The following is a 439,676-nucleotide window of genomic DNA, read 5'->3' as shown; positions in this document are numbered from 1 at the left end:
TTCCCAAAGGTTTCGATACCGATCGTGTGTTACATCGCGCGCACATAGTCGCTTAGTCGCTGTCCTGGATGGAACTGCGGAAACGCCCTGCGCGTATTCTGGTTGTCGTCGGTGCCGTCGAGGACTGAGCCTAGTAGGTCCTGCCCGTGATCGGTGAAGGCCTTGCGGATCTTCTCGATCGTGGCTTGATCGGCCAGCGGGCTTGCCATCAGCGCGTCGTCCGGCAGGTCTCGGCCGCGAGCGACGACGAGGAACGGTACATTCGGGAATGCCTTTCGGGCGCTGTTGAGGTGGTCGAAACTCATGCCGACGGCATCGAGGTCGCCGTTGATCAAAGCCTGGATCGCAACGTTGCGGTCGATGTGCAGCGACTGGTAGTCCTTGCCGTAGCTGAGCCCTGGTCGGTCAGCACCTGCGCCGGGCCGAGATGGGTTGACGTGGAGCCGGCGGAACCGAAGGCAATCTTCTTGCCGGTGAGGTCCTTCGGCGAATTGATGCCGCGGCCGGCGATGGTGACGACCTGTGCGAAATAGTCCGGACGCTGCCATCCGACGATCACGTCAGCCTTCGTCATCTCATGCATCACGACATATTCGGACGGGCCGGTGAGCGCCAGTTCGAGTAGCCCCGAATTCATCGCCTCTACGGCCGAGGTGCGGGAACTGACGGGCTGGAATTCGATCTCCAGGCCAGTCAACTGCTGGAGCTTGTCGCGGAAGGGGCCGAACTCGGTCTGGAGTTGTTCAAGGCCCTCGATTTCCGTGACGGCGAAGCGAACCTTGTCGGCGGCGAATGCGGTGGAGGCTGTGACGGTCACTGCGAGCAGAGCAGGTATCAAGCGACGCATAAGAGTTTCCTCATCGGTTGTAATAATAGCGTCACGGAATTGCTCTATAAGAGTTCGGTTCTGTCGGAAACTCAATATCTAGACGCAATTGCATTTAACTATACCATATATTGTTAGTACAGTGACATTATCGCTAAGGCAATGTGAGAAAATGGAACAACGAAAACGTCGCCTCCCGCCGCTCAAATCTCTGTTGTTTCTTGAGACCGTGGTGCGGACCGGAAGCGTTACTGCCGCGGCGGACGAATTGTCGATCACCCATAGCGCTGTAAGTAAGCAGCTTTCGCAGTTGGAAGCGTGGATGGGCGTTCCGCTCTTTATAGAGAAGCGTAAAGGGATGATCCCGACGGCCGACATCGACCGTCTGGCGGCGGTGCTCGGCAATGCCTTCGACGAGATCCACGATGCACTGGAGCAACTGCGTCCGTCACGGATCGAGCGCTCTAAGCTGCAGGTGATCGCGCCCGCGACATTCGCGATGCGATGGCTGATCCCGAAATTGCAGGAATTCCACACGCCGGAGCGTCCGGTGGATACGATGGTGCGTCCGACGCATACGCCGGACAATTGGCTGGATATGCCATTCGACGGGCGATCCGCCGGCGGCATCATCCCATCGCAGTTTTCGCCCCGGCATCTCTTTACCGAGACGCTGTCGCTGGTGTTGCCCGCACGGATCGCCGGCCACGGCAAGGTCATCACCAAGGAAAGCCTGAAGGAGATCGGGTTGCTCGAAGCGGTCACCCGACCGGGTGAACTGAAGACCTGGCTGAAGACCGCCGGGTTGGCAGGCAGCATGGCCGGTCAGGCGCTGAAGCTTCCGCATTTCTATATCGCGCTGGACGCGATGTTCGCCGGTCGTGGAGCGCTGGTCGTGCCCACCTTCCTGATTGAGGACACCTGCTTCGCGGCGAGGTCGTCGAACCGTTCCCGGAATTGCGGGTCGAGGGGCCGTCCTATCAGGTCTTCGCCAATCCGGCGTCCCGGGAAAGAGAGGCGGCGGCGGGCTTCGTCGATTGGATCGTCTCCTGCGTACCGGAACGACGCCAGTCGGGCGGACAGAAGGAAGCCCGCCTGCATAGTGAAGCGCAGGCGGGTCCGTTGGCCTGAAACGGCGATAAAGCCTGTTAAATGACGCCGTTCACCGCATAGTCGAAGACATCGAAATTCCGAAGGCCGGTCGTCGGCCGGTTGGCGTAGTCCTCGTTGAGCGGGTGCGAGATGATGAACGGCACCTGCTGTTCGGCGAGGCTTCCATGCGAGCGCAGCCGTTCACCGGCAAGCTGCGACAGGTCGTGGTCAACCGTCCGGGCGCCGACCGCCACACCCTTCGAGCCGACGACGACGATGTCGGCTTCGCGATCCAGCGGGAACTGGAAGCGTTCCGCCGCATCCTCGCCCGTCAACGCAAGCTCGATACCCGGCTGGGCGACAATGGTCTTCAGCACGGCGGCACGATCCATGCCTTCCGCGATCAGGTGGACGCGCACGAAGCCGCCGAGCGCACCGTGATGCTTCACGAAGGGATCGGTGATCGGGCAGATCACGCGGGTGGTATCGAAGCCATAGGCCTTGTCCAGTACGTCGCCGAGATAGACGACATTGGGTGTTCCGTCCTCATGGGAAAGGTCATTCATACCGTGGTCGGCCACGATGCCGATCGTGGCGCCGAGTTCGATCAGGCGAGCTAGGCGATCGTCGACGGCCTTCATGAAGTCGTGGGCTTCCGGCGCATCCGGTGCATGCTTGTGCTGCACGAGGTCTGAGAGTGAAAGATAGAGAAGATCAAGCGGGCGGGTTTCGAGCAGGCGGATGCCGGCATCGAGAACGAAAAGCGAGAGATCCGGCGAGTACTGGTCCGGCGTCCCGCGGCCGACGAGGCCGGTGAGGTCGTCGATTCCGTTCTCGTCCATCGTGCACTTGTCGGCATACTGGGCGGACACTGCGATGCCATGCATCTCGTGGGCGAGCGCCTTGCGCAGCTTGTCTTTGGCGGTGACGACAGCGATCCTGGCGCCGGCCTTGGAGAATTGCGACAGAATGGTCGGCGCCCGCATCAGCCGCGCGTCGAGCATCATCACTTCCTGCTTCGTCTCGCGGTCGAGATAGTAGTTGCCGGCAACACCATGCACCGCCGGCGGCGCGCCGCAGACGATCGACACGTTGTTCGGATTCGTGAAGGTCGGCATTGCAGCATCGGCGATCGCATAGAACCCCTCCTTGAGGAAGCGGCTGATCGTCGGGATGTGGCCAGCGGATCCGGATGCCGCGATGTAGGCTGGATCGCAGCCATCGAAGCAGACCAACACCGTTGGCCGGAGTGGCCAGCGATAGGTTCTCCCATTGGCTTCGATCGATGTGGTGTGGGCTGTTGCCGGCATTCGTTATCCTTTCCGTCCTGTGTCCGATGTGGTCGAGTAAGTCGGCCTCATCCGCTGCAATAGGCGGAGCGCAGGAAAGGATAAATTTGCATTATTTCCACATGGCTGTGAGGTTTTGGAACATTGACGATCCGGTCGCCGAAGAAGGCGCTACCAGGCGGCGTGGGATCTCGTATCTCGCACCGTGTGACAGTTGGGGCTCACTGAAACAGAGCCCAACTGCGTTGTGGTCGGTTCGATTTCCATCAAGAGCATATTTGCGCAAGCATGTCGGGTAAGCCGATGGCGTGTTCGATCAGGGCGCACTCGCAGGAGGTACGATTTGATGGTGACGCTCCTGGAGATCGCCAAAGTCCGCAGGTACCTTCCGAAACTTGGTTCAGGATTCGTGCGGGCAGCGCAGCTTGTCGTGTCAAGACATCGACCGCAATGCTGTGAACCATGTCTGCGGTATCTTCGACGGCATCGCCGACGGTCTATCGCGCTCGGACAGCCTTCCGGCCCTCGGCAACAGTCTCCTGTTCCCGGAGCTTGCTTTCGATTACTTCGCGGATTGGAACTGCCGCGTCCTGTATGTCGGCGCGCATCGCGGTGGCAGCCGCTTCCGGGTCTTGATCCTGGAACCCCTTGATGATTTCGAGATGCCGTTTGTGGCCCGACTTTGAAAGGACGCCACTCCTGACGATGTTGAGCATCGGCCCGTATCGCATCCAGAGCAATTCTATCATGTCGACCAACTCCGGATTGCCGCAGGTCTGATAGACATGGAAATGGAATTTCTGGTTGAGCCTGAGATACGCCTTGATGTCTTCAGACGGAACCTTGGAGTCCATCTCCTCGGTGATCGCCGCGAGCTCCTGCGCCAACTCCGCTCCCTTTGCGATGACTGCGAGCCGAGTCGCTTCCCCTTCCAGAAGCAATCGAAGGGGCAAAAGCGAATCCATCCTTTCAGTGGTGGCTTCGGGAATACAGAGCGATCTGCGGGGCGGCGCTTCAATAGCCCGCGCCGCTATCAATCTGTTGGTTGCTTCCCGGATCGGCATTTGGCTCGTTCCGAACGCGTCAGCCAACATTGGCAACGTGATCTTCTGTCCCGGCAGGAATTCCCCGATCATCAGCAATTGCTTGAGTTCGTTGTATATAAATTCGTTGTCCAGTATCGGGCGACGTCCCGCGAAGCTAGGCATCTGTCCTGTTTTAGTCGTCATATGATTTGTTCCTGTCGATTGCTTTTTCAGGGCAGTGCAATTGGACGGGGTGAATTCTGCCGCGGGTTTAGCCGCTTCATGCATATAGAGCGCGGACTCAGAGTGTCGATCGTCTTCTTCTAACGGTTGGACGAGGCATATGCGAGCACCGAAATGCGAGTGAGCTTTCAGTCGAGCCAGCCAATAGGTGCGAATTCGGCTGCCTCCCGCTTTTCTCCTTGAAATCAAGACTTGCACGGCCAATCGCGCAATTTAGAACAGATTACTCCATCCAGTCGATCGCTCCGGCGCATCCTCGCTGACGCGAATGCACACAACTTTCAGGCGACGTCTGCACGGCCCTCATCTCCCTCATAAACTATTTTCTTCGATGAATAAGTCAAGGCTTGATCAGATATCAGATTCGTGATCTGATCAGATATCAGCGAATTTCAGGAGGAATATTCCTTGCGCGGCAACGAAGAGAAGTCGGGAGAAGCTGTAGGGGCCGTCGCCATCTTGGGCGCAGGCTTGATCGGTTGCAGTTGGGCTGCACTGTTTGCAGCAACGGGTCGTCCCATTCATCTCTATGACAGCCACGTGGATGCGGGTGCGAAATTTGCCGAATTCTGGAACGCCGTTCGGGACACCCTGGCTGAGATGGGCCTTCCTCATACTCCGGTCATGCCCGAGTACAGGGTGTTTGGCTCGCCCGCCGATGCGGTTACCGACGTCGATTTCGTGCAGGAGTGCATCCCCGAACGTCTCGAGCTGAAGAGGGTACTCTACAAGGAGATCGAACCGGCTCTCCGTCCGACCGCTGTGGTGGCAACGAGTTCCTCCGGCCTCAAGCTGTCCGATTTGCAAGACGGCTGGCAGAACCCGCGAAACCTCATCATCGCCCATCCCTTCAATCCTCCTCACATCATTCCTCTTGTGGAACTTTACGGCAATGAAGCCACGATGCCGGAGGCGCTAGGCGTGGCGCGCGGCCTCTACGAAAGCTGCGGGAAGAAGACGATCACCTTGAAAAGGGAGGTGATGGGCCATGTCGCCAACCGCCTCCAGGCGGCACTCTGGCGCGAAGCAATCCACTTGGTGGCTGAGGACGTTGCCAGCGTGCGCGACGTGGATATCGCGATTTCCGCCGGGCCGGGCATGCGGTGGGCGGTGATGGGACCGCACATGTTGCTGAACCTTGGCGGAGGCCAAGAAGGGATCAGGGCCTACTGCGAGCAGTTCCGAGACAGCTATGCGCTTTGGTGGGACGACCTTGGAAAGCCGAACCTGGATCACGACACCGTCAGCAAGCTCATCGATGGCCTCGAGGAGGAAATCGGCGGGCGCGACTACAACGCGCTCAGAAGAGAGCGCGACACCAAGCTGATCGCGCTGCTCGGCGCGATCAAGCAAGTGGAAACCGAAAACAATGAGCCAGCCGTCGTCGGTTGAAATGATACTGGCCGAATGTGGCCCAAGGGAGGGCATATGAAACGTAAAGTCGTATTGACCTGTGCCGTCACGGGTGACGGGCCGATCCATCCAAAATACCCGAACTATCCGGTAACCGCAGAGCAGATCGCGGCCGCGTGCATCGAGGCTGCGGCGGCGGGTGCCTCGGTGGTCCATATCCACGGACGCGACCCGGAAACAGGAATTGGCGATCGTTCGCCAGCCGTTTTTCGCGCCATCGTGGAGGAGGTCCGCAAACATAACCCGGACGTTCTCATCAATCTTACGACAGGAATGGGAGCGACGCTCGTCCCCGATCCCGCCGATGAGGGGCGTGCGCATCCGACAACCGATGTCGGCACCGCCGCCGAACGCGTCGGCCACGTGATGGAACTCAGACCGCAGATTTGCACGCTCGACGCCACGACGATGAACCTGGAAGGCGGTATCGCGGGCGCGCCGGATTGCGTTTTCATGAACACGCCCGGCAAGCTTCGGGATATGGCGGAGATGATCCGGGAAGCGGGCGTGAAGCCGGAAATAGAGGTGTTCAACCCTGGCGATATCCTGCTTGCGCGGCGTCTTGTCGAGCAGGGGCATATCGATGAGCCTCCCCTTTTCCAGATTTGCCTCGGCGTGAAGTGGTCCGCACCCGCGGACTTGAAAACACTGCTCTACATGAAAGATCTTCTGCCACCCAACGCGGTCTGGAGTGCTTTCGGCATCTCTCGGTGGCAAATGGAAATCGTCGCCGCTTCGACGATCCTCGGCGGACACTGCCGTGTCGGCCTGGAGGACAACATCTATCTCGAGCGGGGTGTCTTCGCGACCAACGCGCAGCTCGTGGAACGTGCGCGACGCATCATCAGCGACCTGGGATGCGAAGTGGCGACACCAAAGGAAGCTCGAGAAATTCTCGGCGTGAGCTGACGAGGACCGGTCAGATGGAAAAGAAGAGCTCGGAATTGACATCGTTCGTGGTGCACCAGTGGCAATGCGACCACTTCGGTCATCTGAACGTCCGGCACTATGCCTCCATGTTCGATGACGCCATCTTCGTTTTCTGGAATAGAGCGGGACTCAAGCGAAATAGCGTGGTCGTACCGGTTACCGCCAGCATGAAGCTGACATTCCGTTCGGAAGTGTCAGCCGGAACGGTGGTCAGGATAGAAAGCCTGGTGGAACGGGTCGGCGGGAAGTCCGTCACCATCGTGTTTCGCATGCTCGACTCGACTGATGCGAGCCTCCTCGCCGAGAGCGAGGTCGTCGAGGTTTTCTTCGATTTGGGCAGCAGGGAAAGCCGCCCGGTTCCGGACAAGATCCGGAGCAGCCTGGAATTGCACTCCTAACGACTGGGAGTTGGGTGCCTTCTGAGGCGGGTGAAACCTGCGATCGCGTTATCCGTGATCAGATATCATGTTTGTTGACAGAGGAGCCTGAGCGGTCCAACATATTCGCCAACGACAAGCAAGCCGTGGCGCAAAACCAAGAAAAAGAATCGGTAAGGCAGCAAATCTTAACCGTCATGGGGAACCACAATGGAAAACTGGAATGCGACCAACATTACGAGAAGGCGGGTTCTGAAGAGCAGTGTTGCCGCGGCCGTCGGTTTGGCGGCTCCGAGCCTGATCTCTTCCCGAGGCTTCGCCGCCGAGGCGGATGTCATCAAAATGGGCATCGCGATGCCCCTGGAAGGCGAATGCGCGCAGTGGGGCATTCCGATCCAGCGCGCTGGTCAGATGTGGGTGGACGAACATAACGCCAACGGCGGCATCCTTTGCGGTGATGGCCAGAGGCACAAGATCGAATTCTCGGCCTACACCAACGTCTGCTTCCTACCCAACGAGGAACTGACGGCGTTCCGCAGCGCGATCCTGCAGGACGGCTGCAAGTACATGTTCCAAACATACACGCCGGCGTCGCGCAAAGCGATCGCCCGCATCGCTACCGAGAACCAGGTGCTCACCAATTCATATGGCGGCGGCTTCCTCGGTGCGGACTTTCCATACCTGATGGGAGGGATCACCGGGTCGCCAACGGCATTCCTGGGACTTGTGTCCCATGTCCTGGAGCAGAATCCAGACGTCAAACGCGTGGCGCTGATGTTCACGGACAACTCCTTCGGTCTAGCAGGTCAGGGATATTGCGCCGCGGGTTGCGCGCCTTTTGAAGCCCAAGGGAAGATCGAGGTCGTCTACAATGACGTGTTCGATCCCAACACGACCGACTACTTCCCCTTGATGGGAGCCGTATTGAAGACAAAGCCCGACGCGATCTTCTTCTCCGATCTGCCTCCGGGCAAGCAGGCGATCCTCCTGGAGGCCGCGCAGTCCCTGAACTACAAGGGCATTTGGATGTGCCACTCGTGGGATTTGCCGCAGATCGCCCAACGCGTGAATCTCGCCGATCTCGAAGGCCGGGTCTATTGCGGGTTTGGCGTTGATGCTTCCGAGCCGACATTCTCGCCCAAGGCGCACAATATGTACAAAACCTACGTCGAAAAATTCGGCGAGGGCGAATGGATCGGGTTTGCGGGTTTGACATATTCGGCGATGGCCACATTGGACCAGGCCTTTGCTCAAAGCCCCTCCATCGAGCCTAAGGATGTGATGGAAGCTCTTTATGGCATCAAGAACATGGAGCACCCGATCTACGGGAAATCGGCCTGGTCGGGCATGGACATCTTCGGCGTGGATCATCACCTTCTGACCCCGACTCCGAAATACGTGATCAAGGACGGGAAGTTTGCACTTTCCGGCGTGACCGACGACTTCGCGTGGTGGAACGAGCACAAGAACGACGCTCTTCCCGCCTTGCAGAAGTACAAGATGACCGAGACCTGATCGGTCGGTCCTCTGCTCAGTTTTCATTCTCACGCTTGAAGCGGGCGCGTCAGCGCGCCCGCCAGAGACCACTTGTCAAAACTTGGGAGAATTTCATGGCAAGAGACGACATTCTCATTCCTCCGTACAAGACGGAGTTGTTCGCTGAGCCCATCCGTTCCGAAGAGATTGCGGGATTGCCCGGAGCCTTGGACAAGGGACTCGAACAAGTCGATCCCGTGACTTTCTCGGTCGTGCATGCGCGTGTCGAGGGGATCATGACAGAGATGACCCAGACGATCCTCGCGACGGCGCGTAATCCAATCCTGCACGGGGCAAAGGATTTCACGTGCTGCCTGCTCGACACGCATGGCGCATCGATCCTGTCGATGGTTGACTGCATTCCCGTGCACGTTGGGACGATGAGTCCTCCGCTCCGCTTCATCATCAGGGCGTTCGGAAACGACATCAAGGAAGGCGACGTCTTCCTCAACAACGCTCCCTACGCTGGGAACTCCCACGTCGGGGACTTCACGATGTTCGCCCCGATCTTCTTCGAAGGGAAGCTGGTGGCGTGGGCGGCATCGAAGTGCCACCTGCTCGACATCGGTGCGCATCTTCCGACCAGCATGGACCCGTTCGCCAAGGATATCTACGAAGAGGGCTTCCACTTTCCAGGCGTGCGGCTTTGCCGCGACCACAAGCCGATCACCGACCTCGTCCGGTTCATCGCCTACAACTTCCGCTACTCGCAACAGTGGCATGGTGACTTCCTGGCGCAACTCAGCTCGCTGTGGGTCGCCGAGTCCCGCATCATCGAACTCTGCAAGCGGTTCGGCTACGACACCTTCAAGGGCTGCCTGACCGAGGCACTGCGCTACGGCGAACGAGCCATGCGCGAGGAAATCAAGAAACTGCCCAAGATCACTGTGACGGAGACACTGCGGAGCGAGTGCTTCAAGGGCTATATCGACGAGCCGCTCGAGTTCAAGATGACGCTGACGATCGATCCTGATGAGGGATACATCGACTTCGACTACAGCGAGATGCCGGATCAGATCGATTTCAGCTACAACCTGAGCTACGCAACCTGCCGATGCTCGGCGATCCAGGGAACCTTGCCTGTCCTTTCGCCGGATCTCCCCTACAACAGCGGCGCGCTGGACCGCATCCGGGTCAAACAGCGCGAAGGGGCAATCGCGGGCATCCCGCGCTGGCCTGTGGGCACCGAGGTTGCGACTGTAGGCTTGAACGACGAAGTCACAAACCTGGTGTTCAAGACCTGGGCAAAGGTCCTGCCGCATCGTGCGCTTGCCGGCATGGGCGAGCATCCGGCGGCCAACCACACTGGCGCGGGCGTGGATCCTCGCAAGAACAACCAACCCTACGGCCACCTTCACTACCTCGCGGCAAGCGCCGCCGGCGCGACCGAGGGCTTCGACGGACTGCCGCACATGTTCGGCCACTGCATCATGGGCAACATGGGCTACGAGTCGATCGAAATCCATGAGCAGTCCCTGCCTCGTATCGTCTGGGAAGTGAAGGCGGAGGCTGACTCCGGCGGCGCCGGCAAATGGCGAGGTGGCATCGCGATGTCGCACCGCCTGCAGCCGATCGACCACGACATGCAGCTGATTTACTGCGGCACCGGACACACCTGGCCCGCGTTCGGTCTCTTCGGCGGCGAAGGCGGCACGGTCGCGGATCACTGGCTTCTGGACTCGGAGACCCTTACCGAGGAAGCGCATCTCCGGAACATGGGCGAGACGATTTGCCGGCGTGACCAGCATTGGTACGCCAAGACCGGCGGCGGCGGTGGCTTCGGCAACCCGTTGGAGCGCGATCCCGAGAAAGTGAAGGACGACGCTCGGGACGGGTTCATCACGCTCCACTCCGCACGCGAAGTCTACGGTGTCGTTCTCGACACGAAGCCCGAACTTTACGCAGTCGACGTCAGCGCTACTGCCGCTCTCCGGGCGAGCATGATCGCGAACATCCAGAACTAAGGGAGAGGTCAGACAGATGAAATATCGTATCAGTGTAGACGTGGGTGGCACTTTCACGGACCTCGCGATCGCCGACGCCGAAACCTTCACGCAGTTGGGAAGCCACAAGTCCCCGACCACCCCGCAGGATCGTTCGGTCGGCATTCTCAACGCCATGTCACTTGCAGCTGAAGAGCTCGGCATGTCGCTTGAAGAAATGCTCGGCAGCACCGCCGTGTTCTGCCACGGCTCTACCACGGCGACCAACACCATCCTCGAGATGAGCGGAGCCAAGACAGGACTCATCTGCACTCGCGGCACCAAGTACACGCTATGGCGGGGCGAAGGCCGTCGCCAGACGATGTTCAACTACAAGATGGAGCCGAACCGGCCGCTGATCCGGCCATATCTGTGCCGCGAAGTCTCGGAGCGGATCAACGCGCAGGGCGACGTCGTCGTGCCGCTGGACGAAGATGAAGTCCGCAAGGAGGTCCGGCAGCTTCGCGAATGGGGCGTCGAAGCGATCGCAGTCTGCACAATGTGGTCGATCGTCAATGATGCGCACGAAAAGCGGATCGGCGAAATCATCAAGGAGGAGTGGCCGGAGGTAGATTACTGCCTCAGCTCCGAAATCCAGCCGATCATTCGCGAGTACTACCGGACGAGCTGTGTCGTGCTCAATGCGATGCTGCAGCCCAAGGTGACACGCTACCTGAACAACCTTCAGGGTGAGCTCGAGAAGCGGGGCTTCAAGGGTGAAACGCTGATTGTCGTATCCAACGGCGGCGTAGTACCCATCTCGGAAGTCGCTAAGAAGCCGGTCTTCATGCTGTTTTCCGGACCTTCGATGGCTCCGGAGGCTGGATATTACTTCAGTGAGATCGAGAAGTCCCAGAACTGCATCACGGTCGACATGGGCGGGACGAGCTTCGACGTTTCGACCGTGCTGGATGGCCAGATCACAACTACGAAGGACGGCCGCATCCTGAACTACCCGACCGGCGTGGCGTCCATCGAAATCGCGACCTTGGGCGCTGGCGGCGGGTCGATCGCCGCGATCGACAGGGCCGGGCTGATCACCGTCGGGCCGCGTAGCGCCGAAGCCGTTCCGGGTCCGGCCTGCTACATGCGGGGTGGTGTCGAACCGACCGTCACCGACGCCTATGTGGTGCTTGGATATATTCGGCCGGAGTACTTCCTGAACGGTCGCATGAAGATCGATCGACAGCTCGCACACGATGCGATCAAGAAGAATATCGCTGATCCCTTGGGCATCAGCGTCGAGGAGGCGGCGCTTGGTATCACCCAGGTCGTCAACGAGAACATGCTTGGCGGCATTCTCGACATGACGATCCGCCGCGGCGTCGACCCTCGCGAGTTTGCAATGGTGACGGGCGGCGGAGCAACCTCGGTGCCGGTCGCGTTTCTTGCGCGGGAGATGGGTATCAAGAAGGTCATCATCCCGCGGGAAACCTCCGTGTTGTGCGCTTTCGGGGCCAACAACGCTGCTATCGCGATGAGCGAGGTTGTCTCGAAGTATAGCGACACGGGCAATTTCGACTTTGTCGGCGTGAACGAGGCCTTGTCCGGCATTACTGGAAAGGGCGTCGCTTTCCTCAGCCGTATGGGCGTCGATCCCAAGGACCAGAATTTTGAACTGTTCGTCTCTGCACGCTATCCCATGCAGACAACGGAACTCGAAATCCCGATCCAGTTGGACAACGGCAAGATCACTACCGCGGTCCTGGAACGGATCACCGAGATGTTCCACGAAGCATATCTCGCCCGCTACAAGACCAACGACCCTGCGTCCGACGTCGAGTTCCTGATGTGGAGATGCATGGCGACGTTCGAGCGTCCCAAGATCGTGCTCGCTCCTCAGGAAAAGACCGCACAGGCGGTGGACAGCACGCTCATGAGCAGCGGCAAGTCCTATTTTGGTGGCGGGAAGTGGGTAGAAACGCCCGCCTATGACGGGTCGAAGCTCAAGTTCGGAATGAGCGTGCCCGGGCCGGCGCTCGTGATCCTTCCTGACACCACGATCGTTGTCCCGCCATTCGCCGCTCTCGAGACCCGTGAATACGGATACTTCGTCATGAATGTCGACACGGTGATCAAGAAGAGCGTTTCAAAGACGAAGGTGCTGGAACTGATGCCAGCTGAGTAAACAACCAGGTGCCGCCGCGGCTTGCAGTGGCGGCACCCTCCACTGAGATTTGGTTCGAGGCGGTCATGGTCGACTTCAACGTCACGCAGGTGTTCCTGAATTTCATCGCGCTCAGCTCGTTCTACGGCCTGTTCGCAGTCGGACTCGCGCTGGTGTTCGGCGTGATGAAGGTGGTCAACTTTGCCCACGGCGAGCTTTTCATGCTCGGCGGCTACACGGTCTGGCTGATGCTCTCGGGCCTTCTCGGACTTCCGCCATGGGCGGTGTTTGTCGCGGCGCTCATTGTCGGCCCCATCCTCGTGGGGCTGGCAGGCGCGTTGTTCGAGAAGACCATCTTCGAGCGGACCGCGAGCGACGCCTTCGGAGGCTTCATCGCCTCCCTGGGCCTTTCTTACGTCCTGCAGGCATTGGCCGCGATTGTGTTTGGGGTCGTTTCCAAAAGCCTGCCCGTAATGATACCCGGCCAGCTGAATGTCGCCGGAGGCATCCTCACATATCAGCGCCTGGCCGTGATCGTCTGCGCGGTGGTGATGATGGCGTGCCTCTGGTACTTCCTGAATCGAACGAGGGGTGGCCGGGCTCTCAGAGCGGCATCGCAGAACCGCCAATCGGCGCTGCTTCAGGGCATAAACCTCAAACGGGTCCGGCTTGTCACGATGATTATCGGCGCGTCCATGGCTGGAGCGTCCGGCGTCCTGATGGCCAGCATCATCAATGTCGGTCCCTACATGGGTCTCGAGGCGATCTGGAAAGCATTCATTGTCGTCATCGTCGGTGGTCTGGGCAGCATCACGGGCGCGATCGTTGCTGCGATGCTCTTCGGCTTTATCGACAGCTTCGCCAGCGTGATCGGCCTTGGCCAGTACATCGTCATCATAGATACGGTCATCATGCTCGTGGTCCTGGCGTTCTTTCCCCGGGGCCTGCTTGGGCGAGAAGCGCCATTGCTCGAACAGGCTCCCGTCAAACTCGTCGAATGGAAGACGGCAGCTTTGCCAGCCGGTACGCTGACGGGCCTGACGCTAGTGCTTCTGGTCGCAATGGTCGGCTTTCCGTTTCTGGTCCCCCCGTACTACGTCGGCGTCGGCATCCTCTTCCTGGTCAATGTGATGCTGGTGACCAGCTACCGCACGATCACAAGGATGGGAGGGTGGTCATTCGCTCACATCACGATGCTGGCGATTGGCGCATACACCTTCGCTCTGCTCCAAACAGAGTTCGGATTGTCATTCTGGGTCATATTGCCTTTGTCCGGCCTTGTCGCAGCGTTGGTCGCACTTCTGATCGCATACCCGGTCATGCGCACGCGGCAATTCTACTTCTTCCTCAGCACGTTCGCGGCTGGTGAAGCGATCCGGCAATGTTTCATCCAGTTCAAATTTCCGTTCGGAGGGATCGAAGGCATCCCGTTCCTTTCGCCTCCGGAAAAGCTGTTCGGCATCAGCTTCTTCGACACCAGGAACTATTACTTGCTGGTGCTGCTCGGGACGATCGTCATCGTGCTCCTGCTCTATGTCATCAACAGCAGCCGAACCGGCCGCGCTATCCACGCGGTGGCGGAAAATGAGAACCTGTCGATGGCCGTCGGTCTGAATACATGGGGCCTGAAGACATTGGCTTTCTGCATCGGATCGTTCGCTGCAGGGATCGCGGGTGCTTTCTACGCCGGCTACAATGGCTTTGTCGCTCCCACCGACTACACGCCACAGTTCATGTTCAAGATCATCGCGGCGGTGATCATTGGCGGCAACCGGACCTATTGGGGACCGATCGTTGGCCTGGTGGCCCTGACGGTGATGGAGCAACTGCTTCGCGACACGGCCCAACTGATCCCGCTGATATGGGGCACCACGATCATCCTAACGGTCTTGTTCATGCCCCGCGGTCTCGAAGGCGTGATTGGTCAACTTTTGTCACACCGTCCCAAAAGCGGACTGAAGAATGAACAAGGAGCCGTAAATGCTTCGCGTGCATGAACTCACCAAACGTTTCGGCCAGGCCGTCGCCTTGAACTCGGTATCGTTCGGTATCGAGCCCGGGACCATCCACGGTCTCATCGGCCCCAACGGCTCGGGAAAGACTACTTTCTTCAACGTGACGACCGGATTTCTTGCGCCCACGGCGGGCCGCGTCATGTTCAAAGACATGGACATCACGGGGATGCCTTCCCACAAGATCGCGCGTCTCGGAATTGCCCGAACATTCCAGAACACGAGCAACTACGCGAATCTGAGCGTTCGAGAGAATCTCGTGACGGCGGCGCGCAACAGGATCGAGACGAGTTGGTTGGCCAACATCCTTGGACTTCGCTCTGCGCGCACCGAGGAGGAGATGCACCGGAAGTCCGCGGATGCCATTCTCGAAAGGTTCGGCATGCGCGAGTTCGCGTCCTCTTTGGCCTGCGACCTCCCGGGCGGCACGCAGAAGATACTCGGAGTGGCGATCGCCTTTTCGACTGCTCCCCGCCTTCTCATGCTCGATGAACCGTTGGCGGGTCTCAATTCAGGCGAAAAGGTTCGGCTGATGGAAATCATCCGCGGCTTGAGAGACGACGGAATGACCCTCCTCCTGATCGAGCACGACATGAAGGCCATCATGCAGGCGTGCGACAGGATAACGGTCCTCTGTTACGGCGACCTGCTTGCCGAGGGAACCCCGGCGGAAGTCAGCCGGAATCCCGCGACGATCCAGGCCTATCTCGGCGAGGAGGCAGCCTGATGCTGACGATCAACAATCTGACAGTCGAGTATTCGGGGATCACGGCCGTGGACGGGGTGTCGTTGTCCGCAAAGGAAGGGACGATAACATCGCTCGTCGGTGCCAATGGCGCGGGCAAGTCCACAGTTCTCAAATCTGTCTCGGGGGTGGTGCCGCTCAAGACCGGGCAGATATCCTTCGACGGAGAATCGTTGGTCGGACTTTCCCCGAGGAGATTGTCCGCAGGGGAATATGCCAGGTTCCAGAGGGTAGGGGGCTGTTCCCATATATGAGTGTGCTCGACAACTTGCTTGTAGGTGCACACCTCAGGAAGGATCAGGCGGGAATTCGCGACGACCTAGACAAGGTCTTCGGCTATTTTCCGGTGTTGAAGGATCACCGGCATCGCGTCGTCCGCAACTTCAGCGGCGGCCAGCAGCAGATGATCGCGATCGGTAGAGGCATCATGGCACGGCCCCGCTTCTATCTCTTTGACGAGCCATCCATCGGATTGGCTCCCCTCATCGTGCGCGACGTGCTCAACACGATTGCCACGATCGCGCGGGAGGAGAAATGCGGCGTCCTGTTGGTCGAACAGAACGCCAACCTTGCATTGGACATCTCCTCGCAAGCCTATGTCATGGAGCTCGGTCACATAACGCTGGCGGGCGCAGCCAGGGACCTGAAGTCCAATGAGGACGTCAGGCGAGCCTATCTCGGCCTTTGATCCCTTTCGGAGCGACCAGTGTTTCAGCCTCCGAAACGGCTTCAGTGCAATGATCGGATGGAACGACCGTGCAGAGGTCAAACGAGGTTTTTGACGGCGCTCAAAGGAAGCCCAGGCGGTCTCCCATTGCATGGTGTCAATGCCGCTCGCATAGTTTTGACCGCTGCGAGAGGGCCGGCGCAGTCGTGAGGGCCTTGGAACGGACATGCTCCGGCATCTGTTCGGCGTGCTGACATAAGCGGCAAATCGGATGTTCTATCTGCACGAGGACAGCGTGATATAGCTGCCTCGTGGCGGTCAGGCCTCCACGCTCACGCGGCCGATTGGTTTGGAGCAGCACGCGAGGATGTAATTGTCATCGATGTCCTCTTCGGTGATGCCTCCATTGTGCACCATATGGACCTGGCCTTCGGTCTTGCGAATCTTGCAGGTGCCGCAGATACCCATCGAGCATCCTGATGGGATCACCAATCCTGCGGCCTTCGCAGCAGCCAGAATCGTATCCGTCTCGTTGCAGTTCGCCGTGATGCCGGAGAACGCGAACTGGATCTCAGCCTGGTTCTGCACATCGGGAAGCACGTCCTCGGGAACGTCTTCGGCATGGTCAGGTTCCGCGCTGAAGCTTTCCTGATGGTAGCGGTTCATGTCGAAGCCCAGACCCGCTAGTGCCTCGCGGACCGCGCGCATGAACGGTTCAGGGCCGCAACAGAATACCTCTCGCTCGAGATAGTCCTGCGCCATCAGGCCGAGCATGATCTGATTGAACATCCCACGATACCCGGTCCAGGGCCGGAAGGGATCGGCCTCTTCGACGACCCACTTGAGGTCGATACCGACGATGCGCGAGGCCATGAGTTCCATCCGTTCGCGCAGGATGATCTCCGAGGGACGACGCGCGCAGTTGATGAAGACGATGTCCGGTTCGCGGCCGGAATCGTAAAGCCACGTCGTCATCGCTACCATCGGCGTGATACCGGAGCCGGCCGAGATGAAGAGGTACTTCTCGACCGGGTGATGGGCGATCGAGAACGTCCCGGCGGGGCCTGTCGCTCGGATCCGCATACCCTTGTGAAGGTTGTCGAGCATCCAGCGCGTGCCGACAGACGAGCGTTGCGCCTTTACGGTGATCGTGAGCGCCGTCGGCCGCGAAGGCGAGGAGGATATCGTATAGGTCCGGTATAGCGGTCCGCCGGGGAGGGGGAGCTCCAGCGTGACGAATTGACCGGGGTCGTGATTGAACAGCGCTCCGGAAGGGCTCTGGAAGCTAAAGGTCACGACATCGGGTGCTTCCGGTGTGCGCGTCACGCATTCGAGCATTTCAGCGTCGGTCCAGAAGGAAAGGTTCTTGAAGACGCTCATCCCGCTTACTCCGCGGCCTGTCGCAGCGGGGTCAGCGAGCGTTCGAGCCAGGTGGCATACCAATCCACGAACTGGATGACGCCGCTTTCCTGGTTCGGCGAATAGGGCCCGGGAACGTAGCCGGGTGAGAGAATGCCCTGCTGATTGGTCTCGACGATCTCGCGGTCCTCGTCATTGGTGGCGATCCACACCTCGGTCAAGCGCTTGAGATCGTAGTCCACGCCCTCGACGGCATCCTTGTGCACGAGCCAGGTGGTGGTGACCTCCGTCTCCATCGGGCCGATGGGAGTTACGCGGAAGGTCAGCGAATGATCGGGCAGGAAGTGGTTCCAGGTCGACGGATAGTGGAACTTCAGGAGGGTGCCCGCGTCTGGCAAACGCACGCGGCCGAGGTTCCTTGTTACGGCTGCTTTGCCATCCATCGTATAGCTCAGCGCTTTTTCCTGCAGGGGCATGCGCGCCAGGCGGTATTGGCCGTCTTCGGAAATCCGGAACTGCGCGGGCGCACCCGAGACTTCGCAGCGATCGAAATGCGCCTGGAGGACATCTGAGACCGATCCGTCCGGCGAAACTCCGGCGACGTTGGGATCGAGGGGAAGGACCGGCAAAGAGCGGGATGGTTGCTGCTACAGTGATAGCATTCCCGATTGTTCTCCCACACGAGTTTCCAGTTCGCCTTCTCCACAATGGTCGAGGTGTAGGCGACCTTGGCGTCGTTGAGGTTATGGATGGCGAGATACGGGCGGGCCATGTCGGCGAAGGCGTCGAAATCCGGCGCCTCGTGCGACAGACAGATGTAGATCAGGCCCTCGAGATTGCGCAGGTGGACCGGTTTAAGGCCATGTTTGGAGGCGTCGAAATCCGGACCCATATCGTTCGCCCAGATCAGCTTTCCGTCGAGCTCGTAGGTCCATTGGTGATAGGGACAGACGAGTTTCGCCACCTGTCCCTGCCGCGCCTTGCAGATCAGCGAGCCCCGGTGCCGGCAGGAATTGTGGAAGGCGCGGATTTCGCCGTCGCGGCCGCGCACGATGATCACCTCGTAGGCGCCCACGCGCATCGTGACGTAGCTTCCCGTCTTTGCAAGCTGGCACGCAGGAACCGCGTACAGCCACTCTTTGTAGAAGAGGTGCGCCAGATCGAGATCATAGACCGCCGGCGAGGTGTAGAAAGACTGTTCAAGCGCGTGACCAGGGACGCGGCGGGCCAGGAGGTCGTGAATGGAAGACGAGAAGGCTGTCATGAGTGAATCCCACGTTCGGCGTGTTTAACCGAAGACGATTGTCATCGCGACAAACCCAGTTGACAACGGCACTTTATTTGATGTGAGATTAGATAAACTAATGTCATGTTTTGGCAGGGAACCCTCATGCGAAGACCCTATGATCTTCCCTCCCTGACAGCTCTTGCCTGCTTCGAGGCCGCCGCCCGGAAGGCGAGCTTCAAGGAAGCTGCGAGGGAAATGAACGTGACGCCGGCCGCCGTCAGCCACCAGATCAAGGCGCTTGAGACAGACCTCGGCTGCAGCCTCTTCGTCCGCCGCAGTCGTGGCGTCGAGCTGACGGAGAAGGGGGCTTTCCTGTTCCTGGCGATACGACGCGGCTTCGAGTCGATATCGGATACCGTCACGCAGATCCGCGATCGCCGCGAAACCGTCGATGTGACCATCCGCACGACCACAGCTGTGAGCTCCCTGTGGCTCACGCCAAAAATCTCTGCTTTCTGGAAGATCTATCCGGCTATTACCGTTTCCCAGATTACCAGCGATATACCCGGCGTGAGCGGCCCGTGCGATCTCAGCATCCACTATGGAGACCCGGACGAAAATGGCGTCGAGAACAGCATACTGTTTCGGGACCATATTGTGGCGCTGGGAACCCCGACATTCGCCGCCCAACATCGCATCTCGGGGGTCGAGGACCTGCTCAAGGTCCCGCTGATCCACATGAGCAACGAGGAAAACGGCTGGACGACCTGGACCGACTGGCTCCAGTCGCTGGGGTGTGCGCCACCGAAGGGCCGCGGTTTCTACGTGAACAACTACATGATCGCGCTCCAGGCAGCCCAGGACGATGTGGGTGCGGTGCTGGGCTGGGATGGGCTGGTGAAAAGCATGATGGAGGCCGGGCGGCTTGTCCCCCTGGTGCCTCAGTCAGTCCCTTCGCCCGTCCCGTTCCATATGACAATTCACGCGAAGGCGACCGCCCAGTCCCGCCTGTTCGCGGATTGGCTGGTCAGGGCCACCTAGCGCAGTCGATCTCGCCCTCGGCAGCGGAACGCGGCCGCCTTCCTATGCACGATCGGAACCTGCTGCGGCAAGCCTGCGAACGGCCTCGTAGACGTCGGCGGGCACCTTCAGCTTCTTTGTGAGGGATGGTGGAAATTCGATGCCGCTTACGCCGGGAATGAAGACGTCGAGTGCCGCCAGTCGACGTACCTGCTCGCCCGCGCGCGCGATACGTCCCTCTTCAGGGGCGCCGGGCACAATGGCCAGCACAGTCAGGCCGACGGCTGGACGAGCGCTGCCGGACTGGAAATGCGGCGTATCGAGCGACCATGGGCCACCCGAAAGGCCCGCGGACAGCATTTCGACAAGCAGCGCGACGTTTCCGCCTTTTCGCCCGCCGAAGGGAAGCAGGGCGCCGCCGATAGCTTTTGCCGGATCCTCCGTGTCCTCGCCGTTCTCGTCCACTGCCCAGCCTTTGGGGATGGATTGGCCCCTTGCCGCGGCGGCGACGATGTTGACGAAGGCCGTGGCGCTGGAGGCCTGATCGATGACCATTGGCAGGGAGCCCTCGCCAAGAGGAAAGCCGAAGGCCATCGGGTTCGTACTGTAGACGGCGGGGCCGCCGGGTTTCGAGACGAGCATGGCATTGGCATTGGTGGCGGCCAGCCCGACAAGACCCTCCGCGGCGAGGCGGCGGACATAGTATCCCAGTTCGCCGGCCGTATAGCTGTTCGTCTGCGTGAACATCGCAATCCCGAAATTCCGGGCGGCCCCGACGACATCGTCGAAGGCAAGGTCGAAGCCAAGTTGAGCGACGCCACCGTCGGCATCTGAGACGAGCATCGCCGGAAACGGCCGTGCCAGGGTCGGCGAGGGTTCACAGTTAATTCGTCCCTCGCGAAAACTGTTCAGGTAGTCCACGAAATGCGGAAAGCCGAGTGTGGCCGGGCCGAAGCGCGCCGCTGAAAGCGTCGCCTCGACGAGGGCGCGCGTGGTCTGTTCATCTGCACCGGCACCTCGGCAGGCTCTGAGCGCCAGCTCTTCTGCTTCCGCCTGGCCAAGTTCGACCTCCTGCGTCATCTCAGATCTCCAATCCTGCCTTCCGGCCTTCGTAAAACGCGTAAGGTGCCTGCCGCGGTGCTGCGCAATCGCCGATCAGGCGCGTCGCGAGGCCGAGTTCCGCCAGGCCCGGCGCCAGCCAGTCGGCCGGGGAATTCGTGGTGGCGGTGACAAGCGTGTCTGCTTCGACAAAGCGGTGCTCGCCCGTGTTGTGGTCGACGATCGTCGCGCCGTTGCCGTGCCATTCGGTAATGCTCACCTCGACGATCCAATCGACGTCGAGTTTGCGAAGCGCTTGCCGCATGGGCACGTCCGCTGCGGTTCGTTGCAGTTCCTTGCCGACGAACGGATCGGGTGTGAGAATCGTCACGCGGTGGCCTTCTTCGGCAAGTTTCCAGGCGGTGCCGCAGCCGCGCCAGCCTCCGCCCTCGTCGAGAAGCAGGATGTGACTGCCCGGCCTTGCCTGTCGCGCCATGATGGCTTCGACGGTGAAGACGTTACCCTTGTCGACGCCGGGCATCGTTTCGACAGTCGGAAGTGCTTTCTGGAAACCGGTTTCAGGCGAATAGGATCCGGTTGCCGCAATCACGACATCGAATTCGGAGGGATCGATTTCCTCGGCTTCGAGATAGGTGTTGAGGCGAACGGCCACGCCGAGCTTCTCCAGCTGCAGCTCGTACCACGCAATGAGATCGAGGATCTGCGCGCGCCGGGGCTGCATGCCAGCGAGGAGAAAGTTTCCACCGAGGCGGCTCGACGCTTCGGCGAGGGTCACCCGGTGCCCGCGCTCAGCCGATACGCGGGCGGCCTCAAGTCCAGCCGGGCCGCCGCCGATCACCAGCACGCGTTTGGGATCGTCGGACCGGCGGAAGCGGTCGCCGTTCCATTCGGCCTCGCGGCCGACGGAGGGGTTGATAAGACAGCTGATCCAGTAATCCCTTGATCGTCGGCCCCAGCACATCTGGTTGCAGGAGATGCAGCCGCGAATATCCTCGGGTCGGTCCTCGCCCGCCTTTGTGGCCAGATGGGGATCGGCGATCTGGCCACGCACGATCGACACGAGATCGGCTGCGCCCTCGCCAAGCACGGTCTCGCCATTTTCCGGCGTACGGATGTGGCTCTCGGCGATCACGACCGCATTCTTGACAACACCCTTGAGGACAGCGGCGAGGTCGGCGCCGAGCTTCTCCGGATAGAGAAAGGTCGGCATCAGCTTGTAGAAATCGAGATAGCCGCCAGATCCGCAGGTGACATAGTCGATGAGGCCGAGGTCGTCGTGCAGCTTGATGATCTCGGCGAGCTCGTCGCGTTGGAGCGCTACCTTCACATCCGGCTCGTCGGAAACGGCAAGGCCGATAATGAAGTCGGGGCCGCAGACTTCGCGGATGCGCGACAGGATCTCCCGCGACATGCGCGTGCGGTTTTCCAGCGAGCCACCCCATTGGTCCTCGCGCCGGTTGCACCAGGGTGTCCAGAACTGGTCGACCATGCCGAGATATGCTGCCCAGACTTCGACCCCGTCGAAGCCGGCATCCCGACATCGCCGTGCAGCTTCGACGAAGCCGTCGATCGTCTCCCGGATTTCGGACTCGCTCATCGGGTGCGAGCCGTCGCTGTCATGATAGCTCGGCCCCCCGGATGGCGACCAATGGGGATGGAAGGAATTGTCGGAATCGCCATGGGCGCCAACGTGATAGAGCTGCTGGATGGCGATGGCGCCGTGTCTTTGGATGGCCTCGACCACCCTCCTGAAATGCGGAATGACGGCATCGTCGCAATGGCGGAAGTTGCCGCCGGTGAGAACGGCTGCCGCATGCACGGGCATGGGTTCGACGACGATCATTGCTGCACCGCCGATCGCGCGTTCCTCATAGTAAGCTGCATGGCGCTCGGTGGGCAGGCCTTCGACGGCCATATTGGCGGTGTGTGCGCCGAAGACGATCCTGTTTTTCAGCGTTTTCGAACGCAGCTTCAGTGGTGAGAAGAGGCGGGGGAATTTTTTCGACATCGCGCAGTTCCGGGCGTGCAGGTTAGTTTTCATGTCGAGGCGGCAAGACCGGCGTTTCAGCTGGTCTTGCCAATATCAGGCCGCCGCGCGGTGACCGTTGTCGTGGGCGTTGACCATTGCGCCCACCAGCTGGCGGAAGGTGACGGTGCCGATCGGCCTGCCCATGGCGTCTATGACGTTGATGTCGCCCTCGGGCGCAGAGGAGAGGGTGCGTACGGCCTCTTCAATCGTGACGCCGGCTGCAATAGCCGGCCCGCCCACTGCCACTGTTGGGCCAAGCGGGCTCATCACGGCCTCGACATGGACGACGCGCCCTCGGTTCACTTCCTTGACGAAGTTGGCGACATAGTCGTCCGCGGGACGGAGGACGATGTCCTGGCTGGTGCCCTGCTGGATGACCTCGCCGTCGCGCAGGATGGCGATCTGGTCGCCGAGGCGCAGCGCCTCGTCGAGGTCGTGCGTGATGAAGACGATCGTCTTGCGGATCTCCTTCTGCAGGTCGAGGAGAACCGTCTGCATGTCCATGCGGATCAGCGGATCGAGCGCCGAGTAGGCCTCGTCCATCAAGAGCACCGGCGCATCGTTGGCAAGCGCGCGGGCAAGGCCGACGCGTTGCTGCATGCCGCCCGACAGCTGGTTGGGATACTTCTGCTCGAAGCCCTTGAGACCGACCCGCTCGAGCCACCGCATCGCCGTCTCGACGCACTGCGAGCGCGGAACGCCCTGCAGTTCCAGCCCGAAGACCGTGTTGTCGAGGATGTTGCGGTGTGGAAGAAGCGCGAACTTCTGGAACACCATCGCCGTCTGGTGCCGGCGGAACTCCTGCAGCTCGGCGTCGGACATCTTGACGACATCGACGCCGTCGACGAGCACCTCGCCGGCCGTCGGATCGATCAGCCGGTTGATATGGCGGATCAGCGTCGACTTGCCCGAGCCGGAAAGCCCCATGATCACCTGGATCGACCCGGACGGCATTTCGATGTTGATGTCGCGAAGCCCGAGCACGTGGCCGTGCTTCTCGTTCAGTTCGCTCTTGGTCAGACCGTTGCGGACGGCATCGATGTGCGCGGCGGCGTTGGGTCCGAAGATCTTGTAGAGGTGGCGGATCTTGATGCCGCCGAAGACGTGGTCAGCCATGGACGACCTCCCGGTGCTTCTGGAGTCGCTTGCCATACGCCTGGCTGACCCGGTCGAAGATGATGGCAATGCCGACGATGGCGAGGCCGTTGAAGATGCCCAGCGTGAAGTACTGGTTGGCGATGGCCTTGAGAACCGGCTGGCCAAGTCCCTGCACGCCGATCATCGAGGCGATGACCACCATGGCCAGCGCCATCATGATCGTCTGGTTGATGCCGGCCATGATCGTCGGAAGGGCGAGCGGCAACTGTACCTTGAAGAGTTTCTGCCTGGGATCGGCGCCGAACGCATCGGCGGCCTCGAGCACGTCCTTGTCGACGAGGCGGATGCCGAGGTCGGTGAGGCGGATCATCGGCGGGATGGCATAGATGACGACGGCGATCAGCCCCGGCACCTTGCCGATGCCGAGCAGCATGACGACGGGGATCAGGTAGACGAAGCTCGGCATCGTCTGCATGACGTCGAGGATCGGATTGACGATACGCTGCATGCGGTCGGAGCGCGCCATCAGGATCCCGATCGGAATGCCGATGGCGATCGACAGCACCGTGCAGACGAAGATCATCGAGATCGTCCGCATCGTGTCGTCCCACATGTCGAAGTAGCCGATCAGCATCAGCGTCACGAGGCAGCCGAGGGTGATGCGGGTGCTGCGCGTGGCGGCATAGGCGATGGCGAGAATGAGCAGCGTGATGATCGGCCAGGGCGTCTTCAGCATGAAGCGCTCGGCGGCGATGAGGAAGTGCTGCAGCGGCGTGAAGATGCTCTCAATCATGTCGCCGTAGTTGCGCGTGAAGCCGCGGAAGCCGTCGTCGATCGCCTTCTTCATGTTGCGCAGCGCGTCGTCGTTCATATGCGGGAATTTGTAAAACCAATCCATTCGGTTCCCCTGGTCCAAAGAGCCGATCCGTTGTTCTTGTTGTTGTTCGGCAGGAAAGGTGCGACGTGCCATCCGGCACATCGCACCAGTTCTTGAAGAGCCGCCCCGTTGCGGCCTTCAGGCAAGGCCTAGAGCGCGGCCTCGATCTTTTCGGCGGCTTCCGGAGAAACCCAGGTCTTCCAGAGATCCTTGTTCTCTTCGAGGAAGTGCTTGGCGCCATCCTCGCCGCTCGCCTGGTTGTCCGTCATCCAAGCCATCAGCTGGCCGAGCGTCTGGTTGCTCCATGAGCGCTTCTTCAGGTAGTCCATCACCTCAGGACCGGCCTTTTCGGAGAAGGGCTTGGCCACCAGCGTGACAATCGTGTCGACCGGCCATGCATTCGGCTTGGGATCGTTGCAATCGGCCACCGTGTTGCAGCGCTTCCATTCTGCCGGATCGTTCGGAACGCCGTAGTCGAGCTTGACCATCTCGTACTTGCCGAGAAGCGCTGTGGGCGCCCAGTAGTAACCGACCCATCCCTCCTTGCGCTCGTACGCCTTGGCGATCGAGCCGTCGAGGCCCGCCGCAGAGCCGGTATCGACCAGCGTGAAGCCGGCCTTCTCGGCCTCGAAAGCCTTGTAGAACTGCGCGGTCACCACCGTACCGCCCCAGCCCTGCGGGCCATTGTAGATCGCGCCCTTGCTCGGATCTTCCGGATCGGGGAAGAGTTCGGGATGCTTCAGCGCATCCTGGATGGTCTTGATGTCGGGATGGGCGTCCGCGAGGTACTTCGGGATCCACCAGCCCTGAACACCGCCATCGGGGAGTGGCGAGCCGACCTGGACGATGCGGCCTTCCTCCGTGCCCTTCTTGACGACCTCAGGCAGCAGGTCGATCCAGGCTTCCGGCGCGATGTCCGGCTGGCCCTTCTCGGCCATGGAGGTAATGGTCGGCACGGTGTCGCCAATGGTGATCTCGGCGCTGCAGCCGTAGCCTTCGTTCAGGATGATCTTGTCGAGGTTGGAGATGACCTCCGCGCTCTGCCAGTTCATGCTGGCGATGGTCACGTCGCCACAATCGGCGGCCTGGGCCATCGCAGAGCCGGCGGCGGTCCCAAGAAACAAGCAGGTCGATGCAAGAAATTTATTCATTATCGTTCCCTCTGTAGCGGCTTCTTATGTCGGACGGGGTGCCGCGAAAGCCCGCCCCCTACGGCGCTAGGAGTTTTCTCCCATGCTGACCGATTTCGCGAAGGCTGCAGCGAGGCCGCGCGCGACGGCGGAGCCAAAACCCGCCGTCATCATTTCCTCGATCGCGGCCGCCGTTGTGCCGCGATAATCAAGGAAGGTCTGGACCGTTTCGGTGGGACAGACGTCCCGCTGTTCGAGGAGCCTGCCTGTGCCGACAAGGACCGTATTGACCGCCCGCTGGGCAACCTGCCGGTCCAGCCCATGCGCGATCGCATCCGCCATCATGGCTTCGGCGAGCAGCGCCGGAAAAGCCGGGCCGGACCCGGTGAGGCCGGTCAGATAATCGATCTCCGCCTCCGTGCGGACTTCATCCTGAACCCCACAGGCATCAAAGATCGCGCGAACGATGGCCCGGTCCGTGTCGTCGACATCGCCGGTGGCAATCCACGGCGTGTAGGACTTGCGCACCTCGGCCGCGGCATTCGGCAGGGTGCGGACGGCACGGCGGGTCTGGTGCTGCGCACATAGCGCAGCGAGGCGGATGCCGGCCATCACGGAGACGATAAGCTTGCCTTCGACATTGATGTTCAGGTGAGGCCAGTCGGCCGGGCGGACGGAGAGGACGATGACGTCCGAGCGATCGGCCAGTGCCTGATTGTCCCGGGTCCAGAAGGCGCCGGGGAAACGGTCGGGGCGCTTGCTTCGATAGGAAAGCGAAAGGTCCTGAGACGCGGCAATGCCGGCATCCAGCACGGCTGCGGCGATTGCACCACCCAGCCAGCCCGCGCCGCCGATCACGCCGATCCTCAAACCCTTGCCTGCTGCCACCTTCCTGTCACTCCGGTTTGTATCCATGCCGTGCGAAGAAACGGTCGAGTTCCCGCTTCTGGGGAACCTCTCCGGTATAGATCGCGATGTATTCCGGGATGCGCTTCATGCGGAGCGCGAGATCCTCCCTGGACTGCATCGAGATGTATCCGATCTGGACCAGGTAGGTCGTTCGCGCGCGAACGTCCGCCGGGCCCTCGTCATAACCGAACCTCATGAACATGCGGCCGATTGCTTCCATTCTCGTCTGGTCGGCCGCGTGCACCTCTGCCAGGATTTCCGGCGACTGCAGGGCCCAACTGCGGACAGCGAACTCGAACTGCGAATCGAACAGATCCTTGTTCACCCAGCAGTCGAAGACGTTCAGCATCGCTTCGGCGAGCGTCTCCGCATAGGCTTCGGTCTGCTTCACGAGGTTACCCGTGTTCTTTTCTCTCCAGCGCGAGATCAGCGCGCTCAACAGTTCCTCTCGGTCCTTGAAGAACCAGTAGAAGCTGGTCCGGGAGAGATTGAGCCGCTTTGCGAGCGGCAGAATCTTCACCGATTCCACGCCGGATTCGAGCAGGGAGTCGTAGGCGGCCTCCAGCCATCCCTCGTGGGAGCCGCGCCAGCCGCTGTCACTCGTCTCCTGTTCCATGATTACCTCCTAGCAAATGCTGTCTGGCCTTACAAGTAAAATGTACATGTGTGTCAATAATCCGTTCTGTCGTGTTTTTGATTGTTGACACTTGTGTACATTCCTGGTTAGCGTTGATAGTGTATTCCCCTAGACCGGAGCCCGGCGCATGTCGAACGATCCCCTGCTGCAGCCCTTCCAGCTGAAGCATCTGACCCTGCGTAACCGTATCATTGTCACGTCGCACGAGCCTGCCTATCCCGAGGACGGGATGCCGAAGGGTCGTTATCGTGCCTATACGGTGGAGCGGGCGAGGGGTGGAGTGGCGCTGACGATGACCGCGGGCTCCGCCGCCGTCTCGAAGGACAGTCCGCCGGTCTTCAACAATCTGCTCGCCTACAAGGATGAGATCGTTCCGTGGATCCGGGAAATGACGGATGCCGTGCACGAACAAGGCGCGGCGATCATGATCCAGCTCACCCATCTCGGCCGTCGCACGCGGTGGGACAAGGGCGACTGGCTGCCCGTCGTGGCCCCGTCCCATCACCGCGAGGCCGCTCACCGTGCCTTCCCGAAAAAGCTGGAAGACTGGGACATCGAGCGCATCATCAAGGATTTCGCCGATGCGGCCGAACGCATGAAGGCCGGTGGCATGGACGGCGTCGAGCTGGAGGCCTATGGCCACCTCATCGACCAGTTCACCTCGCCACTCACCAATGAACTCGACGGCCCCTATGGCGGTTCGCTCGACAACCGCATGCGCTTCTGTTTCGACGTGTTCAAGGCCATGCGCAAGCGCGTCGGCAACGACTTCATTCTCGGCGTGCGCTACACGGCCGACGAATGTCTTCCCGGCGGGACCGGAAAGGCCGAAGGCCTGGAAATCTCCCGTCGCCTCAAGGAAAGCGGTCTCATCGACTACCTGAACGTCATCCGCGGTCATATCGACACGGATGCGGGTCTGACGGACGTCATCCCGATCCAGGGCATGGCAAGTGCACCGCATCTGGATTTCGCAGGCGAGGTGCGCGCCGCGACCAATTTCCCGACCTTCCATGCGGCGAAAATCCAGGACGTCGCGACGGCTCGCCATGCGATCGCAGCCGGCAAGGTCGACATGGTCGGCATGACGCGCGCGCACATGACCGACCCACACATCGTGCGCAAGATCATCGAAAAGCGCGAAGACGACATCCGCCCCTGCGTCGGTGCGAACTACTGTCTCGACCGTATCTACCAGGGCGGTCTTGCCTTCTGCATCCACAATGCGGCGACGGGCCGCGAGGAGACGATGCCGCACAACATCCCCAAGGCGGATGTGCGAAGGAAGGTGGTCGTCGTCGGTGCCGGCCCGGCTGGTCTCGAAGCCGCTCGCGTCTCCGCCGAGCGTGGCCATGAGGTCGTGGTCTTCGAGGCCGCGAACAATCCCGGTGGCCAGATCCGGCTGACGTCGCAGAGCGAGCGCCGGAGGGAGATGATCAGCATCATCGAGTGGCGCATGAACCAGTGCGAGAAGCTGGGCGTGACCTTCCATTTCAACACCTGGGCCGAAGCCGACACGATCACGGCAGAAGACCCCGATGTCGTGATCATCGCGACCGGTGGCTTGCCGCATACAGATGTGCTCACGAAGGGCAACGAGCTGGTCGTCTCGTCCTGGGATATCATCTCGGGCGATGTGAAGCCGGGCTCGAATGTGCTTGTCTATGACGATGCCGGCGACCATGCCGGCCTGCAGGCGGCTGAGTTCATCGCCAAGGCGGGCGGCAAGGTCGAGATCATGACTCCGGACCGTGCCTTCGCGCCTGAGGTCATGGCCATGAACCTCGTGCCCTACATGCGCTCGCTGCAAAAGCTCGATACGACCTTTACCGTCACCTACCGGCTCGAGGCGGCGGAAAAGAGCGGCAACCAGATCATTGCCCATATCGGCAGCGATTACGGCGGCGTAGCAAAGCAGCAGACCTTCGATCAGATCGTCGTCAACCACGGCACCATCCCGCTGGATGACCTCTATTTCGAACTGAAGCCGGGGTCGAAGAACCTTGGCGAAGTCTCATACGATGAGCTGCTCTCCGGTGCTCCGCAGACCGTCGAACGCAATCCTGACGGCGCCTACCAGCTCTTCCGCATCGGCGACGCGGTCGCCGCCCGTAACACGCACGCCGCCATCTACGATGCGCTGCGTCTTGCCAAGGATATCTGACGATGGCGCGAGGCGAGGTTCTGCAAGGTTTCCTCGACGCGGCTTTCGCGGCCTTCGATGAGTGCGCGCAGGATGCGCGCGCACGCGGATCCATCAAGCAGATCTTTGCGCGTTTGGGCGAACCGCAGCCGGAGCGACCGGATATCGGCAAGCGCCTCCCTGTGAGCATCCGCTATCTCGAAGAGGTTCTTGCAACCAAGACCGGACGTCCAGCGCTCGACCTGTTGATCGAGCGGTTCAAGATGCTGGAACCCCAGCTGGAATGGAGTTGGCGCTCGACCTACGACGATACGGCGAGCGAGAACTTCCCGACGAGCCACGCCAATACCTTGATCGTCGGCCCGGACGGTCTTGAGGATCGCGGGGATGTCTGGTTCGGTGCCAGTTTGATGGCGCCGAACGTGCGCTATCCGGATCACGATCATGCGCCGGAGGAAACCTATCTCGTCCTGTCGGACGGCGAGTTCCAGCACGGTGATTGCGATTGGTTTTCGCCCGGCATCGGTGGGTCCTTCTACAACCCGCCGGGCATTCGCCACGCCATGCGCTCGGGCAGCAAGCCGCTCTTTGCCTTCTGGGCATTGCTGCCCGACCAGCCGAAACACTGACAGGAATCGGTCGGCGCCGGCCGACCGCGGGAGGAAAATGCGCCATGAAGATCTTGGTCCCCGTTAAGCGGGTTGTTGACTACAACGTGAAGATCCGCGTGAAGGCGGATGGCACGGGTGTCGAGCTTGCGAATGTGAAGATGTCGATGAATCCGTTCGACGAGATCTCCGTGGAAGAGGCGCTGCGTCTGAAGGAAGCCGGCAAGGCGGAGGAGGTCGTGGTGGTGTCGATCGGTCCCGCCAAGGCCGAGGAGACGCTGAGGACGGCACTCGCCATGGGAGCCGACCGGGCGATCCTGGTCGAGACCGAGGATCAGGTCGAGCCGCTCGCCGTCGCCAAGATCCTCAAGGGCGTGGCCGAGGCCGAACAGCCGGGGCTGATCATCGTCGGCAAGCAGGCGATCGATGACGACTCGAACCAGACCGGCCAGATGCTGTCGGCGCTGCTCGGCTGGGCGCAGGGGACGTTTGCCTCGAAGGTCGAGATCGGCGAGGGCAAGGCAAAGGTTACCCGTGAGGTCGACGGCGGCCTGCAGACGATCGAAGTGACGCTGCCGGCGGTGGTGACGACGGACCTTCGGCTCAACGAGCCGCGCTACGCCTCGCTGCCGAACATCATGAAGGCGAAGAAGAAGCCGCTCGACAAGAAGAGCCCGGGCGATTTCGGCGTCGACACGACAGCCCGGCTGAAGGTGCTGAAGACCGAGGAGCCGGGCGGGCGCAAGGCCGGCGTCAAGGTGAAGTCGGTCGCCGAGCTCGTCGAGAAGCTGAAGACCGAAGCCGGCGTGCTTTGATCCGGAAGAGATAGGAGATTACATCATGGCCATTCTTCTTCTGGCTGACCACGACAAGAACCACCTTTCCGACCAGACGGCCAAGGCGCTGACGGCGGCAACGCAGATCGGCGGCGCGGTGCATGTGCTGGTTGCCGGCTCCGGTGCCGGGGCGGTTGGCGAACAGGCGGCAAGGCTGTCCGGCGTCGCCAAGGTGCTCGTCGCCGACGACGCCAGCCTCGCCAACAACCTGGCCGAACCGCTGGCGGCCCTGATCGTCTCGCTGTCGGGTTCCTATGACACGATCCTTGCGGCCGCCACCTCGGTCGGCAAGAACGTGCTGCCGCGGGTCGCGGCCCTTCTCGACGTCGCGCAGGTGTCTGAGATCATCGAGGTGGTCTCGTCCGACACGTTCAAGCGGCCGATCTATGCCGGCAACGCCATCCAGACGGTGCAGGCGACCGATGCGAAGAAGGTGATCACCGTGCGCACGGCAAGCTTTGCCGCAGCGGCGGACGGCGGCTCGGCTGCGGTCGAGACGGTTTCGGCCGGCGCAAACCCGGGCCTTTCCAGCTTCGTCGGCGATGCGCTGTCGTCGTCGGACCGTCCGGAGCTGACGTCGGCGAAGATCATCATCTCGGGCGGCCGGGCGCTCGGCTCGTCGGAGAAGTTCAAGGAGGTGATCCTGCCGGTCGCCGACAAGCTCGGGGCCGCCGTCGGTGCGTCGCGCGCCGCCGTCGATGCCGGCTATGCGCCGAACGACTGGCAGGTCGGCCAGACCGGCAAGGTGGTCGCGCCCGAACTCTACATCGCCTGCGGCATCTCCGGCGCCATCCAGCATCTGGCCGGCATGAAGGATTCGAAGGTCATCGTCGCCATCAACAAGGACGAGGAAGCACCGATCTTCCAGGTCGCGGACTACGGCCTCGTCGCCGACCTCTTCGACGTCCTGCCGGAAATGCAGAAGGCGATCTAGGGAACGCTGGTCCACGTGCGTTCGTGGAGCGTGGCGCATGGGCGCTGGACATCCCGATGATGTCGCAGCAGAGATAGCGATCCTCTTGCCGGTCGGCGCATCCTGGATTACCGGTCAATCGCTTCATGTTAACGGAGGTTTGGATTCGTGCAGCAGTCCCGCAGTCGTTCCACGGACGCGGCGAAACCCGCAGATGCTGTTGCATCCCTTTGGCCGGAAGAACCCGCAATGACCGGGGGAATGGTCAAGCCTCGCAGGCGGCCGCACGCTCTCCAGACGCTTATTACGACCGTCTTCACCACACTCCTGTCATCGGGGTCACCCGTCATGGCGCGGCTCGTGGCGGGGCAGGCCTATGCCCGGCTCGAAAGTTGCGGGCGCTCAGGAGGGTTGCCAGCGGATATCGTCTCCGATTTGCCCTATTGGGGCCGGGCACTTCAAAACCTGAAGAAGATAAAGGGCGATCTCGGAAGTCTCGCCGCTCTACTCGAGCAGCTCGGGCCGCACTTGTCCCGGCGCATCGGGGCAGGGGGACCCTATGCCAGCGTCAACTTTTCAGCATCCCACGCCCATGCCACCGTGGCGGGACCGGGTGGTTTGGAAGAACGTGCCGACGTGCAGGTTGGGCTGACCGTGATGGCGCCCTATTGCCGCTTCCCCGATCACAAGCATCCTCGGCGGCGCCTGATGCTGTTTCTCTCCAATGCCGAGGTTTCCCTCAATGATGGCGAGTGGGAGAAGAAGCGTGTCGGCGGCGTTCAACTGGTCGACGCGGGTGAAAAGTTTGCCATACGCTGTACGGCAGAACCGATGCTTGCCGTGTGGTGCGAAGTCGACGCTCTTCGTTGATCTGAGTTTGGATTTTCTTGGAAATCGCAATGGAACAAGCAGACCTCCCCGACCGCGAGAGCATGGAATTCGACGTTGTGATCGTGGGAGCGGGCCCGGCAGGGCTGTCGGCGGCGATCCGGTTGAAGCAGGTCAATCCGGAGCTGTCGGTCGTGGTTCTGGAAAAGGGCGCGGAAGTCGGGGCGCATATTCTCTCGGGCGCCGTCGTCGACCCGATCGGTATTGATCGGCTGCTGCCCGGCTGGCGCGAGGAGGCCGACCATCCCTTCAAGACCGAGGTGACGGACGACCAGTTCCTGTTCCTCGGCCCGGCCGGCTCGGTGCGCCTGCCCAACGCCCTGATGCCGCCCTTGATGAACAACCACGGCAACTACATCGTCTCGCTCGGCAATGTCTGTCGCTGGCTGGCCACCCATGCCGAGGCGCTGGGCGTCGAGATCTATCCGGGCTTTGCCGCGACCGAGGTGCTCTACAATGACGCGGGTGCCGTCATCGGGGTCGCCACCGGCGACATGGGCATCGAGCGCAGCGGCGAGCCCGGCCCGAACTATACCCGCGGCATGGCGCTGATGGGCAAGTACGTGCTGATCGGCGAGGGCGTGCGCGGTTCGCTGGCCAAGCAGCTGATTGAAAAATTCGATCTGCAGAAGGGTCGCGAGCCGCAAAAATTCGGCATCGGCCTCAAGGAGCTCTGGCAGGTCAGGCCCGAGCATCACCGGCCCGGCCTGGTGCAGCATTCCTTCGGCTGGCCGCTCGGCATGAAGACCGGCGGAGGCTCCTTCCTCTACCATCTCGAGGACAATCTGGTGGCCGTCGGCTTCGTCGTCCACCTCAACTACAAGAACCCCTATCTCTTCCCCTTCGAGGAGTTCCAGCGCTTCAAGACACACCCGGCGATCCGCGGCACCTTCGAGGGCGGCAAGCGGCTGTCCTATGGCGCGCGGGCCATCACCGAGGGGGGCTTCCAGTCGGTGCCGAAGCTGTCGTTCCCGGGCGGCGCGCTGATCGGCTGCTCGGCCGGCTTCGTCAACGTGCCGCGCATCAAGGGCAGCCACAATGCGGTGCTGTCGGGCATTCTCGCGGCCGAGAAGATCGCCGATGCGATCGCCGGCGGCCGGGCCAATGACGAGCCGCACGAGATCGAGGCCGGCTGGCGTCTCAGCGCCATCGGCCAGGACCTGAAACGGGTGCGCAACGTCAAGCCGCTGTGGTCGCGCTTCGGCACGGCGGTCGGCGTGGCGCTCGGCGGCCTCGACATGTGGACGAACACGCTGTTCGGCTTCTCCTTCTTCGGCACGATGAAGCACGGCAAGACCGATGCGCAGAGCCTGGAGCCGGCGGCCAAGCACGAGAAGATCGACTACCCGAAGCCCGACGGCGTGCTCACCTTCGACCGGCTGTCCTCGGTGTTCCTGTCCAACACCAACCACGAGGAAGACCAGCCGATCCATCTGCAGCTGAAGAACCCCGAGCTGCAGAAGTCCTCCGAGCTCGACGTCTATGCCGGCCCCTCGACGCGCTACTGTCCGGCCGGCGTCTACGAATGGGTGGAAAAGGACGGCAAGGACGTGTTCGTCATCAACGCCCAGAACTGCGTCCACTGCAAGACCTGCGACATCAAGGACCCCAACCAGAACATCAACTGGGTGCCGCCACAAGGCGGCGAAGGACCGGTCTATCCGAACATGTAGCTTGTTCCTCCATTCGTGCGGAACGAAACACAAGTTTTCACAGCTACACTGAAGGCGCCCGATGCTTCTTCGTCGGTGCGCGCGCCGACTCCCGAAGAATGAGCTGATGGGGAACGTATTCGACGCCCGATTCCGATGCGCGGTTCTTCATCGCCCGCAGCAACCGGTACATGCTGCGCTCACCGATATCCGCGGTGGGCTGGGCGATCGTGGTGAGCGGCGGATTCATAAGCGCTGCGTAGCGCGTGTTGTCGAAGCCGACGACGGAAATGTCTTCGGGTACGGAGAACCCCAAGATGCGTAGCTCGGCCATGGCACCGAAGGCCATTTCGTCGTTGGCGCAGACGATTGCCGTCGGTCGGCTCTGCGCGTTGATCAGCTGCCGGGTTGCGCGCCTTGCGCCTTCTGCCGTCAGGTTTCCGGAGGCCATCCAGTCGTCTTCCACCGGTAGACCTGCATGTTCCATCGCCGAGCGATAACCGGTCTCGCGATCCTGAACCATGGCCGAGCCTTGTTCTCCGCGCATGAAGCCGATCCGTTCATGTCCGAGGCCGATGAGGTACTGCGTGATTTCGTTGCAAGCCTGATGGCCATTCACCTGCACGCGGGGATAGGGCAGAAGCTCGGTATCGGCAGTTTCACCGCAAACGACGATCGCCGGATGCGCTTCGACAGAGTGATCGTCGCTGCGGCGAAAGGGTGCTGCACCGCCAAGTACCACGATGCCGTCGGCCTGGCGCGATGTGACGATATCGTTGAGGTCGGTATTGGACAGGCTGCCGGGCGCGAACTCCCGGATGCTGATGCGATAGCCCTTCTCGACCGCGACGCGGGAGATTCCGGAAAGGACATCCCCGTAGAACGGATCTCCGATGGTCCAAACCAGCACCAGTATGGTGCCCGTCTTACCGAGCCTGAAGTTGCGAGCGAGATTGTTCGGCAGGTATCCGAGCGCTTCGATGGCCGCCTGTATACGCAATCGGGTCTCGTCCTTTACCCGCTCGGGCTCGTTGAAATAGCGCGACACCGTTCCCACGGAAACGTCGGCGCTCTTCGCGACGTCCTTGATCGAGGCATTGGATCTGGTGAGGCTCATGTTTTCACCCATGGCGGACGGAAGTGACTTGTCGAACTTGCATCGCGACATGCGCTGCAAGGCTGTTGACATGCTAATCAGTTTATGAAAACGTTTCAATCAGAGGAGTGAAGGTTTTGCACCTTCTGCGGCAGAAAATCCCTGAAAGTATGCGTTTTAGTGCAGGTTGCATGGAAAATTCAGATCAAATAATTGAAACGTTTCAATTTCCAGTAGACCCGGCAAGTGAGCGGGATGTTCGCTGGGGCATTCTGGGCTCCGGTGAGATCGCCCGCACCTTTGGCGATGCGATTGCGTTGAGCAAGGGTGCAGTTCTCGCTGCTGTTGGTAGCCGCGTGCCGGAACGGTTTGCTGCAACCGGGCAATTTGAGGGGGCGAAGGTCGAAACGTATGAGGCCGTGCTTGCGTCGACCGAGATCGATGCCGTTTACATCGCACTGCCCCATAGCGAGCATGCGCGATGGGCGATCCGTGCGCTGGAGGCGGGCAAGCATGTCCTGTGCGAAAAGCCGCTGGCACTCAATGGATACGATGCCATGGCGACGGTCGCCGCGGCAAAGGCTTCTGGCCGCCTCCTGATGGAGGCTTTCATGTACCGGCTGCATCCACAATATGCAGCGCTTGCCAATCTTCTCAAGAAGGGCGCAGTGGGGCGGATACAGTCGATAGAGGCGAGCTTCGGATTTGCCGCCGAATTCGATCCCGATGCCCGGCTCTTCAAGAATTCACTCGGCGGCGGCGCAATCATGGATGTCGGATGCTATGCCGTTTCCGTGGCGCGCATGATCGCGGGCCTGGCGAGCGGCGGCACTTTCTCGAATCCGCTTTCCACTGAAGGGGCGGCCGAGATCGGACCATCCGGGGTAGACCATTTCGCCCGGGCGACCTTGACATTCGCCGACGGCATTGTTGCCGATATCTCCTGCGCGATCGACCGCGACCTCGACAATAGGGTTCGCATCGTCGGAGAGACCGGGAGCATTCTTATCATCTCGCCGTGGCTGCCCGATTGCTGGGACTATCCGGCAGCTGAAATCGTGGTGACCGACGCCGACGGCACGGCAACCAGTCATGCCTTCGAGCGCAACGTCAATCAGTATGTGCTCGAGGTGGAGGCCGCCGGTGCGGCGATCCGGGCCGGCAAGGGCGAAGCCGCGTTTCCGGCCGCGATCTGGGCCGACAGCATCGGGAATATGCAGACGCTCGATGCCTGGCGCAACACCGCCGGTCTCACGTTCGAGGCGGAATATTGGGAGAACCGCAAGGCGCGTTTTTCGGCGCGGCCGCTTGCGGCTAAATTTCCCTATCGCGTTCCGGAGACGGACCGCGTCGCCGTCGGCAAGCGCGCCTCCGCTATCGCCATGGGCTGTTGCGATATCCAGACCCTCGTGCACGGCGACCATCTCTACGACGTCTTCTTCGAAGCCGGCGGGACGATTTTCGATACGGCCTGGATTTACGAAGAATCGGATACCGCCCTTGGCCAGTGGATGGAGAATCGCGGCGTCCGCGAGGATGTAATCGTCGTCGGCAAGGGGGCGCATAGCCCGGACTGTTTTCCGGCACGGGTGGGCCTGGAGTTGGACGAGTCTCTCGCCAAGCTCCGTACATCCTACGTTGATATCTACATGCTCCATCGCGACAACCCGGAGGTTCCCGTCGGCGAATTCGTCGACGTGCTTGATGCCGAGCATCGAGCCGGGCGAATTCGCAGCTACGGATTCTCCAATTGGACGCGGGAGCGTTTCGACGAAGCGGCCGACTATGCGCGCGTCAACGGCAAGTGTCTGCCGACCACCCTGAGCAACAACTTCAGCCTCGCAGCCATGGCCGAACCTGTCTGGGAGGGTTGCATTGCCGCATCGTCCGAGGACTGGAAAGAATGGTTGCGCAAGACAGGCACCTCGCTGCTCGCATGGTCGAGCCAAGCGCGCGGTTTCTTCGCCGAGCGCACGGCAAGCGATCCACTTGCCGACCCGAACTTCGCCCGCAGCTGGGAAACGCCGGTCAACCTCGGTCGCCGGGAACGGGCGCGCGAACTTGCCGAACGCATCGGTGCAAAAACCACGCATGTCGCGCTGGCCTATGTGCTGCAGCAGAAGCTGCCGGTCATCCCGATCATCGGGCCGCTGACGCTCGATCAACTCGACGACTCTCTGAAGGCCGCGGCGATTACGCTGACCGAGGACGACATCCGTTGGCTCGAAGGCTGACGTTCGCAAATGCTCAATCAATAAAAGGGGAATGCCATGAAGAAAGATGAACTCATCGACCGAGTAGCCGCTGGCCATCTCCCGCGTCGCGACTTCGTGAGGTTGCTTTCGGCGGCCGGCCTGGCGCTGACCACGTTGCCGGCAACTGCCAGACAGGCGCGCGCCGCCTCGACCGATAATGCCGTGTCCTTCACCTGGTCCGGATACGACGTGCCGCAATTCTTTCAGGCCTATATCGACAAGCATGGCAAGCAGCCGGAAATGGCGCTGATCTCGACCCCCGAGGATGCCCTGTCCAAAATACGCGGTGGTTTCAAGGTCGACGTGGCGCATCCCTATAGCAGCAATGTCGCGCGCTGGAACGAGGCAGAGGTGTTGCAGCCCATCGATACGTCTCGCCTGTCGCATTGGGGCGATGTCTACGATGTGCTCAAGACACTGCCCGATTCCGTCGACAAGGACGGAAGACAGCTCTTCCTGCCGGTTGACTGGGGTCGGGTTTCGATCGGCTACCGTACCGACATGGTCAAGCTCGAGAAATCCTCCTGGTCGCTGCTCTGGGACAAGAGTCTCGAGGGCCGCGTATCGATGATCGGGGACCCCGCCATGGCGGCCCCGATCGCTGGCCTCTATCTGGCGCTGAAGGATCCGTTCAATCCCGACGAAGGGCAGTACGAGGCGATCGTGAATGCCTTGCGCGAGCAGCGCGACCTCTCCCGCTTCTTCTGGGACAGCGGCGCAAACATCGAACAGGCCCTGATGTCGGGCGAAGTCGTCGCCGCGCCGATCTGGAACGGCTCCTACGCTATCGTCCGGGGCAGGGTGCGCCTGTCGAGATGATGGATCCTGAGGAGGGCTCGCTTTGTTTCGTGGCAGGCCTGACCTTCATCAAGGGTGCCGAGCACACGGATGCAGCCTACGACCTCATGGATGCAATCCTCTCTCCCGAGACCGGAAAATACCTGATCGAGACCTACGGTTTCGGCCATTCCAACCGCAAGGCGTTCGATCTCGTGGCGCCTGAGGTGCTGACGAAGAACGCGCTGCCGCGGGATGTTGAGGAGTTTTTCTCCAAGGGCGTATTGCTCAAGGCATTCAGCCGCAACGAGCAATTCGCCAAGGTCTTCCAGGAAATCAAATCCGGCTTCTGATCGACGGGCAACGGGATGACTGTTTCGACGACATCACCGCAGCAGGCCGTGTCGGCAGGGCTCGCGGTGCAGCGGGGCCGGAGCTTCTTCGGAGATATGGGCCGGCCCCTTGGCCTGCTGCTGCCGGCGCTCGTGCTGGCGGCCCTCGTAATGCTGGTGCCGCTGATGAACATCATCGGCCAGAGCTTCCACACCCAGATGGGCGTCGCGATCGACCGCGCATTTTCGCTGGAGAACTACCGAATACTGTTCTCTGACGAGGGCAGGGTGTTCCGGCTGCTGCTGGTGCGCTCGCTCGGCATCGCTTTCGCGGCGACTGTCATCGTTATCCTCGTCGCCTATCCCGTGGCCTATTTCCTTGCGTTTCACGCGGGGCGCTCGCGGATGGTGTGGCTGATGCTGATCACCATCCCGTTCTGGACGAGTTACCTGCTGCGCGTCTTCGCGTGGAAGATCATTCTCGGTTTCAACGGGGTCATCAATTCCGCGTTGCTGACGACCGGGTTGATCGAAAAGCCGATAGAGAGCCTGCTCTACAGCCAGACCGCGGTAATCCTGACGCTCGTTCATTCCTGGGCGCCCTTCGCGGTACTGCCGATCTATGTGTCGCTCGAAAAGGTGGACCGGCTGTTGCTCGATGCCGCCGCCGATCTCGGCGACACGCCGCTTCGTAGCTTCTGGTCGGTGACCTTGCCGCTCTCGATGCCGGGCGTCCTCGCGGCGACGTTGATGATCTTCATTCCGACCGTCGGCGACTACGTCACGCCGAGCCTGGTGGGCGGGCGTAACGGACTGATGATTGGCAACTATATTTCCGAGCTCTTCGGTCAGGCGAGCAACATTCCGCTCGGCTCGGCCATGGCGGTCGGGACAATGGTGATCATTTCATTGCTGGTTGCAATCTATCTTGCAATCCTCGGCCGCGTGGTGCCCAGGGCAGAGGGCCGGAAATGAAGACTCCGATTGCGAAGTGGTCGCTCGGCCTTTTCACCCTCATCTTCGTACTTTTCCTGCATGCGCCGATGGCGATGATCGCGCTCTTCTCCTTCAACAGCGCCAATATCGTCGCCTTCCCGCTCAAGGAATTTACCCTCGACTGGTATCGCGGCCTGCTCGGCGACGCGCCACTCTTTGCCGCTTTGTGGCACAGTATTCTCGTCGGCGTTCCTGTGGCGCTGGTGTCGACAGCGATCGGGTTGCTCGCCGCCAAGGCCTTCGTGCACTACCGCTTCTTCGGTCGCGGCGCGGCCCTGGGGCTGCTGATGCTGCCGATGGGCATTCCGACGTTCATCCTTGGCATAGCGCTTCTCAGCTTCGTCCGTCAGGTGCTCGGCGTGGAACTCTCCCTCTTCGTCGTGGCGGTCGCGCATGTGCTCATCTGTCTGCCCTATTGCATCTTCACGCTGATGGCACGCCTTGAAGGATTCGATCAGAATCTCGAGCAGGCCTCGATGGATCTCGGCGAGACTCCGTTCCAGACCTTCTGGCGGATCACCGTCCCGCTGGTCCTGCCGGGTATTGTCTCCTCGATCATGCTTTCCTTCATCACCTCCTTCGACGAGTTCATGCTGGCCTTCTTCCTTGCCGGCAGCGAGGCGACGCTGCCGCTCTACATGATGGGCCAGATGCGCTTCTCCTATTCACTTCCGAGCATGCTCGCACTCGGGACAATCATCTTTGCGGTGTCGGTCGTGCTGGTGGTCATCGCCGAATTGTTACGCCGCAAGGACATTTCGACGGAAGAGGGAGCCGCAGCATGAGCCAGGCGAAAATCCATGAAAGGGGCCAGTCCATGGTCGAACAGGTTCTCGCCGATGCTGCGCGTCCGGCGATGATAGACATCCGCTCTGTCGGCAAAGCCTATGGCAACTATACTGCGCTCAACGGCATCGACATGGAAATCCGGCAAGGCGAGTTCTTTTCTCTCGTTGGTCCATCCGGCTGCGGCAAGACCACCCTTCTCAAGATCATCGGTGGCTTCGAGCAGGCGACGGCCGGCCGTCTTCTGATCGGCGGCGAGGATATGGGCGGCACTCCCGCCTATCGGCGGCCGACGAACATGGTGTTCCAGTCCTACGCGCTGTTCCCCCACATGAACATTCGCAAGAATGTTGGCTATGGAATGCGCAAGAGCCGGCTCCCGGCGGCCGAGAAGGCGCGCATCGTCGACGACGCGTTGGCATTGGTGAAAATGTCGGATTTTGCCGATCGGCTTCCCGGCCAGCTGTCGGGCGGCCAGAAGCAGCGCATTGCGCTTGCTCGCGCCATTGTATGCAAGCCCAAGGTGCTGCTGCTGGACGAGCCGCTTGGCGCGCTCGACAAACGGCTGCGCGAGGAAATGCAGTTCGAGCTCAAAAGCCTGCAGCGTCGGCTGGGCATTACCTTCGTCTGCGTCACCCATGACCAGGAAGAGGCGATGTCCATGTCCGACCGCATCGCGGTAATGTCGGCGGGACGGCTGCTGCAGATCGATACGCCGGACAATCTCTATGAAAGACCGGTTTCCCGAGGGGTGGCTGATTTCGTCGGCAGCATGAACTTCTTCGACGTCAAGCTTCGCGAACGCCATGACAACGGATCGCGCCTCACGCTTGCCGGCGGAATAGTCGTCGAGACCGTCAATCGCGGCGAAGGCACTGTTCTTGCGTTGCGGCCGGAATGGCTCCGCCTGTCTGCTGAACCACCAGCGCCGAGCGTCAACACGATGACCTGTACGCTCACGGAGCGATCCTATCTGGGTGGCCGCAACGTTTATCTCGTGCAGACCGGGGCGAGTGATCGCCCGGTCTCCGTCATGGCGCAGCAGACCCATTCCCCGACAGCCCTGTTGCAGCCAGGCGAACGCCTGTGGCTCAGCTGGGCGCCCGAAGCCGGCGTTCTCCTCCCGTCGTAATTCCTCCCCTGTCATTGATGAGTATTCACATGGCGTTAGACCACCTTCATTCTTTCATGCTCTATTCCTCGCGCGAATTCCCACCGCTTGAGGAACAGGCGGCGGCGCTCGCTGCACTCGGTTACACGAATGTCGAGACATTTCCGGATCTTCACGACGATCTTGCCGCGACGAAGGCTACGTTCGACCGGCATGGTCTCAAGGTCGAGAGCGTCCATTCCGACATTCACGCCATGGAGCGTGATCTCGATGAGACGGTTCGGGTGGCTGAGACGCTGGGCGCCTCGATCGTCGTTGCCCCTGGCTGGAGCCTGAGGATCGCCCCGGTGATGCTGCCGGCTGGCAGGCGCTGGGCGAGCGGCTCGGCACGCTCGCAACACGGCTCAAGGCGAAGGGGTTGCTGCTCGCCTGGCACAATCATGACTTTGAATTCACAGCGTTGGCCGATGGCTCGATGCCGATCGACCATCTGCTGCAGCATCCCGATCTGTGGCTGGAACTGGATGCTGCCTGGATCTACCGCGCCGGCGCTGATCCTGTCTTCTGGGTCCGGAAGCTCTCGGACCGAATCCTGATCGGCCATGTGAAGGACGTGGCGCCGAAGGGCACGCATCTGGATGAAGACGGCTGGGCTGATGTGGGGGAAGGCGAAGTGCCGTGGCGGGCTCTCTGGCCTCTCTACATGGCGAGCCCGGCGCGGCTTATGATCGTCGAGCACGACCAGCCCTCGGACTACAGAAGGTTCGCCGAACGCAGCGCCGCCGAAATCCGTGCCCTCGCCAAGGGAGAGACGGCATGAACATGCGCGTCGGTCTCATTGGCTGCGGCAACATTTCGGAAATGTATCTTTCCAATGCCGCGCTCTTCGATAGCTATCGCTACGTCGCCTGCGCAGATCTCAATCCGGCAGCCGCCGAAGCCAAGGCAAAAAGGTACGGCCTTCGCGCGATGTCGCCGGAGGAACTCATCGCCAGCGACGACATCGACATCGTCCTCAACCTGACGGTGCCGGCAGCGCATGCCGAGGTATCGCTCGCGGCCCTGTCCGCCGGCAAGCACATCTACTCCGAAAAGCCGCTTGCGACCTCGCTCGATGATGCGAAGCGTGTTCTTGCACTCGCCGCGCAAAAGGGTCTGCGCGTCGGCTGCGCGCCGGATACCGTGCTCGGACCGGGCGTGCAGACGGCCCGCAAGATGATCGCCGGGGGCGAAATTGGTCCGGTCGTAGCGGGAACGGCCTTCTTCCTGTCCCATGGGCTGGAGGACTGGCATCCAGATCCAACCTTTTTCTTCAAGCCCGGCGGCGGCCCGGTGCTCGACATGGGTCCCTACTACATCTCCGCGCTATGCACGCTTCTCGGTCCTGTCTCGCGCGTCCAGGCCACGGGGCGCATCGGACGGTCCGAACGTCTTGTGACCGCCGAAGGTCCCATGACCGGCAAGTCGATCACCGTCGAGACCCTGACTACGGTCAACGCACTTCTTTCCTTTGCCAATGGTGCCGAAATCACCTTCACCTCGAGCTGGGATGCCTGGAACAATTCCATGCCGCATATCGAATTGCATGGAGAGAAGGGGACCCTACGGGTTCCTGATCCGAATTACTTCGGCGGAACGCTGGAGATCGCGCGCTCTCCACAGGCCTGGGAAAGCATATCGACAGCCGGGATGCCCTATGGCGCGCCGCACGGCTGGCCGGACTATCCCGATATCGCCGACTATCGAGGCTTGGGTCTTTCGGACATGGCGGAAGCGATTAGGAACGGCACACCGCATCGCAGCGACGGTGAAACAGCGATGCACGTGCTGGAAGTGCTGACTGCAATTCTCGCCGCCGCGCAATCGGGTCAAGCCGTGGCAATCGAATCCCGCCAGGAAAGGCAGGCGATTTTGAACGGCGCCCGAGCTTGAGCGAGCGGTTGATCGCTCGACGCCGGCCACCCGGTCTAGCGTATCTCCACGCTCGCGTAGGATAGAATGGCGTTCATCAGGACCTGGGCACCTTGGGCGCACTGGCTCTGTGTGGCACTTTCCGCCGGGTTGTGGCTGAGGCCATCCTTGCAGGGAACAAAGATCATCGCGGTCGGTGTGACCTTGGAAACATAGACGGAGTCATGGCCGGCGCCGGAGACGATCTCACGGGTGCTGACGCCTGACTGATGCGCTCCGGCCCGGATGGCGTCGAGGCAGGATGGATCGAAACGCACGGCAGGGCTGTTCCAGATGGTGCGAAGTTCTGCACGATCGCCGCAGCATTGCTCGATGAAACTCACGACTTCGCCCTCAAGTCTCTCCAGCTCTTCATCGTGTTCGTGCCTGAGGTCGAGGCTGATCGTCACGCGTCCGGGAATGACATTGCGGGAGGGCGAGGCGATGGCCAACTGGCCGGTGGTTGCCAGTCCCCCGAGTTCGCGCGCCGCCTCTTGCGCCGCAAGAAGGATCTTCGCCGCATCGACGAGCGCATCGTGGCGCATGTCCATCGGTGTCGAGCCCGCATGGGCTTCCTGGCCGGTAATGGTGAGATCATACCAGCGCATCGCCTGGACGCCGGTCACGATACCGATGTCGATCCCTTCCCGCTCAAGAATGGGGCCCTGTTCGATGTGAAGTTCAAACATAGCGGCAAAACGGGTTGAGCCAATGGGGGTCTGGCCGCGATAGCCGATTTCATCGATCGCCTGGCCGAAGGAGACGCCGTCGATGTCGGTGCGGCTGTCGGCAAAGTCACGATCGAAAACGCCGGCGTGGACACCGGAACCGAGCATGGCGGGAGCAAAGCGGCTGCCTTCCTCGTTGGTCCAGTTGACCAGCACCAGCGGCTGCTCGGTCTCATAGCCTGTTGCATGCAGCGCCCTGAAAACCTCTAGGCCCGCGAGAACGCCGAGGATACCGTCGAACTTGCCGCCCGTCGGCTGCGTGTCGAGATGGCTCCCGATCGCAATAGGCAGGGCATCGGCGTTGCGGCCCGGGCGAAGTGCAAACATATTGCCGACGGTATCGACGGTGACGGTGCAGCCGAGTGCCTCGCATTGTGCGCGGAACCAGTCGCGCATCTGCTTGTCCTCCTGCGAGAGCGTCAGGCGGCGTATGCCGCCATCCGATGTTGCGCCGAAGGCAGCCGTCTCCATGATCGTCTGCCACAGGCGGTCGCCATCGATCGTCAGATTTTGCATGTCACCACTTCTTCCATCTTGAGCCCGCGCTGCGAGCCATGGTCAGACTGCGGCGGCATGGACCGCCGCAGTACTCGTCACTGTCAGAGGGCGACGCCGACCGATTTCACTTCGGTGTAGAGCAGGATCGCCTCATAACCCTGTTCACGGCCCCAGCCGGACTGGTTGAAGCCACCGAAGGGCAAGGCGGGATCGATGACGTGGTGAGTGTTGACGCCGATCGTGCCTGCCTTCAGCTTCTTCGCCACCTTGTGGGCCCGGCTGACATCGCGGGTAAATACGCTGCCGGCCAGACCGTAGATGGAGTTGTTAGCTTCCTTGACGATCGCGTCGATGCCGTCGTCATCGAATGTGGCGACGACGAGCACAGGTCCGAAGATCTCTTCCTTTACCACCGACATGTCCGGCGTGGTCTCGGTCAGGATGGTCGGCTCGAGGAAATAGCCTTCCGATCCCGAACGCTTGCCGCCGCAGTAGAGCTTGGCGCCGTCGTCGAGGCCGGCCTGCACATAGGCACTGACCCGTTCGAATTGCTCCTGCGATACCAGCGGGCCGACCTGGGTCTTCGGGTCGAGTCCGACGCCGATCGACATGGATTCGGCAAAGGACTTCAAGCCGGTGAGGATCGTCTCGGAAATGTCCTTGTGGACATAAAGGCGGGTTCCTGCGGTGCAGGTCTGGCCCATGTTGTAGAAGATGCCATAGGCAATGGCCGGGATCGCGACATCAGGATCGGCATCGGCAAAGACGATCATCGGCGACTTGCCGCCGAGTTCCAGCGAGACCTTCTTGAGGTTGCCCTTGGCGGCGTCGAGGATCTTCTTGCCCACCTCGGTGGAACCGGTAAAGGCGATCTTGTCGACATCCGGATGGGCGGCGAGGGCTGCCCCAGCCGTTTCACCGTAGCCGGTCACCATATTGAAGACGCCGGCAGGGAAGCCTGCTTCCTCGACCAATTCGGCAAGGCGTAAGGCAGTGAGCGGGGTCTGCTCAGCCGGCTTCAGGACTATCGTGCAGCCGGCGGCAAGCGCAGGCGCCACCTTCCAGACCGCCATCATGAAGGAGAAGTTCCACGGCACGATCTGGCCGCAGACGCCCACCGGTTCGCGCAGCGTATAGGCATGATAAGCCGCGCCGCCGGAAAGCGGGATGGTCTGGCCGCAGATCTTCGTGCTCCAGCCAGCCATGTAGCGCAGCAGTTCATAGGAAAAGGCAATGTCGCCGTTGCGGGCGTCGGTGACAGGCTTGCCGTTGTCGAGTGCTTCCAGTTCGGCCAGTTCGTCAGCGTGTTTCTCGACGAGGTCGCCGAGCCGCCAGACCAGCTTGCCACGCTCGCTGGGAGACATGGTCGACCACGGACCATCATCAAAAGCGCGGCGGGCGGCAGAGACGGCGCGGTCGATATCCGCTGCGGTGCCGGCGGGAACGCGGTCGAAGACCTGACCGGTTGCCGGATCGATCACCTCGATGGTGTTGCCATCGACGGATGGAAGCCACTGGCCATCGATGAACAGCTTCTTTTCCTTGGCCACAAATCGAGCCGCATCGGCGCCGAGGCGCTTGAGGGTCACAGGTGCGTTCATGTCGGAACTTTCCTTTCTCTTGCCGGGCTTCACGCCTTGGCGGAAATCTCATTGGCGGTGATCAGGATCACGTCACCGTCCAGGATGGGCTTTGCTATGCCGAAGAAGCGGGCCACGACATCGGAGCCGTTGTGCTTGTCCATTGCGTCACGGTCGGTGAAGCGCTCGTAGGTCGCAAACAGGCAGGGATCGGCGGTGTCCTGTGAAATATGGAAACCGACGGTGTCGGGCTCGTTGGCCCGCACGTGTTCGGCAACCTCGAGCAGGGCCTGGGCCATGGTCTTTTCGTAGCCCTGGCGGACGCGGATAATGGCAGTGATCGTAATCATGGTGACCTCGTTGGATGACTGTGGAAAGGGATCAGACGGGCAGGAACTCGCCCGTCAGGTCGGCGTCGTGCAGCCTGGCAGGGTCGATTTCGCCGGAGAGCTGCCCGCGCTTGATGACAAGCACACGGGAAGCGAGATCGCTGATGAACTGGAGGTTCTGCTCGACGAGCAGGATCGAGAGGTTGCGGGCGGTGGCCAGTGCCTTGAGAGTGTCCTTCATCTCCTCGATGATCGACGGCTGAATGCCTTCCGTCGGTTCGTCGAGCAGGATCAGCTTCGGCTCGGCGCACAGGCAGCGGGCAAGCGCCAGGATCTGCTGTTCGCCTCCGGAGAGCACGCCGCCGGTGCGTGTCAGGATCGGCTTCAGGCGCGGCAGTTCCTCGATCACCTTTTCGATGATCGCTTTCGCGTTCTTCTGGCTCTCATGAGCAGCCCCGACACGCAGATTGTCCAGGACTGACATGGCCGGGAAGATCTGCCGGCCTTGCGGCACATAACCGATACCGGCGCGGGCGCGGGCAGCGGGGGAGGCGCGGCCTATATCCTGACCATTGAAGGCGACGATCCCGGCCGTTGCCGGAATGTGACCCATCAGCGTGCGTAACAGCGTCGACTTGCCCATGCCGTTATGGCCGAGAATGCCGACGAATTCGCCTTCGGCAATCGACAGATCGATGCCGAACAGGATCGGGATGCGGCCATAGCCCGAGCGAAGATCCTTGGTGACCAGAAGTTCACACGACATGGCTTTTCCCCAGATAGACATCCCGCACAGTCTGGTCGGCGAGGATCTGTTCGACATGGCCTTCCGTCAGAATTCGGCCCTGGTGGAATACGGTGACCTGATCGGCGATCATGCGGATGAAATGCATGTCGTGCTCGACCACCACCACCGTATGTGTCCGGTTCAGGTCGCGGATGATCGAGGCAAGCCGCTCGACTTCCTTGTCCGTCATGCCGGCTGCAGGTTCGTCGAGCAGGACGAGGTCCGGATCGCTTGCCACGACCATGGCGAGTTCGACCAGCTGGCGCTGGCCATGGGCCATGCGGCCAAGCACGCCGTCGCGCAGCGCCGAGATACCGACGCGTTCCATGACATCGGCGATCTTTGCCTCGCGGCTCGCCCGGTTCTTCACGGTTCTAAGCGCAAGCCAGAGGTTTTCATGCGCAGTCAGGCCGTCGAAAAGGCTCGGCACCTGCGTCTTGACACCCATTCCGGCGCGGGCAATGTCATGCCTTTCCTTGCCGGCGATGTCGTTGCCCTTGAACAGGATCTGGCCGCGGGTCGGCTTATAGGTGCCCGTGAGGCAGCGGAAGAACGTTGTCTTGCCGGCACCGTTTGGGCCGAGAAGGCAGCGCAGCTCGCCCTTCTTCAGGCGGAAATCGACGCCATCGAGCGCTTTCACGCCGCCGAAATGCATGGCGACATCCTTGGCTTCGAGAAGAAAGTCGCTCATTGCACGGCCTCCCTGATCGGGGACGTGGCGGAGCGGCGGTCCGCGTCGAAGAGCCGTCGAGCAAGGCTCGTCAAAGCCGGTTGAATGCCGCCAGGTACCAGGACGACAAAGATGATCAGCACGACGCCGAGCACAATATTCGGGTCGACCAGCCCGAGCTTGCCGAGCGCCACTGTGGCGATCTGCAGGGCAAAGCAGGCGGCCACAGGCCCGAACAGGGTTCCAAGACCACCCACTACGACCCAGATCAGAACCTGCGCTGCCATGGAGAGGCTGAACATGGTCGGGCTGACGAAGACCGAGTTTGCAAAGAGAAGCCCGGCAAGTCCGGCGATAGCCGCCGCGATGACGAACACGGCAAGCTTGAGGCGTCGTGCATTGTAGCCGAGCAATTCTGCCCGCATCTCGTTCTCCCGGACCGCGATGACGGCGCGGCCGAACGGAGTGACGATCAGGCCCTTGCAGAGCGCGTAGGTGCTAAACAGGGCGCCGGTCGCAAAGACGAACATCTGCGGCGGGGAGAGGGGAACCGTGGTGAAGGGCATCGTCAGCAACGGCGTATTGGGAATGCCGTTGAAGCCGCCGATCCGGGCTGTACCGATCCGCCAGGCATCGCCGCCCGTGCTGTTGATCAGCTTGAACAGGATGAGAGTGACGGTCAGGGTGATGACGCCGAGATAGACGTCGCTTAGACGGCCGTAGAACAGGAAATAGCCAAGACCGGCGGCAAAAATCGCTGGCACGGCAACGGCGAAGCCGGCAGCGAGTGTCGTGTCGCCGAAATTGAGGGCGGCGATCGCATAGGCATAGGCGCCAAGCCCGAAGAAAGCTGACTGGCCGAAGCAGAGGATGCCGCCATAGCCCCAGAGCAGGGCGAGGCTGAGGGCGAAGACACCCATCGACATGTAGAGCGTGATGTTGATCAGCGTGTAGAGCGGTGCGGCCGTCGGCAGGATGAGGATGGCGGCAGTCGTGGCGATCGCTGCCAGGGCGACATGCGTTCTGCTGGCACGCAAAAGGGCCGGAAAGGTCATGGTGCCCCCTTGAAGATGCGTCCGGTGATGCCGGTCGGCAGGATGCGGAGGAAGATGGTTGCGGCGAGAAGCAGCGCGACATCGCCGATGACAGGCGTCGTCAGGAAGGTCGAGACGGTGTTGATGCCGCCGAGAAGCGCCGAACTCAGAGCCGTGCCGGTGATGACGCTTGCGCCGCCGGTGATCACGGTGATGAAGGCCTTGGCGACATAGGCGACGCCCATGGTTGGCAGCACGCCTGAAATCGGGGCAAGCAGGCCGCCTGCAAGGCCACTCAGACCGGCGCCGACCGCAAAGGTGACGGCATAGACACGCGACGGTTCTATCCCGAGCGAGGACGCCATTTCACGGTTCTGCATCGTCGCTCTGGCAACAAGACCAAGTGAGGTGAAGCGCAGCAATGCATAGCCACCGGCAAAGACGAGAGCTGCGACGCCGGCCAACACGAAATCATAGGCACCGAGGCTATAGGCACCGATGCGGAAGCTGCCGACAGGTGCTGCGATGCCGACCACGCGGTTGCCGAAGAAGGTGGTCGCCAGACCGATCAGCAGGAGGCTTAGTCCCCAGCTCGCCAGCATGGTGTCGACGAGACGGCCATAGAGACGGCGCATGATCAGCCGCTCGACCACGACACCGAGCAGTGCAACGCTGAGAGGGGCGACCACCAGCATGGCGATCCAGATGTTGATGCCCGCCTGGGCACTGAAGATGGCGGCAAACCCGCCGAGCATGATGAACTCGCCATGGGCGAGGTTGATCACCCGCATCATGCCGAAGATGACGGCAAGTCCCACGCTGATGAGCGCAAGATTGCCGACCGCTCCAACGATCTGGAGCAGCACAACAAGAAAATAATCCACTGGTCCTATCCCACCGGGTGCCCGGAATGCGGAGAGACCGCATTCCGAGAAACGCTGGTCCGTCGCTTACTGGATGACGTATTGCTGGTTGTCGTTCGGATTCTGGATCAGGTCGCAAACGGCGGCCGTGTCGAGCGGTGGCTGGTTCGGATAGCTTTCGAGAATCTCGAAGCTGTGGTTCTTTACCCGGCCGATATGGACATCCGTGGCGCAGTGATGCGTCTTCGGATCGATGGTGTTCGGGCCGCCCGGACCCTCGACGGTCGAGCCGCTTTCGATCGCTTCGATGACGGCCATCCGGTCGAGCGAGTTCGCCTTCTTGACGCCGTTTGCCCAGTGGTGAATGGCGTTGTAGGTCGAGGATGCGTGTTCGGTCACGTAAGGCGCATTGTCGCCGAACTTGGCGTGGTAGCGCTTGACGAAGGCTTCGTTGGTCGGCGACTTGATCTCCTGGAAATAGCCGAACGCCGCCATGACGCCATCGGACTCTGCCGGCGTCAGAACGATATGCTCGTTGCCGCCGCCAAACGAGGTGGACACGATCGGAATCTGGCCTGCCATGCCGGCTGCCGCCCACTGGCGGAAGAACGACATATGATTTCCGCCGACCAACAGCGTGTAGATGACGTCCGGCTTCTCGCGCTGGATCTTCTGGATCGCGGCGCTGAAGTCGGTGACGTCAAGCGGGAAGAACTCGGCCGCGATCACTTCGCCGCCGGCCTGGGTCGTGTAGTCGCGGACCCACTTGGCCGAGATCTGGCCGTAGTTGTAGTCCGCCGCCAGCACATAGACCTTCTTACCAAAGTTCTTGACGGCAAAGGGCATCAGCGAGCCGATGGTCTGGGACGGCGTGGAGCCGGTGGAGAAGGTGTTGCGATCGCAGACGCCGCCTTCATAGAGCGGGGTGTAGAAGTAGAGCGTCTGATAACGGCCGAGGATCGGGCGAATGGCCTCGCGCGAGGCGCTGGTGATGCCGCCGAAGACGGCCGACGCCTGAACGCTGGTCGCCGCTTCGGTTGCGAACTGCGTATAGAGCTGAACATTGGACTGCGGATCGTACTTCTGGACCTTTATCTTGCGGCCAAGCAGGCCGCCGGCCTCATTCAACTCGGAAACGGCGAGGTCGAGGCAGGCGTCGATAGGCTGGCCGTAGATTTCAAGGCCACCGGACAGATCATAGATGCTGGCAATGGTGATATCGTCGGCCGCGAATGCGCTGCTGATCCACGGTGTTGTGAGCGCGGCTGCGGTGCCGCCAAGGAAAAGACGTCTGTTGATTTTCATGTGTTCACCCTCTTCGTTTTCAGACTCGTGGACGCACGGGTTCGTTGCGGCAGGCGATAGCCTGCCGGCCTGGGCCTCGAAGCCCGGGGGATCTGCGGAATTCATGCGGTCGAGATGTTTATATATTCAATATTTTCTTTTTCAACTATTTTTGCGTAAACGCCACAGTTTTTCACATCTCGTCAATTTGGCGAACAGAAGATGAGGCTCGTGCTGTCGCTGGTGAGACGGCGCGCAAACGCGCGCGACGAGCAGGTGCTTGCCGCTGCGGGAGTTCAGGAGTGTGGGGAGATCAGTCGTTGCTGAAGCTGCGCAGGATTTCGAATTCAGTGCCATCGGCACGGGCCAGATAGGTCGGCCCCGTTGCCACCCCGTTGCGGACGGTTGTGACGCCACGCGGGCTCTCAAAGGTCAGGCCCTCGAAGGCCTGGGACAGGATGTCGAGATCCAGTGATTTAGCGCGAGCCGTAAGGGCGCCAAAGAACCGCAAGCCCTCGTAGCAGGCTTCGCTGAGTACACCCTGCACCGGCGCGGTCACTCCAAAGGCATCGCGATAACGCTTGAGGAAGTTGCGGTTTTCCGGCGTTTCCAGTGCGCTGAAATAACCGGCGGCGCAGTACAGATTTTCGGTATTCTCTGCCCCTATCGCCATCAGCGTGTTTTCTTCGATGGCGCCGGACAACCGGATGATACGACGCGACAGGCCGCGTTCGGCGAACATGCGGTTGAAGGGTACGCATTCGGATCCGACGAGCGACAGGAAGAGGACATCCGGATTGGCCGCCTCGATGACGTCGATGAGATGAGCGGTGTCGTGGCCGAGGCCGACATATTCATCGCCCACGACCTCCCCACCGTGCTTCGCGACGAAGTCACGGACCCAATTGTGCGTGGCACGGGGCCACACGTAGTCATTGCCCACGAGAAACCAGCGACGCGATTTGCGTTGTTCCATGAAATGGCTGACCGGACCGGCAAACTGCCGTTCCGGCACTTCGCCAATGCTGAAGACCCGCTCTCTTTCAGTGGCGCCCTCAAACAAGGGTGCGAAAACGTAGGGCACACGTCCGGCAAGGGCGCGGGCGAGTTCGACTCGGACGGAGGAGAGGTGCACGCCCACCAAAGCGTCGGCGCCCTGGCGCTCGACGAGATCGCGGGCGCGTTCGACCACGGCTTGCGGACTTCCGCCCGCATCTGCGGCGAGCAACTCGATCTGCCGACCAAGGATGCCGCCGTTTTCATTGAGTTCAGCAGCGGCGAGCACCGCGCTGTACTGGCAGGAGGGTCCCCAGATTGCATCGGCACCCTGGAAGGGCACTAGAAGGCCGATGCGGATCGGCCCTCTGTTTCGCGGGCCCGACCCTTGTCCGCCTCTCCGTTGCGAAATCAGCGTATCGAGCAGCGAACCAGTCGACCGGCGCGCCGGGGTGCGCCCGCGTGTCGACATGCGGTTTCCAGTCCCGATTGGAGCTAAATCGAGCGTCACGGCATTCTCCCTTTTCGTCTACGCTCCGCCCCGGACCGCAAGTTCCGCAACCTGCGGATTATGATTTTCTTCTTTTCGTTGGTGTCAGTCTATGCGACACGTTAGAAGCACTATATATATAGTTTCCGATTAAACAATTGCTGATTAAAGAATCATGGCCGAGCGCTCGCTCAACGATCATCTGTCTCATCTGTTGGCTCAAGCCAACAGGCATCTGAGCCGTCAATTGACCGCAGAAGGCGTATCCCTCGACCAGTGGCGGCTCATGAAGGTGCTGTCGGAGTCTGGTGGCCTGCCGATGGGGAAGCTTGCCGAGGAGCTGGCGCTCAATCTGCCGACACTGACCAAGCTTGTCGATCGCATGGTGCAGGATGCGCTCGTCTACCGCGTGCCCGACCCGTCCGATCGCCGCAAGGTGCGCATGTTTCTGTCCGACAAGGGTGCTTCGATGCTGGCAAGCCAGAACAAGCGCGTCGAAGAGCACGAGGCCAAGGTCGAGGACAACTATGGCAATGAAGACGCCCAGCGCCTGAAAGCCATGCTTGAAAGCTTCATCAAGCAGATCGTCTAAAACACCGACGATACGGCGGGGCGCCGCGCCAGTAGCGCGCTCGGATCGAGACACAATTGCCGACCCGGGGAAGCCGAAAGCTGTCGCCCCCGGCTTGGTAAGCAAGATCGATTGCCTGGCGTCCTCTGGACGGCGGCGTAGATCGCCAATCGCCCTCAACCGCCCGGCGGTCAACTTGGTCTAGAACGTTGTTCATCGAGAAGGCCATCAGTAACCCGGCGGCCAGCATGGTCGGAGACCTGGCGTGGGCCTGCTCATTTCGAATTGTGAGCCCTAGGCCTCAGAGGCTGTGTGCCACCCGGCCATGCTGGTGAAGCACCAGAGCGACAGCGCCCATGACGGTGTCGTCATTGCCGAGGAACTTGCCGACGACGAAACGCGGCCGAGGCATGTCGGCAACCTGGTCAGGCGGGGGCAGCGTGTGACGCGCGAAGCTTCGCTCCAGAGGCTCGGTGAAGGCCTCGCCGATCGTCGCCAGCTTGCCGACAATGATGAAGAGCGGCGGATTGAGGATGCTGGCGGTGATGCCCATGCCCCAGCCGGCCTTTTCCGCCGCATCCTCGATCAGGCGCCGATATCCGAGGCGCCCCTCGCGGGCGCGCTCGATGAACTGATCGATGGTGACCGGCTGCCCGCCGAAGGCTTCGGCATGCCGCATGAGGTGATAGCCTCCAACGAAGGTCTGAAGGCAGCCCCGATTGCCGCAGCGGCAGAGGCTGCCGTGGGAATCGAGCACGATATGGCCGAACTCGGCCGCGCTGCCATTGAAGCCGCGCTGCACCACGCCGTCTCGCACGATCGCGCCGCCGACGCCGAGATCGAACTTGTAGAGCACGAAGTCCTTCTCGCCGATCGCCGCACCCCAGGTCATTTCGGCGAGCGCGCCGCAATGACTCTCGTTCTCCGCATGCAGCGGACAGTCGAGATGTTTGGAGAAGATCGCGGCAAGGTCGACGCCGCCCCAGGTCGGCAGCACGTCGCCGTTCAGCACGCGCCCGTCATAGCTGAGCGGCGCAGAGATCGCGAGACCGACGCCCAGGAGATCCTTGATGGCAAGACCGAGCGAGGCGCATTCCCGCGTGAGATTGGCCTTGATCTGCTCGGCCGCCTCTTCCGGCGTGTAGTCGCGGCGCATTTCAAACCAGACGTCGGAAAGCACGGTATGGGCGAGATCGCAGATGACGATGCGGATTTCGCCGAGGCCAAGCAGAACGCCTGCGCAACGCCCCGTTCCGGGATAGAGGGAGAGAAGCTGCGAGGGGCGGCCGAAGCCGTTGCTCTTGGTGTCGAGGTCAAGAACGATGCCGCTATCTTTCAGTTCCGAAAGAAGTGTTGAAACGGTCGAGCGGGCGAGGCCGGTGGATTTCACCAGCTGAGTCGCAGTGGCCGCGCCGATTGCGGCAATTGCGCGAACGATTCGGCCCGCCGGTGCTTCCTGATCCCTGAAAAGCTCTTTTACATCCTGCATGCGTCTTTCCCCTCCAGCGCAATTCTAGTTCAGACTCGCGACTGCAACGCAATATTTTTCGAACACGAACGATGTTGCGTTGCAAAATGCCAGATAACGCCCATTTCGGTTATAAATATAGGAGAAAATACCAAATTTTGGAATGCTTTATTTCGTACACGAAAAAAGTGATTGACAAAGAGGTCTGTGTCCGCGATTTTCGGACGGCGGAGAGGACCGCTCTAAGGGAGGCTTTTATGAGACTGAAGAATACTCTTGCCGCTACGCTTTCTGCGCTGGCGATCGCCGCGGGGCTTGGCATGAATTCGGCCGCCGCCGAAGAGTTGAAGATCTGGACCCTGTCGTTCGACAACGAGTCCGCCAACGTCGCGTGGCAGAAGATCATCAAGGAATTTCAGGCCGCGAACCCCGACATCACGATTTCGCTCGAGAACCGCTCCGTGGACGAGCATAAGGCTGCGCTCCGCGTGGCTGCGCAGTCGAGCCAGGGTCCGGACATCTTCTTCATGTGGGCAGGCCTTGGGCTTGGGGGCGAATTCGTCAATGCCGGCCTGTCGCTGCCGCTCGACAAATATTACGACGAGTACGGTTGGGACAAGCGTCTGGTCGGAACGGCCGGCAGCTTCTCGAAGATCTATGAAGGCGGTCGCCATGGCGTTCCCTACACCTTCCACGGCGAGGGCATCTACTACAGCAAGGCTCTGTTCGAAAAGGCGGGCATCACCCAGCCGCCGGCAACCTATGACGGGCTGAAGGCTGACGCAGCCAAGCTGAAGGAAGCCGGCATTCCGGCCATGACCTTCGGCGGCACGGTCAACTGGCACCTGATGCGCCTGATGGACGTCATTCTGGAAGCGAAATGCGGTGCCGAAAAGCACGATGGTCTCATGGCGATGAAGGTCGACTGGTCGACCGAGGCCTGCGCCACGGCGAGCTTCCAGGAGTTGAACGACTGGTCACAGAACTACATTCTGTCGCCGTTCATGGGGATCGACCAGGCCCAGAGCTTCAACCTGTTCCTTGCGGGACGTGCGGCCATGATGCTCGAAGGGGACTGGCTGGTCAGCCAGCTGCGCAATGAGAACCGGCTTGCAGATTTCGACCTTTTCCCGTTCCCGACGGGCACTGATCGCCTCTATGGTTTCGCGGAGTATCTCTACGTTTCCTCGAAGAGCGACAAGGCGGATGCGGCCGCAAAGTTCCTCGATTACATGCTCTCCGACAAGGTGCAGCAGGACAATCTCGGCGCTTTCGGTTCGATCTCGATCAACGCGAATGTGAAGTACGAGAAGATCGATCCGCTTGATCAGAAGTGGATGGATATCTTCGCCAAGTACGACAAGATCTACATGAACGGCGACCAGGCTTTCCCGCTCGATGTGACCACGGAATATTTCCGTGTCATCAACGAAGTAGCATCCGGCAACATCAAGCCGGAAGATGCCGGCAAGGCCATGCAGAGCTTCATCGCCAACAGAGGCTAACCTCCCAAGGTGAGGCCCTGTGAGCATGCTCCGGGGCCTCGCACCGACCTGGTGAAAATCTATGTCCAAAGCGCGCTTGACGTTGCGGCCGAGCATGCAGGGTTACGTCCTGCTCGCGCCCGCCCTGATCGTCTATCTCCTCTTTGCGGTCTACCCGATGATCGACGTCATCCGGATGTCCTTTTCGTCCTGGAACGGACTGAGCCCGCAGGCGAAATTTGTGGGGCTCGCGAACTACCGGGCGATCATGACGCAGGATCCGGTGTTCTGGGGTGCGCTCTGGAACACGCTGATCTGGACGACGACGGCAGTCATCGTGCCAAACCTGATTGCCTTCGGCGTGGCACTTGCGCTCAATCAGAACATTCCCGGCAGGTCGGGACTGCGCATCGTGTTCTATCTGCCCGTCATCATCGCTTCCATCGCTGTCGCGACCATCTGGAAGTGGATGTACGACCCGTTCTTCGGCCTTTTCAATGGGTTGCTGACGAGCTGGGGGCTGACCGGATGGATCATGGACTGGCTGGGCGACAAGAAGATCGCGCTGTGGTCCGTGTTCGTTGCCCATGTCTGGCAGTCGGTCGGCTTTTCCATGGTGCTGTTTCTTGCCGGCCTGCAGAGCGTTTCGACCACGCTGATCGAGGCTGCCCGCATCGATGGGGCAGGGCGCTGGGGCGTGTTCCGCTATGTGACGCTGCCGGCACTCGTGCCGACAATGACCGTCGTCTTCGTACTGTCGCTCATCAATTCGCTGAAAGCCTTCGACATCGTCTACGGCATGACCGGCGGTGGGCCGGCGCAATCGACGCAGATGCTGGCGATGTGGGCTTACACACAATCAATGCAACTCGGGGTCTTCGGGCGCGGGGCGGCGGTTTCCGTGGTTCTGCTGCTGATCACGCTGGTCGTCGTGATCCCCTACATGCGCTGGATGTTCAAGCGTGAGGATATGGGACGATGAAGGTGTTTTCCCAGGCGTTCCGCCCTGTCGGCTCCAACAAGGTCGACCCCGTACTCGTAGCTCTCTGGATCGCCTTCATTCTGTTCGCGATCATCTGGATCACGCCATTCCTGTTCATCGTCTTCACGTCCTTGAAGTCGAATTCGACGGTGATGGGATCGAGCGCTTTCAGTCCGCCCACCGAGCTTGCCTTCGGCAATTTCGCGGCGGCCTGGGCCCGCGGGAATTTCTCGACGACCGCTTTCAACGGCATCGTCATCACCTTCATCAAGGTGCCGCTCGGCCTGTTCGTATCGGCCATGGCAGCCTATGCGCTCGCCAAGGTGCCGATGCGGATCAACAAGGTGCTCTTTGCGCTCTTCGTCTTCGGCACGATGTTGCCCTTCCAGGTCATGCTCGCGCCGATCTTCCGGCAGGTAAATGCCTTCGGCCTGATCAACACCTATCCCGGCATCATCCTGCCCTACCTGGCCTTCGGTATCCCCTATCAGGTCTTCATTCTGTATGGCTTCTTCTCCACCGTGCCGAAGGAGCTGTCTGAAGCCGCCCGCATCGACGGCGCTTCGCACTTCACGATCTTCCGGCGGATTTTCCTGCCGGTATCGCTGCCGGTTCTCTCGGCACTGCTGATCCTGGATTTCGTTGCGACCTGGAATGAATTCGCCATGGCGCTGGTGATCCTGCAGGATCCGCGCATGTGGACCCTTCCGCTCGGTCTGATGAATTTCCAGAGTCAATTCCAGAGCGACTACGGCCAGCTCAACGCTGCCATCATCATGACGGTGCTTCCCGCAGCCATCGTCTATCTCATGTTCCAACGCTATTTCGTCTCCGGCCTGACGTCCGGAGCGGTCAAGGAATAATCATGACCCATCTCTACGATATTTTCGAAGCCCGCTTCAAAGGCCCGACCGGCGGCAATCCCTATCTCGACGTGACGCTTCATGCCTATTTCAGCCAGGGCAATCGCAAGGTCCGCGTCACGGGTTTCCACGACGGCGGCGAAGATTATGTCATCCGCTTCATGCCCGACACGGTAGGGGAGTGGACCTTTACCACCTCGTCCTCGCTTGAGGAACTCGATGGCAAGTCCGGTTCGTTGACGGTTTCACCCGCGCGCGAAGGTGTGCATGGGGCGGTTCGCGTGCGCAACCAGTTCCATTTCGTCTATGAAGACGGCACGCCTTACTATCCCTTCGGCACCACCTGCTATGCCTGGACGCACCAGCCGCTGGAAATGCAGGAGCGGACGCTCGCAAGCCTTGAGATGAGCGGCTTCAACAAGATCCGCATGGCCGTCTTCCCCAAGGACTATCCCTTCAATACCAATGAACCGCTGCAGGCGATGTTCATGGAAAAGGCTGATGGCAGCATCGATTTCGATCGCCCGAACCCCGTTGCTTTCAGGCATCTCGAAAAGCAGATTGCCCGCCTCGGCGAACTCGGCATCGAAGCCGACCTGATCCTCTTCCATCCCTATGACCGCTGGGGCTATGCCACCATGACGGAGGAGCAGAATCTGCGGTATGTGGAATATGCGGCTGCGCGTCTTTCCGCCTTCCGCAACATCTGGTGGGCGCTTGCCAACGAGTATGACTTCCTGCTCGACACCATCCCGGTGCAAACCTGGGACCGCTTCTGCCACATCCTGGAAGAAAACGATCCCGCGCAACACCTCCGGTCGATCCACAATGGCGACCAGAACATGAACTTCGACCATCGCAAGCCCTGGATCACCCATGTCTGCATCCAGAACTGGGATGTGAAGCGCACGCCGGAATGGCGCGTTGCCTACGGCAAGCCTGTCGTCAACGACGAACCGGAATACGAAGGCAATATCTGGCCTTGCTGGGGTAACATCACCGCTGAAGAGCTCGTCCATCGCTTCTGGACGACCGTCATGCGCGGCGGCTATGCCGGTCATGGCGAGACCTATGCGGACCCGGACGATCTGATCTGGTGGGCAAAGGGTGGCACGCTGCACGGCGAAAGCTGGAAGCGCATCAAGTTCCTGCTGCAATTGCTGCAGGAAGACCAGCTTGAAGGGCTGGAGCCGATGGGCATGAACGACCAATGGCCCTGGAGCCGTATTTCCGGTGCGCGCGATCTCGGCGGCAAGGTGGATTTCATCTACTTCGGCGAACACCAGCCAATCCAGTGGACGACCGGCCTGCCGACCGAGGATGGCAACTATGAGATCGACCTGATCGATACCTGGCACATGACGGTGGTGCGGGCAAAGCGCATTGCGGCCCACATTCCGCATCCGCAGCGCCACGGCAACATCGTCCGCGGTGGCAAGGCTGAAGCGGCATTCGGTATCGAGCTTCCGGGCCGTCCTAACCTTGCGCTCCGCATCCGCAAACTCGACTGAGGTAATCCCATGGCAACCGTCGAAATCTCCAATCTGAAGAAGTCCTATGGCGCTGTCCCCGTGATGCATGGCGTGGACGTTCCAATCAAGGACGGCGAGTTCGTCATCCTGGTCGGCCCCTCCGGTTGTGGGAAATCCACGCTGCTTCGGATGATCGCCGGACTGGAGAGCGTGACCTCCGGCGAGATCGCCATCGACGGCAGGCGGGTCAACGAACTTGAGCCGAAGGATCGCGACATTGCCATGGTCTTCCAGAACTACGCGCTCTACCCGCAGATGACTGTGGCGCAGAACATGGGCTTTGCTCTGGAACTTGCAGGGCGGTCCAAGGCGGAGATCAAGGCGGAGGTTGAAAAGGCTGCCGACATCCTGTCGTTGACGCAGCTTCTCGATCGCAAGCCGGCTCAGCTCTCGGGTGGCCAGCGGCAGCGCGTCGCCATGGGGCGCGCCATCGTGCGCCACCCCAAGGTCTTCCTGTTCGACGAGCCGTTGTCGAACCTCGATGCGAAATTGCGGGTGAAAATGCGCGCCGAGATCAAGGCACTGCATCAACGCCTGAAATCAACCATCGTCTATGTGACCCACGACCAGATCGAGGCCATGACCATGGCCGACAAGATCGTGGTGATGAACGGCGGACGTGTCGAACAGATAGGCACGCCGCTGGAACTCTACGACCGTCCGGAGAACCTCTTCGTCGCAACCTTCATGGGAAGTCCGGCGATGAACATCCTGCCGGCGAGGGTGACCGAGAACGGCATCACGGTCGCCGGCCTTGCACATCTGCCGGGCAAGCCGAACGCACCTGTCGGAACGGAGATTTCCTACGGTATCCGTCCGGACGATATCGTCATTGGCGGCGAGGGTGCGGTGCCGGTGGAGGTTCAGGTCGTCGAGCCGACCGGTGCGGAAACCCACGTGACGGCCCGGTTGGCCGGCGTGGAAATCACCATCGTATCGAAGGAACGGCTGACGATTACGCCCGGAGAGTTGCTGATGGTGAGCCTTGCTTCGCAACGCTCGCATGTCTTCGAAACGGCAGGTGGCAAGCGGATCTAGGGCGCGTTGAACTACGCCTTGCTGATGCAGTTGCGGATCTCGCGACCCGTGTGCATGCGAGCGGGAAGCCGTCGAGCTTCAAGGCAAGTTCGTTCCGGCAGCGACACCACGCCATGCGGCGGGGGACACGCCAACGGTCTTCTTGAACGCCCGGCTGAAGGCAGCTTCGGATTCGTAGCCGATCGCGCGGCCGACGGCGGCGACCTTCATGGGGCCGTCAGCGAGGAGGCGCGCAGCCATCTGCATGCGCCAAAGCGTCAGATACTGCATTGGCGCATGGCCGACGAGATGGGTGAAGCGTTTCGCAAGGGCTGCACGCGACATGCGGGCACGACTTGCGAGTTCATTCAGCGTCCACGGATATGCCGGCTGTTCATGGAGCACGGTCAGGACTTTGCCGATTGCAGGGTCGCGCAGCCCCGAAAGCCAGCCGGTCTCGTGGGCCGGCAGGTTTTCCAGATACTGGCGCATGACCTCGACGAAAATCAGTTCGCTCAACCTCAGCCGGATGGCGCTGCCGCCGAGTCGCGGCTTGTCCGCCTCTGATATCGTGAGGTCGATAAGGCGGCTCAACAACCCAGCGCGACCATCCGGCGACCTCTTGATCCGCAAGAGCCGTGGCAGCGTCGACAACAGCGGATTGAAGGGTTGCATGTCGCAGCCGAGAAAGCCGCAGACGAATTTGCTTTGCGGAGAGCCGCCGCCACCCTCTCTCACCGAGAAGGGCAGATTGCCACGCGCCATTTCCCGGAAAAACTCCAATGTCGTTTCGATGTCGAATTCCGGAGTCTGATCGGGTTCGCTGAGCATCGAATACGGGTCACCATAAGGCAGAACCAATATGTCGCCGGCCTCGAAACGCGTGGAGGTCAGATTGGGAATGCACGCCCAGCCCGATCCTTTCAGGATAATGTGATAGGACACGATGTGTTGGGCGCGCGGCAGGATGATAGGAGAGAATGCCGCCGAATGCGGCACCTCGATGCCCCAGGGGAAGCTCGCATCCACCATAAAGAACAAGGCTCCGGTCAGCTTGACCGTCCCCAGGACATCAGAAAGCAGGTCGGTGCCCACTGGCCTGTGCCGGTTATCCGCCCCCACCGTCGCCGAAGCGCAATCGGACCGTTCCGCATCGAGTATCTTGGACGATACGGCAAGCGACAAAGACGTCCGGTCATGGGCGAGTGCCATCCTTCAAGCATATCCTCTACGCGCCGGCATATCCACCCGACGTGCTGGCGGTGGACCGTGGAGGTGGTGGAGAACCATGGAAACGCTCGTGGAAGTGCGAAGTCCTGCAGAAATCTATGACACTCGCTTCGTACCGGCGCTGTTTGCCCAATGGGGACCGATCGTTGCTGCCGAGGCTGGAGTGAGGGAGGGAGATCGCGTGCTGGACGTGGCCTGCGGAACCGGCGCTCTGACGCTGGCCGTGGCAAAAATTGCCGGTCCGTCCGGCTCGACTGTCGGATTAGACGCAAATCCCGAAATGCTGGCCGTTGCGCGCGCCAAGCCTGTCGAGATCGAATGGATGCAGGGAGTTGCAGAGGCTCTGCCCTTTGCTGACGACCGCTTCGATATCGTGGTCAGTCAGTTCGGCCTGATGTTCTTCGAAGACAAGCCGAAGGCTCTATCCGAGATGATGCGGGTCCTGAAGCCAGGCGGCCGCTTGGTTGTGGCCGTATGCGACGCGGTGGAGAATTCGCCGGGTTACTGCGCGTTCGCGCAGTTGCTCGACCGGTTGTTCGGCGAAATGGTCGGCAATGCCTTTCGCTCGCCCTTCACGCTCGGGAGTGCCGATCGGCTGCATCAGATCTGTGATGAAGCGGGTATTGCGGACGCGGAGGTCGTCCGTCGCAATGAGAAAGTCCGCTTCAGATCGGTGGATGATCTGGTCTCGACCGAACGGGCCTGCGTGTGGACCCTCGGAGGCATGCTCGATGACGAACAATTCGAGCGGCTTCTCAACGGGTCGAAGTCAGCGCTGCGACCCTTCCTGATCGACGGTGGGGCGATTGAATTCGACATGCCGTCGCTGCTGATCAAGGCAGACAAGCCTTGATTTCAGTCGAAGCGACTGACTGAGGCGGGGATCGAGCGGCCCGCGAAATGGCCCTATGGTCACCAGCCGGAAGCTATTCGAACACGGGGGAATCTCTCCACAACAGGCCCTTGGAGAACTGGTCATACCCATCAGCGAAGACTGCTCGCATGTAGTCGGTATTGAATGGGTCCAGCATCGAATAGGGGATCTGCTTGTCGATCGACGCTATTTTGAGATTGCCCCCTGTCCTCTGGCTGAAATTGTAAAGGGCAAGAAGAGATTGTTTCGTTTGCGACTTGACCATGGTGGCATAGGAACGCCCTACGACAGCAAGAGTTGAGTTGTTCGTGGTGCCAAATTCCGGAATGAGCGCATTGTTTATGATCACATAGATGTTGAGGTGCGGGTTGCTTGGGAACAGGGGCTTGCCCGGCGATGCCAGCATGATCTCCGGCAATCCGAAAAACTGCATTGACGCCCCTCCGTCGGAATGGAGTTCTTCTATCCGGCTTATGCCTGTCGTCGCGTTGACTGTTACAGCCGGAAAAACGCCGGGAATGCTGGCCGAGGCAATCAGCACATCGCGGAAGAGCGAAAGAGCATCGGGACGTCCGCTGTTGGCGATCGCGCCCATGTTCCAGACTACCCCTCGCTGGGCATCGAGATTGGTAGTCAGGACAAACAAACGCCTGCCTTTGCGATGCTCCGCTGCGATCTTCTGGAAGATTTCCTTTGTTATGTATTCAGTCACCATCTCGCGCAGACGCTCGCCCTTGAGCATGCTCGTGCCCAGCAGTCCGCTGCCCATCCACCGTGCGTCAACGAGCTGTTTGGCTGCCCCTCCCGTGTACAGCTTCACGAGCGTGGCGTCGTAGGATGGGCCGAGAAAGGCGAAGGGTGCAATGAGCGCACCCGTACTGACACCGGTCACAACATCGAACTCCGGCCGCGTTTGACTGGCACTCCACGCCGACAATACGCCCACCGCAAATGCGCCGCCCGATCCGCCGCCGGACAGGCATAGCATCTCCAGGTTCTTGCCGTTTGCTTGGGGCAACCATTGTTCCTGCGGTCCGATGGCGGCATGCGATGCGTCGACGTAGGCTCGCATACCCTTGAAGCCGTCTACGTACGCTGTAGCGCTCTGTTCCGGGCTGTAGTGCGCGCGGCCTCCGCCAACGCATCCTGCTAGGATGCACAAGGCGAGAGCTAGAAAAGCAAGTGTCTGGTACCGTTCTCGCGTGCACGCCACCGTGCACAGAATGATATGCCGGCATAGTTCATTTGTGCGTTTCATCCGGATAATTGCAATCTTCCCATCGTCGTGGGTCTAAAATTGTACGTTCGGACCAATCACCGAATTGTGTGGTGTTTGAAGGGCTCACGTATTTCTGGAAATTTCCAAGAATGATTGTTCTGTAATGTAACTTTTCCGCTCCTGCCTGTGCGCGGATGGCGCCCGGTCGACGTGATCACGAGCTCAGTTCTTTGCCATTTCTTAGAAATGACCGTGCTTGCATCTGGTTTCGGCACAAAGCTGATCGGAAACCCACGGAATTCAGCGTCAGGCGACGCATGGTGAGACACTCAACTCCGAGCGTGGCGCCAACAGAGCTCTCATCGACGACATGAAAATTGATCAATCTCCGAGAACGGATGGTCATACATGCTTGCCAGGCCGGTTCATCGAAGACTATGTACAGCCCCGTCCGCATGCCCCGACGGTTTGTCGATTGTTTTTCCCCTTCCTTACGGAACCCTCATAAATCCTTGCGCATGATGAGCAGATGACAAAGAAGATCGTGATCTCCGCCAATCGGTCGACCTCGGTGTCGGTACTCGACAGCGACACGGAACTGGTGGTCAATGCCGGCGTGACCGTTGCTACCGCCTCGACGGCCGTCGTTGCTACGGGGACGGCGACAGATCGCGCATTCTACATCAACGGGACGCTCGCCGCCGACAGCGGCTATGCGGTGCGGTTCGGCACTACGGGCGTCGCCGACAGCGGCAGCCTTTTCGTGGTCGGCAAGACCGGCACGATCTCCGCCAAGGCCAATGGAATGGACATCCGCAGCGGCGGGCTGGAGCTTGTCAACCACGGCGCGATCGAGGTCGTGAAGACAACCCTTCTGATATCTGGCGCGGCGACCAAGTTCGTCAACAATGGCCTTGTCTCGTCGTCCTCAGGTAGCGTGCTCAAGGCAAGCGGCAAGGACGAAATGGTTGTCAACAACGGTTCGATAAAGGCCGCAGGGGACGCGCTCGTGCTGTCCGGCGCATCGGCCAATGTCACCAACAACGACACGGCTGTTTCGACGGCCGCGCATGTGCTCGTATCATCCGGTTTGTCAGCCATCCTAACCAATCACGGCACTCTTAAGGGTTATGCCGGCGCGATCGTCTCGACCGGTAAGTCGGCGAAGATCACGAATGACGGGCTGGTATCCTCGACAAAAGGCGCGGCGATCGTTTCCACCGGAACCACGGCGACCATAACCAACAATGACGGGACGCTGAAAGCTTACGGCAACGGTATCGAGGTAAGTGGCGACGGGTCGAAAGTCACCAACAACGGCTCCATTTCCTCATCCGCCTACGGCATCTCCATCGACGCCGACAAGGTCATCGTGACAAACAACAAGACGATCACGGCTGCCGGCGGCATCGAGATCGATGGCAGCGCGGCTACTGTCAGCAACTACGGCACCATCAATTCGACCAAGACTGCGGTGGCGGCGGTCGATTTTTCAGGTGCCGTTGCCTCCAGCTTCCACAATTACGGGCTCGTCAAGAGTACCGGCACCGCGTTCCTTGGCGGCAGCGGCGTCCAGTCCGTCTTCAACAGCGGAACGATCAAGGGATCGGTTATCCTCGGCGCCGGCAACGACTATTTCGACGGTTCCGGCGGCACGGTTACGGGAAGCGTGAAGGGCGGCAAAGGCAATGATGTCTATGTCGTGAGCGACACCGGGACAAAGCTCGTCGAGCTCGCCGGGCAAGGCACAGATCTTGTGAAGTCGAGCGCCAGCTTCGTGCTTGGCGCCAACTTCGAGAACTTGACACTGACAGGATCGGCAAACATCAACGCCACAGGCAACTCGCTGGCAAACCAGCTGCATGGCAATTCCGGCAGCAACGTCATCAAGGGCGGCGGGGGCAACGACACCATCTGGGGGCACGGTGGCAGCGACACCCTGACGGGCGGAGCAGGCTCGGACCATTTCGTTTTTGCAAAGGGCGACGGCAAGGACACCATCACCGACTTTTCGGCAAGCGGTTCGAACCACGATGTGCTTGACCTGTCGGGCCTCGCCAGCATCACAAGCTATGCGGACTTGACGAAGAACCACATGGAACAGGTGGGCTCGAACGTCCTGATCGATGGTCTGAACGGGGATTCGATTCTCCTGAAGGGCGTCAAGATTGCAGCCCTGGACGCGGACGACTTCATTTTCTGATACGCGGCAGCACGCGTTGCCCGTCTGCCACAACGCAGTTGCAGGTGATGGTCCCGGTGGGGAGTGGCCAGTGGCGCTGCGTATCGGTACCGAGGGCCAACTGCTCTCCAGCCGCTTTCATTCTTCAGCCGACGGGGGATGCAGCAGGTTGTGCTCCAGGTCCAGCCAGGGCGGGTTCTCCGCGTACATCTCCTCAATCAACTGCTTGATCAGTTTGATGTAGGTCGATCCGTCTCCGACCCTGTGGTTGAGGATCACTGGCGAGGTCGTGCCTTCTCCTTCGAGTAAGCGATAGTGCACGTCCGAGCGCATCTGGCGCGCTGACGCGGGAATGACGCACAAGCCGGCGTCGGCGGCGACCAGTCCCAGCGCCGTCTGGATCTCGCGGACCTCTTGTACCTCCCTCGGGCGCGCGTCGTGGCCGTGCAGCAGGCTTAGCACCTGATCGGCATAGCTCGGCCGCGGTTCCTTCGGATAGACGATGATCTTCTCACCGGCCAGACCCGTTACCGGCAAGGGGGAGGCGGTCTCGGCGAGCGGCGTGCCTTTGGGAATGGCCACGACCAGGCGCTCCTCGCGCAGAACCGCACCCGTTACGTTTGGATCGCTATGGCGCAGGCGGCCAAAACCGATGTCGATGCGACCCTCTTTCAGTGCGGAAATCTGTTGCACGGAGATCATTTCCAAAAGCTGGATATCCAGCTCCGGCGCATGCCGGCGCAGCTTTCGAACGAGCGAGGGAAGTCCACCATAAAGCGTCGATGCCACGAAGCCGATGGACAGGACACTGTTCTGGTTCAGGCCGACCCGACGTGTCGCCGCCTGCATCTGATCCACCCGACCAAGGACCTGAAGCGCTTGCTCATAGAACAGGCGACCGGCATCGGTCAGCTTTACGGGACGAGTTTTGCGGATGATGAGTGGAACGCCCAACTCCTCCTCCAGAATCTGGATCTGCCGGCTCAATGGCGGCTGCGCGATATGGAGCACCTGCGCCGCGCGGGTGAAATTGCGCTCCCGGGCCACGGCGACGAAGTAGCGAAGCTGGCGGAGATCCATATTCAGCCCCTCTCGGTGCCCGGATATTCCAATGTTTGAGGTATGTTGCAGTGCAATAAGTATCGAGAATTCGGCGTTTATTCGCATTTCCATACTATAAAGGTATCATAGCAAATGCAAATGGTGTTGGACGCCGTCGGTCCTGCAGCGCAGACTGCTCACCATGGATACGAAACCCGCACCCAACGCCCCGACCGCAACCCGCTTCCCCGTCATCGAACGGGTCGAAAGCATGCTGGTCGACCTGCCGACGATCCGCCCGCACAAGCTGTCGGTCGCCACGATGAACGGCCAGACCCTGATGCTGGTGAAGGTCTATTGCAGTGACGGGATCGTCGGGATCGGAGAGGGAACAACGATCGGCGGGCTGGCCTATGGCGGCGAAAGCCCGGAAAGCATGAAGCTTGCCGTCGATACCTATTTTGCTCCTCTGATGCTTGGCCAGGACGCGACCCGCATACCGGCACTGCTGGTCCGCATCGGCAAGATGATCAAGGAAAACCGCTTCGCCAAATGCGCAGTGGAAACGGCACTGCTCGATGCGCAGGGCAAGCGTCTCGGCCTGCCAGTCAGTGAGCTTCTGGGCGGCCGGCTGCGTGAACGCCTGCCGGTGGCCTGGACGCTTGCCTCGGGCAATACCGCCAAGGACATTGCCGAGGCGGAGAAGATGCTCGACCTGCGCCGCCACAGGATCTTCAAGCTGAAGATCGGCGCAAGGGCGGTTCGCGAGGACGTTGCCCATGTGACGGCGATCAAGGCGGCGCTTGGTGAGCGCGCGGCCGTGCGCGTCGATGTCAACATGGCGTGGAGCGAGACCGAGGCATCCTATGGGATGAAGGCGCTCGCCGAGGCCGGCTGTGAACTGGTGGAGCAACCCGTCAACTCCGCTTCGGCGCTGAAGCGCCTGATGCGGCGCTTCCCCGTCGCCTTGATGGCTGACGAGTCCCTGACGGGGCCCGAGTCCGCCTTCGAGATCGCCAAGGTCCACGGCGCCGACGTGTTCGCGATCAAGATCGAGCAGAGTGGCGGCCTCTTCAATGCCCAGCGCGTCGCGGCCATCGCCGACGCGGCCGGCATCGAACTTTACGGCGGCACGATGCTGGAGGGCGCGTTCGGCACGGTGGCCTCCGCGCAGGTGTTTTCCACCTTCGCCAATTTGCAATGGGGAACGGAGTTGTTTGGCCCGCTTCTGCTGACGGAGGAAATCCTCACCACGCCGCTGAACTACAGCGATTTCGAGCTGACGGTTCCCAATGGACCTGGCCTCGGCATCGAACTGGACGAAGACCGGGTGGCCTTCTTCATCCGGAATGGAGCGCGCAAGTCGATCAGCATTGGCAGGCAGGGAGATTGACCATGCTCTTTCACGTCAGAATGAATGTGAATGTTCCCCATGACCTGCCCGCGTCGGAAGCAGCGGACATCATCGCCAGGGAGAAGGCCTATTCGCAGGAGCTGCAGCGCAGCGGCAAGTGGCGCCACATCTGGCGTATCGCAGGCCAGTACGCGAACTACAGCGTTTTCGATGTGAGCGACAACGCGGAACTGCACGAAATCCTGTCGGGGCTGCCGCTATTCAAATTCATGGAGATCGAGGTGACGCCGCTGCTGCGCCATCCCTCGTCGATCCGTGAGGACGATAGCTAGAGCTTTTCTCATCGGTGCTGCCAGGGAGACAGGAGCCCGCGACCGGCATTCATCACAATCCAAGAGGAGGAATGAAAATGAGCGTGAAGATCTTCGACAAACCGGAGATTCAGGACTTTCTGATGGTCCTCAGTGGTCTGGACAAGCCAGGCGGCAATCCGCGCATGAAGCAGATCGTCCACCGGATTATGTCCGACCTATTCAAGGCGATCGACGACCTCGACATCACCCCGGACGAATACTGGACCGGGATTGCCTGGCTCAACGAACTCGGTGCATCCGGACAGGCTGGCCTGATTTCGCCCGGTCTCGGCCTTGACCATTTCCTCGATGAGCGCCTCGACGCCATCGATGAGGAACTCGGCATCAAGAACAACACCCCGCGCACCATCGAAGGCCCGCTCTATGTGGCCGGCGCGCCGGTCTCGGAAGGCTTCGCCCGTCTCGATGACGGCACCGACGCCAACGGCCACACCCTGATCATGTACGGCACAGTCTATGGGTCCGACGGCAAGCCGCTGCCCGGCGCCACGGTCGAAGTCTGGCATTGCGATACGCGCGGCTTCTATTCGCACTTCGACCCGACCGGGAAGCAGGCGCCGTTCAACATGCGCCGCACGATCGTCGCCGACGCGAAGGGCTGTTACAAGTTCCAGAGCATCGTGCCGCACGGATACGGCGTGCCTCCGGGCAGCCCGACCGAGCAGCTGTTGTCCGCTCTCGGCCGTCACGGCCAGCGCCCTGCGCACATCCACTTCTTCATCGGCGCTGACGGCCACCGCAAGCTGACGACGCAGATCAACATCGCCGGCGACCCGCTGGTCAACGATGACTTCGCCTATGCGACCCGCGACGGGCTCGTCCCGGCCGTCACCGAGCGGACGGACGAGACCAGCATCAGGGCCAACAATCTCAACGGCCCGTTCGCCGAGATCGAATTCGATGTTCATCTCACCGCGCTGGTGAACGGCGTGGATAACCAGATCAACGAGCTGCGCAAGCGCGCCGCCGCATAGCTGGCCAAAGCGGCGGTGAGCGCACAGTTCCTTGGACCGGCATCGATCTAAGGAGAAAATCTTGCGCCATTTCAGAGGGCTACAGCGACCTTAGCGCGTAAAGACGCATAGCGCTGTAGCGACCGCCACCCCTCCATCATCGAAATTGTTGCCCCGGCCCGCCGTCCGCGCGCCGCGGGCCGGAGAGAAACCATGTCTGCGATTATCGACAAGGCCCGAGACCTCGATCAGCTGCTTGCCACCGCCGTACAGGATGACAAGGAAGCCGGACAGTTCCGCTGCCGCCGCGACATCTTCACCAATGCCGACCTGTTCGAACTGGAGATGAAGCACATCTTCGAGAGCAACTGGGTCTATCTGGCCCATGAAAGCCAGATCCCGAACAACAACGACTATTACACGACATACATCGGCCGTCAGCCGGTGGTCATCACCCGCGACAAGACCGGCGAACTCAACGCGGTCATCAATGCCTGCGCGCACAAGGGTGCGATGCTCTGCCGGCGCAAGCACGGCAACAAGGGCAGCTTCACCTGTCCCTTCCACGGTTGGACCTTCTCCAACACCGGCAAACTGCTCAAGGTGAAGGATGAGAAGACCACCCAGTATCCGGAGCAGTTCGCCAAGAATGGCTCGCATGATCTCAAGCGCGTTGCCCGTTTTTCGAACTACCGCGGCTTCCTGTTTGGCAGCCTGAACGAGAATGTCCCGGCGCTCGAAGATTACCTGGGCGAGACGAAGATCATCATCGACCAGATCGTCGATCAGGCACCGAACGGCCTGGAGGTCCTGCGCGGCAATTCCTCCTACATCTATGACGGCAACTGGAAGATGCAGATGGAGAACGGCTGCGACGGCTACCACGTCAGCACCGTGCACTGGAACTACGCCGCCACGATGGACCGGCGCCACGAGGAGGGTACCAAGGCGGTCGACGCCAATAGCTGGAGCAAGTCCGTTGCCGGCGTCTATGGCTTTGAAAACGGTCACATTCTTCTCTGGACCCGGACCATGAACCCGGAAGTGCGTCCGGTCTACAACAACCGCGACGAGATCACGGCGCGCGTTGGTGAGGACAAGGCCGGCTTCATCATCAATCAGACTCGCAACCTCTGCCTCTACCCGAACGTGTTCCTGATGGACCAGTTCAGCACACAGATCCGCGTCACCCGCCCGATCAGCGTGGACAAGACCGAGATCAGCATCTTCTGCTTCGCGCCGAAGGGCGAGAGCGCTGAGGATCGCACGCTTCGCATCCGCCAGTACGAGGACTTCTTCAACGTTTCCGGCATGGGTACGGCTGATGACCTGGAAGAATTCCGGGCCTGCCAGGCCGGTTACGCCGGCATCGCCGCCAAGTGGAACGACATGTCGCGCGGCGCACCCCTTTGGATCGACGGTCCGGATGAAAACGCCCAGAGGATGGGCCTGAAGCCGCTGGTTTCCGGTGAACGCAGCGAAGACGAGGGACTGTTCGTCCGCCAGCACGAATACTGGGCCAGGGTGATGCGCGAAGCACTCGCCTTCGAGAGGAAGGGAGCCGTCGCATGAGCATTTCCTACGAAGCCATCTGCGCGTTTTTCTACAAGGAAGCACGCCTTCTGGACGACCGCGAATGGGACGAATGGCTGACCTGCTATGCGTCCGACGTCACCTACTGGATGCCGGCATGGGACGATGACGACCAGCTCACCGAGGATCCGCAGTCGCAGATCTCGCTCATCTACTATCCGAGCCGCGACGGGCTCGAGGATCGGGTGTTCCGCATCAAGACCGAACGTTCCGGCGCATCCATGCCGGAGCCCCGAACCAGCCACAACGTCAGCAATGTCGAAGTGCTGGAGCGGCGCGGCGAGGAAGTCGATGTCCGCTACAACTTCCACACCCTGAACCATCGCTACAAGATCACCGACCACTTCTTCGGCACCATGTTCGTCACCTTGCGCACGAGCGGCGAGAAGCTGGTGATCTCCAGCAAAAAGATCGTGTTGAAGAACGACTACATCCGCCAGGTCATCGACGTCTACCACGTCTGACGATCGCTGCCGGCAAGGACTTCGAGGAGGATCCCATGACCAGCTACAACATCGCATTGAATTTCGAGGACGGCGTTACCCGTTTCATCCAATGCAAGGATGGGGAAAAAGTCCTCGACGCGGCTTTCCGCAGCAAGATCAACCTGCCGATGGACTGTTCCGACGGCGTGTGCGGCACCTGCAAGTGCCGCGCGGAGAGCGGCAGCTACGAGCTCGGCGACGACTATATCGATGACGCGCTGACGTCCGACGAGGCGGAGAGCGGTCTCGTCCTCACCTGCCAGATGAAGCCGTCGTCGGACTGCGTCATCGCGGTTCCGACGACATCGGTCGCATGCAAAACCGGTCAGCTAAAATTCGCCGCCACGGTGGCGCGGGTAACGTCCCACAACGACGCGGCGATCGTGCTGGAACTGGAGGTGGACGCGGAGGCGCCCGCGTTCCTGCCCGGGCAATACGCCAATATCAATGTGCCGGGTAGCGGCCAGCATCGATCCTATTCCTTCAGCACCGCACCGGGCGAACAGCGGATCAGTTTTCTGATCAAGAAGATCCCCGGCGGCGTGATGAGCGGTTGGCTCGAGCGCGCCGAGGTCGACGAAACCCTCGAACTGACCGGCCCGCTCGGCAGCTTCTACCTGCGTGACGTCAACCGTCCGCTGCTGTTCCTGGCCGGCGGCACGGGTCTGGCACCATTCCTGTCCATGCTGGAAGTGCTGACCCGTGAGAATTCGCAGCAGCCGGTTCATCTCATCTATGGCGTGACCCGGAATCTTGACCTTGTGCTTGTTGACGAGATTGAAGCTTACACCGCGCGGCTTGCCAACTTCAGCTACAGCACCGTCGTGGCGGAGGAGACTTCCCAGCATCCACGCAAGGGCTGGGTGACCCAGCATATGCCGGCGGAGGCGCTCAACGGCGGTGATGTCGACGTCTATCTCTGCGGGCCGCCGCCGATGGTCGATGCCGTGCGCAGATATTTTGATGAAACCGGCGTTAAGCCCAACAGCTTCTACTACGAGAAGTTCACCCCCAACGCCGTGTTGGAGGTAGCCGCGTGAGCGCGCCGATTTTCCCAAACCGCTTCGCTGGCAAGGTTCTGGTGGTGACCGGCGCGGCGCAGGGCATCGGGCGGGTGGTGGCGCTGCGCGCTGCGGAGGAGGGGGGCAAGGTACTCTTCGTCGACCGTGCCGAGTTTGTCGCGGAGGTTGCGGCCGAGGCCAGGAATGCAGTCACAGCCGCGTTCAGCGCGAACCTCGAAACCTACGAGGGTGCGGAGGCGGCGATGCAGTTTGCCGCCGAGACCTTCGGCGGCGTCGACATCCTGATCAACAATGTCGGCGGGGCGATCCGAATGCGCCCTTATGCGGAATTCGAACCGCAACAGATAGACGCGGAAATCCGCCGCTCGCTGATGCCGACACTCTACTGCTGCCATGCCGTTCTACCGCATCTGTTGGCCCGTGGCCGCGGAACCATCGTGAACGTGTCCTCGAACGCGACGCGTGGCATTCATCGCGTACCCTATTCGGCGGCGAAAGGTGGTGTGAACGCCATTACGCAGTCGCTGGCGATGGAACTCGCGGAAAGCAACATCCGCGTGGTCGCCACGGCACCCGGCGGCACGGAGGCGCCTCCGCGCCGGATTCCGCGCAACGCCGACGGCGATACCGAAGCCGAGAGGGCCTGGATGGGGGACGTCGTCCAGCAGGTGAAGCAATCGAGCTTCATGAAGCGCTACGGTACAATCGAGGAGCAGGCCGCGCCGATCCTGTTTCTGGCCTCGGACGAGGCGTCCTACATCACCGGGAGTGTGCTGCCTGTCGCTGGAGGCGATCTAGGCTGAACCCCCGAAATCCCATGACCGACCGCGTAACGACTCGAGGAGGAGCCATGATGCGCACGATCGATGTGAATGAGGCCATAGACAACAATCCCTTCGGAAGCTTTCAGTGGACCGTGGTGGTTCTGTGTGCGCTGCTTCTGATCGTCGATGGTTACGACGTTTTCGTTGCCGGCACGGTGCTGCCGTCGTTGATCGCGGAATGGGGTCTCACCAAGCCGCAGGCCGGCACGCTGCAGGCGTGGGGGCTGTTCGGCATGATGTTCGGCGCCCTTGTTTTCGGTCCGCTGGCCGACCGGATCGGGCGAAAGAAGGGCATCGCGATCAGCTTCATGCTGTTCACGATAGCCACCCTTCTAACGGGCTTCGCAGGCTCGCCGACCGAGTTCAAGATTTTCCGTTTTGTCGCCGGCCTGGGGTGTGGCGGCCTGATGCCGAATGCCGTGGCGCTGATGAACGAGTATGCGCCGAAGCGTCTGCGCGGCACCATGGTCGCACTGATGTTCTCGGGTTACTCGGTGGGCGGAATGGTCGCCGCGGGGCTGGGTATCGGTATGATCCCGATGTATGGCTGGAAACCGATGTTCTTCATCGCCGCGATCCCGTTGCTGATGCTGCCGGTCATTCTATGGAAACTGCCGGAATCGCTGGGCTTCCTCATCCGTCAGGGTAAACAGGGGCAAGCCAAAGCAATCTACGCCAAAATCGATCCGTCCGCGTGCCTGGACATTGACGACAAGCTGGTGTTTTCCGAAACCAAGGGAGCCTCGGCATCGGTCTCGGAACTGTTCCGCCACCAGCGCGCGCTGCGCACAACGATGCTGTGGGTGTCGTTCTTCTGCTGCCTGCTGCTCGTCTATCTCTTGTCGTCCTGGCTGCCGAAAGTCCTGCAGGAAGCAGGTTACGCCGAGAAGGCCAGCCTTCTGAGCCTCTTCTCGCTCAATTTCGGAGGCATGGTCGGAGCGATTGCCGGTGGTTGGCTCGGCGACCGGTTCGGCCTGCCGAAAGTGGTGGTCGGCTTCTTCCTGGCCGCCACCGTGTCCATCGCCCTGATCGGCCTCAACCTGCCGGCAGCTATCCTGTTCCTGATGGTATTCGTTGCCGGTGCGACGACTATCGGCACGCAGATCCTGCTCTATGCCAGCGTGGCACAGCTCTACAACCTTTCCGTCCGATCGACCGGACTGGGATGGGCCTCTGGCGTGGGCCGCATCGGCGCTATCGTCGGACCGACGCTCGGCGGCGTGCTTCTGGCCAGGGAACTTCCACTTCAGCAGAATTTCCTGATCTTCGCGATCCCGGCGGCGGTTTCCACCCTGGCAATGCTGGTCTTCGCCATCAGCAACGCACGGCGCGTCAGCCCGGTTCGACTGCTCACCGCATGATGGAGTGGACCGGCGACCGGCGGAGGCAGTCCTTTCAGCGCGAACACACGTCTCATGGCCGATACAGCCAGGGCTATGTTCAGACCGAAAGCCTGCACCGGATCGCCGGTCGTGTCCGCAGTGCTGGAGAAATCCGGCACTGCGGTCGTTTCGAACGCGTGTGGGGCATAGGCACCCGCACGCGCTTGTCTGCCTTTTTTTAATGAAAGTTTCCAAGCGTGCCCTACCTTGATCTGCCCACCCACCGTCTTCACTTTCAAATCGAGGGCCGTGACGACGACGCAGGCAAGCCCTGGCTGGTGTTGTGCAATTCGCTCGGAACCGATCTGCACATGTGGGATGCGAATGCGGCGCAGCTGTCGCCGCACTATCGACTGCTGCGCTACGATCGCCGCGGCCATGGCCTTTCGACCGCGCCACCACCGCCCTATAGCCTGGCGGATCTTGGCGGGGACGTCCTCGCTTTGCTCGATGCCCTCAACATCGCGCGCGCGCATTTCTGCGGCCTGTCGGTCGGTGGCCTGACAGGTCTTTGGCTCGGTCTTCATGCCGCCGATCGCTTCGACCGGATCGTCGTTTGCGCGACGGCGGCGAAGATCGGGACCGCCGAAAGCTGGACCTCGCGGATAGAGGCGGTGCGCAGGGACGGCCTCGGAGGACTGACCGCCGCCACCGCCGAGCGCTGGTTCACGCCGGCCTTCAACGCCACGGCACCCGTCATAGTCGGGAATGTGCTTGAGGGATTTGTCGCGACATCGGTCGATGGCTATGTCGGCTGCTGTGCGGCACTGGCCGCTGCCGATGTGCGGGGGCTAGTCGAAAGGATCACCAATCCTCTCCTTGCCATATCCGGGAACGACGATCCGGTCTGCCCGCCTTCCGATCTGCTGGAGATTGCCAACCGTGTGCGGGATGGGCGGCATGTGTCGCTGCCCGGGCGGCATATCGTCAATATCGAGGCATCTTCGGCGTTCAATGAGACCCTGATCGGGTTTCTCCAAGAGCCCTGATCGCGGGCGTCGAATGGCGCCGGGTGGTGAGGAGCCGCGGCTCTTCGCGCTGCGAACCGCTCTCGACTTTGCGGCCGCGTCTTCGGCAACCGCATCCTCCTGGCAGGATAGGCGATCGAGGCGAGTTGAACGAAGCAATCGCCACCGATCGTCAGGAAGGTGATCAACGTAGCTCTGCTACACTTCTCCCTTCAGCGTCTCCTTTTGCGTGATCAGCCGTGCCGAATGAAGCCCCGTCACGGCCGTCCAGACCCAACTCATGGCGACGGCAAGGCGGCTTCGGGTGCCAATCAGGAAGTATATGTGGGCGAGGCCCCATATCCACCAGGCGAGCCAACCCTTCAACCTGATGCGGCCGAGTTCGATGACGGCAGCACTCGGGCCGATCGTCGCCAGATTGCCGAGGTGCCGATATTTGAACGCAGGCCCGCTCGCTGCCCCCGACAGCCGCTTCCGAAGGACCCCGGCGACATAGCCGCCCTGCTGCTTTGCCGCGGGAGCAATACCCGGAACGGGTTTTCCGTCCGGTCCCGTGACCTGCGCGGTGTCGCCTATCACAAAGATGTTCGGCATCCCCTTTACCGTGAGATCCGGCTCCACGATGACGCGGCCCGCGCGATCCGTCGGGCAATCCAGCCATTGCCCAGCCTTCGATGCCTGGACGCCCGCCGCCCAGATAACGGTTGCCGTCGGCACGAACTTCTCGCCGATCCGTATTCCCTCTTCGCCGCAAAAGGTTACCGGTGTCCCGGTTCGGATGGTGACGCCGATTTTCGCAAGGGCGCGCTCGGCATAGCTGGAGAGATCCGGATGGAATGCCGGCAGGACCCTCGGACCGGCCTCCACGAGCACAATCCGGCTCGTCCTGGTGTCGATTGATCGAAACTCCTTGACCAACGTGTGATGCGCAAGCTGCGCGATGATCCCCGCCAGCTCGACACCGGTAGGGCCGCCGCCAATGATGGCGAAGGTGAGCAACGCTTCGCGCGCCTGCGGGTCACTCTCCAGCTCCGCCTGTTCGAAGGCGAGCAGCAACCGCCGGCGGATAGTCGTCGCATCTTCAAGCGCCTTGAGACCGGGTGCGTACGGCTCCCATTCATCTCGGCCGAAATATGCATGGCGTGCGCCGGTTGCGAGGACGAGGGTGTCGAAGGGAATCTTGTGCCCGTCTCTGAGGACAACGTGTCGATCGTCCTTGTCTACCCCGACCACCTCTCCGAGGATCGTGGAAATGTCCGGCCGATTTCGGAAGACCGAGCGAATCGGCCAAGCGATTTCCGATGTCGCAAGGAGAGTGGTCGCGACCTGATAGAGGAGCGGCTGGAACAGGTGATGATTGCGGCGATCGATGATTGTGATTTCGACGTTCGGATGTCGAAGGCTTTTGGCCACCTGAATACCGCCGAAGCCAGCTCCGACAATCACAACCTTCTGTCTCTGCATGTCGCGTCCTCTATCTATGGCAAGGCGCATTAGTAGTCCGCCCTGCTCTGGCGGCAAGCGTCTGAACAAATCTTTGTCCGCCGAATCATCCGTGAAATCGCTTCTCCAGCAGGTTTCCTGTTTCCGCCAGCCCCCGACACGTCGCAAATCGTTGAACAACTGTTCCCGGACAATGGGCGCGGCATCAAAAAGTACTCCTTTAGCAAGCCTCTTCAGCCCTCGGCCGTCCGAAAACTCAGTCTCCGGTTGTGAAACAGGGGACAGGTCACAAACTTTTGATATTTAAGTTGACTTATTTACTCCTGTTTCAGTAACTACGCGCGGGTAGTGCGGAAACGGAGGCCGCTAACTGCTGGAAATTGATTTCGAAAAAGGAACGGATATGAGGGTTGGTCGACAAGCAGTCTTGAGCGCGCGGGCAAGACGATTGATTGCAAGCAGTGCCTTGGTGACGGTATCTCTTGGAGTGGCGGGCATCAGCTGGGCACAGGACGCGTCAACGAGCGACACAACCCAGCTCCAGGAGGTTGTGGTCGATGGCAAGTCGGATCGCGTGGTGGGACCCGACCCGACGATCGTCGCAAAGAACACCGCGACCGGCACTAAGACCGACACGCCCGTCATCGACGTTCCTGCATCGATCTCGATCATCACCCAAAAGGAACTGGAGGAGCGCCACGTAGAGAGCCTCCAGCAGGCGGTTTCCTATACGGCGGGTGTATTCGCCGACGAATTCGGCAACGATGACCGGTATGACTACATCCGTATTCGAGGCTTCGACCAGACCGCGCTTGGCACATATCGCGACGGTTCGGCTGCGCGAATCCCTGCATGGTTTACGGCCAGCCGCCTCGAGCCCTATGGCCTGCAGCGCGTCGAGGTCCTCAAGGGATCGACATCCACACTCTTCGGTCTCAACGGTCCCGGTGGTCTGGTGAATGCGATCACCAAGCGGCCTCAGGACGAAAAGCATGGCGAGGTTTACACCTCTCTCGGCAACGGCACGAAGGAGATCGGTACCGACTTCGGTGGCCCGCTCGATGCCGAGGGAGTCTGGACCTACAGGCTAACCGCACTCGGCAAGGAAGGCGACCTCGGTTGGGACAATTCCAATGATGACCGCTTCTACATTGCACCGGCGCTGACCATAAAGCCCGACGAAGGCACGTCGCTCACCATCCTGACCGACTATTACAAGCGAAACGGCACGGGTGCTCGCGGATTCCCGACCGGGGCAGACATCGACATCAACACGTTCCTCGGTGAGCCGGACTTCAATCGCTTCAACACCGAGCAAACGGATATCGGGTACCAGTTCGAGCACGAGTTCAACGACAACCTGACCTTCCGCTCGAATGGCCGATACACGCATCTCAGCCTGGACTATGCCGAAGTTTACGGTGCATCGCTTGATCCCACGTTAGATCGTACCGCATTCTCGGTTGACGGCAGGTCCAATCGCTACGTCATCGATAACCAGCTCGAATACGACACGGGTTGGAATGGCATCGACAGCAAGACGCTTGTCGGCGTGGACTATGCCAATGACAACACCCGGGAGAACATTCTCTACGGCACCGCTGGACCGATCGACATCAACAATCCGTCCTATTGCGGCCTTTCCTGCATCAATCTCGGTCCGTATGTGAACTGGCATGTCAAGCAGGAAGCCGTCGGCATCTATGCGCAGGAGCAGTTGACCTTCGACGATCGCTGGATCGTCACCCTTGGCGGACGTTGGGACCGTGTTAACACCACGGCGGACTACCTCGACACTGGTGCACGGGATGACGATACAGCATCGGCGTTTACCAAGCGCCTTGGCCTGACATACAAGGTTAACTCGAATCTTGCTGCCTACGTCAATTACTCGGAGAGCTTCCAGCCGCTGGTTACGCCGAGCGGTAACGGATATGCGGTCTCGGGCTCCTTGAAGCCCCAGCGCGGAGAGCAGTACGAGGCCGGCCTCAAGTACAGCCCGGATAGTTTCGATGGCCTGTTCACGCTTGCCTACTTCGATCTCACACAGACCAATGTTCCGAGCTACATCACTCCCCTGATCCAGCAGCAGATTGGCGAGATCGGCGTTCGAGGCATTGAGCTCGAGGGCAAGGCCGCAATCAACAGCAACCTCAACCTGACGGTTGCCTATTCATATTGGGACGCCGAAATTCTCGAGGACGGCATCGGCGGCAACGTGGGCAATCGGCCGCAGCGTGTTCCTCGCCACCTCGCGTCCGCCTGGCTCGACTATACCATTCCGGGTGAGGGACAGCGTGGAGACCTGACCATCGGCGGCGGCGTTCGGTATATCGGACAGACCTACGGCGACGATGCCAATACCGTTTCGGTTGGCGGATACACCCTGGTGGACGCAGCAGTCAGCTACAAGGTGACGGACGATGTCACGCTTGCAGTCAACGCCACCAACCTGTTCGACCGGAAGTATGTAGCGAGCAGCTACTACGGAACGGAATATTACGGCGACCGGCGCAAGGTCATCGGTACGCTCAAGTATTCCTGGTAAGTACCCGAACGCCAGCGTGGATATCGCCCAATGAAGAGCCGCGCGCACCGGATAGTGCGCGCGACGAACTCCAATCAAGAACGATCGGGGTTCTGAAAACCAATGCAAGGCATGCTGACATTGGGACAGACGCGCAGCGCTCTGGTATCGTGGCACAACTCGCGGGAGGTGTGGCATGCCAAATCCGAATGCGATTGTCTCGACCCGTATTGAATTCGATCCTCCGCTAGACCGGCCTGCTGCCGATCTGCTGCGCGGAGGGCTTTGGGTCAATCTCGATGAAGGGCGCCGCGTCCGGCTTGACCCGGGCGATGAACGATCGAACGGCTTCCTGCAGGTCCTTGACGGGCTCGCGAGGCTCAAGGCACCGGTCTATCTCGAGATCGATCCCAACACCGCGACGATCACTCGGCTGCTGATCCCGGACGTGACGCGCGTAATGAGCATGAATCCGAGCGACCAGGGCTATGAGATTATGCTCGACCGGTCTCACGGTCGCCATACATTGAGGCGTGACAACGTCGATTTCGCGACGTTCGAGTCGCTGCTGCGGGCGACGATCGATTCAGGGCGGCTGCTCGTCATCACCCAAGATGATGCGCACAACATCATCGATGTTCGCGGCTACACGCCAGGCCCCGATGACGCGCCGCTTCCGCCATGGCCCAAACCCGAACTGCCGCCCCTTATATGGCCATGGTGGAGGCGTCTGCTTGACTGGATCTGGCGCTGGCCAATCTGGCCATGGTGGTGGTTTCGCTGCGTTTCGAGTGCGACTGCCCAGCAGATTTTCAACGCCATGGGCGCGACGACCTGCCCACCTCTCACCGTGCCAGCTCCCTGCATCCCTTTTCTCTATCCCGATGACGGCTGCTGGGCTCGCGCGCACGAGATGTGCCGCCTGATCATCAACATGGGTTTCAGGCCGCGCAAGGTGTGGATACAGGGTAGCCTGCGCGCCGCAACCAGGAACAATCCCAACTGCTTCGTCGTATGGGGCTGGCATGTCGCTCCGACGCTGTGTGTGCGCCAGGGCTGGTTCTGGACGGAGCAGATGGTAATCGATCCCGCGCTGTTTTCCACGCCCGTCTCGCAGGCAACATGGAAGGGCGTTCAGGGCGATGCGGCCGCCACGCTGACGCCCAGCGACGCCTCTATCTACTATCTCTGGGGCAGCGAGACAGACCCCACCTATGTCAAGACCAACGAGCAACTCGCCAAATATCGCCTCCGACTCCTGAATCGCGCGTTCCAGCAGGGCCCGCCGCCTTACGCGTATTGCCCGTAACGGAGCCGCGGCAGCCGACGGGGACGGCTGCGAGGCAAATCATTCCCGCCAGCTATGGCAGGGTCTTGCCTGGGCGCGCCACTTCCCCGTGCCGCAGTTGTTCATGCGGTTTGTTCCAGGGGAGAGCCGACCGTTTCCTCCGGCGCAAGTCCGTTCCATCTCTGAAAGAAGAGAAGGGCAGGTCCGGTGAAGAAATACTGTCACAAGTGCCCGGTGGAATTGGACTAAGGCGGGATGCCTGACGGGCACGGCTATGTTAAATCGGTGCATCGCGGGGTGGATGCTGACGATCCGGCGCGTGCGGGGTGGTGTGGGCTGTGACGAAGGGTGTTCAATGACTGAGATGGAAACAGCAGGCGGAGCCGAGCGCAAGCGCGGTTCGGGAGCGCGGCTCGTCTATGACGTGCTCCGCGACGAGATACTGGATCTGGTCATTTTGCCCGGGAGCGCGATAGACGAGGTCCAGCTTGCTGAGCGTTTCGGAATGTCGCGCACGCCGATCCGGGAGGCGCTCGTGCGTCTTTCCGGGGAGGGGCTGATCGACACGCTGCCCAACCGGTCGACGATGGTGTCGAATATCGACTTCCTCAACATGCACACCTATTTCGACGCGCTGACGCTGATGTATCGGGTCACGACCCAGCTTGCCGCCCAATACCACCGGCCTGCCGATCTCGATGGCATCCGGGCGCTGCAGGCTGAGTTCGCCGCGGCCGTCGAAGCACAGGATGCGCTGGCGATGATCGCCACCAATGCCGCTTTCCACCTGGCTATCGCAGAAGCGGGCCGAAATCCCTACTTCACGAGCCTCTTCAAACGCCTGCTCGACGAGGGGCGGCGTATCCTTCGCCTCTACTACCAGTCCTACCATGATCGTCTGCCTCACCGCTTCGTGGAGGAGCACGACGAGATGATTGCGGCTATCGCTGCGCGGGACCTTGCCCTGTCCGAGCGGCTCGGCCGCGCCCATGCCGACCAGATCGTGGAGCAGGTGCGCAAGCTGTTGGTGCGGGACGAGCGCCTGGAAATCGGGATGTGAGGCGAAGCGCCAGTTCCATTGCGCCGCTTCCGCCGGTTTGCTGTCGAAAAATGCGACGCGCTCCAGACGAGCCTTCGCACCTGGAAAACAGCCGGTGAGCCTTCCACGTTGTCGGCCCAAGGCGAAGGCGTGACCGCCTGAAGCGCCTCGGGTTCAAACGTTCAGCGCAGAGGCGGGCCCATCGCACTGAGGCTCGATCCGCTACTATCCGTAGCGTCGACTGCCATTCACGTTCTTGCCGACGATCTCCCGGATAATCGTCAGGGTCTCCCGGGCAGCTTCCCTTGGTGGCAGGGCCGTGTCGGCGACATTGCTCACAAGCCTGGTGATATCGTGGTCGATGTCCTTCTCGGACCAGCGTTTGCCCTTGGCGACGGTGATGTAGACCGAATAGGCGTGGTGCATCGTCCCGGGCCGCTCGCCGATGATATGGAGAATTCCCCGGAGGCTGTTGGGATCGGCATCCGCGAAGAGCAATTCCCCGATCCGATAGCCGGCTCGCACCCTTCCACTTGTCACCACGATGTTCTTGTCGCTCATGGTAACCCCGGCATCGGCAAGCAGATGGCGCATTTCCACGAGGTAGGGCGCGAGATGTCCGTCGTCCATGATGGCCTTGGCGTTCAGACCGTCCGAAATGACGATCTGGCCCTTGGGCAAATCGTCTCCCCAGGACTCTCTTATCCTTTCAATCTCCAGGATTGCTTCCGGGCTCAGCACCTCACCTGTAGCAGGGTGGGCGATGTAATCGTTCCGGTCCTTGGACAAGGTGTGGACCGGCACGACATCAGGTAAGCTGCCGATAAACTCGGGCGTAAGCTCGGCCCAGAGAGACAGTTTGGCGTCGTCGTAGAGGCTCTTCACCTTGGCGGCGAGCGGGGGATTGAGGTCCCAGATTTTCTCGCCATGTCCCGTGGCCAGATCGACGCCCCTGGCTTCAACTTCCCGCATTTTCTGCAGGCCTTCCGCATAGATCTCTTCCTTGGATCGTTTGTCGCCCTTGGCGAGGCGAAACTGATAGTAGACCCAGAGAGGATCTCCGTAGTTTGAAGTGTAGCTGTTGTCCTCGCCAACGATGCCGATCTGTTTGTAGAAGTCCCACATCGCATCATTGACCTTGAAACCGAACTTGTCCCTTATCCTCACGTGATCCTGGAACGCGGTCGTCAGATAGCTCAACATCGGATCATTCTTGGTGGGTAGCGCGATCACATAGGCAGGATTGGCCGGCATGATCTGGTCCTGGCACCAATCCAGGTCGTCGAGGCTGACGGTCATGTGCAGGGTCGTGCAGATATCCAGGCCGATGGTCAGCCCATGGAGCTTGCCCATGACCATGTCCTCGAGACAGCATCGCACCAGTTGTTCCCGGGTCTTGAAGACTTCCGGCCCAATGAAACCGGCAACATCGTTGATATGGAGCCATGCGCCTCTCGGCTGCACCTTTGCTAGCTCCATGCCCACCGCCCTGCTGAAGCCGTACTTCCGCGACTCCAGCACCATCATGTCGACGCCATTCGCCGCGCCATTGGTGAACTCCGAACCTTGCCCGGTTTCAAAGTAGAGACCGTATCTCTCTCCGGTCTTCACATGCGCATACTTCAGAATCTTCTCGTTCGTGATGTCGAAGATCTTGTTACAGTCATCTGTCCCGGCAAGACTCTGGAACATCGTGGAAACGGTTCCCGGGAATGTCTCGCTGACCTCGGCCTGGACATCGATGTGCGCGAGCACGCACCACGGGATCACTTCCTGCAGCTTGAACGTATCGACGATATCCTTGAGTGCACGTTCGACTGCAGCCACGCTTGCGACCGTGCTGTCCACCGGGTTGGTGCCAATGACAATGTCGCCTGTCGCATAGGAGAACGCATCGAAGACCTGCCAGGCGACGTCGTCGGGATGGTCCGTGGGGGAGTTGGGCTGGATGCGGGCGCCCATGTACCCCTTTGCCCCCAGCTTGGTTCCGGGCATGACGTTGAAGATCTTTTGGCTCAGGGCGGTCAGCTCTTCATCGCTCATCAGTTTTGGCACACAGCCTATCGTGTCGCTGCTGAGTCCATTCATGATGCCTTTGATCTTGTCTTCCGGTTCGCTCAGGAGAAATTCCTTCAGCTGACCCATCGTCCAGTCCTTGACCACCTCATACTGGGCCTGGTCGGTGGTCTGCCAGATCAGCCTCTGAAGATCGTCCTCGAACAACGGTCGCTGGTGCAGGTCCTTGATCTTCGTGTTTGCCAGAAGGGCGCGAGCGTTCGTTCGCGTCGCCTCGTCCTTGGCACCCACTCCAATCGTCTGGTCTCCCTCCTTGAACATGTTGGCGGCACCGATCACCTGCTGATAGCCTGTTAGATCAAAGGCGCCTTTGACCCTGGTGATATAGGCGAAGACGTCCTCTCCCTGCTTCACCTCTTCAATCACGATGGTCTCGCCGCCGGGAGCTCCCCTGGCACTATGGCTGTAGCTCGCGAGAGTGACGGCGGTGACTCCTGCCATCGTTAGGAGTTCTCTTCTGGAAAGCCCGTCATTTTGATTGGAGAGCACGCCCTTGTTCATGGCCCAGTTCCCTTTTTGCAGAAGGTTCGGTGCAATCGGCATTCCGGCGGGTGAAATTCACTTTGGTCGCAATGGTGCTTTCAGGCGCAGAGGGCAGCGAAGCGACGGCTACCCAGAGCAATACCGTTCCCGTCATCAAACGGTCCGGTGCACTGCGAGCGAGACAGTCGAAGACGTCCCTGTTCGGACTGTCCACGTCTCACTCGATGCAGCCTGACACGCCGCCCCATGATCAACGACAGGAACATCGCTGACGGGATTGACGGGCATGCGATGGGCCGCCTGTCTGACGCCGTTGTCATCGGGCACCCAGACTACATTTATCGCCATCACATCCTGGATGCGCATGACGCCCAACTCCGGCGAGGTTCTGTTGCCGTAGTCAGCAAATGTCAGAGTAAACCTGCGGGATTGGTTCGACAACAGTTTGGCACCGCGCGATGACCTGGCAATGCCACAGCGGGTTAACACATTGTTTTTAGGCGGCGTCGAGGATTTCCCGGCATAAGGAAAAGATGGAGGACGGGACTGGGGGAACAGTTCCTGTTTCGCCCCAGCTGCCATCCAAAATCAGGACGCTCTACTTCACGTTGCCGGCATCTTGTCGAACTTCGGCAGTGCCGGGTCGAGGTGGTCCCAGGGATGACCGGCTGCCGTCCACGACACCAGTTGCGGCTTGTAGCGACTGGGGTCGTCGAGACTTGCCGGTGTGACGATGAACACATCCGGCATGTCGGGAAATGTCAGGTAGACTGACGATCCGCATGTCGGGCAGAAGGCGCGCCGCTTTGCGGTTCCGCCATCTCCAACGGACTGCCAATGCGACGCTTCTCCCTCGACCTTCACTTCAGCGGCAACGAAGGTCAGGTGCGATTGGTGCCCGGTGCCGCTGTCGCGCTGACATTGCCGGCACTGGCAGTCCAGCATCATGGCCGGCTCGCCTGATATCTCGTAGCGGATCGCCCCACAGGCGCAGCCGCCGGTATAGGACTTGCTCATGTCGTCCTCCTAAAGCTTCAATGCAGCGTTTGCGTAGACGCCTCCTCGGCGACCACGGTATCGAGCCTCTTGACCACCTTCTTCCAGCCTTCGCTCATGTTGCGGTAGGCGCTATCATTCTTCGGCAGCACGAAGCCGGAATGAACGAGGCGCAGGCGCGTCCCTGTTTCGGTGCTGGAGAGAACGAAGGTGACGACTGTTTCGAGTTTCGAACCATAACCTTCATTGCCCTCATGGCCGCCTTTCCAGGCATAGGACAGTCGTTCATTCGGCACGACCTCGAGGACCTCGCAGTGAATTGTGCCGTCCCACTCGCCGGCAGGCGTAGTCTGAAAGGTGAAACGGTTGCCAGCCACGGGCTCGAAACCCTTCGGCGCCATCAACCAGCGACCGATCAGCTCGCCGCTGGTCAAGGCCTTCCAGATGACCTCAGGCGCATGCGGGAAGACTTCGTCGACGACGATGGCGTGTGTTTCCGGATTCACCGCTTGGGTCATGGGTCGATGTCCTTCAAGAGGTTTCTCAGATCGGCAAAGCGTTCGCGCCAGAAGAGACCATAGTGGCTCATCCAGTCGGCCAGTGGCTCCAGACCGTCTGGCCGGGCACGATAGAAGACATTCCGACCCTCAGGGCGCTCGGTCACAAGACCGGCCTGTTTCAGAGACTTGAGATGTTGGGAGATGGCGCCCTGTGTGACGCTGCTGCCTCGGGTCAATTCAACGACAGTGATTTCGTCTGAATTGACGATGCGCTCGTAAACGGCCCGCCGTGTGGGATCGGCAAGGGCGCGCATGACAGCGGTTATGGTTTCAGCCTCGATCATGCAAAAATCAAATAGCAAATACTAATCAATTAGTCAATGCTGTTTGATTTGGCCTATTTACTCACTCATGCGGGTGCTTGTGAATGGGATCAACCCAATAGACCTCTTCCGGCTGCTCCACGGGATCAACGTCGAAAATGTTGACGACGACCGCCTCATTGTCAGAGCGCACCAGCACGCATTCCAGCGAGTGGTCCGGATCGGCGTTGATTTCCTGATGGGGCACATAGGGTGGCACGTAGATGAAATCGCCGGGGCCGGCCTCCGCGACATACTCAAGCCGGTCGCCCCAACGCATGCGCGCCTTGCCCCTGAGCACGTAGATAACGCTCTCCAGTGCACCGTGATGATGGACACCCGTCTTTGCGTTCGGTTCGATTGCTACAGTGCCGGCCCAGATCTTCTGCGCGCCGACACGAGCATGATTGATGGCCGCCTGGCGGAACATGCCCGGTGTTTGCGGGGTGTTGGGGTCAAGTTGATCGCCTTTGATGACCCTGACGCCACCCAGCCTCCATCGATCGGCTTCATCGTGAGGATGCTCGCTCATGATCGTTTCCCTCCTGTCTTCGGAGCTGCCGCAAGGTCATCGGTGATTTCGTCGCTGCAGCAACGGATCAGTGGACATGCGTGCATAAGGATGACGTCGCCGCCAATGTCCCCGACTACCATGCCCATTCTATCAGCGGCGGATGCCCCTGTACCAATGAATTGCAAGCGCGGGGGGCTGATCAGAGCGGGCGCCTGCCATCGAGTTTCACATCCCTCATGGCTCGGGGCAGCGGCGGGCTTCAACAGTGAGATGCAACGATCTCCGTCGCTCTCATTTTCTTGAGCCACCGACGTTTCCGTACGAACCTGAGATGGAGCTTTGGCCGGGATAAATCACTCAGTCCGTGGAACGAGTGCCCACCTTTCGGAGTTTCAGATTCCGGGTGAACTCCTATGGAGGTGGCAATGCCCAACTTAGACATTCTCTGGTCATCGCCGTTGACGATATGCCTTCAAAGTGGCCTCAAGCATACGTTCGCGTCGGTGTATGAGGCCCTGGATTTTCTTGAACACGAATGGCCCGTCAGGCAGGGGAAAGGGTACGAGCGTGCCGTGCGAGCCTGTCGAGGCGCCTTGCTCAAGACGACCCCGGTCGCAGTGGCTCGTGAAACCTTTGTTGCAGCCTGTCTGGAGGCTGGAATGCCTATCGTGAAAATGCCCCAGCCCTACCACAAAGTGCTTGTTCGAGGCGGCATGGGACGACGGGCATAGCATCCCCGTCGACCGTTCCGCGCTCTCTTCGACGCCTTGAAAACGAACCGGGCACTGTCAGACACAATGACATGAGCTGATACTCATTCGAAACGCCTGCCTTCGGTTCGAATTGGTTCAAGCTCTCCTTGGTTGGCCGATCGATGATAACAGAAGGCTGCTCAGTAAACGTCGCGGAGATAGCGCTTCTCGCGCTTTAGCCGGTTGACATAGTTGCCGGCCTCCTCCGGCGTCATGCCACCGTGGCTGGCAACGAGCTCGTGCAGCGCCTGGTCGACATCCTTGGCCATCCGGGTCGCATCGCCGCAGACGTAGAAATGACCGCCTTCCTCGAGCCAGGCATAGAGCGCCTTGCCGTTCTCGCGCATGCGGGTCTGGACGTAGATCTTTTCCGACTGGTCGCGAGAGAAGGCGAGATCCAGGCGGGTCAGTGTGCCGTTATTGCTCATGGCGCCCAGTTCCTCCTCGTAGATGAAGTCGGAAGCGCGGTGCTGGTCGCCGAAGAACAGCCAGTTGCGACCCTTGGCACCGCGTGCCCGGCGCTCCTGCAGGAAGGCGCGGAAGGGCGCGATGCCGGTGCCGGGGCCGACCATGATGACAGGCGCGTCATTGTCCTGGGGCACGCGGAAGGCCTTGTTGGGCGAGACGAAGATGCCGGCCTTGCCGCCATCAGCCACACGGTCGGCGAGATAGGTCGAGCAGACGCCGCCATGGATGCGGCCATGGCTGTGATAGCGGACGCTGGCGATGGTTAGGTGCACGCTGCCCCTGGCTTCCAGTGGGCTCGAGGAGATCGAGTAGGCGCGGTGCTGCAGCGGCTTCAGCCAGCCGACGAATTCCTCGGCGCTGACAGGCATCGACGGATTGAGCAGCAGCAGGTCGAGAATGTCCTTGCTCCAGAGCCAGGCGTCGAGCGCTTCCTTGTCGCCATGGCGCAGGACATGGCTCAATTCCTCGTGGTTGGCGCGCTTTTCGACGCCCGCGATCAGTTCGCGGGAGGGGGTCGAGATTTCGAAGGCGGTGGAAAGCTCGATGCCGAGCGGGCGCGCCAATCCGGCGACCAACGCCTCAGAGTTCGTGCCGACCCGGGCGAGGATCGCATCGACCAAGGCGGGATCGTTGACCGGCATGACGCCGAGCGCGTCGCCGGCCTCGTATTCGATGCCGCTATCGCCGAGATCGAACTCATAGTGGCGGATCTCCTTGCCCGAACCGGTGCCGGACAGCGTGCGGTTGACCGTGACGGTTGATAGATACGGCGTCTTGCGGTTCCACGGCGATTTTTCGCGGGCAGGTGCTGTTTCCGGCGCGACCGCGAGGGCCGGTTCGGACCCGCCGGCATTGACTGCGGCGGCGAGCGGCATGGCGTCGCTGACCCAGGAGGAAGCGACATTCTCGTAGTCGACGTCGCAGTCGACGCGGGCAAGCATGCGGGTTGCGCCGAGCTGTTCAAGTCTGGTGTCGATCAGCTTGCCGGACTGGCAGAAGCCGTCATAGCCGGTGTCGCCGAGCGCCAGCACGCCGAAGTGCATGGCTTCGAGCCGTGGCGCGTCGTCCGATGCGAGCGTTTCCCAGAAGAGCTGGGCGTTGTCGGGCATCTCACCTTCGCCATAGGTCGAGGTCACGACCAGCACGCGCTTCATCGTCGCAAAGCGGGCGAGGTCGACATCGTCGAGCGCCTCGACGACTGGCTGCATGCCTGCGGCGCGCGCCGCATTTGCGGCATCCATGGCCACACCCTCGGCATTGCCGGTCTGGCTGCCAAAAAGGATATGGAGCGGCGAAGCGGTCCTCTGCTGCGTTGCCGTGGCAACTGCCGGGCCCTCGCCATCGAGGGACAGTCGGGAATGCAGGCCGGCAAGGAAACCGGACAGCCAGGCGCGCTGGTCGCCGCTGAAGGGAGCGTCTTCGGGGATGTAGGGAATCTTCATGGCTCTACTCAATTGCGGGCGACGGCGAGGTCGGAAAGGGCGTGCTTGGCAAACAGTTCCTCGAAGCTCGGCAGTCGGCCGATCTTGTCGAGGTTGCTCTGGTGGCGGTGGATGATCCAGCCATAGGTGCCGGGGCTATCGATGGAGAGCGTGTTGCGGCGGCTGAGCGCCTCCTTGTAGTCGGCAAGCCTTTTCGCGGCGATCAAGACGGCCAGCTGCTCGTCGCTATGGCCGGCAAGCGCGTCGCGGGCATGCTTCATCAGCTTGCTCATCAGCGCGAAGTCTTCGGTCAGGATCAGGTTGCGCACGGCCTTCTGGACTGCCGGCTCGGAGGGGCCGAGCGCGTTCGGCACGCGGGCCATGGCAAGGCCCTGGGCCATGAGCAGCACGGTGTAGTTGTTGAGGAGCGCAAACATCTCCTCGGTATCCGTCTTGCCGTAACCCGGAACGGTGCCGTTGAGGACAGCCTTGCGGTCGCGATAGGCGAGCTTGAACTTGCGCACCTGATGGCCGGCAAGCGCGGTTGCCAGTTCCTCGACCAGTTCCTTGCGGGCCTTGGCCCTCAGAATGGCGTCCGAGTCCTGGTAGAGCAGCAAGGCGCGCGGCATGCCGAACACGAAATTGTGCTGCTCGCTCTCCCAGTTTTCGAGCAGCCAGCGCGCCTTGGCGGAGCCGGTCTCGGCGAGATGCCAGGACAGCAGCAGTCGGACGGCCTGGTTATGGACAGCCGCCATCTCGTCGTCGCCGGTGATGGAGCCGATGAGGATCGAGTCGTGGCTGACCTTCTTCTCCAGTTCGCCATAGGGGTCGTACTGGTAGACGAAGCCGCCGCTCATGCCGTTGCCGAAGCCCTTGCCGAAGCTGCCGAGATTGAGCACCACGCCATTGGTCATGTATTCGCAGCAGAAGTCGCCCACGCCCTCGATGACGGCGGTGGCGCCGGAATTGCGCACGGCAAAGCGATCGCCCGCCTGTCCCTCGACGAAGGTGCGGCCGCCGGTGGCGCCGAACAGGGCGAAGTTGCCGATCAGCACGTTGCCGCCCGATTCCTCCGAGCCGCCGCCGGGTGACAGCACGACGATGGTACCGCCGCAGGCGCTCTTGCCGACGCCGTCGTTGCAGGTGCCGGTATGGCGCAGCACCATGCCGTCGTTGCAGAACGCGCCAAAGGATTGACCTGCCGAGCCCGAGGTGGCGATGCGGACGCTGCCGGGTTCGAGGAAGCGTCGCCCGCGATGATCCTGTCGCACTGCGGGCAGGGCGCTGGCCTGTTCCGTCGTCAGTTCGTGGTTGAGGATACGTTCGATGTCCACCGCCAGCTGGCCGCCGACGCTCTTGTTGCAATTGTTGAGGAAGCGGTTGCCGCCGAGCTCGATCGATACCCGCCGACCGTCTATCAGCGCCGAGCGGACGAGTTCGATGAAGCCGTCGTCGACGGCATAGTCCTTCTCCATATAGACCGGATTATCGATCTTTACCTCGTCGATGACCGCCAGCATTCCACGCAGATCGAGCTGTCCGACGCTCGCCGGGTGGTCGAGCAGGTGCAGCAGATCGGCGCGGCCGCGCGCGGCGCGCAGCGAGGGCATGCCTATGCTGGCTAGGATCTCGCGCGTCTCATGCGCTATGTTCATGAGATACTGTGCCAGCGCGCGCGGATCGCCGTCGAAGACCTCCTGGTTGGTGGTGAGACCCGCCGGGCACTTGATGTTGCAGTTCTTGGCCATGACGCACTTCAGCATCATCAGCGCCGTGGTGCCGAATTCGAAGCTGTCGCCGCCGAGAAGCGCGGACTTCACCACGTCGCTCGCCGTCTGGTGGGCGCCGGAGCAGCGCAGCGTGACCTTGTCGCGCAGGCCGTTGATGGAGAGCGCCTGGTGCACTTCGGCAATGCCGATTTCTGCGGCGCGGCCGGTGTATTTCAGGCTGGTGACGGCGGCGGCACCAGTACCGCCAGTGTTGCCGGCGACGTTGATGACATCGGCGCCCGCCTTGGCGACACCGACGGCAATCGTGCCAATGCCTTCGGACGAGACCAGCTTGACGATGACACGGACGCGGGCGGCCTTGCAGTCGTGGATCAGCTGCGCCAAGTCCTCAATCGAATAGGTGTCGTGGTGCGGCGGCGGCGAGACGAGCTCGACGCCTGGCGTGCCGCCGCGGGCCGCGGCGATCTCGACGGTGACCTTTGGTGCGGGCAGCTGTCCACCTTCGCCGGGCTTGGCGCCCTGGCCGATCTTGATCTCGAGTTCCTCCAGCATCGGATCGGCGAGATAGCCGGCCCAGATACCGAAGCGGCCGGACGCGAACTGCTTGATGCGCGAGGCACGGATCGTGCCATAGCGGGAAAGATGCTCGCCGCCTTCACCGGAATTCGACATGCCGCCGACCATGTTGGTGCCATGGGCCACCGCTTCATGTGCCGGAGCCACCAGTGCGCCATGGCTCATGGCGCCGGAGGCAAGCAACGGCGTGATCTCGCTCGCCTTCTGCACCGCGGTCAGCGGAATGCTGTCGGGCGCGGAACGCACGAGCGACAGATAGTCCAGCGCTTCGCCGGCGACCTGCACCATGAGCGCGCCGCCTTCAAGCCAATGGCCGACGATGTCCTTGCCGAAGCGCATGACGAGCGACTGGCCGAGCGCGGTCAGCCGGGCCAGGTCGGCGCCATTGGCGGAGACGAGCCGCACCCTGAACTGGTCGGCAGTCAGCTGTTCGCAGGCAAGGCCGCGGATCAGGAAGGAATTGTTGCCCTTGCGGGAGAAACGCCCCATCTCGCGCCGGAAATCCTCGGGCGCGGTGCAGAAGGATACATCCGCCGGGAACTCCAGGACGTCGCGCAGCGCGGCCGGGCGGCGAACGCGCTCCTCCAACATCATCCGCGCAAAGGCACGATATCCCGGCGTGATCTGGAACCCGTCGATAGCATCGGGCGTGAGCGCGTCGAAGCTGGTGCTGTAGTAAGCAGCATCGTTGAGGCCGAAGGCATCCTCCAGCCGGTTGAGCGGCAGGAGACGAAGGAATTCATGGCCGTCATCGCCGCTGGCGGGCCGATCGAAGCCGATCTTCTCCTCGGTCATGTCGACGAAGCCGCGGACCGCGGTCGTGCCGTAGGAATGGCCGGCGCCCTCGGCGCGCTCCTTGAAGAGGCCGAGAAGCGGGATGTCGCTTTCGCCCTTCACGGTCAGCGCCTTGGCATGCCAGTCGGCGACCGCCTGCGCGATGACGGCAAAGTTCACGCCGCCAACGGGTGTCTTCACATTCGGGAAATAGCGCTTGAGGACCGGATCGTTGGTGTCGAGGAAGTTGGGTTCGAAGAACTCGCCGCCGATATAGCTCTCGGCGGTGCAGAGGCCGACCTTGCCCATGGTCTTCATCAGAGACTTTTCGGCCGCCTTGGCAAAGCGCTTGAAGGCATAGTCGGCTTCGGCGCCGAACTTCTCCTCGGCGCGGAACTGCACGCCGAGCGCATAGACAGCCGAGGCGCCGAAGCCGAGCGCGGCGGCGACATGATGCGAGGACGAGATCTGCCCGCTTTCCGCAATCAGCGACACACGCAGGCGCAAGCCTGTTTCGATGAGGCGCTGGTTGAGCGCCGACACGACGATGATCATCGGCAGAGCCGCCCGATCGCGGGCTACATGCCGGTCGGTGATGACGGCAATGCCGCCTTCCTCGGCTGCGAAGGCCTCAACGGCGTCGCAGAGCGAAGCGATCGCCGCTTCGAGTGCTTGCGCATTGGCGTGCGGATTGCCCAGAACCGGATTGAAAAGCATCTCAAAACGGCGGACGGGGGTGTCGCGCTGTTCGCGGATCTTCAGCATATCGAGATGGGTGAGGATTGGTGAGCGCAGGACGATCTGCCGCGCCGCTCTCGCCCCGCTATTGGGCTTGGCGCCCAACGCCACGCGAAGCGTCATGCCGTCGGCCTCGCGGATCGAGTCGAGTGGTGGGTTGGTCACCTGGGCAAAGCGCTGCGAGAAGTACTTGGCGACACCGCCTTCCTGGTCGGAGAGCGCGTTGATGGCATTGCCGTAGCCCATGGCCGAGATCTTCTCGGCGCCGGTGGCGAGCATCGGGTCCATCAGGAATTTGAAGCTTTCCTGGTTATGGGAATAGGCGACGTAGCGCTGGTGGCGTTCGAGGTCGCCATTGTAGCGGAGCGGCGACCCCTGGCTCTCGGCCGGGATCTCGGGCAAGTCCTCGAGCAGGATGCGGGCTTCAGCGAGCAGGCTCTTGTAGTCGCGCCGCGCCGCGAGCATTTCGAGCGCCTCGACCGTCGACCAGGAGCGGCCCTCGGCATGATCGAAAAACAGCATGCCGCCGGCCTCGATGCGGCCGCGTCGCAAAACGCTTTCCGGTGGGAAGGCGATCTGCCCGGCTTCCGACATGACGCAGAGATAGTCGGCGGTCTCGACCGTGCGCAGCGGCCTCAGGCCAAGGCGGTCCAGACGGGCGCCAACGATCGTGCCGTTGCCGAAGATCAGCGCCGCAGGGCCGTCGTTCTTCTCTTCGTAGAGCGAGAAATACTCGAACATCGCCTTGACGTCTTCGGAGAGCGTATCGTCGTTCTCCCAGGCGGGCGGCATCATCGAGACGACTGACGTGACGAGGTCGAGCCCATCCTCCATGACGCGGCTCTGCAGGGTCTGGTCTAGCCGGCAGCTGTCGGACTGGCCCTTGGGCCGGACAATCGCCGAGTTGCGGGCCAGTGCCACGGCAGCCTCGGAAAGGCGGTTCTTCTTGTCGGTGTTGAGCTCGCCGTTATGCGCCATCAGCCGGAACGGCTGGGCCATGGAGGGATGGGGGTCCGTGTTGGTCGAGAACCGGGTGTGGAAATACATGGTGTGGACTTCATGGGCCGGGTCCACGAGGTCGCGGAAATATGGCATGACCTCGTTGGAGTTCAGCCTGCCCTTGAGCACCTGGGTGCGGGCACTGAGCGACACCGGATAGAGCCCGGCGAGATCAGGATCGGTATAGGCGATCGCCTCGATCGCAAGCAGTGCCTTGTGAATCCGCCAGTCGAATTCGGCGGATGTTGAAATCGCGTCCGGCGCGCCGAAGATCCACTGGCGGATCGGAAGCTGGTGGCGGACGGCCGCCGGGCGGATCGCATTGTCGTCGACCGGAATGTCGCGGACCATGATGAGCAGGAACCCCTGCTGGGCCAGCGCCTCCTCGATCAGCGTCGCGGCGCGGCCGTGCTGGGAGGCATCGCTCGGCAGGAAGAAATTGCCGACGCCGAACCGGCCGGGCTCCAGATCGTCACGCCCTGTCAGCCCGCGGAAGAAGGAGAGCGATAGATCGACCGAAACGCCCGCTCCGTCGCCGACGCCCTCGGCAGACATGCCGCCGCGATGCGGCACAGCGCAGAGTGCCTCGTGGCCGCGCTTGAGCACGTCGTGCGTCTGCATGCCGTCCTTGCGCGTGATGAATCCCACGCCACAGCTGCTCTTGTCTTCTGTGACATCGTAGAGGGTCGGACCCTTGGTCTCGGTCATTGGCATGCTCCCCATTCCTGTGCTTGTGCTTTCAAGCCTTGCGCACATAGGTCACCTCAAGTCGCCCGCGGGCGGAGCCGCAGGTGACCTTGCACGCTCCTCCGCTGTCGTCTTACCGGTGTTTTTTCGCGTTGGTTTTCGTGGTCGCACGCACGTCCGCCGCCTGCCGCGAAGCAGCGGTGGAAATGATCATCGTGATCGTCGTTCGTGCAGTCATCTCGATCAGTTCTTGCGAATGGTTCAGGAGCAATCGCACATGCGTGCTCCCAGATACGTCAGCAATGCTTACGTATCTTGAATTAAATAGTCAAGTTTATGGGAGTGACTTTTTCAACCGGAGCGATGTGCGCAAAAAGAACGCTCTTCGCCTCCATAACCGTCCAAAGGGCTCGGAACCTACATCTCTGAACTTCTTGGTGAGGAACTACGTGCCGCAGGGTCGCATTGGAAAGGCCCGAAATTGCCAGCTTCGTGTTCGATGTCCACCAAGGTGATGCATTCGTCTGGATGGCGATGCGAGAACGTGAGCCGTTCTGATCGGACCAACTTGCATCGCTGACATCCTTCGCGTTACGCAATATCCCGTTCATCCAAAGTGTGCGGCTTCGTATCGAACGGTGTCAAAGGAGAGGATGTGAGCGTATCCAAGCGGTCTCGAGCAGGGCGGAATTTTGACGGTCAGGCGAACCCGCGCATGACGCGCGAGGCCTGGATCGAAGCCGGCGTGGAAGCGCTGGTCGAGGAGAGCATCGCGCACGTCAAGATCCAGCTCATGGCAAAGAAGCTCGGCGTGTCCCGGTCCAGTTTCTACTGGTTCTTCGCGGACCTGCAGGCATTGCAGCGGGAGCTGCTTGAATATTGGCTCCGCAAGAATACCAGCCCGATCATTGAACGCGCCCTGCGTCCGGCTGCCACTGTCACCGAAGGTGTCTGCCACATCTTCGAATGCTGGGTAGACCCGCGCCTGTTCGATCCCCGCCTCGATGCGGCCGTCCGCGCCTGGGGACGGATTGATGCGGCCGTCCGCGCGGTCGTCGATCAGGCCGACGATCAGCGTGTCGACGCGGTAACCCGTATGTTCCTGCGCTATCACTATCCAGCGGAGGAGGCCTTCATCCGGGCGCGCGTTCTCTACTTCACCCAGGTGGGCCACTTTACGCTCGGCATCGGCGATGACCGGGAAACCCGTCTCGGCCATCTTCGTTCCTATCTCCTGACGTTTACCGGTCGTTCCGCACTGGACGAGGAAGTGATGAACTTTACGGACCTGATACGGCGCGTACAGCCGGACGGCTGATCTTCTGGCCACCGCTGTACGGGAAGATTTCTTCCTGCCGACAGCAGTTTTCCGGCGGGTCTGCGAAAGTGGTTGAAAACCACTATACCTCGCGAGGGTTCCATATTGGACATTTGTGTCCAGTCGAACTATAGGTGTCTCTCCGCCGCCATGGGCGCTCCGCCGGAAGAGGGGTTTATGAGGACAGATCTTGCCGTAGCCTCGCTGCGAGGGCCCCGTTCGCGTACCGCGAGTACCGCACTTTGCGAGGCGGGACTGCGATGACAAGGCACTATTCGGCGCTTTCGCTCTTCAAGGAAGGCCTCTCCGGACAGCAGGGCTGGCAGAAGGCCTGGCGCTCCCCCGAGCCGAAGTCGCGCTACGACGTTCTCATCATCGGTGGCGGCGGCCATGGCCTGGCAACTGCCTACTACCTCGCCAAAACGCACAACATCCGCAATGTCGCCGTTATCGAGAAGGGCTGGCTGGGCGGAGGTAACACCGGGCGCAATACGACAGTCGTGCGCTCCAACTATTTCTTCCCCGAGAGTACGGCGATCTACGACCTGGCACTCCGCCTCTATGAGACGTTGGGCCGAGATCTCAACTACAATGTCATGCTGTCCCAGCGCGGCATCCTCACGCTCGCCCACAGCGAGGGCGAGATGGAGATGGCGGCCAGGAACGTCAATGCCATGCAGATCAACGGCACGGATGCCGAGCTTTTCGGGATAGAGGACGTGCGCCGTGTCCTGCCGCTGCTCAACCTCTCGCCGGAAGCACGCTATCCGGTTTTCGGCGGCGCCTGGCAGGGAAGGGCGGGCACGGCGCGGCACGATGCGGTCGCCTGGGGTTATGCGCGCGCCGCCGACCAACTCGGCGTCGATATCATCCAGTCCTGCGAGGTCGAGGAGTTCCTCGTCGAGGGCGGGCGATGCCGCGGGGTAAAGACGAACAGGGGCGAGGTCCGCGCCGACCGGGTCGCCATGGTCGTCGCCGGGCATTCCTCGCATCTCGCCGCCAAGGCTGGGTTCCGCCTGCCGCTCACCTCGTATGCCTTGCAGGCCTGCGTTTCCGAGCCGATCAAGCCGGCGCTCGATACGGTCGTGCTGTCACCTTCGACCGGCACCTACGTCAGCCAGTCGGACAAGGGCGAAATCGTCATCGGCGGCGGCCTCGACCGTGTTCCCTCCTATGGCCAGCGCGGCAACCTGCCGATGCTGGAAGAGGTGATCTCGGGCCTCCTCGAAATGTTTCCGAGCTTCCGGCAACTCCGGTTGATGCGACAGTGGGCCGGTATCGTCGACGTCACGCCGGATTCCTCGCCGATCCTCGGGGAAAGCCCGCTGCCGGGTCTTTTCCTCAACTGCGGGTGGGGAACCGGCGGCTTCAAGGCGATCCCGGCTGGCGGCACGCTGCTCGCCCATCTTCTGGCCACCGGAAAACACCACGACATCAGCCGGCCCTTCGATCTCGACCGTTTCGCGCGCGGACGATTGATCGACGAGGCGGCTGGCTCCGGCATCGCTCACTAGGAATCCGCCATGCAGCTTTTCCCATGCCCCTTCTGCGGACCACGAAGCGAGAGCGAATTCCATTTCGGCGGTGATGCCGGGAATCATCGTCCGGAAGGCTTCCGCGATGTGACGGACGGTCAGTGGGCCGCGTACCTGCACGAACGCAACAACCTGCGCGGACCGGCAAATGAAATCTGGATGCACATGACCTGTGGCGAGGTGTTCCGCATGGAGCGCGATACCGTGCACCACGGCGTCACGCAGTCCTTTGCGTTGATCGAGGGAGGCAGCGATGACGGCATGGCGCACTGACAACGGCGCGGCCATCGACAGGGCACGGCCGTTGCGCTTCATCTTCGACGGGCGGACCGTCGAGGGCTTTGCGGGCGATACGGTCGCGTCGGCGCTGCTGGCAGGCGGTGTCCAGGTCGTCGGGCGCAGTTTCAAGTATCACCGTCCACGCGGTCTATGGGGCGCGGGTTCCGAGGAGCCGAACGCACTTGTCGACATCGCGGGCGGCATGCCGAACACGCGCGCCACGCAGATCCTTGCCGAGGATGGCATGGTCGTGCGCAGCGTGAATGCTGTGCCGAGTGCCGAGAAGGATAGCCGGGCGTTCATTGATGCCTTCTCGCGGTTTATCCCGGCTGCCTTCTACTACAAGACCTTCATGTTCCCCGACTGGCACGTGTTCGAGCCACGGATCCGGCAAATGGCAGGTCTCGGGACGCTCGACGAAACGGTGACCCGTCCGGGATTTGCCGAACAGATCAACCATCATTGCGACGTGCTGGTGGTCGGCGCTGGACCTGCGGGCCTTCTTGCTGCGAGGTCTGCGGTTCGCGCCGGGCGGCGTGTCGTGCTCTGCGATGACGGATGGCAGGTCGGTGGAAGCCTGCTCTACCGCGCTGCTGCCGTCGCAGGAAAATCCGGCGCGGAGTGGGCCGAGGACGTCGCTGCGGAACTGAAGCGGGCCGGTGCGCTGCTGCTGACCGGCACGACGGCCTTCGGCATCTACGATCATCGCCTCGTCGGCCTGAATCAACGGGGTACGGCTGGCACGCCGGACAGGCTTTGGCGTGTTCGCGCAAAGTCGATCGTGCTGGCCACGGGCGCGATCGAACGGCCGCTGCCCTTCGGCAACAATGACCTGCCTGGCATCATGTCCGCAGAGGCTGCACTCGTCTATCTCCGTCGGTTCGGCGTCGCCGTCGGGCGCAAGGTCGTGGTGGCGACCAACAACGGCCTTGCCTTTGAGACGGCGGAAGCGTTGAAGGCGGCCGGTAGCGAAGTCACGGTCGTGGACTATCGCGCGGACAGCCCGGCGCCTGCGGCGCTCAAGGTGCTGAAGGGGCTATCGATCACGTCCGCCAGCGGCCGGAACGCTGTTCGTGCCGTTCGCCTTTCCGACGGCAGCGTGCTGGAGGCGGATGCGGTGGTCGCTTCCGGGGGATTCACCCCGACCGTGCATCTCTATTGCCAGGGCCAGGGCAAGCTCGTCTGGCACGAGGACATCCTCGCTTTCGTGCCCGGCCGGCCGGTCGACGGCATCGAGGTGGTGGGTGCCGCAAGCGGCAACTTCGCTCTTCCACCGGAGCTTGCCGAAAGCGCAGGGATTGATCTCGGTATCGTCGCGGCCTGGCCAAAGCCGCGGACGAAGGAGAGGGTCTGGATCGATCTTCAAAACGACGTCACGGCCAAGGACGTGGAACTTGCCGTGCGGGAAAACTTCGTGTCCGTCGAGCATGTGAAGCGTTACACCACGCTCGGCATGGCGACCGACCAGGGCAAGACATCCAACGTCAACGGATTGGCCCTGATGGCCGAACTGACCGGCCGGCGCATTCCCGAGGTGGGCACGACGACGTATCGTCCGCCATTCACGCCGGTCCCGCTTGCCTCCTTCGCAGGCGCCCGCTCCGGCACGCTAATGAATCCGCTTCGCCGCTTGCCGCTCGAGAAAGTGCATCGTGCCGAAGGAGCTGTGTTGCGGGAATATGGCGGATGGCTGCGGCCGGCCTTCTACGGTGCGGGAACGCCGGATGAGCGGATTCAGGCTGAGGCGAAGGCCGCGCGCACGGGCGTCGCGCTTTTCGACGGTACGCCACTCGGCAAGATCGAGGTCATCGGGCCGGATGCCGCAGCGTTTGTCGACTTCATCTACTACAACACCATGTCGACGCTTGCGCCCGGCCGCTGCCGCTACGGCCTCATTCTCACGGAGGCGGGTAACATCTACGACGACGGCGTGTTGGTCCGGCTGGACGAAAACCGCTTCATCGTCTCCTGCTCCTCCTCGCATGTGGCGGGCGTGCATGCCCTCCTCGAGGAATGGCGGCAGGACCGTTTCGACCGGGGGCGCGTGTTCATCCACAATGCGACCGCCGAGATGGCGACGCTGACGATCACCGGTCCAGGATCGCGGGCGCTCATGGAGGAGATCGGTCTCGGTGTGCCGCTCGACGACGCGACCCTGCCGCACATGGGCGTCGTTTCCGGTGTCTTCGAGGGAGCAAACGTCCGGATCGCCCGGGTGAGCTTTACCGGCGAGCGCTCCTACGAGATCTCCGTGCCGGCCGACCACGCCGGCGCATTGTGGTCGCGCGTGCGGCGGGAGGGAGAGGCGTTCGGAGCGACGCTGCTCGGCGTCGAGGCCCTGATGATCCTGCGCGCGGAGAAGGGCTATATCGTCATCGGCAAGGATACCGATGGCATGAGCCGGCCGATGGATTTCGGTCTCACCGCGCCGCTGGAGAGGAAGAAGGTCGAATTCATCGGCCGTCGCTCGCTGGTGACGGAGGATGCCGCACGCGCTGACAGGAGGCAGTTCGTCGGGTTGGAAGCGGTCGACGACAAGGGCATCCTGCCCACGGGCGCGCATGGGATCGAACGCAGTGCCGGCGGTGTTCGCAGCACCGGCTATGTCACGTCGAGCTACTTCAGTCCCGCCCTGCAGAAGCCGATCGCGCTCGGACTGATCGAACGCGGTCTCTCCCGCATTAGCGATGTCATCGAGTTGCAGCACTTGCGGGAGCTGCGTCGTGCCCGCATCGTCTCTCCAGGCGTTTTCGACGTGGAAGGAGGCCGCCTCCATGCTTGACAATTCCCGCAAATGGCAGCCCGAACCAGACTGGGCGGCCGCCGCCCTCAAGGGCCGGACCCTCGAAGTGCGCGCCGTCCCAGGCTTGCAGCAGCGCCTGGTAAGCGGCGGAATCGACCGCTTCCTCGCCCGCCATGAACTTGGCAAGGACGTCGGTGCGTTGGGGATCGCCTCTGGCGACCGCTACGCCGTGCGCGTGGCGCGCGATCGGCTGCTGGCCGTCAGCATCCCTTCATCCGAATGCGCCGATGGATGGCACGACGCAGGCTACGGCGTCACAACGGTTGGCTCGGGGCTGCGGGTTTTCGAAGCGCGCGGGGAGGGCGTTCCCGATCTTCTGGCACGGGCGACGACGATCGATCCCGGCAATCCCGGTCCATGCGCCGCCTTGCAGTTTTGCGGCCTGACATGCACCGTCTATTTTCACGAGGATACGCACACGCTGCGTGTACACGTCGATCGGGGGCTTGCAGCCTATCTGTGGGAGTGGCTCGCCTGCCAGCCGCTTCTTTCGGGGGAGTCACCGGCGGCTGAGAACGAAATTTCGCACTAGAAGCAGCGGTCCGCGCTGGCGCGGGCCATAAATAGGGAGTTGAGACAATGAAAAACATCTTGATCATAGGCACGGTCGTCGGCCTGCTCGCGGGCACTGCGGCGCGCGCAGAAGATCTGACGTTCGCGGTCGCGGGGCCGATGACGGGCCCGCTCGCCACAATCGGCGATCAGTTCAAGCAGGGCGCACAGGCGGCCGCCGACGCGATCAACGCCAAGGGCGGCGTGCTCGGGCGACAGGTCAAGCTCCAGTTCGAAGACGACCAGTGCGATCCGAAGCAGGCCGTCTCTGTGGCCAACCGTATCGTCGCGAACGGGATCCAGTTTGTCGACGGGCACGCCTGCTCGGGTTCCAGCATTCCCGCCTCGGCGGTCTATGCCGAAAGCGGTACGCTGATGATGAGCCCCGCCTCGTCAAACCCGTTGCTGACGGACGACGCGGCTTCCCAGGGCTGGATGAACATCATGCGCCTCTACACCCGTGACGATGCGCAGGGCGCCTTCATCGGCCCCTGGATCGCCAAGCAATATGCGGGCAAGAACGTTGCGATCCTGCACGACAAATCCGCCTATGGCCAAGGCATCGCCAATGCCGTGCGGGCGTCGATCAACGAGAACAATCTCAAGGAGATTATGTTTGAAGGGATCAATGCTGGCGAAAAGGACTACAACGCGCTGGTGACGAAGCTGAAGGATGCCAAGGCCGACGTCGTCTATTTCGGCGGCTATCATCCTGAGGCCGGCCTGATCTTGCGCCAGGCCGCCGAGCAGAACTACAAGTTCCAGCTGATCATGCCCGACTCCATCGCTTCACCGGAATTCTGGCAGGTGGCGGGCCCGGCCGGGGAAGGCACCATGTTCGTGTTCCCCTCCGATCCGCAGTCCAAGCCCGAGGCGAAGGACGCCGTTGCCAAGATCGAGACCGGCGGTTTCAAGCCGGAGGGCTTCACGCTCTTTTCCTACGCGGTGATACAGGCTTTTGCCCAGGGCATCGAGCGTGCCGGCTCCGATGATCCCATCAAGGTTGCCGAGGCCCTGAAGAACGGCCAGTCGATCGACACAGTCGTTGGCACCGTCACCTTCGACGAGAAGGGCGACCTGAAAAACGCCAGCTACGACATCAACCGCTGGAGCGACGGCAAGTACGCTCCCATAGCCCAGTAAGTGGGTTCCGGGAGGCCAAGGAGCACACTTTGGCCTCCCGATCTCGGCGGAACCGCCAGAAAACCTGTCGTAGTAACGTCAGCACACAAAAGGTGTTGGTACTCAGCGCAGAGAAGTGGCCTGGGCCCGCCAAGCGCAACTGTCCTCGACATCCTATCGCCAAGCGGCCAGCAGCAGCCGATACTCAGAACCGGTAGGTTAGCCCGAGCACGGGTCCGCTCAGTTGCACGTCATAGACGTGGCCGCCATCGTCGTAGTCGACGTCGACGACCTTGTATCCGGCGGAGACGGAGAAATGATCGGCAAAGGCATAGTTGACCGTCGCCAGGGCTGACCATGTCAGGTCGGATCCGACTCCGAAACCGCCAATGTCACCCTGGGCCTGGACGGAGAACTTGTCGGTCAGATTGAGGAACACCCGGGCGCCGACGATCGGGTCCACCCAGCCAAAACTTTCCTCGTGACTGGCCGAGCGAGCGCCTAGGAGCGGATGGGAGGCGGTGACAGATACATCATTCGAAATATGCCAGAAGCGAGCACCACCGAGGGCATCCGCGGTAAATTCTAGCGTTTCGAATACGCGATAGCCCCCCTGGAGCGTCGCCATGAACTGTTGCGTGTCCACGTCCGCATCGACACTGGCACCGGGTGGGACAACGCCGAGCCCTGGAATCTGAAGCGCCGGCAGCGGACCGGTCGCGTGGCTGTCAGTCGTATCGACATACATGACGTCGCCGGACAGAACGAAGCGGTCGTAGCGCCCCCAGATGTTGATGAAGCCGCCGAAGTTGAGGTCATCCATTACCTCGGAAAACGACTTCTCGACGTGGATAGTCGGCGCGCGCGGGAAGGGAGATATGTTCCCCTCAAGTCCGGCCGCCCAGATATAAGGCGTGATCTGCAGGGCCCAGTCGGAATATGCGGCCGTACCGCCCGCGGGCCTGATCGTGTCGTCAGCGGCAACGGCGGCGTGAGCGGTGCACAACGTCAGGAAAGCAGCGGCAGCATATCTGTTCACGAAGGTTTCCTCTCAAGCCGGCAGTGTGTTCTTGTGGATGCGCCCGTCTTTCATCGCCATCTTGAGTGACCGCTGAGGAACGAGCGGGCGACCGTCTGCTAACCAGTTAAACTGATTTGAATTTTGCTCACAAGCGCGATCTTCGAGCCTGCGCGGCATGCGACCGGTGTCCACCTCCTTCGGCCTGGCGTTCTGGTTTACTCGAACGAACGACATGATTCCTGCCTGGTCTGCACGCCAAGTTTGAAGCGTCATGGCCGATCCGCAAGTCGCAATGTCATCGAGATCGAACGGGTGTCGGTACGGTCGGTGCTGCGAGGCAATGCTCCTGCCGTACAGAATGACCTGCCCGGCCGAAGGAACCAGAAGGCGGGAGAGGGGCGCCCTAGACGGTTCGTTCAAACTCCGGCAGGACGTCGAAGAGGTCTGCGACGAGGCCGTAGTCTGCGACCTGGAAGATCGGCGCTTCCTCGTCCTTGTTGATGGCGACGATGACCTTCGAATCCTTCATGCCGGCCAGATGCTGGATGGCGCCGGAGATGCCGCAGGCGATGTAGAGTTCGGGCGCGACCACCTTGCCGGTCTGGCCGACCTGCCAGTCGTTCGGCGCATAGCCGGCATCGACGGCGGCGCGCGACGCACCGACGGCGGCCCCGAGCTTGTCGGCGACCGGCAGGATCACCTCCTTGAACTTCTCCGACGAGCCGAGCGCCCGGCCGCCCGAGATGATGATCTTCGCCGACGTCAGCTCCGGACGGTCCGACGACGACAGCGCATCGCCGACGAAGCTGGAAAGGCCCGGGTTTGCGCCGGCCGAAACCGTCTCGACCGCAGCCGAGCCGCCGTCCGCCGCTGCGGCAAAGCTTGCCGTGCGCACGGTGATCACCTTCTTCGCATCGGTCGCCTGCACCGTCTGGATGGCGTTGCCGGCATAGATCGGCCGCTTGAACGTGTCGGACGAGACCACCTCGATGATCTCAGACACCTGCGCGACGTCGAGAAGGGCCGCGACCCGCGGCAGCACGTTCTTGCCGACCGAGGTGGCGGCCGCAAGGATCGTGTCATAGGAACCCGACAGCGAGACGATCAGGGCCGCCAGCGGTTCGGCCAGGTTGTTGGCGAGGCTGGCGTCGTCGGCGACGAGCACCTTGGCGACGCCCGACAGCCTTGCCGCCTGTTCGCCAACCGCCCCGGCACCGGAGCCGGCAACCAGCACATGCACCGCGCCGCCGATCTGCGTTGCCGCCGTCAGCGCCTTGGCCGTCTGGTCGGAAAGGTGGTTCTTGTCGTGGTCAGCCAGAAGAAGAATGGCCATGATGTAATCTCCTATCTCTTCCGGATCAAAGCACGCCGGCTTCGGTCTTCAGCTTCGCGACGAGCTCGGCGACCGACTTCACCTTGACGCCGGCCTTGCGGCCGCCCGGCTCCTCGGTCTTCAGCACCTTCAGCCGCGGGCGCGTGTCGACGCCGAAATCGCCCGGGCTCTTCTTGTCGAGCGGCTTCTTCTTCGCCTTCATGATGTTCGGCAGCGAGGCGTAGCGCGGCTCGTTGAGCCGAAGGTCCGTCGTCACCACCGCCGGCAGCGTCACTTCGATCGTCTGCAGGCCGCCGTCGACCTCACGGGTAACCTTTGCCTTGCCCTCGCCGATCTCGACCTTCGAGGCAAACGTCCCCTGCGCCCAGCCGAGCAGCGCCGACAGCATCTGGCCGGTCTGGTTCGAGTCGTCATCGATCGCCTGCTTGCCGACGATGATCAGCCCCGGCTGTTCGGCCTCGGCCACGCCCTTGAGGATCTTGGCGACGGCGAGCGGCTCGACCTGATCCTCGGTCTCGACCAGGATCGCCCGGTCGGCTCCCATGGCGAGTGCCGTCCTCAGCGTCTCCTCGGCCTTGGCGGGACCGATCGACACCACCACGACCTCCTCCGCCTTGCCGGCTTCCTTCAGACGCAGCGCCTCTTCCACGGAGATCTCGTCGAACGGATTCATCGACATCTTCACATTCGCAAGCTCGACACCCGTGCCATCCGCCTTCACGCGGATCTTCACGTTGTAGTCAACGACACGTTTGATGGGGACAAGCAGTTTCATCTGATTACCTCAGGCGAGCGTATAGGCGGTTTTGACGGTGGTGTAGAATTCGGCGGCGTAACGGCCCTGTTCGCGCGGGCCGTAGGACGAACCCTTGCGGCCGCCGAAGGGAACGTGGAAATCGACGCCGGCCGTCGGCAGGTTGACCATGACCATGCCCGCTTCCGAATTGCGTTTGAAATGCGTGGCGTGCTTAAGGCTCGTCGTGGCGATGCCGGAGGAGAGCCCGAAGCTCGTGTCGTTGGCCACAGCCAGCGCTTCCTCGTAGTCCCTGACGCGGATGACGGCGGCAACGGGACCGAAGATTTCCTCGCGGGCGATGCGCATGTCGTTCGTCGCCTCCGTGAAGAGGGCAGGTTCAAAGTAGAAGCCAGGGGTTTCCCGCTGCAGCCGCTCGCCGCCGAAGGTGAGTTTCGCCCCCTCCGAACGGCCAATGCCGATGTAGTCTACGTCCTGCTTCAGCTGGCTTTCGTCGACCACAGGGCCGATGTGGGTACCGCTTTTCATGGCGTCGTCGACGATCAGGCCCTTGAGGCGTTCCGTCAGCGCGGTTACGAAGCGGTCATGGATGCCCTCGGTCACGATCAGGCGCGAGGAGGCGGTGCAGCGCTGGCCGGTCGAGAAAAAGGACGAATTGGCGGCCGCCTCGACGGCGACGGAAAGGTCGGCGTCGTCAAGCACGACAAAGGGGTTCTTGCCGCCCATTTCGAGCTGGAATTTACGGTTGTGCTCTAGGGAGGTGAGTGCGACGCGTTTGCCCGTGCCGACTGAACCGGTGAAGGTGAGGGCGTGAACATCGGAACTATCGAGCAAGGTCTGGCCAACGATACTGCCGCGGCCCATGACAAGGTTGACGACACCGGCCGGCGCGCCGGCGCGGTGGAGGATATCGACGAGCGCCCAGGCGGAGGCCGGTACGAGATCGGCGGGTTTCAGGACGACCGTGTTGCCGTAGGCGAGCGCAGGCGCGATCTTCCAGGCAGGTATGGCAATGGGGAAGTTCCATGGCGTGATGATGCCGACGACGCCGACCGGCTCGCGGGTGATTTCGACACCTATTCCAGGGCGCACGGAGGGCAGGACCTCGCCCGAGAGGCGCAGCACCTCACCGGCGAAGAAATCGAAGATCTGGGCTGCGCGCGTCACCTCGCCTATCGCCTCGGGTAGCGTCTTGCCCTCCTCGCGGGCGAGCAATCGGCCGAGTTCGTCCTTCCGGGCGAGGATTTCGTCGCCGGTCTTCTTCAGAAGCGCGTGGCGCTCGAGGATCGGTGATCGCGACCAGGCGGGCAGCGCTGCCTTCGCGGCAGCGATAGCGGCCTTCGTGTCCTCGACGCTGCCGCGGGCATATTCGCCGACAACGTCGTTGGTGTTGGACGGGTTGATGTTCGCCGAGGCGTCACCGGTCACCCATTCGCCGGCAATCAGGTTCTTGTGGAGCATGGCTGGTTCCGTTCAGTGCTGGCCGAGATAGGCTTTGCGGACGTCTTCGTTATCGAGAAGGGCGGCGCTTTCGCCGGAAAGGTGGATGCGGCCGTTGACCATGACATAGGCGCGCTGCGAGAGTTTCAGCGCATGGTTGGCGTTCTGTTCGACGAGGAAGATGGTCTTGCCCATCGCCGCAATCTCTCTCAGCACCTCGAAGACGCGCTTGACGACGAGGGGCGCGAGCCCGAGCGAAGGCTCGTCAAACAGGATGAGTTCCGGGCGTGCCATCATGGCGCGCGCAATGGCAAGCATCTGCTGTTCGCCGCCGGACATGGTGCCGGCTGTCTGGTTGCGGCGTTCCCTCAGGCGCGGGAAGAGGTCGAACATGGCATTCCGGTCTTCGTCGAAGTGATCCATGCCGATCGGCGTGGTGCCCATCATCATGTTCTCCTCGACGCTCATCTCCTGGTAGATCTGCCGACCCTCCGGCACGAGCGCGATGCCACGGCGGGAAATCCGGTTGGTCGGCAGACGCGAAATGTCCTCGCCCTTGTGCAGGATCTTGCCGGACGAAGCGCGGGGCGCGCCGAAGATCGAGGACAGCAAGGTGGTCTTGCCCGCGCCGTTCGCGCCGATCAGGCTGACGACCTCGCCTTTCGAGATATGGACGCTCACGTCCTTCAGAGCCTCTACCGGGCCGTAATAGGCGCGCACGCCGGAAAATTCGAGCAGCGGAGTCTTTGCTTCGCTCATGTCTCTGCCTCCTCTTCGCTGATACCCAGGTAAGCGGCGATGACGGCGGGATCGTTCGCCACATGCTCGGGTGTTCCGTCGGAAATCACCTCGCCATGGTCGAGCACGACGATGTGCTGGGAGATGCGCATGACCAGGCCCATGTCGTGCTCGATGACGAGGACCGTCTGTCCGTATTCGCTGCAGAGCCGCTGGATGACCGCGGAGAGTTCCTGCGTCTCCGACGGGTTGAGGCCGGCCGCTGGTTCGTCGAGGCAGATGAGTTCAGGGCCGGTGCACATGGCGCGAGCGATTTCGAGCCGCCTCTGGCGGCCATAGGGCAGTTCCCCCGCAAGCCGGTTGGCATCTTCGGCAAGGTTCATCTCGCGCAGCCAATGGTATGCCCGGTCGACGGCCTCGCGCTCGGCTCTGCGGAAGGCCGGGGTGCGGAAGACGCCGCTCAGGAGATCGTTGGCGGTGACGCGGTGCTGGGCGACCAGCAGGTTCTCGATGACGGACATTTCCTTAAAGAGACGGATGTTCTGGAAAGTTCGTGCGATGCCGGCGCGCGTGACGAGATGCGAGCCGCCGGTAATGGGTTTCGTCATCAGTGCGCCGATGTCCTGCGGACCCTCGCGCCCATTCAGGACGATCCGGCCTTCGCTTGCGCGGTAAAAGCCGGTGATGCAGTTGAACATCGTTGTCTTGCCGGCGCCGTTCGGGCCGATAAGAGCTGTCACTGCACCCCGCTCGACCGAGAAGCTGACATTGCGGTTGGCGACGATGCCGCCGAAGCGCATCGTCACGTTGCTGACATCCAGGAGGGGCGCCTTCATCGTGCTGCCTCCGCCTTGGCCGTGAGCGGCAACCTGCCACCACTTTCCTCCGCCTTGCTCGGGAGAAAGGCCGGACGCCTGATGCGCACGAGACCGCGCGGCTTCCAGATCATCATTACGACCATCAGCACGCCGAAGATGAGCACGCGATATTCGGCAAATTCGCGCAGAAGTTCCGGAAGAATGGTGAGAACCAGAGCGGCAGCGATGACGCCGACCGTCGAACCGAGGCCGCCGAGCACGACGATGGCCAGGATCAGTGCGGATTCGAAGAAGGTGAAGGAGGTCGGGTTCACGAAGCCCTGGTGCACGGCGAAGAAGACGCCGGCGAGCCCGCCCGTCGAAGCGCCGAGCATGAAGGCGGTGAGCTTGACGAAGACATGGTTCACGCCGAGCGAACGGCAGGCGATCTCATCCTCGCGAAGTGCTTCCCACATGCGGCCGAGCGGCATGACACGCAGGCGCTCTACCGCATAGATGACGAGGCAGACGACGAGGAAGAGCACGAGGTAGATGAACCAGAACTTGTAGTTGGCACTGTAGGGAATGCCGAGATACTCGTGCAGGGGAACTCCGCCCTGCTTGGCCGTGCGCGTGAATTCGAGGCCGAGCACGGTCGGCGCCGGGACGGGCGCACCGTTTGGTCCGCCGGTGAATTCCAGCCAGTTGTTCAACACGAGGCGGATGATTTCGCCAAAGCCGAGCGTGACGATCGCAAGATAGTCGCCGTGCATCTTGAGTACCGGGAAGGCGAGGACCATTCCGCACAGGCCGGCGAGGAACGGCGCGATGATCAGCGCACCCCAGAAGCCGAGACCAAGATATTGCGAACCGAGCGCGAGCAGATAGGCGCCGACGGCATAGAAGGCGACGAAACCGAGATCGAGCAGTCCGGCAAGGCCGACGACGATGTTGAGGCCGAGCCCGAGCAGGCAGTAGATCAGCGCAAGGATCGCTATGCCGAGGAAGTACTTGTCGGCGAAGAACGGCAGGGCAAGGCCGGCGAGAAACAGCAGTGCGAGAACAAGAACGGGTGATTTCTCCGTGCCCGTCATGACCGAGACACCACCGTCGTTGCCGGAGGTCTTGCCAATCAGCTTCTGCCCGAACGCTGTGCTCCCCATGAGCGAGAGCGCAATGCGGCCGACGGTAATGATGCCGGCGAGCATCACGGCACGTGTCAGTTCGCTGCGGACCGAGAACCCTTCCAGGACGAGACCGGAGATGGGGCCGAAGAGAATGAGCGAGACGGTGAAGGTGAGGAGCGCCTGCTTGAAAAGCGCGAGGAGGCGGTGCGTTTCCATGCGTGTTCTCCTCATACTTTCTGGATTTCCGGCCGGCCGAGCAGGCCATATGGACGGAAGAACAGGAGGATGATGAGCAGCGCGAAGGCGAAGACGTCCTTGTAGTCCGTGCTGACATATCCGGCGAACAGCGCTTCGGTGAGACCTAGCAGCACGCCCCCGAGCACGGCGCCGGGGAGCGAGCCGATGCCGCCGAGAACGGCTGCGGTGAAGGCCTTGATGCCCATCACGAAGCCGATGAAGAAATTGAACGAGCCGTAGTTGAAGGTGACGAGCGTGCCGCCGACCGCGGCTGTTGCGGCGCCGATGACGAAGACCGTGGAGATGATGCGGTCGGTGTTGACGCCGAGGACGGCGGAGATGCGGATGTTCTGTTGGGTTGCCCGGCATTCGCGACCGATGCGCGTGTAGTTGATCACATAGGTGAGTATGCCCATGGCGATCAGCGAGGCGAACAGAATGACCGTCTGCATATAGGTGATCTGCGCGAAATTGGTGTCGTCACCGAAGCGGAAGGCGCCCTGGATGAGGGTCGGCACGCCCTGATCGCGGGCGCCCTGCGAGATCTGCACGTAACTTTGCAGCATCAGAGATATGCCAATGGCGGAAATGAGAGGGGCAAGCTTCGTCGAGCCGCGCAGCGGCCGGTAGGCGACGCGCTCGATCGCCCAGCCATAGACGGCCGTGATCGCGCAGGTGATCACCAGCACGGAAATCAGCGCGAAAGGGACGGACTGAACACCGAAAAAGGTGAGAACGGCAAGGGTGATCGCGGCGATGTAGGCCGAGACCATGTAGACGTCGCCATGGGCGAAGTTGATCATGCGGATGACACCGTAGACCATGGTGTATCCGACGGCGATGAGGCCGTAGATCGTCCCAAGCGTGATGCCGTTGAACAATTGCTGGAACAGGATGTAGACATCCATGGGCAAACCCCCTTGTACGTTTCGAGCACGGAGAGGTCAGCCAGACCGGAGTCCGGCTGACCTGGCAGACCTGCCGCTTAGTCGATGAGAACGGGGGTTCCCTTGTCGTCGAAGTTGTAGAAGACGAACTTGAAGTCCTTGATGTCGCCCTTCTCGTCCCAGGTGATGTTGCCGATCGCGGAATCGACCGTGTTGCCGCGCAGCCAGCTCGCCTGGGATTCGAGATCTTCGCCGGCCTTCAGCGCTGCCACGACGGCCTGCGCGTTGGCATATCCGTAGAGCACGTAGTTGGCCGGGGTAATGTTGGCCTTCTTCAGCGCATCCTGAACGTCCTTCGTCGAGGGATCGGCCAGCGGATCGGGCGTTGCGGAGTAGTAGACGTTCTTGAGATTGGCCGCTCCGCCGGCGGCAGCGACAATTTCAGCCTGTGCAAAGGAGTCGCCAGTGACGAAGACGACGTCAACGCCCTGTTCCTTCAGCTGACGGACAAGCGGGCCGCCTTCCGGAATAAGACCGCCGAAGTAGACGGCATTCGCCCCGGTGCTCTTGATCTTGGTGACGAGCGCGTTGAAGTCGCGTTCACCGCGCGTCAGGCCCTCATAGAGCACTGGAGTGATGCCGCGTGCCTCGATCGTCTTCTTGACAGCGTCCACAAGACCCTGGCCGTAGGTATCCTTGTCATGGATCAGCGCGATCTTGTCCCGCTTCAGCGTGTCGAGAATGAAGCCGGCGGCGACGACGGCCTGTTGGTCGTCACGTCCGCAGCCGCGGAAGAGGTTGTCGAGGCCGCGGTCGGTGACGGTCGGGTTCGTCGAAGATGGCGTCATTTCTAGGATGCCGGCGTCGTTGTAGATCTCGGAGGCCGGGATCGTGCTCGACGAGCAGAAGTGGCCGATCACGGCCTGCACCTTGTCCTGGTCGACGAAACGGTTGGCGACGGCCACGGCCTGCTTCGGCTCGCAGGCATCATCACCCTTCACTAGTTCGATCTGCTTTCCGTTGATGCCGCCGGAGGTGTTCACTTCACTCACATAAGCCGAGACGCCGTTGAAAACCTGCTCGCCAAAAGTGGCGTTTGCGCCCGTAAAGGGGCCGGCAACGCCGATCTTGATCGTGTCGGCGGCAAGAGATGGAGTGAGGAGGAGCGAGGATGCGATGGCGGTCGCTGCGAGAAACTTCGAGATATAGGTCATGAATGGCTTCCCTCTGATTAAGTCATTGAGCTTCTTTGATTTGACGCGAGTTTTTCTCGCGTTCGATTTTGTTTTGCGGCTCGTTCCACACACGTTTCCGGGCGGGTGTCGGCCGGGGCATGTTCTGACTGCGACACCTTCCTTGTCGCAATCAGCTTACAAATTAAGTTGACACATGTATGATAAGTGACATATACAAAATCCGTCAAGCGGAAATCTTGCTTTGGGTGCGCTGGGAGTGGAAACTGGCGTGCAAGAGGTTGGGTCGGCGATTGCGCCGAGTTGAGTTCAGACGCCGCAAGGCGCATCTATGTGGGGAACGAGATGGTTGCTAATGCGCAGCGAAACTGCCGGGTGGGCGTCGATATTGGCGGCACTTTTACGGACATCGCCCTCGAACTGGACGGCGTGCTCCATTCGACCAAGGTATTGACTGATTATGCCGCTCCGGAGCGGGCTATTCTGAAGGGTGTGTCCGCCGTTGCCTCGATGGCCGGGATAGCGCTCTCCGAGATCGACCTGTTGATCCACGGTACGACGCTTGCCACCAACGCGCTGATCGAGCGCCGTGGTGCAAGAACTGCCTTCATCACCACCGAAGGTTTTCGGGACGTGCTCGAGATGCGCACGGAAAACCGCTTCGAGCAGTACGACCTCAATATTGCCTTGCCTCCGGCGCTCATCGCCCGCGCCGACCGTTTTGTAGTGCGCGAGCGCATGAATGCCGCGGGCAAGGTGCTGCTCCCGCTCGATGAAGCCTCCGTTTCCGCCGTTGCCGAGGCCATTGCCGAGGGTGGTTACGAGAGCGTCGCCATCGGCTTCATCCACGCCTACACCAATGGCGCTCACGAAGTAGCCGTGCGCGAGGAGATTCTCAAACGCCTGCCTCACGTCTCTGTGTCGATCTCCTCGGAAGTCTCTCCGCAGATGCGCGAATTCGAGCGCTTCAATACGGTCTGCGCCAACGCCTATGTGAAGCCGGCGATCAAGTCCTATCTCGACCGGCTCGTGGTTTCGCTGAAGGAAATCGGCGTCGGCTGCCCGGTCTTCATGATCCATTCGGGTGGCGGCATCGTCTCCGTCGAAAGCGCATCCGAATTCCCGGTCCGCCTCGTCGAATCCGGCCCGGCCGGAGGAGCGATCTTCGCTGCCGACATCGCTCGTCGCCATGGTCTCGACACGGTGCTCTCCTTTGACATGGGCGGCACGACGGCCAAGATCTGCCTGATCGAGAACCAGGTGCCGAAGACGGCGAAGACTTTCGAGGTCGCCCGCACCTATCGCTTCCGCAAGGGTTCCGGCATGCCGATCTCCATCCCGGTGGTGGAGATGGTTGAAATCGGCGCCGGCGGCGGCTCCATCGCCTCGGTGGATGGCATGCGCCAGATCCGCGTCGGTCCGCACTCGGCCGCCTCCGAGCCGGGACCGGCCTGTTATCAGCGCGGCGGCAAGAATCCGACGGTGACGGATGCCGACCTCCTCCTCGGCAAACTTGATCCCGACAATTTCGCCGGAGGCGCCATTCCGCTCTCGGTGGAAGCTAGCCGTCAGGCGATGCGCGACGATATCGGCACAGTCATTGGTCTCGATCCGGATGCCGCCGCCTATGGCACCTGCGAGATGGTGGACGAGAACATGGCCAACGCCGGCCGCGTTCATACCGTGGAGAACGGCAAGAACATCGCCGATTTCACCATGATCACCTTCGGCGGTGCCGGTCCGCTGCACGCTGCGCGGCTTTGCGAGAAGATGGGCATTTCCACCTTCCTCGTACCACCCGGCGCCGGCGTAGGTTCGGCCATCGGCTTCCTCCGCGCACCCTTCGGCTATGAATCCGTGCGCAGTTCCGTCTTCACTCTCTCCGATTTCGATTTCGCGGAGGCGAACAGCCTCGTCGACGCCATGCAGGCCGAGGCCCTAGGCTTTGTCGAAGGCGGGCTCGACACAGGTGAGCCGGTTATCGAGCGCACGCTGTTCATGCGCTATGCGGGACAGGGCTGGGACATTCCGGTTCCGCTCGACATCGCACGTTTCGATGCTGGCAGCGCCACCAGGCTCGCGGCCACCTTCGAGACCGAATACGAGCGGTTCTTCGGGCGTGCCATCGAGGGACTGGATATCGAGATCGTCAGTTGGTCGGTCAAGGCAAGCTCGCCGCTGCCCCCGGTCGCTCGCGTGGCGGCCGTCGGGCAGGGGAGTGCGATTGCTCCCGCCAAGACGCGTCGCCTGTTCGAGGCATCTCAGGGTACCTTCCTTGAGGCCGGCATTCACGAGCGCGACACCTTGAAGCCCGGGGATGTCGTGAACGGCCCTGCCGTCATAGTCGAGCGCGAGACGTCCGCCGTGCTCACCTCTTCCTTCAAGGCTATCGTGCAAAACGACGGCTGCCTGCTCGTCACCCGGCTGTGAGGACCGAACCGATGAACCAGTCGATGATTGATATCCATATGCAGGTGATGTGGAACCGCCTGATCTCCGTCGTGGAGGAACAGGCGCAGACGCTGATCCGCACCGCCTTCTCTACTTCCGTGCGCGAGGCGGGCGACCTCTCCGCCGGCGTCTTCGACCTCGAAGGCCGCATGTTGGCCCAGGCCGTCACCGGCACACCGGGCCACGTCAACGCCATGGCCGAATCCGTCGCGCATTTCATCCGCGACATCGGTCCGGAGAATATCTTCGAGGGCGACGTCTACATCACCAATGATCCGTGGAAGGGCACCGGGCACCTGCACGACATCACCGTCGTCACGCCGTCCTTCCACCATGGCAAGCTGGTAGGCTATTTCGCCTCCACCGCCCATGTGGTGGACGTGGGCGGACGTGGCTTTGGGCCGGATGCGCGCGAGGTCTATGAAGAGGGCATCTTCATACCGATCATGAAGTTTTTCGAGCGCGGCCAGGTGGATCGCACGCTCATCAACATCGTGCGCAACAATGTGCGCGAGAGCGACAAGGTCATTGGCGATTTTCATGCGCTCGCCGCCTGCAATGAGACCGGACATCGCCGCCTCATCGACATGCTGACGGAGTTCAACCTCGAAGACCTCTCGATGATCGGCGGCTTCATCCTGAAGCACAGCGGCGAGGCGACGCTGGAGCGTCTGAAGAACCTGCCCCACGGTAGCTGGTCCTACAGCCTCGATCTCGACGGCTACGACGAGCCGGTGCATCTTGCCGCCAAGCTCACGATCGGTCCTGATGGCGTGCTCGTCGATTTCGACGGCACGTCCGGCATGAGCAAATTTGGCATCAACGTGCCGCTCGTCTATGCCAAGGCCTATGCCTGCTACGGCATCAAATGCGTGGTGGCGCCGGAAATTCCGAACAACGCGGCCTCCCTCGCACCCTTCGATGTCGTGGCGCCCGAGGGCTGCATCCTCAATGCCAAGCGGCCGGCGCCGGTTGCCGTCCGCCACGTGCTCGGACATTTCGTGCCGGACCTTGTGCTCGGCGCGCTGCACCAGGCACTTCCCGGCCAGGTGCCCGCGGAAGGGGCGAGCGCGCTCTGGAACCTGCATATGAGCGTACGCCCGGTTTCCGACCAGATCGGCGGCAAGGGTGCGGAAATCCTGATGTTCAACTCCGGTGGCTCCGGTGCGCGCGCTTCCCTCGACGGGTTGAACGCCACCGCCTTTCCGAGCGGCGTGCACACCATGCCGATCGAGGCGACGGAAAATGTCGGCCCGGTCATCGTCTGGCGCAAGGAACTGCGCGATGGCTCCGGTGGCGCGGGCGCCCAGCGAGGCGGGCTCGGCCAGATGATCGAGATCGAGGCGGCCGAGGGCTATTCGTTCCGCTTCTCCGCCATGTTCGACCGCGTCAATCATCCCGCCCGCGGCCGTGATGGCGGTCTCGACGGTGCTCCGGGCGGCGTGGCATTGGACGACGGTACTGCGCTGAAGGGCAAGGGCCTGCAGTTCGTGCCCGAGGGGCGGCGCCTCGTGCTCTCGCTGCCCGGTGGGGGTGGTTATGGCGACCCGGCGGAACGTCCCGCCGACGCCGTCGCCCATGACGTCAAGCACGGCTACATCACCGGCGAACAGGCCGCGCTCTACGCCAAGCCGGGAGGAAAGGCATGAACATGATCGCATTCGAAAGCCGCAGGGCTTCGACCATCAAGTCCTCCCCCTCCATGGCCGTGTCCATGGCCGCCAAGAACATGCGGGCGAAAGGCGAGCACGTCATCGATCTCTCGCTCGGCGAGCCGGATTTCGACACGCCCCCCATATCATCGAGGCGGCTGTGGACGCGATGAGGCGCGGCATTACCCGATACACCGCGCCTGATGGTCTTCCGGAACTGCGCGAGGCGATCGTCAGGAAATTCAAGCGTGAGAATGGCCTCGACTACGCCATGGACGAGATCTCCATCGGCAACGGCGCCAAGCAGATTCTGTTCAACGCCTTCCTCGGCACGTTGGAACCGGGTGATGAGGTGGTCGTGCCGGCGCCCTACTGGGTCTCCTACACCGATATCGTCCTCCTGCACGGCGGCGTGCCTGTCGTCGTGCCCTGCGGCGTCGAGGATGCCTTCAAGATCACGCCCGAGCGGCTGGAAGCAGCGATCACGCCGAAGACGCGCTGGTGCCTGTTCAACTCTCCCTCCAATCCGACGGGCGCCATCTACACCGGGGACGAGTTGAAGGCCCTCGGTGAGGTGCTTGAGCGCCATCCGCGCGTTGCCGTCATGTCGGATGAGATCTACGAGCACATCGTCTGCGGCGACGTGGCCTTCGTATCCTTTGCCAATGCCTGCCCGGATTTGCGCGACCGCACGCTCCTTATCAACGGCGTCTCCAAGGCCTATGCCATGACCGGCTGGCGGCTCGGCTATGCGGCCGGCCCGAAGGACCTGACCAAGGTGCTCAACAAGATGCAGTCGCAGAGCACCACTTGCCCGTCGTCGATCACCCAGGTCGCGGCCGCGGCGGCGCTCAACGGCCCGCAGGATTTCGTGACGACGGCCGTTGCCGAATACAAGGCGCGTGGTGAGCTGGTAACGCGTGGCTTCAGTGCCATTCCGGGTATTGAGGCGCGCGCGCCGGAGGGGGCCTTCTACCTCTTCCCGAAATGCGCCGCCTATATCGGCAAGACGGCGGCGGATGGCACGGTGATCGCCAACGACACGGCGCTCGCCTCCTACTTGCTAACGGAAGCCAAGGTCGCGACAGTCCCCGGTGCCGCCTTCGGCGTCGAACCCTATATCCGCCTTTCCTTCGCAACCTCCCGCGACAATCTCACGCTGGCCATCGACCGCATCGCCGATGCGCTTGCCCGGCTTCGTTAAAGGGAACCGTCCATGTCTCATTTTCAGAAAGTACTTTTGACGGGCGCCGCCGGTGCTGTCGGTACGGCCTTGCGCCAGTCCGGCACGCGGCTCGGCAAGGTCGTGCGCCTCTCGGACCGCAAGCCCTGCGAAAATCTAGCCTCGCACGAGGAGGATTTTCCGCTTGAGCTTGCCGATTTCGATGCGGTTTCTGACGCGGTGAAGGGCTGCGACGCCATCGTGCATCTCGGCGGCCAGCCGCTCGAAGGCGCGTGGAAGACGATCCTCGACAGCAATATTTCCGGTGGCTACAACATCTACGAGGCCGCGCGCCAGCACGGCGTCAAGCGCATCGTCTATGCAAGCTCTGTGCACGCGATCGGTTACTACGAGCGCACAGAAACGATCGACGGCAACGTGCCGACCCGGCCCGACAGTCTTTACGGCGTCTCGAAGACTTTCGTCGAAAATCTCGCCCGCTACTACTTCGACAAATTCGGCATCGAGACGGTGTCGATCCGCATCGGATCCTGCTTTCCGGAGCCGACGGACCGCCGCCATCTCATCACCTGGCTCTCCTACCGCGACTGCCGTCAGCTCGTTGAAAAATGCCTCTCGGCAGAGCGCGTCGGCTTCATGGTTGCCTATGGCATGTCGAACAACAGCCGCGCTTTCTGGGACAACCGCACCGCCGCCTCGCTCGGTTACAAGCCGGAAGACAGCGCCGACGACTATGCCGACAAGGTCTTTGCGAAGACCGAGCAGGGCGATCCCAACGATCCGGCCGTGCGTTTCCAGGGCGGAAGTTTCACGGCCGCTGGCCATTTCGAGGACAAGTGATGCGGGCTTCCAAAACATCCTATGACGTCGTCATCGTCGGCGGTGCGGTAGTCGGCAGTGCCACGGCCTACTTCCTGGCGACCAATCCCGATTTCACCGGATCGGTTCTGGTGATCGAGAAGGACTGGACCTATCAGCGCTCTGCGACCGCGCTTTCCTCCAGCTCAATCCGCCACCAGTTCTCGAATGCAATCAACGTGCAGGTCTCGCAGTTCGGCACGGAGTTCATCCGCAATTTCAAGGAAAATGTCGCCGTTGATGACGACACGCCTGAGATCGGTTTCCACGAGAACGGCTATCTCTTCCTCGCCGGCGATGAACGCGGCGCGGACGTGCTCCGCCGCAACCACCAAACCCAGGTCTCCTGCGGCGCCGAAGTCTCGCTGCTCGATCCTGAAGGGCTGGGCAAGCGTTTCCCGTGGCTGAACACGGAAGGCCTGACGCTCGCCAGCACCGGCGAGCGCGGCGAAGGCTGGTTCGACAGCGTCGGCCTCCTGCAGGGCTTCCGCAAGAAGGCTCGTTCTCTCGGTGTCGAATACATCGAGGATGAGGTCGTCAAGATAAACCGCGAGGGCGACCGTATCGTCTCGGTGACGACCAAGGGCGGACAGACCGTCGGCTGTGGCACGCTGGTCAACACGTCGGGCACCAACGGCAAGAACATGGCGCGCATGGCGGGCCTCGACATTCCCGTCGAGCCACGCCGCCGTTCGCTTTTCGTCGTCGATTGCCGCGAGCCGCTCGGCCCCGGCGTCGGCCTCACCATCGATCCGACCGGGGTTTTCTTCCGTCCGGAGGGCAAGTTCTACCTGATGGGCACCTACCCGAAGCACGATCCGGAGGTCGATCCGAACGATTTCGCCGTCATGCACGACGAGTTCGAGGAGGAAATCTGGCCGACGATGGCGAACCGCGTACCAGCCTTCGAGGCGATCAAGGTCGTCAACAGCTGGGCCGGGCACTACGACTATTGCACGCTCGACCACAACGTGATCCTCGGCCCGCATACCGAAATGAAGAATTTCCTCTTCGCCAACGGGTTCTCCGGTCACGGCCTGCAGCAGTCGCCGGCCATGGGGCGCGGGCTTTCCGAACTGATCACATACGGTGGTTTCAAGACACTCGACCTCTCGCCCTTCGGCTATGAGCGCGTCGTCGCGAACCGACCGTTCCTCGAGGACGCCGTGATCTAGGGCAATTCCAGCAAAAGCGGGCAGCGGTTCTGCGTGACGAGTTGCGCAAACGTCAAAGCCCTCAGGAGACGAAAATGATAATCGAGCACGAGACCCGCAGCGGCGGCCAGGTTCTGGTTGACGCACTGAGAATTCATGGCGTCGAACGGGTGTTCGGCGTGCCGGGCGAGAGCTATCTCGCCGCACTCGATGCCTTCCATGACGTGGAAGATGCGATCGAATTCGTCATCTGCCGGCAGGAGGGCGGGGCGGCCTATATGGCGGAAGCCTATGGCAAGCTCACCGGCAAGCCGGGCATCTGCTTCGTCACCCGCGGGCCGGGCGCCACCAATGCCTCCGTCGGCGTGCACACGGCTTTCCAGGATTCGACCCCGATGATCCTCTTCATCGGTCAAGTGGCGCGCGACCAGATGGAGCGCGAGGCTTTCCAGGAGATCGACTATCGCCGCATGTTCGGCCAGATGGCGAAGTGGGTGGTGGAGATCGAGGATGCCGCACGCATTCCCGAGCTGATCAGCCAGGCCTTCCACCGTGCCGTCAATGGCCGGCCGGGTCCTGTCGTCGTGGCGCTGCCTGAAGACATGCTGACCGACATGGTCGCGGTTGCCGATACGCCTGCGCACAAGCGCGTTGAAACCTATGCCGGTGTTCCGCAGCTCGAGGAACTGACCGCGCTTCTGGCGAAGGCAAGGCGCCCGATGGTTGTTGCCGGCGGTGGTGGCTGGACGCAGCAGGCGGTCGCCGATCTGTGCGCCTTCTCTGAAGCCTTCACACTACCGGTCGCGGCGTCCTTCCGCTGCCAGGACCTCTTCGACAATACGCATGAGAACTATGCCGGCGACCTCGGCCTTGCGGCCGGGCCGAAGCTGATCCAGCACATGAAGGATTGCGACCTCCTGATCTCGATCGGAGCCCGCCTCGGTGAGATGACGACAGGCGCCTATACGCTGATTGACATTCCGGTACCAAAGCAGACCCTGGTTCATATCCATCCGGGCGCGGAAGAACTTGGTCGTGTCTACCATGCGACGCTCCCGATCAATGCAAGCGTTGCGGGCTTCCTGTCACAGGCAGCCAAGCTGGAACCGGCCGCGGCGCCTGTATGGGCGGAATGGACGAAGACGGCGCATGCCGACTATCTCGCAAACATCGAGCATCCGCAGGTTCCCGGTCCGGTGCAGATGGGCGATGTGATGGAATGGCTTCGCGGCCACCTGCCAGCTGATGCCATCCTCACGACGGGGGCCGGCAACTACTCCGCCTGGGCGCACCGCTTCTACCAGTACCGGACGTTCCGCACGCAGCTTGGCCCAACCAACGGCTCCATGGGCTACGGCGTACCCGCGGCGATCGCAGCAAAGATCACCGCCCCGGAGAGAACGGTTGTGGCTTTCGCCGGCGACGGCTGCTTCCTCATGAACGGGCAGGAGTTGGCGACGGCGATGCAGTATGACGCGCGCGTCATCTTCCTCGTCATCAACAACGGCATGTACGGCACCATCCGCATGCACCAGGAGCGCAGCTATCCGGGCCGCGTTTCCGGCACGCGCCTGACGAACCCGGACTTCGCGCTTCTCGCACAATCCTATGGCCTGCATGGCGAAACCGTGGAACGGACGGAAGAGTTTGCCGCCGCTTTTGAACGCTGTGAAGCATCCGGTAAGCCGGCGCTCATTGAGATCCGCATCGATCCGGAAGCGCTGACTCCCAAGATGAGCCTTTCGCAAATTCGCGAAGCGGCAATCGCGGCAGGCAAGTAAATCGATGTGGTGTGACACGGTCGGGGCAGTTGGTTTAACGCCAACGGCCCCGCCACAACTGGTTTGGAACAGAGGCTTGGACGGCGGTTAAGCCCGCGCGAAGACAGGCGGCAGCCATTCGACAGGCGAATGGCTCTATTCGATGAACTCAGCTGTTGCGATCGGGGCAGGTTCGTCAAGCATGGCGCGGTAGCGGTCGAGGCTCTCTTCCAGATGCGCGACCAACGCCTGCTTGGCGCCTTTCGGGTCGCCCTGCGTGATGGCCGCGAGAATGGCCGAGTGCTCCTTGTTGATCTTTTTCAGATAGGTGTTGTGTGGGCGGCCGGACTGGCGGTGCTTCAACAGGAGGTCGAAGTTGATTTCGCCCATCACCGCCTCAAGGAAGCTCGGGAAATGCGGGTTCCTCGTCGCCTTTGCTATCGCAAGGTGGAACTCGAAATCCGCCCGAGCCTCGGCCTCGGCATCATTCGTGGTGAGGTTCTCGATATGGTCGAAGGCCCGCGCGATTTCAGCGAGCGCTTCCGGCGTCCGGCGCTGGGCGGCGAGCGCAACGGATTGCATCTCCACACCCAGTCGCAACTCCAGGATCTGCATTGCCGAGCGAATGTCATCGATCCGGCTGATCTCGAAGTTGAGCGTCTTGGCATCCTTCTCCGTCACATAGACGCCGGCGCCTTGCCGGGAGATAACCCGGCCAGCGACCTTCAGCGAGGTAAGTGCCTCGCGGATGACGGTTCGCGAGACGCCGAACTCCTCGCACAACTGGGCGCTTGACGGGATCTTCTCGCCGGGCGCATAAAGTCCGGAGTCGATGCGTTCAGATAGTTTTGCTACGACAATTTCCGCGAGATTGCCGCGCTGTGTGATGATCGACATGTCGATCTCGCCCTTTGCCCCGATGGTTTGCATTTATCACATATCATACATGACGGCCCTTTCTAAGGGAAGTGCCGCTTTCTCTCGCAGAATTCCCAGAACAATCTGAAACGGATGGGGAATCGATCGTCCCTCCATCAGCTTCACCTGCGAGCGGCAGGAATAGCCAGTGGCCATTACGACGTCATCCGCCCTTGCGCTCGCGAGGGCCGGCTGCCAGCTCATCCCATAGAGCTTTTCCGAAAGCTTGCGGTTGCGAGCTTCATGGCCGAATGTGCCCGCCATTCCGCAACAGCCGGTCTCGATGGGGGCCAGATCCACGCCAAGCTTTGCAAAGACCGCCTTCCATTGACCGACGGCGGTTGGCACATTCGTGCGCTCCGTGCAGTGCGCAAGCAGAAGATGGCGCTGCGGGCTTTTCCGGGGGCGGACGAGGGGAGGCGATCCATCACGGAGACCAGCCACTCCTGCGGCAACTGGACCCTTGCCCGCATCCGGGTCCCTGCATACTCGCTTCGGAAGGCGAGCGTCATCGACGGATCGAGGCCGACCAGCGCGACGCCGGTCTCGGCGAGTTCGTCGAGCCGGCTGGCAGTGCGCCGCGCCGCCTGTTCGAAGGCTCCGAGATAACCGTGTACATGCAGAGCCTTTCCATTGACGAGCGGGGGCGAGACGAAGGGGCGCAGTCCGAGCAGACGTACGACCTCCACCGCGTCGAGCAGCACCTGCGGGTCGAAATGCTCGGTGAAGGCGTCCGGGACGAACACGACGGCGTCGGCCCGTTCCGCGTCGCTGAGGCGTGCGAGAACCTGTGGCGTTGCGATGGCAACGTCTCGCAAGACGAGTTCCCTGCGCGCCGAAAAAGGGGCAAGGGCGGGCAGCGCCGTGAGGCCCGCAAAGGCCAAGACCCTCTTGCCCACTGCCGAACCCGCAACGAGATTATAGAGCGGGCGCAGGCGCGCCATCAGCGGCAGCATCGTCTCGATCGTCGCAACGATTGGATCCTTCAGCGGCCGAAGATAGCGTCCGTAGTAGAGTTCGAGGAATTTCGCGCGGAAGGCGGGTACGCTCACCTTCACGGGACATTGGCCGGCACATGCCTTGCAAGCAAGGCATGTATCCATCGCCTCGCGCACCTCATGGGAAAAGTCGTCGCGGCCGGCGGGGTTGAGGCTGTTCCAGGTTCGGCGCGCCAGCCCGAGGATGGCGAGGAGGCGGCGTAGTCGCGCGGCCTCGCTGCGGGGGTCGATGCCATTTTCCGCCAGTCGGCGCAGCCATTCGCGCATGAGTGAGGCGCGACCCTTCGGCGAATAGCGCCGATCGCGTGTCGCTTTATACGAAGGGCACATCAGGCTGTCGGCATCGAAGTCGAAGCACGCGCCGTTGCCGTTGCAATAGGCGGCATTGTCGAAGGCAGTGCGGATGTCGTTGCCGATCTGGCGGTCCAGCGTGCCGCGAAGGGGAATGTCATCGATTTTTGGCAGCTCGCGGCCTGCCGGCGCGACGATCTTGCCCGGATTGAGTTGACCCAGCGGGTCAAACGCCTCCTTGATTTCCTGGAGGCGCGGATAGAGGGGGCCGAAGAATTCCGGCACATATTCCGAGCGCACGCCCTTACCATGCTCGCCCCAGAGCACGCCGCCATATTTGCGGGTGAGCGCCACGACGGCGTCGCTGACCCGGCGGACGAGCGCTGCGTGTTCGGGGCGGGTGAGATCCAGTGCCGGGCGCACATGCAGAACGCCGGCATCGACATGACCGAACATGCCGTAGGAAAGGCCCTCCTTGTCGAGCAGGGTGCGGAATTCCCTGATGTAGGCGGCGAGATTTTCCGGCGGCACGGCCGTGTCCTCGACGAAGGCAACCGGCCGTGTCGGACCGTCCACATTGCCGAGCAGGCCGACCGCCCGCTTACGCATCGTCCAGACGGCCTCGATCTCGGCCTTGCCGTGGGTGGTTGTGAAGCCCTTTCGACCGGCAAAGGACATTCCCTCCAGTGCCGCCGTCACTGCCGACAGCTTTTGCGCGAGTTCCTCCGGCGTTTCGGCCAGCACTTCGGCGATGTTGATGCCGTTGATGGGCCCGTCGGCATCATCCGGGAAGAAGGGCGCGATGCGCGGCCAGATGATATCGCCCTTGGCAAGCCGCAACACCGTCTCGTCGATTGTCTCGACCGAGGCGACATGGAGCGCGACGAGATTGCGTGCATCTTCGAGGGCGGCGTTGAAGTTATCGTAGCGGATGTTGACGAGTGCCGCATGCGCCGGAATGGGCAGGAGATTGAGCTCGGCTTCCGCAATCATCGCCAACGTGCCTTCGGAACCACAAAGTACGGCGTTGAGGTCGAAGCGGCCGCCCTCCCTCTTCAGGTGGGCGAGATCGTAGCCCGTCATGAAGCGGTTCAGTTTCGGAAAAATCCGTTCGATGTCCTCACGGTCATTGTTGGCGATGCGGGCGAGGATGCGGTGAATATGCCCGATGCGGTCGCGTCGGGCCTGCAGCGCTCGCAACTCCTCTTCGCAAACGGGGCGGGACAGGAACTCGGTGCCATCGACCAGCACTATCCGCAGGCTGAGAACATGGTTGCTCGTCTTGCCATAGAGGCAGGAGCCCTGCCCGCAGGCGTCGGTGGAGATCATGCCGCCGATCGTCGCGCGGTTCGAGGTGGAGAGCTCGGGGGCGAAAAAGAGGCCATAGGGCGCGAGCGCCTTGTTCAGTTGGTCCTTGACCACGCCCGCTTCCACCCGGGCGATCCGCCGCACGGGATCGATCTCGAGAATGCGGTTCATGTGGCGCGAGCAATCGACGACGATACCTGTTGTCAGTGACTGACCGTTGGTTCCCGTGCCCCCTCCGCGCGGGGCGAGGGTGACGCCGGCAAATTCGGGCCGGGCAAGAGCCTTGGCAATGCGCTTGAGATCCTGGATGTTCTTCGGAAAGATGATGCCGGCCGGCTCGACCTGATAAATGGAGTTGTCGGTGGAAAAGACATTCCGGTCCGCCGCCGATGTGCCGATATCGCCCACAAAGCCCGCGTCGACGAGATGGCGAATAAAAGTCTCGCTCTGTGGTGGGAGGCGTTGTTCGGAGCTGAGGCGGGGGATCATGGGCGGAGGTCCAAAAAACGGCTTGCGCTTCATCAAAGTTAGCATATAAGTGATAACATACCAATATGAGGACGCAACTCGAAATCGCGAGGTACTGAACGTGAAGAACCAGTCTGTTGTCATCGTCGGTGGCGCTTCGGGCCTCGGCCTCGTGACTGCCAAGCTGATGATCGCGCAGGGCGCGACGAAAATCGGTCTTATCGACCGCAACGAGGCGCTGCTTGCCGCATCCGCAGCGGATCTCGAAGCGCTTGGCGCCGAGGTGGCGACAGCTGTCGCTGACATCTCCCGCGCCGAGACAGCCCATGCTGGCTTCGATGCGGTCGCCACCAAGCTTGGCCGCATCCATGCCCTCGTCAACAGCGCGGCGATCTATCCGCGCAAGCACATCCTCGAGATCACCGACGAGGAGTGGGACCTCGAGAACGCCATCAACGTGAAGGGCACCTATCACATGATGGTGGCGGCCGTGCGCCACATGCGTCAGTTCGTGAATGCACCGGAAGTGACGGGCCGCATCGTCAACGTCACCTCGGTCGATGCGTTCAAGGCACATCCCCAGAACGCCCACTATGCCGCCACCAAAGCCGCCGTCGTAAGCCTGACCAAGTCCTTCGCCCAGGAATGCGCCAAGGATCAGATCCTCGTGAACTCCGTCGCGCCAGCGGGCTTTGCCACCGACCGGGCCAAGGAGCTCGGCTTCCTGCCGGAGCTTGCCAAGGCGAGCGCGCTTGGTCGCGCGGCCGAACCGGCCGAGATGGCCGAATGGATCGTCATGATGGCCTCGAGCCGCAATACCTATGCGACCGGCGAGAACGTCGTAATCAGCGGAGGTTACATCTATGTCTGACGCCTATCGCATAGCCGTCGTGACGGGTGCCACCAGCGGCATCGGCAAGGCCATCGTGCCGATGCTGCGGGCGCGGGGGCTCTCCGTCTATGCCGTCGGCCGCAGCGAGGCGCAGCTGGCCGCGCTTGCCGACGATACCGGCGCGATCCCTGTTCAGGCAGACGTACGCGATACGGCACGCATCGCCGAAGCGCTGGCTGGCGTCGAGGTCGATGTGCTTGTCAACAATGCGGGCATCCTGTCGACCCGCGCGGCCTTCCAGGATATCGATCCGGCCGAGATCGATGCGATGATCGACGTCAACCTCAAGGCGCCGCTGCACCTAACTCGTGCCGTCCTGCCGGGCATGGTGGAGCGCAAGTGCGGCCACCTCATCTATATCGGTTCCAGCGGCGGTCAGGCGCCTTACCCGAACATGGGGGCATATGGCGCGTCCAAGGCCGGCTTGAGCCTCTTCTGCGACAATCTGCGCTGCGATCTGCTCGGTACCTCCGTGCGTGTCAGCGAGATCGTTCCGGGCCGGGTCCAGACTGCGCTGTATCGCACCTCCATCGCCGACAATCAGGCCCACGCTGTACTTTATGACGGCTACCGGCCGATCCAGCCGGAGAACATCGCACAGGTCGTCAACGACGTCATCGCGCTTCCGGTCCATGTTGACGTCGCCCGCATCGAGGTTTTCCCGACCGATCAGGCCACCGGTGGTGGAACCATGGTAAAGTTCGAAAAGCCCTGAACGAAAGCGTCGGAATCATCTAGGTTCGCGCGAGTGAGCAGGGTTCGCCGACCGTGTCGCAACAGGGGGAAGAGATGTCAGGGGAAGCCGACAAGGCAAAGCAAGCCATCGAGGATGTGCCGGATCTCGTCCGGCACTATCGCCCGGTCGCGATCCGTTCGGTCGTGGCCGCCCACGCGTTGATCTCGAAGCCTCCCCGGCAGGACCAGCCTGAACCGTTTCCGGACATGCTCTTTTCCCTGCCCGAAGGCTTTCACACTGTCTCCGAGGATTGATCTTGGCGCTTCCGACAACAACCCGTCTCGGCTTCATCGGAACCGGCACGATCACCGAAGCGATCGTCACCGGCATTCTCTCCGGAGAGCAGCCAGCGTCCGAGATTGTCGTATCTCCTCGTTCTGCCGCGACGGCCGCTCGCCTCGCCGCTCTTTCGGACAGCGTGCTGGTTGCACGCGACAACCAGCACGTCGTTGATGCCGCCGATGTCATCTTTCTGGCAATACGACCGAACGTGACGGAAGAGGTCGTTCGCGCCCTGCGCTTCCGGGAGGGGCAGCAAGTCGTCAGCCTCGTGGCGACAGTGGACCACGAAACCTTGCGCGACTGGATTGACGCACCCGTCGATCTCGTCCGCGCGGTCCCATTGCCCTTCGTCGCCTGGCACGGCGGGGTAACAGTCATCTTTCCACCCGATCCGACGGTTGAAGCTCTCTTTACTGCCCTCGGCACCGCGGTCCCCTGCAATTCGATCGAGGAATTCGATCTGCTGGCGACCTCAAGCGCCTTGATGGGGTCCTACTTCGGCATGTTGGACCATGTCGTCGGCTGGCTCCAGGGCAAGGGTGTGCCCGCAGAAAGCGCGCGCGCCTATATCGCACCTCTCTTTGCCAGCCTTTCTACCGTCGCCCTGAACACGCCGTCGCGATCGCTGGAAGCACTTCGCCACGAATACTCCACCAAGGGCGGCCTGAATGAGCAGATGTTTTCCGAGTTTCGGTCGCGCGGAGGCACAGAGGCCTTAACAGGGGCGCTTGAGAGCGTGCTTGAGCGTGTGCGTAGTCGGTAGCCCTGTCAGCGTTCGAACGTTGGAGGCTGCGGCCAGCGCATTCTCGGGGTGTATACGCTAATTTTGACCCACGGCGGCATGGTGCGGCGGCGGCGCGAACGCACAGGAACCCGAGGACTTCAGCAATACCTTCTTCAACTGCTTCAGAGAAGTTTCGGTGCGGTCGGCAATCTCGTCAACTTTCTTCTCCCCGATGATGAGGGGCGGAGAGAAGCCAAGGACGTCGCGCATGCATCGACCGACCAAGCCGTTTTGATAGTCGATGCGATCGAGAGTTGGCCCGGCTTGTAGCAAGAGCGAGAATGGCGTGCGCTTCTGCCTGTCCGAAACGATCTCGATGCCAAGCACGAGGCAGTCGCGATCCCACCGCGGCGACATGGCCGACAAGATTCATCTCCTCGTAAGTCCTGATCACCTCGTTGCCCGCGGCGACGCCTGCCGGATCGCCTGAGTTGGTGAAACCGTTACCCTGTCGGCTCTGTTTTCGTCAGCCAACTAATTGATTCGTAGCATTTTTTTGTGCCAGCCTTCGGCTCTTTGGAGGTTGCGCACCAAGCTGCCGCATTGCCTTTTTTTAGGCTGCTTTGATGAAAAACGAAGCGGTTTTCCCCTCTGTGGCGAGAGTCCTGTCATTCGATGCTTGACATTTGTCGACGTACTATCGAATATTGTCAAACATGGCGCCTGAAGAGAGGTTCAAGCGTTACGGTCTGATCATTGATCGGGCGAGTTGTGGAGGAGAGGGCGTTGGAATACCTGCTCGAAGTAGAAGGGCTGCAGAAGTCCTTCAGTGGCGTTGCGGCTTTGCGCAGCGGCCGGCTCCTGCTCAAGCCGGGTTCAGTCCATGCTCTGTGCGGCGGCAACGGCGCCGGCAAATCGACGTTTCTAAAAATTCTGATGGGAATTCACGCTCGGGATAGCGGCTCTATCCGTCGCCGGGGGGTGGAGGTCGTGTACTCGACCCCTGCCGAAGCGCTGGCCGCCGGCATAGCCATCATCGAGCAGGAATTGAGCCCGATCCCGCACATGACGGTGGCCGAGAACATCTATCTTGGCAGGGAACCTTCCAGCCGCTTTGGCGGGATCGATTTCAAGACGATGAACCGCAACGCGCAGGTTCTGCTCGACAGGCTGGAATTCAACATCCGCGCCAACCAGTTCATGATGAATCTGTCGGTTGCGCAGGTCCAGCTGGTGGAGATCGCCAAGGCCCTCAGCCACGATGCCGAAGTCATCTTCATGGATGAACCGACGTCCGCCATCGGCGAGAAGGAAGCGCAGCATCTGTTCTCGGCGATCGAGCGGCTGAAGGCCGAGGGCAAGGGCATCGTCTATGTCTCGCACCGCCTCTCTGAAATCTTCCAGATTGCCGATGCCTACACCGTGTTTCGCGACGGAAGCTACGTCGGAAGCGGCGATCTGGCTGAGATCGATCGGCCGGAACTGATCCGCATGATCGTCGGTCGGGAACTGGGTGAGGAATACATCAAGACCAATGCGCCGACCGACATTGCCGGGCTTGAGGTGAGCGGGCTTACCGCGCCGGGCAAGATCGCTGACGTCTCGTTTACAGCCAACAAGGGTGAGATTCTCGGGATCTATGGGCTGATGGGTTCCGGACGCACCGAAATCTTCAACTGCCTTTTCGGGCTCGATACGCCGTCGGGCGGAACGATCAAGCTCGATGGTGAAGCGATAGAGGTCAGCAAGCCGGCCGACGCCATGGCCCATGGTCTCGCATTCGTCACCGAGGATCGAAAGCTGACCGGTCTCAACCTGGCGGACAGCGTGCGCAACAACATCTGCCTCGCAAGCCTGCCTGAGATGAGCCCGAACTTCTCTATGAACCGGCGGATGGAGCTGGCGGCGAGCCAGCAGATGATCGAGCGCTTCAGCATCAAGGCTGCGCGTGACACCATGGCCGTTTCGGGCCTGTCGGGCGGAAACCAGCAGAAGGTCGTTCTCGGCAAGTGGTTCCTGCGAAAGCCGAAGGTTCTGCTTCTTGATGAGCCCACCCGCGGGGTCGATGTGGGTGCCAAGCGAGAGATCTACCGCATCATTTGCGACTTCGCAGAGGCCGGCGGCACCGTCGTGATGATCTCTTCCGAGATCGACGAGGTGCTCGGCATGTCTGACCGGATCCTGGTGATGCGCCAGGGCCGCCCCACCGGAATTTATCGCAGGGAGGAGACGGACGCTCAGTCACTCGTCCATCTGTCGACGTGACCGAACGAGCAGAAGTCGAACAAAGACGCGTCCGGTTTTAGAGAGGTAATTAAAGTGTCTACCACCGAGAACAATTCATCTACCACCTGGCTGGGCTCTGATCGCCGCAGATTGATTATTCAGGAGTATGGGATTTTTCTCGCCTTCCTGCTTCTGGCAGTGATCCTGTCGCTGTCGAACGAGTATTTCCTGACTCCGGGAAACATCTCGAACGTGCTTCTGCAAACATCGATTAATGGAATACTCGCAATCGGGATGACCTTCGTCATCCTGACGAGAGGCATCGATCTTTCCGTCGGCTCTGTCGTGGCTCTTGCCGGCATCGTCAGTGCGAGCTTCGCAACGACATCGGCAACGGCAGGCATTGCCGGCGCCCCATATTCGCCATTCATCGCCATACCGATCGGGGTGCTCGTAGGCGTTGCCTGTGGCGCACTCGTCGGAGTGATCGTCTCCAAATTCGCGGTTCCGGCATTCGTAGCGACGCTTGGCATGCTGTCGGCTGCAAGGGGACTGACACTCATCTATGGAGGTGGCAAGCCGGTGCCGGCGCTGACACCGGATTTCCGGTGGATCGGCACAGGCAACATACTCGGGATCCCAATGCCCGTCGTACTGCTCGTGGTCGTGTTCCTGGTCTCCTGGTGGGTACTGAACCGCACCCGGTTCGGCCGCTACATCTATGCCGTCGGTGGGAACCCGCACGCTGCCAATACCTCGGGCATCAACGTGAGCCGCCTTCGCTTCGCCGTTTACGTCATATCGGGCGGCCTGTCCGGACTTGCTGGCATGATCCTTTCGGCGCGCACCGGATCTGCACTTCCCCAGGCCGGCATTGCCTATGAGCTGGACGCAATTGCGGCCGTCGTGATCGGTGGCACCAGCCTTTCGGGAGGCGTCGGCCGCATCACCGGTACGCTCATCGGTGCACTCATCATCGGCGTCATGAACAACGGTTTGGACCTCATGGGTATCCAGTCCTACTACCAGCAGGTGCTGAAGGGCGCGCTGATCGTTGGCGCCGTCATGCTGGATCAAAAGCGCAATCAGGGAGCCTGATCCCTGAATTTGCGGGAAATGCGGGTGCGTTCGCACCCGTGTACGGAACGGTGCACCAAGCAGGTGGCCGGAGTTTCAATGGAGGAAATTGAGAATGAGGAAAATTCTGATTGCGCTGGCTGCTGCCACCGCTCTGATGGCATCGCCGACCCTGGCGCAAGATAAGAAGCTGAAGATTGGCGCAGCGCCGTACGGCCTGAATGCCGAATTCATGCAGATCTGGTCGGCGGCGCTTGAACAGCATCCCGCGGTGAAGAGTGGAGAAGTTGAGCTGACAGTCTTCGACGGTCGCTATGACGCACTTGTCCAGCAGGAGCAGTTCAATACGATGATCACGCAGAAATTTGACGCGATCATCTTTGTTCCGATCGACATCGAAGCAGGTGCAACTGCCGTGCAGGCAGCACATGATGCAGGCATTCCGGTCATTGGCTCGAACACCAGGGTGAACTCCGACCTGCTCACCGCCTATGTCGGTTCCGACGACACGATCTCCGGCTACATGGAAGCTAAGACCGTGCTCGACAAGATCGGATGCAAGGGCAACGTCGTTATCCTCGAGGGCCCGATTGGACAGTCTGCGCAGATCTCGCGCCTCGAGGGCAACAAGAAGGCTCTCGCCGAATGCCCGGACGTTCAGGTTCTCGAAGATCAGACTGCCAATTGGTCGCGTGCCGAAGCTCAGACCCTGATGGAGAACTGGTTGACGTCGCACCCGGGGCAAATCAACGGCGTCATCGGTCAGAATGACGAAATGGCACTCGGTGCAATCGAAGCGATCAAGGCTGCCAACCTGAACGTTGGTGATTTTGCTATCGCTGGCATCGACGGCATCACTGACGCACTGCACGCCGTCAAGGAAGGTACCATGACCTCGATCCTGCAGGACGCCCGCGCCCAGGCACAGGGTGCCCTCGATCTGGCGATCCTCCAGGCGAAGAAGGGCGACTACAAACCCCAGTCAGACATCTGGGCCCAGTATCCTGACATGCCGTTCAACGACGGCAAGGACACGAACTATAACGTTCCGTGGACCCCGGTGACGGGCGACAACGTCGATAAGCTTCTCGAAACGCGCAAGTAGCCAACTCAAGCGCGGGGCGGACAGCCGCCCCGCCACCCAAATCGAGGCCTGTGAAACAATGACCGACAAAGCTCCTGAAATCGACCTGAACTTTCCGCTGACTGGCAAAGTCGCCCTTGTGACCGGCGGCGCGTCGGGCATCGGCGCCGCAATTTGCGAGGCTTTCATCGCCAAGGGTGCACATGTTGCCGTTCTCGACATCAACGAGGACATCGCGAAAGCCAAGGCTGACGCGTTGGGAGCCAATGCCAAGCCATTCGTCTGTGACGTGTCGAACCCGGACTCGGTGAATGCAGCCGTCGCCGGAGTCGTGTCTGCATTCGGCGGAATCGACATTGCCGTCAACAGTGCCGGCGTAGTGTACCTTGCGCCCGCCGAGGAGCTGTCTCTCGACCATTGGGACAGAACGATCAACATCAACCTCAAGGGAAGCTTCCTCGTAACCCAAGCTGTCGGAAAGGCGATGATCACGGCTGGCAAGGGCGGAAAGATCGTGAATCTGGCGTCCCAGGCCGGAACGGTCGCGATCGAGGACCATGTCGCCTATTGTGCATCGAAATTCGGTGTCATCGGGATGTCGAAGACCTTCGCCGCCGAATGGGGGAAGTACGGAATCCGCGTCAATACCATCTCGCCCACCATTGTGCTGACCGAACTCGGCAAGAAAGCATGGTCCGGTGAAAAAGGTGACGCCGCAAAGAAGCGCATTCCCGCTGGCCGTTTTGCGTTCCCCGAAGAGATCGCGGCCGCCGCGGTGTTTCTTACCTCTGCTGGCGCCGACATGATCAACGGTGCCGATCTGCTGATCGACGGCGGCTATACAATTCTCTGAGCCTGGCGCTTGGATATCTTACAGGAGACACGCATGCAGCGTTTCGTAAACAACCCCGACGAAGTTGTCGAAGATACGGTGAAGGGATTCATCAAAGCCCATTCCGACATTGTTCGTCTTGCAGAAAATCCTCGCGTCGTTGTCGCGAAGGGAGCGCCGCAAGCAGGTAAGGTGGGTGTCGTGACAGGTGGCGGCTCGGGTCATGAGCCCGCGTTCATCGGTTACACCGGCAAGAACATGCTGGACGCGGTAGCGGTTGGAGAATTGTTCTCGTCGCCGACTGCAAAGAGCTTCCATGATGCCATTCGTGAGGCAAACGGCGGCAAGGGCGTCATCGTGCTTTACGGCAACTATGCCGGCGACAACATGAACGTCAAAATGGCGACCAAACTTGCCGCGAAGGATGACATCGAGGTTGCAACCGTCGTCGCCAATGATGACGTCTGCTCGGCCCCAGTGGAAGAACGCGAAAAGCGCCGGGGCGTCGCCGGCGAGATCTTCATGTGGAAGATCGGTGGCGCCAAGGCAGCGACCGGCGCCTCGCTGGAAGAGGTGCGCGTCACGGCACAGAAAGCCATCGACAATTGCCGTTCCATCGGCGTCGGGCTTGGACCTTGCACATTGCCAGCGGTGGGCCATCCGAACTTCGAGATCAAACCGGGCACGATGGAAGTGGGTATCGGCCACCATGGCGAACCCGGTGTGCGCGTGGAGCCACTGAAATCGGCGCAGGACGTGGCGAAGGACATGTGTCAGATCGTCCTGGACGATCACAACCTTCCGAAGGGAACTGAAGTTGCGGTTCTCGTCTCGGGACTCGGCGCGACGCCCATCAACGAACTCTACATATTGAATGACACCATCGAGACGGAGATCACCGGTCGAGGTCTGAAAATTTACAAGACCTATGTCGGCAACTACTTCACATCGCTTGAAATGGTTGGTGCAACCCTGACCGTATTGGCCCTTGACGAGGAACTGAAGGAGCTCCTTGACGTCGAGGTCCGGTGCACCACAATCTTGTAACGGAGGCGGATCAATGCAGACACTTAAAAACGCGGCCGCTGGCGATATCGTTCTCTCCATGGCAGCGCGTATCATTGAGAACCGCGCCTATCTCAGCGAAATCGATGGCAAAATTGGCGACGGCGACCACGGCGTCAACATGGCCAAGGGGTTCGGAATGGCGGCCGAGCGCCTGAAGGGACAGGACCTTTCGCTGGCGGCCTCCCTGGAAACCCTCGGCACGATCCTGATGACGGAAATCGGCGGCTCCATGGGGCCACTGTACGGTGTCATGTTTACGGAGTTTGCCGAAAAGCTTGAAGGCGTCGACTTGATCGACAGCGCCGCCTTCAGCCGGATGCTTCACGCCGGGCTGGAAGGGATCCAGTCCATTGGTTCGGCAAAGGTCGGAGACAAGACGCTCCTGGACGCTCTGGTCCCGGCGGTCGATGCCTTCGACGCCTCGATTGCTTCTGGCAATTCATTCGGCGAAGCCCTCGATGCTCTCGTCGACGCAGCTGAGGCTGGTCGCGATTCAACGATCAACCTGGTAGCAAAAATTGGAAGGGCCAGCCGTCTGGGCGACCGTTCCCTCGGTGTGCTTGACGCCGGTGCGACGTCTTGCGCGATTATCCTCAAGGAATTGTCGGTCGGCGCTCGGGATCGACTCCAGTAGTTGGGCGATCTCTGCTTGTTTTGTGCCTCCCAGGGCCGCGTGGCCGGACTGAACAATCAGTTCGGCCACGCCTTCTGTCGTGCGACGTCGCAATGGCATTGCAAACCCCAGACAATGCTTACATTTTCGCATCAGAAACCGGGACGAGTCGGTATCCATGGCGAGCAAGATGTCACCATCAGGGAAAACAACGGGAAGCAAGGTCAGTCAGGCGGAATCGTTTGACGCGATGCCCCTTCGATATGGGGACGATCCCTATGTCTGGGCCTGTTGGCTCTACTATGAGGAAGGCCGCACGCAGCACGATATCGCTGATATCATGGGAATTTCCCGCGCGACGGTGAACAGCTATCTCGCCGATGCCCGTAGCCGCGGCATCGTGAACATATCTCTTGAGCCGAGCCGCCTGAGTTCACTTGCCATCGCGCAAGAACTGAAGCGCCATTTCGGGCTGCACGATTGTCTGGTCGTTCCCAGCGATGACGGTTCACGTGCCTTGATCGATCGTCTGGGGACAGCGGGCGGGCAGGCCGTCGCCAAATTGCTGAAGTCAGGCGATACTCTGGCGGTAGCGTGGGGGCGCACTGTTTTGGCGATAGCCGAAAATACGTCCTCCTCCGACCTTCAGGATGTGACCGTGGTGCAGGCCACGGGTGGGACAAGAGCGAGCTTTCCCTATACACCTGAGTTGTGCGCGTCTGCCATGGCCCAGGCGACCGGCGCAAGGCTGATCAATCTTACCGCGCCGGCCATCGTCGCCAGCGCTACGGTGCAGAAGGCATTCCTGCAGGAGGCATTGATCGAAGAGCAATTCGCTGCCTTGGCCGGAGCGAACAAGGCGCTCTTCAGTGTGTCGTCCTTGCGTCCCAACTCAACCATTCATACGAGCGGGTTCTTCGAGTCGGTCTCGATACAGGAATACCTCGCGAAGAATGCGGTCGGGGTCCTCGCTGGACGCTTCATTGATTCGCAAGGTCAGCCCGTCCCGGGTCCGCTGGACGAAAGGACGATAGGCATCTCCCTCGACATGCTGAAGCAGATCAGGATGCGCATCGCAGTCGCGGGCGGCTTCGACAAGGTTCCCGCGATCCTCGGTGCACTCCGCGGTGGGTATGTAAGCGTCCTCATTACAGATGCTGCCACCGGGCGCGGCATTCTGAACGCCGATGGCGTGACGGAGATCAATCAAAAGCTGTCTCCCCGGTCACGAAGCGAGAACACGACGCCATTGCCGGCGAACTTCCGCACGCATATCAAGAAGTTTCTCAACAATCCCGACGATGTCGTGGATGAGATGCTCGAAGGTGTGACCAAGGCTCATTCGGCCTATATCGCGCCGATCAAGGGATCGAACCGCACGCTGGTAGCGCGCGATGGTCCGCGACCGGGCAAGGTGGGCTTGGTCATCGGGGGCGGGACCGGTCATGAGCCCTGTTTTCTCGGCTATGTCGGCAAGGGCCTTGCCGATGCTGTCGCCGTCGGAAACATCTTTTCGTCGCCGCCTCCCGGGCCAATTCTAGAATGCGCGAGAGCTGCCTCCGGCGGCCAAGGAGTTCTCTTCGTCTACGGCAACTATGCTGGCGACGTCATGAATTTCGAAATGGCAGCGGAGATGGCGCAGGAGGAAAACATCACAGTTCGCTCTGTCCTCACGACAGACGACATAGCGTCGTCCCCGGTCGAGGATAGGGACGGCAGACGCGGTGTTGCCGGGAATTTCTTCATCTTCAAGATCGCGGGAGCGGCGTGCGATCGCGGTTTGTCTCTCGCCGACTGTGAAGCGGTAACAAGGAAGGCAAACAGCCGCACCTTTACAATGGGCGTGGCGCTAGAACCATGCTCGTTGCCCCAGACCCGGCGACACAATTTTGAGATCGGGCCTGACGACATCGAGATCGGGATGGGCATCCACGGCGAGCGTGGCGTGGTTCGCGATAAGATGATGAGCGCGGATGAAATCACGGATCGGATCATGGACCGTATTTTCGGTGAGATGAACGCGGTGCCGGGGGATCGTGTGGCCGTGCTCGTGAACTCGTTTGGTGCGACTCCCCTGATGGAACTCTACATTCTGTTCCGCCGCGTGGAACAACGCCTGGGAGCCAAGAACATCCACATAGAGGCGAATTGGGTCGGCCACTACTGCACCTCGCTCGATATGGTCGGCGTATCCATCTCCATTCTGCATCTGGATCAGGAATTGTCCGAGCTGCTCCGTCACCCGTGCGAAACGGCGTTCCTTCGCATAAATTGAACAAAAAGCTGGAGCTCAACGTGATCACGAATACAAATTCAGCCACTCCCAGGGGGCATTAGATGGCGGAAACGGCATCACACGATCTCAGCCGGATGTTTCAACTTATCGCTGTTGTCATGCATACTGAGAAGGATCACCTGTCGGAGCTTGATGGTGCCGTTGGCGATGCCGATCACGGGATCACCATGTCCCTCGGATTTGCTGCCGTCAGCAGCGCAATTGCAAGGCTCGATATCGAGCGGACATTGCCGTCTGAAATCCTGTCCGCTGCCGCGACGGCGTTCCTTGATGCTGTCGGTGCATCAACGGGACCGCTCTATGCAACGGGCTTCCGAAAAGCAGCCCAGGCCCTGAAGGAAGACGAAAGCCTTTCGCAAGCGGGACAGGCTGCAATCGTGGGAGCGATCACGCAGGGCATCAAGGATCGGGGCAAGGGCCAGCGCGGAGACAAGACGATGCTGGATGCCTGGATTCCGGCCGTCGAGGCCGCCCAGCAAGCAAACGAGAAGGGACTGGGCGTACGGGAAATGTGGGACGAGATCGTTGCCGCCGCGGAAGGGGGCGCAAACTCCACCCGGTCAATGGTCGCCGCACGGGGGCGCGCAGCGCGGCTGGGGGAACGATCGCTGGGCCATGTCGACCCGGGCGCTGCATCGGCAGTGCTGATACTGCGTGCGATGAGGGGCGCCTTCGCGCAGTGAGAATGGCGCGCCAGTTGTGCGGCGCGCCTGATTTTGGTGAGAATGAAGCTCAGTTTGGGTTCGTTGACTTCCTTGGCCGTACGATGGATGGCCAATCCACCCGCCCGGCCATAGAGTTATTTAGTCGAAGCGCGTTGTCCGATGCAGTTTCTCCGGACATACACGCACCTGAGGAGACAAGACTTGTTCTGACCTCCGAAGCGTAAACTCCGACCATGGAACGAATCCTGCACCGACGCTGCGGGTTTTCACTCCGCGGCGCTTTGGGTTGCATCCCAGAAACGATGCTGGCGCGCAGGGTGTTTTGAGGGCAGGTGGGAGCCGCGGCCGAAGAGCTTCTGGCGTAGTGTGCCCGGGCCGTAGTCGGATTGGATAAGCCCGCGCTTTCTCAAGACCGGGACGACCTCGTCGACAAACTCCGTCCACCAGCCAAGTGTTGTCACAGGCACGATATTGAAACCGTCGACGCCAGCGTCGCGATAGCGTTCAATCTCGTCTGCAATCTGTTCGGGCGTGCCGGGGGACCGGCCGGAGAAGGTTTCCCTCAGGAGATCTCCGAAGGTGATCACACCGTCCGGTGCGGACTGGATGAAGGCGCGGACCGCCCCGCGCACATGATTGGTGTTGAGAATCTCGTCAAGGCGTCCCGCCGGGTCGATGGTGGAGAGATCCACCCCGAGACTTCCGCTCCAGAAGGACTGGAGCGCCTCGATGCTGAGCCAATCCTTCAATTCCTTCTGTTTGCGCCGCGCCTCTTCCTCGGTCGAGCCGATCACCGGGGCGAGGGAAGCGAGAATCTTGAGGTCATCCGGCGCGCGTCCGGCGCGGCGCACGCGCCCGCGAAGGTCGGCTACATCCTCGGCCGCGGCGCGTGGGGTGCGGGCGGCAATGAAGGTCGCCTCGGCATGGCGAGCCGCAAAGTTGCGCCCTGCTTCCGAACCACCTGCCTGATAGAGAATGGGCGTGCGTTGCGGAGATGGCTCAACGATATGCGGCCCTTCGACGCTGTATCGCGGTCCAGCGTGGTCAATCGTATGAACCTTCTCCGGTATGGCGTAGACGCCGCTTTCCGGATCGGCAACGAGAGCGTCGTCCTCCCAGCTCCCCTCCCACAGCTTGTAGACGACCTCCATGTACTCCTCGGCCCACACATAGCGTTCGTCATGCTCAGGCAAGGACGGGAGGCCGAAATTGCGGGCCGCATTGTTGAGATAGGAGGTGACGATGTTCCATCCCACGCGTCCGTCGCTGATGTGGTCAAGCGTCGAAAGCTTGCGGGCGAAGCTGAAGGGGTGCTCCTGAAAGACCGCGCTCGTGACCGCAAAGCCTATGTTGCTGGTTGCCGCGGCGAGGGCGGATACAATGCTTGCAGGATCATGGCTCGGAAACTGCATTGCGGTGCGGATCGATGTCTGTTTGCCATCGCGGAACTTGTCATAGATGCCTACGACGTCCGCGAGGAAGACGGCATCCAGCTTGCCGCGCTCTGCTTCGCGCGCCAATTCGATCCACGGATCGAGACGCTTGAAATCGAGCTGGTGGCGTCCGTCCGGGTGACGCCAGAACCCATGGCTGTGGTGGTTAGGGGTAACATGCGCGAAGGCATTGTAGATGAGACGCTTTTTCAATGGGGATGCTCCTGAAACTGGACCGATTCAGGCCTCTCTGCGCACACCTGACAGCCAGCCTGCCGGCGGCTGTACGCCGTTGAGGACGTAGTCGCCAACGATCCGTTCCTTGTAGATGACGGGATTGTGCGAGGCGACGGTTCGAGCGTTCCGCCAATATCGGTCGAGGCGAAGATCGGTGCTCAGGGCGGAAGCGCCGAGGCCACCAAAGATTGTGGTTGTTGCCTCCAGCGCTTTTTCCGCAACCACGATCTGGGCCTGGTAGACCGTTGCGTCGAGCGCTGCGATATCCACGTCCACGCCTTGCCGGATGAGTGCGGCGGCATCATCCAGCCTCTGTGCGGCGTCGAGTGCCAGGGTGGAAGCCGCGTATGCGGCCGCTTTTACCCGTCCGAGCAGTTGGAGTACCTGCGGGTCATGACGTGCAAGCGAAGTGGTCGCATGTGAATAGGTGCGCTGCCGCTTGTCGAGGTACTGCACCGTTGAGGACACGGCGGCGTTTGCAATGCCGGCAAGCGTGGCAAGGTGCACCACCTGGAAGAAAGCCGTCTGATAGGGCACGCGGTTCTGGGTGGTCCTGATCTCGGACGGGTCGACGTGCACGGCATCGAAAACAGCAGTGCCGCTTGCAGTCAGCGACTGTCCGAAGCCGTTCCAGTCGTCCTCTATCCGCACGCCGGATGCGCGCGTCGACACGACAACCGACACCCGCTCCCCGCTTTCGTCTGTCGCACCGACATCAATCCATTCTGAAAACAGCGCGCCCGTCGTGTAGAACTTTCGCCCCTGCAGAACAGAGTGGTCCCCTTCGCGCTTGACCAGGGTTGAGAACACTGAGGAATCTGCGCTTCCCGGCTCGGTCCATCCCGGCGCGACGAGCTCTCCCGCAGCGACGCGTCCGATCCAGTGTTTCGACCACTTGGTGCGTGGTTGATAGAGGAGGTCCTCGACGAAGCCGAAATGGCCGCGAAGGATCTGCACCAGATTGGAGTCGGCCTCGGCGAGTTCCGCTAACAGTCGGAAAAGGTCGGTCAGGCTCGCACCGAAGCCACCCTCGCTGGTCGAAAGGCGCAAGGCACCGAATCTCAGTGATGTCAGTTGGCGAACGGCCTCGTGCGGAAGCTCCCGTTCCGCATCCCGCTTTTCGGCTCCCTTGCGCACCTCATTGAATGCGGGTCGGAAGACGTTGGCGAGCTGTTCATAGCTTGGGCTCTGCGGGAAGACGTTGTTGTTGAAGGCCAAAGTCATGGATGTACTCCTGTTGTCGAGCGGCAAGCCGCCTATTGGGTGGCGCCCAGCCCGCTTTCGAGCGGACCAGTTCGCGATCGGAATTTTGGAACGGGCAAGCCGAGATTGTCGCGTAGCCGGCTTCCCTCGTAGCGCGTCCGGAAAAGCCCTCGTCGCTGGAGGACGGGAACCACGAAAGTGACGAAATCGATGAGACCGCCGGGCAGTGTCGGAGACATGACGTTGAAGCCATCAGCAGCATCAGCCTCAAACCAGGACTGCATTTCGTCCGCGATCCGCTCGGGCGTTCCGACCACCTGATGGTGGCCGCGCGCGCCGGCAATTCCCTGATAGAGGCCTCGAATGCTCAGGTTCTCCCTGCGCGCCTTGGCAAGGAGCAGTTCTGGGCGGCTGGACCCGTGCAAGTGAGGCGGAAGGTCCGGCACCGGGCCATCGACGGGAAAGGATGAGAGATCAAAGCCAATCATTTTCGATAACAGGCTGACGCCTACTTCGGGCAAGATCAGCTCTTGCAGTTCGCCGAACTTGTCATCGGCTTCCTGTTGCGTCGCGCCGACCACGGGGAATATTCCAGGCATCACGAGCAGGTCAGATGCCGAACGGTCGAAGCGAGGCAGGCGATCCTTGAGGTCCCGATAGAAGGCTGTCGCGCTGTCGAGATTTTGATGGGCGGTGAAGACCACCTCGGCGGTCTCGGCGGCAAGTTCCTTGCCGGCCTCCGACGAACCCGCCTGCACGACCACCGGCCGGCCCTGCGGGGACCGGGGAACGTTCAACGGTCCCCGAACCTTGAAGTACACGCCACGGTGATCCAGCCGGTGCAGCTTCGCCGGATCGAAGAACACACCGCCTTGCTGGTCATAGACAAAGGCATCGTCCTCGAAACTGTCCCACAAACCGCGCACGACTTCTGCAAATTCACGGCCGCGCCGATATCGGACATCCGGTGAAAGATGTTCGTCAAGCCCGAAATTGTAGGCCTCATCCTCGTTGGAGGACGTGACAAGATTCCACCCGGCCCGCCCCCCGCTCAAATGGTCGAGGGACGCGAATTGACGGGCAAGGTTATAGGGCTCGTTGAAGCTCGTCGTCGCCGTCGCGACGAGACCGATATGCGTTGTCACCGCTGTAAGCGCGGACAGCAAGGTCAGTGGTTCGAAATGCGCGGCCTTCGACAGATGATGAAGTGCCGTGACTCCGCTTTGCGAGACGGTGAGATTGTCGGCGAGAAAGACGAGGTCAAACAGACCTTGCTCCGCGATGCGCGCCAGTTCGACGTGATGGGCCAGGCTGACGATGCCGCGGGGCTCGGAACTCGCATGCCGCCAGGCAGCCACGTGATGGCCGGTGACGTGCAGGAAGGCGCCGAGTTTCAACTGCCGGTCGTGTCTTGCGGACGGCATCCGTCACACCTCTCGCGTCTGTTCGATCAAAGGGCCTGCACCTGACATCAGGGAGCGGCGCGGCGTATTGTCTGCCGAGCAGGCTGGTCGCCCCGACGGAACCGGGCAGCCGGATGGCGTTCGACGATCCGCGCTCCCCTGCCAGCAAAGAGCTTTTCGCGAAGCGTCCCCGCTGCATAATTTGTCTGGGCAATGCCGCGCTTCCGCAGTTCGGGCATGACGTGCTCAGCAAATTCGGCAAAGGCAGAAGGCGTTTTCTGGTAGGCGACGTTGACACCGTCGATCCCGGCATCGCGCCATTTTTCAAGCGCGTCGGCGATCGTTTCCGGTGTGCCCACGATCCGGCCGTTGTAGGACATCGCATGGGTCAGGTCCTTGAGGCGGACGGTCTTCCCGGGATTTGCCTCCTCAACGAAACGCGTGAAGCCCTGCAGGCCCTGAATGTCGAAATCCGCAACCGGACGATCCGGATCCAACAAACCGAAATCCACATCGAGGTCGCGACCGACATGGGCCGCCAATCCCTCGGTGCTGATGTACTCGTCGAGTTCCCTGGATTTGCGCCAGGCCTCCTCTTCCGTGCTGCCGACCACGAAGGAAAGTCCCTGAAAGAACAGGATATCAGCTGGATCGCGTCCGGCGGCGACGGCCTGGCCGCGAATGTCGTCTATGGCAACACGCGCGCTTTCGGGCGTCAGGCTGACGATGAAGGTCGCTTCCGCGTTTCGTGCCGCAAAGGCACGGCCGGCGGCCGAAGCGCCTGCCTGGATAAGCAGGGGCGTTCGCTGTGGCGAAGGCGTCGTCAGATGTGGCCCTTCTATACGATAGCGCTCGCCGCGGTGGTGAATTCTGTGCACCTTGCGCGGATCGGCGTAGACACCGTTCTTCTTATCCGCCTTCACCGCGTCGTCCTCCCAGGAGCCTTCCCACAGGCGGTAGACAGCCTCGACATACTCGTCCGCCCAGCGATAGCGCTCGTCGTGGGGGAGGCGGTCCGCAAAGTCGAAGTTGCGGGCGGCGGCCCGGCTGGCGCTGGTCACGATGTTCCAGCCGACACGCCCGCCGCTCAGGTGGTCCAAGGTGGAAACACGTCGTGCGAAGTCAAAGGGATGGCTTTGCATGATCGAACTCGTGAACATCAGGCCCAGATGTTCCGTCGCGCCGATCAGCGCCGCGCACAGTGTCGCGGGATCGTTTGCGGGAAAATGAATTGCCTGTTCGACATAGATGTCGGCCGAGCCGCGATAGATCGCATCAAGACCCATCACATCGGCGAGAAAGAGTCCGTCAAACCGCCCCTTCTCCAGGATTTTCGCGAGTTCGACCCAGGTTGACAGATCATTGAACTCTGTCTGGCGAGTTTCTGGATGACGCCAGACGCCGTGATAGACATGGGAGACGCCGTTCATGGCGAAGGCGTTGAAAATCAATCGTTTCGACATTGCATTCTTTCCTGTCCGAACCCAGTGAAGTGCCCGGGCGCGACGCGCCCGGGCCTTGCGATCACGCCTTTTTGTTCGGTGACGGTCCGTCGAATTTGATCTTGTAGTGATCTTGATACTCGGCGATCACGGTGTCCCATTCGCCCTTCGCCTTGGCCTCGACATAGGCCTTCGGGTATTCCCAGCCGGCGGGCTTTTCGATGCCTTCCCAGGCCTTGTCGACGTCGAGGGGGAAGATCTCGGCCTGCGGATCCCAGTCCTCGGGGTGGAGGACTTTCGAGACGCGGCGATAGTCGAAGGGCTCGACATCGCCGTTGTCCACGAAACGGTCGATGTAGCCGTCGACGTTGTCCTTGGTGATTGTCAGTGAACGCCAGTTGAGGAGCCGTTCGGAGGCGCGTGGCGTCCAGCCATGGGTGACGTCGTAGATGCGTCCGGCAAAGAGGGCCGCCGCATAGGCCGGGCTGTTGGCGCTGGTGGCGAGCTGGTGGCCGGCCGCTATCGACTTGGCGCCAAGGCTGGTTCCGTCGGCCGCGACGACGAGCACATCCTCGCCGGGCTTCAGCCCCGCCGCATTCAATGCCGCTATCACGCCTTGGGCGACATCGTCATTCTGTGCGACGACACCGACGATGTCGGGATTGCGCGTGAGCAGATCTTCCGTTGCCTTGAGGGAGTCCTCGCGGTTCCATTTGCCCGGAAGCTGGTCCACAAGCTTCGTCTTGGGAAAGTCCTTGAAGGCGGCGTCGCGACCGGCGCTCCGCTGCCTGTCAGTCAGATTGCCGTTCGTGCCCGTGACGGCCAGGATGTTGCCGCCGCCGAATTTTTCGGTGACGGCCTTCAAGAGTTCGGTCGTGACAGCCTTGTGGGCGTCGAATTCTTCCGGAACCGCATAGAGCGTGTAGTAGTCGCTGGCCTCGAAGGGGGTGAACCAGGGCAGCGTATCCCAGACGTTGCCGATGTAGACACCGGCGTCCTTGGCGATGCGCGAAGCGCCCTTGATTGCGCTGCCGTCCGCAAGATTGAAAATAACGGATTGGGCGCCGCCCGCGACCTGCTGTTCGAGTTGGTTCAGCTGTTTCTGGCTGTCGAACTGGCCATCGAGCCCGACGTAGGAAAAGCCGAGTTCACCCGTCGCCTTTTCAAAGGCCTTGTTCAGGATGACGTTGTATTCGTTGACCAGGAAAGCACTGAGAAAGGCGAGCTTGCCATCGGGTGACGCGACGGCGACCGAGGGGAGGCCGACCGCTGACGCCCAGACGGAAGCGGCGGCGCCTGCCGATGCCATGGCGAGGAAGTCACGGCGCGACACGCCATGGGTATCAAGACGTTCCATGAGGTCGCCAACCGTCTTGCGGTCTTCGAGCGTCTGGAACCATTTCGGAGAGAAGCTGCTCATTGTTCGTTCCTTTTTCGATGTACTTGTCTCTGGAAATGACTATTCGGCGGGCTCCTGGACGGGGCGCCGGGCGAAAGCGCCGCGATAGCGAGCGGCGGGATGCCTGCCGTTCAACCGGGGACCGCTGGATGGGAAAAGCCGTTCGCGATAGGTTCCGGGCGCATAGTCGCTCTGTGCCAGGCCCCGCTTGCGCAGCTCGGGCATGACGTTCTCGGCGAAGTCGATGAAGGAACCGGGCGTCGAGGTGTAGATGAGGTTCACGCCGTCGATGCCGGCACCCTGCCATTCCTCGAGCTGATCGGCGATGGTTTCGGGAGTGCCAGTGATGCGTCCCGCCCCGGCATAGGCATAGCCAAGGTCGCGCACGGTCGCGGTTTTGCCGGGATGGGCTTCCTCATAGGCGCGTATGACGCCCTGAACGCCCTCGATTTCCAGTTCTTCCACCGGGCGGTCCGGGTCAAGGAGCCCGAGATCGATGCCGAGATCGCGGCTCAGATGCGCCAGCAGTCCGTTCGCACTGACATCCTGATCAATGTCGCGTGCCTTGAGCCTGGCCTCTTGTTCCGTTCCGCCCACGACGAACGACATGCCCTGTATAAAGAGCAGATCCCCGGCATGGCGCCCGGCCGCCGTGACCAGATTCCGGGTCTCCGTGATCTGCCGACGCGCGCCTTCCGGATTGAGCGCGACGATGAACGTGCCCTCGGCGTTACGAGCTGCAAAGGCTCTGCCCGCGCGCGAGGATCCGGCCTGAAAGAGCACGGGTGAACGCTGCGGGGAGGGCTGGCTCAGATGTGGGCCCAGCACCTTGTAGCGTTTTCCCTCATGATGAATGCGGTGCACCTTGGATGGGTCTGCATAGACGTTGCGCGCGGGATCGTTCACCACTGCGTCGTCATCCCAGGAGCCCTCCCAGAGCTTGTAGACGACGTCGACATACTCGTCGGCCCAGGCGTAGCGCTCATTGTGCGGGACAATCCTGTCGAAGCCGAAATTCTGCGCTGCATTGTGGCTGACGCTCGTGACGATGTTCCAGCCGATCCGCCCTTTGCTCAGATGATCGAGCGTCGATATTTTCCGCGCGAAATTGAAGGGATGGTCCTGCAGAATGGAGCTGGTCAGGGTCAACCCGATGTTTTCGGTGGAGCCGATGAGAGCGGAGATGAGGGCACCGGAGTCGTTGATGGGTATCTGTACGGCCTCGTTGAGATAAGTGTCCCAACTGCCCTGATAAGCCGGGTCGACCCCGATAATGTCTGCGAGAAAGAGGGCATCGAACTTCGCCTTTTCCAGAATTCGGACAAGCTGTACCCACGTGCTCAGGTCATTGAAGGCGCGTTGCTGCGTCTGCGGGCTTCGCCAGAGCCCGTGGAACACATGCGACACGGCATTCATCGAAAACCCGTTGAAGACAAGGCGCTTTGCCATGGTCGAACTTCCCTTGCGATTACTTGACGACAGTTTCCTGGATGGCGCTGCGGCTGACCAGCACGGCGGCGATCACCACCAGCCCCTTGATGATCATCTGCAGGTATTGGGAGACGCCCATGAGGTTCAGGCCGTTGTCCAGCATGGCGATGATCAGCACGCCGATGAGGGTGCGATGAGGGCCGCCGGTGCCACCTGCAAGCGAGGTACCGCCCACCACGATCGCGGCGAGGCTGTTGAGCAGAAGATCGGAGCCAAGCGAAGGACCAGCCGCCCCCAGGCGAGCCACGGCTAGCACCGACCCGAAACCGGCCAGCAGCCCGGACGCCACGAACGCATAGATCTTGTACCGGAGGACGGGGAGGCCGGACGTGTGCGCAACACTTTCGCCGCCGCCGATGAGATACATGAACCGCCCAAAACGCGTGCGGGTGGCGATCACGACCACGACGACCCAGGCGATGAGCGCCCAGAGAGCGATGTTTGGCAGGCGCGGGATGAACTGACCAATGGCGATTTCTTCGAAACCAGGCGTGTTGAACTGGATCGCCCGGCCATCGAGCAAGGTCAGTGCGACGCCTGTGAACACCGAAAGACTGCCAAGCGTGACGATGAAGGACGGAATGCGGCCGATGGCGTAGATCAGGCCGTTGATCAGACCGAGACCGCCGCCGAGCAGGGCTGCAATGACGAGCACGGAGTATCCGAGTTCGAAATTATTGAGCAGCAACACCGTGGATGCCCCGACCAGGAGCACGATCGCCCCGACGGACAAATCAATGCTGCCCATCAGAATGACGAACGTCGCCCCGAGGCAGACGATGAGAAGCGTTGCGGCCTGTCCGCTGATGGCAGTGAAATTGCGGATGGTGGCGAAAGAGGACGTCGACAGCGAAAATACGATGAAAAGCGTGACAACCACACCCAGCGGGAACCACAGGCTTTTTTCGACGCGGCCAAGCGCGTTGGTGACGGCACGCAGGGAAGACGGTTTTTCGGACTCAAGGGCAAGGCTCATTGGACGTTCTCCGCAACGGGGGAATGGGGTTTGGCCGCTTCACGGCCGTGGAATCCGGGTTCGTCACCGCCCTGCGGCAGCATCAGCGCGACGAGCTGGTGTTCGGTCGGTTTGGCGTCGGGTGACGCCGGCACTTCCGACACGATGTTTCCGCGCTGCATGATGAGGATGCGGTTCGAAAGCCCGATGAGCTCGAGAAGCTCGTCGGTGATCAGCAGGATGCCGACCCCCTGGTCCGTCAGATCGCGTATAAGGCGGTAGATTTCCTGTTTCGCGCCGGCATCGACGCCGCGTGTCGGGTTGTCGAGGATCAGCACCTTCGGTTGGCGCGCCAGCCAGCGGGCGAGCACGACCTTCTGCTGATTTCCTCCAGACAGGCGTGCGCAAGCGAGATCGGGTGTCGCCGAGCGGATGCCAAGGCTTTTCACGAATTGCCTTGTTACCTCGACTTCCTTTCGCCGTCGCCAGAAGCCCAGACGGGTGGAAAACAAATCGCTTCCGCTACCGGTCGTCAGATTCCAGGAGACCGAAAAGGCAGGAACTATGCCCTCGACAAGTCGCTCCGCGGCGACATATCCCAGGCCCGCTCTGACAAGATGCTTGATGTCCGGCGCAATCGCGGGTGAACCGGCAAATTCCACCTTGCCCGATAGCGGTGGATCAACGCCGGCGATCGCCTTTCCGAGGGCCGACTTCCCGGAATCGAGAAGTCCGCCGATTCCGACCACTTCGCCTTCCCGGATTGACAGGTCCAGCGCGGGATCGAGCTCCGAGACCCTGACGCCATTTGCTGCAAGAACCTTTGCCGCGTTGGTCACCGTCTTCTGGCGCTTCTCGAAATAATAGTCCATGGCGCGCTCGCGGCCGACCATGAGGCCGTGAAGAGTATGCTCATCCGTCGACGCCGGATCGAGTTTCGCCACCAGCCGGCCGTCCTTGAGGACATAGATCAGATCGGAGATCTGAAGCACTTCGCTCAGGCGGTGGGAAACGAATAGCAGCGATCCCCGTGTCCTGACCTTTGCGACGAGCTTGAAGAATGCTTCCTCGTCGCGCCTGTCGAGCGCAGAGGTCGGTTCGTCGAGGAGAACGAGCGGCTTCCCCGCGCCGCCGATCAGGGTCGGGGCAAGGCAGGCGCGCGCGATTTCGATCGACTGGCGTTTCGAGAAATCATAGTCGCCCGTCCTGCGCCTCACATCGACGTCGATGCCCGCCTCTTCGATGATCCGTTCGGCGGCAGTAATCATTGCCGACTTGTCGACGATCTGCGCGAGTTTCAGGAAGCGCTGGTCCTGGCCAAGCAGCAGATTTTCATAAACGGGAATATTCTGGACCAGCGCCTGTTCCTGAAACACCCGCGACACGCCGAGTGCCACGGCCCCCGCATAATCCTTCGGCGCGTAGTCGCGGCCGTGCAGCGTCATCGAACCGCGATCTGCCGAGACAAGACCGCTCATGATGTTGAAGATCGTCGACTTGCCAGCCCCGTTCTCTCCGACAAGCGTGACGACCTGATTGTCGGGGATCTCGAAGGCGATATCCTCGATCACGATGTTCGGACCGTAGGATTTGGACAATCCAGATGCCTGGAAGACCGGAGCTAGGGGTACGGCTGGCGGCGAGGAACGAATGTTCATCCTGGTTCTCCTTTGGCGCGCTCGCGGATCCGAATGCGCACGAGCGCTCTTCCCGGCGTGACCAGGAAGCGCAATCGAACACGGCAGTGTTGAAGCAATGGAGGCGCTTACGGGTAGGCGCCTCGTTAGCGTGGATCAGGCCGCCTTGTTCGGCGACGGTCCATCGAACTTGATCTTGTAGTGGTCCTGATATTCCTGTTTCACGGCTTCCCACTCGCCGTTTGCACGCGCGTCCTTGTAGGATTGCGGATAGTCCCAACCCGCCGGCTTTTCGTAGCCGCGCCAATGCACGTCGATGTCGATTGGATAGAGATCGGCCTGGGGATCCCAGTCGTCGGGATGAAGTACCTTCGAGAGCTTGCGGTAGTTGAAGGGCTCGACCGATCCGTTATCGACATAGCGCTCGAGATAGCCGTCGATGTTGTCCTTGGTGACGATGGTCGGACGCCAGTAGAGCATGCGCTCCGACGCCCGGGGACGCCATCCATGGGTAACGTCATAAATCCGGGCTGCGAACAGGGCACCGGTATAGACCGGGCTGTTGCCACTGGTGGCATGCTGCAATCCGGCCTTGATTGCCCGGGCACCGAGCGACGTTCCATCCGCACCACCGACAAAAACGTCCTCGCCGGGCGTGTAGCCGGCCTGGCGCAACGCGGTAATCGCGCCTTGAGCCTCGTCGTCGTTCTGGGTGATGAGGCCGACAATGTTGTCGTTTCGCGTCAGAAGATCCTCAGTGGCGCGCAGGGATTCCTCGCGTAGCCACTTGCCCGGCAACTGGTCGACGAGTTTCGTCTTGGGGAAGTCGGCGAAGGCCGCGTCCCGACCGCGATTGCGCGAGTTTTCGCACCAGTTCCCGGGCGTTCCCGTCAGTGCCAGGATGTTTCCGCCGCCGAATTTCTGGGTCACGGTGTCGAGCACCGCCGCCGTTACACCGCGATGGGCCTTGTCCTCCTCCGGAACTGCGTAGAGCGTATAGTAATCTCCCGCCTCGAAGGGAGTGAACCAGGGCAGAGCTTCCCAGATGGCCGAGAAGTAGGTTTTCGACTCATTCGCGAGTTGGGAAACGCGCTTCAGCGCGCTTCCATCCAGAATATTGAAGAAGCCGCCCTGCGCCTGCTCGGTGGTCAGGAGTTCAAACTGGTTGAGCTGGCGCGTGCTGTCGATCTGACCGTCCAGAAGCACGTAGTTGAAGCCGTATTCTCTGGCGACCGCCTCTGCGCCCTTGCTGACCAACTGGTTGTATTCCGTGCTCGCACTCCAGGCAAAATAGGCGAGCTTGCCGGATGGATCCGCGACCGCGACATTCGGAATTCCCGCTGCACTGGCAAATGCCCCGGCAGCGATGCCCGCGGTCGCAAGTGCCAGGAAATCCCGGCGAGACACGCCGGACGTATCGAGGCGATCCATGTGATGGTCGATGACTTTTTTCTGAGTAAAGTCAGGGAGATGGCGTGGTGTGAGCCTGTTTGGCATCGCTGCTTCCATAAGGTTGAATTTGATTGCGATCAAAATACATAAAAACGATAGATTAAGTGTAGAATACAATTCGGTTTGTGCATGCGATTTGAAATTTCTCTCCTGCCGGCAAGCGCCTGAACAAAAATCCGTTCGGCTCCGAGGGGCGCGTGACGTTTTCATGCCCTTTCAAAGTCCCTGCCTGCGGCTCTGCGAACAGAGGGCGGTTCAAGAGCGGTGAGGGCTGCGGGCGAAGCTGCATTCATCAATTCGCTTCCACCGGATGCAGGCGGCGCCGGAAAGGGAATTTCGGCGCCGGTCGAGAGAACAGAGAGCCATATCCGACACCCGTTTGCGGGCACTGGCGGATGAGCGTTCCGGAAAAAGCTTAGCGGCCCGGATTATCCCGCTGCGTTCGGGGAAGGTCCGAAGAAGGGGATCTTGTAGTGGTCCGCATACTCACGCGTCACCGCTTCCCATTCGCCGTTGCTCTTGGCGTCGAGATAGGCTTTGGGATACTCCCAGCCAGGCGGCTTTTCGATACCTGCCCATTCGACATCGATGTCGAGTGGGGTAATTCGGTTCTGCGGGTCCCAGTCGTCCGGATGGGCAACCTTCGACATCTTTTTGTAGTCAAAGGGTTTGACGTCGCCGTTGTCGACATAGCGCTGCAGGTAGACGTCGACATTGTTCTGCTTTGTAATAACGGAATGCCAGTTAAGCAGGCGTTCGGATGCGCGGGGCTTCCAGCCGTTGAGAACGTCGTAGAGACGCGCAGCAAAGAAGCCGGCCTGGAAGGCGGGACCGTTCGCGCTGGTGGCGAGCTGCTGACCGCTCTTCACTGCCCGGGCGCCCTCCGCCGTCCCGTCTGCGCCGACGACGAGAACGTCTTCGCCCGCACGGATACCCGCAGCGCGAAGCGCCGCGATGACGCCCTGCGCCTGGTCGTCGTTCTGCGCAACGACTCCGACGATGTCGGAGTTGCGGGTCAGCAGATCCTGGGTCGCCCGCAGCGAATCCTCACGGTTGAAATTGCCCGGAAGCTGGTCGACGAGTTTCGTTTTCGGAAAGTCCTTGAAGGCGTCGTCTCGTCCGCGGCTGCGCACGAGATCCGTGGAAAAGCCTGGAACTCCGGTGACGCCGACGATCTTGCCGCCTCCAAAACGCTCCGTCACGGCCTTCAGGAGTTCTACGGTCACGCCGCGGTGAGCGGTAAACTCCTCGGGTACCCCGTAGAGCGTGTAGTATTCATTGGCCTCGAACGGGGTGAACCAGGGCAGCGTCGCCCAGACGTTGGCGAAATAGGCCTGGTTTTGTCCCGCCAGTTCCGCGATGCGCTTGACGGCGCTTCCGTCGGGTGCGTGCAGGATCAGCGCGGTTGCGCCGGTGCCGAACTGCTCCTCCGACTGGTTGAGTTGGCGTTGGCTGTCGATCTGGCCGTCGAGATAGGTGTAGTCCAGACCGAAGACTGTAGCGGCATCCTGGGTCGCCTTGCTCGCTTGCACCATGAACTCGACGCGGCTCGTCCAGGCGAGGTAGGCAAGCTTACCCGAGGGGGACGCGACCGCCACGGATGGAAGGCCCCAGGCGCCCGCCGCTGCACCCGCGGCAACACCGGCCGAGGCGAGGGCAAGAAAATCGCGCCGTGAGATGCCGCTCGTGTCCAGACGGTCGAGATGACCGTCGATCATGCGCTTCTGTGTAAGGTCTCCAAACGAAAATGGGTTCAGTCTCAACGACATGATGGAATTCTCCAGCTGGTGTTTTCAATCGAGGGGAGCATCAGGCACGGTTCGCGGGGTCATAATCGGCTGCGGCAATCCTTACCGCCGGTTCTGCGGCCTGAACGAGAACCGGTCGTATTCAGGTGAAATGACATCCACCGGCACCCGTCGTGCCGGTGGATGGTGTCCGTCGTTGCAAATTCAGTCGAGTTTGTTCGGCGATCCGGGACGAGGTCCCGGATCTGCGCCACGATCCGCAATTGTGTGAGGGGTGTCGGCTCCGATCTGCGTAGCCGCGGACTTGAGCGCGGCGCGCGCCAAGGTCACCGCCCGAAGTAAGATTCGTCCGGCCAGACCCCGAGCGAGATGAAGATGCGGTTCGTGTGGTTGAACCAGGCGCTGGTCTCGAGCGCTTCGACGATCTCCGCATCGTTAAGCCCGGCGGCGCGAAGGTCTTCGAAATCATGGGGCGTCACCGATTTCGGCTCCTGCGTCACCTTGGCGGCAAACTCGGCAAGCGCCCTTTCTCGGGGCGTCAGTGGCGCGAGATGGACATCGAGCGCGATGCGCCGTGCTTTTTCCGCATCGCCGAGTGCGTCGCCCAGAGCGTTGGTATGGTGGATCTCGCAGAGGCCGCAGCCGTTGGTGGAGGAGACGACGACGGCGATCAGCTCGCGTTCGGCAATCGGCAGCAGTCCGTTCCCCGGGTCGAAAAGGCTCGCAAAATAGGAGACGAAGCGTTTCGCGGTCGGGCCGTTGACCGACAAGGACCGAATCCAGTTCTCCTCGTGATTTGCCTCCACAAGAGTACGGACATCTTCCGGCAGTTCCGTTGGCGATGGCGGGGGCAGACGGAATCGAGCGGGGGATTGCGACGATGTCGCTACCTTTTCAAGCATGGAGTTTCTCCTTGAGTGTTGCGGGTGTCATTCGGCCGCCTGCGCGACCGGGGGAAAGACGCCCAGATGAATCTGGCCGATGAGATCATGCGTTGCGTCGCTGTTCGGTGGATGAAACGGACCTGACCGCACGTCGCGCGTCAGGCGTTCGAGCTCGTTGCGCCTGAGGAGGGAACTGGCTCCGGCAACCTTGGTCGCCCGGTCGACGATGCGGCGAGCGCCGTCGACCGCGTGCTGCTTCGCGCCGAGCAGCTTCGTCGGCCAGAGAAGCCCATGATCGACGCCTTCGGTCCACTCCTGCGCCACTCGTTCGAGATAGGCCCAGATACTGTCGAGCTCGATCGACGCTTTGGCGATCTCGACCTGCGTCTGCGGGTGATGGGCATAGGTTCGCCCGGAAAGCGCGGGTGAGACCCTGCTCTTGGCGGTCTCGACCGCGATGTCGAAGGCACGATGGGCGATTCCGTAGTACACCGCCGCGATCGGCAGGAGGGCCGAAGCGATGATCCCGTCGATGAAGGGATCGTTTGGCGGGCCCGCGGGCAGGACCCGCGTCACATACTCTTTCGGCGCCACGACACCCTCCAGGATCGTGTCGTCACTCTTCGTTGCCCTCACGCCGTGGGAATCCCAGGTCTCGTTCGTGTGATGACCAGGGTCCTGCCTGCGGATGAACGCATGGACAACCTTCGGGTGGGCCGGGTCGCTTGAGTCGAGCGCGTGGAGGCCGAGCCAATCCCAGACGGGGGACAGGGACGTGAAGATCTTGCGACCGCGGAAACGATAGCTGCCGTCGCCAAGCGGCTCTGCATCCACGTTCGATCCGGCGAGGCCGAGGTCATTGCCAGGCTCGCCATGTCCGGCGGCGAAAATCCTGCCCGCAACCGCTTCCTTGAGAATCCAGTCCGTCGAATGATCGCCGCGTCGCCAAAGATAGGCTGCGGTCCCGACCCAGTAGAGGTGCATGTTCAAGGCGAGCGCCGTCGCAGGGGCGTGATAGGCCAATCGTGCCTGCTCACGGAGCACCTGGGGCAGGGTGAGACCGCCGCCACCGAACTCGGTCGGCACCGCCGCCGTGAGATAGTCGGCGGCTTTCAGATCATCGAGATCCTCGTGGAAGAAACGGTTCGCCAGATCGTACTCGGCGGCTCGGCTCCTCAGGGTGCGAAGCAGCTCTTCGGTCAGGAACTGGGTACGAGGTTTGACTTTGGGTTTTACGCTGTCGAGCGCCATCATGTCCTCCAGAAAAGATGGCGCCCATCGTTTCGCCAATCACAGGAGGAGTCAATTGATAAAATCCATAAATTTAGTGAATTATCGTGATGATGCTTTTTTTGACGAATGCAAAGGGCCCGCCGTCTGTCTTGATGGGATGTTCCTCATCTGGCGGGCCGGCCTTTGCCTCGCGCAACCGGCCCCGGCTTTCTCATCGCGCAACCAGCTGTCGCCTGGCCTTAGGGATTGAACCGCCACCTTGCGGCAAACATGGTCGCCGGGACGACCATGCTCGGAGTCGCGCAACGGCTTTCCTGGTAGCCCAGACCCTGCGCCAACTTGGCCACGCCTTGCATTCCATGCAAAGCCTTAGTGGTTCTTCATTTCGAACGCTGTTCAGAGATCCTACGCCGGGTAGATGCTCGCCATCTGCAGCCAACTGATCTCCATTTCGCCGGCAAGCAGCTCGTGGCGATTCTTCAGGAAGGCCTGGATATAGGGTTTTGCGAGATGTGCCTCGAGGTGGCCGACACTTGCCCAGACCTCATAAAAAACAAAGAGCTCCCGGTCCGCCCGATCGCGATGCACATGGTATTGCAATGCTCCTTCCTCCTCCCGGGTAGGTCCCACCAAAGCGATCAAAGTGGCTTCGAGCTCGTCCGCTTTTCCAGCCTTGGCGCGGGCCTTTCCTGCAAGTGCATAGGGGCCGGTTTCATTCTCCGCCTGGGCCGGCAATTCAAACGCTACGCTCGACATAAGTACTCCTTTTGGTATGGTGTAAATCATACCTTGCACCATAGGTATGATTCAAGTCGTACCTTGGAGTGTGAGATTGGATAGTCAGGGTCATCCATCAGAAAATGAGATTACGCTCGGCGCTGTTTTATCAGCGCTGGCGGATCCGCTGCGGCGGCGTGTCGTTGCGGAATTGGCGCAGGCCCCGTCAGGCACAGAGCGAACCTGTGCTTCGTTTGGCCTGCCTGTGACCAAGGCGACCTTGACGCACCATTTTCGCGTCCTCCGGGAAGCGGGGCTGATCCGGCAGGTAGATCGTGGGAACAGCCGGGCCGCGACATTAAGGCGTGATGAGCTTGACAGACAATTACCTGGCCTGCTCGATCTGATCAAAGCAGAGGGCGGGGAAAATCCACTCGAGCGGACCTGATAGTATCGTTCGGCCGAGAGAGGTCACTTGGCCGGCAAGGCGGCGATGCGGACGTCGAGCATCAAATGCAGAACGTGGGCGCGATACGTCCCCTGGCCGCCCGCCGATGAAGACCCTGGGCCCACGATCGACATGGGTATCCATCGGGAGGGGGAAACACCCAGAGACCCTCTTTCTACGAATTCGCGTTAAAGCCGTCCGGCGCTGCCAGTGCCCAACACGCTTGAGTTTGGTGCTGCGGAAATTGGCCTCGCTCGGCTAGGGACGCGAGATGCGTTCCTTCTTCTTTCTCGGGCTTGACAATAAACGATACAGATGTACCGTATAAAGGTACAGGCGCTCTGGGAGGAGCCAGCCCGAAACTTTGGACCGGATGCTACGCCACGCACAGCGCGGCGAGGAGGATTTCTGCATGTCAATTACCGTTCGTGGGATCGAATTTCAGGATAACCTCGAAAACCCGATGGGGATCGAGTTCTACAATCTCTCCCACAGGTTCGGCTATCAGTGCCCGAACTGGCCGTATTTTCGAGACGTTCGTATCGAGCGCATGCACTACATGGCCAAGTCTGGTGTGCTTTCCCAAACCATCACGACCACGATGCATGTGACGACACACATCGACGCACCGGCACACGTCGTGCAGGGCACCCCTTTCATCGATGAGGTGCCGCTGCCGCATTTCTTCGGATCCGGGATCGTCGTTTCAATCCCCAAGAAGAAGTGGGAACCGATCACCTATGACGATCTGGAGAAGGCGTGCGGCCACGCAATTCGCAAGGGCGACGTGCTGATCATCAATACCGGCTGGCACAAGCAGTACGAAGATGGTGACTACTTCCCCTATTGCCCCGGTTTCGTGCCGTCCGCTGCCGACTGGATGATCGAGAAGGGCGTCAAGGTCGTTGGTCATGACACCCAGGCAAACGACCATCCGCTTGCCACGGCCATTGGTCCCCAGCGCAATGGTCCGCTGCTGCCTCATCTGGCCGATGAGTACAAGGAATGGTCCGGTGGCCGCGACTGGAAGGACGATTTCCCTGAATGGGAGCCGGTTCACCAGAAGATTTTCAAGGCTGGCATTCTCGGCATCGAAAACGTTGGTGGCGATCTGGACGCCGTGACGGGCAAGCGCTGCACATTCGCCTTCTTCCCGATCAACTGGGACCGCGGCGATGGTTGCATCATTCGCCTGGTCGCCATGATCGACAAGGATCAGAACTACCGCATCGAGAAGGGTGACAATTTCTGACGCCTCTAAGCTTTCCATAGCGGCGAGATAGGCGGTGTCGTCAATTGAGGATTTGGCGACGCCGCCACCAACGGGCATCAGCCCGACATACGACGGAGTGAACGGGAGGAGACATGTTCACAAAGCGGTTTGACGAAGCCCAGCCCTATGAGGCGCCAAACCACCGTGGCTGCTTCGGACTGAGGCTACAGGGATTTGAAGAGGGCGGACCCAAGAACCAGTGGGTAGGGCTATCCCAGTTCCTCCCCGGTGGCGGGGCGGGACCGGACTCCACGCCATTCGAGAAAGTCTATGTGGTCCTTGAAGGTGAGATGACCATCATCGTCGATGGCAGGGAAACCGTGCTCAAGGCACTGGACAGCTGCACCGTGTGGCCAGGCGAGGTGCGCGAGATCGTCAACCGGTCGAACCACACCTGCAAGATGCTTGTCGTCATTCCCTATCCTGCAGGAGCCGTCCAATGATTGCGGAAGATGCAATTCGCCAACCACACAAACTGTTCGACATCAGCGGCAAGGTTGCAATTGTAACCGGAGCTTCAGGAGCGTTCGGTGCGCTTGCCGCACGCATCCTCGCAGGAGCGGGAGCAAGGCTGGTACTCGTCGCGGGCAATCAACATGCGCTCGCCGAAACGGAAGCCGCCTGCAAGGAGGTCGGTGCCGAGGTCCTTGCGCTCAATCGCCGCCCGAGCAGCGAGGCAGATTGTGAGGCAATTGTATCCGACACGATTTCTCATTTTGGCCGGGTGGACATTCTGGTGGTCGCGTCAGGCAAGAACGACGTGGCGAAGATCACCGAGATGGCGCCCGCGCGCTTCCTCGACGTTATGGACGCCAACGTCACGCAGAGCTGGCTTATGGCCCGTGCGGTGGGCAAGCGCATGCTGGAGCAAGGGGATGGAGGCAAGGTCGTCTTCATGTCTTCCGCACGAGGCCTGTTGGGGCACCCCGCCGGATATTCCGCGTATTGTGCGTCCAAGGCTGCCGTCGACGGCATTACCCGTGCACTGGGTTGCGAGTGGGGCCCTACCGGCATCACGGTCAATGCCATTGCGCCCACGGTGTTTCGCTCGCCTTTGACCGCCTGGATGTTCGAAGACACAGAGAAAGCACAGGAGGTTCGCAAGGGTTTCCTTGCCCGGGTACCGAAGGGTCGCCTGGGTGAGCCAGATGATCTTGCCGGGCCACTCCTGTTCCTCGCCTCCCGGGCATCGGATTTCTACACAGGGCACACCCTTTACGCCGACGGCGGCTATACGGCGGGATGACGATGTCGGTTAAGAAGCAGAACATCGCGGTGATCGGTGCCGGACTGATGGGGCATGGGATTGCTCAGGTCTTCGCCGTCGGCGGCCATGACGTCAGGGTCTTTGACGCCAGTCAACCAGCGCTTGATACGCTCGGCTCGCGAATTGCAAGGAACCTGATCGATCTTGGTCTGCCAGACGGCGCACAGGACCGCGTCGCCGGCTACTCTGATCTGGCCGCTGCCGTCGCTGTGGCCGACGTCGTTATCGAGGCCGCTCCCGAGAAACTGGAGTTGAAGCGCTCGATCTTCGCCGAACTTGTCCGCCTCGCACCTCGCCATGCCGTGCTGGCATCGAACACGTCAGTCATCCCGATCACGGATATTGCAGAAGGTCTCCAGACCTCGGAACGGATACTCGGTACGCACTGGTGGAACCCACCCTTCCTGGTGCCGCTTGTCGAAGTGGTCGGAACGGAGCGAACCGATCCGGAAATCATCGACAAAGTCATGTCTTTGCTGTCATCCGTCGGGAAAACACCGGTCCACGTCAAGAGAGATGTGGCGGGGTTCGTGGGCAACCGTCTGCAGCATGCCTTGTGGCGCGAGGCCATCGCAATCGTCGCCGAGGGGATAGCCGATGCGGAAACGGTGGACACGGTCGTCAAATCGAGTTTCGGACGCCGGCTCGCGGTCCTGGGGCCACTGGAGAATGCCGATCTGGTCGGTACTGATCTCACCCTGGACATCCATAGGGTCGTTCTCAAGCACCTGAACCGGGAGCCCGGTCCGTCGCCCTATCTGCAGGGGTTGGTCAATGACGGGAAGCTTGGAATGAAATCTGGAGAAGGGTTTCGTTCGTGGAGTGAGGAGGAGGCTCAGGCGCTGAGGTCACGCGTGGCTCGATATCTAAAGGAGTTCAAGCCGGTCGATTGAGGCCTCGAAAACACTGCCGCAATGAATTGTATCTGAGAGCCAATCTGGGAGGATGGTATGCGCTTCAGAAATTCGGGAGGAACCGGCATCAGCCGGCGAAATTTCATAGGGACAACGAGCGTGGCTCTCGCCGCACCCGCGATCCTTCGTTTTACGCGTGCTTATGCCGAAACACCGACGATCAAGGTCGGTCATGTGAGCCCGGTTACGGGTCCTTTGGCAGGGTTCGCCGAGGCGAACGACTACATTCTGGACGGCATCAAAAAGTCTCTCTCGGCGGTCGAGAACAACGGCAAGACCTGGACGATTGAAGTCATTTCCAAGGATAGCCAGTCCAATCCGAACCGCGCGGCGGAGGTCGCTGCCGACCTGATCCTCAAGGACGAAGTCGACATCATCGTCGCGGCATCGACGCCGGATACTGTCAATCCTGTCTCCGACCAGGCCGAAGCCAACGGCACGCCTTGCATCACGACGGACTGCCCGTGGCAGCCGTACTTCTTTGGGCGAAACGGCAATCCCGAGCAGGGCTTCGAGTCCACCTACCACTTCTTCTGGGGGCTTGAGGACGTGATCGGCGCCTTCCTTTCGCTCTGGGACAACCCCAACGTCGCGAGAAACGTTGGTGGCCTGTTTCCGAACGACGCCGACGGAAATGCCTGGGGTGATCCCGAACGTGGATTCCCGAAGCCACTCAAGCAGGCCGGTTACACGTTGACTGACCCCGACCGATACCAGCCGATGTCGGACGATTTTTCCGCGCAGATCTCTGCCTTCAAGGCGGCTGGCGTGGAGATTGTAACAGGCAACATGATACCGCCGGATTTCGCCACGTTCTGGAGCCAGTCGGGCCAGCAGGGCCTCAAGCCTAGGATCGTGACCATCGGCAAAGCGCTGCTGTTTCCCTCGGTGATTGAATCGCTGGGCGAGCGGGGGATCGGCCTTTCGTCGGAAATCTGGTGGTCGCCAAATCATCCGTTCTCTTCCAGCCTGACTGGTGAAAGTTCGAAGGACCTGGCCGAAGGCTACGTCAAGGCGACAAACCGGCCATGGACGCAGCCTATTGGGTTCAAGCACGCGCTGTTCGAAGTTGTCGCCGACGTTGTGAAGCGCAGCGCGGATCTCGAGGATCCCGCGGCGGTCATCGATGCGATCAAGACCACCAACATGAAGACAATCGTTGGCTCGGTCGATTGGTCAAAGGGGCCGGTGAAGAACGTGACGAAGACGCCTCTGGTCGCCGGCCAATGGCAGAACGTCAACGGCAAGGCCGAACTGGTCATCACAACCAACAAGACGGCTCCCGAGATACCTGTTGGCGGTGAACTCACATTGCTCTGAGTTCGCGTGCCGGGGCCGCCCCGTTTCAGGGGCAGCCTACCTTTGAGGGAAGTTGAATGCCGATCATAGAACTCAATGCCGTCAGCAAGCGCTACGGTGCTCTTCAGGTCACCGATAACGTGACGCTGTCGGTCGATGCAGGGGAAGCCTTGGGCATTATCGGTCCGAACGGTGCGGGCAAGACGACGCTGTTTAACCTGATCGCCGGCACCACCATGCCGGACAGCGGGACGATCAGATTTGACGGAACGGACGTGACCAGGATGCCTGCACGTCAGCGTTGTCATCGGGGGATCGGGCGCTCATTCCAGATACCTCACCCCTTTGTCGGGATGACGACATACGAGAACGTGTTGATCGGCGCGACGTTTGGTGGCTGCTCGACGGAAAGCGCGGGTGCGGCGAAGGCTGTCGACGTACTGGAGCTGACGGGGCTGTCCGGCAAGGCAAACGTGCTTGCCGGTCGACTGACGCTATTGGAACGCAAACGCCTGGAGATGGCGCGCGCACTCGCAAGTTCACCGAAACTCCTGCTTCTCGATGAGATCGCGGGTGGGTTGACGGAGCCGGAGTGCGTCGAACTCGTTGCCGCGATCAGAAGTGTGCGGGCCGAGGGCGTCTCGATCATCTGGATTGAGCACGTTGTCCATGCGCTGCTTGCCGTGGTGGATCGAATCGCTGTTGTCGACTTCGGTCGGAAGATTGCCGAAGGAGAACCGGCTGCGACGATGGCAAGCCCGGAGGTTGCCGCAATCTACATGGGCATTGAAGGAGAGGTGGCACATGCCTGAAGCACTCCTTTCCACCCATGGCTTGCGGGCGGGCTATGATGATTTTCAAGCGCTGTTCGGGGTCGATCTGACCCTGCATCGTGGAGAAGTCCTGGCGCTCATCGGTGCGAACGGGGCAGGCAAGAGCACACTGCTCAAGGCCATCACAGGTCTGGTGCCTTGCCGCAGCGACATGGTGCGGCTCCACGGAAATGAGATCGGAGGTCAACGACCGGACAGAATTGCGAAGAAGGGAATTGCGCTCGTTCCGGAGGGCCGCCGTCTCTTCAGGTCGCTGACCGTCGAGGAAAACCTCATCATAGGGGGCGAGCGGGCGAGACAAGGCAACTGGTCGCTGGAACGCGTCTATTCGCTGTTCCCCATTCTGGCGGAGCGCCGGAAAAATCCGGGCATGGCCCTCTCGGGAGGGCAGCAGCAGATGGTGGCCATCGGAAGGGCCCTGTTGGCCAACCCTGAGGTGATCCTCTTCGACGAGATTTCACTCGGCCTCGCTCCGGTGGTCATCAAGGACATCTACGCCGTGTTGCCGACCATCGTCGAGAGTGGCGTGTCGGCAGTTCTGGTGGAGCAGGACGTCTCCCGGGCGCTCTCCTTTGCCCATCGCTTCGTCTGCATGCAGGAGGGGAAAGTCTCCCTGGCCGGCGAGCCCTCTCAATTCAGCAGAGCCGAAGTCACGGCCGCCTACTTCGGGACCTGATCTCCATGGATTGGATCAATGCAATCATTCAAGGAATCCTGCTGGGCGGCCTCTATGCCCTGTTCGCAGCCGGTCTGTCGCTGATCTTTGGTGTCATGCGCCTCGTCAATATCGCCCATGGCGACCTGATTGTGCTGGCTGCATACATTGCCCTGGTCGTCGTGCAGGCAACGGGACTGCATCCCTTGGCCTCGGCGCTGCTCGTCGTCCCGATCATGGCGGCAGTCGGATATCTGCTGCAGCGGTTCCTGCTCAACCCCACCATCGGCAAGGACCTACTGTCGCCTTTGCTGGTGACGTTCGGAATTTCGGTCCTGTTGCAGAACGGGCTGCTTCTCGGCTTCACTGCCGACAGCCGGAGACTGCCAGCTGGCGCCCTCGAAACCGCAAGCCTCGATTTGTTCTCGGGACTGACCATCGGCGTCCTTCCGCTGCTGATGTTCGCCGTGTCGGTTCTGGTGATCTTCGGTCTCGACCGGGTGTTCTTCCATACATCCCTGGGGCGGGCATTCCGCGCGACCTCCGACGATGGTGAAGTTGCCCAGCTGATGATGATTGACCGCCGCCACATCTTCGGGATGGCAATGGCACTTTCCCTCGGGATCGTCGCCATCGCCGGCATCTTCCTCGCCATCCGGACGAACTTCGATCCCGCCTCCGGGCCGGCCAGGCTCATCTTCGGGTTTGAGGCCGTCATTATCGGGGGCCTCGGTAATTTGTGGGGAACCCTTGCCGGGGGCGTCGTGCTGGGTGTCGCCCAAGCGATTGGCGCTCAGATCTCTCCTGGCTGGCAAATCCTCGCCGGTCACATCGTTTTTTTCATTGTGCTGGCCTTCAGGCCGCGCGGCCTGTTTCCAAGAATGGACTGACAGACATGAGGTTTCGAATTGAACGCTTCACCCCCGCCAGCCGCGCGACCTCGATTGTTGCCGGCCTGGTCCTCATTGCCCTGATCGTCGCTCCCTGGCTGACGGGCCGCGCCAACATCCGCCTGCTTGGAGAGATGTTCTCGTTCCTTGCACTTGCAAGTCTCTGGAACCTGCTTGCGGGCTATTGCGGCCTCGTCTCGGTCGGACAGCAGGCATTTGTCGGCTTTGGTGGCTACATGCTTTTTGCACTGGCGATCTTCCTCGGTATGGACCCGTTGATGGCAATCCCCGTCGCGGGCCTGCTTGGCGCTGTGCTCGCTGCCCCGATCGGTGTTCTGCTCTTCCGGCTCTATGGCGCATACTTTGCAATCGGCAGCTGGGTATTCGCGGAGGTGCTGAGGCTTTCCTTCGCCCAGGTTTCCGCGTTGGGCGGCGGCTCGGGATCGAGCTTGCCCACCTCCGTGATCAGCGGGATCGCCAGCAGCCGGGAATGGCGTGAAATCCTGATTTACTGGACGGGTCTGGCACTCGCCGTTGCGGCACTGCTCTTCGTCGTGCTGCTGCTGCGCTCGAAAATGGGCCTTGCGTTGACCGGCCTGCGTGACAGCGAGATTGCCTCTGAAAGCCTTGGTATCAATTCATGGCTCACCAAAATGACGGTTTATGTCAGCGTTGCTGGTCTGACGACAATGGTCGGCTCGTTCATCTTCCTGCAAAAGCTGCGCATCTCGCCTGATGCGGCGTTCAGCGTGAACGACTGGACCGCCTTCGTGATTTTCATCGCAGTTATCGGCGGCATCGGAACCATCGAAGGGCCGATCATCGGAACTCTGGTGTTCTTCTTGTTGCGCGAAACACTGGCCGACCTTGGCACGACATATCTTCTGGTCCTTGGCGCACTGGCGATTGTGATCATGCTCAAGGCACCCCGCGGCATCTGGGGGATCGTCACCGAGCGCACGGGGATCTCACTCGTGCCCATCCGTCGGCGCGTGGTCTTTCAATAACAACCTGTCCGGCCGGCTCCGTCGCCCCGAACCTGTATTCGGCGGCGGGGATTGTCCGCCACTTCGAGAAAGGAATTGCGATGACTGATCTATCCAGGAAAGTTATCATCACATGTGCGGTGACCGGCGGCATCCATACGCCGACGATGTCCGATGCATTGCCGTTTACGCCGGATGATATCGCCCGCCAGTCCATCGAGGCTGCGGAGGCCGGGGCGTCCATTCTTCACCTGCATGCACGTGATCCCGACAATGGCCGACCCACACCGGATCCGGCGGTGTTCATGCAGTTCCTGCCGCGCATCAAGCAGGCGACGGATGCTGTCATCAACATCACGACAGGCGGTGGCCTGAACATGACGGTGGAGGATCGGCTGGCGGCCCCGATAGTCGCGAAACCGGAGATGTGCTCGTTGAACATGGGGTCGATGAATTTCGGCATCTATCCGCTGGCGGATCGGTATTCCAGCTGGAAGTACGAGTGGGAGGAGCCTTATCTTCGAGGCACTGACGATTTCATTTTCCGCAACACTTTCAGGGATATCGAACGGATCCTGAAGACGCTCGGCGAGGAACATGGCACCAGGTTCGAGCACGAATGCTACGATGTGGGCCACCTCTACAATCTGGCGCACTTCGTGGACCGTGGTCTCATCAAGGGGCCGTTCTTTGTCCAGATGATCTTCGGTATTCTGGGCGGTATCGGCCCGGACCTCGACAATCTCATGTTCATGAAGCGCACGGCCGACAAATTGTTCGGCAACGACTATCGCTGGTCTGTCCTGGCGGCCGGGCGCTTCCAGATGCCTTTCGCCACCCAATCGGCCATACTCGGAGGTTCGGTTCGTGTGGGTCTGGAAGATTCTCTCTATATCGGACGCGGAAAGCTCGCCACTTCCAATGCGGAGCAGGTTGGCAAGATAAGGACAATCCTGCAAGAGCTCGGACATGAGATCGCAACTCCCGCCGAGGCGCGGCAGATCCTGGGTCTGAAGGGGGGAGATCAGGTAGGTTTCTGAACCGGGGCGCAGGCGAACAGTATTCGAGGTTTTGCTCAATGAGTGACGCAGTCAAAAGCAATGATGAAAGGTCAGGCATTCAGGTGATCGCGCGCGCTGCCGCGATCCTGCGAAGCCTGAAGAACGAAAGCGACGGCCTGAGTCTCGGGCAGATTGCAGACCGGGTCGGTCTACCGCGCTCCACGGTGCAGCGTATCGTCGGCGCTCTCCAGGCCGAGCAATTCGTAATAGCGGCGAGCCCGGATCGTGGCATTCGCCTTGGGCCGGAGATCGGTGCCCTCGCGGAGTCGGCCCGTATAGATGTCCTCGAAATGTTGAGACCCTATTTGGTCGACCTGGCACGCCGGACGAAAGAGACCGTGGACCTCGCGGTGTTTCGCTCTAAGCGTCTTGTGTTCGTCGACCAGATTCCGGGTACCCACAGGCTGCGCACCGTGTCTTTCGTGGGAGAGAGTTTTCCCTTGTGTGACACGGCCAACGGGAAAGCCTGTCTCGCCAAGCTGAGTGACAAGCAGGTTCTTGCCCGTTTGGCGGAGGAGCAGCCAGCCATTGCAGAGGACCCTGCGCTGCTGCAGGCGTATCAGGACGAAATCGAAACGGTAAGGGAAACGGGCGTTGCCTTCGACAGAGACCAGCACACCGTAGGCGTGTCGGCGGTTGGCGGAGCGTTCTACGACCTCCAGGGCGATCTCTACGCTATCTCGGTCCCTACGCCGAGTTCGCGTTTCCAGACGCATGAGAGGCAACTGATCGACGAACTTGCACGCACGCTTGCACAGATAGTCGCGCTGGAAATTTTCCGCGCGAACTAGGCGTTGAGCCTCAATAGGTTGTCCTGGGAAAGGTCGGGGCGACTGCTGGCTGTCTTCGAATTCAGGGCGCCGTCGGGGCTATGCCATTAGTAGAGATGCGCCATCTGGGCGTCAGATCTGCTTGCCCTGGCAATGAAGCCTTTTCCTGAATATCTCCGCCTGAAATGAGCGTCGGAACGCCGCAAGTTCGCGATCCGCGACACGTTTGAGCATCCCGTAGTCGGTAGCGGCGAATTGCTGGAAGGGGCTTCTGATCGGCGAAGGTCGGGATCCGTCGAGCTCACAAGGCAGGCAGTCTGGGTCGCCTCTCCGATCGAGAAGGGCTCGGTCGGTCGGATTTGTCATCTCGCCTGCAAGATGTAGTCGCAAAGCCATGAAATATATTTCATGGCGTGAATTATATTGACACGCAAGGTTTAATCCATTTAGTTGCTCCTACCGGATTTCGAGGAGGAATTCCGGAATTCACTGAGATCAGCGGCGTCATCTCGACGCCCTCGGGCTTTTGGGAGGGGCTTCGGCCTCGAGGAGGAATCTTGCGCAAATTTATCAGCTCGACCGCAATGGCGGTCCTTGCAACAACGCTATTTGCCGGCACTGCGTCGGCCGACACGGAAAATCCGTTCCGCTGCAAGCCGGGCGAAAAATACGTCATGAACGTCATGGTCTCGGGGGTGGAATACTGGTTCCCCGTCTACGAGATGTTCAAGCAGGCCGGCCAACAGTTCGGCTGCGAGACGGAATACACCGGCACGCCGGAGTACGACGTCAACAAGCAGATCGCTACCTTCGATCAGGCGCTGGCGCAGAACCCGGCGGGCATTCTCGTCCATCCGATGAACTCGGATCCCTTCATCGAGCCGATCAATCGTGCGATCGACCAGGGCACGGCCGTCGTGACCTTTGCGGCAGACTCGCCGCTTTCCAAGCGCGTTTCCTTCATCACCTCGGACAACACCCGCGAAGGCATCTATGCCGCCGACGCGATCGCCGAGAAGATGGGCGGAAAGGGAGAATATGCGGTCCTCGAGAACCCGGGGCAGGACAACCACGACAAGCGTATCACAGCCTTCATCGGTCGCATGGAGGAGAAGTGGCCGGACATGAAGCTGGTCGGCCGCGCAGCCTCCAACCAGGACCCGACCAAGGCCTATCAGGGTCTGCTCAGCATCATCCAGGCCAATCCGAATCTCGGGGCGGTCTTCATGCCGGAGGCCAACTCGGCGATCGGTGCGGCACAGGCCAGCAAGGAAAGCGGCGGCAAGGTTCTCGTCATGTGTGCGGACGTCAACGCCAATATCCTCGACATGATCAAGGCGGGCGAAGTCTTCGGTTCAATCAACCCGAACCAGGGCATGCAGGGCTACATGGGCTTCATGCTCCTGTGGCTCGCCAAGCATCCGGAACTGATCGACCCGATGAACGACGCCAAGCGCTCAGGCTTCAACGCGATGAGCGTTCCCGTCGTCGACAACGGCCTTTCCATAGTGACGGCGGAGAATGCCGACGACTTCTACTGGGACAAGTACCTGCAGCGTCGCGGTACGAAGGGCATCGAGGAGTAAGTGCTTCGCACGCGCGCCATCCGCGCCTTCGAGTGCGGATGGCTCCAAGGGAAAGGGAGGGGGAGACAATGGCGGAGCCGGTGCTCACCATTCATGGCGTTACCAAGCATTTCGGGGCGGTGAAGGCGTTGACCGATGTCGACTTCGCCCTGGAGCGCGGTGAGGTGCATGCGCTCTGCGGCGAGAACGGTGCCGGCAAGTCGACCCTGATGAACATCATCGCCGGCGTTCTTCAGCCGACCTCGGGTGAAATCCGCCTGGACGGAAAGGCCGTCCGCATTTCATCGCCCGCTGTCGCCCAGTCGCTCGGCATCGGGCTGGTGCATCAGGAAATAGCGCTGTGCCCGGACGCGACCGTTGCCGAAAACATGTTCATGGCGGCGACAAACCGCCGCCGGGTCCCCTTCATGAATTACCGTGCGCTGGAGCGGGATGCGCAGGTCGTTATGAACCGGCTCGCCGCCATCGATGTCCGTCGTAAGGTCGGGGACCTGCCGATCTCCAGCCAGCAGCTCGTCGAGATCGCCAAGGCGCTGACGCTCGACTGCAGCGTACTGATCCTGGACGAGCCGACCGCGGCACTGACAGAGACAGAGGCACAGCAACTCTTCGCGATCATCGGCGACCTCAAGAAAAACGGCATATCGATCATCTACATCAGCCACCGCATGGCCGAGATCTTCAGCCTATGCGACCGGGTCACCGTGTTCCGTGACGGCCGCTATGTGTGCACCGACCGCATCGCCGACATTACGCCTGACGTCGTCGTGCGCCGGATGGTCGGGCGCGAGATCACGCAGCTCTATCCGGAGAAGCTCCGTGCGGACGAAGCGTCCGGCGAGACAATCCTCGAGGTGGAGAGCATCGGCGACGGCGAGCGCTTCCATGGCGTGAGCTTCGACCTGCGCAAGGGCGAAATCCTCGGTATCGGCGGCCTCATCGGCTCCGGCCGCACGGAGATTGCCGAAGGCATCTGCGGCCTTCGGCCACGCACAGCAGGTGAAGTGCGCCTGCACGGCAAGGTGCAGCCGATCCGCTCCTATTCCGACGCGGTGAAGGCCGGCATCGTCTATCTCTCCGAAGACCGCAAGGGTTCCGGCGTGTTTCTGGAACTCTCCGTTGCGCAGAACATCTCCGTGCTGGATCTGAAGTCGCTGACGAACTCGGTCGGCCTGTTGAACGGTCGCGCGGAGGCGGCACTTGCGGAGGATTTCGCGCGGCGGCTCGGTGTGCGCATGGGAGGGGTCGATGCGCAGGTGAAATCGCTCTCCGGCGGCAATCAGCAGAAGGTTGCGATCGCCAAGCAGCTCGCGGTGAAGCCGAAGGTCATCCTGATGGACGAGCCGACGCGCGGTATCGACGTCGGCGCGAAGGCGGAAATCCATCGCCTGCTGCGGGAGCTTGCGCTTTCGGGAATCGGCGTCGTCGTCATCTCATCCGAAATGCCGGAACTGATCGGGCTCTGCGACCGTGCCCTCGTCGTCCGGGAGGGACGCATCGCCGGCGAGATCAGTGGCGACGAAATGACGGAGGAGTCCGTGATCCGCCTAGCCTCGGGAGTGGGCACGACAAGGACGGCAAACCATGCAGCGTGACGGGAAAGCGACGGGAGAGACGGGAATGGCAATCGATACGATCGTGGCGGGCACGCCGAAGACATCGTCCTGGAAACGCATCGGCACGATGCGCGAGGCGGGACTGATCGTGATCATCCTTGCGCTTTGCGTGATCATGAGCTTCGCCTCGCCGCACTTCCTGACACTTGGCAATTTTCGCGCCATGCTCATGAGCTTCTCCGTGGAGGGCATCGTCGTCGTGGGCATGACGATCCTGCTTATCGTCGGGGTATCGACCTGGCGGTCGGCTCTGTCGTCTGTTTCGCGATGGTGCTTTCCGGCTCGCTGTTTCTCGCGGGGCTTGATCCCTGGACGGCTTCGTTCGTCGGCATCCTCGCGAGCAGCGCCATCGGCGGCATCATGGGCTTCTTCGTGACGGTCGTCGGCCTCAACCACTTCATTACCTCGCTTGCGGCAATGGTGATCGTTCGCGGCCTCTGCCTCATCATCACCAAGGGCACGCCGCTGTCGCTCTTCACGTTGCCGGCAGGGTTCAAGGCGGTGGGGCAGGGCACGTTCCACGGGATTCCCTATGTCATCCTGATCTTCGTCGCAGTGGTCGTGTTGTTCGATTTCCTGCTGCGGCGGGCGACCGCCTTCCGCAAGGTCTTCTACACGGGCAGCAACGAGAAGGCCGCGCTCTACTCCGGCATCAAGACCAACCAGGTGAAGTTCTGGGTGACCGTGCTGTGCTCAACTCTCGCCGGTGTTGCAGGTGTCATCTACATGTCCCGCTTCGGGGCGGCGACACCCACCTTCGGCGTCGGCATGGAGCTCAACATCATCGCGGCGGCGGTCATCGGGGGTGCGTCGCTCAATGGCGGCTCGGGTACGATCCTCGGCGCCATCCTTGGCATAGCGCTTCTCTCGGTCGTTACCAGTTCGCTGATCCTGCTCAACGTGTCGGTCTATTGGCAGGACATGATCAAGGGGTGCATTCTGCTCGCCGCTGTTTCCATCGACCATTTCCTGCACAAGCGGAAGGCCGCCTGATATGCCGATCGCCAAACTGAAACCCAAGACGACCACAGCGCCGCGCGAAGAGATCGTCATCGCGCGCCAGATGCACCAGGCACTCGTGCTGCACTTTCTGGAAGGCCTGACACAGGCGCAGATCGCAGACCAGCTTGGCCTCTCGCACGCCACCGTCAATCGACTCATCAAACGGGGCCGCCAGCTCGGCCTTGTCGAGATCAAGATCAAGTCGCCAATCGAGCCTCTGGTGGACATGGAGGAGCGTCTTCTGGCGCTCGGCGGCATCAGCCGCGCCGTCGTGGTGCCGACCGTTTCCGACAATCCGCAGACCGCGCTGCAGGCCGTCGGCGAGGCGGCGGCCCGCCTGTTGATCGAGGAGATCGCCGATGGCGACACGATCTGCATCACTGGCGGCAAGGGCGTCAGCGCTGTCGTCGCCGGTCTGCAGCCGGCCCGTCGTTTCGATGTCGAGGTGATCCCGGCGACCGGATGCGTGCAGGGCAAGCACTATACGGACGTCAACCACGTTTCGACGCTGATGGCCGATCGGCTGGGCGGACGCTCCTACCAGATCCACGCACCACTGTTTGCCGACGATGCGGAGCAGCGGGCGATGCTGATCAACATGCGCTCCGTCGCCGATGTCTTCAAACGGGCGCGCGAGGCGAAGGTGGCGGTGGTCGGCATCGGCTCGATCCTGACGGACGACTCGAGCTACTACGACCTTCATCCGTCCTCCAGCACGGATCGGGTGGCGATCGAGCGCTCGGGCGCGAGCTGCGAGCTGCTTGCCCACCTTCTCGACGATCACGGCCGGGTCTGCGACTACAGTCTCAACCGCTCGCTGGTTTCGCTCACCTTGCCGGAGTTTGCCTCTATCCCGATGAAGATCGGCGTCGCGAGCGGACCGAACAAGGCAGGCCCGATCCTCAGCGTCCTGCGCGGCAACCATCTCGACACGCTCGTGACCGATGAGGCGACCGGCTCGCGCATTCTTGAAATTGCATCCGAGGAAGGGATTTCGGCATGAGCGGCGAACAGTTGATCCGCGAGATCGGACGCTCCGGCGTCAAGGCGTCAGCCGTGGGGCTCGGCACCTGGGCGATCGGCGGCTGGATGTGGGGCGGAACCGACGAGGCGCAATCCATTGCGGCGATCCAGGCCTCGCTCGATGCCGGCGTCACCCTTATCGACACCGCGCCGGCCTACGGGCTCGGCCGGTCGGAAGAGATCGTCGGCAAGGCGATCTCGGGGCGCCGCGACAAGGCGGTGATCGCGACCAAATGCGGCCTCGTCTGGCACACGCAGAAAGGCAGTCACTTCTTCGATCAGGATGGCAAGCCGGTTCACCGCTATCTCGGCCGGGACTCAATCGTGCACGAGGTGGAGGAAAGCCTGCGCCGGCTCGGCACGGATTATATCGACCTTTACATCACCCATTGGCAGGACGCGACGACACCGGTCGAGGAGACCGTCGCGGCGCTTGAGGAACTGAAACAGGCGGGCAAGATCCGCGCGATCGGTGCGAGCAATGTCAACCGGTCGGAACTGGAGCAGTACATCGCGAAGGGATCGCTCGATGCGATCCAGGAGCGGTTCAGCATGATCGATCGCAAGATCGAGGCGGACCTGCTGCCGCTCACCCTTGCAAACGGGGTGTCGACGCTCAGTTATTCCTCGCTGGCGCTCGGCCTTCTTTCCGGCACCATTGGACCGGACCGCGTCTTCTCCGGTGACGACCAGCGCAAGAACAACCCGCGCTTCTCCGTCGCCAACCGGCAGAAAGCAAAGGATTTTTCCGATGCGATCCGGCCCGTTGCGGAACGGCACGGTGCGAGCATCGCGCAGACGGTGATCGCATGGACGCTTGCGCAGCCGGGCATCACGTTTGCGCTATGCGGCGCACGCAACCCGGAACAGGCGCTCGACAATGCCCGCGCCGGCACGCTGCGGTTCGACGCCGAAGACCTTGCGGCCGTCGATGCAGCCCTTTCGGCGAAACTGGCCAACATGGACGGATAACGGACTGTCATCATGAACCGTGCAGAGACATTTGACGGGCTTTGCCGGAGCCCGAACGTGGACGTGTGCGTCCTCGGCGGCGGCATCAACGGGCTCAGCGTCTTCCGCGAGTTGGCGTTGCAGGGCGTGAACGTGCTGCTCGTCGAGAAAAATGACTATTGCTCCGGGGCGAGCGCCGCTCTCTCGCGCATGGTGCATGGCGGCCTGCGCTATCTGGAAAACGGCGAGTTCAGCCTTGTGCGGGAATCGCTTGCCGAGCGTGATCGGCTGCTGCGCAACGCTCCTCACTACGTAGCCCCGCTGCCGACCACGGTGCCGATCTTCGATGTCTTCTCCGGCCTCGCCAACGGCATCGTGCGGTTTCTCGGCCTCACGCGTCGCCCAAGCCGGAGGGGCGCGGTCGCCATCAAGGCAGGCCTCGGGATCTACGATTTCCTGACGCGCACGCGTGCGCTGATGCCGCGCCACCAGTTTCGAGGTCGCAAGGCAACGCTGAAGAAGTGGCCGGGGCTCAATCCAGCGATCCGCAGCTCCGCGACCTACTACGATGCATGGGTAAGCCATCCCGAACGCATCGGTATCGAGTTGTTGCGCGACGCCCTGTCCGCTGGCCCCAATGCCATGGCACTGAACTACGCGACCTTCGAACACGCCGGTGCCGGCGAATTTGCTCTGCGTGACGACGTGTCCGGCAAGGTGCTTCCGATCCAGCCACGGCTCGTCGTGAACGCCACCGGCGGCTGGATCGATATTGCGAATGATACGCTTTTCTCGGTGGATGCACGTCCTGCGCCGCTGATGGGCGGTACGAAGGGGTCGCATCTGGTCATCGACAATGCGGGCCTGCGCGACATGCTCGACGGCCACATGATATACTACGAGAACGACGACGGGCGCATTTGCATCCTCTTTCCCTATCTCGGCAAGGTACTGGTCGGTTCGACCGATATCCGGGTCGACGACCCCGGCGCGGTGCGTTGTGAGGCGGACGAGCGGGATTATATCCTGCAATCGCTCGCCTTCGTTCTGCCGGGTGTTCGCATCCGACCGGAAGAGATCGTTTTCCAGTTCGCGGGCGTGCGTCCGCTTCCCGCAAGCAAGGACAGTTTCACCGGGCGTATTCCGCGCGATCATTTCTGCACGATGCTCGAAGGCCGCGACGGCGGGCCGCCGGTGCTCTGCATGATCGGCGGCAAGTGGACGACGTTCCGCTCTTTCGGAGAGCTCGCCGCCGACATGGCGCTGGAGCGGCTCGGCCGGTCCCGCCTCGTTGACACAGCGGAGCGCACCTTCGGGGGCGGACGTGCCTTTCCCGAAAATCCCGACCTCTGGGTTCGCCGGCTTTCCAGCGCGACGGGTCTTTCCGTCGATCGCTCGTCCACGCTCTTTTCGCGCTATGGCACGGATGCGCAGGGTGTTGCCTCGTTCATCGCCATGGAAACGGACGAGGACCTCCTGCATGCGGGATACAGCGCACGGGAGATGGTGCACCTCATCCGCAGCGAAGCGGTTGAGCATCTGGACGACCTTCTCCTGCGGCGCACGACGCTTGCCATCACCGGTGAGCTCAGCCTCGACATGACCGATGCCGTCCTCGACATCCTCGCCGCCGAAAAGGACTGGCCGGCGCAGCGCAAGGCCCAAGAGCGTGGCCGTTTTCTCAGCCTTCTCAACGACCGTCACGGCGTTGCGGAGGGCACCCTTTCCGCAAGGAACAAACAAAGGAGTGAACTATGCGAGACAACCGCAAGGTCCGGATGAACCGGCTGTTCGGCAACGGCCGTTGCCTGGACGTGGCGATCGATCATGGCGTTTGCAACGAGCCGTCCTTCCTGGACGGGCTGGAGAACATGCCCGCCGTGATGAAGGCGCTGGTCGATGCCAGGCCTGACGCTATCCAGATGAACTACGGCCAGGCCGACCTGCTCCAGGATCTGCCCGGGAAGGACAAGCCCGCGCTCGTCATGCGCATCGACATGGGCAATCCCTACAACCGCATCCGCCATCGCGACATGTGGGCCGTGCTCCAGAACGAGGCCGAGCCACTCGTCGGTGCGTTGCAGATGGATGCAGCCTGCGTGGTCGTGAACCTCTTCATGCTACCGGACGAGCCGGATCTCTTCCGTCAGTGCGTGCAGAACATCGCACGTGTTAGAGCCGACTGTGAGAAATACGGCATGCCGTTGATGATAGAGCCGCTCGTCATGCAGCCGGTGACGGAACGAGGTGGCTACATGGTCGACGGCGATGCGGACAAGATCGTAACACTGACCCGGCTTGCCCGGGAGATGGGCGCGGACATCGTCAAGGCTGATCCGACGACGAACCCGGATGACTTCCACCGTGTGGTGGAGGCCGCGCGCTGCCCCGTGCTTGTACGCGGCGGTGGAAAGGAAGACCTGCTCGCCGTATTTGCCAAATCTGCCGCCTTGATGCGGCAGGGCGCAATGGGCATGGTCTACGGGCGCAACATTTACCAGCACGCCAATCCGAGCGCCGTCGTACGCGGACTGATGGCGATCATCCACAAGGATGCGGAAGGCGAGGAGGCCTTTGCACTCTATCAGCAGGGTTGATGCCCGCTGGAACTGCGCAACAGTGGAACCTTGGGAGGGGTTCGGAATGGGAAACTATCTGTTGGGGCTCGACGCCGGCAACACCGTCATAAAGGCGGTGATCTTCGACCGGACGGGCAGGGAAGTGGCCTATGCAGGGGAGGAGGGCCATAGCCGCATGCCATGCCCCGGCCATGTTGAACGCGACCTGGGCGAGCTTTGGGCCAACGCGAAGCGCGTGATCAGGGCCTGCCTGGAAAAGGCGGGTATCGCGGCGACCGACATTGCCGCGATCGGCTGCGCCGGCCATGGCAACGGGCTCTATGCGCTCGATCGGGATGGAGAGCCTCTCATCGGAATCCAGTCGCTCGATACGCGCGCAACCGGTCTCGTCGAGGAATGGGCGGTCGAAGGGGTCGGCGACAGGACCGCCCCGATTGCCCGCCAGCGGCCTTGGCCCTCCCAGACGCCGACGTTGCTCGCATGGCTGAAACGCCATCGGCCGGAGCTGTTCCAGCGCATCGGCACGGTCTTCTTCTCCAAGGATTTCGTGGTCAACCGGCTGACCGGCCAGCGCGTGAGCGAAGTATCCGACATGTCGGGCGCGGGCCTACTTGATCTCGCGGCGCGCCGCTATGACGAAACGCTCATGGCTGCCTATGGGCTTTCCGACTGCATGGACCTGTTGCCGCGGCTTCTCGAGAGCGCCGACATTGCAGGGCGGGTGACCGAAGAGGTGGCGGCAGAAACCGGCTTGGCGAGTGGCACGCCGGTAGTCGGCGGCCTATTCGACGTCGTTGCATCGGCGCTCGGTTCGGGCGTCTCGTGTACCGGAAGCGCCTCGATCATCGCGGGGACCTGGAGCATCAACCAGGTGATCATGGATGGCCCCGTGCTCGACGGGCCGGTCTTCATGTCCTCGACCTTCGATCGCAGCCGCTACATGGCGATGGAAAACAGCGCAACGTCGGCGGCCAATCTTGAATGGCTGGTGCGGGAGTTGTTTGCGGACGGTCATACGGACGGCACATCGCCGTTCGACGACTGCTGTGCATTGGCTGCCGCAATCGCGCCGGCACCTGACGACCCTCTCTATCACCCCTATCTTTACGGCGCCCAGCAGGACGGTCATGCGCGAGCGGGCTTCTATGGAATTGCGGGCTGGCACGCCAAGGGGCATCTGATCCGCGCGGTGCTGGAAGGTGTGGCCTTCGGCCATCGCCAGCATATCGAGACGATCCGCAAGGCGGGCGCTACCTTCGACTCGGCCGTGCTGTCCGGCGGCGGATCACGCAGCAGCCTCTGGCCCCAGATCTTCGCCGATGTACTGGGCATGCCGGTGTCTGTTGCCGTCTCACGCGAAACGGGCGCCCTGGGAGCGGCGATCGCGGCGGGAACGGGTGTCGGTCTCTTCGCCGATTTCACGGAAGGTGCAAGCGCCATGGTGAGGATAGACAGGCACTATCAGCCGAACCGCGCCCTTGCTGCCCACTACAACCGACGCTATGCCCTCTACAGGGAGATTGCGGAGGTTATGGCGCCGCTCTGGCAGCGGCTTTCGGCAATCGGACAACTGGCGACGGGAGTTGCGGCGTGACCATCTCAGCAGTTGAAACACCGGTGGACGAAGGCAGCTACGATTTCATCGTCGTGGGTGCCGGTTCGGCTGGCTGCGTTCTGGCAAACCGTCTTTCGGCCGACCCGAAGAACCGGGTATTGCTGCTCGAAGCTGGCGGGACGGATCGTTATCACTGGGTTCATGTGCCGATCGGCTATCTCTATTGCATGGGCAATCCGCGGACCGACTGGATGATGAAGACGGCCTCGGAGGCGGGGCTCAACGGACGTTCACTGCCCTACCCAAGGGGCAAGGTGCTGGGTGGCTGCTCATCCATCAACGGCATGATCTACATGCGCGGTCAGGCCGCCGACTACGACGGCTGGCGCCAGGCCGGGAACGGCGGCTGGGGGTGGAACGACGTTCTGCCCTATTTCCTGAAATCGGAAGACAACTACCGGGGCAAAACTGCCGTGCACGGCGCAGGCGGGGAATGGCGTGTCGAGCGCCAGCGGCTCTCATGGCCGATCCTCGATGCCTTCAGGGACGCGGCGGAGGAACTCGGCATTCCCAAGACGGATGATTTCAATACCGGCGACAATGAGGGTTCCGGTTACTTCGAGGTTAACCAGCGCGGCGGTCTGCGATGGAACACGACAAAAGCCTTCCTGCGCCCCGCCATGAAGCGCAAGAACCTGCGCGTTCTGACCGGGGCCGAAACCGAAGCTCTGGAATTCGAGGGCAGCGCGGTTGCCGGCGTGCGTTTTCGCCTGAATGGACGGCTCTGCATCGCGCGTTCAACGCGCGAGGTCGTGTTGTCGGCCGGCGCCATCAACTCGCCGAAGATCCTGGAATTGTCGGGTGTCGGTCGGCCGGACGTGCTCTCCGACCTTGGCATTGAGGTCCATCACGAACTGCAGGGTGTCGGCGAGAACCTGCAGGATCATCTGCAGATCCGCACGGTCTTCAAGATCGAGGGCGCGCGAACGCTGAACCAGCTCTACCACAATCTCCTTAGCCGTGCCGGGATGGGCCTGCAATATGCTCTGATGAGGTCGGGACCACTCTCCATGGCGCCGAGCCAGCTCGGCATCTTCGCCAAGAGTGATCCGGCCGTCGCCACGGCTGATCTCGAGTATCATGTCCAGCCGCTCAGCACCGACCGCCTCGGCGAACCCTTGCACCGCTACCCGGCGGTGACCGTCTCGGTCTGTAACCTACGACCGGAGAGCCGCGGCACGGTGCACGTCACCGCGCGCGACATGGCGCGCGCGCCGGAGATTCGCCCCAACTACCTGTCGACCGTCGGCGACCGGCTGCTCGCGGCAAAGTCGATCCGCCACGCCCGCAGCCTCATGACAACGAAGACGATCGCTCGGTTCCGTCCGCAGGAGATGCTTCCCGGAAGGGAGTATACGAGCGACGAGGAACTGATCAGCCGGGCCGGCGACATCGCGACAACGATCTTCCACCCGGTCGGTACCTGCAAGATGGGGAGCGATCCGATGGCGGTGGTGGATCCGAAGCTGCGCGTGCACGGCCTTGGAAAACTACGCGTCGTCGACGCCTCGATCATGCCGACGATCGTCTCCGGGAACACGAATTCCCCCGTGATAATGATCGCGGAAAAGGCGGCGGAAGCCATGCTGGAAAGGGCGTGAAATTCGTCGCTTCAGTTGGCCGAAGCTTTATCGCCGGAAATGGCGTCATGAATGTCTTGCGCGCTTTTGTGGTCCTGAAGGGGCGTGACGTGCCTTGACACCCGGTGCAAGAATCGACTGATTCCGTTCAACTATTTCTGGTCTCGAGTTTCACGGTCGAGGCCAGCTTCGTTTCGCCCTCGAGGCGGCGGATCAGTTACCCGCGACGGTATCCTCGCGGACACCCGGTCATTCCGAATTCTGTTTGCGGGTTATCGCTCGAGCGATGTCGATGAGTTCCTGGATCAGGGGGCTGGCCCGATGTCGGTAGCCGATGGCGATGATGCACTCATCCATGTTGGAGATGGTGCGGAAGACGACGCCGGGGCGGGCATAGAAGCGTGCCGTGCTTTCGGCGGTTATGCTGATCCCCTTGCGCATGGCAACCGCCTGCAGTTCCGAGTCGACGGTTGCGGCCTCGAACACGACGCGGGCCTCGCGGCCGTTACGGTGCTGGCCCGCAAGCCAGTACTCACGCCAGATACCCGTACCGGGGGCGGCGATGAAGGGCTCGTCGAGCAATTGCTCCACCTGGACTGTTTCCTGAAGTCCGAGGGGATGACCATCGTGCATGCACGCGACGCACTTCTCGCGCGCGATTTCCACGATGTTGATGTCCGGCGTGTCGACCGGTGGTCGAAAGATGCTGCAATCGACCCTCCCGGCAGCGAGACCCGCATCGGGATTGTTGAAATCATACTCGACGAACTCCAGCGAAGCATTCGGGCGGCGGCGCTCGAATTCCTGCGTGATCCTTGGAATGAATTCGACGGCCGTTCCAATCAGGTACCCGACGCGCAGCGCATTGTGGATCGAAAGCTGGAGTGACTTCACCTCCTTGTAGAACGTTTCCGTCGAGCGATTGAGCTTCTGGGCATACTCGCAAAGCGCTTCTCCGTTCTCCGTGAGAGTGACGCTGCGGGTGGTGCGCTGGAAAATGTCGAAACCCAAAGTCTCTTCGAGCTGGATGATGGTTTGCGACAAGGCGGGCTGCGAAACTCCGAGCTTTTCGGCGGCGCGCGCAAAGCTCTTTTCGCCTGCAACAGCGAGCAGGCAACGGATGTGACGCAGCTGGATATTCATAAGTGACATGAATTAATAGTTTCGCTAATCGTCCTTGTTGTCAACGCGCTTCCGTTGCTTAATCCACGTCACCTGAGACGAAAGGAAACATCGATGAATGCCGCGCAACTATCTGTAAAATCGGACGAATACCGGATCGAAGAGGGAAAGCTCTCCCTTATCCATGATCCTGTCGAAGGAGATAACACCAAAATCACGCTGGTTCGGGCGCGCGGCTCTCATGTCTGGGACGACAAGGGAAATCGCTACCTCGATTGCACCTCCCAGGCCTGGTCGAACAATCTTGGCGCCAATGACCCCCGTGTCGTTGAGGCAGCCATCGCCCAGCTTCGGGAAATCACCCACGCTCGGCCGAACTTCAACACAAAGCCGTTGCTGACGCTGACCTCGAAGCTGCGTGATATCGCTCCTGGAGACCTCAATCGCATCGGCTACGCGCTTCATGGCAGCCTCGCCGTCGAAATGGCCATAAAGCTTGCCTTCAAGAACCGCCCCGGCGCGCAGAATCTGATCGTGCTGCAGGACGCCTACCACGGCCGCTCGATCACGACGATGGCCGCGAGCTGGCCTCACCCGAATAACCCGTTCCTGCCGATCCAGCCGCGCTTCACGCGCGTGCCGCACCCCGATCCCTATCGCCCGCGTATCGGGCTCGATGCCGAGACGGATGTGCAGCTCTGCCTTTCGCTGCTCGAAGATACGATCGATCGGGGTGTCGATGGCGGCGTTGCAGCGATCATGATGGAACCGATCATGGGCAACGGCGGCCACATCGTGCTGCCCGTTTCCTATCTCAAGGGCGTCAGGGAGATCTGCGACCGCCGCGGTATCCTGCTCATCTGGGACGAGATCCAGAGCTGCTTCGGCCGCACCGGCAAGATGTTTGCCGCTGATCTCTATGGCATCGTTCCCGACATCATGACCTTCGGCAAGGGCATCGGCGGCGGCTTCCCGCTGGCCGGCATCTTCGCCAGCGAAAAGCTCGCGAAGTTCGACTCTGGCGAGGACGCCCTGACCTTCGGTTCCTTCCCGGTCGCCATGGCGGCAGCGGTCGCCACGGTGGACGCGATCATCGCGGACAAGCTTTGCGACCGGGCGCACGAACTCGGCGAGTATGCCACCGAGCGCCTGCATGAAATGGCGAAGCGGCGCAAGCTGATCGGCGACGTCCGTGGCCCCGGTCTCTTCGTCTCGATCGAGCTGGTCAAGGATCGCGAGACCAAGGAGCCCGCCCGCAAGGCGGCGAGCGAAGTCTATCGCCGTGGTGTTGACCGCGGTGTCCTCTTCGGCGAGAGCCGGTACGCGGGGCTGGGAAATCTCATCAAGGTCAAGCCGCCGCTTGATTGCAGCCTGGAGGATATGGCCCACGCGCTCGACGTCCTGGACGAGGTGCTGGGCACGATCGAAGCGGACGGCATCGCCTGATACACCGCCCTTCTACGATACGCTTTCGGCGGCCGCGCCGCCGGAAGTACTGGGAATGACAAGACGTGCAGAAAGCGCGCTACATGACAGACAAAGACCAACAAGGGGATCATGACCATGCTCGACAAGAAATTTACACGCCGATCCATCCTGGCCGCCGGGACCACGGCGGCGCTCGCCATGCCGTTCGTTCGGCCCTCCTGGGCTGCGCCCGACAAGGTGCGGGCCCTCATGTGGGAAGCCTATCTTCTTCCCGACTACATCACCGCCTTCGAGGAGACCAACAAGGTCAAGTTCGTTCCGACCTTCTTTGACGGCAACTCCGAGGCCTACAACAAGCTGCGTGTCGGTGGTTCGAAGGAATTCGATCTCGTGCAGGCTGACGGCTTCTGGCCGCAGCTCTACTACCGGGAAAAATTGCTGCGTGACGTGGACTATTCGAAGGTTCCGGGTGCGGCCGGCTATCTGCCGGAGTTCCAGGCCGACGCCTTCAAGGTTCTTTCCGATCCTGCCACCGGCAAGAAGATCGGCTTTCCCTTCTGCTGGGGCGCCTATGGCATTACCTACGACGCCGGCAAGGTCGCACCCGAAAAAACCGAGACGCTCGAATGCATGTTCAATGCCGATTACACCGGCATGCTTTCGACGAGCTCCCGCTTCGAGGAGAACATTGCGCTCGCCGCACTTCTCGTCACCGAACGCATGGGCAGCCGCACAAAGCCGCGTCCTGACGGCAAGTCCTTCAATCCCTACGTCCTGACGGATGAGGAGCTGGCCGAGGTGGAGAAGCTGCTGATCCAGCAGAAGGCACTGCTGCTGACCCGCTACCAGGACAATCCGACCCTGTTCCAGCTCCTCCAGAGCGGCGCCGTCGTAGCCGCCACCGAATTCGCGCAGGTCTTCCGCCAACTGCTGACTGCCGAAAGCCAGGGCGCACCGGCCGTCGACTTCCGCCATGCGCTGAAGATGAAGGAGGGAGGGCTCGGCTGGGTCGATACCTGGCTCGTAACCTCGGGCGTCGAGGACGGCCCGAAGCTCGACCTTTGCTGCAGCTTCATCGACATGATGATCTCTGCACCGGTTATGAAGAAGATCGGCGAAGTGGCGGGTTGCTCGACCACGGTCGATCTGCGCTCCATCTCGACCGAAGACGAGCGCAAGCTCTTCCTCATGGACCGCTCGAGCGAGATTGCCGACCTCTTCATGTTCGATCAGCCGTCCTCGCCCGAGAAGTGGGAACGTGTATGGTCGAACGTGCAGGCGGCCTGACGATCAGCCCTTTCATCCTCTCAAGTCCGGCGGCCGGGGCGCTTCTGTCCCCAGGCCGCCATCAGCACAGGTCTGTTTCATGAGCCAGAGCGGTTCCTATATCAGAATTGACAACGTCTCGCGTCGCTATGGTGCGGTGCGGGCGCTCGACAGCGTCAGCCTCGACATTGCCAAGGTGGAGTTCATCGCCATCCTCGGGCCGAGCGGATCGGGCAAGAGCACCTTGCTGCGCCTGATTTCTGGCCTCGACCGTCCCACCGAAGGCCGCATCCATTTCGAAGGCAAGGACGTCACGGAACTGCCGCCGCACAAGCGCGGTATCGGCATGGTGTTCCAGGAATTCCTGCTCTTCCCCCATCGAACCGTTCGCGAAAACCTCGCCTTTCCCCTCAGTATGCGCAAGGAGCCGCAGGCGGTCATCGACGAGCGGCTGGAATGGGTGGCTGGCGTGCTCTCGCTGACCACGCTGCTCGACCGCTACCCGAGCCAGCTCTCGGGCGGGCAGCAGCAGCGCGTGGCGCTGGGACGCGGTCTGGTGGCACGTCCGACATTGCTGCTCCTCGACGAGCCGCTCGCCAATCTCGACCGCGAACTGCGCCAGGAGATGGAGATCGAGATCCGCCGCTATCAGAAGCAGCTGGGCATTCCCTTCATCTATGTGACGCATAACCAGGAAGAGGCGCTCAGCATGAGCGACCGGATCGCGGTCATCAACAATGGCCGCCTCGAGGCGCTCGGGGAACGGCAAGCAATCTACGATCACCCGGAAACGCCCTTCGTCGCTCGCTTCGTCGGCAAGTCGAGCAAGTTCCAGGGCACAATAGGCCCTGACGGCAAAACGGTGAGACTTGCGCGCCACGACTTTGAGTTCGAACTGCCGGCAGGCAAGGATTTCAGGGCTGGCGATGCCGTCGAGATCTTCGTCAAGAACGAGCGCTTCGACATTTCGAAGAAAGTCGATGGCGGCACGGGTATTCCTAGCCGGGTCGTCGATGTCGTGCTGCGCGGTCCATTCCTCGAATATGTGCTTGAAACCGACAGGGGCGACACCGTGATCGCCGTCAAGCCGAAGCGCAACGATCCACTCCCGAACCAGGAGAGGGTTCTGCTTTCCTGGAATCCGGCCGACTGCCACATCTTCAAGGCGGGGAGCTGAGCATGCAGAACGAGACAATGCATCGCCGCCTTATGCTCGATATCCCGAGCGGCTTTCTTCTGCTCTTCTTCGTCCTCCCGTTGATCGCACTGGTAGTGCTCAGCTTCTGGCAAACGGAGAATTACAAGATCGTTCGCGAATGGACGCTGATGAACTATGGGACCCTGGCAACCGAAAGCGCCTACATCACCTTCTTCCTGCGGTCGCTCGCGATGGCGGTAGGTGTTGCTGTGGCACTGGTGACCATCGCCTGGCCGATCGCCTATTTCATCGTCCGCTATGGCGGACGCTACCGCATCATTTTCTCGCTGCTGCTGGTGATCCCTTTCCTCTCTGGCGAGGTACTGCGTCTCATCGCGCTCCAGGGAATGCTCGGGCCGGCGGGGCTCGTGAACGGAGCCCTCATCCGCATGGGGGCGGCTCCGCTCAGGATGATCATGTATTCCAACGCAGCGTCCTTCATCGCCTTTCTCTACCTCTACCTGCCGTTGGTGGTGACGACGATCTATCTGTCCTTGATAAACTTCGATTTTCGTCTGGCGCATGCCGCGAGCGCCTGCGGGGCGAACCGCTTCAAGGTGTTTACGGAGGTGGTTTGGCCGCTCAATCTGTCGGGCACGATTGTCGGCTTCATGCTGGCCTTCATCCCGACGCTTTCCGCCTCGCTGGTGCCGCGGTTCCTCGGGGGCTTGAACGGCACGCTCTACGGCATGTCGATGGCACAGCAGTTCGGGGAGTCAGGGACCTGGGCGCTCGGTGCCGCCATGGGCGTTGTGCTCTTCCTGTTTTCGGCGGTGGCGCTTGCCATCCTGAGCTTCGGCGTCGACCTGCGCCGGACGGGCTTTACCGGGCTGGGGAGGCAGTGAGATGACCCCGAATTTCTCCGACACCGTGATCAAGTGGTCGCTGGCGATCTTTGTCGTCGTCGTCTTCGCCTTCCTCTACATGCCGATCGTGCATATCCTGTTCGCCTCGCTTTCCAGCCGGCCGAACTTTCCCTATCCGCCGGAATTCAACATGGCGAGCTATGTGCGGCTCTCCACCAACACCGTCTATCAGAGCGCATTCCTGAACAGCCTGCTGCTTGCCTCCTGCACGGCGGTGCTGTCCACAGTGCTCGGCTTTCTTGCGACCGTGGGCGTACTGCGGTTCGGTGGGAAGCGGGCGCTTTTCTACGCCATCTTCTTTGCGGCACCGCTGTTCGTCTCGGAAATCCTGCTCGGCATTTCGAGCATGGCGCTCTACTACCTGCTCTTCGAATTGCAGGGCAACATGTTGACGGCGATCATCGCCAACACCGTGCATTGCTTCAGCTTCTGCTTCCTCATCATGGCGGCGATGCTTTACAAATACGACTGGCGGATGAACGAGGCGGCCATCGTTTGCGGGGCTTCGCCGCTGCGCTCCTTCATGGAGGTGATGCTACCCATCACGTGGCCGGGCATCATGGGCAGCCTGATCACCGCATTCGTGCTGTCGCTCAACGGCCTCGACGTGTCCTTCTATCTTTTGGGCGCGACGCCAACCATGCCTTCGGTCGCGTGGGGCGCGCTGCGCTACGGTGTCAAGCCGGAGCTCTATGCGCTCTCGACGCTGATCAATCTCGTCGTATTCCTGCTGGTGCTTGGCCTGCTGATTTCGATCAAGCTCAAGCAGAAGGCGGGCAGGGGATAAGGCGGAGACAACGGCATGGCGTTCGCTGTGCCGTTCACCATGAAGCCATGATGTTTCGCGTCATGGCTTCTGCTTTCTCTTCTGTTTTGGTTCCGATGCCAGTTCGGACAGGAGGGTTGCCACGTTGGCCTTGCCGCGCTGCAGATGTGCGGTGAGCGCCATGTCCGCGGCCTGGGCGTCGCGGGCAATCAGAGCTTCCACGATTGCGTCATGCTGGGCCATCGTCACATCGCGCCAACGCATCTGCCGTGATGACATGAAGCGAGCACGAAACAGCGCCGCATTGTATTGTCGATGCGTTTCCGCAAGTGCGGAATTGCCGGCGCCCTCGACGATGGCACGGTGAAAGGCCATGTCGAGCTTGAAGAACTCCAGCACGTCCGGGGCATTCGAGGTTTCCTGAAGGCGTCGCTGTATCTCTATCACTGTCGCAAGCGCCTCATCGCTGGCGCGTTCCACGAAAAGGCGTCCCGCCAGCGATTCCAGCGCCGCCTGCACCTCGAACAGGTCGCGAAGCCGCTCCAGGGGCGGATCGGCCACCCGCGGCCGGCGGTTCGGCTGCATTTCGATCAGCTCTTCATTGGCGACCAACCGGATTGCCTCGCGCAAGGGTGTGCGTGAGACTTGCAGTCGTTCCGACAATTCTCGCTCGGACAGGATCTGTCCCGGCGGTAGCTTCCCCAGCAGAATCCACTCGCGCAAACGTTCGGCCGCGCGTTCGGCAAGCGAACTGCGGGCGACGGCCAGCTCCTCCCCACTGCGCTCCAGCTCGTCAAGTCGTGAATTCGGCATGAAATCTCCCAGCAGACGCGAATCCCATAAAATTCGCCGGTACGGATCGGTCGTCAACATCACACTACGCCCGTCACGAAAAAAATTCAATTTGGTATACAGTTTTACCATTGCGGTAATTTCGGTGTGCTGTCATAGTCGCCACCAGTCGACTTGCGGAGGAGCGCAGCCGTCCAAGCTGTGCCGGGGCTCGACGATTGAATTGTTAGGGAGGATTTTATGAAGAGACGCATTTTTCTCGGCATTCTGCTGAGCTCCACCATTGCAATGGGCGTGCTGGGCGCAGGCGCCACGGTTGCGCGCGCCGCATCGAAGGAGATCGCCTACATCACGCCATCACTCAGCGTATCGTTCTGGCGATACGTTGCGTCGGGCGTCGAAGCGGGTGCGAAGGAGGGCGGCTACAGCACTGTAACGCTCGATTCCAACAATGACGGGCAGACGCAGCTCAAGAATGCCCAGGACGCGATCGCCCGCGGCGTCGCCGGAATCGTCATCTCTCCGACGGATAGTTCGACCGCGCCGAGCGTTCTGGACCTTGCCGCGAAGGCAGGCATACCGGTGGTCATTTGCGATATCGGTACGGAATCCGGCGACTACGCAAGCTTCGTGACTTCAGACAATCCGGGTGGTGCGCGTGCAATCGGTGATGCGGCGGCAGCCGTTCTCAAGGAGAAGGGCTGGACCGACGGATCCTTCGGCATCATCGCAATTCCGCAGGCTCGCAAGAACGGGCAGGCCCGCACGAAGGGCTTCCGCGAAGCGATGGCGGCAATCGGCATGACCAAGGAAGTGCCGATGCAGCAGATGCAGACTTTCACGGCCGACGAGTCCTTCCGGTTCGCCCAGGACATGCTGACGGCAAATCCGGACCTGCGCATCATCTTCGTCCAGTCCGACCAGCAGGCGATCGGCGCCTACCGTGCCGTGGTAGCAGCGCGAAAGGCGGACTCCGTGCTCGTTGCTGCCTTTGACGGCACGCCCGAGCTGCTGCAGTCGATCCGGGACGGAAAGATTGTCGGCTCGGGCATGCAACAGCCCTACCTGATGGGGAAGACTTCGGCCGAGGCTCTGTCGAAGACGCTTTCGGGCGGGGCGCCTGAGAAGGACGTTCTCGTTCCGATCATGGCGGTCACGTCAAGCAATGCCGACGAGAACCTCGACACGATCAAGCTGAACGTGTTCGCCAACGACCTCTGAACTTCTCACTCCAGTAAGCCCCGTGGCGGCAGCAGAGCCGTTGCGGGGCCGGATGTCTCATCATCATGACACCGCTACTTGTTGCATCGAACATCGCGAAGTCCTTCGGCGGTGCCAAGGCGCTATCCGACGCAAATTTCGAGCTTGCCTATGGCGAGGTCCATGCGCTGTTCGGATCCAACGGCGCGGGAAAATCGACGCTTTCACGCATCATATGTGGCCATGTGCGCAGCGATAGCGGCAGCCTCGAGCTCGCGGGTACGCCGGTCAATTTCAAGGAGCCACGTGAGGCCCTTGGTGCCGGCATCGCGATCGTCACGCAAGAGACGAATATGGCGCCGGATCTGAGCGCTTTCGAGAACGTCTTGCTGCCGCTCTACGGTCATGCCGCGCCGATCGACCGCAAGGCGATCCGAGCCGCAACCGTTGAGACGCTGGAGCGTCTCGGGCTTGCTGACGCCATTCCTCTCGATGAGCCTGTACGCTACCTGACCGCTGCGCGGCGGCAGATGCTCGAGATCGCCCGGGCGCTGACGCTCAAGTCGCGCATCATCATCTTCGACGAACCGACGACGGCATTGAGCCCAAGTGAGGTCGGCCGATTGTTCGAGGCGATCGATCATCTGCGACGCGAAGGAAAGGGGATCGTCTTCGTTTCTCACCGGCTTGAAGAGCTCTTTACCATCACCGATCGCATTACCGTCCTGAGGGATGGCAAGACAGTGGCGCTCGCCCGCAAGACGGCGGAGCTCAACCAGGCGGAATTGATACGGCTGATGGTTGGGCGAGACGTGGCGCCAATCGGTCCCGTGGATGGCGAGCGCAACTTCGATGGTACGCCGGTCGTCCTGCAGGTGGAGCACATCGGCGATGGCGCCGCCGTCCGTGATGTGTCGTTCAGCCTGCGCAAGGGAGAGATCCTGGGGCTTGGCGGCCTTGTCGGCGCCGGACGCTCCGAGACCCTGGAGGGGATCTTCGGCAGCCGTCGCATCAGCGAGGGCGAGATCCGCCTGAGGGGAGAACCGTTTCGCGCTTCCGCGCCGATCGACGCAATCCGGGCGGGGATCGGCTATGTGGCCGAAGATCGACGCCGCCAGAGCATCGTGCCGGACTTCTCGGTGATGGAAAACCTTACCCTTGTCGATATGGCGAGGCGGCGAGGGTGGCGGCTGGGCAGGCGCAACCTGGTGTCCGAGATCGGTAGACTTGCGGATCGGCTGGACATGCCGCGCACTCGTCTCGAGGACGCAAACCTTCTCAATTTTTCCGGCGGCATGCAGCAGAAGATCCTGATGATGCGTTGCCTGCTGCTGAAGCCCGACATTCTCCTGCTCGACGAGCCGACAAAGGGGGTGGATATCGCCGCCCGCTCCGAGATCTACCAGCTGCTGCGAAGCGTGGCGGAGGAGGGCGTTTCGATCCTCCTCGTTTCCTCCGATTTCGAGGAACTGCTGGCGCTCAGCGACAACATTGTTCCGATCAGCGACGGACGAACACTGGGCACGATACCCACGCGCCTCCTGAACGAAGAAACGCTGACCCTTTTTGCCGCGCCGCGCAGTTCCACGGCGGGCCAGGCGAAGGTTCTCAACGCGCTGTCTCAGCGGTTCGGTTGTGCGGGTTTCTGGATCCTGCGCGGCGAGGAGAACTTCATATGCCTGCTCACATCGAACGGCGCGGAACGCGCGCTCGGTTTCGCGTCAGGGTCCATCGTAGCAAATAACGCAAATCCGGTCGCCGCGTCTCTGGCGAGCCCGGTCGAAGGCATGCAGCCGGGCACGAACGGACAGACCGTGATGCACTTCCGGCTTTCCAATCCGCACGATCACGATCTGGGAACGGCCGGATTCCTGTTCGAACCCGGCATTTCTCCACCAGACCCGGCCGAGATGAAGGACGCGCTGGCAACGCTTCTTCTGCAGAATTTCAGCCATCAGATCAGGATAGCGACATGACCTCAATCACTGTTTCCGCACCTCTCCGTCGCATCGCCCAGGGCAACGAGGTCCGCATGATCCTGCTCGCCTTCGGGCTGGCTGTGGTTTTGTCGCTGATGTCGCCCTACTTTCTGACGTCGAGCAATCTTCTCAACTTGCTCGACCAATCGGTTGTCATCGGCATCGTCGCGATCGGCATGACTTTCGTCATTCTGACAGGGGGGATCGATCTTTCCGTTGGCTCGATCGCCGGCTTGACGGGCATCATCCTCGGCCTGTCCATGCGCGAAATGCCGCTTCCGCTGGCAATTGCCGTCGCGGTCTCCTGTGGGGCACTCATAGGGGCGTTCTCAGGAGTTCTGGTAGCGGTCTTCGGGCTTGCACCTTTCGTGGTGACGCTCGGCATGATGTCGATCTGCCGCAGCCTCGCCTATGTGCTATCGGGACAGCAGTCCATTTCCGACATTCCGGAAGGCCTCTCCATGCTGGTCTACGGCTCGATCGGCGGGATCCCGGCGAACGTCTTCATTCTCGCAGTCCTCTACGGCGCCAGCTGGTTTTACCTCAACCGCACCAAGGGCGGCCGTACGATCTATGCGCTCGGTTCGAACTACGAGGCGGCACGCATCGCCGGTTTGTCTGTCGTCTTCTACAAGATCGTTCCCTATGCGGTTTCGGGGGCCATGTCGGCGGTGGCGATCACGCTGGTCGCCGGCCAGATCCTCTCCATCGATCCCCTTGCCGGAAACATGATGGAACTCGATGCGATCGCGGCCGTGGTTATCGGCGGTGCCAGTCTCTTTGGGGGCAGGGGTACGATCATCGGAACGCTGATCGGCGTCTTCATCATGGTCATGATCCGCAACTGGCTCAATCTCATGGGCGTCTCGCCTTTCTGGCAGGGGACGGCCATCGGAACCATCATCATCGCCGCCGTTCTTGTCGAGCGGCTCATGTCGCGCCGCTGACCGACGCCACTTGCGAAACAGAATTGGTGCAACACCATGCTCGACGCCTGCTTCAACGTCCTCGATGAACGCTTCCGCAAGCTTGTCATGCCGAATGTCCATGTCGAAAAGCTCTTCACGGGCTGCCGCTGGTCGGAGGGGCCTGCCTATTTCCCGGCCGGGCGATACCTGGTCTGGTCCGATATCCCCAACGACCGCATGATGCGCTGGGACGAGACTGACGGTTCCGTCAGCGTTTTCCGCTCGCCGGCCTTCAACTCCAATGGCAATACGAGAGACCTGCACGGACGGCTCGTAACCTGCGAGCACGGCGGGCGCTGCGTCTCCCGCACAGAGTTCGATGGCAGCCGGCGCGTCCTTGCATCGCACTTCCAGAACAAGCGGCTGAATTCACCGAACGACGTGGTGGTGAAATCGGACGGCAGCCTGTGGTTCACCGATCCGAGTTATGGGATAGACACGGACTACGAGGGAGACGCAGCTGAGCACGAAATCGGCGGTTGCAATGTCTACAGGCTGGAACCCGAATCCGGCGAGCTGACCCTGGTTGCCAATGATTTCCAGCAGCCGAACGGACTTGCCTTCTCTCCGGATGAATCGCTGCTTTACATCGCGGATACCGGCGCCACCCACTCCAGCGACGGAGCGCACCATATCCGCAGGTTCTCGGTCAACGAGGATGGCGTGTCCTTGTCTGGCGGCGAAGTCTTTGCCGAGTGCACGGCAGGGCTTTTCGACGGTTTTCGCGTCGATACCGGCGGCAATCTCTGGAGCAGCGCCGCAGACGGGGTGCATTGCATTTCGCCGGATGGAACGCTGATCGGCAAGATTTCGATCCCGGAAGTCGTCGCCAATCTCTGCTTCGGCGGACGCAAGCGCAACCGCTTGTTCATCTGCGGAACAACCTCCCTCTACAGCGTCTACGTCAACGCCAGCGGTGCTCTCCCAAGGGCCTGACACAGCCGGACAACAGAATGGATCGGTCATGAGGTCGTGACCGCAGGAAAGGTAAGAAACATGCACATACTCGTCGTCGGCGCTGCCGGCATGCTCGGGCGAAAACTGGTAGAGCGGATCGCGGCCGATCGTCTGTCCCTGGGCGCAGAAACGGACAAGGTGACGTTGGTCGATGTCATTGCTCCGGCCGCGCCTGCTTCGCTCTCGTCCATCACGAACGCCAGTGAAGTGGATCTTGCTGTTCCCGGCGCCGCCGAGGCACTGGTGGCAACGCGTCCGGACATCATCTTCCACCTCGCCGCCGTCGTCTCCGGGGAGGCGGAAGCTGACTTCGAGAAGGGGTATCGCGTCAATCTCGACGGCACGAGGGCACTCTTCGAAGCCATCCGGCTCGAAGGGACGAAAGAGCCCTATTTCCCGAAAGTCATCTTCGCATCCTCTGTGGCTGTGTTCGGTGCCCCGTTCCCGGACCGGATCGGCGACGAGTTCTTCACGACGCCGCTCACAAGTTACGGTACGCAGAAAGCCATCGCGGAGCTGCTGCTATCCGACTACTCACGGCGCGGCATCTTCGATGGCATCGGTCTGCGACTTCCGACGATCTGCATTCGCCCCGGCAAACCCAACAAGGCTGCATCCGGCTTCTTCTCCAACATCCTGCGCGAACCGCTCGCCGGGCAGGAAGCGGTTCTGCCGGTAGATGAGACCGTGCGGCACTGGTTTGCCAGCCCGCGTTCCGCAATCGGTTTTCTGGTGCACTCCGCGAGACTCGATCTGAAGACTGTCGGGCCGAGGCGCAATCTGATGATGCCGGGCCTTTCCGCGCTTGTCGGCGAGGAGATCGCCGCATTGGAGCGCGTTGCGGGCGCGAAGGCCGTGAAGCTCATTCGGCGCGAACCCGATCCGGTCATCCAGAAAATCGTCGCCGGGTGGCCCGCGGACTTCAATCCGCAGAGAGCGCTCAGCCTCGGATTTACCGCCGAGACGACCTTCGACGAGATCATCCGCGTTCATATCGACGATGAGCTTGGCGGAACGATCTGATCAATTCCCCTCAGGCACCCCGGCGGTGTGAGCGCCGGGGGGCCTTCTTTTGCAATACGAGTTTACGGAGGGCGCGATGGACGCCACGACACGGAAGTGGAACCGAGACAGCTGGCCGATCGCGGCGGCGATGATCCAGTATCCGAACATGCTTTCGGATGGCCGTTCGGTCCAGGACCAGTCGGTGGAGGAATGGGCCGAAACGCTTTCGGACGTGGTCGAGGTGGGTTTCACCGAACTCGACCCGACCGACAGCTGGCTGCGGCTGGCCGACCTTTCGCCGGCGCGGCGCGACGAGTTCGTCCGGCTGACGCGCTCGCTCGGCCTGACCATCCCGGCGATCTCCACCTCGCGCCGCAGCGTCATCGATCCCGTGCATGGCGATGAATACCTCGACTACGGGCATCGGGTGATCGACACGGCGAAGGCGGTCGGGGCGGAGGCGGTGTCGTTCGGGCTGTTCGAGCCGCTCACCACCGATCAGAAGAAGGCGCTGTGGTTCTGGACCGTCGACGGGGCGCGAAACCCCGGCGATCCGGCGGTGTGGGAGAAGGCGGTGGCGCGCATCCGCGCGCTCGGCCGTCACGCGGAGGATCTCGGCATCGAGCTGTCGCTGGAGATGTACGAGGATACCTATCTCGGCACCGCCGACAGTTCCGTGCGCTTCGTCGAGGAAGTCGGGCTGGCCAATGTCGGGATCAACGCCGATCTCGGCAATCTCATCCGGCTGCACCGGCCGGTCGAGCACTGGCAGGAGATGATGGCGAAGGTGGCGCCCTTTGCGAAGTACTGGCACGTCAAGAACTACACGCGCATGGAGGATCCCGCCTCCGGCGTGATCGTCACGCATCCGGCGCCGCTGGAAACCGGCATCATCAACTACCGCGCGGCCATCCGCATGGCGCTCGCCCATGGATATTGCAGTCCGTTCCTGTGCGAGCATTATGGGGGCGACGGGCTTTCCGTCAGTGCCGCCAACCGCGCCTACCTGCGGCGCATCCTGCCGCGCGACGACAAGGACACCAACCGATGACGACCGTATTCGACGCTCCCGAAACGTTCGCAACAACGGCTCTCGCCGGATTTGCCGCTCTTTACAGCCGATATGTCCGACCGGTCAAAGGCGGCGTCGTCCGTTCGACCAAGGTTCCCGAGGGAAAGGTTGCGGTCGTGGTCGGCGGCGGCTCCGGCCACTACCCCGCCTTTGCCGGCTATGTCGGGCCGGGCCTTGCCGATGCGGCGGTGGCGGGCGACGTCTTCGCCTCCCCGTCAACGGCAGCCGTGGCGCGCGTCTGCCGGCACGCGAACCAGGGCGGGGGCGTGTTGCTCGGGTTCGGCAACTATGCCGGGGACGTTCTGAACTTTGGGGTCGCGGCCGAGCGCCTTCGCGCTGAAGGTATCGACGTCCGCATCGTACCCGTCACGGACGACGTGGCGAGCGCGCCGGCGGATGCGGCAGCAAAGCGCCGCGGTATCGCGGGCGATCTCGTAGTGTTCAAGATCGCGGGCGCTGCCGCAGAAGCCGGGCTCTCGCTCGACGACGTCGAGCGCATTACCAGGCACGCCAACGACCGTACGGTCTCCTTCGGCGTTTCCTTTGGCGGCTGCACGCTGCCTGGGGCCGGCGCCCCGCTCTTCATGGTGCCGAAGGGGCAGATGGCCATCGGGCTCGGCATCCACGGGGAGCCCGGGATCAAGGAGCAGGCTACTGTATCGGCAACCGATCTTGCCCGGTTGCTGACGGACAGGCTTCTTGCCGAACGGCCCGCCGGGACCCGCAAGGTCGGTGTCGTGCTGAACGGTCTCGGCTCGACGAAGTATGAGGAGCTCTTCGTTCTCTGGACCACGATATCCTCGCTCCTGAGCGAGGCGGGGCTGGAGATTGTGGCTCCCGAGGCCGGCGAGTTCGTCACCAGCCTCGACATGCAGGGCTGCTCGCTGACATTGCTCTGGCTCGACGACGAATTGGAGGCCTACTGGACGGCGCCGTGCGACACACCGGTGTTGCGGCGCGGCGCGACGTTTGCGACCGAACCGGCGGAGGGAGTGATCACCGACGAGGATGGTGCGGTGACCTTTGCGCCCGCTTCGGAGGCCGGCAAGACCGGGGGGCGCTGTATTGCAGGTCTCATTGCAGGGATCGCGGAGATGCTCAAGGAAGCGGAAGACGAGCTTGGGCGGATCGACGCTCAGGCTGGCGACGGCGATCACGGGCAGGGCATGCGGCGCGGTTCGGCAGCAGCGCTCGATGCGGCCAACGCGGCCGTGGAAGCGGGTGCAGGTACTGCAAGCGTGCTCGCTGTCGCCGGCGATGCATGGGCCGATCGTGCAGGCGGCACCTCGGGCGCGATCTGGGGCCTGCTGCTGCGCTCCTGGAGCAATGCACTCAGCGATGAGCTGGCTATTGCCGACGATGCCGTCGTCCGGGGAGCCCGCTTTGCGCTCGACGGCGTGACCCGACTCGGTCGTGCCCGGGTGGGAGACAAGACGCTGGTGGACGCGCTCGTTCCCTTCGTCGAGGCGCTGGAGGCGTCCGCCGCCTCCGGCAGGCCGCTCACCGATGCCTGGAGTGACGCCTCCGCCGCCGCCCGGAAGGCCGCCGAGGCGACGTCCGCCCTCACTCCCAAGCTCGGCCGCGCACGGCCGTTGGCTGAAAGAAGCATCGGTCATCCCGACGCGGGCGCCGTTTCTCTTGCAATGGTTGCGTCCTGCGTGGAGCGGATGTTGCGCCCGGCATAGGCTCCGTCCACTCCCGGCTCCAGGGGCTTCGGCGGTCCGATGCACATCGGGCCGCCCATGCTTTTCAACGGCAGTTGCGCAACGCCGATGGAAGGCGCTGCCACGTCATCCGCGCAGTGAACACTGATAGAAAGCTGAGAGACAACGTCCGCGGGCCGACACCGGAAACTCGGCCTCCCGGCGTCCATCCAATTCGCCCATCGGGCCGAATAACATGATTTTCAAGATCATGTTTGTTGCCTTGGGGTTCGCCTTCCGATATGTCACGGCTCCTTCCCCCGTTTGCTCGCGGTGCGCGTGATCGGGAGAGTTCAATCCGGGAACCGGGCGGACCATTCGGGCGTCTGATCGGGACATCAGTCCAATGGAAAAACCAGCGGTTCCCTGCTTTTGCCAGAGAGCAATTCAGGCTGTCACGCGCAATGCGGAGTGCCGCAGATCTCCGGCATCGACGCTTCGGTGGCGGGAATTGTCTCGTCCCCAGGCGAAATGTGCATGTATTCGATAGGAGCCTGACGATGTCCGACCTGATGAAGCGCTTTTCTGCTTACTATCGGCCGCATCGCAAGCTCTTCCTGTTGGATTTCTGCAGCGCGGTGGCGTCGGGCCTGCTGGAGCTCGCCTTTCCCGTGGCGATCACGCTTTTTATCGACCGCCTCCTGCCGACGGGTGAATGGGGGCTCATCTCGCTCGCCGCCGCCGGCCTCCTCGCGATCTACGTCATCAATGCCGCGTTGCAGGTGATCGTCACCTATTGGGGCCACATGCTCGGGATCAACATCGAGACAGAGATGCGGCGGAAGGCCTTCGACCACTTGCAGAAACTCTCCTTCGGCTTCTTCGACAACCAGAAGACCGGGCATCTGGTCGCAAAGCTGACAAAGGATCTCGAGGAGATAGGCGAAGTCGCCCACCATGGGCCTGAGGACGTGTTCATTGCCGTGATGACATTGATCGGCGCCTTCCTCCTGATGCTCTGGGTGCACCCGACCCTTGCCATTATTACCGCTGTCATCGTGCCGCTGACGGCGATCGTCACGACCTACTACGGCGGGCGGATGACCGGCACCTGGCATGCGCTTTATGGACGGGTCGCTGATTTCAACGCGCGCATCGAAGAGAACGTGGGCGGAATCCGCGTCGTTCAGGCCTTCGCCAACGAAGACCACGAGCGCCGCCTTTTCGCGGAGGACAACCGCAACTACCGTGACACCAAGCTCCAGGCCTACAAGGTGATGGCGGCGTCTTCCTCGCTCAGCTATCTGTCCATGCGCTTCGTTCAGGTCGTGGTGATGCTGTCGGGGAGTTATTTTGTGCTGCGCGGGGATCTGACTGCGGGCGGCTTTGTCGGTTTCCTGCTGCTCGTCGGCGTCTTCTTCCGGCCGATCGAGAAGATCAATTCGGTGATCGAGTCCTACCCCAAGGGGATTGCCGGCTTCCAGCGCTACACCGAATTCCTAGACACGCGACCGGACATTGCCGATCGTCCCGGCGCGCGCGATGTCGCGCGGCTGACGGGCAATGTCCGCTTCGATGGGATCCAGTTCGGCTACCGCGCAGACCGGCCGATCTTCGACGGGCTCGACCTTTCGATCAAAGCGGGCGAAACGGTCGCCCTCGTCGGTCCGTCGGGCGCCGGCAAGACGACGTTGTGCTCGCTGTTGCCTCGTTTCTACGAACCTTCGGGCGGCGGTATCCTGATCGACGGGATCGACATTCGCGACATGACGCTGAATTCTCTCAGGAGCAATATCGGTATCGTCCAGCAGGATGTCTTCCTGTTCGCGGGCTCGATCCGCGAAAACATTGCCTATGGGCGGCTCGATGCGAGCGAGGAGGAGATCCTCGAGGCCGCCCGCCGCGCGCGGCTGGATTCGGTGCTCGCGGGCCTGCCGCTCGGCCTTGATACAATCATCGGCGAGCGTGGCGTCAAACTCTCGGGCGGCCAGAAGCAGCGGCTTGCAATCGCCCGTATCTTCCTGAAAAATCCAGCCATCCTCATTCTCGACGAGGCGACGTCGGCGCTCGATACGGAGACCGAACGGGCGATCCAACAGTCCCTGGGAGAACTTTCGGAAGGCCGGACGACACTGGTGATCGCGCATCGGCTTGCAACCATCACCCGCGCCGACCGCATTCTCGTCGTGAGCGGCGGTCGTGTCGTCGAAGAGGGGACACACGCAGAACTGCTGGCGCTGGAAGGTGGTGCCTATCGCCGGCTGCACGATTCACAGTTCGGCGATCCGGAAGCCGAATGGCGCGCCGGAGCCTCGTAAGTCTCCAGCTCCGGCAGGGGCCAAGATTCTCAAAGCGCGATGGCTCGCTCGTCGGAAGAAGCAAGGTGTGTCTGCGAAGGAGCGGATCTCAGAGAGAAGGAAGGCCTTCCGTGCAGATCGCTTCTGCCTCTATTTCCACTTCGTAGTCGCCGACGAGGTTTCCCGCCTCGATCAGGGTATTGGCGGGAAGGATCTCTCCGAAGACGCGGCCATGGGCGCGCGACACCGGCTCCCAGAGATCGGCGTTGCGAAGGTAGATGCGGGTGCGAACGACGTCCTCCATGCTTCCGCCGAGTGCCGCGATCGAGGCTGCGATCTTGTCCAGCACATAGGTCGTCTGTGCTCCCGCATCACCGGGAGCCACACAGCGGTCGGCGGCATGGGTGGCGGTGGTTCCGGAGACGAGAATGCGTTCGCCAATGCGCACCGCACGGCTGTAGCCGGCGATCGGTTCCCATACGCTGCCCGACGAGACGCGGAACCGGCCGGGTTTCCCCGAAACAGCCTGCGCCTTGTAGATCGAGGGAATGGCGTCGAGATGGTGGCTGAGGTCGCCGGAGGCCGTAAGGAACGGCGGCTTGCGGTATTCGTCACCGCAGTCGCCGGGAATGGGACGGGTCGCCGCGAAGGCCGCATCGAGGGCGATGCGGTCGTCGTCATCGAGCGCGAAGCTGAAGACCTTGAGATTGTCGTCTCGGTGCTCACTTTCGCCAAGCCGCGCGCCAATGATCGTTGCCGCCACGGCCTCGTGCTCTAGAACCCAGCGGCTCGCCACGTTGGAGAGCGACACGCCGTGCTTCGTCGCGATCGCGGCAGCGGCGCTCAGGATCTCCTGGAAAGCCTGCCATCCCCCCGCTGTGTCGATGAAGCGCTTGTACTTCGATCGGCTCCAGTCCGGAATCTGTTGCGGTTCCGGCTGCCCCAGCCACTTTTCAGAAAGGAAGCCGCCGCAAAGCGTGCCGTAGGCAAGCAGCCGAACACCGGTTCTGGCGCAGAGTTCCGACAGGGAACCGGCGGCGCGGCGGTCCACAAGCGAGAAAGAAACCTGGTTGGTGGCGATACGTATACCATCCGCCAGGGCAACCGCCAGATGCGCAGCGTCGAAGTTCGTGACGCCAAGCGCCTCGATCAGGCCCTCCCGGCGCATTTCTTCCATTTCGTGAAGGGCATCGAGCCAGGCCGGGTGTTCGAATGTCCACCAGTGAAACTGCAGGAGGTCGATCTTTTCCACACCAAGCCGCGTCAGGCGCTCCTCGACGCCGCGCCGTACGACCTCGCGTGTCATGAGACCGGGCTCGGGGCACCACTTGGTGAAAGCGACCGGGCGTCCTTCGCGGGTGGGGTAGCGCGACAGGAGCCGGCCGGTGATGATCTCCGCCGTGCCATAGTGATCGGCCATGTCGAAGGTGTCGAAGCCGCCCTTGGCATAGGCCTCGAGCGCATCTGCCCCCGTGTCCGGATCGATGGTCGTACCATTTTTCTCGATGTCCGCGACTTGCCACAGGCCGCACACGAGACGGCTGATCCCGAGGTTTTCGGTAAGCGCAATGCGTTCGGGCTTTGAGGTCATGATCTTTGTTCCATGGAGGATTGCGGTTCGCGACGCCGGGCCAGCCGGGACAGGACGCTGATTTCACCGAGGATGCCGCGGGGGCGGAGAAGGAGTATGAGGCAGAGCCCCACGCCGATCGCCACGATCTGCAGCGAGGCGGCCCGAGCCTGCTGTTCCGGCGGGACGAAGGCGGAGACGCCGGCCGCTGACAGGGCCCATATGCCCCAGACGAGGACCGCGCCGAGGATTGCGCCGCGATTGTTGCCGGATCCTCCGACGATGAGCATGGCCCAGACCTGGAAGGTGAGGATGGGCATGTAGTTGTCGGGTGCGATGAAGCCGATGAAATGCCCCTGTGCCGCACCTGCGAGTCCCATGATGGCGCCGCCTATGGTGAATGCCTGCAAGCGAAAGCGGATCGCCCGTTTTCCGAGCGCCTGGGCGGCGGTCTCATCCTCGCGGATTGCCCTTAGAACACGGCCCCAGGGGCTCCTCGCCATGTGCTCGAGTGCGAGATAGAGCAGGACGACGACGCCCGTCATCAAGACAAGGTTGCCGAGCCCGAATGCGAGCGGCTCCGATGCATAGCTGTCGAACGGGCGTGGAATGAACCCGATGCCGAATGCCCCACCGGTGATCGATTGCAAGTTGAGAACGCAGAGCTGAACGCATACCGCAACGCCGAAGGTGGCAATCGCCAGATAGTCGGAACGAAGCCGGATGGTCAGCGCGCCGACCAGCCAGGCGACGGCGCCGGCCGCAAGGGCGCCACCAAGCCAGCCGACGGCGATCGGCAGGCCGAAACCGCCCAGCCGATCGGCCGTCTCGGGTGTTGTCAGCAAGGCGGAAGCATAGGCGCCGATGGCAACGAATGCGGCAATCCCGACATTGAAGAGACCCGTCTGGCCCCATTGCACGTTGAGGCCGAGGCACATGATCGCGTAGGTCAGGGCCATGGTCAGGAAAAACGCCGCATAGGCGAGGATGTCGAGGCTCATGCCGGTCTCCCGAACAGGCCGCGAGGCCGCGCGACAAGCACGGCCACGAGGATGACGAAGGAAACGGCGGCACGCCACTCGGCGCCGACCACCTGCACCGCAAGTGCCTCGGAAAGACCGACGAGAAGGCCTGCAATCATGGCGCCCGGAACGCTGCCGATGCCGCCGAGAATTGCAGCCGCAAACAGCGGCAGCAGCAGATCGTGGCCGAGGTAGGGGCGGATCTGGACGAGGAGCCCGACCATCATCCCAGCTACGCAGGCGAGTGCTGCGCCGAGCAGCCAGACGGTGCGGATCACCTTGCGCACATCAATGCCGGCAATGCCGGCAAGGGCCGGATTTTCGCTGACGGCCCGCATGGCGCGGCCGATATCCGTGCGGGTCATCAACAGATGGACCGCGGCGACCGCGACCGCTGCAAGACCGAGAGACAGCAACTGGTCGGGGGTGGCACGCAGGCCGCCACCAATACCGACCGCGATCTGGAGCGCTTTGGTGTAGTAGGCCGGATTCGAGGTGAAGATGAATTCGAGCAGGCTCCTGAGCGCCAGGGATGCGCCGAAACTGGCCATCACCAGGATGATCACCGCGGCACCACGTGCACGAAGACGACCGAACAGGAGTGCATCCACGGCAAGGGCAAGCAGCCCCGTCAGGCCGATGGCGAGTATGGCGGCTATCGGCAGGGACCAGCCGAAGGAGAACGGTGCGATCGGTGCCTTGAAGGCGGTCGAAAGATATCCGAGCCCGCTGCTGATCGCCAGCGCGATGTAGGCACCCCAGGAAAGGAACTCCCCGTGGGCGAAGTTCGAGAAGCGGAGGATCGAGTAGGTGAGGGTCACTCCCACGGCACCAAGTCCGATCATCGCACCGGCGATGAGGCCGTCCATAAGAAATTGCGGGTTCATGGCTTCACCTCTTTCGGGGCAGCCCCACTGCCGAGGTAGAGCTTCGCGACGACCGGATCGCCGAGCAGCGTTGCGGCCTCGCCCGTGTGGCGGATCTTTCCCTCGACGAGGATCATGGCGCGGTCGGCGATCGCAAGTGCCGCCTTCACGTTCTGCTCGACCAGCACGATGGTGACGCCGGCCCCATTGATCTCCTTCAGCATGTGGAAGACCTCGCCCACGATCTTCGGCGAAAGACCGGCCGAGGGTTCGTCGAGAATCAGCACGGCGGGATCCACGATGAGGGCACGGGCAACGGCGAGCATCTGCCTCTGGCCGCCCGAGAGGGCGCCGGCGAGCCGGCGGGAATCCCGGGCAAGATCGGGAAAGCGCTTGTAGAGGCCGGCGATGCGTTCCGATCGCACCGGTTTCGGCAGCAGGGCCGCGGCAATCTGCAGGTTCTCGTGGATCGACATGGTCGCGAAGATGTTTTCGGTTTGCGGCACGAAGGCCAGGCCCTCGGCCACCTTTCGGTGGGCCGGCGTGCGCGTGATGTCTCGCCCTGCAAGCTCGACAGTGCCGCCATGGATCGGCACAACACCTGCTATCGCCTTGACGAAGGTGGATTTCCCGGCGCCGTTCGGGCCGAGCAGGACAATCAGTTGGCCGGTCGCCACCGAAAGGTCGATACCACGCACGATCGGGAGGTCCGGCTCGTATCCCGCGACGAGGGCTCGGACGCTAAGGGCGGGCGCGGTCATGAAGCGCCCCCGAGATAGGCTTCGATTACTGCGGGATCTCCGGCGACCGCCGCGGGCGTTCCTTCCGCAAGCGGGCGTCCGAGTGCCATGGCGACAACGCGCGAGCACAGACGAGAGACCATGTCCATGTTGTGCTCGATCAGGAGGATGGATTTACCCTCGGCGTTGAGCGCGAGTATGCGTTCCATGATCGTTTCGAGCAGGGCCGGGTTGACCCCGGCCGCCGGCTCGTCGAGGAGGATGGCCCGAGGATCGGCCATAAGGATCCGAGCAAGCTCGAGGAGCTTGCGCTGTCCGCCGGAAAGGACGCGCGCCGGCTGGCTTTCCAGCGCGGAGAGAGTCACGAAATCCAGAAGCGCCCGAGCCTTTTCAATGGCCGCCTTCTCCTGCTGCCGGACGTGGCGCGGCCGGAGGAAATTGGCGAACAACCCTTCACCGTCCTGTCCCTGTGCTCCCACGAGCACGTTTTCAAGCACGCTCATCTGCGCAAAGGGCCGCGAAATCTGGAAGGTGCGTCCGACCCGCGTGCGATGCGCCTCTCCGGACTTTCCTGCGAGACCTCGCGACCTGCTATCCAGATTTCACCCGCACTCGGCTTCAGGCTCCCGGCGATCAGGTTGAACATGGTTGTCTTGCCGGCGCCGTTCGGCCCGATCAGGCCGACGAGTTCTCCGGCCCCGAGGCGAAGCGACATGCTGTCCACCGCCACCATGCCGTCGAACCGCTTCACCAGATTGCGCGCCTCAAGGACGGCGGTCGCCGGATCGATGGTCTCGGCAGCGTGTGAATGAAGCGACTGCATAAAGGACGGAAGGCTCTTGATTTGATGAATGATGTTTGATCAAACTTTAGAGCGAAGAGAAAAGCAACCGGAAACTGCGTTTGTCACGAGGAGTGTTCATGGGGACGATTTGCACTGCGCGACCGACCCGCTGCGTCCTGCAAACGCCAGGGCCAAGCGCATGACCGGCGAGGATGCACTCTCCCCCGTCGGCCGCGAGACCGTCCACGACCGGGTCTACGGACAGCTGCGCCAGTCTCTCATCAACGGTATGTTCGACGCGGGAGATGTCCTTCGCATCGTCGATCTCGCCGAGAGGCTGCAGACCAGCACAATGCCCGTGCGCGAGGCACTTGGACGGCTCGTTTCCGAGCAGGCCCTGGAAGCACTACCCAACAGGTCGGTTCGGGTTCCCCTGATCACGCGCGCAAGGCTCGATGATCTCGCTCGTGCCCGAATCCTGATCGAAGGGCAAATGGTTGCGCTCGCCTTGCCCAGGCTGACTACCGACGATTTCGCAAAGCTCAGGCAGATCAACGTCGATTGCGACCGGGCTTTCGAGGAGCATGGGCAGGACATCGGGCACGTGACGTCCGCGCTGAACCAGCGCTTCCATTTCCACATCTATCATGCCGCTCACTCGCCGGTGCTGATCCCCATTGTCGAAAGCCTGTGGCTCCAGTCCGGCGCCATCATCCGGAAGGCCGCCCACATTCACGATGAACAGGGAGGGCTGGCCGCGACGAACCACCATTGGGCGATGATAGAGGCGATGGAACGCGGCGACGCCGAGGGCGCGATCCGCTCGCTGTCGAACGACATCAGCCGGTCCTTCGATCTCATCCGCGGCCGGCTCGACCGCGATGCCGAACCACCACGGAAGGACGCCCATTATGGCTGAACAACCGGATGATTTCTTCGAACTCTTCGACCTTCGCGTTGACGTTGTGATCCCCCAGGGCGGCGCCGTCTATTGCGGAGCGAAGCCGGGCGACCATTTCGAGTTGCAGGGCGAAATGCTCTATCTGCCGCCGGGGCAGGGCATCTCGATCTATTCTCTTGCCTCGGTCCTGCCGCTGCTCGCGGCCAAGCAGCGAAAGACCCATCCCAATGACTGGATGAGCACCGATGCGGAGGTCGCCTGCCCGGATCCGAATTGCTCGACGCGGCTGAGGATTACCCGCAAGGGTCTGCGCCGCTTCAGCCATGCCGCGACCACCGCGGTTCCCTTGAACGACGAATAGGTACCATACATGCAGCGCAGGAAGATTGCGGAGAACTACGAGATTTCCAGGGTCATCCGCGGCGGCTGGCAGCTCGCCGGCGGACACGGGGCGATCGACGGGGACAGTGCCGTCGAGGACATGATCGCCTTTGCCGACGCGGGGATCACTACCTTCGACTGCGCCGACATCTACACCGGCGTCGAGGAACTGATCGGGCGCTTCCGCACGACCTACCGCAAGCTGCGCGGAGAGGAAGCGCTGAGCCGCATTCGCGTCCACACGAAGTTCGTGCCCGACCTGGCAGTGCTTCCGAACATTACCAAGGCCTATGTCGAAAAGGTCATCGACACGTCGCGCAAGCGCCTCAATCTCGATTGTCTCGATCTGGTGCAGTTTCACTGGTGGGCTTACGACATTCCGGGCTGGGTGGAGACCTCCGTCTGGCTGAAGGAGCTGCAGGATGCAGGCAAGATCGGCCACGTGAGTGCGACGAACTTCGACACCGAGCACATGCAGGCGATCGTCGGTGCAGGCGTGCCGATCACATCCTTGCAGCTGCAGTATTCCCTGCTCGACAGGCGTCCTGAAAAAAGCATGGTCCAGCTCGCCGCTCAGGAGAACTTCGCACTCTTCTGCTACGGCACGGTCGCTGGCGGCTTCCTTGGTGATCGATGGCTCGGAAGGAGCGAGCCGGAGCATCCGCTCGAGAATCGTTCGCTCACGAAATACAAGCTGATCATCGACGATCTGGGCGGCTGGGACCTGTTCCAGGAGCTGCTTTCGACGCTGAGGCGCATTGCCGATCGTCACGAGACCGATATCGCCACGGTCGCGAGCGCCGCCATGCTGGAGAGGCCAGGCGTAGCAGCCGTCATCGTGGGCGCACGCAATCGCGAGCACCTCGCCTCCAATCTCGCAATTGCCGCGCTCAAACTGTCATCCGGGGACAAGTCGGAGATCGACGCAATCCTTGCTCAGGCAAAGCCGCTCGAAGGCGACGTCTACACGCTGGAGCGCGATCGGGAAGGGCGCCACGGCATGATCATGAAATACAATCTCAACAAAGGGGAATGACAATGAGGAACAGACTGCTTCTGACGACCATTTTCGCGGGGCTTGCCGCTTCGGCGGCACCGGCACTTTCGGCCGATTGCGACATCACCGTCGGCATGGTGATGGAATTGACGGGCCCAGCCGGCGCCTACGGACAGGCCGGCGCGAAATCCGTCGAGATGGCCTTCCGCGACTTCAACGAGGCCGGCGGAGTCGACGGCTGCAAGCTCGTTACCGACACGCGTGACAGCCAGAGCCAGGGCAACGTCGCCGTCGACCAGGCGACACAGCTCGTCAACATCAAGAAGGTGCCGGTCATCATCGGCGGCATCATCTCGTCGGTCTCCATCCCGATCCTGACCTCGGTCACGGCACCTGCTGGCGTGGTCCAGGTATCGCCTGCTTCCTCTTCCCCGACGCTCACCGAGCTCGGCCGCCAGGGCAAGACCAACGGGGTCTTCTTTCGCACCATCACCTCGGATGCATTGCAGGGCACGGCCGCGGCCAAGTATGCGCTGGACCAGGGCTTCAAGAAGATTGCCGTCATTCACGTCAACAACGACTTCGGCGTGAACATGGTTCGCGAATTCGCCGCCGCTTACGAAAAACTTGGCGGCACGATTACGGCGACGGTTCCGTACAACGAAAAGCAGGCGAGCTACTCCGCGGAAGCAAGCAGCGCCATGACCGGTGAGCCGGACGCACTCTATCTTGTCAGCTATCCCGTCGATGGTGCGACGATCGCCCGCGCCTGGATCTCGGGCGGCGGCAAGCAGGCCTTCCTCCTGAATGACGGGATGAATGCGAAGGAGTTCATCGAGGCCGTTGGCGCGGAGTACCTTGAGAATGCTTACGGTACGTCGTCCGGCACCAGCCCGACCGCCTCGACGGAGTACTTCAACGCTAACTACGAAGCGTTCTCCGGCGGCATTGCAGCCTCAGCGCCGGCTGCGGACCGTTCCTATGATGCGGGCGCGATCGTGGCGCTGGCGATTGCCAAGGCCGGCAAGGCAGATCCTGCCGCGATCAAGGCCGCAATTCCGGAAGTGCTGGCAGCAGGCGGCGAGCCGATCCATGCCGGCAAGGACGAGTTTGCCAAGGCACTCAAGCTGATCAAGGAAGGCAAGCCGGTGAAGTATGAAGGCGTCATCGGGCCGGTCAGCTTCGACGCCTACGGCGACATCACCGGTCCGTTCCGCCTGTGGAAGATTACCGGTGGCGAGGTCACGACGGTCTCCGAGATGAGCGCGGACGAGGTCGGCAAGGTGAAGGCCGAGATCGCCAAGTAGAGCGTTTTTCCAAGCTCGGGACGCGCTCAACGGACGGCGCGTCCCGGAACTCTCCCGGGCGTCAGCTCTGGTGTGAGCCGTGCGCCGTGACGATGGCGTCGGCTTCCTTGCCGTAGAGCTCCTCGAAGTGATCGAAGGTCTTCGAGAAATAGCCGATGCCCTGGGTTACGGACCGCAGCGAGCGTGCAAGTTCTTCGAGCGCGCTTCCCGGCACGAGCGCCCGGAAGGTATCCCATCCCTTGGCCGACTCGTCCCTGTCGAAACCGAGGACCTGTCCCTTGAGTGCGGAAACGATCTGGACGAGACCACCGGTGTAGATCGAGGGGATGTGTATTTCCACGCGGCTGATCGGCTGCATGAGGACGGGCGAGGCCTGGGAGAGTGCCTGGCGAACGCCCATCTTGGCGGCCGCCCGGAATGCGAATTCCGAACTGTCGACGGAATGGTGCTGGCCATCGGTTAGCGTGACCCCGACGTCGATGACGCCGAAGCCGAGCGGGCCTTTTTCCATCGCCTCGCGCGCGCCCGCCTCTACGGCCGGTATGAAATTGCGCGGGACCGCGCCGCCCTTGACGACCTCCGCAAAGCTGAACCCGCTCCCGCGTTCGTTGGGATGGATGGTTAGCTTTACGTCGGCGAACTGACCGGCACCACCCGTCTGCTTGCGGTGGCGGTAGTGAACGTCGGAGGGCTTCGACACCGTCTCGCGGTAGACCGGACGCGGCGATTGATCCGTCACTTCCACATGAAAGACTTCGGACAAGGTGCGACTGAGATCGCGCAGGTGCAGCGGTCCCTGCACGCAGATCAGATGCGCGCCCGTGCCTTCCTCCTGCGAGACCGCGAGGCTTCGGTCCGTTTCCGCGAGCTTTGCGAGCGTGCCGGACAGCTTGGTCTCGTCACGTTCGCTGCCCGGCACGAGTATTCGCTCAAGCATCGGTGTGGGCGGTTCGGTCCAGACCGGCGGCGGCGCGGCCCCGGAGGAGGCGAGCAGCGCGGGTACGGCTAACCGATCGGACTTGACCGCTGCGAAGATCGCCCCGGCAACAAGCGCTCCGTTTGCGATCGGGCGAGCCGATATTGGATCCTGCAGCGTTCCAAGACCGGCCTCACCGATGGCCGCGCCCTGCTTCACGCCGTCTGCAAGCGTACGGGCCAGGACCGTCTTTCCGACGTTCTGCCGATGGTAGCCATGGAAGGTCGCGGCCATGAGGCCGGCGGCATCGAGCCCGCTTGCCTCCGCCAGCCGACCCCGCAGCGCTTCGACCGGCGGAGCCTCGTGGCGCAGGGCCTTCATCAGCCTCAGGATGCCGTTGCTGTGGCTCGCCGCCCCAATGAAGACCGGTGTGATCTTATTCTGCTTCAGGATGCGCGAAGAGATCGCATAGATTGCGGCGCTATCCGGCTCGCGATCTTCGATCAGCTCTTCCAAAAGCCAGTCGTCGAATTCCGAGAGATGTTCGAGCAGCTCGGTGCGTGCTTCATGTTCGCGTTCCGTCACTTCTTCCGGAATAGCGATCAAGGACGAGGTCTGTCCCTCCCGGTATCGCCAGGCCCGTTCGGAAATGAGATCGACGCTGCCGACCACCTTCTCTCCCTCCCGGATCGGGATCTGGCGCAGCACGAGCGTGTGGCTCGAATAGTCCTGCAGGGCGGCGATGACGTCGCGCAACCGGCCCTTCGGCTCGTCAATCCGGTTTACGAAGATGATGCACGGCGTACCGGAGGCTTCGATCGCCCTCAGATAGGGAGCGGCGAGAACGGCCGCGTCCGGTGACGGAGACACGCAGAGCACGCAGGCGTCACTGGCAAGCAGGGCGTGCTGGGCATGGGCGAGGGACTCGATCGATCCGGGTGTATCGAGCGCACACCAGGTTTCGCCCGAGATCTCGAATTCCGTCAGGCCCAATCCGTAAGGGGAAGTCGATGTTCGCGGTTCGGCGGCCAATGATCCCAGCTTTTCAACGAGCGTGGATTTTCCCGTCTGCGAGGGTCCGAGTACCGTAAAGCAGCGCATAGGCTATCCTCCAATTGCCAAATCCGCGTGTTCTCCCAGAACAGGATGACGTGAACCAACAAGAAGCGCCAGAGAAACATTGGCTCTTCTTTTGGGGCACTGCGCGCAATGGTGGATCCGCCTCCTGTGCAGGGGCAGCCGGGAGACGGTACCTCGGGCCGACCAAGGCGACCGCAGCCACTCCTTTGAGAGGATTTTACAATTCTATTTGACAGCGCTACCATGCCCGCGACGCCAAGGGGAGGAGCCCGATTGACGTCACCGGGCCAGCATATCGACATGGGGTGCCGAATTGACCGCATCGTTGCGCCACGGCCGACGATGCCCTGAATTCCCACAGATCATTTCCCCATCCCGAAGATAGGGTGAAATGCGCAAGGCGGCTGCAGTCCGCTGTCATCAGCGACGCCGTCAGCCGTCCATCTCGATGCGATGTCCCGTAATGGCAACATCCAGGGAGGGAATACGATGATCAAGGCATTCGTCAGCGGCGTTCTCACCGCCGCGACATTCACGCTACTGTCCAGCACGGCGCTCGCCGAACCGGAGGTTGTCAGCGGTCCCGCTGCCGAGCCGGAGTGCTTTACACCTTGGGCAGCCGAAACGCAGTTCTTCAAGTTTCCCAAGAAGGAAGGTCCATACAGGATCGCACTCGCCAACGGCTTCATCGCCAATACATGGCGCATCCAGATGATCCAGACGGCCAAGGCCTATTCCGCGCAGCCCGAAGTCGCGGCAAAGCTGAAGGAGTTCAAGGTCGTCTCGACGGGCGAAGACGTGCCGGCACAGATCTCGGCGATCAACAACTTCATCGATTCCGGATATGACGCGATCGTCGTCAACGCCCAGAACCCGACGGCCTTCGGCCCGGTCATCAAGAGGGCCAAGGAGGCGGGCGTCGTCCTCGTCGCATTCGACAACATTCTCGACACCCAGGATGCGATCAACGTCAACGTCGACCAGAAGGGCCTCGGCGTGCTCTGGGCGAACTGGCTGGCCAAGCACCTGCCCAATGGCGGGAAGATCCTCGAAGTGCGCGGTGTCGCGGGAACGTCCGTCGATACCGACCGTCACAACGGGATCCACGAGACCTTCGACGCAACCGGGAAAAACTGGGACGTGGTCGAGGTCGTGGGCAAGTGGGACGATCCGACTGCCCAGAAAGCCACTGCGGACGCGATCGCCGTGCACAAGACATTCGACGGCATTACCGCGCAGGGCGGCGATACCGGGGTCGTCCAGGCGATGATGGACGCCAATCATCCCTTCGTGCCTTTCGGTGGCGAGACGGAGAACGGCTTCCGCAAATTCTGCTCGCAATATGCCGACAAGGGGCTCAAGTGCTCTTCGGCCGGTACCGGACCGGCGCAGGTGGCCGTCGCGATCAAGACGGCGATCGCAGCGCTCGAGGGGCAAGTAGTCCCGCAATCGATCAAGCTGCCGCTCGCCATCGTCGAGGATCCGAACTTCAAGGAAGGTGAGGACTTCTATCCGAAGGAATCCGACAACTTCTTCGTCGGTAACTCCTTCCCGACCTGCGGTATCAATTTCTCCGCGCAGGAAATCATGGGGCAGACCAAGGAAGACCAATAGCTCCATCCGCATTCGCCCGAGGTGAACACCATGTCGGCGGCTCAGCGCCGCCGGCATGTCCGAAACGGATAGCTCAAGGACGATCATGATCACGTCTGAACCGCAGGCGGCTACGGCATTTTTCAAAGTGGAAGGCGTAACGAAGCGCTATGGCGGCGTACTGGCGCTGGAGAATGCGCATCTTTGCGTGGAAGCCGGCCGGATCCATGCAATTCTCGGCGAGAACGGTGCCGGCAAATCGACGCTGATCAAGATCATCGCGGGCGTGGTCGCGCCCGACGAGGGACGCATGGTGCTCGACGGCCGCGACGTCTCCTTTCGCTCCCCGGCCGAGGCCTCTGCCGCAGGGATCGCCTGCGTGTTCCAGGAATTGTCGCTGGTGCCCGATCTCAGCGTCGCCGACAACATCGCTATTTCCGATCCGCCACTGAAGTTCGGGCTCATCGATCGCCGCGTGCAACGCACCATCGCCGAAGAGGCGTTGGCACGGGCAGGGGCCGACGACATCCATCCCCGTTCGCTTGTCCGCGACCTGCCGCTTTCGCGCCGGCAGATGGTGGAGATCGCCAAGGCCCTGGCCCGCAAGCCGCGTATCCTCATTCTCGACGAAGCCACCTCCGCCTTGACGGCGGGTGACGTGGCAAAGGTCTTCTCTGTCCTGAAGCGCCTGCGGGCGGAGGGGCTCGCGATCCTCTACATCTCGCATCGCATGCACGAGATCGCCGAGTTGGCCGACGAATGCACGGTGTTTCGCAACGGCCGAAACGTCGCCAGCTACAGGGCCGGCACCCGCACCGACAACGAGGTCGTCGAGATGATGATTGGTCGCGAGGTGAGCAACGTGTTCCCGCCCAAGCCCCCGCCATCTCCGGACCCGGTGCCACCCGTCATCGAGTGCAGCGACCTCAGCTGGGGCGATCGGCTACGAGACATCTCCTTTACCGTCGGTGCAGGCGAGGTGGTCGGGCTCGGCGGGCTGGACGGTCAGGGCCAGCGTGACCTGCTGCTGGCGCTCTTCGGAGTGCTCAGGGGAACGAGCGGCCTGGTTCTTGTCGACGGCAAGCCGGTATCCATCAACAGCCCCGCTGCTGCGCGGTCTGCGGACATCGGGATGGCCCTCATACCGGAAGACCGCAAGACCGAAGGACTGATGTTGCCGATGACGGTCCGGGAGAACCTCTCCTTCGCAACGCTCGACCGCATTTCCCGCGGCGGCATCATCGACCGCGGCAAGGAAGACGGCGCAATCGACGAGATGATCAGGCTGCTCGCGATCAAGACCGCCGGGCTCGATATCCCCGTGGGTGCCCTGTCCGGCGGCAATCAGCAGAAGGTGGTGATCGCCAAGTGGCTGATGCGCAAACCCAGGATCATCCTGCTCAACGATCCCACGCGCGGCATCGATGTCGGCACCAAGCAGGAGCTCTACCAACTGCTGCGCCACCTGGCGGAGGAGGGAGCCGCGATCCTGTTCTATTCGACCGACTACGACGAACTCATCGGCTGCTGCGACCGGGTCCTCGTGCTGTATGACGGTCGGGTCGTGCGCGAACTGGAAGGTCCGGGCCTCACCGAGCACGCCCTCATCGCCAGCGCCCTCAACGTCGACGAAACGCGCGAACCGGAGATGGTTCCATGAAGGAATGGCGCTATTGGTTGAGCGAGCAGCGCGGCAGCCTGATGGGGCTTGCGATCTTCCTGCTCATGTTCTCGGTCTACATCGCCAACCATCCCGCCGGCCTGACCGCGAACGTGGCGCAGACGGCCGCCAACAAGGGCGTGCTGCTCGCCTTTGTCGCAATGGCACAGGCGCTCGTGGTGATCACCGCGGGGATCGATCTTTCCGTCGGGATGATCTTCGTGCTGACCAACTGCCTTGCATCCTGGATCGTCGTTGGATCGCCGTTGGAGACTGCCGCCGGTCTCGTTGGGGTGCTGGTAGCCGGAATGGTCTGCGGTGCAATCAACGGGCTCCTGGTCATCTACGGCCGATTGCAGCCGATCGTCGCGACGATTGCCACCGGTGCCGTCTACTTCGGCATAGCCCTGCTGCTCAGGCCTTTTCCCGGCGGCTCGGTCAATGAGGATCTCGCCGACGCACTGACCGGCCGGCTGTTTGGCGTCATCCCCTCAAGCCTGGTGCTGCTGCTGGCCGTCGTTGTCGTGATATGGCTGCCGTTCCGGCGGTCGACGCTCGGCCGGGCGGCCTATGCCGCGGGATCTTCGGAGCCCGCCGCCTTTATGTCCGGTGTCCCGATCCGCCGGGCAAAATTCGCAGCCTACACGCTGGGCGGGCTGCTAGCGGGCATGGGCGGGTTGTTCCTAACCTTCTTCACCTATACCGGCGAGGCCGCCTATGCGAGCGGTGGCGGCTACACGCTCTGGTCCATTGCTGCCGTCGTCCTCGGAGGAGTGGCGCTCTACGGCGGCCGCGGCAGCGCCGTCGGCGCGATCTTCGGGGCCTTTGCGGCGCGCACGACCGGTGACATGCTGTTTGTCTTCGATGTCGATCCGCTGTGGCAGCCCTTGCTTCAGGGTATCGTGCTCATGATTGCCGTGAGCATCGGCGCCATTGGGCTTCTCCGCATTCGCAACCGTCTGGAGTGGTTCCAATGAGCGAGGCATCGGGAAGCCCCTTCGCGTTGCGTTCCCGTTTGCCGGCGGTGCTGCGCCGCGCCGACCCCGCCGTGCTGACCGCCTTCGGCTGTATTCTCCTTCTGCTTTTCGTCGGCAGCTTGTATTCGCGCAATTTCCTGTCCCTGGAATACCTGCTGCAACAGCTCAAGGTCGCTTCTTTCCTTGGCGTCATAGCTGCGGGCATGATGCTGGTGATCCTGCTCGGTCATATCGACCTGTCGGTTCCTTGGGTCGTCACCATGGGGGCGATGATGGCATGCGCGGCAGCCGGGATCGGCACCGGGGGCGCGGTGTTGGCCATCCCGATCGGCGTTCTCTGCGGCGCGGTCTTTGGTGTCGTGAACGGCGCCGGGGTCGCGTATCTGCGCATTCCTTCGATGATCGTGACGCTTGCGACCAATGTCGTCGCTCAGGGATTGATGGTGCTCTACACCGGCGGCTTTTCCCCGCAGGACTCGGCCCCGGCAGCGGTAAGGTGGCTTGCGACCGGCTATATCGTCCCCGGGCTTCCGAACGCCGTCCTGGTCTGGATCGCGATCAGCGCCGGCATGGTGTTGCTCTTTTCACGAACTTCGTATGGCCGTGCGATCTACGGTATCGGGAACAGCGAGCGTGCCGCCTACCTTTCCGGTATCGATACACGGCGGGTGGTCATGATCGCCTTCGTCATGTCCGGTGCGCTGAGTGCCTTCGGCGGCGTCCTGCTCGCTGGTTATGCGTCAAAGGCAGCCCAGGCCATGGGAGATGCCTATCTGCTTCCCTCCATTGCGGCCGTGGTCCTCGGGGAACGTCCATCCTCGGCGGGCGCGGCTCCTATCTCGGGACGGTCGCGGGCGTCATCCTGATAACGTTGCTCCAGTCGATACTTTCCGTCATGCAGATGCCGGAGGCCGGGCGGCAGATCGTCTACGGCGTGGTGATCATCGCCATGCTCCTGCTTTATGGCCGCAGTCCCGCCAATCGGTGAAATGTCATCCACCTCGCGTCGACTTTAGGTAGTCGACGAGGCGAAGCGCCAGCGCCACGATCGTCAAGGTCGGGTTCGCGTGGCTGCTCGTTGGAAAAACCGAAGCTCCGGCGACGAAGAGGTTCTCGGTGTCGTGGACGCGACAGTTCCGGTCCACCACCCCGGTCTTCGGGTCGTCGGACATTCGTGTCGTGCCGATGTGGTGGGCGATCGAATCGAAATGTCTGAGCTGATCGCGAACGGCATCCTCCAGGGGAGCATCGTCGACGACAAGTTCGCCCGTCGCCGTCTTGCCGAACTGCTCGCCGATGATCTGGTGCGTTCTGACGATGGTCTTGACGTCCATCTCGGTGAAGGCAACGCGCACGTCGAGGCGGGGTGTGCCGAGCGCGTCCCGTTCCGGCCGCAGCATCACGCGGCTCTCCGGGTTCGGCATATGCTCCGACTGGTAGTAGAGCGCAAAGCGATTGTTCAAGTCTTCCTTGCGGGGGAGGAGAATGGGCAATCGCCGCTTGGTCAGGTATCTCTGCTTCACGACCTGCAGGATCTGGGGTGCGAGGGTCGGTGCGCGCCAGAACATCGTGTTCACGTGACGCATTAACTCGCTCTTGTTCTGGCGGAGGTACTCCGCGGCGCTGCTTTGTCTCCTCAGGGCAATTGCAAACTTGGTCAGAAAGATCGCGGAAGCGAGCGCGTTGGCCTCGAGAGCCTGGTCAAGATACGGGGTGAGGAAGCAGGCGATGACATTGCCGATCTTTTCTCGGCGCTGCGCGTCCGGGGTGATCCAGAACCGTCTTCGGACGTAGACGTCGTTGTCACGCTCGAAATCGTAACGGAAGGTCTGCCCTGGATCTTTCAGCTTCGCCCAGCTGTGGATTCCGGTCAGATGAGACATGTAGTATCGACCGACATTGTCGTTTTCATTGCCTATTCCTGCGGGACTTTCATCGTTCGATGCCAGCAGCAGGCGTGCATTTTCCAGCCCGCCGCAGGCAAGGACGACACGCTGGGGGCGTACCGTGAAGCGATGGGAATCTTCTATCGCCACCTCCACACGCTTTATGCGGCGGGTCCCCGGCTCGATCCGGAGCTTGGTCATCGTCGCGTTCAGCAGGACGGTGACGTTCGTGCTCTTTTCGAGCAGTGGCCCGTACTTCTGTGCGAAATTGGTCGGCGGACCCCATCGCTCCAGTACGGAGGTGATGACGTCGGCTCCGTCGAATCCCTCGATCATTTCGGCCTGCTGACCGGGGAAGACCGTTTCTGCGTTGAACTCCGGTTTTGCCACTTCGCATAGTGTGGCCGCACGCGCGTAGCTGGCTTGCAGTTCGCTCCATGGCAGCGGCCAGCCGCTATGAGGTATCCACGGCCGCGCCTCCAGGTCTACGGGATCGAAGGCGATGCATCGTCCGCCCCAAGCGTTCGACGTTCCGCCAAATTGGCGCCGGCGGTAGGCTTCGAGAGGTTCGTGACTGCCGGCCGGCGTCACGAAACCCCTAAGAAGATCGCGCGACTGGGCGCTTTCCTTCCGGGCGCCGCTTTCCAGCAGAATTGTCTGGATCGACGATCCGGCAAGCTCCAGCGCTACAGTAGTTCCGGCGGGTCCGCTGCCGACGACGAGAACATCGCACTCCAGCTCCGTGCCCGGAGGCACCGTCGCGCCGCGCCGGATCATGGCACGAGATCATCGAGAGGAACCGGTCGCGGGATCGACAGGTCTGCGATATTCTCCAGGAGATGCTCGCGGCTGATCGTTCCGGTGAGGACTGATCCTACGTAGGGCTGTTGCAGGGCAAAGTTCAGGAGCAGCTGTCGTGTAGTCATGCCGTGAGCCTGCGCGGCATCTTCCAGTTTCTGCTTCCACTCCTCGACCGCCATCGGAGCGAAGACCCGGTTGGCGACGACACCTCTTCCCGACTTGCCGAGGCTGGAAAGGCCGCTCTTGGCCGCCGGCGTTCGCCAGGGATGCACATCGGTCTGGATGACCCTGATAAGAGGGTTGCTCTGAGCGACTTCGAGAACCTCGTCATCCGTCGGGGAGATCCCGACGTGGCGAATCTTGCCGGCCTTCTGCATTCGGCTGAGGCACTCGAACGATTCCGCATTCCGTGCTGCCGAGAGGGGCAAATCGTGAAGGTAGAGAATATCGACATAGTCGGTACGCAAGCGGCGCAGGCTCCTGTCCACGGCGTGCGTCAGATACTCAGGCGAGAAGTCCTGCCGGATGACGTTTGTGGCGTGGGCGTTGTCGCGGGCTGTTTCGATCAGTGCCCTCACCCGCCCGAGTGGACGCAGGAGAGGCTTGAGATAAGGCTTCGCCTTCGCCAGCAGCACGCCTGCGCGACCCAGCCGGTAGCCTGCCTTGGTCGCGATGATGAAGCGGTCACGCTTTCCGCGAATGGCTTCCCCGACGATCCTCTCGCTGTCTCCCTGGCCATAGATATCGGCAGTATCGATGAGATTTATTCCATGGTCAGCCGCGGTCATGATGAGGTCCAGCGCCGCTGCGCGCGTAAGTTCTGAGGACACTGAGGCAAGCTTCGATGTTCCAAGACCCAGCACGGAAGCGCGGAGATCAGTATTTCCGATAGCTCGATACTCCATCTCTGGTTCCAATGCGTTGTTATCGTTTTTGCGGCGGCCGTATCCTGCAAGTTCGCGCTCAAGAGGTATGAGTATGCCTCAAGGCCGCATGCAACGCGGCAACCGATACACGGCAGGAGCATTCACGCGGACGAGCAAGCCGCATGCCCCAGCTGTCAAAGAGCCGAGCAGCATAGCACCGTACCGTCTGGCTGGCGAATTTGCGCTTTCTTGGCGGCAGGTCCTGCCGAAAAGCGCCGGGCTCGTCACCTTGGTGGAACCGCCCGAGGACGGTGTCTCCGTGCGGCTGCCCTAAGGTGTCAGGATCATTCCACTCCAATCCTATGCGAGGTTGCTCTGGCCGACGAGTGCTGCGCGCAGCGCCGTGCGATGTTGTGGTCCGAGCGGCACCCGGATGGTTTCGTTGACTATCACGCCCAACCTGAAGAATGCGGAAGCCACCGGGCCATGGAGGCGGCGATAGTAGCGGATGCGATTGGTGGTGCTGAGCGCCGTGAGGAAAGCATTGGTCGCGCACTCACCGCCGATATGCACGGCGCGCGCCTCGGGAGCATAGAGAACCGCGAGGCCCGCCATGCGTGCCCTGCGAAGGTAGTCGACCTCCTCGCTGTAGAGAAAGAAGCTCTCGTCCCACTCGCCGATCCTGCGACGGGCCTCTGAGGATATCAGGAGAATAGCGCCGGTCGCCCACTCGATGTTGCCGCCGGTCTTGTAGAATGCGGGGTCGTCCACCATTTCCCCGACACCCATGCGTGCGGCCCGATTGCCGCCGAGAAGGGCGTCCGACCAAACCGTGGCTATGGAGGGCTCCCGGCGAATGGATTTTGCGATTGTTCCGTCTTCATTCAGGATCTGCGGCACGACTATCCCCACCGACCGATCTGAAAGTCGGCGCAGGAGAAGCGCGACGCTGCCCGGATGGAGACGGATGTCAGGGTTGAGAACGAGTACGTCCCTCGTTGGTTCGATCGTCGAGGTGGCCGCGTTTATCCCGGCCGAATAGCCGGCATTGCGTCCCATCCTGATAACCTTGGCACCGACGGGATGGGCTTGAGCCAGTTCGTCGGAACCGTCCTGCGAGGCATTGTCGACGACGATCACGTCATGGTCCGCGATCCCCTCGAGCCCTGCGGCCAGGGAGTCCAGCAGGCCGGGCAAGACGGGAGAGCTGTTGTAGGTGACGATGACGACGGAGAGCCCCCCGGGCCTGCCGGAGTTCGCCCTGATCGGGACGCTCAGATAACCTTCCGTCAGACCGGATAGTGATTCCATGTTGCATCCTCACTGCAACCCGCAACCCGGGCGCGCACGGTTTCCATCATCCTTGCAGAAGAAGCGGCCGCTCTGGAAGACTGCCGAGAGACGTAGAGGCAACCGATTCCAATGCCTGCCGTAGTCCGGAAAGCGAGGCGATCTACCGAAGGTCTAGTCCCTTCGAGGTATGGCAGCATCGCTCGCCTCAGTATCCATATTTCTCCGGGCTGTACTGACACTTGTTCAGGACCACGCCCAGCAGGTTCGTCTTCTCCGCCAGGTCCTGTTCGCACGCATCGATCTCATTGATCGTGCTGTATTCCGCCGCCGCAATGAGAATGGCGCAATCGACGTTCGGCAGGAAAGCGGTCACATCGTCGTTAGAGAGCATGGGAGGCATGTCGAACAAGACGACATTCGGGCTCATCTTCTGGCGCATTTCCTCAAGCACATTCGTCGTTTCGGCGCATTGCAGCAGCTCTGCCGAGAACTGCACGGGCTGGCGGTTGCCGGCGATCGCAAGGTTGTCTCCATGGCGCAGGAACACGTCCTCTATGCTGCTCTCGCCCTTCAGGTAGCTCTCGATCGATGGAGGGTTCTTCAAGCCGAGCGCTTTTCCGATCTGCGGGCGTTTCAGGTCGAGGTCCACGAGGAGGCTCCGGCAGTCCTTCTGGTGCGCGAGGCTGAATGCCAGATTGAGCGCGACGAAAGTCTTTCCGCATGCCGGTGTCGGAGAGGTGATCGCGATGGACGTCCAATTGTTCTGGCGCATGAGACGCAGGATGTTCGTCCGCATCATGTCGAAGCTGGCATGTGCCGGATCCAGGCGGCTCGTCGTGACGATGCGGTTGCGGGCGGTGATCTCGGGATCGAGCTGCAGTGGCTTGAGGCCGGCCCAGAGCGCTTCGGTGCCGAGCCGCGAGCAGGATTGTATCGCCTGCTCGGCGAGCTTGTCCGAGGAGCGGAACTGCAGGGCTTCTTTCAAGGGTTTTTGAACGTGTTCCATGTGTCGTGCTGTCGATCCTCTTGATTGCGCGCAAGTGGACTGGATTGCGGTCCGTCACATTGTGCCGACGCTCCCGATGCCCGTGACGATCTTCTGCAGGGCGAGATTGAGCGGCATGTAGTAGTAGTGGATAAGGATTAGCGTGGCGGGGATGGCTCCGGCGGAGAGAACCGCCAGGTTCCGCCTTGTCCTGGCGGCCCGCAGCTCGGCTGCTGTCCATATATAGGGGATGGTCGCAAGGGGCTGCATCTGCAGGCGCCGGACCAGTTCTGCCGGCCTGCGAATGGTCTTGTTCAGAATTTCGAGGAGTGCCACGAGAGCGAGCGACAGGCCAATGCCTCCCGCGCCGCCCATGGCGACGATGCGGCCCCGCTTCGGACTTTCCTTGGATTGGGGGGGCGTCGCCGCTTCCAGAAGGGAAATACGGCCGCCGTCGGCGCGCATTTCTATCTGTTCTCCAATAGACGCGTCTGCGCGCCTCGCGATCGCGGTGTTGTACTGGTTCTGGATGTTCACCCGATTTCGCTCCAGCGCATTGAGGACGGTTTCGCTTGCAGGCGTCGCCGTGATCGATGCAGTGAGGTTGGCGATGCGCTGGGTGATCGAGGACTTTTCATGGACGATGAACTGAAGGCGTTCGTCGATCTCGGAGAGTTGCAGCTCGAGCCCGACGGTTCCGCTCCTTTTTCCGCCCTTGTCCTTCCCCTTCTGGTCATTGGAATTCATGCCGTTCTGCAAGGCGGCGATCCGCGCGCGGATCGCGGTGATGTTGGGGCTGTTCTCCGAGAAGATCGCCAACTGCTCGGCAAGTGCGCGGTTCAGATCTGCGAGCATCTGCTGCTCAGGCGTCAGCGGGCCGGAATCACTGAGCTGGCCGGTCGCCGCGTAGGTAGCAACAAGGCTGCTCCGCCTGGACCGGAGGTCGGTTTCTTCTCTTTCAAGCGCAATGAGTCGTTCCTGCTGGCTGCTTTGCTGGCTCCGGCGAAAATCGAGGCTATCGGGAAGCGTATCCTTGTTCTTCGTCTTGAAAGCGAGGATCTCGGCTTCGAGACGATTGAGGTCTGTGCCAAGTCTCGTGACTTCATTGTTGAAGAATTGCAGCGTGTTGCCGGCCCGGTCGGTCCGTAGGCGCAGGTTCCGGCTGAGGATCGAAGCGGCGAGTTCATTGGCGACGTCGGCTGCCATGGTGGGAGTGTCGGCGTCGAATGACACGTTGAAAATTGTTGCTTCCTGGACAGGATTGAAAGCGTCCAGCGAAACCTGTTCGAACTTCACCCGGGCTCGCATGTCCTTCACGATATCATCGGCCGAAGGCTCCTTCTCGCTCTTCCCGTAGATGTTGAACCGTGTCGCGAGATCGATCAGCGCATCGCGTGTCGTTATGCGTTGCTGAAGGATCCTCAGTTGCTCGACCGCGCCTGTTGGCACCGTCGAACGCGCGAGATCAGCGGGAATTTGCGGTGCTTCGATGAGGATCTTGGCGCTGGCCCGGTAGACCGGCGGTAGAGAAAGAGCGATCGCGACGGCGATGGCGATCGCCAGGGGGGCGATTGCCAGGAGATAGGGAAGTCTTCGCCACAGGATCGAAAGGTAGAAGCGGATATCCAGATCGCTCATCGCGAAGCCACTCGAAAATTGAACGGACCGAAGCCGGGTGATGTTCATTTTCAAATGCTTGCGGCTCGCATGATAGATCGCCATTGGGGGGTGAACCGTGGCGCGGGCCAGCCGGGGACTAGTCCCTTTGGCTAGGTTGCTCATCCTATGCGTTACGCAGACGCGGTCGTCACGGACCGCCGGTGGGTCCGTTCGCAACCCCTCGTTGCTCTTTGGATTTTCCGATCATCCTGGGCGTCTTGCCTGCGGCCTTCTGCTTCGGGTTCAGCGTCGGCAGGACCACGTTCATCGATCAGACGTGCTACGCGGAGAGCATTCCAAGTTCTGGCCGCTGTCTCCCCTGTAGCCAGGGCGACCAGGCGTTACTTTCTCTAGATCGAATTGCCTAAAGACGGCGTATTGAGATGTGAAGTTTATGTTGGTTAATATTTCTTTACGCAAGCGATAAACAGGGATTTTCCAATAATAGAAGTGACGAGCGATCTAGTAGGACATGAGGGTGTCCTCTGATCGTCGCAGACGATGCTTGCGCTTGTGAGAAGTCCTTTTCATCGCTCTCGGGGGACGCATGCAGGGAGATTCCAAGCCTTTTTCGCAGCCGCTTGTCGTGCCGCATACGGCGGCGATTGACAACTGGTCGGTCTACTCAACGACGAAACGCAGTTTCGATGTTCTTGCAACACTCTTAATGGCGCCGCTGGCGCTTGCCATCGTGGGCGTGCTTGCGTTGCTCATTCGCCTGGATGGTGAGGGGGCTTTCTATTCGCAGCCTCGTCTCGGAAAGAATGGCAAGGTCTTCAAGCTCTGGAAGTTGCGCAGCATGGTGCCCCAGGCGGAGCTCCGGCTTGAGGAATACCTGGAAGGTAATCCGGAAGCGCGAGCTGAATGGGAAAGAACCCAGAAGCTCAGGGACGATCCGCGCATCACCCGTCTCGGCAAGTATCTGCGGAAGTACTCACTGGATGAGTTGCCGCAGTTGTTGAACGTGTTTATCGGGGATATGAGCCTCGTCGGTCCGCGTCCGATGCTTCCCGAGCAGCGGCCGCACTATCCGGGAACCGCGTACTTCGACATGCGTCCGGGATTGACCGGCCTCTGGCAAATCAGCGACCGGAACAACTGTACTTTCGCTGAGCGTGCGATGCACGACACGCGATACGCCGCGATGATGTCGTTCGGCGCGGACTTGTGGATACTCTCGATGACGCCTGTCGCGGTCTTTAAGGGGACGGGTCTCTGACCTGTCCTCACGCCCGCAAGGCAGGCGGTTCTCGCGCATCCAACGGGCTAAGCCCTGGAGATGTCACTAGGCTCCGCATGAGCAAAGAGAAGTGAGGGGAAATTCGGCCATGCGCTCTCAGGCATTTTTGTCCTGGGGCGTGTGGCATAAAGCTATCGACAAAGCCGTCTGACGCCTATTGCGAGGGTAGGTGGATCGGGAGAGTGTGCTGACGGGCGGGACGGGTTTTCGTGCAAGTCCAGACAACCCAGAACCGCGCACACGTTCAAGAAACTTGTCCGTGTCACGCGGTCTGCAGGTGGTCGCCAGGCGAGCCGGCCAGTCTGGAAACTCAGTGTTCCAGCCTGTTGGCACCGTCAGCGGAAACGTCTCCAGGGAAGAGATCGTTGATCTTGTAGGCAACTTCGGTCCGGTTCGTAGCCTTGACCTTCTTCATGATATTGCGAATGTGCACCTTGACGGTGCTCTCCCTCAGATTGAGTTCATAGGCGATTATCTTGTTCGCCTTTCCACGCCGCAGGGCCTCGACCACTTCGGCCTGGCGTGCGGTAAACATGCCGGCGAGCGGTCTTGCAACGGTGTTGCCTGACTCCAGCAGTTGGCGCATTGCGAAAACGCTGCTTGCGGGAACGAAGATGCCGCCGGCAAGCGCCAGGGCAATCGCCTCGATGCAGACGTCGATGCTGACGGATGAAGGGATGTACCCCTTTGCCCCGCATTCAAGTGCCTTCATGATCTGTACGAGATCATCGCTGTCCGCCAGTACGATGACCGGAGTTGTATCGAAGTCGGATGACATCTTCCTGATCTCGTCGGATACGGCCGGTTCTCCGACCTTCTTTCCTCCGATGTTCAGAAGAATGGCTGCCAGTGGCGGATGCTCATGTCGTTTCTGCTTCCACTCCTCCATGGAGCCGAATGCCAGCACGCGCATGTCAACCTTGTGGGTTGCAATGCTCTGCGCAAGGCATTGACGGTCCAGTGCCCGGCTGTCGATGATTACCAGCGAGCGTTCCGGAAGAAACGGTAGTTCGGGCAACGTCTTCCCAATGACGTTACCCGCTTGCTCGATCGTCATTGGGTGGGAAAGTTTACTGCCTGTGTCTCTTGTGGTGGTCACAATCTCCGAACTCATAGCTAAGCTGCTCCCCAAAAAAATACACTAGGTTTGAGCGTCTCAGGCCTGCATGAGGCGCCAAATGTCGAATCTCTCTCACGCGAAGATCTACTTGCCGGCGGGACTACAAAATATTGTTACTGGGTGCCGGCATTAAACACGAGTTTCTACATAAGCAACTACTTACTAGCTGATAACTTCGAGTTTGCCTAGGTTCGGCGGGAGTTGGCGCGTTTTCGAACAGTACACCGCCAGCCGAAGTGCTTAATACTAATTGAGAATGCAGAACTATCAAAGTTAATTTCAGCATACTCCTTTTGAGGTACGCCAAGGCCGATCAAACACACTCCAGGCGATGCCCGTGGGTGATTTTCCGGGCCAAAATCCACCCGATCCCCTCGCGTGCCCCTGATCGGGCATCAACAAAAGTATGACATGTGCGCCGTATCGTGGAGATTTAATCAAGTTTTCGATCGAATTAGTGCGTGGAAAGTTAAGAGCAGTAAAATATCGATATAAATAGATCTAACTATGATTTCATGAGAGTAAAAAAGTAATTGGTGGTTTTATTACGCGATATCGCTCGATGACGTAAGGTGATGAAAGTAATAATTGGCGATGAAATCCGATCTCGGGTCAGAAACATCTTAGGCTTCAGGTTCGCAAAGATAAAACATAGCGGCATGCTCCCTGGGCATGACTCTGCTTGTATTTTCCGTTTTCACGTAATCTTTGGCCCACCCCTCTGCAATCGGATCACGTAAGGGTAGGCATCAGGTGTGCCTTTGAGGCGGCACCCGTAGAAGGGCATGCATTCCACATGCGTTTCGACAATAGAACACGCATTTGTGAACTGGATTTTCCTTGATGCGAGACTTTTTCCGCCGGTGGGCGACGACGTCAGGTGCGCCGTATGGCGACTACGATGCAGCCAAGGCGCACTCCACCCTTTTTGCCGGACACGATCGTCATCCTTGAAAGAAACAGCCATGGCTGCCGAGAGATCCGACAACTCCCCTGCGCCTGCTGGTTGCCCCGATGTACGAGAGAAGGCCACCGGCGATGCCGCTGAAGCATGGTCCTGAGGGGGATGGGGCGTATCGAGAGGTGTTTCGGGGTCGAAACAGGTGACCGATACGGTAAAGAACAGGGAGTTCGGCCCGCGACAGTCATCAATGCAATGTAAGCAGATACGCCTTTCGGCCATAGAAATACTGCGTTTTGTTTCCTTTACGCGACGGCGGAAAAGCATTCATCTGATCATGCAAGAACTTCAGTGCTTCATCCGACGATGAAAACCATGTGAATTGAAGGTTTCTTCGCGTCGGCATCAGCAGAAACCGCTAAGGCAGGGGCCGTCGCAGCATGATTGCATCTAGCGTCACGTTGGATCCCGGTGTGGTCATCCACCATCCGGATCTGGTCAATCTCTATGGCTGCACGATCGGCGAGGGAACACGCATCGGGACGTTCGTCGAGATACAGAAGAACGCGGCGATCGCCCGCAACTGCAAGATCTCGAGCCATACCTTCATCTGCGAGGGCGTTACGATCGAGGACGGCGTCTTCGTCGGCCACGGCGTCATGTTCACCAACGATGTTTACCCGCGCGCCGTCAATCCGGACGGCAGCCTCCAGTCGGACGCCGACTGGGAGGTCGTGCCCATCCGTGTCAAGCGCTTCGCCTCGATCGGCAGCAACGCAACGATCCTGCCAGGCGTGACGATCGGCGAGGGCGCTCAGGTCGGCGCCGGAGCGGTCGTGACAAAGGATGTTCCAAGTCATGCAATCGTCGCCGGCGTGCCGGCCAGGATCATCGGGCGCGTCAAGGACGCCCCGGTCGAAGTCCTTTCCGCCGGAGGTATGTGATGATCGGCGTTGCTGTTGTCGGCTACGGATATTGGGGTCCGAATCTGGTCCGGAATTTCGCGGAGACGGGTGGCGCGCGTCTCGTATCTGTGTGCGACTTGAAGACCGACAGGCTGGCAGCCGTTCAGGCACGCTATCCGGCCGTGGAAATCACCGACAATTTCGAGCAGGTGCTGCGAGACCCGCGGGTCGATGCCATAGCGATCGCGACACCGGTCTCGGCTCACTTCAGGCTTGCGATGCAGGCGTTGATGGCAGGCAAGCATGTGTTCGTGGAAAAACCGATGGCCGCGACCGCCGACGAAGCGCGACGCATGGTCGACGAAGCGGCGCGTCGTCGCCTCGTTCTCGCAGTTGACCACACCTTCATCCACACGGGCGCGGTCAGGAAGATGCGCGAGCTGGTGGAGAACGGCCTCGGGGACATGTACTACTACGACTCCGTGCGCGTGAATCTCGGCCTGTTCCAGCACGATGTAAGCGTCATCTGGGATCTCGCCGTCCACGACCTTTCGATCATGGACTACGTGCTGCCGGAAAAGCCGATCGCGGTCTCGGCCACGGGCATGAGCCATGTCGCCGGCGAGCCGGAAAACATCGCCTATCTTAATCTTTTCTTCGAAAGCAAGCTGATCGCCCATATCCACGTCAACTGGCTCGCCCCTGTTAAGGTGCGCCGGACGCTGGTCGGCGGGAGCAGCAAGATGATTGTCTACGATGATCTCGAGCCCAGCGAGAAGATCAAGGTCTACGACAAGGGCATTACGCTCAACGGCAACCCGCAAAAGAACGGCGAAAAGGTCTACCAGATGCTGGTAGGCTACCGGACCGGCGACATGTACGCGCCGCAACTCGACATGACAGAGGCTTTGGGCCGCGAGTTGCGCCAGTTCGTCGATTGCATCGAGCGAAATGAGAAGCCGATTGCCGACGGGAACGCGGGGCTTCGTGTCGTGCGCATCCTGGAGGCGGCGACGCAATCGCTCGCCCAGCGCGGCCGTGTGATAGAGCTCGATCAGGTGAGGCGGATCGCATGATTCCTCTCCTCGATCTCAAAGCGCAGTATGCATCGATCAAGGACGAGGTGGACGCGGCGGTCCTGCGCGTCCTCGCTTCCGCGCAATATGTCCTCGGGGATGAGGTCGCCGCGTTCGAAGAGGAGTTCGCGGACTACTGCGGTGCCCGGCATGCGATTGCGGTCAACACCGGAACGAGCGCCCTGCATCTTGCCCTGCTCGCTGCAGGAATTGGACCGGGAGACGAAGTCATCACGGTTCCCTTCACGTTTGTCGCGACCGTCTCGGCAATCTGCTACACCGGGGCGCGGCCAGTGTTCGTCGACGTCGAACCCGTGACACTGACGATGGATCCGACGCAGCTGGAAGCCGCCATCACATCCCGTACCAAGGCCATCGTGCCGGTTCATCTCTATGGCCAGATGGCGGAAATGGACGACATCATGGCTGTAGCCAGTCGGCACGGACTGCCCGTGATCGAGGATGCCTGCCAGGCCCATGGAGCCGAGCACAGGCATCGCCGGGCGGGCAGTATCGGCATATCGGGCTGCTTCAGCTTCTACCCCGGCAAGAACCTCGGCGCCTGTGGCGAGGGCGGGGCCGTCGTGACAAGCGACGACGCCCATGCTCGGACCATCCGCATGCTGCGGGACTGGGGCCAGCAGCAGCGCTATCATCACCTTCTCAAGGGCTTCAACTACCGGATGGACGGTATTCAGGGCGCGATCCTGCGGGTGAAGCTAAGATATCTCGAAGCCTGGACGGCCGCCCGGCGGGCACATGCAGCTCGGTATTCTGCGCTCCTTGCGCATTCTGCTGCCGTGAAGCCGCCCATGGAGGTCGCTCATCGCCGCCATGTCTACCATGTCTACGCCGTGAAATGCAGGGATCGGGAAGAAATCAGGAGCGCCCTTCAGGCCGAAGGAATCCAGTCCGGCCTTCACTATCCCATTCCGGTCCATCTGCAGGAGGCGCACGCCGATCTCGGCTACCGCGCGGGAGATTTCCCCGTATCTGAAGCCGCTGCGCGCAGCATGCTTTCGCTACCGATCTATCCGGAAATGTCGGCGCGCGACGTCGAGCAGGTAGCCGCAGCTCTGGAGCAGGATGCCTATGTCGGCTGAACCCGCGAACACTGCCCGCCTTGTACCGGCGGTCCATGGCAAGCGTGACGCTCCGGCAGACGCCGGCTACCAGCGCGAGCTCGCACAGGAGCTCAGAAATTCCTATGGCACCGCGGGCCTCATTGAACTCTACGGCCGCTTCTCGGCAGGTGACGGGTTTGTCGATGCCCTGATGCGCAGGACAATCTGGCAGGCTGTATCACGGCGGTGCGGCGCAGGTCTCCAGGTCGGCAGCGGGGCGGGCTTTAAGCATCCCGAAACATTCGAGATCGGAAGCGGCGTGTTCATCGGAGCGCAAGCCTACATACAGGGCCGTTATGACGGAACATGCGTCATCGGCAACAATGTCTGGATCGGACCGCAGGCCTACATGGATGCACGAGATCTGGTCATCGAGGACTTCGTTGGTTGGGGCCCGGGCGCCAAGATCCTTGGATCGAGCCATACCGCCGTTCCCGTCGACGTCCCGATCATCCGCACAGACCTGGAGATCAAGCCTGTCCGCGTGGGCGCCTGGGCCGACATCGGCACCAATGCCACGCTGCTTCCCGGTGTCACGATCGGGAAGGGCGCGATTGTCGGCGCCGGCGCAGTCGTTGTGTCGGACGTCGAGCCATTCGCAGTCGTGGCGGGTGTCCCGGCGAAGTTCCTGCACTGGCGAACGGACTACGATCCCCTGCAGACGAGAGAGTGAACGAAGGGCGGGCCATGAAGAACAAGCGTATTCTCATTACCGGCGGGGCCGGTCTCATTGGCTCGCACATCGCCGACCTGGTCGCCGTCGAGGAGCCGCGCGAGATCCTGATACTCGACAATTTTGTGCGCGGGCGGCACGAGAACCTGCGGGAGGCGGCGGCCGCCTTTCCGCTGACAATCATCGAGGGCGACATCCGCGACCGGGTTCTCCTGGCAGAGGCCATCGAAGGCGTCGACGTCGTTTTCCATCAGGCAGCGATCCGGATTACTCAATGCGCCGAGGAACCGAGGCTGGCGTTCGACGTGCTGGCCGGGGGGACGTTCGACGTCCTGGAAGCCGCCGTGAAGGCGGGCGTATCGAAGGTCGTTGCTGCTTCCTCCGCTTCGGTTCTCGGCCTTGCTGAAAGCTTCCCGACGACCGAAGACCATCATCCCTACAACAACAGGACGATCTACGGTGCGGCAAAGGCGTTCAACGAGGGCCTGCTGCGCAGTTTCGCCGAGATGTATGGCCTGCGTTATGTGGCGCTCAGGTATTTCAACGTCTACGGCCCACGCATGGACGTCTATGGTGCCTATACCGAAGTACTAATCCGCTGGATGGAGCGCATTGCGGCCGGGCTTCCGCCGATCATCCACGGAGACGGTACGCAGACGATGGACTTCGTGCACGTACACGACATTGCGCGGGCAAACCTGCTGGCCGCCAAGGCTGATGTCACCGACGAAGTGTTCAATGTCGCGAGCGGAACCGAGACGAGTCTCAGGGAACTGGCGGAAAAACTGACCCGTGTCATGGGGGCGTCGCTGGAGCCGCAGCATCAGGCCGCACGCAAGGTGAACGCGGTAACGCGCCGGCTTGCTGACACGACGAAGGCGGAGCGTTTGCTCGGCTTCTCGGCACGCATATCGCTGGATGACGGGCTTCGCGATCTCGTCGACTGGTGGCGGCAGGAAAGGTCGGTCGCAGGGGGAGAAGCTGCATGAGTGGCGCACTTCCGCAGATCCCCGTCGCCAAGCCGCAACTCGATGAGCAGGAAGTCGAGGCGGTGCGGCGCGTCGTGCTGTCCGGCTGGGTCACGCAGGGACCGGAGGTCGCTGCCTTTGAAGCCGAGTTCGCCGAATACGTCGGTGCGCCCTACGCCTGCGCCGTTTCCAACTGCACGACGGCGCTCCATCTGGCGCTGATGGCGGTGGGCGTCGGTCCGGGTGACGAGGTGATAACAGTCAGCCATTCGTTCGTCGCGACGGCGAATGCGATCCGCTATTGCGGAGCGGTGCCGGTGTTCGTCGATATCGAGGCGGGCGGCTTCAACATGGATCCCGACCTGATCGAGGCCGCGGTTACTGCGCGTACAAAGGCAATCGTGTGCGTCCACCAATTGGGCATGCCGTGCGATCTCCGTCGCATCGTGGAAGTTGGAAGACATTTCGCCATTCCGGTTATCGAGGATGCCGCCTGCGCGACCGGGAGCGAGATCCTCTGGGAAGGCGAGTGGCAAAGGATCGGCAGGCCTCATGGCGATATCGCCTGCTTCTCTTTCCATCCGCGCAAGGTCGTCACGACAGGTGACGGCGGCATGCTGACGACCGCCAATCCGGATTACGACCGGAAGTTCCGGCTGTGGCGGCAGCATGGTATGAGCGTCGCCGATACGGTCCGCCATGGATCGAAGCAGGTGATATACGAGGAGTATCCCGAACTCGGATACAACTACCGCATGACCGATCTGCAGGCAGCGATCGGCCGCGTGCAACTGCGGCGCCTGCCGGAGCTCGTGTCTCGGCGCCGGCAGATCGCGGCCAAGTATGAAAACCTCCTCAAAGATGTGCCTGGCCTGGTGACACCGATCGAACCAGCCTGGACCCGCAGCAACTGGCAAAGTTACTGCGTGATGCTACCGGGCGACATCGACCAGAAGGTGACGATGCAGGCATTGCTGGACCAGGGAATCTCGACGCGTCGAGGCGTGATGAACATCCACCTGGAATCGGCCTATGCGGCAAGTGGTTCGCATCGGGCCAGCACGGACCTCGCCCGCAGCGTGGCTGCCCAGACCGGATCCGTGATACTTCCCCTCTTCGCTCAGATGACGGATCAAGACCTGACACGGGTTGGCGGGGCTCTTCGTGAGCTGATGGTTCCACCCCTCAGCCTCCCCTCAGCCAGGGTCGGCTGACCACAGACCGCGTAAACCTGCGCGTTCCTTCCCTCAACCGCAACCGATTTCAGCTCAGGCCGCTCTCGACACAAGCGCCTTGATCCTCATCGGGATCGAGCTTCCAGGGAAGAGATTGGCGAGCATCCGCAGCGAATAGAGCCCGCTTGCCACGGTTGCGGTCGAGCCCAACACGGTCGCCTGCCATGCCGGCAAGACCAGGCACGCGCCGAATACCAGCGCGGATGCACCAAGGAACATAAGCCCGAGCTTCGTGTTGTCGCTGGACCAGCGGAAACCCGTCATGCGCCGCGAGATCACATATATCAGAAGGCCGTGCCACACGTAGAGCCCGAAGAATGCCGCACCGGCACCTACCGCTCCGAGTGTCGTAACCAGCAGCCAGGCCAGACCCACGTGCACGATAGTGGCGGCGACCTCCGTCCAGAAGAAGATGGTCTGCGCACCCTTTGCGAGCACGATAAAGCCCATTGGCCAGGCGATGATCCGCAACATCATGCCGAGGCAGATCCAGCGCAGGATGTCCGTCGCGGCGTGGAATTCCGGCGAGTAGAACAGCCACATCGCCAGCGGTGCAAATGTGAGTGTGCCAAGGACGCCGGGACCGGCCAGAAGCATGCTGATCTGGGTCTGCTCATTGACGAGACGATTGCAGGCGGCATTGTCGCCGGCGATAGCGGTCAGACGCGGATAGAAATCGGTTCCCATCGCCTGGAGAATGAAGCTCGCATAGAGGCCCCCAGGGCCCAGGCTGCCTGATAAAGGCCGGCGGCAGCGACGCCATCTGCGCGCAACACGAAGATGCGAATGGCGTAGGCGGCACCCATGGTGAGCAGCGCACTTACCATGAAAGCAAAACCGAGTTTCAGCAGTGCAGCCGTTTCGCGATAAAACGCAGGCGCGGTCATTGGCCGAGTGTCGATACTCAACTTCCTGCTGTACCACCAGGACGTGATAAGCGTCAGAGCGGCTGTCCCGATCAGCGATGGCACAATGCCCTGGGAACCGAACCAGTATATCAGCGGGATGCTGATCACAGTTCCGAAGAAGGCCGACAATACGCTGATCCGGGCGAGATCGCCGATGGCTCGCACGCCCTGTATCAAGGCAACCTGCCCACTGGACACGATCCGCATGAACACCGCAATCGACAGCAACGCCACTCCGGCGACATGCTGATGGTCTCCGAATGTGAAGCCCGCGACCGGAAACGCAAAGGCCGCCAACAGGACGGTTCCGAGCAAACCGAGAAGGATAGATGTTCGCCGGATGACGGTTGCCGTGCGCGCGATCCTCTCCGCGTCCCCGGTTCCAGCCGACTCGGCGATCTGGCGAACACCACTTGCCTGCACCCCGAGGCCTGCAAGCGCCTGCGCAATGTCGGCTATCGCGCTGAAGAGCCCCATGAGCCCGACGCCTTCCGGACCCAGCACCACTGCGATGGTCTTGTTTCGAATGATCGAGAAGCCGACGTTCAAGAGCGAGGAGCCGCCCATCAGAGCCGTCGACTTGAGTATCTGGCCGTAGCTATGCGTTTCCGTGGAACTTTCGTCGGAGGCCATCAGCCTGCATCCCGTGTTTCGTGGCGGCCCTCTGGTTCGAGGACGGGGCGGCGTGCCTTGACGATGCGCCGGACGATTGTCTCGGCACTCTGCTGCCAGTCTGGGGACCGCCAGCCGAAGGTTTTCTCGAACTTTTGCGTCGAGAGACGAGAGTTCAATGGGCGTCGGGCCTTCGTGGGATATTCGCTACTCGCGATGTCGTGGACGAACGCGAAAGGGCCCCCGTTTGCGCGGCTGACTTCGAATATGTGACGAGCGAACCCCGACCAGTTTGTCTCTCCGGAACCCGCAACGTGATAGACCCCGAACGTTCGCGCGCCGGATGCTCCGCGATGCGCAGGATCGCGTCTGCCAGATCCAGGGCCGATGTCGGATTGCCCCACTGATCTGACACGACTGACACCGTCGGTCGGTCTTCGGCAAGCCTCAGCATCGTCTTCGCGAAGTTTGTCCCGAAGGGGCTGTAGACCCAGCTTGTGCGAAGAATGAAATGATAGGGATTGGCGGCAGCGACCGCCCTCTCGCCTTCGAGCTTGGTGTGGCCGTAGTGGCTCTTCGGCCCGGTCGCGTCGCCTTCCTGATAGGCGCGTCGGACATCGCCCGCGAAAACGTAGTCCGTGGAAAGATGTATGACCGGGATTGCGAGCTTTGCCGCCGCGCCTGCGACGGCCGCTGCCCCGAGAACGTTAGCGGTGTAGGCGAGATCGCGTTCGTCTTCGGCGCGATCGACGGCGGTGTAGGCCGCGGCGGAGACGACGATATCGGGCCTAGCAGAAAGGACAACCGACGCGATCGCATCCGGCTTTGCAAGGTCGAGTTCCGGCCGGCCGATACCCAGGACGTCGACACCTGGCCGTTTGGCGCCAAGCTCGAACAGGCTGGTCGCGAGCTGGCCGCGTGTGCCCGTGACCAGGATCTTCATTGTGCGGCCGCCAGTCTTCCCAGGCGTTCGCCGGCATAGCGACCTTCGCGGATCGGCCGCCACCACCAGTCGTTGCCGAGATACCAATCGATCGTGCGCACGAGGCCGCTCTCGAAGCTCTCCTTCGGCGCCCAGCCGAGTTCGCGCTTGATCTTGGTCGTATCCATCGCGTAGCGGCGATCGTGACCGGGACGATCGGTCACGAAGGCTATGAGGTCGCGATAGCTCTTCTCGCTCCTGCGCGGCTTCCTGATGTCCAGAATATCGCAGATCGTCTGCACGACGGTGAGGTTCGTGCGTTCGCAATCTCCGCCGATGTTGTAGCTTTGGCCGGTCACGCCCTTGGTGGCAACCAGTGCAAGCGCGCGTGCATGATCCTCGACATAGAGCCAGTCCCGCACGTTGGCGCCTGCGCCATAGACCGGCAACGACCTCTCGTCGAGTGCATTGAGGATGACGAGAGGTATGAGTTTTTCCGGGAAATGAAACGGCCCGTAGTTGTTGGAGCAGTTGGAAAGAACGACTGGCAGCCCGAACGTGTGGTGCCATGCGCGGACGAGATGGTCCGAAGCGGCTTTGGAGGCCGAGTAGGGAGAGGAGGGCGCGTAGGGCGTACTCTCGTTGAACGTGCTTTCGTCGAAAGGAAGGTCTCCGAAGACTTCGTCGGTCGAGACATGATGGAAGCGGAAATCCCGAGCCAGGTCTTCTGGCAATGCCCGCCAGTAGTCCAAGGCCGCCTGCAGCAGCCTGAAGGTGCCGACGACATTGGTCTCCACGAACATGGCCGGCCCATCGATCGAGCGATCCACATGGGTTTCGGCGGCAAGATGAATGATGCGCTCGATCTTTTCCGCCCGGAGCAGCTCCGTTATCGTCGTCTGATCGCAGATATCAGCTTTGACGAAACGGTAATTGGGTCGATCCTCCACTTCCCGCAGCGAGGCGAGATTGCCCGCATAGGTGAGGTTGTCGACGTTGATGATCCGGTTCCGCGGATCATCAACGAGCTGCCGGCAAAGAGCCGAACCGATGAAGCCGGCTCCGCCGGTCACAAGTATGTTCATCTGCCGGCTCCCTCAGAAAAATCGAAGATCTCGGCCTGTGCCAGGTATCCCGCGGCGCGATCCTTCTCGGAGAGCTGGAAGTCCGATGCGGGCAGCGGCCAGTCGATGGCGATATCGGGGTCGTCGAAACGGATCGAGCGGTCATGGGCGGGGGAGTAATAGTCGGTGACCTTGTAGATCACCTCCGTATCGGGCTCGAGCGTCAGGAAGCCATGGGCGAAGCCCTTGGGTATGAGGATCTGGTTCCATTGCTCGGGGCTGATGCGGACACCCACCCATCTCGCGAAGGTCGGCGATCCCCGGCGGATGTCGACGGCAACGTCAAAGATCGCGCCCTTGACCACCCTCACGAGTTTGTCCTGGGCGTGGGGTGGCAGTTGGTAGTGCAGTCCACGCAGAACGCCCTTTGCCGCGGAACGGGAGTGATTGTCCTGGACGAAATGGAGGTCGATCCCCGATGAGGCAAGCTTCCGGGCATTCCACGTTTCGGAGAAGAAGCCGCGGTCGTCTCCGATCTTGCCGGGAAGGATTTCCAGGACTCCGCCCAGTCCGAGCTCCCTGACCTCCAGCGTCATCCGGCATATTCCTCGGCGCGACGGCGGAGATAGGATGCATAAGCAGTTTTACCGAGCATGGAAGCGCGCCTGAGCACGTCCTCCGGTCCGAGCCAGCCCATTTCGAGGGCGATTTCCTCCGGGCAGGCGATCTGTACGCCCTGGCGTCGCTCGACCGTCCGCACGAACGAGGCGGCGTCGTAAAGACTGTCGTAGGTGCCCGTATCAAGCCAGGCATATCCCCGCCCAAGTTGGCAGACGTGTAACTCGCCGCGTTCGAGGTAGATGTTGTTGACGGCGGTGATTTCGAGTTCGCCGCGCTCGGACGGCTCGATCGATGAAGCAATGTCGACCACATTGTGGTCATAGAAATAGAGCCCGGTCACGGCCCAGTTCGATTTCGGTTTGGCCGGCTTCTCCTCGATCGACATGGCCTTGCCGTTCGTCTTGTCGAAGCTCACGACGCCGTATCGTTCCGGATCGTCTACGTGATAGGCGAAGACCGAAGCACCTCTCTGCCGGGCAGCCGCCTGCCGGCAGACGGCCGGGAGGCCGTGCCCGAAGAAGATGTTGTCGCCGAGGATCATCGCGACATTGCCGCCGTCGATGAATCTCCGGCCGATGATGAAGGCCTCCGCCAGCCCATTCGGGTGAGGCTGTTCCGCATAGGATAGGTTCAGCCCGAAATCCGACCCATCGCCGAGAAGCGCCTGGAAGCAGGGCAAATCGCGCGGCGTCGAAATAACAAGGATCTCCCGGATGCCCGCGAGCATCAGCACGCTCAGGGGATAGTAGAGCATCGGCTTGTCGTAGATCGGCAGTATCTGTTTCGAGACCGCGATCGTCAGGGGATAGAGGCGCGTCCCGTTGCCCCCGGCCAGTATGATTCCCTTCATCTTGCAGTCACCTCGAGGCTGAGCCGGCCGGCGTTTGCCGGGCCAGACAAGGAAACGATTGATGGGGACATTTGATCTCGGAGTCGGTCATTGGCTGGCCTCCTGGGATCGAGGAGTTGGCGAGACCGAAACGTCCGTCTCCTCCGTGTCGAATTGGGTTGCTTCCAGGGGGACCTGAGTAACCCTGACCACGTCTCCCGGTATGAGAAGGGTCATCTCTGTCGCTGGGAACTCGTTGGTCTTGCTGTCGATGCGCCGCGTCACGGCGAAGATCAGCGGCCGCTTTTCCCGAGATGTAGAACCGCCGCCTTCCGCCAGTCCATCGAGAAGTTTCTTCTGCGTTGTCTCACGTTTCAGTTCCTGCTGATCGAGCGCCGACAGCTCCGTCTGCAGCTCGGACGCGATCTCGGTGTGCCTTTTATCGTAGAGGCCATCGAGGTCGCGCGTGGTCTCGGCAATGCTCTGACGTGCGCGCATGGTGGCGGTTACCAGATCGAGCTGGTCCGAGCGAATTCCTCTCAGCGTGCGTTCCAACTCCGCCTGTCGTGACGGGATAGTCAGTCCGCGTTCGACCATCGTCTTTACGTTCGCCAGTTCTTTCTCGAGCGAACTCGCATTTGCGTCCACGCCTTTGGCCTTCTCGCCGAGCGAAACGAGTTCCGCATCCAGCAGTTTACGCAACTCGGTCAGCGACTTTGATTGGCGCTCCAGGTCGTTCCGACGTGCGGAGAAAATGGCCTCCTCCTGCTCAAGGATCGCTTCCGCGACCCTGCGATCGGTTCCGATAGGCAGCGTGAATTCAATCTCCTTGGCACCGGAGATTTCCGCCTGTAGCCGTGCAATCCTGATGGAACCGCGCAGAACGTTGGCGTCTATCGACCGCAACTCCCCGATGAGCTCGATCTCCTGCGAGCGAGAGAGCGAATTCTTGTCCTGGGCCTCGCCGCCGCTCATTGCCAGTGCCTGTAGGACGGTCATTCCCGTGCGGAACTCGAATTGACCGGGCGTGCTGACGTCTCCGATGACGTAGATCGGTGGATAGGAGAGGACTTGTACGGTCGCCTCCGGCGTCTCGACCAATCCGATCCTGGCCTGAAGACGCCTTGCGATCTCCTTTCCGAGCGCGGTGTCGTCGAGATCCCCAAGATCGACAGTGCCCAGTACGGGAAGGGAAATGGTCCCCGCTTCGGACACGACGTAGTCGCCGCCGAGGGCGCCCCATTGTTCGTAAGCGCCCTTGGTCGGCATCCATTGTACGATGGTCAGCCGGATTTTCGTCTGCGGCGGAAAGTGGGTAGACGCTGCCAGGAGGGGAGACGCAAAGCCGCAGGCGACGAGGAAGGCGACCACGCGGAGCGTTCTTCGCGGAGGGGCCCGGCGAGTGCTGCAGTATGCGGTCATGCATTTCTCCAAATCGAAACCCTCAACCGTCGCTCTGCCTTCGCGGAACCGAATCCATCGTGCGCGTCGACCGCGCGATTGGTCCGGCATCGTGTCCCATGTCTCAGGGCGATCCGGATTCAGTGTGCAAAAATTGCGAGCATTGAGAAGGGAGACTGCGGTGAGTGGGCTTCATCAATATTGGTGAGGAAGGTAAGGCCCGGGCTAACCGAGGTCGAAGCGGTGGATCGACTGCCGGCCTTGCGCGACATTTGGACGAGCCGCGCCGGCAGGTAGTAGCCAAAGATCTATCGAAGTATCGATCGGAGGATGAGAGTAGCCGCGTTGATCTAGTCCGTTCGGATGATGCAGGGCCGTAGCGGCGCTGCCGCCTCTGTTCCCCCTCCATCCATGGCTCCCCCCTTTTGCGCCGTCGCGGGCGTCGAGCACGTAGGCTACAGTCCGCACCAGCAGTTGCTGAGGCCGGTCGGCTCGTTCGGGGAAAGGGCCGCTGGACCGAATTCACGGGTGGTTGTGATGGCCTTATTGCATGGGAACGGTCGCGACGACGTCGGCATTGCCGAAGCCGCGGTCGCCAGGACGCGGTCGGAGCCGCAACGTGCGATCGTGATCATCACGAAAACCGGCTCGGTGTCAGAAAGGCTCGTTCACGCTCTGGAACGCGAGTTTCCCTGGGTCGTGGTAGACCAGGTGGGCGATGCCGCCTCTGCCTGCCGCCCGTTCGCTCACCCGGTCTCCCTGATCCTCATCGATGTACCCCTGGTAAAAGAGGCGGAAGAGGTGTCGGCCAGTCTCGCCGGCATGCACCCCCAGGCCCTCACTGCGGTCATCGAGCCGCACGACCAGAGCCTCGCCACGATCCCTGTCGATATCCTCGCGTCACCGCTCGTTCGAAGCGTGCTGCCGATGAACCTCAGGCTCGACGTGTGGCTGTCCGTGATCCGGCTGATGCTCTGCGGCGGCGAGTACTTCCCACCAGGAATGATCCTTCACGCCAAGAAGAACGGGCACAACACGGACTCGATGTTCGCACGTCGTCCCGCGCCCGTTTCTGCCACAGCGGGCGCGACGCCCGTGGCGCATCTGACCACGCGGGAGCTGCAGATCCTCGAAATGGTCTCCCGCGGCCTGCAGAACAAACTCATCGCCGCGGAGTTTCGCCTGTCGGAACACACTGTGAAGATCCATCTTCACAACATCATCAGAAAACTCGGGGCCCATAACAGGACCGAGGCCGCAGCGCGGTTCCGCCACTTCCAGGAGCAGAACGCCTGGTTGCCGGAGCGGTGACGCGCCCCGCACGTTCGTTTCTTCAGCCGATCCGAAGCACCTGCGATGGCAGGCGTTCGTCCTTCAACCCCTGAACGAGCCTGACCAGCCAGTCGACGAAGACGCGCACCTTGTTGGAAAGATGTCGCGTCTGCGGATAGACGACATAGAGAGGAATCGGTTCGCACCTCCAATCGGTCAACACAGGCACGAGGCGACCGTTCGCAAGCGGCTCCTTGGCCATGAAAACCGGTACCTGCGCCACGCCAAGGCCCGTCAGCACGGCATTCAGGTAAGAGCGGGCATCGTTCGCCGAGACGATGTAGCGGGGCGTGATCTCCCGGCTCTCACCGTCTTTTTCGAACTCCATCGGCAGAACTTTCCCGGCCTGTGCCATTAGATAACCGACGGCGAAATGATCGCCCGTGAGGTCTTCCGGTTTTGTCGGCATGCCGATTTTTTCGATGTAGGTGGGGGCCGCGCAGGTGATCATCTCCATTTCCGAGACCTTGCGGGCGATCAGCGACTGGTCGGCTGGCGTACCGCCGCGCAGCGCGCAGTCGACGTTCTCCGCGATATAATCCACCAGCCGATCTCCCACGCCGAGATCGATGGTGATCTGCGGGTAGCGCGTATGGAAATCGCAAAGTGCGGGAATGACGATCAGGTCCGCGAATGCGCCCGCCATCTCCACGCGCAGCCTGCCGGATGGCTGTGCCTGAGAATTGGAAAGGCTGCCGTCAAGCTCTTCTATTTCTGACAGAATCTGGGAAGCGCGTTCGTAGTAGAGCGCACCGTCGGTCGTTACCATAACGCGACGCGTGGTGCGATTGAGGAGCGTTGTGCGCAGGTGTGCCTCCAGCCCCTGAATGAGGTTGGTGACCGTGGTCTTGGGCATGTCGAGGGCAGTCGCGGCGCGCGAGAAATTGCCGGTTTCAACTACCCTCACGAAAACCCGCATAGCCGAAAGCTGGTCCATATCCATGATCCTTTCGCTGCGATGCACTATTATTCGAAATTTGGAACAGTGATATCAATTCTGCGGGACTTTTCATAGAACGTCGGAATAATAATATACCAATCAAGTTGAGAGCAGGCACCCTTCCTCACAAGGAAGCAGGTTGTATGCGAAAGGCCAGTGTTATGGGCTGCGAATGGCGTGACATGGAAGTGGATGGAGCGGCGAACCGTTCCATGCCTATTCGTGTTTATGAGGGTTTGACGTCCGGGAAGGCGCCGCCGCTTGTGCTGTATTTCAGTGGCGGCTCGTTCCTCGACAAGGACAGGATGGGCGAAAGCCCTATTGCCCGTTGCTTTGCCGGTGCCGGTGCGATCGTAGTCGAAGCGGACTACGCGACGCCCTCTGGCAACGCCTTTCCGAAGGCGCTCGAATATGCGTTTGCCGCCTTGCGGTGCCTCAGCGGCAAGCGCAAGCAGTTCGGTAGCCAGCGTTCCCTGCTGCTGGTTGCCGGTGAAGAGGCCGGCGGAAACGTGGCCGCCGGCGTGGCGCTCAAGGCTCGCGACCAGATGCCGAACGAGATCGACGGGCAGATCCTTCTCTCGCCGCTCATCGATCCGCTGATGGCCACGGCCTCGTTTCGGGAAGCCGAGGAGGCCGGCATGCGGGAGCGCTGGGCCGAGGGTTGGAACCAGTATCTTGGCTCCGCGGGGGGTATTGCCACCCCTATGCCGCTCCGGGCCATTGCTCGAGGCTGTCAGGAACCGCTCCGGCGCTGATCCTGACTTCCGAGGACGATCCTCTGCGTGACGAGGCGGCCTGCTATGCCGCGCGCCTTGCTGCAGCGGGAGTAAAGGTCAGGAATCGCGTGCTGCCGGCCTGTCGAGGCTGGACCGACATCTACGATGCTGATGTGACGACGGGTTGCGAGCCTCCCGAAGAACTTCGCATCGAATTTGAGAATTTTGTTCAGGGCCTGGAAAACAGGACCTTCTGACTTTGAGACAAAAGACCGGTCCGCTTTAGGACATTAAGGAGATACCGATGCCGTCGAACAAGAGACGCTGGGCCCTGTGGGGCGCCGGCCTGGGGATTGCTGCGTCTGTTTCAAGCGTGGCCTTCCACTTTGATCTTACTTCGGGTGCGAATGCGACGCCCGCTGCCCAGACCGCCGCAGCTCCCGCTGTTCCCGTTACCGTTGCCTCGGTGGTGCCGCGCAGCGTGACTACCTGGCAGGAGTTTTCCGGCCGCCTCGAGGCGGTGGAACGTGTCCAGGTTCGCTCCCGTGTGGCGGGAGCGATCCAATCGATCCATTTCCGCGAAGGTAGCCTTGTGAAATCCGGCGATCTGTTGGTGACGATTGATCCGGAACCCTACCAGGCTGCCGTTGCGCAGGCGGATGGCCTCGTTGGTTCGGCGAGGGCGAAGGTCGAACTCGCGACCACCGAGCTCGAGCGCGGCCGCCGGCTTGCGGCGAAGAATACGATCTCGGATAGCGATCTCGCCCAGCGCATGAGCGCCCACAGCGAGGCGGTCGCAAGCCTGCGTTCGGCCGAGGCTGCGCTCAAGGTGGCGCAGCTTGAACTCAGCTATACGGACATTCGTGCCCCGATTTCGGGGCGCGCCGGCAAGCGGGAGATAACCGTCGGCAACCTCGTCGCCGCGGGCTCGGCCTCACCGGTGCTGACGACCCTCGTATCCTCAGGTCCCATCTATGCAAGCTTTGATGCCAGCGAGGAACTGGTCACGCGCACCCTGGCAGAGCTTCCATCGAACGGGGCACTCGCTGCGATCGAGCAGGTCCCTGTGGAAATCGGCACCGTCGATGATGAGGGCACGCCGGTGCGTGGCCGTCTCCAGCTGGTCGACAATGAGATCGACGCGGCAAGCGGCACGGTACGGGTCCGCGCCGTTATCGACAATCCCGACGGGCGCCTGATGCCCGGTCAGTTCGTGCACATTCGCATGGGCCAACCCAAGGCCCAGGATCGTGTGCTGATCAGTGAGCGGGCGATCGGGACCGACCAGGACAAGAAGTTCGTGTTCGTCGTCGATGCGGCAAACACCGTTGCCTATCGCCAGGTTGAACTGGGCACCTCGGTCGACGGCCTCCGGATCGTCGAGAAGGGTCTCAACCCCGGCGACCGCATCGTAACCAACGGGCTTCAGCGCGTGCGCCCCGGAGCCGTGGTGGATCCGCAGACCGAAGTGGCTGCCGCAAAGTAACTCATCCCGGCGGGGAGGCCCCGCCGGCTCAACCATTCCGTTGATCCAATCTGCGCGTGGCCGATGGCTCCGCGCACGAACATCCTTTTGGGTTTCGTTTACCCCTTGCAGAGGGCTTTGACATGAATTTCTCGAGGTTCTTTATCGATCGTCCGGTGTTTGCCGGAGTTCTTTCGGTCCTCATCGTCGTTGCGGGATTGATCGGCATGCGTTCGCTGCCGATCTCGGAGTATCCCGAGGTCGTCCCGCCATCCGTCGTGGTGCGGGCGCAGTATCCGGGCGCCAATCCCAAGGTGATCGCGGAGACGGTCGCCACGCCGCTCGAGGAGTCGATAAATGGCGTCGAGGACATGCTCTACATGTCCAGCCAGGCGACCGCCGACGGCGTCATGACGCTTACAGTGACTTTCAAGCTCGGGACCGATCCCGACAAGGCTCAGCAACTCGTGCAGAACCGCGTCTCCCAGGCGGAGCCGAGGTTGCCGTCCGAAGTCCGCGATCTCGGCGTGACGACGGTCAAGAGCTCACCGGACCTGATGATGGTCATTCACTTGAGTTCGCCTGACGACAGGTACGACATCACGTATCTGCGCAACTACGCCGTCCTCAACATCAAGGATCGGCTTGCCCGTATCGATGGCGTGGGCCAGGTGCAGATCTTCGGCTCCGGCGACTATTCCATGCGCATCTGGATCGATCCTGAGAAGGCTGCGGAGCGCGGTCTTGCGGCGAGCGATGTCGTCGACGCCATCCGTCAGCAGAACGTGCAGGCGGCGGCCGGCGTGATCGGTGCGTCGCCCAACGTCTCAGGCATAGACCTGCAGCTTTCCGTCAACGCGCAAGGGCGCCTCCAAACTCCCGAGGAATTCGGCGACATCATCGTCAAGAGCGGAGAGAACGGTGCAATCACCCGGCTTCGGGATGTTGCGAACATTGAACTCGGTGCCGCAGACTACTCGCTGCGCTCGCTGCTCAACAACAAGCCTGCCGTCGCGATCCCCGTGTTCCAGGCCCCGGGCTCGAATGCAATCGAGATCTCCGACCAGGTGACGGCGACCATGAACGAGCTTCAGATCGCCATGCCCGAAGGCGTCCGTTATGACATCGTCTACGACACCACGCAGTTCGTCCGGTCTTCCATCGAGAAGGTCATTGACACGCTGCTGGAGGCTGTCGCACTCGTCGTCATCGTCGTCATCCTCTTCCTGCAGACTTGGCGCGCCTCGATCATCCCGCTGATCGCGGTTCCTGTCTCCATCATCGGCACTTTCGCGGTGATGTACGTCTTCGGCTTCTCGATTAACGCGCTGAGCCTCTTCGGTCTGGTTCTGGCGATCGGTATCGTCGTCGATGACGCGATCGTCGTGGTGGAAAACGTCGAGCGCAACATCGAGAACGGCCTTTCTCCGCGGGATGCGACCTATCGCGCCATGAGGGAAGTGTCGGGCCCGATCATCGCAATTGCGCTCGTTCTCGTGGCGGTATTCGTGCCGCTCGCCTTCATCACCGGTCTGTCAGGGCAATTCTATCGCCAGTTCGCCCTGACGATTGCAATCTCCACGGTGATCTCGGCCCTTAACTCGCTGACGCTTTCGCCGGCGCTCGCGGCACTTCTTCTGAAGGATCATCATGCGCCGAAGGATTGGCTGACGCGTGCGATGGACTGGGTCTTCGGCTGGTTCTTCCGAGGCTTCAACCGCGTATTCGCTTCGAGCTCGAACGGATATGGCCGCGGGGTAGGGGCAATCCTGTCGCGCAAGAGCATCATCATGGTGATCTATCTGGGCCTGATCGGCGTCACCTACATCCTGTTCCAATCGGTTCCGGGTGGGTTCGTTCCGGCGCAAGACAAGCAATACCTCATCGGCTTCGCGCAATTGCCGGATGCGGCAACGCTCGACCGGACCGAAGACGTCATCGAGAGGATGAGCGCGATCGTTCTGGACCAGCCGGGCGTGGAGCACGCCATCGCTTTCCCGGGACTGTCGATCAACGGATTCACCAACGGCTCCAACGCCGGGATCGTCTTCGTGGGTCTCTCCTCCTTCGAGGAGCGCAAGAGCCCCGAACTCTCGGCGAACGCCATAGCGATGCAGCTCAATCAGAAGTTCGGTGCGATCCAGGATGCCTTCATCGCCATGTTCCCGCCGCCGCCGGTGCAAGGGCTGGGCACCACCGGTGGGTTCAAGCTTCAGATCGAGGACCGCGCGGGACTGGGATACCAGGCGCTGGACGAGGCAACCAAGGCGTTCCTCGCCAAGGCATACCAGGCACCGGAACTGGCGGGGTTGTTTTCCAGCTTCCAGATCAACGTGCCGCAGCTCTATGCCGACCTGGACCGGGCCAAGGCAGAGCAGCTCGGCGTTTCAGTCACGGATGTGTTCGAGACGCTGCAGATCTATCTCGGTTCTCTTTATGTGAACGACTTCAACGCTTTTGGCAGGACCTACAGCGTGCGGGTACAGGCCGATGCCAAGTTCCGCGCTCGCGCTGAGGATATCGGCCAGCTGAAGGTGCGTTCGCGGACCGGCGAAATGATCCCGCTTGCGGCTCTCCTGAAGGTCGACGCCACCACAGGCCCGGAACGCACGACGCGCTATAACGGCTTCCTTGCCGCCGACATCAACGGCGGACCGGCGCCGGGGTTCTCGTCGGGCCAGGCGCAGGCGGCGATCGAGCGCATCGCGGCGGAGACCTTGCCTGCGGGTATCAGCTTCGAGTGGACGGACCTGACCTACCAGCAGATCCTCGCCGGAAACTCGGGCATCATCGTCTTTCCGCTTGCCCTGCTGCTCGTCTTCCTCGTGCTCGCGGCCCAGTATGAAAGCCTGACGCTCCCGCTTGCGATCATCATGATCGTACCGATGGGCGTGCTTGCGGCCCTGACCGGGGTTTGGCTGACCGGCGGTGACAACAACATCTTCACCCAAATCGGCCTGATCGTCCTTGTGGGGCTTTCGGCGAAGAACGCCATCCTGATCGTGGAGTTCGCTCGGGAGCTGGAGTTCGAGGGACGCTCGCCCGTCGCCGCCGCCATCGAGGCAAGCCGCCTTCGGCTTCGCCCGATCCTGATGACGTCAATGGCGTTCATCATGGGTGTGGTGCCGCTTGTCGTCTCCACTGGCGCAGGCGCGGAAATGCGCGCAGCCATGGGCGTTGCCGTCTTCTCGGGCATGATCGGGGTCACGTTCTTCGGCATCTTCATGACGCCGGTGTTCTACGTCCTCGTCCGCAAGCTCACGGGCAACCGGCCATTGCGCCGGCACGACCTGCCCGACTTGCTGCCCGCGGCGGCTGGATGAAACCGAACCGGGAAGGCCCATCGAGACGATCGATGGGCCTTCCGATGCTTTTTGGCAGATGGATTCCGGAGGCGGGATGATTGATCCTGGAGCACACCCGTCGGAACGCGATCACCTGGCAGCCGTCGCGCTATCTAACTGCACCAGGACTGGTGCCTACCGGTGGCCGGGCGTGCAAATCCTTCGCGCACGAGCTGCTCCCCGACCGAGCGACCATCCCGCATGATGACCCTCAACTTCCGTCCTTCTCTATCCTTGTCCTCTCCCGGCCACGACGCCAACGTGAACGACTTTTCGTTCAGGAGAACGCGCAGGCGCTGTTGCGCGTAGAAGCCCCGTTTGCGTTCTTCGTCGCATTTCGCCTCCTTCACTGCGGGAGGGTCCATGTCAGCGATGCGGATCTTCTCGCCTTTATAGAGGATCGTCCGCCCGTCGAGGATGCAGTTGTCCGTCCGTGATGCGCAGAAGTACCATTTCCCTGTGAACGCGGGCTCGGCTGCGCGGGCTGTCTCGACGGGCCGCAGATCGGGCTTCGGGATCACGCGCGAAGGTTCCTTGGCGGGGGCCTTCCGCTCCGTGATGGCCACGGCGGGGACAAGTCGCGCCGGCGCGAACATCTTCTCGATGCTGCCGCGGCTGTCGTAGGCGAAGATGCCGCCGATGACCAGCGCACCGCAGGCCAGCCATGGCATCATGCTCTTGCCGGATTGCTTCTTGCGTTGCCGGGGGCGGCGCTTGCGTTTGGTGACCTTGCCCACATCGACCTCCGTTTTCTCCCGACATTGGTCGATGCAGTTAAACATTTGGTTACTAGATCCGCCCTCGGATCAGGTCCGGCGCAAGGGTCCGCCGAGTCAGGTCTTGGGTATGCCTGTCGGTCTCAGGTGCTTGCGGAGCGCGGCAATGCGGAAGATCGCATTTGCTGCGCCGTAGCCGCGATAGCCCCGGCGCTCGACGACCTCGAAGAACAGGCCTTCGCCGTAAGTGGGGCTGTAGAGTTGGAAGTACTCTCCATGGTCGTCGCGATCGTACAGGATGTTGTTGGCCTTCAGGCGCTCCGTGAGTGCCGGATCGAGGCCAAAGCGGGCTTCAAGATCGTCGTAGTAGTTCGCGGAGATGGACAACGAGACGAAGCCGTTGGCCGAGAGCGCTTCGGCGGTCGCGAAGATGTCGTTGGTCGAAAAGGCGAGGTGCTGGATCCCTGACCCGAAGGTCTCGGCGATGAAATGGCCGGCAAGCGTGTTCCGGTTTTCCGCCCCGTTCATCGTGATCCGCAACGAGCCGGAATCGTTCTCCACCACCTGGCTTCGGACGATGCCCGAGGGATCGATAATGTCGACCATCGGCGTTTTGTGCGCGTCCAGGATCGAGGTGTAGAAGAGGAGCCAGGTCAGAAGCTCCTCGTATCTCATCGTCTGGGCCATGTGGTCGATCGACACGAGACCCGCCGGACGGGCGGAGGTGTCCGCCGCCACCGGCTGGAACTCGCTCTCCCAGATCCGGCCGAGTTCGTCCCCTTCGTCAAGGAAATAGAGTATGCCGCCACCGACGCCGCGGATCGCCGGAACTTCTGTCTCGCCGGGGCCCACGGGTTGTTCGAAGCGTTCCGCCCCGAGCGCCACCGCACGCGCGACCGCAGCCTTGGCGTCATCGACAAGGAGCCCTGCGGCATAGGCGGTCGTACCGTGAACCATGAAGGACGCGCCGGCGAAGCCGCTCTCGTCGCTGTTTACAACGAGCCGGATATCGCCCTGACGAAACAGCGAGACGTTCTTGCTCCTGTGCCGCGCCGTCTTGACGAAGCCGAGGCCGGTGATGAGCGCCTCCAGTTGGGATGCCTCTGCCTCGTCGGCGGTAAACTCGATGAAGGATATGCCCTTGACGTCGCTGCGTCGCGGCATGTCCGGGACATTGAGAACGCTCTCCGGCTCGGTCCTCCTGACCTGATCGCCGAGATAGATCAGCGAACGGCGTCCATCGACGGCGATCGCGGTCGGCGAGCCGCCGCGGAACTGGTCGTTGAAGATCTCCAGAGACAGATAGCCGTCATATCCGGTGGCGGCGACGGCGCGCATGAAATCGAGCACCGGCAGGTCGCCTTCGCCTGGCATGTTGCGATAGTGCCGGCTCCAGTAGAGCAGGTCCATGTCTATCAGCGGCGCGTCTGCGAGCTGGATGATGAAGATCTTTTCCTTTGGGATGGAGCGGATCGAGTTGACGTCGATCTTGCGCGAAAGCGTGTGGAAGCTGTCGAGGATCAGGCCGATATTCGGATGGTCGGCGCGGCGGACGATCTCCCAGGCATCACGATGGTCGTGGATATGCCTGCCCCATGCAAGGGCTTCGTAGCCGACTTTCAATCCTCGTTTGGCCGCGCGTTCCCCGAGTTCGCGAAAGTCGGCAGCCGCGCGGTCGAGTCCGCCGAGGGCAGCCTGCGAGACATTCGAGCAGACGAGCACGAGGTCGGTGCCCATTTCCTGCATCACGTCGAATTTTCGCTCGGCACGGTCGAAGGTGCGGCTGCGTAGCGGCTCCGGCATGCCTTCGAAGTCCCGGAAGGGCTGGAACAGCGTGATTTCCAGGCCGTAGTCGCGCACCATACGGCCGACCTGGCGCGGGCTCTCGTCGAAGACCAGAAAGTCGTTCTCGAAAATCTCTACGCCGTCGAAGCCGGCCTTGGCGATTGCTTCGAGCTTGTCGCGCAGATCTCCGCTCAACGATACGGTGGCGATCGAGGTCTTCATCGGTCTCTCCTCACAAGCTGGTGTAGAGGGTCATGGCCTTGAAATGATTGAGCATGCGCGTGGCGTCTGCTTCTCGTCCGGTAAACAGGCGGAAGGCACCGACCGCCTGAAAGACCGCCATGCCACCGCCGTCGAGCGTGCGGCAGCCTCGTCCCTTCGCCTGGCGCAGCAGCTCCGTCTCGAGCGGGAAGTACACGATTTCCGCTACCCAGTGACGGGGTTCCAGCAGCTCTCCCGGCAGGGGCATGCCCGGATACTTTGCCATGCCCGTCGGCGTTGCGTGGATGAGGCCGGATGCGTGCTGCATCGCGCTCGCGAGATCCTCACCGGCCTTGACGGTTGCACCCGGAAACAGAGCTGACAACGACTGCGCAAGCGAGAGGGCGCGTTCGTGTTCCCGGTCGAAGACGGTGAGTTCCCGCAGGCCGAGCGAAAGGATGGCATAGGCCGTGGCGACGCCAGCTCCGCCGGCGCCAAGCTGTATCGCCGACTGCGTATCTGCCTCGGGCAGGCCGCGCCGGAAACTCTCGGCGAAACCCCACCAGTCGGTGTTGTGGCCATGTCTTTGGCCGTCGCGCAGAACGATTGTGTTGACCGCACCGAGCGCGCGTGCCTCGTCCGACAGCGCATCGAGATAGGGGATGACCGCCTGCTTGCAGGGATGGGTTATGTTGAGCCCGGCCAGGCCGCGCGCCTCAGCATCAGCGAGAAGCGCCGGCAGGTCGGCGACGGTGGCGCCGAGCTGGTTGAGGTCGATGAGTTCATATTCGTAGGCAAAACCTTGCGCCTCGCCTTCGCGCATATGCATGGCGGGGGTCAGCGAGGCCTGGATGCCGGCGCCGATCAGCCCGGCTTTGAGCGGCTTGAGGAGTGTCTCGGTCATTCCGCCTGCTTCCATCTGTTGTTGGAGGGAGGGTCGGCCAGTCGCGCAGGGCTGGCCGACCGTTTCTTCACTCAGTTGCCGCGGGCGGCTTCGATTTCCTTCTGGAGCTGGGCAACCGTTTCCGTGCCGATCTCGGCGGAGAACTTCTCAATCACCGGCTTCACCGCATCACGCAGCTTTTGCGTTTCCTCCGGTGTCAGTTCGGTCACTTCCATTCCTGTCGCCTTGATTTCCTCGATCGCCTTCGCGTCCTGTTCACGCGACACCTTGCGCTGGAAATCCCGCGCTTCGGTTGCCGCCGACTGCAGCAAAGCCTTCTCCTCGTCGTTCAGGCCATCCCAGAACTTCTTGCTGACGAGCACGATCTGCGGGTTGTACTGATGGCGGGTGACCGTCATGTACTTCTGCACTTCGAAGAACTTCGCGTTGAGGATGTTGGCGGCGGGGTTCTCCTGGCCGTCGACAGTGCCGGTTTCAAGCGCGGTGTAGAGTTCGGTATAGGGCAGGGGGACCGCATTGGCGCCGAGACTGTTGAACAGCTCGATCGGGATCGGAGATTGGATCGTACGGATCTTGAGGCCGCTGATGTCCTCGAGCTTCGTGACCGGGTGACGGTTGTTGGTGAGGTTGCGGAACCCGAGTTCCCAATAGCCAAGACCAACAAGGCCGGTATCGGGCAGCAGCTCCAAGAGGCTGGTGCCGAAGGGGCCGTCCATGACCTTGTCGGCTTCCTCGCCGCTGTTGAAGAGGAAGGGCAGGTCGACTGCTCCGAACTGCTTGACGTTGCTGGAAAGAATGCCGGCGTTCAGCACCGTCATCTCGATCACGCCGCCCTGTAGTGCCGAAACGGTCTGCACGTCACCGCCGAGCACGCCGCCGGGGAAGAGCTTCACTTCGATCTTGCCGCCGCTCTTTTCCTGGACCAGTTCGGCGAACTTCTCCATTCCCGTGACTTGCGGATGGCCCTTGTTGTTGGCGGACGCGAACTTCAGCTGAAGTTCGCGGATTTCCGCCGACGCCGGTTGTGCTGCCAGCAGGGCAAGAGGCAGCGCTAGCCCCATCATCAGTTTCGTCAATCTATTCAACATGCTTTCCTCCCAGGTTTTGCCGGTCTCTCCATCCGGCTCGGTTGAATTCTCGCCTTCGACGAAGGCGCATTTCTTGCTCAGTGCCCGAACAGGGCGACCGGTACGGTCACTAGTTGCGGGAACAGCACGAGCAGGAACAGGACGATCAGTTCGGCGATGAGGAAGGGCATGACGCCTTTCATCAGCTCTTCCATGTTCAGTTTGGAAACACCGCAGATGACATTCAGCACGGTACCGACGGGCGGTGTGATGAGGCCGATCGCGTTGTTGATGATAAACAGGACGCCGAAGTAGACCGGGTCGATGTCCGCCTGCTTGATGATGGGCATCAGGACCGGCGTCATGATCAGGATGGTCGGGGTCATGTCCATTGCCGTGCCGACGACAACGACCAGCGCCATGATCGCCAGCAGCAGAAGCGTCTGGTTGTCCATCAGTGGCTCGAGGAGCCCTGCGAGCTTTCCTGGCACGTCGGCAACCGTCACCAGCCAAGCGGAGACTGCGGCGCAGGCGACGAGGAACATTACGACGGCAGTGATCTTTGCCGCGGCAACGAAGACGTGGAACAGCTTGGCGGGCGGCAATTCGCGATAGATGACCATCGAGACGAAGAGCGAATAGACCGCCGCAACCACGCCGGCTTCGGTCGGCGTGAACACGCCGAACTTGAGGCCGACGATGATGATGACCGGAAGCATCAGCGCCCAGATGCTGTCGACGAATGCCTTCATTCTGACGGCACCGCTCTGCTTTGGCGGCAGTGCGAACTGCTCCTTCCGCGCAACGAGCATCCAGGTCACACAGAGGGCCGCGGCAATCATGAGGCCAGGGAAGATGCCTGCCAGAAACAGTTTGGTGATCGAGACGCCGCCTACGACGCCATAGAGAATGAAGCCGATCGAAGGCGGAATGATCGGACCAATGATCGATGCCGAGGCAAGCAGGCCGCCGGTACGCGCCGCATCGTGACCGGACTTCAGCATCATCGGGAACAGAAGCGCTCCCAGGGCCGCGGCATCGGCGACTGCCGATCCCGACAGGCTCGAAAGAACGCAGGCTGCAAAGATGGCGACGAAGCCAAGTCCGCCGCGCACATGGCCGACCATTGCCATGGCGAGGTCCACAATGCGGCGGGACAACCCGCCGGTGTTCATGACCTCGCCGGCCAGAAGGAAGAACGGAACGGCCATCAGCGGAAAGCTGTCGGCGCCGTTCAGGACGTTCTGGGCGACGATCTGGGCATCGAACATGCCGAGGTGCATCATCAGCGCGACACCGCTGAGGATGAGTGCGAAAGCGATGGGGACGCCGAGCGCCATTGGACCAAGGAGTGCGCCGAGGAAAATCGTGACGGTCATCGTGCGGCCCTCAGCTCTTGGTGATCGGGGTGGCGAGCGATGGCTCGGCGTGGTCTTCACCGGCGGCTTGCTCTTCGGTTTCACGCACGAGCACCGCCGTCGTCACATCGATGCGACCCGTGGCGACGCCGAAAGCATCCGAGAGGATGATCAGGAAGGCGGGGATCCCGAAGGCGAGGCCCGCACCGTAGAAGAAGCCCATGGATATGCCAGTGGCGGGGGCCGCGACGTGCAGGTTGATCAGCGTCTGCGTCCAGCTGCCGCTGATCATCAGCCAGGTCGCCCAGAGCATCATCATCTGGCCGATGAGTACGGCGATCCGGGCGCCGAGGGGAGGCAGGCGGCGCAACAGCGAGTCGACGCCGAGGTGCCCATGTTCGCGCATGGCGACGACGGCCCCGAGAAATGTCAGCCAGATGAAGAAGATCCGCGACAGCTCTTCAGAGTAGGTAATGCCCGTATTGAAGGCGTAGCGCAGGACGACATTGCCGAAGACGAGGACGACCATGCCTGCGAGAAGCAGGGCAATCGCTACCTTCAGAGCAAAGAAGTAGAATTCTATTATGCGTGTCATGTGCTCCTCCCAAAGCGGCCGCCACGGGTTGCGGCGACACTTCCGCTTCTGTCACGGCCTCAGGGGCGCATCGGGCAGAAAGCGTCCGTCGAACTGTGCTCCTCCAGCCCAGATCGATGTAGCTCTAAAATGTACGAACTAGTTCGAATGTCAAGCGGCTGCTATTGAAAGACCGCGCCAAGCTGAATAAGACTTTGCAACACTGGCATGCGGGAGAGCGTGCAATCCTTCAGCTGCGACAGTGGATTTTCCTGTCGAGGCAGTGGGTTAAGGGAGAGGACAAGCGCGGCATGGCGGATCGGTCGGAAAATGGCAGGAAGAACGATCCACAGCGGACGCAGGAAGATATCCTGCGTGTTGCAACCGAAGAATTCTCCACCCACGGTCTAGCCGGCGGGCGCGTGGATGCCATAGCCGAGCGAACCCGCACGTCCAAGCGGATGATCTACTATTATTTCGGCAGCAAGGAAGGCCTCTATCTGGCCGTCCTGGAGCGCTCCTATCGCAAGATCCGCACGCTTGAGGCAGACCTTCAGCTTTCGAACCTCGATCCGGAAGACGCGCTCAGGATCCTGATTTCGACCACGTTCGACCACGACGAGGCGAATCCCGATTTCGTCAGGCTCGTCAGCATCGAGAACATTCATCACGCCGCCCACATGCTTCGATCGGAGGCGATCCGCGATCTGAACGTTTCCGTCATCCAGACGATTGCCGGCATACTGGAAAGGGGCCACGCGACGGGCGTCTTCCGCCGGCAGGCGGACCCCATCGACGTTCACATGATGATCAGCGCGTTTTGCTTCTTTCGCGTGTCGAACCGTCACACGTTCGGCACGATCTTTCGACGGGATCTGTCCGAGCCGGAGACGATGCGGCGCCACAAGGGAATGATCGCCGACGCGGTCATAAGCTATCTGAAGGCAGACGATGAACGGAGCCCGACAGGCGGCTGATTTTCAAGGGCGTTTGACGCAGCGGAAGCCGACATGGCTCGTCGAGGTGTCGTCCGGCTCCGCGTGGCGTGAGGCAGGACGATAACGTCGGCAATAATTCGGGGCGCAGAGATGCGATCCGCCCTTCAGCACGCGACGGGTAATGCGGATTTCCGGTTGGCGGGGATCGTAGCTCGCCTCAGCCGGGCCACCGCGCGGATTGTGCGGGATGCAGCACGGGCTTGCCGCCGGTTCATTGTGACGCGTCGACCAGTAGTCGTTCGTCCACTCCCAGACGTTTCCGATCATGTCGTACAGCCCGAAGCCGTTCGGCGGGAAGCTGCGAACGACGGACGTTCGGTCATGCCCCTTGGGGCGCAGGTTCTTGTGCGGGAAAATGCCCTGCCATGTATTGGCCATCTGCTTGCCGTCCGGCATCAACTCATCGCCCCAGGCGTAGTCTGCTCCCTCGAGGCCACCGCGCGCTGCGAACTCCCACTCGGCCTCTGTCGCAAGATCGAGGCCTGCCCACTCCGCGTAGGCCCTGGCGTCGCTGTAGGCGACATGGACGACGGGATGGTCATATTTTCCGCGAATGTCGCTGCGGGGGCCATAGGGATGGCGCCAGTCCGCGCCGAACTTGAATGTCCACCACTGGCCGATATCGGTGGAGGTGACCGGATGCTTGGGCGGAGTGAAAACCAGCGATCCCGCCCTCAGCATTTCCGGCAGCGCGCCTGGATAGTCCGCTTCATTGGGGACCTTCTCCGCCATGGTGACATGACCGGTCGCATTCACGAACTCTGCGAACTGACGATTGGTTACCGGCGCCGCATCGATCCAGAATCCGTCCACCGTCACGGGATGTTGGGGGGCTTCCTCAGGGTAGTGCCGATCAGACCCCATCGCGAAGGTTCCACCGGGTATCCAGATGAGCTCATGACTTCCCCGGCATGCCGGCGGCGAGGGGAGTGTGGCGGCCATTTCGGTTTCGGACAGCACCGTTTACCTCCTCATCCGGCCCAGGACACTGCCTGCCGGGCGTGCGACTCATGCCCCGTGATTTTGGGCACCTCGTCGTCGCGAACACATCGCCAAGTAGTATGCTGAACGGAAGCCTACCTCGCTCCCGCTTCGATGGGAAGCCGGAATCCCGGGCTCAGGTGTGTCAGAGCCGGCCCGCTGGCCCGTCCTCGTCGGCAACAAGTCGGTAGCCCACGCCGGGTTCGGTCTGGATGATGCGAGGATCGGTCGGGTCCAGCTCGATCTTCTGGCGCAGTTGCCCGATGAAGACACGCAGGTAGTGCAGGTCTTCCCCGTGTGCCGGCCCCCAAACGGAGGCGAGCAGCGTCTTGTGCGTCACGACCCGCCCGGCATAGCGGGTGAGCATGACCAGAAGGTCGTATTCCTTCGGCGTCAGTTTCAGCTGCTTTCCGTCCCGGCTGACGATGCGCCGCAGGGTGTCGATCGAAAGTCCGTCGGCAATGGTCTGTGTCGTGCCGTTTTCGCTGCGGATGCGGTGGCGCAGCGCGGTGCGGATGCGCGCCGTCAACTCGCCGATGCCGAAGGGTTTTTCGATGTAGTCGTCGGCCCCGAGATCGAGCGATGCGATCTTCTCGCTCTCGCGATCGCGGGCGGACAGGATGATGATGGGCACTTCGGACCAGCCGCGAATGTTCGCGATCACTTCCTTGCCGTCCATGTCGGGGAGGCCGAGATCAAGGATAACGATGTCCGGGGCCGCGGTCGCAACGGATTTCAACGCTTCTGCCGCGGTGGATGCCTCGATGACCTCATAGCCGGCAGCGGAAAGCGCCGGGCGCAGGAACCGCTGTATCTGGGGTTCGTCATCGACGACAAGGACACGGTCCAGGCTCATGGTCTTTCCTGTTCTGGCGCTGTTGCAGCAGGGAAGCGCATGGAGATGCGCGTTCCCTTGCGCCGTAGCGCCGGGCTCTCCGCCTTAATCGTTCCGCCCATGGCCTCGATGAACCCCTTGGAGATCGAAAGCCCCAGCCCCGTACCGGGTGCGCGACCGTCCGCCTTGCCACGCCTGAAGAACTTGTCGAAGACGCGCTCCAGGTCATCCGGCGCGATGCCCTTGCCGAGGTCCGTCACCGAGATGATTACCTCAGTCTCCTCCTGCCTGGCATAGATGGTGATCGGCTCCGCCCCGCCATACCGGTTGGCATTGTCGAGCACGTTGAACAGCACCTGGCCGAGGAGGACGCTGTCGCCGCGGACGAGCGGCAGGTCCGGGGCAATGCTGGTCTCTATGATCCGGTCGGGGAAATATTTGCGCGCTCGCTCGACTGCAGCGCGCACGACGTCTGCCACATCGACCCAGTCCCGCTTTGCGTTCAAGGTCCCCGCCTCGATGCGCGTCATGTCCAGGAGGTTGGAGACGAACCGGCTGAGACGTCCGCTCTCCTCCTCGATCGATTGCAGAAGGTCGTCCCTGCTTTCGGGCGGCATCCGGTCTCCGAGTTGTCGGAGGCTGGTGATGGCGCCGGTAATGGTCGCAAGCGGCGTCCTGAGGTCGTGCGATATGGAGGAGAGCAGGACAGCGCGAAATTTCTCCGCTTCGAGCCGTGCGGCCTGGTCCAGGCTTTCGCGTGACAGCCGCGCTCGATCCACTGCGACGGCTGTCTGGTCGAGGATCGCCGAAAGCGTTCTTTCCTCGTTCATGTCAAGCGTGCCCTCTCCAAGCCTGAACCCGCAGACGCCGACCACGCCGTGGGGGCTCGTCAAGGGACGAAACTGGAACGGGCTGTTCGGCAGGGTGCCCGTGGCGCTGCCGGCGATCTCCTGTTTTTCGAGAGCCCATCGGGCTGCGGCCATGTCCGCAACGTCGAGTTCGGTGTCGGGGGGCCATGCCGCCGCCGATTTCAGTTCGCCATGTTGTGGCAGGAGCAGCACCACGTTCCGTCTCAGGCTTGCCTGCAGCTGGGTCACGGCAGCCCAGAGCACGTCGTCTTCCTTGGCTGTACCGGAGAGCTTGCGCGAATAGTCGTACATCGCCTGTATCGCACCGGCCCGGTCACGGGCCTTCTTGGCCTGCTCGCGGATTCGAGACGCGAGGCTGCCGGCGAGCATGGCGGCGGCGAGCAGAATGAAAAGTGCAAAGACCTCATGCGGTTCGGTGATCGTCAGGGTGTGGACCGGGACGACGAAGAAGAAGTTGTACGCGAGTACCGAGAGGAACGCAGCCACCAGGGCAGGGACATAACCGGCGTAAATCGCGGATATGAGCACGGCCATGAGAAAAAGGAGAGAGGCGTTCGGAAGCTCGATGAAGGCGCGGATGGCGCGGCCTATCAGAGTTGCAACCACGACCGTGCCGCAGGAGATCGCAAGCGGGCGCCACAATTCGGCGAGTTTGATCGGTACGAACGTCTTTCGGCGTGGCGGCGGTGGCGAGCCTCCATCCGTCACGAGATGGACGCCGACACCGGCCGCACGCCGCGAGAGGGCGTCTGGAAGCGATCTGCGGAAGAGCTTGTGCCACGAGGGCTGGTTTCGCGCGCCGATCACGATCTGGGTCGCATGTTCCCGGCGGGCAAGCTTCAGGATCTCTTCCACGAAATCATTGCCGAAAACACGCTTGGTTTCTGCTCCAAGCTCCTCGGCGAGACGGAAGATCTCATCGACCTGACGGAGGGTGGCGCTATCGCCCGTATCCCGGTCGGCTCTTTCGATGTAGACAACGATCCAGGGCGCGTTCAGGCCCGAGGCAAGGCGGCTTGCCGTACGCACGACCTTTTCCGAAAGCTTGTCGGGGCCGACGCAGACGAGCAGCCGCTCGGTGCTGGCCCAGGGACCCTCGATAGCGTTCTGCTTGAGGTAGTCGACCATCTGGTCGTCCACCCGGTCCGCCGTGCGGCGCAATGCCAGTTCGCGCAGGGCAGTCAGGTTGCCGAGGCGGAAGAACCGTTCGATCGCCCGCTTTGCGCTGTCGGGCAGATAGACCTTGCCTTCGTGCAGGCGCTCGAGCAGTTCGGCGGGGGAAGATCCACGAGGATCACGTCATCCGCCTTCTTGAGGACGGTGTCGGGAACTCTTTCGCGAACCGTTACGCCGGTAATCTGCGCGACGACGTCTGAGAGGCTTTCGAGATGCTGGATATTGAGTGCCGTCCAGACATCTATACCGGCGGCCACCAGCTCTTCGACATCCTGGTAGCGTTTCGGATGCCGGCTGCCCTCCGGATTGCTGTGGGCGAGCTCGTCGACGACGACGATCCGTGGACGCCGCGCCAACGCCGCGTCGAGATCGAGCTCTTCGAGCATATGGCCTCGATATTCGACGCTGCGGCGCGGCAGAATTTCCAGTCCATCGAGCAGGGAGGCCGTTTCCTCACGGCCGTGCGTTTCCACCAGGCCGATGACGATGTCATTCCCGTCGGCCTTCAGCCTGCGAGCGCGCTGGAGCATGGCGAAAGTCTTGCCGACACCCGGGGCGGCGCCCAGGAAAACGGTGAGCTTGCCCCTGCGCTCCTTGGCGGAAAGGGCAAGCAAGGCGTCCGGATCGGGACGTATTTTCTGTTCTCGATCGATATCGGGCATGCAGATCTCAGGTCTTCAATGCGTCCAGGGCAAGGTTCAGCTCTAGCACATTCACGCGTGGTTCACCCAGAAATCCGAAGTCGGGCCCCTCTATATTCCGCTCGACCAGGCTCGCGACATCTGCATCAGGCAGGCCGCGTGCCTTGGCCACGCGTGCAACCTGGGCGCGGGCGTATGCCGGCGAGATATGTGGATCGAGCCCGGAACCTGATGTCGTCACCGCATCGGCGGGGAGAGCGCCGGAAATCCCGGCGTTTCTCAGCCGTTCAATATCGGATGCCACCCTGTCGCGCAACTTTGCCGAGGTCGTACCGAGGTTCGAGCCCGACGATGCGCCGGCATTGTAAGCCTCCGGCCCGGTTGCAGACGGGCGCGGCCAGAAATAGCGGTCCGACGTGAAATTCTGCCCGATCAGCGCGGAGCCGACGACGGCCCCATTCTGACGGATCAGGCTGCCGTTGGCCTGCGCAGGCATCCATGCCTGGGCGATTCCCGTGACCGCGAGCGGATATCCAATGCCTGTGAGGATCGTGAGGAGCGTAATGAGAACGAATGCAGTTCTGAGTTGCTTGAACATGGTTACACCAGATTGAGAGCGGTCACGGCGATATCCACGAGCTTGATGCCCGCAAAGGGCAGGATCAGGCCGCCGACACCGTAGACGAGAAGGTTTCTGCGAAGGAGGGAAGCGGCGCCGGCCGGACGATAGGCGACGCCCTTCAGCGCAAGAGGAATGAGAGCAACGATGATGAGTGCATTGAAGATCACCGCCGACAGGATTGCCGATTGCGGAGAGGTAAGGCCCATGATGTTGAGCTTTGCAAGCGCCGGATAGGTCGCAACGAAGAGCGCGGGAATGATCGCGAAGTACTTGGCCACGTCATTGGCGACGGAGAATGTGGTCAGCGAACCGCGCGTCATCAGCAGTTGCTTGCCGATTTCGACGATCTCGATGAGCTTGGTCGGGCTCGAGTCGAGGTCGACCATGTTGGCAGCCTCGCGCGCCGCCTGGGTCCCGGTCTGCATGGCGACTCCGACGTCGGCCTGGGCAAGCGCCGGGGCGTCGTTCGTGCCGTCGCCGCACATGGCGATCAACCGCCCGCCCTGCTGTTCCTTGCGGATGTAGCCGAGCTTGTCCTCCGGTGTAGCCTCAGCGAGATAGTCGTCGACGCCGGCTTCCGAGGCGATCGCCGCGGCGGTGACCGGATTGTCGCCGGTCACCATGACGGTGCGGATACCCATCGCCCGCAATGCTGCAAAGCGCTCCTTGATACCCGGCTTGACCACGTCCTTGAGGTGTATGACGCCGAGCAAGCGGGCGCCGTCGCTCACGGCGAGCGGAGTCCCGCCCGTTCTCGCGATCCGGTCCACCGCCTGGCGAAACTCGGGCGCGATCCTTTCATCGCTCGCACCCGTGAACTTCAGCACGGCGTCCACCGCACCCTTGCGCAGGCGGCGGCTGCCGGCGTCGATGCCCGAGAGACGTGTTTCGGCGGAGAACGGAACGACGGCATCGATGGCGATCCGGGGCGCGGAGAGGCCGAGCTCACCGGTTGCGAGCGCCACGATTGAGCGGCCCTCGGGCGTTTCGTCCGCGCTGCTCGCCAGAAGGGCGGCTTCCGCAAGCTCCGCTTCGCCCACGCCCGGGACAGGGATGAACTCCGTCGCCATGCGGTTTCCGAAGGTGATCGTCCCGGTCTTGTCGAGAAGCAGCGTATCGACGTCGCCGGCTGCCTCCACCGCACGCCCCGACGTTGCGATCACGTTGAAGCGGACGAGGCGGTCCATGCCAGCAATGCCGATCGCCGACAGCAGGCCACCGATGGTGGTCGGGATGAGTGTGACGAGGAGAGCGGCAAGCACGGTCACGGAGAGCACTGTGCCGGAATAGCCGGCAAGGCCCCAGAGCGTGACGACTGCCACCAGGAAGATCAGTGTCAGGCCGGACAACAGGATCGAAAGTGCGATCTCGTTCGGTGTTTTCTGGCGCTGGGCGCCTTCGATGAGCGCAATCATGCGGTCGACGAAGCTGGAGCCCGGCTGAACGGTGATCCTGATCTTGATCCGGTCCGAAAGCACCTGCGTGCCACCGGTGACCGCCGACCGGTCGCCGCCGGCTTCGCGGATGACAGGCGCCGATTCACCGGTGATCGCGCTTTCGTTGACGGAGGAGACGCCTTCGATGACCTCGCCGTCGCCGGGAATGAGTTCGCCGGCCTCGACGATGACGACGTCGCCGACCTTCAGGGCGGTAGCGGGCACCATTTCTGTCCCTGCACCGCTCGGGGCGGTGACGCGCCGCGCGACCAGTTCGGATTTCGTCCGCTTCAGGCTGTCGGCCTGGGCCTTGCCCCGTCCTTCGGCGACAGCCTCGGCGAAGGTGGCGAACAGGACTGTGAACCACAGCCAGGCGGCGATCTGGCCAGAGAACAATGCATCGCCGCCGGCCGCGAGGTCACGGACGAAAAAGAGGGTGACGACGGCGGCCACGACTTCGGTGACGAAGATCACCGGATTGCGCAGGAGCTGGCGCGGATCGAGCTTGATGAAGGCGGCCTTCACCGCCGGAACAAGAATCGCCGGGTCGAAGAGACCGGGAGCGACGGGTTTGTAGGACATTGACAATGCTCCTTAGAAAGTCTGGCCGGAGAGCATCGCGAAATGCTCGACAATCGGGCCAAGGGCGAGAGCCGGGAAGAACTGCAGCCCGCCGAGAATGAGGATGATGCCGACGAGAAGCCCCACGAAGAGCGGCGTATCGGTAGGGAAGGTGCCCTTCGATGCCGGTACCTTGAGCTTCGAGGCAACCGATCCGGCGATCGCGAGTACGGGAACCACATAGGCGAAGCGGCCAAGCAGCATGGAGATACCAAGCGTCGTGTTGTACCACTGGGTGTTGCCTGTCAGGCCACCGAAGGCGGAGCCGTTGTTGCCGGCAGCCGAAGTGTAGGCGTAGAGGATTTCCGACAACCCGTGCGGGCCGCCTGTGCCTATCGACGCGACCGCGAAGGGAAGGACCGCCGAGACGGCCGTAAAGCCAAGGATGACGACTGGCAGGATCAGGATTGCCAGCACGGCATACTTCATCTCGCGGCCCTCGATCTTCTTGCCGAGAAACTCCGGCGTGCGACCGACCATCAGCCCGGCGACGAAGACGGCGAGCACTGCAAAGACCACCATGCCGTAGAGGCCGGAACCGACGCCGCCCGGAAGCACCTCGCCAAGCTGGATCAGGAACATCGGTATCAGGCCCCCGAGCCCCGTGAAGGATCCATGCATGCCATTGACCCCGCCATCCGAAAGTCCGGTGGTGACAGCGGCATAGAGTGCGGTCATGGACTGGCCAAAGCGGACCTCTTTGCCTTCCATGTTGCCCTGGGCTGCGTCGAGGCCGAGCGAGGTCAGGATCGGGTTTCCGGCTGCCTCTGCCCAATAGATGATGCCCGTGCCCAGAATGAGCAGAATTGCGGTCACCGCCAGGAACGCCCAGCCTTGGCGGCGATTGCCGACCATCTGGCCGAACGCATAGACGAGCGCGGCGGAGATCCATAGCATGGCGAAGATGTTGAGGTAGTTCGCAAGCGCCGTCGGGTTTTCGAAGGGATGCGCGGCGTTGGCGTTGAAGAAGCCCCCGCCGTTGGTTCCGAGTTGCTTGATCGCTTCCTGGCTCGCGACTGGGCCGAGGGCGATTGCCTGTTGCGCACCTTCGAGTGTTGTTGCGGCTGCTGAGGCGTCGAGGGTTTGTGGCAGGCCCATTGCGACCATCGCCAACGCCACCACGAATGCGATTGGCAACAGCACGTAGAGAGTAGAGCGGGTAAGATCCACCCAGAAATTGCCGACCGTCGAAGCCTGCGAGCGGGCGAATGCACGGGTGACGGCAAGCGCAAGGGCAATGCCCGTCGCAGCGGAAACGAAATTATGCACCGTGAGGCCGGCCATCTGGCTGAAATGGCTCATCGTCGTCTCACCGGCATAGTTCTGCCAGTTGGTATTGGTGACGAAGCTGACGGCCGTGTTGAAAGCGAGATCCGGCGGTACGTTGGCAAAACCCTGCGGGTTGAGGGGCAGGTAGGCTTGCAGCCTCAGGATCGCATAGAGCGTCACGAAACCCACGAGCGAGAAGGCGAGCATTGAAAGCGTGTACGCCAGCCACCCCTGCTCTTTGTTTTCATTGACACCAGCAAGGCGATAGAACGCGGTCTCGACCGGCGCTACTACAGGCGCAAGGAAGGTTCGTTCGCCGGAAAAGACCTTCGCCATGTAGAGCCCCAGCGGCTTTATGAAGACGAAGACGGCGAGAAGGAGGAGGCCGATCTGCAGCCATCCTATAAGAGACATGGTCATTCTCCCGAGAAAGGGTCAGAAGCGTTCGGGACGGATAAGCGTCACGACGAGATAGGCGGCGAGTGCGATGGCAACAGCCAGGCCGATCAATGGCTCGAGCATGGTTCGCTCCTAGAGCCGATTCAGGGCGTGGGCGTAGAGCGCGATCGCAAAGAACGATCCCATGCCGATTGCAAAGAAGATGAAGTCAGACATCCGTTGTCTCCTGACATTGAGGATGGCGGATCATGCTTCTTCCGGGCGTCAAATCTCGATTGGGAACTGTGGGGCCGGACATAAGGAAAAGATAAGGGCGCGGCGGCCAGGGTATGCCCGCGGCAGGGATCCCTCAGGCCGGTTATCCACCCGCAAAAACTGACAAATTATCGGCTATGACCAGCTTTCTGACAGTTCGTACGCCAAACTGCGTAACAATAAACAACTCGGTTCCCCACATTCGTGTGGCTTTTTGTGTAATTTCGTGTATAGATAGAGCCTTGAAAATGGCGAAGACCATAGAGGGGTATGTTCATGGCAAGATCTGCATCGGAGTGGGGCCAGTTGCTTGGCACTACACTCGACCGAATGACTTTAGCTGATCAGAGGCTTAGGCCGGGCACGGGGCTTTCCCCGGATTGCTATCGTGTGATCACCGACACGTTCGCCTTCGCTCTCCGCGAGGCAAGAGCTGCCGGTTACGCGGAAGCCATGGAAAGCCTTGAGAACCAATCTCCCAAAAAGCCGCTGCTGCGCGCCCTGAGCTGAAAACGCTCGTAGGTCGCGCATGAAGAAAGCCGCATCCTTGCGGGGCATGCGGGTTTCGGACTGACTATTGGGGAATGCGTCGTCCCCGACCACGGCGGCAGTCCGCCGTCTGGTCGAATCTCAAAGCCAAACTGCCTTCCTGATCTTCTCACCACGCTGTTGGTGCGTCTGCACCGGCGGGCGACGCCCAGGCGCTCGCCCTTAAGGCAAGAGTCGCCTTGACCGGCGTAACCCTCAGTTTGCAAGGCCTTCGCCCGGAGCGACGCTTTCCAGAGGGATCGCATTCTCCGCGAGGAGGGGTGAACCCGGCTGGCGCGAACCGTGCAGAAAGCCCTTTCCGTCCGCAATCGAATAGAGTGGCAGATAGCTGGCCAGTTCCCGGTCCGTGAGCACGGCGTCGCGCATGTTGTCGAGGATGAAGAACTGGTCGTCGACATGCACGGAAAGGACCGCGTGGTAGAACTTTCTGTCGCGATCGAAGAGGACGACGATCGCCATGTCCTTCATGGCATAGCCCGACTCCTCGAGGACAGCCATCTTGAGGATCGCCAGATCCTCGCAATCGCCGGCCTGGCGCTTCAGCGTCTCGAGCGGCGTCGCCCAGCGATCCGCAGTGCGGTAGTTCTCGATGTCGCGGCTATAGCGGATTGCATGATTGACGGCGGCGTTTATGCCTTGCAGCCTTTCCACCGACACCTTGCCTTCGGTCGACGTGCGTGCTGCACGGACGGACTCAACTGCGGCCGAGCAGCCCGTGCGGCAATCGAGTATGCCGCCTTCGGCAATCTGGTCGAGGGATGGGGCGAGCCGCTTTACCGCAGCCAGCCGCTTGAATGGGATCGCAACGGAGCCGAAGACGGCGGTTTGCTTCGCGGGCTTCACCGCTGGCCTTGCGATACTCTCCTTGCGGCTCTCCCTTCCGGTGGCGGAAGGCGCCCAGCCGGCGGGCTCCACGCTGGCGATTGCGGTCTCGACGCGCGCAGCAATGGACCGCGCCGAGGTATAGACGTCGGCAGGCTGCAAGCGGCTGATGCTCAGCGCTGCGCGGATCCACGAAGCTGTAAGCAGCCCGACTGGGACGGGGCTCGTTCCGATGCTCGCGCTATCCGTCAACTGAATGTTAGCATTAACAGGGTCCTTCGCCTGTCTTTCGGCGGGGGTCGCATAGGATATACTTTGGGATATCAGTAGGAGCGCACCAGCCGCACCAAGGATCTTCGAATTTCTTCTTATTGTCATTGTTGTAGTTCCCTGTTTATCGGGAAGCTACACACGGCGCTTGAACATCCAGTTCCGGGAATCGCTAAAATTCTATGCAATCGCCGAAAATAATCGCGGAAATTGCAAGACGCAGATTTTGTTATGAAGAGCCGCCGCGGCGCGGTCGCACGTCGGCGCAGTCTGGGTCGCTGGCGGCCTCAGTCAAAGGCTAGTGCGTTCCCGGTGTAGCCGGCGTCAGAGCGTCGGGGGCGTGTTGACGGCGGGGACCAGCTTGCCTTGATCCACGCGATAGATCTTCAGCTTCCGGTCGATGGTTCCGCCCTTGTTCCAGCCGAAAACACCTGTCACTCCACGGAAACCCGCCTTGTTGGCAAGAATGTCAGGCTTCAGGCCATCCGGCCCCTTCAGGCGCGTGATGCCTGCGACCGTCGCCACGGCGTCATAGGCATAGGCGGCATCGAGTGCCAGCGGACGCTTGAATCGGCTCTGATATCGACCGGAGATCAGCTTCAGGCTTTCCTGATCGGTGAGCGCGATCACGGTCTGGTCAGCCGCTGGTCCGCTGTAGACGCTGCCCGGCCATCCGCTGGTGCCGACGAAGGTCATAGTTGCGGGTGTCTTGCCGGTCGCCTTGATCGCTCCGACGACGACGGCTGGCGCGGTGGTGCCGCCGAGAACGAGGGCGGCATCGGCCGCGGAGATCGGTCCGGCATTCGATGCGACTGCCGCCTTGATTGCGGCTTCGTCTCCGCCGTAGCGCACGACACCGGTGACAGTTGCCTTGTCGTTGGTGATTGCGGCCGTGATGCGCTGCTCTTCCGCTGTCGAGAAGCTGGCGGGAGCAAGGATCACGACCTTCTTTCTTCCGGTCGCGATCGCATATCTTACACCCGCAATTGCGCTATCCGTCTCGTCTGAGGCGAGGCCGTAGACATTTGCGCCGGAGGCGGTGCCACGTCCGAGGTCGAAGACGGTCGGTCGCTTGTCGGCCGGCACGGCCGAGATCGATGCCAGCTCCGCTGCCGGAAAAAGCCCGACGAGGGCGACAGAGCCCCGTGCCTTGGCGGCTTCGGCAAGCTTGGCTGCCTCACCCGGTGCGCCCGTATCATCGACGATCTTCACAAAAACCTGTTCGCCGCCCAGCTCTCCGACGGCGAGCTGCGCACCATCGTGAAAATCGCGGTAACGGCCCTCGCGCACGCCACTTGCTCCCTTGGGGAGCATGAGTGTTATCTCGGCGCCTTTCGTGCCGAAGGCTTCCTGCACCTGCGACGGAGGCGGCTTGATGTCTACCGATTTGGAGGCATTGGCGGTGTCGTCGAGCGGCGACTGGCATCCGGCTGAAAGGCTGAGAACCGTGATCGCAAGCGGCGCGAGGACGAACCGGATGCCTCGTTCGAACACGGATTTCCTTTTGTATGGGAGAGCAGAAACCGATCTGCCGCGTATTTCTTCACAACAACGTCGCTTATGAATCTGCATCGGACCGCTCTTAACTGCTCAATCTGCAATAAACGGTCCCCTTCTCTTTGCCAATAGTGCCCCGCACCCAATTCCGGGGCATGGTTGAAGGAAAAGGCGAGCCGTGGTGCAGGGCTACCCGCCGCGGTCTACAACGAAGCCGTCGCTCTCCCCCGGCGCGAGCTCGAGCGGCCATATCGTGTTCTGCGCGCCTTCTGGGTAGATGTCTTTAAATCCCGGCATGGTTGCAAGAAGTGTCTCGCCAAGCTCGACACCCAGGTCGTGCAGGGACATGCGGAAGCAGGTCAGCGCCGGGGACAGGAATTTCGCGCGGGGTTCCTCGCGGAAACCTATCACGGCGACGTCTCGGCCGGGAACCACGCCCGATTCGGCAAGCCGACGGTATAGACCGATCGCCATCAGCTCGTAGATGAGGATGATCGCGGTCGGCCTGTCTTCGAGGAGAAGCATCTTGTGGGCGGCAAGATAGCCACCCTGCTCGCTTGATTTGACCCGGATGACCAGGGAGGGATCGTAGGCGATGCCGTTCCTTTCCAGGGCCTGCCGGTAAGCGTCCACGAACACATAGCCAAGATTGATGTCGGATGAGGGCGCGGCGATCGCGATCCGCCTGTGGCCCCTTTCGACCAGCCGGTCAACAGCTGAGTTGGCGACCCCCTCGAAATCGAGGTCGATCCACGTATGGCTGCCGCCTGATGAGCTTCGCCCGAGCGCAACGAAAGGGATCTTGGAACTGACGAGCAGATCGATTCGCCGGTCTATGCGCTGGGTCGCGGAGATGATCATGGCGTCGACGATGCGGCGGCCAACCATCCGCTTCAGATACTCCAGCGGATCCTCGTCGTTGGGGCAGGGGAGCATGACGAGGTCGAGATTGTGGCGGGAGAAGACACTCTGGAGGCCGCCTGTCAGTCCGAGAAAGAAGTTGTCGCTGTATTCGACATTTTCCTTTGTCGATTCCATCATCAGGCCGATGACGTTCGTCGTCCCCTGGCGCAGGCTGCGGCCCGACTGGTTGGCGACATAGCCGAGTTTCTCAGCCGCTTCGAGGACCCGCTTGCGTGTTTCCGGATTGACGTCCGGCCTGCCATTCAACGCTCGCGAGACTGTCCCGATGGAGATGTCGAGATGCTGCGCAAGCTGGCGAATCCCCCTCATCTGTGACCGGTCGCTTTCCCTGTTCTGCATGAACCCTCTTCCCACCTCTTGACATAAAAGCTTAGCTCCGCATAGTATCGTAAACGTTTACGGTCGCCGTGTCTTGAGGAGTTTGGCGCGGCGCGAGGAGGAAATCGTGAAATTTGACGCCGTTCTATGCGGGTGCGGAGCTATGGCCAAAGGCTGGCTCCGTGCGATCGGGCAGACGCCGGATCTTGCCGACAAAATCACCATCGTCGGGCTTGTCGACGTGAACCGTTCAGCCGCGGAAGCGCTGGCCGGGGAGTTCGGGCTTGGCGGGGCGGTGATCGGCACTGACCTCGCAGAGGTGCTCGCCGAGACGAAGGCCGACATCCTGTTCGACGTAACGGTTCCTACGGCCCGCTTCGGGGTTGTCTCGACGGCGCTGCGCGCAGGGTGCCATGTGCTGAGCGAGAAGCCGATGGCGACGTCGCTTGCGGAGGGCTCGGCCCTTATCGATCTCGCCGCCGAAACCGGCCGCGTCCACGCCATCGTCCAGAACCGCCGCTTCATCGCCGGCGTGCGCCGCATGCGCCGCTTCGTCGAGAGCGGTGCGATCGGCGACCTCACGGGCATCCATTGCGATTTCTTCCTGGCCCCGCATTTTGGCGGCTTCCGGGAGGAGATGGACAATGTCCTTCTGCTCGACATGGCGATCCACACCTTCGACGCGGCGCGGTTCGTCGCAGACAAGAAGCCGCTTGCCGTATATTGCGCCGAGCGCAACCCGCGTGGCTCCTGGTATGCGCATGGCGCGTCCGCCAATGCGATCTTCGAATTCGCAGACGACGTTGTCTTCACCTATCGGGGTTCGTGGTGTGCTGAAGGACAGCGCACGAGCTGGGAAAGCCAGTGGAGGCTGGTCGGCAGCAAGGGCATGCTGACCTGGGACGGTGCCGATCTGTTCGAGGCAGCGGTGGCAGGCGACGAGCCCGGCCTCCTGCGCGGCTTTGCGCCCGTAAACGTTTGCGGTCTGCAAAACGAAGAAGAGACGCACGGCCATGCCAGCGTGATCGCGAGCTTCATCGAGGCGATCGAGACGGGCAGGGACCCAGAGACCGCGAGCAGCGACAACATCCGCAGCCTTGCCATGGTCTTCGGCGCAATCGAGAGCGCGAAGACCGGCAGGCGCATCGAAATTTCAGCGTGAGAACAGGGATAGATATTGTGAGCAATCCTGCAAAAGCCATTCGCGTCGGTACCATGGTCAGCGCCACAAAGGGCGACGCGGCAAAGCGGATCGGCGAGATAGCCGACATGGGCTTCGAAAGTTTCGAGCCGTTCTTCTGGCAGACGACCAACGGCCAGGATCTCGCCGAGCTCGGAAAGCGTTGTGTCGAGGCGATCGGCAATCGCGACATCACCATCTCGACGATCGGCATGTTCGGTAATCCTCTGGAAGACACCGAGATCGATCTGCAGACCCTGCAGGGCTGGAAGGACTGCATCGACAACGCGCATCACTTCGGAGCTACCTGCGTCGCAGGCTTCACCGGCCGGATCCGCAACAAGCCGCTGACGGACAGTCTGCCCCGCTACCGCAAGGTCTGGAGCGAGCTTGCCAAGCGCGCTGCCGACAAGGGTATCCGGATCGCGTTCGAGAATTGCGCCATGGACGGCAACTGGGCCACGGGCGACTGGAACATCGCCCACAATCCCGATGCATGGGAGCTCATCTTCAACGAGACGCCCGACGACAACATCGGGCTCGAATGGGAGCCGTGCCATCAGATGGTCTACCTGATCGACCCGCTGCCGCAGATCCGAAAGTGGGCTTCGAAGATCTTCCACGTTCACGGCAAGGACGCGACCATCCGTTGGGACGTGATCAAGGAGCACGGCATATTCGGCAAGGAGAAGTTCGTCTTCATGCGCACGCCGGGCTTCGGCGACAGCAACTGGACGGACATAATCTCCGAGCTTCGGCTCGCCGGCTGGTCGGGTTCCATCGACATCGAGGGCTGGCACGATCCGGTGTATTGCGACGCTCTCGAAATGACAGGCCAGGTTTATGCGCTCAACCATCTCAAGATGGCGCGCGGCGGCGATTTCGTCGTCGATCCGGTCTGACCGGAAGAATCCGGCCGGCATGGAGGATGCCGGCCGTCAGGGTAACCAAGAGGAGGAAACCATGGGTATCCGCAAGTATGCAGTCATAGGCGCGCTGGCGCTCGCAGGCGTATCGTTCCTCGGCCTTTCGGCAAAGGCCGAGGACGTGAAAATAACGGTCTGGGCACTGGACAGGGACATCCAGCCCGCGCCCAACCTGATCAATGACTTCAACAAGCTCGGCAACGGCATCCAGGTGGAGTTCCGCCAGATTCAGTTCGACGATGTCGTGAGTGAGGCGATGCGCGCCTACTCCACCGGCCAGGCACCCGACATCATCGCCGTCGACAACCCGGAGCACGCGCTCTTCTCGTCACGCGGCGCATTCCTCGATCTTTCCGAGATGATCTCGACCTCGACCGTCGTCAAGCCGGAGAACTACTTCCCGGGACCGCTGAAGTCCGTGATGTGGGATGGCAAGTACTACGGCATCCCGAAGGCGACGAACACGATCGCGCTCTACTACAACAAGGACATGTTCAAGGCGAAGGGTCTCGATCCCAACAAGCCGCCGCAGACCTGGGGCGAACTCGTGGAGGCTGCCCAGAAGCTGACCGACCCGGCCGCTAACGTCTACGGCATTACCTTCTCCGCCAAGGCCAACGAAGAGGGCACCTTCCAGTTCCTGCCATGGGCGCAGATGGCGGGTGCGAGCTACGACCACATCAACTCCGAAGGAGCGGTCAAGGCGCTTGAGATCTGGAAGCAGATCATCGACCAGAAACTCGCCTCGCCGGACACACTCACGCGTAGCCAGTGGGATTCGACCGGTACCTTCAATTCGGGCAATGCCGCGATGGCGATCTCCGGACCGTGGGAACTGGACCGGATGCTGGAGGAGGCAAAGTTCGACTGGGGTGTTGCGCTGCTTCCGGTCCCCGAAGTTGGGGCAGAACGTTCTTCGGCGATGGGCGATTTCAATTGGGCGATCTTCGCCAACACGCAGCACCCCCAGGAAGCATTCAAGGTCCTCGAGTACTTCGTGTCCCAGGACGACCGCATGTTCAAGGACTTCGGCCAGCTCCCAGCGCGTTCCGACATCGCCATTCCGCCGACCGGCCAGCCGCTCAAGGACGAGGCCCTCAAGGTCTTCGTCGAGCAGTTGCAATACGCCAAGCCCCGTGGCCCGCATCCGGCCTGGCCGAAGATCTCGAAGGCGATCCAGGATGCTATCCAGGCAGCGCTCACGGGCCAGATGAGCGCGAAGGATGCGCTGGATGAGGCGGCCGCAAAGATCCAGGCGGTTCTCGGCTAACACCCGAAACAGCGATCACCGGATGGCCGCACTTTGCCGGCCATCCCATCGTTTCCTCCCGGTGGAGCCGCCTTGTGTCAAGACGCGAGACGGTCCCGACCGGAGCATCGGAGGACCCATGAAAAGGATCCTTTCCAGCCTGGTGGACGGCAAGGGCTTCGACATTTCACTCGTGGCTTTTGCGCTTGGCTTTCTGTTCCTGCTGTCCGGCCTGCCGCTCATCTACAATGTGGTGATGAGCTTCCAGGAGGTCGATATGTTCAGCCTTGGAACGTTCGCGCGTCCTTTCGTCGGGTTCAAGAACTACGTGACGCTGTTCGCCCAGCCTCAGACCCTGCCCATTCTTGCGAACACGGCGATATTCGTGACCGCCTCGATCGCGGGGCAATTCCTGATCGGCTTTGGGCTTGCCCTCTTCTTCTGGGTGAATTTTCCCGGTGCGGCATGGCTGCGTGGCCTGTTCCTCGTCTCCTGGGTCATGCCGGGGCTGGTCGTCGGCGCGATCTGGAACTGGATCCTTTCCGGCGATTTCGGCGTGCTCAACTTCGTGCTGCGGGAGATGGGCATCATTGATGGCAACATCTTCTGGCGGTCCGACCCGCAATTCTCGCTCTGGGCCGTCGTCATCGCCAATATCTGGCTCGGAACCTCGTTCAACATGATCCTTCTGTCGGTCGGCCTCTCCGGAATCCCGAAGGACCTCTACGAGGCAGCGGAGCTCGATGGTGCCAACGTCCTCCAGCGGTTCTGGACCATCACCCTTCCGATGATGCGATCGAGCATCGGGGCGATCATCGCGCTCGGGCTCATTTTCACCCTGCAACAGTTCGACCTCTTCGCCGCGATAACGTCCGGCGGGCCGAACAACGCATCGAACGTTACTCAATACTGGGCCTGGGATCTTTCCTTCCGGCAGTATGACTTTGCCCAGGGCGCCACCATTTCGGTCATCATGATCGTCTTCGTGATGTTCGCTTCGGTCGTCTATGTCCGGTCCACACGCCACGAGGTACGGGGATGAGCGACAATCTGCGCAACAAGGTGATGCTCGCGATCGCGATCGCGATGGCGGCGGTCTACCTCTTTCCTCTCTACTGGATGTACATCACCGCCCTGAAGACCGGCTCCGCGATGTTTGCGACACCGCCGAGCTTCTGGCCGAGCGATCCTCAATGGGGGATCTATTCGGTCGTGTGGGAAAGCCGCGGCATGGGCCGCTATCTCTGGAACTCGCTGGTCATTGCTCTCGGTGCCGTCACGGTAATCTCGGTACTCGGCGTCGGCTGTGCCTACGTCCTTGCCCGCTATCGCAATGTCTGGGTCGATATCGGCCTGTTCCTGATCCTCATGCTTCAGGTCCTGCCGGCCTCGCTGATGATCACGCCGATCTTCGTTGGCTTCTCGCAGATCGGGTTGCTCGACTATCCGCGACTTGCCGTCATTATCGCCATCGCCGCCAAGAGCATGCCCTTCTTCGTCGTTCTGGTTCGCGCGACCTTCATGAGCGTGCCGATGGAGCTCGAGGAGGCGGCTCTCGTCGACGGCAATTCCCGCGTCGGTGCGTTCTTCAACATCGTGCTGCCGCTCGCACGCAACGGCATCCTGGTCAGCGCCATCCTGATCTTCATGCAGGCCTTCGGAGAGTTCGTCTATTCCAAGTCGATCATCCAGGCGATCGACCTCCAGCCGGCGAGCGTCGGGCTCAATTCGTTCATGGGTCCGAACACCAACGAATGGAACAAAATCATGGCCTACGCGACGATCTACGTGACGCCGATCCTCGCCATCTTCGTTCTCTTGCAACGCCGCATCGTATCCGGCCTCACTTCGGGAGCCCTCAAATGACCAACCAGATCGAACTCACGGGCGTGAACAAGTACTACGGTGCGTACCATGCGCTGAAGGACATCAATCTCTCGATCGCAAAGGGGACCTTCGTTGCGCTCGTCGGCCCATCAGGTTGCGGTAAATCGACACTTCTGAGATCTCTCGCAGGTCTCGAATCCATATCGGGCGGTGAACTGAAGATCGCCGGCGAACTGATGAACAACGTTCCCCCGCGCAAGCGCGACGTTGCCATGGTGTTTCAGTCCTATGCGCTCTATCCGCATATGACCGTGGAGGAGAACCTGACATACAGCCTGCGCATCCGCGGGGTCAAAAAGGCCGAGGCGAGGAAGGCGGCAGAGGAAGTCGCGGCCACGACCGGTCTTTCGCATCTCCTTGGCCGTTACCCGCGCGAACTTTCGGGTGGCCAGCGCCAGCGCGTCGCCATGAGCCGCGCGATCATACGGCACCCCAAGGCGTTCCTTTTCGACGAGCCGCTGTCCAACCTCGATGCGGCGCTGCGGGTCCACATGCGCAAGGAGATCCGGGCGCTTCATGATCGCCTGCACGCGACATCCGTCTACGTCACCCATGACCAGATCGAGGCCATGACCATGGCGGATCATGTCGTTGTCATGCGTGACGGTGTCATCGAGCAGCAGGGACGTCCGCTCGACCTCTACGACAAGCCGGCCAACAAATTCGTCGCCGGGTTCATCGGGTCTCCGGCCATGAATTTTATCCCGGCGCTCGTCGCAGAAGATGGGGCCAGCCTTCATCTCGACTTCGGCGCGGTGAAGCAGCGCCTGTCGCTTTCGAGAAACTTGAGGCCGGGGACGCAGGTGACTGCCGGTGTGCGCCCGGAACATCTGGCGATCACGACGGCGGGGCAGGGAGGCTTCGACGTACCGGTGGCGTTCGTCGAATCCACGGGATCCTCGACCTTCGTCACGGCTGCGACGACGCCGGAACTCACCATTGTGGAAGCGAACCGCAATATGGTGCGCGGCGGCGAGGTGATCGGTCTATCCGTGGATCCTCAGAACATTCATGTGTTCGATACGTCCGATCGCCGGATCGCAGCGTAGGGAAAATGTCCGGGAGCAAGGGCCCAGGGTGGCGGTTTTATCCGCCGCCCCTCACGCGCTTGTCCCGCAACCACTAGACAGGCACGGCCGTCGTGAACTTCACGCTCTTCAGCGCGAAGTGGGACGATGAGGTGGCGACGGCCTCGTGCGTCAGGATGCCCTGCATCAGCAGTCTTTCGTAGTCGCGGATATCGGCGGCTACCACGCGCAGAAGATAGTCCCAGTCCCCGGACATGGAATAGCACTCGAGCACCTCCTCGTGGCTTTCAACGAAGCGTTCGAAGTCGCGCCGCGCCGCCGGGTCATGGGATTTCATCCTGACCTGACAGAACACGTTCAGTCCACGCCCGACCGCCTCGTTGTCGACGAGCCTGACCGTCCTTCCCAGGACACCATCCGCTTCCAGGGCCTTGATGCGGCGCCAGCAGGATGCTGGCGAGGCGCCTACCTTCTCCGCAAGGGCGGCCTGACTTATGTCGCCCTCCTGCTGCAGCACGCGCAGAATCTGCCGGTCGACGATATCGAAGTCTGGCACTTTCATCACATTCCCCGCCAAAATGAACTATTCGTTTCATGAATACCCGAAATGATGGTCGCTTTGAAAAGAATTCGCGCATGCCGGCGAGTATTATCTCCGCAGGGAAGATATTGTGAGGAGGCTGAAATGGCCCATCTGTCCATGGCGAAGGGGCTGCACGTTCCGGAGGCTGACGTCGACTGGAAGCGCATCGCCTACCTCGTGCAGCTTTCGCGCGCCCTCGACGAGCTGGAGGAGACACGGCTCGTTCCGGAGAAGAAGGTGCTCTACCAGTTCTCCGCCCGTGGCCACGATATGGCCCAGGTCATGCTAGGCTGCCGGCTGACGGAACGTCACGATGCCGTCTGCGGCTACTATCGATCCCGACCCCTGCTGCTGGCCCTTGGGATCGATCCGGCTGATGCGCTTGGTTCCTCGATGGCGCGATCGGGTGGCTATTCCGACGGCCGCGACATTGGTGCGGTCTTCAACTTCCCGAACCTCGACGGTCCATCCGCGCTTCCCATGTGCGGCGGCGTCGGCACGCAGTACACCCCGACTGCCGGCTGGGCACAGGCGATCGAATACTTTCGCAGGACGCTCGGTCGCAAGGAGTATGAACGGGCGATCGCGGTCGTGCTCGGCGGAGACGGCTCGGTTGCGTCGAACGGCTTCTGGTCAGCGCTGACGATTGCCACGACGCAGAAACTGCCGATGCTCTTTTACATAGAAGACAATGGCTTTGCCATTTCGGTACCCTCCACGACACAGACGCCCGGTGGCAACATCGCGTCGAACCTCTCCGGCTGGAAAGACCTGACCGTTATGGAGGGGGACGGCTGCGACCCGGCCGCTGCCGCGCGATTGACGGCAGAGGCCGTGGAACGGGTCCGCGACGCCAGAGCGCCACTCTTGCTGAGGCTAACCGTGCCCCGGCTGGAAGGGCACAGTTTTCAGGACACGCAGGCCTACAAGAACGAAGCACTGGTAAGGGACGAATGGGAGCGCGACCCGTTGGCGAAGTTGCGCGATCATCTCGTGCCGGCACTGATGACGGCGGAGGAATGGAACGCGACCGCACGGACCGCAGTCACCGCCGCGGAACAGGCGCGGGCCGAGGCGGAGGCACGTCCCGTCGCCGATCCACGAACGGTCACGCGCCACGTCTTCTTCGATGGCGATATGCAGACAATGGGCGGCCAGCATCAGGCCGGCTATAAGGCGCCCGAGGTGACGGATGAGGCGGCACCGGAAGGTGGTCGCATAAACATGGTGACCGCAATCCGCCGCACCCTCGACCACGAGCTGTCGATCAACAAACGTGTGGTCGTGTTCGGCGAGGATGTCGGACCCAAGGGTGGTGTCCATGCGGTCACGCTCGGCTTGCAGGAGAGGTTTGGTCCTGAACGCGTGTTCGACACGTCGCTTTCCGAGGAAGGCATAGTCGGCCGGGCGGTGGGAATGGCGCTCGCGGGCCTGGTGCCGGTGCCGGAGATCCAGTTCCGCAAGTATGCGGAACCGGCGAGCGAGCAGATCAATGATTGCGGAACAATCCGCTGGCGTACAAACAACCGGTTCGCCGCTCCGATCGTGCTGCGCATGCCGGGTGGCTTCTTCAAGTGTGGCGATCCATGGCATAGCCAGACAAACGAGGTCGCCTTCGTTCACCAGCCGGGCTGGAAGGTCGCGGTTCCATCGAATGCCGAAGATGCTGTCGGGCTGCTGCGCACGGCGTTGCGGGGGAACGATCCGGTCATTTTCTTCGAACACCGCGCAATGCTCGATCACCCCTGGGCACGCCGGGCCTATCCCGGTGATGGCTTTGCGCTTCCCTACGGCAAGGCTCGTTTCACTCGCCGAGGCGATGCGATCACCATCGTTACCTGGGGCGCCATGGTGCATCGGTGCGAGGAAGCGGCCGAGGGGACTTCCGCTGATGTCATCGATCTTCGAACGCTTGCGCCATGGGACAGGGAGTCGGTTCTCTCATCGGTGCGGCGGACGCGCCGCTGCATGATCGTGCACGAGGACCTCGGAACGGCAGGTTTCGGCGCCGAGATCGCTGCCGTGCTCGCGGAGGAGGCCTTTATCGACCTCGATGCCCCGATCTCGCGGCTGACGATGCCCGACATTCCAAGCCCCCACAACCCGGCGCTGCTTGAGTGGGCCGTCCCGACGACAGAGCGCATACGCAGCAAAATGGAAGAGCTTCTCAGCTATTGAACCGTGGGTTTGTGAAATGAACGATCTGATCGAAGTGAAGGTCCCCGACGAGCAGGAGGGGACGAAGGCGGTCGTGCGCGACTGGTTGAAGAACCCGGGCGATCCCGTTGCGGTCGACGACGCTCTCGTCGAAATCGAGACCGACAAGGTGACACAGGAAATCCCGTCGCCCGCTACCGGAACGCTTGAGGCCATCCTGCTCGAGAGCGGGAGCGAAGCCCTGCCGGGCGCGCTTCTCGCACGCATCCGCGTCTCTTCCAAGCGCGAGATTCAGGTAGGTGACGACACCGTGCAAGCGGTGCAGGAGGGAGGACAGGATCTCCCGCCAGCGGCAGCTCGCCATTCGCCCGCGGTGCGCGAGGCGGCCCGTCTGCATGGTATCGACCCGGCTCAGGTCAAAGGTTCGGGCAAGGACGGACGGGTTACCCGCATGGACATGGATGCGGCCATTGCTGGGTCCGGTGGAGCCCGGCAAGAGGAGCCTCCGCAATCGTTAGCAGAAGCGCTCGAGTCTAACGAAATTTCTCCGAAGGCAGTGCCGTCGGCAGGATCGGCGTCTCGCCGGGTTCCGCACAGTACCATGCGGCTTGCGATCGCCGACCACATGGCCAGATCCGTTGCGACGGCTCCCCATGTCACTGCCGTTTTCGAGGCAGATTTCAGCGCGATCATCCGACATCGGGAGTGCAACAAGGAGCAGCTCGCACGGCAGGGAATCAGCCTTTCCTACACCGCTTACATCGTTGCTGCGTCCGTCGCCGCCATGCGTGAGGTTCCGGAGATCAACGGCCGGTGGCATGACGACTGTCTCGAGATCTTCGAGGCCGTCAATATCGGCGTCGGGATCGCGCTCGGCGACAAGGGACTGATCGTGCCGGTGATTGCGGAAGCGCAGACGCTGTCGCTGTCGGCCATAGCGGCGAAGGTCCAGGACCTGACGAACAGGGCGCGAAACAACGCCCTTTCCGGTTCCGATGTTCGCGGTGGAACATTCACGATCTCCAACCACGGCGTATCGGGATCGCTGCTCGCCACTCCGATCGTCATCAACCAGCCCCAGACGGCGATCCTCGGCATCGGCAAGCTCGAAAAGCGCGTGGTCGTGCGCGAGATCGATGGTGTAGATACGATCCAGATCCGACCGATGGCCTATGTCTCCCTGACCATCGACCACCGCGCCGTGGATGGGTATCAGACCAATCGCTGGATGAAGCACTTCGTGGAAACGCTCGAGACGTGGCCGTCGCAGTAGCTGCACCGCGCACCTTCAGGCGCGCGGTGCCTTGTTTGTCGGGTTCAGCGCAGGGCCCCGTCGGGAAACATTTTCCTGCCGGGGCCGCGTAGCTGCGATCTTCTGTTACGAGAAGATGAAGTCCGAGGCCGAGAAGTTGGACGCGGACAGGTTGTTGTTCGGGTCGTCGACGTGGATCGAGAACGCCGTGCCGGAAGAGCTGTAACCCTTCAGCATCACGTCGCCGCTCGCGTCATTGTAGGCGTAGATCGTGCCCGCGCCACCGGCGGCGTACTTCGAGACGCCGATGTTGTCGAGAACGATGCGGTCGACGCCATCCTGGAAGTCGCGGATGGAGTCCTGGCCGCTCAGCGAACCGGCGCCCTTGAAAACGAAGCGGTCGGCACCCGTGCCGCCATAGAGGATGTCGGAGCCTTCGTCGCCGAAGATGGTGTCCGCACCGTCATCGCCACGCAGCGTGTCGTTGCCTTCACCACCGTAGATGCGGTCGTTGCCGATGCCGCCATACATGATGTCCACACCGGCTTCGCCTTCCATGGCGTCGTCGCCGGCGTCGCCGTAGACGAGGTCGTTGCCGCCGCCGACTTCCAGCGTATCATTGCCGTTGCCGCCGTGTGCTTCGTCGTTGCCGGTCTCGGAATCGAGCGTGTCGTTGCCATCGCCGCCATCGAGATAGTTGTTGCCGTCGCCGCCGTCGACCTTGTCGTCACCCGTGCCGCCATAGACGCGGTCGTTGCCCGACTGGCCCTTGAGAACGTCGTTGCCGCCCTCGCCATAGATCGTGTCGTTGCCCGGCCCGGCACTGACGGCCTGGGTGGTCACCTTGCCCGTCGCCGGGTTTACGCGGTTGGTGAAGCCGTCGTTTCCGTCGCCGGCATAGATGGTGTCGTCACCATAGCCGCCGTCGATGTATTCCTCGCCGGCTCCGCCATAGATCGTGTCGTTGCCGCCATCGCCGAGAATGTGGTCGTGGCCGTCTTCACCGTAGATGATGTCGTTGCCGTCGCCGCCTTCGAAGATGTCGTTGCCGAGACCACCACGGAAGGTGTCTACACCTGTGGAACCGTCGAACGTGTCGTTACCATTGCCGCCCTCTGCGTAGTCGTCTCCGGGGCCGGACTTGAACAGGTCGTCGCCATCACCGCCGAACATCCGGTCGTTGCCATTGCCGCCCCAGATGGAGTCGTTTCCGGCGTTCCCGTAAATGGTGTCGTTGCCGTCATAGCCGTTGATCGTGTCCGCCGAGCTCGTGCCCGTAAGGGTATTCGCGCTGTTGGTACCGTTGAGAATCATCTCTTCCTCATCTCGTTGAATAAGCGGGGCGTTGGCTATTTGTATAATGAGGCACAACGGTGGCGCCGTAACCCGAGACAGCGTGACATGTGAAGCATAATGTTGTTTTAAAAGCGTAAATTTGGAATGAAAAAATGCAATATTATATGATAATTTCAATTATCACGTGCTTTCTAGGTGATGTAATCCACCATTGTTCGATGGTGATTCGAGCTTGACTTGCCATATTCCAGGCGAATCATCGAGTTGCTGAGCGCAGATTTTATATACTTGTGTAGTATTCAGTATCCATCCACAAAATCTGTGTAGCTTTGAGCGATTGCTGGCAGGGCGTAGTGACTTTCGATCCTCTGTCGGGCGCTCATCGCGAGGCGCGCATAGGCCTCGGGCGATAGCTCCAGAATCCGGCACATGGCGAGGGCGAGCGCCGCGGGGTCGCGGGGCGGCACGGCAATCCCGGTATCGCCAATGACGGCGGCCGCATCTCCCACGTCGGTCGTAACAACCGGCTTGCAGAAGCTCATCGCCTCGGCGATCACGTTGGGAAACCCTTCGGTGCGCGAAGACAGGACAAGAACGTCGATGCCCTGGTAGAAACCGGGCATGTCTGCGACCTCGCCCATCAGATCGATGGATTCGGGCGATAGGCCTGCCTTGGTGATCAGCTCGGATACCGCCGGATTGTTTCTCGACAGCCCGTGCCCTCCGGCGGCAAAAGTTGCTTCCGGATGTGTCTGCGCGACGAGGGCTGCGGCCCTGAAAAAGGTCTCGTGGTCCTTCTGCGGGTGGAACCGCGCTGCGATGCCAAATCGGCGGGCGGCCTTGGGTTCCGGCGGGTTTACCTGCGGGAGATCGAATCCGTTTGGAATGACCACGGAGTTCCGATCGCTGAAGCCATAAGCCTGGTGCAGTTCCCGCGCGCGAGACGAGTTGTAGATGATGCCGGCAGCGCGGCCCGAAAGCTTTTTCGCGAAGGCGATTGCCATGCGAGAGCTGCGCGAAAGCGAGGCCGGATCGTCGAGCGATTGCCGAACGTTCCAGAACACAGGCATGTCCTGGCGCGAAACAACAGCCCCGAGAGTTCCGGCGACCATGGCGTGATACATCCAGCAAAGGATCGCCTTGGGACGTTCCCGCCTTATCAACGCCGCCAGGCGAGGGATGGCCGAGGAAAGGCCCGTGACCGAATTGCTTCCGAGTGCCACATAGGTGACGCGGGGATTGTTCGCGAGATTGCGATTGCGATCCGATACTCCGATGAGGGACACGACGATGATCCGCTCGTCCTCGGACGTCCTCAGCAGACGTGCCAGCATCGTCTCAGCGCCGGCGCTCGCCGTAAAGTTCGTTATGACATGCATGATCATGGCGTCGATCCGTTCTTCGCGTGCACGATGCACTTCGCAAGCAGCCGTCCAGACGCGCCGTTTCTGCTCGATGAAGTGTCGAGGGAAGCATGCTCATCTGCAACCGGCTAAGGAATACTTATAACATTTGGAAATAGTCGGAGAATTTCTTGGAAATACGAGAGTTTCGTCCGAATCTGGCTTTGTAACGCAATGCGATACGGGCGTTGCCATTGGCCAAACTGCCCATACGCTCCCTTTGTGCCGGACAGGTCGTTGCAATCAGGGCTCGGCGATGATTGTATCCAGTTGCATTGAGTCTTGGATTTGGAACGAGCGTGTTTGATCTATTTTGGCGCGGCGTGGCCGTCGGTATCGGTGCCACCATTCTCATGGATATTTGGGCAATCGTCCTGTGGCGCCTCTTCGGCCAGTCAGCGCCGAACTGGGCGCCGGTCGGGCGCTGGTTCTGGCATCTCGGCCGGGGCAAGGTGTTCCATTCCAGCATCGCGGAAGCCGAGCCATATGCCCACGAGTTGGCACTGGGCTGGTTGAGCCATTATGCCGTCGGCGTCCTGTACGGCGTTGTCTTCGCATTCCTCGTCGGAATGTCCTGGTTTGCCGCGCCGACCTTCATTCCGGCCTGGATCATGGGGATCGTGACGGTAGGGGCGGGGTGGTTCCTGCTGCAGCCGGGCCTTGGTCTCGGCTGGGCGGCGTCCAAGCTTCCAAACGCCAACACGGTGCGCTTCCTCAATCTGGTTGCGCACACGGTCTTCGCATTGGGGCTTTACGGCACCGCCTTCATCATTCGCTGAACAGGCACGGGGCGATCCGCTTTTACTTGCGGATGCTCTCTTCCTCGCGCATGTCGCCTAGCGCCCGTATGCCGTCCCGGTTGCCGACGCTGGCGAGTGCCTCGAAGACCCGAAGCGCGTCTGAGCGGCGATTGAGGTTCTTGTAGGAATAGCCGCGAAGGACCATCAGGCCGACGGTCTCGGTGCGCAGTTGCGCGCGCTGGTCCAGGAAGAGAAGCGTTTCGCGATAGCGGCCGGCGTCGAATGCAGCGACGGCGCGATCGGAAAGGATCGTGGACTGCAGCTCCTTCTGGCGCGGCGGGCTTAGCGGGGACTTGGCCGCGGAAACCGCAGCCTGGTTGATGAGGCCGGCCCGCAGATAGGCGAGGCTTTGCCCGTAAGCTGCGTCCTCCCTTGTCCTCCCGGATGTGCCTCGCAGTGCAACGCCGAACGCGGCAGCGGCCTCCAGGGGGCGGTTGAGCCGCATCAGGCACCAGCCGCGGTCGAGCGCGACTTGAGGCGCGAGGGTCGTCGGATCGACCGTCGTCCTGCACCCGACATTGCTCGGGGCGGCAGACCGCACGCGGGGTCCGCGCGCCGGCGCCCCTTCGACGACAACGATGCGGCTTTCGCTACGCGCGGGTTGCCTCTCGATCTGGGTTTCGACGATCGCCTGCCTTGGTTCACGGATTTCTTCGACGCGAGCCGGTGTTTTCTCCGGCTCCCCCACACGAGCGATCCGTTCCGAGCGACCGCGCCATTCGGCCTGGATCTCCCGGACACCTGCGGTGTCCCTCAGGCGCAGACGCGACACCGCCAGCCCGTAGGCCGAAGGTTCGTCGTCTGGCTTCCATCCCAATGCCGTCGTGAACCACTGCGCGGCCGTCGTCGGTTGACCGAACGCCAGCGCGTACCAGCCGAACTCCTGCGCGGTTACCGGATCGCGCTCCTTCAAGGTGACCGCGGCGACGCGGCCGAGAACCTCCGTCGAGAGTTCGGGCGGCGGATCAAGCGCCAACAGGTTCGCCGTAGCCGCGAGGTACGTAGCTTTCGCATCGGCGGAACTGTCACGCCAGCGGTAGAGCACGTTCTCGGCCTCCTGGGGGTTCTTGAGCTCGATCAGCGCGAGCGCCAGGCCCTGGGCCGCGGGGGCGGAATCCTCGATTTCGTAGGCCTTGCGGAACCAACGTTCCGCAACGTTGGTCGTATCCCGACGCAGATAGTACCATCCGAGCAGGAGCGCATCCGCGGCAAGGCCCTCCCTTTCAACGAGCCTTTCGACGCGCTGGAGATAGGGAACGGCGACCGTCAGCGCCGTGTCTTCATCGCCTTCGGAAACGAAGCGTCGTGAGAGGCCGTCGCGAACGGGCTCGAACTCGAGCGACCCGTCAGCGAGCGTCCGCTCGTAGCCGAGCAGGTCCTGCATAGGCTGATACGGCAGGAGAGCCGCGGCCTTCTGAATCGTTGCAATGCGCTCGGCCTGATCCTCGCAGTTCTTGAGGATGTAGGTATAGGCGTCGAGGGCCCTTGTATGGCGATCGGTGGACGCGAAGGCTTCAGCCACGCGCCAGAGCACGTCAACGTCGGAGCAGGTCAGGAGACTCGGCGTGTCCGCCCCGATCGTCACCACTTCCGCGAAGTTCTTGCTGTCGGACGCGGCGATAAGCCGGCTGCGCCGCTCGGCTATCGTGAGCCGCTCGAGAAGATCGGCCGGCACGACCCAGTTCGGCTCGGCGATGCGGCGGTCGGCTATCGCCTTGCGGACGTCGGCGTAGCGGGCCTCGGAATAGAGCTGCCACATGCGCTCGAGCTGCTTGTCCTCGTTCTGGGGCACAGCGAGCGGATCTTTCGGCGGTATCCAGTTCGGGTAGAGCGCCCGAAGGCGTGCAATCTCTGCCTCGAGCCTTGCGCGGTCTCCCTTGCTGGCGAAATAGCGCAACGCGCTTTCGTCCACGACAGGTGTCGCGTCCGTTGCACCCGAAGCCGGAGAGGTTTCAGCCTGCGCGAGTTCGACCGGCATTTCCGGGAGTTCCTGGAAGCGGTCCGACTTGGGAGACGCTCGGTCTGCTTTGCTCATGATGGACGAAGTCTTGACCACACGATCAATGAACTCGTCGCTGAGCCTCACGTCCGGCCGCAAGATGCCGACGATCGCGGTTGTCGCCGCGGTAGCGCATGCAAGGGCCAAAACGACAGCTTTCATGGCCATGCAAGCCCCATAGTCGACAGATACCGCACCTCCGTCATGGGTACGTGTTCCGTTGTCACCATTCTCCCGCTGTACAGTCGCCCTCGAGGCAGTCCGACGAGTACCCGGACAGACACCTGATGTCTGCCGGTCGTCGCGTCAACGAGAGTTTCAACTCGATGTCTACCGTACAACGCATGTTCTCCCTAAGGAGGTAGCCAGATCATGGTTAACAATTCACTAACAACGGACCGCCCTAACTCTTCCTCCCGAAGCTGCCGAGAAGCCAAGAGGTTGCCAGTCCCAGCAAGACCGAGAGTGCGGCAAGCGCCGCTGCATAGGAGAGGATGTTCGTCGACACCCAGTTCGCGACGATCAGCCTGAGATTGGAGAACGAGAACTGCTGCGTCGGCACGAACGCGAAACGCGTCATTGGACTGCTGACGACCGATTTATCGTTCTTGTTGTAGCGCGCGGAATATCCGGAGAGCTGCTCCCAGTTTCGCTGCTCAGCAACCTCTGCCGTTGCTTTCTGCAGGTCGAGCACCGTGGGGGCCGTGAGCATCAGCCAGGTTCCATCTCCGGAGGGGCTGGATCCCTGCGCCAGGACGAGGCTCGCGGTTTCGGGAGGCGTCACAAGGGGTTCCTCGGCGGGAGCGAAGCGGACGGAATTGAGGGTGATGTCGAACGTATCCTTCAACCACTCCTCGGCCATGACAAAGGGTGCGCTCCAGGTATTGCCCTTCACCTTGCTGCGCCATTCGTCGACGACGACGCTGGTGCTGCGGTTTTCAGACCCGTCCACTGGCAGCGTGCCCCAGACCGTTCGGCTTTCCTCGGAAATGTGGGTCTGCGCGAGGGCAACCGACGGCATCTGGGATATAGGGCCGACGAAGATCGCATTGCCATCGCCCATGGACAGAGCGGACGCCTTGGGCACCACGTTGATCGGCCGCCCGGCCGCGATGGCCAGTTTTCCGAGCAGAGTTGCTGTTGCGGAAAGGGTCTGATTGTCGACCCGATCCATGAAGAGGGAGATCGGTTCCTCGGCCCGGCCGTAGGGGAAGCCCGTGCCTGCCGAAGCCGCAAGATTCGGAAGCTGGGCGATACGCGCAAAGTCGGGAATGAAAAACTCCGACGTGTCGAAGAGCGCAAATCTCGGTTCTGCGCTCGATGCCGCGCCGGGCGCGCAGATCTGGTCGCCCTGCGTCATAAGGACAGCTTCGATTTCGATGCGGTTCAAGCCGGGCCTGAAGTGGCGCATCGTCACGCTGATCGGCAGATCGCGCAGGATGCTTCCACCCTCGGCGGTAATCGGAACCGTCGAGGCGATGTTGCCGTTGACGTAGATGTCGATATGGCTACCCGGCATAACCTCGCCCGAGTAGGCAGCATCGAGGAATATGGTCGCTTCCCCGTATGCATCTGCATAGAAGTCCGCGGGAATCCCGATATTGAAGCCGTCGCGGAACCGCCGCCCGGTGAATTGGGTCGTTGTAAGGCCAAGGCTCGAAAAGGAAAGGCGCGTTTTGCCGGTTACCAGCGGCGTTGCGCGCCCGGTCCATCTTTGAGTCGTCAGCGTGTCCCGAGGAACGTCAAGTGGCCGGTCCATCGGCGAAACGATGCCTTCGATGGCGGATTCCACCGCTTGCCACGTCGGACCGGTGACGACGAATATCGAGCCGGATGAGTTCGGGGCCGGCACAAAACCGGCAACGCCGCCGGCCTGCGCACCGTCCGGCAATCGTTCCAGGATAGGTCGAAGTTCCTCCGCGGTGCCGACCGCAACATTCATCTGGCCGGGAGTCGCTATCGGCAAGTCCGTGGAGAACGAGAAGGACTGGTTCGGCATGCTCGCCAGCATCGCGAGCCCCTGGGTCAGGCGCAGCAGCGGCGCCGCCGTGGAGGGTTGCTCCAGTTTTGGCACGACGACATTGAACTGTGTCTGGCCGCGTTCGTTGACTCCGATGGCGCGCACGTCGTCGATACTCGACAGGGAAGGGGGCGAGTTCGGATCGAAGGAAATGTAGCTCTGGGCGGGGATGATCTCCGACCAGAGATCATAGGTCGACTGGATGCTGCAGTCGGTGCGATGCCGATGCTCGGCGCGGAACGTGATCTTGTTCGAGCCCGGCCGCAGCAGACCCTTCGGTATGTCGTAGCTGCGCTGGGAAACCTTGTCCGAGGATTGAACCGGCGCCTCGCCCAGGAGGACGTCATTTACCAGAACACCGAGCCGTGAGGTTTCCGGGGCGATCACGATGGCGTTGCGATAGCCGAAACTGAGGCTCAAGGCACTCTGCGCCTGCGCCGGCGTCAGGTAAATCGACCACTCGCGACTGTTGTTTTCCCCGGCCAGCGTCAGCGTCTCGAACGGGATTATGAATTCACGGCGCCCGAGTCCGGCAACGGCTACGCCTGCCGCCTTTGCCGCCGCCTTGCCGGTGTCCGCTGGAAGGCTGTCCGGCTGTTTCGGGGTCTCTTGCTTCTGCTCCTGAGCCGGCTGGACCTTTTCGGTTGCCGGACGCTCTCCGGTCATGTCGAAAGGTGCGGGCTGGGCGACAGCCGAGGCGGCGAGTGCAAGGAGGATCACGAGGCTTGTTGCGGCGATTTTCATGAGCGAACTCCGCCGCTCGCGTTGCCTCTCCGTCGCATGCTGCGGACGAGATAAACCAGGCCGCGGCTCGTCTGGTACAATGCGAGGCCGAGGAACCAGAATGTTCCCTTGAGCAGCCCGGGATTGTACCGGCGCGCCGACTGGAACTTGGTCCATTGCTCGGAGTTTGCCGAGATGAGGTCCGCGACCAGCAGGTGGTGCTGGGGAAGTTCAGGGGTGAACCGGCAACCGATCGATGTGACCTCTCCCCTGCCTTCGACATTGCGGATGGCGACGGGCAATTCGCCCTCCGATGTCCCGCCATAGGGCTTGAAGCGAATCCAGGCGCGATCGTCGGCGGGTACTGCCGGCATGTCGATGCCGAAGACCTGGACGCGTGCGCCATTCGCAGAGACGTTCTCAATCGAGGCCGGGAAGCGGCGCTCGTTGATGACGAACTCGCATCGGCGGCTGATTTTCACACGACGCGACGCAGATTTCTCCCCACGCTCCGACACGACGCCGAGGGCGCAGCCGGCGATGATGAGATTGACGAGGTTCCAGCCACCGACCACCAGCGTCACGTCCGCCTTGAACGGTTCGTGGTAGAAACGGAAGATACTGGCGATGAAGGCGACAAAGAGGACGGCGAATATCACGAAGAAAGGTCTGCTGACCTCCGACAGCCGGCTGACAAGGATGGATTCGTCCTTTGCCGTCACCTTGAAGGTCGGTTTGCGCGGGTTGATCATGACCGAGATCACTGCCGGCAGCAGGTGGACGCTCTGCACATACTCGTAGAGTTCGGAGATCCACGGCCAGCGGAACGACCCATAGAGGTAGTTCTGCATCATGAGGTTCACGAGCATGTAGGCGAGGGTATATCCCATGAACTCGCCGCCCGAGGCGGTGAAGATCTCCAGATCGAAGAACAGGTAGAACAGCGGTGCGATCAGGAAGATCGTGCGGGGAAAGGGAAAGAGCCAGAACAGCGTCGAGGACATATAGCAAAGGCGCTGTGGCAGCGTCAGGCCGCCCTTCATCAGCGGGAACCGGAAGCGCAGGATCTGCATCATCCCCTGCGCCCACCGGCTTCGCTGGCCGATGAAGCTTGAGAAGGTCGCCGGCTGCAGCCCCGCGATCAGGGGTTTGTCCACATAGATGCTGTTCCATCCCAGGGAATGGAGGGCAAGTGCCGTTTCGCAGTCCTCGGTGATGGAGATGCCGCTGAACCCGCTCGTTTCGTTCAATGCCTTGCGGCTCAGAACGGCCGCGGAGCCGCAGAAGAAGGCGGCGTTCCACTTGTCGAGCCCGCGCTGGATGATGCCGTAGAACATCTCGTTCTCGCTCGGCATCTTCTCGAAGGTGCGCAGGTTGCGTTCCAGTGGGTCCGGGTTGATGAAGAAGTGCGGGGTCTGCACGAGGAAAAGCCGCGGGTCGTCCTCGAAGTAACCGACTGTCTCCTTCAGGAAATCGCGCGAAGGCGCATGGTCGGCGTCGAACACCGCGATCAGATCACCGTCTGAATGCTGCATGCCGTTGTTGAGGTTGCCTGCCTTGGCGTGCTCGTTGCGCGCACGCGTCAGGTAGCGCACGCCGAGGCCATGGCAGAGCGTCTGAAGTTCCTCGTGGCGTTCAATCGCCGATTGGGCCTCGACCACGTTGTCCGAGCCGCGCTTCTGCTCAGTTCCCCCGTCGTCGAGCAACCAGACCTCGACCTTGTCGGCGGGATAGTCCATGCCCTTTGCTGCGGCGAGCGTATTGGCGAGCAGCCCCGCATCCTCGTTGTAGCTGGGCACGAAGACGTCGACCTTCGGGAATTTCTGCAGCTTCTCGGCACGCGACGGACGCGCCGGCAGTGGCATCGCCACAACGAAAAGACTGAGTGCAAGCATCGCGACGCTGTACATTTCCGCGAGATACAGCAGGAACCCGGGAATGAAGTTCTCAAGCTGGTTGATCGGAGGCAGCGTGTTGGTTGTGCGCCAGTAGACATAGCGAAGCACGATCGAGGTGCCGAGCGCGAGCGCGACCAGGCGCCAGGTTCCTTCCGCCTTCAGGATCTTGAGAATGGCCATCAGGGTCACCACCGTGATGCTGGCGATGAGCTGAGTCTGCAGGCTGATGGGGAGGGTAATGACCGAGATGATGCACAGGGTGAAGAACGCCCAGATCAGCACGGTTGGAATTTTCGTCATCGCATGTCCTTCAATGAAGGCGAAGGAGAGGCACGGGCTCGTCCGATCCTATCGTTCGCCCCGGTCTTCCTCATGAAAATCGGGTCTCGCGCCCTTCTCCTCGCCGCCCGTTCCGGAGCGTGACGAGAAATCCGGCACAACGTCTGCCCTGGAGTGCATTTCCATTCGGGCTTTCATCAACTCTGCTGCTGCACGCCTGTCGCGAGAAACGGCCTCTTCCCACGCTTGGCGTTTACTTGCATTTGTCCGGTCCGCCTTCGCATGCAGGCCCCGGGACGACGATGGTCGGGGTTGCTTTCCCTTCCTCGCTGCTTCCCTGCACCGGCGAGGGAACCCTGATGCCTGATAAGTTTTCGGTCTCCGCTGGAACCTGCCGCGTCGCCTGTTCTTCCACCCGCACGATCACCGGGCGAGGGCGGGATACTGTGGTCTGTGTCGTGTTAGACAACTCGGCATCCATCGGGCGAAGCGGATTTCCGTCCCCACCGATGTTGGCGTCGGCGGCCCGCGGCTCGCCGTACGGATTCCACCCACCCCGAAACCGCCATTGACGGTGTAACCGTACATGACGGAGAGAAGTTCCCTTTCGCCGGCCGTGCTATCGCAGAGCCTCAGGCGGATCTGCACCATGCCGCTGTTCTGGAAGGCATTGCGCTCGGCTTCGTTCGAGCGCAGCTGCTGCCATCCGTAGAGACATGAATCTCCTGCGGCACTTCGCCCGAAGGCGTAGCCGAACGGCCCGTAGTCATTTCTGAGGTAAAGATCGGAGGCCCTGAGCGCGACGCCCGGTATTTCGCGGCGCATTTCGCTGCGAAGTGCCGATTCCTGTATGGGCCTGAAGCTCAGGCCGCTCTGGCTCTGAAGCCGGCTTTCCATCGGACCAAAAAACTGCACACGAAGGAAATTCTGCCCCGGGGTCGCGGCCGACGTCGAAAGAGCGACCGTCTGCTCGACAGCGTTGGAGAAGCGTTTCTCAACGACATCGACCACAGCCGGCCCACCTGCGCCAGGCAGGATGAGTGCTTCGCTCTCGCTTACAATGCGTCGGTTCTCGAAGGGGCGCGCGCCACCGTCGGACGCGCAGCCTGTCAGCAAGACTGCTGCCAGTATTGCTGGCGCCATCTTACCGAAAAGCGCTATACGTCCGCCCGCGCTCTCGGCCCACGACGGACGGGATGCGTGTCGAATCAGCTGCCGATTTGCCATATCCCTGCATAAGCCAATGTTCACCGATAGTTAATCCCTAGAAGTTGTCAGGGAAACCCTGTCGCCTCCATTCTTTGGTTCGCTTAGGAAAGAGGTGGAAATCGGATGGGAAGTCTGTATCTATAGTTGTCTTTTCTTTGCTGAATTTCCTGTAGTTGAAGTGAGTGGATAGACTGCCGTTTTCCAGATGTTCGTCCATCCGGGCGCGCAAAGGCTCTTCTATCGCCCAATTCAACTGGAAGAATGCGATTAAGCGACACAACACCCTCTGGCTGTTGCATTCGAGAGGGCGGCATATCCTGCCACTCACCTTGAGCCAGGACTGCAGAAGTCCATTCCGACCATCCACCATCGCAACACACGCCGTGTGACGGCTATCCTGAAGAAGGGCCGTCGGATACGGCTCCGGCATGCGTCCGAAGTCTCACTATCTGGAGCTTTGTGGCCTGTTTTCCCCGTTCTCAGGTTGACTCGACTCCAGGCGATGCATAATTCATGACAAAAATTCTCATCAATATCTGGTGGGTTCGTCTCGGCGCGCGCTTCGTCGGCAAAAGATTCACCGACAACGGAAATGCGATCGAACTCCCCTCATGAACGGTCTTCGATGCACGATCAGCTACAAGGTCAACGAAAGCGCGGCCCTTTCGATCAACGCAAACAGTCTGTCCTACATGGGACACATCGGCTCGTCCGGCACCGGCGGCAATATGGCAGGTCATCGCGACCGCAGGTCTGTGAAGGCGATGCTCAGGGACATCTGGTGAGTTGAGGCCCCGTAGAATCCACTGTGATTGGGAGCCGATCTCGGTGTCCGGGCCCGTGCCCGGTTTGTCTATCGGGCACGTTCATAAGTGCAGGAACTGAAATGAGAAGAGTTGAACCGCGCCACCGAAGCGCTACGACGAAAACCTCCGGGCCAAACCGGCGGCAAGTGCTGGCTGGGCTTGCCTGCAGCCTTCTTGCGCCCAGCCTCGCCAGATCGACGGCTTTTGCTGCCGAAAGCGACCTGCGCTTCTCCCATGCCTACGGCGAGACCGTGCTGTCCCAGCCTGCACAGCGCGTCGTCTCGCTCGGCTACACCACGCAGGATCCGCTGTTGGCGCTCGGGGTGGCACCGCTTGCCGTTCGCCAGTGGTACGGAGATCTGCCATATGGTGTCTGGCCATGGGCGCAACCCTACCTGGGCGACGCAAAACCGGAGCTGGTCGCCGGTGAGGTGTCGATGGAGATCGTGGCGGCGCTCGAGCCTGACCTCATCGTAGGGATCGGGTCCGGACTGTCCCAGGACGAATACCAGGTGCTCTCGCAGATCGCGCCCGTCCTCATGCAACCCGCGGATCAGACGGCCTACGGTACCCCTTGGGACAGCATAACGAGGATACTTGGGCGGGCTGTGGGCAAGAGCGCGCTTGCGGAGGAACGGATCGCGGATACCCGGCGAAAGTTCGCGGCCGCGCGGGATCGCAATCCCGACTGGGCCGGCAAGACCGGTGTTTGCGCCTATCATTCCGGAGGGGAGACCGGGGCCTTTATCGGCTCGGATACGCGGGCGACCTTTGTGTCGGAGCTGGGATTTCGCCCACCGGCGCAATTGACAGACATTTCAACTGTCGAAGGGTTCTACGCCAGGCTCTCGCCGGAGGATCTTTCGGCGCTAGATGCAGACCTGCTGATCTGGGTGTCGTCCTTCGATGACGCTTCGGACATCGTCGGTCTGGAAATGCGCCGTACCCTTCGGGCCCACCGTGAAGGGCGCGAGGTGTTTGCGGGAAAATTGATCGCCGGGGCACTGAGCTTCGGCAGCGTGCTGTCCCTTCCTTATGCCCTCGAACAACTGGAACCGGAGTTGGCAAAGGCGCTCGACGGGCGCCCGCAGACGCCCGTTCCGTCGAGCGTCGCGGCAGGCCTTGCTCCATGAAATCGGCGATCGGCCTGCTTTTCCTTCTCATCGTGGCGGCGACGCTGACGCTTTTTGCGGGCGTGCGTGACGCGACGGTGGCCGAGATCTGGCAGGCTCTGGTCGCGTTCGATCCCGGCGACCCCATCCATGTCACCGTTCTTTCCATTCGCCTGCCGCGCCTCGTCGCCGGCACGATTGCCGGTGCGGGACTTGGCATGGCCGGAACCGTCATGCAGGCGCTCACGCGTAATCCTCTCGCCGACCCCGGACTGCTCGGCGTCAATTCGGGGCAGCATTCGCGATTGTTGTCGGATCGCTCGTTTTCGGGGGAGGGGATGGCGTCCTGACGTCAATGCTGGCGTTCCCGGGTGCGGCACTCGCCACGATCGCGGTTTTCGCGCTCGGCGGAGGTTTGCGGGGAGAAACGAGCCACGTACGCCTGACCCTCGCAGGGGCTGCGCTCAATGCGATGCTGCTGTCCTTCGTTTCCGCGATCATCCTGTCGCGCGGCGAGACGCTCGAGGTATTCCGCTTCTGGGTAACCGGATCGCTCGCCCAGGCGGGCGCGCGTCCCTTGCATGGCATGGCGATCACGGCGATCCTGGGGGCCGGGATCGCCCTCATCCTGGCACCTCGCATCGAGGCACTTTCCCTCGGATCGGCGGTGGCTCGCGGTCTCGGCACACGGCCGGCCAGAATCCAGTTCGGCGCCCTGATCGCGGTGACATTGATGACAGGCGCTGCCGTTTCCGTGGCGGGACCGATTGCCTTTCTTGGACTGATGGTGCCGCCGCTTGCACGTCGCGTCAGCGGCCATGATCTGCGGAAGGAGCTGTTTGCTTCCGCCATCCTGGGAGCCTGTGTCCTGCTTCTGGCAGACACATGCGGTCGCCTCGTTCTCGCCCCGGCCGAAATCCGCGTCGGCATCATGACCGCACTGATCGGTGCTCCCGTCTTCATCTGGATCGCCAGGCGCCTCAGGCCGGGAGCAGCGGCGTGAGAGGCGGCTTCGTCCTTCTCGGTGCGGTTCTCGTCGGATCGGCACTCCTTTCCCTGATGATCGGGCAGGTCATGCTTACGCCCGCCGAACTATGGAGCGGACTTTGGACCGGTTCCGGGCCGGGCGCCCTGACGCTTCGGGTGCTGCGCGGCCCGAACATCGTTGCGGCGATCGGAACCGGGGCTGTCTTTGGCGCGTCCGGCGCGGCCTTCCAGATCCTCCTTCGCAATCCCCTTGCGGCACCCGACGTGATGGGCTTCACCTCTGGCGCTGGACTGGCCGTGGTTGCGGGCGTCGCGTTCGGGGTCGCCTTGCCGATGCCTCTCCTCTCCGCCGCGGGCGGCCTGACGGCCGCGCTCGTGGTTGCCGTTCTCTCCCTGCGCCGGGATTCGGCGCAGTCAACGATAACTCTCATTCTCGTCGGGCTCGGGATCGGCTTCTTCACCTCGGCGGCGAGCGGCTTCCTCCTGACCCGCCTTCCGCCGCAGGAGGCTGCGGAGGCCCAGCGCTGGCTGACCGGGTCGCTTGCCGCGCGCAATTGGACCCATGCCGTGCAGGTCCTCGTGTTGGGGGCAATTCTTGCGGTGGCGCTCGGGTTGCAGGTTCGCGCGCTGGCGTTGCTGGAACTGGGGGACGACCTTGCTACTGGTCTCGGGCTGAAAGTCCAGCGCGCCAGACGGAGAATCGCGGCGACGGCTGTCCTCTTGGCGGCGAGCGGCGTGGCGGTAGCCGGACCTGTACCTTTCGTTGCCCTGATGGCTGGACCTTTGGGTGCAAGGCTCACCGGCGCTAGCGAGCCTGCGGCCCGCATTGCAGCTGCGAGCCTCGCGGGGGCCGTGATCACCGTCCTTGCCGATCTTGCGGCCCGTGCCGCGGTTCCGGGGCTGCAATTGCCCGTCGGGGTCATGACGGGCCTGTTCGGGGCGCCCTACCTGCTGTGGCTGCTTGCGCGCGAAATGGAGACGGGTGATCTGTGACAGACAATACGCTGAAAACTGAAAGCCTGACACTCGGCTATGGCCACAGGGTGGTGATCGATGACCTGTCGCTGGGACTGCCGACCGGGCGGATGACGGCAATCCTGGGGCCGAACGGATGCGGGAAGTCGACGCTGCTGCGGGCGCTTGCCCGTCTGGTCGCGCCCGTGAAGGGGGCCGTCACTCTTGGTGGCGTGGACATCCTTTCGCTGGACACTCGTGCACTTGCGCGCCGTCTTGCAATCCTCCCGCAGTCGCCCCGCGCGCCCGAGGGCATTACCGTGTCCGAACTCGTTCGCCGCGGCAGGACGCCGTGGCGAGGGCTGCTTGCGCCATGGAGTAAGGAGGATGCTGCGGCCTGCGCACGCGCCCTCGAGGAGGTCGGCATGGTCGAGCTGGCAGACCGGCCGCTCGATCAGCTTTCTGGAGGGCAGCGCCAGCGGGCATGGATCGCCCTTGTCCTTGCCCAGGACACGCCGTATCTGCTCCTCGACGAGCCGACCACCTGGTTGGATCTCCCCCACCAACTCGAGGTCCTGTCGCTCCTGCGGGACCGTAATCTGAAGGCGGGGGCGACGGTGATCAGCGTTCTCCACGACCTCAATCTTGCGGCCAGGTTTTCCGATCATCTCGTGTTGCTGGGGCCTCGTGGTCTGGTCGCCACCGGCGCACCTGATGAGGTCGTGACCGAGGCCAATCTGAAGAAGGCTTTCGGACTTCATGCCATGGTGATGCCCGATCCGGTGACGGGTGCACCGATGATCGTGCCGAGATAGCCGCCTCTAATTAATTCTCTTCATTGAGCACGAATGATTACAAGGGCCGCAACGGTGTGGTTCTCCACAACGGGTGGCACAAACTCAACCTTTAGTACGCATGCGTGCCTGATTCCGGTTGTGTGAAGCGGTCCGCTGCTTTAGAAAATCTCACATCTGGCGCGGTGTCGTAACGGCAACCACGGGGCTAGCGTCGATACGGCCACATATCGTTATTGTATCTATTGCGTCGGGATTGCGAATTGAGCTCGATGGAAAAGGCACTGAGTATATATCTTACGCATCGCCGAGAGCTCGTGGACTACGCGACGGCCATCGTCGGCGATCGTTCGCGCGGCGAAGATGTCGTGCAGGAAGCCTTTCTCCGGCTCAAGACAGCCACGAACGAAAGGTCGATCGACGACGCTGCCGCCTACCTCCGCCGCATCATCCGGAATCTGGCCATCGACTGGATCAGGCGAATATCGGCGGAAAGACGAAGGTTCGACGCCGAGGCGGACTTTGAATCCGTCGTTGAGGACCGTCCGACCCAGGAAGATGTCGTCCGACATCGAGACGAGCTGCGCATTGTGATGGATGCGCTGTCCGAACTTCCGGAGCGCACGCGCATTGCCCTGGAAATGCATCGCTTCGAAGGGCGAAAGCTCAAGGAAATTGCGGAAACTCTCGGTATTTCCATCGGCTTGGCCCACTCGCTTGTGTATGAGGGGCTGGAGCATTGCCGCAAGCGATGCGCCAAAGGGAAATAGATTTCCTGAAAAATGTCGGGCTTCGTTCGTCCGATTGACGAGGCACACATTCGAACTCGTGTTCCTCGCGAACGGACAGGTAGAGAGCTTCGGGAGCAATCGCATTACGTCCTCGGATGAAAACGAAAAGGCTTCGCAGGAAGCTTTGCACTGGTTGATCGCGCTTCGCGAGGAGCCGGACGACCCACATCTGCGCACTCGCTTCGACGCCTGGTTGGCCCGCAATCCCGGCAACGGGCGAGCGTGGGACGAGGCACAGCAGCTATGGGCGCTGCTCGGCTCGGCCGAATCGGCGGTTCCAGCCTCTGAGCGGCAAGCGGTGGGCGGCATCACCGGGCGCGGTCAACGGGCAAGCCGAGGATCGCTTCAGGTGCACCGGCGGGGCCGGGGCATGGGCCTCCGACTTGCGGCTGCGGGCCTCTGTACCCTCTGTCTTGTGTTCGCCTTCCTGCCCGCGATCAGCATCTGGCTGAATGCCGACCACGCAACTGCTACGGCCGAGACCCGTACCATTCACCTCGATGACGGCAGCACGGTGTACCTGGGCGCAAGCAGCGCGGTGGATGTTGCCTTCGATCCCGCGCAGCGAAAGGTTACGCTTCTGGAGGGAGAAGCCTATTTCGAGGTCGAACCCGATCCTGACCGGCCGTTCAAGGTGAGGGCGGCGAATGTCGAGACAACCGTTCTCGGCACGGCGTTCGATGTCGACCTGACGGATGAATCCGTCGCCGTCGCGGTCAATCACGGCAGTGTCGCGGTTTCCACCCAGGCCGGAAAGTCCCCTTCGGATGCATCCCTCGGGGCAGGCGACTGGGTTCGCGTCGACCGGGAAGGCCAGGTCGAACGGGGCAAGGACGCGCCTGACCTGGCTGGGGGCTGGCGTAGCGGAATGCTCGTGGTGAGGGATCGCTCGATCTCCAGCGTGATCGACGAAATCGGCCGTCACTATCGCGGATCGATCCTGATCGCGGACAGCACGCTGGCACGCCAACGGATAACCGGGGTCTACGATCTCAGGAATCCCGCCGATGCGGTCTCCGCAATTGCGCAAACCTATGGGGCTCGGGTACGCCAGATCAGCCCTTGGATCATGGTCATTTCGCAGCACTGAGATCGCTTCGAAGCACAAAATTTAAACTTGAGTATTTTTCTCTGAAAATAATGCGTCGCAGTTCGTTCTTTCGGTAGGAGGTTCATGGCGGTGCCATTGTGCCGCGCCTCCTTGAACGTTTGAAGGATTGCTTGGATGCGGAATAAGACGGTGCGGCTGCGCAGTCGCGGTAGGGCTGCCGGTACGTGGATGCTGGCGACGACCTTGGTCAATCTTGCGGGTGTATCGGCCGTCGTGGCCCAGGACGCAGCGCCGCAGCTGTCTTCCGAGACGAGAACCTTCAACATAAAACCTCAGGCGCTGGCCAATGCCCTCACTCAGTTCGGCGGGCAGGCAGGTATTCAGGTCTCCGTAAATGCTGCCAGCGTCAGCGGGCTTACGTCTCCGGGCGTATCGGGATCCATGACGCCGCAGGATGCCATTCGACGCCTGCTCGCGGGTACGAATCTCAGCCATCGTTTCACGGGTCCGGCCACGGTCCTGATTGGCAACGACGCAGCTTCCACCGGAGCGACGGGCGGGGCGGATGAAACCGTCCTCGAAGAAATTGTCGTCAACGCGGGAAGCGGCGGCGTTATCCAGGCCGATGGCTATGTCGGAAAAAGCAGCGCGACCGGGGCAAAGGTCGACACGCCGTTTGTCCAGACGCCTCAGTCGATTTCGTCGGTAACGCAAAGCCAGATCAACGATCGCAATCCTCAATCGCTCTCCGATGCGATCGCCTATACGCCGAACGTACGGGTGGGCGGGTATGGCCTCGATCCGCGCTACGACTCATTCTTCGTGCGCGGCTTTAACGTAACGAACACCGGTGTCTTCCGGGACAACCTGCGGCAGCCGGTTGCGGGCTACGGGATCTTCCTGACCGAGCCCTACGGGATCGAGGGAATTTCAATTCTTCGCGGACCATCCTCAGCGCTCTATGGCGCGACTGGCGCAGGCGGGCTCTACAACGTCATCACCAAGCGCCCGACCGAGGAAGAATTCCGCGAAGTCATGATGCAGGTCGGTACGGATGACCGCTATCAGGCCCAGTTCGATGCTTCCGGTCCGGTCAGCGATGAGGATCAGGTATACTACCGCCTGACCGGTCTTGGCCGGCTCAGCAACACCGAGATTCCCGCCGTACCGGACGATCGCGCCTATATCGCGCCCGCGCTCACCTGGCAGCCGGATGAGGGCACGAGGCTCACGCTTCTCGGGGAATACTCGCGTTCCAAGAGCGGCGGCAATCCGGCCTATTACAACGACTATTATGGGCACGTCAGTGAATACCCCAACGGCGATTCCGCCTTCAACGACATCGTGCACCAGCAATCGCGCTTCGGCTGGGAGTTCGAGCATGCTCTCGACGAGACGTTTACCTTCCGTCAGAATGCGCGCTATTCCTGGCAGGACATCGACGCCCAATACGTCTACGCCTACAACGGTCCGCAGCACGCGCTTGATCCGACCCTGATCGACCGTGGCTCCGGCTACGACGTCCAGCGCCTCGACAGTTTCGTCATCGACAATCAACTCCAGGCAACGTTTTCGACCGGCGTGGTGGATCACACCGTGCTCGGCGGGATCGACTTCACCTGGGCTAAATACCGCGGATCGTCGGGTGGCGGCACGGTCGATCCCCTCGACACTCTCAACCTGAACTACGGCCGCTACATCGCGACGCCCGAACTCACGTCCAGATCCGACCAGAAGCAGCTGCAGACCGGCATCTACCTCCAGGACCAGCTGCGCTACGATGCGTGGACGGTGACGATGGGTGGCCGCTACGACTGGGTCAACACGGATACGACCACGACCGATCTCACGACCGGCGCTGCATCCTCTGCCGACCAGGACGACAGGGAGTTTTCGGGACGCATCGGCGTGACCTACGAAACCTCCTTCGGCATCGTGCCATACGCCAGCTATTCGACGGCCTTTTCGCCGAATATCGGGATCAATACCTCCACCAATCAGCCGTTCAAGCCGACCACCAGCACGCAGCAGGAAATCGGTGTGAAGTATCTGCTTCCGAATGCAAACGCGATGCTCACCGCCGCCCTCTTCAATATCGATCAGGACAACGGGATCTTTTACGAGGCATCCGCGACCGGCACCGTACCGGTACAGCGCGGCAAGTTGCGGTCCAGAGGCGCGGAGCTTGAAGCGACGGCATCCCTCGACAACGGCCTGTCGTTTACCGCAGCCTACAGCTACACCGAGTTGAAGATACTGAGGGGACCGGCCGAGACCATCGGCAACTATGTCTCCAGCGTCCCGCAACATTCGGCGGCACTGTGGGCAAACTATACGTTCGACGAGAATTCGTCAGCCTACGGCTTTGGCGTCGGCGCCGGAGCGCGTTTCATCGGATCGAGCTACGGGGACGACACGAACACTCTTCGAAACGGTTCCCGCACTTTCTTCGATGCGTCTCTCAGCTACGATTTCGCCGCACTCGATAAGGAATACGCCGGGCTCAAGTTGCAGGTGAATGCGACCAACCTGTTCGACCGCACCGATACGACATGCACGTCCGGGTACTGCTACCACGACGCCGGCCGATCCGTGATCGGAACGCTGCGCTACAGCTGGTAACGGCGGAACTCAAGCAGAAACACGCAAGCGATGGAATCGGCGCTCTGCGCCGGTTCCTTTCTGCCGCGAGGGAACGAAGAATGGATGCAAATTTTCTGGAAGTTACCGTCGGCTCCAAACAACTCCTTTCTCCCGGGATGATCCGTCTGTCCTTCGTGGGCGACGGTCTATCCGCTTTCAGGAGCACCGGGATCGGCGACGAGTATTTGCGGCTGTTCTTCCCAAACGAGGAGACGGGCGAAGTCGTCCTGCCGATCATCGACGAGAAGGGGCACTGGAGCTACCGGGAAGGAAAGCCTCCGGTCCGTTGCGCGACCTACACGGTACGACGCTTCGACGAGGGAAAACGGCAGCTCGACATAGATTTCGTCGTGCATGCCGGCGGCACCGCAAGCGAGTGGGCGCAGCAGGCGCGACCCGGTTGCCGCATGATCATCAACAGGCCGAGGGCAATCTTCGATCCGCCTGAAGACAGGCGTTGGCAGTTGCTGCTCGCCGATGCAACTGGCCTGCCTGCCGTCTGCCGACTTCTGGAGGAGGCTACGGCCGGTGTGCAAACGAGGGTGATCATCGAGGTCGCCTGCCCGGAGGACGAGATTGAACTGCCCGAATACACCGGGGTATCGGTGACATGGCTCCACGGCAGCGGGAACGGTGTTGGGCCGAGCCGCCTTGACGAGGTCTTCCGGATGATGAGCCTGCCTGAAACGCCGGGTTATCTCTGGGTTGCGGCAGAGCAGAAGGCGGTGAGGGCAATTCGAAAGCATGTGCGGCAGGTCATGAAGATGCCCGCCGAGCGCTACCAGATCGTCGCTTACTGGATCGACCAGAAGAAAAATTGAGATGCGGGCTGGGAAGCCCTGCCTGAAGCGATAAAGCGGCAGATCGAAGGCGCCTGGCAGTCGGATCGCGATCAGGAGGAGGTCCGCGACGAGGTCGAAGCCATCCTCGAAAGATTCAACCTATGAACAACTGACATGGGCTTAGCCCAACTCGGCGCTTCTTCAGGTTCGTGCCATGAGACGCCGGATGATGGACCGCCCGGTTGGACGGTCCTACTGATAAGGCGCGCGAAAACAATGTCCTAAAGCGTGATCTGGACCTCATCAGTTAAGATCGGGATCGGCTCACTTTAGCGTTGCCTGACGGGGGAACGTGCTTGTTCCCCCTGTCTCGAAGTTGTTCCAGTTCGAAGCCGCTGCGCACGCGCTTCGCAACTGCTTACCGTGCGTCGGGCGCGAAGGCGCGATTGGGGCGCTGGGCACGGCTGACGGGATCGAGCGTCTGTGTCTCGAAGGACTGCCGCATCGCATCGATCATCAGGAAGGTCGAGGCGGAGCCGGGGTCGATGTGTCCGAGAGAACGCTCTCCGAGCTTGGCCGAGCGTCCGCGCCGGGCTGGGATCGATGCGGTGGCCTTCATTCCCCTTTCCGCGCCGGCTGCGGCCGCGCGGAAGCAATCGACCAGGTCGCCGCCTTCGGCGAGCGCCTTTTTCGCCTGTTCGACTGCGGGCACCCAGGCGTCGACCATCGTCTTGTCGCCCGGTTCGGCCTTGCCCCGCCCCCTGACGCCGTTGGCAGCTCCCTCCAGGAAGGCAACGAGCCCGGCGGCGTCGAGGCGGTGACGACCTCCGGTCGTCGCGCCTGCACGGGTGAAGGCGGTTGCATAGAGCGGTCCCGAGGAGGCGCCTACCGCGTTGAGGAATGCCTTGGCGATACGCTGGCAGATGTCGTCGATGCTTTCGGTCTCGCCGATTGTCTCGATTTCCGCACGTACAGCGCGCCAGCCAATTCCCATGGTGACGCCGTGGTCACCGTCACCGATCACCCCGTCGAGTTCCGAGAGCCAGTCGGCACGATCCTCGATGACGTAGCTCACCTTGCGGATCATCTCGGCAAAGATCGTCGGGGTGAGTTCGCCAGCGCCTTCGGCCGCAGCGGCATGTTCTGTGGCGGTGCTCGCGGCAAGGTGAGACGCCTGCTGTTCGGCGATCCGCTGAAGACGCGCTTGTCCGTCCACGGACGCCGGCACGGGCGGAGCCCCGATCCGCAGCGCAGGGGTTGCGCAAGGATGGTCCAACAGTTCGGTGAGCTCAGCGTCCAGCTTCAACAGAGATATCGAAGCACCAGCCATTTCGAGGGACGTTACATATTCGCCGACGAAGGAGCGGTAGATGCCGACGCCACATTCGTCGAGGATCTGCTTCGCGCGACGGTGGAGCAGGTAAAGCTCCATCGGCGATGTCGAGCCAAGGCCGTTGACGAGCAGCGCGACCTCGTCGCCCTTTTCGAGCTTGAGTTCGTCGAGGATGTGCCGCATCAGTTCGTCGGTCACTGCGTCGGCCGTTTCGACGGTGGCGCGACGGATTCCCGGCTCCCCGTGTACGCCCATCCCGATTTCCATCTGATCGTCGCCGAGTTCGAAATTCGGCTTGAGCGTCTGGGGCAGGGAGCATGCTCCGAGCGCCACACCCATCGTCGCGGTCAGCCGGTTCGCCCTGCGTGTGACAGCCTCGACCTCGTCGAGGGTAGCCATGCGATCCGCGGCAGCGCCTGCAATCTTGAAGACAAAGAAGTCGCCGGCAATCCCGCGACGCTCATTGGTTCGGTCGGCCGGAGCGGAAGCGACGTCGTCAGTCACGGCAATCGATCGAACTTCGATGCCTTCACGCCGCGCATCCTCCGCGGCCATGTCGAAATTCATGACGTCGCCGGAGTAGTTGCCGTAGAGATAAATGACGCCGGCACCGCCGTCCGCCGCGCGTGTCGCTTCAAGGATCGGCTCGGGGGCCGGTGAAGCGAAAACATTGCCGACGGCCGAGGCATCCGCCAAACCGCGTCCGACGTAGCCGGCAAATGCGGGTTCATGGCCCGAACCGCCGCCGACGACGATACCGACTTTGCCGTCGCGCGGGCCGTCGACCGCCACGAGGACACGGCCGGTCGTTCCGAAGGTGGTCAGTATATCGGGATGTGCTCCCAGCATGCCCTCGATCATCTCCGGGATGATGGACTCGGGTGCGTTCATCAGCTTCTTGGTCTTGGTCACGGCGGTTTTCCTTATCGTATCGTGCGCTGTTGGCTCGGGGGATCAGCCAACGGCTTTCAAAAGCGCGACAGCCTTCTTCATGTCCTCAAGGACGAATTCATCCGTTTCCTCGAAAGGATAGATGATTTCCATCAGGTAGGTCTGGTCGACCAGCTTGTGCCGGTTCCAGAAGCCGGCAAGTCTCTCGGGCGTGACAATGCCCTCGCGGGTGAAGTTCCAGTGACGGTCCAGAAGGCCGTCCGTCTGCTGGATATGGTAGCAGGCGATGTAGTCGCCGCAGATCCGCATCCAGTGATCCATGTCCGCCTCATCCTTGAAGAGAGGAGTAAAGAGCGCATGACCCCAGTCGACGCAGAGTCGGACTGGGATTTCAGTCGAGCCCTCAAGATCCTTCATCAGTTTCAAGGCATCGGCAGCCGAAGACGGAAATTCGGTTGCCAGCGGCACCGGCTCGATCATCAGCTTGGAGAGGCCGCGGCGCTTGGCATGGCGCGATAGATCCACGATCGCCTCGAGCGCCAGCTTGTAGATCTCGGCGCGACGGGCGGGATTGACCGCATCGTCGGCGGAGTAGGAGCCGAACGGCATGCCTGCAACAGGAACGCCCATTTCCCCGGTCATGTCGATTGCCCGCTTGAGGTGTTCCTTGCCGAGCGCCCGCAGTTCCTCGGTCGGAGCCAGGAAGTGATTGTAACTGTAGGAGGCCAGTCCGCCGAAGGAGCTTTCGATCGTAACCCCTGCAGCCTCGAAGGCCCGGGCGTAGTCGCGCGCGATCGGGTCGCGCAAGGCTTCCGGCCACCACGGATCGACGAGGTCCCAGGTGAACTGGGCATAGTCGATGCCGAGATCATCCTTCACGAGATGGGCAAGACGTTCACCACCGAGCCAGCGCTTGATGGCGAAGGATAGATTGAGTCCGAGCTTCATGACTTCTCTTCCATGAAATTTGCATGCGTCGTTATGGCCGTCACCAACGTGGCTTCCTCGGGGAACTTGCAGGTTCGGCAGGCGAGGCCATTGCCTCGCCAGATGCCTGGGATAGACGGCGGCTCAGTCTTCCTTGCGGATGTAGCGCCGGGAGATCGCGTCGAAGGAGATCGCAAGAACGACGATCACCCCGCTGACGACGCCCTGCCAGTAGGGCGACACTCCGAAGAGTACGATGATGTTCTCGATGATGCCGATGATGGCCGCGCCGAGAATGGCTCCGAGCGGCGTGCCGACGCCACCTGTGGTCGCAACGCCGCCGATGACCGAGGCTGCGATCGGAGGCAGGACCCAGGTTTCGCCGATGGACGGCTGAGCGGTGCCGAGGCGGGCAACCATGAGAAGACCTGCAAGGGCCGACAGGAAGCCTGCAGCGGTGAAGACGAGCACCCGGATGCGGTCTACCTTGATGCCGAGCATGCGGGCCGCCGCCTTGTTGTTGCCGATCGCATACATGTAGCGGCCGAACGGTGTCTTCAGCGTCACGAAGGTGGCGATCAGCAGAACGACGAGCATGATGATGAAGGGAACCGGAACGCCCAGCACATCGCCGCGGCCGAGAAACTGGATTTCCTTCGGGATGTTGGTGATCGCGACACCCTTGGTGAGCACCAGATTGACCCCGCCGAAGATGCCTGCCGTGCCGATGGTCAGAACGAGGGAATGAAGGCGTAGCGATGCGACGAGGAACCCGTTGAAGAAGCCGAGCGCGGCGCCGAGGGCAAGGCCGCCGGCGATCGCGACAGCCGGGTTGATCCCGAACTGCATCATCAGCATGCCGGCGACAACACCGGCAAGGCCGCCGATGACGCCGAGCGAGAGATCGAGCTCGCCGAGAATGAGCAGCATGGCCTGGGCAATCGTTACCAGTCCGACGAAGGCCAGCGACCGGGCGATGACCGACATGTTGTACGAGGTCAGGAAGTAGGGAGAAATCGCGGCGGAGGCGACAAAGATGATCAGCAGCGCCACGAAGACACCCGCCAGCGGATTGGTCAGAAGTAAGGAAAGAGGTCTACGCTGCATTTTCTTTTTTCTCCGAGCCGAAGATCGCGCCGACGAGCGTTTCATTGCTTGTCGTTGCAGTCTCGAAACTTCCGGTAATCCTGCCGGTGTACATTGTGATGATGCGGTTCGCGCACTTGCGCAGTTCGTCCATTTCCGACGACACGAGAATGATGCCGACGCCGTTCTCGGCCAGGGTCTTCATGATGCGATAAATCTCGGCCTTGGTGCGCACGTCGATGCCCTTCGTCGGCTCATCGAAGATGAGCACGTTCGGCATGGTCGCCATGGCGCGGCCGATGATCGCCTTCTGCTGATTGCCGCCGGACAGGAAGGCGATCTTCTTGCCCATGCTGGCGGTCTTGATGTCGTACGCCTTGATGATTTCAGCGACCTTCGATTTTTCCTTCGAAGCCGAGATTCCAAGCCAGCCGGTCGTTTGCCCGAGGATCGATATGCCGATGTTTTCGCGAACGCTGAGAAGCGGCAGAATTCCGTGAAGCTTCCGCTCTTCTGAAAGGTAGAGCATGCCGTTGGCCACACTGTAGTTGGTGTCGCCGAGCTTCCAGGACTTTCCCTTGACGGTGACCTTACCGGCCGTCGCCTTGTGGTATCCGAAAAGGGTCTGCATGATTTCGGAGCGACCCGCGCCGACGAGGCCGGCAAACCCGAGAATTTCGCCGCGCTTCAGTTCGAACGACACATTGTCAAAGCGCCGCCCCGACAGATCCTCAACCTTGATGATGGTCTCCTCAGGCGCATCGGACGCCTTTTCGGGCCAGAAATGTTCGCTGAAGGAAAGCTCGGATCCGGACATCGCGCGGATGAGATCCGTTTCCGTGATGTCCTTGATGGCACCGGCGGCGACCTTCTCGCCGTTGCGCAGCACCGTGTAGTCGTCACCGATCGAGAAGACCTCATCCATCTTGTGGGAGATGAAGACGATCGCATGGTCGGCGTCGCGAAAGCCGTTGATCACCTTGAACACACGGTCGACTTCCGTGCGCGTTAGCGCCGATGTCGGCTCGTCGAGGATCAGCACCTTCATCCGCTTGTTGGTGGAGGCGCGCGCGATCTGCAGCAGTTGCTGGTCCGATACGGAGATGTTGCGTACGAGATCGGACGGGCGGGCTTCGATGGCGAAGCGGTCGAGATAGACTTGCGCTTCCCGCTCCAGTTCGCGGAAGCTGACGGTGCGCGATGAAAAGCCTGCTCGAGAGTACGGAATGAAGAGGTTCTCGGCCACGCTCAGATGCGGAAAAAGGTTGAGCTCCTGCGGCACGTAGGCGACGTACTTGAAGAGGTCCGGATCCTCGTTCGGATCCTTGCCGTCGATGGTGATCGTCCCGCGGCTCGGCGTGTCCGAGCCGGTGATCAGCTTGACGAGCGTCGACTTTCCCGCGCCGTTCTCACCGGCGAGAATGTGCACGCGGCCAAGCTCCAGCGAGATGTCGACGCCGTTCAGCGCCGTGACGCCCGGAAAGTCGCGCCCGATACCTTTGATTTCCAGAAAAGCCATGTCCGTTTCCTTATCCGGGTGCGCCGTCGTTGCCGCGAATGGTCGCGCAGGGGCGGCACCCGATCCTGAATGCCGCCGGCTGATTTTTCAGCCGGCGGCAAAGATCGGATCAGTCGCCAACGTTGTCCTTGTTCAGGACGGCGATGCCGGTGTCGATGTACTTCGGCGTATCGAGGCCGAGGGCCTTCTGCCACATGGTCATGACAGCCCAGTAGCCTTGCATCTCAGGCTTGGTGGAGGAGGAGCTGTCGGCAACACCGTCACGGATCAGCTGGAGCATTTCCGGCAGGTTGTCGAGACCGACGAGGATGACCTGGCCCGTCTTGCCGGCTTCCTGAATGGCCTGGCCGATGCCGATCGGCCCTGCGGCGTCAGAGGCGACCCAGCCCTTGAGGTTCGGGTTGGCCTGCATGATGGCCGCTGCCTGCTTCTGCGCCGTTTCGATATCGTCGTTGTCGATGCCGGTGGCGACGACCTTGATTTCGGGATGCTCGGCGAAGACCTTCTGGTGGCACTCCGCGCGGATTGCGTGGTTCGGAGCGCTCGGTACGCCCATCATGATCGCAACTTCGCCCTTGCCGTCGAGCAGTTCGACAAGGCGGCGTGCCGCGATGTTGGCCTGTTCGCAGAAGTCGTTGCCGATGCTCGTCAGTTCCATGCCTTCCGGCGGTACGCTGTCGAAGATCGTGACCGGAATTTCCTGGCCGACGGCTTCTTCCAGGGAAGCGCGGTTACCGCTTGCGTCGAGAAGGTCGATCGCGATGCCGTCCGGACGGGTGGCAATCGAGCTTTCGAGGATCTGGTTCTGCTGAACGACGTCTGCCTGCTGCGGCGCGCTGTAGTCGATCTGCACGTCGGCGCCGGTCTGGGCCTTGATCACTGCGGCAGCCTGCTTCGCGCCATCGTTGACCTTGTCGAACCAGGGATGAACGACCTTCGGAATGATGACGAAGCGGTAGCTGTCTTTCTTGGTCAGGCCGGGAGCATCCTGCGCGACGGCGAAGCTCGGCGCGATAACGGCAGCAGCTGCCAGGAGAGCAAGGGTAATTATCTTCATAGTTTCCTCCACACAAAGGGGCAGTGACTTTCCAGATCAGCGAAGCCGCCCGCGTCCATCGGTCAGAATGACGACCGACCGCGGACCTCCTCCCGATCTGCATCCACGGCGGCACCGTATCAGATGTAAATTGGAAAATACAAGTATCTGTAAATCGAAATTTACAACTATCTCGCTGACATCGATAGAGAGGGCTGTGAACCGACCGCAACGAGAAAAGCCGCCGTGGAGCGTGAGCATCCACGGCGGCTTCGTTCATGAAAATCAGTGCGTTGGGAGCTCTCTCAGGACTCGTAGAGAAGCGCGCGGGCGACGACTTCGTCCGTCACGAGCCTGTTGACATACTTGCCGCGCAATACGGCGCGGATGATCGGCAGCTTTGTGCGGCCGCCGGATGCAAGGATCGAAACGGGCTTCCGTTTCAGCTTTTCGAGCGGGAGCGCCATAATGGACTGGTTGATTGGATGCGGAACGATGTTGCCGTCAGGGTCGAGGAAGCACCCCATGACCTCACCGACTGCCCCCATATCGAGGAGTTCGGGCAGGTTTTCCTTGATGATCGTCAGCGGCATCACCGGAGACCGGTGCGTAAGGTCGCCACAGGAGACGAGGGCCACTTCCGCGGCCTCTGCCTTTGCCATTACGGCGGCAATCTCGTCGTGGGCGAGCAGCACGTTGCGGATTTCGCTCGTCGGACAGTAGATCGGGGCCGTAAGATAGTGACACTCGACGTCGAGCGAACGCGCAAGAGCGGTGGAAAGCTCGAACGTGTTGGTGCCGGAGCCGCGGGTGACGGCGCCCATCATGCCCACCACCCATGAGTTCTTCAGCCGTCGCTCGGTGATGCGGCGCACTGTGTAGCTGAGCGTCTTGCCCCAGCCGACGCCGATGCCGTGGTGGCGAGAGACATGCGCGTCGAGCATGATGCCCGCTGCCTCGCCGATCGTGCGCTGCGATTCCTCGTAATCCTGCAGTGAGGGCGTGACCATTGCCTCCTCGAGGCCGAACCGCGCCTTCAGTTCTTCCTCGAGCCTGATGCAATCGATCATCGGCATACGCAGGTCGACGACGACGGCGCCCTCGGCGCGCACAAGGCCGATGATCTTGTTGACGCGCAGACGGGTAATCTCGAGCTGGTCCGCGATTTCCTGCTGGGTCATGCCCGCCACGAAATAATACCAGGCAATGCGTGCCTTCAGGTGATCGCTTTCCGCGTCTTCTGTAAATCCGCCCTTCAAGCCTGCTCCAATTCGCTTTGAACGTCAGTTTCCGTCCAGAGAATCTTATTCCAGATTGGTGTGGTTGTGACGCATCGCCTCCGGGGACACTTCGAGCCGTTCACGCAGCCGCAGGATCATACCTTCGAAAAGCACATACTGCGCGCCTTCGTAAAGCGACCCCATGGGAAGTACGGAAACACTGCCGCCCGTATCGTTCGCCATCGTCTGGGCAGGGATGCAGACACTGTGATCCGCCATCTGCGGGCAGGCCCCATCCGGCTGGGCGGTAAAGCAAAGCGTTTTGGCGCCGTCGCGCGAGGCCACCTGCATCAGAGCCTTGACCGTGGAGAACTCACCCGGACCGGCCGAGACGATCAACAGGTCGCCAGTGCCGAGATGCGGGACGGTCATATCCCCGACGACCGCGACGTCGAGCCCCAGATGGAAAAGTCTCATGGCGAAACCCTTCATCTGAAGTCCTTCACGGCCGACGCCATAGACGGCGATCTTCTTCGCGCCGGCGATGGCTGTGATCGCATTCTCGATCTGGCTCTCGTCGACTGCGTCAAAAACGGTGCCAAGCTCGGCCAGAGCGGTGTGATAGATCGTTTTCATGCAGACTTTCCCAGGTGTTGCTGTCATTCCGACTTTCGCGACAAGAACTCGCCCATCGGAATCCATTTTTCAACCCAGATCATGATCTGCAGTTTGTGATTTCCTCGACATGTCGTCGCCGGCAGCGGCAAGGGGAGGGCGATTCGCGATGCGCGCATCGCTTGCCTCGTCGGCTTTGCAACTGCCTCGCCCGGTCACGACAGACGAGTCACAGCCCGGCAGAATTTCCGGTGAATGCCGGCCTCCCGCTGTAGACTCGCGCCCGGCGCGCCACCTTTGGTGGCTCAGCGGGCGCGAGAATTTTTCCGGTCGACTAACGCCAGCCGAGCGCGGGCGCGACGTGCTTCAGGATCGCCTCGATCACATGTGCGTTGTATTCGACCCCGAGCTGGTTCGGGACCGTCAGCAGCAGCGTATCGGCCTCCGCTATGGCTTCATCCCTGGCGAGCTGCTCGATCAGCGCATCGGGTTCGGCGGCGTACGAGCGCCCGAAAATGGCGCGGGTGCTATCGTCGATGAATCCGATCGAATCCTGTTCCTTGCCACCCTGACCGAAATAGGCGCGATCGCGATCACTGACGAGCGCGAAGATGCTGCGGCTGACCGAAACGCGCGGCGTGCGGACGTGGCCGGCTTCCTTCCAGGCTTCGCGGTAGGCCCGGATCTGTGCGGCCTGCTGCACATGGAAGGGCTCGCCCGTCTCGTCGTCCTTCAGGGTAGAGCTCTGCAGGTTCATGCCGAGCTTGGCTGCCCAGATGGCAGTTGCGTTCGAGCCCGCGCCCCACCAGATGCGGTCCAGCAGTCCTTCCGAATAGGGCTCGATCCGCAACAGACCCGGCGGGTTGGGGAACATGGGGCGGGGATTGGGCTGTGCGAAGCCATTACCCTTGAGCGCTTCGAGGAACACTTCGGCATGGCTGCGGCCCATATCCGCGTCGGTTACACCATCCTGCGGCTGATAGCCGAAGTACCGCCACCCGTCGATCACCTGCTCAGGGGATCCGCGACTGATCCCGAGCTGCAGACGGCCGCCGGAGATCAGGTCGGCAGCACCGGCGTCCTCGGCCATGTAGAGCGGGTTCTCGTAGCGCATGTCGATGACTGCGGTGCCGATTTCGATCGTCTTCGTCTTCGCGCCCACGGCGGACAGGAGCGGGAAGGGGAGGCGAGCTGCCGCGCAAAGTGATGGACGCGGAAATATGCACCATCCGCGCCGAGTTCCTCCGCAGCGACCGCGAGATCGATCGACTGGAGGAGGGCATCGCCCGCCGAACGGGTTTGCGACTGCGGGGAAGGGGCCCAATGGCCGAAGGAAAGAAAGCCGATTTTCTTCATGATGTTGCCGCCTCGAAATGCGCTGACTGATGCCGAGCTTGATGGCACAAGATGGGTCGGGGCGACAGCTCTCGAAATCCGAACGCTCTGTTCAGCCAATGAGAGGGAACTATCCGTTCACCGGTGGCTGCTGTCCTTGCAGCTGGCGGCATGCGCCCGAGACACGTTAAGTCCGCTCGTTGCACTCTGAACCGTTGCGGTGCAGGCGAGTATCAAAGCACGTCCTGAAGCGCGCGTGCAATCGCCAGCAGGTGCGTATCACAGCCGATCGCACCGGTGAGCTGAATGCCCACCGGCAGCACGCCCTGCTTCCCGCAGGGCAGCGAAATGCTCGGCGCGCCGGTCAGATTGGCGTGGGTCAGCGAAACGATCTCATCGTCGCCATCGGCCGAAAGCGCTGGATCCGAGTCGGGAGCGACAAAGGGCACCGTCGGTGCGATGAGCCCGTCTAAATCACGCAACAATGCACCCAGTTCGTCGCGCCATGCTTGCTGGCGGGCCTTGGCTTCGAGATGAACGACGGCTGGTTTGGCCATGCCGGCGCTGATCTGCTCCCGTGTGCCAGCGGCAAAGCCTTCAGGATTGCGAGCAAAGGCTTCGGCATGGACGGCCGCTGCTTCGGGAAGCAGGATATCGAGCAGCGTTGAGGCCATGGCTTGCGGATCGGGAAGATCAATTTCCACCATTTGGACGCCGGCCGTCTGCATTCTACGCAGCGCTGCGTCGATGCAGTCGCGCACGCCCGGCTCAACGGACGGATGACGCCACTGATTTCTCACTACGCCGAGCCGCAGCCCCTGCAGTCGCTCCTTGCCCGCCACCGCGCCGGCGCCTGAGGCCTCGGCATTGCGCATGGCGGCAAAGGCGAGGCCTGCGTCCTCGGCGCTGCGGGCCAATACGCCAAGATGGTCGAGCGATTGCGAGAGCGGATAGACGCCGTCCAGCGGCAGCGCTCCAAAGCTCGGCTTGAAACCGACGATGCCGCAATACGAGGCAGGAGCGCGCACCGATCCGCCCGTGTCCGTGCCGAGCGAAAGCGGCACGATGCCGGCTGCGACGGCCGCTGCCGATCCGCCACTCGATCCGCCCGCGGTGCGGGTCGGATCGAAGGGATTGTTGGTCTGGCCGAAATCGGGATGGACTATTCCGTAGGCGAATTCCAGGAGATTGGTCTTGCCGAAAACAATTGCGCCGGCGCTCCGTAGGCGGCGCACACATTCGGCATCGGTGGCGGCGATCCGCGGCGCTACCGCCTTCGTGGCGAAGGTGGTGGCGATGCCTTCGACGTCGATGATGTCCTTGATGGCCACCGGTACGCCGTGAAGCGTCCCCTTGTCGATCCCCGACGCCAATTCCGCGGTGGCCTTTGCGGCCTCCTTCAGGACAGCCTCTCTCATGGGATCAATGAAGGCATTGAGCTTCGGTTCCCATTCGGTGAGCCGTTCCAAAGCTCGGCGGCAGACGTCGAGGGGCGTGAAGGCCCCATTGCGGTAGCCCGTGGCGAGGGAGGCGACGGAAAGAAAGGCGGTATCTGTCGGCATGGCCTGCGCTTCGTGTCCTTGTCCGGAACAGGAAGCTGAGCATGCGGGCACGCGGACCGCAATGATGCCTGCAGTCACCAGCCCCGGGGCGGTGTCCTGGAAAATGCGGAGCGCCCAGACTGCTCAGAAGTGCGGGAGAATGGCGGAGACGAGTTCGCGCTCGCTGGTGATGTCCAGTCGTTCGTAGAGCCGAAGCTTGTGGTTTTTCACTCCGCCGACGGAGATGTTCAGTCGCTCGGCGATTGAGGCATTGTGGTGCCCCTGGAGCGAGAGCGTGACAATCTCCTTCTGTCGTCTCGTCAACTGATGGAGCCGGGCGAACTGCTCGACGCGTTCGGTGATGTCTGCGGTGTTGCGCCGCAAGAGATAGACGTCGGCGCCGGCAAGAACGGCGTCCTGCGAAGCCCCTTCGAACCGGGCGAGTGACCAGCCGTCGCGGCCCGAAGTCTCGGCTATGCGGCCGCAGCTGATTTCCTCGGGCTGCGGCTCGCGCTCAAAGGCCTGCGTGGCGGCATGTGACCAGGTTTCGGACTTGTAGAGCACGGTATTGTTGCTGCTGAGGATCATGACCTCGGGCTTGCCGAGCCCGTTTCGGTGCAGGAAGAGCGACACCTGGTGCTCGATTGCGTGCAGCATGTGCTGGTGATGCATTTCGATGAGCATGGCTTGCAGTTCGCGCGCCAGCGCCAGTTCCTCGTCCGAAAACCGGCCGCTCTGACGGTCGAGGCAGAGAGCCAGGAAGCTTCCCTCGCTGATCGGGAAAAGAAGCGCGAGCTCGTCTGCGATCATGAGCGTCTTGTCGAGATAACGGGCATAGATGGTGTCGAGCGCGCCACTGTCGCGCAGTTCGTGCAGGCTGAAGACGCGCAGGTCCATCCCGTCGAACCGCCGTGGCAGGGGATCGTGTTGCCACAGCGTGTCCGCATAGAGCGTCTTGGCGTTCGAATTCATCCCGTTCTCCGAGACGATGAGCGGCTTGGCCCTCGTATCGTAGCGGGCGACGATCCAGAAGTCGCAGGGGATCATCTGTCGAACCAGCTCCACCATGCTCTCATAGAAGTTGGGGCGGCCAATGTTGCGCAGTGCCTGGGCCATGCATGCCCCGAAGCCAGGGGGAAGGGCGGGGGCGGCCGGCGCCATCTGATTATTGAACATGAACTTCACCATTTCGCACACTCCCGCTGCAATGAAGCAAGATCCATGCCGGACCGGCGGAATCACATCATTACCCGAAGAAGCACCATGACTGCAGTCACTATAGTGAGGGAAAACTCCATTGCTCTATTGTTCCTGCAGGACTTCTAATCAAAAAGGCTGATCAGCAGGCAGCCAGCACAAAGGGAACGTACCATGTCGAGCGATGCCGAAAACGCAAGGACGCCGTTCAATCTGACACGCAGGGACCTGCTGCGTCATGGCGCCAATGCGGCCATGTTCGCTGCCGTCGCCTCGCAGGTGGACTTCACCAAGCCGGCATTCGCCAATGACCAGAAGCTCACCGGTCCTCTCAATGTGCTCGCCTGGTCTGGCTACAACGATCCGGAACTGATGAAGGGCTTCACGGAGCTCACCGGTGTCGAGCTGAACGTCAAGGAAGCCGAGAGCAACGGTGCCCAGCTCAGCCTGGTGCAGGCCGGCACGATGAAGTTCGACGTCATTAATCCCGATGCCGTCTGGACCTCGAAGTTTGCGGCGGCTGGCCTGACGCTGCCCATCGATACCGCCAATCTCTCCTCGCAGGAGGAGACGATTCCGATGTTCCGCAATCGGCCGGAGACCATGCATGAGGGCGAGGTCTACGCGATACCGACCCGCTTCGGTGTAAACGGCTTCGTCTACTGGCCGGATAAGATTTCCGCCGATGCCGCGAGCGATGCCGATCTTGCCTGGGACGCCTCGCTCAAGAACCGCATCGAGATCATCGACTGGCCGGAGCTCTACCTGTGGATGACCGGCGGCTGGCTCGGGATGAAGACGCCGGAAACGGCGACGGGGGACGACCTTCAAAAGATCCTCGACCGCATGATCGCCTTCCGCCCGAACATGCGGGCGCTGCAGGCCGACATGGGTACCGTCAAGAGTGACCTCGCCAACCGCGAGGCCTGGATGGTCTGGGGGTCGTCGAGCGACAACGTGCGCACCACGGCGCGCCTCGCCGGCGCCAATGTTGACCTGGCAATTCCGAAGCAGGGCGGCGCGATGTGGATGGAGACGCTTCAGATCGTCCGCGGCACCGAACACCTGGCCTCGGCTCTTGCCTATGTCAATTACATGACCAGCGCCAAGGCGATGAAACAGATGGCGTGGGGCGCCGACAAGTTCGCCGTCACGAATGCAAAAGTGAAGGACCTTCTCACGGCCGATCAGGTCAAGGCATTGGGCCTCGACATGATGGAGGAATGGGTCTCCAAGTGCACCATGAGCCAGGCCCCCGTGGACGACATCGCCTGGGCCGACGCATGGCAGACCTTCAAGACCGCCTGAGCTTTGGCGTTTTCTGAAGGAGCACAGCTTATGCATATCCGCGTTATCGTTCCGGTTCTCGAAAGCGACGAGCTCGTCGGGAAGGCGGAGAAGGAATACCGATCGTTTGCCGGCGATGGCGTCACCATATCGGCGGTGCCGCTGAAGCGCGGCACATCTTCGATCGAATGCGCCTTTGATTCCACGCTGGCGGCACCCGAGGTCATGCGGCTCGCGCGGGAGGCCGAGGCCGATGGCGTGGACGCCTGCACGATCGCCTGCTTCACCGATCCTGGGCTCGTCGGCGCCCGTGAACTGGTTTCGATCCCGATCGTTGGCGAAGGCGAGGCTGCCCTGCACATGGCGGCAATGCTGTCGACGCGGTTTACCGTCGTTATTACGGAAAAGCCGTTCTTCTCGCTGATCCGCCGGACGGTAAGCCACTATGGCCTCTCGTCCAGCCTCGCCTCGGTGCGCTCGGCGGATGCGAGTGTGATGGAGCTCAACGAAACCCATCTCGGCCACATCATTTCGGAATGCATCGACAGCGTCGAGAGGGACGGCGCCGAGTCCTTCGTAATGGGCTGCACCGGGACCGGTTTCGACATGGCTTTGACCATTGAGGAAGCACTGCAGAAGCATTTCGGCTATTACATTCCGGTCATCGACCCGGGTAAGGTGGCGCTGCATTTCGCGCGGGCCATGGTGGCAACCGGGCTCAGCCATTCCAAGGCTGCCTACCCGAAGCCGGCCTTCGCTCGCAGCGAGTACAGGTTCGCGTGATGGCTGTCGCCGAGACCCGAGGTCAGCCCCTTGTCGCCGGGGCGGGGCGGACCAATCGCCGACAGCGACTGTTCGCTGCGGCGGGCCTGGCGCCGCTGATTCTCTGGCAATCCGTCTTCTTCGTCCTCCCGGTCCTTCTGGTCTTCGTCATCAGCTTCTGGCGCACGCAAAGCTATCGCATGGTGCCGGACTTCACGCTCGACAACTACCGGGCCGTCTTCGCCAACGCCGCAATCTGGCGGGCGCTGGCACTGTCGATCGAGACCGCCGCCTTCGTGACGATCGCCTGTGCCGTGCTCGCCTATCCGATCGCCTACTTCATCGCCAAGAAGTCCGGCTGGATGAAGAATATCCTGCTGGTCGCGGTCATCGCGCCCTTCTGGATAAGTATCGTCATGCGCGTTGCCGCCTGGCGGCTGCTGCTCGGCGAAAACGGCGTCGTCAATCAGGCACTGATCTCGATCGGCCTTGTCGATGAGCCGGTCGGCTTCCTGCTCTATTCGCCGGTCGCGACCGGCATCGGGCTCATCTACGCCTATCTGCCGCTCTATGTCTTGCCGCTCTATGCCTCGATCGATGCAATCGAGGACAACTGGATTGCCGCGGCCAAGGACCTGAATGCCGGACCAGTGCGCGCATTCTTGGAAGTGACTCTACCGCTTTCACTTCCGGGACTGATCGTCGGCGCGGTTTTCTGTTTCATCTTCGGCATCGGTGAGTTTGTCACGCCGGCCCTGCTCGGCGGTGGGAAGCAACTCATGCTGTCGCAGATCATCCAGGACCAGTTCCAGCGCCGTCTCGATTGGCCGGCCGGAGCGGCGATTGCCATTGTCCTGCTCTGCATGGTGTTCCTGCTGCTTGCCTTTTCGATGAAGTGGTTCCGCCAGGCGAGTGGTGAAAAACTATGAGCAGGCGCGTCTCCTTCCCGAGCCTCAAGGGGTCCCAGGGGCTCCTCAGTCTCTATGCGGTCGCGATCTACCTGTTCCTCTACCTGCCGATCGCGGTCATCATCCTGTTTGCCTTCGATACCAAGCAAATCCCCGGCCTTCCCCTGGACGCTTTGACGACGCGTTGGTTCGCCGAGGGGCTGAACGACGCCAAGCTCGTGGGCTCGCTCCTGACCAGCCTCCGGCTGGCCATCATCTCCGCCGTCCTCTCCACGCTGCTGGCCATGCCCGCGGCCATGGTGCTCGCCTGGCTGCCGATGCGCTTCAAGTCCATCGTCATGTGCCTGGTGCTCGGGCCTGTCGTGCTCCCACAACTCGTGCTTGGCCTCGGCCTCGTCATCCTGTTGCGCGCCGCACCGGACATGGTCGGAGAGCCGGCAATCATACTGGCCCACACGACTATCACCTCCAGTTACGCGACCCTGATCCTCTATTCGCGTTTTCTGGGTTTTCGCAGGAGTTACATCGAGGCGGCAATGAATCTCGGAGCGAACGAATTCGTCGCGTTCCGGGAGATCGTCCTGCCCCTGATGCGGCCCGCGCTGATCTCGGTGTTCATGCTGGCCTTCACTGATGCCTTTGGCGAATTCCTTGTGGCCTGGTTCGTGGCCGGGTTCACGGAGACCTTGCCGATCACGATCTGGACCTCTCTTCGCCAGGTCATTTCCCCGAAGGTCTACGCCTTGTCGTCTGTCATCATCATCGTGACGCTGCTCCTGAGCGTCGTTTCGCAGCTTTGGGTCATCCGCCAAACGCGCCGCACAAGCAAAGTCAAATCCGCATGAATGACACCGTTTCCCACGCCGTCGAGCTTGACCGCATCACCAAGACATATGGCGATGCGGTTGCCATCCGCGATGTGTCAATGACCGTCGGCGACGGTGAGTTTGTCACTATCCTAGGCCCGAGCGGCTGCGGGAAGTCCACGCTCCTGCGGATGATCAGCGGCTTTGCCGACCCGACGAATGGAGATGTGCGCATCTCCGGCAAGTCGGTGACGGGTCTGCCTCCCTACAAGCGCGACACTGCGATGGTCTTCCAGGATTACGCGCTCTTCCCGCACCGGACCGTCGCCGAGAACGTCGCCTTCGGCTTGCGGATGCGCCGCATCGACCGACGTGAGATCGCGCAGCGTGTCGACGAAATGCTCGAACTGATCAACCTCAAGGGTTTCGGCAATCGCCGCGTCAGTGAGATCTCTGGCGGTCAGGCGCAACGCGTCGCGCTCGGGCGGGCGCTTGTCGTGCGTCCGGCCGTGCTGCTGCTGGACGAGCCGCTCGGGGCGCTGGACATGAAGCTCAGGAAGCAGATGCAGACGGAGCTGAAGAAGATCCATCGCGAACTGGGCCTCACCTTTATTGCCGTCACCCACGACCAGGAGGAGGCACTGACGCTCTCCGACCGCATCGCGGTGATGAATGGCGGCCGGATCGAGCAGTTCGACGCCCCGGAGACACTCTACCGACGACCCGCGAGCGGGTTCGTCGCCGACTTTGTCGGCGGAGCCAACCTGATCGATACGGAGGTCGGCGCCGGTGGCGCACTGCTGTGGCGCGGGACGGCCCTTGCCGGGGTCAGTGCCGAGCTTGTCGGCGCCCGCCCGGTGGGGAGCAAAGTGTCGCTGGTGGTTCGCCCGGAGATTGTCTCGACCGCGCCGGCCCCTGCGGCAGGCTCGTGCCGCCTGGAGGCGGAGGTGACGGAAGTGCTGTTTTCCGGCGCCGTCCAGCAAATTGTCGGACGTCTGCCGGATGGTGCAACGATAGTCGCCCATGAACCGGCGCTCGGGGAGCCGCCGGTACGCGGTACGCGGGTGACATTCTCGTGGGACGGCTCGCGGTCCTGGCTGGTCGACCGGTAAACACTTCAAGGCGGATAAGAATGCGTGAACTCGAATTCGACGAACTGGAGGCGCTCGCGATCGGCGCGGGCGTTCTCGGTACCGGTGGGGGAAACCACCCGCATCTGGAACTCATGTGCGCCCAGGCGGACTATCGGAGCGGCCGGCGTGTCCGACTGCTCGACCCGCAAGAACTTGCCGACGACGCGCGCGTAGCCGTCGTCTGTATCATGGGCGCTCCGCTCGTCACGAAGGAAAGGCTTCCCGAACCCGTCGCCATCTGCAAGGCGGTGCGAATGATGGAAGCCCATTGCGGCAAACCGTTCGACGCGATCATGTCGATCGAAATCGGTGGCGAGAATGCCTTTTTCGCCATGCTAGTCGGCATGGAACTCGGGCTTCCCGTCGTGGATGCCGACACCATGGGGCGCGCCTTTCCGGAGGCCCAGATGGCGAGCTTCGCAATCCGCGGACTGTCGATCGCGCCCTTTGCCATCGCGGACATCCGCAACAATGCGGTTCTTATCCCCGATGCGGAGAATGCCGAACGGATCGAGCGCATCGGCCGCAAGGCAGTGGTGGAACTCGGTTCCATCGCCGGTACGTGCGCCGCACCGCGCTCCGGACGGGAGGTGAAGGACCATGCAATCCTCAATTCCGTCGGCCGCGCATTGCGCATCGGCAATGCCGTTCTGGCTTCCCGCCGTGACGGCAGCGATCCGGTTAACGCCGTGCTTGCAGTCGAAAAGGGTGCGCTTCTTTTCACAGGCAAGGTCCAGGACGTCTCCCGGCGCACAACGGACGGTTTCGTTCGCGGCCGGGCGTTGCTCACCGGCCGCGGCACCTACGATGGCCGGACCCTCGAGATCGACTTCCAGAACGAATTTTCCGTCGCGCGTCTCGACGGTCGAATGATCGCCTGCGTGCCGGATCTGATCACTGTTCTCGACGAGGAGAGTGCCGAGGCGATCGGCACGGAAGTTCTGCGCTACGGCCAGCGCGTTTCGGTGATTGCGCTTCCCGCCGACCCCATCATGACGAGCCCGCAGGGACTCGCCGCCGTCGGGCCCAGGGCCTTCGGCTTTGATTTCGACTACCAGCCCTTTGCGGAGACCGTGGAATGAAACGGATCGGGATTGATGTCGGGGGCACCAACACGGATGCGGTGCTGCTCGATGGCGAACGCATCCTGCGCTCGATCAAGACGGCGACCACCACTGATGTGACGACTGGCATCCGTACGGCAATGTCCCACATCCTGTCGGGCGACGATGCCGGGGCGGCCGGCGACATCCGCGCCATCATGATCGGTACGACGCATTTCACCAATGCGGTCATCGAACGACGGGGCCTCTCGAAGGTGGCTGTGGTGCGCATCGGCTTGCCGTCCGCGTCCAGCATCGTGCCGATGCAGGCCTGGCCGAAAGATCTGCGCGACCGGGTGGAGGGACCAGTCTTCCTCATTGAAGGAGGCCATGAGTTTGACGGCCGTCCGATCGTACCCTTCGACCGCGAGCGGATGTACGAAGTCGCCCGCGAAATCCGCGATAGCGGCGTCAAGGCTGCAGCGATCACTGCCGTATTCTCGCCGGTCACCTCTGCCTGCGAGGAGGAAGCGGCTTCGATCCTGCGCGAAGTGGCGCCGAAGGTTTCCATCACGCTTTCCTGCCAGCTTGGTCGGATCGGGCTGATCGAGCGGGAGAACGCCACCATTCTCAACAGCGCGCTCCATTCGCTCGCCCGCGAGACGGTCGCGGCGTTCGAAAGGGCTATTGCCGAAAGCGGCGCGGATGCGCCGCTCTTCCTGACGCAGAACGACGGAACTGTCATGCAGTCCGGCCATGCGGCACGGTTTCCCGTCCTCTGCTTCGCCTCGGGGCCGACCAACAGCATGCGCGGCGCGCGCATGCTGTCCGGCATCGACGAAGCGATCGTGCTCGATGTCGGCGGCACGACGACGGACGCCGGCTTCATCAACGGCGGCTTCCCGCGCGAAGCCAATTCCAAGGTGGATATCGGTGGCGTCTCGACCTTCTTCCGCATGCCGGACGTGGTCGCGATCGCCCTTGGCGGCGGTACCATCGTACACGACGATGCACATCGCATCGGTCCGGAAAGCGTCGGCTACCGGATATCCGAAAAGGCCCGGGTAAAAGGCGGCGATACTCTGACGCTCACCGACGTCGCTGTGAAGCTCGAGCGCATGGCCTTCGGCGAACCATCCCTCGTCGAGGACATCGACGGCGAGCTTGTCGCGCGTGTGGACGGGTGGGTTCATGACAGGCTGGCCGATCTTGTCGACCGCATGAAGACGAGTGCCGCGGAGGTGCCGGTGATCGCCGTTGGCGGTGGTGCCGCGCTGGTGCCGGACCGTTTGCCCGGCATCTCGCGCGTCATCAAGGTGAAGAACGCAGGCGTGGCCAATGCAGTCGGTGCGGCCATGGCGCAGGTCAGTGGCGAGATCGATCAGATTTTCTATGATATCGACCGCGAAACTGCCATTGCCACCGCACGGCGGCTCGCCGAAAGCCGAGCGATCGAAGCGGGGGCCGACCCGGCGACGCTCGACCTCCTCGATGTCGAGGACACCCCACTCTCCTACATCCCAGGCAATCCGCTGCGTGTTCGGGTGCGCGTGATCGGAAATCTTTCCATCTAGAACGCGGCCTGTCGTAAGCGTTTGAAGTGCGGGAAGCGCCGGGGCAGACAGTCCCGGCGTGTTTCGGTTTTGGGCTGGGATCGGTACGGAACCCGACACACTAACGAGGTCGAAGACAGACTACCCTAGAGGGGTATATTCGATGGGACGTGCCTTGACGTATCGATAGACGAGCGAACAAGGAAAGCGTTGTCCCCATGATCAAATGCATATCCCCCGTTGACGGTTCGGCTTACGCCGAGCGTCAGGTCCTGCCTGTTGAAGCGGCGAAGGGTGTTGTCGCGCGTGCGCGCCAGGCGCAGAAGGGGTGGGCGAAGCGGCCTTTGGAGGAGCGCGTGCAGCTGGTGCTGAAGGGGTGGCGCGGCTCAACGAGATGGTGGACGAGGTCGTTCCGGAGCTCGCCTGGCAGATGGGCCGGCCGGTGCGCTATGGCGGCGAGTTCAAGGGCTTCAACGAGCGTTCGAACTATGTCGCGGCGATTGCGGCGGACTCGCTGAAGCCGATCGTCATCGAGGAGAGCGACCGCTTCGAGCGGCGCATCGAGCGCGAGCCGCATGGCGTGGTGTTCGTCATCGCGCCGTGGAACTATCCCTACATGACGGCGATCAACACGGTGGCGCCGGCGCTGATGGCCGGCAACACGGTGATCATCAAGCATGCCAGCCAGACGATCCTGGTTGGCGAGCGGATGGTCCGGGCCTTCGTCGAGGCCGGGGTGCCGGAGGAGGTGTTCCAGAACGTCTTCCTCGACCACGAGACGACCGCGGCGCTGATTGCGGCGAAGAGCTTCGACTTTGTCAACTTCACCGGATCGGTGGAAGGAGGACGGTCGATCGAACGGGCGGCGGCCGGGACGTTCACGCCGCTCGGCCTCGAGCTCGGCGGCAAGGATCCGGGCTATGTGATGGCGGATGCCGACCTCGATGCGGCCGTCGACACGCTGATGGACGGGGCCACCTACAATTCCGGCCAGTGCTGCTGCGGCATCGAGCGGATCTATGTCCATGAATCGCTCTACGACGCCTTCGTGGAGAAGTCGGTCGCCTGGGTCTCGAACTACCGGCTCGGCAACCCGCTCGACCCGGAAACGACGCTGGGGCCGATGGCCAGCCGGCGGTTTGCGGTAAGCGTGCGCGAGCAGATCGCCGATGCGGTGGCCAGGGGCGCGAAGGCACTGGTCGATCCGAAGCTGTTCCCGCAGGACGACGGCGGCGCCTACCTCGCGCCGCAGGTGCTGGTCGACGTCGACCACTCGATGGCGTTCATGCGCGAGGAAACCTTCGGCCCGGCCGTCGGCATCATGAAGGTCAAGGACGATACGCAAGCACTGGCGTTGATGAACGACTGCCAGTACGGGCTGACGGTGTCGCTGTGGACGAAGGACGCCGAGCGTGCGGCCCGGCTCGGCCGCGATCTCGAAACCGGCACGGTGTTCATGAACCGCGCCGACTATCTCGACCCGGCGCTCTGCTGGACCGGCGTCAAGGAAACCGGTCGCGGCGGATCGCTCTCCGTCATCGGATTTCACAACCTCACACGTCCGAAGTCGGTTCACTTTCGCAAGGTGACGGGTACGGCATGAATCGGTGCGGGGTCTCGGCGGAGCTCGCGTAAAGATGATGTCACGCGATGTTCGATTGAATTTCCGCTCTTTGTCTTGCCGAAAAATGAATGCTTCATCGTTTCAAGCGGTTAGCGCGTAGAGATGCCGAAAGTGAAAGGGGTAGCTCCGCGTCAAGCGTGGTGGGATCGGCGTACAGCTCATGTGGGCGGCCATGCAGCAGGAGGGCAGAAGCTGGCACGACCATTGGCGTATTCGCTACGCCAAGGAACTTTCTCGGTCACTCCGCGACAATCCCCCGGATCTCTCTCAGGTCTTCGAAGAAAGGTAGTCCAGAATGACAGTCATAGATTGCAGCGGCGACGGCCGGATGCGGGGGCGGGCACATGGCGAGGCGGCGAGGGAGCAGGTGCGCACTGCTCTTTCGCGCTGGGAAGAGGCGACGATGCGCGACGCCGCCGAACCCGACATCCTGTCCTACGCCCGAAATTTCATCGCCGGGACGGGCCTTTTGCAGGCGGTCGAAAGGCAGATGCCGGACCTCATCGAAGAGGTTCGCGGGATCGCAGAAGGAGCGGCCGTCGATCCCTCGCTCGTAACCGCCTACAATTTCATGGACGAGCAGTGGTGGTACGACCTCGGGTCCGCGCGGGTTGAGCCCGGTTGCAGTCTCCTGGCCGTTGTGGGGCCGGACGAAACGCTTCTCGCCCAGAACATGGATCTTCCCGACTTCATGGACGGTTCGCAGGCGGTTCTGCGGATCCGTGACGATGCGGGGTCGGAAAGCCTGGTGCTGACATCGGCCGGCCTGATAGGACTGACGGGGATCAGTCGCGCCGGACTGGCGATTTGCGTCAACACGCTCCTGATGCTTCGACACAATCCCGCAGGAATCCCCGTTGCCTTTGCCATGCGAAGTTCCCTGGCGCAGCAGGACCGGTATCGAGCCGTTGCGCATCTCCGATCCCTCGATCACGCCAGTGGCCAGCACTTCGCGGTGGCTGACCTCAAGGGGATAACCAGTCTGGAATGTTCGGCAGGGGGCGTCGCCGTCAGCGAAGAGCTGGCGGCTGGTTCGCTGATCCACACCAACCATCCGCTTGCGAGCAGCGATATCGATGCAATGTCGCAAGAGCTGCTGACGGCGCGCGGACGCATAGCAAATTCGCAACGCCGCTATCAGACGCTGACAGAGAGGATTGGGGATATCAGGAATAGCGACGGGATAGTCGAGCTGCTGTCGGACCAAAGCACTCCGCTGTGCATGTCGGCAACGCCAAACTACTCGCTGCAGACCTTTGCTTCGATGGTTTTTAGCCTGGGCGAGGGCGCCTGGGCACGGTTCTGCCTGGCGCAGCCCGGGCATGGCACGTGGCAGGATGTGAGCTTCGATCGCTGAGATCGTTGTCCAGCTGCATCCAGACGGGATCGAAAAGAGCCGCCGGAATGTCCGGCGGCTTTGTCGTTCAGCTATCGAGTTTCACTCGGCCGGTGCGGCATCGACCGGCAGGGATGGTGTCTTGCCGATCCGCCACTGGTCGACATAGTCGTTGCACGTCGTGAAGGTCACGCCGGGCTTGCCGGCAATGTGCCGGATGAGGCCTTCGAGCATGAACATGCGCGCGCCGCGTCCGGTCACCTGCGGATGCATGGTGGGAATGAAGATGCCTTCGCCGACCTTCTCATAGAGGTAGTCGAATTCGTCGATCCAGGTCTGCAGCACCGCGCGCGGGCTGTGTCCACCTGGCAGATAGCCGTTGGGCAGCGGCACGTATTCGAAGTAGAGGAAGTCGTCGAGCATCCAGGAAACCGGCAGTTCGACGAGGTCGACGGGCTTGCCCCATTTCCACGGCTCCGTCGGGGACCACTCGTCGCCGATGCGGCACCAGTAGGGGCTGTATTCCGAGCCCATCAGGCTGCTTTCATAGTTGAAACCGTATTCCACAAGCAGCGGAATGGTGTTGACGCTATTCTCCCAACCCGGAGAGCGATAGCCGCGAGGGCGAATGCCCACGACCTTTTCCAGCGCTTCGAAACCCTTCTCGAGAACGTGCCGTTCCTGGTCGGCCGTCAGCGCCGCGGGATTCTCGTGCACCCAGCCGTGATGGCCGATCTCGTGACCTGCGGCGGCGATGTCCTCCACCGTTTTCGGGAAGGCGAGCGCCGTGTGGCCGGGCACGAAGAAGGTCGCCCTGATCTCGTGTTCTTTCAGCAGGGCGAGGATGCGGCGCACACCCTGGGGGCCGAATTCGCCCCGCGACATCGCGCAGGGGGAATTGGGGCCGAGGCCTCCGATCCAGACCGACATGGCGTCGTAGTCGAACGTCAGCGCGACTTGTACATTCTTTGGCTTGGTCATGATGTTCCCTCGTTGTTGAAGACGATCTCAGGCCTGATCCGGCTCGACCATCGCGAAGGCATCGATCTCGATGATCATGCCGGGATAGGCGAGAGCCGGGAAAACGATCTGGGTGGTGGCGGGGCCGGGATCCGGCATGAACGACGAGCGGATCTCCAGATTCTCGTGCATTGCATCGAGCCCCGTGGGCCCCTCATACATCGTCGTAAGCTTGCACACGTCCGCGTAGGAGGCGCCGAGTTCCCCGAGGATGGTGCCGATGTGGACCATGGCCTGCCGGGTCTGTGGCTTCATCTGGTCGGGATCGACGGCACACCCCTGCTTGTCGAGCGAAACCTGCCCACCCAGGAAGATCATGTCGTGGCATTTCAGGCCATGGTGATAGGGCAGCTTGATCGTCCAGTCCCACAGGCTTTCGGGCCAGGCATGGCGACGCGGCAGGCGCGTACCGTCTTCCCCGAGCATGGCGACGACCTCGATCTTGATCAGGTGGCCGTCCAGGGAGTGCCGCGGCACTGGGATACCGGTAGCCGCCGGTCCCGGCTCATTGAAATGAGCGCCGCAGGCAATCGCAGCCGGTTCGAAGTCCTCGGCCTTGCCCTGGCCGACATACCAGCGATTGATCTTGACGACGTCGTCGAAGCCGGCACCGAAATCCCCGAGCACCGCGCCGATCTGGCGCATGACCTGCCGTGTCTGGGCGATGATGTCCCCGGGGTAGGCAAGGCTTCCTTCGAGCATCGGCGTCTGGGCACTGACGAAGATCATCTTGCCGCAACGAACTGCACTGGCGAAAGGTGCAGGCAGGGGTGTGGCGTCGCTCGAGCTTGCGTATTTCCGCGGCAGTCGAGACCCATCGGCGGCTTGCATCGCATACCCTTCGATGAGCAATTTCTGGCCGGGATATGCAAGATAAGGCAATGGTATCGCCGTAATTGCGGGACGCGCACCTTCCGGGAGCCGCGCGGCTATCATGTCGAGAAGTTCGATTTCTCCCGCCCCATGGTCGTGGACGTAGAAGCAAAGCAGCTTGGTCAGGTCCAAAAGATCGGCGCCGAACTCGCGGAGCACGCGATCAAGGTTTTCAAGCGAACCGTCGACCTGCCGCTCCAAGCTGTCCGGGTTGCGGATCGTGCCGTCGGTGCCGAGGTCCGACTGGCCGCCAAGCCAGATCATTTCGCCGGAGCGGACGCCTTGCTTGTGATGGACAGGTATCGCCCACTGCCAATGGCCCGCCGGCGATGCATACTGCTTTTGCATGTCATACCTCTAAAAATGTAACTATAAGTTGTGTATGTGAATGAAGTTGCTCCACCGGATTGCTGTGGGCGTTTCGAACTAAGCTACCGCTGCAGGTCGATCCGTCGATCCGCGGAAGACGATATCGCCGGGAACCAGGACTTCATGGGGGTCGGCTTCCTGTTCGATCTGATTGATCAGCATCTCGACCGCACTCCTGCCGAGCAGATCCGGATGAAGATCAAGAGCCGTGATGGCGACAGGTGCGGTCCGCGTAACGGCGCCGTCGCTGCCGGCCGCGATCAGAAGTTCGTCGGGTACCCTGATCTGCGCGCGTTCGGCTGCAAAGAACGCACCCACGGCAAGGCGGTCGAGCGAAGTATAGATGGCATCAGGCCTCAGATGGCAGGAGAGCAAACGCTGCGCCGCCGCATAGCCGGCCGATTCGAGGGGAGCTTCATCGATTTCCACGAACAGATCGTCCTGCCCGGTCAACGCAATCCAGTCGAGATAGGCTCGTCGTACCTCGACGCTGTAGGAATATTGCTGCGACGCCAGTATGACGCCGATCCGTTCTGCGCCACGGCTGCGGAAGTGACTGAAAATATCGGTCGCCAGCGCTCCATGGGGGCTGTCGACGGTAAAGTTCAGGCTGTCCCGCTCGTCCTGTGATTTGCCGACGAGGACAGTGGGCAGCCCCTTGGCGGTGAGATGCTCGAGGATAGGGTCCTGACGGATCGGGTCGATGATGATTCCACCATCGATTGGCATGTTGCCCAGCAGTTCCGGTCCCGTGCCGAATGGTGCAAGCAACAGCATGTAGCCGCGCTCCAGGGCGGCACTCACGGCACCCTGCCAGAGACGGATGAAGTAGTCGGTGGTGGAGATGATTTCGGTCATCGTCGGTGGAACAGAGGCAAAGACCGCCAGCGCACCGAAGCCCTTCCCGCGGAGACTGCGAGCATGGAGATTGGCCTGATACCCATGCTCGCGGGCAATTGCGATCACCCTTGCACGGGTATCGGCGTCGAGGCGACCAGTGCCGTTAAGGGCATAGGATACGGCAGTCTTCGAAAGGTTCGCCAGTTCGGCGATCTCCTTGATCCCGATGCGCGGCCGCCTTCCAGCCGGTCTATCCGCCGATTTGCCTGCCATGATTCCCCCTCGCTGGCTCAGGTGCATTCCATCGCTCCAGTGCATGTTTATCTGCTTCAAACCAGCTGCTTAATCGTTTCACCAAATTTCAAAGATGGCAATAGGTGAATTTTCCGGAGTGGCATGCGAACTGAAAGGCTGTGCAGGAGGGGATTGTTTAGCGAGGAGGGAGGCCACTTGCCGGTGCGTGGCCGCAGGCTCGCCAAAACCGCAACAAGGCTGTAAATGCGGCTGTGGCGAACAAACAGGTTGTCCAATCATGATGCACTCGACGCGCATAGACGAACTCGACCGCAACATCATCCGCGAGCTGCAGAATGACGGCCGGCGGCCGCTGCGAGAGGTCGCCCGTAACCTTGGCATAGCCGAAGCCACTGTCAGGCTGCGACTGAAGCGGCTTCAGGACGAAGGCATTCTGCAGATCGTCGCCTTTGCCGATCCGACGAAGCTCGGGCCGTCGCACATGGCGCTGATGTTCCTCTCGGTCCTGCCTGGCGCACATTCCGGCATCGTCGCGACCCTCGCCGACTGGAGCGAGGTGTCCTACCTCTCCACCACCCTGGGCGACGCCGATATCTGCGCGCAGGTGTTGTGTGCCGATCAGGCTGCTCTGTGGGAATTGCGCCAGAAGATCTGCGCTCTGCCGGGCGTCAGTTCGGTGCGAATCCTGAACGAAGTCGATGTGCACAAGATCCGTTTCGCACTTCCTGTTGAAATAACTGACTAATTTCGAAATGCGCAGAAATATGGCTTCTGAAATGCGCAAAATAAATTGAGAATTGCCAAAAATATTTGACATGCGCAGAATCTGTCGGCAATGTTTACGCATTCCGACGGTCTGGGAGTGGCCGTCATCAAATGACGGAGACACGCATGCTCGACACGGTTCGCAAACCCTGGGAAGACCTGCCACAGCTTTCCGGCCCCAAGCGCGATGCTGCTGAACGCGCCATGAGGCGCCAGTGGTGGGCGGTTGCCCGATCTGCCGATCTGGATACGCCGCAGCCGGCCGTACTGCTCGGTGAAAGGCTCGTGGTCTACCGCACCGCTTCAGGCAAGGCGGTCGTGCAGTCGCGCCGCTGTCCCCATCGCGGCGGTGATTTCGCGCAGGGCAAGGTCCATGGCGAGGCAATCGCCTGTCCCTATCACGGCTGGCAGTTTGCCGCCGCCGACGGCAAGTGCAGCCATATCCCGTCCCTGGACGATCAGGCGAAGATCCCGCCGCGGGCCGCCATCGCTTCCTATCCCGCGATCGAGAAATGGGGCCACGTCTGGACCGTGCTCGAGCAGCCCGCCATGCCGATCTATGAAGTCGATGCCTGGAAGGATCTGGATCTCGAATGGCTCGCCGGCCCGCCGCTCGATTCCGAAACGGGTGTTGCGGTCGCGATCGAAAACTTCCGCGATGTCGCACATTTCCCCTTCGTGCACGAAGTCTCGATGGGTCCGTCTCCGCACATTGTCGAGCCGCTCAAGGTCAGGCGCGAGGGTATCGATATCTTCATGCAGCGCACGCTTTCTGCCGGCAACGGCGACTGGGCCAACGATGGCGACTGCGAAATGTACTATCACTGCACCGCGCCGGGCCTAGCCACGATCACCTACGACTATGCCAACTACGGCAAGCGCATCGTCGCCGGGTTCCCGTCGCCCATGGCCTACGATCACGTGATGATCTTCTGGGGCGTCGCAAATGAACGCACCTACACGGGAGCCGGCCTCGACGAATGCCTGCGTATCGAGGAAATGGTCTACCGCGAAGACCTGCCGATCGCAGGAGCGCTGGAACCGCGTGAAATCGATTGGGACGGCAGCTACGTCGAACATTCCGTTCCGGCCGATCTCTTCACACTGAACTATCGGCGTGCGTTCAACGAATTCGTCAGCTCCGCGCTGGTCGAGGAGGGACGCTGATGATGTCGGCGGTCGCAAGCCGGGAAGTTGCGGCGGCGGCCGCAAACGTCCGCTTCACTGCGCGGATCGTCCAGATCACCCTTGAAGCGGATGGCATCGTATCGTTCGCAATGCGGGCGGCCGACGGCAGGGATCTCCCTGCCTGGACGCCGGGCGCACATGTCGATCTCTGTCTACCCTCGGGGCTCGTTCGGCAATACTCGCTCTGTGGCGATCCCCGTGACCTCAGCCAGTATCGGATTGCGGTGCTTCGGCAGGAGGACGGGCGGGGAGGTTCTCGCGAGGTGCACGAAGATCTGCGGATCGGCCAGACCGTGAGCCTGGTGGGCCCGCGCAATGCTTTCGTCCTCGTGCCTTCGCAACGCTATCTTTTCGTCGCCGGCGGCATAGGCATCACCCCGATACTGCCGATGGTCCTTCATGCAGCGTCAAGAGGGGTGGACTGGCGTCTCATCTATGGGGCCCGGAGCCGGGATCGCATGTCCTTCCTCGGCCCGCTCGCAGGCGTCGATGCTGGACGCGTCGATCTCCGTCCGGCCGATGAGCGGGCGCACATCGAGATAGAGGAGATTGTCGCGGCGGCGAGGGGATGTAGCGAGATCTACGCCTGTGGGCCCCGCGGACTGCTCGATGAACTGGAACAGCGGTTCGCCGCGGACGGTCTCGGGTCCCGGCTCCATATCGAGCGTTTCGGCGCATCCGCGCCCCCCGTGCTCCCCGGCGACGGATCCATTCGCGTCTTCCTCGCCCGTAGCGGCGGCCATGTCGACGTTGCGGCCGACTGCAGCGTCCTCGAAGCGCTCAGGCAGGCGGGGCATGATCTTCCGTCGTCCTGCGAGCAGGGCTTCTGCGGAACATGCGAATGCCGCGTGCTCGATGGCGTTCCGGATCATCGGGACGCGCTGCTGACCGAAACTGAGCGTGCCGCCGGAAAGACGATGATGCCCTGCGTTTCGCGCGCGGTAACCCCGACCCTCACGCTTGACATCTGAGCGCCTGAAATAACCCGGCGGGGGTATGTCCCGCAAAATAGAGTGGTGACAACACTATGCATGCTTTTTCATCTGTTCTTGAAAGTGGCGAAAAAATGTACGCCGGACGCGGATGGGTTGAGGGTAAGATAGCGCTCGTAACCGGAGCCGGCTCCGGCATCGGACGCGCCGCCGCCCGCCTGCTGGCCGCGGAAGGCGCCACGGTCTATCTCACGGACATCGATGCAGATGCGGCAGAGGCGACCGCGGATGCAATCGGTCCTGCCGCCCGCGCAATCCGCCAGGATGTTCGCGACGAAGCGGGCTGGGAGATTGTCACGGGCAGGATCCTCTCCGAACAGGGCCAGCTCGATATTCTCGCCAACTGTGCCGGCATCCAGCTCACCCGCGGACTGATCGAAACCTCGCTTGAGGATTTCCGCCATGTCTTCCAGGTCAATGTCGAATCCGTGTTCCTCGGCACCCGGGCGGCGGTCAAGGCCATGCTGCCGCGGAAGAGCGGATCGATCATCAACATAGCCTCGAACTTCGCCAATATCGCTGATGGATTGAACACCGCGTACTGCGCCTCAAAGGCGGCGGTCGCTCATTTCACCCGGGCCGCAGCGCTCGATTGCGCGCAGCGCAACACCCGTATCCGCGTCAACTCCATTCATCCCGGCTGCATCAACACGCCGATGCTGGAGCGGGAGATCGTGGACGTTGCCGCAAAACGTGGCGACCCGGATACGTCCGCCGTGCGGGCCGAATGGCAGACGCTCGCGCCCCTGGGCATAGGCTCGCCCGAGGATATCGGCTGGGCGGTGGTCTATCTGGCTTCCGACCGCAGTCCCTATACGACCGGATCGGAACTGGTGATCGACGGGGGGCATATCATCCGCTGATCGGCGACGCGCAACAACAGACAAAAGCAACACAGAAAAGGGGAATGACATGACACAACACTTCGAAAAATCTTCGAAATTCAAGAGCTCGCTCGGCGTCAGCCGTCGTCATTTCATGATCGGCGCAGCCGGCCTCACCGCTATCGCGGGGTTTGGCATGAAGCCGGTTCTCGCTGCCGGTGATGTCGCCTTTCTCGGCTGGGAGGGCTATGACCTTGCCTTCAAGTCGAAGGATCTTCTCGACAAGGCCGGCGTCAGCATGCAGACGACGTACATCTCGGCGATCGAAGACATCATAACCAAGTTGCGTGGCGGCGGTATCGGCTCGATCGATCTCACCACGCTGATCTATCAGTATGTCGGCTTCTGCGGGCAGAGCGAACTGCTCGACCCGATCGATGAAAGCTTGGTTCCGAACCTCGCCAGCATGCATCCGCGGGTCAAGGAACTCGACAAGTTCCTGCGCGTGGATGGCAAGCTCTACGGCGTCCCCTTCACCTTCAGCTCCATCCCGCTTCTCTACAATCCCGACCTGGTCGAGGAGCCCAAGAGCTGGCTCGACCTTCTCAAGCCAGAATACAAGGGCAAGGTCGTCGGCTATCCGGACGTCATGAGCATGATCGTCACTTGGTCGAAGGTGGCAAACGGCCTTGATGACCCGAGCAAGATGACCAGGGCCCAGCTCGATGCCACCGTTGACCTCATGGTCAAGGTCAAGCAGAATTCCCGCACCATACCTTCGAGCCTTGGTGAGATTTCCGACATGTTCAGCCGCAAGGAAATCGTCATGGGCATGGGCTGGGAGCCCATGATCAAATGGGCCGGTGACAAGGGCGTCAACCTCAAGATCGCCTCGCCGAAGGAAGGCACTTTCGCCTATTTCGACACGGTAAACATCGCCAAGGATGCGCCGAACAGTGAGCTCGACCACGCGCTGATCAATTGGGGCCTCTCGGCCGAGAACCAGAAGGCGTTCTCGGAAGCCAACATCGTCGGCATCGTCAACCAGGATGCCATGAAGGCGGTCACGGACCAGACCGTCGCTGGGATCTACCACTTCGAGGACCTCGACAAATACTTCGCCGACAAGTTCCTGCCCGGAATGTTCCCGCTCGAAGCAGAGGGAGAGTTCGTTACATGGGATGACGTGCTCGCCGCCTTCGAGAGCTACCAGAGAGCGTGAGGTGCTGCCCGTGAACTTCGTGCCGCCAGGAATGATCGCAGCCGCCCAGACTGGAGCGGATCCCGTAAACGCGCCGCCGCTGGTAAAGCTGAGCGGGCTCGCCAAGAACTACGGTATCTATCAGGCCGTCTATCCCCTGGATCTCGAGTTTGGCGAGGGGGATTTCCTCGCCATTCTCGGACCATCCGGTTGCGGCAAGACGACCCTTCTCAAGATGCTCGGCGGCTTCATCGAGCCATCCGAGGGTACGATCGTGATCGGCGGACGCGAGGTCACGAAACTGCCTCCCGAGAAAAGACCGACCAACATGGTCTTTCAGGGCTATGGCCTGTTTCCGCATATGACTATCAGGCAGAACATCGGATATGGCTTGCGGATTGCCGGCAAGCCTCGCGCCGAAGTCGACGCCAGGGTCCGCGAGATGCTGGCGCTCGTCCAGATGGAGGCCTTTGCCGACAAGTTGCCGCCGGAACTCTCCGGCGGCCAGCAGCAGCGGATCGCACTGGCGCGCGCCCTGGTCATGCGTCCCAAGGTGCTTCTGCTCGACGAGCCGTTCGCGGCCCTTGATCTCAAGCTTCGTCAGGCCATGCAGGAAGAATTGCGTCGGCTTCACCGGGAAATCGGCGGGACATTCGTCTTCGTGACGCACGACCAGGCCGAGGCCATGTCGCTTGCCACCAAGGTGGTGGTGATGTCGCGGGGCAGGGTGGAGCAGGTCGGCACGGCCGAGGAGATCTACCTCAAGCCGAAGACCCACTTCGTTTCCACCTTCGTCGGCGAGGCAAACTTTCTCAAGGCGAAGCGGAAACTGGCGCGCGTGGCTATCGAAGGCGCGTTCTCGTTCGACGATCCCGGACCGGATGGCGACGTGCTCGTGGGTGTCCGGCCGGAGAAGGTCAGGCTTGGAAAGGCTGCCTCGGGTTGCGATCATCGCTTTTCGGGACAGTCACCCAGCGGGTCTTCCTCGGAGCGCAGGTACAATACACGGTTCATCTCCGGAACGGGGAAAGCTTCGTTGCCTGTCGACAGGACGGCGACCTCATGTGTGGTGACGAAGTCGAGATCGGTTGGGCGTTCGGCGATCAGTGGGTGGTGACGCCATGAACGTAGCCACCCCGCTTTCCGCCGGACGAAACGGCGCGCTCATCCTGCCCGCCGTCGCTGTGCTCGCCGGGCTCTTCATCGGCCCGATGATCTATTTTCTGATCGTCTCGTTCTTCAAGGTCTCGCTGTTCAAGATCGTGCCGGCCTTCGACCTCGGCAACTATGCCAAGGTGCTCGGAGCCTACGGGGTTCCCATCCTTTTCACGATGGCTATCAGCTTCCTGATCGCCAGCATAACGACCGTGCTGGCCTTCGTGGTGGCGCACCTCATCTGGACACGGGGACGCGGCTTCAGCGGCTTCCTGCTGGCAGCCACTTTGCTGACGCTGTTCGGCGGCTACCTCGTCAAGATCTATGCTTGGCGCACCCTTCTCGGGAGAGACGGCATCGTCAACAATACGCTCGTCGGCCTCGGCATCGTTCGCGAGCCTATCGAGGCTCTTCTCTACAGCCCGATTGCCGTCGTGCTGGTCCTGGTCAGCTACCTGCTGCCCTTCGCCATCCTGCCACTCTACGGGGCTCTGCGGTCGATCGAGACAAAGACGATCGAGGCGGCCAGGGATCTGGGCGCAAGCCCCTGGGTCGCCGTTCGCGATGCGGTCCTGCCGCGTTGCGTGCCGGCGCTGGTCACGGCTTTCGCCCTCTGCTTTCTGGTCACCGCCGGTGACTACGTAACGCCTCGCATGGTGGGTGGCACACAGACAATGATGATGGGAAATTTCATCGAGAGCCAGTTCGGCCTCAGAATGAATGTGCCGTTGGGTGCGGCCATGACCTATCTCACGATCATTGTTTCAGTCGCCGTGATCTCTCTCGTCTGGATAGCCCTGAAAACGGTATTGAGGCCCAAATGAACATCGCCTTCGGCCGTCTGGCCAACAACACCATCGGCGTCCTGTGCCTGATTTTCATGGTGGCGCCCCTCTTTCTCGTCGTGCTCTTCTCCTTCGGCTCGTCCAGTCTGATGACGTTCCCGATGGCTGGCTTCACGCTGGATTGGTACCGCGCGCTGGTCTCTCGGGAAGATTTCTGGAGCGCGCTCGAAAACAGCGCCATCATCACCGGCTCTGTCGGCGTACTGGCGACAGCGATCGGCACGACCGCTGCCATGGTGATCGCGCGCATGCGGCCCAAGCAGTCGGCGACAGCCTTCTTCCTCTTCGGCCTTCCGATGATGATGCCGCCACTTGTGCTGGCGCTGGCGCTGCTTTCACTGTTCTCGGTGCTCGGCGTGAAGCTCAGCCTGATAACGGTCGTGCTCGCGCATCTCACCTTCACGATGCCGTTCGTCATTCTCATCGTGACGGCAAGGCTGCGCGACTTCGACTACACGATGATCGACAGCGCCCGTGACCTCGGGGCTTCGCCCGCAAAGACCTTCTTCACGGTGACGTTTCCGCTTATCCGCCCGACACTTTTCGGTGCCGCGCTCATTGCCATGGCGCTGTCGCTGGATGACTTCGTGATTACCTTCTTTTTGATCGGCGGTGGCAATACGCTTCCGACCCTCGTATGGGGCATGCTGCGCACCGGCCTTGATCCTTCGATCAACGCGCTCGGAACGCTGATCCTGCTTCTGACGATCGGCAGCTCGGCCGTCGCTCTACGCTTGACGAGGTACAGGGGATGACCAGACCCGGATGGACGATCGCCGGCGCATTGCCGCGCGGTTCGATGGACCTGCCGAACGCCCGGGAAGGCGCCGAGGTGGCGCTGACCGGGGTTCATTCCGATCCGACCCTTCTCGCACGTGTGATCGACGCGATCGAGACGGAACAGTTCTTCCCCGCGTTGCGCGACTTCATCAATGCCGCGGTGGCAATCGACAATTGCGTGGCGCTCGTCTTCGCCACAGACAAGCCCCCGCTTATTCTGCACCAGTGGTCGCCGCAGGAGCCCAATTACTTCCAGATGCTCTACTGCCAGGGTGCCTACGTGCTCGATCCCTTCTACCGGATCTGCGCCGAGAACAGCGGCGGCGGCACCTTCCTCCTCGACGAAATTGCGCCGGACAGTTTCAACGAGAGCGATTTCTATCAGACCTATTATCAGAAGGTGCAGATGATCGATGAGATCGGCCTGCTTTTTCCGGTCGACGGCAAGCGCATGATCCACCTGTCTCTCGGCAGGCGAATGAAGTCCGAATACTTTACCGCGGCCGACGCGGCTCGCATCCGCCATATCGAGCCATTGCTGGAATCCCTGTTGAAGCGCCATGCGCGCACCAAACTCGATCAGTGGACGGCTGGGCACCCCGCTCCCGGTGATCCCGTAGCACATTCGGCCACCCACCTCGCCAATCGCTGGCTCGCTCCCTACAATGTCACGAGCCGCGAGGCCGAGATCGCCGCCATGGTGCTGCGAGGCCATTCCAATACCTCGATCGGCCTGACGCTGAACATCAGCATCGAGACCGTGAAGGTGCATCGACGCAATCTCTACAGCAAGGTGCGCATTTCTTCGCAGGCAGAGCTCTTCATGCTCTTCATCAATCACATACTCGAGACGGGAGATTCGACGCTGCAAGCCATGCACTGATTGTGCGTCGTCTGGAGGCGGTCACCGATTTCAGTACAAAAATATATTCAAAAACGATTGGATAACGCTTCAATATAAAATCACAGGATCGTCTCAAGAAACAGGGCACCGTTTTTCAACGGTGCCCTGATTTCGTTTGTCCGGATCTGTGACGACCCGGGATCAAGCGGTGCGGACTTCGCCCTTCAGGACCTCAAGATTGCCCGCTGCAACATCCAGGATCACGGTCGAGAGCGTCTCGTAGGCGTTTGCGGGGTCGGCGCCGGGTTCCGGGTGGCAGCAGACCGCGCCTTCTCCTCCCTCGTGCCGTTTCATTTCGGAAAGGACATCCCCGGCGGTTGGCTGCCCGATCGCACCGAGACCTCGCCTCAGCAGATCATGCCGCAGCAGGGTATCCGGAAAGGCGCGGGGCTCGGTGTCGCAAGCCGCTGGGCCCGGCGCGAGAAAATGGTTGGTGTGGACGATGAAACCTTCCGAATCCGGCAGCACAAAGCTCGGACCGCCCGGGTGGAGCTCCACCGACATGGCCTTGCCGATGCCTTTCTCGAACCCGACGAGATTGATGGAGCTCGAGGCTGACACCTCGGCCGTCGCCAGCAGCTGGGCGGCACGATAGATGTTGGAGGCGCCGTCGAGCGCCGCACGCGCTGCCACATGCACCGGTACTCCAATCTTGCCGCCATCGGCGGTGTGGTGGAGGATAGTGAAGAGCAGGCCGAGTCCACGCGTGTTCAGCCCGGATTTGCCGACGATGCCGTACTCGGTCATCGTCTTGGTCACGCTGCCGTCGGCAAGCGGAATTTCCCAGACGAGCCAGGAATCGTGAAAGATCTGGTACCAATCCCAGGTCTGCACCGCGACCGGCGCCGACAGGTCGGACGGCAGGTGGATGACGGCGGAGCACTCGCCACGCAGCTTTGCCTTCGCAGCGGCGAGAATTTCGGTTCGCGCATTGAGCGCGCCGATCAGCGCCGGGTCGATGCCCGCGCCCTCCGCAATGCCGAGCATTTCTTCGTGGAGCGCCGGGGCGAAAATCGAGACTGCGGCAAGTGCGTCCCGGCCGGCCGACGCGATGTCCAGGCATCCGTCGGAAAGCCGGTCAAACATTGCGCCGTAGGTGTCCACATTGGCTTTCACCTTGGCCGCGAACCTGTGGCCGAATTCCTTCCCGCGCGCACGGGAATTGAGCTCGGTCGATCGAAAAACCGTCGTCATGGGATCATGTCCTCAATGTGTATGGAGCGGGCCGGTCACAGTCCGTCGCGGCCGCAGGCGTTCTGTGCCTGCGGGGCTCCGGATTTGAGCCATTTGTCCAGCGGATTGTTTGCGCGCCACTGGTCGACATAGGCGCCCATCGTCGAGAACGTGACACCGTCGCGGCTCTTGAATGTGTTGATCAACCGCTTGAGCATCATCAGCCGGTGGCCGCGCCCGATGACCTGCGGGTGCATCGTGACGTTGAACAGCCCGCCGGGAATGTTCCTGTGGGCATAGTCGAACTCATCGGTCCAGATTTCCTCCACCTTGGTGGAAGCGGAAAGCCCGTAGGTATCCTTGTCGACGAACTCGAAATGCGGGAAGTCATCCATGACCCAGGCGACGGGCAATTCGACGAGGTCGACATTTGGGCCGAAGTGATAGGGTGTCTTGTCGTCGAAACGGTCGTCTATGCGGGCGTAGTAAGGAATGAAGTCCGATCCCATCAGACTGGAATCATAGCTGAATCCGTAGTCGAGCAGGATCTTGATGGTGCGCTCAGAAAAGTCCCAGGAGGGTGAACGGTAACCCTTGGGCCGAACACCGGCCGCCTTGTGCAACGCCTCCAGCCCCTTGTCGATGTTGGCGCGTTCGCCGGCTTCGTCGAAATCGGCGGGATTTTCATGCACCCAACCGTGATGGGTGATCTCATGGCCCTCATCCCGGATGCGTTTGACGATATCCGGATAGGCGAGCGCGGTATGACCGGGAATGCAGAAAGTACCCGGTAGCTCGTGTTTCTTGAGCAGGTCAAGAATGCGAGGCACGGCGATCGCGCCGAATTCTCCGCGCGAAACCATGGATGGATTTCGAGCCTTGTAGGAACCGAGCCACACGGACATGGCGTCGAAGTCGAAGGTCAGGGCGCAGCTTAGGGTCATCGGTCCGCTCTTTTCGGTTTGATTGCCAGAATAGGGTGAGGCGCGCCCCTGGGAGGATCAGCGCGCCTCGGCTCGGACCGTCAGGTCGAGTATTCCGGATCGGTGGTGATGTGTTCTTTGAGGATGATCCACCTTCCATCCCGTTTTTCCATCGGGAAAGTGCACCACTGGCGCAGTTTGGCAGGTCCGCCGGCCAGCATGCCGCCGCCACGCAGAATGAACGAGGCGCAGGCGACGTTTCCGTCCACCCAGATCTGGATCGACTCTTCCTCGGCCTTGATGGCCCATTCCACCATGTATTGCTTGACCATTTCTCCCCAGATGGTGAGGTAGTCCTTATGGCCATAGAGCAGGGACAGCTGCCCACCGTAGTCGTCAATCACCATGGCATCCTTGTCGAGGATGCGTTCGAACTTCTCGATGTTCCATGGATTGCTGGGGCTGAAGGTCCAGCCGTCGAGCCATTCGTCGATGGCGGCGCGCACCCCTGATACGTCTTTTTCCGACATGTCGATCTCCGTTGAAAGTTGATGATGACAGTCTGCCAATACCGATATTTCGGGTCACTACCCTTGTGGGGTTATTACGGGCCGACGACCGGCCGCGGTAAGTGCATCGAGACTGAACGGGTGGCCTGCGATCATCCGCTGATTTTCTGGGAGTGCGCTATGTTGAACGTAGACTTGACGACGCGGGAGCGACTTGAAGCGAATATTTCGCCCGAAGCTGAGTATGTTTTGGCTGCCATCTGCGACATGAATGGAATATTTCGCGGCAAGCGTGTACCCCGCAACAAACTCGAGCGCGTCGAGGCAGACGGTATCCGCATGCCGATGTCCTCCATAGGTGTCGACATCTGGGGCACCGACGTCATGGGTACGCAACTGACGCTCGAGCGCGGCGATCTTGATGGAATCTGCATGCCGACGGGCAGGGCGGCGCTCGATCTCGGGTGGGGTGGCCAGGGTTCGCTCGTGCCGATGTGGATGACCAAGGAAGACGGAACACCCTATTTTGCCGATGGACGGCGCCTGCTTGCGGACGTGCTTGAACGCTATTCCAGGGCCGGTCTGACGCCTGTCGTCGCAACCGAGGTGGAATTCTATCTGCTCGATCCTGCTGAAGCGCTGCCGGCGCCCGCCCGTGGCGGAGCTGCGAGCCAGCCCGGGGAGTTCGATAACATTTACTCCCTCGACGAACTGAACGAATTTTCGTCATTTTTCGACGATGTCTATGCCATGGCGAAGGCCGCCGGCATTTCCGTGGAAGCAGCGATTTCAGAAGGTGCGCCCCGGCAATTCGAGTTCAACCTGCAGCACAAGCCGGATGCATTGAAGATTGCCGACGACACCCTGTTCTTCAAGCAGATCATGCGCAACGTGGCCAAACGTCATGGGCATCTGGCAAGCTTCATGGCCAAGCCCTACAAGGAGCACGCCGGAAGCGGACTGCATGTTCATTTCTCCATTCTCGACTCCAACGGAGCCAACATCTTCGACAATGGCACCGATCTCGGGTCGAGTGCGATGCGCCATGCCGTCGGCGGACTTCTGGACTGCATGGCCGAAATGACCCTTGTCTTCGCACCGCACCTCAACTCCTACCGTCGCCTCGCACCGGGCGGTCTGGCGCCGACGACAGTGGCATGGGGGTACGAGAATCGCACGGCCGCCGTGCGCATCCCCGCCGGTCCCCATGTCGCCCGGCGTATCGAACATCGGGTAGCTGGTGCGGATGCCAATCCCTACTTGGTGCTCGCGGCCATCCTCAGCGGGGCGCTTGACGGCATCCAGCGACAAGCGCAGCCCTCCGAACCGGTCAAGAGCAACTCGCACCAGGTCGATGCACCCCAGCTCGCGAGAGACTGGCGGCAGGCGCTTGAATGGCTGCGGTCTTCGCAGAATGCCGGACGCTTGCTGTATCCGGAATTTGTAAGCGCCTTCAGCGCTTGCAAGGAGCAGGAGCAGGATGTCTTTGCTTCGCGCATGACCGATTTCGAGGTCGCGACCTACCGTCTGTCGGTCTAGAACTGTCGCCAGCCTATCTATCCGCAACAACGGGAAGCCTCGCCCATGGCCGAATCCTATTGCAAGTCCTACTACGCTGCCACGGCCAACAAGATCGATGGCTTTTCGCGCCTCGAGGAAAGCATCGACGTGGATGTCGCCATCGTCGGTGGCGGTTTTACCGGCATATCGACTGCGGTCGAGCTCGCCGAGCGGGGCGTCCGCGTCGCGGTGCTGGAGGCCAACCGCATCGCCTGGGGTGCTTCCAGCCGCAATGGCGGGCAGATTACAGGTTCCCTCTCCGGCGACAGGGCGATGGAGAAGCAGTTCCGCCGCAAGCTCGGGAAAGACGCCGCTGACTTTGTGTGGAAGCTTCGTTGGCGCGGACACGAGATCATCCGGCGCCGGGTGGAGAAGTATGCCATCGCGTGCGATCTCAAGTTCGGCCACATGCAGGCTGCCTACAAGCCTTCCCATATCGCCGAACTCGAGGCGATGTACCAGGCTGCGCTTGACCACGGAATGGGCGACGAGGTGCAGTTCGTGCGGGGGCCGGAAGTAGAAGGGATCATCGGCACGAAGATTTATCACGCCGGGCTCGTCAATCGCCGCAACATGCATGTCCATTCGCTCAATCTCTGCCTCGGAGAGGCGAATGCCGCCCGTAGCCTGGGTGCCCGAATCTACGAGGATTCGAGGGTGGAGAAAATCAATTACGGAAAGCGCCCGGAACTTGTCACCGCAGCGGGACGCGTGCGCGCTGACAAGGTGCTCCTTGCGGGGAATGCCTACCATCGCCTCGCTCCGGCAAGGCTTGCGGGAATGCTGTTTCCCGCCTCGCTCGGCATCGTCACGACCGAGCCTCTGCCGGAAGAGCTGGCGAGGGCGATCAATCCGCAGGATCTCGCGGTCTACGACACGCGCTTCGTGCTCGACTACTATCGGCTGACAGCCGACAAACGACTCCTGTTCGGCAGCGGTACCAATTACACGGGTAAGGAAACGCGGAACATCGAAGACGTGATGAGGCCTGCAATCGAAAAGACATTCCCGCAGTTGAAGGGCGTCCGCATCGATTTTGGATGGCAAGGGCAGGACGGCATTTCCATCAATCGCATTCCGCAATTGGGAAAGGTCGCCGCAAACGTCTACTATGCGCAGGGCTATTCAGGGCACGGCGTCGCCACCTCCCATATCATCGGTGAGATCATGGCTTCGGCGCTTTGTGGCGACAGTCGCGATTTCGATGTCTTCGCGTGCGCGCGGCACTGGCGAATGCCGGTCGGTCGCTATCTGGGAAATCAGGCGCTCGCCATCGGCATGTGGTATTTCCAGCAGCTAGAAAAGTTTCGGTGAACCCGTCGCGGGTGGAGCGAGCAGGCCCTATATGATCTGCAGTGACACACGAAGGAGTCGCAGTTGTTGATGAACATCGGTATTTTGCAGACCGGCAGCGCGCCCGAGAGCCTGGCGGATGCGCAGGGCGATTATGATGCCCGCATGCGCTGGCTGCTCGGCGAGAATGATTTCTCCTATGTAACCTACAAGGTCGAGTTCGGTGAGTTGCCCGCTTCGCCCGAGGATGCGGATGGCTGGATCATCACCGGCTCCCGTCACGGCGTCTACGAAGACCACGCCTGGCTGCCACCGCTCGAAGACTTCATCCGCCGTCTCGCATCCGTGCGTCGCCCCTTGATCGGGATCTGTTTCGGTCACCAGGTAATCGCCAAGGCCCTTGGCGGTAAGGTGGAAAAGTCCTCCGAAGGCTGGATCGCCGGCCCGCAGCTCTATGAGTGCGAGGACGGACGGAGCTTTGCCGCCAATGCCTGGCATCAGGACCAGGTGGTGGAGCTGCCTCAAGGCGCGCGGCCGATTGCGCGTTCCGAGAGCTGCGCCTTTGCTGCGCTTCACTATCCGGGCTTTGCGCTCTCGGTGCAGCCTCATCCCGAGTTCACCGCAGAATACTTCGAGGGCCTCCTCGACGAGAAGGGCCATGTCCTGCCGGAAACAATCCGCGAGACGGCTAGGCACGACAGCGTCCAAGGCAAGGCGAATGACCCGTTCATGCGTCAACTTCTGCGCGATTTCATGCGCCTGGGCGACGCCGCACTCGTCCAGTGAGGCTTCATGTGCCTGCAGCGCTGCGTTTCGGATGCGGCGCTGCGATGGGCCACGTTACCTTTCGAACCCGCATCCCGGAAGTGATCATCGGATACCACCGTGAGAAGACGACGGAAGCTTCTCGTTCCGCCGTCTTCGCACTAGGCCGCTTTACTTCTTCAGGTTAGTCCAGATCGCATCGTAGTAGACTTGAACCTCCTTCGGGCAGGCTTCGACGAAGGCGCCGTGGGTGGATTCAGCAGGGCTGACTTCGGGAGAGGCGAGCAGGTCCTTGTCCATGAACTTCTCTGCACCTTCGATGGCGGAGGGGAAGCGCGCGTAGTTGCTGATTGCGGCTATGTTCTCCGGCTCCATCAGGAAGTTCAAAAACTTCATCCCGTTCTCGGGGTTCGGTGCATCCTTCAAAAGCACGGCGTTGTCCATCCAGTAAATGTAGCCCTGCCGCGGATAGGCATATTCCACATTCGCCCCTTCGGCCCGCGCCTTTGCGGAGTAGCCGCTCCAGATCATGCCGGCCTTGGCATCCCCGGAAACCAGCACGTCCTTGGCGATTTCCGAGCTGATCGACGCCCAGTCGGCCTTGGCGTTCATGACCAAGTCGTTAAGCGCCTTCAGTTGGGCTCTGTCGGATGTGCATTGCGGAATGCCGAGGTGCATAGAGGCAAGGGCGAGCAGATCCCCCTGCGCGTCCAGCATGTTTATCTTGCCCTTCAGTTCTGCCGGCGGATTGAAAAGGATGTCCGTGGTGTTGATATCGCCCTTGTAGGCATCGCGATTGACCGCAAAGCCTGTCGTTCCCCACTGGTAGGGAATTGAGTACTGCCGGCCCGGATCGAACGGGACATCGATCCATTGCTTCTCAATCCGCCCGAAGTTCGACAGTTTGGCATGGTCAAGCGGCTGCAGCATTCCTTCCGCAGCTAGAATCTTCACCATGTAGTCGGCCGCCACGGTCACGTCGTAGGTACCGAGTTTGCCGGCCTTGAGGGCAGCAAGCAGCGCCTCATTGGAGTCGAACGTGTCCATGGTCACTTCGACATCGTATTCCTTGGCGAATTTGTCGAGGAGCGACTGCGGGATGTACTCGAACCAGTGATACAGGGCGAGCTTGCCCTCGGCATGGGCAATGGTCGTGCTGGCGGCCAGTATGGCGAATGCTGAAGCCAAGCTTCTGAAGCTTTTCATGATTGTCCCCTTTTGTTGAAGCATGATTTTATTGTCTCCGCCCCATGCGGCCGATGAGGTATGAGAGCGATACGCAGAGCACGGAAAAGCAGAGAAGCAGCGACGAGATCGCCATGATGTCTGGCTTTATGCCGAGCTTGACCGAGCCGTAGATCGCCGTCGGCAGGGTCTCGACGCCGGCGCCCTTGACGAAATTGGTGATGAGAAAATCGTCGAGCGAAATGATGAAGGCGAGAAGCAGGCCCGCCACGATTCCCGGCATCAGGAGCGGCAGCAGCACCAGGCGGAAGGTTTCCCAGCGGCTGGCATAGAGGTCGAGCGCCGCCTGTTCGTACATGTCGTCGATACCTTCCAGCCGTGCCGCGATCGGGAGATAGGCGAAGGGCACGCAGAAGACGACGTGAATGACGAGTATGGAAACGTAACCCTGCGGAAATCCGATTGCCGAGAAGAAGATCAGGCAGGCGACTGCGGTCACGATCTCCGGCACGGTCAGCGGCAGGTTCAGCAGCGCGTGGCTAGCACTCTGACCGCGGAACCTGCCTGCACGCGAGAGCGCAAGCGCTGCCGCGATGGCGATTGCGGTTGAGATCAGGGCCGCGAGCGTAGCGATGGTGAAGGACACCAGTGCCGCGGACTGGAACCGTTCGGCATTTTCGCCCCAGAATATCTCACCATACCAGGCAAGCGAGAAACCCTGCCATTTCGTGATCGAGGGCGAACTGTTGAACGAGTATACGGTTACCACCACAAGGGGCGCGTAGAGCATCGTGAGGCAGAGTGCGGCGATAAATCCGAACCCTGTGTAGCGGCGCAGGTCGGTCTTGCGGGCCATTTCAGGCGCTCCTCCGGCTGCGGGCATAGAGCATCAGCAGCACCATCACGATTGTCAGGAGGACCATCGCCACGGCCGCGCCGAAGGGCCAGTTGCCGGCGTTGCCTTTGAACTGTTCCTCGATGAGCGAACCGATCATGTAGGTCTTGGCACCGCCGAGCAGGTCGGGGGCGAGAAATGCACCGAGGCTCGGAACGAAGACGAGGATGCACCCGGCGACGATGCCGGGCATGATCGTTGGCAGAACCACCAGCCTGAGCGTCGTCCACCGATCGGCATAGAGATCGGCCGCCGCTTCCGAAAGACGGAAATTGTAGCGTTCCACGCTGGCATAGATCGGCAGGACCATGAACGGCAGGTAGGAATAGAACAGGCCGAGCTGGACGGCGAAATTCGTGTTGATCAGATGGATCGGCTCGCTGATGAGCCCGCTCCAGATCAGGAACTCGTTGAGAGGCCCGTTGTCGCGGATCAGGAATTTCATGGAGACCGTTCGGATCAGCAGGTTGACCCAGTAGGGCACGGTTATGAGAAACAGCAGAAGTCCACGGAACCGGGGACTAGCCGTTCCAATGAACCAGGCGGTCGGAAAGCCCACGGCGAAGCAGAGCACTGTTGCCATTGCCGCCTGCCAGATCGACCGGCCAAAGATCGTCACATAGGTCCATTCGAGGGTCGGCGGGTCGTCGCCGAACAGCCCGCGATTGAAGATGAACTGGTCATAGGCAGAGATCGAGAATTCCCAGATGACACCGCCCCTGAATTCCTTGGTGAGGAAGGAGTAGCAGGCCATGATCAGGACCGGCACAAGCAGGAAGAGGCCGATTGCAAGCCACGCCGGGAGTACCAGCGGCAGCGCTAGGCCCCGATAGATCCGGCTGTTGCCGCGCGGATCCGCCGTCGTCTTCACCGCGGCCATTCAGCCAGCGACCAGGCGTGCGGCGCCTGCCTCCATTGCCAGGCCAATGCTCGCGCCCGGCTCCGGGATTGCGGCATCTGCACCATTCTGGATGCGTACGCGAAGCACATCCCCTTCCGCGATACGCACCTTCAGCTGCGTATCGGTGCCGAGGTAGATGTGGTCGGTCACGACGCCGTTCAGGCTGCCCCTGTTCGCGGCAACCACCGCGAGCCGCTCCGGCCGGATGGAGAGATGCAGAGGCTGTTGCTGGATGGGGCCCGTCGCAGCACAGTTGAGCCTGCTGCCTCCCGGCAGTATCACCTCGGCCGTTCCATCCCGCAGCGTGGCGACAGTCACCTGAATGAGGTTGGTTTCCCCGATGAAATCCGCCACGAAGCGGTTTTCCGGCATTTCGTAGATCTCCCGGGCGGTACCGACCTGCTGTACCTGTCCCGCCGACATCACGGCGATGCGGTCCGACATGGTCAGCGCCTCTTCCTGGTCATGGGTGACGAAGATGAAGGTGATGCCGGTTTCCCGCTGTATTTCCTTCAGTTCGAGGCGCACGGCCTGGCGGAGCTTGAGATCGAGCGCGGAGAGCGGCTCGTCCAGCAGCAGGACCTTCGGATTGGGCGCCAGTGCTCTCGCGAGCGCCACGCGCTGCTGCTGTCCACCGGAAAGTTGTGCCGGGTGCCGCTCGGCAAAAGCCGAAAGCTGGACCAACCCAAGCATGGCCAGCGCCCGTGCCTTTGCTTCCTCGCGACCTTTCTTCAGTCGCAGGAGACCGAACATCACGTTTTCCAGGACCGTCATGTGTGGGAACAGGGCATACTGCTGGAAGACGGTGTTGAGCGGACGGCGGTTTGGCGGAAGGTCGGCAATATCTTCGCGAAACAGCCGGATCCTGCCCGACGTGATCTCTTCGAAGCCGGCAATCATCCGCAGCAGGGTGGTCTTGCCACAACCCGAGGGTCCGAGCAGCGTGAAGAACTCGTTGTCCCGAATGTTGATTGATACATCGGAAAGCGCGACGTGGTTTCCGTATTTCTTTTCAAGCCGTTCGATATCGACGGCAATCTCGTTTGGTCGCGGAATCGTTAGCAAGCTGCCCCCTGTCGCATTTCTCGGCGCGAGGGTATTTCACCAGCAAGGAGCAACAATAACCCGGCAGGGGTAGACGTGTTCGCCCATCTCGAGGGAGGCGGTCATCGCGGACGTTTGCGGATCGCTCCCAGGGCGTATTGCGAACGTCGCGAACCGCTATTGCCGCCTTGATCGATTGTACTGATCCATGTCTTCCGGAACCGTTGACCGCTTCCGGGAGACAGGAGCTACGGAGCCGAGGGCCTGTACCGTCTCAGGGCAATGGCGCCGCCTATGCTCATCGCGGCCAAGGCGAACCAGGTGAGCGCATAGACAAGATGGCTGTTGCGGAAACTTACGACCGTCATGCCGCCGATTGGCAGGCCACCAGGATTGGGAGTCGAATCCGCGTCGATGAAATAGGGGGCGACGTTGGAAAGCCCTTTGGCATCTGCGATTGCGGCGACGTCGCGAGAGTACCAGCGGTCGTTCTCGGGATCATTGGAACGAAGGAAAGCGCCGCCCGGTTCGGACAAGCGCAAAAGTCCGGTCACCTGAACGGACCCCGTCACTTCACCCGCGCTGCGTGAGGACGGATCGCGACGGTCGGAGGGCACGAAGCCGCGGTTTATCAGGATCGTCGTTCCGTCCGCTTGATGAAGCGGCGTGAGCAACCAGAAACCCGAGCCGCGCTCGGTCACGGCCTGCACCAGCACTTCCTTCCCGTGGTCGAAAGTACCGGTTGTGGTGACGCGCCGGTACTCGTCGTTCGCGGCATTGATGCCCGCCCATGAGGCGATCGGCGGTGGCGGTACCGGCTCGGCGGTGACCCGCGCGTCCACGCGCTCGATCAGGTCGAGCTTCCAGAACAGCCGTTGTATCTGCCACGTGCCGAGGCCGATGAAGGCGAACGCGAGGAACAGCAGCGCTCCCGCGAAGAGCAGACGCGACCGGGGCGGGCCGTCCAGGCCAGCTCCGGTCATATCATGGGTCGGGGGGTGGTCAGCGGCCATGCGCCAAACCTCCCTCAGGGCATGCTCTTCATCATCTCCGGCGACATGGGCATCATGTTCACGTTGAGGTGATGCATGACCCAGAACGAGCCGGCAAGCATGATCGCCACGATGATCAGCGTGAAGATCAGCGCCATCACCGTCCAGCCGCCTTCAGAACGCGGGTTCATGTGCAGGAAGCAGACCATGTGGACAACGATCTGCACGGCTGCGAATGCCATGATCAGGACGGCGGTCACGATCTTGCTGTCGAAAACCTCTCCCATGACCAGCCAGAACGGGATGGCGGTCAGGATGACGGAGAGGACGAAGCCGATCATGTAGGTCTTGAGCGAGCCGTGTCCGGCATCGTGACCATGGCTGTGACCGTGGTGGACGTTGTGGGCGTCTTCGTGGGCAGGTGCGTGGGCTTGCGAGCTCATCCGAGAACTCCCATCAGGTATACGAAGGAGAAGACGCCGATCCAGACGACGTCGAGGAAGTGCCAGAACATCGACAGGCACATGAGGCGCCGACGATTCTCCGGAATCAGTCCGCGCAACTTCACCTGCACCATCAGCGTGATGAGCCAGATGATGCCGAAGGTGACGTGCAGACCGTGCGTGCCGACGAGCGTGAAGAACGACGACAGGAAGGCGCTGCGTCCTGGACCTGCCCCTTCCTGGATCAGGTGATAGAACTCATAGAGTTCCAGCCCGAGGAAGGCCAGGCCGAAGAGGCCGGTGACGCCAAGCCAGAACAGGGTCTCCATCTTGGCGTTGCGCTCCATCTGGAGCATGGCGAAGCCGTAGGTGATCGACGACAAAAGCAGCATCGACGTGTTGATGGCGACGAGCGACAGGTCGAAGAGATCGGCCGGAGAAGGGCCCGCCGCATAGTTGCGGCCCAGCACGCCGTGCGTGGCAAACAGCACGGCGAAGATGAGGCAGTCGCTCATCAGGTAGATCCAGAAGCCCAGCATGGTGCTGCCTTCGGGATGATGTTCCTCCTCCAGATAGAACTGGGGGCCGTGGCTTCTTGAGTGTGTGCTTTCTCAGTCATGTCAGGTCCGTTCCGCCAGCAACTCGGAGCGCGCGTCCTCGGTAGCGGTCACGGTCTCGGCGGGGATGTAGAAGTCCCGGTTGTAGTTGAACGTATGGCCGATCGACACCGCGATGATGCCGATGAAGGAAACGATCACCAGCCACCAGATGTACCAGATCAGTGCGAAGGCAAGGGCGACGCTGAGGCCGGCCAGGATGACGCCCGTTCCGGTGTTCTTCGGCATGTGGATCGGCTTGAACCCGCCGAGCGGACGCTCGTAACCACGGCTCTTCATGTCGTACCAGCTGTCGTGGTCGTGCACGACGGGCGTGAAGGCGAAGTTGTAGTCCGGCGGCGGCGACGAGGTCGACCACTCCAGCGTACGGCCGTTCCAGGGGTCGCCGGTAAAGTCGCGGAGCTGGTCGCGCTTGAGGTAGCTGACAACGATCTGAATGACGAAGGATGCGATGCCGAGCGCGATCAGGAAGGCGCCGAAGGCTGCAATGATGAACCAGATCTGCAGCGACGGATCCTCGAACTGCGAAACGCGGCGGGTCACGCCCATCAGGCCGAGTACATAGAGCGGCATGAAGGCGAAGAAGAAGCCGATCTGCCAGAACCAGAAGCTCATCTTGCCCCAGAAGGGATCGAGCTTGTAGCCGAAGGCCTTCGGCCACCAGTAGACGATGCCTGCCATCAGGCCGAACACCACACCGCCGATGATGACGTTGTGGAAATGGGCGATGAGGAACAGCGAGTTGTGCAGCACGAAGTCCGCCGGGGGGACGGCCAGCAGGACGCCGGTCATGCCGCCGATCACGAAGGTGAACATGAAGCCCACCGTCCAGTACATCGGCACTTCATAGCGGATACGGCCGCGATACATGGTGAAGAGCCAGTTGAACATCTTCGCACCTGTGGGGATCGAGATGATCATGGTGGTAATGCCGAAGAAGGCATTCACCGAGGCACCCGACCCCATCGTGAAGAAGTGATGCAGCCATACGAGATACGACAGGATCATGATCACGCAGGTTGCGTAGACCATCGATGCGTAGCCGAACAGGCGCTTGCCGCAGAAGGTGGCGACGACTTCCGAGAATATGCCGAACGCGGGCAGCACCAGAATGTATACTTCAGGATGCCCCCAGATCCAGATGAGGTTCACATACATCATCGGATTGCCACCAAGGTCATTGGTGAAGAAGTTCGTGCCGGCGTAGCGGTCGAGCGACAGCAGGGCCAGGGTTGCGGTCAGGATTGGGAAGGTCGCGACGATCAGGATGTTCGTGCAGAGCGAGGTCCAGGTGAAGACCGGCATCTTCATCATCGTCATGCCCGGTGCGCGCATCTTCACGATCGTCGCGATCAGGTTGATGCCCGACAATGTCGTGCCGACGCCCGCCACCTGCAGGCCCCATATGTAATAGTCGACCCCCACTCCCGGACTGTAGTCCGCGCCCGACAGCGGCGGGTAGGCGAGCCACCCGGTCCGGGCGAATTCGCCGACGAAGAGCGACATCATGATGATGATAGCGCCGGCCGTGGTCATCCAGAACGAGAAGTTGTTCAGGAACGGGAAGGAGACGTCGCGCGCACCAATCTGCAGCGGCACTACATAGTTCATCAGGCCCGTCACAAACGGCATTGCCATGAAGAAGATCATGATCACGCCATGGGCGGTAAAGATCTGGTCGTAGTGATGCGGGTTGAGGTAACCTTCGCTGCCGTTGAAGGCGATCGCCTGCTGGATGCGCATCATGATGGCGTCAGCGAAGCCGCGCATCAGCATGATAAGCGCCAGGATCACGTACATGATGCCGATCTTCTTGTGATCGACACTCGTGAACCATTCCTTCCAGAGATAGCCCCAGAGCTTGAAATAGGTGATGAGCGACAGGACGGCGATGCCGCCCAGCGCAACAGCGATGAAAGTCACGACGAGAATTGGTTCATGATAGGGGATGGCCTCCCAGGAGAGCCGCCCGAATATGAATTCCGTCAGAGTTGTATTGCCGAACATGGGTCTGTCCAAAATTTCTTGATATGCGGAGTCAGTGGTGCTTGGCGCCGTTATTCAACTGCGCGGGCGCGACACCGTCCTGGTTGTTTCCGTTCTCGGGCATGGTGTGGCCCTCGTGCCCGTTCTGGGCGTCGTGGTTCATCGGCTGCTGGGTGTCGACGCCTTCTGCCGGTTCCTCGCTGCGCGCCGGATTGCCGGTAGCCGGGAAGGTTGCGGCGGGCGCGGCAATTCCGTGCCCGGTTTCACCGGCATGGCGATTGTCGTACTCCAGCTTCTCGCGATTCTCGTGGCTTTCCTTGCCGGCGCCACCCATCATGTCGATGTGCATCATCTCGTTCATGCACATCTGGCCCGGGTGGGCGCACATGTTGAGAATGGCGTTGAAAAGGCCGTCCTCGACGGTGGCGAAATATCGTACGGGTTCCCTGGTGCTCGGCTTTTCGAGCTTCAGGTAGGCGTCCCTGTTGAGTGCGGTACCTTGCGACTTCACGCGCGCCACCCATTCGTCGAAGCCTTGCTGCTGGACGCCGTGGAACTTGAAGCGCATGTGCGAGAAGCCGTCGCCGCTATAGTTGGCAGAGAGGCCTTCGAAAACGCCTTCCTTGTTGATGACGGCATGGAGCTGCGTCTGCATGCCGGGCATCGCATAGATCATGCCGGCAAGCGCGGGCACGTAGAACGAGTTCATGACGGAGGATGCGGTGATCTTGAAGTTGATCGGCACATCCACCGGTGCTGCCATCTCGTTGACTGTGGCAATCCCATAGTCGGGATAGAAGAACAGCCACTTCCAGTCGAGCGCGACCACTTCGACCGTCAGCGGCTTCGTTTCAGCGGGAATGGCGCGCTCCGCGTCGATCCTGTCGAGCGGACGGTAGGGGTCGAGCTTGTGGGTGCTGATCCAGGTCACCGCGCCGAGAGCGATGATGATCGCAAGTGGCGCCGACCAGATGATAACTTCGAGGCCGGTCGAATGATGCCATTCAGGGTCATATTTTGCGCGGGTATTGGAACCGCGATACCGCCAGGCGAAGAAAAAAGTGAGGCAAACAACCGGTACGATGATCAGGAGCATCAGCACGGTCGAGACGATGATCAGGTCTCTTTGCTGCACGGCGATATCTCCCGAAGGCGACATGACGACCATGTTGCATCCGGAAAGCGCCAGGACGGACAGCAGGGCGACCAGCCGTCCTATCGTATTTAACTGAGTGGACATTTCAGGCTCGAATTTACGTTTGTCTATTTTCGCACTAATCGCGGTAGGACTTCGACTGGAATGAGGTCGTTCGTCGCAGTGCAGCAATCTGTCGCAGTGCAGCAATGCAACCGACTCCCTTTTCCGGCGTTCCCCAGTGCCGCCGAAATGCGGGCCGAGGAGGCGCCAAGCGAGGATCTAGGACAGGATGTCGTTCCAGAAAGTGCTGAGCGGCACGAAGAGCAGCTTTTTTCCACTCAATCCTTGATCTCGCCCGATCTTTGATCGACATTTCGAAGAGGCGAATTGTCGCCGGGAGGAAGAATGCATGGTCACGGTCGTCAATCCAACATCATCGGGTTTCGAAAGGGACGCCCGCCGAATTCATGGCGACAAGCCGATTTCTCCAGGCAGCATCGCAATCGGTGTGATCATCGGTCGCATGTCCGAATTCTTCGATTTCTTCGTCTACGGCCTCGGTTCCGTACTCGTGTTTCCGAAGCTGATTTTCCCCTTCGCGTCGAGCCCGCTCGCCGCCATCCTCATGTCGTTTGCGATCTTTCCGCTCGCCTTCATTTCGCGGCCGGTCGGTTCCTTTATCTTCATGTGGCTCGACCGCAACTATGGGCGCGGAACGAAGCTGACGATCGCGCTGCTGATTCTCGGCGGGTCGACCGCCTCGATCGCCTTCCTGCCTGGATATGATTCGATCGGGTATTGGGCGGTAGCCTTGCTCGCCTTGTTCCGGCTGGGGCAGGGCTTCGCGCTCGGTGGCGCGTGGGATGGTCTGGCATCGCTCCTCAGCCTCAATGCGCCTGCGAACCGGCGCGGCTGGTATGCCATGATCCCGCAGCTCGGAGCCCCGTTCGGCTTCGCCCTTGCGAGCGTCCTGTTCGGTTACTTCGTGGCCAACCTCTCGGAGGCTGATTTCCTCGATTGGGGCTGGCGCTATCCGTTCTTCGTGGCCTTTGCGATCAACGTCGTTGCGCTCTTCGCGCGGCTGCGCATCGTTGCGAGCGCCGAGTTCGGTGCGGCCATGGAGGCACAGGAGCTGGAAGCCCGGCCGATTTTCGAGATGCTGAGCAAGCATGCCCGTGACGTCGTGCTGGGTGCCTTCGTTCCGCTCGCAAGCTTTGCCATGTTCCACCTGGTGACGATCTTCCCCTTGAGCTGGATTACGCTGCATGGCGGCCAGTCCACTGGTGAGTTCCTGCGGGTGCAGGTGGCGGGTGCCGCGGTTGGCCTCATCGGTATCGTACTGTCGGGTGTCCTTGCCGACCGAATCGGGCGCCGCAGCCAGTTGATGATTGGTGCGGTCATCATCGCGATCTTCTCGTTCTCGGCGCCCTTCCTCCTTGAGGCTGGCGGCAAGGGGCAGGATGCGTTCATCATCATCGGCTTCGGCATTCTCGGCCTGTCGTTCGGCCAGGCCTCCGGCGTCGTCTCGTCGCGCTTTGGCAAGTACTACCGCTACACCGGTGCCGCTCTCACCTCCGACCTCGCCTGGCTGGTTGGTGCCGCCTTCGCCCCTCTGGTGGCGCTCGGGCTCGCCAGCAGCTTCGGCATCATCTTTATCGGCGGATACCTGATTTCGGGCGCGATCTGCACGCTCGTCGCGCTCGGCGTTACCCGTGCGCTCGATCAGAGCACCGTATCACCCGGCTCGAAGAACCTCTGACCCTTCGACAGCCTGGATAGACGAAGGGCCTGCGCAACGACGAGTGCGCGGGCTTTTTTCTTTGAGGGGACGGCTTCTTGCCGTACGCGCCAGAGGTCTTGTCTGTGGGCTTCCTATGCCTATTGGGAGGGGCGGATTTTCCCCGGATGTCGCCCTCTGCCGCAGCGGAGATTGATACCCTTGCGGCGTACAAGCCTTCGGGTTTTCCGACCCGCTCTTCCAACCCGCGTCCGAAGCGTTTTCCGCTGCCAAATATGGGATGGAGGGACTGCGCGTTAACCATTTGTTAACCGTGAATCGCGTAGGTCTTGAGAACGAAAAATTAACGAAGATTTCCAAAGTGTTAACAGAAGCTCGCTCGATCCGTGTCAAGGGCCGGTCATTCCTGGCGCTCGTCCTTTCTCCGGAACTGCCCCTCGATCAGTGGCTCGAGCGGCTTGACGATCTCGCCGCGCGTTCGGCGGGCTTCTTCCTGGAACGGCCGATCGTGCTCGACCTTTCCGAGATCGATATCGACCGGCCGCGATTGAAGGACCTCGTCGAGGATCTGGCGAAACGCAACGTGCGGGTCATGGGCATCGAAGGCGGACGGGCATCGCTGCATGGGCCTGGCATACCGCCGGCCATGAAAGGCGGGCGCCCGGGTCCCGACATCGAGGTCCCCGAGGAGGCTCCAGCGGTCGAGAAGGCTGCAGCGGCCGAGCCGGCGGCGGAAGCCGTCCTGGAGAAGGCTCCGGTCATCCGCCAGGATCCGCAACTGTTGAGGGCGCCGGCGTCGATCATCGTGCGGGAGCCGGTACGTTCAGGGCAATCGGTGATCTTTCCGGAAGGCGACGTCACCGTCATCGGATCGGTCGCCTCCGGCGCGGAAATCATCGCCGGTGGATCCATCCATATCTACGGCACGCTCAGAGGGCGCGCATTGGCGGGCTCGGTAGGGAATGCATCGGCGCGCATCTTCTGCCGTCGGCTCGAGGCGGAACTGCTGGCCATCGACGGTGTCTACAAGACAGCAGACGACATGGCGCCAAAGCTTCGGGGGCAGGCGGTCCAGCTCTGGCTCGAAGACGAATCGATCATGGCAGAAAGACTTAACTGAGCCGGCTGCCGGCCAGAAACAGGAGCGGAAGATGGCGAAAGTAGTTGTTGTTACATCAGGCAAGGGCGGTGTCGGCAAGACGACTTCGTCTGCGGCGCTCGGAGCGGCACTCGCGCAGCGCAACGAGAAGACGGTCGTCGTGGACTTCGACGTCGGCCTGCGCAATCTCGACCTCGTCATGGGTGCCGAGCGCCGGGTCGTCTACGACCTGGTGAATGTCATCCAGGGCGACGCGAAGCTTCCGCAGGCGCTGATCCGCGACAAGCGCCTGGACACGCTCTTCCTGCTCCCGGCATCTCAGACCCGCGACAAGGACAGCCTCACGCCAGAGGGTGTCATGCGCGTGATGGAAGACCTCAAGAAGCACTTTGACTGGATCATCTGCGATAGTCCTGCGGGGATCGAGCGCGGTGCGACGCTCGCGATGCGCCATGCCGACGTTGCCGTCGTCGTGACGAATCCGGAAGTCTCTTCCGTTCGCGACTCCGATCGTATCATCGGTCTTCTCGACTCCAAGACGGAGCGGGCCGAGCGGGGTGACCGGGTGGAGAAGCATCTGCTTCTGACACGCTACGATGCCGCCCGCGCCGAACGGGGCGACATGCTGAAGGTCGAGGATGTCCTGGAAATCCTGTCGATCCCGCTGCTCGGAATTGTTCCGGAAAGCGTGGACGTCCTGAAGGCATCCAACATCGGTGCTCCGGTAACGCTTGCTGACAACCGCTGCGCGCCGGCAATCGCTTATCTCGATGCCGCGCGTCGGCTTGCCGGCGAAACGGTGCCTATGACCATTCCGGGCGAAAAGCGCGGGTTCCTTGGTAAAATATTCGGACGGAGGGCAGCATGAGCATTTTCCGTTTGTTCCGCAAGCAGAGTTCCGCGCCGATGGCGCGCGAGCGCCTGCAGGTCCTTCTCGCTCACGAAAGAGCGTCGGTGGGTCAGTCGGATCTAGTTGCAGTTCTCAGGGAAGAGATTCTCGCCGTCATTGCGAAGCATGTCCAGATCGATGACGACAAGGTGAGCGTCACCATGGACCGTGGGGAGCATGTGACTACCCTCGAGGTCGACATCGAAATTCCGCTTCCCCCCGGTGTCCGGGCAGCTTGAAAACTGGAGCGCCCAGACCAGGGCGCTCTGAAGCTTGGCAGGTGCGGGCGACCGACAGGGACCCGGAACACGCCGCGGAGACGGTGTTTCGTGCGCGCTCCAACTGGACATGCGAGCAAATACGCTGAGCGTCGGGGGTCGATCCGTTCAGCGATGAGTCGTCCGCAAGAGTGAGCTTGCAGGCATCAACATATCTCCGAGATGCCGACCGATAGAATCGCCTGAAAGAATCACGCTCTCACGAAGGGTGCGCCCAGACATAATGGCGTACATCCCGTTGAGACCACGCCTGAGAGCGTTCTGCGCGACTTCCGTCCGACTGAGTCGACGACCCCGCAGGAGCAACGCAATCACCGCTGCGCTTCGGTGTAGGATAAAACCGGTACACTGCTGTCCGGGCCTCTTTTACCATGGTCGAACGGGAGTACAAACTTCCCGGCTTCCCCTTGGATTCACGGGGACGAAGGCCTGCCTCCCTGTGATTGCGGCGGCTCCAACCACTCCAGCGATGCCATCTGCTGACGCGCTGCGCGGTCACTAGCGCCGAAAAATTCGTAGCCGGCCCAAGCCTCGGGGGCAGTATGCGACACCGGGCTCCCGTTCCCGCATCACTGTCCAGATCAGGTTCAAGCAAGCCTATCTCCATACTCTTTTCTAGCGCACGGGTAGGTCGGGGGATCGACGCTCGTCTCTGCGTTGAGGAGCGCTGCTGACGCCGGCAGCGTATCCGGGCGCGGGGAGGCCGTGGTGGCAGGGCTTTCGTTGTTTTGCGGAAGTTTGGAAGCGTGATTCAGGCGGCAGGATAGCATCAAAGGGTTTTGTTTATGACTTCGACCATTTCTTCGCTCAGCGTCAGCACTATCAGGACTCTTAGTGCCGCGTCGATTGCGACCTGGACCACGGAAGACATCGCTGCGCTGTCTACAACGCAGATCAAGGCCCTGTCCTCTTCCCAGATTGCCGCGCTGGAGACGGAGGATCTGGCCGCCTTTTCCACAAAGCAGCTCAGTGCTATCTCGGCCACGGCGATCGTCGGCCTGAGTCTCGATCAGCTTGCCATTCTTAATGCGAACAAGATCGGAAGCCTTGGAACGGCGCAGATTGCGGCACTCAGCACCACCCAGATCGATGGTCTGGACACGGTACAGGTCGAAGCGCTGACGTCCTCGCAGATCGCAGCCCTCCGCGCGACGCAGATCGACGCACTGTCTCCTGAGGATATCGCCACCTTCACGACTGCCGAAATCGCGGCGATCAGTGCAAGTGCGCTGTCGGGCCTGTCGGCGAGCGACCTCGCGACGCTCAACTCCGCCCAGCTGGCGGCCCTCAAGACAAGCCAGATCGCCGCGCTGAAAACCAGCCAGATCGCGGCGTTAAGTTCCGATGTGATCGCAGCACTGACCACGTTGCAGATCAGCGCGCTCAGTGCGCAGCAGGTCAAGGCTCTGTCCACCGACAATATTGCCGCTCTCTCGACCAGTCAGGTTGCCGCCCTGAGCGCAAAGGGGGTCGCTGGCCTCACCTCGACGCAGGTTTCCGCTCTGTCGACCGCTCAGGTCGAGGCTCTGACGTCGACCCAGGTCGCAGCCCTGAGCGCGGTCCAGGTCGCGGCTCTGTCGTCCGAAGATCTGGCGACGTTCTCCACGTCTGAGATCGCGGCGATCACTACGGCCGCGATTTCGGGCCTGTCGAGCGACAACATCGCCGCCCTTAGCCTCAGCCAGGTCGCGGCCCTGAAGGCCACCCAGATCGCGGCCCTGAAGACCGTCCAGATCGGATCGCTGGGTACCGACCTCATTGCGTCGCTGACCACGTCTCAGATTGCAGCCCTCAGCGCGCAGCAGGTCAAGTCGCTATCGACGGACAGCATCGCAGCTCTCTCCACGAGCCAGATCGCCGCTCTGAACGCGAAGGCTATACCGGGTCTGACTTCGACCCAGGTCGCTGCCCTGTCGACCGTACAGGTCGAGGCCCTGACGACCACGCTGGTTGGCGCGATGAGCGCGGCGCAGCTTGCGGCACTGGCGCCGGAGGATATTGCGACATTCACGACTGCGGAAATTGCCGCGATCAGCGCCAGTGCGCTCTCGGGACTGTCGGCCAGCGCGCTTGCTTCGCTGAGTTCGAGCCAGGCAGCAGCACTGAAGACCGCCCAGATCGCCGCGCTCAAGACAAACCAGATCAGCGCTTTGAGTTCCGCGCAGATCGCGGCCTTTACCACCTCGCAGATTGCTGCGCTCAGCTCGCAGCAGGTCAAGGTCCTCTCCTCCGACAGCATTGCAGCCCTGTCCACCGGGCAGATCGCGGCCCTCAACGCTAAGGCGGTTCCGGGCCTGACCTCGGCGCAGATCACTGCCCTGTCGACCGCGCAGGCCGAAGCCTTCACGACTGCCCAGGTCGCGGCATTGGGATCGACGCAGATCGCCGCACTCACCACCGATGATCTTGCGACCTTCTCGACTGCTGAAATTGCGGCGATCAGCACGGCCGCGATATCCGCTCTGTCGAGCGACAACATATCTGCACTCAGCTTCGATCAGGCGGCGGCCCTGAAATCGGCCCAGATAGCGGCATTGAAGGCGAGCCAGATAGAGGCTTTGGCACCGGCGTTGACCTCATCGCAGGTCGGTGCATTGAGTTCGGCGCAAATCGCGGCGCTCTCCACGGGCAGCATTGCGGCCCTGACCGATGACCAGATCGCTGCCCTCAGCACGAAGGCGGTATCCGGCCTGACTTCAACACAGCTGGCCGCCCTGTCGATCGGCCAGGTCGACGCCCTGTCTTCGGCGCAGATCGCAGCTTTGAGCTCGACCCAGGTTGCGGCTCTCAGCTCGGACGATATAGAGACATTCACGACCGCTGAGATCGCGGCGATCAGCACGGCCGCGCTAGCCGGGCTCTCGACCGCCAACATCGCGGCACTGAGTCTCGCCCAGGTGGCGGCCCTCAAGACGAGCCAGCTGGCTGCGTTGAAGTCGACTCAGATCGAAGCCTTGAGCCCCGAGCTGGTTGGTGCACTGAGCACGGCGCAGATCAACGCCCTCGGCTCACAGCAGGTGAAAGCTCTCACCACCGACAGCCTTGCCGCGCTCTCCGCCGAGCAGATTGCCGCCCTCAACACGAAGGCGGTGCCTGGCCTCACCTCGACACAAGTGGCGGCCTTGTCGATCGCGCAGGCAGAGGCCTTGTCGTCCGCGCAGATCGCCGCATTGGGATCGGCGCAGATCGCAGCTCTGACCTCCGAGGATCTCGCGACCTTCTCGACTGCCGAAATCGCGGCAATCAGCGCCGCGGCTCTTGCAGGGCTTACGACGGGGAATATAGCCGCTATCAGCATCGACCAGGCGTCGGCGCTGACCACCGCCCAGATCGCTGCCTTGAAGACGACCCAGGTCGAGGCGCTTACCTCCGAGCTGATAGCCGCATTGACCACGGCGCAGATCAGTGCCCTCGGCTCTCTGCAGGTGAAGGCCCTGTCGACCGGCAGCATTGCCGCTCTTTCCACGGATCAGATTGCCGCCTTGAGCACGAAGGCGATCCCCGGCCTCACATCGACACAGGTCGAAGCCTTGAGCACCGATCAGGCGCAGGCGCTGACGTCCGCGCTCGTCGCTGCGATGAGTTCGAACCAGATCGCGGCACTGGACTCGGCTGACATTGCAACCTTCTCGACCGACGACATCGCCGCGATCAGCACGGCTGCGATATCCAGTCTCTCCAGCAGCAACATATCGGCGCTCAGCACGGACCAGATTGCGGCCCTGAAGACCAGCCAGATCGCCGCGTTGCAGACCAGTCAGATCGAAGCGTTGATCACGACGCTGACCACATCGCAGATTGGCGCCCTGAGCTCAGCGCAAGTTGCAGCACTCTCGACCGACAGCATTGTGACGCTGTCGACCGACCAGATTGCAGCGCTCAGCACGAAAACTGTGTCAGGCTTGACCTCGGCACAGGTCGATGCCTTGTCGACGGCGCAGGTCGAGGCATTGACGTCCTCGCAGGTTGCGAGCCTCAGCACCCAGCAGATTGCCACGCTGAGCACGGCCGATCTGGCGACCTTCTCGACAGAGGACATCGCCGCGATCAGCACAGCAGCCATCTCCAAGCTCGCGGCTGAAAATATTGCTGCGCTGAGCACCGCCCAGGTGGCCGTCCTGACGAACAGCCAGATTGCAGCGCTTGCTTCCAGCCAGCTCGAAGCCATGGGGTCAACCCAGATCGGTAACCTGACCACCGGACAGATCGCCGCTCTCAGCTCGACGGCCATTCCCGGATTGTCGACCACTAATATCGCAGCACTCTCCACCGACCAGATTGCCGCCCTGAGCACGAAGGCGATCAGCGGTCTGACTTCCACCCAGATCGCTGCGCTATCGTCGCTCCAGATCGACGCACTTTCGACAGCCCAGATTGCCGCGCTGGGATCAGCCCAGATCGCAGCCCTCACGGCCGCGGACCTCGAAGTGCTTTCGACCGATGATCTCGCCGCCATCAGCACGGCTGCCATATCGGGCCTTTCGACGAGCAACATCGCTGCTCTTAACTCCGAACAAACTGCGGCCCTGACGAAAAACCAGATCGCGGCGTTGACATCGAGCCAGATCGCAGCCCTGAGCGTGTCCCAGATCGACGATCTGACGACTGAACAGATCGGGGCGCTGAGCTCGACTGCCATCACGGGGCTGTCGGCCTCCACGATCGCGGCGCTGTCCACCGACCAGATTGCCGCCCTCAGCGCCAAGGCGGTCGGAAACCTGACGTCTGCACAGATCGTCGCATTGTCGACCGAGCAAATCGACGCCCTGTCCTCCGCCCAGATTGCGGCCCTGGGATCGACGCAGATTGCAGCTCTCGCTGCCGAGGATATTGCAGCCTTGTCGACGGACGACATCGCGGCGATCGGCTCGGCTGCCATCGCGGGGTTGACGACCGCGAACATCGCGGCGCTCAGCGCAAGCCAGACGGCGGCCTTGACGACAAACCAGGTTGCGGCGCTGACATCCAGCCAGCTTGAGGCGATGGGGTCCGCCCATATCACCAACTTGACCACCAGTCAGATCGCAGCGCTGAGTTCGGCTGCCGTCTCGGCTCTGTCGACCTCCACGATAGCAGCACTTTCCACCGACCAGATCGCCGCTCTCGCCACCAAGGCGATCGGGAGTCTGACGTCCGCGCAGATTGCTGCGCTGTCGACGGGCCAGATCGACGCACTGTCCTCAACCCAGATCGCTTCATTGGGGTCGGCTCAAATCGCCGGATTGTCTACCCAGGACCTCGCAACCTTCTCGAGCGAGGAGATCGCGGCGATTAGTTCGGCTGCCATATCTGGTTTCTCGACCAGTGCCGTTGCGGCACTGACCTCCGAGCAGACGGCGGCGCTGACGACGAACCAGATCGCGGCGCTGACCTTCAACCAGGTAAAGGCGTTGACGACGGCCCAGGTCGCCGCCTTGAGCACCGATCAGATTGAAGCGTTCAGCGCCGTCCAGCTCGCTGCGCTGGGCACCGGCAACATCACCGCCCTTTCGACCGATCAGATCGCGGCCATGAACCCGAAGTCTGTGCTGGGGCTGACCACCGCGCAGATCAGCGCCCTCAGCACTGAACAGGTCGAGGCGCTGACCGATACACAGGTGGCCGGATTGAATTCGGCGCAGATCGCAGCTCTCGGCACCGAGGATCTGGCGACGTTCTCGCTCGCCGATATTGCTTCGATCAGCTCTTCGGCCATCGCCGGGCTGTCCACGGCGGATATCATGAGCCTGTCGAGCAGCCAGCTGCAAGCCATCACGACGGCGCAAATCCAGGCGCTCGACGCCGGGCAGGTCGCTGCTGTCATTTCGGCCTATCAGTCATTCTGATAATTGGCTGAAAGACGTTGAGTTCCCGGTGGGCAGATACGACTGCCCACCGGGCTTCGTTCTGGGGGCAGGGGTCGCCCCAGCCTGACAACATGGGCAGACGCCAACCGACTGCCCGGCATTGTGACCCTGGGCGGTCCTGCGGCAAAAGGCTGGCCGTCAATGCAACGGCTGTTTTCGCGGCCTTACGAAAACAGAAGCCATCGGCCGGTTTCCTGGCCGATGGTTTGCTCGTGGATCGTATGGCCGCACGCACGACCGTTCGTCGCCTGTGATCCTAGGACTGGCGACGCGTATTGCGCTCGGCTTCCTGTCCGTAGAGGAGCCGAGCTGTTTCATCTGCCCGGGGGATGGGGGATCAGTTCTCGTCGCTTGCCGTCGAGGCTTGCCAATCGATATGCAATTCCTCTCTGAAGGCGAATCTGACCAGGTGACGAACGACAACGTCCTGAAGCTGGACCATCTGCTCGTCGTCCGCAGATTCGAGCGAAATCGTCAGCAGATCGTTTGAAGCTTCCAGCCGGCACGTGCCCACGGTGAAGGAAATGCTTCCCGAGTTCGGGTCGAAGCTGACGGGCCGCTTATGGGCAAAATGCTTGCAGAGTTGCTGGAGGTAGCGACTTGCATTCGAGGTTTCGATCTTGGCGACGCTCAAGATTTGAGGCGTGATGGGTGATTGTTCGTTCATTAGCTGCGTTCCACGGTTTGTGCGGCCTGATCAAGGGCGGCTGCGATGGTCTCTGCGGTATCCTGGTCCAGGGGGCCGCGCTTGAAGCGCAGGCGCATTGCTAGCTTCAGGTTTTCCATCGCGCGCACCACCTGGGCCGGAACGCCGTCGCGGCCGGCGAAGCCGGAAGCCTTGCTGCGTGCCAGGAGTTCTTCGACTGCCGCCTGGTTTGCGACGAGGAAGGCCTGCCCCTCGGGCGTGATGCTGTAGCGCTTCCTTCCGCCTTCAGCGGCCTCAATCAGCGCATAGCCCATGTCGTCGAGCCAGGAGAGGGTGGGGTAGATGACGCCGGGGCTCGGGCTGTAGCTGCCGCCGAAACGGTCCTCGATGGATTTGATCAACTCGTAACCGTGGCTCGGCGCCTCGGCTATCATTGCAAGGATGAGCAAGCGAAGTTCGCCGTAGTCGAACAACCTGCGACCATGGTGCCCTCGGCGCCCATGGCCATGATGTTCGTCGCTGTGGCGACCCTTCGGTCGATCGTGAGATTCAAAATGGGGATCTTTGTGTTTCATGAGTTTCGATATAGATCTCGATATATCGAAAATCAAGATATATCGAAAAATATTCGTGCAAGACGGAAACGTGGCTCCGAGCGCAGCAATGAACGATGACAAAGGGCAGGCAGCCGACAGGTGACGGAAACCCGCGCCGACAAGAGGTGCGTCGTTTGTTTTGATGGGACACACAGGATCGCGCAAGCGCGTCGACGGCCCCGTCAACGACGCTCGAGGGCACTCCCTGTCAGGGACAGCAGATGAGTATCTAGATAAGCACCTTTCCCGGTCGTGTCGAACAACGGGACGGCGTGATGATGATCAAGATATTGAAATAAATATCTGTATTTATTTGCTAAAACGTTCTTGGTGCGTGTCTTTCAGACCGCTCTTCGCCCGAACTGCACCGACCCATCGGGCCGGTGCAGTCTTGCTCTCGTCAGGCGACGGTGGTTCAGAAGCTGACCGGACGGTCGCCTTCTTCGTCCTTGATGCGTGTCGGGAGGCCGATGCGGTTCAGGAGGTTGATGAACGGCTTGGGCGGCAGTTCCTCGACATTGACCATCTTCTTCGCATCCCACTCGCCAGTGGCGACCAGCATGGCGGCTGCGACCGGAGGAACGCCGGCGGTGTAGGAGATGCCCTGCGAGCCGACTTCGTTATAGGCTTCCTTGTGGTCCGCGACGTTGTAGATGAACACCGTGCGTTCCTTGCCGTCCTTGATGCCCTTCACGAAGTCGCCGATGCAGGTCTTGCCTTCGTAGTTGGGGGCGAGCGAAGCCGGGTCGGGCAGGCAGGCCTTGACGACCTTGAGCGGCACCACTTCGGAACCGTCGGCCAGCTTCACCGGCTGTTCGGAAAGGAGACCGATCGACTTCAGGACGGTGAAGACGTTGATGTAGTGATCGCCGAAGCCCATCCAGAAGCGCACGTCGGCGCCGTCCATGTACTTTGCCAGCGAATGCACTTCGTCATGGCCGCAGAGATAGGCGCGGCGGGTGCCGACGACCGGCAGGTCGTAGTCCTTGCCGATCTCGAACATCTTGTTCACCTGCCACTCGCCCTTCTGCCAGGAGTAGACGACGCCGGTAAACTCACGGAAGTTGATTTCCGGGTCGAAGTTGGTGGCGAAGTACTTGCCGTGGCTGCCGGCATTGATGTCGACGATATCGACGTCGGTGACCTTGTCGAGATACTCGTCCTTGGCGAGACGCGCATAGGCGTTGACGACGCCCGGATCGAAGCCGGCGCCGAGGACGGCGGTGATGCCCTTTTCCTCGCATTCGGCGGCGCGCTTCCACTCGTAGTTCCCGTACCACGGCGGGGTCTCGCAGATCTTGTTCGGCTCTTCGTGGATCGCGGTGTCGATATAGGCGACTCCGGTATCCATGCAGGCGCGCAGCACCGACATGTTGAGGAACGCGGTGCCGACGTTGATGATGATCTGGCTGCCGGTCTTGGTGATGAGCGCCTTCGTGGCCTCGATGTCGAGGGCGTCGAGCGCATGCGCTTCAAGCACGCCTGGCTGCTTCATCGCCTTCTTCTCGTGGACCGAGGCGATGATGGCATCGCATTTCGACTTGGTGCGTGAAGCGATGTGGATGTCGCCGAGCACGTCGTTGTTCTGCGCGCACTTGTGCGCGACGACCTGGGCGACGCCACCGGCGCCGATGATAAGCACGTTCTTTTTCATTATGGGGACCAACTCCTTCAAGTCCAATCGTCAGAAGCCTGCTGAGCCCTGTGGCTCAGGAAAGGCTGTGTTCGTAGTCCGCGTAGTCGAATTCGCGGACCGTCCTGAGGCTGCCATCCAGTTCCCGGATGGCGATTGCCGGCATTTTCACGCCGTTAAACCAGTTTTTCTTGACCATCGTGTATCCGGCGGTGTCCTGGATCGAGATCCTGTCGCCGACATTGAGCTCGTTCGGAAAATCGAACTCGCCGAAGATGTCGCCGGCCAGGCAGGACTTGCCGCAGACCATGTACCGGTGCGGTCCCTGGTTGGGGTGGACCTTTGCGTTTTCACGATAGATCAGAAGATCCAGCATGTGCGCTTCGATGGACGAATCCACCACGACAAGGTCCTTGCCGTTGTAAAGCTTGTCGAGCACGGTAACTTCCAGCGTGGTCGACTTGGTGATCGAGGCTTCGCCGGGCTCCAGGTACACCTGCACATCGTATTCGCCGGAGAAGCGCTTCAGGCGCTCGGCGAATTTTTCCAGCGGATAGTTTTCGCCGGTGAAGTGGATGCCGCCGCCGAGGCTGATCCAGTCCGCCTTCTTCAGGAGTGGGCCGAACTTCTCCTCGATCTGACCGAGCATGCGGTCGAACAGGTCGAAGTCGCCGTTCTCGCAGTTGTTATGGATCATGAAGCCGGAGACCAGGTCCATGACCGGTTCGACCTGCTTGAGATCCCACTCGCCAAGGCGCGAGAATGGGCGAGCTGGATCGGCGAGGTCGAAGCTCGACGAGGAAACGCCCGGGTTGAGGCGCAGACCGCGGATGATGCCGGAGGACTGCTTCTCGAAGCGCTGGAGCTGACCGATCGTGTTGAAGATGATCTTGTCGGCATGGGAGACGACCTCATCGATTTCATAATCGGCATAGGCAACCGAATAGGCGTGAGTCTCCTTCCCGAAGCGCTCGTGCCCGAGGCGAACCTCGTTGAGCGAGGATGAGGTCGTGCCATCCATGTACTCGCGCATAAGGTCGAAGACAGACCAGGTGGCGAAGCACTTCAAGGCGAGCAGGGCTTTGGCGCCGGAGAGTTCGCGCAGCCGCGCGATCTTCTCCATGTTTTGCAGGAGCTTGGACTTGTCGATCAGGTAGTAGGGCGTGGTGAGATGCATTTGAATTTGCCTGTTCGTGTGCGTTTTGGCTGCAAGGCTCGCCACCGGACCGTATCGGCGGGAGCGATGCGTCGGACCGTCTGGCGCGAAAGCGCAGCCGGTTCCGGTCCATCATGAATGGGAGAGGGCGCTTTACGTCGGAAGTGACGGCTGAGCGCGGCGGTTGGACAGCGCTTTGGCGCTGTTTCCTCGATTGCGCATCTGCGGCCGAAACAGGTCGAAGATCTGCGACATCATGGCCGTGCGCGGTTGGCCCGGCATCGGCAGACGTAGTTCGCTCGACCGCACCGCTATGGCGCGAGTCATGAAGAATTCTTCCGTTCGGGGGCATCAATCGAGCCCATCCCCGATTGGAAGAGGGCGTCGCTCGACATGGCGTCCTCTCCAACCAGCAGATGAAACCTGCAACAATGCGGGGGCTCTAACACATCATGGCCGCCGAATTCAACAGACCTCCACTGCAAAAGACCTTTCGGCGCCGGAACTTTCGGTCTGCGGGTGAATCCAGAGGAAGTCGAAGGCATATGATCCGCGCCGGAAAACAGCTGCTCGCCGGAAGCAACGCTCGGCGTTATGGTCGACCTGCGTCGTATTCCGGCGGATGAGTGCCTTGTTGTATGCCGCATGTCAGTCTAACGTATACTGAAACCAAGCCCAATGTGAAACCGCATGTCATCAAACTCCGACCGGGTGGACATCGCCCACCGCACCCTCCGCCAGGCGATCATCGAACAGGCCCTCAAAGCCGGCACCAAGCTGCCCGAAGACGAAATCGGCCGGCATTTCTCCATGAGCCGGACGCTGGTCCGTGCGGTCCTGGCGAAGTTGGAGGCGCAGGGCCTGGTCGATATGTATCACAAGCGCACGGCAACGGTCGCGCAGCCGAGCCTCGAGGAGGCGCGGGATGCCTTTGCCGTCCGGCGTGCCCTCGAGCGCGAGGTCATGAAAAGCGTGATGCGGCGCTGGAGCCCGGCAACGGAGAGCATTCTTCGCGACCACGTGAAGGAGGAGGAGGCCGCGCATGCCAAGGGCGACGTGCGGCTTTCCACCCGACTGGCAGGGGAGTTCCACCTGAAGCTCGCTGAGCTTTCCGGCAATGCGCTCCTCGATCGCTACCTTTCGGAGCTGGTCTCGCGTTGCTCGCTGATTCTCGCCATGTATAGCCGCCCGCATTCCAGCGAATGCGCGATCAGCGAGCATTCCGCACTGATCCAGGCGCTGCGCGACGGCGACGTTGAGGTCGCCGAGCGGCTGATGGACGAGCACCTCTCGTCGGTCGAGAGCAGAGCCCTTATTGCTGACGATCTCGGCGCAGAGCCGGATCTGGGATCCATCCTTTCGCGATATCTGAGCCGCACCGAGCTCTGACGCAGCCGTAACTTGCCGAGGGTGGCGACTGACCGCCATCACATGACGGCGCATTTTCAATCAAGTATACAAGAATCTGCCTAATAAGTAGACTTGGCTGACGTTTCCGGTTGTCACCCGAAGCGGCCTGCGGTCGTCGCGTGAGCCGAGAATTGTTATTTTTCCACGTGTTTTCAGCGGACTGTATCCATTGATGTAAACCATCTGGATGCGTCGATACGAATTGGCATTGGTATTGCATACATGATGATGATAATCATGTAGACATAAGATTGCTTATCATGTCGCCAACAATGCCTGCCGAAAATCGTCTCGAACTGCGCTCCATACGCAAGGTCTATCCTGCGGTGGTTGCGAACGATGGAATCGACCTAAGGGTCGCCGCTGGTGAGATCCATGCCGTCGTTGGAGAGAACGGCGCCGGCAAGTCAACGCTGATGAAGATCATCTACGGCATGGTGCGGCCGGACTCCGGCGACATGTTGTGGAACGGCAAGGAGGTGAAGATCGGTTCGCCCGCCGATGCCCAGCGTCTCGGGATCGGCATGGTCTTCCAGCATTTCGCACTTTTCGACACGCTGACGGTTGCCGAGAACATCGCGCTCGCAATGTCTGATCGCCCGCAGATTGACTTGCTTTCCAGACGCATCCGCGACGTCGCAACGCGCTACGGTCTGCCCGTTGATCCCGATCGCCACATTTACACGATGTCGGTGGGGGAGCGTCAACGCGTCGAGATCATCCGCGCGCTCCTCCAGGATCCGCAGCTCCTGATCCTTGACGAACCGACCTCGGTGCTCACGCCGCAGGCAGTGGAAACGCTCTTCGTCACGCTTAGACAGATCGCAGCCGCCGGCTGCAGTATTCTCTATATCAGCCACAAGCTGAACGAGATCCAGTCGCTCTGCCACCGGGCGACGATCCTGCGCGCCGGCCGTGTCACCGGCCTGTGCGATCCGAGCGGCGAGAGCGCCGCCTCACTTGCCCGGATGATGACGGGTGCCGATCTGCAAGGGCTTTCCGACCGCGCTGCGGTTTCAGGCGGGATCGCGCGCCTGGAGGTCCGGAACCTTTCGCTTCCAACGAACGATCCATTCGGTACCGCGTTGAGCGGGATAGACCTGTCGGTGCGCGGCGGCGAGATCCTGGGAATTGCGGGTGTTTCCGGCAACGGCCAGCGCGAACTACTGGCGGCGCTATCGGGGGAATCTGTTCTCTCCGATTACGACGCGATCCGGATCGATGGGCAACCCGCAGCGCACCTCGATCCCTACCAGCGCAGGGCGCTTGGCCTGTGTTCCGTTCCCGAGGACCGTCTCGGCCAGGGCTCCGTTCCCTCCTTGCCGCTGTCGGAGAACGTACTCCTGACGGCGAACCGCGACGGCACGATTCGGGGCGGCTTCATCCGTTTCGACCGGATTGCAGCCTTTGCCGAACGCTGCATCCGCAGTTTTGATGTGCGCTGTGGCGGCCCCGCGGCGGCGGCCGGAAGTCTCTCCGGCGGCAACCTACAGAAATTCATCATCGGCCGGGAGATCCTGCAGGAGCCGCGCGTGCTCGTCGTCTCTCAGCCCACCTGGGGCGTGGACGTCGGCGCGGCGCTGATAATCCGCCAGGCTCTGCTGGACCTGAGGGACCGGGGCGCGGCGATCCTCGTCATTTCGGAAGAGCTCGATGAACTCTTCGAAATCGCCGATCGCATTGCCGTTATCGCCAGCGGCCGCCTGACCGAAGCGCGCCCGAGGCAGGTCGTGACCCGCGACGAGATCGGCATCGCGATGGCCGGCAACGCCCGCACGAAGGAGCTCGCCGATGCGATTTGAAGCCCGCCCCAATCCCTCGCGGCTGATGGTATGGCTGTCGCCGCTCGTTGCGCTCGCGATGACCGCGATCGTTGCCATGGCGCTCTTTGCGGCGGCCGGACATCCGCCCCTTGAGGCCTTGGCCACATTCCTTTCAGCACCTCTCGCGGACATGTATGGCGTCGGCGAACTCCTGATCAAGGCCGCACCGCTGGTGCTGATCGCGGTCGGCCTTTCGATCGGCTTCCGCGCCGGCATCTGGAACGTTGGGGCAGAAGGCCAGCTCACCGTCGGCGCCATCTTCGCCGGCTACGTCGCGCTCCACTACGGACCCACCGGAGCAGCCTGGGTGTTGCCGGCGATGGTGGTCGCGGGTGCGATTGGCGGGATTGCCTGGGCCGCAATCCCGGCGGTCCTCCGCACACGGTTCAACGCAAGCGAGATCCTTGTGAGCCTCATGCTGAACTATGTGGCTGCGTTGTGGCTCTCATGGCTGATCTTCGGGTCCTGGCGTGATCCGGCGGGTTTCAACTTCCCCCAGTCGGAGCCACTCGCGCCGGCAGCACTCTTCCCGATCCTGCTCGAGGGAACGCGCGCCAATGTAAGCATCCTCTTTGCAATCGTCGCCGTCGTTGCCGGCTGGGTTTTCATGGAGCGCACGTTTGCCGGTTTTCGCCTCAAGGTGACGGGACTTTCCGAAGGTGCTGCCCGCTATGCCGGCTTCGGCGTGAAGCATGCGGTCTGGACCGGCTTGCTGGTCAGCGGCGCGGTGGCAGGTATCGCCGGCGTCGGCGAGATCGCCGGCCCGCTCGGCCAGATCTTTCCGACGGCTTCCCCGGGCTATGGCTACGCCGCAATCATCGTCGCGTTTCTCGGCCGGTTGAATCCGATCGGCATCCTTCTCTCCGGCCTCCTGATGGCGCTCCTCTACCTCGCCGGCGACCTTGCCCAGATGTCGCTCGGAATGCCGTCCTCGATCACCGGTTTGCTGCAGAGCACGCTGCTCTTCTTCCTGCTCGCAAGCGACGTGCTCGTTCAGTTCCGCATCCGTTTCCGCCAATCCGCCAGCGAGAGTGCTTCCGCATGATGGACCAGTTTGTTCCGATCCTTGTCGCCACGCTGGTGGCTGGCACGCCGCTTGTCTACGCCGCTCTCGGCGAACTCGTCGTCGAGCGGTCCGGCGTGCTCAACATGGGCGTCGAGGGCATGATGGTCATCGGTGCCGTGGTCGCGTTCATCGTGATGTCGGCGACCGGGAGCCTCTGGATCGCGATTCTTGCCGCCATGCTCGCCGCGATGCTGCTGTCGCTCATGTTCTCCGTGCTTGCCGTCAGCTTCCGCGCCAATCAGGTGGCGGTGGGCCTTGCGCTGACGATCTTCGGCATCAGCCTCGGCTCCTACCTCGGCAAGTCCTATGTCGGCATGGCGATCGTCGTGGAGCCCTCGTCCCTGAGCGCGATGGCCGCGGGTATTCCTCTACTCGGCGCCGTGCTGGGAGAACTGCATCCGCTCGTCTGGCTGTCCTGGCTCCTTTTCGCAGCGGTGTGGTTCTTCCTCTATCGCAGCCGGACCGGGCTGATCCTTCGCGCGATCGGCGAATCTCCAACCGCTGCCCGGGCGCTCGGCTATCCGGTCGTTGTGATCCGATACCTCGCTGGTCTTTTCGGCGGAGCAATGGCCGGTGTCGCCGGTGCCTATGTTTCTATCGTCTATACCTCGCTCTGGACCGAGGGGCTGATTGCCGGCCGCGGCTGGATCGCCGTCGCCCTCGTAGTCTTCGCGACATGGCGGCCCGGGCGCTGCTTTCTCGGCGCCTACCTTTTCGGGGGCGCAACCATTGCGCAGCTCTTTGCACAGAGCGCGGGTATCGGCCTGCCCTCCGAGCTGATGTCGGCGCTCCCCTATCTCGTCACCATCCTCGTGCTGGTGCTGATCTCCCGCAACGCCGCGCTGATGCGCCTCAGCATCCCCGCCTCCCTCGGTAAGCCCTTCGCATCCGAAGGCTGACCACCACTGCCGCATGCCCGACGACCAACACAATGACGAACCATATGAGAGGAACCAACATGACGACATTTTCCAGACGTGATTTCCTGAAGACCAGTGCCGCGGCGTCGCTCGCCCTCGGTGCCGGGATCAAGCCGCTCATCGCCGCCGACGAGGTCCTCAAAGTAGGGGTGATCCATATGGGTGCGATTTCCGATACCGGTTGGGAGTACTTTCAGGCCAACGCCTGGCGTGCGCTCGAAAAGGAGTTCCCGGAGAAGGTCAAGGTCACAGTGCTCGAGAACATTGCACAGGTCCAGGATTGCGAGCGGCTCTTCCGCCAGCTCTCCTCGCAGGGTCACAAGCTGATCTTCGGCACGACTTTCTCTCAGTACGCATCGCTCAAGAAGCTCGCGCCCGCGCTGACGAATTCGCATTTCGAGTGCTGCGCCGGGATTGACGCAGGCGACAACCTCGGCGTCTTCGAAGCGCGTCACTATGAAGGCACCTACCTCACCGGTATCGCCGCCGGCCGCATGACGAAGACGAATGTGCTCGGCTGGGTCGGGGCGTTCCCGGTGCCGCAGGTCATCTACAGCCTCAACGCATTTCTTCTCGGCGCCCGCAGCGTCAATCCCGATGTTGTGCTCAAGGTTGTCTGGGCGAATGCCTGGGTTGATCCGGCGAAGGAAAAGGATGCCGTCGCGGCTCTCATCGCGCAGGGCGCCGACGTGTTGTCCGGCAGCCCGAACACGCCGGTCCAGGGGTTGGCGGCCGAAGAGAAGGGCGTATGGTCGATCGGCAGCACTGGCGATTTTTCGGCATATGTGAAGAAGAAGCAGCTGGTTTCGTTCGAGCTCGACTGGAGCTACGCGCACATCAATGCGGCCAAGGCCGTCATGGCCGGCAACTGGGAGCCGTCCAGCCGTTGGCTGGGCCTGGGCGAGGGCGGTTTCGTCAAGATGACGACGAGCAGCCCGGATCTCCCGGAAACCGTTGCGGCAGAGATGAAGGCTGCGGAAGCCGAAATCATCAGCGGCAAACGCAAGCCCTTCTCGGGCGAAATCAAGGATCAGTCGGGCACGGTCCGCGTGGCGTCCGGGCAGTCCCTGCCAGACGCGGAAATCAAGGGCATGACCTGGCTTGTCGAAGGCGTCCAGGGCACGCTGCCGCAGAACTAGTCACTCCGCCGGGTCCCGCGGTTCGCGGGGCCCGGCCAACACTATACAAATTGCAAGGGAGGTGCCCATGGGCACGATTGAAACGCTTTTCACGAATGCGAAGCTCGCAGACGGTTCGCTCACCAACATCGGCGTCGCCGGCGGCCGCATCGTGTCGATTGCGCCGGCGGGTTCCGCAGTCCCGGCATCGGCCGTTCACGACATCGCCGGCCAATTGCTCGTACCGAGCTTCGTTGAGGGGCATATCCATCTCGACACGAGTTTCTATGGAGATGCGTGGATACCGCACAAGCCCTGCACGGACGGTTTCGACGTCCATGAACGCGTCGCCTTCCAGGCAGAGAACATGGCGCAGGCGGCTCCGATGGACGAGCGGGCGCGCAATCAGCTCGATCTGTGCGTGTCGAACGGCACGCTGCAGATGCGCAGCCATGTCATGGTCGACGGTACTGTCGGACTGAAGTCGCTCGAAGCGATCCTGAATGTCCGGGACGAATACAAGGGCATCATCGATATCCAACTCGTCGCCTTTCCCCAAAGCGGCATTCTCAAGAGCCCCGGAACGCCAGAGCTTCTCGACGAAGCGATCGGGCTCGGCGCGGATCTCGTCGGCGGCCTCGATCCGGCAAGCTTCGACCGTGATCCGAAGGGGCACCTCGACGTGGTCTTCGGGGTCGCCGAGAAACGCGGCGTAGACGTCGACATCCACCTCCATGACGCAGGTACGCTCGGCGCCTTCACGATCGAGGAAATCTGCACGCGGACCGTGGCGCTCGGTATGCAGGGCCATGTCGCCGTCAGCCATGCCTATGGACTGGGCGATCTCGCACCGGACGCACAGCGGCGGATTGCGGCGCGTATCGCCAAGAGCGGTGTGTCGATCATGACCAACGCGCCCGGCAACCACAATTTCCCTCCGGTGGCAATTTTGCGCTCCGAAGGGGTGACGGTCTTCAGCGGCAGCGACAACATCCGTGACTCATGGTGGCCCTATGGCGACGGCGACATGCTGCGCCGCGCCGAGATCATCGGCTACCGCTCCGGCTTCTACACCGACCCGGAACTCGCTTCGGCCTTCGACGTGGTGACGGCGTCGGGCGCAAAGGCGCTGCGGCTGGAAGGCTACGGTATCGCGGTCGGCGCCAAGGCGGACTTCGTCACGCTCGCCGCCACGCATGTTCCGGAAGCGGTGGTCGCCGTTCCGAAGGGCCGCAAGGTCTTCAAGGAAGGGCGCCTCGTCGCCGAAAACGGTGCGGTGATCCGGTGAACACGGCGCTGCCGCCGCTCGGCCGAACAGAGAGCGCCGTCTCGCGGAAGGGGATGGTAACAAGCCCGCATGCCCGCGCAAGCGAGGCGGGTGCCGCCGTGCTCCGCCGCGGCGGCAATGCCATCGAGGCGCTCGTCGCCGCAGGCGCGTCGCTCTCGGTGCTCTATCCCCATTTCTGCGGCCTCGGCGGGGACGCAGTCTGGATGGTGGCCGATCGCGGCGGCGACGTAAGCGCATATCTCGGCATCGGGCAGGCAGGGGAGCGGGTCGAAGGGATCAGCGAGATCGCAGCCCGAGGACCCGGCTCGGCTCTCACCACCGCCTGCCTCGTGGATAGCTGGGACGCTCTGCTTTCGCATTCTGCCGCGCGGTGGAACGGAAATCTGACGCTCGCGACCCTGCTCGAAGATGCAATCGGATTGGCGGAGGAGGGCTTCGAGGTGAGCCCCTCACAGCGCTTCTGGCATGCTTTCCGCCGTGGTGAGAGTTCGAAATGGCCCGGTTTCGACGAACTCTTTGTAGCTGACGGCATTCAGCGGCAGCCGCAGCTTGCGCAAACCCTTGAGGCCATCGGCCGGCAGGGCCCGCGCGAGTTCTACGAGGGTGAACTGGCGGTGCGGCTGGCACAGGGCCTTGCAGCAGCCGGCTCGCCGCTGACCGCCGCCGATCTGGCGAAGACCCGGACAAAGGTGGAAAAGCCGCTTTCTCTCACCTATCGCGATCACACACTGTTCGCGCCACCGCCGCCGACCCAGGGTGCCACGACGCTTGCGATCATGGGCGTACTGCAGCACCTGTCCGTTTCGAACGAGGCGCCGGACAGCGCTCAATTCTACCACTGCCTCATCGAGGCGGTGAAGCAGGCCTTTCTCGATCGGCAGCGCATAGCCGATCCCGACTTTGCCGAAGTGGATACTGCCGGGCTTCTTGATTGCGACCGGTTGGTCGCCAAGGCGAAGTCGGTCGACCCGGCAAGGGCGATGTCGTGGCCGCACGCCTACCGCCAAGGGGACACGGCCTTTCTCGCGGCGGTCGATGCACAAGGCAGGTCGGCCTGTGTGCTCCAGAGCATCTACTACGACTGGGGCAGCGGCGTTGTGGTAGGCGACACCGGGGTTCTCTGGCAGAACCGGGGCTCAGCCTTCAGTCTCGATCCGCACAGTCCCAATCGCCTCGAGCCGGGCAAGAGACCGTTCTACACGCTCAATCCGGGGATCGCGCTCAAGAACGGCCGGCCTCATCTGGTCTATGGCACACAAGGAGCCGATGGGCAGCCTCAGACACTTGCGCTGCTGCTTAGCCTCCTGATCGACCATGGCCTCGATCCGGCAGCCGCACTCTCCCGTCCCCGCTTCCTGCTCGGAAAGACATTTTCCGACCGTCGCGACACCCTGAAGCTGGAGGAGAACCTTGGCTCCGGCTGCGTCGACGCATTGTCCGAGAAGGGACATGAGGTCGCCCTGATCGATGCCTTCAGCCAACTTGGCGGCCAGGCCGGCATCATCAGGATAGCGGACGATGGCGGGATGGACGGTGCACACGATCCCCGCAGTGATGGCTGCGCCATAGGTCTCTAGAGTTCTTCCATGTCCTTCGATCTCATCATCCGCAACGCCCGCATCGACGAAACAGGCCCTCTGGTCGACATAGCCGTCGTCGGCGGAAAGATAGCCGCTGTTGGATCCGGTTTCTGCTGCGAGGCGGTGGAGGAGGCCGATGCGGCAGGCCGCTTCGCCTTTCCGGGCTTCGTCGATAGCCACATCCATCTGGACAAGGCCTGCATTCTCGATCGCTGTTCTGTCTGCGAGGGAACCCTTGCCGAGGCGATCCGCGAGACGGCAAACGCCAAGGCCGGGTTCGAGGAGGGCGACGTCTATGCACGCGCCGCCCGGGTGGTCGAGAGGGCGATCAGCCATGGAACGACGCGCATGCGAACCTTCGTCGAAATCGATCCGCGGACGGAGTTCCGGTCCTTCGATGCGATCAGGCGCATCAAGGCGGACTATGCTTTCGCTGTCGACATCGAGATCTGTGCCTTCGCGCAGGACGGCCTGACGAACGAGCCCGAGACGCTCGCCCTGCTCGACCGGGCGCTGTCCGATGGGGCCGACCTCCTCGGGGCTGCCCTTACACCGATCCGGATCCCCGGCGTCATGTCGAGCTTGTGTTCGAGCTGGCTGAAAAGCATGACGTGGCCGTGGATTTTCACCTGGACTTCGACCTCGATCCGGCGAACACCAACCTGCCGGCGGTGATTGCGGAGACCGTGAAAAGAGGCTGGCAGGGGCGGGTCGCGATCGGCCACGTCACCAACCTCTCCGCCATGGCGCCAGAAGATGTTGCGACGGTATCCATCCAGTTGGCCGAGGCCGGCATTGCGCTTACCGTTCTGCCGGCCACCGACCTCTTCCTCAACGGTCGCAACCACGACCGGCTGGTGCCGCGGGGCGTGGCTCCCGCCCACCTTCTTGCCGCCGCTGGGGTTGTCGCGTCCATTGCCACGAACAATGTCCTCAATCCGTTCACGCCGTTCGGTGACGCATCCCTTGTCCGCATGGCGAACCTTTACGCCATCGTCGCGCAGCTATCCCGGCCGGCCGACACCGCTGCCGTCTTCGATATGGTAAGCAGTGCCGCCGCGCGCTTGCTGGGTGCGCCTTACGGGCTGAAGGTGGGAATGGACGCGGACATCGTTCTGCTCGACTGCACCGGTCCGGACGCCGCAGTACGGGAACCGGCGACCGTTTCCGCCGGTTGGAAGCGAGGCCGCAAGAGCTTTGAAAATGGCCCGCGTGTCATTCACCGACTGCCCTGCAAGGTCGCCTGACGAGGAGGTGAGGGTGTCTCGTTCTCCGTGCGAATGTTCGTCCGCTCGATGGCGCCGCCTCGAAAATCTGCGATCAGTCTGGCGTGGTGTTCTTGTATGAAAAATAGGCTGGAATTCGTCTTGACTACAAATTAGGCCTGCACTAGCGTTGACCACAACATGGCGTTGAACGCCGAAGGCAATAGGGCCCCGTATCCGCACTTCCTGCGGACGGGGCTTTTTTGTTGCCTTTCGGATGAGGGACGCGCCGACCGCCACACCTGGGTAATCGTGACTGTGATGAACCGCAGCAGAGTGCCGATTTCAATTCTCTACTCCACCACGGGCTCCTATGCCGCGTTGGGTCGGGATGCCGTCGCCGGGGCGATGGCGGCAATCTCGGAAATCAACGTGGACGGACGCTACGATTTTCAGTTCGAGCCCTCTTTCGATGATCCGGGCGGGGATGCTGAGCGTTATGCCCAGATGGCCGAGGCGGCGATCAGGCAGAAGTCCTGTCGGCATATCGTCGGGACGATCACCTCATGGAGCCGCAAGGAAGTGCTGCCGGTGATCGAGCGCCACGGCGCGCTGCTCTGGTATGCCTTCCCCTATGAGGGATACGAGGCAAGTGACCGCGTGGTCTACCTCGGGGCCTGTCCGAACCAGCATCTTCTGCCCTTGTTCGACTACGCAATGCCCGAGTACGGAAAACGCCCGTATTTCGTTGGCTCCAACTACATCTGGGGCTGGGAAATCGGCCGCATCGCGCGGGAGATCACTGAAGCCGCAGGCGGTGAAGTTGTCGGCGAACGTTTCATGCCGCTCGGATGCGTGGACGCCGAACATATCATCGCAGACATCAGACAGAAGAAACCCGACTTCGTATTCAGCTGTCTTGTCGGTGCGTCGAGCACCGCCTTCATCAAGGCCTATGCCGAACTACGCGAACGCGATCCGGAGTTCGATGCTTCGCGTAGGCCGCTCGTGGCATGCAATCTCTCGGAAAGCGATCTCGAGGAACTCAGCCCTTTCGCCCGTACGGGGCACATCACCACGGCCATGTACTTCGATCAGTTGCCAAGTGAGGGAAACCTGGCCTTCAAGGCGAGACTTGCCGCCAACAACCGCGCCGGGCGCCATGTTCCCGAGTCCTTCGCCCTTGCCTATATGGCGGTGTCGATCCTCGCACAGGCCATCACAGATGCAGGGACCGACGATCCGGACGTGATCCGCAAGATCGTGACACAGCGCAATTTCGATACGCCACTCGGTCCGCTCGCGGTGGATCCGCGTACGCATCATGCGGATCTCAGGCCGTACATCGGGCGATCGAACGGGGATGGCGAGTTCGAGATCTTTTACAGCGCCGAGGCTCCCATCGCGGCAGATCCGTACTTGGTGCGATCGGTACGATCCGTTCACGGCAGCGGGAAAGCGTTGACGCCCGACCTGAAGGTGGTGAGATGACGCGCTTCCAAAGACCGACATTCTCCACGTGGCGCGCAGTGATCCTTCATCGCCCTCATCCTGCGGTCGATGCCCTCAGCCGACAACTTGAATCGCTGCACATCCGCGTCCGCGTGGTTTGGCCCCGGCTCGACGAACAGGATGCGCAGGCTGACGTGGTGTTCTTTGATGCCGACATGGGCCACGACGAGCAGTTTCCGTGGCCGAGCGGCTTCGCTCCGATGCCGTTGATCGCGCTCGTGGGCTCGGAAACCCCCGGTCGCGTCGAATGGGCGCTGGCGCAAGGATCGAATGCCCATCTCCTGAAGCCGATAGGCTCTACGGGTGCCTACAGTGCGCTCCTGATCGCGGCACATGCCTATGAGCGAGCGATCGCCGACGCAAACGTCATCCGCACGCTCGAGGCGCGCCTGAAGCAAAGACCGATCGTGGTCCGGGCGGTGATCCATCTCATGCAGAACGGATATGCGGGCGAGGTCGAGGCCTTCAAACGACTGCGCGCAGTCGCCATGGATTGGGGCATGACGATCGAGGAGGCCGCCGAGGCCATCTGCCGGAGCGATAAACGCACGCGCAACAGCGCATGAACAGGCGAACAACCAGAATACCTTTTGCACAATGGAGTGAATGACGTGTCGATTGTTGAAGGCTATGCACCCTATGGATCCTATCAGACCTGGTATCGGGTAACGGGTGACCTCAAGTCCGGAAAGCCGCCGCTCATCGTGGCCCACGGTGGACCGGGCTGCACTCATGACTATGTCGACAGTTTCAAAGACATCGCAGCGAGCGGTCGCGCGGTGATCCACTACGACCAGGTCGGCAACGGCAAGTCTACGCACCTGCCTGAAAAGGGCGGAGATTTCTGGACGGTCAATTTCTTCAAGAAGGAACTGCACAATCTCATTGACCATCTCGGGCTGCGTGGCGGCTACTGCTTGCTGGGCCAGTCCTGGGGCGGCATGCTCGGCGCCGAGTTCGCGGTGGATCGGCCGGCCGGCCTGAAAGCCCTGGTGATCGCGGATTCCCCCGCGTCGATGAAGACCTGGGTTTCAGAGGCGAACCGCCTTCGCGAGGAGCTTCCTGCCGAGGTCCAGGCCGCCCTCCTCAAGCATGAGGCGGCCGGAACCACCGACAGCGCCGAATACAAGCAGGCGACCGAGGTGTTCAATGCGCGCCACGTATGCCGCGTCGTTCCGGTGCCGCCGGAAGTGAAGCGCACCTTCGATGCAATCGAGGCAGATCCGACCGTCTACCACACGATGAACGGTCCCAACGAATTCCACGTTATCGGCACGATGAAGGAGTGGTCGATCGTCGGCCGGCTGTCCACGATCAATGTCGCGACATTGCTGATTTCCGGCGGGTACGATGAGGCCACCGAGGCCTGCGTCCAGCCGTTTGCCGATGAAATTCCGGATGTGCGCTGGCGGATTTTCGAAGAGTCCAGCCACATGCCGCATGTCGAGGAGCGCGAGGCCTGCATGGCCGAAGTCACCGCCTTCCTCGATGAGAAGGCGCCGTGAAAGAAGATCCGCCCCGCCGGTGCGGTTGAGCATGCCAAACAAGAACAGAGGGAACGAAAGACAATGACATCTACGATTTCGAGGATCTCACGATATGCCGGCGCGCTGTGCGCCGGCCTGCTCCTGGCGCAGACCGCGCTTTCGAGCCCGGCGCGCGCCGACGATCGCGCCCAGCTCATGGCGGAACACCGCGGCGGAACGATCACCCTTGCCGCGGTCTCGGCGGCCGGCACCGTCGACCCTGCCATCAACTACACTGCCCAGTTCTGGCAGATCTATCAGATGACCTATGATGGCCTGCTGAAGTTCAAGCAGGCTGGCGGCACGGAAGGCCTGAAGATCGTGCCCGCGATCGCCGAGGCGATGCCTGAGGTCAAGAACGACGGCAAGACCTATGTCTTCACGATCCGCAAGGGCATCAAGTTCTCGAACGGCAAGGACGTGACACCCTCGGATGTGCTGGCCTCCCTCCAGCGCATCTTCAAGGTCAAGGGGCCGACGACCGGCAGCTTCTTCAACGGCATCGTCGGGGCCGACAAATGCATTGAGAACGGCGACACCTGCACGCTTGACGGCGGCGTGATTGCCGACGACGCGGCCGGTACGGTGACCATCAATCTCGTCTCTCCCGATGCGGAGTTCTTCGCCAAGCTCGCTGTTCCGCATGCAAGCATTCTTCCGGCCGATGCCCCGACCCAGGATGCCGGCACGACGCCGATCCCGGGCACCGGCGCGTACATGATCGACAGCTACAATCCGAACGACAAGATGGTGCTCAAGCGCAATCCGCATTTCAAGGAATGGAGCGTAGACGCCCAGCCTGACGGATATGCCGACGAAATCGTCTACAAATTCGGGATGACCGAAGAGGCAGTGATCAACGCCATCATCAACGGGCAGATCGACTGGATGTTCGACACACCGCCGGCCGACCGTCTCCCCGAGATCGGCGCGAAGTACGCAGATCAGATCCGCATCGACCCGCTCGCCGCCTTCTGGTACGCGCCGATGAACACCAATCTGCCGCCCTTCAACAACGTCAAGGCCCGCCAGGCCCTGAACTACGCGCTGGACCGCGACGCCCTTGTCGGCCTGTTCGGAGGCGAAGTGCTCGCCCAGCCCACGTGCCAGATCCTGCCGCCCGATTTCCCGGGCCACACGGATGACTGCATCTATACCGTCGATCCCGGCCCGACCTGGTCGGAAGCGGACATGGACAAGGCCAAGCAACTGGTCGAGGAGTCGGGCACGAAGGGCCAGAAGGTGACCGTCATCGCCGAAGACAATGCTGTCTCGCGTTCGATCGGCACCTATATCCAGAGCGTGCTGAGCGAGCTGGGCTACGATGCCTCGATGAAGGCGATCTCGCCCAACATCCAGTTCACCTACATCCAGAACACCAGCAACAATGTCCAGATCAGCATCTCGCAGTGGTACATGGACTATCCGGCACCCTCTAACTTCCTCAATGTTCTGTTGTCTTGCGACAATTTCCATGAGGGCAGCGACTCGTCGATCAACATATCCGGCTACTGCAACAAGGACCTGGACGCCGAGATGAAGGCGGCCATGACTCTCTCCCTGACGGATCAGGACGCCGCCAACGCCAAGTGGGCGACGATCGACAAGGGCTTCATGGAACAGGCGCCTCTTGCACCCCTGTTCACACCGAAGAGCGTGAACTTCACCTCCGCGCGGCTCGGCAACTACGTGTTCAACAAACAGAACCGTTGGATCGTATCCCAGTCCTGGGTGAAGTAACTTGCCTCAACGACGCGACAAGCGTCCGGACGGCGGCATCGCAGCATGATGCCGCCGTCTGCTGCACGGAATCCCTGTATCTGAGGCACGGGTCCCGTTCAGTGCCTGCATCCCGAGTTTCTCCCGAAGGGCGTGAAATGAACGCAGTATCCCCAACAACGCCCGTGGCGACAGACAAGGCCGATGCGCTGACGCCGAGCGCGGGCTCTGGCCCTTGGCTGCGCGCATGGAAGCTTCTCAAGCGTGACAAGCCGACGGTGGCTGCAGCAGTCCTGCTTGTCATCATCATCCTGTCCAGCCTGGCCGCGCCACTCTACGCGCGCCACGTCGCCGGGACCGATCCATTCCGCTCCAATCTCAGCGGCAAGATCATGCTCGACGGCAAGAAGACCAAGATCATGCAACCCTCGACCGAAGGGCTCGGGCTGGGTGTGACGCCGATCGGGCCGACATGGACCGCACGCTACTTCCTGGGAGCGGATACCCAGGGGCGTGACGTCGCTGCGCGACTACTCTATGGCGGTCGAAATTCACTGGTGATTGCCGCGTCTGCCACGGGGATCTGTCTGGTGCTCGCGGCGCTGGTCGGGATATCCGCCGGCTTCTTCGGTGGCGCCGTAGACATGGTCCTGTCCCGTCTGCTCGAGATCCTCTGGGCGTTTCCCGTCTATCTCCTCGCCATCTCGCTCTCGATCGTTCTCATCTCGAAGGGGATCACGATTGGGCCTGTCGAGATCACCGCGGACAGCCTGCTGCTGCCAATCGGCATCATCGGCATCATCTATGTGCCCTATGTCGCCCGTCCGGTACGCGGCCGCGTGCTGGCGCTGAAGGAAGGCGAATTTGTGCTGGCGGCGGTCGGTCTCGGCATTCCCGCCTGGCGAATCCTGCTGAAAGATATCCTGCCGAATGTCTCGACCATGCTGATCGTCTTCATCCCCTTGATGATGGCGCTCAACATCGTCACGGAATCGGCGCTCTCCTTTCTCTCGATCGGGGTGCAGGCACCCGATGCGAGCTGGGGAACGATTATCCAGGACGGACAGACGCTGCTCTACACCCGCCCGGTCGTGGCGCTGGCCCCGGGTATCGCAATCGCTCTGACGGTGCTTGCGCTCAACGTTCTGGGCGACAGCATCCGCGATGCGCTCGACCCGCGCACCAAAATAGTCTGAGGGCGGGCAATGGTTTTCGCTATATTCCAACGACTGAGCCAGATGCTTTTCGTCATGTTCGGCATTTCGGCCCTGGTGTTCCTGATCTTCTTCGCGACGCCCGGCTCGGATCCGGCCGCACGCATCGCCGGACGCAATGCGTCGCAGGAAACGGTAGCTGCCGTGCGCCACGAATTTGGCTTCGACCGGCCCTTGCCGGTCCAGTACGTCATCATGATGAAGCGGCTATTCGTGACGCAGGACCTCACCTCTTTCGTCAATCGGGGAATGAGGATCGTACCCGAGGTCGTTGCCGCCGCGCCTGTGACCCTGGCGCTCGTGTTCGGAGCGGCCGTGCTCTGGTTGCTGGGCGGAATATCGGTCGGCGTCGTTGCCGCCATGACGCGCGACAGTCTGGTCGACCGCGGCCTGATGGTCCTGTCACTCATCGGCGTATCCATGCCCGTCTATTGGCTTGGCGAGGTCATGAACCTGATGTCGCAAAGCCGCCTTCACGACACCTGGCTGTTTTCCTGGGTGCCCGCGCTAGGTTACAAGCCGCTGTTCGAAGACCCGGCCGGCTGGTTCAAGACACTCATCATTCCCTGGTTCACGCTCGCGGCCCTCTATATCGGTATCTACGGGAGGGTTCTGCGCGCAAGCCTCGTAGAGGCCTATCAGGAAGATTTCATCCGTACTGCGCGCGCCAAGGGGCTGAGCCCGGCCAGGGTCATGCTCCGTCATGCGCTGCGAACCTCGCTCATTCCGTTCGTTACAATGTTCGGGCTCGATTTTGGTGCGCTGGTCGGCGGGTCGGCTTTGTTGACGGAAGTGGTGTTCGGCCTCAATGGCGTTGGCCGCCTGACCTACCAGGCGCTTCTTAACCTCGACCTACCGATGATCCTCGGGACAGTGATGTATGCGTCCTTCTTTGTCGTGCTCGCAAATGCCGTCGTCGACATCGTCTACGTCCTGATTGATCCGCGCGTGAGGGGGAACTGACCATGCAGCCCGTGGAAACCCCCTGCTTCTCGATGTAAACGGCCTGTCGGTCTCGTTCGCCACGGACAAGGGCGTGGTTACAGCGGTCGATGACGTTTCCTTCAGTGTGCGCGAAGGCGAAATCCTGTCGATCGTCGGCGAGTCCGGCTCGGGCAAATCGGTGACGCTGCTCTCTCTTCTGGGCCTGCACGATCACAAGACGACCAAAGTCCAGGGAGCGGTCGCCTTTCGCGGCAAGCGGATACTGGAGATGCCCGTGCGCCAGATGCGCCGCATTCGCGGCAAGGAAATCGGACTGATTTCACAGGATCCGATGACGGCGCTGACCCCCGTCTATACGATCGGATGGCAGATCGCCGAACAGATCCGCGCACACGAGAACATTTCCATGCGGGCCGCGCGAGCGCGTGCGGTCGAACTGCTCGCAGAGGTCGGCTTCGGCAATCCGGGAGAGGCGGTCGACCGCTATCCGCATCAGCTCTCGGGCGGAATGCGCCAACGCGCCGTAATCGCCATGGCGATCTCCTGCAATCCGGCGCTTCTGGTTGCAGACGAACCGACCACTGCACTGGACGTGACCGTGCAGGCGCAGGTGCTTGATCTGCTGCTTCGCCTGCGCAAGGATTTCGGCTCGGCGATCATCCTCATCACCCATGACATGGGTGTCGTGGCAGAAGTCGCGGACCAGGTGGCGGTCATGTATGCCGGCCGCATCGTGGAGCGGGGCGCGACGCAGGATATCTTCTCCCGTCCGCTTCATCCCTACACTTGGGGCCTGATGGCATCGATACCGCCGCTGACAGGCGCTCGGCCCGATCGCCTGGTGTCTATCGGCGGCATGCCTCCGACGCCGGGGAACATTCCGAAGGGATGCGGCTTCGAGCCAAGATGCCGCTTCTCGCGGTCCGAGTGTGCCGTACGCCCGCCTCTCCGGCGACAGGGTGAACAGACCGGCCTCTGTGTGCTCGACGGCGAAGAACGCGACCGGTTGCGCCGCAACGTCATTTCCCTGGAGGAGCCCGCATGAGCGCGCCACAAACGATCCGCCCGCTTCTCTCGGCCAAGGCTCTGACCAAGAATTTCACCGTCGGCAAGACCATGATCCCCGGATCCGGCCGCAAGCTGCATGCCGTGGACGAAATCAGCCTCGAGGTCTATCCCGGCGAGACCCTCGGTCTGGTGGGCGAATCCGGGAGCGGCAAGTCCACGCTTGGACGGTGTCTGACGCGGCTCTATGACGTGACTTCCGGCAGTCTGACTTTCGATGACGTCGACATCTCCAGGGCGGACGGGCGCGCTCTGAAGCCGGTGCGCCGGAAGATGCAGATGATCTTCCAGGATCCATCCGCCTCGCTCAACCCGCGGCGCAGGATCCGCGACATGCTCGGTGAGGTCCTGAAGGTCCATGCCATGCGCCGGGGTGCGGCTCTCGACGAGAGGCTCGCGGAACTCATGGAGATCGTCGGCCTGAGACGTGAATACCTCGATCGTTATCCTCACGAGTTTTCAGGTGGTCAGCGCCAACGAATCGGGATCGCCCGGGCTCTCGCCGTGGAGCCGCTGCTGATCGTCGCGGATGAACCCGTCTCCGCGCTCGACGTTTCTGTCCAGGCGCAGATCGTCAACCTCTTTGCCGATCTTCGCGAGCGGCTGAACCTCACTTACGTATTCATCGCCCATGATCTTGCCGTCGTGCGGCAGGTCTCCACGCGCGTTGCGGTCATGTATCTCGGGTCGATTGTCGAGATCGGCGAGACGGATGCTCTCTATTCCGCGCCGCGGCATCCCTACACCCAGGCGCTCCTCTCGGCTATTCCGCAGCCGCACAATCTGGGCAAGCGCGAGCGCATACTCCTCACGGGAGAGGTTCCGAGCCCGCTCGATCCGCCGAAGGGATGCAAGTTTTCCACGCGTTGTCCGCGTGCCCAGGGTCTCTGCCGCCAGACGCGTCCGGTGCTTGCCTCCGGATTGGATGGACATGGCGTCGCCTGCCACTTTCCTCTGGAGTAAGTCGGGTGTTGCCCGTCACAGTCCCCAGATGACGGATTCCTCGTGCCGCTTGATCAGGTGTTTCAGGTTGTCGAAACCCGAGCGCACGAAATCGGCGAAATGTTCCACGGCAGGCGTTCGCGGCGCATCAATCCTCTTGAGGATCGCCAATGCCCGTTCGGGGTGCGGAATGCTGATCGGGAGCGCCGTGATCGACTTCTCCCTGCGCAGCGCGAAGACGACGCTGTGCGGCATGACGGTCAGGGCATCGGCTGCTTTCAGGTAGTTGAGCACGGCCATCAGCGAGCCTCCGGAGTAGCGGATCTTGATCTCCGTCGCGCCGAAGGAAAGAAGAAGCGCCCTGAGATCGGTCAGCAGCGGACTGCCCGGGGGCGGCGCGACCCATGGACAATCCAGGAGATGGCCGGGTTGCAATTTGCGCTTCATGAGGAGCGGATGCGTGACGCGGCATGCGATAACGTTCCGGCCGGGCAGAATCTGCTGGAACTCGAGACCCGAGCCCTCGTCGAGAATATCGATCGGGCAAATGGCGAGATCGATCTGGTCGGCCTTCAGGGCGGCGCGGAGGTCGGGGAAATAGCCGTAGGTCTGATCTATGCGCACGTCCGGATGCGAGCTCTGGAATTCGGCGCAAAGCCCGGCAATCAATCCGTCCATGAAGAAAGGTGTCCCGCCGACGCGGACCACGCCGCTCTTTCCGACGCGGAAGCTCTCCACGAGGTCGGCGGCCTTGCGGGAGGCCGCAAGCATTACAAGTCCGTGCTCTGCAAGGGAAAGACCAAGCGGGGTCGGCTGCAACGGGCGCCTTCCCTTGAGGAAAAGTGGTTCTCCCAATCGTTTCTCGAGCATCGACAGTGTGCGGGAGACTGCCGGCTGGGCGAGGCCCAGCAGGGCCGCGCCCTCTGTCACGCCCCCGGTCTTGACCACCGCTGCCAACTGGATGAGATGGCGTTCATCAATCTTCATAACGGATTGTTATATTGAAGCTGAACAAAATCATCAATCCTTTCTCCCCCGGCTGCTAGTGTTGCATTTATCGACGCAGCCGACCTGGGAGGAGAAGCATGTCGCCGGGTGCCAAGGCACTTACATTCAGCGAAGCGACCTCGTCGGACGCCTTCGCGGAGCGTTTTTCCGGCGGGAGAGACGACAACCTGGCTCAGCTGATCGCTGCGGTCGTCACCCATGTCCACGATCTCATAAAGCAGTTCCGTCCGACGAAAGACGAGTGGCGCAGCGTCATCGAATTTCTGACCGAGGTCGGGCATGCCAGCGACGAGCGCCGGCAGGAATGGGTACTGCTATCCGATCTGATCGGCGCTTCGGCTCTCGTCGAGGAAATCAATTCGCGACGCCCCAAGGGAGCGACACCCAACACCATCCGCGGCCCGTTCTTCCGGGCGGACGCACCCGAGAGGGCGCAAGGCGCCTCGATTTCGCTCGACGGCAAGGGCACGCCGCTTTTCTTCAGCGGTCGCGTGCAGGATCTCGACGGTCTCCCGATCGCCGGTGCCGAGGTCATTACCTGGCAGGCGAACGCAGAGGGGATCTACGAGAACCAGCAGCCCGATCTCCAGCCCGAGCACAATCTGCGGGGCCTGTTCCGGACCGATGCGGAGGGGAGGTTTCACTACCGCTCCGTCATGCCCGGCGGCTACGGGGTACCCGACGACGGGCCAGTCGGTCGGCTTCTGTCCGCTGCCGGTTACCCCTTGCGCCGGCCGGCGCATTTGCACTTCGTCGTCCGTGCCAAGGATTTCGAGCCGATCACAACACACCTCTATGACGCGGGAGATCCGCATCTCGCCGAGGACGCGCTTTTCGGTGTCAGGCCGGAACTGATCAGGCCATTCGAGGCGGTCCGCGAGGGGCAGGATGCAAGGTCTGTGGACTTCACCTTCGTGATGGTCAGGGCAAGGACGGGGAGGGGGACATGAACCGGGATTTTTCCTATGCGGGAAGTCCGGCACGCATCGTCTTCGGTGAGGGCAAGCGAAAGACCGTCGCCGATTGGATCGGTAAGGCGGGATGCAGTCGCGCGCTCGTCATCTCCACGCCGCATCAGAAGGCCGATGGGGAGGCACTTGCTCGCGAAATCGGGCCCCTGGCGTGTGGCGTCTTCGCCGGCGCTGCCATGCATACCCCGATCGAGGTGACCGAAGCCGCGCTGAAAGTGGTCTCGGAGACCAATGCGGACTGCGTCGTCTCGCTTGGCGGCGGTTCGACCACGGGCCTCGGCAAGGCGATCGCCTATCGCACGGATCTCCTGCAAATCGTCGTTCCGACCACCTATGCCGGTTCGGAGGTGACGCCGATCCTTGGTCAGACACAAGCCGGCCGCAAGACGACCGTCCGGCACGAGAAGATCTTGCCGGAGATCGTCATATACGATCCGCTTCTGACCCACGGCCTGCCGGTCGGCATGAGCGTGACCAGTGGCCTCAATGCCATGGCACACGCCGTGGAAGGGCTCTATGCCCAGGATCGCAACCCGATCTCCAGCCTCATGGCTGTCGAGGGCCTGCGCGCTTTTGCAAGGAGCCTGCCGGAGATCGTGAGGGAGCCGAACGGGGCGGAGGCCCGCAGCGAAGCGCTCTACGGCGCCTGGCTCTGCGGCACGGTGCTCGGCGCGGTAGGCATGGCTCTGCACCACAAGATTTGCCACACGCTCGGCGGTTCCTTCGACACGCCGCATGCCGAGACCCACGCGGTGATGCTGCCGCACACTGCGGCCTTCAATGCCGCTGCGGCGGCCGATGTGCTTGCGCCATTGACGGAGATCTTCAAAGGCTCGATCGGCGGCGGGCTCTGGAATTTCGCGAGCGCGATCGGCGCGCCGCTGTCGCTCAGGGATTTCGGTCTTACCGAGGCGGATCTCGACAAGGCTGCGTCGATCGCGGTCCAAAATCCCTATTGGAATCCGAGGCCGATCGACCGGGCCTCGATCCGCCAGCTTCTGCAGGACGCATGGGAGGGCAACCGCCCGGCCGATTGAGACTTTTTGCGTGAATTTTTGGGGGCGCGCTCTTTGGGAGGAGAGACGATCATGGGAGGAAACATGTTCACGAGACGCGAATTTCTGAAGACATCGGCGGCAGGCGGCGCTGTCCTTGCCGCATCCGGTCTCGCCGCGCCGGCAATCGCTCAGGATGCTGCGATCAAGCTCGGCTATGTCAGCCCGCAGACCGGCCCGCTTGCGGCCTTTGGGGAAGCCGACAAGTTCGTCATCGAGAATTTCTTGGCAACCATGAAGAGCCAGGGTCTCAACTATGAGGTCATCGTCAAGGACAGCCAGTCGAACCCGAACCGCGCCGCCGAAGTGGCGAAGGAGCTGATCGTCGACGACGAGGTGAACCTCATCCTCGTTTCCTCGACGCCCGAGACGACAAATCCGGTTTCCACCACTTGCGAGGCCGAGGAAATGCCCTGCATTTCCACCGTGGCGCCCTGGCAGCCCTGGTTCATCGGCCAGCAGGGTAATCCCGGCGACCCGGCGTCATGGAAGCCGTTCAACTACGCCTATCACTTCTTCTGGGGGCTCGAGGACATCATCGCCGTCTTCACCGGCATGTGGAGCCAGATAGAGACCAACAAGAAGGTCGGCGGACTGTTCCCCAACGATGGTGACGGCAACGCCTGGGGCGACAAGGTCGTGGGCTTTCCGCCTGTTCTCGAAAAGCTCGGCTTCACGCTCACCGACACTGGGCGCTACCAGAACCTGACCGACGATTTTTCGGCCCAGATCAACGCCTTCAAGCAGAGCCAGACGGACATCCTCACCGGCGTCATGATCCCGCCGGATCTGACCACGTTCTGGAACCAGGCCAAGCAGCAGGGCCTGAAGCCGAAGATCGCCTCGATCGGCAAGGCCCTGCTCTTTCCGCAGACAGTGGAAGCGCTTGGGGATGCCGGTCACAATCTTTCGACCGAGGTCTGGTGGACGCCCAGCCACCCGTTCAAGTCGTCGCTGACCGGCGAAAGTACGGCGGACGTGGCAGCAGCCTTCACCAAGGCCACGGGACGGCCCTGGACGCAGCCGATCGGCTTTGCCCATGCGCTCTTCGAGCTGGCGGTCGATGTGATGAAGCGCGCGGAAGATGTGGGCGAGGGCGATGCGGTCGCCAAGGCCATCGGCGAAACGAAACTTGACACGCTGGTCGGCCCGATCGCCTGGGGCAGCGACAAGCTGCCGCCCTTCGCGCAGAAGAACGTCGCCAAGACACCGCTCGTCGGCGGTCAGTGGCGGCTGAAGTCCGGCGGTGGATACGACCTCGTGGTCGTGGAAAACAGCCTCGCACCGAATGTCCCGCTTGGCGGCAAGCTCGAAGCGCTCTCCTGACCCAACGGGCCGTCCCGTCGATGGCGGGGCGGCCTAATTCCAACCGGAGCCGACCATGGCGATACTGGAACTCAAAGCTGTGTCGAAATCCTTCGGGCTCTCGTGGTCGCCGAGAACATCAGTTTTTCCGTGGAGCACGGCGAGGCACTTGGCGTGATCGGACCGAACGGTGCGGGGAAGTCGACGTTGTTCAACCTGATCAACGGCAACCTGCCGGTCGCGAGCGGCGAGATTTACTTCGACGGTCGGGACGTCACCGGCATGCCGCCGATGCAACGCTGTTTCGCCGGCATGGGCCGGACCTTCCAGATACCGCAACCCTTTGAACGTCTGACCGTCTATGAAAACCTGCTGGTGGCGGGTGCCTTCGGTGCGGAAGCGCGCGAGAGCGAGGTTACCGATCTCTGCGCGGAGATTCTGGTGGAAACGGGCCTGGTCGCAAAGGCAAATGCGATCGCAGGCTCTCTCACCCTTCTCGAACGCAAGCGCCTGGAGCTTGCGCGCGCACTTGCGACCCAGCCGAAGCTCCTGCTGCTTGACGAGATTGCCGGTGGCCTGACGGAAGGCGAGTGCCGGCAGCTTGTCGCGACAATCAGGCGCGTGCACCAGCGCGGCATGGCCGTGATCTGGATCGAGCACGTCCTCCACGCGCTGACCGCGGTCGCCGAGCGTCTCCTCGTCCTGAACTTTGGACGGATGATCGGGATTGGCGAACCGGGAGCAATCATGGCGTCGCGCGAGGTGCGCGAAATCTATCTCGGCATGGAGGTTTGATGACGACCCTCATCGAAGCAAGCGGGCTGACTGCCTTTTATCGTGACTTCCAGGCGTTGTTCGGCGTGGATCTCCGGGTCGATGCCGGTGAAACGATCGCCGTGATAGGCGCGAACGGCGCGGGAAAGTCCACCCTGATGCGCTCGCTTGCCGGGGTTCTGCCGAATGCAGCTGAGATGATCCTGCATCGTGGTGTGCCGATTGGAGCGCTTGCCGCACCCGATGTCATGGCGCGCGGCATCGCACTCGTGCCCGAGGGCCGCAAACTCTTTCCGTCGCTTACTGTGGAGGAAAACCTCCTGATCGGCTGCTATGGGCGCAAGGTCGACGGCCCTTGGACGCTCGACTCCATCTACGAGCTGTTTCCGGTCCTGCGGGAGCGCCGCCGCAGTCCGGCGACGGCTCTCTCCGGTGGCCAGCAGCAGATGGTTGCGATCGGGAGGGCGCTGATCTCCAATCCGGAGGTGCTGCTTTGCGACGAACTCAGCCTCGGGCTCGCGCCGGTGGTCATCAAGGATATTTATGCTGCCTTCCCCCGCATACGAGCAACGGGTGCTGCGATCGTCATCGTCGAGCAGGATATCGTCCAGGCATTGAAGGTAGCCGACCGGGTGTATTGCATGATGGAAGGGCGCATCACCCTGACAGGCCGACCGTCCGATCTCTCGCGATCTGAAATCCACGCAGCCTATTTCGGAGCTGACGGCCATGAACTGGCTTGACACTCTCCTTCAGGGCGTTCTCCTCGGCGGGCTTTATGCCCTGTTTGCCGCCGGTCTCAGCCTCGTTTTCGGCATCATGCGGCTCGTCAATCTTGCCCATGGCGACCTGATCGTCTTTTCCGCCTTCCTCATCCTCCTGATGGTCTCGTGGCTCGGCCTGAACCCGTTCCTTGCCGCTCTGATCGCAGCGCCGCTGATGTTTGCAGCCGGCTGGATGCTGCAATACCATCTGCTCAACCGCACGCTCGGCAAGGATATTCTCCCGCCATTGCTCGTTACCTTCGGCCTGTCTATCGTCATCCAGAACGGTCTTCTGGAGGGGTTCACCGCCGACAGCCGGCGCATCTCCGTCGGGGCGCTCGAGACGGCCTCTGTTCCGATTGCCGGGCTCAGCGCCGGCGCGATGCCGCTCTTCACCTTCGCGTCTGCCATCATGTGCATCGTGGCGCTCAACTGGCTTATCTACCGCACCCCACTTGGGCGTTCTTTCCGGGCGACTTCGGACGATGCCGTAACGGCGGGTCTCATGGGCATCCGCCCGGCCAGGATTTTCGCGGTCGCGATGGGGCTTGCAATGGTGGTCGTGACGATTGCCGCGCTCTACCTCGGGACGCGCGCCAATTTCGATCCGACCGCGGGACCGGCGCGTCTGATCTACGCTTTCGAGGCGGTGATCATCGGTGGCCTCGGCTCTCTTTGGGGAACGCTTGCCGGCGGCATCATACTCGGGGTCGCCCAGACGGTTGGTGCGGCGATCAATCCCGAATGGCAGATCCTTGCCGGGCACATCGCTTTCCTGCTCGTGCTCCTCTTCAGGCCTCGCGGTCTCTTCCCCCGGGCCGTGGATTGAAGCCGCCATGACGACAGGTCTCGAAACAATGACGAACCCGGACCTCACGCAAGAGCGTTGGCGCGTGGAGACGCGGACCCGGCTGTCGACCCTATTCGCCGGCTTTGCCGTGCTCCTGCTGGTCGCACTCGCGTTCGCGCCCTTTCTCGTCTCGCGGGGTGTGGTGCAGGACCTGTTCTTCATCTTCACCATGCTCGTGCTTGCCCAGAACTGGAACCTGCTTGCGGGCTACGCGGGCCTGATTTCGGTCGGCCAGCAGCTTTTCGTCGGCTGCGGGGCCTATGCGCTGTTCGGCCTCGTGATCCTGCTCGGTGTCGATCCCATCCTCGCCGTTCCGCTCGCCGGTTTATTCGCCGCGACCATCGCGGCGCCCACCGCCTTCTTCGCCTTCCGGCTTCATGGTCCCTATTTCGCAATCGGCACCTGGGTGATCGCGGAGGTGGGTCGTCTGCTTTTCGCCCAATGGAAGTCGCTTGGCGGTGGCACGGGGACGTCGCTGCCGCGCGACGCGACGCGTGACATGTTAGGAGTTCGATTGCTGAATGACTGGTTCGGCATGAAGTCCTCGACCGCCGCCGACGCTCTGGCCTATTGGCTGGCCCTGTTGGTCGTCGCCGTGACCGTCGCCTGCGTCTACAAGCTTCTCAGGAGCAAACAGGGTCTCGGGCTTGCCGCCGTGCGCGACAACGAGACTGCTGCCCGGGCGCTCGGGGTCGATGCCCGCCGGCTCAAGGTCGCGGTCTATCTTCTGACCGCCTTCCTTACAGGCGTTGTCGGCGCGCTGATCTATCTCCAGAAGGCACGGATCTCGCCGGATGCGGCCTTCTCGCTCACCGACTGGACCGCCTATGTGATCTTCATCGTGGTGATCGGCGGCATCGGTACGATCGAAGGACCGATCCTCGGTGTCGTCGTGTTCTTCCTGATGCAGAATGCGCTCTCGAGCTATGGCTCCTGGTACCTGATGCTGCTCGGCGCGCTCGCCATCGTCATCATGCTTTTCGCGCCGCGCGGGCTCTGGGGCCTGATCAGCGAGCGTACCGGCATCGAACTCTTTCCTGTCCGCCGGATCCTGAAAGGCGGACCCATCCAAAAAAAGACAATGGGAGGGCCAAATGGCTGACATCACCACTGACGTTCTGATTATCGGCACCGGGCCTGCGGGCTCGGCGACCGCGGCGTTGCTTGCGACCTATGGTCTCGAGCCGTTGGTGATCAACCGCTATCGCTGGCTCGCAAATACCCCGCGCGCCCACATCACCAACCAGCGCACGATGGAGGTACTGCGCGATCTCGGCCGCGACGTGGAGGACGAGGCCTACATCTTCGCGACCGAGCAGGATCTGATGGGCCAGAACGTGTTCTGCACCGCCGTCGCGGGAGAAGAGATCGGGCGCATGCAGAGCTGGGGCAATCATCCCCTGTCGCGCGCCGAGCATATTCTGTCCTCTCCGGGCCGGATGAACGACCTGCCGCAGACCTACATGGAACCGCTTCTGTTCAAGACTGCCTGCTCGCGCGGCGCGCAGGCACGCATGTCGACGGAATATGTGAGTCATGTGCAGGATGCCGAAGGGGTCACCACCGTCTGCCTCGACCGACTGACGGGCAAGGAGCTCACGATCCGCTCCAAGTTCCTCGTCGGCGCGGATGGGGGAAATTCCAAGGTCGCCGAGCACGCAAATCTCTCCTTCGAGGGCAAGATGGGGGTCGCGGGTTCGATGAACATACTGTTCGAGGCTGACCTATCGAGATACGTCGCCGACCGACCCTCGGTGCTCTATTGGGTATTGCAGCCCGGCGCCGACGTCGGTGGCATCGGCATGGGACTGGTGCGCATGGTTCGCCCCTGGCACGAATGGCTGATCGTCTGGGGCTATGACATCAACCAGCCACCTCCGGAAGTCGACGATGCATTTGCCACGAAGGTCGTGCGCGACCTCGTCGGCGTCCAGGACCTGCAGCCTAAGATCAAGTCGGTCTCGACCTGGACGGTCAACAACATGTACGCCACGACCATGGCCAACGGCCGCGTCTTCTGCATGGGAGACGCAACGCACCGCCATCCGCCTTCCAACGGGCTGGGTTCGAACACCTCGATCCAGGACGGCTTCAACCTCGCGTGGAAGCTCGCCATGGTCATAAGAGGGCAGGCCGGCATGGGACTGCTCGACAGCTACCAGGCGGAGCGCGCTCCGATCGCCAAGCAGATCGTCACCCGGGCAAACAAGTCCATCGAGGAGTTCGGGCCGATCTTCAAGGCGCTCGGCCTTCTGGATTCGGTCGACCCGGTAAAAATGCAGCAGAACATGGATGCCCGCTGCGATGACACGGCCGCATCCGAGCGCCAGCGGGCAGCGATCCGCGATGCGATCGCCTACAAAGTCTACGAATTCGACGCCCATGGCGTGGAGATGAACCAGCGCTACAGGTCGAATGCCATCGTAACTGATGGTCAGCCGGAGCCGGGCTTCGAGAAGGACGCGGAATTGCACTATCAGCCGACCACCTGGCCGGGAGCGCGCCTGCCGCATGTCTGGCTATTCGGTCCGGACGGTCAGAAAGTGTCGAGCCTCGACATCACAGGCCATGGTGCGTTCACCATCCTGACTGGAATTGGCGGTGACGGCTGGATTGCGGCGGCGAGGGTTCTGTCGAAAGAGTTCGGGTTGCCCATCGTCGCCCACACGATCGGTCCCCGCCAGGCATGGCAGGATTTCACCGGTGACTGGGCACGCGCGCGGGAGATACGGGACTCGGGTGTGGTGCTCGTCAGGCCTGACCATCATGTCGCCTGGCGTAGCGAGGCGGCTGCCGTCGATCCCGAGAGGGAGCTGCGCCGCGTCATGAAGGCAATTCTGGACAGGTGAGGCGAAAATGAACGCGCACGAAAAGGGTTATTTCACCGAGGAGAACTCGGTCGAAGTCGTGACGGGAAGAAACGCCAATGCCAGCAGCGAGCGGCTCAAGCAGGTGATGGAGGTCATTACCCGCAAGCTGCACGAAGCGGTAAAGGAGCTGGAGCCGACACAGGATGAGTGGATGGAGGCGATCCAGTTCCTCACCCGAACAGGCCACATGTGCAACGAATGGCGCCAGGAGTTCATTCTGTTGTCTGACGTGCTCGGTGTGTCGATGCTGGTCGACGCGATCAACCACCGAAAGCCCTCGGGCGCCTCGGAGAGTACCGTGCTCGGCCCCTTCCATGTGGCGGACGCCCCGGAGCTGCCGATGGGGGCAAACATCTGTCTAGACCGCAAGGGCGAGGACATGGTCATCGGCGGACGTATCCTGGATACGGAGGGCAGGCCCATTGCAGATGCCGTGATCGATGTCTGGCAGGCGAACGACGAAGGCTTCTACGACGTGCAGCAAAAGGGCATACAGCCCGACTTCAACCTGCGCGGCGTCTTCCGGACGGGAGAGGATGGACGATACTGGTTCCGCGCGGTCAAACCGAAGTTCTATCCCATTCCGGACGACGGTCCCGTCGGCCAACTTCTCGGATCACTGGGCCGGCATCCCTACCGGCCTGCGCACCTACACTATATCATCAGGGCCGACGGCTATGAGACGTTGACCACCCACATCTTCGACCCTCATGACCCGTACATTCATTCGGATACGGTCTTCGGGGTGAAGGAAAGCCTGCTTGCGGAGTTCGAGCTGACGAACGATGCCGTCCGGGCGCGGCAATACGGTTTCGAAGACCGTTTCTGGGAGGTGCGGCACGATTTTGTCCTCGCACGTGTCGGTCAGCTGAGATCCTAAGTACCTGCGGCGGGAGGTCGCCCGGAAGCTTTAGCCTTGCATGCGTGCCGAAATCAGTCGGGGTGCGCCGTGCAGGACGCGACGAGACTTGCGGCACGGCGATCCCGTCGAGATGCCACGCAGGCTAGCCGCGCACGTGGGGCACCTTTCGCCCCGCGCTTCTCATGGCTGCCTGACGAGTTTCCCTTCCTCGGCCTTGAAGTAGTACTGGCTGGCGACGAGCCATCCCTTCAGCGGCCGTAGCGGCGGGATGCACGTGAGCAGCATGAACGGGACCGATGTCAGCAAGTGTACCCACCAGACCGGTGCGTATACGACTTCGAGCCAGACGGCGAGCAGGACGCTCGGGACGCAGGCAAAGCAGATGACGAAGAACGCCGGACCGTCGGCCGGGTCCGCGAAGGAATAGTCCAGGTCGCACACCTCACAGCGCGGAGCCAGCGTGAGGAAACCGTTGAACATATGGCCTTGCCCGCAACGGGGGCAGCGGCCACGAATGCCGGTCTGTACCGGCGGTAGGGGCGGATAGCGATCATCCATGGCAGTCACCTTCAATTGATCATTGATCGGAAACATACCACATCTTGAATGGATATATGTATGCAACATTGTCGCATCCGCAATGCAGCCATTGCGGTACGTCTGGTCGCGTCAGAAGAAGGATCCAGCCAATTCTGGCGAGCCTTCGAGAGCGTGCGCCATGAAATCAAGGGCCTTTGCCAGTCGTTCCCTGGTTACTGGGCCACCGAGACATACGCGGACGGCTTCCGCCGGTATGCCTTCGACGGTGAAGGCGTCGCTTGCGACGACGCCAATGCCGGAACTGCGCATGTGTGCCGCGAAGGTCGAGCGCGTCCAGCCGTTGGAGAGCGGTAGCCAGATGTTGAAGCTGGCCGGATCGGCGCTGTAGCTGTCCGCGGGCAGGGCAGCGGCGGCCATCTTCTGGCGTTCGGCGGTTTCCTTCCGAACGAACTGGAGAATGGCGTCAGCCGTGCCTTCCTCGATCCAGCGTGTCGCCAGAGCAATGGAAAGGGGAGATGCCATCACGTTGGTTGCCCGCATTGCCGATACAAACGGCCAGACCACCTTGCTGTCAGGGGCCACCACGAAGGCGAGTCGCAGCCCGGCCCCGATGCACTTCGAGAGCCCGCCGATGTGCCAGGCGAGATCCGGTGCCATCGCCGCAAGTGGTGGCGGCGGATCCTGCAACACGAACCCATAGGCATCATCTTCGATGATTGGCAGATTGAACTTGCGGGCCACGGCGCAGATTTCCCGGCGCCTCGCCTCGGAAACCGTGAGGGTGGTAGGATTTTGAAGCGTGGGATTGAGGTAGAGGGCCCTGGGGGAGAGTTTCCGGCAGGCTTCGTCCAAAGCGTCTGGAATGATGCCGTGCCCGTCCATTGCAATGCCCATGAGGGACAGTCGTAGTTGCGCGCAGATCGAACGGATGCCTGGGTAGGTGACGTTCTCCGACAGGACGGTCTCTCCTGGCTTTGCGAGCGCGCTCAGGATAGCGAGCAAGGCCGGATGGGCGCCCGGGGTGACGAAGATACGCTCCCGGGAAGGAGTAAGGCCTCGGCGCTCTAGCCAGGATGCGGCGGCGTCCCTGTCGGCAACCGAGCCGCCGAAATCCTGATAGCGCAACAGCGGTACGAGGTTGGAGGCGACCGCGCTCAGCCCCTCTCGCATGCGTTCGAGAAGATCGGGATCGTCGGGCTCCGGCGGCATGTTCATCGAAAAATCAGCCGCCGCCGCCCTGCGCGGATCTGGTGCGGCGTCGAGCGAGAAGCCGGGCACAACCCTTGGTCCGCCGCCAGTGACGAATGTGCCACGACCGACCTGTGTATCCACCAGGCCGCGCTTGCGGGCCTCGACATAGCCGCGCGCGACCGTGGTGAAGTCAATGCCGAGCTTCCTGGCAAGCTCGCGTTGTGGCGGCAGTCGGTCACCGGAGACAAGGACGCCACTGCGCAGGTCTATCTCTATGAGGTCCGCAATCGCCATGTAGCGAGGATTGCTGCTGAGCGTGAGATCGGGGAGCCAATCCGACATTTTCATCCTTGCGATCAGAGAGTCGATAATTGACTGTATATTGTTGCATGCACTGCTGCCAGCAACAAATTTGTCGCGGCCGGATCGCGGCCAAAGAATGATCGGATTCCCGCGCGCTTGCTGACCAGGATGCACGCCCCCGGAAAGCTCTGGGACGCCGTTTCGTCTTGATGGTTGAATGGTGTTGCGTGCTGCGCAGTGCGCCCCGGTGCCGGGAAGTGTCCGGCACCGGGGCGCACCGCAGATTTTCGTCTCTCGACCGCTATGCTTCCGTCAGGAAAGACTTTAGTGCGGCAAGTTCTTCCGGCCGGATTTCGTGGCCGCCGGGATGATAGCTGACCTCGATGCGTGCCTTCTGGGAGGCGAAATACTCTGTCAGCCGCTCTGTGATCGGCAATGGGCAGATAGGATCGCGCCGGCCGGCAGTCACCAGGATCCGCCGGTCTCTCAGCGTGTCGTTCGGCTGTGGCGTCCAGGGAATGAGCGGGTGAAGCAGGGCGGCGCGGTCGAAGAGGTCGGCGTGCTTGAAGATCACGGAGGCAAGGATGTTTGCGCCGTTAGAGTAGCCGAGACCGTAGATCGGACGCCCTGGATTTGCATCCTTATGCGCAGCGATGAAGGCGGCCATTTTCTCCGTGCGTTCCGCCAGGTCCTCCATATCGTAAGAGCCTTCGCCCGTTCGGCGAAAGAAGCGCAGGGCTCCATGTTCGGACACGTCACCGCGCGGGGAGATCAGGCCGGCGTCGGGTAGAATCTGACCGACCAGTTCGGAAAACTGGTACTCGTTTCCGCCCGTGCCATGGAAGGCAAAGACGATGGGTGCATCGGGACCGGGCGCCAGTACCAGCGCCTTGTAGGATTCGGTGCTCATGGTGGCAATCTCCATCGGGCGGTGCCAGGGGGCACGCCCTTGTAAGTGGTTAGTCTTTGATCGGTGCGAGTTCGTCGGTAATCTGCTGGCGATAGGGCTCGTAGCGTTCGGGAAGCTTCAGAGCCTCGCCGAGGTGGTTGGTGTCCTCGTCGCGGTCGAAGCCGGGTTCGTTGGTGGCGATCTCGAACAGAACTCCGCCCGGTGTGCGGAAGTAGATGGCCCAGAAGTAATCCCGGTCTATGACGGGCGTGACCTGATAGCCGGTATCCATCAATGCCTTGCGCACTTCGAGCTGAGCTGCCCGGTTCTCCACGGCAAAAGCGATGTGGTGGACCGAGCCCGCACCCAGGCGTGCCCCGTCTGCCTGGGGAAGCGCCTGCAGATCGATGAAGTCGGCGCCATTGCCGCCGGGGATCGCAAGCCGAGACCAGTCGCCTTTGCTGTCGACCTCCTGATAGCCCATGAAACCGAGAAGTTCCCGCGTCGCACCGGCGTCCCTGACGCGCAGGCTGGCGCCATGGAAGCCCTTGATCGCGTCGTCGCCACCGATTTCCGTGTTGCTCCAGCCGACGCGTCCATCATCCACTTCGATCAGTGCAAAGCCATCGTTGTCCGGTCCCTTGAAGCGCAAGTGCTTCTCACCAAACAGTTCGCCTTCGGAAAGGCCGGTCACGCCGAGTTTCGAGAGCCGGTCCTTCCAGTAGCCGAGCGTGTTCTTCGGTATCGCGAAGTAGGTCTCACCCACTTCCCCGGTGCCGGGGCGCCCCTTGGCAATGTGGGGGAAGGGGAAATAGGTCATTACCGAGCCCGGTGTGCCGACTTCATCGCCATAGTAGAGGTGGTACACATCCGGCGCATCGAAGTTGACGGTTTTCTTGACCCGGCGCAGGCCGAGCGTCTTGGTGAAGAAGTCGTTGTTCTGCTGGGCGTTGGCGGCCATCGACGTAACGTGATGAAGGCCTTTGATCTGGTTGAGCATTGTAGTCGTGCCTCCGAATGTGCGGGTTGGGACGTTTTCTGAGGCACAAGATGGGGCAGGTTACCGAGAATATGAATAGCAATAATATTGACAATATTATTGCAATAAATGAAATAGTCGATCATGAACGATCTCAACGGAATTCGCATCTTTTTGGCGGTGGCACAGCAGCGCAGCTTCGTGGCTGCGGCTCGCCAGCTTTCGATGACGGCACCGACCGTAACCCGCGCTGTCGGAGCGCTGGAGGAGCAGTTGGGCGTGCAACTCCTCCTGCGCACGACCCGGCAGGTGTCACTGACCTCGGCCGGTGCCGTCTACGCCGCGCGCATCGAACCTCTCGTCAGGCAGTTCGATCAGGTTGCCGAGGAGGTACGCGAACAGCACAGTGATGCCGTGGGCCTGATCCGCATCAACGCGCCCCTGTCGCTCGGCCAGCACCTCCTGCCCGATGTCCTCACCGGCTTCCGGGTGGAGTTTCCGGGTATGAGCGTCTCCCTGTCCCTCACGGACCGGTTCATCGACATCGTTTCAGAGGATTTCGATCTCGCAATTCGGGTGTCGGAACCGCCCCGCGACAAATCAACGATCTGGCGCAAGATCTGCCGGGTCCGACGTATCCTGGTTGCCTCCCCCGGCTATCTCGCGACCTTTGGAACGCCGAGAACGCCGGAGGACCTGGATGGCCACACCTGCCTTGCCTATGACGAGGAGGCGATCAGCGAGACCTGGGAGCTCACAAGCGCTGGGCGGACGCGCAAGGCGAGGGCCGGCAAGCTGCTTGCCGCCAACAATGGCGAGATCATCGCGAGGCTCGCCGAAAACGGCGAGGGTATCGCTCTCCTGCCGCACTTCATCGTCGAGGACGCCCTCGCGGCCGGCAGGCTGGAGCAGATCCTGCCGGACTGGAAGCCTCCGGAACTCTGGCTCACGCTCTATTATCCGCCCTATGACAGACTGCCGATGCGCCTGACCAAGTTCTCGGATTTCTTCGAGAACTACGTGACCCACATTCGTCCCCTGTAAGACGCGAGGCCGGGGGTGCGCGAACGAGGCAAATGTTTTCAACCATGTCTTGTCGCATCTGGCGCATTTCTGGCAAAAGGCGAGCAGAAGCGACAAGAAAACGGGATCGGCCGAGCGCATTCTGGCTTCCGCAGCTACGACAGAGGCCGGTTCCGCGGGCTCGTGGGATCAAGATCGCCACGGGCGGGAATCGCGTCCCTGGCTATCTGCTGGAAGCTTTGGGAGCACGCATGCGTTTTGCCGGTGACATGTGCCCCATGGTGGGAACGGATTCAGCCGGGAGGTGGACGTGATCCGAAGTGCAGGGATGGAAGAGAGCGTGGGAGCGTTCTTCGGGCTGGCGGATTCACCATGCCTTCTGGCGCAACCGATACGGGACGGCCGATTTTCAGTGACGCGCTTGCGGTGCCGATTGAAACCCGAGGCGGGTCAACTGGTGTCCTTGCCGCCGGACGATGCCTACTTCCTCATGCTCTATCTGAAGGATGCCTATCATCGTGACCTCGCGTCCGACGGGTCCGAAAGCGAGATCCGTCGCTATCGGCAAGGCACCATCTGCCTCGTCGATCTGGCCCACGGCGCCAGTATCCGCCTCTCAAGCGATCTCGATTCGCTTGCATTTTACGTGCCTCGCACGCTGTTTCGGGAAGTGGCCGAGTTTTCCGAGGCGCCGAAGGCGGCGCGGTTGCGCTGCCGCCGTGGCGAAGAGGACGACATCATGCGTAACCTCGGCGACGCCATTCTGCCGCTCTTCGAGGCGCGGGGGACAGCGCATTTGGCGGTGCTGCAGCATATCGCGATCGCGATATGCGCGCATTTGCTTCACAGCTACGGGGAGGCGCCCACGGATGGGGATGCTCCTTCGACAGGCCTGACGGTCTGGCAGGAAAAGGCCGCCAAGGATTTCATCATCGATCATTTTTCCGACGACATCTCCATGGCCGCGGCGGCTTCCGCCGCCGGCATGCCCATCGATGATTTCTCTAGAGGTTTCAAAGACGTAACCGGACATACGCCGCATCAATGGCTCATGCGGTACCGAATCGGACGGGCCAAGCAATATCTGTCCGAGCATCTCCTGCCGCTGCAGGATGTCGCAAGCCGATGCGGCTTCGCTGATGAGAACCAGTTCGCCAAGGTGTTCACGCGGGCGACTGGCCACACGCCTTCGGCCTGGCGCGCCCGTTGGCTCCAGTGATAAACCTGTCCGGAGGTGCGTCTGTTGGGGGTCGTGACGTTGCGGACTGAGGATGCGTTTGTATTTCAGCGATGAACCGTTGTAGCATTCGCGCACCATGGAGCGGCGCAAGCCCCAAGCCGGAACCCGAGAGACGCGAGACGATGAATCTGCAGGGAGGAACGAAGGCCGCGAATCAGGCGCCGGGCCCGATCACGCGATCGGTGTCCTCGGGCGACATCCTGGTCACGAGGACCTATTCCGATCGCTCCGATCTCGATGTCGCGCCCGCTATCCCATGCGCCGAGGCCTTCAGCGTCATCGTTCAGCTTCGCGATTTCGATTCCCATCGGCTGTGGCGCGGCAGTGAGCTTGTCTACGAGGGCGGCCACAGCAAGGGGGTGCTCGCGATCGCCGACCTGAGAGACGAGTGGCGGTGCCATCATCTCTCACCGTTCGACAATGTCCGCTTCAATATTCCCTTCGCCCGGATGCGTGCCTTTGCGGAGGAGGTTGGCCGGAGCGAATACCTTGCGCTTGCTTGCGTGCAGGGGCGCAAGGACCCGGTCATGTTTGGTCTGGCGCAGGCGCTGTTGCCGTCACTCGAAGATCCCGAGCATGCAAACAAGCTGTTTCTGGAACAAATCAATCTTGCCGTGCTGGCGCATCTCAGCCAGACCTATGGCGGCCTGCATTTCCCCGCCGACAGGAAGGGCACGCTCGCTCCCTGGCAGGAGAGGCTTGCAACGGAATTTCTTGCCGCACATTTCAACAGGCCATTTTCGGTCGGCGAACTGGCTGCCCAGTGCGAACTGTCGCGCAGCTATTTCAACAAGGCGTTCAAGGAGAGCTTCGGGCGCACTCCATCGAGGTGGCTGACCGAATACCGGGTCGCTCGGGTCAAGGAGCTTCTGCTCGAGGACGCGCCGATCGCGGAAGTTGCAATCTGCTGCGGCTTCGCCGATCAGAGTCATATGACGCGCGTTTTCACCGCCTTGACGAAGGAAACACCGGCGCGTTTCAGGCGCAGGAGCAGATCCGGCTACACGCCGGTGGAGCAATTCCGGGCAGTGTGAGGCCAAACCGCTTCGTGGATCCGGCTCGGTATCCCGGACTGGCATTCACCAGCACCGTTCCTCCGGGCCAAGGCGATGATTCCATTTGAGGAACCGTCGCCCTCTCGTGTCGGATTGTTCAAAAGAGGCGATTTTCGTACAAGAATGTCGCCCTCCCGGCGGCGATCATCCGACGACATGCCATGAATCGGCGACACATTTTCATCTCTTGTGCTGGGAACAATCGAACATGCGGCGCCGCCATTGCCGACCAGTTCCTCGACGTGCGCAACTCAATCTGCGGGATCAAACGGCATGACGGGCACATCTTCGATTCTTTCGGTTCCCCTGCCGCGCGACAGCCTTGGTTGTTCTCTCAATACGTTGGCCGAGGACCGGACGATTGAAGGCAGGAACATGACCTTCCATCGCAAGAAGGCCGCGATGGCGCCGCCAGACAGGGTCAGTACGCCCGCGACGGGCCGGGGTACCTTCTGGGCCTCTCCGTCTCGGGCGGCCATAGACGCCGGATCTTCGAGCAGCATCATTCGACCGTGCACGATTTCGAGGAAAACGCCGTCTATCTTCGGAACTTCTCTGATGCCTATCAGGCGGATTTGAGCGGCTCCTTCGACTTCGTGCTGCTCGAACTGGGACACAGTGCGATCGACCGGATCGCGCATGAGGCTGACCTTGCCCGCGTCAGCGAGCTGGAGTGCTTCGTCGGGCGACCCGATCCGGTGCTAGGCGGCATGATGGGTGCCCTGTTTGCGACCCTCGACGGGCGTGCCGACAGGAGCGCCCTGTTTGTCGACCAGCTTTCGGTGGCAATCGGCATCCATGTGGTGCAGCAGTACGGTAACGGCCAGACCTCAACGGCAGCAAGGGGGCGCAAGCTCTCCCATCACGCGCAGTCGGCCATGAAGGATCTCGTTCAGAGCAGGCTCAACGGCGATCTCGCGATCGAGGACCTCGCGGTGGCATGCAATCTCTCGCAGGCCACATTCCTTCGTGCTTTCCGCGAAACCATGGGCAAGACACCCTACCAATGGCTCATGCAGCAACGAATTGAAAAAGCTTACGATTTTCTCGAATTCTCACGCACGCCGCTCAAGGAGATCGCGACAGCCTGCGGCTTTTCGGACCAGAGCCATTTCACGCGCGCCTTTGTCCAGGCGACGGGAACAACGCCCGGAGCCTGGCGGCGGAGCAGGCAGTCATAGCGCCAAACCGTGAAGCCGGCCGGGCGGCGTGGCCGGGCCGGCAACGATCAGAATCTTCAAAAATGCCTCTTTGCCTACAAGAAACGGATCGTACCGGAAGGCATAGTCGGGACCCAGTTGGAAACCCTGAACCAATGAGGCCAAGACCATGACCCTTTCCGCCACGCCGACGCCCGGCAACCTTCTCGTTTCGCCGAAGGATCACACGCTGATCATGATCGATTTCCAGTCGCAGATGGCCTTTGCGACCAAGTCGATCGACGCTGTCCTGTTGCGCAACAACGCCGCGCTGGTCGCAAACGCGGCCGTTGGCTTCGGTGTCTCGACCATTCTGACGACCGTTGCCGAAAAGACCTTCTCCGGTCCGATGTTCGCCGAGATCACGGAGGCCTTCCCGGGGCAGAAGCTTCTGGACCGCACGTCCATGAACACCTGGGAAGATGCTGCCGTCATCGACGAGGTCAATCGTATCGGCAAGAAGCGCCTTGTGTTCTGCGGACTGTGGACCAGCGTTTGCATCGTCGGCCCGACGCTTTCGGCTCTGGACCAGGGCTTCGAGGTCTACGTGATCGCCGATGCGTGCGGCGATGTTTCCGACGAGGCTCACGAGCGTGCGATGGACCGCATGGTCCAGGCCGGCGTCCGGCCGATGACCTCCCTGCAATACATGCTGGAATTGCAGCGTGACTGGGCTCGCACCGAGACCTACGACATGACGACCGGCATCGCCAAGAAGTTCGGCGGATCGTACGGGCTTGGCATCATCTATGCCAAGTCGATGTTCGGGGCGTCGGAAGGACACTGACATCTGTCGGCCATTCGGCCGAATGCCGTTCCGATCCGCTCAGTGCTGATCGGAACGGCCACCGCAATCCGTGAAGGAAACTACGATGAAGATGTATCTCCTTTCGCTCGGAGCCGGACTGCTCGTCGGCATAATCTATTCGCTCCTGAACGTCCGATCCCCCGCACCACCCGTTGTGGCGCTCGTGGGTTTGTTGGGCATCCTGGTCGGTGAGCAGGTCGTGCCATTCGCTCGCACGCTCTGGAACCGGGAGCCGGCAATTGCGTCTTGGATCCACCACGTCAAGCCGCACATGTTCGGGCATCTTCCGAAGGGAGGCTCGGTGAGCGCCGACGTAACGACCGAGGCGACGCGCTCCAAGCGGAACGCAAGCTGATGCCGACGCGCCGTACCATTCTCGGCGCGGCATCGGCCCTTGCCCTGCCAGCCCTCTTTTCGCCGGCGCGTGCCGCCGGCCCTGAATCGACCGGAGATGCTTCCATGACGCCCGACCTCATTCTGCACCGAGGCCTGATCACCACTCTCGACCGTGCAAAGCCGGCAGTGTCGGCCGTTGCCATCAAGGATGGCAAGTTCCTGGCCGTCGGGGAAGACAGCGAGATCATGGCGCTCGCAGGTCCGGACACGAGGATCGTCGACCTCAAGGGGAGACGCGTGCTGCCGGGTCTCAACGACAACCACACCCACGTTGTTCGCGGTGGACTTAACTACAACATGGAACTTCGGTGGGACGGCGTGCGCTCGCTGGCCGATGCAATGGACATGTTGAAGCGGCAGGTCGCGGCAACGCCCGCACCGCAATGGGTTCGCGTTGTCGGAGGCTTCACCGAGCACCAGTTCGCGGAAAAGCGATTGCCGACGATCGAGGAGATCAATGCCATTGCTCCAGATACACCGGTTTTCCTTCTCCATCTCTACGACCGTGCCCTGCTGAACGGCGCCGCGTTGCGCGCCGTCGGCTATACGAGGGACACGCCGAACCCGCCCGGCGGCGAGATTACGCGCGATGCCAACGGCAATCCGACCGGATTGCTGCTCGCCAAGCCCAATGCCGGAATTCTCTATTCGACGCTGGCCAAGGGACCGAAGCTTCCCTTCGACTATCAGGTCAATTCGACCCGTCACTTCATGCGCGAACTGAACCGGCTCGGCGTTACCAGCGTCATCGATGCGGGTGGCGGTTTCCAGAACTATCCGGATGATTATGCCGTCATTCAAAAGCTCTCCGACGAAGGGCAAATGACGGTGAGGCTCGCCTACAACCTTTTCACGCAGAAGCCGAAACAGGAGAAGGAGGATTTCCTTAAATGGACCTCCTCCGTGAAGTACAAGCAGGGCAACGACTATTTCCGACACAACGGTGCCGGCGAAATGCTGGTGTTCTCGGCGGCGGATTTCGAGGATTTTCGTGAGCCGCGACCCGATATGCCGCCGGAAATGGAAGGCGAGCTCGAGGAGGTCGTGCGGATTCTCGCGGAGAACCGGTGGCCATGGCGATTGCATGCGACCTACGACGAAACGATCAGCCGCGCGCTCGACGTTTTCGAGAAGGTCAACCAGGATATCCCGCTCGAAGGCATCAACTGGTTCTTCGACCATGCCGAGACGATCTCCGAGCGCTCCATCGACCGCATCGCAGCGCTCGGCGGCGGCATCGCCGTGCAGCATCGCATGGCCTATCAGGGCGAGTACTTTGTCGAGCGCTATGGCCACGGCGCCGCGGAGGCCACCCCGCCCGTCGCGCGCATGCTGGAGAAGGGCGTGAATGTCTCTGCCGGCACGGACGCCACGCGCGTCGCCTCCTACAATCCCTGGGTTTCACTTTCCTGGATGGTGACGGGCAAGACGGTCGGCGGCATGCAGCTCTATCCGCGCCGCAACTGCCTCGACCGCGAAACGGCTTTGCGCATGTGGACCGAGAAGGTCCAGTGGTTCTCGAACGAGGAGGGGCGCAAGGGAAGGATCGAGAAGGGACAGCTTGCCGACCTCATCGTGCCGAGCAAGGACTTCTTTGCCTGCGCCGAAGACGAGATCTCGTTCCTCACCTCGGATCTCACCATGGTCGGTGGACGGGTCGTCTATGCCGCGGGCGACTTCGCCCCTCTTGACGACAACCCGGTGCCCCCAGCAATGCCGGACTGGTCGCCTGTGCGTACATTCGGTGGCTATGGCGCATGGGGCGAGCCGGAAGGGGCTGGCAGGAACTCGCTGCGGCGAACGGCCATCGCGTCCTGCGGTTGCTCCAGCGGTTGCGGCGTTCATGGCCACGACCATGCGGGCGCATGGACATCGAGGCTGCCGATCGCCGATCTGAAGGGTTTCTTCGGCGCTCTCGGCTGCTCGTGCTGGGCCGTCTGACAATAGAATCAAGAGAGTTCGCGAAGGAAAGACGAACATGCCGACAATGGAAGCAAAACTCGCGAGAGTCTGCACGCCGGTATTCACCAGCCACCCGGTTCGCTGGCTCGGGCTGCTTCTGCTCTGCTCCGCCTATATCCAGGGCGGGTTGTTCAAGCTCTTTGATTTCGGAAGCGCCGTCGCGGAAATGGAGCATTTCGGGCTGCTGCCGGCCAGGCCCATCGCCGCCGTGGTCATTCTGTTCGAGCTTGGAACGTCGGCGATGGTGATAACCGGCTTCTGCCGCTGGATCGGCGCATTGGCCCTTGCCGCCTTCACTCTGGTCGCCACGTTGCTTGCGCTACGCTTCTGGGAAATGCCCTTGGGGCAGGAGCGCTTCATGGCGACGAATTCCTTCTTCGAGCATCTCGGCCTCGTCGGCGCGTTTCTTCTCGTCGCCTGGTACGACCTGCACAAATGGCGCCGCGGAGAGGGCGACTGGAGCTGATTGCCGGCTGGATCCCGCGCGCATTCACTCAAGACATAGCCTACAAATGCCGGAAGGATACGCATGAACGACAAGGCTGCAGCACCCACCCCAAGCGGATTCGCTCCTCTGCGGCAGCGCGTCTTCGCCGTGCTCTGGATTGCAACGGTGGTCGGCAACACCGGTAGCTTCATCCGCGACGTTGCCAGTTCCTGGCTGGTCACGGACCTCTCGGCGTCACCGGCGGCGGTCGCCATGGTCCAGGCGGCGGCCACGCTGCCGATCTTTCTGCTTGCGATACCAGCCGGTGTGCTGTCGGATATTCTCGATCGTCGCAAGTTCCTCCTGTTCATCCAGTTCTTGCTGGCGAGCGTCAGCATCACGCTGCTTCTCCTGTCCGCCTCCGGGCTCCAGTCCATCACCTCGCTCGTCGCACTCACCTTCGTTGGCGGCATCGGCGCGGCGCTGATGGCGCCGACCTGGCAGGCGATTGTTCCGGAGCTCGTCGCGCGGCAGGACGTCAAGAGTGCCGTGGCGCTCAACTCGCTGGGCATCAACATTTCCCGTGCGATCGGTCCTGCGGCCGGTGGTTTGATCCTCGCCTCGTTCGGTGCGGCCGTCACCTACGGGGTCGACGTCATCAGCTATGTGTTCGTCATTGCCGCACTTGTCTGGTGGAAAAGGCCAGCCGCCGCCGATGACGCGCTTTCTGAGCGCTTCCTCGGAGCTTTCCGGGCGGGGCTGCGCTATGCGAAGGCGAGCCACGAACTGCATGTCGTCCTGCTGAGGGCTGCGGTCTTCTTCGCGTTTTCCAGTTCGGTCTGGGCACTCTTGCCGCTCGTCGCGCGCAATCTCCTCGGGGGAGACGCCGGTTTCTACGGTATCCTGCTCGGTGCAGTCGGTGTGGGCGCGATTGGCGGGGCTTTGCTGATGCCGAGGCTCAGGCTCCGGTTCGACGCAGACGGCCTGCTCCTTGGAGCGGCTGTCGTCACGGCGCTTGTCATGGGCGTGCTATCGCTCGCGCCGGCGAAATGGGTTGCCGTCCTGGTCCTGCTTGCACTGGGCGGCGCCTGGATCACGGCACTGACGACGCTTAACGGCGCTGCCCAGTCGATCCTTCCGAACTGGGTGAGGGGGCGTTCGCTGGCGGTGTATCTGACGGTGTTCAACGGGGCGATGACGGCCGGTAGTCTGGCCTGGGGTGCCGTCGCGCAGATGCTAGGCATATCCACGACGCTCGTGATCGGCGCTGTCGGTCTCTTTATCGCGGGAATCGTATTTCACGTAATCAAGCTGCCGAAGGGCGAAGCGGACCTCGTGGCCTCGAACCATTGGCCCGAACCGTTCATCGCCGAGACGGTCGAGCACGACCGCGGCCCAGTTCTCGTGCTGATCGAATACCGGGTCGATGCGGCAGACCGCCCGGCCTTCCTCGACGCGCTGTTCCGCCTATCGGGCGAGCGGCGCAAGGATGGGGCCTACGGTTGGGGCGTGACCGAGGACACCGGAAATTCGGAGCGGATCGTCGAGTGGTTCATGGTCGAATCCTGGGCGGAGCATCTGAGACAGCACAGGCGTGTCTCCAAGGCAGACGCCGATATCCAGGCGGAGGTTCAAGCCTATCACAAGGGACCGGAGAAACCCGTCGTGCACCATCTCCTGTCGGTCGATCGGCCGCGTCACGGGCGAGGTCACAAAGCGCACTGAGGGATAGTTGTTTGCGTCCGGGCGCGAGGCCTATCATCCAAAACGCGATCGAAAGCATCAAGAACGGATACGGACACAGCTGTAATGTCGCGGCCACGCAACGGGAGGGCGAGTGGGTTGCGGCGTACTCGATACTCTTCGGAGCAGCTTTCCATGTCTGATTTCACTCTTCCCCTCTCGCGCCGGCAAACCCTTCTTGCAGGTGCATCGCTTTCGCTCGTCATGGCCGCACCGGCAATAGCAGCGCAGAACTCAACCTCGAACCAAAGCAAAGGAACGGTTTCCATGAGCCAGGATTTCATCAAGACCGAGGACGGCGTCGAGATCTTCTACAAGGATTGGGGCAGCGGCCAGCCGATTGTCTTCCATCACGGCTGGCCCCTTTCCTCCGACGATTGGGACGTGCAGATGCTGTATTTCGTCCAGCAGGGCTATCGCGTCATCGCCCATGATCGTCGCGGGCATGGCCGTTCGACCCAGGTCAGCGATGGCCACGACATGGACCATTATTCGGCTGACGTCGCCGCACTTACCAACAAGCTGGACTTGCGCGATGCCATCCACATCGGGCACTCGACCGGCGGCGGCGAGGCTGCGGCCTATGTCGCGCGTCACGGCAAGGGCCGTGTGGCCAAGCTGGTGATGGTCGGCGCGGTTCCGCCACTCATGGTCAAGACTCCTGCAAACCCTGGTGGCCTGCCGATCGAGGTCTTCGACGGTTTCCGTGCTCAGCTTGCCGCCAATCGTGCCCAGTTCTTCCTCGATATCCCCAGCGGCCCGTTCTACGGCTTCAACCGTCCGGATGCGAAGGTCTATCCCGGCGTCATCCAGAACTGGTGGCGGCAGGGCATGATGGGAAGCGCCAAGGCGCACTACGAGGGCATCAAGGCCTTCTCCGAGACAGACTTCACGGAGGACCTCAAGAAGATCGATGTCCCGACGCTGGTGATGCACGGTGACGACGACCAGATTGTGCCGATCGACGATTCAGCGCGCCTCGCCGTGAAGCTCCTGAAGAACGGCACGCTCAAGGTCTATGAGGGTTACCCGCACGGCATGCTGACCACCCAGGCGGATGTAATCAATCCCGATCTGCTGGCCTTCATCAAGAGCTGATCATATACGCCGGCCCAAGGGTGCGATGCACGATGCGGGCCGGCGGTTCCGTTGTATGAGAATTGCCGTTCGCCGACGGCTCAGCCGAGATACTCTATGATTTCGAGCCCGGCGTTGTAGTCCGTTGCGTAGATGAGGCCGTTCCTGTCGACGAAGACGTCGGCGGACTGGATCACCTTCGGGCGTCCGGGGCGCTTGTCCGTCATCGTGTTTGGTGCGGCAGGCACGAGCGCGCCGGTTTCCCGCGGATGATAGGGATCGGAAATGTCGAAGGCGCGGATGCCGGCGTTCTGCCAGGTAGCGAAGATCAGCGTGTCGGACACGAAGGAACCGGGCCGGTTCTCGTGCAGGTTATGCGGTCCGAAATGGCCGCCCTTCTTCGCATAGTCGATCTCGTTCGGTATAGGAAAGGTCGAAATGCTGATTGGGTTCGTCGGCTCGCGGATGTCGAAGACCCAGGTGTGCTTGCGCCCGTCCTCCTCATTGTCCAGCACCGCTTCGTCGGCAACGACGAGCAGGTTGCGGGCGGGAAGGGGCAGGGGCGAGTGGGTGCCTCCGCCATAGGGCGGGCACCAGTTGTGGTGCTTGATGAGCTTCGGGCGTGCGTGGTCCGTTATGTCGAGCAGGGTAAGCCCGCCATCGCGCCAGCAGGCATAGGCCGTGTTGCCCTCGACCAGAGCGTGGTGAAGCGCATGCCGACGTCCCTCGGGTGCGTTCGACGTTTCGCCGGCCGCCCTGTTCATGCCTGGCAGCCACCACCGGCCGACGAGTTCCGGCCTCGTCGGGTCCGCCATGTCGATGGTCACGAATATGTAGTCCGTGAAGCCGTCGAGCAGTGCCGAGGCATAGGCATAGCGGCCGCCGACATACCAGAGCCGGTGAAAGCCGATGCCTTCGACATCCAGTTGTCCGATCCTGCGTGGCTTGTCGGGCGTGGAGATGTCGTAGACGGTCATGCCCGCAGTCCAGGCACGCTTGCGACCCTTGCCGGCCAGGGTGTCGCCCACGGACTTCGTGTAATAGGTCTTTTCGTCGGCAAAATTCTCGACATCGGCGAAGAGATCGAGGGCATTGATCACCAGCAGAAGATCATCATGCGTCTGGAGGTGGATGTTCCAGGTGTTGGCCGGAGCCGGCACGTAGGTTGCGGCGCCCGGGTTCTTCGGGTCGCGCACGTCGACGATCGAAAATCCCTGCGACCATGGGTGGGCCACATACGCAAAGCCGCGATGCACCATGAGCTGCAGCCCGTCTCCGCGGCCTCCGATGTCGGAATGACCGATCAGTTTCATGTTTCGGGCGAAGTCGGGTGTCGGAATGCTCATGGCGGTCACTTTCGGTGGAAACGGTGAGGGTGCCGCTTGGGCGGCGGCACCCTTGATCTGCGCGAGAGGAGGCCTACTTGGCGACCGGAATCCAAGAGGCGGTCGCCGCATCGCTCTTGAGGAAGGCGGGGAATTTCTGCTGCAATTCCTCGATCGTCGAAATCTCATTGTTGACGAGATCGTCGCGCGTAACGAGCGTCGGCTGCAGAAGGACCGAGCGGCCTGGGAACTGGCCGGCGATCGCAAGAGAAACCGCACGTACCGAGACCTCGCCCACGACGGCGGCATTGGTGGCAGCGGTGGCGGCCCAGGCGCTGTCCGGCTCGGCCATCAGCTGTATATCGGCGGTCGAGATGTCGACGCCGTAGATCTTGACGCTGGAAGCGACGCCGAGTTCGTCGATCGCGAGCTTGACGCCCTTGGCGAATTCGTCCCAGGGCGTGAAGATTACCGAGATGTCCGGGTTGGCGCGCAGGATCGCCTTGGTCTGGTCGGCGACGGAAGCCGGCACCGTGTCGTTGACGACGCCCCAGACTGCCTTTTCGGTCAGGTTGTGCTTCTTGACGAAATCCTGCCAGACGGCATAGCGGCGATCGAGCGGTGCGAAGCCGGCCACATAGACGGCGCCGCCAACGAAGCCGTCGCCCTTGTCCTTCACCGCCTGTTCGAGCACGAGGCGTGCCATGTCGGCATCGCTCTGCTCGATCTGCGGGATCGCGGGATTGTCGAGGTTCACGTCATAGGCGACAACCTTGATGCCGGCGTCGAGCGCCTTCTGGGCGACGTCCTTCAGAACCTCTGGGCGGCCGTTGTTTATGATGATGCCGTCGACCCCGAGATTGATCGCCTGCTCGACGAGGCTGCGCTGCGTGTCGTTGTCGTTGCGGGCCTGGGAGACGGTCAGATTGATGCCGAGCGCATCCGCCTGGCGCTTCACGCCGGCCTCGAAGGCCTGAAGCCAGTCGCCGGAGCCGAGGAAACTGACGACCGCAATATCGACGTCTCCCTTGTCGAAGGGAGCGGGTGCGCCTTCGATGCCGGCGGAGAGAGCCTGACTTGCGAGAAGCGTGACGCCAGCAAAGGCGCCCGTGAGGGATCGGATCAGTCTGTTCATGGTGTCTCCGTTCGTTGTTTTTCGTTTGATTGCCGAAGCGTCTCGCGGCCTTCCGGACTCCCGAGAGGCATGTTTCTCAGGTTTTGGCGCGGCCGACCCCGTAGGTCAGCGCAAGCGCCCCCACGAGGACCGCACCTTTGACGAAGTCCTGGGTGTAGTAGGGGGCGTTTAGCATGGTCAGTCCGTTGAGCAGAACTCCGACGAACACCGCTCCGACGATGGTTCCAAGCACGTTCGGTCGCCTGAGGCCGAGCACCGCAAAGCCGATCAGGGCGGCAGCGACGGAATCCATCAGCAGCGAAGCGCCGGATGATACGTCTCCACGGCCGACGCGTGCTGCGACCACGATGCCGCCGAGGGAGGCCAGCGTGCCCGAGATGACATATGCGAGAGCCTTGAGCCGGTCGGTCTGCCCCCCGGCAAGGCGGGTCGCAAGTTCGTTACCGCCGGTGGCAAAAAGCAGACGGCCTATTCGGGTCCGCTCCGTCAGAACGTGGAGGACGACAGCGACAACGAGCATGATGGCGACGGGGAGTGGCACGACGCCGAACAGGCTGGAGCGCCCGATCATTAGAAAGAGCGGGTCGTACTTGCCGATGGCGGTCGTGCCATCAGGCAGTATCAGGCCCGGCGAAATCGAGCGCCCGGCTGTCGGGATCAGTTGAAGGCCGGTCAGCAGGAACATCATCGAGAGCGTCGCAAGTAGGTCGGGGACCTTGAGGCGCACGATAAGAACCGCATTAAGAAGACCGACAGTCGCGCCAAGAAGCAGCACCAGCGGGACCGTGGCGGCAAGGCCGAGGCCCCAGACGATCATGATGTAGCTAGCCGCCATGACGCTCGAGGCGGCGACAGCTCCGATCGAGAGGTCGAACCCGCCGACCGCCAATGTCACTGTCACGCCGGCCCCGAGAATGGCCACGACCGACACCGCCTGCAATATGCTCATCAGGTTGTTTATGTTGATGAACGCCGGCTGGGAGATCGTAAAGGCGACTATAAGCCCCAGAAGCAGGATGAAGACTGCGCCGGCCCGTAGGAACTCGCGCGCAATGTCGAGGGATGACGTAGCGGGTGCAGTTTGACCTGCGTTTTCCTTGACCGATTTCATGATGTGCTTTCCCCGAGCTGCTGGCGAGGCTCGCCGGGGGCTCGTTGTTGCGTAACGTGGTGGTGGTTCATGACGAGAATCCGATCGGCAACCTCTATGGCTTCCTCGGGATCTGATGTCGCAATCAGCGTGGCGCGGTCAGTGTGGCTGCGGATCGCGGTGATGATGTCGTGGCGTGCGCCGACGTCGACGCCCTGGAAGGGCTCGTCCAGCAGCAGAAGCCTGGCAGGTTCTGCTTCCCAGCGTGCAAGGACCACCTTCTGCTGGTTGCCGCCTGACAGGGTCCAGACGGATGCGGCAGGCCCCGAGGCACGGATGCCGAGGCGCGAGATCGCTGCCTTCGCCTTGCTGCGCTCGCGTTCCGGGGCCACGAAGCCCGACGGGTACCAGCGCCGAAGGTGCGGCAGGCTGATTGTGGCAGCGATGGATTCGCCCGGCCAGCCAGCGGGGATCAGCGACGAGCGATGACGGTCTTCGCCTGCCATGGCCACCCCTGCCTCGATTGCCTCGCGCGGGGTTCGGGGGGCGTAAGCCTTCCCATCCAGCAGCATCTCGCCTTCGGCAAGGCGGCCACGCCCGAAGATGGCCGAAAGCAGCCGGCTTTTGCCGGCGCCGAGGACACCCGTCACGGCGACAACCTCGCCGCGTCTGAGTGTGAGGTCGAACGGGCTGCTCGCCGGCAGTAGCCGAGCACCGCGCATCTCGAGAACGATCTCGCTGTCTGCACCGCGAGCATCGGGTCGTGCTGAAGCGAGCGGTCGACCGATCATCGCCTCGATCGCCGCATCAAAGTCGATAGGCCTGTCGAAGCTCTCGATCGCTCGGCCGCCGCGCAGCACGACGGCTCGATCCGCAAGTGCCTCCAGATCCGCGGTGCGGTGGGATATGTAGAGGATTGCCAGCCCCCGTCGCTTGAGCTCGAGCAATGTCTGGAAAAGCCGTTGCGATTCATTCGCCGACAGGCTCGCGGTTGGCTCGTCGAGAATAAGCAGTTCGGCCTTGTTGGCGAGCGCGCGGGCGATCGCGACGAGTTGGCGGTCCGCCGTGGAGAGGTCGGCAAAGTCCCTGTTGACCGGCAGGTCGAAACCGGCTTCGGCAAGCATTGCCTCTGCTTCCCGTCGGATGCGCGCCTTCGACACGAAGAGGGGCTGGCGACGGTCTACGAAGCGGTTGAGAAGAAGCGCATCGGCAACGGTCAGTCCGGGTATGCCGACGAGATCGGTCGATTGGTGCACGGTCACGATGCCGGCGGCGGTCGCCTCAGCCGGCGTGCGCGGCGCGAAGGTTTGGCCCTTGAATGTCAACTCGCCGCCATCAGGAGAAAGCACGCCTGAGAGGATCTTGACCAGGGTGGATTTTCCCGCGCCATTGGCCCCCATGAGTGCAAGAATCTCGCCGCGCTCCAGTGTCAGTGACAGGCCGGAGAGCGCCACGGTCGATCCAAAGGATCGCGAAAGGGCATTGGCATGCAGGAGGGACATCGATGCATCGTATAGGTTGCGGATACCGCTCTGTGCTAACGGATCGAAACGCGGAAACAAGAACCCATATTTTGTTCCATTGTCTTTGAAAGGAAAAATTTTCCAATGGCTTAGTGCGGCGACTTTCTCAACGCCAGCGAGGCCAGCTTGTGTGTTTCGATCAATCTACGGTAAAAGAAAATAAATTGCATAGATTTTATAGAAGATAGTTGCCTCTTCCTTTGGATCGGAGCGTTGAATGGGCATCATGCAGTGAGATAGCGCCAATCCTTAAGGAGGCCTCACGATGATGAAAAACGACCCGTCGGTCGCCACATTGATCCTTCCCGGATTGAATGGATCGGGCAGCGAACACTGGCAGCGACACTGGGCCCGCGACCGGCCCGATTGTCGTGTCGTGGAGCAGGACAACTGGACATGTCCGGATCTTCGCAAGTGGCTGGCTCGTGCAGAGGAAACGATCGAGAGAACGCCCGGTGTGTGGCTGGTCGCCCACAGCCTCGGATGCGTCCTTGCCGCCAACCTCGCCAGCAGCCGTGTTGCGCAAAGAATCCGAGGAGCATTGCTTGTCGCGCCCTGCGATCTCGAAATCACCGAAAGGCTTCATCCCTGCGTGCTGTCATTCGGGACCATGCCGCAAGCGAGACTTCCGTTTCCGAGCCTCGTCGTCGGTAGCTCCAACGATCCCTACATGCCGCCCGACAGATTGCGCTCGACGGTTCGCCATTGGGGAAGCACGCAGGTCGGTATCGGTCCTGCGGGCCATATCAATGTGGACAGCGGCTTCGGGCGGTGGACGGCCGGATATGATCTCTTCGACCGTTTCGTCTCGGCGGCGGAAAGGAGCAGCGGCCCGGACCAGGCCTATGATGCCGCCTATTCAAGGGCACTGGCGGGTGTACCCGTGCCGTTTTGCGAAGGTGCCGCCGTCAGGCGATGATACCAATCTCGGGTGGCTCCACGCGCTGCCATATCTGGGCAGAGCACGCCCTCTCCGGTTCGGGGCATCCGGCGCCTCGGCGTAAGGACCGCGCCTTTAGCGATGTGCGGCCCATGGCACGAGGCGCTTTTCCACTAGCCTCGCGACGTATTCCAGAAGGATCGCTATCAGGGCAATCACCACGATGCCCGCAATGACGACATCCGTCACGAGGAATTGTGCTGCCGACTGGATCATGAAGCCAAGTCCGCTGGACGCCGCAACAAGTTCGGCCGCGACCAGTGTCGTCCAGCCGGCGCCGAGAGCGATGCGGATTCCGGTGAGAACGGAGGGGAAGGAGCTTGGCAAGATCACTTGAAGCAGGACCTGTCGGGGCGTTGCACCAAGGGCGCGCGCGGCATTCACGTGGTCCTTCGACACGGATCGCACGCCCGCCGAGGTCGACAGAATGACGGATGGCAGCATCGAGAGGGCGATCACCGTGATCTTGGAGGCTTCGCCGATGCCGGCCCAGATGATGATGAGGGGAAGGTAGGCGAGGGGCGGAAGAGGGCGCAGGAACTCGACGATCGGGTCCAGGATCCCCTTGCCGACGCGGCTCGTACCGATGGCGAGACCCGCCGGAATTCCGATCACTATGGCCGCCAGCAGCCCGCCGAAAATGCGGTAGAGACTTGCGCCGACGTGTTCGGCGAGCGTCGCATCGACGAAGCCGGTGACAGCCAGGTTGTACCCTGCCACAAGCACCTGTCTCGGCGAAGGCAGGAACACGGGGGAGACCAGCGCGTAGGCCGAGGCGACGCTCCACAGGGCAAGGATCGCGCCGATCGTCACCGCCGAAATGACGTAGACGGGTACCGGCCGCGAGGGCCGGACTATTGGCTGCTCTGGAGCTTGCACCCCCTGCTGCAGGACTTCGATTTCCGTGGAGAGGGTCACGCGGCCACCTCGTCATCTGAAAGAGTGTGGATCAGACCGGTCAGACCGGCGTGCATGCGCTTGAAAAGCGGAGATTCCTTCACCGCAACAATGGATGCGCCGGACAGGATCTCCTTGTTGAACCCGGCCTCGATCTCTGCGGCGAGGCGCCCGGGATTGGGCGACAGGACGAGGATGCGGGAGCCGAGCAGCAGGGCCTCGTCAATGCTGTGAGTAATGAGGAGGGCGCCGGCCTTGCTCTGGTCCTTGATGCGCAGGATGAACTCCTGCATGCGCGTGCGCGTCAACGCATCGAGTGCGCCGAGCGGCTCGTCGAGCAGTAGGAACCGCGGCTCCGCCGCCAGAGCGCGGGCGATGCCGACGCGTTGACGCATGCCGCCCGAAAGCTCCCAGATGTTGCGATCGCCGGCATGGGCGAGCCCCACGAACTCGAGCAGCTCCTGCGCCCGCGTCCGGCGATAGGTCTCTGACATACCCCTGAGCTTCAGGGGAAATGCGATGTTCTCCCTGGCGTTGAGCCACGGATAGAGCGCATCGTCCTGGAATACGACCGCGCGATCGGCTCCGGGTCCCCGAACCTCAACGCCATCGACGGAGACCGTGCCGGAGGTAGGCTTGATGAACCCGGCCGCGAGGTTGAGCAGGCTCGTCTTGCCCGAACCCGACCGGCCGATGATCGCAACGAGTTCATTGGAGCCGATATGCAGGTTGATGTCATCGAGAACGAGGCCAGCCTCGCCGCGATCACCGTTCCGCGGTGGATAGCGCAAGGAAACGTTGCGAAACGACAGTGTACTCATGGCATTTCCTTTCCGGTGATCCGAGCCGTCCGGCAAGCCAGCAACCCGGCTGCGCCAAGCGCATCCGGGCCGCCGTCCGCCGCCGTTTGTGTGCCTCAGTAGGCGAGCTTAGCTGCGTCTGTGACCCAGCGGGATGTGACGTAGGGGCCGTAGTCGGGCAGAGCAGCAGGAATCTTACCCTGCTCGAGCAGGAAGGCCGAGGTGGCCGCGACTGCCTTGACGGTGCCGCCGCCAAGCAGAGCTTCACCTGCCTGCTCTTCGAGCGTCGGGAAGGTGTAACCCTTCAGCAGTGCGGGAACTTCATCCTGCTTTGCGCCGGTGAGGCGAGCGATTTTCTCGGCCTCCGGCGAGGTTGCGTTCCAGGCTTCCGGCTTCGCCCGGTACGCCGCTGTCGCATCGCCGGTTACCTTGACGAAGGCGGTCACGACGTCCGGATGCTCCTCGGCAAATTTCTTGCTGACGATCCAGGCGTCGAATGTCGGCCCGCCCCAGTTGCCGACGTCCGCCGAGGTCGCGAGAACCGTACCGGACTTCTTGAGTTCGGCGAGGACCGGATCCCAGACATAAGCGCCATCGATATCGCCCCGCTCCCATGCGGCGGCAATTTCCGGCGGCCTGAGGTTGAGGATTTCGACCGACTTCGGATCGATGTTCCAGTGCTTGAGCGCCGTCAGCAGGCTGTAGTGTGCCGTGGACACGAAGGGTGTCGCAATCTTCTTGCCGGCGAGTTCTTCCGGCTTGGTGATCGATTTGACGGCCAAAGCTTCGGCTTCGCTGATCAGGCCGACGACATAGATGGTCTCGATCGGAAGCTCTCGGCTGGCGGCAGCAGCCAGTGGCGAGGACCCGACGTAGCCGATGTCGAGTGCACCGGAGGCGATGGCTGCGATGACATCCGCGCCGCCGTCGAATTTCTGCCAGTTGATTTTCGCGCCGGTGACCTTTTCGTAGGTCCCGTCGGCCTGCGGTACGCGCGACGGCTCGACGATCGGCTGGTAGCCAATGTTCAGCGTCACTTCAGCTGCACTGGCCTGGCTCAGCTGTGCGGCCAGGGCGATGGCGGCAGTCGCCGCCATGAGATGCCTGCGGGTGATTTCCATGATCCCTCTCCTTCAACATTGCGTCGGTTCCAGAGGTGTTCCACACCGATCGCTGAAATCAAGATTATATAATCAATAAATTTAGTAGAGAAATATTCGTCTCATTTTTCCTGCGCCTCGCGTTGGATTTTCTGTCGATCCCTGGAGAAGACGAACGCTGAGCTTCGGGATGCCGGCATCGAGAAGCGCCGCCGAGGGAAGCGCGGACGATTGAAGGAAATGCCGCCCCATGCCCTCCGCGCAGCGCGCTTGTCGTAGCGACGGCTCGCTGAGGTGGCTCCTCGCGAAGATCGATCACAGTGAGAGCATCTCTCTTCTCATCTGCCACCGCGGGGCGCTCCGTGACGCGTGCCTGTCCTGCAAACCGGACGACTCGCTTCGGGCGCTTAAACAGGCTCGAGTGCGGCTTGGCGATGGAAACATGGAGCCGGATTTTGCGGAAAGCGCCGGTGATTTGGAAAAATCTATCTGTTGCAATCAATAATTACACATAATCTATAGAGTATTAGAAATCGGAGTCGATGGGGACTGAAATGACTAAAGACAGGCAAGATGCAACTTTCAACCGGCGGGATCTCCTGAAGCTATCGGCTGTCGGCGGAGCCGTCATTGCTGGTGCGAGCCTCGTGGGCGCACGTCCAGTTTTCGCAGCGGAAGAATTGTCCCTGAAGGGCAAGCGCATCGGTATCAGCACCGCCGGCACGGACCACTTCTTCGACCTTCAGGCGTACAATGCCCAGGTCGAGGAAGTGCGGCGTCTCGGTGGCGAGCCTATCGCCGTGGATGCGGGCCGCAACGACGGCAAGCTGGTTTCCCAGCTTCAGACGCTGATTGCTCAGAAGCCCGACGCGATCGTCCAGTTGCTCGGAACGCTCAGCGTCATTGATCCGTGGCTGAAGAAGGCGCGAGACGCGGGCATCCCCGTATTGACGATTGATGTCGGTTCCACCAACTCGCTCAACAACTCCACCTCCGACAACTGGGGGATAGGCAAGGATCTCGCCCTCCAGCTCGTCTCCGACATCGGCGGCGAGGGCAACATCGTCGTCTTCAACGGCTTCTACGGCGTCACGCCCTGCGCGATCCGCTACGACCAGCTGGTTAACGTCGTGAAGTACTTCCCGAAGATCCAGATTATCCAGCCGGAACTGCGCGACGTCATTCCGAATACGGTTCAGGACGCATTCACGCAGATCACTGCAATCCTGAACAAGTACCCCGAGAAGGGCTCAATCAAGGCTATCTGGTCGGCCTGGGACATCCCGCAGCTGGGCGCGACGCAGGCGCTGTCGGCCGCCGGGCGCACCGAGATCAAGACGTACGGCGTCGATGGCAGCCCGGAAGTTCTTCAGCTCGTCGCCGACCCGAACTCTCCCGCAGCAGCGGACGTCGCGCAGCAGCCGGCGGAGCTCGGCCGCACGGCCATCCAGAACGTCGCCCGCTTGCTCGCCGGCGAAACGCTCCCGCGCGAAACCTATGTGCCGGCGCTTCTCGCCAACAAGGCGAACGTTGGCGAGGTTTCGAAGAAGCTTGGCATCGGCTGAACCAACGCCGAACCCTTCCGCGGGTCCGTGCCCGCGGAAAGATTCATCTGCGGGTTGAAGGGGATTTGCCATGGTAGAGAGAGTAGTTCCTGCGGGCGACGGCGACATCGTCCGGCTGAGCGGCATCGTCAAGCGTTTCGGAGGCGCGCAGGCGCTCGCCGGTGCTTCGCTTGCCGTCAAGCGCGGCACCGTCCATGGCCTCGTTGGCCAGAACGGCGCCGGAAAGTCGACCCTGATCAAACTTCTCGCCGGTCTTCACGAGGCCGACGAGGGCACGATCGAGATCGACGGAACTGCTTTCGATACCTTGACGCCGCATCTCGTCGAGGAACTCGGCATACACTTCATTCATCAGGACCGATTGCTCGTATCGACCTTTACGGTCGGTGAAGCTCTCTTTCTGGGCCGCGAGCCGAGGATTGCCGGCACGCCGTTCCTCGACCGCAAACTGATGCGTCAAAAGGCCGGCGAGATCCTGGAACGCTATTTCGGGCTCCGTCTGCCGAACTCAGCTTTAATCGGCGATCTTTCCGCAGCGGAAAAGCAGATCGTCCAGATCACACGCGCGCTTCTTCACGAACCGAAGGTGCTCGTGTTCGACGAACCCACGGCGGCCCTGGTTCGTCGGGAAGCGGAGATCCTGTTCAGGCTCATTCGCCGCTTGCGCGATGAGGGCATCACCATCATCTACATCTCGCACTACCTAAACGAAATCGAGGCCCTGTGCGATACGGTGACGGTGCTGCGCAACGGTCGCGACGTCGCTACATTGCCGATCCGGGAGACATCGGCCGCTGAGATTGGCTCCCTGATGGTCAACCGGGACATCGTCGACCTCTACCCCAAGCCGTCGGTCGAACGCGGCGGTCCTCTCCTGAAGGTCGAGGGGCTTTCGCTCTCCGACCGGTACTCCGACGTTTCCTTCACTCTCCACAAGGGTGAGGTCATCGGTCTCACCGGCCTGGTCGGATCCGGAGCCAAGGAGGTCGTGAGAACGCTGTTTGGACTGGAGGCGCCCACAGCCGGACGGGTCGAGCTCGGAGGCGAAAACGTTTTCGTTGCAAACCCGGCAAAGGCTGTTCGCAAACGGCTTGCTCTCGTCCCCGAAGACCGGCGCCGCGACGGCGTTGCACTCGGCCTTTCGGTTACAGAGAACACAACGCTTGCCAGTCTCGACCGCTTCAGCCGTTTCGGGCTTCTGGACAAGCATGCAGAAAACCAGCAGGCCGAAAGCCTCATCAAACGCCTGCAGATCAAGACCGATGGCGCGCAGGCACTGGTCAGGACGCTTTCGGGCGGCAACCAGCAAAAGGTTGCCGTCGCCAAATGGCTGACCCGCCGATCGGAAATCTTCCTCCTCGACGAACCGACCGTAGGTGTCGATATCGCAGCGAAGGTCGAGATTTACGGCCTGATAGGCGAACTCGCGGCGCGGGGTGCCGGCGTCCTCGTCCTCTCCTCCGATATCGACGAACTGCTTGGCATCACGGATCGCGTGCTGGTGCTTTTCAGGGGCCAGGTCACGCGCGAATTCCTCTCAGAAAAAACGAAGCCCGATCAGATCCTGGCGGAGGTGACGGGTGCTTCGGAGACGTACAGACATGTCAGCTGAAATACCCTTTGCAGAGCCGCTCGCGGCGCACCTGCCACAGGCACCGAGGGCAGCGCTCGGCCGCAGGTTGGCGACACTCGTCCTGCGCGGCGGTTCGCTTGCCGTTTTTGTGGCGGTCCTCGTCTTCTTCTCGCTTGCGGCACCGTTCTTCCTGACCATCGGTAACATAGGCAATGTGCTGGCCCAGTCGGCGATCGCAGGCGTGCTTGCCATCGGTCTGACGATCGTCGTCATTGCTGGCGGTTCGAATGTCGTGACGGGCGGCATCGATCTCTCGCTCGCTGCGAACATGGGCCTGAGCGCCGCCGTCTACGCGACATTGGCGCAGGCCGGATACGGCGATCCGGTCGCTGTCCTTGCGGCGCTCGCCACGGGCATTGCGATCGGCATCGTCAACGCCGCAGCGGTCACTCTTGCAGGCATCGTGCCGTTGCTTGCCACGCTTGCCGTGATGAATGTCGTTGCCGGCGTGGAACTCGTGCTCACTCAGAACACCGTGATCCCCGCATCGACAGATCTTCTTGCGGCGCTTTCGGCGATAGGGCCGTATGGGATTCCCGTGCTTGCCTATGTTCTGCTTGTCTTTGCTGCACTGGTTGCTGCGGTGGTCCAATACACGCCCTGGGGGCTTCGGCTTTATGCGGTCGGCGAGTTTCCGGAGGCGGCGCGCGCCGCCGGTCTGCCGGTTCGGCGCTATCTTGCCGCGTCCTTCGTCGTGAGCGGTCTTTGCGGGGGGGTAGCGGGCATACTCTCGGCATCCTACCTCAGCGGGAGCACGACAGGCGCCGGGGAAATGCTGCTTCCGGTCGTAGTCACTGCGCTCCTCGGCACCGTGTTTTCGCGCCGGCTCGTTCCGACCGTCACCGGCACTCTGCTGTCGGCGCTCTTCGTCGGCTTCCTCGTGAACGGCTTCCAGCTTCTCAACATTTCCAGCACGCTGGTCAGCGGCGTGCAGGGGCTGCTGATCCTTGTTGTGGTTTCTGCAACGACCGTGTTGCGGCGCCCGGAGTCCCATTGACATGACCGATAAGAAAATCGCTCCGGCCGGGCGGGCCGTCCCTTCGAGATTGCTTCAGGCGGGCGCACACCACGCGCTCATCGCAGCTCTTGCGATCGTCTTCGCGATCTTTGCAGCGCTGGCCCCGGGGTTCCTCACAGGCCCCAACCTCCTCAGCGTGCTCGTCAACAACTTCGCCCTGCTTGCCATCGTTTCCATCGCCATGACCTTTGCCGTGTCCGCCGGCGGCATCGATCTGTCGGTCGGCACCGCGATAGATTTTGCAAGCTTCGCCTTCGTCTCTCTCGTTCTCGCTGGCCAGCCGATCGCGCTGGCGGCGGTGGGTGGTTTGGCCGGCGGAGCCGTTGTGGGCATTTTCAATGCGTTGCTGATCGCCGGCATCGGCGTGTCGCCATTTCTGGCGACGCTTGGCACACTCTTCGTCGGACGCAGCATCCAGCAGCTGCTGACCAATGGCGGAAACCCCGTTTACCTGCCGCCCGCCGGTGTCCCGGAAGCCTTTCGCTTCCTCGGGCACGGAGCGGTTGCCGGAATTCCCGTGCCGCTCATCGTGGCCTTCGCAGTGGTCGGGGCCTCGTGGATCATTCTGGCGCGAACGCGTTTCGGCAGGGTGACTCTGGCCTCGGGAATACAGGCTAGCGTGGTGCGCCACTCCGGCATTGCGCTACCGGCGCACACGGCGGCCACCTACCTCCTCGTCTCGATCGTTGCGGCGATCGCCGGCCTGATCGTAACGTCCACCGTCACCGTGTACATCCCCTCCTCGGGCAACGCCTTCCTGCTCAACGCCATTGGCGCGACCTTCATGGGAACGACGTTCGACCGCGATGGCCGGCCGAACATTCCCGGCACCGTGCTCGGCGTGCTTCTGCTCAGCATCGTGGCCAACGGCCTTCTTCTCAGTGGTCTGAACTTCTACTGGCAGCAAGTCGCGACCGGACTCCTGATCTTCTCGGTCCTTGTCGTCGGTTTCGCCCATCGCAAGGCTGCAAGCCGCGCCTGACGCCTGCGGCTCCCAACGCCCTGAAAGGACTTTTGAAATGAGCAGTGCACACCAACTCTCGCAACCGAGCCTGGATGCCCACCGGATTGCCAGTGAAGAGGAGGCGCTTGCTGTCGCACGGACGCTCGCAGCCGATTTCGAGCCGGGTGCGAGCCGCAGGGACATCGAGCGCTCTCTGCCCCATGAGGAAATGGACAGGTTGTCCGCCTCGGGGCTTCTCGGGATCACTGTCCCCGCTGAATATGGCGGCATTGATGTTTCAAACGCGGTGCTGGCCGAAGTGACCGCAATCCTGTCGGAGGCCGACAGCTCGATTGGACAGATTCCCCAGAACCACTTCTACATCCTCGAAGCTCTCCGCCACGATGGCAGCGAGAAACAGAAGGAGTTCTACTTCGCGCGCGCACTTGCCGGAGATCGCTTCGGAAACGCTCTTTCGGAAGTCGGCACCAAAACGGTCGGGCACTACTCGACACGGATTGTGCCTGATGGCGCGGGATATCGCATCAGCGGGCGAAAATTCTACTCGACCGGCGTGCTCTTCGCCCATTGGGTGGCAATCTTCGCACTCGACCCCAATGACAAATTGACCATGTCCTTTGCGCCGCGGGAGGCGGAGGGGATAGAGATCGTCGACGACTGGGATGGTTTCGGACAGCGTACGACCGGTAGCGGCACGACCGTCTTGCGCGAGGTGTATGTGCCGGCTGATGCCGTGGTGCCGCACCACAAGGGCTTTGAGCGTCCCGGCACGATCGGTTCCGTCGGACAGATCATCCATGCTGGAATCGATCTCGGCATTGCGCGTGCAGCGTTTCGCGAGACGCTCGACTATGTCAGGCAGAAGGCGCGGCCCTGGACGGACAGCGGGGTGGAACGGGCCGCCGACGACCCCTTGACGATCGCCAAGGTGGGGCAGCTTGCCATTCGCATAGAGGCGGCAGAAGCGCTCGTGGAGCGTGCCGGCCGCAAGGTCGACCAAGCGCAGGTAAGCCTGACGGCGGAGAGCGCCGTGGAAGCCAGCCTCTCTGTCGCAGCTGCCAAGGTGCTGACCACCGAGATTGCAATCGAGGCGACGAATACGCTTTTCGAGCTCGCCGGAACGTCGGCGACAAAGAGAGGGCTCAATCTCGAGCGGTACTGGCGGAATGCCCGGACCCATACGCTGCATGATCCCGTGCGGTGGAAGTACCATGTGGTGGGGAACTTTCATCTGAACGGTATCGCACCTCCGCGCAGCGGCGCTCTCTGAAACAGTCGCACCAGACGCGTGTTTGGCAGGAAGGCCGCGATCGGGCGACGATCGCGGCCTTTTGCTTGGCTGAGTTCGCCATCGGCGCAGCATCCCTTGCAAGTCGTCTGCCGGGTCTCGTAACGCCGTTGGGAGCCAACGGGTCCGGTCCGAAGATACTTGAGAATGATCAAATTTCCATGGAGTTATGTCTAATATATTGAAATCTAATATCTAATTTCGACGCAAAATAGAACAAAATTCCAGAACAGTTAAATTCGATCAGAGGTAATTAACGTATTTTTATCGCGACCCATACAGATCTGAGGGAATATTGTTCATTATTACTTGGTGTATTTATGACGCATGCGAGATTTTACGATCAGAGAATTTCACTACACCGCCTGATCCATGAACGCGCCGGAAACTTCGGCCTATTGAGCGCACTCCTTCTGCCGCTCCTGCTCGTGGCCGTCGGCGGGGCGCTCGACTTCATTCGTGCCTTCAACGAGAAGGAACAGTTGCAGAGCGAGATCGACAGCGCCATGCTTCTCGCCGCCAAAGCCGAGGGTGCGGATGCCCAGTTCGAAGCCGCAAAGTCGATGCTTGCGACGAAGACCGGCGAAGATATCGACATCGAGGAGTTGCTGAACGTCAGCCAGAACAGCGATGGCAGCGTCACCGGCACCTTCGATGCCTCGGTCAAGACCTACTTCCTGCAACTCGTTGGCATCGAGACCCTGCCGATCACCGTGAGTGCGACCGCAATTGCCAGCGGAGGTTCCAACGCTGGTGGTGGCTGCATCTATGTACTTGGTAGCAAGGGGCAGGACGTTCTGATCAACTCGGGCGCGAACGTTCACTCGGACGCTTGCGAGGTGCACGTGCAGTCCAAGGCCTCGCCTGCGTTCATCATGAACTCGGGTTCGAAAATAGAGACGGCTCGTTTCTGCGTGCGCGGCACAAACTACATCAAGAACGGCGGCACACTCACCAACCTGGAGGTCGGCTGCATTCCCGACTGCGATCCGTATGAGGGCGAGCTGACCGAACCGACCGTTCAATCCACCTGCACCACAAGCGGCTGGAAGGATGGCACGTCCCACACGCTGAAGCCTGGGGTGCATTGCGAGACCGGCTTCAACGGCAGCCCGACGATTACGTTTGAGCCGGGTCTGCACATCATCAAGGGACGCATGATAATCAACAGCAATGCGACCGTGATTGCCAAGGGCGTCACCTTCTATTTCCCGGATGTATCGAGCGAAATCCGCATCAACGGCGGCGTGACGTTTACGGGCGCCGCGCCGACCAGCGGTACCTACAAGGGCATCCTGATGTTCGAAAAGACCAGCGACGCGACCAACAATGCCAACAAGCAGCAGTACATTTTCAACGGCTCGAACGGAGAGGTGCTGGAAGGCATCATCTACCTGCCGAACCGCGACGTGACCTACAATTCGACCACCAACCAGGTGAGCCGGATTTCGCTGGTGGTCAACACGATGATCATGAATTCCTCAAACTGGCTGATTGAGCCCTACACGGGTGGCTCCGACAGCGCGGCCTCCGGTACGGGAGTGCGGCTCGTGAAGTGACATCGGAGCCGAATGGTCCAGCCTGTGTTTAGCGCCGCAACCGAGTGTCGATCGCGGCGCTTCAATTCCAGGCGAGAATTGCAGGTGCTGTCACTTGCCGGGAGACCGACAGTCAGAACAACGCCTCAGCTGTAAAGGCTGACAGGTGGAATCCGCGCATTGAGTGCAAAGTCGCCGACCTCGCGCGCCTTGTAGAAAACCGGATCGTGCAGTGAATGGGTCCGGACGTTGCGCCAGTAGCGGTCGAAGCGGTAGTGAGAGGCCGTGGCGCGCGCGCCCATCAGCTCGAAGATCCGGGACGTGATGTCGAGTGCGACATGGGTCGAGTGTATCTTCGCGGCATAGGCTTCGATCGCGGCCTCACCTCGTGCCCTCGGGCTCACTGCACGGCCCAGGGCGAGCGCAGACTGGACGTCGGCCGCGGCGGTGTCGGCAAGAGCCGCCGAAGCCTTGAGCGCGGCACGGAACTCGCCGATGCGCTCCAGTATGTATGGATCCTCGCTTGCAGCCGTCACACCGGATGTGATCCACGGCCGCGTGGTTGTCCGGACATAGTCGATCGCCTGCTCGAGCGCGCCTTCGGCCGTTCCCAGATAGAAATTCACGAAGACGAGCTGGATGAGCGGCGTGTTGAAGGTTGCCTGCACCGGGGGAGGGCTGTCTTTGCTGGCGAGCGGCAGGATGAAATCACTCTCATGGACGGGGAAGTTACGGAACTCAACGCTACCGCTGTCCGACAGGCGCTGGCCGATATTGTCCCAGTCGTCGTGCGCAAGGTAGCCGGGGCGATCGGTCGGAACCACGAAGTTCGCGATCTGGTCCCCGAGTTCTGCGCTGACGTTGATCCTGTCTGAGACATGCGCGCCCGTGGAGAATGTCTTCCGGCCGTTGAGCAGGTAGTGGTCGCCATTGCGGGTCAGCGTCAGGCCGGGATCGCGCGGATTGACGGCGGCACCCCAGTAGAGCTTGCGGGCAACCGTCTCTGCCCCGAGTTCCCAGGCCTTGTCCGGATCGTCGGCGGCCCAGTAGATGTATTGGCTGTTGACGTAGTGATAGCCCAGCAACTGCCCTATGGAGCTGTCGCCGCGCGCCAGGATGCGGACGAGACGCAGGCCGTCCACCCAGTCGAGGCCGCCCCCGCCGATTTCGGCAGGATGAAGCGCCGTCAGCAGACCGGTTTCCTTCAGGCGATCAATTTCATCGTGGGGCGGCTTTCCTGCAAGATCCAGCTCCGCGCCGCGGCGCGTGAGGTCGGCAGCGATCTCCCTGGCTTTTGCAAACAACCTTTGGCGATCGTCCTGGGGCGCCGGCTCCTTGAGAAGATGCAGTGCATTCATGGCTATGTTCCTGTTCTTGTGAGAGCGGTCATGCGCAACGATCGAGCCGGGGCATCCGAATGCCCCGGCAGTGAACGATGCCGTCAATAGAGTTGCGCGGGAATCCACGCGGCCGTCGCGGCGTCGCTCGCGCTGAAGGCCGGAACTTTCTCGGCCAGTTCCTCAATCGATTTGACGCCCGCTTCCCGCAACGATGCCTGCGTCAGCAGTGCCGGCTTGACGAGGATCTGGGCGGGAACATCTTCTCCGGCAATTTCAAGCGCGGCGGCACGGATCGAAACCGCGCCGACGACCGCTGGATTGGTCGCGACCGTTGCCACCCAGGGGCTTCCTTCCTCGATGATCTCCTGGATGTCAGCGGTCGAGACGTCAGCGGAATAGATCTTGATCTTGTCCGAAATGCCGAGATCGGCGGCGGCCAGTTTGACCCCGCGGGCAAACTCGTCATAGGGAGCGAAGACGACGTTGATATCCGGATTTGCTGTAAGCGCCGCCTTGGCCTGGTCAGCCGTACTCGTGGCCGTCGTGTCGCTGACATTGCCGAAACGCGCTTTTTCCACCACGCCCGGATTGTCGGCCTTGAACTTCTCCCAGACCTCGTTGCGGCGGTCGAGCGGGGCAAAGCCTGCGACATAGACGTAGCCGGCCTTGAATGCGTTTCCGTTGTCCTTCGCGGCCTGCTCCAGAGCGATGCGGGCAAGTTCGTGGTCACTCTGCTCGATCTGGGGAATGGCGGGGTTGTTCAGGTTGACGTCGAAGGCGACCACCTTGATGCCGGCATCGAGTGCCTGCTGGGCGACGTCGCCGAGCGATTCCGGTTGGCCGTGGTCGATCACGATGCCATCGACGCGGAGGTTGATCGCCTGCTGGACCTGGTCGCGCTGTTCCGCGGCGTTCTGCCGTCCGGGAAACACCCGGAGATCGATGCCGAGCGCCTTGGCCTGTGCCTCCGCGCCCGCCTGGTAAGCCTGGAAAAAATCTCCGGCGGAGATATAGGATATGAGCGCCACCTTGACGCCGCCCTTGTCAAAGGGGGCAGGCGCCCCCGCCAGACCCTCGGCTCCGGCGCTGTTATAGAGCGCCAGTGTTGCGATACCTGTCGCCAATAGTGTTCTGATTGTCTGTCCCATGCATGGCTCCCTAAACGCTGCCGACCGGTTGTCGGCTTCCGCGCTCACGGCGATCGCGGTTCAATTCATGATAAAATCTACAGATTATATGGCTAAATACGATATTCCAAACTCGAACCCGTGGAGCGAAAAATATGCTGCGGCTTCGCCTTCTCTGGAAAAGATGAACGCGCAACAGCATCGCTGCCCCATTGGAACACCGGAACCGCCACTAAGGATAAAAGCGGCCAACGAGAGGTAGGCCCTGCCTTACCGGCGGATGGCGATAGGGAAATTTCCCCGATCGATCCGATATTGGAACGAAATAACTCTACTAAAAACATCGAATACAGCAACAATTAAAGCGTGACCTCGATAGGACACGCTTCCGCGACGCAGGGCGCGGACTTGTAAAAGGAGGTATTCGATGTCGCTTCACCAACCGCTGCGCAAGACGGCAGAGGACCCGCACTCCTCCCTGCCGGATCGCCTTTCCGCCGTAATCGACGAACTCATCTCCGAACTCGAATCCTCGCGTATTGCCCAGAAAGCCGCCGGCCTCGGCACGGTCCTGCCTCTCCCGGTACTACCTGACCAGGACGGAAACTCCGTCGATCTCAGCGAGCTTGCAGGCGAGGGCGCGCTCATCATCACTTTTTATCGCGGTGGCTGGTGCCCCTTCAGCAATGCGAGGCTCAGGGAATTGTCCGAACGGTCCGCTGAGATCGCGGAACACGGAGCACTCCTCGTCGCAATCAGCCCGGAGACTGCGGACAATGCGCGCAAGACTGCGCTACGCAACGGGCTTGGTTTTCCGCTGCTCGGCGACAAGGGAAACCGGCTTGCGCGTGAACTCGGGCTTGTCTTTCCGCTGCCAGAGAACATCCGGGCGCTCTACCACGAGACCGGTGTCGACCTTGCCGGATGGAACGACGACGCCCGCCACGAACTGCCAATCGTCGCGACCTACATCGTCGATTCCAACGGTACCGCGCGCTGGGCGCTTGTCGATGCCGACTTCACCCGGCGCGCCGACGCTGCCGGCATAGTTGCCGCGTTGAAACGCGCTCCCGCCTGATCCTTCCACGCTCACCACAAAGGAACTCTCATGACAACGAAAAAACATCATGCCGAAACACTCGCCCTCCACGCCGGCTGGAGGTCAGATCCGGCGACCGGCGCTGTTGCCGTCCCGATCTACCAGAGCACGTCCTTCCAGTTCCGCGACACGGAGCACGCCGCCAACCTGTTCGCGCTAAAGGAACTCGGTAACATCTACAGCCGCATCGGGAACCCGACCGTCGACGTGCTCGAGCAGCGGGTCGCCGCGATCGAGGGCGGTGTTGCGGCTCTGGCGCTTGCTTCCGGGCAGGCGGCATCGGCATTCGCGATCCAGAACCTGGCCCGGGTCGGCGACAACATCGTCAGCTCGACGGATCTTTACGGCGGCACCTGGAACCTCTTCGCCAATACCTTGAAGGATCAGGGCATTGAGGTCCGCTTCGTGGACCCGAGCGACCCCGAGAATTTCAGGAAGGCAACGGATGAGCGCACGCGCGCCTACTACGCCGAGACACTCCCCAATCCAAAGCTCACGGTCTTTCCGATCGGCGAGGTGGCCGCGATCGGACGGGAATTCGGGATCCCGCTGATTGTAGACAATACGGCTGCGCCGCTCCTTTCCCGCCCGTTTGACCATGGTGCCGCCGTCGTCGTCTATTCGAGCACCAAGTATCTCGCCGGCCACGGCACATCGATCGGTGGTCTGATCGTGGACGGGGGCAATTTCGACTGGGCGGCGCATCCGCAGCGGCAGCCGGCGCTGAATACACCCGACAAGAGCTACCATGGTGCGGTCTGGTCGGAGGCCGTGAAACCGCTCGGCCCGATCGCCTATATCATCAAGGCGCGCGTAACCCTGCTTCGCGATCTCGGGGCCTCCTTGTCGCCCTTCAACGCTTTCCAGATCATCCAGGGGATAGAGACCCTTCCATTGCGCATCGAGCGCCACGCAAGGAATGCCGAAGCGGTGGCGGACTATCTCTCGAAGCGGGCCGAGGTCGTGCGGGTCATCCACCCCACGCAACAGACGGGCCTCGCGCGCGAGCGGGCGGACAAGTATCTGAAGGGAGGCTACGGCGGTCTCGTCGGTTTCGAACTGAAGGGCGGCCTTGAAGCGGGCAGGCGTTTCATCGACAGCCTGGAGCTATTCTATCACGTCGCCAACATCGGTGATGCGCGCAGCCTCGCCATTCATCCAGCAACCACCACGCACTCGCAGCTTTCGGTCGAGGACCAATTGGCGAGCGGCGTATCGGAGGGATACGTCCGATTGTCGATCGGCATCGAGCATATCGACGACATCCTTGCGGATATAGAGCGCGGCCTCGATGCCGCATCCGGACTTGCGGACGGACGCAAGGTCGCCTGATCGCGGCAGTGAAAGAAGCCGCCGGGATGAGAGACGGCGGCTTCACGTCCCATGATGCCGCCGTGCTGACATGGCGCGGGTTTGCGCAATGGCATTCCGTTATGTAGTATATTAAAAACATAGATTGACTTTGCATTGTGGCCGAAGGCTGTATCCTGCCTGCCGGCAACAGGGCCACCCTGCACACCTACCGAAAAGCTGGAGACTTCCCATGACCCGCCAAATTCGCTTCAACGCCTTCGACATGAATTGCGTTGGCCACCAGTCGCCCGGCCTGTGGGCGCATCCGCGCGACAGGTCGTGGCAGTACAAGGACCTCGAATACTGGCAGGATGTGGCCCGCACGCTCGAACGCGGCATTTTTGACGGGATCTTCATCGCGGACGTCGTTGGCTATTACGACGTGTACAAGGGCTCCAATTTCCACGCCATTCACCAGGCCGCGCAGATCCCCGTGAACGATCCGCTGCAGCTTGCCGCACCGATCGCGCTTGCCACGGAGCACCTTGGCATAGGGATCACCGCCTCGACCTCGTTCGAGCATCCCTACACTTTTGCGAGGCGTCTCTCGACGGCAGACCACCACACCAAGGGGCGGGTCGGCTGGAACATCGTCACCTCCTATCTCGAGAGCGGCGCGAAGAACATTGGGCAGGGAGGGCTTCGGCGGCACGACAACCGCTACGAAGTCGCGAGCGAATATGTGGACGTGCTCTACAAGCTGTTCGAAGGCAGCTGGGAGGAGGGGGCCGTGCTGCGTGACCGCGAGCGGCGTATCTTCACCGATCCCACGAAGGTCCATGAGATCGGCCACAAGGGCAAGTTTTTCGAGGTTCCCGGCTATCACCTGTGCGAGCCTTCGCCGCAGCGCACGCCGGTCCTCTACCAGGCGGGTGCTTCGGGACCGGGCAAGGCCTTCGCCGCCGCCCACGCCGAATGCGTCTTCGTCGCCGCTCCCACCAAATCCCTGCTGAAATCCTATGTCGCCGAGATCCGTGCGCAGGCCGCTGCAGCCGGCCGTGATCCGGGCAAGATCCTTATCTACAATCTGACGACGCTGATCGTCGACGAGACCGACGCCAAGGCGGACCAGCGCTTCAATGACTATCTGAGCTATTCCTCCTACGATGGCTCGCTGGTCTTTCTCTCCGGCTGGAGCGGGATCGATTTCGGCCAGTACGCGCCGAGCGACCTGCTCAAGAAGGTCGAAACCAACGCCATCGTCTCTGTCGTCGAGCACTTCGCCGGCAAGGACAAGGCCTGGACGGTGGAGGAGCTTGCCAAGTGGGGTGGCATCGGCGGTCTTGGACCGGTATTCACCGGCTCGCCGGAGACACTGGCCGACATCCTGCAGGACTGGGTCGAGGAGACCGACGTCGACGGATTCAACCTTGCCTATGCGGTGACACCCGAGAGTTTCGAAACCGTGGTCGACCTGCTGGTACCGGAACTCCAGAAACGCGGAGTCTATCCGACCGCCTACAAGCCCGGGACGTTGCGTGAAAAGCTGTTCGGCGAGGGGCCCTATCTTCCTGCCAACCATCCTGCCAACGTTTTTCGCGACATCGAGGCCTACAAGCGTCGCCAGGCCGAACAGGACAAGTCCTCGCCGCCGCTCAGATCTGTCGGATCATGATGCCGCATTCGCCGAAGCCGACAGCTCAGTTGCCGAACGGTCACGGCGTATGAAGAAAGTAGGAATATGTGATTGGTAAAGGGCGTTTGTTCTCTTGCAGGATCGCTTATAAATAAAATATACCGGATTTATGTGGTTTTATGACATTGATGCCTGGAGCGCAGAAAACGCTCCGGGCTCGTGCGTTGATGGAACAGCCGGTAACTGTGGTGAAATTCCACGGAGGCTACGTATGTGCTCGTGGGGACAAAGGCCCGTGCCAGCACCCCCGATGGAAAGCAGACAGAGATGTTGACGAAAAAAGGCAAATACGGACTGAAGGCTCTCGTGGACCTGGGGCGCCTGCCGCCGGGAGAGACTGCTTTCGTCAGCGAGATCGCCCTCAGGAACAACATTCCTAAGAAGTTCCTCGATACGATCCTGCTCGAGCTGCGCAATGCCGGTCTGCTGCGCTCAAAGAAGGGGCCTGGTGGTGGATATTCACTGTCCCGTCCCGCTTCGGAAATCCGAATCGGGCATGCCGTCCGTGTTCTGGACGGCCCGCTGGCGCCTATCCGTTGCGCCAGTCGTACGGCCTACGAAGCCTGTGAAGACTGTGCCGATCCCGAAACCTGCCAGGTTCGGCGGTCGATGACGGATGTCCGCGATGCGATTGCATCGATCCTGGATACCATGACGCTCGAGCAGTTCGTCTCCGTTCCCGGCGCAAATGAAGCGCTCGAGGACGACGCCGTCGAACAGCGGGTCGGTAGAAGCAGGGCCTGAGCCCCTCGACGTCAATCGGTCAGGGGTTCAAATCCACCATAACGGCCGTTGTTGTAGACAAGCGACTGGCCGTCGCCGAGCGTGATCTGGACCACGCGCCCGATCACGATTCCATGGCTGTGGCGCTCGATGATTTCTTCCAGTTCGCAGTCGATCGCCGCAAGGGCGCCGACGAGTACCGGCGCACCGCTCAGGCGGGTCGTCCACGGGGCGCCTTCATAACGCGCTTCGCCCTTGACGCCGCCGATGCCTGCAAAGCGGTTGGCCACGTCCTGATGCTGGCTCGCCAGGATGTTGACGCAGAAATGGCCGTAGCGACGGATTACCGGATAGGTCGACGAACTGCGGTTAATGTTGACGATCATCGTGGGCGGATCGACGGAAAGCGCGGTGGCCGAGGTGACTGTGGCGCCAGTCCGTTCGGATCCGGCGCCCGCGGTAATCACCGATACCGCTCCGGAAACGCTCCGCATCGCTGATTTCAGAAGGGTCGGGTCAGGGGTTGGGGCAGTGCCGTGTGTCGTGCCCAGGCCACTTCGTATCAGATTGGCCACGTTCATTGCGCATCTCCATTTCGAGGTCACGCCATTGGCGTTGTTCTTGTAACGACAATGAAAGTCCGGAAATTTGTTGTCAACTAAATTTATGTAATTTATGATTTTACCCTGAGGCCTGTTGCCCATCATCTCCGGTGAAGAGCAGGCAAACATCAGGAGTCTCGATACATGACCAGCGTCCCAGAGAAGATCAATGTCCTGTGGTTTCTACCGACCCACGGGGACAGCCGCTATCTTGGTACGGCGCTCGGGGGGCGGAGTGTCGACCTCCCGTATCTGAGACAGATCGCGCAGGCCGCTGACGCGCTCGGCTACTATGGCGTCCTCATTCCGACAGGCCGCAGTTGCGAGGACAGTTGGGTCGTGGCCTCCGCGCTCGCACCGCTGACCGAAAAGCTGCGCTTTCTCATTGCGGTGCGGCCGGGCCTGCTATCGCCGACGCTTGCTGCGCGGATGACCGCGACGCTTGACCGGATCTCGAACGGGCGCGTGCTTATCAATGTCGTGACCGGCGGTGACCCTGTCGAGAACAAGGGCGATGGCATCCATTTGTCCCATGAGGACCGCTATTCCGTCACGGAGGAGTTCCTGGACATCTACAAGAGAGTGCTTTCCGGGGAGGTTGTGGACCACAAGGGCAAGCACTTCGAAATCGAGGATGGACGACTGCTGTTTGCGCCGGTCCAGACCCCGCATCCGCCGCTCTATTTCGGCGGATCGTCGGGCGTCGGCCAGCAGGTGGCGGCCCGGACCATCGACAAATACCTTACCTGGGGCGAGCCGCCGGCGGACGTGGCAAAGAAGGTCGCCGAGGTTAAGGCGCTTGCCGATGCCGAAGGACGCGAGGTGAGTTTCGGTATCCGCCTTCACGTGATCGTGCGCGAGACAGCCAAAGAAGCATGGAAGGCCGCTGACGAACTGATACAATACGTCGACGACGCAACTATTGAGGCAGCCCAGAAAGTGTTTGCCCGCATGGATTCCGTAGGTCAGAGCCGTATGAGCCGGCTGCATGGCGGCCAGCGCGACAAGCTGGAAGTCAGCCCGAATCTGTGGGCGGGCGTGGGGCTCGTCCGGGGCGGCGCAGGTACCGCACTCGTGGGCGATCCGGACCAGGTGAAGGCCAGGATCGAGGAGTACCGTCAAATCGGCATCGATACGTTCATTTTTTCCGGCTATCCGCATCTGGAAGAGGCCTATCGCTTCGGCGAACTGGTGATGCCGCACCTGCCCTTGAGCCAGCCTCTTGCCGGGCGGAAGTCCACCGTCAATACCGGGCCCTTTGGCGAGACCATCGCCGGCGACTACCGCCCGACGCTCAAGGCGTCGCAGTCGTGACGGCGGAAGTCCGGGACCCGACCATTGTCGTTGTAGGGGGCGGTTTTACCGGAGCGGCTCTTGCCTATCATCTGGTGCGCCACCACGGTGCCGCGGCACAGATCGTGGTGTTCGAACCGAGGCAATCGCTCGGCGCCGGGCTCGCCTACGATACGGATGAGGACGTACACCGTATCAACGTGCCTGCCGCGCGCATGACGCTCGTTCCGGGCGATGACGAGCATTTTCTGCGCTGGCTGCATGAAACGCGTTCGGTTGAGCAGGACCCCGGGTCCCTGACGCCCACCGGTCACGTCTTTCCCCGGCGCAGCGTTTTCGGCCGGTATGTCGCCTCCCAACTCGAACCCTTGATTCGCGAAGGCAGGGTCCAGCACAGGCAAACCCGTGCGCTGTCGGTGGAGAGACAACAGAATAGCCGATGGCTGGTCTGCGGCGAAGACGGGCAGACGCTTGAGGCCGATATCGTCGTTTTGGCCACGAGCCATCCGAAGCCGCAGGCGCCGGCCGGCATGGACCGGGCGCTTTCGGGCCACCCACGTTGCGTTCCCGATCCGACGGCATCCCGGGCACTCGCCGCCATTCGGCCCCACGATCGCGTTCTGGTGGTTGGTGCGGGGCTGACCTCGGCAGACGTCATCGCAACACTCGCGGCCGGCGGGCACGAAGGAGAGATTCTTGCCGTATCCAGGCGCGGCCTGCGCTCGCGAGGGCACAATCTCGATGTCCAGGAACCGTTCGGCGATTTCATGGATCCGCCCGTTCGCACGACCTTGCAGTTGCTCCGGCGGGTTCGCGCCGCGGTCTTCGAGGCAGCTAACGAGGGAGTGACCTGGCACGCCGTCTTCGACCGTCTGCGCGCCCAGGGCGGAGAGATCTGGCGCTCGCTCCCGGTCGTCGAGCGGCGCCGTCTCGTGAAGTTCCTCAGGCCCTACTGGGACGTTCATCGCTTTCGCATCGCGCCTCAGATCGAATCCGTCATCGAAGCGAAAATCGCCGCAGGTCGCCTGCGCTTCCAGGCGGCGTCCATCGCGGGCATCGAAAGGTCGGCGGACGACACGGTGGTCGTTCGGCTCCGTCAGCGACATCGCGGCCAGATCCGCGAGGAACGATTCGATTCCGTTGTCGTTACGACGGGCCCGGGTCATGGAAAGATCCTCGAAAGCCAGCCGCTCCTGGTCCGGCTTGCAGAGGACGGCTTCATCAAGGCTGATCCCGTAGGCCTCGGAATTGCGGTGGATGACGACAGTCGTCCAACCGGTCGCGATGGCGGGCCAGTTAACGGGCTGTACGTGGCGGGCCCTCTCGCGCGCGGCACTTTCGGTGAACTGATGGGGCTGCCTCAGGTAACGGAGCACGCCTGCTTTGTCGCGGACCGCGTCGCAGATGATCTCCGCCTTGACATAGAGGAGGCCGAGGCCGGCGAAAGACGGCGCGCCATATAGCCGGAGCGTTTACTTCAGGCTTACGAGCCGTCCGGAGGAGTGTCGCGTAGGCTCGCCAGGTGCCGCAGGCCTGCGTCCTGGACAAGGGCGGCAATATGCGTCGGACAATCCACGCGGTCGTGCGATGCCGGCTTACCTGAGTCGAGATGGTCCAGGAGGCGACGGGCATCGGACGCGGCTTCCGCGGCTGTGACACAGGCCGCCGTTGCAGCGAGATAGGCTGTAACTCGGTGTCGCTCGGCCGATCCGATCTGGGCCGCATCGAGAGCACGACCGGCATTTTCGATCGTGGCCTCGGCGGCGGCCAGACGAACTGAGAGCGCGCCGATTTCGGGGGCATGAGCCTCGGATCCCGCCACGCTCGCGCCGTCATCGCCGGCTGCATGGAGCGCGCGCTGAAAGCGCCGCCGGCCAGCGCCGAGCAGGTTCGCGGCTTCGAGAAGCAGTTCCAGCGCATCCGGCACGTCGGGCTTTGCCGGATTGACGGCGCGAGGAAGCAGGACGTCGACGATGGCAGGGAGATCCGTGAAGACGACCCGCTCCATCTGCGGCATCCTTGCGGATGCTGCCTGGTAAACGTTTGCGGGATAGCGCAGGCCCTTGAGGCGGGATGGAAGCAGCAGGGTTATGGCCTTGTTTGCGTCATTGTGGGCCGGCACGAGTAACCAGTCGGCCTCGCTGGCGGCCGGTGTGCAGTAGCACTCTCCGTCCAGATGCCAGCCAAGACCGTCGGTAGCGATCGACAGGCTGTCCTGCTCTCCGTCTGTCTCGCCGGGAGGATGAGCCCGGGCCAGGCGGGCACCGGCAAGCGCTGCCGAAAACAGGGTCTCGCGCTGGCTCTCGGTGCCATGGCTGCGCACCTGCTCGATCCCGACCAAATGCGCCGCCACGATCGCGCCGAGCTTGGAGGACTGTTGTGCGAGGATAGAGCAGACGTCGGCCAGTACGGTATTTGAAACGTCGATCCCGCCGTGCTCGGTCGGCACCGAGACGCCCAGCAACCCGCAGCGGGAGAACAGCTCCAGCAGCGTCGCTTCGTTCTCGGGCGCAGCTGTCGCCGTTTCGGGTGTAGCGAAAAGGCCGGCGACGGTTCTGGCGACCGCGATGGCCTCGTCTTCCGTTGCGATCAGCGCCGCCGTGCGGGCGGGACGCTCGAACACTGGTGAGATCGTACCCATATCGACCGCTCCTTACGAAATCGGGTTTCGAGAGGCACAGGCTTTACAGCGATGAAAAGATCATATTCTATAAAGATTGTATAGATTGTTTTTGTTATCTAGACGCGTATTTGAGGCGAAAACACCGCGCGGATTGCCGATTTCAAGTCTATAAAAGCTATGTATTTAATCGTTAGTGAGCGCGTGCAAAAGCCGCGTTCGACCACTCGGGAGCCGGCGTTTGCCGGATAGGGGGACAAGATGATTTCACTGCGTTCTGCGTTTCTCGGCCTGTTCGCCGCGACATTCGCCGCTATCGGTGCCGCCAGGGCGGCCGACATTTCCGAGATCCGTCTCGACTGGGCAACCTACAATCCGGTGAGCCTTATTCTCAAGAAGGAAGGCCTGCTTGAGAAGGAATTCGAAAAGGACGGCATCACGATCACGTGGGTGCAGTCGGCGGGCTCCAACAAGGCGCTTGAATTCCTGAATGCGGGCTCGCTCGATTTCGGCTCGACCGCGGGAGCGGCTGCCCTGATCGGCCGCATTAACGGCAATCCGGTCAAGTCGGTCTACGTCTATTCGAAGCCCGAATGGACGGCTCTTGTGACTCGGGCCGACACCGGCATTTCCAAGGTCACTGACCTCAAAGGAAAGTCAGTGGCCGTAACGCGTGGCACCGATCCGCACATCTTCCTTGTGCGTGCGCTCGCCGAGGCTGGTTTGAATGAGAAGGATGTCACACTCGTCTTGCTGCAGCATGCCGATGGCAAGCTGGCGTTGCTTCGCGGCGATGTCGACGCCTGGGCGGGACTCGATCCCTTGATGGCGTCCGCCGAGGTGGAAGGCGGCGCCGTGCTGTTTCATCGCAATGCCGACAACAACAGTTGGGGCGTGCTGAACGTGCGGGAAGAGTTCGCGCGTGAGCATCCGGATATCGTCAATCGGGTCATCGCGGCCTACGAAAAGGCTCGCGCCGAGGCGATCGCCAACCCGGACCAGTTGAAGGCCACGCTCGTGGAGGTGACCAAGCTGCCGGATGCTGTCATCGCGCGCCAGCTCGAACGTACGGATCTCAGCCATTCCAGGATTGGCGACGCGCAGCGCGCCACGATCGAGGCGGCTGGTCTCGCCCTGCAAGATGCGGGCGTTCTTCCCGCGGACGTGGACGTGAAGTCTGTTACGGGCGAACTCATCGACACCAGCTTTGGCCCGCCGCTCGGCCAATGACATCGACACGCATTAAGCTTGTGGAAGGAGAAAGGTGATGGGCCTTCTGGATGTGGGCGTCGGCGTCGCTGCCACGGCGGAGTCCGCCAGCCGGCCTCCCCGACCTGCGCGTTGGGGTCGGTTAGCGGCCGCCCTCGTCCTTCCGGTATCCGCCCTGATCCTTTGGGAGATATTGGTGCAGACCGGATTTTCGTCCGGTCGGCTCATGCCTCCACCGTCGCGCATCGCCTCCACGCTCCGCGAACTTTCGGTAAATGGCGAATTGCCACGGCACATTTCCGTGACGCTGTGGCGGGTGTTCTGCGGTTTCCTGGCAGGGGCAGCCGCAGGCACGCTTGCCGGAGCGCTCACCGGCTATTCGGCCCGGCTTGCGCGCTATCTGGACCCGACGCTCCAGGCCTTGCGGGCTATTCCCTCCATCGCGTGGGTTCCCCTTTTCATTCTCTGGTTCGGCATTTTCGAAACGTCGAAGATCGCGCTGATCGCGGTCGGGGTCTTCTTTCCGGTCTATCTCGGGGTGAGCGGCGCGGTGACAGCGGTCGATCGCAAGATCGTCGAGGTGGGCCGCGTGTTCCGGCTCTCGGGGCCGGCTCTACTCCGCCGCATCCTGTTGCCTGCTGTGTTGCCGAGCTACATCGTGGCGCTGAGGGCGGGTCTCGGGCTTGGCTGGATGTTCGTCGTCGCGGCTGAATTCATGGGCGCGTCGGAAGGGCTTGGCTATCTGCTGGTCGATGGCCAGCAGCTCGGCAAGCCGGACCAGATCCTGGCGGCCATTCTCACCTTCGCGGTGGTCGGCAAGATCACCGATACCCTGCTCGTCATGGGCACCAGACCTTTCCTGCGCTGGCAGGACAGCCATCGTCGCGAGGCCTGAGAAATGCTGGAGCTCCAGACACTCACGAAGGTGTATCAGAACGGCGTGCACGCTCTGGACAATTTCTCGCTGACGGTGGCGGAAGGCGAAATCGTGGCTGTGATCGGCGGATCCGGCTGTGGCAAGAGCACGCTGCTGCGTCTGGTCGCCGGTCTGGAGGAGCCGTCCCGCGGACGGGCAGTGCTTGACGGGCAGCGACTCATCGAGCCGCATCCGCTCGTCAACATCGTTTTCCAGGAACCTCGGCTGCTGCCGTGGCTCACCGTTGCAGGCAATGTTGGCTTCGGCCTGGCTGGCCTTCCTGCGGTCGAGCGGGCGGTGCGCGTCGGCGAGGCACTGGCAAGTGTGGGGCTGCAGGGCTATGGCGACCGCTGGGTCAAGGAGCTGTCCGGGGGGCAGGCTCAGCGTGTGGCGATCGCCCGGGCGCTGGTGACAACGCCCGCGGTCCTGCTCTTGGACGAGCCTTTCTCGGCGCTAGACGCCTTGACGAGAGCAGACCTCCAGGACCACCTGGCCGATCTATGGGCCGAAACGGACACGACCATGCTGCTTGTCACGCACGACATCGAGGAAGCGGCCGTGCTTGCCGACAGGATCATCGTGATGCGACCGTGGCCGGGCCGGATTCTCGAGGAGATCGACAATCCGTACGCACGCGAGCACGACCGTACCTCGCCCGAGGTGGAAGACGTCAAGCGTCGGCTTATGGTCGCGCTGAACCTCTCGCTTGGCAGGAAACAGGAGCGGCTGTGGACAGATCAAGCCGCTGACGCCCGCTCGTAAGGATTCAGGTCAACGAAATCATCAGAATAACGTCCTGAAGAAAACCGTCGGCCGTCTTAGCCCGACATCGCTCCGGGTGCGGCGTGGCCGAGCCTTTCCGAGACCTCCCGCGCCGCCGAAAGGAGGCTTTCGAGATAGCGCTCGCGGTTCTTCAGGCCATCCTCCTTCGGCGTCACCAGACACAAGGTCGCGGCACATTGACCGCCTGCCTGGAAGATCGGCACGGCGAAGCAGTGCGTGAAGTTCTCGACCTCGCTGTTGAATGTAAAGTAGCCGTCCTTGGTCGCCTGCCGGATCTCGGCAAGGAAGCGCGCGTGGTCTAGCTGCTTGCCGCTCGGCAGCACGAAGTCCTCGGGAGGAATGAAGTCGAGGATCGCCTTGTCGCTCATGTGGGACAACAGCAGCCGACCGGAGGCTGTCCAGGGAATAGGTACGAGTTCACCGATGTTCGACGAGATACGGAAGGCGCGGACACCCTCGCGCATCATCGCCACCGTATACTTGTTGCCTTCGAGCAGACACATCTGCGCGGTCTCGCGGGTCTGCTCCGACAGGCGGACGAGCATCTCCTCGCATTCGCGCATCAGGTCGAACTGCTCCGCATAGGCCGTTCCGAAGAAATAGAGCTTGCGGCCGAGAAACACCCGGCCGTCACCACCCTGGTAGTCGACAATGCCATGGCGCAGCAGGAGATTGATCAGTTCGTAGACGGATGAGCGTGGCGCGCCGATCTCAGTCGCGATTTCGTTTGGGCGCATCGGCTGGCGCTTGGTGCGCAGAAACTCCAGGATTTCAAAGGCGCGGTCGAGGCCGCGCGTGCGCCGCGATACCATGTCTTCTACGCCTTCAGCCATTCGATCCGTCCTCGCCAAGAAGTAAGCGCGCGACCTTTGCAAGCCGCGCCCGGCATTTCAAGCCCTGTCCGCCCGATAGGCGATGCAATCGACTTCAACCTTGCAATCCACCATCATGCTCGACTGTACGCAGGCGCGGGCGGGGGATTGGTGCCGAAGTACTCGGCATAGACTCCGTTGAAGCTCCAGAAATCACGGGGGTCGTCGAGCCAGACGCCGACACGCACCACATCGTCCACGCTGTAGCCTGCCTCATGCAGGATGGCGATGAGGTTTTCGATTGCCTTGCGGCTCTCGGCGACAATCCCGCCGCGAACGATCTCTCCCTTTTCCATCGGAACCTGCCCCGAAACATGGAGCCAGCCGTTAGCCTCCACGGCGCGGGCGAACGGAAGGGGCTGACCGCCGGCTCCGGTCTCGCCGGCGCCATAACGCTTGATGCTCATAAGCTTTTCTCTCTTCTGCTTTCTGTACTCTGTCTTGGAGCGGAATGAGCGACTGGTGTCGCCTTATCCGCCCCGCGCCATCAGTTGAAACTTGATGTCCGGAGGAACTCGGACAGCCGTTCGGTCTTCGGGTTGACGAACATTTGCTTCGGATCGCCTTCCTCGCAGATCACACCCTGGTTCATGAAGATCACCCGCGAGGAAACCTCATAGGCGAACCGCATCTCATGGGTGACCAGCAGCATGCTCATGCCGTCGGCAGCCAACCCCTTGATGACCTGCAGCACTTCTCCGACCAGTTCCGGGTCGAGCGCCGAGGTGACTTCGTCGAACAGCATGAGACGCGGGTTCATGGCGATCGCGCGGGCAATTGCGACACGCTGCTGCTGCCCGCCGGAAAGCTGGCCCGGATAATGGTCGGCGCGGCTCGCAAGCCCCACCCGGTCGAGCCATTTCTCGGCGATTGCACGCGCTTCGTCCCGCGCCAGCTTCTTCACCTTGACGAGGCCGAGCATGACATTGTGCGCGGCGGTCATGTGGGGGAAGAGGTTGAACTGCTGGAATGCCATACCGGTCAGGGCGCGCTGGCGGGCGATGTCCCGCTCGCTCTTGCGCCTGCGGATGCCGCCGGTCAGCTCGTAGCCGATCTCCTCGCCTTCGAGCAGTATCCTTCCGCCCTGGAATTCTTCCAGCATGTTGATGCATCTGAGCATCGTGGTCTTGCCTGAGCCGGAGGAGCCGATGACCGAGATCACCTCTCCCTCGTTCATGGTGCAGTCGACGCTCTTCAGCACCTCGACGGCGCCGTACTGCTTGCGGAGACACTGGATTTCGAGAAGTACCTTGCTCATGGATCGAGCCCTTAAGACGGAACGGCGGTCTTGCGCTCGACGTACTTGCCGAAGTGCTCGATACCGTAATTGACGACGAAGTAGAGAAGCCCTGCGAAGAAATAGAACTGCAGGCTCATGAAGTTGCGCGAGATGACTTCCTGCGTGCGCAACAGAAGCTCGGCGACGCCGATCACTGAAAGCAGGGTTGATGCCTTGACCATCTCGGCGGCCGTATTGACCCATGCCGGCAGGAACTGCCGAAGCGCCTGCGGCCAGAGCACATAGGCAAAGGTCTGGCGGAAGGTGAGGCCGATCGCCTTGGCGGCCTCGGTCTGCCCCTTCGGAATTGCCTGCAGGCCACCACGTACGATCTCGCCGACATGCGACGAGCAGAAGATCGCGAGCGCCAGCACGCCAGCCTGGAACGGCCCAAGTTCGACGCCAACAGTGGAAAGCACATAGTAGCTGGCGAGCACCAGCACGAGCACCGGCGTTCCCCGAATGAAGTCGGTGTAGCCGCGCACGAGGAGGCGTAGGGCGCTATTGCCGTAGACGAGAGACAGGCCGACGAGCACGCCGAGCAGGGAACCCGCTGTAATCGACAGGAGGGAGATCGACACCGTAACGCCGAGCCCCTTCAGAATGACGAAGCGTGCGATCCAGAGTTGATCCAGAAAAGCGAAGAAATCGGTCATGAAGTCACCTCGGAACCGAGAGCCGGCGCTCGACCATGCGCATCAGCGCGGCGAGCAATGAGCAGGTGGCGACGTAGAGCGCGGACGCGACGATCCAGGTCTCGATCACGCGGAAGGTCTCGACGTTGATCTTGCGCGCTTCGAACGTGAGCTCGGGGACCGCGATGGCGGCGGCCAGCGACGTATCCTTGAACAGCGAGATCACGGTCGACGAAAGCGACGGCAGGACATTGCGCAGCATCAGCGGCACGATGATCGACACGCGGATCTGCGTGGGCGTCAAACCTATCGCGAGCCCGGCCTCGGTCAGACCTCTCGGGATGGAAACAAGACCGGCGCGAAACACCTCGGCGAGATAGGCGCCGGAATAGATCGACAGCACGGCCACGAAGCTTTCGATCTTGCCCAGCCTCACTCCCATCTGCGGTAGTGCGAAATAGACAAAGAGCACCAGGACGAGGATCGGCAGGTTGCGGATGATCGTCACGTAGCCGGCGGCCGGGCGCTTGATCCATCCTCTTCTGGCGATCAGCGCAAAGGCCACGAGAAGACCGATCACGGCGCCGATAAGGATGGAGATGAAGGCGAGGCCCAGGCTGAGCAGCAGGCCCTCGATCAATTGGTCGAAGCTGCGCCAGACGGCGGCGAAATTGAGCGTATAACCCATGGCGTCCTGCCGTAGAGGGTTGATATGGGGGACGAAGGGCGAACCCTCCGTCCCAACGGGTCTGAGCCTGCTTGGCCTTACTTGTACTCGACCGGGAACCCGATCTGCGGCGGGGTGAGATCCTTGCCGAACCAGGTCTTGTAAGACTTGGCATAGAAGTCGAACTCGACGCCCGTCATCGCCTCATGAAGGGCAGTGTTGACGAAGTTCAGCCAGTCCTG

At 61.5% G+C, this 439,676-nt stretch carries 363 protein-coding genes and 16 pseudogenes (1 of these 379 cut by a window edge); 222 read left to right on the top strand and 157 right to left on the bottom strand.

All coding sequences use genetic code 11. From position 1 onward, the window contains the following. Positions 1–29 precede the first annotated feature (29 nt). Together F3Y30_RS26565 and F3Y30_RS26560 are read right to left on the bottom strand one after the other, a co-directional pair. Complete coding sequence (locus F3Y30_RS26565) at positions 30–335, bottom strand: hypothetical protein (protein ID WP_246753049.1); 306 nt, start codon at positions 333–335, stop codon at positions 30–32. Then, positions 332–847: a PhnD/SsuA/transferrin family substrate-binding protein gene (locus F3Y30_RS26560; RefSeq protein ID WP_246753048.1), complete on the bottom strand. Its 516-nt coding sequence runs from the start codon at positions 845–847 to the stop codon at positions 332–334. The genes F3Y30_RS26565 and F3Y30_RS26560 overlap by 4 nt, the downstream gene beginning before the upstream one ends. A gap of 121 nt (positions 848–968) precedes the next feature. Between F3Y30_RS26560 and F3Y30_RS26095 the strand changes: the two genes are divergently transcribed. Continuing rightward, positions 969–1,982, top strand: a complete 1,014-nt coding sequence (locus F3Y30_RS26095; protein WP_203427158.1) for a LysR family transcriptional regulator — start codon at positions 969–971, stop codon at positions 1,980–1,982. Here F3Y30_RS26095 and phnA read toward each other — a convergent pair. After that, positions 1,975–3,228, bottom strand: coding sequence for a phosphonoacetate hydrolase (gene phnA, locus F3Y30_RS26090; RefSeq protein ID WP_203427157.1), 1,254 nt, complete (start codon positions 3,226–3,228; stop codon positions 1,975–1,977). The two genes, F3Y30_RS26095 and phnA, sit on opposite strands and share 8 nt — an antisense overlap. A gap of 476 nt (positions 3,229–3,704) precedes the next feature. Continuing rightward, the gene (locus tag F3Y30_RS26085; RefSeq protein WP_203427156.1) at positions 3,705–4,673 is read right to left on the bottom strand and encodes a GntR family transcriptional regulator; all 969 of its coding nucleotides are present in this window, start codon (positions 4,671–4,673) and stop codon (positions 3,705–3,707) included. Positions 4,674–4,883: 210 nt separating this feature from the next. On the opposite strand from F3Y30_RS26085, the gene F3Y30_RS26080 reads away from it, so the two are divergent. The 10 genes from F3Y30_RS26080 (at position 4,884) to F3Y30_RS26805 (ending at position 16,265) form a co-directional block, all read left to right on the top strand. Continuing rightward, positions 4,884–5,867, top strand: coding sequence for a 3-hydroxyacyl-CoA dehydrogenase NAD-binding domain-containing protein (locus F3Y30_RS26080; RefSeq protein WP_203427155.1), 984 nt, complete (start codon positions 4,884–4,886; stop codon positions 5,865–5,867). Positions 5,868–5,903: 36 nt separating this feature from the next. Then, positions 5,904–6,797 carry a 3-keto-5-aminohexanoate cleavage protein gene (locus tag F3Y30_RS26075; RefSeq protein ID WP_203427154.1) on the top strand — a complete coding sequence of 298 codons (894 nt, stop codon included), beginning with the start codon at positions 5,904–5,906 and terminating at the stop codon, positions 6,795–6,797. 14 nt (positions 6,798–6,811) lie between these two features. After that, positions 6,812–7,216, top strand: a complete 405-nt coding sequence (locus tag F3Y30_RS26070) for a thioesterase family protein (protein WP_203427153.1) — start codon at positions 6,812–6,814, stop codon at positions 7,214–7,216. Between the two features lie 189 nt (positions 7,217–7,405). Further along, on the top strand, positions 7,406–8,710 hold the full coding sequence (locus F3Y30_RS26065; protein ID WP_203427152.1) for an ABC transporter substrate-binding protein: 1,305 nt from the start codon (positions 7,406–7,408) through the stop codon (positions 8,708–8,710). Positions 8,711–8,805: 95 nt separating this feature from the next. Then, positions 8,806–10,695 carry a hydantoinase B/oxoprolinase family protein gene (locus tag F3Y30_RS26060; RefSeq protein WP_203427151.1) on the top strand — a complete coding sequence of 630 codons (1,890 nt, stop codon included), beginning with the start codon at positions 8,806–8,808 and terminating at the stop codon, positions 10,693–10,695. A gap of 16 nt (positions 10,696–10,711) precedes the next feature. Further along, positions 10,712–12,841: a hydantoinase/oxoprolinase family protein gene (locus F3Y30_RS26055; RefSeq protein WP_203427150.1), complete on the top strand. Its 2,130-nt coding sequence runs from the start codon at positions 10,712–10,714 to the stop codon at positions 12,839–12,841. Between the two features lie 65 nt (positions 12,842–12,906). Continuing rightward, positions 12,907–14,817, top strand: a complete 1,911-nt coding sequence (locus F3Y30_RS26050; protein ID WP_203427149.1) for an ABC transporter permease — start codon at positions 12,907–12,909, stop codon at positions 14,815–14,817. Then, positions 14,801–15,559: an ABC transporter ATP-binding protein gene (locus F3Y30_RS26045; RefSeq protein ID WP_203427148.1), complete on the top strand. Its 759-nt coding sequence runs from the start codon at positions 14,801–14,803 to the stop codon at positions 15,557–15,559. Before F3Y30_RS26050 ends, F3Y30_RS26045 begins: the two co-directional genes overlap by 17 nt. Continuing rightward, the gene (locus F3Y30_RS26810; RefSeq protein ID WP_348649878.1) at positions 15,559–15,831 is read left to right on the top strand and encodes an ATP-binding cassette domain-containing protein; all 273 of its coding nucleotides are present in this window, start codon (positions 15,559–15,561) and stop codon (positions 15,829–15,831) included. Before F3Y30_RS26045 ends, F3Y30_RS26810 begins: the two co-directional genes overlap by 1 nt. Beyond that, positions 15,828–16,265 (top strand): ATP-binding cassette domain-containing protein, encoded by a 438-nt coding sequence (locus F3Y30_RS26805; protein WP_348649877.1) that lies wholly within the window; start codon positions 15,828–15,830, stop codon positions 16,263–16,265. The genes F3Y30_RS26810 and F3Y30_RS26805 overlap by 4 nt, the downstream gene beginning before the upstream one ends. A gap of 297 nt (positions 16,266–16,562) precedes the next feature. Here F3Y30_RS26805 and F3Y30_RS26030 read toward each other — a convergent pair whose 3' ends face one another. After that, on the bottom strand, positions 16,563–17,624 hold the full coding sequence (locus F3Y30_RS26030; protein WP_203427147.1) for a hybrid-cluster NAD(P)-dependent oxidoreductase: 1,062 nt from the start codon (positions 17,622–17,624) through the stop codon (positions 16,563–16,565). A 5-nt stretch (positions 17,625–17,629) separates the two neighbouring features. Then, a pseudogene (locus F3Y30_RS26025) lies at positions 17,630–18,867 on the bottom strand (aromatic ring-hydroxylating dioxygenase subunit alpha). A 126-nt stretch (positions 18,868–18,993) separates the two neighbouring features. Between F3Y30_RS26025 and F3Y30_RS26020 the strand changes: the two are divergent. After that, on the top strand, positions 18,994–19,872 hold the full coding sequence (locus F3Y30_RS26020) for a LysR family transcriptional regulator (protein WP_203427146.1): 879 nt from the start codon (positions 18,994–18,996) through the stop codon (positions 19,870–19,872). Between the two features lie 42 nt (positions 19,873–19,914). Here the strand turns inward: F3Y30_RS26020 and F3Y30_RS26015 are convergent, their stop codons facing one another. The 7 genes from F3Y30_RS26015 to F3Y30_RS25985 form a co-directional block, all read right to left on the bottom strand. Beyond that, on the bottom strand, positions 19,915–20,931 hold the full coding sequence (locus F3Y30_RS26015) for an Ldh family oxidoreductase (RefSeq protein ID WP_203427145.1): 1,017 nt from the start codon (positions 20,929–20,931) through the stop codon (positions 19,915–19,917). 1 nt (position 20,932) lies between these two features. Continuing rightward, entirely contained in the window at positions 20,933–22,918 is a 1,986-nt protein-coding gene (locus F3Y30_RS26010) for an FAD-dependent oxidoreductase (protein ID WP_203427144.1), read from the bottom strand. 75 nt (positions 22,919–22,993) lie between these two features. After that, a complete protein-coding gene (locus F3Y30_RS26005) occupies positions 22,994–24,055 on the bottom strand; it encodes a glycine betaine/L-proline ABC transporter ATP-binding protein (protein ID WP_203427143.1) in 1,062 nt (353 codons plus the stop codon). After that, positions 24,048–24,935 (bottom strand): proline/glycine betaine ABC transporter permease, encoded by an 888-nt coding sequence (locus tag F3Y30_RS26000; protein ID WP_203425784.1) that lies wholly within the window; start codon positions 24,933–24,935, stop codon positions 24,048–24,050. Before F3Y30_RS26000 ends, F3Y30_RS26005 begins: the two co-directional genes overlap by 8 nt. A gap of 128 nt (positions 24,936–25,063) precedes the next feature. Beyond that, positions 25,064–26,065, bottom strand: coding sequence for an ABC transporter substrate-binding protein (locus F3Y30_RS25995; RefSeq protein WP_203427142.1), 1,002 nt, complete (start codon positions 26,063–26,065; stop codon positions 25,064–25,066). A 66-nt stretch (positions 26,066–26,131) separates the two neighbouring features. Beyond that, entirely contained in the window at positions 26,132–26,932 is an 801-nt protein-coding gene (locus F3Y30_RS25990; RefSeq protein ID WP_246753047.1) for a pyrroline-5-carboxylate reductase dimerization domain-containing protein, read from the bottom strand. Positions 26,933–26,939: 7 nt separating this feature from the next. Continuing rightward, a complete protein-coding gene (locus tag F3Y30_RS25985) occupies positions 26,940–27,569 on the bottom strand; it encodes a TetR/AcrR family transcriptional regulator (protein ID WP_203427140.1) in 630 nt (209 codons plus the stop codon). Between the two features lie 148 nt (positions 27,570–27,717). Here F3Y30_RS25985 and F3Y30_RS25980 point away from each other — a divergent pair, with 148 nt between their 5' ends. From F3Y30_RS25980 to F3Y30_RS25955, 6 genes are all read left to right on the top strand, one after another. After that, positions 27,718–29,754 (top strand): NADH:flavin oxidoreductase, encoded by a 2,037-nt coding sequence (locus F3Y30_RS25980; protein WP_203427139.1) that lies wholly within the window; start codon positions 27,718–27,720, stop codon positions 29,752–29,754. A 2-nt stretch (positions 29,755–29,756) separates the two neighbouring features. After that, positions 29,757–30,362 (top strand): dimethylsulfonioproprionate lyase family protein, encoded by a 606-nt coding sequence (locus F3Y30_RS25975; RefSeq protein WP_203427138.1) that lies wholly within the window; start codon positions 29,757–29,759, stop codon positions 30,360–30,362. A gap of 44 nt (positions 30,363–30,406) precedes the next feature. Then, complete coding sequence (locus F3Y30_RS25970) at positions 30,407–31,156, top strand: electron transfer flavoprotein subunit beta/FixA family protein (RefSeq protein ID WP_203424834.1); 750 nt, start codon at positions 30,407–30,409, stop codon at positions 31,154–31,156. 25 nt (positions 31,157–31,181) lie between these two features. After that, positions 31,182–32,111: an electron transfer flavoprotein subunit alpha/FixB family protein gene (locus tag F3Y30_RS25965; RefSeq protein WP_203427137.1), complete on the top strand. Its 930-nt coding sequence runs from the start codon at positions 31,182–31,184 to the stop codon at positions 32,109–32,111. Between the two features lie 228 nt (positions 32,112–32,339). Continuing rightward, positions 32,340–32,960: a dimethylsulfonioproprionate lyase family protein gene (locus F3Y30_RS25960; protein WP_203427136.1), complete on the top strand. Its 621-nt coding sequence runs from the start codon at positions 32,340–32,342 to the stop codon at positions 32,958–32,960. Positions 32,961–32,989: 29 nt separating this feature from the next. Continuing rightward, positions 32,990–34,651 (top strand): electron transfer flavoprotein-ubiquinone oxidoreductase, encoded by a 1,662-nt coding sequence (locus F3Y30_RS25955; RefSeq protein WP_203427135.1) that lies wholly within the window; start codon positions 32,990–32,992, stop codon positions 34,649–34,651. A gap of 43 nt (positions 34,652–34,694) precedes the next feature. On the opposite strand, the gene F3Y30_RS25950 is transcribed toward F3Y30_RS25955, so the two are convergent. Then, positions 34,695–35,747 carry a LacI family DNA-binding transcriptional regulator gene (locus tag F3Y30_RS25950; protein WP_203427134.1) on the bottom strand — a complete coding sequence of 351 codons (1,053 nt, stop codon included), beginning with the start codon at positions 35,745–35,747 and terminating at the stop codon, positions 34,695–34,697. A 296-nt stretch (positions 35,748–36,043) separates the two neighbouring features. Between F3Y30_RS25950 and F3Y30_RS25945 the strand changes: the two genes are divergently transcribed. Genes F3Y30_RS25945 through F3Y30_RS25920 form a run of 6 tightly spaced genes read left to right on the top strand, consistent with a single transcriptional unit; the run spans position 36,044 to position 42,004 of the window. Then, on the top strand, positions 36,044–37,960 hold the full coding sequence (locus tag F3Y30_RS25945; RefSeq protein WP_246753046.1) for an aldo/keto reductase: 1,917 nt from the start codon (positions 36,044–36,046) through the stop codon (positions 37,958–37,960). A gap of 36 nt (positions 37,961–37,996) precedes the next feature. Beyond that, positions 37,997–38,800, top strand: coding sequence for an extracellular solute-binding protein (locus F3Y30_RS25940; protein WP_203427132.1), 804 nt, complete (start codon positions 37,997–37,999; stop codon positions 38,798–38,800). Between the two features lie 29 nt (positions 38,801–38,829). Then, a complete protein-coding gene (locus F3Y30_RS25935) occupies positions 38,830–39,111 on the top strand; it encodes a hypothetical protein (protein ID WP_246753045.1) in 282 nt (93 codons plus the stop codon). Positions 39,112–39,126: 15 nt separating this feature from the next. Continuing rightward, positions 39,127–40,065: an ABC transporter permease gene (locus F3Y30_RS25930; RefSeq protein ID WP_246753044.1), complete on the top strand. Its 939-nt coding sequence runs from the start codon at positions 39,127–39,129 to the stop codon at positions 40,063–40,065. Then, a complete protein-coding gene (locus F3Y30_RS25925) occupies positions 40,062–40,871 on the top strand; it encodes an ABC transporter permease (protein WP_203427130.1) in 810 nt (269 codons plus the stop codon). Before F3Y30_RS25930 ends, F3Y30_RS25925 begins: the two co-directional genes overlap by 4 nt. After that, the gene (locus tag F3Y30_RS25920) at positions 40,868–42,004 is read left to right on the top strand and encodes an ABC transporter ATP-binding protein (RefSeq protein WP_246753043.1); all 1,137 of its coding nucleotides are present in this window, start codon (positions 40,868–40,870) and stop codon (positions 42,002–42,004) included. The genes F3Y30_RS25925 and F3Y30_RS25920 overlap by 4 nt, the downstream gene beginning before the upstream one ends. 35 nt (positions 42,005–42,039) lie before the next feature. Here F3Y30_RS25920 and F3Y30_RS25915 read toward each other — a convergent pair whose 3' ends face one another. Further along, positions 42,040–42,222 (bottom strand): hypothetical protein, encoded by a 183-nt coding sequence (locus F3Y30_RS25915; RefSeq protein WP_203427129.1) that lies wholly within the window; start codon positions 42,220–42,222, stop codon positions 42,040–42,042. Positions 42,223–42,308: 86 nt separating this feature from the next. Here F3Y30_RS25915 and F3Y30_RS25910 point away from each other — a divergent pair, with 86 nt between their 5' ends. Both F3Y30_RS25910 and F3Y30_RS25905 read left to right on the top strand, forming a co-directional pair. Then, positions 42,309–42,803: a sugar phosphate isomerase/epimerase gene (locus F3Y30_RS25910; RefSeq protein ID WP_203427658.1), complete on the top strand. Its 495-nt coding sequence runs from the start codon at positions 42,309–42,311 to the stop codon at positions 42,801–42,803. Then, positions 42,800–43,915 carry a Gfo/Idh/MocA family oxidoreductase gene (locus F3Y30_RS25905; protein ID WP_203427128.1) on the top strand — a complete coding sequence of 372 codons (1,116 nt, stop codon included), beginning with the start codon at positions 42,800–42,802 and terminating at the stop codon, positions 43,913–43,915. The genes F3Y30_RS25910 and F3Y30_RS25905 overlap by 4 nt, the downstream gene beginning before the upstream one ends. 35 nt (positions 43,916–43,950) lie before the next feature. Here F3Y30_RS25905 and F3Y30_RS25900 read toward each other — a convergent pair whose 3' ends face one another. The 9 genes from F3Y30_RS25900 to F3Y30_RS25860 all read right to left on the bottom strand — a co-directional run bounded on the left by F3Y30_RS25900 (position 43,951) and on the right by F3Y30_RS25860 (position 53,174). Next, positions 43,951–45,177 carry a Zn-dependent hydrolase gene (locus tag F3Y30_RS25900; protein ID WP_203427127.1) on the bottom strand — a complete coding sequence of 409 codons (1,227 nt, stop codon included), beginning with the start codon at positions 45,175–45,177 and terminating at the stop codon, positions 43,951–43,953. An 83-nt stretch (positions 45,178–45,260) separates the two neighbouring features. Continuing rightward, entirely contained in the window at positions 45,261–46,760 is a 1,500-nt protein-coding gene (locus F3Y30_RS25895; RefSeq protein WP_203427126.1) for an aldehyde dehydrogenase family protein, read from the bottom strand. A gap of 29 nt (positions 46,761–46,789) precedes the next feature. Next, the gene (locus F3Y30_RS25890; protein WP_203427125.1) at positions 46,790–47,089 is read right to left on the bottom strand and encodes an antibiotic biosynthesis monooxygenase; all 300 of its coding nucleotides are present in this window, start codon (positions 47,087–47,089) and stop codon (positions 46,790–46,792) included. A gap of 31 nt (positions 47,090–47,120) precedes the next feature. Next, positions 47,121–47,834, bottom strand: coding sequence for an ABC transporter ATP-binding protein (locus F3Y30_RS25885; RefSeq protein ID WP_203427124.1), 714 nt, complete (start codon positions 47,832–47,834; stop codon positions 47,121–47,123). After that, entirely contained in the window at positions 47,824–48,546 is a 723-nt protein-coding gene (locus F3Y30_RS25880) for an ABC transporter ATP-binding protein (protein WP_203427123.1), read from the bottom strand. The genes F3Y30_RS25885 and F3Y30_RS25880 overlap by 11 nt, the downstream gene beginning before the upstream one ends. After that, positions 48,543–49,580, bottom strand: a complete 1,038-nt coding sequence (locus F3Y30_RS25875; protein WP_203427122.1) for a branched-chain amino acid ABC transporter permease — start codon at positions 49,578–49,580, stop codon at positions 48,543–48,545. The genes F3Y30_RS25880 and F3Y30_RS25875 overlap by 4 nt, the downstream gene beginning before the upstream one ends. Next, positions 49,577–50,443: a branched-chain amino acid ABC transporter permease gene (locus tag F3Y30_RS25870; protein WP_203427121.1), complete on the bottom strand. Its 867-nt coding sequence runs from the start codon at positions 50,441–50,443 to the stop codon at positions 49,577–49,579. Before F3Y30_RS25870 ends, F3Y30_RS25875 begins: the two co-directional genes overlap by 4 nt. A 66-nt stretch (positions 50,444–50,509) precedes the next feature. Continuing rightward, entirely contained in the window at positions 50,510–51,727 is a 1,218-nt protein-coding gene (locus F3Y30_RS25865) for an ABC transporter substrate-binding protein (RefSeq protein ID WP_203427120.1), read from the bottom strand. A gap of 292 nt (positions 51,728–52,019) precedes the next feature. Further along, positions 52,020–53,174 (bottom strand): substrate-binding domain-containing protein, encoded by a 1,155-nt coding sequence (locus F3Y30_RS25860; protein WP_203427119.1) that lies wholly within the window; start codon positions 53,172–53,174, stop codon positions 52,020–52,022. A gap of 193 nt (positions 53,175–53,367) precedes the next feature. On the opposite strand from F3Y30_RS25860, the gene F3Y30_RS25855 reads away from it, so the two are divergent. Then, positions 53,368–53,784, top strand: coding sequence for a MarR family transcriptional regulator (locus F3Y30_RS25855; RefSeq protein ID WP_203427118.1), 417 nt, complete (start codon positions 53,368–53,370; stop codon positions 53,782–53,784). Between the two features lie 280 nt (positions 53,785–54,064). Here the strand turns inward: F3Y30_RS25855 and F3Y30_RS25850 are convergent, their stop codons facing one another. Continuing rightward, positions 54,065–55,252: an ROK family protein gene (locus F3Y30_RS25850; RefSeq protein ID WP_203427117.1), complete on the bottom strand. Its 1,188-nt coding sequence runs from the start codon at positions 55,250–55,252 to the stop codon at positions 54,065–54,067. Positions 55,253–55,488: 236 nt separating this feature from the next. Here F3Y30_RS25850 and F3Y30_RS25845 point away from each other — a divergent pair, with 236 nt between their 5' ends. From F3Y30_RS25845 to ugpC, 5 genes are all read left to right on the top strand, one after another. Next, positions 55,489–56,736 carry an extracellular solute-binding protein gene (locus F3Y30_RS25845; RefSeq protein WP_203427116.1) on the top strand — a complete coding sequence of 416 codons (1,248 nt, stop codon included), beginning with the start codon at positions 55,489–55,491 and terminating at the stop codon, positions 56,734–56,736. 61 nt (positions 56,737–56,797) lie between these two features. After that, positions 56,798–57,697, top strand: coding sequence for a sugar ABC transporter permease (locus tag F3Y30_RS25840; RefSeq protein WP_203427115.1), 900 nt, complete (start codon positions 56,798–56,800; stop codon positions 57,695–57,697). Further along, positions 57,694–58,560: a carbohydrate ABC transporter permease gene (locus tag F3Y30_RS25835; RefSeq protein WP_203427114.1), complete on the top strand. Its 867-nt coding sequence runs from the start codon at positions 57,694–57,696 to the stop codon at positions 58,558–58,560. The genes F3Y30_RS25840 and F3Y30_RS25835 overlap by 4 nt, the downstream gene beginning before the upstream one ends. Before the next feature lie 2 nt (positions 58,561–58,562). Further along, positions 58,563–60,071, top strand: coding sequence for a DUF5060 domain-containing protein (locus F3Y30_RS25830; protein WP_203427113.1), 1,509 nt, complete (start codon positions 58,563–58,565; stop codon positions 60,069–60,071). 9 nt (positions 60,072–60,080) lie between these two features. Further along, entirely contained in the window at positions 60,081–61,130 is a 1,050-nt protein-coding gene (gene ugpC / locus F3Y30_RS25825) for a sn-glycerol-3-phosphate ABC transporter ATP-binding protein UgpC (RefSeq protein WP_203427112.1), read from the top strand. A gap of 78 nt (positions 61,131–61,208) precedes the next feature. Here ugpC and F3Y30_RS25820 read toward each other — a convergent pair whose 3' ends face one another. Continuing rightward, complete coding sequence (locus F3Y30_RS25820; RefSeq protein WP_246753042.1) at positions 61,209–62,321, bottom strand: AraC family transcriptional regulator; 1,113 nt, start codon at positions 62,319–62,321, stop codon at positions 61,209–61,211. Positions 62,322–62,397: 76 nt separating this feature from the next. Here F3Y30_RS25820 and F3Y30_RS25815 point away from each other — a divergent pair, with 76 nt between their 5' ends. Beyond that, positions 62,398–63,192, top strand: a complete 795-nt coding sequence (locus F3Y30_RS25815; protein WP_203427111.1) for a class I SAM-dependent methyltransferase — start codon at positions 62,398–62,400, stop codon at positions 63,190–63,192. A gap of 73 nt (positions 63,193–63,265) precedes the next feature. Here F3Y30_RS25815 and F3Y30_RS25810 read toward each other — a convergent pair whose 3' ends face one another. Further along, positions 63,266–64,285, bottom strand: coding sequence for a patatin-like phospholipase family protein (locus tag F3Y30_RS25810; RefSeq protein ID WP_246753041.1), 1,020 nt, complete (start codon positions 64,283–64,285; stop codon positions 63,266–63,268). Positions 64,286–64,961: 676 nt separating this feature from the next. On the opposite strand from F3Y30_RS25810, the gene F3Y30_RS25805 reads away from it, so the two are divergent. Then, a complete protein-coding gene (locus tag F3Y30_RS25805; RefSeq protein ID WP_203427109.1) occupies positions 64,962–66,635 on the top strand; it encodes a calcium-binding protein in 1,674 nt (557 codons plus the stop codon). A gap of 117 nt (positions 66,636–66,752) precedes the next feature. Here the strand turns inward: F3Y30_RS25805 and F3Y30_RS25800 are convergent, their stop codons facing one another. Further along, complete coding sequence (locus F3Y30_RS25800; RefSeq protein ID WP_203427108.1) at positions 66,753–67,694, bottom strand: LysR family transcriptional regulator; 942 nt, start codon at positions 67,692–67,694, stop codon at positions 66,753–66,755. A 163-nt stretch (positions 67,695–67,857) separates the two neighbouring features. Between F3Y30_RS25800 and F3Y30_RS25795 the strand changes: the two genes are divergently transcribed. The 9 genes from F3Y30_RS25795 (at position 67,858) to pcaD (ending at position 76,631) form a co-directional block, all read left to right on the top strand. After that, positions 67,858–69,048: a muconate/chloromuconate family cycloisomerase gene (locus F3Y30_RS25795; RefSeq protein ID WP_203427107.1), complete on the top strand. Its 1,191-nt coding sequence runs from the start codon at positions 67,858–67,860 to the stop codon at positions 69,046–69,048. A 2-nt stretch (positions 69,049–69,050) separates the two neighbouring features. After that, entirely contained in the window at positions 69,051–69,341 is a 291-nt protein-coding gene (gene catC / locus F3Y30_RS25790) for a muconolactone Delta-isomerase (RefSeq protein ID WP_203427106.1), read from the top strand. Positions 69,342–69,418: 77 nt separating this feature from the next. Continuing rightward, positions 69,419–70,357, top strand: coding sequence for a catechol 1,2-dioxygenase (gene catA / locus F3Y30_RS25785; protein WP_203427105.1), 939 nt, complete (start codon positions 69,419–69,421; stop codon positions 70,355–70,357). A gap of 192 nt (positions 70,358–70,549) precedes the next feature. Beyond that, positions 70,550–71,908 (top strand): Rieske 2Fe-2S domain-containing protein, encoded by a 1,359-nt coding sequence (locus F3Y30_RS25780; protein WP_203427104.1) that lies wholly within the window; start codon positions 70,550–70,552, stop codon positions 71,906–71,908. After that, positions 71,905–72,393 (top strand): benzoate 1,2-dioxygenase small subunit, encoded by a 489-nt coding sequence (gene benB, locus F3Y30_RS25775; protein ID WP_203427103.1) that lies wholly within the window; start codon positions 71,905–71,907, stop codon positions 72,391–72,393. The genes F3Y30_RS25780 and benB overlap by 4 nt, the downstream gene beginning before the upstream one ends. A gap of 35 nt (positions 72,394–72,428) precedes the next feature. After that, entirely contained in the window at positions 72,429–73,454 is a 1,026-nt protein-coding gene (gene benC, locus F3Y30_RS25770; RefSeq protein ID WP_203427102.1) for a benzoate 1,2-dioxygenase electron transfer component BenC, read from the top strand. Continuing rightward, on the top strand, positions 73,451–74,239 hold the full coding sequence (gene benD, locus F3Y30_RS25765) for a benzoate diol dehydrogenase BenD (protein WP_203427101.1): 789 nt from the start codon (positions 73,451–73,453) through the stop codon (positions 74,237–74,239). The genes benC and benD overlap by 4 nt, the downstream gene beginning before the upstream one ends. Before the next feature lie 50 nt (positions 74,240–74,289). Next, on the top strand, positions 74,290–75,621 hold the full coding sequence (locus F3Y30_RS25760) for an MFS transporter (RefSeq protein WP_203427656.1): 1,332 nt from the start codon (positions 74,290–74,292) through the stop codon (positions 75,619–75,621). A gap of 218 nt (positions 75,622–75,839) precedes the next feature. Then, positions 75,840–76,631: a 3-oxoadipate enol-lactonase gene (gene pcaD, locus F3Y30_RS25755; protein ID WP_203427100.1), complete on the top strand. Its 792-nt coding sequence runs from the start codon at positions 75,840–75,842 to the stop codon at positions 76,629–76,631. A 177-nt stretch (positions 76,632–76,808) separates the two neighbouring features. Here the strand turns inward: pcaD and F3Y30_RS25750 are convergent, their stop codons facing one another. Continuing rightward, the gene (locus F3Y30_RS25750; protein ID WP_203427099.1) at positions 76,809–78,074 is read right to left on the bottom strand and encodes an NAD(P)/FAD-dependent oxidoreductase; all 1,266 of its coding nucleotides are present in this window, start codon (positions 78,072–78,074) and stop codon (positions 76,809–76,811) included. 382 nt (positions 78,075–78,456) lie between these two features. On the opposite strand from F3Y30_RS25750, the gene F3Y30_RS25745 reads away from it, so the two are divergent. The 3 genes from F3Y30_RS25745 to F3Y30_RS25735 all read left to right on the top strand — a co-directional run bounded on the left by F3Y30_RS25745 (position 78,457) and on the right by F3Y30_RS25735 (position 82,928). Then, a complete protein-coding gene (locus F3Y30_RS25745) occupies positions 78,457–80,601 on the top strand; it encodes a TonB-dependent siderophore receptor (protein WP_203427098.1) in 2,145 nt (714 codons plus the stop codon). 175 nt (positions 80,602–80,776) lie between these two features. Then, positions 80,777–81,889, top strand: coding sequence for a protein-glutamine glutaminase family protein (locus F3Y30_RS25740; protein WP_203427097.1), 1,113 nt, complete (start codon positions 80,777–80,779; stop codon positions 81,887–81,889). Positions 81,890–82,223: 334 nt separating this feature from the next. Next, positions 82,224–82,928, top strand: coding sequence for a GntR family transcriptional regulator (locus F3Y30_RS25735; protein ID WP_203427096.1), 705 nt, complete (start codon positions 82,224–82,226; stop codon positions 82,926–82,928). Between the two features lie 204 nt (positions 82,929–83,132). On the opposite strand, the gene eutB is transcribed toward F3Y30_RS25735, so the two are convergent. The 5 genes from eutB to F3Y30_RS25710 form a co-directional block, all read right to left on the bottom strand. Next, positions 83,133–85,484, bottom strand: coding sequence for an ethanolamine ammonia-lyase subunit EutB (eutB, locus tag F3Y30_RS25730; protein WP_203427095.1), 2,352 nt, complete (start codon positions 85,482–85,484; stop codon positions 83,133–83,135). A gap of 585 nt (positions 85,485–86,069) precedes the next feature. Beyond that, positions 86,070–86,483, bottom strand: coding sequence for a GFA family protein (locus F3Y30_RS25725; protein WP_203427094.1), 414 nt, complete (start codon positions 86,481–86,483; stop codon positions 86,070–86,072). Between the two features lie 17 nt (positions 86,484–86,500). Beyond that, entirely contained in the window at positions 86,501–86,980 is a 480-nt protein-coding gene (locus tag F3Y30_RS25720; RefSeq protein ID WP_203427093.1) for an SRPBCC domain-containing protein, read from the bottom strand. Then, positions 86,977–87,306 carry a metalloregulator ArsR/SmtB family transcription factor gene (locus tag F3Y30_RS25715; RefSeq protein WP_203427092.1) on the bottom strand — a complete coding sequence of 110 codons (330 nt, stop codon included), beginning with the start codon at positions 87,304–87,306 and terminating at the stop codon, positions 86,977–86,979. The genes F3Y30_RS25720 and F3Y30_RS25715 overlap by 4 nt, the downstream gene beginning before the upstream one ends. 61 nt (positions 87,307–87,367) lie before the next feature. Next, positions 87,368–87,856, bottom strand: a complete 489-nt coding sequence (locus tag F3Y30_RS25710) for a cupin domain-containing protein (RefSeq protein ID WP_203427091.1) — start codon at positions 87,854–87,856, stop codon at positions 87,368–87,370. A gap of 407 nt (positions 87,857–88,263) precedes the next feature. On the opposite strand from F3Y30_RS25710, the gene F3Y30_RS25705 reads away from it, so the two are divergent. Continuing rightward, a complete protein-coding gene (locus F3Y30_RS25705) occupies positions 88,264–88,569 on the top strand; it encodes a DUF982 domain-containing protein (RefSeq protein ID WP_203427090.1) in 306 nt (101 codons plus the stop codon). A 161-nt stretch (positions 88,570–88,730) separates the two neighbouring features. Here F3Y30_RS25705 and F3Y30_RS25700 read toward each other — a convergent pair whose 3' ends face one another. Both F3Y30_RS25700 and F3Y30_RS25695 read right to left on the bottom strand, forming a co-directional pair. Then, positions 88,731–90,500, bottom strand: coding sequence for a sulfite reductase subunit alpha (locus F3Y30_RS25700; RefSeq protein WP_203427089.1), 1,770 nt, complete (start codon positions 90,498–90,500; stop codon positions 88,731–88,733). 8 nt (positions 90,501–90,508) lie between these two features. After that, entirely contained in the window at positions 90,509–96,004 is a 5,496-nt protein-coding gene (locus F3Y30_RS25695) for a glutamate synthase-related protein (protein ID WP_203427088.1), read from the bottom strand. Between the two features lie 634 nt (positions 96,005–96,638). Between F3Y30_RS25695 and F3Y30_RS25690 the strand changes: the two genes are divergently transcribed. The 6 genes from F3Y30_RS25690 to F3Y30_RS25665 all read left to right on the top strand — a co-directional run bounded on the left by F3Y30_RS25690 (position 96,639) and on the right by F3Y30_RS25665 (position 103,613). Then, positions 96,639–97,301 carry a TetR/AcrR family transcriptional regulator gene (locus F3Y30_RS25690; RefSeq protein ID WP_246753040.1) on the top strand — a complete coding sequence of 221 codons (663 nt, stop codon included), beginning with the start codon at positions 96,639–96,641 and terminating at the stop codon, positions 97,299–97,301. Positions 97,302–97,561: 260 nt separating this feature from the next. After that, a complete protein-coding gene (locus F3Y30_RS25685; RefSeq protein ID WP_203427087.1) occupies positions 97,562–98,815 on the top strand; it encodes a sarcosine oxidase subunit beta family protein in 1,254 nt (417 codons plus the stop codon). Positions 98,816–98,824: 9 nt separating this feature from the next. Next, positions 98,825–99,109, top strand: a complete 285-nt coding sequence (locus F3Y30_RS25680; protein WP_203427086.1) for a sarcosine oxidase subunit delta — start codon at positions 98,825–98,827, stop codon at positions 99,107–99,109. Further along, entirely contained in the window at positions 99,090–101,897 is a 2,808-nt protein-coding gene (locus F3Y30_RS25675) for a 2Fe-2S iron-sulfur cluster-binding protein (RefSeq protein ID WP_203427085.1), read from the top strand. The genes F3Y30_RS25680 and F3Y30_RS25675 overlap by 20 nt, the downstream gene beginning before the upstream one ends. After that, positions 101,890–102,450 (top strand): hypothetical protein, encoded by a 561-nt coding sequence (locus F3Y30_RS25670; RefSeq protein ID WP_203427084.1) that lies wholly within the window; start codon positions 101,890–101,892, stop codon positions 102,448–102,450. Before F3Y30_RS25675 ends, F3Y30_RS25670 begins: the two co-directional genes overlap by 8 nt. A 47-nt stretch (positions 102,451–102,497) precedes the next feature. Then, complete coding sequence (locus tag F3Y30_RS25665) at positions 102,498–103,613, top strand: branched-chain amino acid ABC transporter substrate-binding protein (protein ID WP_203427083.1); 1,116 nt, start codon at positions 102,498–102,500, stop codon at positions 103,611–103,613. 184 nt (positions 103,614–103,797) lie between these two features. On the opposite strand, the gene F3Y30_RS25660 is transcribed toward F3Y30_RS25665, so the two are convergent. From F3Y30_RS25660 to F3Y30_RS25620, 9 genes are all read right to left on the bottom strand, one after another. After that, entirely contained in the window at positions 103,798–104,559 is a 762-nt protein-coding gene (locus F3Y30_RS25660) for a hypothetical protein (RefSeq protein ID WP_246753093.1), read from the bottom strand. 457 nt (positions 104,560–105,016) lie between these two features. Continuing rightward, on the bottom strand, positions 105,017–105,946 hold the full coding sequence (locus F3Y30_RS25655) for an electron transfer flavoprotein subunit alpha/FixB family protein (RefSeq protein WP_203427082.1): 930 nt from the start codon (positions 105,944–105,946) through the stop codon (positions 105,017–105,019). 25 nt (positions 105,947–105,971) lie between these two features. After that, complete coding sequence (locus F3Y30_RS25650) at positions 105,972–106,721, bottom strand: electron transfer flavoprotein subunit beta/FixA family protein (protein WP_203427081.1); 750 nt, start codon at positions 106,719–106,721, stop codon at positions 105,972–105,974. Positions 106,722–106,730: 9 nt separating this feature from the next. Then, entirely contained in the window at positions 106,731–108,161 is a 1,431-nt protein-coding gene (locus F3Y30_RS25645; RefSeq protein WP_203427080.1) for an aldehyde dehydrogenase family protein, read from the bottom strand. 12 nt (positions 108,162–108,173) lie between these two features. Then, positions 108,174–108,899 (bottom strand): ABC transporter ATP-binding protein, encoded by a 726-nt coding sequence (locus F3Y30_RS25640; protein WP_203427079.1) that lies wholly within the window; start codon positions 108,897–108,899, stop codon positions 108,174–108,176. Further along, positions 108,896–109,714, bottom strand: coding sequence for an ATP-binding cassette domain-containing protein (locus F3Y30_RS25635; protein WP_203427078.1), 819 nt, complete (start codon positions 109,712–109,714; stop codon positions 108,896–108,898). The genes F3Y30_RS25640 and F3Y30_RS25635 overlap by 4 nt, the downstream gene beginning before the upstream one ends. Continuing rightward, the gene (livM, locus tag F3Y30_RS25630) at positions 109,711–111,018 is read right to left on the bottom strand and encodes a high-affinity branched-chain amino acid ABC transporter permease LivM (RefSeq protein WP_203427077.1); all 1,308 of its coding nucleotides are present in this window, start codon (positions 111,016–111,018) and stop codon (positions 109,711–109,713) included. Before livM ends, F3Y30_RS25635 begins: the two co-directional genes overlap by 4 nt. A gap of 11 nt (positions 111,019–111,029) precedes the next feature. Continuing rightward, positions 111,030–111,947 carry a branched-chain amino acid ABC transporter permease LivH gene (locus F3Y30_RS25625; protein ID WP_203427076.1) on the bottom strand — a complete coding sequence of 306 codons (918 nt, stop codon included), beginning with the start codon at positions 111,945–111,947 and terminating at the stop codon, positions 111,030–111,032. 77 nt (positions 111,948–112,024) lie between these two features. Further along, positions 112,025–113,140, bottom strand: coding sequence for a branched-chain amino acid ABC transporter substrate-binding protein (locus F3Y30_RS25620; protein ID WP_203427075.1), 1,116 nt, complete (start codon positions 113,138–113,140; stop codon positions 112,025–112,027). Positions 113,141–113,464: 324 nt separating this feature from the next. On the opposite strand from F3Y30_RS25620, the gene F3Y30_RS25615 reads away from it, so the two are divergent. The 6 genes and pseudogenes from F3Y30_RS25615 to F3Y30_RS25590 all read left to right on the top strand — a co-directional run bounded on the left by F3Y30_RS25615 (position 113,465) and on the right by F3Y30_RS25590 (position 122,198). Further along, positions 113,465–115,549, top strand: coding sequence for a hydantoinase/oxoprolinase family protein (locus F3Y30_RS25615; RefSeq protein WP_203427074.1), 2,085 nt, complete (start codon positions 113,465–113,467; stop codon positions 115,547–115,549). 11 nt (positions 115,550–115,560) lie between these two features. Beyond that, positions 115,561–117,219 carry a hydantoinase B/oxoprolinase family protein gene (locus F3Y30_RS25610; protein ID WP_203427073.1) on the top strand — a complete coding sequence of 553 codons (1,659 nt, stop codon included), beginning with the start codon at positions 115,561–115,563 and terminating at the stop codon, positions 117,217–117,219. Next, positions 117,216–118,426, top strand: a pseudogene (locus F3Y30_RS25605) (pyridoxal phosphate-dependent aminotransferase). Before F3Y30_RS25610 ends, F3Y30_RS25605 begins: the two are co-directional and overlap by 4 nt. Before the next feature lie 12 nt (positions 118,427–118,438). Next, positions 118,439–119,245: an NAD(P)-dependent oxidoreductase gene (locus F3Y30_RS25600; protein WP_203427072.1), complete on the top strand. Its 807-nt coding sequence runs from the start codon at positions 118,439–118,441 to the stop codon at positions 119,243–119,245. Then, a complete protein-coding gene (locus F3Y30_RS25595) occupies positions 119,245–120,438 on the top strand; it encodes an FAD-binding oxidoreductase (RefSeq protein WP_203427071.1) in 1,194 nt (397 codons plus the stop codon). The genes F3Y30_RS25600 and F3Y30_RS25595 overlap by 1 nt, the downstream gene beginning before the upstream one ends. Positions 120,439–120,512: 74 nt before the next feature. Beyond that, entirely contained in the window at positions 120,513–122,198 is a 1,686-nt protein-coding gene (locus F3Y30_RS25590; RefSeq protein ID WP_203427070.1) for a thiamine pyrophosphate-binding protein, read from the top strand. Positions 122,199–122,333: 135 nt separating this feature from the next. On the opposite strand, the gene F3Y30_RS25585 is transcribed toward F3Y30_RS25590, so the two are convergent. Both F3Y30_RS25585 and F3Y30_RS25580 read right to left on the bottom strand, forming a co-directional pair. Then, the gene (locus F3Y30_RS25585; RefSeq protein ID WP_203427653.1) at positions 122,334–123,074 is read right to left on the bottom strand and encodes a FadR/GntR family transcriptional regulator; all 741 of its coding nucleotides are present in this window, start codon (positions 123,072–123,074) and stop codon (positions 122,334–122,336) included. 36 nt (positions 123,075–123,110) lie between these two features. Further along, positions 123,111–126,181 (bottom strand): annotated as a pseudogene (locus F3Y30_RS25580) (FAD-binding and (Fe-S)-binding domain-containing protein). Between the two features lie 100 nt (positions 126,182–126,281). Here F3Y30_RS25580 and F3Y30_RS25575 point away from each other — a divergent pair. The 4 genes from F3Y30_RS25575 to F3Y30_RS25560 all read left to right on the top strand — a co-directional run bounded on the left by F3Y30_RS25575 (position 126,282) and on the right by F3Y30_RS25560 (position 128,833). Beyond that, positions 126,282–127,031: an SDR family oxidoreductase gene (locus tag F3Y30_RS25575; RefSeq protein ID WP_203427069.1), complete on the top strand. Its 750-nt coding sequence runs from the start codon at positions 126,282–126,284 to the stop codon at positions 127,029–127,031. Beyond that, positions 127,024–127,767: an SDR family oxidoreductase gene (locus F3Y30_RS25570; protein WP_203427068.1), complete on the top strand. Its 744-nt coding sequence runs from the start codon at positions 127,024–127,026 to the stop codon at positions 127,765–127,767. Before F3Y30_RS25575 ends, F3Y30_RS25570 begins: the two co-directional genes overlap by 8 nt. A gap of 74 nt (positions 127,768–127,841) precedes the next feature. Further along, complete coding sequence (locus F3Y30_RS25565) at positions 127,842–128,042, top strand: hypothetical protein (protein WP_203427067.1); 201 nt, start codon at positions 127,842–127,844, stop codon at positions 128,040–128,042. Positions 128,043–128,044: 2 nt separating this feature from the next. Continuing rightward, entirely contained in the window at positions 128,045–128,833 is a 789-nt protein-coding gene (locus F3Y30_RS25560; RefSeq protein WP_203427066.1) for a pyrroline-5-carboxylate reductase, read from the top strand. Between the two features lie 57 nt (positions 128,834–128,890). Here the strand turns inward: F3Y30_RS25560 and F3Y30_RS25555 are convergent, their stop codons facing one another. Then, entirely contained in the window at positions 128,891–129,181 is a 291-nt protein-coding gene (locus F3Y30_RS25555; protein WP_203427065.1) for a hypothetical protein, read from the bottom strand. Between the two features lie 399 nt (positions 129,182–129,580). On the opposite strand from F3Y30_RS25555, the gene F3Y30_RS25550 reads away from it, so the two are divergent. The 8 genes from F3Y30_RS25550 to dhaL (F3Y30_RS25515) all read left to right on the top strand — a co-directional run bounded on the left by F3Y30_RS25550 (position 129,581) and on the right by dhaL (F3Y30_RS25515) (position 138,673). Further along, entirely contained in the window at positions 129,581–131,059 is a 1,479-nt protein-coding gene (locus F3Y30_RS25550; protein ID WP_203427064.1) for a sugar ABC transporter ATP-binding protein, read from the top strand. A gap of 54 nt (positions 131,060–131,113) precedes the next feature. Next, positions 131,114–132,118 carry an ABC transporter permease gene (locus F3Y30_RS25545; RefSeq protein ID WP_203427063.1) on the top strand — a complete coding sequence of 335 codons (1,005 nt, stop codon included), beginning with the start codon at positions 131,114–131,116 and terminating at the stop codon, positions 132,116–132,118. A 94-nt stretch (positions 132,119–132,212) separates the two neighbouring features. Next, positions 132,213–133,202: a substrate-binding domain-containing protein gene (locus tag F3Y30_RS25540; protein ID WP_203427062.1), complete on the top strand. Its 990-nt coding sequence runs from the start codon at positions 132,213–132,215 to the stop codon at positions 133,200–133,202. 58 nt (positions 133,203–133,260) lie between these two features. After that, the gene (locus tag F3Y30_RS25535) at positions 133,261–134,034 is read left to right on the top strand and encodes an SDR family oxidoreductase (protein ID WP_203427061.1); all 774 of its coding nucleotides are present in this window, start codon (positions 133,261–133,263) and stop codon (positions 134,032–134,034) included. 33 nt (positions 134,035–134,067) lie between these two features. Further along, positions 134,068–135,060, top strand: a complete 993-nt coding sequence (locus F3Y30_RS25530; protein WP_203427060.1) for a dihydroxyacetone kinase subunit DhaK — start codon at positions 134,068–134,070, stop codon at positions 135,058–135,060. A gap of 13 nt (positions 135,061–135,073) precedes the next feature. Beyond that, entirely contained in the window at positions 135,074–135,715 is a 642-nt protein-coding gene (gene dhaL / locus F3Y30_RS25525) for a dihydroxyacetone kinase subunit DhaL (protein WP_203427059.1), read from the top strand. Between the two features lie 169 nt (positions 135,716–135,884). Further along, positions 135,885–137,969, top strand: a complete 2,085-nt coding sequence (locus F3Y30_RS25520; RefSeq protein ID WP_203427652.1) for a bifunctional sugar-binding transcriptional regulator/dihydroxyacetone kinase subunit DhaK — start codon at positions 135,885–135,887, stop codon at positions 137,967–137,969. A gap of 62 nt (positions 137,970–138,031) precedes the next feature. Then, positions 138,032–138,673 (top strand): dihydroxyacetone kinase subunit DhaL, encoded by a 642-nt coding sequence (gene dhaL / locus F3Y30_RS25515; protein ID WP_203427058.1) that lies wholly within the window; start codon positions 138,032–138,034, stop codon positions 138,671–138,673. Positions 138,674–138,921: 248 nt separating this feature from the next. Here the strand turns inward: dhaL (F3Y30_RS25515) and F3Y30_RS25510 are convergent, their stop codons facing one another. The 13 genes from F3Y30_RS25510 to F3Y30_RS25450 all read right to left on the bottom strand — a co-directional run bounded on the left by F3Y30_RS25510 (position 138,922) and on the right by F3Y30_RS25450 (position 155,928). Further along, positions 138,922–140,301, bottom strand: a complete 1,380-nt coding sequence (locus F3Y30_RS25510) for an LLM class flavin-dependent oxidoreductase (protein ID WP_203427057.1) — start codon at positions 140,299–140,301, stop codon at positions 138,922–138,924. 27 nt (positions 140,302–140,328) lie between these two features. Continuing rightward, entirely contained in the window at positions 140,329–141,549 is a 1,221-nt protein-coding gene (locus tag F3Y30_RS25505; protein WP_203427056.1) for an acyl-CoA dehydrogenase family protein, read from the bottom strand. Between the two features lie 32 nt (positions 141,550–141,581). Beyond that, positions 141,582–142,952, bottom strand: coding sequence for an LLM class flavin-dependent oxidoreductase (locus F3Y30_RS25500; RefSeq protein ID WP_203427055.1), 1,371 nt, complete (start codon positions 142,950–142,952; stop codon positions 141,582–141,584). 47 nt (positions 142,953–142,999) lie between these two features. After that, positions 143,000–144,394, bottom strand: a complete 1,395-nt coding sequence (locus F3Y30_RS25495; RefSeq protein ID WP_203427054.1) for an NtaA/DmoA family FMN-dependent monooxygenase — start codon at positions 144,392–144,394, stop codon at positions 143,000–143,002. Between the two features lie 61 nt (positions 144,395–144,455). After that, on the bottom strand, positions 144,456–145,793 hold the full coding sequence (locus tag F3Y30_RS25490) for a sugar ABC transporter substrate-binding protein (RefSeq protein ID WP_203427053.1): 1,338 nt from the start codon (positions 145,791–145,793) through the stop codon (positions 144,456–144,458). Positions 145,794–145,832: 39 nt separating this feature from the next. Next, positions 145,833–147,221: an LLM class flavin-dependent oxidoreductase gene (locus F3Y30_RS25485; RefSeq protein WP_203427052.1), complete on the bottom strand. Its 1,389-nt coding sequence runs from the start codon at positions 147,219–147,221 to the stop codon at positions 145,833–145,835. Positions 147,222–147,240: 19 nt separating this feature from the next. Then, positions 147,241–148,239 carry an ABC transporter permease gene (locus F3Y30_RS25480; protein WP_203427051.1) on the bottom strand — a complete coding sequence of 333 codons (999 nt, stop codon included), beginning with the start codon at positions 148,237–148,239 and terminating at the stop codon, positions 147,241–147,243. Continuing rightward, entirely contained in the window at positions 148,236–149,876 is a 1,641-nt protein-coding gene (locus tag F3Y30_RS25475; protein WP_203427050.1) for a sugar ABC transporter ATP-binding protein, read from the bottom strand. Before F3Y30_RS25475 ends, F3Y30_RS25480 begins: the two co-directional genes overlap by 4 nt. Positions 149,877–150,011: 135 nt before the next feature. Further along, entirely contained in the window at positions 150,012–151,352 is a 1,341-nt protein-coding gene (locus tag F3Y30_RS25470) for a sugar ABC transporter substrate-binding protein (RefSeq protein WP_203427049.1), read from the bottom strand. 383 nt (positions 151,353–151,735) lie between these two features. Next, on the bottom strand, positions 151,736–153,076 hold the full coding sequence (locus F3Y30_RS25465; RefSeq protein ID WP_203427048.1) for a sugar ABC transporter substrate-binding protein: 1,341 nt from the start codon (positions 153,074–153,076) through the stop codon (positions 151,736–151,738). 305 nt (positions 153,077–153,381) lie between these two features. Then, a complete protein-coding gene (locus F3Y30_RS25460; RefSeq protein WP_203427047.1) occupies positions 153,382–153,957 on the bottom strand; it encodes a peroxidase-related enzyme in 576 nt (191 codons plus the stop codon). Between the two features lie 27 nt (positions 153,958–153,984). Further along, entirely contained in the window at positions 153,985–155,190 is a 1,206-nt protein-coding gene (locus tag F3Y30_RS25455; RefSeq protein ID WP_203427046.1) for an acyl-CoA dehydrogenase family protein, read from the bottom strand. A 387-nt stretch (positions 155,191–155,577) separates the two neighbouring features. Continuing rightward, positions 155,578–155,928 carry a putative quinol monooxygenase gene (locus tag F3Y30_RS25450; protein ID WP_203427045.1) on the bottom strand — a complete coding sequence of 117 codons (351 nt, stop codon included), beginning with the start codon at positions 155,926–155,928 and terminating at the stop codon, positions 155,578–155,580. 76 nt (positions 155,929–156,004) lie between these two features. Between F3Y30_RS25450 and F3Y30_RS25445 the strand changes: the two genes are divergently transcribed. From F3Y30_RS25445 to F3Y30_RS25345, 21 genes and pseudogenes are all read left to right on the top strand, one after another. Then, complete coding sequence (locus tag F3Y30_RS25445; protein ID WP_246753039.1) at positions 156,005–156,337, top strand: helix-turn-helix domain-containing protein; 333 nt, start codon at positions 156,005–156,007, stop codon at positions 156,335–156,337. 412 nt (positions 156,338–156,749) lie between these two features. After that, positions 156,750–157,589, top strand: a complete 840-nt coding sequence (locus F3Y30_RS25440; RefSeq protein WP_203427043.1) for a cyclase family protein — start codon at positions 156,750–156,752, stop codon at positions 157,587–157,589. 113 nt (positions 157,590–157,702) lie between these two features. Beyond that, positions 157,703–158,053 carry a cupin domain-containing protein gene (locus tag F3Y30_RS25435; RefSeq protein ID WP_203427042.1) on the top strand — a complete coding sequence of 117 codons (351 nt, stop codon included), beginning with the start codon at positions 157,703–157,705 and terminating at the stop codon, positions 158,051–158,053. Further along, positions 158,050–158,856, top strand: a complete 807-nt coding sequence (locus tag F3Y30_RS25430) for an SDR family oxidoreductase (protein ID WP_203427041.1) — start codon at positions 158,050–158,052, stop codon at positions 158,854–158,856. Before F3Y30_RS25435 ends, F3Y30_RS25430 begins: the two co-directional genes overlap by 4 nt. Positions 158,857–158,858: 2 nt before the next feature. Next, complete coding sequence (locus F3Y30_RS25425; protein WP_203427040.1) at positions 158,859–159,770, top strand: 3-hydroxyacyl-CoA dehydrogenase family protein; 912 nt, start codon at positions 158,859–158,861, stop codon at positions 159,768–159,770. Between the two features lie 57 nt (positions 159,771–159,827). Then, positions 159,828–161,111 (top strand): ABC transporter substrate-binding protein, encoded by a 1,284-nt coding sequence (locus F3Y30_RS25420; RefSeq protein ID WP_203427039.1) that lies wholly within the window; start codon positions 159,828–159,830, stop codon positions 161,109–161,111. 56 nt (positions 161,112–161,167) lie between these two features. Beyond that, positions 161,168–161,902 (top strand): ABC transporter ATP-binding protein, encoded by a 735-nt coding sequence (locus F3Y30_RS25415; RefSeq protein WP_203427038.1) that lies wholly within the window; start codon positions 161,168–161,170, stop codon positions 161,900–161,902. Continuing rightward, positions 161,895–162,599: an ABC transporter ATP-binding protein gene (locus F3Y30_RS25410; RefSeq protein WP_203427037.1), complete on the top strand. Its 705-nt coding sequence runs from the start codon at positions 161,895–161,897 to the stop codon at positions 162,597–162,599. Before F3Y30_RS25415 ends, F3Y30_RS25410 begins: the two co-directional genes overlap by 8 nt. Positions 162,600–162,604: 5 nt before the next feature. Further along, complete coding sequence (locus F3Y30_RS25405; RefSeq protein ID WP_203427036.1) at positions 162,605–163,468, top strand: branched-chain amino acid ABC transporter permease; 864 nt, start codon at positions 162,605–162,607, stop codon at positions 163,466–163,468. 5 nt (positions 163,469–163,473) lie between these two features. Next, positions 163,474–164,475, top strand: a complete 1,002-nt coding sequence (locus F3Y30_RS25400) for a branched-chain amino acid ABC transporter permease (protein WP_203427035.1) — start codon at positions 163,474–163,476, stop codon at positions 164,473–164,475. Positions 164,476–164,555: 80 nt separating this feature from the next. Next, entirely contained in the window at positions 164,556–165,494 is a 939-nt protein-coding gene (locus F3Y30_RS25395) for a 3-keto-5-aminohexanoate cleavage protein (RefSeq protein ID WP_203427034.1), read from the top strand. Positions 165,495–165,532: 38 nt separating this feature from the next. Further along, positions 165,533–166,306, top strand: coding sequence for an IclR family transcriptional regulator (locus F3Y30_RS25390; RefSeq protein ID WP_203427033.1), 774 nt, complete (start codon positions 165,533–165,535; stop codon positions 166,304–166,306). A 536-nt stretch (positions 166,307–166,842) separates the two neighbouring features. Then, positions 166,843–167,871 (top strand): substrate-binding domain-containing protein, encoded by a 1,029-nt coding sequence (locus F3Y30_RS25385; RefSeq protein WP_203427032.1) that lies wholly within the window; start codon positions 166,843–166,845, stop codon positions 167,869–167,871. A gap of 68 nt (positions 167,872–167,939) precedes the next feature. Further along, positions 167,940–169,466 carry a sugar ABC transporter ATP-binding protein gene (locus F3Y30_RS25380; protein ID WP_203427031.1) on the top strand — a complete coding sequence of 509 codons (1,527 nt, stop codon included), beginning with the start codon at positions 167,940–167,942 and terminating at the stop codon, positions 169,464–169,466. A gap of 25 nt (positions 169,467–169,491) precedes the next feature. Continuing rightward, positions 169,492–170,480 (top strand): annotated as a pseudogene (locus tag F3Y30_RS25375) (ABC transporter permease). A gap of 1 nt (position 170,481) precedes the next feature. Next, positions 170,482–171,492, top strand: coding sequence for a sugar-binding transcriptional regulator (locus F3Y30_RS25370; RefSeq protein WP_203427030.1), 1,011 nt, complete (start codon positions 170,482–170,484; stop codon positions 171,490–171,492). Continuing rightward, complete coding sequence (locus tag F3Y30_RS25365; protein ID WP_203427029.1) at positions 171,489–172,484, top strand: aldo/keto reductase; 996 nt, start codon at positions 171,489–171,491, stop codon at positions 172,482–172,484. Before F3Y30_RS25370 ends, F3Y30_RS25365 begins: the two co-directional genes overlap by 4 nt. A gap of 12 nt (positions 172,485–172,496) precedes the next feature. Continuing rightward, on the top strand, positions 172,497–174,245 hold the full coding sequence (locus F3Y30_RS25360; protein WP_203427028.1) for a glycerol-3-phosphate dehydrogenase/oxidase: 1,749 nt from the start codon (positions 172,497–172,499) through the stop codon (positions 174,243–174,245). After that, positions 174,218–175,060, top strand: coding sequence for a class I fructose-bisphosphate aldolase (locus F3Y30_RS25355; RefSeq protein WP_203427027.1), 843 nt, complete (start codon positions 174,218–174,220; stop codon positions 175,058–175,060). The genes F3Y30_RS25360 and F3Y30_RS25355 overlap by 28 nt, the downstream gene beginning before the upstream one ends. Positions 175,061–175,106: 46 nt before the next feature. Then, positions 175,107–176,636: an FGGY-family carbohydrate kinase gene (locus tag F3Y30_RS25350; protein WP_203427026.1), complete on the top strand. Its 1,530-nt coding sequence runs from the start codon at positions 175,107–175,109 to the stop codon at positions 176,634–176,636. Continuing rightward, a complete protein-coding gene (locus F3Y30_RS25345) occupies positions 176,633–178,258 on the top strand; it encodes a GMC family oxidoreductase (protein ID WP_203427025.1) in 1,626 nt (541 codons plus the stop codon). The genes F3Y30_RS25350 and F3Y30_RS25345 overlap by 4 nt, the downstream gene beginning before the upstream one ends. Before the next feature lie 228 nt (positions 178,259–178,486). Here F3Y30_RS25345 and F3Y30_RS25340 read toward each other — a convergent pair whose 3' ends face one another. Next, complete coding sequence (locus F3Y30_RS25340; RefSeq protein ID WP_203427024.1) at positions 178,487–179,389, bottom strand: LysR family transcriptional regulator; 903 nt, start codon at positions 179,387–179,389, stop codon at positions 178,487–178,489. Between the two features lie 84 nt (positions 179,390–179,473). Between F3Y30_RS25340 and F3Y30_RS25335 the strand changes: the two genes are divergently transcribed. The 5 genes from F3Y30_RS25335 (at position 179,474) to F3Y30_RS25315 (ending at position 184,904) form a co-directional block, all read left to right on the top strand. Then, complete coding sequence (locus F3Y30_RS25335) at positions 179,474–180,805, top strand: aspartate aminotransferase family protein (protein WP_203427023.1); 1,332 nt, start codon at positions 179,474–179,476, stop codon at positions 180,803–180,805. Positions 180,806–180,922: 117 nt separating this feature from the next. Then, entirely contained in the window at positions 180,923–182,074 is a 1,152-nt protein-coding gene (locus F3Y30_RS25330; RefSeq protein WP_203427022.1) for an extracellular solute-binding protein, read from the top strand. A 79-nt stretch (positions 182,075–182,153) separates the two neighbouring features. Beyond that, positions 182,154–183,230: an ABC transporter ATP-binding protein gene (locus F3Y30_RS25325; RefSeq protein WP_203427021.1), complete on the top strand. Its 1,077-nt coding sequence runs from the start codon at positions 182,154–182,156 to the stop codon at positions 183,228–183,230. Positions 183,231–183,232: 2 nt separating this feature from the next. Next, entirely contained in the window at positions 183,233–184,096 is an 864-nt protein-coding gene (locus F3Y30_RS25320; protein WP_246753038.1) for an ABC transporter permease, read from the top strand. A 1-nt stretch (position 184,097) separates the two neighbouring features. Further along, on the top strand, positions 184,098–184,904 hold the full coding sequence (locus F3Y30_RS25315) for an ABC transporter permease subunit (protein WP_203427020.1): 807 nt from the start codon (positions 184,098–184,100) through the stop codon (positions 184,902–184,904). A 60-nt stretch (positions 184,905–184,964) separates the two neighbouring features. Here F3Y30_RS25315 and F3Y30_RS25310 read toward each other — a convergent pair whose 3' ends face one another. Further along, complete coding sequence (locus F3Y30_RS25310) at positions 184,965–185,696, bottom strand: GntR family transcriptional regulator (RefSeq protein WP_203427019.1); 732 nt, start codon at positions 185,694–185,696, stop codon at positions 184,965–184,967. A gap of 219 nt (positions 185,697–185,915) precedes the next feature. On the opposite strand from F3Y30_RS25310, the gene F3Y30_RS25305 reads away from it, so the two are divergent. From F3Y30_RS25305 to F3Y30_RS25270, 8 genes are all read left to right on the top strand, one after another. After that, positions 185,916–186,896, top strand: a complete 981-nt coding sequence (locus tag F3Y30_RS25305; protein ID WP_203427018.1) for a substrate-binding domain-containing protein — start codon at positions 185,916–185,918, stop codon at positions 186,894–186,896. Positions 186,897–186,961: 65 nt separating this feature from the next. Beyond that, positions 186,962–188,851, top strand: a complete 1,890-nt coding sequence (locus F3Y30_RS25300) for a sugar ABC transporter ATP-binding protein (RefSeq protein WP_203427017.1) — start codon at positions 186,962–186,964, stop codon at positions 188,849–188,851. Then, on the top strand, positions 188,848–189,801 hold the full coding sequence (locus F3Y30_RS25295) for an ABC transporter permease (RefSeq protein ID WP_203427016.1): 954 nt from the start codon (positions 188,848–188,850) through the stop codon (positions 189,799–189,801). The genes F3Y30_RS25300 and F3Y30_RS25295 overlap by 4 nt, the downstream gene beginning before the upstream one ends. Before the next feature lie 36 nt (positions 189,802–189,837). Then, entirely contained in the window at positions 189,838–190,758 is a 921-nt protein-coding gene (locus tag F3Y30_RS25290) for an SMP-30/gluconolactonase/LRE family protein (RefSeq protein WP_203427015.1), read from the top strand. A 60-nt stretch (positions 190,759–190,818) separates the two neighbouring features. Beyond that, positions 190,819–191,802 carry a D-erythronate dehydrogenase gene (denD, locus tag F3Y30_RS25285; protein WP_203427014.1) on the top strand — a complete coding sequence of 328 codons (984 nt, stop codon included), beginning with the start codon at positions 190,819–190,821 and terminating at the stop codon, positions 191,800–191,802. 76 nt (positions 191,803–191,878) lie between these two features. Further along, positions 191,879–192,835, top strand: a complete 957-nt coding sequence (locus tag F3Y30_RS25280) for a sugar phosphate isomerase/epimerase family protein (RefSeq protein ID WP_203427013.1) — start codon at positions 191,879–191,881, stop codon at positions 192,833–192,835. Further along, positions 192,832–194,541, top strand: coding sequence for a dihydroxyacetone kinase family protein (locus F3Y30_RS25275; protein ID WP_203427012.1), 1,710 nt, complete (start codon positions 192,832–192,834; stop codon positions 194,539–194,541). The genes F3Y30_RS25280 and F3Y30_RS25275 overlap by 4 nt, the downstream gene beginning before the upstream one ends. A gap of 518 nt (positions 194,542–195,059) precedes the next feature. Beyond that, a complete protein-coding gene (locus F3Y30_RS25270; RefSeq protein WP_203427011.1) occupies positions 195,060–196,817 on the top strand; it encodes an ABC transporter ATP-binding protein in 1,758 nt (585 codons plus the stop codon). 88 nt (positions 196,818–196,905) lie between these two features. Here F3Y30_RS25270 and F3Y30_RS25265 read toward each other — a convergent pair whose 3' ends face one another. The 6 genes and pseudogenes from F3Y30_RS25265 to F3Y30_RS26795 all read right to left on the bottom strand — a co-directional run. Further along, the gene (locus F3Y30_RS25265) at positions 196,906–198,387 is read right to left on the bottom strand and encodes an aldo/keto reductase (protein ID WP_203427010.1); all 1,482 of its coding nucleotides are present in this window, start codon (positions 198,385–198,387) and stop codon (positions 196,906–196,908) included. After that, a complete protein-coding gene (locus F3Y30_RS25260) occupies positions 198,384–199,367 on the bottom strand; it encodes a branched-chain amino acid ABC transporter permease (RefSeq protein ID WP_203427009.1) in 984 nt (327 codons plus the stop codon). Before F3Y30_RS25260 ends, F3Y30_RS25265 begins: the two co-directional genes overlap by 4 nt. Continuing rightward, positions 199,364–200,275 (bottom strand): branched-chain amino acid ABC transporter permease, encoded by a 912-nt coding sequence (locus F3Y30_RS25255; RefSeq protein ID WP_203427008.1) that lies wholly within the window; start codon positions 200,273–200,275, stop codon positions 199,364–199,366. The genes F3Y30_RS25260 and F3Y30_RS25255 overlap by 4 nt, the downstream gene beginning before the upstream one ends. Further along, positions 200,272–201,015, bottom strand: a complete 744-nt coding sequence (locus F3Y30_RS25250) for an ABC transporter ATP-binding protein (protein ID WP_203427007.1) — start codon at positions 201,013–201,015, stop codon at positions 200,272–200,274. The genes F3Y30_RS25255 and F3Y30_RS25250 overlap by 4 nt, the downstream gene beginning before the upstream one ends. Then, the gene (locus F3Y30_RS26800; RefSeq protein WP_246753092.1) at positions 201,012–201,104 is read right to left on the bottom strand and encodes a hypothetical protein; all 93 of its coding nucleotides are present in this window, start codon (positions 201,102–201,104) and stop codon (positions 201,012–201,014) included. Before F3Y30_RS26800 ends, F3Y30_RS25250 begins: the two co-directional genes overlap by 4 nt. 114 nt (positions 201,105–201,218) lie before the next feature. Further along, a pseudogene (locus F3Y30_RS26795) lies at positions 201,219–201,709 on the bottom strand (ATP-binding cassette domain-containing protein); the annotation flags it as partial. A 268-nt stretch (positions 201,710–201,977) separates the two neighbouring features. Here F3Y30_RS26795 and F3Y30_RS25240 point away from each other — a divergent pair. Genes F3Y30_RS25240 through F3Y30_RS25225 form a run of 4 tightly spaced genes read left to right on the top strand, consistent with a single transcriptional unit; the run spans position 201,978 to position 205,364 of the window. Further along, the gene (locus F3Y30_RS25240) at positions 201,978–202,697 is read left to right on the top strand and encodes a GntR family transcriptional regulator (RefSeq protein ID WP_203427006.1); all 720 of its coding nucleotides are present in this window, start codon (positions 201,978–201,980) and stop codon (positions 202,695–202,697) included. Beyond that, positions 202,690–203,040: a TIGR04076 family protein gene (locus tag F3Y30_RS25235; protein WP_203427005.1), complete on the top strand. Its 351-nt coding sequence runs from the start codon at positions 202,690–202,692 to the stop codon at positions 203,038–203,040. Before F3Y30_RS25240 ends, F3Y30_RS25235 begins: the two co-directional genes overlap by 8 nt. Before the next feature lie 9 nt (positions 203,041–203,049). Then, a complete protein-coding gene (locus F3Y30_RS25230) occupies positions 203,050–204,096 on the top strand; it encodes an aldo/keto reductase (RefSeq protein ID WP_203427004.1) in 1,047 nt (348 codons plus the stop codon). Positions 204,097–204,098: 2 nt separating this feature from the next. Then, positions 204,099–205,364 carry an ABC transporter substrate-binding protein gene (locus tag F3Y30_RS25225; protein ID WP_203427003.1) on the top strand — a complete coding sequence of 422 codons (1,266 nt, stop codon included), beginning with the start codon at positions 204,099–204,101 and terminating at the stop codon, positions 205,362–205,364. 61 nt (positions 205,365–205,425) lie between these two features. Here F3Y30_RS25225 and F3Y30_RS25220 read toward each other — a convergent pair whose 3' ends face one another. Further along, positions 205,426–207,381 carry an elongation factor G gene (locus F3Y30_RS25220; RefSeq protein ID WP_203427002.1) on the bottom strand — a complete coding sequence of 652 codons (1,956 nt, stop codon included), beginning with the start codon at positions 207,379–207,381 and terminating at the stop codon, positions 205,426–205,428. A 468-nt stretch (positions 207,382–207,849) separates the two neighbouring features. On the opposite strand from F3Y30_RS25220, the gene F3Y30_RS25215 reads away from it, so the two are divergent. The 4 genes and pseudogenes from F3Y30_RS25215 to F3Y30_RS25200 all read left to right on the top strand — a co-directional run bounded on the left by F3Y30_RS25215 (position 207,850) and on the right by F3Y30_RS25200 (position 212,578). Then, a complete protein-coding gene (locus F3Y30_RS25215) occupies positions 207,850–208,974 on the top strand; it encodes a sugar ABC transporter substrate-binding protein (protein WP_203427001.1) in 1,125 nt (374 codons plus the stop codon). 85 nt (positions 208,975–209,059) lie between these two features. Further along, on the top strand, positions 209,060–210,613 hold the full coding sequence (locus F3Y30_RS25210) for a sugar ABC transporter ATP-binding protein (protein WP_203427000.1): 1,554 nt from the start codon (positions 209,060–209,062) through the stop codon (positions 210,611–210,613). Continuing rightward, positions 210,610–211,590, top strand: coding sequence for an ABC transporter permease (locus F3Y30_RS25205; RefSeq protein WP_203426999.1), 981 nt, complete (start codon positions 210,610–210,612; stop codon positions 211,588–211,590). Before F3Y30_RS25210 ends, F3Y30_RS25205 begins: the two co-directional genes overlap by 4 nt. Further along, positions 211,587–212,578, top strand: a pseudogene (locus F3Y30_RS25200) (ABC transporter permease). The gene F3Y30_RS25205 and the pseudogene F3Y30_RS25200 overlap by 4 nt, the downstream one beginning before the upstream one ends. A gap of 4 nt (positions 212,579–212,582) precedes the next feature. On the opposite strand, the gene F3Y30_RS25195 reads toward F3Y30_RS25200, so the two are convergent. The 5 genes from F3Y30_RS25195 to F3Y30_RS25175 form a co-directional block, all read right to left on the bottom strand. Continuing rightward, complete coding sequence (locus F3Y30_RS25195) at positions 212,583–214,253, bottom strand: GMC family oxidoreductase (RefSeq protein ID WP_203426998.1); 1,671 nt, start codon at positions 214,251–214,253, stop codon at positions 212,583–212,585. Next, positions 214,250–215,182: an aldo/keto reductase gene (locus F3Y30_RS25190; protein ID WP_246753037.1), complete on the bottom strand. Its 933-nt coding sequence runs from the start codon at positions 215,180–215,182 to the stop codon at positions 214,250–214,252. The genes F3Y30_RS25195 and F3Y30_RS25190 overlap by 4 nt, the downstream gene beginning before the upstream one ends. A 321-nt stretch (positions 215,183–215,503) precedes the next feature. Then, positions 215,504–216,454 (bottom strand): glycosyltransferase family 2 protein, encoded by a 951-nt coding sequence (locus tag F3Y30_RS25185; RefSeq protein ID WP_203426996.1) that lies wholly within the window; start codon positions 216,452–216,454, stop codon positions 215,504–215,506. Positions 216,455–216,641: 187 nt separating this feature from the next. Next, entirely contained in the window at positions 216,642–217,442 is an 801-nt protein-coding gene (locus F3Y30_RS25180) for a CpsD/CapB family tyrosine-protein kinase (RefSeq protein WP_203426995.1), read from the bottom strand. Positions 217,443–217,496: 54 nt separating this feature from the next. Further along, positions 217,497–219,059: a Wzz/FepE/Etk N-terminal domain-containing protein gene (locus F3Y30_RS25175; RefSeq protein ID WP_203426994.1), complete on the bottom strand. Its 1,563-nt coding sequence runs from the start codon at positions 219,057–219,059 to the stop codon at positions 217,497–217,499. 688 nt (positions 219,060–219,747) lie between these two features. Here F3Y30_RS25175 and F3Y30_RS25170 point away from each other — a divergent pair. Then, positions 219,748–220,299, top strand: a complete 552-nt coding sequence (locus F3Y30_RS25170) for a sugar transferase (protein WP_246753091.1) — start codon at positions 219,748–219,750, stop codon at positions 220,297–220,299. A gap of 331 nt (positions 220,300–220,630) precedes the next feature. Here the strand turns inward: F3Y30_RS25170 and F3Y30_RS25165 are convergent, their stop codons facing one another. Beyond that, a complete protein-coding gene (locus F3Y30_RS25165; RefSeq protein ID WP_203426992.1) occupies positions 220,631–221,377 on the bottom strand; it encodes a response regulator transcription factor in 747 nt (248 codons plus the stop codon). Positions 221,378–222,781: 1,404 nt separating this feature from the next. Between F3Y30_RS25165 and F3Y30_RS25160 the strand changes: the two genes are divergently transcribed. Genes F3Y30_RS25160 through F3Y30_RS25135 form a run of 6 tightly spaced genes read left to right on the top strand, consistent with a single transcriptional unit; the run spans position 222,782 to position 228,301 of the window. After that, complete coding sequence (locus F3Y30_RS25160; RefSeq protein ID WP_203426991.1) at positions 222,782–223,285, top strand: acyltransferase; 504 nt, start codon at positions 222,782–222,784, stop codon at positions 223,283–223,285. Further along, the gene (locus tag F3Y30_RS25155; protein WP_203426990.1) at positions 223,285–224,322 is read left to right on the top strand and encodes a Gfo/Idh/MocA family oxidoreductase; all 1,038 of its coding nucleotides are present in this window, start codon (positions 223,285–223,287) and stop codon (positions 224,320–224,322) included. Before F3Y30_RS25160 ends, F3Y30_RS25155 begins: the two co-directional genes overlap by 1 nt. Further along, complete coding sequence (locus tag F3Y30_RS25150; RefSeq protein WP_203426989.1) at positions 224,319–225,425, top strand: DegT/DnrJ/EryC1/StrS family aminotransferase; 1,107 nt, start codon at positions 224,319–224,321, stop codon at positions 225,423–225,425. The genes F3Y30_RS25155 and F3Y30_RS25150 overlap by 4 nt, the downstream gene beginning before the upstream one ends. Next, positions 225,415–226,119, top strand: a complete 705-nt coding sequence (locus F3Y30_RS25145) for an acyltransferase (protein WP_203426988.1) — start codon at positions 225,415–225,417, stop codon at positions 226,117–226,119. Before F3Y30_RS25150 ends, F3Y30_RS25145 begins: the two co-directional genes overlap by 11 nt. A gap of 14 nt (positions 226,120–226,133) precedes the next feature. Beyond that, positions 226,134–227,108, top strand: a complete 975-nt coding sequence (locus F3Y30_RS25140; RefSeq protein ID WP_203426987.1) for an NAD-dependent epimerase/dehydratase family protein — start codon at positions 226,134–226,136, stop codon at positions 227,106–227,108. Continuing rightward, positions 227,105–228,301 (top strand): DegT/DnrJ/EryC1/StrS family aminotransferase, encoded by a 1,197-nt coding sequence (locus F3Y30_RS25135; RefSeq protein ID WP_203426986.1) that lies wholly within the window; start codon positions 227,105–227,107, stop codon positions 228,299–228,301. The genes F3Y30_RS25140 and F3Y30_RS25135 overlap by 4 nt, the downstream gene beginning before the upstream one ends. Before the next feature lie 54 nt (positions 228,302–228,355). Here F3Y30_RS25135 and F3Y30_RS25130 read toward each other — a convergent pair. The 6 genes and pseudogenes from F3Y30_RS25130 to F3Y30_RS25105 all read right to left on the bottom strand — a co-directional run bounded on the left by F3Y30_RS25130 (position 228,356) and on the right by F3Y30_RS25105 (position 234,700). Next, positions 228,356–229,863, bottom strand: a pseudogene (locus F3Y30_RS25130) (O-antigen translocase). After that, a pseudogene (gene rfbD, locus F3Y30_RS25125) lies at positions 229,863–230,785 on the bottom strand (dTDP-4-dehydrorhamnose reductase). The pseudogenes F3Y30_RS25130 and rfbD overlap by 1 nt, the downstream one beginning before the upstream one ends. After that, positions 230,782–231,849 carry a dTDP-glucose 4,6-dehydratase gene (gene rfbB, locus F3Y30_RS25120; RefSeq protein ID WP_203426985.1) on the bottom strand — a complete coding sequence of 356 codons (1,068 nt, stop codon included), beginning with the start codon at positions 231,847–231,849 and terminating at the stop codon, positions 230,782–230,784. Before rfbB ends, rfbD begins: the two are co-directional and overlap by 4 nt. After that, the gene (gene rfbC / locus F3Y30_RS25115) at positions 231,846–232,424 is read right to left on the bottom strand and encodes a dTDP-4-dehydrorhamnose 3,5-epimerase (protein ID WP_203426984.1); all 579 of its coding nucleotides are present in this window, start codon (positions 232,422–232,424) and stop codon (positions 231,846–231,848) included. The genes rfbB and rfbC overlap by 4 nt, the downstream gene beginning before the upstream one ends. Next, entirely contained in the window at positions 232,421–233,299 is an 879-nt protein-coding gene (rfbA, locus tag F3Y30_RS25110) for a glucose-1-phosphate thymidylyltransferase RfbA (protein ID WP_203426983.1), read from the bottom strand. Before rfbA ends, rfbC begins: the two co-directional genes overlap by 4 nt. A gap of 87 nt (positions 233,300–233,386) precedes the next feature. Beyond that, positions 233,387–234,700, bottom strand: a complete 1,314-nt coding sequence (locus F3Y30_RS25105; protein ID WP_203426982.1) for a polysaccharide biosynthesis/export family protein — start codon at positions 234,698–234,700, stop codon at positions 233,387–233,389. A gap of 516 nt (positions 234,701–235,216) precedes the next feature. On the opposite strand from F3Y30_RS25105, the gene F3Y30_RS25100 reads away from it, so the two are divergent. Beyond that, positions 235,217–235,990 (top strand): response regulator transcription factor, encoded by a 774-nt coding sequence (locus F3Y30_RS25100; protein WP_203426981.1) that lies wholly within the window; start codon positions 235,217–235,219, stop codon positions 235,988–235,990. A gap of 22 nt (positions 235,991–236,012) precedes the next feature. On the opposite strand, the gene F3Y30_RS25095 is transcribed toward F3Y30_RS25100, so the two are convergent. Further along, positions 236,013–236,948: a LysR family transcriptional regulator gene (locus F3Y30_RS25095; protein WP_203427650.1), complete on the bottom strand. Its 936-nt coding sequence runs from the start codon at positions 236,946–236,948 to the stop codon at positions 236,013–236,015. Between the two features lie 164 nt (positions 236,949–237,112). On the opposite strand from F3Y30_RS25095, the pseudogene F3Y30_RS25090 reads away from it, so the two are divergent. The 3 genes and pseudogenes from F3Y30_RS25090 to F3Y30_RS25075 form a co-directional block, all read left to right on the top strand. Next, positions 237,113–237,831 (top strand): annotated as a pseudogene (locus F3Y30_RS25090) (alpha/beta hydrolase); the annotation flags it as partial. Between the two features lie 140 nt (positions 237,832–237,971). Beyond that, positions 237,972–239,153: an efflux RND transporter periplasmic adaptor subunit gene (locus F3Y30_RS25080; protein ID WP_203426979.1), complete on the top strand. Its 1,182-nt coding sequence runs from the start codon at positions 237,972–237,974 to the stop codon at positions 239,151–239,153. Between the two features lie 122 nt (positions 239,154–239,275). Beyond that, positions 239,276–242,455 carry an efflux RND transporter permease subunit gene (locus F3Y30_RS25075; RefSeq protein ID WP_203426978.1) on the top strand — a complete coding sequence of 1,060 codons (3,180 nt, stop codon included), beginning with the start codon at positions 239,276–239,278 and terminating at the stop codon, positions 242,453–242,455. A 134-nt stretch (positions 242,456–242,589) separates the two neighbouring features. Here the strand turns inward: F3Y30_RS25075 and F3Y30_RS25070 are convergent, their stop codons facing one another. The 6 genes from F3Y30_RS25070 to F3Y30_RS25045 form a co-directional block, all read right to left on the bottom strand. Beyond that, positions 242,590–243,213, bottom strand: coding sequence for a thermonuclease family protein (locus F3Y30_RS25070; protein ID WP_203426977.1), 624 nt, complete (start codon positions 243,211–243,213; stop codon positions 242,590–242,592). Positions 243,214–243,309: 96 nt separating this feature from the next. Beyond that, positions 243,310–245,199 (bottom strand): sugar phosphate isomerase/epimerase and 4-hydroxyphenylpyruvate domain-containing protein, encoded by a 1,890-nt coding sequence (locus tag F3Y30_RS25065; RefSeq protein WP_203426976.1) that lies wholly within the window; start codon positions 245,197–245,199, stop codon positions 243,310–243,312. Between the two features lie 10 nt (positions 245,200–245,209). After that, positions 245,210–246,082, bottom strand: a complete 873-nt coding sequence (locus tag F3Y30_RS25060) for a shikimate dehydrogenase (RefSeq protein ID WP_203426975.1) — start codon at positions 246,080–246,082, stop codon at positions 245,210–245,212. Positions 246,083–246,153: 71 nt separating this feature from the next. After that, positions 246,154–247,170, bottom strand: a complete 1,017-nt coding sequence (locus tag F3Y30_RS25055) for a TRAP transporter substrate-binding protein (RefSeq protein WP_203426974.1) — start codon at positions 247,168–247,170, stop codon at positions 246,154–246,156. Between the two features lie 77 nt (positions 247,171–247,247). Beyond that, complete coding sequence (locus F3Y30_RS25050; RefSeq protein WP_203426973.1) at positions 247,248–248,528, bottom strand: TRAP transporter large permease subunit; 1,281 nt, start codon at positions 248,526–248,528, stop codon at positions 247,248–247,250. Between the two features lie 10 nt (positions 248,529–248,538). Further along, the gene (locus F3Y30_RS25045) at positions 248,539–249,102 is read right to left on the bottom strand and encodes a TRAP transporter small permease (RefSeq protein WP_203426972.1); all 564 of its coding nucleotides are present in this window, start codon (positions 249,100–249,102) and stop codon (positions 248,539–248,541) included. A 290-nt stretch (positions 249,103–249,392) separates the two neighbouring features. Here F3Y30_RS25045 and F3Y30_RS25040 point away from each other — a divergent pair, with 290 nt between their 5' ends. Further along, positions 249,393–250,058, top strand: a complete 666-nt coding sequence (locus tag F3Y30_RS25040; protein ID WP_203426971.1) for a TetR/AcrR family transcriptional regulator — start codon at positions 249,393–249,395, stop codon at positions 250,056–250,058. A gap of 3 nt (positions 250,059–250,061) precedes the next feature. Here the strand turns inward: F3Y30_RS25040 and F3Y30_RS25035 are convergent, their stop codons facing one another. The 7 genes and pseudogenes from F3Y30_RS25035 to kdpF form a co-directional block, all read right to left on the bottom strand. Continuing rightward, entirely contained in the window at positions 250,062–251,021 is a 960-nt protein-coding gene (locus F3Y30_RS25035) for a formylglycine-generating enzyme family protein (protein ID WP_203427648.1), read from the bottom strand. A gap of 184 nt (positions 251,022–251,205) precedes the next feature. Beyond that, positions 251,206–251,916, bottom strand: coding sequence for a response regulator (locus F3Y30_RS25030; RefSeq protein ID WP_203426970.1), 711 nt, complete (start codon positions 251,914–251,916; stop codon positions 251,206–251,208). Further along, positions 251,913–254,602 (bottom strand): annotated as a pseudogene (locus F3Y30_RS25025) (sensor histidine kinase KdpD). The gene F3Y30_RS25030 and the pseudogene F3Y30_RS25025 overlap by 4 nt, the downstream one beginning before the upstream one ends. A gap of 7 nt (positions 254,603–254,609) precedes the next feature. Next, the gene (kdpC, locus tag F3Y30_RS25020; protein ID WP_203426969.1) at positions 254,610–255,179 is read right to left on the bottom strand and encodes a potassium-transporting ATPase subunit KdpC; all 570 of its coding nucleotides are present in this window, start codon (positions 255,177–255,179) and stop codon (positions 254,610–254,612) included. Positions 255,180–255,181: 2 nt separating this feature from the next. After that, positions 255,182–257,221 carry a potassium-transporting ATPase subunit KdpB gene (gene kdpB, locus F3Y30_RS25015; protein WP_203426968.1) on the bottom strand — a complete coding sequence of 680 codons (2,040 nt, stop codon included), beginning with the start codon at positions 257,219–257,221 and terminating at the stop codon, positions 255,182–255,184. A gap of 12 nt (positions 257,222–257,233) precedes the next feature. Continuing rightward, a complete protein-coding gene (gene kdpA, locus F3Y30_RS25010; RefSeq protein ID WP_203426967.1) occupies positions 257,234–258,943 on the bottom strand; it encodes a potassium-transporting ATPase subunit KdpA in 1,710 nt (569 codons plus the stop codon). A gap of 21 nt (positions 258,944–258,964) precedes the next feature. Next, the gene (kdpF, locus tag F3Y30_RS25005; RefSeq protein WP_203427647.1) at positions 258,965–259,051 is read right to left on the bottom strand and encodes a K(+)-transporting ATPase subunit F; all 87 of its coding nucleotides are present in this window, start codon (positions 259,049–259,051) and stop codon (positions 258,965–258,967) included. Between the two features lie 408 nt (positions 259,052–259,459). On the opposite strand from kdpF, the gene F3Y30_RS25000 reads away from it, so the two are divergent. Further along, entirely contained in the window at positions 259,460–259,693 is a 234-nt protein-coding gene (locus F3Y30_RS25000) for a hypothetical protein (protein WP_203426966.1), read from the top strand. A 234-nt stretch (positions 259,694–259,927) separates the two neighbouring features. On the opposite strand, the gene F3Y30_RS24995 is transcribed toward F3Y30_RS25000, so the two are convergent. From F3Y30_RS24995 to F3Y30_RS24985, 3 genes are all read right to left on the bottom strand, one after another. Beyond that, complete coding sequence (locus F3Y30_RS24995) at positions 259,928–260,716, bottom strand: transglutaminase-like cysteine peptidase (protein ID WP_246753036.1); 789 nt, start codon at positions 260,714–260,716, stop codon at positions 259,928–259,930. 432 nt (positions 260,717–261,148) lie between these two features. After that, a complete protein-coding gene (locus F3Y30_RS24990; RefSeq protein ID WP_203426964.1) occupies positions 261,149–262,318 on the bottom strand; it encodes an ABC transporter substrate-binding protein in 1,170 nt (389 codons plus the stop codon). Positions 262,319–262,510: 192 nt separating this feature from the next. Then, complete coding sequence (locus F3Y30_RS24985; protein ID WP_203427646.1) at positions 262,511–263,554, bottom strand: LacI family DNA-binding transcriptional regulator; 1,044 nt, start codon at positions 263,552–263,554, stop codon at positions 262,511–262,513. Between the two features lie 136 nt (positions 263,555–263,690). Between F3Y30_RS24985 and F3Y30_RS24980 the strand changes: the two genes are divergently transcribed. The 6 genes from F3Y30_RS24980 (at position 263,691) to F3Y30_RS24955 (ending at position 269,854) form a co-directional block, all read left to right on the top strand. Beyond that, a complete protein-coding gene (locus tag F3Y30_RS24980; RefSeq protein ID WP_203426963.1) occupies positions 263,691–264,725 on the top strand; it encodes a Gfo/Idh/MocA family oxidoreductase in 1,035 nt (344 codons plus the stop codon). Positions 264,726–264,742: 17 nt separating this feature from the next. After that, a complete protein-coding gene (locus tag F3Y30_RS24975; RefSeq protein ID WP_203426962.1) occupies positions 264,743–265,645 on the top strand; it encodes a sugar phosphate isomerase/epimerase in 903 nt (300 codons plus the stop codon). Between the two features lie 61 nt (positions 265,646–265,706). Continuing rightward, complete coding sequence (locus F3Y30_RS24970; protein WP_203426961.1) at positions 265,707–266,939, top strand: sugar ABC transporter substrate-binding protein; 1,233 nt, start codon at positions 265,707–265,709, stop codon at positions 266,937–266,939. A 118-nt stretch (positions 266,940–267,057) separates the two neighbouring features. Continuing rightward, positions 267,058–267,960: a sugar ABC transporter permease gene (locus F3Y30_RS24965; protein ID WP_203426960.1), complete on the top strand. Its 903-nt coding sequence runs from the start codon at positions 267,058–267,060 to the stop codon at positions 267,958–267,960. Further along, the gene (locus tag F3Y30_RS24960) at positions 267,957–268,784 is read left to right on the top strand and encodes a carbohydrate ABC transporter permease (protein WP_203426959.1); all 828 of its coding nucleotides are present in this window, start codon (positions 267,957–267,959) and stop codon (positions 268,782–268,784) included. The genes F3Y30_RS24965 and F3Y30_RS24960 overlap by 4 nt, the downstream gene beginning before the upstream one ends. Then, entirely contained in the window at positions 268,781–269,854 is a 1,074-nt protein-coding gene (locus F3Y30_RS24955; protein WP_203426958.1) for an ABC transporter ATP-binding protein, read from the top strand. The genes F3Y30_RS24960 and F3Y30_RS24955 overlap by 4 nt, the downstream gene beginning before the upstream one ends. A 73-nt stretch (positions 269,855–269,927) precedes the next feature. Here the strand turns inward: F3Y30_RS24955 and F3Y30_RS24950 are convergent, their stop codons facing one another. Next, positions 269,928–270,395 (bottom strand): Lrp/AsnC family transcriptional regulator, encoded by a 468-nt coding sequence (locus tag F3Y30_RS24950; protein WP_203426957.1) that lies wholly within the window; start codon positions 270,393–270,395, stop codon positions 269,928–269,930. A gap of 123 nt (positions 270,396–270,518) precedes the next feature. Here F3Y30_RS24950 and F3Y30_RS24945 point away from each other — a divergent pair, with 123 nt between their 5' ends. Beyond that, on the top strand, positions 270,519–272,594 hold the full coding sequence (locus F3Y30_RS24945; RefSeq protein WP_203426956.1) for a transketolase C-terminal domain-containing protein: 2,076 nt from the start codon (positions 270,519–270,521) through the stop codon (positions 272,592–272,594). A gap of 16 nt (positions 272,595–272,610) precedes the next feature. Further along, entirely contained in the window at positions 272,611–273,846 is a 1,236-nt protein-coding gene (locus F3Y30_RS24940; protein ID WP_203426955.1) for a 2-oxo acid dehydrogenase subunit E2, read from the top strand. A 105-nt stretch (positions 273,847–273,951) separates the two neighbouring features. On the opposite strand, the gene F3Y30_RS24935 is transcribed toward F3Y30_RS24940, so the two are convergent. Then, positions 273,952–275,139 carry a calcium-binding protein gene (locus tag F3Y30_RS24935; RefSeq protein WP_203426954.1) on the bottom strand — a complete coding sequence of 396 codons (1,188 nt, stop codon included), beginning with the start codon at positions 275,137–275,139 and terminating at the stop codon, positions 273,952–273,954. 281 nt (positions 275,140–275,420) lie between these two features. Then, positions 275,421–276,506, bottom strand: coding sequence for a glycosyltransferase (locus F3Y30_RS24930; protein ID WP_203426953.1), 1,086 nt, complete (start codon positions 276,504–276,506; stop codon positions 275,421–275,423). Between the two features lie 317 nt (positions 276,507–276,823). Here F3Y30_RS24930 and F3Y30_RS24925 point away from each other — a divergent pair, with 317 nt between their 5' ends. Next, on the top strand, positions 276,824–277,303 hold the full coding sequence (locus tag F3Y30_RS24925) for a DUF2938 domain-containing protein (protein ID WP_203426952.1): 480 nt from the start codon (positions 276,824–276,826) through the stop codon (positions 277,301–277,303). 22 nt (positions 277,304–277,325) lie between these two features. Here the strand turns inward: F3Y30_RS24925 and F3Y30_RS24920 are convergent, their stop codons facing one another. The 4 genes from F3Y30_RS24920 to bcsN form a co-directional block, all read right to left on the bottom strand. Further along, complete coding sequence (locus F3Y30_RS24920) at positions 277,326–279,485, bottom strand: cellulose synthase (protein WP_203427645.1); 2,160 nt, start codon at positions 279,483–279,485, stop codon at positions 277,326–277,328. A 241-nt stretch (positions 279,486–279,726) separates the two neighbouring features. Continuing rightward, positions 279,727–282,087, bottom strand: coding sequence for a cellulose biosynthesis cyclic di-GMP-binding regulatory protein BcsB (locus F3Y30_RS24915; RefSeq protein ID WP_203426951.1), 2,361 nt, complete (start codon positions 282,085–282,087; stop codon positions 279,727–279,729). Continuing rightward, positions 282,084–284,264 carry a UDP-forming cellulose synthase catalytic subunit gene (gene bcsA, locus F3Y30_RS24910; RefSeq protein WP_203426950.1) on the bottom strand — a complete coding sequence of 727 codons (2,181 nt, stop codon included), beginning with the start codon at positions 284,262–284,264 and terminating at the stop codon, positions 282,084–282,086. Before bcsA ends, F3Y30_RS24915 begins: the two co-directional genes overlap by 4 nt. A 402-nt stretch (positions 284,265–284,666) precedes the next feature. Further along, entirely contained in the window at positions 284,667–285,359 is a 693-nt protein-coding gene (bcsN, locus tag F3Y30_RS24905) for a cellulose biosynthesis protein BcsN (RefSeq protein ID WP_203426949.1), read from the bottom strand. A 704-nt stretch (positions 285,360–286,063) separates the two neighbouring features. On the opposite strand from bcsN, the gene F3Y30_RS24900 reads away from it, so the two are divergent. The 10 genes from F3Y30_RS24900 (at position 286,064) to F3Y30_RS24855 (ending at position 295,411) form a co-directional block, all read left to right on the top strand. After that, positions 286,064–286,237: a hypothetical protein gene (locus F3Y30_RS24900; RefSeq protein WP_203426948.1), complete on the top strand. Its 174-nt coding sequence runs from the start codon at positions 286,064–286,066 to the stop codon at positions 286,235–286,237. A gap of 101 nt (positions 286,238–286,338) precedes the next feature. Then, positions 286,339–287,391 (top strand): ABC transporter substrate-binding protein, encoded by a 1,053-nt coding sequence (locus F3Y30_RS24895; RefSeq protein WP_203426947.1) that lies wholly within the window; start codon positions 286,339–286,341, stop codon positions 287,389–287,391. Beyond that, on the top strand, positions 287,388–287,720 hold the full coding sequence (locus F3Y30_RS24890) for an iron chelate uptake ABC transporter family permease subunit (RefSeq protein WP_203426946.1): 333 nt from the start codon (positions 287,388–287,390) through the stop codon (positions 287,718–287,720). Before F3Y30_RS24895 ends, F3Y30_RS24890 begins: the two co-directional genes overlap by 4 nt. Beyond that, complete coding sequence (locus F3Y30_RS24885; RefSeq protein ID WP_203427644.1) at positions 287,675–288,373, top strand: iron ABC transporter permease; 699 nt, start codon at positions 287,675–287,677, stop codon at positions 288,371–288,373. The genes F3Y30_RS24890 and F3Y30_RS24885 overlap by 46 nt, the downstream gene beginning before the upstream one ends. Further along, the gene (locus F3Y30_RS24880; RefSeq protein ID WP_203426945.1) at positions 288,370–289,350 is read left to right on the top strand and encodes an iron ABC transporter permease; all 981 of its coding nucleotides are present in this window, start codon (positions 288,370–288,372) and stop codon (positions 289,348–289,350) included. Before F3Y30_RS24885 ends, F3Y30_RS24880 begins: the two co-directional genes overlap by 4 nt. After that, positions 289,347–290,126 carry an ABC transporter ATP-binding protein gene (locus F3Y30_RS24875; protein ID WP_203426944.1) on the top strand — a complete coding sequence of 260 codons (780 nt, stop codon included), beginning with the start codon at positions 289,347–289,349 and terminating at the stop codon, positions 290,124–290,126. Before F3Y30_RS24880 ends, F3Y30_RS24875 begins: the two co-directional genes overlap by 4 nt. A 251-nt stretch (positions 290,127–290,377) precedes the next feature. Beyond that, the gene (locus tag F3Y30_RS24870; RefSeq protein WP_203426943.1) at positions 290,378–290,875 is read left to right on the top strand and encodes a sigma-70 family RNA polymerase sigma factor; all 498 of its coding nucleotides are present in this window, start codon (positions 290,378–290,380) and stop codon (positions 290,873–290,875) included. 34 nt (positions 290,876–290,909) lie between these two features. Beyond that, the gene (locus tag F3Y30_RS24865) at positions 290,910–291,986 is read left to right on the top strand and encodes a FecR family protein (protein WP_203426942.1); all 1,077 of its coding nucleotides are present in this window, start codon (positions 290,910–290,912) and stop codon (positions 291,984–291,986) included. 135 nt (positions 291,987–292,121) lie between these two features. Continuing rightward, positions 292,122–294,569 carry a TonB-dependent siderophore receptor gene (locus tag F3Y30_RS24860; RefSeq protein ID WP_246753035.1) on the top strand — a complete coding sequence of 816 codons (2,448 nt, stop codon included), beginning with the start codon at positions 292,122–292,124 and terminating at the stop codon, positions 294,567–294,569. Positions 294,570–294,649: 80 nt separating this feature from the next. After that, a complete protein-coding gene (locus tag F3Y30_RS24855) occupies positions 294,650–295,411 on the top strand; it encodes a siderophore-interacting protein (protein ID WP_203426941.1) in 762 nt (253 codons plus the stop codon). 379 nt (positions 295,412–295,790) lie between these two features. On the opposite strand, the gene dhaL (F3Y30_RS24850) is transcribed toward F3Y30_RS24855, so the two are convergent. From dhaL (F3Y30_RS24850) to F3Y30_RS24805, 10 genes and pseudogenes are all read right to left on the bottom strand, one after another. Beyond that, positions 295,791–297,617, bottom strand: a complete 1,827-nt coding sequence (gene dhaL / locus F3Y30_RS24850; protein WP_348649876.1) for a dihydroxyacetone kinase subunit DhaL — start codon at positions 297,615–297,617, stop codon at positions 295,791–295,793. A 42-nt stretch (positions 297,618–297,659) separates the two neighbouring features. After that, positions 297,660–298,544 carry a TIM barrel protein gene (locus tag F3Y30_RS24845; protein WP_203426940.1) on the bottom strand — a complete coding sequence of 295 codons (885 nt, stop codon included), beginning with the start codon at positions 298,542–298,544 and terminating at the stop codon, positions 297,660–297,662. Positions 298,545–298,667: 123 nt separating this feature from the next. Then, positions 298,668–299,630 (bottom strand): ABC transporter permease, encoded by a 963-nt coding sequence (locus F3Y30_RS24840; protein ID WP_203426939.1) that lies wholly within the window; start codon positions 299,628–299,630, stop codon positions 298,668–298,670. Then, positions 299,620–301,128: a sugar ABC transporter ATP-binding protein gene (locus F3Y30_RS24835; RefSeq protein WP_203426938.1), complete on the bottom strand. Its 1,509-nt coding sequence runs from the start codon at positions 301,126–301,128 to the stop codon at positions 299,620–299,622. The genes F3Y30_RS24840 and F3Y30_RS24835 overlap by 11 nt, the downstream gene beginning before the upstream one ends. A gap of 109 nt (positions 301,129–301,237) precedes the next feature. Then, complete coding sequence (locus F3Y30_RS24830; protein WP_203426937.1) at positions 301,238–302,185, bottom strand: substrate-binding domain-containing protein; 948 nt, start codon at positions 302,183–302,185, stop codon at positions 301,238–301,240. 284 nt (positions 302,186–302,469) lie between these two features. Then, positions 302,470–303,423, bottom strand: coding sequence for a sugar-binding domain-containing protein (locus F3Y30_RS24825; protein WP_246753034.1), 954 nt, complete (start codon positions 303,421–303,423; stop codon positions 302,470–302,472). Between the two features lie 45 nt (positions 303,424–303,468). Next, positions 303,469–304,020 (bottom strand): SIS domain-containing protein, encoded by a 552-nt coding sequence (locus F3Y30_RS24820; RefSeq protein ID WP_203426936.1) that lies wholly within the window; start codon positions 304,018–304,020, stop codon positions 303,469–303,471. A gap of 313 nt (positions 304,021–304,333) precedes the next feature. Continuing rightward, positions 304,334–305,355, bottom strand: a pseudogene (locus F3Y30_RS24815) (LLM class flavin-dependent oxidoreductase). 212 nt (positions 305,356–305,567) lie between these two features. Beyond that, a complete protein-coding gene (locus F3Y30_RS24810) occupies positions 305,568–306,896 on the bottom strand; it encodes an amidase (protein WP_203426935.1) in 1,329 nt (442 codons plus the stop codon). 123 nt (positions 306,897–307,019) lie between these two features. Next, complete coding sequence (locus F3Y30_RS24805) at positions 307,020–307,991, bottom strand: helix-turn-helix transcriptional regulator (RefSeq protein ID WP_246753033.1); 972 nt, start codon at positions 307,989–307,991, stop codon at positions 307,020–307,022. A 255-nt stretch (positions 307,992–308,246) separates the two neighbouring features. Between F3Y30_RS24805 and F3Y30_RS24800 the strand changes: the two genes are divergently transcribed. The 9 genes and pseudogenes from F3Y30_RS24800 (at position 308,247) to F3Y30_RS24760 (ending at position 318,545) form a co-directional block, all read left to right on the top strand. Beyond that, positions 308,247–309,380 (top strand): extracellular solute-binding protein, encoded by a 1,134-nt coding sequence (locus F3Y30_RS24800; protein ID WP_203426934.1) that lies wholly within the window; start codon positions 308,247–308,249, stop codon positions 309,378–309,380. Between the two features lie 30 nt (positions 309,381–309,410). Then, positions 309,411–310,142 carry an aspartate/glutamate racemase family protein gene (locus F3Y30_RS24795; RefSeq protein ID WP_203426933.1) on the top strand — a complete coding sequence of 244 codons (732 nt, stop codon included), beginning with the start codon at positions 309,411–309,413 and terminating at the stop codon, positions 310,140–310,142. After that, positions 310,142–311,050: an ABC transporter permease gene (locus F3Y30_RS24790; RefSeq protein ID WP_203426932.1), complete on the top strand. Its 909-nt coding sequence runs from the start codon at positions 310,142–310,144 to the stop codon at positions 311,048–311,050. Before F3Y30_RS24795 ends, F3Y30_RS24790 begins: the two co-directional genes overlap by 1 nt. After that, positions 311,047–311,874 carry an ABC transporter permease gene (locus F3Y30_RS24785; RefSeq protein ID WP_203426931.1) on the top strand — a complete coding sequence of 276 codons (828 nt, stop codon included), beginning with the start codon at positions 311,047–311,049 and terminating at the stop codon, positions 311,872–311,874. Before F3Y30_RS24790 ends, F3Y30_RS24785 begins: the two co-directional genes overlap by 4 nt. Next, complete coding sequence (locus F3Y30_RS24780) at positions 311,871–312,947, top strand: ABC transporter ATP-binding protein (RefSeq protein WP_203426930.1); 1,077 nt, start codon at positions 311,871–311,873, stop codon at positions 312,945–312,947. The genes F3Y30_RS24785 and F3Y30_RS24780 overlap by 4 nt, the downstream gene beginning before the upstream one ends. 20 nt (positions 312,948–312,967) lie before the next feature. Then, entirely contained in the window at positions 312,968–314,050 is a 1,083-nt protein-coding gene (locus tag F3Y30_RS24775) for a DUF917 domain-containing protein (protein ID WP_203426929.1), read from the top strand. Further along, positions 314,047–315,585, top strand: coding sequence for a hydantoinase/oxoprolinase family protein (locus F3Y30_RS24770; RefSeq protein WP_203426928.1), 1,539 nt, complete (start codon positions 314,047–314,049; stop codon positions 315,583–315,585). Before F3Y30_RS24775 ends, F3Y30_RS24770 begins: the two co-directional genes overlap by 4 nt. Before the next feature lie 197 nt (positions 315,586–315,782). Then, positions 315,783–317,167 (top strand): annotated as a pseudogene (locus F3Y30_RS24765) (aldehyde dehydrogenase family protein). Between the two features lie 316 nt (positions 317,168–317,483). Continuing rightward, a complete protein-coding gene (locus F3Y30_RS24760) occupies positions 317,484–318,545 on the top strand; it encodes a C45 family peptidase (protein ID WP_203426927.1) in 1,062 nt (353 codons plus the stop codon). 81 nt (positions 318,546–318,626) lie between these two features. Here the strand turns inward: F3Y30_RS24760 and F3Y30_RS24755 are convergent, their stop codons facing one another. From F3Y30_RS24755 to F3Y30_RS24745, 3 genes are all read right to left on the bottom strand, one after another. After that, positions 318,627–319,505, bottom strand: a complete 879-nt coding sequence (locus tag F3Y30_RS24755; RefSeq protein WP_203426926.1) for a polysaccharide deacetylase — start codon at positions 319,503–319,505, stop codon at positions 318,627–318,629. A gap of 27 nt (positions 319,506–319,532) precedes the next feature. After that, complete coding sequence (locus F3Y30_RS24750) at positions 319,533–320,765, bottom strand: Rid family hydrolase (protein ID WP_203426925.1); 1,233 nt, start codon at positions 320,763–320,765, stop codon at positions 319,533–319,535. A gap of 78 nt (positions 320,766–320,843) precedes the next feature. Next, positions 320,844–321,899 carry a LacI family DNA-binding transcriptional regulator gene (locus F3Y30_RS24745; RefSeq protein ID WP_203426924.1) on the bottom strand — a complete coding sequence of 352 codons (1,056 nt, stop codon included), beginning with the start codon at positions 321,897–321,899 and terminating at the stop codon, positions 320,844–320,846. A 259-nt stretch (positions 321,900–322,158) separates the two neighbouring features. Here F3Y30_RS24745 and F3Y30_RS24740 point away from each other — a divergent pair, with 259 nt between their 5' ends. From F3Y30_RS24740 to F3Y30_RS24700, 9 genes are all read left to right on the top strand, one after another. After that, positions 322,159–322,626 carry an Lrp/AsnC family transcriptional regulator gene (locus tag F3Y30_RS24740; RefSeq protein WP_246753032.1) on the top strand — a complete coding sequence of 156 codons (468 nt, stop codon included), beginning with the start codon at positions 322,159–322,161 and terminating at the stop codon, positions 322,624–322,626. 146 nt (positions 322,627–322,772) lie between these two features. Then, a complete protein-coding gene (locus tag F3Y30_RS24735) occupies positions 322,773–323,813 on the top strand; it encodes a Rieske 2Fe-2S domain-containing protein (RefSeq protein WP_246753031.1) in 1,041 nt (346 codons plus the stop codon). Further along, complete coding sequence (locus F3Y30_RS24730) at positions 323,813–324,805, top strand: PDR/VanB family oxidoreductase (RefSeq protein WP_348649875.1); 993 nt, start codon at positions 323,813–323,815, stop codon at positions 324,803–324,805. Before F3Y30_RS24735 ends, F3Y30_RS24730 begins: the two co-directional genes overlap by 1 nt. 95 nt (positions 324,806–324,900) lie before the next feature. Further along, positions 324,901–325,689 carry an SDR family oxidoreductase gene (locus F3Y30_RS24725; protein WP_203426923.1) on the top strand — a complete coding sequence of 263 codons (789 nt, stop codon included), beginning with the start codon at positions 324,901–324,903 and terminating at the stop codon, positions 325,687–325,689. A 49-nt stretch (positions 325,690–325,738) separates the two neighbouring features. After that, positions 325,739–326,872, top strand: a complete 1,134-nt coding sequence (locus tag F3Y30_RS24720) for an extracellular solute-binding protein (RefSeq protein WP_203426922.1) — start codon at positions 325,739–325,741, stop codon at positions 326,870–326,872. 10 nt (positions 326,873–326,882) lie between these two features. Continuing rightward, complete coding sequence (locus tag F3Y30_RS24715; RefSeq protein WP_203426921.1) at positions 326,883–327,968, top strand: ABC transporter ATP-binding protein; 1,086 nt, start codon at positions 326,883–326,885, stop codon at positions 327,966–327,968. Positions 327,969–327,972: 4 nt separating this feature from the next. After that, a complete protein-coding gene (locus F3Y30_RS24710; RefSeq protein ID WP_203426920.1) occupies positions 327,973–328,830 on the top strand; it encodes an ABC transporter permease in 858 nt (285 codons plus the stop codon). Continuing rightward, entirely contained in the window at positions 328,827–329,606 is a 780-nt protein-coding gene (locus F3Y30_RS24705; protein ID WP_203426919.1) for an ABC transporter permease, read from the top strand. The genes F3Y30_RS24710 and F3Y30_RS24705 overlap by 4 nt, the downstream gene beginning before the upstream one ends. Next, positions 329,603–330,514, top strand: a complete 912-nt coding sequence (locus tag F3Y30_RS24700) for a helix-turn-helix transcriptional regulator (RefSeq protein ID WP_203426918.1) — start codon at positions 329,603–329,605, stop codon at positions 330,512–330,514. Before F3Y30_RS24705 ends, F3Y30_RS24700 begins: the two co-directional genes overlap by 4 nt. A 162-nt stretch (positions 330,515–330,676) precedes the next feature. On the opposite strand, the gene F3Y30_RS24695 is transcribed toward F3Y30_RS24700, so the two are convergent. From F3Y30_RS24695 to F3Y30_RS24685, 3 genes are all read right to left on the bottom strand, one after another. Then, positions 330,677–331,729, bottom strand: coding sequence for a C45 family peptidase (locus tag F3Y30_RS24695; RefSeq protein ID WP_203426917.1), 1,053 nt, complete (start codon positions 331,727–331,729; stop codon positions 330,677–330,679). A 35-nt stretch (positions 331,730–331,764) separates the two neighbouring features. Continuing rightward, positions 331,765–332,652: a polysaccharide deacetylase gene (locus F3Y30_RS24690; protein WP_203426916.1), complete on the bottom strand. Its 888-nt coding sequence runs from the start codon at positions 332,650–332,652 to the stop codon at positions 331,765–331,767. Positions 332,653–332,732: 80 nt separating this feature from the next. Continuing rightward, positions 332,733–333,161, bottom strand: a complete 429-nt coding sequence (locus F3Y30_RS24685; protein WP_203426915.1) for a nuclear transport factor 2 family protein — start codon at positions 333,159–333,161, stop codon at positions 332,733–332,735. Between the two features lie 159 nt (positions 333,162–333,320). Between F3Y30_RS24685 and F3Y30_RS24680 the strand changes: the two genes are divergently transcribed. From F3Y30_RS24680 to F3Y30_RS24670, 3 genes are all read left to right on the top strand, one after another. Next, complete coding sequence (locus F3Y30_RS24680; RefSeq protein ID WP_203426914.1) at positions 333,321–334,679, top strand: glutamine synthetase family protein; 1,359 nt, start codon at positions 333,321–333,323, stop codon at positions 334,677–334,679. Positions 334,680–334,724: 45 nt separating this feature from the next. Beyond that, positions 334,725–336,014, top strand: a complete 1,290-nt coding sequence (locus F3Y30_RS24675; protein ID WP_203426913.1) for an FAD-binding oxidoreductase — start codon at positions 334,725–334,727, stop codon at positions 336,012–336,014. A 69-nt stretch (positions 336,015–336,083) separates the two neighbouring features. Then, positions 336,084–336,779, top strand: coding sequence for a type 1 glutamine amidotransferase (locus F3Y30_RS24670; protein WP_203426912.1), 696 nt, complete (start codon positions 336,084–336,086; stop codon positions 336,777–336,779). A gap of 150 nt (positions 336,780–336,929) precedes the next feature. On the opposite strand, the gene F3Y30_RS24665 is transcribed toward F3Y30_RS24670, so the two are convergent. The 9 genes from F3Y30_RS24665 to cyoA form a co-directional block, all read right to left on the bottom strand. Next, a complete protein-coding gene (locus F3Y30_RS24665; protein WP_203426911.1) occupies positions 336,930–337,964 on the bottom strand; it encodes an extracellular solute-binding protein in 1,035 nt (344 codons plus the stop codon). Positions 337,965–337,992: 28 nt separating this feature from the next. Further along, a complete protein-coding gene (locus F3Y30_RS24660) occupies positions 337,993–338,799 on the bottom strand; it encodes an ABC transporter permease (protein WP_203426910.1) in 807 nt (268 codons plus the stop codon). A 1-nt stretch (position 338,800) separates the two neighbouring features. Further along, entirely contained in the window at positions 338,801–339,718 is a 918-nt protein-coding gene (locus F3Y30_RS24655) for an ABC transporter permease (protein ID WP_203426909.1), read from the bottom strand. Continuing rightward, positions 339,719–340,804 carry an ABC transporter ATP-binding protein gene (locus F3Y30_RS24650; RefSeq protein WP_246753030.1) on the bottom strand — a complete coding sequence of 362 codons (1,086 nt, stop codon included), beginning with the start codon at positions 340,802–340,804 and terminating at the stop codon, positions 339,719–339,721. Positions 340,805–341,031: 227 nt separating this feature from the next. After that, on the bottom strand, positions 341,032–341,796 hold the full coding sequence (locus F3Y30_RS24645; RefSeq protein ID WP_203426908.1) for an SURF1 family protein: 765 nt from the start codon (positions 341,794–341,796) through the stop codon (positions 341,032–341,034). A 14-nt stretch (positions 341,797–341,810) separates the two neighbouring features. Further along, entirely contained in the window at positions 341,811–342,218 is a 408-nt protein-coding gene (cyoD, locus tag F3Y30_RS24640) for a cytochrome o ubiquinol oxidase subunit IV (RefSeq protein ID WP_203426907.1), read from the bottom strand. Beyond that, positions 342,215–342,790 carry a cytochrome o ubiquinol oxidase subunit III gene (gene cyoC / locus F3Y30_RS24635; RefSeq protein WP_203427635.1) on the bottom strand — a complete coding sequence of 192 codons (576 nt, stop codon included), beginning with the start codon at positions 342,788–342,790 and terminating at the stop codon, positions 342,215–342,217. Before cyoC ends, cyoD begins: the two co-directional genes overlap by 4 nt. 48 nt (positions 342,791–342,838) lie before the next feature. Continuing rightward, positions 342,839–344,842 carry a cytochrome o ubiquinol oxidase subunit I gene (gene cyoB / locus F3Y30_RS24630; protein ID WP_203426906.1) on the bottom strand — a complete coding sequence of 668 codons (2,004 nt, stop codon included), beginning with the start codon at positions 344,840–344,842 and terminating at the stop codon, positions 342,839–342,841. A gap of 31 nt (positions 344,843–344,873) precedes the next feature. Beyond that, positions 344,874–346,061: a ubiquinol oxidase subunit II gene (gene cyoA / locus F3Y30_RS24625; RefSeq protein ID WP_203426905.1), complete on the bottom strand. Its 1,188-nt coding sequence runs from the start codon at positions 346,059–346,061 to the stop codon at positions 344,874–344,876. 307 nt (positions 346,062–346,368) lie between these two features. Here cyoA and F3Y30_RS24620 point away from each other — a divergent pair, with 307 nt between their 5' ends. The 5 genes from F3Y30_RS24620 to F3Y30_RS24600 all read left to right on the top strand — a co-directional run bounded on the left by F3Y30_RS24620 (position 346,369) and on the right by F3Y30_RS24600 (position 355,788). Beyond that, entirely contained in the window at positions 346,369–347,718 is a 1,350-nt protein-coding gene (locus F3Y30_RS24620; RefSeq protein ID WP_203426904.1) for an MFS transporter, read from the top strand. A 331-nt stretch (positions 347,719–348,049) separates the two neighbouring features. Then, positions 348,050–348,817 (top strand): septum site-determining protein MinC, encoded by a 768-nt coding sequence (gene minC / locus F3Y30_RS24615; RefSeq protein WP_203427634.1) that lies wholly within the window; start codon positions 348,050–348,052, stop codon positions 348,815–348,817. A 31-nt stretch (positions 348,818–348,848) separates the two neighbouring features. Beyond that, entirely contained in the window at positions 348,849–349,664 is an 816-nt protein-coding gene (gene minD / locus F3Y30_RS24610) for a septum site-determining protein MinD (protein WP_203426903.1), read from the top strand. After that, on the top strand, positions 349,661–349,924 hold the full coding sequence (minE, locus tag F3Y30_RS24605; RefSeq protein ID WP_203426902.1) for a cell division topological specificity factor MinE: 264 nt from the start codon (positions 349,661–349,663) through the stop codon (positions 349,922–349,924). The genes minD and minE overlap by 4 nt, the downstream gene beginning before the upstream one ends. A gap of 824 nt (positions 349,925–350,748) precedes the next feature. After that, positions 350,749–355,788 (top strand): hypothetical protein, encoded by a 5,040-nt coding sequence (locus F3Y30_RS24600; RefSeq protein ID WP_203426901.1) that lies wholly within the window; start codon positions 350,749–350,751, stop codon positions 355,786–355,788. Between the two features lie 358 nt (positions 355,789–356,146). On the opposite strand, the gene F3Y30_RS24595 is transcribed toward F3Y30_RS24600, so the two are convergent. From F3Y30_RS24595 to F3Y30_RS24580, 4 genes are all read right to left on the bottom strand, one after another. Then, complete coding sequence (locus tag F3Y30_RS24595) at positions 356,147–356,476, bottom strand: DUF2218 domain-containing protein (protein WP_203426900.1); 330 nt, start codon at positions 356,474–356,476, stop codon at positions 356,147–356,149. Further along, complete coding sequence (locus F3Y30_RS24590) at positions 356,476–357,030, bottom strand: PadR family transcriptional regulator (protein ID WP_203426899.1); 555 nt, start codon at positions 357,028–357,030, stop codon at positions 356,476–356,478. The genes F3Y30_RS24595 and F3Y30_RS24590 overlap by 1 nt, the downstream gene beginning before the upstream one ends. Positions 357,031–357,466: 436 nt before the next feature. Further along, positions 357,467–358,705: a saccharopine dehydrogenase family protein gene (locus tag F3Y30_RS24585; protein ID WP_203426898.1), complete on the bottom strand. Its 1,239-nt coding sequence runs from the start codon at positions 358,703–358,705 to the stop codon at positions 357,467–357,469. Positions 358,706–358,760: 55 nt separating this feature from the next. After that, positions 358,761–359,861, bottom strand: a complete 1,101-nt coding sequence (locus F3Y30_RS24580) for a carboxynorspermidine decarboxylase (protein WP_203426897.1) — start codon at positions 359,859–359,861, stop codon at positions 358,761–358,763. 669 nt (positions 359,862–360,530) lie between these two features. Here F3Y30_RS24580 and F3Y30_RS24575 point away from each other — a divergent pair. From F3Y30_RS24575 to F3Y30_RS24500, 16 genes and pseudogenes are all read left to right on the top strand, one after another. Beyond that, positions 360,531–361,229 carry a GntR family transcriptional regulator gene (locus F3Y30_RS24575; protein WP_203426896.1) on the top strand — a complete coding sequence of 233 codons (699 nt, stop codon included), beginning with the start codon at positions 360,531–360,533 and terminating at the stop codon, positions 361,227–361,229. A 281-nt stretch (positions 361,230–361,510) separates the two neighbouring features. Continuing rightward, complete coding sequence (locus F3Y30_RS24570; RefSeq protein ID WP_203426895.1) at positions 361,511–363,052, top strand: ABC transporter ATP-binding protein; 1,542 nt, start codon at positions 361,511–361,513, stop codon at positions 363,050–363,052. Then, positions 363,042–364,118 (top strand): ABC transporter permease, encoded by a 1,077-nt coding sequence (locus F3Y30_RS24565; protein ID WP_203426894.1) that lies wholly within the window; start codon positions 363,042–363,044, stop codon positions 364,116–364,118. Before F3Y30_RS24570 ends, F3Y30_RS24565 begins: the two co-directional genes overlap by 11 nt. After that, a complete protein-coding gene (locus F3Y30_RS24560; RefSeq protein WP_203427633.1) occupies positions 364,118–365,038 on the top strand; it encodes an ABC transporter permease in 921 nt (306 codons plus the stop codon). Before F3Y30_RS24565 ends, F3Y30_RS24560 begins: the two co-directional genes overlap by 1 nt. A gap of 59 nt (positions 365,039–365,097) precedes the next feature. Beyond that, positions 365,098–366,198: a BMP family ABC transporter substrate-binding protein gene (locus tag F3Y30_RS24555; RefSeq protein ID WP_203426893.1), complete on the top strand. Its 1,101-nt coding sequence runs from the start codon at positions 365,098–365,100 to the stop codon at positions 366,196–366,198. A 67-nt stretch (positions 366,199–366,265) separates the two neighbouring features. Next, positions 366,266–367,465 carry an amidohydrolase family protein gene (locus F3Y30_RS24550; protein ID WP_203426892.1) on the top strand — a complete coding sequence of 400 codons (1,200 nt, stop codon included), beginning with the start codon at positions 366,266–366,268 and terminating at the stop codon, positions 367,463–367,465. 53 nt (positions 367,466–367,518) lie between these two features. Next, positions 367,519–369,042 (top strand): gamma-glutamyltransferase family protein, encoded by a 1,524-nt coding sequence (locus F3Y30_RS24545; RefSeq protein ID WP_203427632.1) that lies wholly within the window; start codon positions 367,519–367,521, stop codon positions 369,040–369,042. A 9-nt stretch (positions 369,043–369,051) separates the two neighbouring features. Further along, a pseudogene (locus F3Y30_RS24540) lies at positions 369,052–370,292 on the top strand (amidohydrolase family protein). A 279-nt stretch (positions 370,293–370,571) separates the two neighbouring features. Further along, positions 370,572–371,741 carry a transporter substrate-binding domain-containing protein gene (locus F3Y30_RS24535; protein WP_203426891.1) on the top strand — a complete coding sequence of 390 codons (1,170 nt, stop codon included), beginning with the start codon at positions 370,572–370,574 and terminating at the stop codon, positions 371,739–371,741. Further along, positions 371,738–372,328, top strand: a complete 591-nt coding sequence (locus F3Y30_RS24530) for an ANTAR domain-containing protein (RefSeq protein ID WP_203426890.1) — start codon at positions 371,738–371,740, stop codon at positions 372,326–372,328. The genes F3Y30_RS24535 and F3Y30_RS24530 overlap by 4 nt, the downstream gene beginning before the upstream one ends. A gap of 36 nt (positions 372,329–372,364) precedes the next feature. Further along, a complete protein-coding gene (locus F3Y30_RS24525) occupies positions 372,365–373,267 on the top strand; it encodes a proline iminopeptidase-family hydrolase (RefSeq protein WP_203426889.1) in 903 nt (300 codons plus the stop codon). A 63-nt stretch (positions 373,268–373,330) separates the two neighbouring features. Continuing rightward, positions 373,331–375,028: an ABC transporter substrate-binding protein gene (locus tag F3Y30_RS24520; RefSeq protein WP_203426888.1), complete on the top strand. Its 1,698-nt coding sequence runs from the start codon at positions 373,331–373,333 to the stop codon at positions 375,026–375,028. A gap of 137 nt (positions 375,029–375,165) precedes the next feature. Beyond that, positions 375,166–376,203, top strand: a complete 1,038-nt coding sequence (locus F3Y30_RS24515; RefSeq protein WP_203426887.1) for an ABC transporter permease — start codon at positions 375,166–375,168, stop codon at positions 376,201–376,203. 9 nt (positions 376,204–376,212) lie between these two features. Beyond that, the gene (locus F3Y30_RS24510; RefSeq protein ID WP_203426886.1) at positions 376,213–377,184 is read left to right on the top strand and encodes an ABC transporter permease; all 972 of its coding nucleotides are present in this window, start codon (positions 376,213–376,215) and stop codon (positions 377,182–377,184) included. 22 nt (positions 377,185–377,206) lie between these two features. Further along, a complete protein-coding gene (locus F3Y30_RS24505; RefSeq protein WP_203427631.1) occupies positions 377,207–378,211 on the top strand; it encodes an ABC transporter ATP-binding protein in 1,005 nt (334 codons plus the stop codon). Then, a complete protein-coding gene (locus F3Y30_RS24500) occupies positions 378,208–379,194 on the top strand; it encodes an oligopeptide/dipeptide ABC transporter ATP-binding protein (RefSeq protein ID WP_203426885.1) in 987 nt (328 codons plus the stop codon). The genes F3Y30_RS24505 and F3Y30_RS24500 overlap by 4 nt, the downstream gene beginning before the upstream one ends. Positions 379,195–379,209: 15 nt before the next feature. On the opposite strand, the gene F3Y30_RS24495 is transcribed toward F3Y30_RS24500, so the two are convergent. Beyond that, the gene (locus F3Y30_RS24495) at positions 379,210–380,160 is read right to left on the bottom strand and encodes a LysR family transcriptional regulator (protein WP_203426884.1); all 951 of its coding nucleotides are present in this window, start codon (positions 380,158–380,160) and stop codon (positions 379,210–379,212) included. 98 nt (positions 380,161–380,258) lie between these two features. On the opposite strand from F3Y30_RS24495, the gene F3Y30_RS24490 reads away from it, so the two are divergent. The 9 genes and pseudogenes from F3Y30_RS24490 to F3Y30_RS24450 all read left to right on the top strand — a co-directional run bounded on the left by F3Y30_RS24490 (position 380,259) and on the right by F3Y30_RS24450 (position 389,650). Beyond that, the gene (locus F3Y30_RS24490) at positions 380,259–381,131 is read left to right on the top strand and encodes a dioxygenase (RefSeq protein WP_203426883.1); all 873 of its coding nucleotides are present in this window, start codon (positions 380,259–380,261) and stop codon (positions 381,129–381,131) included. Continuing rightward, complete coding sequence (locus F3Y30_RS24485; RefSeq protein WP_203426882.1) at positions 381,128–382,189, top strand: maleylacetate reductase; 1,062 nt, start codon at positions 381,128–381,130, stop codon at positions 382,187–382,189. The genes F3Y30_RS24490 and F3Y30_RS24485 overlap by 4 nt, the downstream gene beginning before the upstream one ends. Positions 382,190–382,252: 63 nt before the next feature. Continuing rightward, positions 382,253–383,533, top strand: coding sequence for an ABC transporter substrate-binding protein (locus F3Y30_RS24480; protein WP_203426881.1), 1,281 nt, complete (start codon positions 382,253–382,255; stop codon positions 383,531–383,533). 55 nt (positions 383,534–383,588) lie between these two features. Further along, positions 383,589–384,307 (top strand): annotated as a pseudogene (locus F3Y30_RS24475) (ABC transporter ATP-binding protein). Next, positions 384,307–385,029: an ABC transporter ATP-binding protein gene (locus F3Y30_RS24470; RefSeq protein WP_203426880.1), complete on the top strand. Its 723-nt coding sequence runs from the start codon at positions 384,307–384,309 to the stop codon at positions 385,027–385,029. Before F3Y30_RS24475 ends, F3Y30_RS24470 begins: the two are co-directional and overlap by 1 nt. Further along, the gene (locus F3Y30_RS24465) at positions 385,016–385,879 is read left to right on the top strand and encodes a branched-chain amino acid ABC transporter permease (protein WP_203426879.1); all 864 of its coding nucleotides are present in this window, start codon (positions 385,016–385,018) and stop codon (positions 385,877–385,879) included. Before F3Y30_RS24470 ends, F3Y30_RS24465 begins: the two co-directional genes overlap by 14 nt. Before the next feature lie 7 nt (positions 385,880–385,886). Next, on the top strand, positions 385,887–387,002 hold the full coding sequence (locus F3Y30_RS24460; protein ID WP_203426878.1) for a branched-chain amino acid ABC transporter permease: 1,116 nt from the start codon (positions 385,887–385,889) through the stop codon (positions 387,000–387,002). Then, positions 386,995–388,749, top strand: coding sequence for an FAD-dependent monooxygenase (locus F3Y30_RS24455; protein ID WP_203426877.1), 1,755 nt, complete (start codon positions 386,995–386,997; stop codon positions 388,747–388,749). The genes F3Y30_RS24460 and F3Y30_RS24455 overlap by 8 nt, the downstream gene beginning before the upstream one ends. Before the next feature lie 7 nt (positions 388,750–388,756). Beyond that, entirely contained in the window at positions 388,757–389,650 is an 894-nt protein-coding gene (locus F3Y30_RS24450) for an intradiol ring-cleavage dioxygenase (protein ID WP_203426876.1), read from the top strand. Positions 389,651–389,812: 162 nt separating this feature from the next. Here F3Y30_RS24450 and F3Y30_RS24445 read toward each other — a convergent pair whose 3' ends face one another. The 4 genes from F3Y30_RS24445 to F3Y30_RS24430 form a co-directional block, all read right to left on the bottom strand. After that, positions 389,813–390,190 (bottom strand): DUF983 domain-containing protein, encoded by a 378-nt coding sequence (locus F3Y30_RS24445; protein WP_203426875.1) that lies wholly within the window; start codon positions 390,188–390,190, stop codon positions 389,813–389,815. Positions 390,191–390,301: 111 nt separating this feature from the next. After that, positions 390,302–391,705, bottom strand: coding sequence for a PLP-dependent aminotransferase family protein (locus tag F3Y30_RS24440; protein ID WP_203426874.1), 1,404 nt, complete (start codon positions 391,703–391,705; stop codon positions 390,302–390,304). Between the two features lie 262 nt (positions 391,706–391,967). Then, positions 391,968–392,576 (bottom strand): alpha/beta hydrolase, encoded by a 609-nt coding sequence (locus F3Y30_RS24435; protein WP_203426873.1) that lies wholly within the window; start codon positions 392,574–392,576, stop codon positions 391,968–391,970. 49 nt (positions 392,577–392,625) lie between these two features. After that, positions 392,626–393,555, bottom strand: a complete 930-nt coding sequence (locus tag F3Y30_RS24430; RefSeq protein ID WP_203426872.1) for a VOC family protein — start codon at positions 393,553–393,555, stop codon at positions 392,626–392,628. Positions 393,556–393,678: 123 nt separating this feature from the next. Here F3Y30_RS24430 and F3Y30_RS24425 point away from each other — a divergent pair, with 123 nt between their 5' ends. The 10 genes and pseudogenes from F3Y30_RS24425 to F3Y30_RS24380 all read left to right on the top strand — a co-directional run bounded on the left by F3Y30_RS24425 (position 393,679) and on the right by F3Y30_RS24380 (position 404,485). After that, on the top strand, positions 393,679–394,578 hold the full coding sequence (locus F3Y30_RS24425) for a LysR family transcriptional regulator (protein ID WP_203426871.1): 900 nt from the start codon (positions 393,679–393,681) through the stop codon (positions 394,576–394,578). Positions 394,579–394,867: 289 nt separating this feature from the next. Beyond that, positions 394,868–395,776: an AraC family transcriptional regulator gene (locus tag F3Y30_RS24420; protein ID WP_203426870.1), complete on the top strand. Its 909-nt coding sequence runs from the start codon at positions 394,868–394,870 to the stop codon at positions 395,774–395,776. Positions 395,777–395,919: 143 nt separating this feature from the next. Next, positions 395,920–396,831, top strand: a complete 912-nt coding sequence (locus tag F3Y30_RS24415; RefSeq protein ID WP_203426869.1) for an AraC family transcriptional regulator — start codon at positions 395,920–395,922, stop codon at positions 396,829–396,831. Positions 396,832–397,125: 294 nt separating this feature from the next. Further along, a pseudogene (locus F3Y30_RS24410) lies at positions 397,126–398,033 on the top strand (AraC family transcriptional regulator). Between the two features lie 148 nt (positions 398,034–398,181). Further along, positions 398,182–398,838, top strand: a complete 657-nt coding sequence (locus tag F3Y30_RS24405; RefSeq protein ID WP_203426868.1) for a hydrolase — start codon at positions 398,182–398,184, stop codon at positions 398,836–398,838. A gap of 85 nt (positions 398,839–398,923) precedes the next feature. Beyond that, positions 398,924–399,214 (top strand): XapX domain-containing protein, encoded by a 291-nt coding sequence (locus tag F3Y30_RS24400; protein ID WP_203426867.1) that lies wholly within the window; start codon positions 398,924–398,926, stop codon positions 399,212–399,214. Further along, the gene (locus F3Y30_RS24395; protein ID WP_203426866.1) at positions 399,214–401,196 is read left to right on the top strand and encodes an amidohydrolase; all 1,983 of its coding nucleotides are present in this window, start codon (positions 399,214–399,216) and stop codon (positions 401,194–401,196) included. The genes F3Y30_RS24400 and F3Y30_RS24395 overlap by 1 nt, the downstream gene beginning before the upstream one ends. Before the next feature lie 37 nt (positions 401,197–401,233). Then, a complete protein-coding gene (locus F3Y30_RS24390; RefSeq protein WP_203426865.1) occupies positions 401,234–401,683 on the top strand; it encodes a DoxX family protein in 450 nt (149 codons plus the stop codon). A 63-nt stretch (positions 401,684–401,746) separates the two neighbouring features. Beyond that, positions 401,747–403,369, top strand: coding sequence for an MFS transporter (locus F3Y30_RS24385; protein WP_203426864.1), 1,623 nt, complete (start codon positions 401,747–401,749; stop codon positions 403,367–403,369). Between the two features lie 285 nt (positions 403,370–403,654). Further along, positions 403,655–404,485 (top strand): alpha/beta hydrolase, encoded by an 831-nt coding sequence (locus tag F3Y30_RS24380; protein ID WP_246753089.1) that lies wholly within the window; start codon positions 403,655–403,657, stop codon positions 404,483–404,485. A gap of 80 nt (positions 404,486–404,565) precedes the next feature. On the opposite strand, the gene F3Y30_RS24375 is transcribed toward F3Y30_RS24380, so the two are convergent. From F3Y30_RS24375 to F3Y30_RS24360, 4 genes are all read right to left on the bottom strand, one after another. Beyond that, the gene (locus tag F3Y30_RS24375) at positions 404,566–405,810 is read right to left on the bottom strand and encodes a hypothetical protein (RefSeq protein ID WP_203426862.1); all 1,245 of its coding nucleotides are present in this window, start codon (positions 405,808–405,810) and stop codon (positions 404,566–404,568) included. Between the two features lie 73 nt (positions 405,811–405,883). Next, positions 405,884–406,924 carry a substrate-binding domain-containing protein gene (locus F3Y30_RS24370; RefSeq protein WP_203426861.1) on the bottom strand — a complete coding sequence of 347 codons (1,041 nt, stop codon included), beginning with the start codon at positions 406,922–406,924 and terminating at the stop codon, positions 405,884–405,886. Between the two features lie 76 nt (positions 406,925–407,000). After that, positions 407,001–408,035, bottom strand: a complete 1,035-nt coding sequence (locus F3Y30_RS24365) for an ABC transporter permease (RefSeq protein ID WP_203426860.1) — start codon at positions 408,033–408,035, stop codon at positions 407,001–407,003. Further along, complete coding sequence (locus F3Y30_RS24360) at positions 408,032–409,516, bottom strand: sugar ABC transporter ATP-binding protein (RefSeq protein ID WP_203426859.1); 1,485 nt, start codon at positions 409,514–409,516, stop codon at positions 408,032–408,034. The genes F3Y30_RS24365 and F3Y30_RS24360 overlap by 4 nt, the downstream gene beginning before the upstream one ends. 286 nt (positions 409,517–409,802) lie before the next feature. Between F3Y30_RS24360 and F3Y30_RS24355 the strand changes: the two genes are divergently transcribed. Continuing rightward, entirely contained in the window at positions 409,803–410,456 is a 654-nt protein-coding gene (locus tag F3Y30_RS24355) for an alpha/beta hydrolase (protein WP_246753027.1), read from the top strand. 96 nt (positions 410,457–410,552) lie between these two features. On the opposite strand, the gene F3Y30_RS24350 is transcribed toward F3Y30_RS24355, so the two are convergent. The 3 genes from F3Y30_RS24350 to tauA all read right to left on the bottom strand — a co-directional run bounded on the left by F3Y30_RS24350 (position 410,553) and on the right by tauA (position 413,295). Beyond that, positions 410,553–411,356 (bottom strand): ABC transporter permease subunit, encoded by an 804-nt coding sequence (locus tag F3Y30_RS24350; protein ID WP_246753088.1) that lies wholly within the window; start codon positions 411,354–411,356, stop codon positions 410,553–410,555. 35 nt (positions 411,357–411,391) lie between these two features. Continuing rightward, entirely contained in the window at positions 411,392–412,195 is an 804-nt protein-coding gene (locus F3Y30_RS24345) for an ABC transporter ATP-binding protein (RefSeq protein ID WP_203426858.1), read from the bottom strand. 95 nt (positions 412,196–412,290) lie between these two features. Then, positions 412,291–413,295: a taurine ABC transporter substrate-binding protein gene (tauA, locus tag F3Y30_RS24340; protein WP_203426857.1), complete on the bottom strand. Its 1,005-nt coding sequence runs from the start codon at positions 413,293–413,295 to the stop codon at positions 412,291–412,293. A 533-nt stretch (positions 413,296–413,828) separates the two neighbouring features. Between tauA and F3Y30_RS24335 the strand changes: the two genes are divergently transcribed. The 6 genes from F3Y30_RS24335 (at position 413,829) to F3Y30_RS24310 (ending at position 421,301) form a co-directional block, all read left to right on the top strand. After that, a complete protein-coding gene (locus F3Y30_RS24335; protein ID WP_203426856.1) occupies positions 413,829–414,839 on the top strand; it encodes a sugar ABC transporter substrate-binding protein in 1,011 nt (336 codons plus the stop codon). 70 nt (positions 414,840–414,909) lie between these two features. Then, positions 414,910–416,451, top strand: coding sequence for a sugar ABC transporter ATP-binding protein (locus tag F3Y30_RS24330; RefSeq protein ID WP_203426855.1), 1,542 nt, complete (start codon positions 414,910–414,912; stop codon positions 416,449–416,451). Further along, a complete protein-coding gene (locus F3Y30_RS24325) occupies positions 416,441–417,469 on the top strand; it encodes an ABC transporter permease (RefSeq protein WP_203426854.1) in 1,029 nt (342 codons plus the stop codon). Before F3Y30_RS24330 ends, F3Y30_RS24325 begins: the two co-directional genes overlap by 11 nt. A 1-nt stretch (position 417,470) precedes the next feature. Continuing rightward, a complete protein-coding gene (locus F3Y30_RS24320) occupies positions 417,471–418,472 on the top strand; it encodes an ABC transporter permease (protein ID WP_203426853.1) in 1,002 nt (333 codons plus the stop codon). Positions 418,473–418,509: 37 nt separating this feature from the next. Continuing rightward, complete coding sequence (locus tag F3Y30_RS24315) at positions 418,510–419,724, top strand: SfnB family sulfur acquisition oxidoreductase (RefSeq protein WP_203426852.1); 1,215 nt, start codon at positions 418,510–418,512, stop codon at positions 419,722–419,724. A 416-nt stretch (positions 419,725–420,140) separates the two neighbouring features. Beyond that, positions 420,141–421,301, top strand: a complete 1,161-nt coding sequence (locus tag F3Y30_RS24310; protein WP_246753026.1) for a pilus assembly protein TadG-related protein — start codon at positions 420,141–420,143, stop codon at positions 421,299–421,301. A 125-nt stretch (positions 421,302–421,426) separates the two neighbouring features. Here F3Y30_RS24310 and F3Y30_RS24305 read toward each other — a convergent pair whose 3' ends face one another. Next, positions 421,427–422,638, bottom strand: coding sequence for an acyl-CoA dehydrogenase family protein (locus F3Y30_RS24305; protein WP_203426850.1), 1,212 nt, complete (start codon positions 422,636–422,638; stop codon positions 421,427–421,429). Positions 422,639–422,721: 83 nt separating this feature from the next. Continuing rightward, positions 422,722–423,768: a substrate-binding domain-containing protein gene (locus tag F3Y30_RS24300; protein WP_203426849.1), complete on the bottom strand. Its 1,047-nt coding sequence runs from the start codon at positions 423,766–423,768 to the stop codon at positions 422,722–422,724. Between the two features lie 406 nt (positions 423,769–424,174). Between F3Y30_RS24300 and F3Y30_RS24295 the strand changes: the two genes are divergently transcribed. The 4 genes from F3Y30_RS24295 to F3Y30_RS24280 all read left to right on the top strand — a co-directional run bounded on the left by F3Y30_RS24295 (position 424,175) and on the right by F3Y30_RS24280 (position 428,579). Beyond that, positions 424,175–424,825, top strand: coding sequence for a peroxiredoxin-like family protein (locus F3Y30_RS24295; protein WP_203426848.1), 651 nt, complete (start codon positions 424,175–424,177; stop codon positions 424,823–424,825). A 30-nt stretch (positions 424,826–424,855) separates the two neighbouring features. Then, positions 424,856–426,178 carry an O-acetylhomoserine aminocarboxypropyltransferase/cysteine synthase family protein gene (locus tag F3Y30_RS24290; RefSeq protein WP_203426847.1) on the top strand — a complete coding sequence of 441 codons (1,323 nt, stop codon included), beginning with the start codon at positions 424,856–424,858 and terminating at the stop codon, positions 426,176–426,178. 211 nt (positions 426,179–426,389) lie between these two features. Next, positions 426,390–427,814, top strand: a complete 1,425-nt coding sequence (locus F3Y30_RS24285) for an LLM class flavin-dependent oxidoreductase (RefSeq protein WP_203426846.1) — start codon at positions 426,390–426,392, stop codon at positions 427,812–427,814. A 288-nt stretch (positions 427,815–428,102) separates the two neighbouring features. After that, positions 428,103–428,579: an Rrf2 family transcriptional regulator gene (locus tag F3Y30_RS24280; protein WP_203426845.1), complete on the top strand. Its 477-nt coding sequence runs from the start codon at positions 428,103–428,105 to the stop codon at positions 428,577–428,579. A gap of 11 nt (positions 428,580–428,590) precedes the next feature. Here F3Y30_RS24280 and F3Y30_RS24275 read toward each other — a convergent pair whose 3' ends face one another. Beyond that, a complete protein-coding gene (locus F3Y30_RS24275) occupies positions 428,591–429,139 on the bottom strand; it encodes a flavin reductase family protein (RefSeq protein ID WP_203426844.1) in 549 nt (182 codons plus the stop codon). Between the two features lie 165 nt (positions 429,140–429,304). Here F3Y30_RS24275 and ssuD point away from each other — a divergent pair, with 165 nt between their 5' ends. Both ssuD and F3Y30_RS24265 read left to right on the top strand, forming a co-directional pair. Continuing rightward, positions 429,305–430,474 (top strand): FMNH2-dependent alkanesulfonate monooxygenase, encoded by a 1,170-nt coding sequence (gene ssuD / locus F3Y30_RS24270; protein WP_203426843.1) that lies wholly within the window; start codon positions 429,305–429,307, stop codon positions 430,472–430,474. Continuing rightward, positions 430,471–431,916: an FAD/NAD(P)-binding protein gene (locus F3Y30_RS24265; protein ID WP_203426842.1), complete on the top strand. Its 1,446-nt coding sequence runs from the start codon at positions 430,471–430,473 to the stop codon at positions 431,914–431,916. The genes ssuD and F3Y30_RS24265 overlap by 4 nt, the downstream gene beginning before the upstream one ends. Positions 431,917–431,936: 20 nt before the next feature. Here the strand turns inward: F3Y30_RS24265 and F3Y30_RS24260 are convergent, their stop codons facing one another. Then, on the bottom strand, positions 431,937–433,094 hold the full coding sequence (locus tag F3Y30_RS24260; RefSeq protein ID WP_203426841.1) for an acyl-CoA dehydrogenase family protein: 1,158 nt from the start codon (positions 433,092–433,094) through the stop codon (positions 431,937–431,939). 240 nt (positions 433,095–433,334) lie between these two features. On the opposite strand from F3Y30_RS24260, the gene F3Y30_RS24255 reads away from it, so the two are divergent. From F3Y30_RS24255 to F3Y30_RS24245, 3 genes are read left to right on the top strand one after another with little or no spacing between them, the layout of a single operon-like run. Beyond that, positions 433,335–434,303 carry an aliphatic sulfonate ABC transporter substrate-binding protein gene (locus tag F3Y30_RS24255; RefSeq protein WP_203426840.1) on the top strand — a complete coding sequence of 323 codons (969 nt, stop codon included), beginning with the start codon at positions 433,335–433,337 and terminating at the stop codon, positions 434,301–434,303. 37 nt (positions 434,304–434,340) lie between these two features. Further along, positions 434,341–435,177 carry an ABC transporter permease gene (locus tag F3Y30_RS24250; RefSeq protein WP_203426839.1) on the top strand — a complete coding sequence of 279 codons (837 nt, stop codon included), beginning with the start codon at positions 434,341–434,343 and terminating at the stop codon, positions 435,175–435,177. Positions 435,178–435,180: 3 nt separating this feature from the next. Further along, positions 435,181–435,960, top strand: coding sequence for an ABC transporter ATP-binding protein (locus F3Y30_RS24245; protein ID WP_203426838.1), 780 nt, complete (start codon positions 435,181–435,183; stop codon positions 435,958–435,960). Positions 435,961–436,016: 56 nt separating this feature from the next. Here the strand turns inward: F3Y30_RS24245 and F3Y30_RS24240 are convergent, their stop codons facing one another. From F3Y30_RS24240 to F3Y30_RS24215, 6 genes and pseudogenes are all read right to left on the bottom strand, one after another. After that, positions 436,017–436,814, bottom strand: a complete 798-nt coding sequence (locus F3Y30_RS24240) for an IclR family transcriptional regulator (protein ID WP_203426837.1) — start codon at positions 436,812–436,814, stop codon at positions 436,017–436,019. Positions 436,815–436,871: 57 nt separating this feature from the next. Beyond that, positions 436,872–437,260, bottom strand: a pseudogene (locus F3Y30_RS24235) (RidA family protein). Positions 437,261–437,340: 80 nt separating this feature from the next. Then, positions 437,341–438,111 carry an amino acid ABC transporter ATP-binding protein gene (locus F3Y30_RS24230; protein WP_203426836.1) on the bottom strand — a complete coding sequence of 257 codons (771 nt, stop codon included), beginning with the start codon at positions 438,109–438,111 and terminating at the stop codon, positions 437,341–437,343. Between the two features lie 11 nt (positions 438,112–438,122). After that, positions 438,123–438,788, bottom strand: a complete 666-nt coding sequence (locus F3Y30_RS24225) for an amino acid ABC transporter permease (protein ID WP_203426835.1) — start codon at positions 438,786–438,788, stop codon at positions 438,123–438,125. Positions 438,789–438,792: 4 nt separating this feature from the next. After that, complete coding sequence (locus tag F3Y30_RS24220; RefSeq protein WP_203426834.1) at positions 438,793–439,455, bottom strand: amino acid ABC transporter permease; 663 nt, start codon at positions 439,453–439,455, stop codon at positions 438,793–438,795. 77 nt (positions 439,456–439,532) lie between these two features. After that, positions 439,533–439,676, bottom strand: the end of a protein-coding gene (locus F3Y30_RS24215) for a transporter substrate-binding domain-containing protein (RefSeq protein WP_203426833.1). It continues 705 nt past the right edge of the window; the window shows 144 of its 849 coding nt (coding positions 706–849); the start codon falls outside the window, past its right edge; it ends in the stop codon at positions 439,533–439,535.

The organism is Sinorhizobium sp. BG8, from assembly GCF_016864555.1.
Taxonomy (GTDB): domain Bacteria; phylum Pseudomonadota; class Alphaproteobacteria; order Rhizobiales; family Rhizobiaceae; genus BG8.
This window is presented reverse-complemented; position numbering and strand designations above follow the sequence as displayed.

Excerpts from the sequence above, each read along its gene's own strand:
- F3Y30_RS26560 (WP_246753048.1), bottom strand. The coding sequence starts at position 847 with ATGCGTCGCTTGATACCTGCTCTGCTCGCAGTGACCGTCACAGCCTCC.
- phnA (WP_203427157.1), bottom strand. The coding sequence starts at position 3,228 with ATGCCGGCAACAGCCCACACCACATCGATCGAAGCCAATGGGAGAACC.
- F3Y30_RS26075 (WP_203427154.1), top strand. The coding sequence starts at position 5,904 with ATGAAACGTAAAGTCGTATTGACCTGTGCCGTCACGGGTGACGGGCCG.
- F3Y30_RS26070 (WP_203427153.1), top strand. The coding sequence starts at position 6,812 with ATGGAAAAGAAGAGCTCGGAATTGACATCGTTCGTGGTGCACCAGTGG.
- F3Y30_RS26065 (WP_203427152.1), top strand. The coding sequence starts at position 7,406 with ATGGAAAACTGGAATGCGACCAACATTACGAGAAGGCGGGTTCTGAAG.
- F3Y30_RS26060 (WP_203427151.1), top strand. The coding sequence starts at position 8,806 with ATGGCAAGAGACGACATTCTCATTCCTCCGTACAAGACGGAGTTGTTC.
- F3Y30_RS26055 (WP_203427150.1), top strand. The coding sequence starts at position 10,712 with ATGAAATATCGTATCAGTGTAGACGTGGGTGGCACTTTCACGGACCTC.
- F3Y30_RS26050 (WP_203427149.1), top strand. The coding sequence starts at position 12,907 with ATGGTCGACTTCAACGTCACGCAGGTGTTCCTGAATTTCATCGCGCTC.
- F3Y30_RS26045 (WP_203427148.1), top strand. The coding sequence starts at position 14,801 with ATGCTTCGCGTGCATGAACTCACCAAACGTTTCGGCCAGGCCGTCGCC.
- F3Y30_RS26810 (WP_348649878.1), top strand. The coding sequence starts at position 15,559 with ATGCTGACGATCAACAATCTGACAGTCGAGTATTCGGGGATCACGGCC.
- F3Y30_RS26805 (WP_348649877.1), top strand. The coding sequence starts at position 15,828 with ATGAGTGTGCTCGACAACTTGCTTGTAGGTGCACACCTCAGGAAGGAT.
- F3Y30_RS26030 (WP_203427147.1), bottom strand. The coding sequence starts at position 17,624 with ATGAGCGTCTTCAAGAACCTTTCCTTCTGGACCGACGCTGAAATGCTC.
- F3Y30_RS26020 (WP_203427146.1), top strand. The coding sequence starts at position 18,994 with ATGCGAAGACCCTATGATCTTCCCTCCCTGACAGCTCTTGCCTGCTTC.
- F3Y30_RS26015 (WP_203427145.1), bottom strand. The coding sequence starts at position 20,931 with ATGACGCAGGAGGTCGAACTTGGCCAGGCGGAAGCAGAAGAGCTGGCG.
- F3Y30_RS26010 (WP_203427144.1), bottom strand. The coding sequence starts at position 22,918 with ATGTCGAAAAAATTCCCCCGCCTCTTCTCACCACTGAAGCTGCGTTCG.
- F3Y30_RS26005 (WP_203427143.1), bottom strand. The coding sequence starts at position 24,055 with ATGGCTGACCACGTCTTCGGCGGCATCAAGATCCGCCACCTCTACAAG.
- F3Y30_RS26000 (WP_203425784.1), bottom strand. The coding sequence starts at position 24,935 with ATGGATTGGTTTTACAAATTCCCGCATATGAACGACGACGCGCTGCGC.
- F3Y30_RS25995 (WP_203427142.1), bottom strand. The coding sequence starts at position 26,065 with ATGAATAAATTTCTTGCATCGACCTGCTTGTTTCTTGGGACCGCCGCC.
- F3Y30_RS25985 (WP_203427140.1), bottom strand. The coding sequence starts at position 27,569 with ATGGAACAGGAGACGAGTGACAGCGGCTGGCGCGGCTCCCACGAGGGA.
- F3Y30_RS25980 (WP_203427139.1), top strand. The coding sequence starts at position 27,718 with ATGTCGAACGATCCCCTGCTGCAGCCCTTCCAGCTGAAGCATCTGACC.
- F3Y30_RS25975 (WP_203427138.1), top strand. The coding sequence starts at position 29,757 with ATGGCGCGAGGCGAGGTTCTGCAAGGTTTCCTCGACGCGGCTTTCGCG.
- F3Y30_RS25970 (WP_203424834.1), top strand. The coding sequence starts at position 30,407 with ATGAAGATCTTGGTCCCCGTTAAGCGGGTTGTTGACTACAACGTGAAG.
- F3Y30_RS25965 (WP_203427137.1), top strand. The coding sequence starts at position 31,182 with ATGGCCATTCTTCTTCTGGCTGACCACGACAAGAACCACCTTTCCGAC.
- F3Y30_RS25960 (WP_203427136.1), top strand. The coding sequence starts at position 32,340 with ATGACCGGGGGAATGGTCAAGCCTCGCAGGCGGCCGCACGCTCTCCAG.
- F3Y30_RS25955 (WP_203427135.1), top strand. The coding sequence starts at position 32,990 with ATGGAACAAGCAGACCTCCCCGACCGCGAGAGCATGGAATTCGACGTT.
- F3Y30_RS25950 (WP_203427134.1), bottom strand. The coding sequence starts at position 35,747 with ATGAGCCTCACCAGATCCAATGCCTCGATCAAGGACGTCGCGAAGAGC.
- F3Y30_RS25940 (WP_203427132.1), top strand. The coding sequence starts at position 37,997 with ATGAAGAAAGATGAACTCATCGACCGAGTAGCCGCTGGCCATCTCCCG.
- F3Y30_RS25930 (WP_246753044.1), top strand. The coding sequence starts at position 39,127 with ATGACTGTTTCGACGACATCACCGCAGCAGGCCGTGTCGGCAGGGCTC.
- F3Y30_RS25925 (WP_203427130.1), top strand. The coding sequence starts at position 40,062 with ATGAAGACTCCGATTGCGAAGTGGTCGCTCGGCCTTTTCACCCTCATC.
- F3Y30_RS25920 (WP_246753043.1), top strand. The coding sequence starts at position 40,868 with ATGAGCCAGGCGAAAATCCATGAAAGGGGCCAGTCCATGGTCGAACAG.
- F3Y30_RS25915 (WP_203427129.1), bottom strand. The coding sequence starts at position 42,222 with ATGGACGCTCTCGACCTTGAGACCATGCCGGTCGAACGTAGCCTTCGT.
- F3Y30_RS25905 (WP_203427128.1), top strand. The coding sequence starts at position 42,800 with ATGAACATGCGCGTCGGTCTCATTGGCTGCGGCAACATTTCGGAAATG.
- F3Y30_RS25900 (WP_203427127.1), bottom strand. The coding sequence starts at position 45,177 with ATGCAAAATCTGACGATCGATGGCGACCGCCTGTGGCAGACGATCATG.
- F3Y30_RS25895 (WP_203427126.1), bottom strand. The coding sequence starts at position 46,760 with ATGAACGCACCTGTGACCCTCAAGCGCCTCGGCGCCGATGCGGCTCGA.
- F3Y30_RS25890 (WP_203427125.1), bottom strand. The coding sequence starts at position 47,089 with ATGATTACGATCACTGCCATTATCCGCGTCCGCCAGGGCTACGAAAAG.
- F3Y30_RS25885 (WP_203427124.1), bottom strand. The coding sequence starts at position 47,834 with ATGTCGTGTGAACTTCTGGTCACCAAGGATCTTCGCTCGGGCTATGGC.
- F3Y30_RS25880 (WP_203427123.1), bottom strand. The coding sequence starts at position 48,546 with ATGAGCGACTTTCTTCTCGAAGCCAAGGATGTCGCCATGCATTTCGGC.
- F3Y30_RS25875 (WP_203427122.1), bottom strand. The coding sequence starts at position 49,580 with ATGACCTTTCCGGCCCTTTTGCGTGCCAGCAGAACGCATGTCGCCCTG.
- F3Y30_RS25865 (WP_203427120.1), bottom strand. The coding sequence starts at position 51,727 with ATGAAAATCAACAGACGTCTTTTCCTTGGCGGCACCGCAGCCGCGCTC.
- F3Y30_RS25860 (WP_203427119.1), bottom strand. The coding sequence starts at position 53,174 with ATGTCGACACGCGGGCGCACCCCGGCGCGCCGGTCGACTGGTTCGCTG.
- F3Y30_RS25855 (WP_203427118.1), top strand. The coding sequence starts at position 53,368 with ATGGCCGAGCGCTCGCTCAACGATCATCTGTCTCATCTGTTGGCTCAA.
- F3Y30_RS25850 (WP_203427117.1), bottom strand. The coding sequence starts at position 55,252 with ATGCAGGATGTAAAAGAGCTTTTCAGGGATCAGGAAGCACCGGCGGGC.
- F3Y30_RS25845 (WP_203427116.1), top strand. The coding sequence starts at position 55,489 with ATGAGACTGAAGAATACTCTTGCCGCTACGCTTTCTGCGCTGGCGATC.
- F3Y30_RS25840 (WP_203427115.1), top strand. The coding sequence starts at position 56,798 with ATGTCCAAAGCGCGCTTGACGTTGCGGCCGAGCATGCAGGGTTACGTC.
- F3Y30_RS25835 (WP_203427114.1), top strand. The coding sequence starts at position 57,694 with ATGAAGGTGTTTTCCCAGGCGTTCCGCCCTGTCGGCTCCAACAAGGTC.
- F3Y30_RS25830 (WP_203427113.1), top strand. The coding sequence starts at position 58,563 with ATGACCCATCTCTACGATATTTTCGAAGCCCGCTTCAAAGGCCCGACC.
- ugpC (WP_203427112.1), top strand. The coding sequence starts at position 60,081 with ATGGCAACCGTCGAAATCTCCAATCTGAAGAAGTCCTATGGCGCTGTC.
- F3Y30_RS25820 (WP_246753042.1), bottom strand. The coding sequence starts at position 62,321 with ATGGCACTCGCCCATGACCGGACGTCTTTGTCGCTTGCCGTATCGTCC.
- F3Y30_RS25815 (WP_203427111.1), top strand. The coding sequence starts at position 62,398 with ATGGAAACGCTCGTGGAAGTGCGAAGTCCTGCAGAAATCTATGACACT.
- F3Y30_RS25810 (WP_246753041.1), bottom strand. The coding sequence starts at position 64,285 with ATGCGAGCCTACGTCGACGCATCGCATGCCGCCATCGGACCGCAGGAA.
- F3Y30_RS25805 (WP_203427109.1), top strand. The coding sequence starts at position 64,962 with ATGACAAAGAAGATCGTGATCTCCGCCAATCGGTCGACCTCGGTGTCG.
- F3Y30_RS25800 (WP_203427108.1), bottom strand. The coding sequence starts at position 67,694 with ATGGATCTCCGCCAGCTTCGCTACTTCGTCGCCGTGGCCCGGGAGCGC.
- F3Y30_RS25795 (WP_203427107.1), top strand. The coding sequence starts at position 67,858 with ATGGATACGAAACCCGCACCCAACGCCCCGACCGCAACCCGCTTCCCC.
- catC (WP_203427106.1), top strand. The coding sequence starts at position 69,051 with ATGCTCTTTCACGTCAGAATGAATGTGAATGTTCCCCATGACCTGCCC.
- catA (WP_203427105.1), top strand. The coding sequence starts at position 69,419 with ATGAGCGTGAAGATCTTCGACAAACCGGAGATTCAGGACTTTCTGATG.
- F3Y30_RS25780 (WP_203427104.1), top strand. The coding sequence starts at position 70,550 with ATGTCTGCGATTATCGACAAGGCCCGAGACCTCGATCAGCTGCTTGCC.
- benB (WP_203427103.1), top strand. The coding sequence starts at position 71,905 with ATGAGCATTTCCTACGAAGCCATCTGCGCGTTTTTCTACAAGGAAGCA.
- benC (WP_203427102.1), top strand. The coding sequence starts at position 72,429 with ATGACCAGCTACAACATCGCATTGAATTTCGAGGACGGCGTTACCCGT.
- F3Y30_RS25760 (WP_203427656.1), top strand. The coding sequence starts at position 74,290 with ATGCGCACGATCGATGTGAATGAGGCCATAGACAACAATCCCTTCGGA.
- F3Y30_RS25750 (WP_203427099.1), bottom strand. The coding sequence starts at position 78,074 with ATGCAGAGACAGAAGGTTGTGATTGTCGGAGCTGGCTTCGGCGGTATT.
- F3Y30_RS25745 (WP_203427098.1), top strand. The coding sequence starts at position 78,457 with ATGAGGGTTGGTCGACAAGCAGTCTTGAGCGCGCGGGCAAGACGATTG.
- F3Y30_RS25740 (WP_203427097.1), top strand. The coding sequence starts at position 80,777 with ATGCCAAATCCGAATGCGATTGTCTCGACCCGTATTGAATTCGATCCT.
- F3Y30_RS25735 (WP_203427096.1), top strand. The coding sequence starts at position 82,224 with ATGACTGAGATGGAAACAGCAGGCGGAGCCGAGCGCAAGCGCGGTTCG.
- eutB (WP_203427095.1), bottom strand. The coding sequence starts at position 85,484 with ATGAACAAGGGCGTGCTCTCCAATCAAAATGACGGGCTTTCCAGAAGA.
- F3Y30_RS25725 (WP_203427094.1), bottom strand. The coding sequence starts at position 86,483 with ATGAGCAAGTCCTATACCGGCGGCTGCGCCTGTGGGGCGATCCGCTAC.
- F3Y30_RS25720 (WP_203427093.1), bottom strand. The coding sequence starts at position 86,980 with ATGACCCAAGCGGTGAATCCGGAAACACACGCCATCGTCGTCGACGAA.
- F3Y30_RS25715 (WP_203427092.1), bottom strand. The coding sequence starts at position 87,306 with ATGATCGAGGCTGAAACCATAACCGCTGTCATGCGCGCCCTTGCCGAT.
- F3Y30_RS25710 (WP_203427091.1), bottom strand. The coding sequence starts at position 87,856 with ATGAGCGAGCATCCTCACGATGAAGCCGATCGATGGAGGCTGGGTGGC.
- F3Y30_RS25705 (WP_203427090.1), top strand. The coding sequence starts at position 88,264 with ATGCCCAACTTAGACATTCTCTGGTCATCGCCGTTGACGATATGCCTT.
- F3Y30_RS25700 (WP_203427089.1), bottom strand. The coding sequence starts at position 90,500 with ATGAAGATTCCCTACATCCCCGAAGACGCTCCCTTCAGCGGCGACCAG.
- F3Y30_RS25695 (WP_203427088.1), bottom strand. The coding sequence starts at position 96,004 with ATGACCGAGACCAAGGGTCCGACCCTCTACGATGTCACAGAAGACAAG.
- F3Y30_RS25685 (WP_203427087.1), top strand. The coding sequence starts at position 97,562 with ATGACAAGGCACTATTCGGCGCTTTCGCTCTTCAAGGAAGGCCTCTCC.
- F3Y30_RS25680 (WP_203427086.1), top strand. The coding sequence starts at position 98,825 with ATGCAGCTTTTCCCATGCCCCTTCTGCGGACCACGAAGCGAGAGCGAA.
- F3Y30_RS25675 (WP_203427085.1), top strand. The coding sequence starts at position 99,090 with ATGACGGCATGGCGCACTGACAACGGCGCGGCCATCGACAGGGCACGG.
- F3Y30_RS25670 (WP_203427084.1), top strand. The coding sequence starts at position 101,890 with ATGCTTGACAATTCCCGCAAATGGCAGCCCGAACCAGACTGGGCGGCC.
- F3Y30_RS25665 (WP_203427083.1), top strand. The coding sequence starts at position 102,498 with ATGAAAAACATCTTGATCATAGGCACGGTCGTCGGCCTGCTCGCGGGC.
- F3Y30_RS25655 (WP_203427082.1), bottom strand. The coding sequence starts at position 105,946 with ATGGCCATTCTTCTTCTGGCTGACCACGACAAGAACCACCTTTCCGAC.
- F3Y30_RS25650 (WP_203427081.1), bottom strand. The coding sequence starts at position 106,721 with ATGAAACTGCTTGTCCCCATCAAACGTGTCGTTGACTACAACGTGAAG.
- F3Y30_RS25645 (WP_203427080.1), bottom strand. The coding sequence starts at position 108,161 with ATGCTCCACAAGAACCTGATTGCCGGCGAATGGGTGACCGGTGACGCC.
- F3Y30_RS25640 (WP_203427079.1), bottom strand. The coding sequence starts at position 108,899 with ATGAGCGAAGCAAAGACTCCGCTGCTCGAATTTTCCGGCGTGCGCGCC.
- F3Y30_RS25635 (WP_203427078.1), bottom strand. The coding sequence starts at position 109,714 with ATGAAGGCGCCCCTCCTGGATGTCAGCAACGTGACGATGCGCTTCGGC.
- livM (WP_203427077.1), bottom strand. The coding sequence starts at position 111,018 with ATGGAAACGCACCGCCTCCTCGCGCTTTTCAAGCAGGCGCTCCTCACC.
- F3Y30_RS25625 (WP_203427076.1), bottom strand. The coding sequence starts at position 111,947 with ATGGATGTCTACATCCTGTTCCAGCAATTGTTCAACGGCATCACGCTT.
- F3Y30_RS25620 (WP_203427075.1), bottom strand. The coding sequence starts at position 113,140 with ATGACCTATATCTCGAAGTTTCTCGCAGCGACCGCCATCGCATCCTCG.
- F3Y30_RS25615 (WP_203427074.1), top strand. The coding sequence starts at position 113,465 with ATGGTTGCTAATGCGCAGCGAAACTGCCGGGTGGGCGTCGATATTGGC.
- F3Y30_RS25610 (WP_203427073.1), top strand. The coding sequence starts at position 115,561 with ATGAACCAGTCGATGATTGATATCCATATGCAGGTGATGTGGAACCGC.
- F3Y30_RS25600 (WP_203427072.1), top strand. The coding sequence starts at position 118,439 with ATGTCTCATTTTCAGAAAGTACTTTTGACGGGCGCCGCCGGTGCTGTC.
- F3Y30_RS25595 (WP_203427071.1), top strand. The coding sequence starts at position 119,245 with ATGCGGGCTTCCAAAACATCCTATGACGTCGTCATCGTCGGCGGTGCG.
- F3Y30_RS25590 (WP_203427070.1), top strand. The coding sequence starts at position 120,513 with ATGATAATCGAGCACGAGACCCGCAGCGGCGGCCAGGTTCTGGTTGAC.
- F3Y30_RS25585 (WP_203427653.1), bottom strand. The coding sequence starts at position 123,074 with ATGTCGATCATCACACAGCGCGGCAATCTCGCGGAAATTGTCGTAGCA.
- F3Y30_RS25570 (WP_203427068.1), top strand. The coding sequence starts at position 127,024 with ATGTCTGACGCCTATCGCATAGCCGTCGTGACGGGTGCCACCAGCGGC.
- F3Y30_RS25565 (WP_203427067.1), top strand. The coding sequence starts at position 127,842 with ATGTCAGGGGAAGCCGACAAGGCAAAGCAAGCCATCGAGGATGTGCCG.
- F3Y30_RS25540 (WP_203427062.1), top strand. The coding sequence starts at position 132,213 with ATGAGGAAAATTCTGATTGCGCTGGCTGCTGCCACCGCTCTGATGGCA.
- F3Y30_RS25535 (WP_203427061.1), top strand. The coding sequence starts at position 133,261 with ATGACCGACAAAGCTCCTGAAATCGACCTGAACTTTCCGCTGACTGGC.
- F3Y30_RS25530 (WP_203427060.1), top strand. The coding sequence starts at position 134,068 with ATGCAGCGTTTCGTAAACAACCCCGACGAAGTTGTCGAAGATACGGTG.
- dhaL (WP_203427059.1), top strand. The coding sequence starts at position 135,074 with ATGCAGACACTTAAAAACGCGGCCGCTGGCGATATCGTTCTCTCCATG.
- F3Y30_RS25520 (WP_203427652.1), top strand. The coding sequence starts at position 135,885 with ATGTCACCATCAGGGAAAACAACGGGAAGCAAGGTCAGTCAGGCGGAA.
- dhaL (WP_203427058.1), top strand. The coding sequence starts at position 138,032 with ATGGCGGAAACGGCATCACACGATCTCAGCCGGATGTTTCAACTTATC.
- F3Y30_RS25505 (WP_203427056.1), bottom strand. The coding sequence starts at position 141,549 with ATGACTTTGGCCTTCAACAACAACGTCTTCCCGCAGAGCCCAAGCTAT.
- F3Y30_RS25500 (WP_203427055.1), bottom strand. The coding sequence starts at position 142,952 with ATGCCGTCCGCAAGACACGACCGGCAGTTGAAACTCGGCGCCTTCCTG.
- F3Y30_RS25495 (WP_203427054.1), bottom strand. The coding sequence starts at position 144,394 with ATGTCGAAACGATTGATTTTCAACGCCTTCGCCATGAACGGCGTCTCC.
- F3Y30_RS25490 (WP_203427053.1), bottom strand. The coding sequence starts at position 145,793 with ATGAGCAGCTTCTCTCCGAAATGGTTCCAGACGCTCGAAGACCGCAAG.
- F3Y30_RS25485 (WP_203427052.1), bottom strand. The coding sequence starts at position 147,221 with ATGGCAAAGCGCCTTGTCTTCAACGGGTTTTCGATGAATGCCGTGTCG.
- F3Y30_RS25480 (WP_203427051.1), bottom strand. The coding sequence starts at position 148,239 with ATGAGCCTTGCCCTTGAGTCCGAAAAACCGTCTTCCCTGCGTGCCGTC.
- F3Y30_RS25475 (WP_203427050.1), bottom strand. The coding sequence starts at position 149,876 with ATGAACATTCGTTCCTCGCCGCCAGCCGTACCCCTAGCTCCGGTCTTC.
- F3Y30_RS25470 (WP_203427049.1), bottom strand. The coding sequence starts at position 151,352 with ATGCCAAACAGGCTCACACCACGCCATCTCCCTGACTTTACTCAGAAA.
- F3Y30_RS25465 (WP_203427048.1), bottom strand. The coding sequence starts at position 153,076 with ATGTCGTTGAGACTGAACCCATTTTCGTTTGGAGACCTTACACAGAAG.
- F3Y30_RS25460 (WP_203427047.1), bottom strand. The coding sequence starts at position 153,957 with ATGCTTGAAAAGGTAGCGACATCGTCGCAATCCCCCGCTCGATTCCGT.
- F3Y30_RS25455 (WP_203427046.1), bottom strand. The coding sequence starts at position 155,190 with ATGGCGCTCGACAGCGTAAAACCCAAAGTCAAACCTCGTACCCAGTTC.
- F3Y30_RS25450 (WP_203427045.1), bottom strand. The coding sequence starts at position 155,928 with ATGTCGAGCGTAGCGTTTGAATTGCCGGCCCAGGCGGAGAATGAAACC.
- F3Y30_RS25440 (WP_203427043.1), top strand. The coding sequence starts at position 156,750 with ATGTCAATTACCGTTCGTGGGATCGAATTTCAGGATAACCTCGAAAAC.
- F3Y30_RS25435 (WP_203427042.1), top strand. The coding sequence starts at position 157,703 with ATGTTCACAAAGCGGTTTGACGAAGCCCAGCCCTATGAGGCGCCAAAC.
- F3Y30_RS25430 (WP_203427041.1), top strand. The coding sequence starts at position 158,050 with ATGATTGCGGAAGATGCAATTCGCCAACCACACAAACTGTTCGACATC.
- F3Y30_RS25425 (WP_203427040.1), top strand. The coding sequence starts at position 158,859 with ATGTCGGTTAAGAAGCAGAACATCGCGGTGATCGGTGCCGGACTGATG.
- F3Y30_RS25420 (WP_203427039.1), top strand. The coding sequence starts at position 159,828 with ATGCGCTTCAGAAATTCGGGAGGAACCGGCATCAGCCGGCGAAATTTC.
- F3Y30_RS25415 (WP_203427038.1), top strand. The coding sequence starts at position 161,168 with ATGCCGATCATAGAACTCAATGCCGTCAGCAAGCGCTACGGTGCTCTT.
- F3Y30_RS25410 (WP_203427037.1), top strand. The coding sequence starts at position 161,895 with ATGCCTGAAGCACTCCTTTCCACCCATGGCTTGCGGGCGGGCTATGAT.
- F3Y30_RS25405 (WP_203427036.1), top strand. The coding sequence starts at position 162,605 with ATGGATTGGATCAATGCAATCATTCAAGGAATCCTGCTGGGCGGCCTC.
- F3Y30_RS25400 (WP_203427035.1), top strand. The coding sequence starts at position 163,474 with ATGAGGTTTCGAATTGAACGCTTCACCCCCGCCAGCCGCGCGACCTCG.
- F3Y30_RS25395 (WP_203427034.1), top strand. The coding sequence starts at position 164,556 with ATGACTGATCTATCCAGGAAAGTTATCATCACATGTGCGGTGACCGGC.
- F3Y30_RS25390 (WP_203427033.1), top strand. The coding sequence starts at position 165,533 with ATGAGTGACGCAGTCAAAAGCAATGATGAAAGGTCAGGCATTCAGGTG.
- F3Y30_RS25380 (WP_203427031.1), top strand. The coding sequence starts at position 167,940 with ATGGCGGAGCCGGTGCTCACCATTCATGGCGTTACCAAGCATTTCGGG.
- F3Y30_RS25370 (WP_203427030.1), top strand. The coding sequence starts at position 170,482 with ATGCCGATCGCCAAACTGAAACCCAAGACGACCACAGCGCCGCGCGAA.
- F3Y30_RS25365 (WP_203427029.1), top strand. The coding sequence starts at position 171,489 with ATGAGCGGCGAACAGTTGATCCGCGAGATCGGACGCTCCGGCGTCAAG.
- F3Y30_RS25360 (WP_203427028.1), top strand. The coding sequence starts at position 172,497 with ATGAACCGTGCAGAGACATTTGACGGGCTTTGCCGGAGCCCGAACGTG.
- F3Y30_RS25355 (WP_203427027.1), top strand. The coding sequence starts at position 174,218 with ATGCGAGACAACCGCAAGGTCCGGATGAACCGGCTGTTCGGCAACGGC.
- F3Y30_RS25350 (WP_203427026.1), top strand. The coding sequence starts at position 175,107 with ATGGGAAACTATCTGTTGGGGCTCGACGCCGGCAACACCGTCATAAAG.
- F3Y30_RS25340 (WP_203427024.1), bottom strand. The coding sequence starts at position 179,389 with ATGTCACTTATGAATATCCAGCTGCGTCACATCCGTTGCCTGCTCGCT.
- F3Y30_RS25335 (WP_203427023.1), top strand. The coding sequence starts at position 179,474 with ATGAATGCCGCGCAACTATCTGTAAAATCGGACGAATACCGGATCGAA.
- F3Y30_RS25330 (WP_203427022.1), top strand. The coding sequence starts at position 180,923 with ATGCTCGACAAGAAATTTACACGCCGATCCATCCTGGCCGCCGGGACC.
- F3Y30_RS25325 (WP_203427021.1), top strand. The coding sequence starts at position 182,154 with ATGAGCCAGAGCGGTTCCTATATCAGAATTGACAACGTCTCGCGTCGC.
- F3Y30_RS25320 (WP_246753038.1), top strand. The coding sequence starts at position 183,233 with ATGCAGAACGAGACAATGCATCGCCGCCTTATGCTCGATATCCCGAGC.
- F3Y30_RS25315 (WP_203427020.1), top strand. The coding sequence starts at position 184,098 with ATGACCCCGAATTTCTCCGACACCGTGATCAAGTGGTCGCTGGCGATC.
- F3Y30_RS25310 (WP_203427019.1), bottom strand. The coding sequence starts at position 185,696 with ATGCCGAATTCACGACTTGACGAGCTGGAGCGCAGTGGGGAGGAGCTG.
- F3Y30_RS25305 (WP_203427018.1), top strand. The coding sequence starts at position 185,916 with ATGAAGAGACGCATTTTTCTCGGCATTCTGCTGAGCTCCACCATTGCA.
- F3Y30_RS25300 (WP_203427017.1), top strand. The coding sequence starts at position 186,962 with ATGACACCGCTACTTGTTGCATCGAACATCGCGAAGTCCTTCGGCGGT.
- F3Y30_RS25295 (WP_203427016.1), top strand. The coding sequence starts at position 188,848 with ATGACCTCAATCACTGTTTCCGCACCTCTCCGTCGCATCGCCCAGGGC.
- F3Y30_RS25290 (WP_203427015.1), top strand. The coding sequence starts at position 189,838 with ATGCTCGACGCCTGCTTCAACGTCCTCGATGAACGCTTCCGCAAGCTT.
- denD (WP_203427014.1), top strand. The coding sequence starts at position 190,819 with ATGCACATACTCGTCGTCGGCGCTGCCGGCATGCTCGGGCGAAAACTG.
- F3Y30_RS25280 (WP_203427013.1), top strand. The coding sequence starts at position 191,879 with ATGGACGCCACGACACGGAAGTGGAACCGAGACAGCTGGCCGATCGCG.
- F3Y30_RS25275 (WP_203427012.1), top strand. The coding sequence starts at position 192,832 with ATGACGACCGTATTCGACGCTCCCGAAACGTTCGCAACAACGGCTCTC.
- F3Y30_RS25270 (WP_203427011.1), top strand. The coding sequence starts at position 195,060 with ATGTCCGACCTGATGAAGCGCTTTTCTGCTTACTATCGGCCGCATCGC.
- F3Y30_RS25265 (WP_203427010.1), bottom strand. The coding sequence starts at position 198,387 with ATGACCTCAAAGCCCGAACGCATTGCGCTTACCGAAAACCTCGGGATC.
- F3Y30_RS25260 (WP_203427009.1), bottom strand. The coding sequence starts at position 199,367 with ATGAGCCTCGACATCCTCGCCTATGCGGCGTTTTTCCTGACCATGGCC.
- F3Y30_RS25255 (WP_203427008.1), bottom strand. The coding sequence starts at position 200,275 with ATGAACCCGCAATTTCTTATGGACGGCCTCATCGCCGGTGCGATGATC.
- F3Y30_RS25250 (WP_203427007.1), bottom strand. The coding sequence starts at position 201,015 with ATGACCGCGCCCGCCCTTAGCGTCCGAGCCCTCGTCGCGGGATACGAG.
- F3Y30_RS26800 (WP_246753092.1), bottom strand. The coding sequence starts at position 201,104 with ATGGCACTCGGACGCCCGCTTGCGGAAGGAACGCCCGCGGCGGTCGCC.
- F3Y30_RS25240 (WP_203427006.1), top strand. The coding sequence starts at position 201,978 with ATGACCGGCGAGGATGCACTCTCCCCCGTCGGCCGCGAGACCGTCCAC.
- F3Y30_RS25235 (WP_203427005.1), top strand. The coding sequence starts at position 202,690 with ATGGCTGAACAACCGGATGATTTCTTCGAACTCTTCGACCTTCGCGTT.
- F3Y30_RS25230 (WP_203427004.1), top strand. The coding sequence starts at position 203,050 with ATGCAGCGCAGGAAGATTGCGGAGAACTACGAGATTTCCAGGGTCATC.
- F3Y30_RS25225 (WP_203427003.1), top strand. The coding sequence starts at position 204,099 with ATGAGGAACAGACTGCTTCTGACGACCATTTTCGCGGGGCTTGCCGCT.
- F3Y30_RS25220 (WP_203427002.1), bottom strand. The coding sequence starts at position 207,381 with ATGCGCTGCTTTACGGTACTCGGACCCTCGCAGACGGGAAAATCCACG.
- F3Y30_RS25215 (WP_203427001.1), top strand. The coding sequence starts at position 207,850 with ATGATCAAGGCATTCGTCAGCGGCGTTCTCACCGCCGCGACATTCACG.
- F3Y30_RS25210 (WP_203427000.1), top strand. The coding sequence starts at position 209,060 with ATGATCACGTCTGAACCGCAGGCGGCTACGGCATTTTTCAAAGTGGAA.
- F3Y30_RS25205 (WP_203426999.1), top strand. The coding sequence starts at position 210,610 with ATGAAGGAATGGCGCTATTGGTTGAGCGAGCAGCGCGGCAGCCTGATG.
- F3Y30_RS25195 (WP_203426998.1), bottom strand. The coding sequence starts at position 214,253 with ATGATCCGGCGCGGCGCGACGGTGCCTCCGGGCACGGAGCTGGAGTGC.
- F3Y30_RS25190 (WP_246753037.1), bottom strand. The coding sequence starts at position 215,182 with ATGGAGTATCGAGCTATCGGAAATACTGATCTCCGCGCTTCCGTGCTG.
- F3Y30_RS25185 (WP_203426996.1), bottom strand. The coding sequence starts at position 216,454 with ATGGAATCACTATCCGGTCTGACGGAAGGTTATCTGAGCGTCCCGATC.
- F3Y30_RS25180 (WP_203426995.1), bottom strand. The coding sequence starts at position 217,442 with ATGGAACACGTTCAAAAACCCTTGAAAGAAGCCCTGCAGTTCCGCTCC.
- F3Y30_RS25175 (WP_203426994.1), bottom strand. The coding sequence starts at position 219,059 with ATGAGCGATCTGGATATCCGCTTCTACCTTTCGATCCTGTGGCGAAGA.
- F3Y30_RS25170 (WP_246753091.1), top strand. The coding sequence starts at position 219,748 with ATGGCGCCGCTGGCGCTTGCCATCGTGGGCGTGCTTGCGTTGCTCATT.
- F3Y30_RS25165 (WP_203426992.1), bottom strand. The coding sequence starts at position 221,377 with ATGACGATCGAGCAAGCGGGTAACGTCATTGGGAAGACGTTGCCCGAA.
- F3Y30_RS25160 (WP_203426991.1), top strand. The coding sequence starts at position 222,782 with ATGATTGCATCTAGCGTCACGTTGGATCCCGGTGTGGTCATCCACCAT.
- F3Y30_RS25155 (WP_203426990.1), top strand. The coding sequence starts at position 223,285 with ATGATCGGCGTTGCTGTTGTCGGCTACGGATATTGGGGTCCGAATCTG.
- F3Y30_RS25150 (WP_203426989.1), top strand. The coding sequence starts at position 224,319 with ATGATTCCTCTCCTCGATCTCAAAGCGCAGTATGCATCGATCAAGGAC.
- F3Y30_RS25145 (WP_203426988.1), top strand. The coding sequence starts at position 225,415 with ATGTCGGCTGAACCCGCGAACACTGCCCGCCTTGTACCGGCGGTCCAT.
- F3Y30_RS25140 (WP_203426987.1), top strand. The coding sequence starts at position 226,134 with ATGAAGAACAAGCGTATTCTCATTACCGGCGGGGCCGGTCTCATTGGC.
- F3Y30_RS25135 (WP_203426986.1), top strand. The coding sequence starts at position 227,105 with ATGAGTGGCGCACTTCCGCAGATCCCCGTCGCCAAGCCGCAACTCGAT.
- rfbB (WP_203426985.1), bottom strand. The coding sequence starts at position 231,849 with ATGAACATACTTGTGACCGGCGGAGCCGGCTTCATCGGTTCGGCTCTT.
- rfbC (WP_203426984.1), bottom strand. The coding sequence starts at position 232,424 with ATGACGCTGGAGGTCAGGGAGCTCGGACTGGGCGGAGTCCTGGAAATC.
- rfbA (WP_203426983.1), bottom strand. The coding sequence starts at position 233,299 with ATGAAGGGAATCATACTGGCCGGGGGCAACGGGACGCGCCTCTATCCC.
- F3Y30_RS25105 (WP_203426982.1), bottom strand. The coding sequence starts at position 234,700 with ATGACCGCATACTGCAGCACTCGCCGGGCCCCTCCGCGAAGAACGCTC.
- F3Y30_RS25100 (WP_203426981.1), top strand. The coding sequence starts at position 235,217 with ATGGCCTTATTGCATGGGAACGGTCGCGACGACGTCGGCATTGCCGAA.
- F3Y30_RS25095 (WP_203427650.1), bottom strand. The coding sequence starts at position 236,948 with ATGGACCAGCTTTCGGCTATGCGGGTTTTCGTGAGGGTAGTTGAAACC.
- F3Y30_RS25080 (WP_203426979.1), top strand. The coding sequence starts at position 237,972 with ATGCCGTCGAACAAGAGACGCTGGGCCCTGTGGGGCGCCGGCCTGGGG.
- F3Y30_RS25075 (WP_203426978.1), top strand. The coding sequence starts at position 239,276 with ATGAATTTCTCGAGGTTCTTTATCGATCGTCCGGTGTTTGCCGGAGTT.
- F3Y30_RS25065 (WP_203426976.1), bottom strand. The coding sequence starts at position 245,199 with ATGAAGACCTCGATCGCCACCGTATCGTTGAGCGGAGATCTGCGCGAC.
- F3Y30_RS25060 (WP_203426975.1), bottom strand. The coding sequence starts at position 246,082 with ATGACCGAGACACTCCTCAAGCCGCTCAAAGCCGGGCTGATCGGCGCC.
- F3Y30_RS25055 (WP_203426974.1), bottom strand. The coding sequence starts at position 247,170 with ATGTTGAATAGATTGACGAAACTGATGATGGGGCTAGCGCTGCCTCTT.
- F3Y30_RS25050 (WP_203426973.1), bottom strand. The coding sequence starts at position 248,528 with ATGACCGTCACGATTTTCCTCGGCGCACTCCTTGGTCCAATGGCGCTC.
- F3Y30_RS25045 (WP_203426972.1), bottom strand. The coding sequence starts at position 249,102 with ATGACACGCATAATAGAATTCTACTTCTTTGCTCTGAAGGTAGCGATT.
- F3Y30_RS25040 (WP_203426971.1), top strand. The coding sequence starts at position 249,393 with ATGGCGGATCGGTCGGAAAATGGCAGGAAGAACGATCCACAGCGGACG.
- F3Y30_RS25035 (WP_203427648.1), bottom strand. The coding sequence starts at position 251,021 with ATGGCCGCCACACTCCCCTCGCCGCCGGCATGCCGGGGAAGTCATGAG.
- F3Y30_RS25030 (WP_203426970.1), bottom strand. The coding sequence starts at position 251,916 with ATGAGCCTGGACCGTGTCCTTGTCGTCGATGACGAACCCCAGATACAG.
- kdpC (WP_203426969.1), bottom strand. The coding sequence starts at position 255,179 with ATGTTCAAGCAACTCAGAACTGCATTCGTTCTCATTACGCTCCTCACG.
- kdpB (WP_203426968.1), bottom strand. The coding sequence starts at position 257,221 with ATGTCCTACAAACCCGTCGCTCCCGGTCTCTTCGACCCGGCGATTCTT.
- kdpA (WP_203426967.1), bottom strand. The coding sequence starts at position 258,943 with ATGTCTCTTATAGGATGGCTGCAGATCGGCCTCCTCCTTCTCGCCGTC.
- kdpF (WP_203427647.1), bottom strand. The coding sequence starts at position 259,051 with ATGCTCGAGCCATTGATCGGCCTGGCTGTTGCCATCGCACTCGCCGCC.
- F3Y30_RS25000 (WP_203426966.1), top strand. The coding sequence starts at position 259,460 with ATGGCAAGATCTGCATCGGAGTGGGGCCAGTTGCTTGGCACTACACTC.
- F3Y30_RS24985 (WP_203427646.1), bottom strand. The coding sequence starts at position 263,554 with ATGAGGGGGATTCGCCAGCTTGCGCAGCATCTCGACATCTCCATCGGG.
- F3Y30_RS24970 (WP_203426961.1), top strand. The coding sequence starts at position 265,707 with ATGGGTATCCGCAAGTATGCAGTCATAGGCGCGCTGGCGCTCGCAGGC.
- F3Y30_RS24965 (WP_203426960.1), top strand. The coding sequence starts at position 267,058 with ATGAAAAGGATCCTTTCCAGCCTGGTGGACGGCAAGGGCTTCGACATT.
- F3Y30_RS24960 (WP_203426959.1), top strand. The coding sequence starts at position 267,957 with ATGAGCGACAATCTGCGCAACAAGGTGATGCTCGCGATCGCGATCGCG.
- F3Y30_RS24955 (WP_203426958.1), top strand. The coding sequence starts at position 268,781 with ATGACCAACCAGATCGAACTCACGGGCGTGAACAAGTACTACGGTGCG.
- F3Y30_RS24950 (WP_203426957.1), bottom strand. The coding sequence starts at position 270,395 with ATGAAAGTGCCAGACTTCGATATCGTCGACCGGCAGATTCTGCGCGTG.
- F3Y30_RS24945 (WP_203426956.1), top strand. The coding sequence starts at position 270,519 with ATGGCCCATCTGTCCATGGCGAAGGGGCTGCACGTTCCGGAGGCTGAC.
- F3Y30_RS24940 (WP_203426955.1), top strand. The coding sequence starts at position 272,611 with ATGAACGATCTGATCGAAGTGAAGGTCCCCGACGAGCAGGAGGGGACG.
- F3Y30_RS24935 (WP_203426954.1), bottom strand. The coding sequence starts at position 275,139 with ATGATTCTCAACGGTACCAACAGCGCGAATACCCTTACGGGCACGAGC.
- F3Y30_RS24930 (WP_203426953.1), bottom strand. The coding sequence starts at position 276,506 with ATGATCATGCATGTCATAACGAACTTTACGGCGAGCGCCGGCGCTGAG.
- F3Y30_RS24920 (WP_203427645.1), bottom strand. The coding sequence starts at position 279,485 with ATGAAAGCTGTCGTTTTGGCCCTTGCATGCGCTACCGCGGCGACAACC.
- F3Y30_RS24915 (WP_203426951.1), bottom strand. The coding sequence starts at position 282,087 with ATGAAAATCGCCGCAACAAGCCTCGTGATCCTCCTTGCACTCGCCGCC.
- bcsA (WP_203426950.1), bottom strand. The coding sequence starts at position 284,264 with ATGACGAAAATTCCAACCGTGCTGATCTGGGCGTTCTTCACCCTGTGC.
- F3Y30_RS24900 (WP_203426948.1), top strand. The coding sequence starts at position 286,064 with ATGAACGGTCTTCGATGCACGATCAGCTACAAGGTCAACGAAAGCGCG.
- F3Y30_RS24895 (WP_203426947.1), top strand. The coding sequence starts at position 286,339 with ATGAGAAGAGTTGAACCGCGCCACCGAAGCGCTACGACGAAAACCTCC.
- F3Y30_RS24890 (WP_203426946.1), top strand. The coding sequence starts at position 287,388 with ATGAAATCGGCGATCGGCCTGCTTTTCCTTCTCATCGTGGCGGCGACG.
- F3Y30_RS24870 (WP_203426943.1), top strand. The coding sequence starts at position 290,378 with ATGGAAAAGGCACTGAGTATATATCTTACGCATCGCCGAGAGCTCGTG.
- F3Y30_RS24860 (WP_246753035.1), top strand. The coding sequence starts at position 292,122 with ATGCGGAATAAGACGGTGCGGCTGCGCAGTCGCGGTAGGGCTGCCGGT.
- F3Y30_RS24855 (WP_203426941.1), top strand. The coding sequence starts at position 294,650 with ATGGATGCAAATTTTCTGGAAGTTACCGTCGGCTCCAAACAACTCCTT.
- F3Y30_RS24845 (WP_203426940.1), bottom strand. The coding sequence starts at position 298,544 with ATGAAGCTCGGACTCAATCTATCCTTCGCCATCAAGCGCTGGCTCGGT.
- F3Y30_RS24840 (WP_203426939.1), bottom strand. The coding sequence starts at position 299,630 with ATGCAGCGTAGACCTCTTTCCTTACTTCTGACCAATCCGCTGGCGGGT.
- F3Y30_RS24835 (WP_203426938.1), bottom strand. The coding sequence starts at position 301,128 with ATGGCTTTTCTGGAAATCAAAGGTATCGGGCGCGACTTTCCGGGCGTC.
- F3Y30_RS24830 (WP_203426937.1), bottom strand. The coding sequence starts at position 302,185 with ATGAAGATAATTACCCTTGCTCTCCTGGCAGCTGCTGCCGTTATCGCG.
- F3Y30_RS24820 (WP_203426936.1), bottom strand. The coding sequence starts at position 304,020 with ATGAAAACGATCTATCACACCGCTCTGGCCGAGCTTGGCACCGTTTTT.
- F3Y30_RS24810 (WP_203426935.1), bottom strand. The coding sequence starts at position 306,896 with ATGCCGACAGATACCGCCTTTCTTTCCGTCGCCTCCCTCGCCACGGGC.
- F3Y30_RS24805 (WP_246753033.1), bottom strand. The coding sequence starts at position 307,991 with ATGGCCCAGGCACTGCGCAACATTGGCCGCCCCAACTTCTATGAGAGC.
- F3Y30_RS24800 (WP_203426934.1), top strand. The coding sequence starts at position 308,247 with ATGTCGAGCGATGCCGAAAACGCAAGGACGCCGTTCAATCTGACACGC.
- F3Y30_RS24795 (WP_203426933.1), top strand. The coding sequence starts at position 309,411 with ATGCATATCCGCGTTATCGTTCCGGTTCTCGAAAGCGACGAGCTCGTC.
- F3Y30_RS24790 (WP_203426932.1), top strand. The coding sequence starts at position 310,142 with ATGGCTGTCGCCGAGACCCGAGGTCAGCCCCTTGTCGCCGGGGCGGGG.
- F3Y30_RS24785 (WP_203426931.1), top strand. The coding sequence starts at position 311,047 with ATGAGCAGGCGCGTCTCCTTCCCGAGCCTCAAGGGGTCCCAGGGGCTC.
- F3Y30_RS24780 (WP_203426930.1), top strand. The coding sequence starts at position 311,871 with ATGAATGACACCGTTTCCCACGCCGTCGAGCTTGACCGCATCACCAAG.
- F3Y30_RS24775 (WP_203426929.1), top strand. The coding sequence starts at position 312,968 with ATGCGTGAACTCGAATTCGACGAACTGGAGGCGCTCGCGATCGGCGCG.
- F3Y30_RS24770 (WP_203426928.1), top strand. The coding sequence starts at position 314,047 with ATGAAACGGATCGGGATTGATGTCGGGGGCACCAACACGGATGCGGTG.
- F3Y30_RS24760 (WP_203426927.1), top strand. The coding sequence starts at position 317,484 with ATGACAGTCATAGATTGCAGCGGCGACGGCCGGATGCGGGGGCGGGCA.
- F3Y30_RS24755 (WP_203426926.1), bottom strand. The coding sequence starts at position 319,505 with ATGACCAAGCCAAAGAATGTACAAGTCGCGCTGACGTTCGACTACGAC.
- F3Y30_RS24750 (WP_203426925.1), bottom strand. The coding sequence starts at position 320,765 with ATGCAAAAGCAGTATGCATCGCCGGCGGGCCATTGGCAGTGGGCGATA.
- F3Y30_RS24745 (WP_203426924.1), bottom strand. The coding sequence starts at position 321,899 with ATGGCAGGCAAATCGGCGGATAGACCGGCTGGAAGGCGGCCGCGCATC.
- F3Y30_RS24740 (WP_246753032.1), top strand. The coding sequence starts at position 322,159 with ATGATGCACTCGACGCGCATAGACGAACTCGACCGCAACATCATCCGC.
- F3Y30_RS24735 (WP_246753031.1), top strand. The coding sequence starts at position 322,773 with ATGCTCGACACGGTTCGCAAACCCTGGGAAGACCTGCCACAGCTTTCC.
- F3Y30_RS24730 (WP_348649875.1), top strand. The coding sequence starts at position 323,813 with ATGATGTCGGCGGTCGCAAGCCGGGAAGTTGCGGCGGCGGCCGCAAAC.
- F3Y30_RS24725 (WP_203426923.1), top strand. The coding sequence starts at position 324,901 with ATGTACGCCGGACGCGGATGGGTTGAGGGTAAGATAGCGCTCGTAACC.
- F3Y30_RS24720 (WP_203426922.1), top strand. The coding sequence starts at position 325,739 with ATGACACAACACTTCGAAAAATCTTCGAAATTCAAGAGCTCGCTCGGC.
- F3Y30_RS24710 (WP_203426920.1), top strand. The coding sequence starts at position 327,973 with ATGAACGTAGCCACCCCGCTTTCCGCCGGACGAAACGGCGCGCTCATC.
- F3Y30_RS24705 (WP_203426919.1), top strand. The coding sequence starts at position 328,827 with ATGAACATCGCCTTCGGCCGTCTGGCCAACAACACCATCGGCGTCCTG.
- F3Y30_RS24700 (WP_203426918.1), top strand. The coding sequence starts at position 329,603 with ATGACCAGACCCGGATGGACGATCGCCGGCGCATTGCCGCGCGGTTCG.
- F3Y30_RS24695 (WP_203426917.1), bottom strand. The coding sequence starts at position 331,729 with ATGACGACGGTTTTTCGATCGACCGAGCTCAATTCCCGTGCGCGCGGG.
- F3Y30_RS24690 (WP_203426916.1), bottom strand. The coding sequence starts at position 332,652 with ATGACCCTAAGCTGCGCCCTGACCTTCGACTTCGACGCCATGTCCGTG.
- F3Y30_RS24685 (WP_203426915.1), bottom strand. The coding sequence starts at position 333,161 with ATGTCGGAAAAAGACGTATCAGGGGTGCGCGCCGCCATCGACGAATGG.
- F3Y30_RS24680 (WP_203426914.1), top strand. The coding sequence starts at position 333,321 with ATGTTGAACGTAGACTTGACGACGCGGGAGCGACTTGAAGCGAATATT.
- F3Y30_RS24675 (WP_203426913.1), top strand. The coding sequence starts at position 334,725 with ATGGCCGAATCCTATTGCAAGTCCTACTACGCTGCCACGGCCAACAAG.
- F3Y30_RS24670 (WP_203426912.1), top strand. The coding sequence starts at position 336,084 with ATGAACATCGGTATTTTGCAGACCGGCAGCGCGCCCGAGAGCCTGGCG.
- F3Y30_RS24665 (WP_203426911.1), bottom strand. The coding sequence starts at position 337,964 with ATGAAAAGCTTCAGAAGCTTGGCTTCAGCATTCGCCATACTGGCCGCC.
- F3Y30_RS24660 (WP_203426910.1), bottom strand. The coding sequence starts at position 338,799 with ATGGCCCGCAAGACCGACCTGCGCCGCTACACAGGGTTCGGATTTATC.
- F3Y30_RS24655 (WP_203426909.1), bottom strand. The coding sequence starts at position 339,718 with ATGGCCGCGGTGAAGACGACGGCGGATCCGCGCGGCAACAGCCGGATC.
- F3Y30_RS24645 (WP_203426908.1), bottom strand. The coding sequence starts at position 341,796 with ATGGCCGCTGACCACCCCCCGACCCATGATATGACCGGAGCTGGCCTG.
- cyoD (WP_203426907.1), bottom strand. The coding sequence starts at position 342,218 with ATGAGCTCGCAAGCCCACGCACCTGCCCACGAAGACGCCCACAACGTC.
- cyoB (WP_203426906.1), bottom strand. The coding sequence starts at position 344,842 with ATGTTCGGCAATACAACTCTGACGGAATTCATATTCGGGCGGCTCTCC.
- cyoA (WP_203426905.1), bottom strand. The coding sequence starts at position 346,061 with ATGTCCACTCAGTTAAATACGATAGGACGGCTGGTCGCCCTGCTGTCC.
- F3Y30_RS24620 (WP_203426904.1), top strand. The coding sequence starts at position 346,369 with ATGGTCACGGTCGTCAATCCAACATCATCGGGTTTCGAAAGGGACGCC.
- minD (WP_203426903.1), top strand. The coding sequence starts at position 348,849 with ATGGCGAAAGTAGTTGTTGTTACATCAGGCAAGGGCGGTGTCGGCAAG.
- minE (WP_203426902.1), top strand. The coding sequence starts at position 349,661 with ATGAGCATTTTCCGTTTGTTCCGCAAGCAGAGTTCCGCGCCGATGGCG.
- F3Y30_RS24600 (WP_203426901.1), top strand. The coding sequence starts at position 350,749 with ATGACTTCGACCATTTCTTCGCTCAGCGTCAGCACTATCAGGACTCTT.
- F3Y30_RS24595 (WP_203426900.1), bottom strand. The coding sequence starts at position 356,476 with ATGAACGAACAATCACCCATCACGCCTCAAATCTTGAGCGTCGCCAAG.
- F3Y30_RS24590 (WP_203426899.1), bottom strand. The coding sequence starts at position 357,030 with ATGAAACACAAAGATCCCCATTTTGAATCTCACGATCGACCGAAGGGT.
- F3Y30_RS24585 (WP_203426898.1), bottom strand. The coding sequence starts at position 358,705 with ATGAAAAAGAACGTGCTTATCATCGGCGCCGGTGGCGTCGCCCAGGTC.
- F3Y30_RS24580 (WP_203426897.1), bottom strand. The coding sequence starts at position 359,861 with ATGCATCTCACCACGCCCTACTACCTGATCGACAAGTCCAAGCTCCTG.
- F3Y30_RS24575 (WP_203426896.1), top strand. The coding sequence starts at position 360,531 with ATGTCATCAAACTCCGACCGGGTGGACATCGCCCACCGCACCCTCCGC.
- F3Y30_RS24570 (WP_203426895.1), top strand. The coding sequence starts at position 361,511 with ATGTCGCCAACAATGCCTGCCGAAAATCGTCTCGAACTGCGCTCCATA.
- F3Y30_RS24565 (WP_203426894.1), top strand. The coding sequence starts at position 363,042 with ATGCGATTTGAAGCCCGCCCCAATCCCTCGCGGCTGATGGTATGGCTG.
- F3Y30_RS24560 (WP_203427633.1), top strand. The coding sequence starts at position 364,118 with ATGGACCAGTTTGTTCCGATCCTTGTCGCCACGCTGGTGGCTGGCACG.
- F3Y30_RS24555 (WP_203426893.1), top strand. The coding sequence starts at position 365,098 with ATGACGACATTTTCCAGACGTGATTTCCTGAAGACCAGTGCCGCGGCG.
- F3Y30_RS24550 (WP_203426892.1), top strand. The coding sequence starts at position 366,266 with ATGGGCACGATTGAAACGCTTTTCACGAATGCGAAGCTCGCAGACGGT.
- F3Y30_RS24545 (WP_203427632.1), top strand. The coding sequence starts at position 367,519 with ATGGTAACAAGCCCGCATGCCCGCGCAAGCGAGGCGGGTGCCGCCGTG.
- F3Y30_RS24535 (WP_203426891.1), top strand. The coding sequence starts at position 370,572 with ATGAACCGCAGCAGAGTGCCGATTTCAATTCTCTACTCCACCACGGGC.
- F3Y30_RS24530 (WP_203426890.1), top strand. The coding sequence starts at position 371,738 with ATGACGCGCTTCCAAAGACCGACATTCTCCACGTGGCGCGCAGTGATC.
- F3Y30_RS24520 (WP_203426888.1), top strand. The coding sequence starts at position 373,331 with ATGACATCTACGATTTCGAGGATCTCACGATATGCCGGCGCGCTGTGC.
- F3Y30_RS24515 (WP_203426887.1), top strand. The coding sequence starts at position 375,166 with ATGAACGCAGTATCCCCAACAACGCCCGTGGCGACAGACAAGGCCGAT.
- F3Y30_RS24510 (WP_203426886.1), top strand. The coding sequence starts at position 376,213 with ATGGTTTTCGCTATATTCCAACGACTGAGCCAGATGCTTTTCGTCATG.
- F3Y30_RS24500 (WP_203426885.1), top strand. The coding sequence starts at position 378,208 with ATGAGCGCGCCACAAACGATCCGCCCGCTTCTCTCGGCCAAGGCTCTG.
- F3Y30_RS24495 (WP_203426884.1), bottom strand. The coding sequence starts at position 380,160 with ATGAAGATTGATGAACGCCATCTCATCCAGTTGGCAGCGGTGGTCAAG.
- F3Y30_RS24490 (WP_203426883.1), top strand. The coding sequence starts at position 380,259 with ATGTCGCCGGGTGCCAAGGCACTTACATTCAGCGAAGCGACCTCGTCG.
- F3Y30_RS24485 (WP_203426882.1), top strand. The coding sequence starts at position 381,128 with ATGAACCGGGATTTTTCCTATGCGGGAAGTCCGGCACGCATCGTCTTC.
- F3Y30_RS24480 (WP_203426881.1), top strand. The coding sequence starts at position 382,253 with ATGTTCACGAGACGCGAATTTCTGAAGACATCGGCGGCAGGCGGCGCT.
- F3Y30_RS24470 (WP_203426880.1), top strand. The coding sequence starts at position 384,307 with ATGACGACCCTCATCGAAGCAAGCGGGCTGACTGCCTTTTATCGTGAC.
- F3Y30_RS24465 (WP_203426879.1), top strand. The coding sequence starts at position 385,016 with ATGAACTGGCTTGACACTCTCCTTCAGGGCGTTCTCCTCGGCGGGCTT.
- F3Y30_RS24460 (WP_203426878.1), top strand. The coding sequence starts at position 385,887 with ATGACGACAGGTCTCGAAACAATGACGAACCCGGACCTCACGCAAGAG.
- F3Y30_RS24455 (WP_203426877.1), top strand. The coding sequence starts at position 386,995 with ATGGCTGACATCACCACTGACGTTCTGATTATCGGCACCGGGCCTGCG.
- F3Y30_RS24450 (WP_203426876.1), top strand. The coding sequence starts at position 388,757 with ATGAACGCGCACGAAAAGGGTTATTTCACCGAGGAGAACTCGGTCGAA.
- F3Y30_RS24445 (WP_203426875.1), bottom strand. The coding sequence starts at position 390,190 with ATGGATGATCGCTATCCGCCCCTACCGCCGGTACAGACCGGCATTCGT.
- F3Y30_RS24440 (WP_203426874.1), bottom strand. The coding sequence starts at position 391,705 with ATGTCGGATTGGCTCCCCGATCTCACGCTCAGCAGCAATCCTCGCTAC.
- F3Y30_RS24435 (WP_203426873.1), bottom strand. The coding sequence starts at position 392,576 with ATGAGCACCGAATCCTACAAGGCGCTGGTACTGGCGCCCGGTCCCGAT.
- F3Y30_RS24430 (WP_203426872.1), bottom strand. The coding sequence starts at position 393,555 with ATGCTCAACCAGATCAAAGGCCTTCATCACGTTACGTCGATGGCCGCC.
- F3Y30_RS24425 (WP_203426871.1), top strand. The coding sequence starts at position 393,679 with ATGAACGATCTCAACGGAATTCGCATCTTTTTGGCGGTGGCACAGCAG.
- F3Y30_RS24415 (WP_203426869.1), top strand. The coding sequence starts at position 395,920 with ATGAATCTGCAGGGAGGAACGAAGGCCGCGAATCAGGCGCCGGGCCCG.
- F3Y30_RS24405 (WP_203426868.1), top strand. The coding sequence starts at position 398,182 with ATGACCCTTTCCGCCACGCCGACGCCCGGCAACCTTCTCGTTTCGCCG.
- F3Y30_RS24400 (WP_203426867.1), top strand. The coding sequence starts at position 398,924 with ATGAAGATGTATCTCCTTTCGCTCGGAGCCGGACTGCTCGTCGGCATA.
- F3Y30_RS24395 (WP_203426866.1), top strand. The coding sequence starts at position 399,214 with ATGCCGACGCGCCGTACCATTCTCGGCGCGGCATCGGCCCTTGCCCTG.
- F3Y30_RS24390 (WP_203426865.1), top strand. The coding sequence starts at position 401,234 with ATGCCGACAATGGAAGCAAAACTCGCGAGAGTCTGCACGCCGGTATTC.
- F3Y30_RS24385 (WP_203426864.1), top strand. The coding sequence starts at position 401,747 with ATGAACGACAAGGCTGCAGCACCCACCCCAAGCGGATTCGCTCCTCTG.
- F3Y30_RS24380 (WP_246753089.1), top strand. The coding sequence starts at position 403,655 with ATGAGCCAGGATTTCATCAAGACCGAGGACGGCGTCGAGATCTTCTAC.
- F3Y30_RS24375 (WP_203426862.1), bottom strand. The coding sequence starts at position 405,810 with ATGAGCATTCCGACACCCGACTTCGCCCGAAACATGAAACTGATCGGT.
- F3Y30_RS24370 (WP_203426861.1), bottom strand. The coding sequence starts at position 406,924 with ATGAACAGACTGATCCGATCCCTCACGGGCGCCTTTGCTGGCGTCACG.
- F3Y30_RS24365 (WP_203426860.1), bottom strand. The coding sequence starts at position 408,035 with ATGAAATCGGTCAAGGAAAACGCAGGTCAAACTGCACCCGCTACGTCA.
- F3Y30_RS24360 (WP_203426859.1), bottom strand. The coding sequence starts at position 409,516 with ATGTCCCTCCTGCATGCCAATGCCCTTTCGCGATCCTTTGGATCGACC.
- F3Y30_RS24355 (WP_246753027.1), top strand. The coding sequence starts at position 409,803 with ATGATGAAAAACGACCCGTCGGTCGCCACATTGATCCTTCCCGGATTG.
- F3Y30_RS24345 (WP_203426858.1), bottom strand. The coding sequence starts at position 412,195 with ATGAGTACACTGTCGTTTCGCAACGTTTCCTTGCGCTATCCACCGCGG.
- tauA (WP_203426857.1), bottom strand. The coding sequence starts at position 413,295 with ATGGAAATCACCCGCAGGCATCTCATGGCGGCGACTGCCGCCATCGCC.
- F3Y30_RS24335 (WP_203426856.1), top strand. The coding sequence starts at position 413,829 with ATGACTAAAGACAGGCAAGATGCAACTTTCAACCGGCGGGATCTCCTG.
- F3Y30_RS24330 (WP_203426855.1), top strand. The coding sequence starts at position 414,910 with ATGGTAGAGAGAGTAGTTCCTGCGGGCGACGGCGACATCGTCCGGCTG.
- F3Y30_RS24325 (WP_203426854.1), top strand. The coding sequence starts at position 416,441 with ATGTCAGCTGAAATACCCTTTGCAGAGCCGCTCGCGGCGCACCTGCCA.
- F3Y30_RS24320 (WP_203426853.1), top strand. The coding sequence starts at position 417,471 with ATGACCGATAAGAAAATCGCTCCGGCCGGGCGGGCCGTCCCTTCGAGA.
- F3Y30_RS24315 (WP_203426852.1), top strand. The coding sequence starts at position 418,510 with ATGAGCAGTGCACACCAACTCTCGCAACCGAGCCTGGATGCCCACCGG.
- F3Y30_RS24305 (WP_203426850.1), bottom strand. The coding sequence starts at position 422,638 with ATGAATGCACTGCATCTTCTCAAGGAGCCGGCGCCCCAGGACGATCGC.
- F3Y30_RS24300 (WP_203426849.1), bottom strand. The coding sequence starts at position 423,768 with ATGGGACAGACAATCAGAACACTATTGGCGACAGGTATCGCAACACTG.
- F3Y30_RS24295 (WP_203426848.1), top strand. The coding sequence starts at position 424,175 with ATGTCGCTTCACCAACCGCTGCGCAAGACGGCAGAGGACCCGCACTCC.
- F3Y30_RS24290 (WP_203426847.1), top strand. The coding sequence starts at position 424,856 with ATGACAACGAAAAAACATCATGCCGAAACACTCGCCCTCCACGCCGGC.
- F3Y30_RS24285 (WP_203426846.1), top strand. The coding sequence starts at position 426,390 with ATGACCCGCCAAATTCGCTTCAACGCCTTCGACATGAATTGCGTTGGC.
- F3Y30_RS24280 (WP_203426845.1), top strand. The coding sequence starts at position 428,103 with ATGTTGACGAAAAAAGGCAAATACGGACTGAAGGCTCTCGTGGACCTG.
- F3Y30_RS24275 (WP_203426844.1), bottom strand. The coding sequence starts at position 429,139 with ATGAACGTGGCCAATCTGATACGAAGTGGCCTGGGCACGACACACGGC.
- ssuD (WP_203426843.1), top strand. The coding sequence starts at position 429,305 with ATGACCAGCGTCCCAGAGAAGATCAATGTCCTGTGGTTTCTACCGACC.
- F3Y30_RS24260 (WP_203426841.1), bottom strand. The coding sequence starts at position 433,094 with ATGGGTACGATCTCACCAGTGTTCGAGCGTCCCGCCCGCACGGCGGCG.
- F3Y30_RS24255 (WP_203426840.1), top strand. The coding sequence starts at position 433,335 with ATGATTTCACTGCGTTCTGCGTTTCTCGGCCTGTTCGCCGCGACATTC.
- F3Y30_RS24250 (WP_203426839.1), top strand. The coding sequence starts at position 434,341 with ATGGGCCTTCTGGATGTGGGCGTCGGCGTCGCTGCCACGGCGGAGTCC.
- F3Y30_RS24245 (WP_203426838.1), top strand. The coding sequence starts at position 435,181 with ATGCTGGAGCTCCAGACACTCACGAAGGTGTATCAGAACGGCGTGCAC.
- F3Y30_RS24240 (WP_203426837.1), bottom strand. The coding sequence starts at position 436,814 with ATGGCTGAAGGCGTAGAAGACATGGTATCGCGGCGCACGCGCGGCCTC.
- F3Y30_RS24230 (WP_203426836.1), bottom strand. The coding sequence starts at position 438,111 with ATGAGCAAGGTACTTCTCGAAATCCAGTGTCTCCGCAAGCAGTACGGC.
- F3Y30_RS24225 (WP_203426835.1), bottom strand. The coding sequence starts at position 438,788 with ATGACCGATTTCTTCGCTTTTCTGGATCAACTCTGGATCGCACGCTTC.
- F3Y30_RS24220 (WP_203426834.1), bottom strand. The coding sequence starts at position 439,455 with ATGGGTTATACGCTCAATTTCGCCGCCGTCTGGCGCAGCTTCGACCAA.